Origin of the sequence: Pseudoalteromonas sp. B131b (assembly GCF_037162545.1) — a bacterium.
Taxonomy (GTDB): Bacteria; Pseudomonadota; Gammaproteobacteria; order Enterobacterales; family Alteromonadaceae; genus Pseudoalteromonas; species Pseudoalteromonas fuliginea.
In genome coordinates this window covers 2,882,137-3,343,509 of record NZ_JARLUZ010000001.1, presented here as the reverse complement: position 1 = coordinate 3,343,509, position 461,373 = coordinate 2,882,137, and the positions used below count along the sequence as shown (strand labels likewise).

The window sequence follows — 461,373 nt, the reverse complement described above, 5'->3', positions numbered from 1 at the left end:
TCTTCAATCATATTGAAGTCCATAACGGCTTGACCAGTTTGGCGACGTAAACGCTTTTGCAGCTTATTTAAGTTAAATTGAGCTTTAGCTTGATCTGAGTGTGACAATTACGCCCCCTAGTAAAACAATGCAGCAAAGTTATTTGCTAAAAATAAAGGGGCGTATTATACCCAAACCACCTGAATATGCGAGTTTAGGATGTAATTAAACGCGGTATTTTTAGCAAGTAAGGTACGTGCTGTTATTTGCTAAAATATTTTTTGGTTAATCTAGCTTTTTTGCCAACGGGCTTACGTAACCATCGGGTTTAAGTGCCAATACATCGCAGTCAAGGCTATCAATTACATGCTCTGCAGTATTACCTACAAGTGCTGCACTTAAACCTGTACGACCTACAGTACCAATAACAACCAATTCACTATTTAATCGCTTAGCCACATCAGGAATTACATCCTCTGGTAAGCCTTCTTCAATAAAACATTGTTCTTGGCTTAAATTAAATTCAGCGGCAAGTTCATTGGTTGATTCGTGGTGATGTTTTTTAACTGATTCGTTATAAAGTCCAGGGTTAAACTCAGGGATTTCGATAGCGATATTAACGGGGGTTGCAGGGTAGGCATTAACTAAATTGAGTGTTGCATTGGCGAGTCCACATAAAAATTGTGCATCTTTGATAACTCGTTTATTAAGTGCTACATGTTCTTCGTTTTCACTAACTGCATTTACAGCAGCTAAAATATTTCCGTTTGCTGGCCATGCCATTTCTTTTACAAACAATACCGGAGCTGGGCATTTACGTACTAAGTGCCAATCTGTAGGGGTGAAAATAACAGATTTAAGTGCGCCATGTTGATGTGTGCCTTTAATTACTAAATCGTACTTTTCATCAATTACGGCATCAATAATAGCTTCATAAGGGCGGTTATGCCATACAACTTGAGTTTCAATACTTATATCTTTGTAGGGAGAAACCAAATCACTTAGCCATAGTTCGCGGTCTTTAACAACAGCGTCGCGCATAGCTTCTCGTTCATCGCCAGAGAGCATTGTGGTCATTTCATAAGAGAAGTCATAAACCGTCATAAAGGCGGTAATACTTGCGCCAGATTTCTTAGCTAAATCTATTGAACGTGCTAAACCGTGTTGATCGTCTTTGGTAGGGTCAATAACTGCAATAATGCGTTTAATAGTGTCCATGTGCTACTCCATTTACTTAACGGGTGTATTTTTAGTGTAACGTAAATACAAAACAGTTAAAGGGGTAGCACATAAATTGTTGTTCTAAATCAAACTATTTTATTTAGCAAGATTTAACAATTGCTGCGGCTTTAGCTAATGCATTGTTATCTAAAATAGTAATAAATTTACCTTCTACTTTAATTAAGTCAGCTTTTTGAAAACGGCTTAATAAGCGGCTAATAGTTTCTACGGTAAGGCCTAAGTAGTTACCTATTTCACCACGAGTCATGGTAAATCTAAATTCTTTACGCGAAAAACCACGCTCACCAAAACGCTCTGACAGGTTATAAATAAAACTAGCTAAGCGTTCTTCTGCTGATTTTTTATTAAGTAATAACAGCATTTCTTGATCGTATGTAATCTCACTGCTCATTAAACGCATAATTTGTTGACGAAGTTTTGGTAATTTACCAGCAAGTTCATCAAGTGTATCAAATGGAATTTCGCATACCATTGACGTTTCGAGTGCTTGCGAAAAGCTCTGATGCGCCATTTTGCTTATCGCGTCAAAGCCCACCAAATCGCCCGCTAAATGAAATCCGGTTATTTGCTCATCGCCTTGTTCTGATAGTGTATAAGATTTAAATGAACCTGAACGTACTGCATAAATAGCTTGTAAAGGGGCACCTGATTCAAATAAGTAGTCGCCTTTATGGAGTGGTTTTTTTCGCTCAATAATTTCGTCAAGCTTATCCATTTCTTGGCCATTGAGTGAAAATGGCAAACACAATTGACTGATACTGCAGTTATTACAGCTAATAGCACAATTGCTTTTAGCGCGACTTTGAGAGAAATCCATATTTTAATCCGTTTTTAATTTTTATGCACGACGTTGTCTAGATTAGTGTACCAGCTTGTCGGTTGCAATAATCAATAAGTAGATACCATACCAAATTATAACACTGCCTAATACAATGCGAGTCCATGGATGGTTAATAATACTATTTAGCTTTTGTGCGGTGATACCTAGAGTGATCATTGCCGGAAAAGTACCTAAAGCAAAACAAATCATCACTAAAGCGCCATCTAAAGCACTTGGACTAGTCATCGCCCATGTAAGCGCTGAGTATACAAGTCCACAAGGCAGCCAGCCCCACAATGCACCGTAACCTAGGGCTTTAAAAGGAGAGTTAATAGGCATTAAATATTTATTTAGCTTAACAATGTGTTGCCATACCAAGGTTTTACCTATTTTCTCTAACCACTGCAGCGTAGGGCCCAAGCGCATTATATATACGCCGACTAGGAGCATAAAAATAGCTGCAATGAATGAAAGGGCTAAAGAAAAAGACGTATTTTGCCTAGCAAATTGACTGCTAATACCAGCAACAAGCGCGCCTGCTGCCATGTAGCTAAGTGCGCGTCCAATATTATAAGCAAATGAATAGGTAAATGTTTTACGTTTATCGCTTGCCAGTTGTAATGAGCTTGCAATACCGCCGCACATAGCAATGCAATGGCCGCTACCTATTAGCCCCATTAAAAATGCACTGGTATAAAGAGGATCAATCATTACTTTTGTTGTGTTGCTCTTTGTCGTCTTCAAACAAAATACTATGACCTTGTTTGTTTAAATCAGAAAACTGCTCACTTTTTACGGCCCAAAAAAACACGCCAATAGCAATAATGACAAACAAAATGGCAATGGGGATCAAAATGTAAATTATGCTCATAACTTTAATAGCCTTAGTGAATTACTAATCACAATAATGGAGCTGGCAGACATGCCAATAACAGCCATCCACGGAGCAACTAAGCCTAATGCCGCCAATGGTAATATGGACGCATTATACAATAAAGACAGTGCAAGGTTTTGCTTAATAATACGCCGGGTTTGTTTTGCCACATTGAGTAAATGATCGATTGAAGCTAAATCGCTATTAAGAAGCACTACATCGGCGCTATTTTTTGATATGTCAGCACCTGTTTCCATTGCAATGGATAAGTGTGCACTGGCAAATACAGGACTGTCGTTTACGCCATCGCCGACCATTGCAACTACTTCGTTTTGTGACGCCCATTGTTCAACGGCTGTTTGTTTATCTTGTGGCGAACATCCAGATTGCACACTTTCAAGGTTGAGTTGTTTAGCTACTTTTTGCCCAGCATCTGATGCGTCACCAGTTAACATATGACACGTTAAATTTTGCGATTGAAGTGAGTCTATAAGCTTTTGAGCATCGTTTTTCACTTTATCAATAAAGTAAAAACGTGCAACAACTTGCTTATTAATATACAAGCTTGCTTGTGCATTTGATTTTTTGCTATCAAACCAACCACTTTTACCAATTGCGTAATGATTGTTTGCATCTTGTGCGCTAATTCCCAGACCTGGGTGTACTTCAACGTTATCAAGGTTGTGGTGAGCAGGGGTAATTTCATCAAAAGCACTGGCGATAGGGTGTTCAGAATAACGCTCTAACATAGCTGCCATATCTAGCACTTGCGCTTTTGTGTATTGCTTATCGATTATATCCACTTCATCAAGGCTAAATTTACCTTGGGTGAGCGTGCCTGTTTTATCAAACGCAAATAACGTAATTTGTGAGAGTGTTTCGAGCACATGCGCTTGTTTTATCAACACGCCTTTACGAGTAAGTGTTGCAACCGCGCATGTAAGTGCGGTTGGTATCGCTAAACTCAGGGCACATGGGCAGGTAGCAACTAAAACCGAAATGGTGATCCAAAATGCGTGTTCGGGGTCAATTTGGTACCAGCCAATAGCTGTAAGTGAAGCAAATATAAGTAAAGACGCAATAAACCATTGCGCAACTTTATCTGTAATTTCAACCAGTTTAGGGCGCTTGGTTAAAGCGTTATGTTGCAGGCGTATAATTTGGTTTAAAAGCGTATTTTGACCAATTTTATTAATTTTTATTTCAATAACGCCGTCGTGGTTAACGCAACCGGCATAGACATTGTGACCAATAAATTTAGTGACAGGCTGGTGTTCTCCCGTCATCATTGATTCATCAACCGTAGTTTTACCTTTAATAAGTTCGCCGTCGGCAGGGATTGTTTCACCCGCTTTAATGAGTACTACGTCATTAAGTTTTAGTTTTTTGGCTGCAATTATAAGTTCTTCACCACTGTCGTTAATGGTGCGGGCTGTTAATGGCAATAATTTTTGTAAGTTGGCAGTAAATTCGCTCGCTTTTAAACGCGCTCTAAATTCAAGGTACTTACCTAATAAAAGTAAAAAGGTAAACATGCACACAGATTCAAAATACACTTCGCCGACTTGCATAAATGTGGCGTAACAACTTGCACTAAACGCACCAAAAATAGCCAGTGATACGGGTAAATCCATATTGAGCTGTTTTGCTTTTAGTCCATTTATAGCATTGGTTAAAAAGGGGAGTGCACTGTATAAAATAACCGGAGAGGCTAGTACTAAGCTGATCCATCTAAAATACTGCTCAAAATTGCTGTCCATACCGGAGAACATGCCAAAGTACATGGCAAATGCAAACATCATAACTTGCATGGTCATTAAGCCTGCAACACCTAAACGGCGAATATAGGCTTTGGCGGTTTGCTGTTTTTGTTGTGCTTCAATATCTGATTGAAACGGGTAGGCTTTATAACCAATTTTAGCTAAGGAAGTAATAACTTCACTTAATGGGGTGCTGGTTTTATCCCATTGGATCATCGCGCGGTTGGTAGATGTATTTACATCAACCCGTTTTACAGTATTTAAGCTTAAGAGTTGTTTTTCGATAAGCCATGCACACGCTGCGCAGGTTATACCTTCAACGCTCAACAATACCTCAGAGATATTATCGTTAGTGGCTATAAATTCGTTTTGAATGTCTTCGTTGTCATAACTTTTTATAAATGCGAGTTGCTCAGGTACTAGCTGTTCGACTTTTCCAGCGCGAACTGTTCGGTATTTATAGTAGTCGGTCATACCTTGATCAACAATATTTTGCGCAACAGCTTGGCAGCCAATGCAACACATCGGCTGGGCTTTATCGTCAATGATAACGCTTGCGCTAAATCCGGTTGGCACACTTTCAAGGCAATGAAAGCAAAAGTTAGACATAGTAATGACTACTTATAGTTAGGATTAACTAAAACGGTTTCAGCCGTCGGTAGAACAATGTTCTCTTTTAGTTTCCAACTACCATCAATTGGCTCAATAAATACAGAATATGCACCCGCTGTGTACTCATCAAGTAATGCAGTAAACTCTTGATTGGCATTAGGCGTAAGTGTGGCTTCAAAGTCATGCGCTTTAATGGTGCGATGGTAAAACGAGAGCTTTAATACATGCACATTGCTGCTATCGCCTTTTGTAAATTTAAAGCTTACACGTTCATTAGTAACATTTAATTCGCCGTGTAAATAAAGTGCTTTTGCTTTTTCAAACTTGGTTAATTCTAAGTTTATTGCTTTCCCTTTTTTGTAGTAGTCGTCAACAACCATATCTGGGCCGTTACCTATCGCCGTAATAAACAAGCTAATACAGCCAATAATGGCAACTAACGGAAAAAAGATTAAAAACCAAGGCCAAAAATTTTTATACCACGGAGTAGGTTGCATAGTGTCTCTAAAATTAGTTTAGGAAGCGTTATTTTATAGGAATTATACGTAAAAGACTAAAAAAAGCCTCACAGTGGAGGCTTTTTTGATCTGGATTAATCTATTGAATTAAATAAATTAATTTATAAACATTTTATTAACCGCGTGCTTATTTATCTTGCGATAAACTGTAAACGTAGGCTGTTAATAAGTGAATCTTATCTTCACCTAAAATGTCTTTCCAAGCAGGCATTACACCAGCACGGCCGTGGTTAAGCGTTTCTTCAACAGCGCGTTGAGAGCCACCGTATAACCAAATGTTATCAGTCAGGTTAGGTGCGCCAAATGGTAGGTTATGTGCAACCGACCCTTTACCATCAGCACCGTGACATGCGGCGCACATTGCAAACTTAGCGGCACCTGCTGCTGCATCTTTTTGGTTAACAGTACGGCCAGAAAGGCTCAGCACATGTGCTGTCATTTCTTTAACGCCTTGCTCGCCAAGAGCTGGGCCCCAAGCAGGCATCGCTGCAATACGACCATTAAGCAGAGTTTCTCTAATTTTGTCTGGTGTACCGCCATATAACCAATCTTTATCAGTTAGGTTAGGGAAGCCAGTTCCACCACGCGCATCAGAGCCGTGACATTGCGCACAGTTTTGTGAGAATAAACGCTGACCAATTTCGATGGCTAATTGGCCATCTGTTTGCTCATGTTTGTCGCCATTTTTTAGAGCAACTTGCTGCGCTGCGTCACCTTCAAACTTAGAATTAACTAAATCTAAAACCGGCACTTGTGCAAGTCGGTTAAAAATAGGACCAAAGCGTTCTTCTGCGGCTTCGTACTCTTTATCGAGTTTAACAAAACGACCTTCAGCTTTGGCCTCTGCAACTGCTTTTTTAGACTCAGCTAAAGACGTAATACCTTGATTAGAACTAGTCCATTTACCTAACCCTTCCCAGTTACCTAAACCTGGGTAAGCTGCAAGGTAATATACTGACCAAATAAAAGTTGCGAAAAACATGTAAGTCCACCATTTTGGTAGTGGATTATTTAGCTCTTCAATGCCGTCAAATTCATGTCCACAGCTTTCACCTTCTTTTACGCCAGCATAGTTTTTTAAGTTCCAAACTAATAAGCCAAAGATGATGCATAAGCATGCAAGGGTTAATACAATAACCCAAATACTCCAAAAGCTAGTCATTTTTCAGACTCCTTTTCCTCGTTAGAGAGTGTGTTGTTATGTTTTTTTCATCTTCGAAAATGGCATTAGCAGCGCTATCAAAACGATTTTTGCTACGCTTGCTGTATGCCCATACAACAATCACAATAAACAATACTAAAATTACCAGAGTCAAAATGCCTCTGTATGTTCCGTAATCCATAATAATTTACTTCAAGTGGGTACCAAGTTGCTGTAAATACGCGATTAGAGCTTGCATCTCTGTTGCGCCTTCGCCGTTATTCATAGCGTTAACTTTTTCAACATCAGCTTTAAGTTCTTCGTCGCTGCCATAACCTAGGCCCGGGTGTTTAGGGTTTTCTGGGTTAATAGCAAAAGTATCACGGAAAATTTGTAGTTTTTTCAGAGTCAGGCTTGTATCTACCTTATCCTCTGCTAACCAAGGAAAACCTGGCATATTCGACTCAGGAACCACGGCACGTGGGTCAACTAAGTGAGCATAATGCCAATCGTCCGAGTAACGTTTACCAACGCGAGCAAGGTCAGGACCAGTACGTTTAGAACCCCATTGGAAAGGGTGATCCCATACTGATTCGCCTGCTACAGAGTAGTGACCGTAACGCTCAACTTCATCACGAAAAGGGCGGATCATTTGTGAGTGACAGTTATAACAACCTTCACGTACATATATATCACGGCCTTCCATTTCTAAAGCGTTAAGAGGGCGTAGGCCTTCTACTGGTTTAGTTGTGTCGTCTTGGAACATTAGCGGAGTAATTTCAACTAATGCACCAAAGCTGATAGCAAAAACAGTCAGAATAGCCATAAGGCCAACGTTTTTTTCTACTATCTCATGTTTATTTTGTGAATTTTTATTGCTCATCATCTCACTCCGTTATGCTAATTGTGCTTGCGCGTCTAACTTCAGAGATTCTTTCTCAGCTGAAATTGTACGGAAAACGTTATAAGCCATAACTAACATACCTGTTACGATGAATACACCGCCTACAAAACGCATGATGTAGAAAGGATGCGACGCTTCTAAAGACTGCACAAAGCTGTACATTAATGTACCGTCAGCATTCACTGCACGCCACATTAGACCTTGCATTACACCAGAGATCCACATTGCAACAATGTATAAAACAACACCTACAGTGTGTAACCAGAAGTGGGTATTAACCAATTTAACGCTATACATACGACCTTGCGCAAATAACGCAGGAATTAAGTGGTAAATAGCACCAATTGAAATCATAGCAACCCAACCTAGCGCACCTGAGTGTACGTGGCCGATTGTCCAATCTGTGTAGTGAGATAACGCATTTACAGATTTAATTGCCATCATAGGACCTTCAAACGTAGACATACCGTAGAAAGACAATGAAACAACTAAGAAGCGTAATACTGGGTCAGTGCGTAGTTTATGCCACGCGCCTGATAGGGTCATAATACCGTTAATCATACCACCCCAAGACGGCACGAATAGGATAATAGACATAACCATACCTAAACTTTGCGTCCAATCAGGAAGCGCAGTGTAGTGAAGGTGGTGAGGACCTGCCCAGATATATAATGAAATTAGTGCCCAAAAGTGAACTACCGATAAGCGGTATGAGTAAACTGGGCGACCTGCTTGTTTTGGTACAAAGTAATACATCATACCTAAGAAACCAGCAGTTAATAGGAAACCTACAGCGTTATGACCGTACCACCACTGGACCATCGCATCTACCGCACCTGCATAGATTGAGTATGATTTAGTTAACGACACAGGCACAGCCATGCTGTTTACAATATGAAGCACTGCAACAGTAATTATAAAGCCAGCATAGAACCAGTTAGCAACATAAATGTGCGACACTTTACGCTTGATTAAAGTACCAAAGAATACAATGGCGTAAACAATCCAAACCACAGCGATTAAAATATCGATTGGCCACTCAAGTTCTGCATATTCTTTTGAGCTAGTAATACCTAAAGGAAGCGTTATTACTGCTAATACTATAACCAGCTGCCAGCCCCAAAATGAAAAGGCGGCGAGTTTGTCTGAGAAAAGACGCGTTTGACAAGTACGTTGTACGACGTAATAAGACGTCGCAAAAAGTGCACTAGTACCAAATGCGAAAATTACTGCGTTCGTGTGTAACGGACGTAGTCGAGAGTATGTTAACCATGGTGTATCAAAGTTAAGTGCTGGCCAAGCTAATTGGGCAGCAATCAGAACCCCAATACTCATGCCAACGATGCCCCAAATCACTGTCATAATAGCGAATTGGCGTACAACTTTATAGTTATACTCAGTTTGTGATGCTACTGTTTGGCTCATTTTCTGGCTTCCGCTGCAATAAATGCGTTTAGAAATGAATTACCCACTTTTAAAAAGTGGGGCCTACTATTACTTCACAAGCATGTTACCTAAAACGTTCAAAGCATGAATGCTTCAGAAAACAAACTCGAGAAACCCTTAATTTTTGCGGGTGAAATGATAAATTTTTTGACCTAAAAAAGATAGGTCAATTACGTAATATTATGACATCAATCAAACTTTGTGAGCTTGTTGTTTATTTTTTGATACAGTTTGTGCCATATTTCGACTAATAGTAACACTCCCACTTGTTATTTATAGACCCGATTATTAGTATTCGCTTTTATTTACAGCGAGATTGTTATGCTTATATATAGATTACCCATATTTTTTGTAGCGTTTTTTTATTAATAGCATGTGATTTTTCTGAAAAAAATGAAGCCCAGCTTCTAAAAACAACGCAATGTGATGCCAATTTACCATGTACTTTCCCAAGTGGTGTTAAAGTATGGTTAAGCAATTCTACACTTTCCCCCGAAACTCCATTTACAATTTTTAGTGAGCTACCAAACGGATTGCACATTACAGACGCAAAATTAAAAGGCGTTACTATGTATATGGGGTACATACCTCAACAGTTCATAAAAAAGGGTGAACTTTGGCAAAGCAACACTATGGTCGGTATTTGCTCTGAAAAGAATATGCTTTGGCGCTTGGAGCTTACAATACTTAATCAAACATCTTCAGTAGAACAAGTACTTAACTATAATTTTTATGTAACGTACTAACATATAAAGTTACGATATTTAAATTAATTAGATCACCCAGAAGCGGTTTATCTTTCGAGATTGAATTTTCAGCAGAATGCACCGTTTTTAGGCAGCGTACGCCTGTGCAGTATTTTAATTTCAACCAAGCGGTGATAACGCAGTATAAATGCCAAACATGTGCCGCCCTATGAATTAGACCTAGGGGCGATTTCCCTTTGTAGCTCGCTTTTTTAGCCTGCATGGTTACAAATCTCGCGCCGTGATCAAATTCCATTACGTAGAACAAACTTAATTCTGCAAGGTCAACAGTCCTTAAAGCTTTTACATAAATTAGCACGTATTAAGTTTTTATTGATTGGGTAGGAACTTATTAAAGTGATGACGCAATTTATGACCTAACCTTGTTGATAGCCATTCCTAGTTTATATCCACAGTCCTACACTAAAGAATAAGTAATCCGATTTCAGGTTAAGCAAAGCCCAGTTCTGATCACTTGTAACTACTAGGCCAGCAAAAAACATTTTAAAGAGATATTTTGAACAGCGAGTATTTGGTGTTTAATAATTATTGTCAGCTATCTATAAAGCAACGGTACGAAACAGGCTTTTACTTAAGCTAAAAAGTAAATGTATGCTTTTAAAATAAATATCTAAAAGTAAGCCATGGCTAAAATTATATTTACTTTTGATGTGATTTTAAAAAGTTCAATTTTTAATGTTTCCTGAATAAAAAATTTCTCCTTAAACGCCTCCTAAGCAGCTAAATAAGACTAATTAATCGCTCATTCTGCATAAATATGGTTAGTAATTAACATTTTGTTTTGCGGTTTTAATAATGCGCTGTGATTAACTTGTTAATTAATCAAATATAGGGACATTTTTCCGCTAATTACATTTGATTACAAAGTGAATCACTTTGATTTCAGGTGTTTTTTGTATGTATCATGAATCATATAACTCACTGATGTTTATGTGTATTTATTAATTAACAATGAAACAATCTGTAACGTGTGTACCTTTACTGGTTATTCTATTTTTACGGAAATTAAAATTTGACCACTCGTTAAGTTTTCGTTCAGTTAAAAGCGCCTAAGTTGCCGACCTGACTCACTATTCTTATAACAAGTGAGCATTACCAATCACGGTAAATTTCCAACAAGTAGGGTTCTTTCATGAAAAAATCAACTCTTGGTTTAGCTGTAATTGCAGCAATCCCGATGTTCTCAAGTGTGCAAGTTTTAGCGGCTGACGAAGCAGCTACATCAATTGAAAAAATTCAGGTAACGGGCTCTCGTATTAACCGTACTGATATGGAAACAGCAAGCCCAATCACAGTTATCGGTGATGACTTCATTGCAAAAAGTGGTTTCACATCGGTTGCTGACATACTTTCTACTCAGCCATCCGCTGCAGGTATTAGCTTAGGCGCTTCAAGTAATAATGGTTCAGGTGGTTCTGCGACAGTTAATTTACGTGGTATGGGTTCGCAACGCACACTGGTATTATTAAATGGTCGTCGTATGGTTTCTTCAGGTACCGGCGCAGATTCTTCTGTTGATTTAAATACCATTCCTGTAGCAATGATCAAATCTATCGAAATCTTAAAAGACGGCGCGTCTGCAGTATATGGCTCTGATGCTATTGCTGGTGTTGTTAACATCATAACAAAGAAAGATTTTGAAGGTTCAGAGCTAAACGTTGAAGGAAGCCGCACTACAAAAGGTGATGGCAATAACTACGGTGTTAGTTTATTACACGGAATGAATATTGCCGATGGCAACTTAGTTGTTGGTGCTCAATACTCAAACCGTGGTGAAGTAATTCAGTCGGATCGTCGTTTTGTAGAGCCTGGCGAGTCTTCATTTATCCCTGAAGGAACACTGGGCGGCAGAACTTACCAGGGTAATGGTGTTTTTGCAGATAGAACTACTTCATACGACTTCACAACATCAAGCTATGCTCAAACACCTAATGAGCTATACAGCTTATTTACTAGTTTTGACAAAGAGCTAGACTCAGACACTACATTTAATGTTGATTTGATGTATACACGTCGTGAATCTAATCAACAACTTGCACCACAACCAGCAAGTATTGATTTAAGTACTTCTAGCTTGGATTCAACTTACACAGATAGCTTCCGTGACGCAGATACAGGCGATCTTACTGACTCTTTAGAGTACAGAAGAAGAATGGTTGATGCTGGTCCTCGTATTTATGAGCAAGAAACTGACACTTACCGTGTATCTGTTGCATTACAAGGTTTATTAGATAACGATGCAAGCTGGGATGTAAGTGCAACTTACGGTCGTAATGACTCAAAAGATAAAGTTCAAAACTCAATTAATGCAAGTCGAGTTGAAGAAAGCATTTATGCAAACCAAGCTCTTTGGTTCAGCGGTGATTCTTTAGATCGTAGCTTATTAACATCTAACGATTCAATTTATACTGAGTCAAACGAAGGTGGTAACGAGCAATTTATTCTTTCAGCTGGTTACAGCGCAGTAACAGAAAGTGATATTGGTTACGCAATCGGTGTAGAAAACCGCTTTGAAAGTGGTTACTACACACCAGATCTAATTACTCAGCTTGGTGAGAGCACAGCTGCACAACAAGATCCAACTGAAGGTGATTTCTCAGTACAGTCTATCTACTTTGAAACATCTATGCCGGTATTAGAGACTGTTACCCTTGAAGGTGCTGCTCGCTACGATAACTACTCTACCTTTGGTGGCGAAACAACGTGGAAACTTGGTGCAACGTGGAATGTAACTGAAGAGTTTATGGTTCGTTCTGTATTAGCTACTGGCTTTAGAGCACCAAACGTATCAGAACTGTTTGGTGGTAACTCAGGTTCGTACGATTACCTAGCTGATCCATGGGGCAACGAACAAGATGCTCAAATACTTGTAAACTACACAAGTGATAACGATCTTAAAGCCGAAGAAAGTCGCTCTTTCACTTTTGGTATGGTTTGGGAAGTAGCTGACGGTTTATCAACAACTCTAGATTACTGGAAGTTTGATATTACTAATGCGATTACTCGCTTAGATGTTCAAAACGAAATGAATAGCTGTTTTGCAGGTGACTCAGAATCATGTTCATCAGTAAACATTACACAATCTGGTGACTTATCTAACCTAAGTTCAGCACTTACTAACGTAGGTTCTCAAGAAACGTCAGGTGTTGATTGGAATATTAGCTACTCTGCAGATAACTACCGTATAAACCTTGATACAACTTATTTAATTAAGTTTGAAGAAGATGACATTAATTACACAGGTACTATTGATGGCAACATCGGTGGTTACTCTAAAATAAAGTCTAACCTTTCAGTTAATTACGATCTAACTGATTCATTAAATATCCTTTATAACGCAAGATTCCTTCGTGGAATGGATGGTGACTACTACGGTGAAAACTTTAGTACTGACAACGTTATTTACCACGATATTTCAATGAGCTACAACTTGAATGATGCATTACGATTTACTGGTGGCATGAACAACATTTTCGATAAAGAGCCTGAGAAAGTATTAGGTGGTAACGATATGGGTACTGTTCCAGAAGTTTATGATGTAATTGGTTCACGTGTTTTTGCAAGTGTAAACTACAAGTTTTAACTAGCACATTAATCGTATTAAGGCTCAGTATTTACTGAGCCTTTTTTATTGAACAAAACAAAGGAGACAAGTACACTAAAACGATATTTTAGAAGGAGAACTGATTGTTAAAACAAGATGAAAACTTATCTTTTGTCATTGAACCAGAGCTTACTCCTCGTTCTGAACAGCGCATAGATCTGTATTTTTCTATCCCTAATGAAATGGGGATTAATCCGCAAACCCTCACTGAAGAATCCTACTTTAATAACCATTTTAAATCGCACTTAGCGTATAACGCTAATAATATTCATTTGCCCTTGGTGCGAAGTCGTTTTGTTAGTAAAAACAAAGGCGAACAGCAAGATTACCGGCAAAATCTTAATTTATTCTGTTACCAAGTACGTTTAGCACTCGACGCCGATATAAAAGATGCGTTAAAAATTAGCGAGGCTGATGATTTTTATAAACGCGCCAATGAAGTGTACGAACAAAGTGAAGGACTTTTAAAAAAGCTGCGTCGATATACGCCTGATGATGAAAAGTTACTGCCATTTTTTACCAATGCCGATAATTACTTGAGTTGGCATGTTGAGCAATCTTTTTAAAGCTTTTAGATGAAGGTCCACGTAGCAGCGATTATGCAAAAGAACGTAATGAGTTACTGCAATTTTGTAAAAATGAAAATACGTACCGCGCTGATAAAAATTATAATTCTGAAACCACCATGCAAGATGCTAATCGAATAACGAATAAGATGCGCTTGCTACAACGCTTAATTGAGCATGGCGTTATATTACAGCGGCAAACGCGATTTTTGAATAGCTATCTAAAACGTTTGGTTAAAGGTACAGTGACGGCCGTTATAATGGCTTTTGTGATGGTGGTAATATTAAACGCGCGCTCAAGTTTTACAGAAGTAACTGCAACCCTTATTTTGATTTTAGGGGTGATCTATGGCTTACGAGAAATATTTAAAGAAGACATAACACGTGTAATCTGGCGGGCTATTGTGCAGGGTAGACCTAAATGGCGATTTAGTTTTAAAAATAGCATTACTAAAGATAAAATAGCGAGTCAGTTTATTTGGCTCGAATACACACGTTTTAAAAAAATCCCTAAAGAAGTTAAATCTATCTTTTCAAAACGTCGTCAGCAAAATAAACAAGCGGCTCAGTGGTTGCATTTTGCAAGTGAAACGCGTGTAAGCGCAAAAGAATTTTTACCAGGTTATGATACGCTACAGCAAACATTACATTTTAACCTTGCACCGTTTGCACGTTACTTAAAGCGGGGAGGGGAAGTTATATCATTTAGACAGTAATAAAATTTCTAAGCAGGCAGTAGAAAGGCGCTATCAATTAAACATGGTGCTGGTGTTAACTGAAGAGGATAAAAAGCTTTACCAACGTTATAAAATCACCCTTAATCGCAGTAAAATAGTCAATATAGAACTTATTTATTCTACAAAATAATACGCCTTTTATTAAAAACATGATCATTCTAGCGAATTAAATAACTCACTAATTTAATGCAATTAGTATAAAAAAGGAGGGCAGACTTAAATCTGCCCTCCTTTTTTATAAGTATACGTCTATTTAGTTAAACCGTGCTTACTGTATAAAGTTACTTTATCTGATACTAATGTGATTTCTATATTTTTAGTCTCATCACCCCAAACGCAATTAGTATGAAGTGTTTTTTCTACACAGTTATCCGCACTACCTAATAGTGTTTCTACTTCAGTTTTATCCATTCCGATTTCTATTTTTTCGTAATTCTCTAAGCTTACTTTTGAACAAGCTGCAAGGCTAAGTGTAGCCACAATAATGAGGAGTTTTTTCATTGTTATTTCCTATTTGGTAAATACGATTAATGATTAAATTTTCTTATTTGTACAATCATTCCCATACGAGGATGATCAAAATAATGAATCTCGCTGCTTATCACACGTCTAAACTGTGAAAAGCGGGCTGATTCTATGTCGCCATTTTCTAGCTTTTGACTGATATCAAAATCGGCTGTTATGTAGAGATAATGACGTACATGGATTTTAAATAAACCCTCTAATTCCCAATTAACGTTTAGTTTATCTGGATCGTTAAATAGCTTAGGTTGGGAGTTTAGTAAGCTGACAAAATCGGGGTTTGAGTAGCTAGGAATGGTGTTTATGTTATTTCTTATATGTTTACCAGCAATTAAGCGTACGCTTGGTGCACGGGACTTACTCGCTTCTTCAAAGCGCCAGCCAGTATGCAGAATAGGTGTTAATCCTTTTCGAACAAGCTCTGTATATTGAGTTTTAAACTGCAATTGTTCAGGTGATAAGAGGTAGGTTTGTTCCATAGTTTCTTGCGTTTCAGCAATTGGCGTCACAGGGAACTCATCGTAGCTTTGTATATAGTCAATACTATCGTCACACACATTCGACTGTGGATTTAGGTTAACTAAAGAGTCGGTAAATGAGCGTTTTTGAAAACGCTCATCGCCATCTATGCAGGCCTGCATTGCTTGCTCTTTATAAAGAGGCGTTAGTAAGTCTAGGGTGTTCTTATCTTCAATAGCTTTGTGTTTAAGGCTAAAGTCTTCTTGTAAGTAAGGGGCGGGGAGTTGTTTAAAAACGAGTACTTCAACCTCAAACCAACGCTCTGCAAATGCAGTGCTGCTAAATAAGCAGCATAAAACAACAAGCGATTTTTTTAGCAACATTAATGGCTAACCTTTTTTCGAAATCTGCAATCATTGCAGTGACCATTTTTAAGCGTTCGCGGGCATTTGCCTCACTAATTGCAAAGCGCAGTTTATTTGCGCCATCCATTTTGTACACCTTAGGCGAACTTTGTATCAAGCCAATGATGAAGCTAGGGTTAACCTTGGTATCTTGGCTAAACTCAAAGTAACCGCCTTTAGGGTTCGCTTCAATTTTTGTAATGCCTAAATTACTGGCTTGCATTTTAAGTTGCTGCAGGCTAAATAAGTTTTTAGCAGCATCAGGCAGCAAACCAAAACGGTCTATCAACTCGACCTGTAGTTCATCCATATCATCAAGGTTAGCACAACTAGCAACGCGCTTGTACATACCTAAGCGTGCATTTACATCGTGTATGTAGTCATCAGGTAATAATGCAGCCAGTTTTAAATCTACTTCGGTTTGTTTTTGAAGTAGGTTTTCAAGCGTTGGCTCTTTACCCTCGCGCAGCGCATTTACTGCTTGTTCGAGCATTTCCATATACAAACTAAAGCCGATGGTTTGCATTTGACCTGATTGATCATCGCCAAGTAACTCACCCGCACCACGAATTTCTAAATCGTGTGTAGCGAGGGCAAAACCTGCACCTAAATCTTCTAACGATTCGATTGCTTGTAAGCGTTTGCTCGCATCTTTAGAGAGTGCTTTAGGGTCACCTGTTAGAAGGTAGGCATATGCTTGATGGTGGCTTCGACCAACTCGTCCACGTAATTGGTGTAACTGGGCAAGGCCAAGTTTATCTGCTCTGTCCATAATTATGGTATTAGCCGTAGGCACATCAATACCGGTTTCGATAATCGTGGTACATACCAGCACGTTGTATTTTTGATGATAAAAGTCAGTCATTATTTGCTCAAGCTCTTGCTCGCGCATTTGGCCATGGGCTGTTGTCACACTGGCTTCAGGTACCCATTCACTAATTTCTTGTGCAACACGCTCAATAGTTTCTACGTTGTTATGTAAAAAGTAAACTTGGCCACCGCGTTTAATTTCTCGCAGTACCGCTTCGCGTATTAGTTCTACATCGCGTTGGCGTACAAAGGTTTTTACCGCTAAACGTTTAGCCGGTGGCGTTGCGATTATCGATAAATCGCGCATGCCGCTCATGGCCATGTTGAGTGTACGAGGTATTGGCGTTGCAGTCAGTGTGAGTATGTCTACATCGGCGCGCAGTGCTTTAATTTTCTCTTTTTGGCGAACACCAAAGCGATGCTCTTCATCAACAATTAACAAGCCTAAATCGTTAAATTTAATGTCTTGTTGAATAAGTTTATGTGTGCCAATAACTATGTCGAGCTTACCGTTGGCCATTTTCTCAAGCGTGTCTTTTTGCTCTTTAGTGGAGTTAAAGCGCGAAAGTACACCAACTTCAATAGGAAAATCAGCAAAACGGTCTTTAAAGTTTTCATAGTGTTGTCGAGCGAGCAAGGTGGTGGGCACTAAAATAGCTACCTGCTTATCATCGTTAACTGCTACAAAAGCAGCGCGCATGGCCACTTCTGTTTTACCAAAGCCTACGTCACCACACACTAAACGATCCATCGCTTGTTTTGATTGCATATCACCTAATACGGCTTCTATGGCGTTGCGCTGATCGTCAGTTTCTTCAAACGGGAAGCTATCGCTAAATTGGCGATATGCAGGGGCGTCTAGAATAAACTTATTACCAGGTTTTGCTTGGCGCTGAGCATAAATGTCGAGTAATTCAGCGGCGACATCGCGAACTTTTTCAGCCGCACGTTTTTTTGCTTTTTCCCATGCATCTGAGCCAAGCTTATGCAGCGGGGCGCTGGCTTCTTCACCACCAGAGTATCGACTAAGCATATGCAATGCAGATACTGGCACGTACAATTTAGCTTCACTTGCGTAAGTAATCGTAACAAACTCAGTAACTACACCTGCAGCATCAATTGTTTGCAAACCTTGGTAACGCCCAACACCATGATCGAGATGCACAACAGGTTGGCCTTCCTTAAGCTCTGCTAAATTACGGATTAGTGCATCTTGGCTGGCTTCGTACTTGTGCTTGCGGCGTCTGCGCTGAGATACTTTTATGCCAAGCAGTTCTTGCTCGGTAATAATAGATAGGCTTGGCTTAGTGCCAAGTACGACACTTTGCTCGAGCGGACTTACTATTAAGCCTACGTCACTTGCACTTTTTATAAATTGTTCGAGTGTTTCAAATTCTTTAAATTTTAAACCGCTTGGTTTTAAAATGCTCAGCAATGATTCGCGACGACCGTCCGATTCAACACTGAGTAATATGCGGCCTTTTTTCTTTTTTTGCTCTGCTACATAATTTATAAACGCGCCATAAGGTTCATGCTGTTTATGGTCTATTCGAATTGCTGGCAGCTCGCTAACGCTTAAGTTTTTATTACCTGCTTTAGTGCCAAGCTTTGCAAGGGATAATCTAATACGTGCAAAATTGCCTAAATTAGAAAACAGCTCTTCAATAGGCTGATAAAGCGCATTAGGTTCAAGTAATGGACGAAGTGGGTCAACTCTGCGGTTTTCATAGCGTACATTTACATCGTGCCAAAAGTTATCTGCCGCATGCTCTAAATCACCCAGCTGCATAACGGTTGTTGTATCTGGCAGGTAGTCAAAAATAGTCGCGAGCTTTTCAAAAAACAACGGCATGTAGTATTCAATACCTGCAGGCCAGTTACCTTTGCTTACTTGCATGTATACTGAATCTTGCTGCGAGCTTGCGCCAAATTTTTCACGGTAGCTTATTCTAAAACGTTCAATATCAGCGTCGTTAGTAGGAAATTCATGCGCTGGAAGTAGCTCAATTTTATCTACTTTTTCATCAGAGCGCTGTGTTTCTACATCAAATAAGCGAATGGTATCGAGTTCGTCATCAAAAAAGTCGAGTCTAAATGGGTGTGGGCTACCCATTGGGTATAAGTCAACGATTGAGCCGCGTATAGCGTATTCGCCGTGCTCCATTACTTGTTGAACATTTAAATAACCGGCTTGCTCTAAATTGTCACGAAAGTTATGAGTGTCTAGTTTGTCGCCCACTTTAAAGTTTATTGTTGAACCGTAAATAAACGAGGCCGGGGCTGTGCGCAACATTAAGGTAGATACAGGCACAATTAACACACTTTGTTGTTCTTTTTTTAAGGTGTTTAAAGTGGCCAGACGGGCTGAAATAATATCTTGATGGGGAGAAAAATGATCGTATGGCAGAGTTTCCCAATCAGGAAATACCATGACTGGGTTATCGGGTAATAAATATTCTAATTCTGTTTCAAGGCGCAGTGCGCTTGGTGTATCAGGCGTAACAATCAAGACTAAGTTGTCTTGTTGTTTAACGCCTTCAGCAATGGCAATACTTAAACCACTTCCGCTTAGCTGGCCCCATTGAATTTTATCTTTTTGAGATTTTACCCAAGGCAAGGCTGCCCATTGCTCAAACGCCATTTATTACTCCATTTATAGTTGGCTCTTAGCAAGTAAGAGCCATCTTGAGTTAAGTTTACTTAGTCTCGGTATATTTTTGTTAGGTCTTTATAGTGATCAATTCGTCTATCACGTAAGAAAGGCCAAATACGTCTTACGTTTTCTGAGCGTTTTTGATCAATTTCTACTACTAAAATTTGCTCATCAGTATTATTCGCCTCTGCTAATAGTTCACCTTGTGGGCCTGCAATGAACGAATTTCCCCAAAACGAAATACCATCGCTTTGTCCGCTTGGGTCACTTTCATGGCCTACGCGATTACAACTAATTACCGGCACACCATTGGCAACAGCATGAGCACGCTGGCTAATAACCCACGCATCTTTTTGACGAGTTTGCTCAGCAATGTCGTCGTTAGGATCCCAACCGATAGCGGTTGGGTAAATTAATATCTCAGCGCCTGCCATTGCCATTAAACGTGCAGCTTCAGGAAACCATTGATCCCAACATACTAGCACGCCTAATTTACCCACCGATGTTTGAATAGGCTCAAAACCGATATCACCTGGGGTAAAGTAAAATTTTTCGTAAAAACCTGGGTCATCAGGAATATGCATTTTACGGTATTTACCCGCAATGCTGCCGTCTTGCTCTAATACAACCGCAGTATTGTGATAAAGGCCCGTAGCGCGTTTTTCAAATAAAGAGGCCACAATAACAATGCTTAGCTCTTTAGCAAGCTCACCTAAGGCATTACTGCTAGGGCCTGGAATGGTTTCGGCTAAATCAAATACGTCAACATTTTCGGTTTGGCAAAAATAGAGGCTTCGGTGTAGCTCTTGAAGTACAACCAGTTTTGCACCTTTTTGAGCTGCTTCACGAATGGCACTCATTGATTTTGCCATATTGTCCTGAGCGTTATCGGTATTGCTTTGTTGCACTAACGCAACGGTTAATTTTGCAGGGCTTGTCATTGTGCTGCTCCAGCTAAAAATCCACGAGGTAATTGCATTGTAATACAGTGCAGGCTGCCAAATTGTTCAATTATTGGTTGGCAATTAACGCCAATAATAGTGTGTTGTGGGTATGCTTTTTGAACTTGCGCAAGAGCACGCTCATCATTGGCATCATTATACGTTGGCACAAGCACAGCATTATTAATAATTAAGTAGTTAGCGTAGGTAGCCGGTAAGCGTGTTTGCTCATCGTCATAAGCGGCTTTTGGCCACGGTAACTCAATTAAGTTATATGGGGTGTTATCGGCAGTTTTAAAGGTTTTTAGTTGTTTTTCCATCGCATCAAGTGCGCTAAAGTGCTCATCAGTTTTATCGTCACACTGCACATATACAAGGGTATTATTTGGTGCAAAGCGCACTAAGGTATCAATGTGGCTGTCGGTGTCATCGCCCGCTAAATAGCCATGTTCAACCCATAAAAAACTGGTCGCGCCTAAGCGCTCTTTTAAAAGTGCTTCAATATCATTTGGGTTTAAATCAGGGTTACGGTTTTTATTAAGCAAACACTCACTGGTTGTTAGCAACACACCGTGCTCGTTTATTTCAATACCGCCACCTTCAAGTACCATATCGAGCGCTTGATATTGGTTGTTTGTGCTACTTAGCTCTTTTACCAAAGTACGATTAATTTGATTGTCCAATGCGCTTTCAAATTTATTGCCCCAACCATTGAAAGTAAAATCATATACTTTTAATTGCTCTGTTGAATCAATAGCGGCGCAAGTAAGCGGACCATGATCGCGCGCCCATGTATCGTTAGTAGGCGTTACTACAAAATGAACACGATTAAGAGAGACGTTAGCACTATTTAGTAAAGCTGTAATATGCACTTTTAAGGCACTGTTATGCGCCACAATAACAAGCTGTTGCTGCGTTGTTATGTGTTTAGCAAGTTCAATATATACAGGTTCTACACGCGCTAAGTTGTCGGCCCAATCGGTGTCTTTGTGAGGCCATGTAAGCATAACAGCGTCTTGCTCGGCCCATTCTGGTAAAAGTCTAAAGTTCATGAATTTTATATACTAATTAAGATGGCGCTAGTTTAGCATTTTACATAAAGATGTCAGCTAATTATCACTGTTTAGGTCGCCTTGGTTTGGTTCAAGTTCTTGACGTTTTTTAAGTTGGCGGGTTTGAGCATGTAAACTCGCTCTAACAATAAGTTCTTGGTCGGTGGTTCTAATTGCGGTAAAAAGCAGGGTGTATTGGTAATGTTCACTATCTTGTTTCTCTACTGCTACAACTTCAGTATAACAGTACACAGCAGATGCTTCGTGATGTAAAAACAGTTTGGTTCTAAATGCTTGGCCAATTGAGTGTACTTCTGGTGATGTAAAGCGAATACCGCCACCGCCATAGCTGTCACATTGGATTGCGTTATCTTGCGCTTGTTCTGAGGCCAAAATATGGCTCATTATTAAATCTATTTTACGCGACTGTGCTTGTAAAAAAGCGGCTAACTCTTGTGCTATATCACCTAAGTTACGCAGAGGACGCAAAGAACTTTGTTCGAGTTCACTGACTTCGTTGGCTAATTTAAATAATGGAGGAATATCGTCTTCAAGCTCAAGTTGTGACTTAGGGACTTGCTTATTTGTCACAGCTAATAGATTCACTCTAATACTTTCATCAATTTGAAAGTATTGCTCAAACTCACCTAATCTTTGACTTTTCATTACACTCTCCACCACGTATTTAGTTAATAGTAGCGTTGTGAGTACTAAATTGCTAGCAGATAAAATAACGCATAGCGGGCTAAATACTTTGTTTACGTTCAATTTTTTAACATGCTGATTATGAGAATAAATACCGTAAAGTTCAACACGCTCTAGGAGTTATAAAAAAGCGGCCAATGTCATCCTAACATTGGCCGCTTGGGTATTGATTCATCAGCGCATACTTATTTAAGTAGAGCGGCTAATTCATGTAAATCTTTCACAACGTGATCTGGTTTTTTAGCTAATGGATAAAGTGCTTTACCCGGGCGTGCTATAAAAGTGGTTTGTAAACCCGCTTCCTTAGCACCAGCAACATCCCAGCCATGGGCTGCTACCATCATTGCTTCATTTGGAGCTACATTTAACTTTTTAAGTACCCACTCATACGCACGTAAGTCTGGTTTGTAAATTTTAATATCTTCAATGCTGTAACGTGCATCAAAGTAAGATATTAAACCAGCGCTTTCAAACTGTGCCTTTACACCTTTGTTTGAAGAATTTGTAAGGCTCACTAATTTATAGCCCTGTGCTTTGAGTTTCGCCAGTCCTTCTTTAACATCGCTGTGTGGAGGAAGCGTTAAAAGAGGTGTAACAATAGCTGTTTTAGCTTGTTCACTAGTAATATCAATATTGTTGTTTTGAGCGACCATGAGGAGTGACGCCACCCCAATTTGCCCAAAGTCATGATAACTACCGCTTACAGTATCTACTAATGAATGGTGCAGCATAGTTGAAAACCACAGTGGTAGTAAATCTTCACGTCCGCCTAATGCTTTACCAATAGAGGTGCGCATTGACGTTAAATCAAGTAGGGTTTCGTTTACATCAAAAATAAGCACTTTAGGTTTTGCTTGTTCTTTTGGTTCATCAGCTACGGCATAACCTGATACAAGGCTTGTGCCCACAAGTAGTGAAAGAGTGAGTGTTTTTAACGATTTTAAAATAGACATTAATTATTCTCCGATTCAAGTGCTGCCATAACATCAATAGGTTCTGCGCGTAGGGTGTAATCTTCGCTTAAAAATGCGTATGTAATAACACCTTCTTGGCTTATTACATAGGTAGCCGGTAGCGGCAATTTAAAGCTTTTATCGCCGTAGTAGTGTTCAAAATCAATACCAAATTGTGTATATAACGCTTGGATACGCTCATCAAGTGTAAATAATAAACCAAATTGCTCAGCTACTTTATTGCTCACATCGCAAAGCACGTCAAATTCAAGGTTGTTTTTTTGTGCAGTTGAGAGAGTCTCATCAGGTAGTTGTGGTGATATTGCGACTAACTGAGCACTTTGAGTTTTAAATTGTGGTAAGTAGTCGTTAAGTGCTTTTAGCTCTAAATTACAATATGGGCACCAGCCACCACGATAAAAGCTAATAATTACTGGGCCTTTTTTTAATAAATCCGCAAGCTCAACGTTTTCGCCTTTATGATTGGCTAGGCTAAAATTTTCTACTTTTTGACCAATTTGCAACGCATTATCTTTAATATGCTGTGCAATAAGCTCTTCGTTTGTAGTGTTCATTAATGCTAAAACGTCAGCTGGTAACTTGGCCTCTTTTTGTACGTTATAGGCATCTATTTGCGCTTTTAAACTCATGATTGAACCTCAATAATTAAACTATCTACAATTATAGTGTTCCAGTTATTTAAATAAACATTGCAAAACTGAAAGCTTCATTCGAAAATGTTAAACATTGAAAAGTGCACAATGGCATCTTTATGTATAATTTAAGCGACCTAGAAACATTTATAGCTGTAGTTGAAAATAAGGGAGTACTTGCTGCTGCCCGTGAGCAGCGTTTATCGCCTGCAACAGTGAGCCATCGCTTAAGTAAACTAGAACGAGAGCTTGCTACAGTGCTTGTTTTTAGAGATAGTAGACGAGTACGGTTATCTCCCGCTGGAGAAATATTTTACACCCGAGTTGGCGCCATAATAGAAGCTTTACGCGATGCTGAGCATAGTATTGGTGCGCGTAGCTCATCGGTAAGTGGCTTACTAAGAGTGACAATGCCCCCATGGGTTTTTTCAAAATACGTAATGCCTAAACTCAATGAGTTTGAGCAAGCTTACCCTGAACTAAAGCTTGATTTTTTAATAACGGATCATTTTGTAAATGTGGTTGATGACGCTCAAGATGTTGCAATTAGGGTGGGAAAATTAAATGACTCAGGATTACTTTCTCGTAAAATCGTAAACAATAGTCGCATACTGTGTGCAGCCCCTAGCTATATAGAAAAGTACGGCATGCCTGAAAATTTAACGCAATTGAGTGAACATTATTGGGTTTGCCTGCCGTGGCAACGCCAGTTAAAGCTTTTGACGAACACAAAAAAATCCATACCTTTAATGCTAAAACTCGTTTTACTATTTCAAACTCCGATAATATGACACAAGCTGCTATTGCAGGTCATGGTATTGCTATTAAGTCAAAAATAGCGATTAATGAAGATCTTAAAAACGGTATTTTGGTTGAAGTTATGCCAGGCGTAATGGCACAAGATGATGCACCAGTTTGGTTTTTACGTCCGCAAAACAGTTTAACTACCCGTAAAACGGACGTATTTTATGATTTTATGAAATCACTATTTTTGAGCTGCGAGTAAACGTTTAAATGAGCGTTTTACTCCAGTTAAAAACAAATAACCAGTAAGCTCTGCAAGCAAGGCTACTATTATGGCTGCAACAATGGCGGCTATAATAGAGTCTTTTTTAAAATGATTTGACCTTCAAAGCGTTGCCATACTTGCTGTTTTATATCGCTTAAATTACTGGTTATGGTAAATAAGTAGGGAGATTCAGAAAACGCATTAACAGCTGCTTGTAAAGCTTGCTGGCGTTTATTTAACACATTAATATTGTTTGCACCTTTATTAATAATGTCATCATCTAAATGTTGATAATGTTTAATGAGTTTATCTAAGTCATTATTAAAGTATTGCGCTGCGTCATTCTTAAATGGCTTAATTGCGTTGTTAGCTTCAATTAACTGCGCATTTATAGCTTGCCCAAAATCACTCACAAATGCAGGAATTTGCACACCTAAAAGTAAACCACACGCAAAAAAACTTAATCGTATATAGTCTAAAAGTTTACTCATAAACTTTCCTTTTTAAAAACAATACATATAAATAACCCAAAGTTAACATTTTGCTTGTTTTTATGCTCAAAACTCGTAATCTAAAGGTACTAAAAATAACAACAGGTGCTAGTTAAGGATGACGAAAAAAATAACGTTTACGTCAACATTTGTTGATATTTCAAGTCAACTTAAGCGCTTTGTCTCTCGAATAGTTCAGCCCGATGACGTAGAAGACATTGTGCAAGAAACATTTGTAAAAAGCTATGAAGCCGACTTAAAGCAAGATATTCAATTTACTCGCAGTTATATGCTTAAAACAGCAAAGCATTTAGCACTTAATCATATTGCTAAATGGGATAATAAATTTAACGAATCCCTTGAGCAAGACAGTGAGTTGCCTGTATTACTTAAATCAATGCAGCTAGAAGATGAATACACATCTAAAGAGCGCTTTTTACTTTTTGTAAAGCCACAGAGCAATTAAGTGTATCAATTCGTAAATGTTTTATATTAAAAAAAGTATACGGCATGAGCCAAAAAGAGATAGCGAGCGAGATGCAATTAAGTCAAAGTACGGTTGAAAAGCACATTGCCAAAGGATTACTACAGACTATGTTGTATATGCGAGAGCATGACAAAACCCACGAACTTCCTGATGCAAGTATTATGTCAGTGCAATCGTTACCCCTAGAGAGGGTTTCAAAATGAGCAACGTACATCAATTTACCTCAAAAGATTTAATTCTCGAAAAAGCCTGTAATTGGATAAGTGCAATAGATCGCGGCTTAAGTGCTGACGAAAAAGAGCAATTTAAATTGTGGATGATGCAAAGCACTGCTCATCAAGATGCTGTATATGAACTTGCTCAGCTTTGGGATGAAATATCTGTTTTAAACGAATTAAGTCATTTATTCCCGCACCGTAGTAGCAAACAGTCTAAAAATAGATGGATGTTTTCTTACTCGATTGCAGCCAGTTTATTTGCAGCATTAATGGTGTGTAGCTATTTACTGATCAATTTAGAAAATGGTTATAACCAAGAACTTGCTAAAGTTAATTATACTAAAATTTATAAAACGAAAGTAGGTGAGCAAGCTACTTATGTTTTACCCGATGGAACGATTGTTCAGTTAAATACCAATAGTTTACTTGAAGTTGCTTACAGCAAAGGGCGCAGGCAGCTATTACTCAGTCGTGGAGAAGGGCGATTTAATGTGGCTAAAGATACGACGCGTCCGTTCAGTGTTATGGCTGGTGATAAAAGCTTTACCGCGTTAGGCACGGTATTTAATGTGCAACGCAATACTTCATCAGATTTAGAACTTGTGGTTACCGAAGGTAAAGTGATGATTACCGACCCAAGTGTTGCTGTAGATGCTAATGATTTTAAAGCATATCAACTTGCTGATAATAGTACGCAAAAAATTCGCAAAATTAATGCAAATATTGTTACTTCGGGCGAGAAAGCGATTATTGAGCAAAGTATAACAAAGCCGATAACGCAACTTTCTGCGGGCGATGTTCAGCGCGATTTAGCATGGCAAAATGGTATGTTAATTTTCAATGGTGAACAATTAAGCGATGCTTTAAATGAAGTAAGCCGTTATACCGCAACGCGTTTTGAATTGTCGTCAGCTGAACTTGCTAGTATTAAAGTGGCTGGTGTATTTAAAGCCGGCGATGTAGCTGGCTTACTTGAGAGCTTACAAACTAATTTTTCGATTGATCATGAACGCTTAGGCGAGCATGTAGTTAGTCTTAAACGCCATACAGAATCATAAGTAGCAGCTATGCAAATCAAGCTAATGTTAGATAAAGTTGCACCTATAAAGATATCACGTAAAAAAAGATTAAAAAAAGAAACAAAACCATAGAGGATTTTTGTTTGTCAGCTGTTTATATAAGTTGCGCAGTAACCATACGTATTTATTGGGTGGTTTAAGTGTGCTTGTCCCCGCTATTTTTAGCATCAGTGTACAAGCCGCGACGCAAACCACTGGGCAAATGGTGCAATTTGATATAAAAGCGCAGCGAGCAGACAAAGCCTTAATTGAATTTGCTAAGCAAACAGAGCAAACCGTGGTGTTTTCTTATGAGTTAGCTAAGCAGTATGATGCAAATTCGGTATATGGATTTTATACCCAATTTGATGCTTTACAGGCATTACTAGGTGGAACTGAGCTCGATGCGGTTGTTGATCAAAATGGATTACTGAGTATAAAACTCAAACAAATCAACAGGAATGATAACAACATGATGAAGCTTTCAGCGGTCAGTGCAGCTATATTACCAGCGTTACTTGCGGCAAATTCGCAAGGTGTGAATGCAGCAGAAGAAGTTGCTCAAGAAAAAATTGAAAAAATTGCTATTGTCGGTAGCCGTGTAGCGGGACGTTCAGTTGAAGATTTACCCGTTCCAGTAGATATTCTAAGTGCAGAAGCGCTTGAAAATACGGGCCAAACAGAAGTTGGCCGTATGTTACAGTCTATTGCCCCTTCATTTAACTTTTCAAGCTCGTCGATTAGTGATGGTACCGATGCATTAAGACCTGCCACGCTTCGTGGTTTAGGTCCAGATCAAACGTTAGTGTTGATCAATGGTAAACGTCGCCACCAAGCAAGTATTATTCATATTAATACATCAGTAGGACGTGGTACTGCGGGTACTGACATGAATGCAATACCTGCGTCAGCTATTAAACGTATTGAAGTTCTGCGTGATGGCGCTGCGGCTCAGTATGGTTCTGATGCAATTGCCGGTGTAATTAATATTGTACTTAAAGATGGTAGTGAAGGCGGTAAAGCGGCTATCAATTATGGTCAATATTCAGAAGGTGATGGCGAAACAGTTAACGTCGATTTTAACAAAGGTTTTGCACTAGGCGATGACGGTTATTTAAATGCAACAATTAACTATCGCGACCGTTCACCTACTAACCGTGCTGGTTTACATGGTTCATGCCAATTTTACGGTTGTACAGAATTAAGTGACGGTACTTTACTGGCTGGCGATCCACGAGAAGTGACCGCAGACAGAGATACATTTAGAATTGGTGATGCCGACTCTCAACAGTTTGGTTTAACAATTAATACAGGTTATGAGTTAGGCGATGGCGAGCTTTATGGCTTTATTACTTATTCAACGCGTGATAACGAATCAGCTGCATTTTTCCGTCACAATGCAAATGCGGGTGGCAACCCAGTATTACAAGATAATGATGCGACGATTCCGCTAGGTTTTTTACCAAAAATCAACACAACGATCGATGATATTTCATATAACTTTGGTTATAAGACACAATTTGATAACGATGCTAGCTTAGACTTATCCTACACTTACGGCGAAAACAGCATTGATTACACGACAAGTGACACAATTAATGCTTCATACGCTAATTTTTTACGTTACGACCAAGGCTTAAGTGCAGCTGATATTCGTACAACTATTCCACGTGAAGCATACGCTTATGGCATGGAGCTCTCTCTGCAAACAATCAATCTTGATTTCACACAAAACTTTGATGATTATTCTTTAGCAATGGGTGCTGAGATTCGTACTGACGAATACCGTATCCTAGAAGGTAATGAATATGCATACCGAGATTATGATACAAACAATGGCGTAAGTATTTACGATGGGTTAAGTGGTGGTGTAGGCAGTGAAGATGCATCTGGTGGCACACAAGGTTTTGGTGGTTCATCTCCAGCATCGTCGGTTGACGAGTCACGCGATGTTATTTCATTTTATATGGATGCAGAAGCCTACTTTATTGAAGATGTTATTATATCTGGCGCACTTCGCTACGATAACTACAAAGGTTTTGGTGATACTGTTAACTTTAAACTAGCGGGTAACTGGTCGGTTACAGATGATATTTCATTACGTGGTGCATTAAGTTCAGGCTTTAGAGCGCCATCTATGCAACAACTATACTTTAACAATATTAGTACGCAGTTCGTGACAGGCCCTAATGGTACATTAGTTGCTGAGGAAGTAGGGACATTTAGAAATGACTCAACACTTGCACAAAGTTTAGGTATTCCAAAACTGAAAGAAGAGAAATCTCAAAACCGTAGTTTAGGTATCGTTTACAACGTGACAGATAACATCAACTTAACAGTTGATTACTACTCAATTGATATTGACGACCGTATTGTTATTAGTAACCGTTTGGGTAAAGGGCTTTCTTCAAGCTTAGATGCGGCCTTAGTTAGCTCAGGTGCAGGCGCTGGTCAGTTTTTCTTAAATGGTGCAGATACAGAAACTCGTGGTATCGATTTTGTTGCAACATGGAATACAGAAGGCTTAGGCGGTACGCTTGATTTTACACTTGCGGCTAACTTTACTGAAACTGATGTTGTATCGTTATTTACGCCATCAGGTTCTGGTTTAGAAACTGTGCCGGTTGAAGATGTATTCTCGGAACAAGAGATTTCAATCATCGAAGAGTGGCAACCAGAGGATCGTATTAATTTAAGCGCGCTTTATCAACGTGATGACTGGACGGTTAATTTATCACTGAATCGTTTTGGTGAATACACCGTAGAGGATGGTGATAGCCAAACTTATTCGGCAGAAATCTTAACGGATGTTAAAGTTAATTACTTCGTAACAGAAGATTTATCTGTGAATATTGGTGCTAATAACCTGTTTGACGTTTACCCAGACAAAAACAAAATTGGTAACTCACGTTCAGGCACAATCGTTGATGCTAACGGTAACACTGTAGTAAGCAGCTCCGGTGTATTTGAATACTCTCGCCGTTCAGCTCCATTTGGTTTTAATGGTGCTTATTACTACATAGGCGCAGAATATCGTTTTTAATAAATAACTCTCCTATTGTTATTTAAAGTTGAAGGGCCGCAAGGCCCTTTTTTGTTACTTTAAGGAGTTATCCTATATCTAATACCAACCTGCATAAATCTTTGATCAATTTAACGAATTAAATTCGCACTATAACGTCGTTAAAAATTTTTTATTTAGAACAACTAAATACAAAAATTTTTGCCTAGTTCTAGCGTAATTTTCTTAACGTTAAATAGACCCATATATAAGCAGATTGGTATAATACCCATCCGCAATAATACTTGATCAATTTGAGGGCTTAAACCTGTCGCTAACTGTGTTAAAAATTTCTGATATGGAACAACTAAACAACGAAATTTTTACCTGGTTATCGACACGATTTTCTTATCGTTAAATAGACCACATTTAATTCGCTTAGTATTATTTCGAGATTAAAGAAATGGAGTAGTTTTCATACTCTTTAATATTATTCATCACGTTCATTAGGGTGTTGTGATTACTGTTTTCGTCAGCTTTTATCAATACTGAACTTATTTCATATTTTGCAGCAAACATTGCTAGGTTAGTCGACACTTGCTCTAAGTCAATCAACCTACCTGAGAAATAAACCCCATTACTTTCATCTATACTAAATAAAGCATTTTTAACCGGTTTATCTATTTGAGGGCTATCGAGCGGACGATTTAACTCAATGGCCACAGGTTTAACAAATGAAGTAGTAACAATAAAGAAAATGAGTAGTATAAATACAATGTCTAACATTGGAGTCATATCTACATCAGCATTATTTTGCAGTTGAGCTAGTTTTTTTCATATTGGGACCTTATTTATAATTTAAAGCTGCGGCGCCACAGCAAGATTTCAGGATCCTATTAATAAAACTAGCACAGCTAAAATAAAATGTAGTTAATTAAATATTCTAATAATATTAAATATTTGTATGAATTATGTCGTTATATGTAAAATAAAATAAATTAATACTTTAAGACAATAAAAAACCCAGCGCTATGGCTGGGTGCTTGGCGTCAAAATCAAGTTTAATGGTTTTTCATGCGACTCATTTCTGCATGGCAACTCTGCATTGTTAATAGTGTTTTAGCCAAAGCAGCTTCACAGTCAGCAGGTTGTGGTTTATCCATCGCGGCTTTAATTTCTTCAAGGGTTTTATCCTCAACTTCCTCTAGCTCCTTCACATAGGTGCTGTCGTTGTGTGAGCTAAATGTTGTGAGCAGTTCAGTGTATGCACGGCGTGCTTCAATAGCGAACGAAGAGCCATCTTCGCGTTCACCTTTTTCATTAATAGCATAGGGCTGCAAGCGCTCAACACTCACTTTACGTGCATCGATCATGCGCTGAAAAAGAGCGCCAATTGCAGGGTCTTCAATTTTTTCTAGGGCTTTTTCATAAAAGTCGATGCCACTGTTCATTACTTGAATGATGTCTGTAATATGATTTACTTCTGATCCTTGATGGGTGTTCATAATGACCTCTTTAATTAAATGAATATAAACTTCGATTTAATTAAAGCAAAGGTCATTCCATAATGCCTTTCATGTATAAATATTTGATATTAATTGCTTTATTATTTATTTTTAAATTGCTAGGTTAATTTTTTCTATTAGCCTAGCAATTTTTACAAAGTATTGTGTAATAAAGCTACTTTAGTTCCTCGGCAACTTCAGCTACTTTTTGGCGCAACCAAATATGACTCGCATCTCGGTGTAGCAGTGGACTCCAAATCATATCAAGTTCAAAAGGAGGAATAGGAAAAGGAGGTTCTAGTATTTTAAGTCCTGGATCGTCGATATAAATATTAGCGGCTTTAGATGGTAGAGTGGCAATAAGGTTTTTCTCTTTTGCTAAATGAATCGCTACATGATAATTACGCGTAAATGTAGCGATATTACGATGTTTACCAAAGTGAGCGAGGGCTTCGTCAACCCACCCTAGCTTTTGCACGTCTTTTGGATCCATTCCTACACCAACACCAAAACCTGTTTTACTTACCCAAATATGGCGTGCTTTTAAATAGCTATCAAGGCTAAAGTTTTCAATTATTGGATTATCGGCTTTTACTAAACAGCAAAAACTGTCTTTCCAAATACGCTTATGATGAAAAGATTGTGGTAAGTTTTCAAAACGATTGATAGCCATATCAACTTTACCATTTTCTACATCATGAAAAGTCACATCACTTGGGGTAAGTATATCTAATGTGGTGTCGGGTGCCTCGTCATGTAATTTACTAAGCAGTTTAGGTGCTAGGGTACTTGCAGCGTAATCGCTGGCCATAATCCTAAACACACGTTTACTTTGGCTTGCCTCAAATTCTCGATTAGGTGCTAGAGTTTCTTCGAGAGTCATTAATATGCCACGTATAACAGGTTGTAACTCCAAAGCACGCTCAGTTGGAACCATACCATCGCTGGTACGAACTAAAATAGGATCGTTAAATAGGTTACGAAGACGTTTAAGGCCATTACTCATTGCAGGTTGTGTAATACTCAACTGGTTTGCAGCGCGTGTTACGTTGCATTCTCGTAGTAGTGTGTCGAGGTAAACCAGTAAATTTAAATCTATTTTACTTATATTCATTGTGTGTCCTTTAGCGCCTACCAGTGGTGAATAAAGCGCTGTGCTGTCGGGTATGGGTAAATATGACTCACATGCCCATTTTTTATGTTTTGCTGTGCTTGTTTCCAAAAACTAACATCAACTAATTCGGGATGTGTACTTAATAAAAACTGTTTATAAGTTGGGTTAGGTGTAACAAAAGTACATAACTGCTCCGGGAAAACATCTTGTGGAGCGACAGAGTAACTTTGTTCACTCATTAAATAGTCATCGTAATTTTTAGCTTTAGGTAATTCTCTAAAGTTCATATCTGTTAGATATTGAACTTCATCGTAATCATAAAAAATAATACGTTTATGCTTACTTACCCCAAAGTTTTTTAATAGCATATCACCAGGAAATATATTAACGGCAATCATTTCTTTAAGTGCTTGGCCGTACTCCTCTATTGCATCTGCTGCACTTTCGTCATCAGCGTTTTCTAAAAACAGATTTAGTGGTGTCATGCGCCGTTCAATGTAAAGGTGTTTTATAATCAACCAATCGCCTTCAATTATCATAGAGGAGCCAATTGTTTTATGTAATTGCTCAAGCAAATTACTATCAAAACGAGCCAAAGGAAATACGACATTAGAATACTCTATAGTGTCAGCCATACGCCCAACGCGATCGTGACTCTTTACGAGCTGATAGCGCTTTAAAACGGTGTTGCGACCAAATGGTTTGCTTTCACCAAACTTATCTTTAATGACTTTAAAGACATAACCAAAAGAGGGAAGGGTAAATACCATCATCACCATGCCCGGTGTACCAGGTGCAATTGTAAGCTCATCACTTGAATGCGTTAAATGACTTAAAAATTCGCGGTAAAATTCAGTTTTACCTTGTTTATGAAAACCGATCGCGTTGTATAGCTCTGCAATTGTTTTGTTTGGCATTAGCTGATTTAAAAACCTTACCAACGCTGAAGGTGCATGAGTTTCCACCATAAAATAAGCACGCGCAAAGCCAAAAATAACACGCATTTGTGAAGATTTAGTGAGCAAGGCGTCTAAGTATAAGCCTTTATCTTTATGATGTAGTACTGCAATAATAAAAGGTTGCACACCGCTTTGAGAAACTACACGGCCAACAATATACGCCGCTTTGTTACGATAAAATGCAGTATGTAATATATCAAAGCGCATTTGCCAAGGTTGGTGGTGAGTATCGGGGGCTTGTTTGTAAAATGCTTTAACAAGCAAGCGTATATCTCGTTCTAAATCTACAAACGGGGCTTTAAAATCAAAGTGATTAATAATACGTTTTATCGTAGGCTTTAAACCATCAACTACCGGGAAATAACTTCTATACTCGGATTCAACCGGTACAGATGGCGCGTCTTTTAATGTGGCTTGTACAAATATAAAGTCATTATGAAAGTAACGTCTATGGTAAAGACGGCAAAATACAGAGTTATAGAATGTTTCGGCAAGCTCTGCTTGTGGGTGAAAGCATAAAAAGTGTTGATATATTTTTTTACTGCAAGCCAAAGAGACTCATCAAGGGTATCTGTAGGATGTTCTATTTTTAAAAATTGTGTCGTTTCGTTAACACGATCATCATAATAGCTAATACGTAAACGGCTTATATCGTTAATTGCTTGCCAATCTTTATTAGCAAAAGCGAGAGGAGCCTTTGCCGTGGTTTTTTGAAATAGCTTATAGTGCTTTTTAAAGCCAGTTAAAATTAGTTCAGCAATACGATGTGGCTGCATAAGCATTCCTTAGTATACGTTAGAGTTTATACTCTATTGTGTTAAGGGTATGTTATTTTAAGTTTAAAACCAAGCTAAATTACGAACACGCTCATAATGCTTTATGAGCGTTTTATTTGTATATTAATATTTTTTTCTAGTTCTTTAATTTTTTTAGCAATAGCAGATACTTCTTTTTTATATTCTTTATTAATTCGTTTAATGTTCTTGGTAATATCTTTAGTTATTCTATTTTTCTCATCGTCGGCTAAAATATGGTTAAGGCGCTGTTGTTGCTTGTATTCAGCTCGCTCTTTTTCACGATCGAGTATCGTTAATTTATGGTTGTTACTGCGAAGTTCAGCTTGTAACCCAGCCAAAAGCCTTTCTCGCTCAAGATCGTTTAGTTGTTTTCTATAATCAACTTCAGGGCCATTTTGCAGTATGTTTGTGGTATTTACTTTGTATGTAGTTGCGCGATGATCGCAAGGAAACTGAGAAAAAACAGTCTCTTTTTCTGTCACGCATTTGTAGTAAGTCGTGGCGTTATTATAAAAGCAGATAAAGATGCAAAGTGAATAAAATAAGTAACTAACAAGTTTAATCATAGCAGGGCATCCATGAATTTATTTTGCGTTGCTAAAAACGCAGTTCCAAAATAAAAACTATAACCTAGCTTGACGTTATAGCAAGCTAGGTCAGGATTACAGTTATTGAGTGAAAGTTTTTAACTTCTTTATGCTTTGTACTAAAAATGGAATATCTAAACCTTGCTCAATAGAGAACCCTTCAGCGGCAGAGATGTTTTTAAAATTCCCATCAGAGTCTATTAATGTGATCCTATCTTTTTTGTATGCTATGACTACACCTTGGGAGTAATTAACACCCATATTGTCTTTTTTCTTGTATAAGTTAACACCTAACATTGTTTGTTTGGCAATCGCTTTACAATTTAAGTACTGACCGACACTAGTCGCAATTAAATCACTTGGTTGAATTAAGCCTTCAATTTTTGAGATTCTTTTATCTGAGCTGTATAAGGTTGATGTACTTACCACTTCTTGAGTATCATTTACTAAGCTAAAAGCAAATATTTGCGTTGCGTTATCGCGTGGGGATACAACTTTTGAACCGCTAATAACTCTAATCGCACTGTTAGTGTGAGCTTGGTCATTAATAAAACTCAGCTCGTCAATACCACTTACTTCAATACTGCGACGTTGGCTCTGCCATGCGGGAAGAGTGTGCTCTTCAATTATCGCAACTTTATAAAAGGCAGGTAAACCGTATACCAAACTAAATAGCATGTCGCTATGATTAGTTGGCTGTAAAAATTGCTCTGTTTTATGTAGACCTTTATTTTCTGAAATAAAGTCGGCTAATTGTTGGTCGGTTTCAAAAACAAAAATGTCGATATTAGCCTGAGTGTAATCTTCACATTTCTCAAGAGGAGTTGGTATTTGGTAGTTAATATTTTGGTTATTAATTTTAACGCTATGAGCTTGTTTATATGTTTCGATATCTAGTAAATCATTTTTAGCTAACAAACTTTTAGCTGTTGTAGGGTATGAAAGTGGTAAAACATTATCTTGCTTTGTTACATCAAATTTTAAGTTAGCATCTGCCCAAATATGAATGCTGTGGCTAAGCGCAAAACATATAACTAAAAATGAGCTTGCGTAACGTGCAAATTTAAACTGTTTTAGACGCGCTAAATGCCGCCATGTAAGATTACTGGCAACGAGTTGAAAACCTAAGATTAGCAGAACAATACCGCCGGCAAAAAGAGTTGTTAAAGCAGGCGAACTTGTTAATCGATGCCACAGTAGTGAGATGATTTCAGGCAAAGCGGAAGTGCTTAAATGATAGCCCAAATTAACATACACATAAGCATCAAGAGTAAGCAGTGATGCGCCAAACGTAGCAATTACAGCAGCCATTCCACGAATGTGCCTAGGATAGGGAAAATCAAACTAAGCGGAAATACCGTCAGCACAAATGCTAAAAAGGCAATAAAACTAGTGTGGCTAAGCCATGTCACTAGCATATAAGTTATGCCCATAAAGCTAGTTGGTGGCGAATCGGCAAATAAATAGCTTAAGCTAATAAATAGCGCTAAGCCGATGTTGGCAAAGGTGAACCAATGCCCCCAGCTTAATAACTGACTCGCTTTTGATGAAAACTGATTGTGCTGCGATAAGTTCATAGAGTTTATTTAACCGACTGTGACAATGCTTTTGCAAAGTTCTCAGTTACGGCTTGTCTTTTCCCTGTTGGTACATGCTCTTTTAAGATATGCGTGATAGAATTTCCTAAACACATAAGGCTTAAATCAACCGGTGCATTATGTTTAGTTAGCACATCAATAAGCTGATCGACGATTTGTTCTACTTCTTCATTAGAGTATTTTGATAAGATTGGCATCAGTTGGTTCAATAAAATAGTTATATTCCCGTATTTTAACACTAGAGGCGTGAAAAACAAAGATGACAACAGACGTTAAAAAATTAGTCGTTCATTATGTAGACAAAAAAGACGACGATACGCAAATTCACCTTCGAAATGATGAAATGATCATCAACGATAAAGTGGCCGTGTTCATTGAGCAGTTACATCATGCGTACAACGGTAAACCTGGTAAAGGTTATTGTGCTTTCAGTGGAGACAAAAACAGTATTGTAGCATCAGCAATGCAAAGTTACCGTAATGATGAGTTGGGCTTTTGGCATATGACAGAGCAAGCTTCAACAGTCTTAAAAGAAGAGCTCGATAAGTATGCTTTTAGTGAAACAGGTTATTTAGTATTTTGTCATTATCAGTATGTTGCAACTGATTACATGTTAATTGCGATGATTAACATCAAAGAACATTATTCAATGACTTCAGAGCTTGATTTAGCCGCTTCTCGTCATTTAGACATATCACGCATGCAACTTGCTGCTCGTATCGATTTAACAGCGTGGGATACACAAGCTGACGACAACCGTTATATTTCATTTATCAAAGGACGAGCTGGACGTAAAGTTGCTGACTTTTTCTTAGACTTTTTAGGTTGTGAAGAGGGTATTGATTCAAAACAGCAAAGCCAAGTAATGCTTAGCGCAGTAGAGGATTATTTATCAGAGCAACAGTTTGATAAATCAGAAAAAGACGACTTACGTAAACAAGTATTTGATTACTGTAATGATTGCGTAACTACAGGCGAAGATGCCAGCGTAAGCGAGCTTTCAGCAACGCTCACTAAAGGCGATGACAGCCCGTTCGACAGTTTTTGTAAAGAACAAAGCTATGACTTAGAAGAAACCTTCCCTGTAGATAAAAAAACGGTAACCAGTATGGTTAAGTTTTCAGGTCTAGGTGGTGGCGTAAGTGTAAGTTTTGAGCGTAAACATTTAGGTGAGCGCGTTACTTATAATGAAGCGACTGATACCTTAGTGATTAAAGGTATTCCGCCAAATTTAAAAGATCAGTTACAACGTTTTATGGAACAAGAGCAAGAATAAACGTTACATAAATAATGTTTTAGCTTTATTGAAAACGCGGCAAGTAGACCGCGTTTTTTTGTGAGAAAACTTAATTTTAAACCTAGGGCGTGTTGATCTTTGGAGGGTGAATTTACAGCAGACTGTTTGGTTTTTAGGCAAGGCAGAGCCTATGTAGTGTATTCCCCATAAATAGGCGATAACGCAGCATAAATACCAAACATGCGCTGTCCTTTGGGTTCCTTCTAGGAACGATCAACTCTTCGTTGCTCGGTTTTTACTTATTCTTACATGGATGTAAGCCACTAGGGTAACGCAGGAGCAGTTACCGAACAAACCTCGCGCTGCGATTTAATCGCTCCTAGATTGAACAAATTTCAATCCACAAAGATCAACACGCCCTAATAGTTAAAATGTAGATGCAGATCATTCTCACGTTAGTAGCGTAGTTTCCTAAAGCTTTAAATAGTGAATTAAAAAAGGTGAGGTGAGTTTTAATGTATTGCAATGCATTAAAAAGGTACTGCTAGTTAATAATTTTGGTAAAAACGTTATTTTTAAACGCCAGCATACAGGTTATGGATTTAACGTTTGGTGCTTATCTGTAGACGTAGAGCTTGCTCACGTTAGAAGCGTAGCTTCTTAAAGCTTTAAATAGTGAATTAAAAAAGGTGAGGTGAGTTTTAATGTATTGCAATGCATTAAAAAGGTACTGCTAGTTAACAATTTTGGTAAAAACGTCGTTTTTAAACGCCAGCAAGCTGTGCGTCTACAGGTTATGGATTTAACGTTTGGTGTTTACCTGTAGACGTAGAGCTTGCTCACGTTAGAAGCGCAGCTTCTCAAAGCTTTAAATGGTGAATTAAAAGAGGTGAGGTGAGTTTTAATGTATTGCAATGCATTAAAAAGGTACTGCTAGTTAACAATTTTGATAAAAACGTTATTTTTAAACGCCAGCATACAGTTTATGGATTTAACGTTTGGTGTTTACTTGTAGGGCTTGATCACGTTAGAAGCGCTTTACATAGCACTTAAAGCAAAAAAGCCCCGCTATTGAGTAAATAGCGGGGCTTTTTAATGAGCGTTAGTTACTAATCAGCACTCATTGTTTTAGTCATTGCAGAGCTTGCACGACCAGCAGGTTTGATTGAGCCTGCACGTAAGCCACTGTCGGGTACTAGTTCACGTTTGTCGTGAGCCATTGCAACAGAGATATGTTTTACTTCGCTATCAGCTACAGGAGTAGGTTGTGCCATTGGCGCACTTGCAGATCCTTGCGAAACGACGGTTTTAACATGCTGTACTGATTTTTCAACTTTAGCTGGTTGCTCAGTCACTACAGGTGCTTCAACTTTAGCTGGTTGCTCAGTCACTACAGGTGCTTCAACTTTAGCTGGTTGCTCAGTCACTACAGGTGCTTCAACTTTAGCTGGTTGCTCAGTCACTACAGGTGCTTCAACTTTAGCTGGTTGCTCAGTCACTACAGGCGCTTCAACTTTAGCTGGTTGCTCAGTCACTACAGGCGCTTCAACTTTAGCTGGTTGCTCAGTCACTACAGGCGCTTCAACTTTAGCGGGTTGCTCAGTCACTACAGGTGCTTCAACTTTAGCTGGTTGCTCAGTCACTACAGGCGCTTCAACTTTAGCTGGTTGCTCAGTCACTGCAGGTGCTTCAACTTTAGCGGGTTGCTCAGTCACTGCAGGTGCTTCAACTTTAGCGGGTTGCTCAGTCACTGCAGGTGCTTCAACTTTAGCGGGTTGCTCAGTCACTACAGGCGCTTCAACTTTAGCTGGTTGCTCAGTCACTACAGGGGCTTCAACTTCAGCTGATTCTTTAACCGCTTCAACTTTAGCCAAGTCTTCTACAGCAAGTGCTTGTTCAACTTTTTCAGAAGCATCAACAGCGGTTTCTTGCGATTTAGCTTTAAGTTCAGCTTCATACTCAGCTGCAGCTTGATCTGCTACTGGTACAAATGCAGGTGTTTCGTCTGATTTGTTTTCAGAACCTTCACCTTCTGGTCGGCGGCGACGTTGACCAGATGCACGAAGATGACGAGGAGAGCGGCGTGAACGTGTACGTGTTTGCTCTTGTTCTTCATCAGATGCAGATGTTTCATCGTTAGAATCAACAACGTCAACTTTCTCTTCTTTAATATGCGCTGTTTTTTCTGCTGGAGCTTGCGTTTGCTTTTCTACAGTAGGCGTAACTTGCTCTTTAACTTGTGGTTTTTCATCACTTACCACAGTTTGTTCTGTTATTTTATCTACTGTTTTTGCTTGTTCAGCATTTTCGTCTTGTAAACGTACTTTTTTACGTAAATTACGTCGTTGACGGCGAACTTTAGGCTTCTGCTCTTTAGGCTCTGCAGCTTGTGCTGGTTTAGAGTCAGTTTCTACTTCCGCCTTTGCAGGGGCTTCAGTTTTAACTTGATCTTTTTCTTGGTTTTTATGCTCTGGGCGCTTACGAGAGTTAGGATTACGACGGCGCTTGTTGCGATTTTCGTTTCTTTCCTGGTTCTCGTTAGTTACTGGTGAATCAGTTTTAGCTTCATCTTGATCAGTATTGCTGCGTTCAGCACGAGGCTTAGTGCGAGGATTATTTCGACGACGTTGATTGTTATTTCGACGGCGGTTATCGTTACCTCTGCGGTTATTACGTGCTTCTTCTTGCTGCTTTTCAGCGGCTTCTTTTTTCTCTTCTACCGTTTCAGTAGCAAATAACGACTTAAACCACTTAGTGATTGCTGTAAATAAGCCACCATTAGCTTTAGTCTCATTGGTCACTGGCTTAGCTGTTTGTGCAGGCGCTGCTTGTGGAGCTGGTGTAGAAGGCATTACTACACCTTTTAGCATTGGTTCTTCACGTACTGGAGTACTTGGAGATTTAGACATCTCAAATACTTCAGGCTCAGGCGCAATAACTTGTCCGTAACTTACCGTTTCAAGTGTTTCGTCTTTACGTAAACGCATAACTTCGTAATGTGGTGTTTCCATATGTTGATTAGGAATAATCACTACATCACATTTATGATGTTTTTCAATACGATGAACACTACGTCGTTGCTCATTTAACAAATAAGCGGCAACAGCAACAGGCACTTGTGCATTTACTTGTGTCGTATTGTCTTTTATTGCTTCTTCTTCAATTAAGCGAAGAATAGAAAGTGCGATTGATTCGTTAGAACGAATAGTCCCTTGTCCGCTACAGCGAGGGCATGGGCCTTGGCTTGCTTCACCTAATGAAGGACGCAAGCGCTGACGCGACATTTCAAGTAAACCAAAGCGTGAGATTTTGCCAATTTGAACACGAGCACGATCTGGGCGAGCAGCATCTTTTAAGCGATTTTCTACTTCACGTTGATGACGTGGAGGGGTCATATCGATAAAGTCGATTACAATCAAACCACCTAGGTCACGAAGACGTAACTGACGTGCAATTTCATCAGCAGCTTCTAAGTTAGTATTTAGTGCTGTTTCCTCAATATCACCGCCTTTTGTTGCTTTAGACGAGTTAATATCGATAGATGTTAATGCTTCAGTAGGGTCAATAACTATTGAACCACCAGACGGAAGACGCACTTCACGCTGAAACGCTGACTCGATTTGGCTTTCAATTTGATAATGTGTAAATAATGGCGTATCGCCTTGGTAAAGCTTAACGCGGCTCATGAAATCAGGACGAAAACGCTCAATGTGCGCTTTAGCTTCTTCAAAAACACGTGGTTTATCAATTAATATCTCACCAATGTCGCGACGTAAATAATCGCGAATGGCGCGAAATATTACGTTACTTTCTTGGTGTATTAAAAAAGGAGCTTTAGCACTGTCGGCTGCTTGGCCAATAGCCTCCCAGTGTACTAATAATGCTTTTAAATCGTAGTTAAGTTCTTCAAATGACTTACCAACACCAGCAGTACGAACAATTAAGCCCATACCTTTAGGTAATTCTAAACGACCTAGTGCTTCTTTAAGTTCAGTGCGCTCATCACCTTCAATACGGCGAGAAATGCCACCGGCACGAGGATTGTTAGGCATTAGAACTAAGTAACTACCAGCAACGCTGATAAAAGTAGTTAACGCTGCGCCTTTTTGGCCTCGTTCTTCTTTATCAACTTGTACTATTACTTCTTGACCTTCTTTGATTACGTCGCGAATATTCGGACGACCATGAAAAGTGTAACCTGCAGGGAAGTAAGTACGGGCTATTTCTTTTAAAGGGAGGAAACCATGGCGATCAGCACCGTATTCAACAAATGCTGCTTCAAGAGATGGTTCAATGCGAGTTATTTTGCCTTTATAAATATTGGCTTTTTTCTGTTCGTGACCTGGGCTTTCTATATCTAAATCATATAGGCGCTGGCCATCAACCAGTGCTACGCGCATTTCTTCTTGCTGCGTTGCATTGATTAGCATACGTTTCATATTGTTACTCTACTTATTTATGTCGCTGACATGACGATGTTTTTATCGCCTGTTCAGTTGTTCCTATTTTTAGAATGTGCAGCCTCACGACTGGGTCTTTAACGGAACGGCTCTGTATTTTCGTACGCAGTATTTTAAATGCTGGCAAACAATAACGTGTATTACCGTTATTAAATTCTAAATGGTGTTAAAACAGTCGGCTTTTCAGCTACGTTTACATGTTTTACCCAGAAGTTGGCCTGTCATATCAATCTTACTAAATGTCATTCATATTAGGTGCGTAGGGCTCATTAAGTTGGTGAGTAATACATATTTATGTATCACTAATATCCATTTTAAGAGCAAAAGTTGCTACCAATGTTAATGAACGCTTATTTATTAGATTTTTTTAGTTCTAAATAAGCTGCTGTACGGTACTACAATAATTGAGCAAATGCTGAACGACGTGTTTTTACGTCGTCACTATCAGACAAATTATCTGTTCATTGCTTTCTCAATCGCATTAAAAACCACTTCATGTTCAAACTTAACCAGCAATATATTACGCGCATTGCCGTTAATTGATCGCACGTGTTGACTAGGTATGTATAAAAGCTTTGGAAAACTTAACTCGGATCTGTATGATCGGCTACCCAGAATGTGCATCACGAATGTTTTAATGTGTTAAAAAGCACCGTTGTTATTTGCAAATACTAAATATTTGCGCTGCTGATTATCCCACTATTATTACAGTGTTAGCAACTAAATTATTTTACTTAAATTAGTGATTAGGCAATGTCAGAAAAAAACGACTTACAAGTAACTTATGTCACGATCAATGAAGACCATTTAGGTCAGCGTATTGATAACTTTCTTATTACCCATTTAAAAGGGGTGCCTAAAAGCGCTATTTATAAACTTTTGCGCAAAGGTGAGGTACGCGTTAATAAAAAGCGTATTAAGCCTGTATATAAACTACAGCTTGACGATGTGCTTCGTATTGCACCTATCAGGGTTGCTGAGCGTGAAGAGTTTGTACCATCAAAACTAGATAAAGTAACTCGCCTTGAAAACGATATCTTATTTGAAGATAAATACCTTATCGTTATAAATAAACCTTCAGGCATGGCTGTTCATGGTGGCAGTGGTTTAAGTTATGGTTTAATTGAAGCTTTGCGCGCGCTTCGCCCAGAGGAGCGCAGTCTTGAGCTAGTTCACAGGCTTGACCGTGATACATCGGGTTGTTTACTTATAGCAAAACGTCGTTCGGTGTTAACAGCATTGCATGAACAGCTTCGTGAAAAAACAATGGAAAAAATTATTGGGCGCTAGTTGAAGGGCAGTGGGACTCTAAAACTAAAAATGTAACCGAAGGGCTGCGTAAAAATACGCTTAAATCGGGTGAACGCGTAGTACGTGTAGATAACACTGAGGGCAAGCCTTCGCATACGCGTTTTAAAGTACTTGAACGTTTTAATGATTGCTCGCTTGTACAAGCGTCGCCTGTTACAGGTCGTACACACCAAATTCGTGTGCATACGCAGTGTAAAGGTCATCCAATAGCGTGTGATGATAAATACGGCGATCAAGGGTTTGATGAATCTATGCGTAAAGTTGGCTTAAACCGATTATTTTTACATGCACACGATTTAAGTTTTTATCATCCTAAAAACGAAACAACGATGCGTATTGAAGCGCCCCTTGATAAAACGCTTAAAAATACATTACTAAAATTACGAGACGCAAAACAATGATTGCAGTGACGCCAATTAAAAAATATAAGCTTGTCATTTTTGATTGGGATGGCACCGTTATGGATTCAGTCACTAAAATAGTTAACTGTATTCGTAGTAGTGCTGAGTCACTTAATTTAGTGTCACCAAGTGATTTAGCAATTAAAAATATTATTGGTATGTCGCTTGAAAAAGCAATTGATGTTTTATTTCCTGATGATACCGCGCAGCATCAAGCGCTAATTAAAGGGTATAAACACCAATATAGTGTTGATACCACGCCAACTCCTGTATTTGCTAATGTTGTCAGCGTTTTAACTGTTTTAAAAAAGCAAGGCATTGTTTTAGCTGTTGCCACAGGTAAAGGTCGAGATGGATTAGAGCGCTTGCTTGATCAAAGCCAACTTAGACATTTTTTTAGTGCAACACGTACAAGCGATGACGCACTGTCTAAACCGTCTGCGGATATGCTGTATCAATTACTTGAAGAACTTGGCATAAGCGCTCAAGATGCCGTAATGATTGGTGATACTCAAATAGACATGACAATGGCAAAAGCTGCTGGCATGGATAGAATTGGTGTAACCATGGGGGTGCACAACGCACAGCAATTAAATGAGCTTAATCCGGTTGCAACGGTAGATAACTATCTGCAGCTGCAACAGGTTTTGCTTGGCTAATTTATTTAACTAGAACTTGTTTTGAGCGGTAAGTACATCAATACCAAACTCAGCCAGTAACTGGCTGAGTTTAATTAATGGCAACCCAATTAAGCTATTAGGATCGTCTCCGCTTAACTTTTCAAATAAACAAATACCTAACCCTTCACTTTTAAAACTGCCAGCACAGTTATATGGCTGCTCTGCGTCGCAATAAGCACTAATTTGTGCATCACTGAGTGTTTTAAACGTCACATTAAACGGTTCAACACAGGTTTTTTTAGTGCCAGTTACAATATCGTAAACACAAAGCCCAGTTAAAAATGTTACAGTATTCCCGCTAAATAAATTTAGTTGTTTTACGGCATTTTGTTTATTGTGTGGTTTACCTAAAATTTGATTGTTAAACACAGCTACTTGGTCTGATCCAATAGCTAACCCTTTGTTAAAGTGTTTATTAGCTGCAGAGGCTTTTAATTCACTTAAACGCTTAACCAGTTCGGTAGGTGTTTCGCATTCAAGTGCTGACTCGTCAACGTCTGGTGAAAATGTATCAAATGGTAAATTAAATTTTTGTAATAAAGACTGCCTAAAAGGCGAGCTTGACGCTAAAATAAGTGGGTGCTTCACGGACTGTTTCCCTAAGATAATTCAGATTGAGTTAGGATAAATCAGATCCGAGAGTAAAACACGTTAAAAACCAAGTAAAAATGGTTTTTTACTTTGACTAACAAACTAACTATCTATATGATGCAGCCCCTATGCAAAAGGTGAAAATTCCCATCACTCTTCATCCAGGCAAAGCAGCGCAGCACCGTTTAAAGTATGACGGAATTGTACCGCTTGAAAAACTTACTCGTTTAGAGAAAGTTGTGCAGGAAGAAGTAGGTGAAATAGCGGTAAAAATACATTGCAAGAATGATGATCAAGGTTTCGCTGTGATTAGAGGCAATTTGTCCACACACGTGACTGTCATTTGTCAACGTTGTAATGGTGATTTAGGGTTGGATTTGGTTCAAGACTTTGCATATTCACCAGTAGGTGAAGATACAGAGTTAGATATTTTTCCAGAAGACTACGATGAAGTAGCGCTTGATGAAAATGGTGAAGTTAACGTTTTTGATTTAATTGAAGACGAACTAATTTTAGCAATTCCATTAGTAGCTACCCACAACGAAGCTTCATGCAGTTATTCAGCAAAGCCTGCCAGCTTTGGTGTTTTAAAGGCGGAAGATGATAAACCTAATCCATTTGATATTTTGAAACAACTTAAGAAAGATTCTTAGGAGAAGACTATGGCTGTACAAAAAAGCAAAAAGTCTCGTGCAAGACGCGGCATGCGCCGTTCACACGATGCGATCAGTGGTCCAACTTTAACTGTAGATCAAACATCTGGTGAGACTCATCGTCGTCACCATGTGACTGCAGATGGTTACTACAAAGGCGTTCAAGTAATTTCTAAATAAGAGATTACTTATATGCTGAATGATCTAACCATAGCGTTAGATATGATGGGGGGCGATTACGGCCCCCGTTCATCTATTCCTGCTGCCGTTCACGCAGTAAACGCTCATGCCAATTTAACTCTCATTTTATGTGGCAATGAAGACGTTATATCTAAAGAACTCGAATCCCTCGATTCCTTACCTCATCCTAGACTCATAATTCGTCACTGTAGTGAAATAGTCACTAATGCTTGTGAACCTGCAATTGCTGTGCGTTCAAAAAAAGATTCATCTATGCGTGTTGCCCTTGATTTAGTTAAGTCAGGCGAAGCTCAAGCGTGTGTTAGTTCAGGTAATACTGGTGCGCTATTTTTTATGGCTCACTATGTGCTAAAAATGCTGCCAGGTGTAAAACGTGCTGCACTCATTTCATCCGTTCCTACAGAGCTTAAAAACCCAGTATATTTACTCGACTTAGGTGCTAATGTGCATTGCGATGCGCAAATGCTGTATCAGTTTGGCATTATGGGCTCTGTAGTTGCTGGCCAAGCACTTGGCTGCGATAACCCTCGCGTTAGCTTATTAAATATTGGCGCTGAGGATATTAAAGGTCACGATGACATTAAACAGGCTGCACAATTAATGCAGCAAAGCCCACATATTAATTACATTGGTTATAGCGAAGGAAGCGATATTTTTTCTGGCAAGGCTGATGTTATTGTATGCGAAGGTTTTGTGGGTAACGTTGCACTTAAAACATGCGAAGGCATTGCCAAGCTTATTATGAATAAGTTTACAGTTGCGCTCGAAAAGCACCTTTTATATAAATGTATGGCGTTTATATTGCGTCCAATAATAAAAAAACTCTATAAAAGGGTGAACCCCGACCAGTATAACGGTGCTTCTCTGGTAGGATTGCGCGGTATTGTCGTTAAAAGTCATGGAAATGCGTCAGCTAAAGCATTTCAAGCAGCAATTGATGAAGCGGTAAAGGAGGTTGAACGTCAACTTCCTGATAAAATAGCCGCTATTTTCGAAAAAACACATTCTAAAGACACGGCGGTTAATCAATAATTGATGTGCCGTGTCTTTCATTATTTATTTGTTTAATTAAAAAGAGCAAAGTATGGCACAAAAAATTGCACTTCTATTCCCTGGTCAAGGCTCGCAAAGCGTTGGTATGTTACAAGGGCTACTAGAGAGTTCTGACATTGTTAAAGCAACATTTGCAGAAGCATCAGATGCATTGGGTTACGACTTAGCAGAGCTAGTTCTTAATGGCCCAGAAGAAAAATTAAATCAAACTCATCGTACACAACCTGCATTATTAACTGCAAGTGTTGCTATTTATCGTGATTGGCTTGCAGCAAACCCAGATGCCGACGTTGTTATGGCCGGTCACAGCTTAGGTGAATATTCAGCACTAGTGTGTAGCGACGTACTAAGCTTGAGTGAAGCTGTTAAGCTTGTTGAAAACCGTGGTTTATATATGCAAGAAGCTGTGCCTGCAGGCGTAGGTTCAATGGCTGCGATTATTGGCTTAGGCGATGAAGAAATAAAAGTGGCGTGTTCTGCCTCAGCGCAAGGTGAGGTTGTATCTCCAGTTAACTACAATTCTCCTGGTCAAGTTGTTATTGCAGGGCATAAAGCGGCAGTAGATAGAGCATCACAAGCATGTAAAGATGCTGGTGCTAAACGCGCATTACCACTTTCGGTTAGCGTACCTTCACATTGTGAACTAATGAAGCCAGCAGCGGATAAGCTAGCGGTAGACTTAGCCGCTTTAACATTTAATACACCTAAGTGTGATGTAATTAATAATGTTGATGTAAAAGCTGAATCGACCGCTGATGCAATTAAAGATGCACTAGTACGTCAACTATACAGCCCAGTTCGCTGGACAGAAACAGTACAAGCCTTGGTTGCGCAAGATGTAACACAAAGCTACGAATTTGGTCCTGGTAAAGTATTAACAGGACTTGCTAAACGAATTGATAGAGCAATGATCTGTGGCTCAGTAAGCGATGCCGCTTCAATCGCTGCAGCTAAATAAGAGTATATAAAATGTCTAATTTATTTTCATTAGAGGGCAAAATTGTCCTAATTACTGGCGCTAGCCGTGGTATTGGTAAAGCAATTGCAACAACATTAGTTGCGCAAGGTGCAAAAGTTGCAGGCACTGCTACAAGCGAGTCAGGCGCTGCTAAAATCAGTGAGTACCTGGGTGATAGTGGTAAAGGTTATGCATTAAATGTAACGGATCCTGCATCTATTGAAGCGACACTTGCCGCAATAAAAGCTGATTTTGGCGATATTGACGTACTTGTTAATAACGCAGGTATCACACGTGACAACCTATTAATGCGTATGAAAGAGACTGAGTGGGACGATATAATCGACACTAACTTAAGCTCGATTTTTCGTTTATCTAAAGCGGTACTTCGTCCAATGATGAAGAAAAAGAAAGGCCGTATTATCAATATTGGCTCAGTAGTGGGCACTATGGGTAATGCAGGACAAGCTAATTATGCAGCGGCTAAAGCAGGCGTAATTGGTTTTTCTAAGTCACTGGCGCGCGAAGTTGCATCTCGTGGTATTACAGTTAACGTAGTGGCACCTGGTTTTATTCAAACTGATATGACTGATGATTTAACTGATGAGCAAAAAGCAGCAACGCTTGCCAATGTTCCAGCAGGGCGTTTAGGTCAACCAGACGAAATTGCTGCTGCAGTGTGTTATTTAGCATCTGACGCAGCTGCGTATGTATCAGGCGAAACTTTGCATGTAAATGGTGCGATGTACATGGTTTAGTAGTCATAATATCGGCTAAATAATAAAATTAAGTTAAGTTAGTTAACTCAAAAACATTGAATTATTTGTGAACTTGCTTTAAACATACTTGAAATTGCTGTGAAAATAAGCGATAAAAGATAAAACTTACACTCAGAGGTTTGACCAGACAATTATTTATGGCCAAATCATTGAATCAGAGAATTATGCGGCGTAAACTACGCCGCAATCTGAAAATAACGCATTGGCGTTTTTAATAAAGGAAAGAAGAATGAGCGATATCCAAGAACGCGTAAAGAAAATCATCATTGAACAACTAGGTGTTAAAGAAGAAGAAGTTAAAAATGAATCTTCTTTCGTAGATGACTTAGGTGCAGATTCTCTTGATACTGTAGAACTAGTAATGGCTCTTGAAGAAGAGTTTGATACTGAGATCCCAGATGAAGAAGCTGAAAAGATCACTACAGTTCAAACTGCAATCGATTACGTTACAGCTCACGCTGAGTAATTAATCGCAAATTAAGGGCAGCATTCGCTGCCCTTAATCTATATATCCAAACCACCTCAAAGTTCGTGATTCAAAAACAAACCTTAACTCCCAATCTTAACTAAAAATTATTTTTGCTAGTGTTATGCGTTTTTAATCTATTTTGGGACTAGCACTTTGAGGTAGCTTGGGTATGATCATCCACCTTATAAAAATATCCCTTATTGGAGGCAAACCGTGGCTAAACGTCGAGTCGTCGTAACTGGCTTAGGAATGTTGACGCCGCTAGGTAATGATGTTCAATCAACCTGGCAAGGCTTATTAGATGGTAAAAGTGGTATTCAAACAATAACCCACTTTGATACATCAAAATTTGGTACAAAGTTCGCTGGTTTAATTAATGACTTTGATGCATCGGCTTATATGTCACCAAAAGATGCAAAAAAAATGGATTTATTTATCCAGTACGGCATTGCAGCGGGTGTTCAAGCTTTTGAAGATTCTGGCCTCGAGATAACAGAGCAAAATGCAACACGCATAGGTGTGGCTGTAGGTTCAGGTATTGGTGGTTTAACGCTTATCGAAGAAAACCACATTAAACTATTAAATAGTGGTCCGCGTAAGTTATCGCCATTTTATGTGCCATCTACCATTATTAATATGATTTCAGGTCATTTATCAATAATGCATGGGCTTCGTGGCCCAAATATTTCTATTGTAACGGCTTGTACAACAGGTTTGCACAACATAGGCCATGCTGCGCGTATGATTGCTTATGGCGATGCTGATGCAATGGTTGCCGGTGGCGCCGAAAAAGCCTGTACACCAATTGGTATGGGTGGCTTTAATGCTGCACGTGCACTATCAACCCGCAATGACGATCCACAAGCGGCTTCTCGCCCTTGGGATAAAGACCGCGATGGTTTTGTGCTTTCTGACGGTGCTGGTGTTGTCGTAGTTGAAGAGTACGAACATGCTAAAGCACGTGGTGCTAAAATTTATGCTGAGCTTGTAGGCTTTGGCATGAGTGGCGACGCGTACCATATGACATCACCACCAGAAGACGGTGCAGGCGCTGCCCTTGCAATGCAAAATGCATTAAACGATGCGCAAGTAAATGCAGAGCAAGTGGGCTACATTAATGCACACGGCACATCAACGCATGCTGGCGATAAAGCCGAAACTGCCGCTGTTAAATCTATTTTTGGTAATGCAGCTAAAGATGTAATGGTTGGTTCGACTAAATCAATGATGGGTCACTTATTAGGTGCTGCGGGTTCTGTTGAATCAATCGTTTCGATTTTATCGTTAACGGATCAAAAAGTATCGCCAACTATTAACCTTGATAACCCAGACGAAGGGTGTGACTTAGATTATATTGCGCACACTGCACGTGATGCAAAGCTAGACTTTGCACTGTGTAACTCGTTCGGTTTTGGTGGTACTAATGGCTCGTTGCTGTTTAAAAAGGTATAATCTTTTTTAACAACGAACCAAATTATAAGAGCTCAGTTGTTTAACTGGGCTTTTTTTATATGCCAAATAAAATGCAAACAATAATAGCAGTAGATCAAAACAGCACTTTAAGCACGCGTGACAGAGGCTTAAATTACGGTGACGGCTTTTTTACAACGGCTAAAGTTGTTGATGGGCAAGTACAGTATTGGGCTCACCATAAAGCGCGTTTGATTGAATGTGCACAGCGTTTGGGTTTTCCTGAGCTAGATTTTAATAGCCTTGAAAATCAAATTGCTTTGCATATAAAAGCAGCATCACTCAACGTGCTTAAAATACTTGTAACGCGAGGCGAAGGCGGACGTGGTTATGGGCTGCCAAGTGAGTGTAATGTTACTATTTTATTGAGTGTATTAGATTACCCTAGTAATTACAGTGCGCTGACTAAAAAGGGTGTAAATCTCGAAATAAGCCCGATTAAATTAGCTGCACAACCTCATTTAGCGGGTCTTAAAACATTAAACCGGCTTGAGCAAGTACTAGTTAAAAAAGCCATGCAAACGCAAAACTGCGACGATGTGTTAGTGCTTGATTACAATAACAATGTAATTGAAGCCTCAGCAGCTAATATTTTTGCGATTAAAAATAAGTGTGTGTTTACGCCACTGCTTGATGAGTGCGGAATAAAGGGCGTTTACCTACAATCGTTATGTGCTAAATTACCAGTTGAATTTAAACGCGTGAAAGTAGAAGACCTAATCCAAGCAGACGCCGTATTTGTGTGTAATAGCTTAATGGGAGCAGTACCAGTAAAACGTATTGAACAACAGGTATTTAATACAGACGACAGCCACGCATTATTAACTAAATTATTAGCCAAGGAGGCTGAGTGTTAAAAGTTATTTTATCGGTACTCTTTTTAGCTGTTATAACCACTGCTGTTGGTTACCAGCAATTACAAGCAACAATAAATAGCCCGTTAAAGGTAGCTCAAAACACACAATTTGAAGTTAAGCATGGCACTGGCTTTAATAAGTTATGCCACCAATGGCAAGCTAAAAACTGGGTAGAAAGTTGCTGGCGCTATCAGGTAATTGCCAAATTAGATCCCACACTCACCGACTTAAAAGCGGGGCTTTACGAGCTAACAGCCGATAGTGTTATCAGTAATATAAAAAAATTAATCAAGGCCAGCAAGTCAGTTTTAGTTTTACCATTATTGAAGGGCAAAACTTACGTGAAGTACTAAGTGCTATTAAAAAAGCCGATAATTTACAAAACGATTTAAAAAGTGATGAACTAAGTACTCAAATACTGGGTAATGACACGCACTTAGAAGGCTGGTTATTCCCCGACACTTACCATTATCATAATAACGATACTGTAAGCGGTGTATTAAAACGTGCAGCACAGAAAATGCAGCAAACATTAGATGATGCTTGGCAGCAGCGCGCTGCTAATCTACCCTATAAAACAGCATACGAAGCACTAATAATGGCTTCAATTATTGAAAAAGAAACAGGCCTTGCTAGTGAACGTCCGTTAATTGCATCAGCGTTTGTTAATCGATTAAACACCAATATGCGCCTGCAAACCGATCCCACCGTAATATACGGGCTAGGCGCTGATTTTGATGGTGATATTAAACGTAAAGATTTGCGCGATTATACGCCTTACAATACGTATCGAATTAATGGTTTACCACCAACACCTATAGCAATGCCATCAAAAGCTGCTATTTTAGCTGCAGTTAATCCACCCCAAAGTGAGTATGTTTACTTTGTCGCAAAAGGCGATGGTAGCCACCAGTTTTCAACCACGTTAAAGCAGCATAATGCAGCAGTTAAAACGTACATACTAAATAAAAAGAACTAAATTTTTATGAAACCAAAATTTATAGTAATAGAAGGGCTAGAAGGCGCTGGTAAATCAACCGCTATTTCGTTATGCCAAGATTTTTTAAACAAAAAACAGATCGACTTTATAAATGTACGTGAACCAGGCGGAACACCACTAGCCGAATCACTGCGCACACTTGTAAAAGCAGAGCATGAAGAAGAAATTGCCTTTGAAACCGAATTGCTGATCATGTATGCGGCGCGTTCGCAGTTAATGCATAACGTCATTAATCCTGCGCTTGAGCAAGGTCAATGGATATTGGCTGATCGCCATGATTTATCATCTCAAGCATATCAAGGTGGCGGACGAGGTATTAGCTCAAATACACTAGCGTCGTTATCATCAATGGTATTAAAAGGATTGAAGCCCGATTTAACTATTTACCTTGATATTGACCCTGTTATTGGCCTTGAACGTGCAAAAGGGCGAGGCGAACTTGATAGAATAGAGCAAGAAGCTATTGAGTTTTTTCAGCGCACTCGCATGCGTTACCTTGAGCTTGCTAACGACGACAGCTCAATTAAAACAGTTGATGCAAACCAAGACATCGATAAAGTACACCGCGATATAACTAACGTACTACGTACATTTTTTGAAGGGCTAAAATAATATGGCACTGCCTTGGCTACACGATACACAGCAACGCTTAGCGCAGAGCTTTCGTGGCCAACGTTTTCATCATGCACAGTTGTTTTGTGGACCCATTGGCGTTGGTAAATTCGAGTTAAGCGATCAGTTAGCTAATGCCTTATTGTGCCAAAATATAGTACAGCAATCAGCAGCTGCTAATAGTATTTTAGCACCGTGTGGCCACTGTAAAAGTTGTTTACTCACACTTGCAGGCACGCACCCTGATAAACGTTTAACGCAGGTTGATGGGCAAAGTATTGGCGTAGACGATATACGCGGGATCAGTGATTTTATGAATCACTCTGCGGCGCAAAATGGTAACAAAGTAGTTGTTATTAAAAATTGTGAAAAAATGACAACCGCCGCAGCAAATGCATTATTAAAAACGCTAGAAGAGCCAAGTAATAGCCGATTTTTGATACTTACAACAAGCCAAGCTGCACAACTTCCGGCCACGATATTAAGCCGGTGTGCTAAAACAGATATAAAAGTAATAAACACACAACTTGCCCAGCAATGGCTTGAGTCATTGCAAATTAAAGGTTATAGCTGGTTGCCACTTTTTTATAGCCAACCATTACAAGTTAAGCATTGGCAAGAGCAAAGTCAGTTACAAAGTATTGATATGCTTTATAAGTTTGCAACTGAGTTTAAACAAAGTCATAATTTTAAAGTGTTAGTCGATATTATAAATAAACAGCCTGAGCTTGTTCGCATATTTACTTTGTTCTTAAGTGAGCAACTAAAGCAGCAGTTAATGCAAGGCATGAGCTTTGATGCATATCAGATTGCGCAACAGGCTCTGAGTGAATTTTTGCAAAATAACACAAAAATCCTTGGGCTTAATTTACCGCTTGCAGTATCGCGATTAGCGCACATATTACGTAATTCATAAAAAGGATTAAACATGCAAGAGCTATTAGTTGATATAGATGATCTAGAGGAATTATATCGTTGTTATATGCCTTATTTAAAAAAAGGTGGCTTATTTGTACCCACTAATATGCGTTACGAAGTAGGGCACTCATTGGCACTTAGAGTTACCTTGCCTGATGCACTAGAAGATGATGTAGTGACGGGTAAAGTGTCGTGGATCACCCCACAAGGTGCACAAAGCTCTAACCCACCAGGGATAGGTATTACTTTCTTAGATGATAAAACAAACCTTAATTCTAAGATCGAAAAGCTACTGGGGACTATGTTAAACTCCGGTAATCCGACTTACACTATGTAGTAAAAAACAGGCCCAATTTTGATTGTAGATTCGCATTGCCATTTAGACCGTCTTGATTTTGATAAACTTGATTTAAACCTTGACCAAGTGCTTGATAAAGCACGTGCTAAAAAGGTTGAGCATTTTTTATGTGTAAGTGTAACACTTGATCAGTTCCCGAGTATGCTTGATAAAATTCAGCATTACGACGATGTATCAGCTTCTTGTGGCGTACATCCACTTGATCAAAAAGACGCACTTAACAAGCAGCAGTTAATTGACCTAGCATCGCACAACAAAGTAGTCGCTATTGGCGAAACAGGCCTTGATTATTATTATTCAAAAGATACACATGCAGTACAGCAAGCCAGTTTTGTTGGGCATATTGAAGTAGCTAACGAATTACAAAAGCCGTTAATTATTCATACTCGCGATGCACGTGTCGACACCATAAACTTAATGCGTGAACATAAAGCGGAAAATTGCGGTGGCGTATTGCATTGTTTTACTGAAGACTGGGATATGGCCAAAAAAGCGATAGACATGGGCTTTTATATTTCGATTTCCGGCATTGTTACCTTTAAAAATGCTTTAGAACTAAAAGAAGTCGTAAAAAAATCCCACTCGATCGCTTATTAATAGAAACCGACTCGCCTTATTTAGCACCGGTACCGTATCGTGGGCAAACAAATCAGCCAGCATACGTAGAAGACGTTGCTTATTACATTAGCGAACTTAAAGGCATTAGCTTTAATGAACTGGCTAAAGCGACTACCGAGAACTTTTATTCTTTATTTAAATTAGCAGCTAAAGGCTAAATGCATGATTACTAACACGGCAAACCTTCCTATTTTACTAATGGGGCCAATGGTGCGCCGTGCAGAGCAAACTGGAGTCTGTATTCAGTTTGCTACCAGCAAGTCTGCAAACTGCCAAATAAACTTATTAAATGTTGAGTGTTATAGTGATCAACACACTGTTTCTTTAGGGGAACATTTGTATCTGCATTTCGTCATTATAAAGCCAATAGACAACAAACTCCCTCTAGATAGCTTATTAAACTATGAGCTTGTAATTGACGATACAGTAATCGATTTATCGCCTTGGTGCTATAGCGGTCAAACAACGCCTGCATTTGTAATTCCTAATAAATTAAATGATATTTTGCATGGCTCGTGCCGTAATGCACATCATCCAGCAAAAGATAGCTTAGTGTCTGCAAGTCACTGGCAAAATAATCAGCGCGGTAATAATAATCAAGGCGCACAATTGCTATTACTGAGCGGTGACCAGGTTTACGCCGATGACGTAGCAGGCCCCATGTTATTAGCTATTCATCAGTTAGTTAAGCAACTCGGTATTTATAAAGAGCAACCACTTGCCATTGAGTTACCGGACGATATAAAAGAGCAACTTTATAATCGTCATTTGTATTTACCAAAAACGCCTTGGCAAAAACGTTCAAAATTAGGTATAGGTTACTGGCTAAAAAAAGACGAACCTCACTTTTCAAGTGTAAAAGCCTACAATCACCTTATCCATTTTGAAGAATACATAGCGCTTTATTTATTAAATTTTAGTGCTGCTGCTTGGCAATGCGTTGATATACAAAATACAACGTATTCAGGTCAAAACAAGCAAAACAAAACTATTTTTGACGCTGAAAAAACAGCACTGATTGATTATGCAAAAGGCTTAAGTGAAGTAGAGCGGTTGTTTGCCAATGTATCGACATTAATGATGTTTGACGATCACGATGTAACCGATGATTGGAACCTCACCGCTGGGTGGGAGCAAGCTATAAATGAAAATCCAAGTAGTAAACGAATCATTAATAACGGCTTAATTAGTTATTGGCTTTTCCAAGGAATGGGGAACGACGCACTAAATAAAACAGGCGAGTTACTAACACCTTTTAAGCAAAGCCGTACTGCTAATAATTTATGGCAGTTTAAAGCATTTGATAAACCACTAAACGATTTTAGTTTTTGGCATTACGAGTTAACTACAACCCCAAAAGTAGTGGTGCTAGATACACGTACGCACCGTTGGCGAAATGAGCAAAATTTTAACGAGCCTTCAGGTCTACTTGATTGGGAACGCCTAACAGAGCTTGAAGAAAGCCTATTAAGCCACGATCAGGTTATTATTGTATCACCAGCCCCCGTATTTGGTGTTAAATCAATAGAAGCTATTCAAGCCATGTTTAATATTTGCGGGCAACCGCTTATGGTTGATGTAGAGAACTGGATGGCACACGAAGGATCGGCTAAAAAACTACTCGATACGTTTAGGCGAACTGATACACCAAACGAAACGCTTATTTTATCGGGAGACGTGCACTATTCATTTTGTTTTTCAGTGCAAAAACGTTTTGGTAATCACCCAAACCGAATTTGGCAACTTACCGCCAGTGGTATTAAAAACGAATTTCCACGTAAATTAATAAACGTACTCGATAAACTAGATTCAATTTTATATGGACCAAAAAGCCCACTTAACTTTTTTACTAAACGTTGGCATATGGAAGTAGATAAACACCAAACTAAGGGCGAAGGGCAAAAGTATTTAGTAAGTGACTCTGCGATTAGTTTAATAACACTCGAACAAGGCAATTTAGCGCGCTATCAATTGATTCATGGCTCTGGGGAATTAACCGAATTTGATTTAGTTGGAAATTAAAAAATGCCCAGAGTAATTAGGAAAACTCTGGGCTTTAGAATGACTCTCTGTTGAGTCTTGCGTTAACTAAAAAAACTTTCTAGATTCTTAGGGAGAAGAAGAAAGTACTTAAAAGTGTAGTTAAGTAATGATAAAAGGCATAACTAAATTTTGCATTTAGTTATATTTAATAACAAATGCTTAGATTTTTTATGCGCAGTTTAAAATGGTTATCCATTTTTTATACCCAGCTTATTAACTGCGTATTTTGCACGAGATCTCGCGGCAGTGAGTTTTTAATCTTATTTTTTTGCCATTTTCCCAGCCCAATAGGGCACCCACACAGAGTTAATACCACCTCACCTATTGTCTGAGTTGCTTCAGTTAAGCGTATATCTTTACCTTGAAAATAATCATTTGCTTGCTCGTTATTTAAAGCAAATACATTAGTTTTACACTCATTGCCAAATACGGTTGCAAACTCGTGCGTTAGCCTTACGCCATTTTTATGAATAATGCCAATTTGAATACCTAAGCGTGCGTACTTAATTTTATTTTGCAGGGCTTCAAACCCTTGTGGAAATAACCACAGCTCTTTGTCGCGCTGCATTAAGTTGCCAGGAAGATTAGTTAATTCAAAGTGCTTTTTAAGCGACTGCATAAACGCGGCACTTTGCTTTTTATCAAACTCGTTAAACGGAAACGCGCCTTTTTTAACAGTTTGATTTGGGTTATCGCAACTTGCGTGCTTTTTAAATTTAGCAATAAAAAAGCCTTCGCTATCGAAGGTTTGCGGCCATACATGTAAATAGCCCTCATTAGTTGTGGCTTCGCTTGCACCTTCAAATAAATCACTTAGGGATTGTGGCTCTATATAGTCGCCAAATTCACTGAGTAAATAATCGCATACTTGCTGGTTTTCGAGCGGAGTAAGTGTACAGGTTGAATACACTAACGTGCCACCTGGCTTTAATGCGTAAAATGCGCTTTTAATTAAGTCTTTTTGTACTTGGGCTATTTGTATGTTTGATTCTATTGACCAATTTTTTAGTGCGTCGGCGTCTTTACGCACAGTACCTTCGCCAGAGCATGGCGCGTCTAGCAATATGCTATCAAAGCATTCAAACATGTAGTTGCCAAATATAACGCCATCAAAGTGCGAGAGCGCACAGTTACCAACCCCCATGCGTTTTAAGGTGGCGCTAAGTACCTTTAAACGAGATGACGAAAGCTCATTTGCAACAAGCACGCCTTGGTTATCCATAAGTGCTGCAAGTTGTGATGTTTTAGAACCCGGTGCTGATGCCATATCAAGCACGGTGTTATTTTGCGAGTTAGCGAGTTTAATACTTTGTTTTAAGGCAATAGGCGGCAGCATTGAACTTGCTTCTTGTACGTACATCGCACCGCTTAGATGTAAGTCAGTATTACCAAGAGCGAGGTTTTGCTCTTCATCGCTTGGGCGTTCTAACCAAAAGCCTTCACTGCACCAAGGGATGGGGGTTAGCAGCCAATTTTTTCAGTTGCACGTTCTACAAATTCTTCAATGCTAATTTTTAATGTATTAACGCGGATAGATTTTCTGAGCGGTCGACGACACGCATTTAAAAAGTCATCTAAGTTTAGATGCGCTGGTAAATAGGTTTTTACGTCATCAATAAAGTGCTCAGGAATAAAAGTGTTGGCGTTCACGCGTTAGCTCATACTATAAAAATAAAGCGCGATAATAGCATTTATATAACGCATTTTCAGCGCTTAAAAACGTAACATCCAATTTATTACTGTGTCGACACTTTGTTGTTTTACTCTATTTTAAAGGTGGTTTTATACGACTTTAGATTAATAGTGTCGACAATGAGTGCGTTTTTTAGTCTTTTTGTTGTGCTCAAGGGTTGACATGGTTTTTTAATAAGCCCATAGTAACGGCATTAATTGTCGACAATCTAAAAAATAACTTATGACACACACATTTTTAAACGAAGCGCCTATTACTACCGCATCAGATCAGGTATTTGTAGATATGCGCCGTGAGATTGTTGAAGGCAGTATAGTTCAAGGCAGTAAAATATCAGAGCCTGAACTTGCAAAGCGTTATAGTGTAAGCCGTGCAACGCTTAGAGAAGCGTTAAATCGCTTAGAGAGTTGCTACCTTGTTGAGCGTAAAGCTAACGTAGGTTGCCGAGTAGTTGCCCTTACCGCTGAGCGTTTGATTGAAGTTTATCAAGTTCGCAGCTCACTTGAAGGCTTGGCATGTAGGCTGGCTGCCGACAATATGGAACCCGAAGAGATAAAAGGCTTAAAGCAATTACTTAATCAGCACTTGCAAACACAACGTGTTAAAGAGGGCGAGTCTTACTATCAAGAAGCCGGCGATTTAGATTTTCATTACCGTATTATTCAAGGCAGTAAAAACGCGCATTTAATTCATTTACTGTGTAATGAGCTCTATCAATTAATACGCATGTACCGTGTACAAATGGGCATGGTGGGGCCGCGTGTATCAAAAGCGTTTGATGAGCATTTAGCTATTATTAACGCGATTGAAAACCACGACGGCGAACTGGCCGAAATGCTTATGAAGCGCCACATAAGCGCATCGCAAGCAAATATTCAAACCAAATTCGACTTATTAGCTAAGCAAAAAGCATAAGCTGCTAAAAGCTAGCAAGAGCAGTTAAACAGTCATAATTACAGATTAAAACTATAAGTTACTCCACGTAGCAACCGTTCAAAGTGAGGAGAAAGTAATGTCAGCAGGATTAAAATTTAAACACGCTATTGCCAATAACCGCCCGTTACAAGTGGTAGGTACTATTAACGCCTACACAGCGATGATGGCTGAAAAAATGGGTCACCAAGCTATTTACCTCTCAGGTGCCGGTGTTGCAAACGCCTCGTTTGGTATGCCTGACTTAGGTATGACGAGCCTTGATAACGTGCTTGAAGATATTCGCCGTATTACAGGTGCGAGCGATTTACCACTACTTGTTGATGCCGATACCGGTTGGGGTGGGGCGTTTAACATTGCACGCACAGTAAAAGAAATGACTAAAGCCGGTGCGGCGGGTTTTCATATTGAAGACCAAGTAGCGCAAAAGCGTTGCGGGCATCGTCCTAATAAAGAAATTGTAAGCCAAGGTGAAATGGTTGACCGCATTAAAGCGGCGGTTGATGCAAAAACCGATAGCGATTTTTACATTATGGCCCGTACCGATGCATTTCAAAAAGAAGGTTTAAATGCCGCTATTGACCGTGCAGCTGCCTGTGTTGAAGCCGGTGCTGACGCTATTTTTGCAGAAGCCGTACACGACCTTGCTGATTACCAAGCATTTGCAAAAGCGATCAACGTTCCAATTTTGGCAAACATTACTGAGTTTGGCCAAACACCTATTTACACAAAAGAGCAGTTAAGCGATGTAGGTGTTGAAATGGTGCTTTACCCACTTAGTGCATTTAGAGCCATGAACAAAGCAGCATTAAACGTGTATTCAGCAATTTTAAATGAAGGCTCGCAACAAAGCCAAATTGAAAATATGCAAACGCGCTCTGAACTTTACGACTTTTTAGATTACCACACGTACGAGAACACACTCGACACACTTTTTTCATCAAAATCTGACAAATAATAATTATTAAAAAATAAAATCACACACAAATTTAAGATAGGAGAAGAACATGGTAGATAAAGCATTAGGCGGCGCGGGTTTACGCGGACAAGTGGCTGGTCAAACAGCATTGTGTACTGTTGGACAAAGTGGTTCTGGTTTAACGTATTGTGGTTACGATATTAGCGAACTTGCCGAAAAAGCGCAGTTTGAAGAAGTGTCTTTTTTACTTTCACGCGGTGAGTTACCTACAACTAGCGAATTGGCAGAATATAAAGCAAAACTAAAAAGTTTACGCGGCTTACCAGATGCACTTAAAACCGTGCTTGAAAATATTCCTAAAGACGCGCACCCAATGGATGTAATGCGTACCGGTTGCTCAATGTTGGGTAACCTTGAAATGGAGCTTGATTTTAGCCAAGCCAATGATGCAATTGATCGTATGGTTGCTGTGTTCCCAAGTATTATTTGTTACTGGTACCGCTTTACACACGATGGTGTACGCATTGAAACACAAACAGATGACGACTCTGTTGGCGCACACTTTTTAACACTGTTACACGACAAAGCACCCAGCGAGTTATTTGCGCAAGTGATGAACGTATCACTAATTTTATACGCAGAGCATGAGTTTAACGCCTCTACCTTTACGGGGCGTGTGTGTGCATCAACGCTTTCTGATATTCACTCTTGCGTAACTGGCGCGATTGGTACGCTGCGTGGTCCACTTCATGGTGGTGCTAACGAAGCGGCTATGGATATGATTCAAGGCTTTACAAGTGCTGAGCATGCTGAACAAGAAGTCATGGGCATGCTTGAACGTAAAGACAAAATAATGGGCTTTGGTCATGCTATTTATCGCGAATCTGATCCACGCAATGTAATTATTAAAAAATGGTCTGAAAAACTAGCAGCAGAGGTAGGCGATACCGTGCTTTACCCTGTGTCTGTTCGTTGTGAAGAGATTATGTGGCGCGAGAAGAAGCTGTTTTGTAATGCTGATTTTTTCCATGCGTCTGCTTATCATTTTATGGATATTCCAACTAAATTATTTACGCCAATATTTGTAATGAGCCGTGTTACTGGTTGGACTGCGCATGTAAAAGAGCAACGCGCTAACAACCGTATTATCCGCCCAAGTGCCGATTACACAGGCCCTGATGCTCGTAGTTACACACCAATAGAGTCACGTTAAAAAATGGGTGAGCACGCATGTGCTCACTTTTTATTGCACATAGCCACTAGCGAGCAGTTTTTCTCAAACTTTTCATTAAACACGCTAGCTGTGAGCAAACACCGTCACCAATTAGCGAATTTATTATGACCATAATTAATAATACCCAATACCGTAAACCTTTACCTGGCTCAAACGTCGACTATTACGATACACAAGAAGCCGTAGATACAATTAAGCCAGGTGCATACGCCACACTACCTTATACATCACGTGTATTTGCCGAAAATCTAGTACGCCGATGCGACCCTGCTATGTTAACCGATGCACTTAACCAGCTAATTGAGCGCAAGCAAGATTTAGATTTCCCGTGGTATCCGGCGCGCGTGGTATGCCACGATATTTTAGGCCAAACAGCACTTGTTGATTTAGCTGGGCTTCGTGATGCAATTGCAGCCAAAGGCGGCGATCCGGCTAAAGTGAATCCGGTAGTACCTACGCAGTTAATAGTTGATCATTCACTAGCGGTAGAGCATGCCGGTTTTGATCCTGACGCATTTGAAAAAAATCGTGCCATTGAAGACAGACGAAATGATGACCGTTTTCACTTTATAAACTGGACAAAAACTGCGTTTAAAAATATTGACGTTATTCCACCGGGTAACGGCATTATGCATCAAATTAATCTTGAAAAAATGTCGCCGGTTATTCAAAACCGAGATGGCATTGCATTTCCAGATACACTAGTAGGTACCGACAGCCACACGCCACATGTTGATGCGCTGGGTGTTATTGCTGTGGGTGTAGGCGGGCTTGAAGCTGAAAGCGTTATGCTTGGCCGTGCTTCTTATATTCGTTTGCCTGATATTGTCGGTGTTGAATTAACAGGCAAGCGCCAACCCGGTATTACCGCAACCGATATTGTGTTGGCCATTACTGAATTTTTACGTGAGCAACGTGTTGTTTCTACTTATTTAGAGTTTTACGGTGAAGGTGCCGACGCGCTTACACTTGGCGACAGAGCAACCATTTCGAACATGACGCCTGAATTTGGTGCAACTGCAGCCATGTTTTATATCGATGATAAAACAATAGATTACTTGCGTTTAACAGGTCGCGAAGAAGAACAAATTGCCCTTGTAGAAAACTACGCTAAAACAGCAGGCCTTTGGAGCGATAGCTTAAAAACCGCAAAATACGAGCGTGTGCTTACGTTTGATTTATCAAGCGTGGGGCGCAATATTGCCGGTCCATCTAATCCGCACCGCCGTGTATCGACAAGCGATTTAGCTAAAGAAGGTATTTCGGGCATTGTTGAAAATGAAGAAGGCTTAATGCCAGACGGCGCGTGTATTATTGCGGCTATTACTAGTTGTACCAATACTAGTAATCCACGCAATGTAATTGCCGCAGCACTCCTTGCCCGTAACGCAAATGCAAAAGGCTTAACGCGTAAACCTTGGGTTAAAACCTCATTAGCACCGGGTTCAAAAGCGGTGCAATCGTACCTTGAAGATGCAAACCTACTAACAGAGCTTGAGCAACTTGGCTTTGGCATTGTTGGTTTTGCGTGTACTACCTGTAATGGTATGAGTGGAGCCCTTGACCCTGTTATTCAAGAAGAAGTAATCGAACGCGATTTATACACGACAGCGGTGCTTTCGGGCAATCGTAACTTTGACGGGCGCATTCATCCTTATGCTAAGCAAGCATTTCTAGCGTCACCTCCTTTAGTTGTTGCGTACGCCATTGCAGGTACGATTCGCTTTGATATTGAAAAAGGGATACTAGGGCAAGATCAACAAGGCAACGATATTACGCTTAAAGATTTATGGCCATCAGACGAAGAGATTGATGCAGTAATTAAGCAAAGCGTTAAGCCAGAGCAGTTTAGAAAAGTATACGAGCCGATGTTTAATTTAACCGTAGATTACGGTGAAGATAACGACCCACTTTACGACTGGCGCCCAGAAAGCACCTACATTCGTCGCCCTCCTTATTGGGAAGGTGCACTTGCGGGTGAGCGCACAATGACCGGTATGCGTGCGCTTGCAGTTCTTGGCGATAACATTACAACGGATCATTTATCGCCATCAAACGCAATTATGGCAAGTAGTGCTGCTGGCGAGTACCTGACCAAAATGAACGTCCCAGAGGAAGACTATAACTCGTACGCAACGCACCGGGGCGATCATTTAACAGCGCAGCGCGCAACATTTGCCAATCCAAAGCTGCTAAACGAAATGGTACTTGACGAAAACGGCGACGTTAAGCAAGGTTCTTACGCACGCTTAGAGCCACAAGGCACTAACACCCGTATGTGGGAAGCAATCGAAGCCTACATGGAGCGTAAACAACCGCTTATTATTGTAGCCGGTGCCGATTACGGTCAAGGTTCGTCGCGCGATTGGGCTGCAAAAGGCGTAAGACTTGCAGGCGTTGAAGTAATCGCAGCTGAGGGCTTTGAGCGTATTCACCGTACTAACTTAATTGGTATGGGGGTTTTACCGCTTGAGTTTAAAGCAGGCACAACGCGTAAAACTCTAAAGCTGGATGGCAGTGAAACGTACGATGTAACGGGTGATTTAAAACCAGGCGCCACCGTTAATTTAAGCATTACCCGTAAAGATGGTGAAGTGCTTACTGTGCCTATGAAGTGCCGTATCGATACCCAAGAAGAGCTTTCTATTTACGCGGCTGGTGGTGTGTTACAACGCTTTGCTCAAGACTTTTTAGAAGCAACGCAATCTGCATAAGGGCAAACACTATGTTTAAACCGCAAATTAAAGTGCCTGCAACCTATATGCGTGGCGGCACCAGTAAAGGTGTGTTTTTTAATTTAACTGATTTGCCAAAGCCTGCTCAAGTAGCAGGCGAGGCGCGCGATAATTTATTACTGCGTGTTATTGGCAGCCCCGATCCGTATGCTAAGCAAACGGATGGCATGGGCGGTGCTACATCAAGTACCAGTAAAACCGTCATTTTAAGTAAAAGTGAGCAAGCCGAACACGATGTTGATTACTTGTTTGGTCAAGTGGCTATAGATAAACCTTTTGTAGATTGGAGTGGTAACTGTGGCAACTTAACGTCAGCAGTCGGTGCTTTTGCCATTAGTAATGGTTTAGTCGATAGAAGCAGAGTACCTAATAACGGTGTTGCTATCGTGCGTGTGTGGCAGGCTAATATTAAAAAAAGCATATTAGTGCATGTCCCTATTACAAATGGCGAAGTGCAAGAAATCGGTGACTTTGAACTCGATGGTGTTACTTTTGCTGCAGCTGAAGTAAAACTTGAATTTATGGACCCCGCTGATGGCGATGGCGCGTTATTTCCAACAGGTAACGTAGTTGATGACTTAAAAGTACCGGGTGTTGGTACTTTAAAAGCAACCATGATAAATGCAGGTATTCCTACTGTATTTATTAACGCCACTGATATTGGTTATACCGGCACAGAGCTGCAAGAGGATATAAATAACGATGTTGCAGCGCTTAAAAAGCTTGAAACCATTCGTGCTTATGGCGCCGTTAAAATGGGCTTAATCACTAACATTAGTGAAGCGCAAGTTCGCCAACATACGCCAAAGGTTGCGTTTGTTGCATCACCTTTAGATTACAAAGCGTCTAGCGGTAAAATTATTGAGGCTGCCAATATCAACTTATTAGTGCGCGCTATGTCGATGGGTAAACTACATCATGCCATGATGGGCACAGCCGCTGTAGCTATTGGCACTGCCGCAGCAATTGAAGGCACACTTGTTAATATAGCCGCTGGTGGCGGCGCATTGAGTGAAGTTAACTTTGGTCATCCGTCGGGCACCTTAAAAGTAGGTGCTGAGGCTAAAAATACTGCGGGCAACTGGCTTGTCACTAAAGCAAGTATGAGCCGCAGTGCACGAGTATTAATGGAAGGGGTTGTAAGGGTTCCTTATTAAAATAAAGTCCCTCTTGTGATTATACAGTGGGGTTTTCTATGTAGTAATTGTTTCAATATCTGGGTCTATTTATCTTCGAGGTTGAATTTGCAGCTGTATGTTTGGTTTTTAGGCAACGCAACGCCTATGGTGTTATGCCCTTGGATTCGTCTTGGGGACTATTGCTCGGTTATTACTTAACCTGAACCCTGGTTAAGAGACTTACTAACATATTGAATCATGATGATATTAAACTTATTTTCTCTAGCCAGCTATTTTCAACGCAGTTAGCGAGCCCACTAGATTACAAACCTCGCATCGGGATTAAATTGCCTTAGGTAATAAAAAGAAAAACCAAATATATGACTCAATGCTTAGCGATAGAAAAAATTTGAATGTTGTCATAGTCATATTTTTTAGTTAATTTTCATTCCAGTTCAGTAAAAAAACCGCTTTTTTCTTCGATTCATCGCATTTACTTGAAGAATAATATTAACAAACTAAATTAAATGTAATATTCAATTCACAAAATGGATATACTATATTTTAGCGTCCTGAGTTTTTATGATTTTTAATTAGATTACTGAGGGTCATAAAGAAATAGTATGTAGATAAAATCAAAATACATTTAATAAAATGTATAAATATGTAGCAAAAATATATGGCTTAATGGTATTTTTAGAATTCTAGTAACAAAGGTTAGTATTGCGTGTTCGTTTATTATTTTTGTAAACGTGTAAACGTGTAAACTTATAAACTTGAACAATGCAAATTGTGACTAAACTAATTTCTGATACTCATTTCAAGCTATCAAGGAGAAATAAATGTCGAAGCGTATGATCAAATTTACACCAATTGCAGCATCAGTTGCACTTACATTGGGTTTAACAGCTTGTGGTTCTGATAACGATAGGAATGTATACGTACCTCCTGTTGAATCTTTTAGCTCATCAGATGATGCTCAATTTAATGTTGAAGTAACTGGTAAAGCTGTTAAAGGCGCAATGATGAACGCGGTAGTAAGCGTTTCTACATTAGATGCAACTGGTCAAAGTGTACCTGTTGCATTTAGATTAGAAGCCTCTTCTGAAGCTGAATCTTTCTCTGGAGAAGGTTTATCGCAAGATGCCGCAGATGCTGATTTAGAAGCAAACAAAATTGCAGGTAACCCTGATGATGTTCTAACAAATGAAAGCGGACGCTACAGCATTTTCTTAGAAGATAACTTTACTGGACCAGTTTACATCACAGTTAAAACGTCAGCAGAAGGCGATGAGAGCTTTTTAAGATGTGATGCTTACTTAGGTTGTGGTTCTTACGCAACGGCCCCAGAAGTTGATGATGTAAATGATGGCGATACTGCAATTGAATTTGGTGAATGGTACAAAACTGATCTAGAACTTTCAGTAATCAAATTTGTCCCAGCAATTACAGCTGATACGTCTGGTGCAAGTGGAGCTCAAGGCGACCCAGGTGTATCTCGTTCTTTAAGAGCTAATGCTACATTTTTAACGACTATCGGTTCTCAGTTACTTCTTGAATCTCAAATTGAAGTTCATCCTACTTTTATTGCTGAAGTAAATATGAGTAGCTTGTTTCAATTGATGGGACCTGATAACACATTTCTAATACCAGAGTTACTTGCTGACCCTTCAAATGGTGGTGCAGTTGATTTAAGTGATGTAGATGGTGAAGAAGAGTTAAGTGAAGGTATTTTAGCAATTTCTCAAATAGCGTCATCTATTCAAGGTTTAGATTCTATCAGTGATGTGCTAAGTAAATTAAAAACGGGCATTAAAGATGGTAAGTTAAACGGTAGTGATGATACTGAAATTGCAGCGTTAGCCGCTAAACTTCAACAAGCAGTAACAAACACATCTAACATCTTTTTAGCCGTAGCTACTGGTGATGATGCTGCTATTGAAGCTGCAATTTTAAATGCATTCAATGTTGTTAATCCAAATGCAACAGATGCTGAAAAAGATGCATTTATTTTACAAGCGGCCGGCATTGCTGCTAAAGCAAAAGCCGCAAAAAATAAAGCAATTAAAAATGGCGCAGCAACTGACGCTAGTTTAGCGCTTATTGCTAAAAAAGTTAAAAAAGCATTAGAAAAGTTAGGTTGTACAGATAACTGTGAAGCTGATGACAATTTTTATGCTCAATTAGCTGTTTCTGTTACAGCAGAAGTTACAGCATCAGAAGCTGAACTTGTTACTTTACAAGCTTTAGTCGTGACAGCTGAGACTAACTTAGCAGATGCTCAATCTCTAGGTGGCGATACGGTTACTGATGCAGCAAGTGCTGTCGCATTTGTAAGTGCAGTAGCTACACTTGTTAATGAAGCTGAAACTGCCGATTTAGCAAATAAAGTAAATAAATTATTTATTAAGTCTCAAGGTCTTGTTTCAGCAGCAACATTACTTGTTGACCAAAATAATACATACCAACAAATTCTTGATAATGCGGAAGATTTACTATCTGATGCAAATACAGAAGTTGACAAAGTAAGTGCGTTTGACGCAGCGCTTGCTGAATTAGTTATTGCTGCTGATGCGGCTGTTACAGAGTTTGATGTAGAAGTAACGGCGGCAAAAGCTATTGCTATTGATGCAGCAGATGTTGCAGATGCAAAGCAAACCCTATCAATGACAGCAGAAGCTGCTTCTACTTCAGCGCTTGCTGATGCACAAAACGCGACGATCGATACCGCTGTTAATGCAGCGGCTGCTCTAGAGCTTGCAACAGCAGCCGTCTCTGCCGCATCTGAATTTGCTGCATCTGTAGATGCATTGGAAATTGCTATAGCGCAAGCTAAAGCAGCTGCACAAGCATATTTAGATGTTGCTGTAACAGATGAAGATAAAGACGCAGCACAAACATTAGTTGATGATGCTGATGCAATGGTTAAAGTTGCTACAGATAAAGCTGAATTAGCATCAGAGCAGTTTACAGCTGCGTTAGCGCTTCAAGTTGCTGCAGAAGAAGCGCTTCCTAAACTAACTGTACTAGCTTCTGTTAAAGCTACGTCAGAGTCATTAGCGACTATGACAGTGCTAACGAGTACTGGTGGTGATGCTATTATTGATGCTGCTGAAATTGTAGCTGATGTAATCGATGAAGTTTCTGGTATGGGTGATTCTGCATCGGGTACATCTACACGTTTCCCTAACTGGGCTTACAATTACAGCTTAGATGACCTTACACTTATGCTTAGCAATGCTACTACAGGTGAAATGATTAACGCAGCGGCTTCTTATGAAGGTGATAAGCTAGTTGTTGCTTGGGGTGCTACGCTGGTAGGTGAAAATGATGCATCTATTAAGCTTGTAACTGCTGATACGCAAGTAGCAGCATTGACAGATTGTGTTGAATTTGCAGCAGGTACAATTGATGCTACTCAAATCGATTCATGTTTAGTATTTACTTTTGATGGCGCAGTGAGTGCTGATAATGTAGATGATGCAGAAATCATAATGACTGAAACGACTAACCATATTGAAATCATGGATGGCGATTCTGGCTTTAACGGCGTGTTAAGCATTACAGCTGATGAAGAAACAGATTCAAGTTCTATTTCATTAGAAGGTGTATCTGGTGATGTAGACTTTAAAGTAATGACTACATACCTTGACAGCGACATGGAAGAAGCTAGTGCTTTAGATATTACAGTAAATAATGCAATGGGTTACACGTTGTCTATTACTGGTAATGAAAGTGCAGGTTACACTGGTGACGTTATGGCTATGTACAATGAGATGATGATCTCTTTTGGTACTGCAGCTAAAACAACAAACGGCCTTTCAATTACTTACATTGATGGTGACGTGGTTGATTACACTGATGTTGATTTAATTGATTCATCTAAGTAATATTTAAACTATAAAAGGGGAAAGCAGCGCTTTTCCCTTTTTTTATAGAAAGCGATTAAATTATGAAAAAAATTCTCTTGTTAGGATTTTCAACAGCTCTTATTTCTCCACTTGTTTCCGCAGATAACCAATTTCAAATATTTACCCATTTTGACGCAGAAATTTACACCGAAGCACAGCCAGTACAAGCTTTTGTCGATGATTTCGATGCACCACTAAAATCGGGTGACAGTGCATTTACTTACAATATATTTGAAGTCGGTGTGGGTTTCGGGAATTTTAAGGTTGGTTTACAAAGTCGCTATGATTACGTGCTTAATTTTGATCCAGATACGGCCAAATACACTCACACTGAAAAAAATGATTTAGAGTTTGAGGATCGTTTTTATACATATAATTTAGATGCTAAACAAGCAACGTCTAACGGTGTATTTGTATCTTACGATTTTAATTTTTTAGATAAAAATACATTAACAATTACACCTAAATTATCCGTTTTTGCGAGTACGCATTTTCAAGATGCTACTGTAAATGGCGAAATTTATAGCGATGAAGTTGAAGGTGCTGTAACTGTTGATTACAATTTTTCAAAAGATATTTTATTTAAAAAATTCACACCAGACCAGAAGCCTGAAGGGCTTGGCTATAGCCTAGATATTTTTGCTGATTGGCAAGTGAATGATGAATTACAACTTGGTTTTAGTGTAAAAGATTTACTCTATAAAACAGATTACGACGATAGTGGCTTTGTTAAAGGCCAAACTACAGAAGTTCCATTTAGTGAAAATGACAACGGCGACATTACTACCCAGCCAACAGTATCATTAAAAACGTCGGCATTTGGAAATACCGAATCGCATGATTTTGAGATGGAGATGCGACTACAAGCATTTGCTGATTATAGAATAAACGAGCGTTTTTCAACCCAACTAACTTTAAAACGTTACGATAAAGACACGTTTAGTCAATTGAAAGGCCGCATTCATTTTTGGGAACATTGGAAAATACAAGCAGGCTACGAAACAAAAAGTGAAGCGTTTTTGGTTGGTATAGAAAGTAAATATTTTGGTCTTAATTTACAAACAGATAGCTTAGATTTAGATAAAGCCTATTATGCGAATGTGAATTGGTACGTGAACATTAAGTTTTAAGGAATGAAGATGTTAAAACAAATTATACCTTTAGGGGTCGCTATTGCATTGGTAGGTTGTGGTTCTTCATCAGACAGTGACAGTTCAGAATCTGTTGCAGTGAGTGAAGTTTCAACATCTTCTTCTGTAAATTTTTATGTATCTAATTGGCAATCACCACAGGGAACGCTTAATGTTTTAGATAGCGATGGGGTGGTGAAAGAATCAATTGAAGTCGAAAACATCAATACTGCGAGTATAACTGTAACTCCACTTACTTTTAATAGCTTTGAGTTTATACCTAGTGATACAACGCTACCTTGCCCACGCTTTACCGGTTGCGGCAGAACAGTTCGTGGTGATGCAAATGACTTAAACGCGAACCGTTTAATCGACTATCAAGAATTAACAGCCGTTACTCTTAATTACAAAGCAGCTGCTTTTAGTGCTCCTGGTGTAAATACGGTTTATTTATCGCCATTGAGTAAAGCAATTACTGACGAAGGTTTTGGTGCTACACAGGCTAGTTTATCAGCCACGCCTTTTTATCATTTAACGCACAGTAATTTAAATGCAAGTGTTGAAGCAGAAATGGTTACTAACGCATTTACTTACGCGGCAATTTTAGCTGGTGTTGCTGATAGTACGTTTAGCGTTGTAAGTGCTTTTAATGCATTTACTAACTTGGAGACTGACCAGCAAGCGTGGCAAGATTACAGCGATTTAGCAGTGCAGTATGTTACAGATAACTTATTTAGCGACCAAGGTAATGCTTTGCTGAAAAATGTCGCTGGTCAAGTTAAGCAAACCATTGCGAGCGTAACTACATTCACAAATTGGCAGGCTCGTTCAGCAGAAATACAAAGCTTAGATTCAAGAGAGTTACTTGTTGATACGCGAAATATAATAGGTGTTGCAAGACTTCAAGAAAAAGCTTACTCAGATGAATTAGACGCAAAATTTACTGAGCTTGAAGGTGCATTTGATGAAGACACACAAAGAACTCTTAGTGCGCTTACTAATGCTTTAAATGAAGTTATTACAAACTATTCTCCACTTGCAGAAGGCTCTACGCCAGCAGGACAATATAAGCTTCGTGATTTGGATATCATTTATAGCCAATCACCTTATACATGGGCTATTACTGGCACATATGATGATTTACCTATAGCAATTGATTTATCAATCCCAACATTTAGGGTAAGTGGTGTACTGGGAGATAAAATTGAAGGTGTAATGAGTGCAACTGTCACAAATGGCGCTACGGTATTAAGTGTTGATGTGAGTGAGCTGGTGATTCAATTTGATGGTATAGATGCTCAAAGTGAATTAAACCCAGAAGCTGATACAGGTATAGCGCAGATCACGACCAATGTAATTATCAATAAAGCAGCGGGTAAACTAGAAGGTGACTTATCATTAAACTTAAATCGTTTTGTTAATTCACTAGGTGAGGAGTCAACTACGTTATCTACCTTTGATTTTAATGGTAATTACGTAAGCGGCATTCAAAACACTGCATTTCATATCACAGCAGTAGAGGCTTCGCCTTTTATTGGCGAAGACAATGATGATTTAGCCTTTACTTTTGAATTAGATTTTCCATTGAGTGGTGCAAGCGATTTTAAATTTGCATACGTAGGTGATGTTGAAAATTTATCTGAACTTACTTCTACAGATATATTTGTTAGTGTAAAAAATAGGGCGTTGGATTTACGTATTCGTGATGTTAGTGGCAATATTAACCTCATTGCGAAAGGCGAAAATGGCCGTTGGTTAGATGTAAAACAAAAGGGCCGTAATTACAGTGGAGGTTTATATTTTGGTGATACTAAAATAGCTGACGTTACTGCCGTTCGTGGCATCCCCGGGGTTTTATTTTCAAATGGCGATTTTGAATCGTTGTTCTAATTAATTGACTTAAATATTAGACATAAAAACCCAATATTAGTTGGTTTTTTATGTCTAATAGTAAGCATTTATAGCAACTCAATACTTACTGTTGCGCCTTTTTCGATATTGCCGCTTTGTGCTGGCACTACAATTAAGCAGTTAGCTTTACTAAGCGACGAAAGCACACCCGAGCCCTGTTTATTAAACGGGGCAACCACCAAGTCACCTTGCTCGTTAGTTGTTGCAGTACCGCGTTGAAAGTCAGCTCTGCCAGGGCGCTTTTTAATAACGGATGTAGTAACAGCGTTAAAGCGCATTTTAGGGTTTACTACACCAAGCCCCGACAGCTTTTGCAGTGCAGGCTCTACTAACTGATTAAACGTAACAGCAGCCGACACAGGGTTACCTGGCAAGCCAAAAAAGTAACTGTTAGCTAGTTTACCAAAGGCAAAAGGTTTACCTGGTTTCATGGCTATTTTCCAAAAGTGAATATTGCCAATTTCGTTGAGCACTTCTTTAGTAAAGTCGGCTTCACCAACCGATACACCGCCTGAGCTTATTACGGCATCGGCAAGTTCGTTCGCTTTCAAAAATGCATTAGTGATGAGTTCTTTGTCATCAGGGATTATTCCTAAATCAAGCACGTCTATATTTTTTTGTTGCAGCGCACTAATAATAACAGCTCGGTTGCTTTCAAAAATAGCGCCTTGTTTAAGAGGCTGACCAGGTTCAATTAGCTCATCGCCTGTAGAAAGCACGGCTATTTTTAAAGTTCTCACCACGTCTATATTGGCAATCCCTAAAGATGCAAGTAGCCCCACATCAACGGCTTTTAATTTATCCCCTGCTTTTAAAATAACATCGTCTATTGCAATATCTTCGCCAGCAAAACGTACGTTTTCATTTAGCTCTGGTTGCGCGGTAAACGTAATTTTATCGCCATCTACCGAGGCGTTTTCTTGCATTACAACGCCGTTAGCGCCAGGTGCAATGGCGGCGCCGGTCATTATTCTTACGCATTGACCAGGGGTAAGTGTTCCTTCAAAAACTTGACCTGCAAACACACTACCTACTTGTGTGTAGGTTAAGCTTTTATCTGAAATACACAGCGCATAGCCATCCATTGCAGAGTTGTTATGAGCAGGTACGTTTATAGTTGACTTAACATCGCTTGCTAAAACGCGATCAACACTTTGCATTATAGAAATGGTTTCAACGTCTTTAACAGGCGTTATTGTGCCAAGTATATTTTGTATTGCAGTTTCAATTGGTAATAAACCGGGTGCATTGCAAACATCGTTCATATATATTGCTTACTTAAATCATTTTATTTTGAAACAATACTTATAATGTCAAAGCTTTACAATACATGGTTGGGTTATTTTTTGTGTGTGATATGCATGCTTTCGTGCAGCGTAAACGCAAAAGAAACGCTGCAAGTAGCCGTAGCGAGTAATTTTAAAACTGTATTGGAAACCCTACTAAAAAAATCCCCATTACCTAATGTTGACGTAAAAATATCAGCCGCTTCTAGCGGTGTTTTATATTCGCAAATAGTGCATGGCGCGCCATTTGATGTGTTTTTATCGGCTGACGATTTTCGCCCGCAATCGCTTATTAAAGAAGGCTATGCCGAGCAAAGCAGCTTAATCACTTACGCGTTAGGCGAACTTGCTTTGTGGCAACCCAAAGCTGAAAAAGTAAATGATAAAGTAGCCATTTCTAATCCGCGTTTTTCACCATACGGACGTGCCTCAGAGCACTACGCGAATAACCATTTTAAAAAACCAATAAATTATGTGTACGGGAATAATATTACGCATGCGTTTCAGTTTGTGCAAAGTGGTAATGTAGGAGTAGGGCTGGTGGCTGTTTCATCCCTAAAGGCGGCTTACAGTAACACGCTAGATCAAAAATATTTAGATTATACCGTGCTGCCTACCAATCAATATCCCGATATAATTCAACAAGGCGTTATTATTAGCTCGACTAAAAAGCATGCTAGCGCTAAGCAACTTATGCAATTTTTAATGGCAGAAGCTACGCAGCAGCAGTTAATTGAATTAGGTTACAGAATAAAGGACAACAATGCTTCAAAGTGATTTAACCGCGCTGTGGTTAACTATAAAACTTGCCTTTATAACCGCAGTGCTCCTTCTTGTTTTTTGTATTCCACTGGCTTACAAGCTTGCTGGCTATAACGGTAAATTCAAACCATTTTTAGAGGCATTAATTGCAATGCCTTTAGTGCTGCCGCCTACGTTATTAGGGTTTTACTTACTTGTTTTATTTTCGCCTGATCACGCTTTTGGGCAGTTTTGGTTTTGGCTAACGGGTACGCAGCTTGCGTTTAGTTTTCAGGGCGTGGTTATTGGCTCGCTTTTTTATTCACTGCCTTTTGTAATGCAGCCGCTTGTGGCAGGGTTTAAACATATTAATCGAACCTATAACGAAGCTGCCATTGCGCTTGGGTTGAGCCCGTTTAAACGCTTTGTGTATTTAATAATTCCGCTTTTAAAACCCAGTATTGGTAGCGCGTTTGCTTTAGGTTTTGCGCATACATTGGGTGAATTTGGTTTGGTATTAATGATTGGCGGTAATATTCAGGGGCAAACACAGGTGGTGTCTATTGCGCTTTATGACCATGTTGAATCGTTAAATTATACGGCGGCGCATCAGCTTTCACTTATTTTACTGGCTATTTCGTTTGCCTGTTTAGTGCTGTTATTTAAGTTTAATAAAAGCATTGTAGGGGTTAAGCAATAACATGATTAAGTTAAGCCTTTTTAAAGCACTCAATAATTTTGATTTAGATATAAACCTTGAGCTTGAGTCGTTTAATGTATTGGGTGTTTACGGGCCTTCTGGCTCAGGTAAATCAACATTACTGCGTTGTATTAGTGGTTTAGAGCTTGCAAAAAGTGTTTATGTAAACAATCAGCCAGTGCATGAGTTGCCAAGCGATAAACGCGGTATAACGCTTCAGTTGCAATCGTGTCCGTTGTTTCCTCATTTAGATGTGGCAGGTAATTTAGCGTTTACACAAAAACACTGCGGAAATAAGCAAACCAGCTTAACGCTTCAATACGTTGTTAAAACACTTAAATTACAAGACTTACTAAATCGTGACGTACAAAGCTTATCGGGCGGTGAGCGCCAACGTGTAGTATTTGCGCGCACTTTGCTTGCCGGTCAAAAATTTATAATGCTCGATGAGCCTTTTAGTGCGCTTGATTGGTCATTGCGTTTTAAAACGCTCACTAAACTTAGCGAGTTTGCAGTTAAGTTTAATATTAAATTTATAATAGTAAGTCACTCATTAAAAGAGCTGCTATTTTGCTGCGATACCCTTATTCAGCTTGATAAAGGTAAGGTGATAAACCAAGGTGCAAGCACGCACGTTGCAAAGGCTATTTATGCAAACGACAGGCAAACACCGCTGAGCTTAATTAATTACGATGTGGTCAAATTTGATGAAGACTACGGGCTATATCAACTGCAATTACAGCAAAGTGAGCAACCGCTTTTTGTGCTTCTTGCACTTGTAGATAGCAGTAATAAGCTAATTATAGAAAGTGAGCAAATGTCGCTTAGTGCGTTAAAGCCTGAGCAAACAACGCACAGTAATGTTTTAAAGTCGGTATTAACTCAGGCTGAGCTTATTAATAATAAGTGGCAGTTAACGCTTAATGTAGATGGGCAAACTTTGTATTGCTTGGCTTCAAGACGAGTGTGGGACAAAAACGACTTTAAAGTGGGCGATGTGCTTTATACAACAATCAGTGATCTAGAATAACTAAATGCTGCACACCGCACATTGACTGTTTTTAGCTATTTTAAAACGATTAAACTCCATGCTTAAACCATCCACCAGCAATAAGTGCTCGCTTAAGCCACTTGGCAAACCAGCAAGTATTTTTAGCGCTTCAGTTGCCTGAATACTGCCTATTAGCCCCACAATAGGAGAAAGCACACCAGATTCGGAGCAACTTTGTGTTTGTTCACTAAAAAATTGCGATAAACAACCATAACAATGGCTGTTTTCATCCATAGTAAAACACGCGACTTGTCCTTCCATGCGTATTGCAGAGCCTGACACTAGCGGAACTTTAGCTTTAAAACAGGCGCTATTAAGTGCATTACGTGTTGCTAGGTTATCTGAGCAATCAATCACTATATCAATGTTATTAAATAGCTGCTCTGTAGAGGTATTTACATCAAAAAATGCCTCAATGGTGTTTATATCTATTTCACTATTAAGTGCGTTAAGCTGTTTTTTTGCAGCACTGCATTTTGAGCTACCAATATCGCTTTCTTTATACAGTATTTGCCTTTGTAGGTTGGTTACGTCTATTTCATCGTTATCAACTAAGGTAAGCGTGCCAACGGCAGATGCCGCTAAATATTGACTTACCGCACATCCAAGCCCACCTACACCAACAATTAAAGCATGCGATTGCCATAGCTTCTCTTGTCCGTCTATATCAAGCTGCGGCAGCATAATGTGCCGAGAATAGCGTAGTTGCTGTTGGTACGTTAACGGTGCTTTTTGCATTTTTAAACATCTCATACTTTTTTTGAACAATACCAATTTGTTAAATCCTAGAGCAAGTAGTAACGCTTTTTATTTGCACTGTAACAGCCCATATCCCCTCACTCAAATAGTGCAACTATAACGCATTAAAATAATAAATGCATATAACCAGCTGAAATATATAGTTTTTAATTAGTGGCTCAGTAATTGCTGTATTGGGTTAACTAAAATTTAACAAAGTTTGGGCTGCTACTCATATAAAAGAGTGGGGCATTTATAAAACAATAATACGTTTACGAGGAAATAAACATGCAACCGAGTTCTGGATTTAACTTAATATCCTTTAAAGGAAAAATGAAAGTATTACATCTAAGTTGGATGGTCTTTTTTGTGTCATTTTTTGTATGGTTTAACCATGCTCCTTTATTAGGTGCAATTGCGGGCTCGCTTGGTATTACCATGGCACAAGTTAAAACATTACTAATTTTAAATGTAGCGTTAACTATTCCTGCCCGTGTTGTGGTGGGTATGCTGACCGATAAATTTGGTCCCCGGATTGTTTATGCGGCGCTACTTATTACCTGTAGTATTCCTTGTTTTATGTTTGCTATGGCAACCACATTTGAACAAGCCGCTATAGCGCGTTTTGCGCTAGGCTTTATTGGTGCTGGTTTTGTTGTGGGCATTCGTATGGTGAGTGAATGGTTTCCTGCTAACGAGTTGGGTATAGCAGAAGGTATTTATGGCGGCTGGGGTAACTTTGGTTCAGCAGCAGCGGCTATGTTATTGCCAATTATTGCACTTATGTTTGGTGGCGAAGATGGTTGGCGTTACGCAGTAGGTTTAACGGGTGTATTAAGCGTTATATTTGGTATTATTTGGTACTTAAATGTAACCGATACACCAAAAGGCGGTACATACTTTAAGCCTAAAAAAGTAGGCGCAATGGAAGTAACCAGTAAAGGCGACTTTGTATTACTTCTTATTATGAAAATCCCTATGTATGGTGCACTAGCATTACTTACTTGGAAGCTTTCACCAACCGGTGCTAACCTAATTTCGGCTAACTTTGTACTTGCCGTGTATGCTTTTTTAGTTCTGCTTTATATTTACGAAGTGTATAAAACCTTTGACGTAAATGGTCATATTTTTAAAGAGCCTGTACCCGAGTCTCATCGTTATGAATTTAAGCAAGTGGCTGTTTTAAATATTTTATATTTCACAACCTTTGGTTCTGAACTTGCGGTTGTCTCTATGTTGCCGCTGTTTTTTATGGATGTATTTACGCTTGATATGGTGTACGCGGGTATTTTAGCGTCTGCTTATGCATTTATGAACTTAGCATCTCGCCCAGGTGGCGGTTGGATTTCAGATAAATTAGGTCGTCGTATTACCCTTATTGTACTTACAACGGGTCTTGCTGTTGGTTATTTTGTAATGGGCTTAGTTGATGCATCTTGGCCTTTATGGCTTGCAGTTGTTGCGGCTATGGCATGTTCGTTCTTTGTGCAAGCTGGTGAAGGTGCTGTATTTGCGGCAGTACCGCTAATTAAGCGCCGTTTAACTGGGCAAATAGCAGGTATGACAGGTGCTTACGGTAATGTAGGTGCAGTAGTGTACTTAACGGCATTGTCACTTGTTGATTATCAAACTTTCTTTTTCATTATTGCGGGCAGCGCAATACTTGGCTTAGGAGCACTGTTTTTTATGACCGAGCCAGACGGACATATTACCGAAGTAAATGAAGACGGCACCGTTGAACTTATTTCAGTGACTTAAGGCATTATTGACTATGTTTGATGAAACACTCCACGTTAAAGCGCTAAAAAATGAACTCAACGTTTCATTTGGCGGACACAGCGCAAAAGGCTTAAAAGCAGAAAACCAAGATGCGTTTGCAGCTCTTAATACCAAAGCGCAAGAAAAAGAGTCTAAAGGCGTTATTGCCTGCTTAGCCGATGGGTGTTCATCAGCAAAAAATGCTAAACAAGCGTCTCAACTTTCGGTTACTCATTTTATAAATGAGTATTTAAATACCCCGAAAGTTGGGCGGTTAAAAAGTCAGTATCGAAGGTGTTAGCAAGTTTAAATCAGTGGCTTTATTCGCAATCGGTTAATTATAATCACCTTGGTCAGCGCCAAGCCGATTGGATGACGACTTTTACAGCGCTTATTTTAAAGTCGGCAACGGGTTATATATTTCACTTAGGTGATACGCGTATTACCCGCTTGCGAGAAGATAAAATAGAGGCAATAACACGGGATCACAAAGTAAACGATACGCTAACGCGTGCGCTTGGCGCACAACTTCATCAAGAAATAGATGTATACGAAGTTGACCTAAAAGCAGACGATATTTATATATTAACCTGCGATGGCGTACACGATGTGCTCCCAAACAGCGATATAGCTAAATTAGTTAATGAACACGTTAATTTAGAGCACACTAATTTAGAAAGTGCAGCTAAAGCAATTACCGAACTTGCATTAGCGCGAGGCAGTGACGACAACGTAAGTTGCTTACTGGTAAAAGTAGAAAATATTGCCGAGCAAAAGTTAGATGAACTTTATCATTCGCTAACACGACGAAAAATTCCACCAGCGCTTAATGTTGGGCAAAAAATTGATGACTACACGGTTATTCGTAAATTACATGCCAGTAGTCGCTCGCACATTTATTTAGTGCAACAAGCGCCCGATATACCGCCAGTGGTTTTAAAAGCACCTTCGGTTAATTTTGAAGACGATGTGCACTACCTTCAAGGCTTTATAAGAGAAGGTTGGGTAGGGCAACGCATAAACCATTTAAACGTGATGAAAGTACTGAGTACGCAATCGCAGAGTCGTTTTTTGTATCATATTTGTGAGTACATGGACGGGCAAACACTCAGTGATTGGAAGCACGACGTGCCGCACCCAGAAATAACCCAAGTACGCAGTATTATTGAACAAATAGTACATGCACTAAGGGCGTTTCAGCGACTCGATATGGTGCATCGCGATTTAAAACTCGATAACGTAATGATAGATGCGCACGGTAAAGTAACGCTCATAGATTACGGCACAGTAAGTGTTGCGGCTATGGACGAGTCGGTTAAACAAATTGCGGATGATTGCCCGCAAGGCACTGCCGACTACACCGCACCCGAAACACTTATTACTATGCACGCCGATTTTAAAAGTGATTTGTTTTCACTTGGCGTGATTGCATATGAGTTATTGTGCTCAAAATTGCCTTATAAACCACTGCCACTTAACCACGTAGCGCCAAAAGATTACAGCCATTGGCATTACACAAGTATTCGTAAATACAGAGCCGATATTCCGTTTTGGTTAGATCAAGCCCTTATGAAGGCGCTTGCCCCTAAACCTGAGCTCAGATACCAAGCTTTTTCTGAGTTTATAAACGATATCAACAAACCTAATCCTTATTTAGAAAGTACCGCTAATAAAAGTTCAATAATGAAACGCGATCCAGTTATGGTGTGGAAATGTATTTCGCTGTGTTTATTTATTGCTTTGGTATGTGTATTAATAATTAAAACTTAGAGAACCAAAATGCTTAACTATAAGAACAACTTACCTATTATTTTTATACTGGGTTGCTTCACTGCGCCTTCAATAAGCCAAGCTTCGCAAACTGATCTTGATTTTAGACTGCGTTTTGAAAGCGTTGATCAAGAAAATGCTCTAAAAGATGCAAGCGGCTTAACACTTAGAACCCGCTTAACGCATCAAACAGACGAGGTTAATGGTTTTTCAGCCCTTATTGAAGTAGAAGATACTCGCAGCCTATTGGGCGTAGATGATTACAACAATACGGTGGGGAAAAATACTAATTACTCTGTTATTGCCGACCCAGAAAACACCGAGATAGACCAAGGTTTTGTTAAATATGCCCGCGATGGTCTATCGCTAAAAGTAGGGCGCCAAGTAATAGCCCTTGATGGGCAGCGTTTTGTTGGGCACGTAGGTTGGCGTCAAGACAGACAAACCTTTGATGCAGCAACCATTAATTACGCATTTAATAACATAGATTTACAGTACAGTTATTTAAATAAGCGTAACCGCATATTTGCTGACGATAAAGACATTAAATCGTCCGATCATCTAATTAATGCAAGCTTTAAAACAGACTACGGTAAAGTGGTTTTATACAGTTACTTATTAAGTGACGATGCACTACAAGACGACAGTTTAGACACTTATGGCGTTTCTTTTAACGGTAATAAAACCCTAAACGACATAAAATTTTATTACAAAGCGGAGTATGCAACGCAGTCTGCCTCAACAAGCGTGAGTGATTTTGATGCCGATTACTATGCACTTGAAGGCGCTGTGGATTTAAATGGTTTGGGTATAAAAACAGTAACATTAAAAGTTGGCATAGAGTCACTTGGCTCTGATAATGGCGATTACGGGTTTGCAACACCGCTTGCCACGTTACATAAATTTAATGGTTGGGCAGATACGTTTTTAAATACACCCGCGCAAGGCTTGGACGACACTTACATAAGCTTAAATGGTAAAGCGTTTGACGGAAAATGGTTAGTGGCTTATCACAGTTTTGATGCTAATGAGCAATCAAATGGGGTTGACGATTTAGGCAGTGAACTAAACGTGCAATACGTTAAACCTATTAATAAACAATACGCAGTGGGTGTTAAATATGCTGACTACTCAGCGGGCGATACCGCTGCTAATAAAGTCGATACTCAAAAATTATGGGTATGGATGAGCGCTAAATTTTAACCCTCATTATCTTCTAATATTCACTTGTAATTTATAGCGACACAAGATGGTGCAATTGCACCATCTTGTGGGGCTTTATGCTTTTCACCTCTGCACCAATGTAGTCAACTTACTGATTTTGAATGCTTATATATTTGGCTTACATATTGCTATAACAAACCTATAACAAATTATTCGATTTCAATTTTAGTCAATTACTAAAATAGGTATCACTTTAAGGTGGGTAAATGTTAAGCAAGCAGCGTGTTGTAGTGGTAGGAAACGGAATGGTCGGGCACCATTTTGTGCAGCAGCTAGTTTCTCAAAATCAAGCTGATGAGCAATTTGAAATTACGGTACTTAGCGGTGAAGACCGTTTAGCGTATGACCGCGTGCAACTATCCTCTTTTTTTAAAGGCAAAACCGCAGACGACCTCGCACTTACATGCAATAAAACCTATGACGATTGGCAAGTACGCTTTCATACTCATTCTAAAGTGGTTGATATAAATCGTGATATGCAAACTGTAACGACCGCTAAAGGGGAGTTGTTTGAATACGACAAACTTGTGCTTGCTACAGGTTCATTCCCATTTGTACCGCCTATACCGGGTAAAGATCGCGATCATTGCCTTGTTTATCGCACCATTAACGATTTACACGCAATAAAAAACTCAGCCCACGGCAGCAAAGTAGGCGTGGTAATTGGTGGCGGTTTACTTGGGCTTGAAGCTGCAAACGCATTAAAGCAACTGGGTCTGCATACTCACGTAATAGAATTTGCACCGCAACTTATGGGCGTACAAGTTGATGCTGGTGGCGGTCGGCTACTAAAAAACAAAATTACAGATTTAGGCGTTACTGTGCATACATCGGTAGCAACCGAGGAAATAGTAGAAGGTGAAAGTTGCCGTTATAAAATGTGTTTTAAGGGCGGTAAAACCCTTGAAACCGACATGATTGTATTTTCGGCGGGTATTCGTCCTTATGATAATTTAGCCCGCGAGTTTAATTTAGAATTAGGTGAGCGCGGCGGTATTGTAATTAATAACCACTGCCAAACGAGCGATAAAAACATATACGCTATTGGTGAATGTGCACTGTGGAATAATTTTATTTTTGGCTTAGTGGCACCTGGTTACGCCATGGCTAAAATAGCAGTTGGTCATATTTTACAAGATACGCAGCAAGGTACTTTACAAAGTACTGGCTTAGACAATAAATCCGATGAATTTAGCGGTGCCGATATGAGCACTAAGCTTAAATTAATGGGTGTTGAAGTAGGCTCTATTGGCGATGCACATGCACGCAGCGAAGGCGCAATAAGCTATTACTTTGAAGACCAAGCCAATGGTATTTATAAAAAAATAGTCACTAATTCACAAAGTAATAAGCTGATTGGCGCGGTACTTGTTGGCGATACCAGCGATTACGACAATTTGCTGCAATATCATTTAAACGACATTGAACTTACCACCGCTCCCGAAGCGCTCATTATGCCCCTTGCCGGCGACATAGCAGAGCTAAGCGCCGATGACTTGCCTGATGACGCCATTATTTGCGCGTGTCATAAAGTAACTAAACACACCATTGAACAATCAGTTTCTAACGGCTGCATAGATTTGGCAGGTGTGCAGCAAAGCACCAAAGCCAGTACAGGCTGTGGAGGGTGTGAAAAGCTCGTTCAAAACGTAATAAACAGCGCGCTCGCTAAAGCAAGTAACACTATTAACGTAGTTACTCTTAATGAGCCTGTAAAACAGCCCGCATAAATTAAAGCACACTAAAAGAGAGCAGTATGGCAAGCACAAACACGTCACCAACTTTAAATAAAACCAGGTTAAAACAAACAACATGTGCTTACTGTGGTGTAGGGTGCGGTGTTGATATTTCACTTTTTAATAATGTGCCAACCAAGCTTGAAGGCATGAGAGAGCACCCCGCAAACTTTGGTCGTTTATGTGTAAAAGGCACCCATTTGCTCGACACCACAGGCAGTGATAATCGCTTAACGTCGCCCTTTATTAATAACCAAGCCGTTACGTGGGATGAAGCCACTGACCATGTTGCCAATAAATTTAACGACGTAATACAAAAGCACGGGCCTGATGCGGTGGCATTTTATGTGTCAGGGCAGTTACTTACTGAAGATTACTACATCGCTAATAAATTAATGAAAGGCTACATAGGCTCAGGCAATATTGATACAAATTCGCGCCTGTGTATGTCATCTGCTGTGGCAGGTTACAAACGCGCTTTTGGTGAAGACGTAGTGCCGTGTACTTACGAGGATTTAGAGCAAACTGAGCTACTTATTTTAATTGGCTCAAATGCAGCGTGGACTCATCCGGTTTTGTATCAGCGAATGGAGCGTGCAAAGCAGCTTAACCCAAATATGAAAGTGGTGGTTATTGATCCGCGTAAAACCGACACAGCGGAGCTTGCCGACACATTTTTAAATATAAAACCAGGCAGTGACGCCGCGCTTTATAACGGTTTGCTTCATTATTTAAATGAGCATAACCACCTCGATACGCAATTTATTGCTCAGCACACAAACGGCTTTGAAAGCGCATTGCAAGAGGCAACAAAATGGAGCTGTGAGGCAGTTAGCGACTTTTGTGATATAGCAATTGAGCAAGTCACTGAGTTTTACGCACTATTTGCTAACAGCCCAAGTGCGATTAGCTTTTATTCAATGGGTATAAATCAGTCAAGCTCGGGTGTAGATAAATGCAACGCCATTATTAATGCACATTTAGCCTCGGGTAAATTACTTAAGCCAGGCAGTGGTCCGTTTTCAATTACTGGGCAACCCAATGCGATGGGCGGGCGCGAAGTCGGTGGCTTGGCTAATCAGTTAGCGGCGCATTTAGATATTGAAAACGAAGCGCATCAATCACTTGTACAACGCTTTTGGCTCTCGCCAACTGTGGCTAACAAAGCAGGCAGCAATGCCATTGATATGTTTGATGAAATAGCCGCAGGCAAAATAAAAGCAGTGTGGATAATGGCAACAAACCCAATGGTGAGCTTGCCCAATAACGCCGCTATTAAAAAAGCATTAGAGACCTGTGAGCTGGTGGTTGTATCTGACTGTATTGCAAAAAGTGATACGTTAAAATTTGCCGATGTTGTTTTTCCATCAACCGGATGGGGCGAAAAAAACGGCACAGTAACTAACTCAGAGCGCAGAATATCAAGACAGCGCCCGTTAGTAGCGCCTTATTCAGGAGCTAAAAACGATTGGCAAATTATGTGCGAAGTCGCTAAAAAAATGGGCTTTGAAGGTTTTGATTTTACAGATCCAAGTGGCATTTTTGAAGAATGGGCACAATTAACCGACTTTGAAAATAATGGCAGTCGATTATTAAACCTCTCTGGTTTAGTTGGGCTCACAAAAAGTCAGTACGATAACTTAAAACCCATTATGTGGCCTGTTGTTAAAAATCAGCCTTATAAAAACGGTCAGGTTTTTACAGATAACCAATTTAGCACCGCTGATAAAAAGGCGCGTTTTATACCCATAACGCCGCAATTACCTGTGCAACAAACATCAAATGATTATCCGTTTGTAATGAACTCAGGACGTATACGCGACCAATGGCATACCATGAGCCGCACGGGTAAAAGCACTGCGCTTTCATCGCATATTACACGCCCGTACATTGAAATTAATCCGCTTGATGCCAGTAAATTAGCAATTAAACAAAACGATTTAATAAGCGCGATTGCCCAAACGGGACACGTTACCGCGCATGCAAAAGTAACCGATTCGGTGCGAAAAGGTGAATGCTTTATGCCTATTCATTGGAACAAGCAATTTGCGTCATCAGCAACAGTAAGTGGGTTGTATCAATCGGTAGTTGACCCTCTATCTGGTCAGGCTGAGTGCAAACACGGCGCTGTTAATATAGTTAAGGCACCCTTTGTGCAATATATGCAGCTGTTTGCTAAAAACGAGCTTGTTATAAACAGTGATTTTTGGCTCAAAGTTAATGCTAGTAATTGCTTTAATTACCAATTGGCGCTTAATGAGCCACAAAGTGATTTACTGTATTACTGCCAAACCTTAACCGGTTTACAAGGGCAGTGGTCGGCTATGAATACGGCAAAAGCCATGCACGTGCAATGTATTCAAAACGATCAATTAGCGTTTGTTGGTGTTATTTCTAACGAGCAAAAAGAAATATCACTCGAGTGGATAAACCATTTATTTGCAGAGCCATTACTAACTTTCACCCAATTACAGTCTTTGCTTTATGCAACTCCCGATGAAGAATTTACCCAAGGCGTGCAAGTGTGTAGCTGCTTTAAAGTTAGAGAGCAGCCAATTATAAACGCCATTAAAAACGGTGCAAACACCGTCGAGCAATTGGGGTCTGAACTTAAATGTGGAACGAACTGTGGTTCGTGTAAAACACAATTAAGCCAATTAATAAAACAACATTACAAAGCAGGCTCTAGCAGCATTGATGTTGCGGTTGTAATGTAAAGAAAAAAAGGAAGCATATGCTTAATGATCAATTTGGTCGGCAGTTTAACTATTTGCGCCTCTCAATAACTGATGTATGTAATTTTAGTTGTAGTTATTGTTTACCAAACGGGTATCAGTGCGATACGCCGCGTAATTTTTTAAATAAAAACGAAATTAGCACGCTAGTAAATGCGTTTGCAGAGCTAGGTACTAAAAAAGTACGCATTACAGGTGGCGAACCGTGCTTGCGAAACGACGTAACCGATATTATAAAACTCTGTAAAAATACACCTGGCATAGAAAAAGTAGCCATTACTACCAACGGGTTTAATTTATTAAAGAAAATTGATGAATTTGCAGAAGCCGGGCTTGATGCGCTTAATGTCAGTATTGATAGCTTAAATCCGAGTATGTTTAAACTCATAACAGGGCACGACAAACTTAACCTTATTTTAAAAGGGATTGAACGCGCGGTAGATCTGGGCATAAAAGATATAAAAATAAATGCAGTGCTTGCCAAGCAGTTTAATAAAAACCAATTGAAGGATTTTTTAGCGTGGGTAAAACACCACAAAGTTACAGTGCGCTTTATAGAATTAATGGAAACCGGTGACGGCGCAACCTTTTTTGAAGAAAACCACTTAAGTGGGCAAACGGTTAAAGCCCAATTACTCGCCCAAGGCTGGTTACAAGTCGTTAGGGGAAAATTAAACGGACCCGCAGAGGAATTTTGTCATCCTGATTACGATGGTCGTATTGGTTTAATAATGCCTTACAGCAAAGATTTTTGTAAAAGCTGTAATCGCTTAAGGGTGTCGGCGCTGGGTAAATTACACTTATGCTTGTTTGCCGAGCAAGGTATAGATTTACGCGAACTACTCAACGAGGACGATACTGCAGCGACCGTAAAGGCAATTCAAGCCGCTATGGGCAATAAAGAAATAAGCCATGAGCTGGATAAACGCTTAACAGGTGCGACAACTCACTTAGCCATGTTAGGCGGCTAATATGAAAGTTAAGCGAGATTTTACAGGTGTTGTGCTTGCTGGTGGTAAGTCATCAAGAATGGGCACAGACAAAGCCGATTTAGTTTTAAACAACAAAACTCTATTGCACAATGCGTGTGATTTATTAAAAGACGCAGGCGCTAAAAACATACTAATAAGTCGCAACGTTACAAATCCAGTTAAATCATCGAGTCATTATTCACCGAGCGATTATCCCTCAGAAAAGTACGTTAAAGATATATACCCAAATAGTGGACCCCTTGGCGGAATTTATTCCACATTAATAGCCACTGAGTACGACTTACTTATTACTGCGGTAGATATGCCTCTACTTACGAGTAGTTTGTTAAGCACAATTGTGCTGGCTTCTCAGTCAAATAAAGTACAAAGTGTGAGCAATCAATTAAATCAGTCACAAATACATGCTTGGCACTTTGAAAATGAACCACTACCGCTGTATATTCGTAATACAAGCAGTGTAAAAAATCATTTAAAACACATACTCACAAACGCTAACAGTCATAAATCAATAAAACAGTTTACCCAAAGCATTGGTGTGCAAACGCTTTTATGTAATAAAGCGCACGCATTAATAAACACCAATACACCGGCGCAATTTAAAGCTGTAAATGAGCATTTTGACCAAAGCATTAATCAATTAAGAAGAGCATTATGAGCCACACAACTGAGTCACAAATACCTTTAAACATTGCCGTACTTACAGTAAGCGACACGCGCGATGCGATTACCGATACTTCTGGTCATTACTTAATTAAAGCGCTAACTGAGGCGGGTCATCACTTAGCGGATAAAGAAATTGTAAAAGATGATGTTTACCAAATGCGCGCTATTGCATCGCAGTGGATAGCCGATGACACCATTCACGCTATTTTAGTGACTGGCGGTACAGGTTTTACCGAGCGCGATTCAACACCTGAGGCATTTGCGCCGCTGTTTGATAAAAGCGTAGATGGCTTTGGCGAGCTATTTAGACATATATCGTACGGTGAAATTGGTAACTCAACTATTCAATCTCGTGCATTGGCAGGACTTGCTAACAACACGGTTATTTTTTGTATGCCAGGCTCTACAGGCGCATGCAAAACAGCATGGACAGGCATTATAAAAGATCAACTTAACTCAATGCATAAACCGTGTAACTTTGCACCGCACATTACCATTGGTAAAAAGTGTGAATCGCGTGAGCAATAGTATGCTGAGCCACGTTGACGAAAACGGCCAAGCGAATATGGTTGATGTATCGCTCAAAGACGTAACCTTGCGCGATGCCTCAGCTGAAGCATTTATTAGCATGAGCAAACTTGCCTTTGAACAAGTAATGCTTAATCAAAACAAAAAAGGCGATGTGTTAGGCGTGGCACGTATTGCAGGTATTCAAGGCGCTAAAAAGTGCGCCGATTTAATCCCGCTTTGTCATCCGCTTGCACTTAGCAAAGTCGCTGTTGATTTTGAACTTGATGAAGCAAACAGCCAAATTAAAATAACCAGCTACTGCAAACTTGCCGGTAAAACTGGGGTTGAAATGGAAGCGTTAACAGCGGTATCTGTGGCTAGCCTTACTTTGTTTGATATGTGTAAAGCAGCCGACCCACTAATGGAAATTAGCGGCATGCGCGTTACTCAAAAAGCTGGGGGAAAAAATGGCAGTTGGCAACGAGATTAATCCAAACAATGTTATATCTAGCGCCAAAAATGTAGAGTTATTGTTTTTTGGGCAACTAAAAGAGCGGTTAAAGTGCAGTAAATTAAGCCTTGAGATTACGCAGCCGCTTACTATTTCAGAGCTTAAATTAAGATTAGTAAGCCAATACCCGCATTGGCAACCGTGGCTGGAGGAGCGTGAGCTACTTGCAGCGCTTAACCAAACTATGTCATCAAGCGACGAAATAGTGAAAGCAGGGGATGAGCTTGCCTTTTTCCCGCCGGTTACAGGTGGCTAATGAGCATACATATTCAAGTGCAAACCGATGATTTTAATGTAGGTGACGAGCACAATACGCTTTGTAGTAATAATAAAAGCGATGGCGCTGTTGTCACCTTTACAGGTTTGGTAAGAGAGTTCAGCAGTGGCGATAACGTTATTGCACTTGAGCTTGAACACTATCCTGGTATGACCGAGCAACTGCTTCAATCTATTGCAGAGCAAGCACAAACGCGCTGGCAACTGGCTCGAATATGTATTATTCATCGCGTTGGTTATTTAGCACTTGGCGAGCAAATTGTATTTGTTGGCGTAACGTCCCGCCATCGCCAAGCCGCGTTCGAAGGCGCACAATTTATAATGGATTACTTAAAAAACCACGCCACGTTTTGGAAAAAAGAGCACTTTAAAGACTCATCAAATTGGGTTGAGTTTAAACAAAGTGACAAACAAGCATTAGGTAAATGGGAGTCTTAATGAAAATAATCTCTACCAATATCTCTAAAATAAAAACGGTTGTGCATAACGGCAAAGAAGTTAAAACAGGTATATTTAAAACGGCTACTAACGAACCGGTAACTATTGAAAAGCTAAGTATTATAGGTGATGAGCAAGCTGATTTAGTTTACCACGGCGGCGTAGATAAAGCGGTATATGCTTTTTCGCACAATCATTATGACTATTGGAAGAAAACGCTTGCAAACGAGGATTTAACCAGTGGCATATTTGGTGAAAACTTCACAATTTCTGACCTTGATGAAGCGAATATACATATAGGCGATCATATTCGAATTGGTACTGCACTGCTTGAAGTAAGCCAGCCTCGTGTGCCCTGTTTTAAATTGGCTATCGCCCTTAATAATAAAAACAGCCTTAAACTGTTCACGCAGTATTATTGCACGGGTGTGTATTTTAGAGTCATTGAGCAAGGAGTTGCCAAAACAGGCGATACAGTCACTATAGAAAAAAAGCGGCGCATAATATTTCAGTTAAAAAGCTGTTTCAGGCGTTTTTTGACAAAAAATACGTAGGTTACGAAGACGTACTTTTAGAGGCCCTAACTTTGCCAGAGCTTGCTGTAGAGTGGCAAGAAAAGTTAAAAAAGAAACTTGCTATTAAAGTTGAATCGGCCAAATGAATGCGGTGCAATTCTTATGCAGTAATTAAATTCTCTAAATAAGCGCAAAACTTATACATTAACTAGTAAAAAAAGAATGCCTGCTATAACTAAGGTTAGAAAAACCATAATAAATATAGTGTTACGGTTATTAACCAATAGCGAATAGAAAAACAGGCTTCGTATATGAATATAACTAAAAAATTGATGCTTATAGTAATCTTAACGACAGCCGAAGTAAGTATTACCGTTTTTTCTGCCTTTGAAATAGCTAAAGGCGCTAAGTTTCATCAGCTTAATTTTCTTCATTTAAAGTATATTAACCAATTAACAAAGACAGTAAAAAAATAAAAAACGACACCCCTGTAGACATAAATACAATAGAGTTTGATATATTGGCTATAAAGCAGCAACCTATTGATTGTCTTGATGAAGTTAATTATTTAAACCGTGTTATTATGAAAGTCATTAAGACTGATCAAGCTTTAACTATTTGCGAAAATGATATAGAAATTGCGGATAAAGCACTACTGTCAGTTACTCAATATAAGAAAGGTGAACTCAGTAGAGATGATTTTTTACTAAACCTTAATGTTGCACTTGATGGATTCAATCAACATTCAGAAATGTTTGAAGAACCAATCAGAAAAACAGTGTCGTTTATATTGAGCACTTTAATACCACTTGTTTTAATCATATCCCTTTTTAATATTATTTTAATCAGTTACCTGTCACGTACCATATCTAGCTCTATACGCAATTTAACCATTCTTTTAACTAGTAAACCTGAAGATAGTACTAATTTAGATGACGAACTTGATAAAAATACCACGGGTGAATTAAAAGCATTGGTAATAGCAGCAAGACAGCGTATCAAAGATGATTTATTAAACATAGAAAATAGTATCGAGCTAAAAGCTATTGTAAACAGCCAAACAGCTTCTTTGCAGCAGGCAAATGATGAACTGGCTCAGTTCGCTTACAGAGCATCACATGATTTAAAGTCACCGTTATCGGGCGCTAAATCTTTGGCCCAATTTGTTATTCAAGATATAGAAGCTGGTGATATTAAAGAGGCCTGTCAAAATGCGAAAATTATTTACCAACAAATGGAGAAGTTAGAAACACTTGTTGTTGATATTTTATTATTAGCAAAAGCAGATATAGGTAATGAAAATGAAGAATTAATTGACTTTAATCAGTTGATTACTGATATGGAAGAACGACTGGCTTGGTTAATGAAAGATAATCCTTGTACATTAACAACGAATATTAATTTATCGACACCTATCAAATCAGAAAAAGCGCGTTTTGCTCAAATCATCGAAAATTTGATATCAAATGGGTTGAAATATTACGACACAAATAAGGATGCGCCCTATGTTCACTGCGATATTTTTAACGAACAAGAGACGTTCAATATTACAGTTACCGATAATGGGATCGGAATACCTGATAAGCATCAAAGCGAAGTGTTTGATATGTTCAAGCGATTTCATGTTGAGACGAGTAGCGGCTCAGGTTTGGGTATGGCACTAGTTAAAAAACATATAGAGTATTTAGATGGAGAAATATCATTGCAAAGTTCTAATAGCGGTACAACATTTAAAATAACAATACCTATGGATAAATTAAGATGAAAAAAGTAAAACCACCTATATTAATTATCGATGACAACGAAGTTGATCGGTATATCCTTAAAAGATTAATAAAAGAAGCTAACTTAGAGCTTACCATTTTTGAAAAAAGATGGTCAAGAGGCATTAGAATTTCTCGAAAATTATGAAGCGAATAAAAAAGAACACCCAGATGGCTTTCCCCCAATATTGATTTTTTTAGACATTAATATGCCCAGAGTTAATGGTATTCAATTTTTAGACGAGTTTGCCAAGCTCAGGAAAGTCATTGAAATAAGTTCTTGCGTAGTTATGATGTTCAGCTCATCAGAACGAGAAGAAGAGAAAAAAATTATTATGGCGCATGATTTTGTTAAAGGCTATTTAGTTAAGGGAACTTTTAAGGCTGAAGATCTAAAAGAGAAGGTACTGTCTGTCATTGATACTCCAATACAGGGAGATTAAAAATTATTACGATCTCAATATATTATTAGTTTATATTGAGTGAAAATAGAGTTTTAGGTGTTTTTCGGTTTAGCAAAATACAGCCTCTGTTATTTTATTTTGACGATTTCAATATAGGTAATATTTCTAGATTGAATCGTCGGCGTTCTTAGTGAGTAATAAGTCTATGTCGTTTGCAGGCATGGGCCTTGAAAATAAAAAGCCTTGTAAATAGTCTATTTCTAATTGTTTACATAAATCGTGCTGTGCTTGGGTTTCAATACCTTCGGCGACAATATCAAAATCTAACTTTTTAAGCATCAGAGACAACCCTTCAATTACTCTTAGTCGTTTCCCTTTTTCACCATCAGATGATTGCATGCTTTTATCTAACTTAACAATATCAATGGGGTAAGATATAAGATGAGATATAGATGAATAGCCCATACCAAAATCGTCCAAAGCAATTCTAAAGCCATTATTGGATAAGGTGGTTAATATATCAGTAACTTCTTCGTTATCTTTGATAAAGGCTGTTTCAGTTATTTCTAAAATTATACTATTAACATTCACATCATATTGCTTTACAGCTGCGAGTAAATAAGCGAGCAATCCTTCACTCTGAAGTTGTATCGGGGAAATGTTTATTGATAAATTTAGCGGAATTTTAAAACGAGTTTGCCATAATGATAATTGCTGTAGAGCTGTTGAAATAATCCACTCGCCAAGCGTCACAATTAATCGGCATTCTTCCGCAATGGGTATAAATTCATCAGGAGTATAACTAATATCGGAATCTGGCCAGCGAATTAAAGCTTCTACACCTGATATTTTTTGCCGTTTAGAGCAATAAACAGGTTGGTAAAATATTCGAAAATTTTCTTGTTCTAAATTTTCTTTAATTTTGTTTTGAATATCAACGCGACGACTAAACTCGTATTGATATTGTTCTTTATAAAAACTAATTTTTGCCTTACCGTTTTGCTTAGAGCGATACATTGCAATATCAGCACATTTAAGCAGTTCATGTGACTCCGTCGCATCTTGAGGATATATAGCACTGCCAATACTCACACTACAGTTAATCGTTCTACCATTATGTAAAAATGGCTCAGAAACATTAGCTAATATCCTATTTGCTATCATACCTATTTGATTAATATTACTTATACCACCAATAATAACAGCAAATTCATCTCCCCCTAATCGAGCAAACCCTTCGTCTCTTCTTAGGCAGTGGTTAATTCTTGTTACAGTTTGTATTAAAATCTGATCGCCAACATTATGCCCTAATGTGTCGTTTATATGTTTGAAATTATCTAAATCCAATGCCAAAAGCGCGACACTATTTTTAGTCCGTTTATTATTGGCAATCATTACTTTTAATATTTCTTCAAAATGGTATCGGTTTGACAAACCCGTTAGCTGATCCCTTTCTGCCATATGCTTTACAGCGAGGTAACTGTCATGCATGCGTTGTTCAGCTTCAAATCGCTTTTTAGCGTATATAAGTGCTTTATTTAAACTACTACGTGTAATATCACCCTTAGGTAAAAAATCTTGTGCGCCGGCTTCTATACACTCAATTGCGAGGGTTGAGTTCTCTGATGAACTAATCATAATTATTGCAGTATTACCAAGTTTTGGCTTTGCTCGCATTTCAAGAAGCATTTCGATACCATCTTCTTTAGGCATATTATAATCGAGTAGTATTATGTCAAAATGCATACTTTCAATGGCATTTAAACCTTCTTTAACACATGTTACTTCAGTAATATCATGAAGTTGAGAGCCGTCTGAAATAAGCATCTTTTTAATTAACTTACGATCTACTAAGTCATCATCAACTATTAAAATATACATAAGTTCCTTAAGGGTTTAGCACTATGCCAATACTCATCTTTAATTAATAAAACAATTTTATTGCTAAATTTTTGGCCAAAAAATAGTAAATGTACTGCCAAGCTTCCCATCAGATGCTACTTCAATCTTACCGCCATAATTAATAATGAGTTTTTTTGCTACACAAAGGCCAATACCACTGCCCTCTACGTCATCACGAGATCGCAGAGTTTGAAACAATTTAAAAATGAGTGAAAAATACTTTGGATCTATTCCAGGACCATTATCTGTTATTTCAATAAGATAATAATGATGAGAAGGCCGTAGAGAAACGTGTATAACACTAAGCTCTTTATCGTTATGTTTTATAGCATTACTAATTAGGTTTAAAATGACTGTTTTGAAGGGGACTACTGGTATGTTTAATAATTTATCATTTGCATCTAAATGAACAGTTACTGTTTCGGGGATCTCTAAACATTCAGCGATTTCAAGATAAACATTTTCTAAAGACAAGTCAGAGCGGTTAGAATCACAGCGATCTACTCTCGAATAGCTCAGTAAATCTTCTAGTAATACCTGCATTCTATTAGTGCGATTAATTACTAATTGAAAGTTTTCTAAATGCTCTTCAGGAAGCAGATCTTTACAGTCATCCGAAATCCACTCTAATAAACGCTTAATTGCATTTAATGGCGATTTTAAATCGTGAGAAGCAATACTGGTAAACTCGTCAAGTTCACTGTTTGCTTTTTGTAATTTAGATATTAAATTTTCTTTTTCAGCTATATTTCTGCACACACCTAAAATATAATGTTTACCAGACTTATCTTCAAAGCGTTGTTTTATAGTTTCTACAGTAATTTGCATGCCATTAGGCATTGCTAAATTTTCGACTGTTTTACTAATGCCGCAATTTAAAGCAATTTTGTCTTGCGCTAAAAATGCTTTAGCCGCATCTTCTTCGTAGTGTTCAATTGTAGTAAAGCCGATTATTTTGTTTTGCATTTCTTTTGGATAACTATTTTTGAAGGCATCATTTGCGTATACAATTTTAAAGTTTTCGTCCTTTATAAAAACAAAATCTCTATTTAGCTCAGAAATCATTGAATGCAGTTCAGCATCTTTTTCTTTTTTAAATATAAAGTTAAGTTGAAGCAATTGATTTACAATATTTTTTTGTATGGTGGCTAATATCGTTTTATCTTTTTCTGTAAATGCGGATTCACTTTTTCGTTCAAATATCAACCAGCCTAATTTTAAGTTCGATGGTAAAATAATGAGTGATATAACCCTGCGTATTTTGGAGTTTACATTTAAGGGAGTATTTGAAGTGCTTTTTGAGTTACCCTCGATAATAGATTCATTAAATACTTCACTATTTAGCGCCTCTGTGGTTATGGCTATTTTCGAACCATATTGGTACAACTCAATTTGACCCTGTGGTGAATTTGCAATAATAGAGCATGCCGTAGCATCAAAAACATTTAAGATTAGTTCAACAATGTGCTCTAAGTTTTTTTGAATGTCGTTATCAACAAAAAAATTCGAATCTGTTTGTAATATATTCTCAATATAGCGTCCTACATTAGGCATTAACACTTCCTTCAATCTAATCACTTAACTAGTACCTGTTGAACTTTCATGATTGAAATTCGTTCAATCTAAGAGCTGTTTAATCGTGGCGCGAGGTTTGTAACCTAGTGGGCTCGGCACCTGCTCCTGCGTACTCTAATGGCTTACACCACTGTAAGAATAAGTAAAAGCCGAGCAACAAAGAGTCAATCACCCTTAGGTAGCGCATATTTGGCATTTATTCTGCGTTATCGCCTATTTTTGGGGAGTAACCACACTACATAGGCTCTAACTTGCTTAAATACCAAACAGCTTGCTGCAAATTCAACCTCGAAAGATGAACAGGCCTTAATATAAAATGCCCTCACATTAAAACGCTATGTAACAAGTAATTAACTTATTGTAGTTGATTATTATGAGTTTGCTTAAATAATCTATTTTTATAAATTAACTTTTTAAATTAAAAGCTTACCTAATTTAAATACACCGTGTTTTAGGTTTTTAAAAGCAATTACACAGGCATTTTAATATACGGTTTAATATCAGTTCGCAATAATGCTTAATCAATTTGAGAATTAACTCTGACGCTAACCGCGTTAAAATTACTGGTTTACGACTATGGATGCAGAGGCAACTGTCGAGAACTACTAATAACGAAATTTCTGTCTTGTTATCTATCAGGTTTTCTTATCTCAAAGTAGCTCACTTAATTAAGGGAGTTGGTCATAATTAGTTTAATCAGAAAAGGTATAATAGGGCGTGTTAAGCTCGCAAAATTAAACTTTAATTAATGAAGTTTAATCACACGGCTAAATTTGGGTTTAGTGGAAATTGAACAAAGCTAATGCTACTTGCAATACAGGCTAAGTAAAATTTTTGAATTGTAGTATTGACCATTTTATTAACCAGAAAGTAGATTATTTATTACTTCAATCACTCAGTTCCACAATTGTTTGCGCTACGCTGTATAACGTTTTATGTGAATTCATCGCTTGCTTTTGAAGTTGTTTATGGGCTTGTTCTTCAGTGAGCTTTAACTGCTCAATAAGTATGTACTTGGCTTGGTGAATGACCTTTTGCTCACTAATAACTTTTTTAGCGTCAAGTAACGCTTGGTTTATTTGTTTAATATGCTGGCTTTGCTCGATAATTAAATCATACATAGTTTTATTACTATTGAGCTTATCGGCCGCTATATTTTGGTTTACTTGTGGCTCTGGTTGCTTAATGGCTAATTGGCCAAAAGTAGGTGCTATGTGTTGCTCTGCCATATTGTTAAGTACTTGCTTATTTGTATTTAAACTACGTTGAGCACAGGCTATTTGCATTGCTGCGGTATCAATTAATTGATCTGCTATATTTTGTTCAATTTTGTGCATTATATCTATGCGCGTAGTGGTTACTTCGTACCATACTTCGCTTAGTTGCGAGAGCGGTTGAGCATTCTCGTCATCGAGTTTTTGCAGTAAACTTCTAAGTTGCTCTACCTGATTATTAACCTGATGTGTTGTTAATGTGGCAAAGCATTTTAAAAGGTGCGCATCGGCGTACTCATTAAAAAAGTCAAAGCTGTGGTTTTGTTCTTGTACAAAATGCGCGAGTTGTTGTTTTTGCTCAGTGGTAAATTTACTCGCTGCAAATGCTTGTGCACCACAGGCGCGCTCTTGTCCTGCGTACTCTTTACCTTGCATAAAATTGAAAAATGCGACTAACAAACGCGTTATTTTAGGATCGCTTGCGCCATCAGCTGCCTCTAAAATAATATTGAGTAAACTAGCAATTAACTGCGTGAACGACTGCGTAGCATGCACTGCACTAATGTTTTGTTGTGCTATTTGATTGCGTAATTCGGGCAATGCGTCAAGTGTTTGCAGGCTATAGGTAATTAAATTAAATAACCGAGTATGGCCAGTATCGGCGTTGTCTTTTATAAATGTTTGTTTAAGAGAATCATAAAATGCAGTTTGTGCGCTGCTGCTTAAAGGGATTTGTTCTTGTAACTGGGTTTTGAATCGTTCACGATTTGAGGCCAAAAATATATTACTCATTGCGCGCTCTTTTTGTAACTGATGTACAAAATCGCCTAATTTAGTAAGCGAGGCACAGCTGTTTTGTAATTGCTTTAGCGCGTGTATTTCTTGATATTTAGCCGCTAATAAAAACTGTTTTGTGAGAGGATTACTTGTCGCCATTGGTATTATTCCACACTTTTTTGTTTTTAAAGTGCAACCACTGTTCCAATCATTAATAAATTTCATCATTGAATTTAAAATCAAGCTAATACAATTACTTAAAGTATAATTTTTGTTTGTCACTGTATTTCTATAATTTAAATTGCCATTACTTTTAACTTATTTGGTGCATTTAAACATGTTATTGCACACAACTTGAACCCAAATTAAAAACAAAAAAAGCGCCTACTCCTGGGGAGGTAGTAAGCGCGAAAAGTGCATTATTCATTTTGTATCATGCGTTAACATTGATACTGTTTAATAACTCAGGACTAATTGCCATTTTATGATTTATTACTTCACCAATCATAATTAGGGTAGGGCCTTGAAGGTCGTGTTTAGCATGCTCATTTACTATCAATTCAAGCGTACTGGTAATTACCTTTTGCTTAGTGGTAGTGGCATTCTCTATTAATGCAATGGGTGTATTACTTGGCCAACCCACTGATTGTAAACCGTTGCTTAGCGTTTGTAAGCGCGAAAGCCCCATATAAACCACTAAAGTGGGGTTGTTATTGCCTTGCTCAAATGCGTAATTTTGCCAATGAGGTTGCTTATTAGGATCGGCAAACTGCGCTGTTAAAAACGTAACACTGCGCGCTACGTTCCTTGCTGTTAGCGGAATTCCCGTATAAGCGGACGTAGCACAAGCCGTTGTTACACCCGGCACAATAGCAAAATTAATATTATGCTTACTAAGCGCATCGGCTTCTTCGTTAATACGTGCAAATATACTCGGATCACCGCCTTTTAAACGCACTACGTTTAAGCCTTGTTGCGCGTATTTAACCAGTAGTTCGCAAATATTAGCTTGGGTCATCGAATGTTTACCAGCACGTTTACCTACAAATACACGCTGCGCTTTTTTAGGTAGTGTTTTTAGTAAATCATCGCTTACTAACCAATCGTACAAAACAACATCGGCGGTATTAATTAAACGCTGCGCTTTTACCGTAATTAGCTCTGCGTCTCCTGGGCCGGCACCAATTATGTAAACGTTGCCGCTTTTGACGCTGCGACTATTGGTGCTTGTTAGCTTAGTAACGAGCTTATTTAGCCACACGTTTTCAATACCCGAAAAATAAGACAATACACTCATACTATTCCCCTAAGCCACAGCTATTGTAACTTTTGGTTCAGCGCTTATAAATACACTGCCGTCTTCAATTTTTGCATTAAAAACCGGTAAGTGTATTGCTTGTGCTTCTAAACATTCGCCTGTTTCTAGGCAAAAAGTGTTGCTTATATAAAGGCGATGCAACAACTAATTTATTGTCGATTGAGCCAATAATACCACGCGACAATACATTGGCTTTGCCAATCGGGTCGTAGTTGCTAATGGCAAACACAGCCGTTGGATTTTGTGGAATGTAAAAAATAGCCACTTGCTGATTATTAACTAATGCGCATACGCCGCTATTAGCCACTAGGTTGTCGATTGTTCCAATATTATGCCAAGACATCAGCTTGCTCCTCTTCAACTTCCATTACTGGAATACGGTTTTTTGTATTACGTTGCTCACGCTTTTCGGCTTCTGTAGCAGGGCGGATTTGGTTACGCTCTTGTACAAATAAAATGTTATCGTCGGTTTCGGGGCTATTAACAAACTGGCGGAATCGTTTGGCTGCATCAGGGCTTTCAATCGCTTTTTTCCACTCACACGCATAGGTTTGTGTAATTAACTCCATTTGCGCTTCTAGCTCGTCGCAAATGCCTAAGCTGTCGTCAATTACTACGCTTTTAAGGTAGTCTAAACCGCCTTCAAGGTTTTCCATCCATACCGATGTACGCTGTAATTTGTCAGCCGTTTTAATGTAAAACATAATTACGCGGTCAATGTATTTAATAAGTGTTGGCGTGTCTAAATCGGTCGCAAATAAATCAGCATGGCGAGGGCGCATACCGCCATTACCACACACGTATAAGTTCCAGCCGTTTTCGGTGGCTATAATGCCAATATCTTTACTTTGTGCTTCGGCGCATTCGCGGGTACAACCCGATACCGCCATTTTAAATTTATGCGGCGCACGTAACCCTTTGTAGCGGTTTTCTATTTCTATTGCGTGTCCAACGCTATCTTGCACACCATAACGACACCACGTACTACCCACACACGATTTAACGGTTCTAAGAGACTTACCATAAGCATGACCTGTCTCAAATCCGGCTTCGATAAGTCGCTCCCAAATAACAGGAAGCTCTTCTAAGCGCGCACCAAATAAATCAATACGCTGACCACCAGTGACTTTGCAGTACAGGTTAAAGTCTTTTGCTACTTGTCCAATTACAATGAGTTTGTCGGGGGTAATTTCGCCGCCAGCAATACGGGGTACTACAGAGTACGAACCATCTTTTTGCATATTTGCTAGGTACGTATCGTTAGTGTCTTGTAAGCTAACATGAGCGGGTTCTAAAATAAAGTCGTTCCATGTTGAGGCTAAAATAGAGCCAATGGCAGGTTTACATATTTCACAGCCATGACCACTGCCGTGTTTAGTTAGTAAGTCATCAAAGTTTTTAATGCTTTCTACTTTTACCATGTGCAGTAGTTCTTGGCGTGAATATGCAAAGTGCTCACATACATGGTTGTTTACTTCAACACCGCGACTTGCTAATTCGTTATCAACAACAGATTTTAATAACGCTGCACAACCACCACAGCCACTTGCTGCTTTAGTACATGATTTTACAGAGGCTAAATCGCATGAGCCGCCATCAATTGCACCTACAATGTCGCCTTTACTCACATTGTGACACGAACAAATAGTGGCGGTATCGGGTAGGGCACTGCCCGATAACGACGGCGCGCCGCCGCTGTCTGGTAAAATTAAACACTCAGGGTTTTCTGGTAAGTCCATGTCGTTAAGCATGTACTGCAATAAAGTATCGTAATCGCTGGTATCGCCAACGAGTACAGCGCCCAGTAATTTATCGCCTTTTTCACTTAGTATAATTTTTTTATAGCAGCCGCGAATAGCGTCTTGATATATAAGTTCTTTACAGTCTGGCGTTTTTGCATGAGCGTCGCCAATTGAGCCTACTTCTACACCTAATAACTTAAGTTTTGTGCTCATATCAGCACCTAAAAACTCAAGCTCGCCGCCACTTAATTGACTCGCTGCAACGCGCGCCATGTTGTAACCCGGTGCTACTAAGCCAAATAGTTTTTTGTCCCACAGGGCACATTCACCAATGGCTAAAATATCAGGATCTGACGTTTGGCATTGGTTATTAATAATAATACCGCCGCGTTCACCGAGTTCTAAATCAGCAATTTTACCTAGCTGATCATACGGGCGAATACCGGCAGAGAACAAAATCAGATCTGTTTCTAAAAATGTCTCATCCGAAAAGTTTAATCTAAAGCGGCTCGTTTCGCCTTTTACTATTTCACTGGTTGCTTTTGATGTGTGTACCGTTACGCCGAGTTTTTCTATTTTATTTTTTAGTAGCGTACCGCCTTGTCCATCAAGCTGTACAGCCATAAGTTGTGGCGCAAATTCAACTACGTGGGTATCAAGCCCTAGTTGCTTAATGGCGTTTGCGGCTTCAAGTCCCAGCAAACCACCACCAATAACAACACCGCTTTTACTTACAGCGGCACTGGCTTTTATTTGTTCTAAATCTTCTAATGTGCGATACACCAAACAATGAGGTTGGTCGTTACCTTTTATAGGCGGCACAAACGGAAACGAACCTGTTGCAAGTATAAGTTTGTCGTACGGGTATTGCTCACCGGTTAATGTGGTCACTATTTTTGCTGATCTATCAATGCCTTCAACCCAATGGCTGGTATGCACATTAATATTAAGCTGTTTGTAGTTGTCGTGAGTGGTAAGTGCTAAATCGGCAGCTGTTTTGCCATCAAATACACTTGATAAGTACACGCGATCGTATGCAAGATTTGCTTCTCCGCAAAGTACAGTAATGTCTGCGTTGGCATCGCTTTGGCGCATTTGCTCAACAAAGTGGTGTCCGACCATACCATTACCAATAATGAGTATTTTTTGCGAGGTTTGCATAGGGCATTCCTTAAAGTGACGGTTTAAATACAATTAACAAAAAAGCCCGCCACAAATACGCATTATGCATAACTGTGTGCGGGCTTCTTTGCCGGTGGTTGCTAATATCTATTGTGCTCACAACCTAAATTTTTGCCGTAAGTAAAACGGGCTTGTTAATAGAATGTTTGCAAAAATACAGCCAGTTTTTTAAGTTATTGTTTAAGTAGTATTTAATGTGTTTTTAGAGTAATGATAAAACTCGTTTTGTTATATGTTGGTGCGCGCCTAGCACTAAGAGGGTGCAAGTATTGTCATTGTTTTGTGCATTATCAGTCAATAAAACACTCATTATCACTGAGTGTGTATTGAGTTAAATTTAACCCATAAAATACGCACACGAATTACGATCAAAATGACTAACACTAACTCAATAGATGCTTCACCTTTTCACGAAGGCGAGCTGGCAATACAAGACAAACTCGGTAAACGAGAAATAATGGCAACATTTGGCAAACGTGCTGTGCGCTCATTTATGCCAGAGCAGCATCAAGCCTTTTTTGAGCAGTTACCATTTGTGGTTGCAGGCAGTGTTGATGAAAATGCTAATCCGTGGGTATCTATTGTTTCAGGACAGTCAGGCTTTTTAAGCACCCCAACTCCTACGTCGTTATTAATGAAGCACGCGGTTGATAAAAACGACCCCTTACATAACACGTTAAATATTGTCGGCTCGCCAATTGGTTTATTAGGCATTGAGCTAAGCACGCGTAGGCGTAATCGTTTAAATGTGCGCGTAGGTGAGGTAATTAGTGATAATAAAGTGAGTTTTAATGTTGATCAATCCTTTGGAAATTGCCCACAGTATATTCAAACGCGCGACTTAACGTTTAATAGAGATCCTTTACTTAAAAGTAATGCGGTACAAAAAGTTGAATTTAATACACTTGATAACGCAGCTAGTGCGTTAATTGACACCACCGATACGTTTTTTGTATCGAGTTTTATAACAGCCAAAAACAATCCAAAAATTGAAGGTGTTGATGTTTCTCACCGTGGTGGAATGCCGGGCTTTGTAAAGCGAGAGGGCAACACATTAACGATTCCTGATTACGCAGGTAATAATTTTTTTAATACCTTGGGTAACTTTTTATTAAACCCAAAAGCAGGTTTGTTATTTCCTGATTTTGACACGGGTAATGTATTAATGCTTACCGGCAGTGTTGAAATTTTATGGGACGGGCACCCAGAGTTAGAGGGCTTTATTGGTGCAGACCGAGGCTGGAAATTTACCCTCACTAAAGGAATGTGGCTTAAAAACTTACTCCCGTTTAGTGCTAAATTTGATGCTTATTCCCCTAACACTAAAATGACGGGCACGTGGCTTGAGGCTGATAAAAACAAACAAGCCGAAAAACTAAAACATACTTGGCAGCCTTTAAAAGTAACCAAAATAATTAAAGAAAGTAATGTAATTACCTCCTTTTATTTAGAAGGGCATAACAATACAACCTTGTTACCGTTTAAAGCTGGGCAGCATTTAACTGTACAAATACCATGTAAAAATAGTAGCAATAACAGTAATAGCAAACCTGTTATTAGAACCTACACCGTGTCATCAAGCCCTCATGAACTATTTTATCGGTTATCTATTAAAAAAGAACTCAGAGGCGAAGTGTCTAACTACTTTCATAATAACGTAAATGTAGGCGACGTTATTTTAGCTAAATACCCACAAGGGAAGTTTTTTATTGACCCCACCAGTGCCAAACCTGCGGTACTCATTGGTGGTGGAATAGGTATTACACCTATGATCTCAATGGCTAAACACATTACCAATGAAGGGTTAAGAACCCGCTATACACGCCCTTTGCATATTTTTCACAGTGCTAAAAATGCCCAACAGCGTGCGTTTTATAACGAGCTAAAAATGCTTGCAGATACGAGTGGCGGGGCAATTGATTACTACTCACTTTTATCTCAGCCTGAGCCTAATGAAAAACAAGGCAATGGTTTTAATTTAAAAGATGAGAGCTTTAATTTAAAAGACGAGGGCTTTGATTTAAAAGGGCGCATAAATGCGGATGTGTTTAGATACTATTTACCGCTTGATGATTACGAGTTCTTTTTATGCGGACCTGCTGCGTTTATGCAGCAAGTATATAACGAGCTGTTATTACTCGGTGTGCAGGATAAAAATATATTTGCGGAAGCATTTGGACCCTCCAGTATTAAGCGCAAAGTACTTAACACAAACGAAGCGCCTAATAAAAGCAAAGAGATGAGCGTTGAAGAAGCAGACAACACTGTAATTAAATTCAGTAAATCGGGCTTTGAACAGCGCTGGAATAAAGGCGATAACACTATACTTAATGTAGCCGAATCTCATGGTTTAGAACCTGAGTTTGGCTGTCGAAACGGCAGCTGCGGCAGTTGCGCTGTAAAAATAAACGCAGGCGCTGTGGTTTATCGCAATACCGTAAGTTACCCAGTAGAGACAGGGCAGGCGCTAATTTGCTGCGCCGTACCCGCCAAAGGCGTTGATGAACTTGATATAGAGCTGTAGTTGTTTAATTTTGATAGTCAGGTTTGATTATTAGGGTTCAAGTTCTGTAACGTCCAGTTGTTTCGGATACTTTTTTCTACGCGCCCAAAGCATTAAAGCAGGCATTGAAGAGTAAAAGACTCCAAGAGCTATAAAAAATATTGGTTGTTGATTAATAGACTTTTGAGTCGATCCTTTAGACAAAAAGTCAACGATGAAGTCTCTAGCTTCTTGAGGTAATAGACCGAATGTGAGCATTGATAATCCGATAAAAAGAGCAGTCACAGTAATAATTTTTGGTCTATTTAATAATATTTTTAATGGGCCTTTAAAATTATTTCTTTTTTCTGAAGAACTTTGCCCTGATCAACAAAGCCTGAAGGCAGTCCCTTAATTGTACCGTTAAAATTTGGATACCTTTCTTCACTATCATGAAGCAACTCAATAACAACACCATCGTTTGGATCTAAATATTCAAATTTAAAATAAAGTTTGTTAGTGGAGTTTTCAAAGGCTTCTAAAACAAATGCGTTAGCATCCTTCGTTTTTTTAAGGATTTTGTGACTTAAAATTTTGTCATTAGCATTAAAGGAAATGAATAGAGGATCAGATTTAACTACATCGTTACCATCAAGTATTTCGGTGCCGTTATTCCAAATCGTTAATGTTGTTTTTGTAAGTCTGTCTACTTCATTCCCCTTATAGGTCACCTTTACAGCTTTGGGTAAGTTATCCTCATTTCTTCCAATTAGCCTCAATGAGGATTTTTGGTACGAAGGCTTAGCTATGCTTTTAGAAATTCTATAAGAAAAAATACCAACTATACCAAGAATGATGCCGACCACTCCTATTAATGAGCCAACCCAACCTTGATTAAAAAACTTAAAGATTTCTAGCATGTATACATACCCTTCCTTGAATATTAATAACTTAATAGTGCGTAAATTGCGCGTTCCGTTTTATGTCACGCTTATCCTTATGTTTTGTCCAAGCTTAGTAAATTATTTAACATATCACTATCGCAAAGTTTTTATAGACTCATAATTAGGTAGAGCGGATAAAAGTACTGTTCTAGTCTATTGTCTTAAATATGTGAATATATATCAACTAGGTTTCTAAGCTAGTTATCATATTGGGCTTATGAAGTATCTGCTGATTGTTTTCAGTTAAGCGAAATATCACTATATCTACTAACTTTAAAGCTTGACTTAAACAAACGCAGAAAAGAGGCTCAATAGCCTCTTTTAAAACAGTATTAAAAACTTGAAAAACTAAGCGAGTAAACCTGCTTTTGTTTCAGGCATTGCTATAAAGCCATCAAGTTTACGAACGTTGTTTAGCCATCTTAAAATATTGGTATATTGCTCAAGTGATACGCCGCCCTCTGGTGCGTGCGCTATGTACGAAAAGTTGGCAATGTCGGCAATAGTTGGCTGAGTGCCTACTAAGTACTCGCGATTTTGTAAATACGCATCCATTGTTTTAAATAATGTATGGGCAATATTTATCGCGTTATGATGATCAAGCTCTGCGCCAAATACAGTGACTAAACGAGCTGCACACGGACCTGAAGCCACAAGCCCTGCAGCAACACTCAACCAGCGCTGAATGTGCGCTTGAACAGTTACATCTTCAGGGTACCAGGTTCTGTTAGCATCAAATTTTTGTGCCAAGTACAGTAAAATAGCGTTTGAATCGTTAATAATGTCGTCGTTATGTTTTAGTACCGGTACTTGCCCAAAAATATTCATTTTTAGAAAGTCAGCGTGCTTTTGTGCGCCGTTTTGCAATGCAACATCAACCATATTTACATCAAGCTTTAAAAGCGATGTAAATAACTCTGCACGATGTGAATGACCAGATAAAGTAAAACGGTATAGCGTTAGATTGCTCATGGGTTGTCCTGTTTTTAATTTTGAATAGTGATTTTTAATAACGCTATTCTTTCACTATTATCAGTTTTGAAAAACCGAGCTAGTAAGGAATAAATGTCAATGCTATATTGACAATCATGGATACTATTATTGGCATTAAAACAATCATAGCGGTTGTTGAAACAGGCTCTTTTACAGCCGCAGGCGACAGACTAGGGCTTTCAAAGGCGCTGGTTAGTAAATACGTGGGCATTGTAGAGCAAGACTTAGGGGTTAGATTATTTAACCGCTCCACGCGCAGAATTTCGATTACCGAAGCGGGGCAAAGTTATTACACAAGCGTAGTACCTGTAATTGAAAGCTATAGTGAAATGCTCGATAACTTATCGGGTCAAACAGCACTTGCCAGCGGCAAACTTAGGGTGAGTGCGCCGGTGTCGTTTGGTGAATCAAACCTTGCGCCGTTAATGCCTGAGTTACTGAGCCGATACCCCGATTTAAGTATTGATTTAGTGCTTTCAGACAAAACAATTGATTTGTTAGAAGAGGGGGTTGATTTAGCAATAAGAATTGGCAGTGTGTCTGACTCTAATTTAATCGCGAGGCAAATTACCAGTTACCCTTTAATTTTATGTGCATCAGCCAAATATATTCAGCGCTTTGGCGCACCAGCGAGTGTTGATGAGCTTGAACAACACGCCACAGTGATTGATAGCAACTTTAAAATAGGTCGCCATTGGCCACTTGTTTCACCTACTGGTGAGGCATTAACGGCAAGCGTAAACTCGCGTGTTTCGGTTAATAATCCTCAAGCAGTAAAAGAGGTGGTTGTAGCGGGTGGCGGTATTGGCTTAATCCCTGAAATAGTGGTGAGAGACGATATTGCATCGGGTAAGCTTGTACAGGTTATGCGGGACTATAAAACCTTTGAGTTTGGTTTATTTGCTATTTACCCGCATAGAAAGTTTGTGGCTCAAAAGGTTACGTCGTTTATTCAGTTTTTATTTGAAAAGTTTGAAGCTAAAAAATAAAGCTTACTTTAAAACTAAAAGTCAAACCAAGCTAAAAACAAAAACGCCTAAAATCAGTTAAGTGATTTTAGGCTTTTTAGAATGGAATATTAAAATATTATTTTAAAATAACCACAGGCACATCGCTGTTCTCGAGCATTTTAATGGTGTTACTGCCCACAAAAAACTGCCTTAATTTAGAGTGCCCAAACGCACCCATTACAATTAACTCTACATTATTTTGCTCTTTATATTGCATTAACGAGTCAAAAATATTGCCCTCTAAAAAGCTTGCCGACACTTCAAAGTCCATACTGATAAGCTTGTGCTGTGCATTAACAAATTTTTCTTCAAGGTCTTTTTCGTTGTTTTTAATACTCACTAAATGACAATGCAAACCATGTAACAAGCCGCCATCAATCACTTGTTGTAGCGCTTTGTCGGCTGTTTCGCGGCCGTCATACGCAATCATAAATGATTTAGGTTGTTTAAATGTTTCAGGAATAAGCAAAATAGGTTGTGTTGCATTACGTATTAGGGTTTCTATATGCGAGCCAAGTACCGCTAAGCTATTACTATGTCCAGCACCATTTTGGCCAATAACAATAAGGCGTGTATCGTCTTGTAAGTCTATAACGGTATCGAGCAAATCACCGTGGCGCTTAATTAGTTCAAAATTAGTAACACCTGCCGATTTAGCATGCTCACTTACTGAATTTAATAATTCGTCAGCCATTTTTAAACTTACTTTGCAGCGTTGTTCGTCAAGCTTAGTCATTTCATCAAGAAGTGTTGACTGTGCACCAAGCCCAATACTACCAGAGTAGTCACCAACATTTGTTCGCTGCGTTTTTTCAATTGTATGCACAAAGCTAATTGGTTTATTTAGCTTTTTTGAAGCCCAAATAGCAGCATCGGTTACATTTTTAGTAATGGCTGAGCCATCTACATAGGTAATTATTTTAGTCATTGCATTCTCCTTAATGTCCGCCAAGTAGTTTTTCGACTTCTTCAGGGTTGTTATGCACACCAAATTTATCAATTACAGTTTCGGTTGCGCTATTCATACCAATAATATTAACCGTTGCGCCTTCACGCCTAAATTTAATAACCACCTTGTCGAGTGACGATACACCAGTTATATCCCAAAAATGTGCATGGGTTAAATCAATGACCACGTTAGAAACCGCATTTTTAAAATCGAACGATGCAATAAATTGCTCAGCTGAGGCAAAAAACACTTGGCCAACGACTTCATAGGTTATTTTATCGTTGCTTTCATCATGGTTAGCTTTAACCACCATGAAGCGACCAATTTTATTAGCAAAAAACAGCGTAGCTAACAACACGCCTACTAAAACGCCAATGGCTAGATTATGCGTGGCAACAACCACAATAACGGTGGAAATCATCACTACATTTGATGAAAGCGGGTTCTTTTTTAAATCCTTAACAGAGGTCCAAGAGAATGTACCAATCGATACCATAATCATTACGGCAACTAAGGCTGCCATAGGAATTAACTGCAGCCACTCATCTAAAAACACCACCATAATGATTAAAAATGTGCCTGCAATAAAGGTAGAAAGCCTGCCGCGACCACCCGATTTAACGTTAATAATTGATTGCCCAATCATAGCGCAACCCGCCATACCACCAAATAAGCCTGCGCCAATATTAGCAATACCTTGGCCTTTACATTCTTTATTACGATCGCTCGTTGTATCAGTTAAGTCATCAACAATAGTGGCGGTCATCATTGACTCAAGTAAGCCCACAACAGCAAGACCAATTGAATACGGTAAAACAATTTGCAGTGTTTCGAGTGTTAGCGGTACATCGGGCCATAAGAATATAGGTAGAGTGTCTGGTAGTTCGCCCATGTCGCCAACGGTTCTTATATCAAGACCCAAAAATATTGAAACCAGTGTAATAACAACAATACACACTAAAGGAGAGGGAAGTATTTTGCCAATAGTTGGAATATATGGGAATAAGTAAATAATACCTAAGCCCGCTGCGGTCATCGCATAAACATGCCAAGTAACATTAGTCAGCTCAGGTAACTGCGCCATAAATATTAAAATCGCCAGCGCGTTTACAAACCCTGTTACAACAGAGCGCGATACAAAGCGCATTAATTCACCGAGCTTTAAAAAGCCTGCAAATATTTGTAGTACACCAGTGAGTAAGGTAGCAACCAGTAAGTATTCCAAACCATGATCTTTAACTAGCGTCACCATTAACAGTGCCATTGCACCGGTGGCCGCCGATATCATGCCAGGACGTCCGCCTACAAAGGCAATAATAACGGCGATACAAAATGAGGCGTATAAACCTACTTTTGGATCAACACCGGCAATAATAGAAAAGGCAATCGCTTCAGGTATTAGGGCAAGCGCCACAACAATACCAGCAAGCACATCGCCACGAACATTAGAGAGCCAATCTCTTTTTACGTGATCAAACATGTAAATAACCTAATGAGTTAGTTTCCCAAAGTATAAGGGAATATTTTATTTAAATAACAGTGATTCTCGCACACCTAATAAAGCTTACAGATAAAGCGCTGACAAACAAGGAAGATAGATTACCTAAGGGCATTTTAATTTTAAAAAGCACCTATGGTTAGATAAAAAGTTAATATCTTGGTATTTATAGAGTTCATAAGCTAGCTGGTTTATTTGCGATACTAATAATTTTAACACCTCTCATACTTAGAACTTTTTCCGTCATATCTATTTTATAAACACGGTATTAATTCGCATAATGCAAATTTATAGAGTTGCAACATGCATAGAAATCGCTCTATTTTATTTTTTTATAAAGAATTCAATGTACTAAATTTTGGAATGAAGTCTGCACTGATTTATTTACTTAATAAATAAGGGCAACTAATTATGAAATTAACCCAATTATCCACAGCACTTTTATCACTAGTTCCGTGTGCTGTTTTAAGTCAGCCATTTGATGAATGTCCAAGTCAGGCTTTTTTAATGCAAAACTCAAAAGCACAACTGTATGGAATAGATTTAGTGTCTGCTAAACCTACCGTTTTAACGACAGAGCTGACATTTGCAAATGAGGCTAATAATGAAAGTGTTAACGCAATAGGCTTTAATTATAAAGATCAATATTTATACGGGTTTAGTAAGCAATTACCAAGTAGTGTTGTGCAAATCGGTGATGATTTTGAAATGAAACGCTTAGATGTTGTTGGTCTTCCTGCAACAAATTTTTACGTTGGTGATATTCAAGTCATTGAAGATGAAGGAACTCAGAGCGCTTCATATTATGTTTATACTCCAAATTTTGGTCTTTATTCTATCAACCTAGATGGTGATTTAGATGCCTCTATTACGGCCACACTTCAACCTGATTCAGATACATGGAAGCTAGGTATATTTGATTTCGCTTTTCACCCAAAGAGTAATTTATTATACGCTGTAGAATCTAATGGTGACTTGCATGAAATAGACATAGCAGCTAATACCGCTCGATTTATTACTCAAGTAGACATTGGTGATGATACTGGGGCTTTTGGAGCTGCATACTTTGATATTAATGGGCAATTTTATTTCAGTAATAACAAAAGCGGTAAAATTCATAAGGTTGATTTAAGCATTAGCCCAGTTGTTGACTATACGCCGGTTGCTAACGTATTTACATCAGGCCCTAAATCAAGCCAAAACGATGGGGCACGTTGTGCCATAGCTGAGGTTAAAGTCACCGATAGCTCAATTGACTTTGGTGATGCACCAGCACCGTATAACACGAGTCTTGAAAAAAGTGGCGCTAGGCATCTGTTTGATCCTAATAGCACTGGCAGTGAGTTAATTTATCTAGGAGATTCTGTTGATGGCGAAAATATAAATACAGAAGCTGATTTAGTTAATTTTCCGATTGATGGATCGGATGATGGGGTTAGTTTTGTAACTGCAATATCTGCAGGTCAAGATAGCCAAATCATAGTTAGGGCATCAGCGACTAGCTTTTTATATGCATGGTTTGATTGGGATCAAAACGGAGCATTTAGTGAAGATGAACGAACGGTCACCAAACTTCAGCTTAATGAGGGTGATAACAGTATTCTGGTCAGTGTTCCTAGTAATACAAAATCAGGCCAAACATGGGCTCGATTTAGAGTAACTGATGGTACCGAAGCCTCGCTTATCACCGCAACAGGGGGAGTACTTGGCGGCGAAGTTGAAGATTACGAAGTAACTACATTTGCCAGTGCAGTGTATCCAGGTGAGAGTGATTGGGTAACGCTTGCTTACGAAGATAAATGGCCGTTTGCAGGTGATTACGATTTTAATGATGTCGTACTAAATTACAGAACGACTCAGCTAATAGAAGGGAGCAGTGTAGTTGGCTACAAAATAGATGGTCAACTTATAGGTATTGGTGCGACCTATCATAATGGCTTTGCTGTGAGGCTAAAGGAAACGGTAAATGGTAATCCACTCTCAATTTTAAGAAATGAAGTTGATGAGAGTGCTATTTCTTTGGTTATTGATGGGCAATTGCAAAATGGCCGTTATTTAGAAGAAAACCGCGATGAAGCTATTCTAATTTTTATGCAAGATACGTGGGAGTACGTTTCTAAACAGTCCGGTTGTGAATACTTTAGAACAGAAAATAACTGTGATGATAACGTTAAAGTCACATTTAGCATGACCATTCCATTAAAATTACCAAAAGCAATCACAGCCTCTCCAGGTACACTTCTTGACCCCTTTATTTTTGCAACAGATGGTTTTTATCATGGAGACTTTTTGGTAGGAAAAGAATCCAGAAGCTGGGAAGTGCATATCAAAAATCAAACGCCGACTGAAGCGTTTGACTCCTCATTTTATAACTATGTTGGCTCTGATGATGTGAGCGATCAAAGTAAAGGTTTGTATTTCCTTAGTGAAAGTGGCTTACCTTGGGCAATGGAAGTTGGTATGCAATGGCTCCATCCACTTGAGGGTGTTGATATAACTGATGCCTATGGCAGCTTTGCCGAATTTGCAGAGTCATCGGGTGCGCAAAAAACAAAATGGTTTAATGATTACAGTATTAATAATGTTGTAAAAGGGGATCAATAATGAATAACGCTATTATAATTTCAATGTTATCACTAGGTTTAATTGCATGTGGCGGCTCGGGTTCAGAAGAATCAAAAGCTCCTGAGGCAGCGGTATCTCTACCTTTGGAAAGTTCAAATGAACCTGCAGGAATAGCAGCTTTACAAATTGATGAACAATTTAACCTTTCCACTAAATACTCACTTAATCTTGATGTTGATCTTGGACTGGGAGAGGTTAGAGCGTATTTAAATGTATGCCAAAAGAAAATATCAGCACAGCGGGCAGATTATAATAACTGCGTTTATAGAGGGCCATTGGTCAATAGTATGCTTGAAAAACAGCTTACACTGAGTCGCGAAGATATTGAGTTAATAGCCGAAATTTGGTTTTACGATAGCTCTACTCAGCCACTTTTATATTCATGGGAATATAATTCAGGCGAACAACAACAGTTATTTATAATGCGATAACCTTTGAAAGTTTTCACTCACGGGGTCAAAAATTTATGTTTAGAGCCTTAGGTATTAATAATCCGCAACGATTTTTTGCGGATTATTCTTTTGTTAGCCGCATTGTTATTTATTGCACTTGCGTATAATCCTTTAGAGCATTTTTATGCAGATGTGTTTGTGTCTCTGCGCTTACAATTATTGTCAGCTGCGTTAGTGTGTGCGCTGCTATTAATTACCCTCAAACTATTTAAATTAGGAGCCGCATTACTACTTGTGTGTATTGTAGGGGTTACCCCTGTGTTATTTAATCTATCTAGCTCAACATCCTACAGTGGGCCGGTATTATCTGTTAAGCAAATAAACTTAAACTATAGTAATAAATATATAGAAACTCATTTAGCAACGTTGTTGCAAAAAAAATGGGATGTGTTGATTTTACAAGAATTCAGCGACAAAAATCGTAATTTACTGAACCAATTTTTAAGTACAACTGATATGTTTGGCTATGAAGAGATAGAAGGAATTCCCTATGGCATAGTTGTTTTATCACGAATACCTATGGTGTATAAGCATCAAGTTAAACTGGATGCTGATAGATTAGGTTACATTAAATTGAAGTTTTTATTTATAGATCGCATTGTCACGGTTTTTGTAGCTCATCCTCCTTCCCCACGGTCAAGACAACATTGGCAAAATAGAAATACGTTATTAGCAGCACTAAACACGGCAGCACATAATGAAAAGGGCGTTTGGGTAATCGCTGGTGACTTAAATATTGTCCCTTGGTCTCAATACTTTAATTGGGATGATAGTAAAACGTGTTACGGAGAAAGTGAGCGGTATGTGAGCTTTATGCCTTTTGAACGTGGGCGATCTATTTTTACAGGCTTAGCCATAGATCATTGTATAATGAGTGAAGGCATTAATTTGCAAAGATTAACAGCGAGTGACTTTAAAGGCAGTGATCATAGAATGCTTAGTTATGATTTAATTATTGATTAACCTTAAAGGCTCAGGATTTTATGCTGAGCCTTTAAAAGTCGGTTTGCGTAAGCTATTTAATGGGCTTTGGTATATAAAAATTGCTCACGATGGCTTAATCGTCTGTTTTATATCATGTAATAGGTGCTGAAAATTTCGTTTGTGAGGAAATAACATAAAAGCAGCCGCTGTAATACGTAAGGCTTTAAATTTGAGCCCGATTTCCCTGTAGTACTCACCATAACACTCTAACATTCTCGCTTTAGCTTTAAGCTTTGTATCAAATCCAGTATCGTTTTTGCATCGAGAAATGATTACTTTCATTGCATTAAGTCTATTTTTTCTATTTGCTGTGATTGAGCCTGCCCTCATTAAATAGCCCATTGATGTTTGAAGTGAAAATGCAACATCACCAATTCGAGCTAATTTTAACCAACAATCCCAATCACTTGCGCTATTGAGTGAAGTATCAAACTTTCCAACGAAGCTGATAGCTGATTTTTTTACCACCACAGAAGACGTGCCTATCACATTAGCAAATAGGAGTAAGTCCATAGGTGATTTAAGGTTTTGATACCCTGTGCTATTTTTATCTATAAATTTTGAGAACTCCGGCCAATAAGAGAAACAATCAATAATTGGTTCATATTTTTCATTTACATGCATGTAATTAGTAAAACTTAAAACACAGTCACTATTTTGTTTCATATAGTTAATTTGATTTGATAACTTGTCGTCTGTCCAGTAATCATCGGCGTCTAAAAAGGCAATGTAATCGCCTTTAGCCTCAGATATTGCTCTGTTTCTCGCTTTTACAACCCCTGTATTTGGTTGTGCAATGACTCTAATTTCAGGCAGTGTTTTTTGAAGATTTTCTAACCATTCGACACTGCCGTCAGTTGAACCATCATCGACGACGAGTATTTCGTAGCTAATATTCTCTTGTCTAACAATGCTTGATATTGCCTTTGCTAAATAGGGTTTACAGTTGTAATTAGGAATAATAACGCTTACTTCAATGCTCATATTAAGTAACCTTCATTTTCTCAGGTAGTTAGACTACGCAAGATAAGCGCCAACGATTTTAATACGCTTCGGAGCTATTTTTTGTTTAATGGTTTGCATATTGCGATTTATCTTCGCATATTGATTTTTTAATGCTCATTTAAGCCGTTTTTTGCAGGGCATAGTTCTTGCGAAGTAACATTAAGTTTATCTGGAGTTTTTAAAATGAAACATATTGGTATTGTTGTCCCCAGCTTTCACATTCCATCAGAAACGTTTGTCGTTACTGAAATCAATGCTTTAGTTAAAGCAGGACATAAAGTAAGTGTGCTTACGTTCGAAAACTTGAATGAGTGCATCAATTTAGATAATAGCGTTCGTATTATTGTAATAAAAAAATCGACTCAGTCTGCTATCAGTTTTGCATTACAACACCCTGTTATGGCACTTAAAAGTAGTATATTGGCCAGTAAATTTAGCGCTATCTCTCTTGTATCGCTAATGGGTTATGGACTGAATATTGCTGAGATAATTCATTCTCGTAAAATCTCTCATATCCATTGCCATTTCATGCATGCCCCGCTCACATATTCAATAGTTGCCAGCAAAATTGCAGGTGTTAGCGTGTCCTCAATAGGGCACGGTCACGATGTTTACGTGAACGATTCTGATTTAAAACTTAAATTATCACTGTGTGATTTCTCAGTTGCGGTATGTAAAGACATGCAGATAAAGCTAAATAATTACAGCGCAGGTAAGGTTCAATTACTGCACTGTGGTATCGATTTAAGTATGTTTAACGCCAAACCAAGTCGTCTAAATGAGTCAGTAAAGCTCTTATTTGTAGGGCGATTAGTTGAAAAAAAGGTCTGCAATTTCTATTACCAGCAATAAAAAAGTTAAATAAAAAATACTCTATTTCGCTAGATATTGTAGGGGAAGGGCCTTTATTAAATGATCTAATTTATTTATGTGAAGAACTTAATATTGTTACTGAAGTTAAGTTTTTAGGTGCAAAAAGCCCCACATGGCTAGCAAAAAACACCAGTGATTACTCTGCCTTAGTGGCTCCTTTTTGTGTGTCTAGTAATGGTGACCGCGATACCGGACCTGTGGTTTTAAAAGAGGCGATGGCCAGTGGCATTCCTGTAATAACGACAGAACTGATGGGAGCAAAAGAAATTGTTAATGACTCCGTTGGGTTTAAATGTGAGCCTTCTAGTATTGGCGGTCTCGAAAGAATTTTAACTGAATTTTGTGACCTTAGCCCGTATGAAAGATACGCAAAAGGACTAAATGCTAAAAAATTAGTGACTAAAAAGTTTGATGCAAATTCGCAAGCTAAAAAGCTATCTAACTGGATTCAAACTGTGTAGGTGAAACTATGAATGGAATTAAGCAAATTGCATATTTTGGTTTATCTACCTTATCACTTAAAGTGCTGGGGTTTGCTTTATTACCTATTTCTACACGTATTTTGAGTCAAACTGAGTTTGGTGAGCTAACTTTTTTAGTGTCAATATCAGCGGTTATGTCGTTACTTTTATGTTTAGGCTTACCGGAATTACTTTTTAAGCAACAAATAAACAACCCTCAAAAAAAGCGAGCATTATTTAGAGATGCATTTATTTTATGTGGTTTATTCAGCAGTATCTTTGTGTGTGTATGTGTTTACTTTGTAGAGCCGTTTAGCGCGTTACTGCCTGTTTCATTAACTTTGATAGATATAAAACTGTTGGCTGTTAATTTAGCACTATCATCGCTGCTTTCAATTTTATTTTGTTACTTTAGATACTACGAGATGGCTAAGCAGTTTTGTATTTTAGCTATACTACAGGGCATTGTTCAAACTGTGTGTACGCTTGTATTGCTTTATTTAGGCTATGGGGTAACCGGTGTGATGGTGTCGGGTGTTGTATCGAGTGCTTGTGTATTATTTATAGCATTATCGGTTGTTTTTCAGCAGATTAGCATCGGCTTTAAATATATTCCTTGGAATATTAGCTATAAAAATAGTCTGTTCTTATTAAGCATTATTATCTCTTCATTGTTTGTATACGCAAATAACGGTGCTGAAAACTGGTTTATTGTAGCAAGTGTAGGTAAAGAAAAACTAGCTCAATACTACGTTGCAGTGCAGTTTGCATTAATGGCGTCGTTTACTTTTGAACCGATTAGAATGTGGTGGTTTTCTCGTCGTTTTAATGAATTAGCACAAGATCGTACTCGTTATGTGTTTTTATGCGAACTTAGTTTGGATATTGGCATATTACTTTGTGCGTCTATGACGATAGTGGCGCCTCATCTTTTAGCCGTAGTATTACCCGATAGCTATCAATTAAATATATGGCTGTTACCGAGTTTAATTGTGATTGTAGTACTAAGGCACCACAGTGATTTATTAAATATTGGTTGTTATACCAAATTCAACGGTTTTTTTGTCACTGTAGTGAATGTTATTAGTGCTTTAACAGCACTGATACTGCTTTTCTTTTTGGTGGCTGAATTAGCTGTACTGGGTGCTGTTATTGCTTTAATGGCAGCCCAGTTATTAAAAGCAATACTTTTTTTGTTATAAGTCAAAAGCTTGAATATTTGTCGTTTAGTGTAAAAAACCTTATGCCGAGCTGGGGATGTTTTTTAGTCATTTATATGATGAGTGCTTTTGACTTTCCACAATATGTAATCTGCCAACTCATCACATTTATCTGTTTTTTAATGATCCTTTGTCATAAATATAATCAAATAATTAGCAATGTCATTCATCACATATTGAAGGGCAGAGTGCATGATTAATTGGTATAAAAAACATTGTTTAATTATAAATGGGATGCTTATTACAGCGCTAACGCTTGTGCTGTATATTTTATTTGGTCCTATTGCTGCATTTGCATTATTACTGCTGCCATTTGCAGGATACTTAGCGGTTAAGATAAGTACTGTATTTATTATTTTTTTATTCTATTTAGTTATTTTAGATTACACGAAGCCTTTGTTTTTTTAATGCCCCTCAAAATACCTAAAATGTTGGCGCTCGCCTCGCTGTTAGGAATTACATGGCATTTGTTTATTTCAAAAACCTTAAAGCCACATTGGAGCTCAACACATCTGATTTTTGTTATTTGGTTTGCTTGGCTTACGGTGTGTGTGTTTAGTGCAACAAACAAAGGGCTGGCAATAGAGTATTGGATAGGGGTACTGGTTAAGGTATTTATTATGGTGTTTGCTATCAGCTGGTGGCTAACACGGTTCTCTCATTTTAGTTTTGTTCGCATGGGGATCATGATCTCTGGTGTTGCTGTTGCATTGGTTGCTTTAAACAACAAAATTAATGGCATTGGTCTAATTGAAGGTACTCGGGTGACTATTTCTCGTGAGTATCGCTCACAACTGGGTGATCCAAACGATTTATCTTTAGTGTTAATGTTTCCGGTTTCTTTTTTAGCCGCTGAGTTATTCAATTCACAAGTTAATAAATACCGTCGAATATTTGCAGCAATCGGTTTAATTTTTACTATTTCTGGTGTTATTGCTACGCAAAGTCGCGGTGGGGTATTAGGAATTGCGGCTATCTTAAGCTTCTTTTTATATCAAAAAGTAAAAAATCCTGTCGTTGTTGCAATGTGTGCAGGTGTTGCGATGTTAGCTATGATGGTTTTTGCTGGTATAAGCGACAGGCAAAGCGGTGGAGCTGCAGAAGATGGGGTTGATGAATCTGCAATGGGTCGAATATACGCGTGGCAAGCGGCAATTAATATGGCGCTGTCGAACCCCTTAACAGGCGTTGGTGTAGATAACTTTTTTGTAAATTATTACTTTTACAGTCCTCATTGGGATGGCAAGAATCATGCAGTACATAGCACCTGGTTTCAGGTTTTAGGTGAAACAGGTTTTGTTGGAATATGTATATTCCTGGTTTTAATTGCCAGTATTTACCGAAGTCTTTCGAGAGTTTATTGCATTAATAAACTTAACTACAACCACCAAGTTGTTGTTAATGCTAATGCATTAAAGGCTGGCATTATTGGGTTTATGGTTGCTGGTACATTCCTAACACAAGCATTTACTTGGCCTTTATATATTATTCTGGCACTAACAATTGCGCTAGAAAAGCTCACAATACAAAGCAATAAGGAATCGTAGTATGTTAATACATTTTAAATACTGGCTTAAGAATAGCCCTCACCCTGTTGCGAAATCGCTGTTTTATTTTGCAACTTATCTTCGCAATCCACAAATGGTGGTTATTCCGTTATTTCACTCTGGATTCTATTACCTACATCAATTTTTAAAAACATTTTCCCATGAATTACTAAGAATACTTTATTACACCCCACTGTTTAAAAGTCAGATAAAAGGGAGTAAAAAACAGTTGTTTCTTTACTCAGGTATGCCACAAGTTTTGGGGGAGCTTAAAATTGAGTGCAGCGATAATGTACGGATGTCGGGTATATCGACTTTTTGTGGGCGGGTGGGTAGCGTTACCACGCCCACTTTAGTTATTGGTAATAATGTAGATATAGGTTGGCAGAATGCATTTTCGGTAGGTCGAAATATTACGTTAGAAGATGATGTGCGGCTCGCGGGACGTATTTTTTTAGCCGGTTTTCCTGGCCATCCAGTTGATTGTGAACGAAGAGCACTTGGGGAGAGTGATGATGAGTCTCAAATTGGCGACATTATTATTAAACGTGGTGCGTGGCTTGGTACTGGAGTGACTGTTCTTGCTGGCGTTACTATAGGCGAGGGGGCAATTATAGGTGCAGGAAGCGTTGTTACGAAAAACATTCCGCCTTTTACTATTGCAGCAGGTAATCCGGCTAAAGTGGTCAAGCACATCAAGGAATAATAATATGAAATTTATCGTTTTTGGCGAAGATTGGGCAAGTCACCCGAGTAGTACGCAACATTTATTTTCTCAATTGGCTAAAAATCATGAAATACATTGGGTTAACTCAATAGGTATGCGAAAACCTCGCTTTAAATTACACGATATAAAACGAGTTTGGGGAAAGTTTAAGCAGCTTTTTAGTAAACCTGAAAACACTGCAATTAAAACACCTTCGACGATGCAAGTTTACCGATTACCAGTCTTGCCATGGCACGATAATCGCTTTGTGAGGCGTTATAATAGGTGGGTTTTTTCTTTTTATTTTAAAGATATTCAAAGTAATGGCCCGTTAACGTATTGGTTAAGTGTGCCTACCGCAGAATACTTTTTCACTAAAAAAGCACAAGACACCATTATTTACTACTGTGGTGACGATTTTAATGCATTGGCAGGTGTCGATCCTAATTTAGTGTCATCCTTTGAGAAAAATTTAATTAAGAAAGCCGACCTAATTTATGTTGTGAGTGATTTTTTAAACAATAAAATGCCGGCTCATAAAACAAAGCTACTTCCCCATGGTGTGAGTTATGATTTATTTACGTCTGATGTAAAGAGAGCCCCAGAAATAGATGTTTTAAATGGACCAGTAATTGGGTTTTATGGAAGTATTAATCAGTGGTTAGATATCAGTTTATTAACAGCGCTTGTTGCGGAGCGACCAAATTATCAACTGTTTTTGGTCGGAGATATTGTTGCTTGCACATCTGAGCTAATGCAGTTTAAAAACGTTACACATGTGCCAGCTGTTGATCACGAGCGTTTAGTGGAGTTTTCGGCACATTGGGATGTGTCTATTTTACCATTTGTAAATAATGAGCAAATTAGAGCATGTGATCCGTTAAAGTTAAAAGAGTATTTAGCCGCAGGAAGCCCGATTGTTGCCACGGACTTTCCAGCCGTAACACGTTATAAGTCGAATATTTACATAGCAAAAAATCAATTCGATTTTATAAATAAAATAGATCAGGCAATTGCCTTAGATAAAGAACAGTTAAGCTCTCTTAAATCAGCGCAACAGGACATCGCTAAAGATCATAGTTGGGAGTCAAAAGCATTGCTCGTTCAACATGATATTTTAATGTTAAATAAAGCGCCTTAGGCAGTAAACGATAATCTTGGCGCAGCCTGTGCAACTACCTTCTTAAAGTACGCTATTTGCAGCTTAAATTTTTATTATGCAAATAGCAGCTAAATTTCGCATAGCAATATGCAAATGTATAGGTAGGGTTTATGTTAGTAAGAGAGCAAATAAAAAGGTTACTTTATTTAACCTTGTATAGTGTTTATACAAGGGCAAAGCTATTCATTTTACCACTTTTGATTGTTCCTTCAGTCGTGATTATCTTGGCTGTGACTGCGCAAAAGCAATACACAAACCATGCAACTATTTTAATAGAAGAGTCTTCGTTACTTAATCCATACCTGGATGATTTATCTTTTTCTTTCGATTTATCAAATCGAATGGCGGCACTTAGAACACTTGTAATTAGCCGAAAAGTACTAATAGCTGTAGCAAAAGAAACAGGCTTAATTTCTGAAACGGCTACCTCAGCTGAGATAGAAAAAATCCACCAAGAGCTTTCTCAAGCACTTTCTTTATCACTTGTTGGCGATGAACTTGTTCGTGTGAACTTCATATGGCATGACCAGACAAAAATGAAGATGGTGTTGGAGAAAGTGGTCGAAAAATTTATTGAAAGTTTATTAGCCCCAACAAGAGCATCACTTGATACATCGGAACAGTTTTTTTATCAGCAACTAGTCAGTCTTCGGGATGAGCTTGAGGTATCGGAAGAATCACTGGCTATGTTCAAAACTAAAAATAGTAACACTCTGCCTGCCGTTTTACACAGTAACCGACAAACATTCGATAAGTTATTGAGTGACCAACAGCAAAAATCTATCGTTTTATCGGGTGCGCAAGCCAAACTTAAAGCGTTGACAACAAAAATGGGACAAGCCAATCCAATCCTAGGACGTATTGAAGAAAAAATTATTGCAGTAGAGTCTGAACTTAGCTTTTTAAAAACACGTTATACAGAAAAGCACAGTAAGGTAATTTCAAAAAAAGAGAGATGCAAAGTATAAGAAATCGTCAACAGTCATTAATTGAAAGTAGCAAAGAGCTTGACCTTACTAACCTTGATCAGCTTTGGCAGATGGCCAATACCTTACCCAGTGGCGGGGATAACGAAAGCAGTGTACTTGTCTCTCAAATTCTTAATTTAGAAGAAGCAAAAAACTCAGTTACTCAGCACCAGCAAGAATACAGCATGCTCGAACAGCAAGTTAATACAGTAAGCGAAAGACTTTTAGTGACAAGTGATATTGAAAAGCAATTAAGAAAATTAGAACGTGATTACGATGTTAAGCAATCATTATATAAAGATATGTTAAGCCGTTACGAAATGGCGAAGGTAACAGGAAAGTTAGTTAAATATGAAGGCCCAGATAAAGTAAAAAACATCGAGCGTGCATATAGCCCGACACAACCTATCAACACATCTTTTGCCGTATCAATTATTGTAGGCATCATTTTAGGTATCTTTACAAGTAGCACAATAGTGTTTGTTGCGACTTTATTCGATAGCCACCTTAAGGATATTCAAACCATAGAGAAGCTCTCAGCTCTTGAGGTCGTGACTATTTTACCCATTGTTAGAAATACTCCTGTGGATTTGGTTTTCAATTCATCAGTGAACTCTATTGATCAGAGGAAATAACATGAATGTATTACATTTGGTTCAACATTTCAAAATAGGTGGCCTTGAGAAAATGGCCGCGACACTAATGCAAAAAAGTCAATTTTCTGATACGAGTGTTTTTGTTTCACTCGAAGGAAGTTTTAGTGAAGCAGTTAGAGACTGGCCGCAGCTAGCTGCGTTTGAGCACAGATTAATTTGCCTAAATAAGGCTGAAAAATTTGATCTAAATACAGTTCGAAAACTGTCAGCTCTTTTAAAAAAACACAATATAGATGTCATCCATAGCCATCATATAGGGCCAATGCTTTATGCAAGTATTGTAAGTTTAAAAAATCGCCAGATAAAGCACGTTTCGACTATCCATGACGCGTGGTATTTAAAAAGTTTTAAGCAACGTTTAATAACTAAATTATTAAATAAGCTAACAAAAATACACTGGGTCGCGGATGCACAAGTTGTGGCGAAGGATTTTTATAACGAAACAGCAATTAGAACCGATAGAACAATCCTAAATGGAGTCGATTTTAAACAGTTTTTTAGTACCAATGAGTTGGACGCTCGGCATGAATTAAATTTACCTAAAAAGGTGAGTTTGATTGGTTGTTCTGCTCGTTTAGAGCTAGGGAAAGGGCATTTTCCGCTTATAAGGGTTTTATCTTCATTGCCAGCAAACATCGAATTAGTGTTTGCTGGCAGTGGTAGCTTACGCAGCAAACTTGTTGATTATGCTAGCTCATTGGGTGTTTCAGAGCGAGTACATTTTTTAGGTAATGTACAAAGCATGCAATTATTTTACTCTGCAATCAATGTAATGTGTCTTTACTCACAAAGAGAGGGGTTACCGCTATCAATTTTGGAATCTATGGCGTGTGGTAAAGCTATTGTTGCCACTGATGTTGGGGGGATCAGCGAAGTATTAACCCATAAGCAAGGTGTATTGGTTAAACCAGGCGATGAAATGGGGCTTAAACTTGCGGTTATTAAAGCGATTAATATGAAACAGGGAGAATGTATAAGGGAGCATATTTTTTCAATCGCTGATGCTAATAAAATGAGTGAAGAGTACGACCATTTTTATAATGGCTTACCATCGTAAGGGGAAAATCATGACTTATTTAATAATTGTTCTCATGGTGTTGATTGTAACCGTTGTGTACCATCACGTTGGCTATTTAGCGCTGTTAAAGTTGGTTAGTCGACGGGCTCATAAACGTATATTCCCAGAGGGGAATACAAGAAAAAATAATCGATTTGGTATTTTGGTGTGTGCTTTTAATGAGCAAGAACACATTAAAGAAAAATTACATAACCTCGGCGCTATGCTCTATAACACTGAGCTTTATGCCATTCATGTTTATTTAGATGGATGTACAGATAACACATACGAAGAAGCGATGTTAGCTCAATCACATCTTGCTCAGCAAAACGTAGTGTGCCACTTGCATTATAATAAACAAAACCAAGGCAAAGCACATGGTATTAACGAGTTAATTACACTAACTAAATCAAATTACGACGTCTTGCTGTTTACCGATGTGAGTGCCTTATTAAGTATTGATGTATTAAATAAAATTGATACTGATTTTAAAGATCCTGATATTAAGGTCATTACAGGTGTTTATGTTCTAGATGAACACGCAACCCCAGAGCAACAACACTATTGGCAATATCAAAATAATGTAAAAAGTATGGAATCATCACTTGGTGCGGTGATTGGTGTGCCAGGAGCCATGTTTGCTATTCGTTCAAAATACACAGATATATTGGATGAAAATACAATAAATGATGATTTTATATTGTCTATGAAAGCCTTAAAAAATGGCGGCAAAGCGGTCGTAAATAGCGATATTAACATTATTGAAAGAGAGTGCGATGAGCAAAGCCATGACTATGCTAGAAGAGTGAGATTAGGAGCAGGCAATTGGCAACAAATTAAAATATTATTTGAGCTATTCAATCCTAGATTAGGGTGGGTTAGTTTTAACTTTATTTCACATAAAGTTTTGCGTGGCGTAATGCCAATATTGCTTGCTTTAATTTATATTTTACTGTTTTCAATGGCATTTTTCTCGAACTTATTGTTAGTTAAGTTGTTGTGTTGCGTGATTGTAGCCGTCCATAGTCTCTTTGTGATTAAAAATACCCTCAACATTAAGGCCAAGATCCCTATCGTTGATAAAGTTAATTATATTCTTAATGCTTATTTTTTAGCGTTATGGGGCATTATTAAATTTGAACGTGGTGATTATAAAAAACACTGGGAAAGGGTTCATGATAGAGAAGCTGAACCAAACGTCAGCATTAAAGTTATAAAACGCATAATTGATATTGTTGGCTCTGTGGTAGGACTAACTTTACTGTCTCCGATCATGCTTTTAGTGGCTGCAACAATTAAAGTAAGTTCACGTGGACCGGTACTGTTTAATCAACTTAGAGTGGGAGAGAGTAATGATAACTTTGTTGCCCTTTTTAATGTCCTTAAATTTCGCTCGATGGTGGTTGATGCTGAAGTAGCAAGTGGCGCGGTATGGGCAAGTAAGGACGACCCTAGAATTACACCTATAGGGCGTTTCATTCGTAAAACGCGTTTAGATGAATTACCTCAATTATGGAATGTGCTGGTAGGCGATATGTCACTCATTGGTCCTCGACCAGAGCGACCTGTATTTTACTCCAAGCTTGAAAAAGATATTCCTTATTTCTCTCAGCGTACCTACGGTATAAAGCCAGGTATATCGGGGCTTGCTCAAGTAATGAATGGATATGATGAAAGTATTGATGATGCAAGGAAAAAAATAGGTTGGGATTATGCTTATATGTTAAGTACATCATCTCCACGTAGTTGGTTTTATATGGAATTGACTATTTTTTTGAAAACACTCGTTGTTATATTTACTGGAAAAGGGCAATAATTATTTTTGCATAATGCAATCCTACTTTTAAAAGGGAATTGCATTATGCTTTACTATCCTCAAGTGCTCCCACCGACAAATGAAAAGCCATTAATTATCAACAACTTAAAGTTGGTTCGTTTCTTGTAATAGTTATATTGAATTTAATATTTAATAGGTAACTACGATGATAAATTTAACCAGTGAAAATGAACATAAAATAGTATCGCTTCCAAATGACTTTTCAGGTTTTACTGTTGATGGATTTAAAGATGAATTTGAAGAGCTAGTTGATACAGGTACAGACTTTATTATCTTGGATTTTTCAAAGACTGAGTTTATTGACTCTTCGGGTATTGGCGCGATTGTCTTTCTTTATAAAAGAATAGAAAAAAGAAGCCATAAATTGTCATTACTCAATGTAACTGGGCAGCCGTTTAAGCTAATGAATCTTCTAAGAGTGGATAAAACCATTCCATTTATTGATTCGCTTTAACGATAAGGAGAGCGATATGAAAGCACACATTTTTTTCATCATAACCTTGCTTTTAAGTGGGTGTGCTTCTTGGCCTGATGAGGGGCAAGGGGTTGGGCCGAAAAATATCAAAACTATCCATTAAATGATGAGCAAACAGATAATAACTTTACACAACCCGAAGATGTGGTGAGAAGTGAATTTGAACACCTTGTTTTTAAATTAGAACTTTTAAAGTCACAAGATATAAAAGCATGTATGCCTGCACAGCTTTTAAAAGCTCAAATTTACGAAAATCGTATTCGAAGGCTTATAGCTGCGCAAATGTGGGAAGATGCAGAGCATGACTTATTGATTCACTACCATGGGCTCAATCAACTAACAAACCATTTTGATACGGTTCAAAAGCTCACTCATTGTGCAGTTAATACCACTTCAGAAACGACTGTATCTAGTGTTAAAAAACAAGTAGCGGATTTACTAAATAGTGATAATCAATTTGCATTTAATGCGTTTGAAATAACCCCTAAATATGCAGCAAGGCTTGCTCAAGCTGCTGATTTAGCTAAGCAACTAGATAGTATTTCAATTTTGTTAGTGGGTCATACTGATTCAGTTGGTGAAGGGAATAATAATTATGAGCTTGCATTAAAAAGAGCTGAAACAGTAAAACATTGGCTCGTCGTTTATGGTGTTAAAACTCAAAGTATTACCACACTTACACAAGGAAGCTTAAAGCCCTATAGCAAGCAATCCCCAACGGAAAGTGTCCGCCATTCTGATAGGCGAGTTGAAGCGATAGTCCTCAATGCAAGCAATAATAATATGCAAGATGATAACGCTAAAGCACTTGTTAATTGGACAAAAATTATTAAAAGCAAAGAGGAGTAAACTATGAAATATATATTCGCGATTGCGGTGTTTATTTTATCATTCAGTGTTTACTCAGCTTCTGATGAAAGTAATGCCATAGTGCAAGTGGGAAATAAGCTTTTTCTATATATTCCAGGTGAAGCAGAATTTGATACAACGTTTGAAGTGGATAAAAGAGGACAAATTAACCTCCCAGAAATAGGCCAATTTAATGTGGCTGACAAAACGACTATGCAAATTGAAAGTGAGTTAACCCCCGTACTTGCTGAACTATTTGTTGCAATGGATGATTTTTATGTAGCGATCCACAGCAGAGATATTCTTATTAATGTACTTGGTTATGTAGTGACACCATCGCAAGTGAGTATTCCTGATGATGGCAATATTCAAATGGTTATCTCTAAAGCAAACGGTTTAAAACCCGGTGCTCAGCTAGATAGAATACAGATAAGGCGTGGTAATGAGGTAATTGAATTTGATTATAAATCATATTTAGATACAGGAAATATTAGCCTGTTACCTTCTCTAAAAAGCAAAGATACTGTGTTTGTGCCAGTATCGCCTTTGCTTGGTAATGTGCAAATAGACTTTGATGCGCAAACACTCAGTGCAACAGGGGATGCCAGTGATAGCAGCGCGATAACTATTTTAGGTGAAGTACATAATCCAGGGAGTTTTTCCTTTAAAGAAAATATGAGTATTTTAGATGCACTGATGCGCGCAGAAGGGGTCACTCGTTATGCTGATGTAACTAAAATAAGAGTCATTGTTGATAAAACACCTGTTATTTTTGATTTGAAAGGGTACCTAGATAAACCCTCAAATAGCACTATGCAACTGCTAAAACCTGGTTCTACTGTGTATGTGCCTATTATGGTTGATGACGTAAACACAACGTCACGTACGGTTTATATTATGGGAGAAGTGCAAAAACCAGGCGCGTACGAAGCGGCCGATAGCACAAACTTTTTAGATATTTTAGCCAATGCAGGCGGACCAACACGATTTGCTGAAACTCGCCATATCAAAATATTAACACCAGAAGGAGACAGTATTTTATTTGATTTACAGCGTTATAGCGAAGGCAGTGTAACGACCAAAGTACCAGATTTAAACCCTGGCGATGTAATTTTTGTACCTGAAAAAACAGATGTTAACGAAAAAAGCTGGCTTAAAATTCCGACTAAACGAGCTATCAAAATAATTGGTGCCATACATTCTCCAGGTCGATACGAATGGAGTAATGAAATGGATTTTACAGACTTAATAGCTCATGCAGGGGGCCTACAAAAAGCGCTAATATCAATGATATAAAAATACTGCGTAATGGTGATGTTACACAACGCTTTGATCTTGAAAAGTATACTATTACTAATGGTGACACACCGCTGCCAAATTTAGTTGCGGGTGATACAGTTATATTTGAAGAGCTACCAGTTGATCCGTCGGATAATAAATCCCAATGGATCCGCCAAGAGTCGAGTAAGTCTATTTATATTATGGGGCAAATAGGTTCGCCAGGTCGTTACTCGTTTAACGAAAACATGCACTTTATTGATATTTTAGCTGCAGCAGACGGCCCAACAGCGACGGCAGATATTCGTAATATTAGAATCACTCACCGTAATGGTAATCGAGCTAAAGTAAGTAAATTAGATCTCGCCATGTACTTTGAAACAGGCGATGAAACTTTGTTTCCTAATGTATTACCAGGAGACACCATTTTTGTACCTGAAAAAGACAAAGATTGGCTCCGTACACCTAAAGAACGGGTAGTACGTATAATGGGGGCTGTGCAAAAACCGGGTCGATACAATTTTGACGATACAATGTCCATTTTAGATGTATTAGCTGAAGCAGGCGGCCCTTCTAACTCAGCATTGATAGATAAAATAGTTGTTGTTAATCATTCATGTTGTAAAGAACAGTCTCGTGTATTTGATTTAGAGGCGTTTATTAAATCACCAAATTCAGTAAATATTCCAGTATTAAGAGCGGGGGATACGCTTTACATACCAGAGAAAGGGCAGGATTTACTTAGTCAATTTAAAGATAACTTTTTAGATGTTATTACTATTCTTGCATTAGTGGTGGGCTTATGAAATTAATACCAAAACAGTATTATGAGCTGGAAGTTATATGTAACATGATGATTGATAATTCAGCTCGTTGTATCACTTTTATCTCTTTATCAGGTTCAGAAGGGTCATCTAGTGCATGTGTTAGTGTTGCTAAGCGATTACAAAGCCAACTTAAATCAGTGCTAATAATTGATTTAAACCCAATCAATACATTTTGCTCAGATGATAAGTTACCAACAATTTCTAAACCATGGTGCTTTGATGATATTTCTTGTCAATTAGGCGTGACTAATTATGAAGGTATCAGTTTATTAACCATTAAAAACCTAGCTAGGATTGAACCGGCGAAGAACAAACATGTACTAAATGACGCAGTTGATCGGCTAAAGCAAGAATACGATTATATATTAATTGACATGTCACCGGTGTTAAAATTGAACAGGAATAATGTGCCACTGCATTCCTTAAGTTTATGTAGTGAATTAACCTTCGTTACCGTGGGGCTGGGGGTTAACGATGAAGAGTCGCTTTGCAAAGGTGTGAGAGAATTAAAGCAAGCAGGGCATAGCAATATCAAAATATTGATAAGCCAACATAATTTTGCGCCATTAGGTGAGCGTATAGTTAAACTTTTAGAAAAGCATACGACAAAATGGCCAAAGTTATGTACTACTCTTAAAGCAAGAATTAATAAACAAAGATGGTTGTTTGAACATCATTGAGGGTGCAATGGATATATTATTTGAAAGACGCTTTGAACTACTATGGCCAACATTGACTGAGATTCGCCTCATTCTAAAGCACGTTTTAAGAGCGCTCAATGTAAAAAAGGATGAGGTGGATGCTGCGGGCTTAGTTACTACAGAGTATTTAACAAATCTAATTAGACACAACCAAGGTTCTGAGCATCAAATTTTATTACGTATTAGCCAGCCTAGTAGCGACAGCTACATATTAACATTCATCGATGAGCTAGCCCCATATAACCTTTTTAAAAACAACAATTCATCGTGGAAAATAGACTCTGGAAAACTCGTTGAAGGAGGAATGGGAGTTGAGTTAATTCGTTATTATTTTAAGGACGCAGATTATATAACGAAAAATGGCAAAAACTTTTTTCATTCCCTTTAGAGCAAATAGATAGGCGTCCAACGATTATCTACGTTGATGATGATGTCACTCAGCTTGCCCTCATGAGCGCTTATCTAAATGATAAATTTCAAGTGATTGCCTGTGAAAGTATAGAATCAGGATGGCAGGCAATTTTAACCGCTGACGCAAGTATTTTATTACTGGATCATAAATTAAAAAATGGGACATGTGAGCCCTTATTAGAAAAACTTAATAAGTCTAATTTAAAGTCGCAACTATCAGTTGTTATGTTAACTGGCGATGACAGTGATGAAGTGATACATAAAATAAATCGCTTAGGTGTTGACGATTATTTAATTAAACCGATTAAAAAAATAAGTTACTACAAAGCATCGAACGTGTAACTCATCGTTTTGCTTACTTGTCTTATCAAACTACTTTTGAGTCAGCGCCTTCTAAAATTCATTTACAAGATGAGAAAACCGCTCATATTTTTGGTTCAATTAGTTTGGGTAACGGCGGCGATTTTTTTATGCCCATTAATGATGAATGTAGTGCTTTTATTCTAGGTGATATGATGGGACACGGATTACAAGCATTAAAAGAAAGCTTTGCTATTAAGGGTTTTATAAGTGGCTTTTTGGCAACCGGTCTTCCTTATCAAAAAATGTTAGTGGCTTTAAATAACGCGATCTATAAACAACAGCTATGTAAATCTAGTTTAGTTACGCTTGTCATATTTTTTAAAAAATAATAAAATATATTGGTTAAATGCAGGTCATCCTCCACCTGTCGTTTTGCGAAAAACAGGCGAAATTTGTCAATTAAAAGGCACCGGTCCACTGCTTGGTCTCGCTCAAGATCATAGTTATACACTTTATGAAGCAGCGCTTGATAACGTTGAACATATTTTACTATACACGGATGGCTGGACTGAAAACCGCTTTACCGATAAAGATGAAATATGTGAATTAACTAAGATTATACCGTTAGATAAACACGCTCATGCTGAGTTTGCTAACACGTTATGGGAAAACTCACAGGTTACGCTTTCAAAAGAAATTGATGATGCTTCGCTTATTGTAATTAATTGAATTTGCTTTAATTAACCTTTTATAGTTAAATCATTACAGATTCACAGCTTCTTTTTGGCTTGCTAACAAGGAATTAACTATGCCACCAACAGTGTTAATTGTCGAAGATACTCAATCTCTTGCAATGATGTACCAATCATATTTATTACCGACAGGAGTAAATACACTCGTGGCAAGTGATGGTGCAACTGCAATAGCGATTATTAATAAGGTTCAGCCTGATCTAATCGTGCTTGACGTAATGCTACCGGATATGAATGGATTAGATATCCTTGCTACATTTGATCCAGAAAACTGCCCACAAGTTGTTGTATTAACAGGGCATGCTACAAAAGAAATAGCAATTCAGTCAATAAAGCTAGGTGCATGTGACTTCCTGGAAAAACCAATAGAAGCCGACCGTTTTCGGATTACAGTTAATAATGCGTTGAAAATTAAAAACTTAAAACAAACGGTTACTCAATACAAAAACAAATACGAAAACGGAAAATACTTTGATTTGATTGGTAGCTCAAAACAGATGCAATCTGTTTATCAAATTATAAGTTCTGCTTCGGCCAGTAAAGCCACTGCATTTATTACAGGTGAAAGTGGTACGGGAAAAGAGCTATGTGCTCGTGCAGTTCATCAAGCTTCAAATCGCGCTGATAAACCTTTTGTTGCACTAAACTGCGCGGCTATCCCTAAAGATTTAATTGAGAGTGAAATTTTTGGTCATTTAAAAGGTGCTTTTACGGGTGCAATTGCGAATCGCGTTGGCGCTGCAGGTCAAGCCGATGGTGGAACATTATTTTTAGATGAACTTTGTGAAATGGACATTAACCTACAAAGTAAATTACTTCGCTTTATACAAACAGGTAGCTATCAACAAGTTGGCAGTGAGAAAGTTGTAAAAGTAGATGTTAGATTTGTGTGTGCAACAAATAGAGATCCATTAGTTGAAGTGGAAAGTGGCCGGTTTAGAGAAGATTTATATTATAGATTACATGTTATACCTATTGAGTTACCGCCACTAAGAGAGCGCGGCCAAGATATTATAGAAATTGCTGAAGCTTTATTTGTTAAAATAGCGAAAGACGAAGGTCATCCATATAAAGGCATGGCAGGGGTTAAGCAATTACTTATGCAATATAGTTGGCCTGGTAATGTAAGGCAGTTAGAAAATGTAATTCGTAATGTATTGGTACTCCATCCTGAGGCATTTATAGATATTGATATGCTTCCCGCTTTACCTGAAAATTCAAAAAAAGCGATTGAACCAGCACCAATGAGTCTTCAAACTAAACCTGCGAATATATTAATTGACGATTTACCGAATACACAAAATGATGTTAAAGCATTATGGTTAGCTGAAAAAGAATATATTGAACGTGTAATAAAAATATGTTCATCAAATATACCTAAAGCCGCTTCACTACTTGATGTTAGCCCATCGACACTTTATCGAAAGATTAAAAGCTGGGAAGAAAATGAATAGTTTATTTTCCTGTATACGCTTGGTGAAGCAATAAAAATTGTTTTTTACCAGAGAAACGCTCCTCTAGCATGTTATATGCGTCATTTAATAAGTTAACTTTTGCTTGGGGAGGGAAATTAATTAATTGCTCTATGCTTTTTTGACAATCTTTAGCATCACCAACACTCATTAAAAAACCAGTTTTGTTATTTTTAATGATACTTGGTATAGCGCCAACAGCACTGCTTATAACCAGTTTATGCTGAGACATTGCTTCTAATAATGTCATAGGCAAGCCTTCTTCTCTAGAACAAATAAGTAAGACATCTATTTGATTCCATATATTATTGCGTTCAGTTAAGCCATGATAATGTAGGTTATTTATAACAGGTATTTTATTTTTTAGAGGGCCGTCACCAAAAATGTGAAATTCAACATTGTTAGACTGTTTCATGTTTTCAGCTAATTGAAAAAATATATCTGGTCCTTTTTCATAAGAAAGCCTGCCAACAAACCCAATCTTGATAGTTGATGTATTAATAACCGGTTTTGAAGGCGCTGGTAAAGAGATAAAATTTTCAAGTAATTTTACATTGCTAATTGTATTTTTTATTTTGTTTGAGACCGCAAAATTTATAGATAACGATGAAAGCCATTGATCTAGTTTATTATAAAATTTAACTTTTCCATTCCCAACTTCGCCAGCATGGTATGTGCTAATACAGCGTTTGTTGATAATGTTACATACTAATCGGCCTAATATACCTGCCTTATAGCCATGCGTATGAACGACAGTGTTGTTATCATAACTGAGTAGTTTATTAGCGAGGTTTTTAATTTTCCCTTGTAAAAAGTCATACCTTATGTTTTCTTTAATCAATAAATCATAAAATTTTTGATTGCCATGATTTTTATAAAATAAAATTGAGCTACGAACATTATTTTTACTCAGTAGTTTTGATAATTCAACGATGTGGGTTTCAATCCCCCCAACATGGAAGAGTCAACAAACAAAATAACTTGGTAATTCATAATAAACTCCAAAAGGTAGATATGATAGATTTAGCGGTAATAGAACAGCTCAAGAATGATATTGGCGACGACACAGCTGTTGAACTACTAAAATTTTTTGTCGACGAATCAAAAAAAACAATGGCGATAATACTTAATTCAAATGAGCGTGATGAGATAGAAATTAACGCACATAGTCTCAAAAGTAGTTGTTATAGCTTTGGTGCAATAGCGCTAGGTGATACATGTAAATATATTGAGGAACTTATAAAAACCGAGCACTCAAAAAAGGATTTACATAATCTTCTAGAAATAGTCGAAGTGCAAAGCAAGCAAACATTCAACGAAATGGCATTTATTATTGCAAGCAATCAAGATTGCTCACAAAGCTGAATTGGTACTTTAAGTAACTCCGAGAATATGTTTTTTAGTTCGTCAATATCATGTAAATGTTCTCTGGACTGTAGTGCATTTTTATTGTCGTTAAAAATCTCTTCAATTGCAGAAGGTGAAATACTTAAATCGTATATTTTAAAACCTAGGTGCTCTTGTAGCCAGTCGATCCCAGTAGTTGACGTGTGTTTCATGACGCTATTTTCTAGTGTTGTGTTCTCAATGAAAATACGACAGGCAGATGTTTCTTGAATAGCCAAAGAGATCTCTTCTACTAAAAAGGCAGGCATAACACTTGTAATAATACTGCCTGGACCAATTATGATTAAATCGGCTTCCAAAATAGCACTTACGCACCCTGGCGCTGCGGGCACATTTTTAGACAAATGCACTTTTGTTGGTAATGTGTCTAACGCATCAATAGCACACTCACCAAAGACCTCTTTATTATTTTTAAGGGTGGCGATTAGATCTGTAGGGATCTCTGTCATAGGTAAAATAGTTTCTGAATTACCAAGTATTGCATTAAAGTAAGCAACAGCTTTGGTGGGAGATTTGGTGAGCTCAGTTAAGGCCAATAACGTTAAGTTGCCTAAACAATGACCATCTAACACACCTTCTGAAAACCGGTGTTCATAAATTGAGTTAAGTGCCTTTCTATTTTCTGCAAGTTGCAGACAACAGCGCCTAATATCACCCAGAGCAATGCATTCTTGAGATTCCCTTATTTTTCCCGTACTTCCCCCGTTATCAGTTGTTGCGACAATTGCTGTTAAATTATTACACATTGGTTTAATTGCGCTTAAAACCTGCGCTAATCCATGACCGCCGCCTATACACACTATTTTCATTGTTATGCCTTTGTGTTTTATTTTCCTAATTTGATATAGCATGAATTATTCCAAGACACATAAATTTTTAATCTATTGATTTATAATCATTTAATTAGTTCTAAAAGAAAAGGGTCCGGTTGTTATTGCTCTTTTTTGCAAAGTGCAATGCATTTTGATGAGAAAAACTACAATGCAGAGTCATTCAAATATAGGTATAGGAAGGTGTTCAATCTAGGGGCGATTTAATCGCGGCGTGAGGTTTGTAACCTAGTGGGCTCGGTAACTGCTTCTGCGTTACCCTAATGACTTACATCCATGTAAGAATAAGTAAAAACCGAGCAAAGCTTCCGTGTCCTGCTCACGCCCCTTACCTAAATCCATTTAGGTAACACAGAGTAAATTGCACCTAGGCAGAACCCTTCGGCCTGACGAATCCCCAAAACGTGACAGGCACAGCAATTTATGATCTTATGTAAATCACCACAACCCACATAAGTCACAACTGCTATGCCTGACACATCAGTTTGCCATAAGTACTTTAAACATGCATTAGCGCCATTCAATAATGCCAGAGTAAAAACATTACTAAGCTGCAGTAATGCATTAATTTCGGGCAATAAACTTACCTTAACTGAAATCGGCAGAAATTTGTCTGGCGCTGTGGATGTAAAACATAAAATAAAACGCGTTGATCGCTTCTTAAAAAATACTCACCTCTACAATGAAAGGGTCGCTATCTATAAAGCATTAGCTCATCCTATTATCGACTCTTTACCAATGCTTGCAATTGCCGTTGACTGGAGCGGTGCCTGTGGTCACGACTATCACTTACTGCGAGCAAGCTTACTTGTGGATGGGCGCTCTATCGTGATTTATAACATGATTGTTGAGCAGAAGAATTTTGATAGCCCAGCAACCAACAGCCTGTTTTTAGATGAACTTTATGAAGTGCTTGGACGACATCCTAGTGTCTATATTGTAACAGACGGCGGCTTTCTTACGCCTTGGTATAGTAAAGTACGCGAACTTGGTTGGCATATGATAGGTCGATTAAGAGGCTCAATGAAGTGTAAACTAGCCATGCAATCACAATGGCATACATTAAAACAACTTAGGGCTGGTGCCAGCGATATACCAAAGGCGTTAGGTCAAGCACGACTAACTCAGTCCAGCCCGACAGCATGCGATGCATTTTTACACGTATATCATGGAAAAAATAAAGGAAGAAAAGGAAAAAGCAGATTTACGAAAGATACAAAAATGTATCAAAACTTAGCGAAAGAGCCATGGTTACTCGCGACATCAGACAATACAATGACGAGTAAGCGAGTAGTTGGTTTATATAGTAAAAGAATGCAAATAGAGCAAAATTTCCGCGATGACAAAAGTTTGAGATATGGTTTTTCGTGGCGTTTTAGTAAAAGCACCGGCATAAATAGAATAGGAATATTATGCTTGATAGCCACAATAGCGAGCACTGCGTTATGGTTTATAGGGTGTGAAGCAGAAAAAAGAAAGTGGCATATAAAATTTCAAGCAAATAGTGTTAAGAATCGCCGAGTTCTTTCATTTTTAACCTTAGCCAAGCAAGTCATAAAGCTATGTAAGAGACGTATTACACAAAGCTATATAGAAAAAAGTTTAAAAAACTTTATTTCTAATTATCAAAAAGAGGCCGCTGGATAAAGTGGGGAACCCTCAGCCCTTCGGGCAGCGCATGTTTGGTATTTATGCTACGTTATCGCCTATTTATGGGGAATAACCGTACTTCATAGGCTCTGCCTTGCCTAAAGATTCAACATGTTGCTGCAAATATCAATAAGTGACGTATATTGTTAAATGATAACAATTTTTAAAAGCTTGTTAATATATAACAAGCTCAACGGGAGGTTTATATGTGGTAAGCTCTTTTGGGCTTCACACTAATTGGATGATTTTGTTGTTTCATTAAATAACGGCATGACTAAAGTTATCTTGAAGCTTCTAAAAAATTAAACTTATTATATAATTGACCAAATAAAAGTTACTAAGTATTAATAAATATACGCACATCTTTATTTTTAAGAACGGTATCCTGACTGTAAATTAATGGAATGAAATAATTGAAAACGCAGCGGCTAAAAAAAATAGTGGGTTTACCCTTACTGAATTAATGATAGTAATTGTAATAATTGGGATTTTATACGCAGTTGCACTTCCAAGTTATACGAGCTATATACAACAAAGTCGCAGAGCCGATGTTCAACAGGTTTTATTACAGCAAACGGCTGTTTTAGAAAGACAGTACACTCGTGTTGGTGGCTATCCTGATACCTTTACTTTTTCGGCTTCAGATTATTACTCATTTAAATATACAAGTGATGCAAGTAAAGGCGCTTCAAATGGTTCTGAATTTATAATAGAAGTTACACCTAAAGGCGCGCAAAGTGGTGATGAGTGTGGCAAGTTATCAGTAAACCAAAGCGGCACTAAATCAGCGAGTAAATCCCAATGTTGGTAAAAAAACATTGGTTTTACTTTACTCGAAATTTTAATAACAATAACTATAATCGGCATTTTAGCAGCAGTTGCGACTCCTTCGTTTATTACATTTATAAAGCGAGATAGACTAGTTACAAACTCGAATCAACTGCACAGTGTTTTTAAATTTGCACGCAGTGAGGCAATCAAGAGAGACCAAACTACTTTCCTTAAAGTTGAGAATAATCAATGGCTGGCAAAAACGGCAATTAATTCGACGCAAACTACTTTAAATGTTTTTGAAATTACACACAGTAGTATTTCTGTAGATTTAAAAGATATTGAGGTTACAAGCTCAGGTGAATTAGATAAAACGTATCAAATTTTAGTGAGCGATAGCGATAGTACAACTGCCGATTTTGTTCTATGTATTTTACAAAGTGGACAAAGTTGGTTAGCTGAGGACCCTGAAATATGCTAACAAACTACAGCAAAGGATTTTCTCTTTTAGAGGTTATGATTGCATTAATTGTTGCGACCATTGCTTTATTAGGATTAGCATCAGGGCAATTAAAATCATTGCAATATATTACAAATAGTTTTAATTATACGGTGTCCATCATTGAAGCTAATAATGTTTTAGAGCGCATTTGGCCTCACTTATGTGAGTTGCAACAAACCAATCCAGATTTATACAATGACGCTGGTTTTAGAAGCTATTTATCTCCGCAAATTGATGCATATACACTCACTTTACCTGCTAATTTTTCAAATGAGCTGTCGGTTGAAGTAACATGGCAAGATAAGCGCTTGACTGATAATTTAGAAAATCGCGTTGTAATTACGGGCAGTTTCCCAACATTACCCGCCGGATGTACTCCATGAAACAGTTAATTAATAAGCACAGGGGTTTTACTTTAATCGAACTTATGGTCGCGCTTGCTGCTGGTATGTTTTTATTAGGCGGTGTGAGTTTGGCTTATTCTTCAATTAACAATAGTACCACGACTGTGAAAGACTTAGAAAATTCGCTAGATGTGATCCGATTTAGCAGCAAGATATTTACACGAAGTTTAAAGCAAACCAACTCAATTCCTACTTATAGCAATAAAATTTTAAAAGTTACTCAAGAAGCGGGTGTACTTGCTTGCACAGGCTCTATAATTAATGCTGCATTTACCGAAGAATATAGCCACGAAAATGACTCATTATTTTGCGATATTGGCAACGGCAAGGTCAAAATATTAAAAGGCGTTAATACAATTAGCTATGCAATTGATAATAATATGGTGAGCATTTTTGTTGAGCCTATAAATCTACCAAGCCAATTTAATAAGCGTTTAGTTATTGATATATCTCTTTCACAGATAGTAATGAATAAGGCGTTTCAATAAATGAAAAACACATCCGGCTTTACGCTTGTTACTGTACTTATTTTAACATCAATGGCTTCAATTGTTGTACTGAGCACGATTAGGGACAGTGTTATTCAAGAGCGTTTGAGTGGTAACTTTCAAAAAAACTAAACGCAAGATTAATGTCTGAAAAAGGGGTATTTTCAAGCATAGAGAAACTTGAAGCAGAAATGCTTGCAGACCCTACTATAACTATTAATGATTTAATTGCTAACAATACCCAAGTTTCAGGCACTGGTTCACTTGAGTCTAGTACTTATAACGCAACTATCAAAATTGATAGCAACGGTGATGTACTAATTTCAAGTGAAGGTACTCGCTTTGAAGGCGAGGGTCAAATGCAAGCCATATTCGAATTTGTTGCAGGTCGAGGCGGAACCACCAGTGATTCTGTTTTCTCCCAAGGGGTTACAGGGTGCTCTGGTGTTGCAATTACTGGTAGTGGCTTAATTGATAGTTATGATTCGTCTTTAGGGGATTATAACGACACTCTAGATGATGGCAGTAAAAATATTTCAGAAGAGTCTTTCGTTAATACAGTTAACGATACTGGTGATATTACTCTAAATGGTAGCGGTACAATTGAAGGTGATGTTTTATCCTCTAGTAACTTATCAATTAGGCAAGGCGCAGATGTCACAGGCAATATTCATAGTAATGGAAATTTAATACTCTCTGGTGGCGTGGTCATTGGGGGGATGCATCAGCATATTTAAGCTTCACACAAAGTAGTGGTACTGTCTCGGGTAGTATTTCAGCAAACCAATCTATATCAGTAAAGCAAACTCAGGTTGGTGGTGATATTAGTTCATCAGGTCCAATTTCTATTACAGGTAATACCATTCAGGGAACTGTTCGCTCATATGATTTAGTCGCTCTTAATCAAACAACAATACGTAACGGCGTTTATACATCAGGTAATTATGAGCAAACAGGTGGCAGTGTCTACGGTGGAGTGCGTGTTCAAGGCAATGTGATGCTTAAATAGTGGGGCAGCACTATTGCAGGTAAAGATTTAAGGTATGCAGGTCGTGGCTCTTTTAAAGATGATACTCCTGAATATGCTTTTTCACCTTACAGGGTATCAAGTACAGAAATATCAATGCCAACTATTGAGCCGGTTGAAAAAATAACACCAGAGAGTGAAAATAATAGAGGGTTAACTGCGTGTGATCCACTTGGTATTGCAACAGCAATTGATGGCGTGTCAGTTAATACAACAAGCCCTGACCTTTTTATAAATAACAATAGCAGAGCTGGTGACTTACTCGAGTTAGAAACTAACACGGCTAACTTTTTAGTAGATTTTGGTAGCACTCCAAATGGTACCATCAATGCTAAAACTGCTACTTTTCTTGATTCAGCAACTCAAATATTTTATTTTGATGATGTGACAATTAAAGGGCGAATGCAGGTAAAAAGTAATCATAATGCAGTTATGTTTGTTGCTGGCGATTTTACAATGAGTGGCGCAAGTTCGCTAACGATCCCTGATAACAGTAGCTTAACTATCATAATTAAAGGAAAGCTTAAGATAGGAAATGGGGCACAAGTGTACACCCCCGACAATGGAGTTACGGATCAAGGTAAGCCTGTTTTTAGCATTTATAGTTCATACAATGGAAATGACACTGGGATAGAGTTTTCATGCGGTACACGAGAGCTTTACGCTGTTATATACGCACCACTTACAAAAGTAAAAGTTACTTCGGCTGTCGGTTTTAAAGGGTCTATTTTAGGAGACACCGTTATTGTAAGCGGCGCCGGTGGTATTCACTTTGACACGGCATTAAATGAAGCAAGCTTTGGTGGTTCTTCATCTGGTGGTAATGGATCTGCAAGTAAGTTAGTTTTCAAAGGGTGGCGCTTTACCCCTGTTGAACAAAGCAATGAATAACAAAGCTATTAGGTCGTTATTCAAAGCTCATTTCCCTAAGAGAATTTATCAAGATTGTTTAATTAATTGCTTTGACTAATATTTGCATACTTAAAACTCAAACGTAAAACCAAACTCTCTTAATTTTTCATACACGTTTATGTCAAAACGATACAAAGTCGCGGCTCTGTGAGCTACATTTGTTTGTTTTTCTTTGCAGTTTATTAGTAAGTTCATTTTTTGGAACTTACGTCTAAAGTTAGGCTTATCGAGTGATTTATTTAAAATCGACTCGTAAATTCCTTGTAGCTCAAGCAAGGTAAACTTTTCAGGGAGCAGGCTAAAACCAATCGGCTCGTGCCTTACTTTGTAGCGTAAATAATCTAAGCCGCTTTTTAAAATATCGGCGTGGTCAAACATTAAAGCCGGCACATTATTTACATCAAACCATTCACACTCTAAAGCATTGTCGCCACTCACAAGGTTGGTTTCTTCAAAGCGAACGAGCGAATAATAAACAATGGTAATAATACGTCTAGCAGGGTAGCGGTCTACGTTACCAAAAGCACCTAACTGATCTAAATAAAGGTTTTCAACACCGGTTGTACTTTTAACGACACGAAGTGCGGCTGAATCTAGGTTTTCATTTTTTCGAACCCAATGACCAATTAAACCCCACTGGCTTGTTGCAAGGCCGCGGTTATATTTAACCAGCAACACCTTTAACTTACCTTCATGAATAGCAAATACAATATTATCTACGGTTAGATTGCTAATGCAGTCATCAGGAATCGATTCTTCGTCGATGTTGTTAGAAATGTTTGATGTTTTATAGTGCATAAATTACTCAGCCAAAGCTATACGTAGATATTGTTATAAAGACTATTAAGGGTATATAAAAGGTGGGTAAAGCGCAAATAAAAAGCTTTTATAATTCCTATTTAAAACAATCACATCTATTTAATTACTCACTTTATAAACTGTACCTGTTTTTACGCGTTCACGCCGATATTCGATTTTGGTTTGGTATTGGTTTTTTATTGAACGGATAATACCTTTGTATGTTAGTAAATTTAACGGCTAATTAGCGTCGTGTATTAAATACATTACTAGCAAATTAAAAATGTAACATAAATGTTTACATGCGCTAAAAATGCATATAGTATTTTTGACTATATCGATTTGCATTGAAAATTGAGCACACATGAACAACACAAAACACACACTCACAATTAAAGAAAAAATAGGGTACGGCCTTGGCGATACAGCTAGTAATATTGTATTTCAAATGGTCGCTAACTTTATGTTGATATTTTATACCGATGTTTACGGTTTATCTGCAGCCGCTGCGGGTACCTTATTATTAGCGGTTCGTTTATTTGATGGTATTACCGACCCTATAATGGGTAACATTGCCGATAGAACTCGCAGCCGTTGGGGCTCTTACCGCCCGTATATATTATTTTTAGCCGTGCCTTATGGTGTGTTTGCTTGTTTAGCATTTATAACCCCCGATTTTGATTCTACGGGCAAGCTTATATATGCCTACTTTACTTACGGGCTTTTAATGACGTGTTACACCGCCATCAACATACCGTACGGCGCACTTGGCGCAGTTATGACAAACGATCCAAAAGAGCGTGCATCGCTTCAGTCATACCGATTTGCAATGGCAATGGCTGCACTGCTTGTAATTGTATGGGCACTGCCTAAGCTGGTTGCTTTTTTTGGCGACGGCGACGATGTAGTAGGTTACCCGCTAGCCATGGTGTTTTTAGGCGGACTTGCAGCGGCTTGTTTTTTACTGTGTTTTAAAATGACCAAAGAAACCAAACAAGTTAAACCCGCGCAAACTAAAAAGAATGCCTTCCTTGAATTTTTAAGCTTATTTAAAAACGATCAATGGGTTGTAATAGCCGTTATAAGCCTAGCAACATTAATATTAATTGGCGTTAGAGCCTCAGTAGCACCGCATTATATTAAGTACTACGTAGGAGAAGCCTCACTTACTTCTAACTTTTTAACACTCTCAGCAATTGGCTCAGTACTAGGCGCTGTGTCTACTAACTTTTTAACCAAATTTATTGAAAAGAAGACACTTTTTATCGCCGCGTTAGTGGTGGTGATTGTTTCTCACAGCATGTTTTACGTACTTGAGAGCGACGCCATAGTCACCATTTTTATTGTCTACTTTATTGCTAACTTTGCTCACATGATAATTACCCCAATCATGTTCTCAATGGTGGCAGATACGGTTGATTACGGCGCATTAAAAATTGGCCGTAGATTAACCGCAGTTACGTTTTCGGGTCATTTATTAGCAATAAAATTAGGCTTTGCAATCGGCGGTGCTATTGCAGGGTGGATATTATCTGGCTATGCATACGTGCCTAATCAAGAGCAATCAGAACACACGTTATCAGGCATTTTACTCGCCTTTGCTGGCATTCCAGTAATTTGTACCGTGGCATGTTTAATTTTTATAACACGTTACAAACTTACCGAGCCTGAAGTAAAGCGCATTCAAACGCAGCTGGCTGATAACAAAACCATAAACTAACTTAGCAGCCCACTTTGCTCCTTTTAAAAGTGCAAAGTGGGCAGGCAATACTAGGAGTAAAAATGCAAAATACAGCGCAAGCAGCACCCCCATCTAATGGATTAAGTGACGCTGAACTTAAACAGTTAAAAGACCTACAACGAGCCAACTCGTTAATACAAAATCATAATGTGTTAGTTGATCACATGTATACCGCCGATCCGTCTGCGCATGTGTTTAACGGCAAAGTGTATATCTATCCATCGCACGACATTGAATCAAAAAATGAAATTAATGATAACGGCGACCACTTTGCAATGCGCGACTACCATGTGTTTTCCCTTGACGAAAGCTCAGGCAAAGCCATAGACCATGGCGTAGCACTTTGTGTAGATGACGTAAAATGGGCAAGCAAGCAAATGTGGGCACCCGATGCAGCGCATAAACTTGGTCAGTATTACCTTTATTTTCCGGCGCGCGATCAGCAAGGTATTTTCAGAATTGGCGTTGCAAAAAGTGACAGCCCAACAGGTCCATTCAAAGCAGAAGATGATTACATTCAAGGGACGTTTAGTATTGACCCTGCTGTATTTGAAGATGACGACTCAAGCCATTATTTGTATTTTGGTGGCTTGTGGGGCGGGCAATTACAAAATTGGCAAACGAGCGAATTTAACAATGAAGACACGTATCCCAAAAATGGTGAACCTGCAATCCCTGCGCGTGTAGCAAAATTATCTGAAGATATGATCAGCCTAAGCGAAGACGTAAAAGAAGTTGTTGTACTCGATGAAAGCGGCTCGCCAATTACAGTGTGCGATAATAACCGCCGCTTTTTTGAAGGCCCTTGGGTACACAAACACAACGGTGTTTATTACTTTTCGTACTCAACAGGTGATACGCACAAAATTGTATACGCAACAGGCGATAACCCATACGGACCATTTACCTATCAGGGCGTTATTTTAAACCCAGTACTAGGTTGGACCACGCATCACTCAATTGTTAAACACAATGGTGATTGGTTTTTATTTTATCACGACAGCACGTTGTCGGGCGGGCAAACCCATTTACGCAGTATGAAAATGGCTAAGCTTGAGCACGACTCAAACGGAAAAATTCAAACAATAAGCCCATATGAACACGCTTAGTAAAAATAGTTACAAACAATGCAAATTATCTGCGTAAGCACCGCTACGGCTTTTATTTGCATTAAAAAGATATAGTCAATGTGACTATTAATTTTTTATTAATGGTCTAAATAAGAGGAAGTTGAGGACATATGACAAAATGAAAATATTTTAAAGCAAAAAACTAGCACAAAGAATTAGCATAAACATGCTGTTATTTAACGGTTTTTAGTTAGGTGGCACATATTTAAAACTGGTTGTGGTCTTTGTAACACGTTTAAAACATACACACACAATAATTATTAATTGACCGTAAATAGAAACAAATAGTTTACAATTATGTTTCGAGTAATTCTTAAAGTCTTGCAGTACGTCAATAATAATTAAATAAGAAAAAGGCATCATGATGTTTAAGAAAAAGATAATTTCAACAGCCATACTCGCTGCAATGGGTACCGTTACGCTTCCTCACCAAAGCTACGCTGCCGAAACCATTGTCGGTGAAGATGTAGAAATAATACAAGTAACCGGCATTAGAGGTTCATTGCAACGCTCTATGGATGTTAAACGCGACTCTTCTGGTATTGTCGATGCAATTTCGGCTGAGGATATGGGGAAATTTCCTGATACCAATCTTGCTGAATCGCTACAACGTATTACCGGCGTATCAATTGATAGAGCGGGCGGTGAAGGTAGCCGCGTAACAGTACGTGGATTTGGACCTGCTAATAACTTAATTACTATTAATGGCCGCCAACTTCCAAATACAACAGGTGACCGTACATTTGATTTTGCAAATGTCGCATCTGAAAGCGTATCGGGCGTGCAAGTTTATAAAACATCAGACGCAAGTGTTACCTCAGGTGGCATTGGCGCAACTATAAACTTAACAACCAACAGACCTTTAAATAGCCCAGGTATAAAAGCATCGTTTGGCGTAAAAGCTGTAGACGATCAATCAACCGACGAGGGCAGCATTACACCAGAGCTAAGCGGTTTATATTCGCAAACATTTGGTGATGATAAATTTGGTATATCTATTTCAGGTAGCTATCAAGACCGTGAAAGCGGTATGCAACAGTTTATACAAGATCAAGGCTACAGAGCATCTGATTACACAAATACAGGATGGGGCGGTGTACCTGCAGGCGCAGAAGGCGGAGCAAACAGACCTACATCAGGTATTTACTCAAACCCGCAACAACCACGTTATGTGTTTGAAGAGCGTCAACGTGAACGTGTAAATGGTCAGTTGGTATTTCAATATCAACCTGTTGAAAACATTACAGCAACCCTTGATTACACAGGCTTTAAAACAACCGTTGAAGAGCAGCACACTGATGCCTCAGTTTGGTTTAACTACGCTGGCGACAGAAGTGAATCTGTTTGGGCGGGCGAGCCTAACGCGTACCCACTTATTTACTCAGAAATTTATGACATCCAAAGTGATGCCGATTACCGCGATACGTCGCTTACGGTAGGTTCTTGGGGTCGCGAAGAAAAAACAGATTCATTAGGCTTTAATTTAGAGTGGACAGTGTCTGATCAGCTTAACCTAGAGTTTGATCACCACAGTTCAAAAGCATCAATGAAAGCAACTGATCCACGCCACGGTACACGTAACAATATTCAGTTACCATCGTACACACGTTCACGTACCGGGCTTGATTTAACCGGCGACTTACCCGGTATTGCTATTGGTAACATTGAAAATTTTACCCCAGAAACCATGCGTTTATCGGGTAGCTGGTTTGCAAACGACAAATACGATTCAGAAATCGATCAAACACAAATCTCAGGTAAGTACTTCTTAGACGACAGTTTAAGTATTGATTTTGGTGTTGCAGTTAATAAAGTAAATAACCATTACCGTCATACACAAGTGCAGCGCCCAGATTGGGGTGGGGTTGGTGTTGAGGGCGACTTTGCTGATATCGATTGGCGCCAAGATACTATTTTAGATAAGTTTCAAGCTAAAGCGGGTAACTTTGAAGGCACTGCAACACAAGGCGAATACGATTTATTTAATACAATCTTTTTTGCCGACTTTGATGCGATTGTAAATGCAGCAGAGTACGCAGACCCTATTGCCAACGTAGATAACCTTTATGGTGATTGTAAAGCAGCCGACGGCGCAGCGGCAGGACCAAACGGCGAAGGACAATTTTGTGCTTCAACCGACTGGGATGCAGCAACAAACCGCTTTACTGAAGAAAAAACGCAATCTGCTTTTGCACAAGTAAACTACAAAGGTGAATTGAGCGGCATGTTCTTCGACCTGCAAATTGGCTTACGCTACGAGAAAACAGACGTATTTTCTAAAGCAACCGCACCAGGTTACAGCCGCGTAGAGTGGAACGAAGATACAGCCACATCAGTAACCGGTGTTACTGGTATTGAAACGCTAAGCCAATCGGCAGATTACAGCCAGTTCCTACCTAATATTAACTTTAATATTGAAGTTGTTGAAGATGTAATGATACGTGCAGCAGCGAGTAAAACTATTTCAAGAGCGGGCTACGGTCAGCTGCAAGGCGGTACAACTATTAATACCGGTGGTAGTTTAAGTGGTTATTCGGGTGGCTCTGGTAATCCAGGTCTTAAACCGCTTGAATCAATTAACTACGATTTATCAAGTGAATGGTATTACGACGAAGGAAGTTATATTTCGTTTGGTTACTTTAAAAAAGACGTAACAAATTGGATCACTACAGGCACTATCGACTCAAATATATTTAACTTATATGACCCATTAAATGGTGAAAAATTTAGAGCTGCATCAAGTGCACTGGGTGGTAATGCATCTAACGAAGACATCAGAAATTACATTTTTGAAAACTTTGCTGATGATCCAAATGTGCAGCCTAATTTTGATGAAGATGGTGAATTAGACGGTGGCACAATTGTTGGTGACCCAGACTCAGATGATCCAATTAACTTTAGAATAAACGTGCCTGTAAATGGCGACCAAGAATACACTATTGATGGCTTTGAATTTAATATTCAGCATTTATTTGGTGAGTCAGGTTTTGGCGGTATTTTCAACTACACTATGGTTGACTCAGGTCTTGAATACGACAACGACTCATTAGAGGATACAGAAGCACTTGTCGGGTTAAGTGACACGGCAAACGTGGTATTCTTTTACGATAAAGAAGGCTTACAAGCGCGTATTGCGTATAACTGGCGCGACTCGTTTTTAAATGAGCGTCGTGTAAATGGCGATTTAACCGCACCAATTTACACCGATGAGTATTACCAAATAGACTTTAACGTAAGTTACGAAGTACCGGCAGTAGAGGGACTTACTGTATTTATTGAAGGTATAAACATTACTGATGAGTACGTAACATCGTACGGGCGTAAGCAAGAGCTGATTTATAACATCACTCAAACTGGCTCTCGTTACGGTTTAGGTGTTCGTTATAATTTTTAATAAATTACCCTTGTAGCAACCTTATAAAAGCCGCATTTTGCGGCTTTTTATTTGCCTAAATTAACCTAGTAATAATAATACCCAGCTGTTATAGTCAATGTGAATTTAACCTATTTGTTACATTTAACTCGTAGCAGTAGGTAAAGGCACACAACAACAATTGGAGCACACAATCCATGGCCAATCATGCATTATTAAATAATGTTGAGCATCAGCACTTAAAAATAAACCCTGCACGCAGCACACACTTAGGTGACGGGGTTTGGTACAGCGATACATTTGTGAGCGAATTTAGAGTCGCTCAAGCACATTATCCAATATTTTTTACCAAGGACGATACAACAAATACATTTTCGCCGGTGTGTTTGTACGGCATAAATAAAGACGAAAACTTATTTTTAGTAAACCAGCAATGGCAAGCACACTACATTCCGTTAAGTATGCAGCGACTGCCTTTTGCTATCGCGACTCAAAATACAATGCAAAACGGTGTAGCAACGCAAGAGCGCATGCTTAGCATTGATTTAGACTCGCCAAAAGTGACAACAAAGCAGGGTATTAACTTATTTTTAGAACACGGCGGGAATAGCGATTACCTCGAAAACGTAATAAATGTGCTCGACAACCTGCATCATGGTTTACAACAAAACCAGCCCTTTATTAAAACCTTAATTAAACATGGTTTACTTGAATCAGTATCACTAGAGCTTGATTTAGTAAACGGGCTTAAACATAACTTACTTGGTTTTTATACCATAAACGAAGACACGCTTAACCAACTAAGTAGCGATGCAATTGCGCAGCTGCACTCACAAGGGTATTTAGCGTGTATATACATGGTCATTGCCTCGCAAGTACATGTACGTGATTTAGTCGCGCTTAAAAACGAGCGACTTATGCTACAAAAGCACGCTGTGTAAGTGCTTAACTATGGAAAATTTAGCAAATAGTATTCAAACGCTGAGTGGCTTAACTCCCAGCACGTTGCCCAAAGAGCTTTTAAACTCGTCTGTGCCTATTGTACTAAAAGGGTTTGTAAGCGATTGGCCCGTCGTTATTGCCGCTAAAAAATCTGATGCAGCTGCGATTGATTATTTAACACCGTTTTACGAAGGTTTTTTAGTTAACACTTGCACAATACCTGCCAGTCAAAGCGGGGTTGTAGGGTATAACTCCGATATGAGCGGTTTTAACTTTACTAATCAACAAGCGGCATTTATTAATGCGCTTGAGCAAATAATGCAAAGTGCAAATAACCCACAAGCTGACACTTTATACATTGGCTCTACTAGCATTGCACAGTGCTTACCTGGTTTGGTTAATCACTGCCAAGTTAACGCATTAAACGAAGGCTGTTTATTTAATGTATGGGCAGGCGGAAAAGTTACCGTGCCAGCACATTACGACGTAGCGCAAAATTTAGCATGTTGCGTTGCAGGTAAAAGGCGTTTTACTTTATTTGCCCCCGATCAAATAGACAATTTATATATAGGTCCGCTTGATAAAGCACCCGGTGGTCAGCCAATAAGCTTAACCACTACAACTGCACCTAACTTTGAGCAGTTTCCTAAGTTTGAGCAGGCAATAAAAGCGGCAATTACCGTTGATCTTGAAGCCGGCGATGCCCTTATATTGCCCAGCATGTGGTGGCACCAAGTAGAGGGGCTTGGCAGCTTAAATATACTGTTTAATTATTGGTTTAAAAATACGCCTGCGGTTTATGGTCAGCCTACTAATGCGTTGCACCTTGCTATTTTAAACATACGTAATTTACCAAAGCATGAGCGCGCAGCATGGCAACGTTTGTTTAATTACTACGTATTTTCCGATAACGAATTTACTCACATTCCAGAGCCTGCACAGGCTATTTTAGCAAAGCCAATGGATGAGCTTGCAGCGCGTAAATTAAGAGCCGAATTACAAAATAAATTAAGACGCTAAGCGTACTTGTAAGGTTTGAAATATGAATCAAAATGCAATTAAAAAAATCGTAATAGCAGGTGGCGGAACCGCCGGTTGGATGTGTAGCGCTGCAATGGCAAAGCTACTAGGTAAAAATATTGAAGTGTGCTTAGTTGAATCCGATTTAATTCCTACCGTAGGGGTCGGGGAGTCAACTATTCCTACGCTGCATATATTTCATGATTTACTAAAAATCAGCGAATCAGAATTTATGGCAGCCACTAACGCCACGTTCAAATTAGGCATATCGTTTGAGGGTTGGAAACAAAACCAACAAAGCTACTTTCACTCATTTGGTTATGTTGGACAAGGCTGTTGGGCTGCAGGTTTTCAGCACTTTTGGCTAAAAGGTATGCAACAAGGTGTTGCAGCCGATATTGGCGACTATTGCACAGAGCACGTAGCAAGTCGCTTGGGTAAATTTGCCGTAGTGCCGAATCAAGACCGTAACCATGCTTATCAGTTAGATGCCGGTTTGTACGCTAAATTTTTACGAAATTTTGCAGAGCAAAACGGCGCTAAACGTATAGAAGGCATGATAAGCAAAGTTAATTTAGAGCCCACCAATGGCTTTATAAAATCGCTTACTTTAGGTGACGGGCAAATTATTGAGGGCGATTTATTTATAGATTGCACCGGCTTTAAAGGTTTATTAATAGAGCAAGCGCTACACACCGGATACGAAGATTGGAGCCATTGGCTCCCGTGCGACAGCGCAGTAGCAGTACAAACAGAATTAGTAAGCCCAATAGTGCCATACACACGTGCAATGGCGCATAAATATGGTTGGCAGTGGCAAATACCGCTGCAAAGCCGCCGTGGTAATGGTTTTGTGTTTTGCAGTAAATACATGAGCGATGATGAGGCCAAAACAGCGCTCCTCAATAACGTAGAAGGCAAACCTATTAATGAGCCGCGCGTTATTAAATACCGCACCGGTACACGGCGTAAACATTGGAACAAAAACTGTGTTGCTATTGGCTTGGCAAGTGGTTTTATTGAGCCGCTTGAATCAACCAGTATTCATTTAATTCAGCAAAGCATTATAAGATTAATGCAAAACATGCCAACCAAAGCAATCGAGTCGTGCTATCAAGATGACTTTAATAACAAAATGCGCTTTGAAGCCGAAAACATTCGCGACTTTATTGTGCTGCATTACCATGTGACGCAGCGCACCGACAGCGACTTTTGGCGCTACTGTAAAAACATGCCAATACCAGAGTCACTCGCCAAGCGCATTGAGCTATTTAAGCAAAGCGGGCATGTATATAAAGCAGAGCAAGAGCTATTTGGCGAAGCATCGTGGTTACAAGTGATGTTAGGGCAAGGGCTAATGCCGCAAAATTATCACCCCATTGTAGACAGCATGAGCGATGATGAGCTTAAGCGATTTTTAGAATCAATAAAAAATCATGTGGCTAAAAAAGCAAATAGCTTACCGAGTCACATTGATTTTATTAATCATTATTGCAAGGCTAAGTAAGTATTATGCTAACACTTGGCAATAACTTACAGCCGCAATATGAGTTTATAGGGCAAGAGCAAACGCCAATTATTATAATTGACGACTACCTAAGTGTGCCGCAAAAACTTATAAACCTAGCGCAAAGTGCTGCTCAAAGTAATGGGGAGTTTAAACCCGACGAACTCACTCAATACCCAGGTTTACGCATGCCGCTTCCAAAGCAATGTGTGGTTGATTACTTAAAGCCTCTTATACAGGGGCTTTATAACGTATTTAATATTGGGAAAACACTTACCCCATACCCAAAAGATAATACCTTATCGTTAATTACTAAAACGCAGCAGCAGCTATCACCAATACAAACCTTGCCACACTTTGATACAAACGATCCAAACTTAATTGCCATTATTCATTATCTTGGAGGGGAGCGCACGGCGGCACTGGATTTTTTAGACATAAAAAAACAGGGTTTGAATCAATAAGCTCAAAGCGCAAAAACACGTATTTAACATATGCTCAGAAATACCTTGAATTAGATAATGCAAAGCCTAGTTATTGCACCACGCAGCACAGTGAATTTGAGTGCTACAAGCACATAGAATATAAGCCAAATAGGCTTATTGTGTTTCCTGGATATTTGCTGCACACCAGTTTACTTAATACATCTACCGATATTTCGTCGTGTCCACAAACAGGGCGGCTAACGGCCAATATGTTTGTTCATTTTAAATAGGATTACTATGTCTTTTTCTTTACCTCGATTCGCATATAAAGGTTGGCTATTAAGCTTTGTTGTATTGGCGCTGAGTATGGCAACAGTGCAAAAAAGTCATGCTACAGGGTTTGATACCCTCCCTAAAAAGCAATTTAATGTGCTGCTATTTACAAAAACTGCAGGGTGGCACCATAAGTCGCAAACCGAAGGCGTTAAAGCGCTAGAAGGCTTAGCCGATAAGCACTTTTTTAACTTAATTTGGCACGAAGAAAGCCATTATTTTAACGACGATTACTTAAAAAATGTTGATGTAGTGGTATTTTTATCAACCACGGGCGATATTTTAAACCCAAAAGAGCAAGCCGCGCTTGAGCGATTTGTAAAAGCAGGCAAAGGCTTTGTTGGCATTCATAGCGCATCAGATACCGAATACGATTGGTCTTGGTACCAAAAGCTGGTGGGGCGCACCTTTAATATTCATCCTGTTATTCAAACTGGTGTATTAAGTAAAGTGCCTAATACTAACTTTATTGGCTTAAATCACATGCCGCAGCAGATGCTTTGGACAGACGAGTGGTACGAGTTTGGGCCAGAGCTCACTAAGTTAAACTACTTACTCACCGTTGATGAGCAAAGTTACAACCCAACTGCCGATTGGGGTAATAACAAAACAGGCTCAGGTATGGGGGCGTTTCATCCTATTTCGTGGTATCACAATTACGATGGCGGACGCTCGTTTTATACAGCCCTTGGGCATACTAATGCGGTGTATAAAAGTGAGTTTTTAACCGAGCATATTTATGGCGGAATTTATTGGGCTGCAACAGGTAAAGGGTTAAAAAGCAGTAATTAATGAATAACTCATAAATGTACTTTTTAGTATTATTTACATCGACTAAGGCCGCTTTTTTAAGGGGCCTTTTGCATTTTAGGCACTGTTTAAAAACCTTACTCATTTCATGTAGTTTATAAAACAAACAAATAGTTTTGAGAATTGCTTGATCAAATGGTCAAAAAGACTATATTAAATTTGCACGCTGTTATAATTCAAATAAAGAGGATAAACATGAAAGTATTTTTTAAAATAACAACTTTATTGTTAACACTAATAAGCTATCAATCACTTGCTGCATTTAATAATAACCCATCGAGTGTAGGCGCTGATAGTTCAGGGGCATACCGTAACCTCGCACAAGAAATGGGTAAAACAAACATACAAAAAAAGGTGAATAGTACTTTTGACAATATGTTTGGCTATAACAATACACAACAACTTTACTACCCGTACACCGAAAACGGTGTTTATAAAGCACACTACATAAAAGCAATTAACCCTGACGAGGGTGATGATATAAGAACAGAAGGGCAATCGTGGGGAATGACCGCCGCTGTCATGCTTAATAAACAAGAAGAATTTGATAATCTATGGCGCTTTGCAAAAGCGTATCAAAAAAATCCAGACAACCACCCTGATGTAAAAAAACAAGGCGTTTACGCGTGGAAACTAAAGCTTAATCAAAACGGCTTTGTTTATAAAGTAGATGAAGGCCCCGCTCCTGATGGCGAAGAGTACTTTGCGTTTGCACTACTTAATGCCTCTGCTCGTTGGGGTAATTCGGGTGAGTTTAACTACTACAACGATGCTATTATCATGTTAAATACAATTAAAAATAAGCTGATGGAAAACCAAATAATCCGCTTTTCGCCTTATTTAGATAACTTAACAGACCCTTCTTACCATATACCTGCGTTTTACGACTACTTTGCTAATAACGTAACTAACCAAGCAGACAAAAATTACTGGCGACAAGTAGCCACAAAAAGTAGAACCTTACTTAAAAACCATTTTACAAAAGTAAGTGATAATCCGCATTGGAATTTACCTACATTTTTATCGCGCTTAGATGGCAGCCCTGTTATTGGCTACATTTTTAACGGCCAAGCAAACCCAGGTCAATGGTATGAATTTGATGCATGGCGCGTAATTATGAATGTGGGTTTAGATGCGCATTTAATGGGTGCTCAAGCGTGGCATAAAAATGCAGTTAATAAAGCACTTGGCTTTTTAAGTTATGCAAAAACAAACAACAGTAAAAACTGTTACGAGCAAGTGTATTCGTACGGTGGTGCGCAAAACAAAGGCTGTGCAGGCAAAGGTCAAAAGGCCGCGAATGCAGTAGCGTTACTTGCTTCAACAAACGCTGGGCAAGCAAATGAATTTTTTAACGAGTTTTGGTCTTTATCGCAACCAACCGGTAGCTACCGTTACTACAATGGTTCGCTGTATATGTTAGCTATGCTGCATGTATCGGGCAATTTTAAGTTTTATAACAACACGTTTAATTAAAATAACACTACCTAAGTAGCAAAAGCCTAAGCGGCAAAAGCTTAGGTAGCAATAACTTAAATAATAAAAAACCGGTGTAACTAAGTTACACCGGTTTTTGTGCTTAACGAGTGAGCTTAACTTTCTCTTTAATACGTTGCTTAACTAATTTAACTAATTAGCCAAACCCGCTACTTTTACATCAAGCGTAAACAAGCCCTTAGCGGTAGTTATTAATAACGTTTTTCGGTTTTTACCACCAAAGGCAAGGTTGGTTACATTAGGGCCCAGTTCAATTTTATCGATAAGTGAGCCGCGTGGCGTATAAATATTAATAACACCTTTTTTGTGGCTGCTTACGTAAATATTGCCAGCAGAGTCTACTTTTATACCATCTGGTGAGGTTACTTTAATAAAGTCTTCGCGCGGTGAAATATCACCGTTTTCATCAATAGTGTATTTGCTTACGCGGTTGCTAAAGTCGCCAATATAAAGGGTATGCTGATCTGGGGATAGCGCAACACCGTTAGGCTTTTCAAGCGTAGCGTCAATTAAACTAAGTACGCCTGTATTGCTTAACTTATACACACCGGTATAAGACATTTGCTGAGTGCGTTCGCCTAGTTGCCAGTTAGGATCAGTAAAAAATATATCGCCATTTTTATGCATAGTCATATCGTTTGGCGAGCTAAAGCTTAGCCCATCAAATTTATTGACTATTACGGTATTGGTCTTACTTTTTATATTAATTTTAGAAAGCGACTGAGTTTTATGGTTAAGCGTATAGAGGCTCTCTCCTTCGGCATACAAGCCGTTTGTACCACTGTGTTTTAAATAAGTGGTAAGGGTATTGGGCAGCACTAATTTATAAATGGTCGAATCAGGGCCAAGTGCTTGCGAGCTAGCAAAGTTCATTTCTGAAAAATAAAACGCATTGTCTTGGTTTGACCACGTTGGGCCTTCTAAAAATAATAAATTGTCACTAACAAGTGTGGGTGTTACGCCCTTTATTAATGGCGACTGCTCATTGCTTTGGCTGTTTACAGTGTTTAACAAAGGTGTATTTTCAGGTTGTTGTGCCAGCGCTGCTTTATTAAAACAGAGCATTAATACAACTAAGCTTAGCATTTTTTTGTGTGTTTTTAGCATGGACGTTTACTCAGGTTTGTTTAATTTATAATTAATGGTCATTTTGACTATATCATTTATTTTTTTCGTTGTATGATATTTATCGAAAATAATAACGATTCAACGGAGCACACACATGCATAAAACACACACACTCAGCCTGCTTTTACTTGCAGGATCATTAAGCGTAAACGCTGCACAAGACCAAGCTCTTAAAAACACCTTTGCAGACTCATTCAAAATGGGGGTTGCTGTAAATCAAGATATAGTGACAGGCAAAAACGCCGCCGCGCAGTCAATTATTGCTAAGCAATTTAATACAGTCACCCTAGAAAACGCCATGAAAGCAGAAGTAATTTACCCACAGCAAGGTAAGGTCGATTTTAGTGGTGCAGATGCGTTTATAGATTTTGCCAAGCAAAATAATATGTTTACCGTAGCCCACACCTTAGTGTGGCATAACCAAACGCCCGACTGGTTTTTTACAAATAGCAAAAATGAGCCAAATACCCCAGCACAGCAGCTTGAGCAAATGCGCAAACACATAGAGCTTGTAGCAGGGCGCTATAAAAACAAAGTAGATGCGTGGGATGTAGTTAACGAAGTGATTGCTGATGACGGCTCTTATCGCCCAACTGTGTGGGTTAACCGCGTAGGTGATGGCGATACCATGGTAAAAGCCGCATTTAAATACGCCCAGCAGTATTCACCTAATACCGAGCTTTACTACAATGACTTTAATGCATGGCGACCAGAAAAAAGAGACGGCATTATACGTATGATCAAAATGCTGCAAAAAGAAGGTATCCGCATTGATGGCATTGGCATACAAGCGCACTGGGGGCTTAACTTTCCTGAAATGCAATATATTGAACAAGCCATTGACGCCTACGCCGCGCTGGGTATAAAAGTGATGATCACTGAGCTTGATATAGACGTGCTGCCTTTAACAAAAGAAGGGCAGATTACCGGCACCGATATGATGAAACCGCAGTTTCAGCTAGAAGAGTTTGAAACCTACCTCGACCCATACAAAAATGGCTTGCCAAGCGACGTAGAGGCGCAATTAAACGCCCGTTATAAAGCCTTGTTTGAACTGTTTTACGCAAAGCGCGACAAGATAGACCGCGTAACCTTTTGGGGATTACACGATGGTATGTCGTGGAAAAACGACTACCCAATCCCAAACAGAACAAACTACCCATTACTATGGGATCGTAATTTAAACCCTAAGCCAGTTATTAAAACAATTGCTGATGTAGTTAAGTAAATCGCATTGTGTAGTCAAAGCCGAGTATTTTTAAATACTCGGCTTTTTTTGTTTGCAAATTTTTATATGGAGGCAAATAAAAGTCATTTTACTAAGCGATTAGCTGGTAAACCTTGATCTTACCTAAGTAATACAAGCACAAGTATCACTTACACCTTCTCTTTAATTATTTTTATCAGACTCAAATCAAACTCAAAGCATACTCAATATTAAACGGGTCAAATTTTAGCCTTGATCCTTATTGTTAAATAGACTATAACAATGTTGGTTTTAGGTTAATTTTATGATTGCATATTCACACACACGATATAAAACAATAAATTTTAATTTAAACCTTAACTATAACTTTATGATTTTAAATTTATATTTGTACCTTTGTACAAAGTAAATATTAACGTTTGAAGAGATATTAAAATAATAAATATAAATGACTGTTTGTTTTTCTAATTAGTTTTAGTCATATTGAATAATAGATTTTGATAATGCAGTAGAAATACTCTTATCATATTTTATTCACTCAAATGGCTTTACTGCACCTAGTTTAAAAACGACTCATTTATTGCTTTAGTCTAAGGAATAAAAAATGAATAAATCGATTTTTCGTAACACCGGATTAGTGACCTTAGTATCACTATTAATGGCGTGCGGGGGAATAGTAAAGATACACCGGTGCCTGAACCTATACCGGAAGTAGTAGCCCCTGATACTCCAGCGCCTGAAGCGCCAATAGCAGCTGAAATAACAAATGGTGGGTTTGAAGAAGACACTACAGGGCAAACAACGCCTGTCGGAAATTGGGTATTTAGACCAGATCAAGAATCAAGCGCTACTTCTACTATAGAGATAATTGAATCGCAAGAAGGCGTTAATACTTACAAAGGCACCAAAGCAGCTGAGGTTATTGTTAATACATTGGGTGACAACCCTTGGGGAATTGAAATAGCTTATGAAGACCTTCCTATCACTGGAGGTAAAAATTACGAGTTTAGTGTTTGGGCCAAAGGTGAAGAGGGAACCAGTGCCGATTTTTGGATTCAAACACCTGCGCCAGATTATGGTCAACTTAGCCTAGTAAAAGAAACACTCACAGGCGAGTGGCAAAAAATAACATTAACAGCCGCAACAGCCGAAGCTGACTCTTTAGTTAGGCTGGCAATTCACTTTTCAAAAGAAGAGAACATTAACAAGTCTATTTACCTAGACGAATTTTCAGGCTTTATTTTAGACGATGTACCAGCAGAAGAAATACCTGATGTTCAATACAGCGAAGTGACAGCACAAAGTTTAAAAGCATTAGCACCTAATTTTAATATTGGTGTAGCTGTTCCTGCGGGTGGATTTGGTAACAGCATAATAGACAGACCAGAGATTAAAACGATTATTGAACAACACTTTAATCAACTCTCTGCTGAAAACATTATGAAGCCTACCTATTTACAACCAACCCAAGGTGAATTTTTTTACGATGATTCTGATGAGCTAGTTAACTACGCCAAAGACAACTCACTCACGGTACATGGTCATGTTTTTGTGTGGCACTCGCAAATTGCACCTTGGATGCAAAGTTTTCAAGGTGATAAAGCCGCGTGGATAACCATGATGGAAAATCATATCACTCAAGTTGCCACTCATTTTGAAGAAGAAGGCGATAACGATACGGTAGTTAGCTGGGATGTAGTTAACGAAGCGTTTATGGAAAACGGTAAATACCGTGGTGAAAAAACCACAAACGACAGCGCCGACGAATCTGTGTGGTTTGAAAATATAGGTGCTGAATTTTTACCGTTATCATATAAAGCAGCAAGAGCGGCCGACCCTGATGCCGACTTATACTACAACGATTACAACCTGATTTGGAATGCTGATAAATTAGATGCTGTTATCAATATGGTTAACGATTTTCACAACAATGGCGTGCCTATTGATGGTATAGGGTTTCAATCTCATATTTCACTTAACAGCCCTGATATTTCAACCATTCAGGCACACCTTCAAAAAGTGGTCGATATTCGGCCTAAAATAAAAGTGAAAATTACCGAGCTAGATGTTCGTATGAACAACGAAGGCGGCATTCCTCTAACTTACTTAACAAGTGAAAGAGCGGATGAACAAAAGCAGTACTACTACGATATTGTTAAAACATACTTAGAAACGGTACCTGAAGATCAACGCGGTGGCATTACTATTTGGGGCGTAATTGACGAGGATAGCTGGTTACAAAACTGGCCAGAGCCAACAACAGAATGGCCACTGTTATTTTTTAATGACTTTACTGCAAAGCCTGCCTTACAGGGATTTGCTAATGCATTAAAAGAGCTAATTGAAGTAGCTGAACCAGCACCTTCATCAGAGCTGTTAACTAATGGCGACTTTGAAGCCGGACTTGATTCATGGCAAGCCCGTGGTAGTGCAAGCATTACCTTAGATGCAACCCAAGCCCACAGTGGTAATAATAGCGCTTTAGTACAAGGGCGTACGGAAACGTGGAACGGTATTCAAAAAGATGTAAAAGGCTTATTTACAGCAGATAAAACCTATAACGTATCTGCGTGGGTTAAGTTATCTGACGACAGCACTACTGTGTCGCCAGGAATAAAACTAACGCTACAAATAGAGCACACTAGCACCGAGTACCTTGAGCTTACACCCGTTACTACCGTTAACGCGGGTGACTGGGTACAGCTTTCGGGCACTTACACACATTCAATTACAACGCAGGAAAGCGCCGCTTTACTTTATGTTGAGTCAAGTGAACTCACCGCTGACTTTTATGTAGATGATGTATCGGTGACTTTGGTCGAATAATAAATCTAACTAAAAGTAATTAACCCCAAATTAAATAGTCTGTATTTTTATACAGATTATTTTTTATACAAAGCGAAGCAAGGTAGCCGACGTTACTTTTCGGGGTTGTTTGATAGCATGCCTTAGTATAACGATTACCCAATCCCAAATAGAACAAGCTACCCATTATTATGGGATCGTAATTTAAACCCTAAACCGATTATTAAAACAATTGCTGATGTAGTTCAGTAAACCGCATTGTGTAGTCAAAGCCGAGGATTTTTAAATACTCGGCTTTTTTGTTTAGAATACAATTTATATTTATAGTCAGGGTATTAATACTGACCTAAAAGAAGAAGAAGGCGCTAAAAGCGCCTTCTTGAAAGGTTGGTCTCAAGACTTTCCGGGAACTACCCACAGTCAAAAGCGGAGACCGTTTTTTCTGAATCAACAGTTATAGATGAACTATTGATATAAATTTGATAGATTAATTATAACGAACTTTAAATGGCTGCGCAATAATTGAGAATACAAAATAACATTAGCCGAAACTTAGAAAAACAACAATTGTTTTTTTAGAATGTTGGGCAAGTATGAGTAATGTACGAAGCCTTGATAGTGATCGAGTTTCTTATAATAACATTTTAAATTCCGTTCTAGAACTTTTAGACCTTTACGCGTTAGGCAATAAATATAGAGCGTCAGAGAAAAGGTTACATGTAGCTGAGGAATTTAATCAATTAATTGAAAGCAATGATTTATTGAATAAAGCCGAGTTTAAAGACATACCTAAACAATTAAAGGCTATCTTTAGCGAGTATGATAACCCTTTAGAAAACAAAAAAGAGCTCATAATTAGCTTTTTAGTAGAGCTAAAGGGGTTACTTGAAAAACATTACCGAAGAGTTTCTGTTGAAGAATTAACTAGGCTTTTGAAAGATGGTGCAGATTCTTCTGATGGATCATTGACCAAAATATACAACCAAACAAATGCACTAATGAGTCACTTAATAACATTAGGTATGCCTACATCTGAATGTTATTTATTATGCAGAAATTTTTTGATAAAAAGAAAAACGCAAATTAATTTCTTAGAAGCATTTAACAGCTTAGCAAGTCATATAATAATTAGTACGCAAAAGTATGATGTGAAATTATCGTTAGATAATAAACCTTTGTATGAGCTACTAAAAAATACGACGGTTGATACTCAAGGAGAATATCAATTTATTATTCAGCCAAGAACAGAAAATGATAGAAGTTATATAATTAATTCCAATATTAATGTAGACGCTATTTCTTTTAGCGCAGCTAGAAATATTGCTGAAAAAATTATTACAAGCTCTTGATATTTTTTCATACTTCTTAGGTAAAGATCAGATCAGTATACTTGTCAAAGCAGATATAACTGATGAGAGTGGGCAAACAAAAAATTTAGCTAGATTTGATAAAGACTTGGAAAATTCATTAGATAGGTGGATTGATGACGACCTTACTGTTTATATGAGTGCAATAACTCATTTAAGGCAAAAAGGTTCTATAAAAACGAGTAATAAAATTAGCGCTGCTTTTAGATTCTTTCAAAATGGAGTTAATGAAAAAGGGTTGGAAAGTCGCTTTACTGCATTTTGGTCTGCATTGGAATCATTAACGTTAATAGAGGAAAATAGTACTTTAAAACACGATGAACATGTAATCAATGCGGTTATTCCATGCATCGCAATGGATTATCCATTAAAACAACTCTTTGCATTTAGAGGCTGTGCAAAAGCACTAGACTGGAAACCAATTGACTTAGATGGAGTATCTTTCGATGTCCAAACTTCTAATCTTGGTGAAATATATACAGCTTTAAAAAATTCGAATTTTGTAAGTGAAGTGTATACACGATTAGAAACTTATCCGTATGCGCAATTTAGGTTTAGAAAATTTATAGGTCTTTGTACATCACCTTTCGATTTAGCCCAGAAAATTGAGTCTCATCAGCGTAAAGTCGAATTGCATATAAATCGACTTTATCGAGTAAGAAATGCAATTGTACATAATGCGACTTCACACGAGCGTTTGGAACTATTGGTAGTTAACCTTGAACATTATTTAAAAAGCACCTTTAATGCTCTTTTTTATACTGTTGAAAAATCAACGAGCATAACCTCCTCAGAAGAAGCTTTTATACGCTATCAGTATGAAGCCAATAAGATTTTTGAAGAAATGGACCCATCTTTAAAAGAAGCAGTTAGGAAAAGAGAAGGTAAGAAAAAGTCCATTAAAGGAGGAACTGTTTCAGTTTCAGATACTAAACTAGTAAGTTGGTTAACTATGCATGGGTAAATCTTTGTTATATAAAACGGTAGTTCTTAATTTCTTCTTGATGGCTTTAGAAAAAATAGATAAGACAGCCTGAACTCATACAGGCTGTTTTGTTTTCCTCTCCTCTAAAAGCGAAGCGCCTCTTAACCTCTTTGTGCATAATTCACTTAGTCTATTTCACTAAAAAACTAAAAACTAAAAAACTCAAAAAGCCATTCAAAACTACTGAGCCTGATATCTCACGACTACAAACTTAAGTGGCACATCGCCGTTGTTATAAATGCCGTGTACGTCGTTAGGGGCTGCAAATAAAATATCTCCAGTATGCGCTGGTTGGCTTTTTCCATTAAGCGTCCAGGTGCCAGTACCCTCAAGAATCATTAAGTATTCTTCATCGGGATGCTGGTGGGCGGGATGTATTTCGTTATTAGGTTTAATAACCGCAACGCCCGTAATAGCGCCTTTGGTGAGTGATGTATTGCCGTAAAAGTAGGTATGAAAATCACCGCCTTCGTAGTGAGTGATGTGCGCGTCTTTTTGGCTCACTATAGATGAGGTAAGTTGCTTTGGTTTATCTGCTGCGCTGACAGGTAATGCAGCAGTTAATGCGACCATTAATGCAAAAATGGCTACGGCTGTTAGTGATAAGGTGTTTGTTGTGTTTTTCATGTGTGTCCTTGCTAATTTATTTACTAATTATCTTGCTAGTTAGGTATGCAATTAAGAAATGTATGCTGTGTTATTTTTGTTCAGTCTATTTTAATAAAACGTTGTTGTCAAAAGGACTATATGGTGTTAAGTTTACGTTGCACACTAAAAAACACACAACAGGTACATCATGCATAAAAATAAACTTACGATTGCTATTTTATTAGGAATGTCGAGCCTTGCACTTGGCTGTAATGACTCAGCAGAGCAAAGTAAACCGACATTAAAATCACAAAAAGCGCCGGAGCAATTAACACTTAAAGCGCAATTTAAAGACCACTTTAAAATTGGTACCGCAATTAGCCGCGACCAAATATTAGGGGCTTTGCCTGAAGATTTAAATGTGGCTAAAGCGCAATTTAATACCTTTACGCCAGAAAACTCAATGAAGTGGGAGCGTATACACCCAGAGCTAGAAACGTATGACTTTGAAGCTGCTGATGCGCTAGTTGAGTACGCACAAGAGAACAACCAAGAGTTAGTTGGGCACACATTAGTGTGGCATTCGCAAACCCCTGACTGGGTTTTTGAAGACGACCAAGGCGAGCAGCTTACCCGCGATGCATTACTTAAGCGTATGCAAAACCATATTAATGCTGTTGCAGGGCGCTATAAAAACCGCATTTTTGCATGGGACGTGGTAAACGAAGCACTTAACGAAGACGGCACACTGCGTGAATCTAAATGGAGCACCATTATTGGTGACGACTTTATAGAATACGCGTTTAAATACGCTAAACAGGCAGCACCTAATGCCAAGTTATATTACAACGATTACAACTTGTATAAGCCAGAAAAAAGAGCCGGTGCAATTGCGCTTATTAAAAATTTGCAAAGCAAAGGTATTCAAATTGATGGTATTGGTATGCAAGCGCATTACTCGCTTGATAACCCAGAGCTTTCGTTAATGGAAGACTCTATTGTGGCATACGCTGCAACTGGCATTGATGTGATGATAACCGAGCTTGATATTTCGGTATTACCGTTCCCTGAAGGTGAAGAGCAAGGCGCTGACATTTCGTTAGATATTGCCTTGCAAGAGCGCTTTAATCCATACCCAGATGGTTTACCTAGTGAAGTAAACAACCAGTTAGGTGAGCGCTATAAAGCCGTGTTTAACATACTTAAAAAGCATGACGATAAAGTAAGCCGCGTTACATTTTGGGGCATAAGCGATGCACGCACTTGGCGAAACGATTGGCCAATGCAAGGGCGCACCGATTACCCATTATTAATTGACCGTGAGCTTAAACTTAAAAGCTTTGTAAGCGATTTATAATCGCACTAAGTATTTAACCTCCCGCAAAAGATCGCTTAATAGCGATCCTTTTTTGGTTTACATAGTAGCTAAACAATAACTTATGTGTGTTTGTAAAGGTACTTGTGGTGTTAAATAGCTAAATGGGAAGTGTGGGTTATTAGGGCTGTCGGGGAAAAATTGGGGTTCTAGGCATATACCGTCGTATGCATTAAACGGAGTTTTTAAATGCTGCCCTGTATAAACCTGAATGGCAGGGTAGTTAGAGAATACACTCAGCACTAGTTTTGTATCGGCGCTTGTAAGCTCTGCGTGTTGCTTATTGGTTTGCAGGTTAAGTACTTGCTCGGTTACAAAGTTATGATCGAGCTTATCGGTTTTATTAAGCACCCGCGCATTTGTGTAGTCAAAAGTGGTATTTGCTACAGGCGTTATTAAACCTGTGGGAATGGCGTTTGTATCTACGGGGGTATAATACGCGCCGGCCAGTTTTAATGCATGCCCTTGTGCGCTGTTATTAATGCCATTTAAATTAAAGTACGGGTGTGCTGTTGGCCCTGCAATGGTTTTTTTATTACTGGTAATTGTAAATTTAATATCAAGATTACTGTGGCTTTTACTGTTAGTGGTAAAGGTATACAGCACGTTAAATGTAGTTTTACCTGGGTAGCCGTTGTATCCATCGGGTAGGGTAATACTTAAACTTAATGCATTTTTGTGATGATAATCGAGCTGCCAAAACAAGTCGCTTAATGCTTTTTGGCCGCCGTGAAGTTGGTTTACTCCTTCGTTTTTATTAAGTGCATAGGCTTTATCATCAATGTTTATTCGGGCGTTACTTAGCCTGTTTGCATAAGGACCGGCTATAGCGCCTAAGTAAAACGTGTCGTTTAAATAATCATTAATATTAGAATAGCCAAGTACAATATTTCGTTTTTTATTATCAATATGGGTAACCCAGCTGGTAAGCCGGGCACCGTAGTTAATAATAGAAATAGTGTCGTTTACCTCATTACTTAGTGTGTATTGAATAAGTGAAGTTGTCATTGTGGTTACTCTTTTAATTGTTCGTTCTAGCTTTTTTAATTTCTTCTTTTACGATTGGGTACAGATCGTAAGTTGGGTAAAACTCAGTGCTGTAAGCTTTCCAACCATAACGTTCAATCGATAAGTTTACTTTAGGTAACAACGCTGCCGGAAAGCGCAAAGTGACTACTTGCCCTATGCCCATCATTACTTTCCAAGATTCTACCGTTGCGCCCTCTGGCGGAAAATGTTTGTAAAAGTTAGCGTTATTGAGTATTTCTTTTATTTCAGAGAGGTTTTTTGATTGGTCGTGTTTTAAAAAAATCGTTAGCATTAGTTCATCATTTTGCTCGTCATTTGCCCATGCGTTAAAACTAGTACTCGCACTAAAAAGCATAATTAATAGTAAGTATTTCATAGTTCACCTTTGTTGGTTAATTGTAAAAATGCGCCGAGCTTTGGGAGGCTTAGCGCATTAATTGGATAAAGTTTGAATTATTTAGCGCATCACGCGTACTAAATATATTAAGCGTTGGCTTTAATTAACGCCTGCGCGGTGCTAACTACATTTTTGGTGGTAAAGCCAAAATGCTCTAATAACACGTTACCTGGCGCCGATTCACCAAAAGTGCTCATACCAATTACTTTGCCTTGTAAGCCTACATATTTTAGCCAGTAATCTTGGTGTGATGTTTCAATTGCAATACGGTTTGCTACCGAGTTTGGCAATACACTTTGCTTGTAATCGTCTGATTGCAGGTCAAACAATGTGGTGCTTGGCATTGATACCACACGCACTGCAACACCTTGTACTGTAAGCTCTTTTACGGCTTGCATTGCTAAATCAACTTCAGAACCTGTTGCAATTAAAATAAGCTCAGGCGTTTTACTGCTGTCGCTAAGAATGTAGCCGCCTTTTTCTATGTCGCTAATTTGCTGAGCGCTGCGTGGCTGGTGGTTTAGCCCTTGGCGACTAAAAATAAGCGCAGTAGGTTGCTGCTGATTTTGTATCGCGTTTTTCCACGATACTGCAGTTTCTACTGCGTCACATGGGCGCCATGTGACTAAGTTTGGCGTCATACGTAGGTTGGCTAGTTGCTCAATAGGTTGGTGAGTTGGACCGTCTTCACCTTGGCCTATAGAGTCGTGGGTATACACAAATATATTTTGAATACCCATAAGTGCCGACATTCTGACTGCGTTACGGGCATATTCCATAAACATTAAAAATGTAGCGCCGTAATTAATAAAACCACTGTGCAGTGATATGCCATTCATAATGCCGCTCATACCGAACTCGCGCACGCCATAAAATAGGTAATTACCGCTGGCGTCATCTGCGCTTATGCCTTTAGAGCCAGACCACAGCGTTAAATTAGAACCAGCTAAATCGGCAGAGCCACCCAATAACTCTGGTAAGTGCGGGGCAAAGGCTTCAATGGTGTTTTGCGAGGCTTTTCGGCTTGCAATGTTGGCAGCGTCTTTATCGCACTGTGCAATGTAGTCGTTTGCAATAGCTTCAAAACTTTCAGGCAGGGTGCGTTTAATTACGCGGCGCTCAAATTCTTTAGCAAGCTCAGGGTGGCTTTTGGTGTAGTCACTAAACAGTTGTTGCCATTGTTTTTGTTTTTTATCACCGCTTTGTTTAGCGTCCCAATGGGCGTAAATATCATCACTGATACTAAATGCTTCATTTGGTAGGTTTAAAAATTTGCGCGCCGCAGTTATTTCGTCATCACCTAATGGCGAGCCATGGCAATCGTGCGAGCCTGATTTATTTGGCGAGCCAAAACCAATTACGGTTTTACAACAAAGTAGAGTAGGTTTATCGCTCACTTGTTTTGCTTGTGCAATGGCGCTGGCAATTTGTTCTGGGTCGTGGCCGTCTATATCTTTTATTACATGCCAGCCGTAAGAGTCAAAGCGTTTTGCGGTGTCGTCGGTAAACCAGCCCTCAACGTGTCCGTCGATAGATATGCCGTTATCGTCCCAAAAAGCAATAAGTTTACCCAGGCCTAGTGTGCCTGCAAGCGAACATGCTTCGTGCGATATGCCTTCCATTAAACAGCCATCACCCATAAAACAGTAAGTGTAATGATCTACAATATCAAAACTCTCTTTGTTGAATTGCGCGGCGAGGGCTTTTTCGGCAATGGCCATCCCTACGGCATTTGATAAACCTGCTCCAAGCGGACCTGTTGTTGTTTCAACACCTGGGGTATAACCGTATTCGGGGTGACCTGGGGTTTTGGAATGCATTTGTCTAAATTGTTTAAGCTCGCTTAGTGGTAGTTCATACCCGCTTAAATGCAATAAAGAATAAATAAGCATAGATCCGTGACCGTTACTAAGTACAAAGCGGTCTCGGTTTGGCCAATTTGGATCGGTTGGATTGTGGTTTAAAAAATCGTTCCACAGTACTTCGGCTATATCGGCCATACCCATAGGTGCGCCCGGATGCCCTGAGTTTGCTTGCTGTACCGCATCCATGCTAAGTGCGCGAATAGCATTAGCAAAAGGCGCACGAGAAGAAAGCTGAGTCATGTATTACCTCAAATAAAATTAAAAAAGCCCGCACGTTATGTAGCAGGCTTGAGGGAAATTAGTTTAGTAAGTCTTCAACCAATTTAGCCAAAATACGCTGATCTTTGGCAAAGTTACGAATACCTTCACCGAGCTTTTCGCTGGCCATTGCATCTTCGTTGTGCTGCCATAAAAATTGCTCGTGGGTGAGTGGGGTTATGTCGCTTTGCGGTGCTTTGTCAATATTTGCAGCGTCAAGCTTAGTAACCAGAGTACCTTCTTGGCTTTGTAAATCATTGAGTAATGATGGCGAGATAGTCAGTAAATCGCAGCCAGCAAGTTCGATTATTTCTTCAGTGTTTCTAAAGCTTGCGCCCATTACCACGGTTTTATAATCGTACTTTTTATAGTACTGATAAATACCTGTAACCGACTGCACACCAGGATCTTCGCTTGGGGTGTATTCTTTATTATCGCGGGCTTTGTACCAATCAAGAATACGACCAACAAACGGAGATATAAGCGTTACGTTAGCTTGTGCGCATGCAATGGCTTGAGCCATCGAAAAAAGCAGGGTTAAGTTACACTTAATACCTTCTTTTTCTAACTGTTCGGCGGCTTTAATACCTTCCCATGTTGAAGCAAGTTTAATAAGTACGCGGTCTTTTGAAATACCCGCTTGCTCGTAAAGCGAAATAAGCTTACGCCCTTTGGCAATACTTGCTTTGGTGTCAAACGATAAACGCGCATCTACTTCGCTTGATATACGGCCAGGTATTACCTTTAGTATTTCACAGCCAAAGTTAACAATAAGTTGGTCGCAAATAGCGTCAACGTCGTTGCCAGCTTTGCTTATAGCATCACTAATTAAATGTTTATACTGAGGTAATTTTGCAGCTTGTAAAATTAACGAAGGGTTGGTTGTTGCATCAACCGGTTGTAGAGCTTTGATTGACTCTACATCGCCACTGTCGGCAACGACTGTGGTTACTTTTTTGAGTTGTTCTAACAAGTTCATAATGATGTACGCCTCGGCTTTAAAACCGAGGCTATGTCCTTATACGTAGCGGTTAACAATATTCTCAAGCAGTTCTTGGCGACCAGAAACTTGCTTAGGATCGATGTTGTTCTCGTGTACTAAGGCTGAAAGGCTCTCAAGTGATTGCTCACCATTTAGAATGCTTTGACCTAGGTCTTCTTTCCAGCCTGCGTAACGTTTTTCAACAAAATCAGTTAGCTCGCCACCTTCAATCATTGCTGCTGCATTGAGTAATGCTTTAGCCATCGTATCCATACCGCCAATGTGGCCAATGAATAAGTCATCACGCTCACACGATTGACGACGAAGTTTAGTGTCAAAGTTAAAGCCACCGGTTGTAAAACCACCCATTTTTAAAATTTCGTAAACAACAAGTGTGCACTCAGCTACGTCGTTAGGAAATTGGTCTGTATCCCAACCGTTTTGCATGTCGCCACGGTTAGCATCAATACTACCCATAATGCCTTCTGCGCAAGCAACTGCAATTTCGTGATGGAAACTATGACCCGCAAGTGTTGCGTGGTTTGCTTCAATGTTTACTTTAATTTCGTCTTGTAAGCCGTGCTTATACAAAAAGCCTGCAACTGTTGCTGTATCGTAATCGTACTGGTGCTTAGTCGGCTCTTGTGGTTTTGGCTCAATTAATAATGTACCTTTAAAACCAATTTTTTTCTTGTGCTCTACAACCATTTTTAAAAAGCGTGCGTACTGTTCGCTTTCTTGCGCAAGGTCTGTATTTAGTAGTGTGTCGTAACCTTCACGGCCACCCCACAGTACGTAGTTTTCGCCGCCTAAACGATGCGTTATTTCCATTGCATGTTTAACTTGTGCTGCTGCATATGCATACGTATTAGGGTTAGGGTTTGTTGCACCACCGGCACAAAAACGCTGATTTGAGAATAAGTTAGCAGTACCCCACAGTAGTTTTACACCTGTGCGCTGCATTTCTTTTTCGATAATGTTAGCTATGTGCGTTACGTTATCGTGGCTTTCTTGTAGTGTTTTGCCTTCAGGGGCAATATCAACATCATGAAAACAAAAGTAAGGAACGCCTAATTTTTCATAAAATTCAAAGGCTACTTTTACTTTTTGTTCAGCAAGTTCTAATTGATTGCCTACAGGTTGGATCCAAGGACGGTCAAACGTACCTTCACCAAAAATATCAAACCCTGTAGAACAAAAGTTATGCCAGTAACAGGCTGCAAAACGTAAATGTTCTTTCATTGTTTTGCCAAGCACTACTTGGTTTTCGTCGTAGTAACGAAATGCAAATGGGTTTTTAGAGTTTTCACCCTCAAATTTGATTTTTTCAACGTTTGTAAAAAATTGTTCGCTCATAATGTGCTCCATTAATTTTATAATAGTGTATTAAAAGTATGTTTTTACACTTTGGTAAAGTGCTTTGTATGTTGTGTATTGCTGTGCGTAAAAGTCTTGCATGACTGGGTCTGGCTCAATTGTTTGCGTTACCTTGCCGTTAACACACACTTGTTGTGCAGAGAGTTGTGTTACTGCTATTCGGGCAAGTCTTGCTGCGCCAAATGCGGGGCCAACTTCTGAGCCTTCTCGGTAAATTAGGGGGCGGTTGAGTACACTTGCGATGATTTTTCCCCACAGTGGGCTTTTAGCGCCACCACCAATAACGGTTACATCGTCAATTTGTGCGCCGGCATCAAGCAGTACTTGTTGGCCATCGGCAAAGGCAAAAGCAACGCCCTCGAGTACTGCACGGCCAAGAGCTGCTGCATCGGTATCGCTGTCTAAACCAAAAAATACGCCTTTGGCATCGGGGTTATTATGCGGCGTACGCTCGCCAGTTAAATAAGGTAAAAATATGACTGAGCTTGGTTTGCTAAAATCGCATTTACTTACTTGTTCAAGCAATGCGCTTTCGTTTTTAAAACCGGTTAATTTAGTGACCCAGGTTAAACAGCTTGCTGCGCTTAACACCACTGACATTTGGTGCCAGGTGTTTTCAATGCAATGACAAAAAGTATGTACAGCACCTTCTGGGTTAGGCAGGTATTTATCGTTAGCAACAAAGTAAACGCCAGAAGTACCTAATGACAAAAACGCTTGTTTAGGCCTTACTACGCCAACACCAGCAGCGCCTGCGGCATTATCGCCACCACCTGCAACAACAGGCACTTGCTCCATACCCCATTTAGCAGCAACTTGGGCTGTTAATTTGCCAGTAATTTGTGTGCCCTCAAAAAGGGTAGGCATGTGTTGCTCTGTTAAGTCGCAAGCGCTAAGCATTTTTTGCGACCATGCTCTTTTTCTACGTCTAGCCACAGTGTGCCTGCTGAGTCAGACATGTCTGATGCAAAATCACCGGTCATTAAAAAGCGTAGGTAGTCTTTTGGTAATAATACTTTGGCTACTTTTGCAAAGTTTTCTGGTTCAAACTCTTTTAACCACACCAATTTAGGTGCAGTAAAACCAGGCATTGCTATGTTGCCGGTAATATTACGAGAATTTGGTTCGCGTTTTTCAAGCTCTACACATTGTGCTGCACTGCGCCCGTCGTTCCATAAAATGGCTGGACGAATAATATTATTGTTTTTATCAAGCAGCGTTGCGCCATGCATTTGCCCAGAAAGGCCCACAGCCTTTACCGATTTTAGTAATGCAGGGTGAGTATTTTTAAGCTCCTCGATTGCACTACAGGTAGCAAGCCACCAATCTGTAGGGTTTTGCTCAGAAAAAAGGGGGCTGGGCGTGAAACGCTTAAAGATCCATTTGCTTGAGCAAGCAATTGGTCTTGCTCGTCTAAAATAATTACTTTTACACCTGAAGTGCCTAAATCGATACCAAGGAACATAAATGTGATACTTAATGTTGTTTTAGTGTTAGCGCTAACATTAATGATTTGATATTGTTAAGTCAAGCTAGTTTTAAACTATGTTTAACAATTAATTTGCAAGTTTATTGCTTGGTTGTTGGAGTTCACTTAAATTTCTTTTTAAGATCATAAGGAAACACTATGAAAAAAATAAACTGGGGTATTGTTGGTTGTGGCCGAATTGCTGCACAATTTTGTGAAGACTTAGCACATACAAATAATGGTGTTGCGTACGCAGTTGCAGCAAGAAATGGAGATGATGCAACCGCTTTTGCGAGCAAGTATGGTGCGGCCAATGCCTACGAAGGGTATCAGGCATTATTTGACGATAAAAACGTTGATGTAGTTTACATTGCGACCCCGCATAACTTTCACTTTAAAAATGCCAGCGATGCTATTAAAGCAGGTAAGCATGTATTGTGCGAAAAGCCCATTACGGTTTCGGCTGAAGAGTGCAAGCAGTTGTGTTTACTGGCTAAAAAGCACGACGTATTTTTAATGGAAGCCATGTGGACGTACTTTTTACCTGCAATACAAAAAGCAAAACAATGGGTAGAGCAAGGGCGAATTGGCACTATTAAACATGTTAAAGCTGACTTTGGCTATCCTGTGCCTTTTAATCCCGATGGGCGTGAATACAACCCAGATTTAGCGGGCGGTTGTTTACTTGATATGGGAATTTATCCGCTTGCGATTGCCAATTACTTTTTAAATAACGACCTTGAAAACTTACACGTAAGAGCAAATATTCGCTACAAAGGCGTGGAAGACGATGTACTTATTACTGCTAATTGTGGCGACGTAATGGTGAGCTTAGCAACGTCATTTCAATGCCGGTTAGGGAATGGCGCGTATATTATTGGCGACAAAGGCTATATAAAAATACCCGATGCATTTAGGGCTTATGAGTGCTCTTTGTATGAGCTTGATGACTTAATTGAGCATTTTGAAGATGGGAGGCAGTCACAAGGTTACAGCTTTGAAGCCCAAGAAGTAGGGCGCTTACTGAGCGAAAATAAACGAGAGAGTGACATTATGAGCCACTCTCAAAGTTTACTTTTACAATCGCAAATGGAGCGTATTAAAGCCCTGTTTTAAAATAGTTTTAAGAGAACTTTAATAGAGCTTTAAAAGAGTTTTAAAGCAGTTTCAAAAAGCTTTCAATCAAATAATAAACTTAACTGGCGGCGATTTATTCGCCGCTAGGTTCGTCATAATTAAAAAATGAATAGTGAGCTTCTTTATTTTGTCCCGATAAGTCTTGGCAGGCCATACCAACAAAAGCGCCGGTAAAACACGGGCGATACCCTTGCGGTGATTGCTGCACGTAATCATCAGATAAAATACTGCCATCGAGCACTGGACCAAACTTTATCCAGCAGTTTTTCTCGGTAGCATAATAAAACTGTAGCTGCGCGCCATTAAAATCAGCTTTTAAGTAAACAGGTTTGTTTGTTTTAAGCAAAAGCGGTGCAACAGGCGTACTTGTTTGGTATTTATCGCAGCTTATTATATTTAAATAACGCGGTGTGGTTTCATCGCCTACATCGCCGCCGCTTATATGCAAATAGTAGTAATGCGCGGTGTTGTAATAACATACTAGCCCCGCCATTTGTTGAAAACTGCTTGGCGCAAAATCAACGCATGTGCTGCTAACAGTATGATGGGCCTGTACACGCCTGGCAATAAAACTTTGCTGATGCAATGAGCTTAAAGACTCTTTACCTACTAGGGTAAGCGATGCTTTTTGAGTGTTTTTATACACCCAATTTTTGCACATAGGTATGCGCAATGACTGAAAATCAACAGTCAGATCATCTTTACTAAAATCAATATGTGTTGTGGGTTGCGGCTGTGGGTTTAGTGTTAAACCCTCAACGGGTACGTGTATTCTCGGGGCTTTATTTGTGTGTTTGGCATAAGGCCAGTCATCGTCTTTCCAGATTATTTGCTCAATCCCTGTTTCACGCCCTGTAATGCAGCGGCCAAGCTCAGTCAGTGGTCTAGATGTTAAAAATACCGTGTACCAATCACCGTTTTGCGTTTGAAAAAATCCCCATGGCCACATTTTTGCAGCGTATTACTCGGCTCGTGGGCTGCTGTAATAACGGGGTTGTGCGGGTGTACTTGGTAAGGGCCAAATACGTTTTTAGCACGCGCTACACTAATGCAGTGTTCATACCCAGTGCCACCTTCAGCGGTAATTAAATAGTAGTAATCGCCGCGCTTTAAAATATGTGGGCCTTCAGTGCAACCAAGTTTTGTGCCTGAAAATATAGGTTTAATATCGCCTATTAACTTATTGGTTTTTAGGCAAAGCTCTTGCATTACTATGCCACCAAATAGTGCGTTATTACGGTGATCAACCAGCATGTTTAGCAAATAGCTTTTACCGTCATCATCGTGAAAAATAGACGGATCAAAACCGCTAGAGTTTAAGTAAGTCGCTTGTGACCAGTTACCGGTAATATCAGTGGTTGATACAAAATAGTTTGGTGTGTCTTTCCAAGGGCCATCAAAGCTTTTTACATTGGTATATACCAAATAAAAACGGCCATTATTGTAACTAAGTTGCGGTGCCCATACGCCGCAAGAGTCGGGCACTCCTCGCATATCGAGTTGCTCTACGGTGTTAAGTGCTTGGCCTATAACTCGCCAATTTACTAAATCGGTAGAGTGGTGAATTTGCACACCGCCAAACCATTCAAATGTTGAAGTGGCTATGTAGTAGTCGTTATTAACTCTGACAATGTTGGGATCTGGGTTAAAGCCTCTTAGAATTGGGTTTTGCAGCATGCTCATAATATAGGCCTTTTTAAGTTTTTTATATTATTGGGTGTGAGTATTATAAATTTGTTGTTAGCGCTAACATTTTCAGTGTAGTATAAGACTTTGTCAATAAGTAATCATTTAAAACGCGCTGTAAACAATATCAAGCTTTACAATTATGTATAATGAAAATTAAGAAAGTTAATTATAATAATCCACTGATTGTGAGTAGGTAATAACAGTAATGGCCGATCCTAAAAGAGCAAGAATACAAGATGTAGCCGAGCAGGCTGGTGTATCAATGATGACAGTTTCGCGCGTGCTCAACCAAGACAAAAAAGTAAGCGACAAAACCCGCGAAAAAGTAATGGCTGTTGTAGAGCAATTAAATTACAGGCCAAATGTGTCTGCTAGGCGCCTTGCTAGTACTAAGTCATTCTTTTTAGGGCTTTTATACGATAACCCAAGTGACTCTTACATAAGTCAATTTTTATTGGCAGCGCTTAAAAAATGCCGCGCACTGGGCTACCACCTTGTTGTTGACGAAGCGCATACCGATATTGACAAAACAATTGAATCGGTAAAGCAACTTATTGATGTTACACAGGTTGATGGCATGATTTTACTGCCACCTATGTGCGACAACGAAGAGGTTTTAGATGTTCTTACTAAAGCAAATATTCCGTTTGTAAGAATAACGCCAGATACAAAATTAAATCGCTCCCCTTATATATGCATGGACGATTATCAAGCGGCGTTTGATGTTACAGAGCATTTAATAAATCAAGGGCATAGCAAAATTGCACATATTATTGGCGACACTAAACAAGGTGTTAGCCGTTTGCGTTACCAAGGCTATTTAGATGCGCTGCGCTCTAATAAAATAATAACGCCACCTGAGTATATTGAGCAGGGCAGTTTTACTTATCAATCGGGCATGGAAGCGGCAATAAAATTACTTTCGCTTGATGATAAACCAACAGCTATTTTTGCAGCTAACGATGATATGGCAGCCGCTGTAATCTCAATAGCTCAAAAACAAGGTATTAATATTCCAAGCGAACTGTCGGTTGTTGGCTTTGATGACACGCAACTTGCAACCATAGTTTGGCCAAATATTTCTACGGTAAAACAGCCCATTAATGAAATGGCTGAGCTTGCGATTACTTTACTTGCATCGGGTCAGTATAACGATTTAAGCAATGTAAAAAGCTTAGACTTAAGACATATTTTAGATTTTGAATTAATAGAAAGAGAATCAAGCTCAACCAATAAAAATAACTAAATAAGCGAATATGCACACCCTTTTGAGCTTCAAAATCTATATAAAATAACAACAACACACAATATGGATACTTATGAACGAGAAAGAAAATGTACTTTTAATAGTACTGGTTTGCTTTGTTGCGACCATTGGCGGTTTTTTATTTGGGTTTGACAGCGGCGTAATTAACGGCACTGTTGATGGACTCCAAACGGCGTTTGGCTCCAGTAGTGCAGGTACGGGATTTAACGTATCGAGTATGCTGATTGGCTGTGCCATTGGTGCGTTTTGCGCAGGTCGGTTGGCTGATAAATTTGGTCGGCGTCTAATTTTACTTTTTGCCGCTGCTTTATTTATTATAAGTGCTTGGGGCTCGGGTGTGTCAGTCACATCGTTTGAATTTGTGATTTATCGCATTTTAGGCGGCTTAGCGGTAGGGGCTGCATCGGTTATGACCCCAGCTTATATTAGCGAAATTGCCCCCGCACGATACAGAGGCACGCTCTCTACACTGCAACAAGTGGCTATTATATTTGGTTTGTTTAGCGCATTTGTGAGTAACTATTTTTTAGCAAATACGGCTGGCGGCTCTACGTCTATATTTTGGCTCGACTTTGAAACATGGCGTTGGATGTTTTGGGTTGAGTTATTACCTGCATGCTTGTTTTTAATCGCTTTATTTTTTATCCCTGAAAGCCCACGATACTTAATTATGGCTGGTAAAAAAGACGCTGCTGCACGTGTTTTATCGTCATTATATGGTGCTGAAACTGCCGCTCTTAAATTAAATGAAATAGCAGAGTCTCTTGCTGGCGATAAACACCAACCTAAATTATCTGATCTTATTGATAAACCTAAAAAACGTTTACGCCCCATTGTTTGGATAGGAATTGGCTTAGCTACATTTCAGCAATTAGTCGGCATTAACGTTGTTTTTTACTACGGCGCGGTACTTTGGCAAGCAGCAGGCTTTACTGAATCTGACGCGTTACTTATTAATATAATAAGCGGCTTTGTAAGTATTTTAGCAGTGTTTATTACCATGTATTTTATAGACAAAATTGGCAGAAAACCTTTTTTGTTAACCGGCTCAATTGGTATGACGGTTACGCTTTCGGTTATTGTTTATGCCTTTTTAAATGCAGATATTGGCTCAACAGGTAATTTAGAATTAGGAGAGCAGGGCATAGTTGCTTTAATAGCCGCTAATGCGTATGTGTTCTTTTTTAATCTATCGTGGGGCCCTGTAATGTGGGTTATGCTAGGTGAAATGTTCCCTAACCAAATTCGCGGCTCTGGCCTTGCAGTTACCGGCTTTGCCCAGTGGATAGCTAACTTTTTAATTACCTGGTCGTTCCCTGTTATGCTCACAGGCATTGGTTTAGCTGGGGCTTATGGTTTTTACGCATTTTGTGCGTTTGTTTCAGTTATATTTGTATTTAAGTTTTTACACGAAACCAAAGGCAAAGAGCTTGAACAAATGAAAGGCTAGTATTATCCCTTTAATAAGCGCCAAAACTAAAGCAATAGAACTAGAATAATAGAACTAAAGCAATAGTTTTGGCGTTGTTAGACTGCTTCACTCGTTAAGCTTTTTTTACCAAACCCAAACATTTTATAAACTCGTAGTAATTACCTCATTTCTCAATAGTTAAATTACTAATGCACTTAAGTAAAGTGTGAGTCGCTTGTTCAATATCACGATTTGCAATAGCGTTTAACATCATTTTTTAAACTTTTATTATTTCGATTTAAGCTGCCTCGATCGCTGTTTTCCCTTAGTTGTTAACTGGGTCATCAGCTTTCGAATATGTTTAAAGATGAATAATATTAGACGTGACGTAGCTTTTTTAACAAGACGTAGTTGCGCAGTTTGTGTAATAAGCAACTAAAAAGCAAATACAGCTGATAGTCTGCAGTGAGCGAGAAGCAGACGGTCGGTTAAACTCGTTTTTGGACAATTTCGAGTTAGAGCCTAAGGTCAGCTTTGTGCCAACAAGAGCCGTTTGACTTCAAATTAAGACTATTAAACAAAGCAAAATAAGAAGGCAAATACGGCTGGTAGTAAACTAGCCGCAGAAAAAGGGTATGAGAGGAAGTTACGTTAGGTCTGCATCTTCAAAAAAATTGAAGAGTCTTTTATTTTCTTAATCTCAAATTTGCTAGGTGGTGTATAAGGGCAGACTTTATCTCCAATAAAGCTACGGAAGCATAGTTCAGCAAATTGTTTATTATTACCAAGCTCAGAGTATATAGCTATGCTTAGTTTGATTATCTCTTCTTTAAATTCATCTTCAAACTTATTTGAAGATATAATTTGAAATATGCAGTTCGCTACACACTCAATTAAATCTTGTGAGCTTAGATCATCGAGATATGAGATATCTACATCATGTAAGAGTCTTTCGAAAGAGAGTATTGATTCATAAATGAAATAGTCAATTCGAGTATTAAACTCATTCTCAAAATCCCGCAATTCAATTTTTATTTGTATAAGAGGTCTCAAAAAAAACTTATTGAAAATCCAAGGTGTTCGAATTGAATGTTCAAATCTCAAAGGCTTTTTTGTATCAAATCATATTTCAATAGATTGAAAAATATGAATATGTATTTAGCAATCTGACTAGTGTTTATTATGCTGTCAGTTTGTACATTGTTAGGGCTAATGTTCAGGGTATTAAGGTTGTTGGTATCAAGAACATACTTCTGAGCACTATTACCAATACATTCATATATTGAATATTTAGTTGATGCATCTGTGTTGGCATATAGATATTCCAGCATTGGTGTGTTTGCAGAGGGAACTCGTGGTGAGTAAGAGCGATACAGTATTGCAATTTCCCATAAAAGTTGAGACTCATGATTATCAAGTTGCTGAGATATGAACTCATTGAATTTTGCGATGAATACATCATTTTTTGAATCTATTCTTAAGAGTTCAAGTAATAACTTGTAATCATTGTCTTGTAAGAAGGAGGTGTATTTGTTTGATAATATAACTTCTATTAATGTTTTCCTTGTTATGTTTTCATCCATGTGTTTTTCTAAGAAGTAAATATTATTTTGTAAAACATAAGTTAAATCACTAAATGCTGCTCTATTAAGCAGGCTTCTTATGTCTTTACATAGAGGGATTAAGTTTGACTTTCTTGTCTCACAATATCTAAAAGTTATTGCTAGTGCAGCACTAGTTATTAAAGATGCAGATAGAAGAAGCTGCTTTTCATCAAAGCCTTCGACGAAATACCATGGAAGTAACAGATTTTGAGCCTTAAAAGTATCATAGAACAATGAATAAATAACTAAGACAAACATGATAAACAAGAGAAGTTTATGAAGGCGACCAATTTTATGAGAATAGGTGACCTTCTTTCCTTTTGAAGTCAAAGAAAGTGCTGTTAAGATTACAGCAACTAATGTAAGAAACCCTGATGTATCCATATCAATACCTTTGAAAAATATGCTTTATATAATTTATAAGCTTAAATAACATAGCTATTACTTGTTTTCTATTAATGACTATATTCCCTTAAAGCTGCCCTTTAGGGTAATTACATGAACACATTTTGGGGCAGGAACGAATTAGTTAAACGTCTGCTTTGAAGAACTATAGGCACTAGCTTGTTAAGCTAGTGAGCGACTGTTATTCGCTCTTTGCCGAAGTTCAGCTTAAGTGCTATATGTGGTCATTCAAGCGTGTCTCGTTTCTGCCCCATAGCAAGCTAGAGCGAGATTGACTATGATTTGAAGCATCTGCATTTTGGCTTACTTTTCCTCATGTCTAGATCTCTAACTCTGTGGCCAAATTTACTAACCCACCACAATAAGTCCGCTAGGTGGAACTGTTTTGGAAAAAGAATCTGCATGAATAATTTTATCGCAGACCTGCTTAAGAGTTGCAGGTTTCTCTATTAACTTATCATCGAAATATAACCATGATGAATTTGGTAATTCCAAATTAGGTTGATTGATTGCATTTTGATAGAGATTTACTCTAATTGCTATTACTAGACTAAGAAGATTGCTAGACACTAAATTATGTAAAGTACCTTCAACATTTTTAGACATGACTAATCTAGAATTTTCTGATGAAAGACTACTTGTTGTTAAATCCAATCCATGACAGATTAAACACAAGCGCCTAATTTCATTGAAGTCTTGCTTGTGCTGACCGAAGATATCGCGCATTTACTTTCCTGTAAGCCTAGTGAGCTGATCGCGCATATGTCTGCTCGTGTCACGCTATTTTTCTACTTGAGGTAGTTTTAACAAATTACCTAACATATTGCTATCAAATAGTTTCCTATTCTCTTTGAACAAAGCTAAATAGAACAACGTGCGCGCGTTGCTCATTTCCGTGAATGCATGAGCATACAAAAATTCGACCACTGAACTAGTTATTATACTTAGTCAATATTAATGTCCCTTAATCGCTCTCAGCCGAACTTCGTAAAAGTGCCAATAGCTGACGGTGAAACACCTCGATAGGTATATTCTACGAATGACACCTAAAAAATGAATAAACTTTTTTATATTCAGATGGATAGTTTTTATCATAAATCTGAAGGGTCTTTTCTATACCTTCTGTGACCCCAATTGCACGCGATTTATACCCAGAAAATTCATCTTTTATCATTTTTCCCGAAGCAATAATTTCATTTAAGATTCTATTTGCTTCTTTTTCATGAATTTCAGATTTTTTGTAATCATTTGAATAAAATGCTAGCTCCGCACACTCTATCTGTTTTGCATATTTCCACCCAGCTTTGTTTTTTTCCTCATCGCTCCATTCAGTACTTCCATACACCGAAGCAACCACGAATAAAAAAATAATAGAAATTAATATTTTCATAATTTTCCTTTAATACTTAACCTTTAGAAAAACCTTTAAAGCTTTCTCGGCTACATCTTAAAACCTAACGCTTTGCTAAACGACAACAAAATAGCTGACTACAATTAGCGAGGAAAGTGAAAAAGCCAGCTATTTTTGATCGTTCTAGCAATTGATATAGCTACCAACCTGTAAACTCTAAAATGTTTTCCAGCCTTACTAACTCGAAACGATTAAATCCTGTTTTAGTCTCCCAAAACCTTTTTCTCTCATGCTCGGAGCCAGCACCTTCCCACTCAACAATTAGAAGTTCTTTTTCATCTTTTCTTAGTTTTATTCTATTATTCAAGTGGTCATCGTAACCCGAGTAACCGAACAAAATAATTTGCGATGATTCTTCAAATGCTTTTTCAAGCCTACGCCAGTAGGCGCTCAATATATGAGATGATCCGATAATCAATGGCTTATGTTCGACGTGAGTTAAAACTATATGACATTTATCTTCTGGATCTAAAAAGTCTCTGCCGGCATACATCACTTTACTATTTTCAACAAATAACGGTGAACCATGCAAATGCATATACCAACCATGCCTATTTACATTATGTCGATCTAAATGCCCCTCATCAAAACCTGAACTCCAAAAACCATCAATTAATGCTCCGTTATAACCATTGAGGATTTTCTCAGCTATAAATGCATCGTATAGCAAATTATCATAATTTAATGTGACAACATGAGTTTTTGTATTTTTAACAAATTCAGATAATGGTTCAACAAATGCTTTAGGTAAATTTTGTCCAGAGCGTTGATAATGTAGAGCAACCTCATGGATATATTTTCTAAATGTAGAAGGTAACTCTTTCGCGGGTTCAGAAATCCATGAAGTGCCGCTAACTTCAAAATTGCTCAAAAACTCAGTAGCAACAATTGCCACTTGCAATTTATCTAATTGATCTTCTGAACTCGGAGGTAATTCATCAGTAGTTCCTTCTATCGCACTTAGAATTAAATCTTTGTGTTCGTTGCTCAGATGTTCAGTATTGCTCCAGACACTTTCAAGTCCATTTTGTAAAGAAAAGTAATCAGGGTCTAGTGCAAGGCCAATGCCATTACCTGTAATTAATATTGAACGTGCCACATATCCCTCCGTAGCTATACCATCTAACTGAACACCATTTTTTGTAGTTTATAACCCACTAAAACGACATATATTACATACTTTGATAATTTCACCAACAATTACACTTGTAAACAAGTAATTAAAATAGCTAGAATTAAGCTAGTTTTTTCGCATCAAAATAGGAGCAAGTTTAACTTATATCAGCGTCCACTTTTCGTTCACAGTCGAACTTGGCAAATGTGCCAAACATTGGTAACGCCACATTATGTGGTGATCAGTTTATAGTTATCTGGACTCATTTTTGCTTTAACTACTTTGATTGACAAATTTTTAGTTAAATTAATTTTCTTAACTCTGTCAACTAAGTCGGTGTATTCTTCATCAGACATTTTTACGCCAGCAATAACCCTCGATATAAGAGAGTGATCAAATTTATGAATTCCAGGACCTGAGTTAGTTGAAAGTACTCTTACTTCCTTTTCGTATCCCCAGCTTGGCGACTTAGTTAATATTGTACTTTCAACCGCAGCAAAACCATCCTTCCCATTTCTAACACTAATTTTGGGCATAGTTTCTTGGTAAACGATCGGATAGCCAATTAGATTTTTTTCTACCTCTGACAGCTGGGCATATTTATCTTGGAAAGTATCAAATTCAACAACAATTCCTTTATGGTGTTTAGAGTAATGTGACCACATTAAGATGCTATCAGGCACTGAAGATAAACAACAAATACCTATTGGATCCATTAGGCTTTTATGGAATTCACCATTACGAATTGAATTTTCAAAATTTTTTAACAATTGCTTCCTTTTGGAAATTCTTTCTGACGGGCTTAATTTAAGCTTATCTCCAACAGTTTTAAATAGATCTTTTCTCGATTTATAATATTCGATTGAGTCATTAATATCATATGAAACCACACAATCAAAAGGATCATTAAATTCACTAAAATGGCTGTATTTTAGTGTCCCATTTTCGAGTAAAGCTTTAGCTCCCTCGTCATAGCCTAAGTATTTATATAGCTTTAATTTCATTTGAACCACATAACCCTATTTTAGCGTGGAAACGTTCTTACTTTATGAACTTATATTAATAGAAAATAGTGTAAATTATTGCCATATATAAAGATTATCCTTACTGTAGCTTATATAAACATGTAAATAAGAGGAAAATTTCCTCTTATTATTACTAAGTTAATGACGACTCACTAGAATGACTATATCTCGCTCAAAGGCGACCTTAGAGTATTTACGTTAACTCATAAAGGGGCAGAAATGAGTTAAACCGGAAAGGCAGCTTCTGGCACATAGCCGGAGTTGATGTTAAAGCCAAACGTTCAGCTAACCCAATACAAAGCAGATTAAACCTGCTCTACAGAGTAAATCACTAAGGTAAAACCTCAGTAATTAGCGAGTACTCCTTTTATTTCAGTCTGAGATACCCAAGTTAGCAATACTTATTTCTGATATACTCAGTCAGCACTTTTACTCAAAAGGTAATAGGCTTCAGCTTGCAACTCAATGCAAGTTAACTCACTGCTCTTCATTATTTATTGTCAAAATTACACCTTTGTAAAATAGAGTTGGTTCATCCGAGCCAAAAACGTACAGAAAAAAACACCGCCTAAGTTTATTGGCGAAGTATGATTATTCGCTGATGAACTCAAGCGTACTTACTTTATAAACAGGACTTAGCATGAGTGAATTAACTATCGGCGTTATCGGAACATCCCGCAAGACAGATGAAAGACGGTATCCTATTCACCCAGAGCACTTATTACGAATTCCAGAAAACCTTAGAAAACAAATGGTGTTTGAACAAGGCTATGGCACCGCTTTTAATGTTAGCGATGAATATATTGCAACATTAACGGGTGGCATTGCATCGCGCAGCGAAATACTTACCCATATTGGCACGGCCATTATTGCAAAGCCTGTACTTGCTGACTTAGAAGAAATGCGCGAAGGAGGCACTATTTGGGGTTATGCCCACTGCGTTCAACAGCATGAAATAACACAAGCGGCGATAGAGCGTAAACTTACCTTAATTGCTTTTGAAGATATGTATGTGTGGTCACCAAACGGAAATGTAGGGCGCCATACTTTTTATAAAAACAATGAAATGGCAGGGTATTGCGCTGTAATACATGCATTGCAACTTAAGGGTATTGATGGTCATTATGGCGATCAACGTAAAACGATTATATTTAGTTTTGGTGCAGTGAGTAGAGGCGCTATTTACGCTCTTAAAGCGCATGGCTTTAGAGATATTACAATTTGTATTCAGCGTCCTGATCATGAAGTGCGTGAAGAAATATTAGATTGTCATTATGTTAAGGTACGAGAAGGTGTTGAAGGAGAAGCTCGTATGATGGTTGTTGAGCATGATGGGACTAATCGACCACTTAGCGATCTTATTAGCGAAGCCGATATTATCGTTAACGGGACTTATCAAGAAACAGCTCATCCGGTTAACTTTGTAATTGAATCAGAGGCCGACTGCTTAAAACCAAACAGCTTAATTATTGATGTTAGCTGTGATGAGGGGATGGGATTCTTTTTTGCAAAGCCGACAACGTTTAAAAACCCTTTATTTCGATATAACAACACGGATTATTATGGCGTTGATCATACACCGAGTTATTTATGGGAAAGCGCGACGCGTTCAATTTCTGCGGCGCTCATAGTTTATTTACAAACGATACTTAAAGGTACTTTGCAGTGGCAAAAAGATGAAACCATTCGCCGTGCAATAAACATTGAGCAAGGAATAATTAAAAATACGGCTATTTTGGCATTCCAAAACCGCGAAAATATTTATCCTTATAACGTAATAACACAATGATTAAATCTATCTCTAATCTAATTTTACATAAGATTAATTAGGGGTGTGCACTTCGTCTTAATGTAAGTAATTTTAAGGCGAAGTGTTTGTTGACTGATAGTAAAACTGGAGAACTTAAATCTTAAAAGTTTTGATAAAAAGAACACCCACAATTTATAAGGCTACCTGATATGCTTAACAATTGTGTGGATTCGAACTGCTGATCTTTGGACTGGGTGATCAAGAGTAGGGAGTGCTTTTCTTCGGTTTTTTTAGTTTTTTTGATTACTTTGAAGTGGTACGACTGAGTGGATTCGAACTGCTGACCCTTGGACCGGGTGATCAAGAGTGGGTAGTGCTTTTTCTTTCAAATGTACTTTATTTATTTTACTTAAATGTTGGTACGACTGAGTGGATTCGAACCACCGACCCCTACCATGTCAAGGTAGTGCTCTAACCAACTGAGCTACAGTCGTACAATCTTTTGAGTTCTTAAATGGATTTACTCTTTAAGTTAAGAATAAATGTTGGTACGACTAAATGGATTAGAACTACTGACCCTTGGACCGGGTGGTCAAGAGTAGGTAGTGCTTTTTCCTTCAGATGTACTTTTATTTATTTTACTTAATCGTTGGTACGACTGAGTGGATTCGAGTTACTGACCCTTGGACCGGGTGGTCAAGAGTAGGTAGTGCTCTTTCCTTCAATTATACGTTTCATTAATGTTGGTACGACTGAGTGGATTCGAACCACCGACCCCTACCATGTCAAGGTAGTGCTCTAACCAACTGAGCTACAGTCGTATTACTTTATTTAAGTAAGTGTTAATTGCTTAACAACGGCGGCTAATATATAGCGTGGCGGGTGGTGAATCAAGCAAGTTTGTTGTTTTTAAGTTTATTTGCCGTTTTTTTATTCATATTGGGCTTATTTCACACGTTTTATAAAATTTTTGCCACCAAACTACATGCTCTACTGCTGAGCCTTTTAATTGATTTAGTAAATTGTTGGGTGAGTTTTCGTCTATTAAATAATTAATTTGCTTAACCGTTATATTTTCTTCAAACCAAAGTCGGTTGTAAAGTGGTTGTAATACTTCAAGGTATCCGGTCAGTTGTGCTTGGTATGGCTGAATTTGTTTTAAATAATATTTTTGAAATACATTACTTATTATTTTAGCTTCTTTTTTATTTTTACCCGTAGGGCAAAGATCGCCGAAGCTTATTGTTTTTACAAACTGTGTTGCGCTGTTGTTGAGTGCTATTTGTTGCCTAGCGGATTGAACAAGCGCTTGGTTAAATCTGTATTTGTTGAGTTGCTCTAATGCATTAAACAGGCTGTCAGTATTAACTTGACTAAATTGCTGAGATTTTATCTGTTTCTTTATAGTAACAAGTTGCGTAAGCGCCTCCACAGTGTCGCTATACCCTGCAGGTTGCATTGAAAGCTCGTTTGAAGTGAGTAACCAAGTACGATTAAGCTCAGGCTCTTTAAATAGCATGGTATTAAAGTAGTGCATTAAGTGTGCTTGCTTTTGATTTTTTGCGTCACTTATTTTGCTATAAATAGCGGTATTGTCATCAAGTGTATTTAAGCAATTATCAGCGCTTTGAATGAAATTAATTTGGTACTTTAGTTGGCTCGCCGCAGTTGCTGTTTTGCCAAGTTGATTATTGTGCTCGCTTATAAGTATATTAAGCCTACAGCGGGTAAGCCCAGCAAGTTCAACTATGCTTAGGGTAATTTTGCTCTCGCTGAGCACTGACGGTCTTGTTAGTTTTAATTGCTCAAGCACTACCGGTGTAATGGGTGAGGTGTTAAGTGTGTCACTTAAACGCGTTATGTAGGTATTATTTATTGAGCTAGGTGCTTTACTGCAACTAGTTAGCGTAAAAACGCTCACTAGCAGCAATATAACGACTGGTAGTGAGCGCTTTATTATTAATTTACTCGGTAATGAATGGTTCACGTTTAAAGCGCTTATTTACTGTGAGTATCAACAATACGGCGGCAACGGTTAGCCCGACTATTATTCCGACCCAAAAACCGTGTGGCCCCATTGCTGGCACTATTATGTCTGTTCTTGCCAATACGTAACCTAAGCTAAAGCCGATTAACCAATACGATATAAAGGTTATATAGGAAATAGGTGCTGTGTATTTTAAACCCCGTAATACACCGTTTGCGGCTACTTGCAGAGCATCAGGTAGTTGATAAACACAGGCTAAAATCATAATTGAGGTAGCAAGGGCAATTACTTCGGGACTATCTGTGTACAACTGGCTAATTAAATCACGACCTGTAAATGTAATAAGTGCTAAAAACAGTGCGATAACAATCGCTAAAATATAACTGGTCGATACGGCGATCCTTAATTGCTTTAAATGATTTTGACCATATAGATTACCAATACGGATACTAATAGCGATAGAAAGGCTTAGCGGCATCATAAACAATAATGTAGTTACACTGGCTGCTATTTGATGCCCCGATACAGCCACAGCGCCTAAATGCGCTATAAATAGAGGAATACAGGCAAATAAGGTTACTTCAAAAAAGGTGGCTAATGAAATTGGAATACCTAATTTTGTAATAGTTGCAATGGTGGCTAGGTTAGGTTTTTCAAATGGAGTAAGCAGGCCTTTAGCGTCTACTTTTTTACTTAGTTGGCAGTAAGTCACTTGTGCAATTGCCATAACAGTTAAAACAATTGCTGTTGCAATACCACAACCCGCGCCGCCGTAGGCAGGTAAACCAAACAAACCATTTATAAAAATATAATTTACCGGAATATTCACAGCTAAACCCAGCAAGCTTATGTAAAAAGCGGGCTTAGTCATGCCCATGCCTTCGGTCATGTTTCTATAAGTGGTAAAAATTAAAAAGCCGAATACACCCCATTTAACAAAATGAATGTAGTCAAAAGCAAGGCTTGCAATTGCTGGGCTGGTATCGAGCCTTAATATAATTATGTCAGCTAGATAAGTGATACCGAACCCTATAGCACTCAATAGTACGGTTAAATAAAGGGCTTGTTGAAAATAATGGCTAATACCTTTTTTGTCATTCGCACCTGCGTACTGTGCAATGATACCGGTGAGCGCTAATAAAATGCCTTGTAATGCAAGTAACAAAGGATTCCAAATACCTGTGGCAATAGACAGTGCCGCTAAATCTGTAGGACTTACTTGACCGGCCATAATAGTGTCGACCACCGACATTAAAACAAGGGTAACTTGAGCTAAAAAAACAGGAAGAGCAAGAGAGAGTAAGCGTTTAGCTTCCCAATTACAAAAGGTCATAAAAACAGCTATTTAATAAAACAGAACACAATTGTAATCTATTGTGTTTCAAATAAAAATCTCAGTTGTGAATGATTTTATTAGTTGATACGTTAAACTATCACTTTGTAATAATTTTAAGTGATTTTATGTTTACAGGAATAGTGCAAACGCAAGCAACAGTGGTTTCTAAAACTCAAACAGCCGGCGTTCTACGTTTAGTTATATCGGTAAGTGATGAATATGTAAAACACCTAGATTTAGGCGCAAGTATAGCTATTAACGGGTGTTGCTTAACTGTTGTGCAAGTTGAACTAAGTAACCATGATGTGGTGGCGCAAGTACATTTTGATGTGATTGACGAAACCCTAAAGCTAACTAATTTAGGGTTGCTTGAGCTAGGCAGCTTAGTTAATTACGAGCGCTCAGTTACGTTTGGTACTGAATTGGGCGGGCATATAGTGTCTGGGCATATTCATTGTACGTCACAAATCTCTCAAATTGTGAAGCTTGAGAATAACTGTAAAATTCAATTAAGCTTACCAAAAGAGTGGAAAAAGTATGTGTTATATAAAGGCTTTGTTGCTATAAATGGCGCAAGCTTAACCGTGGGTGAAATTGACGAGCAAGGATTTTGGTTACACCTTATTCCCGAAACGCTCGCTATTACAAACATTGGTGCAGCACAAGTAGGTGATAAGCTAAATATTGAAGTAGATCAGCAAACTTATACTATTGTAAACACGGTAGAAAACTACTTACGCCATCAGGTTTAAATTAAAATATTTGTTCGTCGTCGCTGCCTACGTGTAGCTCTAATTTATTGTTAGCATAGTCTATATGCATGTTTAAATGAATTGGGTTACAGCAGGCTGCGCAGTCTTCTATATAATCTTGATCGCCCATACTTGCATCTAAGTCTAAATGAATGTGGTGTCCGCAATGTGGGCAGGCGATTCGTTGTGACAAAAAGTCTTTCATAATCACTCCAGTTATAAATAATTAAGTGGTTGCAAATAACTCTAGCAAAAACTTAATGGATCAAAGCTGAACTCCTTACTTTACTAAATATAGTCGGTCTGGAGGATTGTGACACTTATTTTACATTGGGTGCTGTGAGCATTTCTATATGTTGTTTTGCTTCAGTAAGATAGTGTCCAGCAAAAATGTTAGCGTGATTTAAAATTGGGTATAATTGATAAATCAATTTTCGTTTTTGATAGTTTTGCGAAAGCGGATATTGCTGATTGTAGGCAGTATAAAAATTTTCAGGGAGCGGGGCAAACAACTCGCTCATCGCAATATCAACTTCCCGATCACCATAATAACAAGCTGGATTAAATACGGTTGGAAGCATATTGATAAACCCCATGTTTCCGCGCCAAAAATCACCGTGCAGCAATGATGGCTCTACTTGATGGCTATGGAGTTGTTCTTTTATCGTATTTATTAAGCGTTCGGGTTCAACAAAGTTAATGCCTTTTTCAGCGAGTAACTGTAATTGCCAGCCGATACGTTCTTCGGCATAAAATACGTCCCATTTTTTATGCCAGCGGTTAGGTTGTATGGTTGTAGCTAAATAATTGTCTACATCAAAACCAAACATAGCCTGTTCATGTATGGAGTGCATTTTAGCCAAGTTTTTACCCATAGCAGACCACGTATCATGAGGTTGTTTATCAAGTACTAGCCATTCTAAAACGATAAACGAAAATTCTATGTTAGCACCTGTTACAATGCAATCGGGCACCATAAATACACTATTTTGTGCTAAAAGTTCTAAACCGATAGCTTCACTTTCAAAACGTTCCAGTTCATTTTTTAATGCTACTTTTACTAAGTAGTTTTGTGTACCGTTACTTAAATGAAATAGTTTATCGGAGCTGGAACTTTGTAGTTGGCGTTTGTGGGTGTGTTTAAAATCATAATGAATAGCTTGGCTGATGTGCTCGTTTACTGTTTTCCACATAACAATTGCTCACCTTTTAAACAGATAGTTAAACTATGGCAAAAAGGAATTAATTTAACAATCTAAACGTTGTAAAATTAACGGCTATATTGCATAAAACTACATTTACTGTAATGGAGTAAGAATGAACAAAAGTTTAATAACCAATTCGCTAGCAGGTTTATGTGTTGTTGTAGGTTTTGTGTTTAACCAAGCAATTGTGCTATCTGTTGGTTTATTTGCACTTTCTGGCGCGGTAACTAATTTATTGGCTATTCATATGTTATTCGAAAAGGTTCCGTTTTTATATGGCTCAGGCGTTATAGCACTTAAATTTGAAAGTTTTAAAGTGGCCATAAGAAACTTAATATTAACGGAGTTTTTTTCAGAGCAAAAAATTAATAATTTACTAAATAAAGCGCAACCAAATATCGATTTTGAGCCAATAATTAGCAATGTTGATTTAAACCCTGCTTTTGACAATTTGTTAGAAGTAATAGAGCAATCTCAGTTTGGCAGTATGCTAGGAATGTTTGGCGGTACAGCGGCAATAGAGCCAATGCGTGAAAAGTTTATTGAAAAAATGCAACTGTCGCTTGGTGAGATCTCTCAAACTGACGATTTTAAAGCATTAGTAACCCAAACACTTTCACAAGGTAACAGCGCAGAGAGTTTATATAAAACGGTACTTAAATTAGTGGATGAGCGCTTAGATGAGCTTACCCCTAAAATGGTGAAAGAGATTATTCAAACTATGATCCGCGAGCATCTAGGCTGGCTTGTTGTGTGGGGCGGTGTGTTTGGTGGTTTATTTGGCTTAATAGCGGTGATTATCTAACTTAAAATGAATTAAGCAAGCGGTTTAACAGCCTGCTTGATTGCTTTTTAGCTGCCATTTATTTAGGGCTTGTAATAATAGTTACTGTAGGCATGTTTACTTTGGCTAAATCTTTAATTGATGTACGTGTTGTCGCTTTAATATTTAGATAATTAGCGCTTTTATCTAAATTATAGAGTGATACAAACTCTGTTATTGGTAAGTTATTACATTGCAGTTTGTTGATGGCGGCTTTACTGGTACGTAAATCACGCAGTGTTGCACGCAATTTATAGGCTTTATTAGACGCAACAGCCATACAAGCCTGTGTACCTGGGCTTGTATCAGCAGCTACAAATTTTGCTGCTAAAGTTGGTGTTGTAATAAGTGCCGCGCTTAATACTAAGCCGGTATATAAAGTTGCTTTTAATATGTTCATAATTTATTCCTCATTATTTGCGGGTGCAGGGTAAGTATTAAACGAATTGAATAAAAAAGCTGTTAACCAAATGCAACAAGCTGTAAGCAAGTATGTGATTAATGCACACTTATAATTAGGTGTATGAATTAATAGCAATTTAAGTATGTTTTTTGACACACTTATATAAATTTTTTTATTACAGCTGATTTATTTTTTCAGGCTGTTATTATCGCCCCCACAATTTAGTCGTGTTTTTAGGAGCAACGGTGAGCAAAACGTTAGCCAGTTATTATCAGCAAGCATACGCTTGCGATCAGCAGTATTTTAACCAGTGTTTTTATTGTGGTTGTGAAGCAACAGAGCGCGACCATTGTCCGCCATTGCATATGCTACAAAGCATTGTTGATTTAGGTGAAGAGGCTGACTTTATCTCTATCCCTGCGTGTTATGAGTGTCATGCACTTTTACATAACGAAAGACTGATGACGATTGATGAGCGTTTTACCAAGCTTAAAAAAGCTCTCAAATAAATATGCTAAACCACTGCGCGTTTATAACATGTGGGAAGAAAGCGAACTTGGCGACATGAGCGACGAGTTTGCCCATAGTATTCAAGCGGGTATGAAATTAGGAAAAGAAGCCGCTGAGCGTTTAGCCTTTACGGGTTTTAGCTACGCCACAGAAGATGCCAAAGTAGCAGTGCGTGAAAAAACGAAAGAGTTTGATGTAGAGGGCATGATATTTACCGACTTTAAAGAAGCGCTAAATTACTGCATTAATGATTTAAACGTACAAAAAAGTGACTTTTATAAAATTTTGGTTGAAGACTACCAAGGTGATTTTAATAAAGCATTGAGCCAGTATCGTCACCGTCATGACAAAGTAACTGCAGCTAAAGACGGTAATACACTTATTAAAGATTTTTCAAAGCTACATAAGCAAAACTCTGATTTTGTAACGCGTACGGTAAAGCACTTTATAAGCAAAGACCCTCGCTTACCACCGAAGGTGCGCTTGAAAAGTTGTATAACAATTATATAAAGAAATAATTACAGATATTCATCTTAATTAACTGCGTTTTCACCTGTTTTTTTGGCTTTATTCCTTAGCTTTCGCTAAAGTAGCAAAAAAACAGGAGATCCAAACAACATGCAAAAATTTGCACCTTCTTTATTAGCAGTGGGCTTAGCTGCTGCACTTGTAGGTTGCCAAGAAAACGGCCCGCAAGACGATAAAATAACAATTAACAAAAACCCTTACCCAAGTACTTATCAGCCAGTTTCTACATCTAGCACATTAATTACCAATGCCACCGTTTTAACAGGTACTGGTGAGCGTTTAGATGAAACAGATGTATTACTTGTTGACGGCAAAGTACAACAAGTCGGTAAAGACTTAACAGCCACTGCTGATATTACAATTGATGCACAAGGCAAATGGGTAACACCGGGTATTATTGACGTACATTCACATTTAGGCGCATACCCAAGCCCGTCTGTTGAGTCGCATCAAGATGGTAACGAAATGACCAGCCCTAACACTGCAGAAGTGTGGGTTGAGCATTCTGTTTGGCCACAAGATCCAGGCTTTAACCGCGCCCGCGAAGGCGGCATTACTTCTCTGCAAATTTTACCAGGCTCAGCTAACTTATTTGGTGGTCGCGGTGTTACGCTTAAAAATGTCCCTGCACACACTATGCAAGGGATGAAATTTCCAGAGGCGCCGTATGGTTTAAAAATGGCATGTGGTGAAAACCCTAAACGTGTTTATGGTCGCAAAGGCGTGCTGCCTTCAACTCGTATGGGTAATATGGCTGGTTACCGTATGGCATGGGCTGAAGCTGCTGAATACAAACGTGCATGGGATAAGTACGATGCCGATTACGCGGCAGGTTTAAACCCAGAAGCACCAGTACGTGATATTAAACACGATACGCTACGCGGTGTGCTTGAAGGCGAAGTGATGATTCATAATCATTGTTATAAAGCTGAAGAAATGGCAATGATGATTGACCTGTCAAAAGAATTTGGTTATCACGCCGGTACTTTTCATCACGGTGTAGAGGCATATAAAATCGCTGACTTACTTGCCCAGAATGGTTCGTGTGCTGCACTTTGGCCAGACTGGTGGGGCTTTAAAATGGAAGCCTACGATATGGTACAAGAAAACGTGGCTATTGTTGATGCGGTTAAAAACTCGTGTGCAGTTGTTCACTCAGATTCAGATACTACTATTCAGCGTTTAAACCAAGAAGCGGGCAAGGTTATGTACCGCGCTAACGAAAATGGTTTTGATATTTCTGAGCAACACGCTATTAAATGGATCACGTCTAACGCTGCTAAATCGTTAGGTATTGATGATAAAACAGGTTCACTAGAAGCCGGTAAGCAGGGCGATGTTGTTATTTGGAATCAAAGCCCATTTAGTGTTTATGCTAAAGCTGAACAAGTGTTTGTTGATGGTGCAAAAGTTTACGATAGAAACGACAGCGCGTATCAAGCAGTAAGTGATTTTATGTTAGGTCAACAATAAGGAGCACCCAGAATGAAAAATTTATCACGTTCGTTTTCGCTTTCTCTGGTTGCTGCAGGATTATTAGCATCTGGTGCTGTAAGCGCACAATCGTTAGCAATTATTAATGCAACATTACATACGTCATCTGATCAAGGTGTATTAGAAGCGGCAAGCATTGTAATGACAGATGGTAAAATCACCGCGATTAACCCAACTGAAGTGAAAGCCGATAAGGTTATTGATGCAAAAGGTCAAATTGTAACCCCTGGCTTTATTGCAAGTATTAATCAACTTGGTTTAGTTGAAGTAAGTGCAGTTGCGGGCTCACGCGATGCAGGCGAGGATAAAGCCGGTATCGATTTTGACGTAAGCTTGGCTTACAATGCTCATTCAAGCTTAGTGCCTTATGCTCGTAAAGGCGGCGTAACACGCGATGTAATTACTCCTCATGGCGGCGATAGCATTTTTTCAGGCCTTGCGAGTGTTGTTGATTTAAGTGGTAGTTTTGACAGCGACATACAAAAACAGGCCGCTTTAATTGTTTACTTAGGTGAGCGCAGCAAAGGCTCTCGTGCTTTTACTTTGCAAACACTGATTAATAAGCTTGATGAGCACAAAACTAAAGCTGGTAAAAAAGCCAAAAAAGATGATGACAAACCAAGTACTGAAGATAAAGTCATGGCAAAAGTACTCACTGGCGAAATGCCATTAGTGGTTGGCGTATCACGTGCGGCTGATATTATTGAGCTCATTAAAGTAAAAGAGCAATTTGGCATTAATTTAGTGCTTAACGGTGCGCAAGATGCTGTTGTAGTTAAAGAGCGCGTTGCTAAAGCAAATATCCCAGTGATCATTAGTGCAATGGATAGCTTACCAGGAAGTTTTGATTCGCTTCATGCGAGTTTAGATAATGCTAGTGTGCTTGAAAAAGCAGGCGTTAAAGTATTACTAACAGTAGGCGGCGATGCAAGCCACAACATATATCAGCTACGTTTTGATGCGGGCAATGCTGTGTCGTACGGTATGAGCCAAGAAGGTGCGTTAAAAGCGGTTACATCAAACGTTGCTGATGTATTTGGTATTAATGCAGGTAGCCTTGAAGTTGGTAAAGCCGCTGATGTAGTAATGTGGAGTAATGACCCGTTTGAACTAAGCAGTCATGTGAGCAAAATGTTTATCAATGGGGTTGAGGTATCTACACAATCTCGTCAAGATAAACTACGTGACCGCTATACAACTGACTCAAAAATGCCACGTGCATATACTAAATAATTATTTTAAAGGCCGCTATTTATAAAATAGCGGCCTTTTTTACAAGATACAGATATAAAAAAGCCGCTTACTTTTACAAGTAAGCGGCTTTTAAATTTAAACCGATATTTATACTAATTTAGCAAGAATATCGTTAAATGTAGTGCTTGGACGCATCGCTTTGAAGGCCGCATCATCGTTAGGCTGGAAGTAACCGCCTAAATCAACTGCAGGGCCTTGCGCATCGTTAAGCTCACTTACGATTTGCTCTTTATTAGACTCAAGGTCGCTAGCAATTTGAGTAAACTGTGCTTTAAGTTCACTGTCATCATTTTGCTTAGCAAGTTCTTGTGCCCAGAATAAAGATAGGAAGAAATGAGAACCACGGTTATCAATTTCTTTCACTTTACGTGAAGGAGACTTGTTTTCAGCAAGGAATGTACCTGTCGCTTTGTCTAGTGTATCAGCAAGTACTTGTGCCTTGTTGTTACCCGTAGTTACGCTAAGGTGCTCAAGTGATGCAGCTAGTGCTAAAAATTCACCTAAAGAATCCCAACGTAAGTGATTTTCTTTTTCGAATTGTTGAACATGTTTAGGTGCAGAACCACCCGCGCCAGTTTCAAATAAGCCACCACCGTTCATAAGTGGAACAATTGAAAGCATTTTAGCACTCGTACCCAACTCTAAAATTGGGAATAAGTCTGTAAGGTAATCACGTAATACATTACCTGTTACAGAAATCGTGTCTTTACCTTCTTTAATACGCGCTAATGAGAACAATGTTGCTTCAAGCGGTGCTAAAATTTGAATATCCAAACCAGCTGTATCGTGATCTGGTAGGTATTTATTTACTTTTTTGATTAGCTGCGCATCATGTGTACGGTTTTCGTCTAACCAGAAAATAGCTGGAACGCCTGTTGCGCGTGCACGATTTACTGCAAGCTTAACCCAATCTTGAATTGGTGCGTCTTTAACCTGACACATACGCCAGATATCGCCTTGCTCAACACTGTGCTCAAGTAATGTATTACCATTAGCATCAACAACACGGATAGAACCGTCCGCTTTAGCTTCAAATGTTTTATCGTGAGAACCGTATTCTTCCGCTTTTTGGGCCATAAGGCCAACGTTAGGAACGCTACCCATAGTTGTTGGATCAAACGCGCCATTTACTTTACAAAAATCGATAGTTGCTTGGTAAATACCTGAGTAACAACGATCAGGAATTACAAAGCTAGTGTCTTGTAATTTACCATCGTTATTCCACATTTGACCGCTTGAACGTATTGCAGCAGGCATAGATGCATCGATTATTACGTCACTTGGTACGTGTAAGTTTGTAATACCACGGTCAGAATCAACCATCGCAATAGCAGGGCGGTTCGCGTAAACAGCTTGAATATCTGCTTCAATTTCTTCGCGCTTAGCATCGTCTAATGTTTGAATTTTAGAATATACATCGCCTAAACCGTTATTTACATCAACACCTAGCTCTTCAAAAAGCTCACCGTGTTTAGCAAATACATCTTTGTAGAATACTTTTACAGCATGACCGAAGATGATTGGATCAGATACTTTCATCATTGTCGCTTTCATGTGAAGCGAGAATAAAACACCTTTTTCTTTAGCCGCATCAATTTCTGCAGCCAAGAAAGCTTGAAGTTTAGAAGCGCTAATGCTTGATGCATCAATTACTTCGCCAGCTAAAAGAGGTGTGCTTTGTTTAAGAACAGTAACATCACCGTTAGTTGCAACATGTTCAATACGCACATCAGTGGCTGTATCTACAGTGACTGATTGTTCAGACCCAAAGAAATCACCTTCGCTCATGCTTGCAACGTAAGACTGAGAATCTTTGCTCCACGCACCCATTGAATGTGGGTTGTTACGTGCATATTCTTTTACAGAACCTGGTGCGCGACGATCTGAGTTACCTTCACGTAGTACTGGGTTTACTGCACTGCCTTTAATTTTGTCGTAAGCAGCTTGAATTGCTTTTTCTTCATCATTTTTAGGTTCAACAGGGTATTCTGGAAGCGCGTAACCTTTTGCTTGAAGCTCTTTAATTACAGCACGCAGCTGTGGAACAGATGCACTGATGTTTGGTAATTTGATGATGTTCGCTTCTGGTGTTTTAGCAAGCTCGCCAAGTTCAGCAAGTGCATCGCCAATGCGTTGTTCTTGTGTTAAATAATCAGGGAAGCTAGCAATTACACGACCTGCTAATGAGATATCGCGAGTTTCAACTTCAACACCGGCCGCATTTGTATATGCTTGGATGATAGGTAGCAACGAGTAAGTTGCTAGTGCCGGAGCTTCGTCCGTTTTTGTATAGATAATTTTTGATGTCATCATCATTCCTAGATAGTCGACCGATAAGGTCTTATTCAACAATGCAAAGAAAATCATTACTAATGAGTAAATATTATTAAACAAGTTAATAAACACGTACGCTCGTAATGAATAGTTTGTTAGGTGTTGGTACTCAGCGTTGCTTTTTTATAAAAGCAGAATAGTCACACCTGACGAACTGGAATCGTATTTATAGCTAAAAAATCAACAAAAATAAATCAGCCTTTAGCCTAGTACATTTAAAACTGGCAAAAGTATGATAACTGTTGTGTTAATGCGCTGTTCTAGCATTAAGAGTGTAACAAGCTTAAATAAAAAGGGCTAGAGTATGAACGAGCTCAATACTCAGTTAAACAATTAACTCTTAGAACATTGGGGTATATAAAATAAATTCAAGGAAAAGGGTTGAATTTGGGTAAAAAGAGGCAATAAATAAGGATGAAGAGATAAAAAGTATGCTTAAGGAATTAAGCGAGGATCTAAAAAGGTCACTCGCTTTAGTCGAACAGAACATTGTTCACTCTATAATGTCGCCATCAGGGGCAATATTTTTAGCGTGGAGGCCCTTAGGCCCTTGTTCTAATTCGAAAGTTACATCTTGACCAGCTTTAAGTGTTTTATATCCGTCCATTACAATAGTTGAGTAATGAGCGAAAATATCATTCTCGCAGCCGTCTTCTACGATGAAACCAAAACCTTTGGCGTTGTTGAACCATTTAACTTTACCGCAAGCCATACTTCTACATCCTTCAATAAGTTGACTAATTTAGTTATTCTAAACCGTATAATTTGCTAGACTGATTAAGGTTTAATCAATCTATGTTTGACTGTAGTTTATTTAGCCAACCAGTCAAGTGTTTTGAGTTATTTTTTTAACATTTTATTTATTTTTTATTCAAGTTTGCTTGAGTTACAAAGACAAGACTATATTTAATTATGAGTGGTATGAAAGATTCAGGTGTAATTGACACAGTTCGCGACAGTGAAAAGCAAAAGCTACAACCACCGCGAAAATATAAAGTTGTTTTAAATAACGACGACTACACGCCGATGGACTTTGTAATAGAAGTTTTAACGACGTTTTTTAATATGGATAGCGATAGAGCAACCGACGTGATGCTTCAGGTTCATGAAAAAGGTAAGGGTATTTGCGGTGTTTACAGCGCCGATGTAGCCCATACTAAGGTTGAACAAGTTAACCGCTACGCGCGTGATAACGAGCATCCACTGCTTTGTAGTTGTGAGCAGGAATAAATACCAATTTAATGCAATTGGTATAAATACCAATTAGGGTGATCAAACATCCGATTGTTGTGGTATAAATTATTATCTCAGTAAGGGGTTGCCAATGCTAAACAAAGACTTAGAACTCACATTAAATGCCGCGTTTCGTGAAGCGCGCACTCGCCGTCATGAGTTTATGACCGTAGAGCACCTTTTACTTGCGCTGTTAGATAATCCTTCAGCAGGAGAAGCCCTAAATGCGTGCGGTGTTAATCTTTCTGGCTTAAAAACCGAATTATTAGAATTTATTGACGAAACAACACCCGTCATCCCAGATCTAGAAGAAGAACGTGAAACTCAGCCAACGCTTGGTTTTCAGCGTGTATTACAGCGTGCGGTGTTTCATGTGCAATCGTCAGGTAAAAATGAAGTTACTGGCGTAAACGTGCTAGTTGCTATTTTTTCTGAGCAAGAGAGCCAAGCTGTTTATTTACTCAAAAAGCAAGATGTATCGCGCTTAGATATTGTTAACTTTATTTCACACGGTATTTCTAAAGCCGATGATGAGTTAGGGGATGACACCGATGATATTCATGAAGAAGTGCAAGAAGTTCAAAATGAAGAAGCAAGTAAGCTAGACAGCTTTACAACCAACTTAAACGTTCAAGCACGTGAAGGCAATATAGACCCTTTGATTGGACGCGACAGCGAAGTAGAGCGCACGGTACAAGTATTGTGTCGTCGCAAAAAGAACAACCCATTACTAGTTGGTGAAGCAGGTGTTGGTAAGACAGCAATTGCCGAAGGCTTAGCGTATCGTATTGTTAACGAGCAAGTACCAGAAGTAATTGCTGATGCAGTAGTGTATTCGCTAGATATGGGGGCATTGCTTGCGGGTACTAAATACCGTGGCGATTTTGAAAAGCGCTTTAAAAGCTTATTAAAAGAGCTACAAGCACAGCCTGGGTCTATTTTATTTATTGATGAAATACATACCATAATTGGTGCCGGCGCAGCGTCTGGTGGCGTTATGGATGCATCAAACTTGCTTAAACCATTGCTTTCAAGTGGAAAGTTACGTTGTATGGGTTCAACAACTTACAATGAGTATAAAAATATTTTTGAGAAAGATCGTGCACTAGTACGTCGTTTTCAAAAAATAGATGTACTTGAACCAAGTGTTGCCGATACCACCAAAATATTAAATGGCTTAAAAGAGCGTTACGAAGAGCACCATGGTATTCGTTATACTCAAAAAGCATTAAAAGCAGCAGCAGAGCTAAGTGCTAAATACATTAATGAACGCCACTTGCCAGATAAAGCAATTGATGTAATTGATGAAGCCGGTGCAAGTCAGCGCCTGCAACCTAGCTCTAAACGTAAAAAAACCATTGGCGTGGCAGATATAGAACTAATTATATCTAAAATGGCACGTATCCCAGCGCAAAGCGTATCGTCAACAGATAAAGAAACGCTTAAAAATCTAGACCGTAATCTTAAAATGCTTGTGTTTGGGCAAGATCAATCTATTGACGCGCTTACATCAGCTATTCGTTTATCTCGCTCTGGTTTATCAAGCGAAGAAAAACCAGTTGGCTCGTTCTTATTTGCAGGACCTACCGGTGTGGGTAAAACAGAAGTCACTAAACAGCTTGCTAAATGCATGGGTGTTGAGTTTATTCGTTTTGATATGTCTGAATATGTAGAGCGCCATGCTATAAGTCGATTAATTGGTGCTCCACCAGGATATGTTGGCTTTGAGCAAGGCGGTTTATTAACAGAAGCTGTTATTAAAAACCCACATGCAGTTGTACTTTTAGATGAGATTGAAAAAGCGCATCCAGACATTTATAACATCCTGCTACAGGTAATGGATCACGGTACGTTAACCGATAATAACGGTCGTAAAGCCGATTTTAGAAATGTAGTTGTGGTAATGACAACTAACGCTGGTGTGCAAGAAACCACACGTAAGTCGATTGGTTTTACAGAGCAAGATCACACGCATGATGCAATGGGCGAAATTAATAAAGTATTCTCGCCAGAATTTAGAAACCGTTTAGATAACATCATTTGGTTTAATCACCTTGAACGTGAAGTTATTTTAATGGTGGTTGATAAATTTATTGTGGAACTGCAATCCCAGCTTGATAAAAAATCGGTTAACCTTGAGCTTACGTCTAAAGCACGTGAGTGGTTGGCAGATAAAGGCTACGATAAAGCAATGGGTGCACGACCAATGGCACGTGTTATTCAAGAAGAGCTTAAAAAGCAATTAGCTAACGAAATACTGTTTGGTGAACTTGTTGATGGCGGTACGGTTAAAGTATCGGTTAAAGACAAGAAGATTCGGTTTGATTACGAGAGTAGCTTAACACCAGCGTAAAACGTTAATTAAAAAGTTTAGTTAAATAAAATGGCTCGCTACATAATAGCGGGCTATTTTTTTGCCCTTTTTATAGGCAACAAAAAACCCAGTAAAAACTGGGCTTTTTGTTTATTAAATGTAATTGCTAGTCAATGTCTATCAATTACATTTAATAAACGCTTAAAGCTAGTAAAACACTAGCCAAAAACTAAATCTCGTTTACGCACTTACTTAGCGAGCACGGAATACGATACGACCTTTCGATAAATCGTAAGGAGTCATTTCTACCGTTACTTTATCGCCGGTTAAAATACGGATATAGTTTTTGCGCATTTTGCCTGAAATATGAGCCACAACTACGTGACCATTTTCTAGCTCAACTCGGAACATTGTATTTGGTAAAGTATCAAGGACTGTCCCTTGCATTTCGATTACGTCTTCTTTCGCCATGTTTAGCGTAACACCTCTTTAATAGTTAAACGCTGCAGATTTTGCCCAAAATACACCAATAAGTAAAGGCGCAGGGGCTATATTTGCAAATTAAATAGCCACCCACTCATCATTAAGCTGTTTTTGAGCTGGTAAAAACTGAGTTTTGTACTTCATTTTGTTGCATTCATCAATTTGATAGCCCAAGTACACGTATTGCTTATTTTGCTCTTTTGCAAATCTAAGCTGCTCTAATATCATCACAGAGCCTAAACTATAGTGTTCAAAATCGGGGTCGAAAAAGGTATAGATTGCAGAAAAAGCGCTATTCATACAATCAGTTACGGCAACTGCGACTAAAGTATCTTGGTGCCATAGTTCAATAAATGTGATTTTGAGCCAACTGCAAAGTAAAAAGCTTTGAAACTGTTCTTTTTCAGGAGGATACATACTTCCATCCTGGTGACGCATTGTTATGTACTTACTATAAAGCGGATAGTACTCAGGTCGCTCTTGCGTCGAATATTTCACTTCAAACTGGCTTTTTGCTTTGTTTAGTTTACGTTTTTGCGATTTTGAGGGGATAAAGTCTTGTGCTAATACACGTACAGAATTACATGCACTGCATATTGGGCAATGCGGGCGGTAGATTTGGTTACCACTGCGACGAAACCCCAAACCTAATAATGACTCAAATTTGTCGGTACTGTAGCAACTAGGATCTAGAATAACTAAAAGTTGTTCTTGTCTGTTGGGCAAATAACTACAGTCAAACTCTTGGGTTAAACCAACACGTGCAGGAAGTTGTTCATTCATAGATTGCGTCAAGTTCTTGTGGCTCCCACATAATAGGGTTAACGATATAGCTATGTGCAGCTTTTAGTTTAGTCAAAAATGTTGAACGAGGGATTACTTGTGCACCTAAGGTCATTAAATAAGGGTTTTCTAACTGGCAATCAATAAAATGCGCATTGTGACGTTTAAGCCAATTTACCAGTGCCCACATCGCAAGCTTAGAGCAATTGGTTTGATGATGAAACATCGACTCGCCACAAAATACACCATTTTGCATAATGCCGTATAAGCCTCCTGCAAGCTCTCCGTTACTCCACACCTCTAAACTATGAGCAATGCCCGCATTGTGTGCATTAACGTAAGCGTTGAGCATGTCAGAAGTGATCCAGGTACCATCGGTGTCAAGGCGTTGATCGCGACATGCTTCTATCACCTCTTCAAAGGCATTATTAATGGTTACTCTCACAGGGTGCTTTTTTAAATGCTTACGCAGACTCTTACTTATATGAAAATCATCCAGTTCAAAAATCCCGCGTTCGCTCGGCGACCACCACATAATAGGCTCATCTTCACTAAACCAAGGGAATATTCCGCTTTTGTAGGCATTACTTAGGCGAGGTAAACTTAAATCTCCGCCAATTGCGAGTAAGCCATCAGGGGATTCTAATGCGTATTCCGGATTGGGGAATGCTATATCGTTTTCGCTTAATTGGTATAGCTGATTTCTCATACAGTACTTATCTTATAATTGATCGTAAAAGTGTAACTATATTTTAGGCATAAAAAAAGGGCTGAATAATCAGCCCTATAATAATTTATTTAATTGCTTATAAATTATCTAAGAAACGTTCTGCATCAAGGGCAGCCATACAGCCTGTACCCGCTGATGTGATTGCTTGACGGTAAATGTGGTCAGATACATCACCAGCAGCAAAAACGCCTTCTACACTTGTTTGAGTCGCGTTACCGTTCAATCCAGACTCTACAACTAAGTAGCCATCTTTCATTTCTAGTTGGCCAACAAACATATCTGTATTTGGCTTATGGCCAATAGCAATAAATACACCGGCTAAATCTAGTTCTTCAGTTGCATCAGAGTGTGCATCTTTAATACGAACGCCAGTTACACCCATTTGGTCGCCTAATACTTCGTCAAGCGTGCGGTTGTAATGCATTACAACGTTACCGTTTGCTGCTTTTTCAGCAAGGCGGTCAGCAAGTATTTTTTCACTGCGGAAATTATCACGACGATGAATAACATGTACTTCGTCAGCAATGTTAGATAAGTAAAGCGCTTCTTCAACCGCCGTATTACCACCACCAACAACCGCTACTTTCTGACCTTTATAGAAAAAGCCGTCACATGTAGCACATGCCGAAACACCACGGCCTTGGAAATTAGTTTCAGACTCTAAGCCTAAGTATTTAGCAGACGCACCCGTTGCAATGATTAACGCATCACATGTGTAAGTACCTTGGTCGCCAGTTAGTGTGAAAGGGCGCTTAGATACATCTACTTTATTAATGTGATCAAACACAATTTCAGTTTCAAAGCGTTCAGCGTGCTCTTTCATACGATCCATTAATGCAGGACCTGTTAAGCCGTGTGCATCACCAGGCCAGTTTTCAACTTCAGTCGTGGTTGTTAATTGGCCACCTTGTTGAATGCCTGTAATTAAAACAGGGTTTAAATTTGCACGTGCTGCATATACTGCGGCAGTATAACCAGCTGGGCCAGAGCCTAAAATTAGTAGCTTACAATGTTTTGCTTCAGTCATTATTTTTTCCTAAACGTTTAATACGGTCTTTAATGCGCTCGATTCTAAGAAAAACAAGGCAGAAGTAAACAAAATCCGAGATTATTTTTTTTAGCAAATCGAAAAGCTGTGCAGTATTGTGTACTAGAGATTGTGGCTTTTGCGTTTAATAAAGTAAAGTAGCTCAATAAATAGACTAACAGGCAACAAAACAACGTTAATTCATGACCACTTTGATTTTTTTGTTATGTTTTACCTAATTTTATTTGTCACTGATAGATTATGTGACCCAAGTGAATAGGCAACTATGTTATTTTGGCAGGAAAAACCCGCATTCGGGTTGACTTCAAAAGACGTTAACGTCTTAACCAATGCGCAAGATTACCGAACGCAATTGCTACGTTTGATCAGTAGCGCAAAAAAACGAATTTATATCACAGCGCTTTATTTACAAGATGACGAAGCAGGTCGCGAAATTTTAGAAGCTTTGCATCGTGTGTCATTAACAAACCCAGCACTTGAAATAAAAGTGCTGGTGGATTTTCATCGTGCGCAACGTGGTCTTATTGGTGCAGAGAAGTCTGACGGCAATGCAAGTTTATACTGTGACGATTTAGAAAAGTTTAAATCGAACGTACAAGTTTATGGCGTACCTGTAAAAGCTAAAGAATTATTTGGCGTATTACATTTAAAGGGTTTTGTCATTGACGATACCTTACTTTACAGCGGCGCAAGCTTAAACAACGTGTATTTGCAGTATAACGAGCGTTACAGACTCGATCGTTACTTTTTAATAACGCAGAGCGAACTGTGTGACTCAGTGGTTGATTTTATTGAGACAAAGCTAATTAGCTCCGATGCTGTGCCACGCATAGACACACGACCGCTTAAGCGTTTACAAGACTTCAAACTTGATCAAAAGCAATTAATGCGTGACTTAAAAGTCGCAAGTTACAACGCAGCAGAGCAACTAAATACGCAAGCATTAGGTATTCGTTTATTTTTGGGGCTTGGCCGTCGTAATAACGAATTAAATCGTTTAATAAAAGCGTTATTTGATACCACAGAGCAAGAGCTTGTGTTGTATACGCCATACTTTAATTTTCCGGCGCCGCTTATGCGATCACTGCGCCGTTTATTAAAGCAAGGCAAACAAGTGACTATTGTGGTAGGCGATAAAACAGCAAATGACTTTTATTTACCGCCAAGTGAGCCGTTTAGTAAAATAGGGGCACTACCTTATTTATACGAAACTATTTTGCATAAGTTTGTAAAAACGCAAAAACGCCATATCGATAACGGCAATTTAAATGTGTATTTGTGGAAAGATGGAAGTAATTCGTTTCATTTAAAAGGTATTTGTTCAGATAGAACAAAACATTTACTGAGCGGGCATAACTTAAATCCGCGTGCATGGGGCCTTGATATCGAAAATGGTATTTTAATAGAAGATCCAGAGCAAACAATTATGGATGCCATTGATAACGAAAAGCATGAAATTTTACAACACTGTCGCCGTTTAACAGGCCCAGATGATTTAGAAACGATGGATGATTACCCGCAGCCAGTTAAAAAACTACTTGGCCAAGCTAAGCGTGTAAAAGTAGATTTTATAATCAAGCGTTTTATATAAATTCATTTTAAATCAGACACAAAAAAAGCAGCTAATTAGCTGCTTTTTTTATGGGTTGTAGTTAAGTTACTATGTTATTTAATACCAACCTAACTACAAAACGCTAAATTATGCGTTTTCTACCGCTGTGCGTGGGTCAACATATTCCATGTTGAACGCTTGTGCTACTTCTTTGTAAGTTACTTGGCCTTTAATTACGTTTAAGCCTTTTAAGAAGTGAGCGTCATCTAGTAGCGCCTTTTTATAACCTTTATTTGCAAGGTTAATGATGAAAGGCAATGTTGCATTGTTAAGTGCAAACGTAGATGTGCGTGGAACAGCACCTGGCATGTTAGCAACACAGTAGTGAACAACTTCATCAACGATGAAAGTAGGATCAGCATGCGTCGTTGCTTTAGAGGTAGCAATACAGCCACCTTGGTCGATTGCAACGTCAACAATTGCAGAGCCAGGTTTCATTGCTTTAATGTGCTCTGCAGTGACTAGTTTAGGTGCAGCTGCACCTGGGATTAGTACGCCACCAATTACTAAATCAGCTTCTAGTACGTGTTTTTCTAGTGCATCAGCAGTTGAGTAAATAGCTTTTACTTTATTACCAAATTGCGCGTCTAGTGCACGTAATACGTCGATGTTACGATCAAGAACCACAACTTCAGCACCAAGGCCGACAGCCATTTGAGCAGCGCTACGACCAACCATGCCGCCGCCAATTACAACAACTTTAGCTGCTTCAACACCTGGTACGCCACCCAATAGCATGCCACGACCGTGGTTAGATTTTTCTAGCGCTTGTGCACCAGCTTGAATAGACATACGACCAGCCACTTCGCTCATAGGCGCAAGAAGCGGTAAACCACCGCGTGAGTCAGTTACAGTTTCGTATGCAATACAAATAGCTTTGCTTTTTACAAGGTCTTCAGTTTGTGGAAGATCAGGTGCAAGGTGTAAGTAAGTGAAAAGGATTTGGTCTTCACGCAACATTGCACGTTCAACAGCTTGTGGCTCTTTTACTTTTACAATCATGTCGGCTTTAGCGAAAACATCAGCAGCAGTTGCTAAAATTTCAGCACCTGCTTGTGTGTAGTCTTCGTTAGTAAAACCAATGCCCATGCCTGCATCAGTTTCTACAATCACTTGGTGACCGTGGTTTACTAATTCACGAACACTCGCAGGAACCATACCTACACGGTATTCATGGTTTTTAATTTCTTTAGGTACACCAATAATCATAACATTTGCCTTATTAAGAACGGATTAACATTTTTCACTATTATATTCATCATAAGCCAGTGTGTCTCACCTTTTTTAAAGTAGGTTCTAGTGTTATTATCTAAATAATAAAAATAAACAGCATAAAAAACTAGTTGGTACTATGCATCAGTTATTAGATAGAATTGACCGGAAAATTTTGATGGAATTACAACATGATGGACGCCTTTCCAATGTTGAACTGGCCAGACGAGTTGGCCTAAGCGCCACGCCCTGTCTCGAACGGGTAAAAAAACTAGAACGAGAAGGTTACATATTAGGTTACAAAGCAGTGGTCGACCCTGCTAAGCTTGGGCAAGGTTTATCGGTGTATGTAGAGGTAACAATTACCAAAACATCACCCGATGTATTTGATGAGTTTAGTGCTGCTGTAAAAAAGCATGAAGAAATTATAGAATGCCATTTGGTGTCGGGTAATTTCGACTTTTTACTTAAAACACGCGTAAATGATATGTCAGAATACCGTGGCGTATTAGGCGACATACTATTGAAACTTCCAAATGTAAGTGAAAGCCGTACTTATGTAGTAATGGAAGAAGTAAAAGGTGAAGAAGGTGTAATTATTCGCCCGTATATTGCTTAACAGTATTTATAATAGGCTGACATTTGCTTTTATCTGCCTAAATTATAAAAACGTGTTCATAATCAGGCCATCAAGGTTAAGATAAAGTGCAACAAATTGCATTTCCTGCTAAGGTATTTCACTGCTAAGTAAGTGTGAATAAAATAGAATAATAAAGAGGAATAGGGAACTATGCGCCTAAACGGTGTGCAAAGACTATTAGAAACAGGGCTGATTATCAGTACCTTTACAGCAATATTTATTTTATGTGCCTTAATCAGCTTTGATCCAGTTGATCCTTCGTGGTCGCAAACTGGTGAATTTAGAAACGTAAAAAATATTACGGGCACAGCTGGTGCATGGATAGCTGACATTTTATTACTTACTTTTGGTTGGTTGGCTTATTTAGTACCTGCTGCCATTCAATTATTTGGCTACTTGTTATTTAAACAACCTCACCGCATTTTACAGCTTGATTACACTACTTTAGCGCTGCGAGTTATTGGTTTTGCTTTATTTATTACCTCAGCTACCGCTATTAGCAGTATCAACTTTGACGATATTTATAACTTCTCTTCTGGTGGGGTAGTGGGCGATGTTATTGCATCAGCCATGATGCCTGCATTTAACTTTACCGGTACATCTATATTATTGCTGTGTTTCTTTTTTGCCGGACTAACTCTATTAACGGGTGTATCGTGGGTTGATTTTGTTGATTATCTTGGCGATTTAATGGTTAGGTTTTATCGTTTTATCGTGTCGTATGCAAAAGGCTGGATGCACCGAGAACACGCTTCAGGTACAGTAAATAATAACGATGAAGTAGACGCCCATTTTGAAGACGATATAAAAGAGCAAATAGAGCTGCCTGCATCGGCTAAAAAAGCAGATAAACAAAAAGCAATTAACAAACCGCAAACGCCATTTAGCGAGCCACAAATTAGTGACGACTTTATGCCGTTTGATGAACTCGACGATATACTCGATCAAGAAATTGGCTTTAGCGCCATAGACGACGAGCCAATGGACACGGCTGCTGCATTAAATGCGCTTGATCAAAGCCAAGTTGTAGAACCTGAAAAGCCAGTTACAACGGTTGTATCACCAGCAAGGCCAATGCCTAAGCCAAAAGCAGCCTATCAGCCACCACCAACAGCAAAAGAAAAATTTGAGCAATTATTAACGCAAGAGCCACCACCGGGGCCATTACCGTCACTCGATTTACTCGATAGACCGGACAAAGCTAAAAACCCAATTTCGCAAGAAGAACTCGATACAGTATCGCGCCTAGTAGAGACAAAGCTGCTCGACTTTAACGTACAAGCAACTGTTGTAGCGGTATACCCAGGCCCCGTTGTTACACGTTTTGAACTTGATTTAGCGCCAGGTATAAAAGTGTCTAAAATTACGGGCTTGGCTAAAGATTTAGCCCGTTCGCTTTCGGCAATTAGTGTACGTGTTGTAGAAGTTATTCCAGGTAAAACCTATGTTGGTATTGAACTTCCAAATAAACACCGTGAAATAGTTCGTTTATCAGAAGTTATAAACGCCCCTAAATTTGAGCAAAATCCGTCGCCACTTACCATGGTGCTTGGTAAAGACATTGCCGGTCAGCCGGTATGTGCTGATTTAGGTAAAATGCCACACTTATTGGTGGCCGGTACAACCGGTTCGGGTAAATCAGTGGGCGTTAATGTCATGATCGTAAGCTTGCTGTACAAATCGGGTCCTGACGATGTACGTATGATCATGATTGACCCTAAAATGCTTGAGCTTTCAGTATATGAAGGCATTCCGCATTTATTGTGTGAAGTAGTGACCGACATGAAAGAAGCCGCTAACGCACTGCGTTGGTGTGTTGGCGAAATGGAACGTCGTTATAAATTAATGTCAGCATTGGGTGTGCGTAACTTAAAAGGTTACAACCAAAAAGTGCTTGAAGCCAATGAAGCGGGTTACCCAATTCTTGATCCATTATTTAAAGACACTGATGGCATGAAAGAAGGCCCCGACGAGCTAGGTAAATTACCAAGTATTGTTGTAGTAATAGACGAATTTGCCGACATGATGATGATTGTAGGTAAAAAAGTAGAAGAACTTATTGCACGTATAGCCCAAAAGGCACGTGCGGCAGGCATTCACTTAGTGCTTGCTACGCAGCGTCCGTCGGTAGATGTAATTACTGGCTTAATTAAAGCTAATATTCCAACACGTATGGCGTTTCAGGTATCGAGCAAAATAGATTCACGGACAATACTTGACCAACAAGGCGCCGAAAACTTACTAGGTATGGGCGACATGCTTTATTTACCGCCAGGCACTAGCGTACCAGAGCGTGTGCATGGCGCGTTTGTAGACGACCACGAAGTACACGCCGTAGTAAACGATTGGAAAGCGCGTGCTAAACCAAATTATATTGATGAAATACTCAATGGTGATGCCAGTGAAGATATTTTATTACCAGGTGAAGCTAGCGAAAACGCAGATGAAGAATCAGACCCGTTATACGACGAAGCTGTGTCGTTTGTAATTGAAACCGGCAAAGTATCGGTATCGTCAGTGCAACGTAAATTACGTGTTGGCTATAACCGCGCAGCACGTTTAGTAGAACAAATGGAAACATCGGGTATCGTGAGTTCACCAGGTCATAACGGTGCTCGCGATGTATTAGTGCCTAATGGAGCAAATTCATGAAAAAAGTTAACGCCTTATTATTAGTATTAGGCAGCGTACTTGCCGCACCAAGCTTTGCTGACGACAGCCAAGCATTACAAGACAGACTTGCCACTTTAAAAAGTTTCAAAGCGCAGTTTGCACAAAAAGTAACAGACAAAGAAGGCCAAGCTGTTATGCAAGGCGAGGGCACAATAGCGCTTCAACAGCCTATGATGATTCGCTGGCAGCAAACAAACCCAGACGATACGTTATTTGTATCAAACGGTGATAAAACTTATTACTTCGACAGCTTTGCTGAGCAAGTAACGATTATGAAAACCAGCGGTTTAATCGATTCAACACCGTTTGTGTTACTTACCTCAAAAGATCCAGCACAATGGGAAAAGTACAGCGTACTTGCAACAAATACAGGTTTTAGCGTAACACCAAATAAAGGCGTAGAAAGCCAAGTTGAGCAACTTGATATAACCTTTGCAGGTAATGAGCAAGGCCTTGCTAAATTAGTAGTTACCGACAATTCAGGGCAGCTATCGTCATTTACATTTAATGATGCACAAGTTAATGCGCCGCTTGATAAAAGCACGTTTGAATTTACGCTTCCTGAAGGTGTTGAAATAGACGATCAGAGTAACGGTGAGTAATTTAGGTTTTAACTTTGGGCCTGATGTACGCCCACTTGCCGCGCGTATGCGCCCTACAACGCTTGATGAATACATTGGTCAGCAGCATTTATTAAGCGCTGATAAACCACTGCATCAAGCCATTGTCGCAGGGCGATGCCATAGTTTAATTTTATGGGGCCCGCCCGGTGTTGGTAAAACAACGCTTGCGCAAATAATTGCCAACCATGCTGATGCCTCACTTATTCAAATGTCAGCGGTAACCGCAGGCGTAAAAGATATACGCGATAGCGTAACGCAAGCGCGGGACAACCTAGAAAGCCGTGGCCAACGAACCCTTATGTTTGTTGACGAAGTTCACCGCTTTAATAAATCCCAACAAGATGCCTTTTTACCGCACATAGAAGACGGCACCTTTATATTTGTAGGTGCAACCACAGAAAACCCATCGTTTGCCCTTAACAACGCTATATTGTCGCGAGCACGCGTGTATGTTTTAAAATCGCTTGCCGATACCGACTTATACACCGTAATAGAGCGCGCACTTAAACAAGACGAGCAGCTAAGCCAAAAACACATCACTATTGCCGACAACGCCAAACAGGCACTGTGCCAAGCAAGTGGCGGCGATGCGCGTAAAGTACTTAATTTACTTGAACAAGCAGTTGACTTAACAACCGAGCAAAATGGTCAATACAACGTAGACGAGCACGTACTTAGCCAAGTGTTACCAACGCATTTAGCTAAATACGATAAAGGCGGCGATGAGTTTTACGATTTAATATCAGCCTTTCACAAATCAGTACGAGGTAGCTCCCCCGACGGCGCACTGTATTGGTATTGCCGAATTCTAGCCGGTGGCGGCGACCCTTTATATGTAGCAAGGCGATTACTTGCCATTGCAACAGAAGACATTGGCAACGCCGATCCGCGCGCAATGGAAGTGGCCTTAAATGCGTGGGATATATTTCAACGTGTTGGCCCAAGCGAGGGCGAGCGTGCAATTGCACAAGCCACACTGTATTTAGCCAGCGCACCTAAAAGTAATGCGGTGTATATGGCGTTTAATCAAGCCAAAGCAGACGCTCAAAACGAGCCAAGTTACCCAGTACCAGAGCATTTACGCAATGCGCCAACTAACTTAATGAAAGACTTAGGGTATGGCACTGAGTACCGTTATGCGCATAACGAAGAAGGCGCATTTGCTGCAGGTGAAAAATATTTACCACCTGAAATGGATGGCAAAGAGTATTACTTACCGAGCGAGCGCGGACTTGAGCAAAAAATTAAACAAAAACTCGATTACCTAAAAGAGCGCGATGCGCAAAGCCCACTTAGACGATACGAAAATGATTAAACTTTATATGATGATCGCCCTTGGCGGAGCCTCAGGTGCGTGTTTACGGTTTTTTATTAGCGAAAGCATGCTAAAACTCCTCGGTAGGGGATTCCCTTTTGGCACGTTGACGGTTAATATTCTGGGTTCATTGTTAATGGGCATTTTGTACGGTTTGATAGATAAAGAAATTATCACCGCAAGCCCCGCCAAAACCCTTATCGGTATTGGCTTTTTAGGTGCATTAACCACCTTTTCAACATTCTCAATGGACTCGTTGTTGTTATTACAACAAGGTCACTTTATTAAAATGGCCCTCAATATCATCTTAAACGTGATGGTGTGTATTTTTATGGCTTGGCTGGGCCTTCAGCTAGTAATGCAAAAAGGTTAAAAAACTAACATGTTAGATTCTAAATTTTTACGTCAAGACATCGAACAAACTGCAGCACGTTTAGCGGCGCGCGGTTACGAACTCGATGTAGCGACGGTAACGGCACTTGAAGAAAAACGCAAAACATTACAAGTAAAAACGCAAGAACTTCAGAGTCAACGTAATGCAAGCGCAAAAGCAGTTGGTCAAGCCAAAGCAAAAGGCGAAGACGCACAGCCATTACTTGATGCAGTGGCTAACTTAGGTAGTGAGCTAGACGCAGCTAAAACAGAGCAAGATGAAGTATTAGCCGCGATTAACGACATTGCGTTAGCAATTCCAAACTTGCCAGACGAGTCAGTACCCGCCGGTAAAGACGAAGACGACAACGTTGAAATTTTAACGTGGGGCACACCTAAAAAATTCGATTTTGAAGTTAAAGACCACGTAGATGTAGGCCAAGACCTAAACGGTTTAGACTTTGAAATGGGCGTTAAAATTAGTGGTGCACGCTTTACCGTAATGCGCGGCCAAGTTGCGCGTATGCACCGTGCACTAACGCAATTTATGCTAGATACACACGCTGATAAAAACGGCTACACAGAAATGTATGTACCGTACTTAGTAAATAGCGCAAGCCTTTACGGCACAAGCCAATTACCTAAATTTGCGGGCGATTTGTTCCACACATTAGGCCTTGTAAACGACGACGGCGAACAACAAGCCGGCTTTAGCTTAATTCCTACAGCTGAAGTACCGCTTACAAACAGCGCCCGCGACGAAATTTACGATGAAAGCGATTTACCAATTCGCTTAGTTGCCCACACGCCGTGTTTTAGAAGCGAAGCAGGCAGTTATGGTCGCGATACACGTGGTCTAATTCGTCAACACCAGTTTGATAAAGTTGAACTTGTACAACTTGTAAAACCAGAAGACTCAATGGCAACACTTGAAGAGTTAACAGGTCACGCAGAGCAAATACTACAAGCGCTTGAACTTCCGTACCGTAAAGTGATTTTATGTATGGGCGACATGGGCTTTGGCTCAGCTAAAACATACGATTTAGAAGTATGGCTACCTGCTCAAGACACATACCGCGAAATTTCATCATGTTCAAACATGGCAGATTTTCAGGCGCGTAGAATGCAAGCACGTTTTCGTCGTGAAGGTGTTAAAAAGCCAGAGTTACTACATACACTAAATGGTTCAGGCTTAGCTGTTGGGCGTACACTAGTAGCAATACTAGAAAACTACCAGCAAGCCGATGGTTCAGTAGTAGTACCAGAAGTATTACGCCCATACATGGGTGGACTTGAAGTAATTGGTAAGCAATAAAAATCAAGTTTAAGTTAAGCAAGCTTTAAGCTTGTAAATCTTAATTAGAAAGCCGCTGTTTGCAATGAACAGCGGTTTTTTTGTTTTAGGTTAAAAAAGGTAATAATAAGGTTCAGCTAATATGTAGGACGTGCTTTAGCGCGTTACAGTTATTTGACAAAAATATACGCCTGTCCCTTTTATCAGTTTCTTGCGCTACATTTTGCGAATTTACTAAATGGTTTAAACATAACTTCACTTGAGTATCTCCCATAGATCTAGGGCGTTTGAATATTATTAAAGCGGATATAGGCAGTTATCCAAAACAGATAAGCTTCAATAGTGCTCTTTGTGTAGTTTGTAACAATAGTGATTGCTATACACATGGCCTTTAATTGTGGTTAGAAAGAGAGATTTCATAAAATAATAACCAACCTTTAAATGCGCTGTATGCATGGACAGTGTTTTGTCCAATAACATTATTAAAAGTCGTTTTGGTGTATTTTAACAACGAGCATTTTATAACATACGTAATTACTTGTTTACATTAAAGTTATTTAGTGGAATTATTGAGCCATGTAATATACGCCGTAAGCTGTTGGGCGCAAATCAAATTTCGCATATATTTTCACACTTTGAGAATCATTAATGAATACAAAGCAAAAAAAGCAATCATTCAATATATAAAAGAATTAGATCCTAAAAATGAAGTTATTGAGTCTATAAATCCAAACAAGGATTATAGCGGTGGTAAGATTAAATATAATGACAGTACTCTTCATTTACATAGAGAAATTTCTACTTTAGGTGATGAAGAATATGCTAGAGCTTATCTTGTAGTTAAATTAGTTAAAGAACTAGGCTACTCTTCTGAAGAACGCATTATTGAGTTAGAAAAGACCTACAGCATAGGTCGACCAAGTAAGAAATCTGCAAGAGTCGATTTATTAGTTAAATACCCTTCTAATTGGCCAGAAGAAAGCAAACGAAATAATGTATTTTTGTTTATTGAATGTAAAGCACCCGATAAATTTGAATCTGATAAAGATTATATTAAAGGACAAGTATTTGACTTGTCGAAGCAAGAGAAAGTCAGACCTGAATTTGGAGTTTATTACACAACTGCATTCGATAGCGATAATCTACTTGATAGAAGTTTAATAGTAAATTTCGATGAACACCCGTCATTTGATGACTGGGGTAAAGATGGGCAGCCATCTAATTCAATTATTCCTGAAAAATTTGACGTTCCTAAGAATGTTGAATATGCAAATATTGATCAACCCAGCAAAGAACAGAGGTCTTTAAGAACCGATGTTACAAGGTCTGAATTTGATCGATTAAGAAAAGAGCTTCATGATGTTATCTGGGGCGGTGGAGGCACTAATAATAATGACGTATTTGTAATTCTGATTCGGTTATTTCTTTGTCGAGTTTATGATGAACTTGAAGCTAAAACCAATGCTAAATATCGATTTCAAAGAGCGGCATATGAAAATGGGCTTGTAGAATCTCCTGAAGATGTAGTCAAAAATATGAGTGAGATTTTTAAAGAAGCTGCCCAAAATTATCTCGGCTATAGTGAATCTGAAATAGAAGAAACAGTACCATTTGAGGCTAAAAAAATATCAGCTGCAAAAGTTGCTTTTGTTGTTGAGCGACTACAAGATAAATCTCTTACAAAAAATACCCATCGCGGGGAAAGTGATCTACTAGGCGACTTCTTTGAAGGCATAGTTTCACAAGATTTCACTCAAACAAAAGGTCAATTTTTTACGCATGTGAATTTGGTAAAGTTTTGTTTAGATTTAACTAACTTTAAAGATACGGTCGAAAGTACTTTTTTGAACGAAAGAGATACACAAGGAAGACCAAGGATCCCGAAAATTATTGATCCTTCTTGTGGTTCAGGTTCTTTTATCATCGAAGCTATGAAAGAAGGAACTAAAGCATTACTTCCTTTAAGAGAGAAAGGACAACTTCCAGAAAGATTAAAACAATATGCAGGGATGTGGTTTGGTGAAGGTAACGACAATGGCTGGGCTCGTGAGTTTATCTATGGAATTGAACCCAATGCGGACTTAGGTTTAGCAACTAAAGTCAATATGATTTTACATGGTGATGGCAGTACCAATATTTTTGTTAAAAGTGGACTTGAGCCCTTTTCAGAATATGCTAACCATGACCGCTCACACGGCCTTGCAATAACAAAGAAAAAAGCTGCAAAGTTTCCATATACAAAAGATTGTAATGAAGAATTTGATTTTGTGTTTACAAATCCTCCTTTTTCAATATCGTTAAGCGGTGACGAAAAAAAGCAACTCAATAAAGATTTTGAATTAGGAAGTAAAAGCGCAAGTGAAAACTTGTTTATTGAGCGCTGGTATCAGCTTTTAAGGGCAGGAGGAAAATTTGTAGTTGTTATTCCTGAAACAATTTTGGACTCTGCAAGCAGCTCTAGTATTAGATTATTTATATTTAGGTACTTTAATATTAAAGCTGTTATTTCATTGCCTTATGTTGCCTTTAAGCCCTTTACAAGTACGAAAACCTGTATCTTAATCGCTGAAAAGAAAACTGATGAAGAAGTAGAATATTGGAATAATTCATGGACAACTCAAGAAGCAGAGTATAAATCCCTTGTCAAAGGCTATAAGTCAAAAAACAAAACTGGTCAGTTAATCTCAGCAAAAGAGCTATTAAGTATAGAGTCTGATGATTTATCCATTGAAGATGTACTTCAGTTTCATTCGAGTGACTTAAACCAAATTATTAAAGATGGAAGCTCATGGATATTTAAAAGAGTTGTGAACTCTATAAATATTGATGACTACGATATATTTTTAGCTGAGCCACAGCATGTAGGTTACAAAAGACGGAAAGGCTTACCAGATTTACAGCAACCTAACGACTTAACTTCAGAAGATAGTGGTCAGAGTGTTTTAGGGAACTATAAAACAAATAAAAATGAAAGCCTAAGATATGGGTTTAGAGTGAAGTTAAGTGAGTTAGCTACAAGGCCAAGTTTAAGAATAGATCCTAAATATCTTTATTTATGGGTGAAACGCAAAGGTGAGGTATTTGGTAATTCAAGTAACCTTCTTCAGCTAAAAGAATTAATGATACCTTTCAGGCCTAATAAATTGCCAAAAGGCCCTCTTAGCGAAGCTAGATCACTTGTAGATCTTGCAAATGTCGAATCAAAAATGTCAATTGTATCTGGGGTTGAAGAGATTGATGAGTTGGGTTCAGATAAAATAGAGTTCGGTGATTCAGATATTGCTATTTCTAAGCTGGAACCATATTTAGGGAAGGTCTTAATTAATAATGTTGAAGAAGAGTGGATAGGCAGCCCTGAATGGCTCACGTATAATAAAAGTTTAAAAGTACACTCTTTGGATTATTTAAGGTTTTTATTACTTACACCCGAAATGCTAGAAGTTTATAGATGCTTACAATCAGGCAAGCGACATGCACGATTAGCTGAAGCGGATTTACTTTCTTTAAAAATTCCTGAAAAAAATAATAAAGAGCAGAATCAAATTGCAATTGATTGCAAGGCGAAAATGGATGATATTTTAAAGAAAAGGAATGAAATTAAAGAGTTAAGAAGCGATATTGATGGCATTATTACAGATTGATTAAACAGCAGGATAACAGTGACATATATGGACGCTCCCTTGAAGTCAAGACGAGCCGATGTATAAACATCTAAGTTGGTGCTTTTATTCATTATCATGTATTCCATTTCGCAGTAATGATGCGTCACAAGCTTGCTAAAAAGCAAAGGTACTGACATATATTCGAGCTATGGTGTCATGATTATCATGCGCCATGCTCCTAATGAGCTTCGTACCAAGGGACCTAAAAAATATTCACCCAAACGAGATTGAATCTCGTGTCTTTATCTGGTTAACCTTGGTTAGCGTGCGCTTTTTATTTCATTATAAGTGAAGTACATACAGGATAAGCGTATGTTACGACTTAAGTGCCCAAACACCCACTCAGGTTTTAAAACCTATGTCATAACCAGGCTGTCTTAAGTCGTAAACTCGGGTGTGATTGGCGTGTAAAATACGCATAATTAAGCATCCTTGCGTGTATTTTGCACATACTGAGGTGAATAGAGGGTTTGCTTGGTCAGCAATACCCACATCAGTCGCGCCAATCTGTGCGCGGTGGCAACCACCACACAATTAAAGTGTTTTTTCTCGCGTAATTGATTTACCCATTGGCTTAGCGCATCTGTCTTATGGTGACTTCTGGCGATAATGGCGCGAGCACCGTGAATAAGTTGTTTTCGTAAGTAACTGTTACCGCGCTTAGTAATGCCTGACATTTTACTTTTATCGCCTGACGCGTATTGTTTAGGTGTTAATCCTAGCCACACCCCGAGTTCTTTTGCATTCTTAAATGCCTGACCGTTCCCGATTGATGCCGCATAGGCTGAGGCATTGAGTACACCCACGCCAGGAATGGAGTGAAGTATTTTAGCGTTTGTATCCCGTTCAACGTGTGCAGTAAGCATCGCTTCAATGGCTTTAATGCGTTTAACAAGGGTTTTGTACTCAGTGTAAATATCACTCACCATTGTGCGCAGTATTGGGCGAAGCTCAGAATCACTTTCTAACGCAATGAGGCCTTGCTCAAATACCTTCATACCGACAGGAAATACATACCCAAAATCGACCAATAAACCGCGTAACTGGTTGGTTGCAGCAATCCTGTTTTGCAGAAGCCGCTCGCGTATTTTATGAAGCGTGAGTATTTCTTGCCGAGCTTCGGTTTTAATAGGAACGAATTTAATATTAGGGCGTAAGCTTGCTTCGTAGATAGCAAGGGCATCGTTACTATCGTTTTTATTACCGCGAACAAAAGGAGTAACGTGTTGTGCAGGAATAAGGTCAACGGTATGGCCGTAAGACGTAAATACTCTCCCTGTAGTGGTACAGTGATTTTGGCCACCCATTAAGAAAGAAATGTTATGCTAATAAGCATACAAATTTGGGTGAAAAAATGACGAAATTAAAACGCGCAACATATTCAGCGGCAATTAAATTAGAAACGGCTCAGCTTGTAGTAGACCAAGGTTATACGCAAGAAGACGCAGCAAAAGCTATGGGGGTGGGTAAATCAACCGTAAGTAAATGGGTTACTCAATTAAAGCTAGAACGCAATGGTCAGACACCCACAGCTTCACCAATGACGCCCGAACAAATTGAAATCCGCGAACTTAAAAAGCAAATCCAACGCATTGAATTAGAAAAGGATATATTAAAAAAGGCTACCGCTCTCTTGATGTCCGACTCCCTGAACAATTCTCGTTAATCGAGAAGTTAAATCAACGAGAGCGTTATCCAGTTAGTCTGCTGTGTAGCGTATTCAATGTGCATCGCAGCAGCTATAAGTACTGGGCCATACGGGATACAGCGCCGACACCTGAGCAAGCAAGATTAGAGGCTGAAGTAAAAGCAATACATGCGATGAGTGGTGGTTCAGCAGGGGCACGGACAATCGCAGCGATAGCAACGAACAATGATTTTGAATTGAGCCGTTATCGTGCAGCTAAGCTAATGGTTAAATTAAAGCTCGAAAGCTGCCAAGTACCTCAACATTCATATAAACGTGGTGGTAATGAACACCTTGAAATCCCAAACCTGCTTGATAGACAGTTTGATGTTGTTGAGCCGGATACCGTGTGGTGCGGTGATGTGACGTATATTTGGACAGGCAATCGCTGGGCTTATTTAGCCGTGGTTATTGATTTATTTGCACGCAAAGTGGTTGGCTGGGCAATGTCGTTGTCACCAGATACTAATTTAACGCTAAAAGCGCTTGAACTCGCATATGAAAGCAGAGGGAAACCGACAGGACTCATGTTCCATTCAGACCAAGGTAGCCATTATACAAGTTTAAAATATCGTCAACGTTTATGGCGCTATAAAATCACACAAAGTATGAGTAGACGTGGAAATTGTTGGGATAATGCGCCAATGGAGCGATTTTTTAGAAGCTTTAAGACGGAATGGATGCCAAAGATTGGATATGGAAACTTTATAGACGCTAAATATAGCGTGAGTGATTACATAAATGGATATTACAACAATGTTAGGCCGCATCATTATAATGCCGGTTTAGCACCAAATGAATCTGAGGTTAGATATCAAGATTCTAAAACTGTGGCCAAAATTAGTTGACCACTACACCCCCAGTAGTGGGAAGAATAGCAGGCTTCCATCACCACGCGACACGGTGGGGTATTCGCCATGAAGGCGTTGAGTTTAGGTCTGTTTAAGCGTTTATTGCATTCTCTTTTATGGTTAGAATTGAAGCCAGCGACTTGGAATACATTTTTTGCCAAATCAATTGATAATGTGCTAATTTTCATGACGGACGTTCCCTTTTAACTGAGTGAGTTCAATTACCAGTTTGGCGCATTGACGCCGTTTTGGGGAGCGTCCATCTCATCACCCATCCTTTTTTTGCAGTTTAGTGAACTAAGTACTAGGCTTTGTTTAGTGCAAAAACAAGTAGGGTGTCTTATGGCAATCGCAAGAAAGCGCCAAGTAAGTTTGGTTGATACAAAGTACTACCATTGCATATCACGTTGCGTTCGCCGTGCATTTTTATGTGGGGAAGACCACTTTACAAGTCAATCCTACGAGCATCGTAGAGGCTGGGTTGAAGAAAAACTGCTTGAGTTAGCCAAGGTATTTTGTATTGACGTCTGTGCTTATGCTGTCATGAGCAATCATACGCACTTAGTGTTGTATGTTGATGACAAAAAAGCGAATCGGCTGAATGATAAAGCGATTGTTATTCGCTGGCACAAGCTGTGTAAAGGCACTGTACTTACGCAAAAATACATACAGGGAGAAGCCCTAAGTAAAGCTGAACTTATCTTTTTTAATCAAACAGTAAAACAATACCGCGAACGCCTATCAAGTATCAGCTGGTTTATGCGGCTATTAAATGAAGGTATTGCCCGCAGAGCAAATAAAGAAGATAACTGCACAGGTAGGTTTTGGGAAGGGCGCTTTACGTCTCAAGCATTATTAGATGAAGCAGCACTTGCAGCCTGCATGGCGTATGTTGATTTAAACCCCATCAGAGCAAAAATGGTAGAAACGCCCGAAGAATCAGACCATACCAGCATCAAACAACGCATAATACATGCAAAAGAAGGTAAACAACCAAAACCACTACTGCGCTTTGCAGGCAAGCCACGTCAAATAATGCCAAAAGGTCTACCGTTTGAGCTTAAATCGTACCTTGAACTTGTTGAGCTAACAGGGCGCTGTATACGAGAAGACAAACGTGGTTATATTGAAAGTACACACTTACCCTTACTCGAAAAAGTTAATATCTCCCCAGAAAACTGGTTAAAACTCACCACACAATTTACGCGTGTATTTCATGGTGCAGTCGGCAGGCCAGCCTCACAAGAAGGTTATTGTGAAAACTTAAAGCGAAAGCGGCGAGCGAATATCAGTAACTGCGAAAAGCTACTGGCATAAAACTTAAACTACTCAGTAAAATTATTCAGTAATAAATCACAGCTGCATTATGCAGTCATTTTCATGCGTGTAATTTAGGTTTAACAGTGATAATTGCTTATTTAATGTGTAACGCGCGGGTAAAGATATAAAAAGAGGTGAACTCTTAGCCCAAAAAAGTAAATTTAGTGGCGCGCTAGATTAGTTTACAATTGGAGTGGCTGTCTAGTTTAATGTCCTAGTCTAGTTTAATGTCCTAGTTTAATGGTTTCGTCTAGTTTAATGGTTTCTAGTTTAATGGTTTAGCGTGGTAAGCCAAAAGCTATCAGGTGTGACAATGGGCCTGAATATATTAGCCATAAATTAGCAGAGTGGGCGTTAAATAATAATATTGAATTACGATTTATTCAACCAGGTAACCCGCAACAAAATGCTTATGTAGAGCGGTTTAATCGCACGGTTAGGTATGACTGGCTAAGTCATTATATTTACAGTGATATTAGTGAGTTACAAGATAAAGCAACCTATTGGTTATGGACTTATAATAATGAACGCCCTAAAATGGGTATAGGTGGCATAACACCCATACAAAAACTGGAAAAGTTAAACAACGGAAATTCTACAGATAGCCTCCATTAAAAATGGGGGGATTATCAATAAAAACAAATAAAAAACGAGTTAATCTACAGGCTCGTTATAAGGCATAATCGAGGTTATAGTGAATCCAGATGTTGCAAAAAAACTATCATTAATTTTAGAAAAAACAACTAAAGAAAGTAATGATTTTCATCTTGTAAATTCGATCGAACAGGGCGTTATCGAAGGTTTTCATACTTTTTCGAATGGTATGAATTCATTTGGTGGTTTTTTAATAAGTAATGGAAGTGAAACGCTCTGGGTTCTAATTATTGATTGGAAGGGTGATAATAATTATTACCTTGTTTTATATCCAGAAAATAATAATCTACCTCCCCTAGCTGAGCTTCATAAAGAAACCACATCACAAGATGGTACTGATTTGACTTGGAGTTATATTCCAAGGAAAAAAGACAAAAAGAATGAAATACGTAAAGAGTTATTTCAAAATGTTTTTGGGGCGCTTAAAGCCGTAGTATCACTTCCAAATGATGACGTGACGTTAGATGATACTCTCAACGACCTATTTCATATTGCTGCTTGTAGAGTTCTTGCTGATAATTTAGAAGAGAACTTGAATTCATTAACACCAGTGTCATTTTCTGAAGGTAAAAGGCTAGAAAAGAAGCATTATTCCAGAGAGCGTTCTCAGGCATTGGTAAATCGGGCTAAAAAAATTCACGCAAAGAAGCACAAGGGTGAATTACCCTGTGAAGTTTGTGAGTTTGATTTTAAGAAAAAATATGGTGAAAAAGGAGCTTTATATATTGAAGCTCACCACAAGGTACCTTTGAATGAGCTGGATGAAAATGAATCTAGAGAAACTCTAGTTGAAGATCTTGCCATGGTGTGTGCTAATTGCCATAGAATGTTACATCGTAGCCCTTATCAAACTATCAAAGAGTTGAAACACTGGTTAAATGCCTTTAACAGCAAGCGCTGAAGCTCACTTTCCACCACAAATTTTAATAGCGATGATCCCTTACTTTTCAATACAGTTAAGTAAGTTGGTTGATCGTAAGGCATATGTGTTTTCCAGCACCTAAATAGTATTCGTATCCACTTAAATGCGAGCTTTGATATCACGCGTAAACATTCAACAATCGATTGTACCCAGATAGAAACCCAGCTATGGTTTGTTTATCAAGATAAATAAAGCAGCTAATTTACAGGTTCGCTATGTCTCACGAAGGTTTTATCGCTCTATGAATATTTTTCTAATAATTGCAGGTACATTAAGTGCTGTTGTAGCAACTTTGCATTTGGGTTGTATCTATTTTGGAGGTTCTTGGTATCGGTTCTTCGGTGCAGGAGAGCAAATGGCATTACTTTCTGAGCAAGGAAGTATTAAACCAACTCTTATTACTAGTGTAATTGTTCTGATTCTGTCAACTTGGTCATTGTATGCATTTTCAGCTGCAGGTGTTATTTTTAAACTTCCATTCATCCGCCTAGCTCTTGTATTAATAACTTTTATTTATTTAGCCCGTGGTGTTGCAGGGTTCTTTTTAATAAATAACCCTATGGGGCGTTCGCCTGAATTTTGGGTTTGGAGTTCTATTATTTGTTTATCTTTTGGTATTGTTCACCTTGTTGGTTTAAAACAACAATGGGCAAGCTTGTGAGTAGAGTGTAATCTAATAAAGAATCAAACGAGGGCTATTACAATTGGCTTTTGGTAAAGCATTATATTTATAGTTAACTACTTCTCACCAATAATTGACTGAACAAGGAATATTAAAATGGATAAAATGTCAGTTCACATAAACTCTAAACCTTTAGAAATTTACCCGCAAAAACAAACTTTAAAGGTGGTAGCTGATGAAGTAACCGAAAAAGCGACTGTGCACAAAGTAGCTGTTCAAAGTGACCAAGTGGATATATCCGAAGAAGGAAAAGAAAAAAGTCTGGAAGATCAAAATCGAGAGGCGTTACGTAAGTTATCAGGCAATGAAGATGTAAATCAAGCATCACAATCTGAAGGAGATCCTCTTGATGAACAGATTGCTGAAATACGAGAAAAAATTGAAAAATTACTACAGGAAACTGCATTATTACGCAGTAAAGATGATGAAAAGTCACAAGTTAAAGTGAAGGTGCTGGAGGCCGAAATTACAGGGCTTAGCACTCAACTTATTGAGTTATTGAAACAGCAATTAGAATCGGGTAAATAACAAGCACAGTAAGTATATGGTACGCAGTTGAAAACTTAAAAACGTTATTAAGTACGTAATAAAGCCGCTACCTTACTCTAAAAGCGCAGCGGCTCTTACTCCCTTTGTGAATTAATTTGATGTCATCAACATTAGCTTTGCCTCTTTGCCGTCTGTTAATACCGCGACGTTACCTTTATCAGTTATAAACACATCTCTTAACCTGCCTGCAGCCTTAGGAAATACGTGAGACTGCGTAAATTGACCACTTGCCAGATTAACGCTGTAGAGCTTTTTATCTACAAGAGTAGTGATAAGCACATGTCGCTGTAACGAAGGAAAAGCTGCATGTTTAGAGCCGTAATACGCCATACCTGATGGCGCTATTGATGGCGTCCAATTAACGCTTGGTTTTTGCATGCCTTTATATTCGGTAAAGGGTGAAATACGCGCTTGCGAGTAATCTTTGCCATAGGTGATTACCGGCCAGCCGTAATTAGTGCCAGCGTTTAAGTAGTTTAGCTCGTCACCGCCTGCAGGGCCGTGTTCGTGGCTTACAATTTGCTGCGTATCGTAATCATAAACTAAGCCTTGAGGGTTACGATGACCAAGTGAGTAAACAGCATGTGCATTTAGGTTTTTGTGATTAATAAATGGGTTATCTGTTGGAATGGTGCCATCTAGGTTTATACGTAATATTTTACCAAGTTGGCTGATGATAACCTGTGCTTGCTCTCTAAAATCAAACCCATCGCCTGTTGAAACTAATAACGTATTGTCAGGTAGGACAAGGGCGCGTCCTGCGTAATGTTGCGGTGTGTTTTTATCAGTCGCTACTTTATAAATAACGTTAGGCTTTGAAAAGTCAGTAGCATTAAACGTGGCTTTGGCAACAACAAGCCTGTTTGCGCTTGCATCACCTTGGGCATAAGTAAAAATAACTTCTTTGGAGTTGTTATAATCTGGTGATAATACAATGTCGAGTAAACCACCTTGGCCTGCAACGTATAAACCTGTTAGGTTTAATTTTACTCTTGATTGCACATTGTTTTTAACTATAACGACGTGACCATCACGCTCTGTAATTAACCACGTGCCGTTTGGTAGTTCAACCATGCTCCACGGAGACTGTAATTGCGTAGCCAGTGTTTTTGTACTGTATTGCTCCTTTGGTAACGCAACATCTGCATTAACAGAAAACGAAAAAAGCGAAAGCAAAGTAAAAAAAGAGATACATTGTTTATGGGGCAAGCCTTTGCTAGCATGGCTAGTATAAGAAAAAAGCTTTATTTTAAGTTGAGATAACCATGTCGTTTTTAACACGTATATTGCCTTCATTTTTAGTTTCTTGGTTACTTACATTCACACTTGCTAGCTTGTTTCATAGCCAATACGTTGTCAATCAATTAGTTAATGTAGGTGTGGTGGTGGGCTTTAGTGATCGTGCTAGTTTAACGCTTGATGATTGGTTAGGCTTATTACCTACCTACGGCGCTATTATTGCCGTAGCACTTGCCATCGCTTTTTTTGTTACCGTAAAGCTTAACAAAAAGGTTCAAAAATACAGTACTCAGCTATTTGTTATTGATGGCATTGTGGCGTTTGTTATTGTTTTAACTGCCATTGAATCAATTATGAATATTCATATTATAGCGGGCGCAAGAGGCTGGGGTTTTTATGCTCAACTGCTTGCAGGCGCAATAGGGGGCTTTGTGTTTGCGATGCTTACTAAGGCCCTAAAAAATAAGGCAATAAAAGAGCCTCAACCTTCTACTTAATAAAGCTAAGTGGCCTTATAGTAAGTAGGGGGCTTATAAAATGTGATTAAAGCCTACGATAGTAGACTCTTACCACAGCTTTATAAATTCACGCCATAACTGCTTTAATCGCTTCTAAGCCTTTTTTAGGGTATCTGCATCGGTAGCATAGTTGATACGAATACACTCGTGCTTGTGCGCCCAGCTGTCGTCAATACCAATAAAAAAGTTGTGACCTGGGATCACATACACGTCTTGCTCTTTAAGTTGTTGGTATAACACCTCGCTTGTTATTTTTGCATCTTTAAACCACAGCCACATAAAAAATGCGCCTTCAACTTTGTGTAAATAAACAGGTAGTTCGGCAAATACTTCATCAAACAACTCAATCGCTATGTGTGCTTTATTGCGATAAAAAGGCAGTACAACGTTGCGGCACAGTGGGAGTAGTTCGTTGTCGTTAATTAAGCGTGTCACTAAGCTTGGGCCAATACTATTTGGCGATAAAACCATGCTGCCGTTTACGCGGCCAATTGCTTTAATAATCTCATTATTGGCAACCACAATACCGCTGCGTAAACCCGGTAGGCCCAGTTTTGAAAGTGACATACATAAAATAATGTTTGAGTTCCACGTTAGGTTTGCATCGGTGTAAATACAACCTGGGAACGGATCGCCATATGCGTTATCAATAATGAGTGGAATACCATATTGCTTAGCAAGCAAATCAAGGTGTTTTACTTCATCGTCAGTAATTACATTACCTGTTGGGTTGGTAGGGCGTGATACGCACAGCGCGCTTATGCTGCTGTCGTTTGCTAATGTGTTTTCAACCGCTTTAAAATCAATGACGTATTTAAACTGTTTTGATGTGCTACCTGTATTTAAAATTTCGATATCAGGCTTTATGGCAACAAACATATCAGCCGATAAACCTTGATCGGCATAACCTATGTACTCTGGCGCAAGGGGAAATAAAATCTTTTTATGGCTGCCATCCGGCATCTCACCTGCCAACATATTAAACAACACAAAAAAGTTAGCTTGGCTGCCATTACCAAGCGCTACGTTATCGGCGCTAATGTCCCATGCATACTCTTTACTTAGCTGGCCTGCTAATGCCGCTCTAAACTCGTCGTTACCAGTCGGGCCGTCGTAAAGGCCAAATACTTGCGATACTTTATTGCTGGCAACTAGTTTTTGTAATTCACTTAAAAAAACCTCATTTACTTGTGGTACTAATGCGGGATTACCGCCACCCAGCATAACAATATTAGGATTGTTGCTGTTTTTAACACCGCCTAAATCTTCCATTAACTGAGTAATGCCGTTGGGTTGTGTAAATTTAGTGCCAAAGTTTGAGTAGTTCATAATGCATAGCGTTTGTTAGTAATGGGGAGGGCAGTATAGCGTAAATAAAGGGCTTAAATTCGATGATGAGAATAATTCAATGCTTAGCTTTGTAGTTGGCTATGACAATGTAATTTCTATAAAACAAAGGCTAAGTTAAGGTTTTTTAACGCCGTATAGAAACTCTTCGCCGCAGTCCATATACAAATTAAATTTGGTCATAACTTTGGTAAACATGGGGGCGTGTAAAAACTCGTTTAACCATGCGCGTACATGCGTGTATTCACTTTGTAAGTACCAATGTTTATCTACGCGAGCAAACTGCCTAATAAATGGCAGCAGGGCATAATCGGCTAGACTTTTTTCATCGCCCATTAAGTATTTATGCGTGGTTAGTTTTGCTTCAAATTGCTTAATAAACTCTTCGCAGAATTTTTGGTAATAAAGGTGTGCCATGTCTTTTGTGCGGGCATAAAATTTATACTTTTCGAGCACGGGTTTAAATTGCGTGTCGTTTAGCTTAATTAACTCAAGCATGTGCTCAAGTGCTAATGGGTCTTGAGTATGCAGTAAATTATGCGGGTCATTTTGTTTTAAAGCCCACAGCATAATATCGAGGCTTTCATCTATAACTTGGTTATTCGGCAGTAATAAAACAGGCACCGTGCCTTTTGGCGATATTTGCAAAAGATGCGGTGGCTTGTTTTTAGTTTTAATAGCGCGTAGTAAAACGTGTTGCTCTGCCATTAAAATACCCATTCGTGCACGCATTGCGTATGGGCAGTGTTGTAATGAATATAATAATGGCAGTGTCATTTTAATACTTACCTTAGCTGTTTAAGCCTTCAACATATTGCTGACGTGTTTTTACTTTTACCATGTGATTTAACTGATCAGCAGCGTGTGTTTGCCCGCTAATTAAATCTTGAAAATGTGCAAGCAACACGGCTTTGTCTAGCTTTTCTTTATCGCCTGAGCCAATGTCGGTTAAATCAATCATAAACTCGTCAAACTTGTCGGCGTAATCGGTTACGATATCCATGTTTAAAAATTGCTCATGGTTATAAATGCTCGGGTAGCCGCCTTTTTGTTTATCAATGGCAAAGCTAATGCCTTTTACATTGGTAACGGTGGTTTCTTTTTTACAGCTCAACATACAGCTTGCGTCAATGCGTGGTTTTTTACAGCCAACGGTTTGCTGGAAAAAACACTGTCGGCTGGTCATCATTAGTATTGGATGATAAATGCTGTACATCACTTTAAAGTTGTTAGGGCGTTTAATACTACGCATTTGCTGTTTGTTTATTTCGTTTGAAATAAACGCGCCTTTTGCGTTTAAATCTTCTTGTAGTGTTAGTAACGCGTAAGAGTTTGTAGTGTTTAATAATGGGCCTGCAATCCAGTCGATGCCCATTTGCACAGCTTTAAATGCAACGCCTGTGTTATTACTTATAATAAGCCTAGGTTTTACAACCTCGAGTAAACGTACAGCTTCTTCAAAATCTTTACCAATTAACACCGCCGGAAACCACGGAATTAACTGTGGGTGTTCTAAAAATACATTAATGTATTTATCGTTATCGGTTCTAAAGCTCTCAGGTAATTTAAAGTAAACATCGCCATCTGCTAAATCACATAGATGAACATCTTTTATGTCCGATATTAAAATAGAGAGTGTTGTTTTGTTATCGGCCTTAGGGTGATTAACAAGTTTTGGCAATTCAACAGGGGCGAGTACGTCTTTGCCTTCGTTTAATAAAAACGCGACTTGTTTTTTAATGCGCGCTAGCTCTTTAAACGGAATGCTTAAGTTGTTGCCTAAGTTTGAGTAATCCATATTTTTAATTTCAAAATTGGCATTACTAAAGCTTTTAAAGCGTTTATCAATAGCAGCAATATCAACAACCGATTTATCGGCGGTTTGCATAGGCATTTGCGATTGAACTTCAAAGCGTAGAGGCTCTTTTTCGTTTTTACTCGAAAGCGTAATATCGTTTTTATCTTCAATAACTATGTTTACAGTGAATGGCTGATTTAATCGCCCTGTAAATTCTAATGTAAGCTCGCGTTTTGAAATATCTAAAAATTCAATTTTCTTTTTAACTAACGAATCAATTTCACTTTTTTGGGTAGAAAGCTCTTGCTGTGCATCGTAAATTTGCACGACCGAAATTGCGTTGTTTTTTTCGTTAGCGTGATCAAAACTATGGTCACGCGGGTTATCGGTAAACATGTTTTTGGTCATGTCACCGGTTAAAAATTTATTAGTAAAGTTACGGTTAAATACTTTGTATAAGCTTGAGTCGTCTTCAATTAGGTTACCGGTTTGCACAAAAGTGTCTATCTGTTTGCGCCAGCTATCAATAACCGTATGTACGTAGTTAGCACCTTTAATTCGGCCCTCTACTTTTAGCGAATCAACACCTGCGGCTACCAGCTCCGGCAAATCAAAATAAGCTGAGTTGTCTTTTAAGTTTAATGGGTGTTTGTTACCCATAGCCGTTGGCTCGTATTCATCACGACACGCTTGCGAGCAGCGACCACGGTTACCCGAGTTACCTACACTCACTGAGCTTGAATAACATTGCCCTGAAAATGCAATACATAATGCGCCGTGTACAAACACTTCGGTTAATACGTCGCATTTATGCGCTACGTCGGTCAGTATTTTAATTTCAGTTAAGTTAAGCTCGCGCGATAAATTTACACGTGTAGCGCCAATGCGCGCTAAAAACTCAACCTGTGATTCGTTATGCGTAGTTAACTGCGTTGATGCGTGAATATGCAAAGTAGGAAAGTGCTTTTTAACTATATTGAACAACCCTAAATCTTGTACAATAATGCCGTCGAGCGTGGTATTTACCAGCTGATTTAATAGCTTAAATAGCGCGCCCATTTCGTGCTCTAATATAACTACATTTAGCGTTAAAAATATTTCACAGCCGTATTCATGGGCCAAGCGAAGTGCGCCGTTAAGCTCATCAAACGAAAGATTAGACGCTCGGTTACGTGCATTAAAGGTATCTAACCCACAATAAACCGCATTAGCACCGGCTACAATGGCGGCTTTTACCGCGTTTACATCACCGCCTGGGGCTAATAGTTCAATCTTTCTACTCATGACAACTTCACTTCGCTCATATTTAATTGCCGCGAATTTTATCTGGTTAGTAGCATGAATGCTATTTATTGAGAGATATAATGATTTTAAAATGTAGAATCAAGCTTTTAAACGAGCAGCTTTAAACTTTGCTATAGTAAAGTATGCTTATAGGTACACATTCAGCTAACACTTAACTCAATTGCTCACGTAATCAACAATAGTATTTATATAAATGTATGATAAGGTTTATGTTTACTTATTGACCTCATATAACACATGAAAAAATCGCTACTTTTTTTACTAATTATTATTATCTCTTCAGTGGTGAGTATTCAGTTATTTATTATTCCGCAATTTGAAAACAAGGTGAGGCATCCCACTGAAAAATGGGCGTTAGAGTTTTTAACATCGGGTTCTACCGATTTACTTGCCGAGCAACTTAAAGGTATACCTAAAAACGACAGATTAGCTTATTTAAACAATATACAGGCTAATTTTGGCTTTGCGCTTTCTTTGCAAGCATATAATCAACGTGATTTTTCGAGCGAGCAAAACACCTTACTTACAGAAAATAAAATTTTAGGCGACCCATTTGCTGATTTAGTTTATCGAAAAATTGATGACAGCCAGCTCTTAGTTATTGTTAAGCCAAACTCTGTGCCTAAACATTTAGTAAATGAAGCACAGCGTTGGATGATGGGCACTTTTTATTTACTTAATAATAGGTTAATACAGTACCCTAAAAAAGAGTGGCCGCAGGTTATTGATTCGCTAAGCCATGAATTTGCATATCCCGTGTTGCTCAAAACCTTGAGCGAATTAAATTACACATCGCAGCAAATGGCTGAATTAGAACAGGGCGTGATGGTTTCTATATCATCAAACGATTCTGATTTTATAGGGTATCCCGCCGATATAGTGATGCAACGTATTGGCAATAGCGATCAGGTTATTGTGCTAGGCCCATTTAGCCCTGAGCTAAAAAGTAAAGTTGTGTATATGTTGAGTGTGTTTTATTTTATATTCGGCTTTTTTTACTGATCCCTATTATTATTTGGTTAATTCCTGGGTGGCGTTCTATGCGATCTCTTAACAAGGTTGCTGCGCTGCTTGGGCAAGGTAAGTTTGAAACGCGGGCTAAGCTTATTCGTTTTAGTCATTTAAATAACTTATCTAAAACATTTAATATAATGGCCGAAAAAATACAACGTTTAATTTCTTCACATAAAAATTTGGTTAATGCGGTGTCGCATGAGTTACGCACACCTATTGCGCGTATCGAATTTAACTTAGAATTACTTCGTGGCAGTACAACAAACGACTATCAGGTAGGGCAGTTAGATCGTATTGAAATTTCGCTAAATGAATTGAATTTACTTGTGTCTGAAATGCTTACCCACGCTCGCTTTGATAGAGAAGCCCCAACATTAGCATTAGAAACTGTTGAGCTTAATCAATGGATAAAACAAGAGCTAATTGTTTGGCAAGAAGCAAACCCAAAAAAACAATTACGTTACTTGAAAATGCTGAGTGTGAAGCACTGTTTGATAAGTTTTATATGAGCCGAGCTTTAAGTAATTTGATTCGAAATGCGATTGCTTATGGGCGAGATGTTATTCAGATCAGTTATCAAAAAGTAGGGAAAGGTTGGTTAATATATGTAGAGGATGACGGCGATGGCGTTGCTAACTCAGCTCGAAGAAAGATATTTGAGGCATTTTACAGAGAAGATGAAAGTCGTAATTTACAAACAGGCGGAACCGGTTTAGGCCTTGCTATTGTGAAGCAAATATTAGATTGGCATGGTGGTGAGGCGAGTGTTGATGAGTCTTCTTTAGGTGGCGCACGTTTTATTTTGCGTTGGCCTACTAACATGTAAGTCACGGATAGGTTTGCAATTAGTTAAAATGATTAGACACATAACTCTGCTTAGTAAGAGATCAATCTTATAATCGTTAAATAGAGCCTGTATATAAGCCGATAGGTATGACATGGAATACGTTATGAAACCAAAAATTTTAGTTGTAGAAGACGATTTGCCGTTGGCAGAGTCTATTGATGAGTATTTAACGCTTGAAGGGTATGAGGTTAAAATAGCGGCTAATGGGGAGGATGCGGTTACAACTATTCTACAGTGGCAACCTGCATTAGTTATTTTGGATGTTATGTTGCCCAAAAAAGATGGCTTAACGGTGTGTCGTGAGGTTAGGCCTTTGTACAATGGTTATATTGTTATGTTTACCGCACGGGAAGAAGAAATTGATCAAATTGTTGGGCTTGAAATTGGCGCAGATGACTACTTACTCAAACCGGTAAAACCTCGTTTATTACTTGCTAAAATTAAAGCGTTTTTAAGGCGTGAGCAACCTATGCAAGCTGCTGGGATAAAGACACAAGCTAAAGGTTTTATAAGCTTTGGAGAACTCGTTATCGCATCCCACAATAGAACGGTTACGTTAGGTGGTTTGCCAGTGCAACTTACCGATGGTGAATACGACCTTTTAATATTGCTGGCTAAAAATGCTGGCACGGTTTTGTCTCGTAATAGTATTGTTGAACAGTTAAAAGGTTATTATTATGACGGTATTGAACGTGGTATAGATAACCATATTAGTCAGTTACGCAAAAAATTGGGCGATGATGCGCGTAATTCTTTAAAAATTAAAACGGTACGCTCAAAAGGGTATTTGTTTGTTGTAAGTGCATGGTAAATAATAGGGTTTGTAGCAGTAGCATATTAAAGCTACTGCATTTAAGGCGCTATAAATGTTATTCCTCAGCCATTACTCGTTTACCGTTTTTATCAACAATAAGTAAATAAGAAGCGCCAAAATCACCAGTGCATAAATCAATAAATTTATCAGCAATTTTTAAACCATTAGCGCAGCTGTTAACGCTTAAGTAGTCGGTGACTTTACCTTTTTCAGTGGTTATTGTTTTAGTATTATCGATTAAAACAGTGTAATTACCGTTAGCAAATAAACGTACATTAAATACGTCTGCATTATTGTTTTGCTTTTTATTAAGCACCGAAACAGTTTGTTCGCCCGATGCTTTCCAAGCAATAACCCATAGGTTATCGTTATTGCTTAAAGTTTTGGTTATACGCTCTTCTTGGTTTGTGGTAATGCTGTTTTTAACACCTAAATTGATCATATTGTTAATTGCTTTATAGCTGTAACGATAAGTTGTGCTTACTGTGTTACTTGCTACATCGGCTGAAATAATAGTATCGTTATCAAATAGGCCGCTATAACCTGTGCTAATGTTCCTTTTTTAAGATGAAGATCGGCCATGTAGTCTAGTGAATTTACAAAAGATACTCTTGCCTCATGAGTTAATTTATCATCTAGCTCATCTGAGCTTTCACCACAGCCACTTAAAATAGTTGCAAAGCCAAACAACAATGAAATACGTAGTCCTTTATTACTGGTGTTCATAATAATCTCCATAATTTTTAGTTTTATTGCATTTAGTAACTGATTCTAGAAATGAGGTATTTAAGTCGTAAATTTATAGCTCAAAGGCTAACATATCAGTAGACATGTAATTCTCAGGGCTTGTCGGGTATTGTCATGAATTGTAAGAAGCTGTTAATTTTTTATGTGTTTATCAATTTCGCAGTGGGTTACTTCTTATTTTTATTAATTTTATACAGGCTAATTTTATCAGTAATCTTCCCCCGTTATGTACGCAAGAAAGTGCAAACTCTATTCCTGCCATTGAGTCAGAAATCATGAACACCCAACTAAAAATAGCCACATTTAACCTGTTTAACTACCTTGAGCCGCCCAATGCATACTATGAATTTGAGAAAATTTATACCGCGCAGCAGTGGGCTAAAAAGCAGCGTTGGGTTGTTGATTACTTAACAGATCATGCCCCTGATGTGATTGGTTTTCAGGAAGTGTTTAGTATTGATTCGTTAAAAGAGCTAGTTGCTGAGCAAGGCTATAATTACTTTGCAGTAGTTGATACGCCAGAGGTGATTGATGATTTTATTTATAAACGGCCAGTAGTAGCGATTGCCTCTAAATATCCCATAGTTGAAGTAGCAGCGGTTGAGCATGACAGCGAGCTTGCAAGTACGCTTGGCCTTAATAGTGAGTTTACTTTTAGTCGTAAGGTATTGAGAGCGACCGTTACTTTGCCGCATATAGGCAATACTGATTGTTACGTGGTGCATTTTAAATCTAAGCGCCCAATGATTAATGTTGATGAGCATAATAAAGAGCTTACACCCGAGCAAAACATAATTGAAATTTTAAAAGCGAACGTAGCGGGTGGGTGGGGCTCAACGATTCAGCGTGGCAGTGAAGCTACATTACTAATGATACAAATGATTACTCGCCGTGAAGCTACGCAACAACCCATGCTATTAATGGGGGACTTTAATAATGAACTTGCGGATGGTGTATTAAGTCATTTACTGACGAGTACGCTACGCTTTGCACCTGCGTTTGACGCTAAAACCTACCTTGCTAAATATTGTTTAAATGATTCATGGGATTTGTTTGTTAAGTCGCAGCTAAGTAATGATGAAGTGATTAGCGATGAAGCAATAACAAACGATGTACAAAGCGATTGTGATAGCAGTAACAGCCAAGTAAAAAATATAAACATAACAAAGGCAGCACCGTTAAGACCGGCAACACATTATTATGGCGCGAGCAGCTCTGTGCTTGATTACATTTTATTGTCGTGTGAGTTTGATGCTAGTTACGATGACAGCTTTTTTGAAGTCAGTGGTTATGACACTTACGACAGGCACTTAATAAATCCCGAGTATGATCGAGACGATCTAAGCACCGACCACGGTGTTGTGTTGATCACACTAAAATTAAGGTCTTAAAGGGTGTTTTTATTATGAAGAAATTAATTACATTCTTGGTTTTTTTTATGTTTAATTCTTTTGCTGCAGAATTTCCTACCAGTGCACGTTCTGAAAAAGCGATATCAATGGTTGCACCCACTTTAAAAAAGCAACTATCTGATAAAGGGCTTGAATATGGTGCACCTATATTTATTCGAATATTCAAAGACCCAGGTATTCTTGAAGTCTGGCTGGAGTCGGATGATGGCACATTTATACACTTCAAAAATTATGAAATTTGTACTTTTTCAGGTGATCTTGGCCCTAAATTAAAAGAAGGCGACAACCAAAGCCCTGAAGGCTTTTATTATGTTGATGCTAGTGGGCTTAATCCTTGGAGCAATTATCACTTATCATTTAATTTGGGCTTTCCAAATAAATATGACCGGACACACAACCGAACTGGCAGTGCACTGATGGTGCATGGCAACTGTGTTTCTATTGGGTGTTATGCGATGACTGATGAATATATAAATGAGATTTACGCGTTGGGTGCTGCAGCGTTAAAATCGGGGCAATCTTTTTAGGGTTCATTCATTTCCGTTTATGCTTGAGGATGAAGTTTTATCAAAGCATAAAGCAAACCAATGGTACCCTTTTTGGCTTAACCTTAAAGAAGGTTACGATTACTTTAACAATTATAAAAAGCCACCAAATGTTGAAGTTTATAAAGGAATGTATACGTTCGAAAATAGATATTAATGGTAAAAAATATACGTAAATAATCGGGCTGTTTAATTATATTTTTTGTCGTTTAAAAATATTAACCGTTTTGATTGGTTGTTAGCTTATTTGAAATCTTTATTATTGAGTTGAATGTTTTTTGATCTGCATCAAGCTTATAAGCGGCGGTAATGATAGATTATTAATAGGGATACTGACATTTAAAATTCATTAAAATAATCTACTATCGTGAAGTAACAAAGTAGAGTCACACCTATATTACAATTAACTCATACAGTGATAGTTAATACCAAAAATAGTGCAGTATTAGCCTAATCTTATAAATAGGCCAAGACTGGCTACATTTACCTACTTTTATATACATGGAGTTTTACCGCATGACGATTAAATCGACACTCAAATCTCTCAGTACAATCGCTGCTGTGATCATATTGGGTGGGGGTGGTTGGTATGTTTGGCAAACTCAGCAACCTGCACTGCTATCTGAACAATTGCCAGAGAGCGTAGCCTATGGAAATGGCCGCATTGAAGCGACCGAGTACGATATTGCAACAAAATTGCCGGGGCGCTTGATTGAGGTTTTAGCACAAGAAGGTGACATGGTCGAAGCCGGTCAAACATTGGCGGTTATTGATACTGACGATTTAAATGCACAATTACGTGAGGCTAATGCTGGGTTACGTGTTGCTACTGAGTCACGTAAATATGCTTTGGCAATTGTAGAACAACATAAAAGTGAACTTACTTTTGCAGAAACCGAGTTACGTCGCTCTGTAGCACTGCTCAAACAAGGGCATATTTCAAAAGAAGTAGTTGATCAGCAACGAACAAGCGCTGCAACAGCGCAAGCGGCTTTAAAAGCGGCAAATGTAAAAGTGGTGCAGTCGGATGCAGAAATAGAGGCAGCACAAGCGCGTATTGAGCGATTACAAAGTAATATTGCCGATAGCACCCTTAAAGCGCCTATTAGTGGCCGAATATTATATAGATTAGCAGAGCCAGGTGAAGTGCTTGGCAGTGGTGGTAAGGTTTTTTCTTTGCTTGATTTAACCGATGTGTACATGAGCATTTATTTGCCAACAGCGCAAGCTGGCAAAGTGACAATAGGCTCTGAGGCACGCATTGTAATAGATGCAATTGCACAATACACGTTACCCGCTAAAGTTACTTTTGTATCAGCGCAAGCACAATTTACGCCTAAATCGGTAGAAACACGTAACGAGCGTGACAAACTGATGTTTAGAGTAAAAGTGAAGCTAGATTCAAAATTATTAAACGATCATATTGAACAAGTTAAAACAGGCGTGCCTGGACTTGCTTATGTTTTATTAGCACCAGAGCAAAATTGGCCTATGCAGTTGCAGGTTAGAGTGCCTGAATAATGGCTGATGAAAACAATCGCAAAAAGAAGAGCAACAAAGCTAAAAAGCCTTTTAGTGTGGTTAAGCTTACTCAGGTTACGCATCGCTATGGCAATAATTTAGCGTTGGATAATATTAATCTGGAGTTACCTGCGGGCAGTATGGTGGGTTTTATAGGCCCTGATGGCGTAGGTAAGTCGAGTTTGCTTGCACTTATTGCAGGAGCACGTGCCGTTCAAAATGGTGACGTTGAAGTGTTAGGGGGCAATATGCGTAGTAGCCGCTTTCGTACTTCAACTTCGCCAAGTATTGCTTATATGCCACAAGGATTAGGCAAAAACTTATACCCGACACTCTCTGTTTTTGAAAATATTGATTTTTTTGGTCGGCTTTTTGGGCAAGAAAAAAGAGCGTCAGCACCGAATCAAAAACTTATTAAAAAGCACTGGACTCACTGAGTTTGCCGATCGTCCTGCAGAAAAACTCTCAGGCGGTATGAAACAAAAACTCGGTTTATGCTGTGCGTTAATTCATGACCCTGAGTTATTAATTTTGGATGAACCAACAACGGGGGTCGATCCGCTTTCTCGTCGCCAATTTTGGCAATTGATTAACCATATTCGCGCTCAGCATAATGGTATGAGTGTGCTCGTTGCGACCGCTTATATGGAAGAGGCAGATGATTTTGATTGGCTAATCGCCATGGACGATGGCAAAGTTATAGGTACTGGTAGCCCAGAGGAGATTAAGGCTCAAACAGGGAAAAAATCCCTTGATGAAGCATTTATATCATTGCTACCTGAAGAAAAGCGTCATGATCATCACGTACTTGTGGTTCCTCCTCGTCAGAATAATCTAAAAACTGATGAAGCCGCTATTCAGGCTACAGCGCTTAGTAAAATATATGGCGATTTTACAGCGGTTAACAATGTTAGTTTACGTATTGAACAAGGCGAGATTTTTGGCTTTTTGGGATCAAATGGTTGTGGTAAAACCACAACTATGAAAATGCTGACAGGCCTTCAACCGGCAAGCAGTGGCGAAGCTAAGTTATTTGGTCAAGTTGTTGATGCTAACAATATAGAAACTCGTAAGCGCGTTGGATTTATGTCGCAAGCATTTTCACTTTATAATGAATTAACCGTTGAGCAAAATATGATGTTGCATGCGCGCTTATTTCATTTGCCAACAGAGCAAATTGCGCCGCGCGTTAATGAATTAATTATACGGTTTAACCTTAAAAAATACCGTGATGATTTTCCTGTCGATTTACCGTTAGGTATTCGCCAGCGTTTATCGCTTGCGGTTGCGGTAGTGCATAGCCCTGAAATGCTTATACTTGATGAACCTACCTCGGGCGTAGATCCTGTTGCTCGTGATGACTTTTGGGAATTACTTATTGAGTTATCGCGTGAGCAGGGCGTTACTATTTTTATTTCGACTCACTTTATGGATGAAGCCGCACGCTGCGATAGAATTTCGTTGATGCATGCAGGAAAAATACTTGCCAGTGATACACCCGCTGCACTTTGCAAAGCGCGCAGTGCAGATACGCTCGAAGATGCCTTTATTGCTTATTTAGAAGAGGCGGTGCTTGAGTCTCAAGCGAGTTCTGCTTTGTCTACAACGATGGCTAAAGAGCCAGAGTTGTTACCTGAAAGTGAACCTAAAACGGTGCCAATCGGTAAACAAAAAGCGAATACCGCTTTTAGCTTTTTACGCTTGTTTGGCTATGCTCATCGCGAAACGCTGGAGCTATGGCGCGATCCTATTCGTTTAACCTTTGCGCTGTTAGGCTCAATTATTTTAATGTTTATTTTAGGTTATGGGATTACCTTTGATGTTGAAGATTTGAGCTTTGCGGTGATGGACCAAGATCAAACCCCTGAGAGTCGCGATTACGTTCAAAATATTGCCGGATCGCGCTACTTCATACAAAAAGCTGATATTAAAAGCCCTTCAGAGCTAGATAAACGAATGCGCAGCGGCGAGTTAAGTGTGGCCGTTGAGATCCCACCTAATTTTGGCCAGCAATTGAAACGCGAGCGCACGCCAGAAATTGTAGTTTGGATTGATGGTTCAATGCCTTTTAGGGCAGAAACTATATCGGGTTATATGACGAGTTCGTATTACAGTTACCTAACTGACTTATCATTGCGTACTTATGGGGTCATACCCAATTTAGTACCGGCGAATATTGAATCACGCTATCGTTATAATCAAGACTTTAAAAGTATTGAGGCCATGGTGCCTGCTGTTATTCCACTTTTGTTAGTGTTTATTCCTGCAATATTAATGGCGTTGGGTGTTGTACGTGAAAAAGAATTAGGTTCAATCACTAATTTATATGTTACACCGGTTACGCGACTCGAATTTATTATTGGTAAACAACTGCCTTACATTTTAGTTAGTATGGTAAGTTTTTTTGGCTTAGTTGCCCTAGCTGTCACTGTATTTGGTGTTCCGCTAAAAGGAAGTTTATGGGCGTTGAGCTTGGCTGCTTTATTGTATGTAACAGCAACAACTGGTTTAGGGCTGTTAATTTCGGCTTTTACTAAGACACAAATATCGGCATTAGCGGCATCAACTGTGGTTGTATTGATGATTGCTGTTAATTTTTGCGGGTTGATTGACCCCGTTTCATCCTTAGAAGGCTTTCCTGCAATAATCGGAAAACTATTTCCAACTACATACTTTTTAGAAGCATGCCGTGGTGTGTTTAATAAAGCACTTAATTTTTCTGATTTATCGGCGCAGTTTTTACCTTTGCTTACTTTTATACCAGTGCTGACGTTAGCCAGTGTATTTTTACTTCCAAAGCAGGATAAATAGCCATGCAATGCCTTAGTAATATTCTTAATTTAGGTATCAAAGAACTGCGTAGCTTATGGCGCGATAAAGTGCTGTTATTATTTGTGTTTTTTGCTTTTACAGGATTAATTTATGTTGTGTCTTCGGCAACTTCCATTGAGTTAAATAATGCACCTATTGCAGTTGTTGACGGCGATCAATCACAACTATCTAAGCGTATAATTAATGCATTTTACGACCCTTACTTTAAAACGCCTGACGTTATTGCATTAAGTGCAGTGGATCCCTCGCTTGATAACGGAAGTTATACCTTTGTGCTAAATATTCCGCCACACTTTGAGCGTGACGTTCTTGCAGGTAAGCAACCTACATTACAAGTGAATATAGACGCTACACGTATGTCGCAAGCATTTATTGGTGATAATTATATTCAAACAATTATTAGTGCTGAAATTAATGAATTTGTTCAAGGCTATCGATCGGTATACACACTGCCTATTAAGCAATCGGCGCACATAATGTTTAATCCCAATATGACCAGTGTGTGGTTTGGCAGTGTGATGGAATTAATGAACGTTATTACCATGATTTCGATTATTTTAACCGGAGCTGCGGTGATACGTGAGCGTGAACACGGTACGCTGGAGCATTTATTAGTAATGCCATTAACGCCATTTGAAATTGTAATTGCTAAAATTTGGGCCAATGGTTTAGTTATTTTATTACTGACCACTTTTTCACTTTTTATTGTAATTGAAGGCTTTTTACAAGTGCCTATTCATGGCTCAGCAGCGTTGTTTTTATTGGGCGCCGCCATTCATTTATTTGCGACAACATCATTGGGAATATTATTAGGAACGCAGGCGCGTACCATGCCGCAATTAGGCTTACTGATGATCCTTATATTATTGCCATTGCAAATGTTGTCGGGCGGGGTTACCCCTCGCGAAAGCATGCCTGATATAGTACAAAATATTATGTTATTTGCACCTACGACTCATTTTGTAAAGTTTGCTCAAGCCATCTTATATAGAGGAGCGGGGTGGGATGTAGTTTGGCCTTACTTTTTGGCTTTATTCGTAATCGGCAGTGTATTTTTTATATTTGCATTATCGCGGTTTCGTAAATCAGTCGCGTTTGGATAATAAGGTTTATCTAGTCGGTAATTTTTATAAAAAGGTGGAATTACTTACATTCATAAATAATTTTACTAAATTAAACTTATATTTATCAATAAACTAAGTGCGGCCTAAAACTTGCTGGATAATACCAATTAAAAACACAATAAGGGATTTAATAATGACTGAAGTTACACTTTCGGCTTACTTAGCGTTTTACCTGTATTTAATTATGTTGGTTGTACAATGGGCAGTGGCTACGTTTAGTAAAGCAAAAGAGCCTAATGCGGTGCCAGGTAAAATTGATGAAGATTTATCGCACGACAGCTTTATATTCAGGGCGCATCGTACATTTCATAATACGCTTGAAAACAGCGCATTATTTATAGGTACTGTGTTATTTGCATTTGTAATTAATTACCAAAGCCCAATATTTGCAATGTGTATTTGGGTGTACTTAATTGCGCGTTTAATTCACATGGTGCTGTACTACGCTATAGCTACAGAGAAAAACCCAAGCCCGCGTAGTTACTTCTTCTTAATTGGTGTGATTGCAAATGTGGTTATGCTAGTGATGATTGGTTTGAGGTTAATTGTATAGCTTATCTATTAAAGTAATAAATATTGTTCATCACAATATCTATAATCAAAGCGAAGTGATTTTATAATTACTTCGCTTTTTTTGTAAAGGGAGTGGGTCTCATTAAAATGATAGGGCTATTTTTAACCGTGAGCATTTTGATTAGATTTTATTCACCTTTGTTTGTGTGTATTTGGTGTTAATTTAATGTATTTATTATATTAATTGACGCGTGATAAATAGGCAGGCAATATCTAACTATCTTAGTAAATTATTTACACTACCTTTATGTATTATCCAGACAATTTACTTTTTGCTGTTTGGTTTTTACTTAGCCCGCGAGGTTACAAATCTTACGTCGTGATTAAATCGTCTCAGATAGAGCAAATTTAATCCAAAGAGCTGAACAGGGCCTGCATAAAACGTATTATTTACGGTATTAAAATTGGTATAAGGAGGCACTTATTAAAATTAAAATAGTTTTAGCTTTGTCGATTGCCGCACTATTTGTTTTTTATCTACGTGTCGAGTTTTTTTGCTAAGTCCAGATGCCTCTGATACTGATGACTCACCCGAAAGAGAAGTTACTTTAGAGACAACACGCTTTGTTTCAACTAAGGCGGATCAGCACTTGGGAGTTGTGTTTGATAGCTGTGATACGAAATTAAGCGATATGAAAGTCAATGATGAGTTTTCTATTTGTATTGAACTACTTCTTATTGAATTACGTGATGAAACGGTAGAGATTAAACTTGCAACAACGCAACCTCTTTATTTGGCATGGATTAAGGTAAATTGGCCATCAGCCTTAGAGCATATGCTTGGGCTGGATACCATAATGCGTAATCGCTTACTAAATAGTGTTATTCCTGTCATTGGTCAATATGATCTACAAAATTTGTCTGAGTGGATTCAAAATAAAGGATTTGATAATAGCACTCAAGTTGATTTAATCACTGTTGCATACTCTTCGCTTATGGATGAGAGCCCCATTACAGCCATTGAAGACGTAAGATTTTCTTTGAGCCCTGCCGTTAAATCTGGTGTGATTGATAAACTGTTAAATCAATGGAGTAGAAAAAATGCTGGCGCAGTGATGGAGTGGTTTAGCCAACAGCCACGCCCAGATATGTATGCGCATTTAATGGGTTTTGTTTTGATGCAATTAATACAGCAGCAACCAAATGATGCTGAAAATATAATTTCAGAATTGCCTAACTCTCAATTAAAATTTGAGACCATTAAATTTTACACAAAAAAACTCGCTTCAGAAAATTTAGAACAGTCTTTGAACTGGGTTAATAGTATTGAAGATGAAGCAAGTAGGCATGTAGGAATAGTGCAACTACTGAAATATATGGCGACTAACGAGGAATATATAGGTCGTTCGTTTGACGTGGCATTAGCGCAAGAAGATCCTTTTTTCCGTGATAAGCTATTAAATAACCTTAGTATTGATATACCTTATAATAAATTAGGTATGTTGATTGATTTAGCGCCCACACTGCCAGTTTCTGCTAAAAAATGGGTAATGAGCAATATTGGCTCTCGTTTAATTGAAAATGATCCTGATATGGCACGTGATTGGCTGAAGTCATTAATGCCGAGTAATGAAGCTAGTTATGCAAAACGTTTTGTTGGCGAAAAATCTCTTGAACGTAATTTACCTTTTGCTATAGAGCTTGCTAATGATATATCGGATCAAGATGAGCGAATGTTATTAATAGAATCAATATTAAAATTTGTTTACGGACAAAATGATTTTGATTTTGAATTATTATACGAAACATTAAGATTGTCATCGAGTGAAATAGATCAAGCGAAAATAAAATTTTATAACGCTGATACACACTAGCGCCTGTTTATCTTTTGAGGTTGAATTTACAGCACTGTGTTTGGTATTTAGGCAAGGCAGAGCCTATGTAGTATGGCTATTCTCCTAAATAGGTGACAACTATACATAAAGAACACACGGGCTGCCCACGGTTTCTTTCATAGTTGCCTGTTGTAGGTAAGGAGTGATTAGGACGTGGCAGCAGTTACCCAGCCCACTAGATTACAAATCTCGCGCTGCAATTAAATTACCCCTGAGTTGAACAAATTTAATCCTCAAAGATCAGCAAGCGCTGCTAGCGCCATAAAGCTGTTAGCTTAATGATTAAGCCGACAAAGTATTTATGAACAAATTTATTTTTATGAAGATAATAGTAGATGCCGATTTTTATTTTTAATTAAATAGAGGGGTGGTGATGTATTTATTTTTTGAGATTAATTAATCTGAACTTTGGTCAAGATACTTACTAATATATTGAATTATAAAGATGTTTAAATTTATTTTCTCTAGCCTGAGGTTTTCAGTGAAAATAAGGCGAATTCACGCGTCAATAGCTGCTCGAGATAGATTTACTATCCAGAGTTCAGGTTAATTATACTCAATGCGGCTTTAATAGCCGCATTAAGTAGTTTTGGGGAGCTTAAATTTTATTACTCCGTGTCGTATAACGAGAAGTAATAAAACCTAGTATTACAAATATTTTAGAATGACTTAGTTTGCTTTGTAAACACGTACCCAATCAATCCAAAATATACTTTTGTTTGAATCAGCTAGCTCGGTTGAATTCGGTTTTACATCACGCCAAGGCTGATGTTCCATATCTAAAATGATGTGCATTGGTTTATTTAGCCCTGTGCCGCCTGTATAGCCTTCAGGATCAATTATATTCGGACCCGAAACGCTGCGAACTAATACACCATCAATATAGTAATCTAGGTTCCATGCGTCCTTCCAATGTACACCGTAGCGACGAAATTTATTTCGGTATGTTTCACCGCTATTGTATACCCATGCGCCTGCGTCTTTTGGTTGGTAATCTTGAAATGGCTCACGTATAAAAACATGGTGACTTACGTGCATACGTTGGTCAAACCACTCTTGCCCTACACGATCACTGCCGTAGGACTCCATTGCATCAATTTCTTGAGTTGAATCAGAGCTCAGCATCCATACGGCATTAGCCATAGTGTTATTACTCGGTTTTACCATTGCCTCAAGATAAAGTGGGTATGTAAAAGTTGCTTTTGAAGAAACAATTCCCGAAAGCACTTTATTTGTTCCTGCTTTTTCAGTTGCCTGAAGGCCTAACGCACCACCAGTAGTGTAGGAATGACCTGAACTGAATTCAGTATCACCAGGCCCAAGCCAAGCATTAATATACGAAGCATTCCAACGATTGGTAAATGTTGCCGGTTTATTTGAAGTACCGGCTTGGTAGTTAAATTGGTCGGAAACAGTTTGTAATTGCCATGTTTTACCTGATCCAGCAGAAGCCGGAATACTATATGCGTCCCAATCTGCAGAATGTGTTGCTGTGCAGAGTATTGCGCAAGTAGAACAGGATAGTAGTTTTAATATATTCATATAAAATCTCCATGCAAATTAATGTAGATATGCTTCTTTAACTAGTGCGAGTAACTTTAGTGAATTTAATCATCGAAAGATAAACAGGCCCTAGATGAAACAATCTCTTTTGTGTGTACCTTCTATTATTTGTATCCATATTCAAACTCAAGCTTATGAAAATACCAGCATAAGCACACCGACATGGATACGTTTTAATAAAAGTGAAATAGTGTGTAATGTAACTTTGTTGTACTGATTTTAAAGTAACACCAAAGCAACTGTTTAATGTTTACACAATTACACATTGTTAACAATAGATAATTAAATATTTATTTTGTTAATAATTTAATCGCACCTGTTAACATTATGTTTTTGCTTGGGCGAGATGTTTTTTCTCTGTATCAATCAGTTTAACTTTTATCAAAATAGAGATATTACTACTGCTAATAAATACCTAATATTGGAACTAGAGAAATATTTTTAATGAAGCAAGGTTGGATTTTTTTATAACTTGATGTATAAATTGAAAAATAATTTATTTTTATTTTTACAATTTTTATTTAAATCTATAGTAAAGAGCTATGCTAGGGACGTTGAGTTATTAATATTTTAACAATTAGAAATATGAAGTGAATGAACGTTTTACAAAGCAGTGAACGACACTAATATTTAGACAAATGTTTCAAGAAACAAAAAATTTACATTTAAAGCGAAGAGCCTTGTAAGCAGCTTCGCTTTTATGTTTTTAGTTGCATCAAAATAAAGGCTAATATCTAGGGTCTTATATGATCAATCTACTCCTATAAATCCGCCAGTTTGGTGAGTCCAAAGTGCAGCGTAAATTCCGGCTTTAGCGATTAGTTCCTCGTGAGTGCCTTGTTCAACCACGCCCCCATCATCGAGTACAATTAATCTATCCATTTGCGCAATGGTTGAGAGCCTATGCGCTATGGCAATAACTGTTTTGCCTGTCATTAAATCATCAAGACTTGCCTGAATTGCAGCTTCTACTTCAGAGTCGAGTGCGCTGGTGGCTTCGTCGAGTATAAGTATGGGGGCATTTTTAAGTAGCACACGTGCAATAGCAATACGTTGGCGTTGACCGCCCGAAAGCGTAACACCGCGTTCGCCCACTTGTGCATCAAAGCCTTTATTGCCTTTGCTGTCGACTAAGTCATTTATAAACTCAAGTGCTTTAGCTTGTTTGGTGGCGTTGAGCATTTCATCGTGGGTTGCATCGGGGCGACCGTACAAAATGTTGTCTTTTACTGAGCGATGTAGCAAGGAGGTATCTTGCGTTACCATGGCTATATATCGGCGTAGGCTTTCTTGGCTTACGTCTGTGATGTTTTGCCCATCAATTTTTATTGTTCCTGAGTTTGTATCGTAAAAGCGCAGTAATAAGTTAACAAGTGTTGATTTACCAGCGCCAGAGCGACCGACTAAACCAATTTTTTCGCCAGGTTTAATATTTAAGTTTAAACCGTTCATTACTGGGCTTCGATTAGTTTCGTTTGCTGCTTTACCGTAGTTAAAGTGTACGTTGTTAAACTCAATGGCACCTTGGCTTACGTTAAGCGTATCGGCATTTGGTTTATCGGCAACTTCAATAGGGTTAGAAAGTGTTTTCATGCCATCGGCTACGGTGCCAATGTTTTCGAACAAGCTGCTTATTTCCCACATGATCCACTGCGCCATACCGTTTAATCTAAGCGCTAAGCTAACAGCAACTGCAATAGCTCCGGCGCTAATTGCGCTAAGCGACCATAAATAAAGTGATACAGCGGCAACCGAAAATACTAATAGGTAATTTAAGCTTTGAATAACAAAGTTTAAGCTGGTTACTAAGCGCATTTGCTTGTACACAGGCTGTAAAAATACATCCATGCTTTGTTTTGCGTATTGCTCTTCACGTTGGGTATACGAAAACAATTTAATAGTTGAAATGTTAGTGTAGCTATCAACAATACGACCGGTCATTTCTGAGCGCGCATCGGCTTGTGAGCTGGCAATCTTTTTAAGGCGCGGTACAAAATAAAGCTGCACGCAGATGTATAAAGCTAACCAAACCAGTAACGGGATCATTAAGCGCCAATCGGCTTCGGCAACTAAAAATACCATAGAGCCAAAATAAACCACGATATACATTAATACATCGAGTAGTTTAGTCACTGTTTCGCGAACGGCTAAAGAAGTTTGCAGTACTTTAGTGGCTATTCTTCCTGCAAATTCATTTTGATAAAAGCTAACACTTTGGCGCAGTAAATAACGATGTGCTAACCAGCGAATTGACATAGGATAATTACCCAATAGGGCTTGGTGCAAAATAGCAGAGTGAAAAAATACAACAACGGGCAGCACAACTAACAGCATTACGGCCATTTTTATAAGTTCTGACTTTTGCTCTACAAACAAAGTTTCGGGTGTATAGGCCGTTAACCAATCAACAAGCTGCCCCATATAGCTAAATAAAGAAACCTCTAAAATAGCAAGCATGGCGGCGCTGATTGACATAAGTAGTAGCGACAGCTCCATTCCTTTGGTGTAGTGGCGACAAAAAGCAAATAAAGTAGAAGGCGGCTGAGTGGGTTGGTCCTCAGGAAATGCTTTTGTCATTTTTTCAAATAATCGATACATTTTAAAAACTTAAATGGCAAATAATGGCGAGTATTATACCATTTAAGTATTTTTAAATGCAGGTTTGTAGGTCATTAATTATGAGTATTATTCTTATTTATTACGTTGGGTTACTTAGATTTATTCCTTCGCTCATGTATAAATCATCGTATTTGAGCCCACCATTACCATAAGGTTTTTTAATTGGGCCCGTATTACAGTTTGCTAAAAAGTATATAAGAGGTTGTTCGCGCTTCATTCTAAATTGTGCATTTTTATATACCAGAGTTTGCTTGCTAAATTCACCACCTTTTACATAAACATCGTATTGTTGCCCTTGCTCTGAGACTGCTGCGTTATTAACAACGTACCATACGTCGTACCACGTATTTGTTTGCAGAGGTTTAGCTGACTGTTTTGTAGTGTAGTTTTGAATGTTGCTATATCCGCTGTCGGTTTTAACCATTAATGCGCCATCGTTTACAAGCCCGTTTGATTCTGTTTTATCGGTTACGCGAAGTGTTGGCTCAAATGCATCGTACGCATGTTTATTAATTAACTCCGGAGTAAGATTACTCAGCCCAAAAGCGTGATTATTGGGAAACGCAGCGACGTTTATACGTATATAAAATGTGTAGGTTTGACCAACTTCAACCGCTAGTGGAAGCTTTGTATAAGAAAGTGCTTTACGATTTCCTACAATGCCTTCTGCCGCAGGCTTTTTTAGTAAATAATGATTAACAGATGCGATTGCTTGTTCTGGTTGTATAACTGTTATTTGTGGATTTTTAACTTGTGGTTTGGTTTCATTTTGAGTATCAACACTTTGCCACTTGCTAAGTGAATGTTCAAAGTCATCAATAAGCAGCCAATCGCTCGATGTGTTTTTTTGAATGTTTGAACATGCTGATAGCGTGCTGAATAAGCAAAGAAATAAAATGTGTTTAGAAGACATAATTGGCTCTCGTAATATTATTGATATTTGGTTAACCAATTTAAATTTCGGCTATAGTTTTTATTAAAAGTCATATAACCAATTTAACTTTTTTATGTCAATCATTAAAACATTAGTTATGGTTTGATAGAGCTTGAAAAATGTAATATTGTCATTGTATTCAATCAGCTCAGCGAATTTTAGCTGAGTTGAAATTAATTAAATTATTAGGACGTTTTATGTATACGGGTTCGTGTTTGTGCGGTGAAGTAAGTGTTGAAGTATTGGGTAGTATAACCAGCATTATTCATTGCCATTGTTCACTATGTAGAAAAAATAGCGGGACTGCATTTGCAACTAATGGCTTTGTAAATACAGATGACTTTACAATAACGAAAGGGCAAGAACGACTCAGTGAATATAGTTTTAAAGCAGGGCGTACGCGCTATTTTTGTAAATGTTGTGGCTCTCCTGTTTATAGTAGTAATGCAGATGACAAAAGCAGAATACGAATTCGTCTAGGTATATTTGATAGCGATATTACTGAACAAGTATTGTCGCATAACTTTGTTACATCTAAGGCTAACTGGGAGCTGTTAGAAACAAGCTTACCGTGCTATGAAAAACATGAACCTGGGCGGTAAGACGTTTTATTCAATGTGGTAAATGCTGTTAATACTTTTATAAAGGTCTGGCGCAAAATTTATAAACACAGGTGAGTTTTGTATTTCATCAACGTTAATATGCATTAACGTATGTTGGCACAATATCAATACTATATTTTTATATTCATTAAACTCTATTAGCGCCAAGCATTTAAAATGTTGCCTTATCAGTACCAAAAGGGCTTGTAATTCTTGACCTGTTTGCGGGTTTAAATTAACGATTACTTGAGTATTTGGCTCACTACAGCGATTTATGTTTTGCCAAAAGCTGTCATTGGTTAAAAAAGGCTGATGATGTTCACCACTAAAAATATCAATAGTAATTACGTTAAAGTTAGCTGTGCATTTTGAAATATACTGTTCAGCGCATTGTAAGTGGATATTGTGGTTACTTGGTAGGTTAAATAATTGCGTTGCAATAGAGGCTATATTTGGGTTTATTTCGATTGTACTAAATGTATTAATGGTATTTACGTAAGGCGTATGGTTTTGCAGGTGATACATGATTCGCTCAAACCCTGCGGTTCCTAAGCCTAAATTTAATATGTTTAGTGTATTTGCAGGTTTAAGTAAAAAGAGCAACATGCATTGATTTACAGGGACGATTACTTGTTCTGGATGCACAAGGCACATAACACCTTGAATAGTAATATCTTCATCTTTTTTTGTGCAAGTGTTAGCCAACGATACTGTTGATTTTGAAATACAGTTATAGGGCCAAAATCAGTTTGTTCTGATTTGATTTGGTTTGCTTCAATGGTATCGTTTTTTAGCTGACGCATAACTTAAACTTTTTTATAAACACATTCATAGTGTGCCACGAAAAATAAATTTTTAAATAGATTATTGTGCAGAACACATGTAATTTTATTTATTACTATAATAGTGTATTGGCAATTAACTACTTAAGTATTATTCAAGGATTGAAAATGGGATTAATTTTAGGGCCAGCTGTTTTAGTATGGTTTGCAGTATTTATTTATTCTTTACAATTAGGACATGCGCTTATTTATAAAAATATGAGTCTATTAACGACAGTATCTACTTTTGTAATTAGTATTATTGGTATGCTGGCTTTTATTACGTATGGATATAGGCAGTTTGTAAACAATACCTCTGTTTGGGCATTTGAGATCCCAAGTTACTTTTTATTTAACAAAATTGCTTTTATAGGTGTATTAAGTGGTTTTTTACTTAACTACTATATTAATCCTGCAAATAATTCTGATTTTTTGAGCTGTTTAGCATTTGTATTAATATTTATGTTTTCTGCTGCTGTGCTTGCAAGCTTAGGAGGACATAAGGCGTTTTTAAAAGAATTTGGTATTAAAACCACTCATTAAAGTATACATAATCAGTTTTGGCCCAGTATCTATTGGAATTAAATGGCTTTTACTATCCGCGTAACCTCTTGTAAATGCGCTTTAGCGTGCTCCTTTCTACATCTACCTCAAATGTATTGCCATAAAATCTTAGTTAAGTAATGGTTACACTATAATAATTAGGAGCTAATAAATGCTTAAAACACCTTTGAAAATCACAACAACGTTACTTAAATTTACTGCAATTGCAGGCGCTTGCACACTTGCACTATCAGCACATGGGAAAACACAACTTCAATATACCGACCAACAAAAGTTACATGATATAGCAGCTAAAGTATCAGCCGAACGTATTGGTAGTGACATTCAAACGCTGGTGGATTTCGGTACTCGCCATACGCTTTCAGAAACTAAATCGGATACTCGAGGCATTGGTGCGGCTAGGCGCTGGATAAAAAAGAATTTGAAAAAATATCCGCACAGTGTGGCGGTTGCCTAGAAATTATTGAAGTAAAGGACACTATATCGGGCGAAAAACGCATTCCTAATCCTGTTGAAGTGTTTAATATAGTGGCCATTCAACGCGGGTCGAGCGAGCCTAATCGCATGGTGATGATGTCGGGTGACATAGATTCACGTGTAAGTGATGTTATGGACTTTACGAGTGATTCACCTGGGGCAAATGATAACGCATCAGGCGTGGCAGGTGTAATAGAAGCTGCTCGTGTTTTAAGTAAATACAAATTTAATGGATCGGTAGTTTACGCGGCGCTTTCGGGCGAAGAGCAAGGTTTGTTTGGTGGGAAAATATTAACGGCTTACGCGCAAAAGCATGACTGGCAAGTTCATGGCGTTTTAAACAACGATATGATTGGCAATATTACCGGTATTAATGGGGTAACCGATAATACAACTGCACGTATATTTTCAGAAGGTACCCGTGTTGTAGAAACAAAAGAGCAAGCTAATACTCGCCGCTTTAGAGGTGGTGAAGTTGATTCTGCGAGTCGTAATTTAGCGCGCTACATAGATACTATTGCGGATAGATACATTCCTAATTTAGATACAATGCTTGTATATCGATTAGATAGGTTTGGCCGTGGTGGGCATCATCGTCCATTTAACGATGCAGGTTTTGCCGCAGTGCGTATTATGGAAACTAACGAGCATTACGATCGCCAGCATCAAGATTTACGCACCGAAAATGGGGTTGAGTATGGTGATACTATTGAAGGCGTTGATTTTGACTATACGGCCAAGTTAACTTCACTTAATGCGGTAACGATGGCATCAATGGCGTGGGCACCTGCACCGCCAAAAGAAGTTAAAATAACAGGAGCAGTTACAGCTGATACGTCGTTTTCATGGCAACAAAGCAGTGATGAAAATATTGCGGGTTACAAAATTTATTGGCGTTACACGAGCGAGCCGCAATGGCAGTTTAGTAAATACGTTGGCAGGGTTTCAGAGTTCACACTTAAAAATGTAGTGATTGATAATTATTACTTTGGTGTAGCCTCTGTTAGTAAAGACGGTGTTGAGTCGCCAGTAGTGTTTCCGGGTGATGTAGGTTCGTTTGATCACAATATAAAATAGTAGTTTGGCTGAAAATTCAGCAAACAGAGCGCTTGAAGGTGTAAACGGCCATTTTATACTTGCACCTTATTTACTAAGCCCTTAGAGTGTAAAAAAAGAAGTAAAAGGTTATTAAAAATGCAGCAACAAGAAAAAAACCGTTAACAGCACAAGAGAAAGCTTTAGCTGAGCAACAACGTGTTGCATGGCAGCGTGAATGTTTTCAGGCAGCGCAAAAACACTTAGCTGAAAAGGGCATTATGCCAAAATCAGTAGTTGATAAAGACAGCCGATTTTTAGCGCCACTTTGCGCAATGTGGAAATTTAAAGCACAAAATGGTAAAACATATTGGGTGGTAACAGGGCGGTTACCTACAGATCATGCTGAGGTTAGTGCGGCTACAGATGCCCGCGATGCAATGCGTTACTTTTCTTTGCAGTGGCAATTAAAAGCGGATCAAATTATGAGTACAGGCGCCCGTGACAAAACGCAGGTAGATTTTGCTAACTTACTTATAAATAGAGCACATGGCTTGTACGAAATGTATGAAAATGAGCCTCTGTGGGCAAATGAGGCAAAGTAACTACAGTTTGGGTTAAGTAAAAAAGTAGAGGGTGATGGTTTATTTATTGCCCTTTTCTTTATCTAATGGACAAGTGTGAAAGGCGTTGTATTAAACGCCGAAACAGAGCATTGCATACGTTGCCTAGGAATTCCCGCCTCCATAAACACATTTCCTTGCTGAATAAAGCCATTTCGCTTAAAACGTTCTACTTCATCTAGAATACAATTAATACTGACAGCTTCTATCCCCTGATTTGATGCTAAATCAATAATGAAATTGAGAAGCGATTTATATACATTGCGGTTTCGGTGTGCGGGTAGTACAGCTATTCGACCAATTAAGCCATCAGTACATAATCGGCCTGTAGCAACGGGGCAGTGAGTGTCGTCTGTAACAAGTACATGCAACGCAAATTTATCTAGGCTATCAAATTCTATACGTTTAGGTATGTGTAATTCATAAACAAAAACACGCTCACGAATTAGTTGAAGCATATCCTTACGTATAGCCCATTCTACTTTATCAACTTGATAGCCCATGGCAAACTCCTAGTTAAACCAAATTCCCTCATTAACGAGTGTAGTAAAGGTTTGAATAAATACTAGGCTAGGTTTTAAAAATTTTAACTGCGAGGCTTCAAACTCGATATCGTCAGTTAGTAGTTTCACAGCAGCTAAGTCAGTTGATAACACAGTGTAATTTTCGCCGTTTACACTTAACAAAATGTTTTCTTCAAGCAATTGATAAATAGCGCGTGTGCCACCTAAGCGTTCAAACACAATGGTGTTATTAGTTAATGCATTCGTTATTTGCTCAGCTGAAAATGGCTCTTCAACAGGCGCTAAGTCCATTTCATGTTTAGGTTGGCTTAAGGTTGTTCCTAGCCATTGTTTGAATAACGTGTCGTTTTCAAGCAGTCCTTGCATTAATGTTTTAACTTTAGTGACTTCAATATTATTAAGCTCACCTTTAGATTCTCTGAGTGTGAGATTACCATCGGTGTAGCGTTTTTGACCACTTTCGGTATCAATAATATGATCGGCGAAGCTCGACAATAAATCTTGTTGATTAGGGGCTCTAAAACCAACTGAGTAATTGAGTGCATTTTCTACAGCGTAACCTTCGTGAGGACACCCAGGTGGAATATATAAAATATCGCCGGGCTCTAATATGCAATCTATTACGGCTTCAAATGCTTCTACTTGCAGTAATTTTTTGTTTTGAGCAAACTGCTTAAGTGTCGGATCAGGCAGACCTACACGCCAATGACGTTTGCCTTCGCCTTGAATAATAAATACATCGTACTGATCTAAGTGTGGGCCAACACCACCATTAGGCGTTGAATAGCTGATCATTAAATCATCTATGCGCCAGTTTGGAATAAACCTAAATGGTTCTAGTAGTTGTGCAGCATCGCTATGCCAGTGATCAACTGCTTGCACGAGCAATGTAGAGTGATCGTCTGTTAACTGCTCAAAGTCTTCAAATGGACCTTGGTGCGTTTGCCAATCATTTTTATGATTGGTGATAATGCGTGACTCTATGCTTTCTTCCATTGCGAGACCGGCAAGCTCATTAGCATCAAGTGGGTCTTGAAAATCAGTAAAACCTTGTTTGATTAAAAGCGGTTTTTTTGCCAATAATGGCTTAAAAACTCTTGCTCAGACAAATTATTTATTTTTAATTGATACATACATTATGCCTACTAGTTAGTGCAATGGGGTAAAACAAAAAAAGCGAAAGGATGATCCTTTCGCTTTTTAAAAGAGCAATTTAGTTTTTAAACTAAATCATCAATAAACTCAACAGCACGACCAATGTAATTAGCAGGTGTTAGTTTTTTCATTTCTACTTTAGCGTGCTCTGGAAGGTCAAGACCATCGATAAAGTCAGCCATTATTTCTTGATTTACACGTTTACCGCGTGTTAAATCTTTAAGTTTTTCGTATGGCTTTTCAATGCCATATTTACGCATAACGGTTTGAATCGGCTCGGCTAGCAATTCCCAGTTTTGATCAAGCTCGTCAGCTAAACGTTGCTCGTTTACTTCAAGCTTGCTTACACCTTTAAGTGTTGATTGGTATGCAATAATCGCATAACCCATACCTACACCTAAGTTACGTAATACCGTTGAATCGGTAAGGTCACGCTGCCAGCGAGAAACTGGTAATTTTTGTGCAAGATGAGCAAAAATAGCGTTTGCTAAGCCTAAGTTACCTTCTGAGTTTTCAAAATCAATTGGGTTAACTTTATGCGGCATTGTTGATGAGCCAATTTCGCCAGCAATTGTTTTTTGCTTAAAGTGATTAAGGGCAATGTAGCCCCACATGTCACGATCAAAATCGAGCAATATAGTGTTAAAACGTGCAATTGCGTCAAACAACTCTGCAATATAGTCATGCGGTTCAATTTGTGTCGTAAATGGATTTAGTGTTAAACCTAAGCTTGATACAAACTTATCTGCGTGTGTATGCCAGTCGTAATCTGGGTATGCGCTAAGGTGAGCGTTGTAGTTACCAACAGCACCATTAACTTTACCTAACATTTCTACTTGTGCAATTTGGTCACGTTGACGTTTTAAACGCATGTATACGTTAGCAAACTCTTTACCCATAGTCGATGGTGTAGCAGGTTGCCCGTGTGTACGAGTCATCATTGGGATTGCTTTGTACTCAATCGCTTTTTCTTTAATTGCGCTTAAAAGCTCATCGCAATAAGGAAGTAAAACGTTTTTACGCGCTTCGCTTAGCATTAAACCATGAGATAGATTATTAATATCTTCTGAAGTACAAGCAAAGTGAATAAATTCGTTAATTGCGTGAAGCTCACTGTTATCGGCGACTTTTTCTTTTAGTAGGTATTCAACCGCTTTAACATCGTGATTTGTCGTACGTTCAATGTCTTTAACGCGCTGTGCATCAGCTTCACTGAAGTTATCTACAATGGCGTTTAGAAGTGCATTAGCTTCTTCGCTAAATGCAGGCACTTCTTTAATATCGCTTGCTGCAGCTAACGCTTGCAACCAACGCACTTCAACAATTACGCGGTATTTGATTAAGCCAAATTCGCTGAAAATACTGCGCAGTTCAGTGGTTTTGCTGCCGTAGCGACCATCCACTGGAGAGATAGCCGTTAACGCTGAAAGCTCCATAATAACTCCTAAATTTTAGTTTGAACGATAGTTAAATTTTTGTTTTAGCAATGGCGAGTATTTTTCTTTTTGCAAAGAAAAAGTGACGGCGTTTACCGCCCATTTGTCGCCATAAAACTGCACTTCTAATGCCGGCTAATAATAACGCACGGATTTTATTTTGAGTGAGCTGCTGTTTTAATAACTCGGGTTTACCATAAACCTGTATTCGGTGCCCAAGGGGCTCAGCACCGACGAGTATATATCTGCTAAACCGGCAACAACGCTCTCGTCGGTAATAGCAAAGTGATCTAAACGACGATGAATATCATCAATTCGTTTACCTAATTCGTTTAAGCTTTTATCGTTTGCACTTAGCGCACGCTCAAGCTGCATCAAACCACCTACGTATTTTACTATTTCAACATCTTTTTGAGCACCTGCGGTTAGCTGCGCCATTAATGTTTTATAGCCATCACGTAAGTTGTCAGTACCTTGGTAAACATCTTCTGGCGAAGCCGGTGATGTTTGAATAATGCTTGAAAGTAATACTTCTAAGTCGTGCTCATTATTACTGCCGTACTGGGCAATTTTTTGAACTTGCTTAGCAACTTGACACATGGCGGCAAGCGCCATGACTTGGTGTTCATTCATTACTTGATCACCGAATCAATAATACCACCGCCTAAACACACATCTTCTGCGTAAAATACGGCAGATTGACCAGGTGTCACTGCTTTTTGTGGCTCGTCGAACAATACGCGGGCCATGCCGTCTTCACCTACAAGTAGGGTACAGCTTAAGTCTTCTTGGCGGTAACGTGTTTTTACTGTGCAGCGAGTGGTACCTTTAGGACCAATGCGATCAACCCAATGCAATTGGTTTGCATTAAGACCATTACTGTATAGGCGAGGGTGATCTTTACCTTGGCCCACAATAAGTACGTTACGTTCTAAGTCTTTATCAACTACGTACCATGGTTCGCCAGAACCTTCTTTCATACCACCAATTAATAAGCCTTTGCGTTGTCCAAGTGTGTGGTACATTAAGCCTTCGTGCTCGCCTACGTTATTACCGTCAGTGTCTTCAATAACGCCAGGTTGTGCTGGTAAGAACTTTTGTAAAAAGTCTTTAAATTTACGCTCACCAATAAAGCAGATACCTGTGCTGTCTTTTTTATCGTGCGTGATTAGGTCTTGCTCTTCTGCTATGCGGCGTACTTCTGGTTTTTCGATATCGCCTACCGGGAATAACGTTTGGCCAATATGTTCATGGCTTAAGGTATATAAGAAGTAGCTTTGATCTTTATTGTTATCAAGTCCGCGACACATAACGTATTTGTCATCGCGAAGCTCACGGCGAACATAGTGACCCGTTGCAATAAAGTCAGCACCGAGTGCTTGAGCCGCAAATTCTAAAAAGGCTTTAAATTTAATTTCTTTATTACACATTATGTCTGGATTCGGTGTACGACCTGCTTTGTACTCCGCTAAAAAGTACTCAAATACGTTGTCCCAATACTCTGCTGCAAAGTTAACAGTGTGAAGCTCAATGCCTAATTTGTCGCACACGGCTTGTGCATCTTTTAAATCATCAGCGGCAGCACAATATTCATCATTGTCGTCTTCTTCCCAGTTCTTCATAAACAGGCCTTCTACTTGGTAGCCCTGTTGTTGTAATAAATATGCAGATACAGAAGAATCAACACCGCCGGACATGCCAACAATGACTTTAATGTGACTATTTTCGCTCATGAATAATTTCGCTTATACAGATTGCTGTTAACTTGGAAAGGCCGCGATTATAGCATGTATTTTGTTTGTGCTTAAAGAGCGTAGGGCAGCAAAGACATAATTTGTCACTATTTTATTTGTATAACAAATAGCAAACTAGCCTTAAGAGCCGTTTGAGCGGACATAACTTCACGCATTAATTAGTGCCTGTTTACCTTTCGCGGTTGAATTTGAAACAGTATATTGATTTTTAGGGAAGGTAACGCTTATGGTGTGTGGCTATTTCTTATAAATAAGCGATAACGTTGCATAAATACTAAACATTCGCGCCCTTTGGTTTGTCCGTGGGCAATCTACTCATTGTTAACGACGGATGTAGTATGTACGGTAACGATGGAGTAGATACCGCCTACTAGGCTGATACCTCGCGCACTATTTAATTTCACTTATCATAGAACAAATTTTAATCCTAAAGGTCAGTAGGCACTAAGTTTATTAGTTTTTTTCATGCAAATATTGAATTTTATTAATAATATTTTCTTTTAAAACTACTTGGGTAAATATACACTTAGGAAATAGTTGATATTGTTTAAATAGTATCAATTTTAGGGACGCTACCTATATAGTCAACGGAATGAATATATGAATTATGCTTATCAAATAAATGAGATAAAATCACTCGTAGAGCATTACACTCTAAAGTCTAGTTTTTCACCAAATGATTTATCAGCAAATACAAATACTGAATTTAAGAAAGCCGCTTATCATCTTTTCTATGAACTGATAAAACTAAAAAGCCTTCGTATTTATCAAGAACCAAATCATATAACTGAGTTATTCGGCCTCATTAAGCAATCATCTTTTCAAGATCGTATTGAAAAAAAGCATTGGCTCACGTTGAATATTGGTGGCTTGAATGGTATTTCGCGTTAGAAATGGATGAAAAGATAAATACTGAAAAAAATAATACGGCAATGAGTTATTTATCGCAAAGTACACAGCATCCAATGCGTAAACATGAACTTAGCCACTACGCTAAATTATTCGCAGCATTACCTATGCCAGTGTGTAATGTATGTGCAAGAACTGGCGATATTTTAAGAGTAAATCAACGCTTTGTAGACGTTTTTGGTTATACGGTCAAAGATGTCCCCAACCTAAATGTTTGGTGGCAAAAAGCTTACCCAGATATCAAGTATAGGGAGTTCGCTAAAACACTTTGGGACAATTCTTTGCAACTAGCCCTGAAAAATAACAACGACATTCCAGCTAATAACTACCGAGTGTCATGTAAAAATGGTTCTCAAGTAATGATGGAGGTATCAGGAATTGATATTGGGGAAGAATTTTTGGCTGTTTTTAAAGATGCTACTGAGCGTTTACAAGCAGAAGATATACTCAGAGATATGGCTTTTTTGGATGCGCTGACGAAAATAGCGAATAGACGTCGATTTGACGAAAAGTTAACACATGAGTTTGAGCGTGCGAAGGCGTACGAAGGTTCATTGTCATTAATCATCCTTGATATAGATCACTTTAAAGAATTTAATGATTTATACGGGCACGTAGCGGGTGATACTTGTTTATATGATGTGGCTCAAAAAATAGCATCAACAGTGAGTCGCCCTGAGGATTTTGTTGCTCGCTATGGTGGGGAAGAGTTTATAGTTTTATTACCACAAACGGACAAGCAAGGTGCTTTGTTTATAGCTGAGCAGATACAAAGAGCGATAGAAAACTTAGCCATTGCGCATGAAGGTAGTTTTACCGGTTTTTTATCTGTAAGTATGGGTATAAATACAATAGATAAATGCACAGCTAGTGATGAGCTAAATTTTATAAAAGCAGCCGACAGCGCACTTTATTATGCAAAGAGACAAGGCCGCAATTGTATTGCTTTAAGTGCTAATTAAATAACCTGCATATTATTTTGTTTGGTATTTATGCTGCATTAGCGCCTATTTATCGGGGATAACCACGCACTACAGGCGCAGACATACCTTAAAACTAAACATACGGCTGCAAACTTAACCTCGAGAGATAAACAGGCCTTAGGCTTAAAATAGTTTAAGCCTAATTGTATATAGTTTCGAGACTTAATATTGGCCGATTTAGACTATCATCAATACACTTTAAAACTAAGGGACTTCTGAGCGGTAGCGATTTTATTTGCTCGTAGGTGTGCCAATTCGCGCTAATAATGTTGCTATCTAGCGGTTTTGGGACTGGTATATTCTGAGGTGCTTCAAATAAGAAGCAGAACCGTAAATAGTGCACTGCGTTATCGGCATGCAAATTATACACACCTAAAAAGCCAATAGGCTCAAGCGCTAAGCCTGTTTCTTCAAGTAACTCTCTGCTTGCAGCTTGTGCAAGTGTCTCATTTTTCTCTAAATGACCCGCAGGTTGATTGTAACAAATTTGCTTTGTAAATTTATCGCACTCTTTTACAAGTAAAAACTCATTTTGCTTTTTTACTATAGCTGCAACCGTAACATGCGGTTTATGCATCAACTACGCCCTTAATTACTTTGTATTCACCACAATTAATATCATCCAACGTATAGTTACCAATGCTATAGCGAATGAGGCGAAGAGTAGGGTGGCCAATATGAGCCGTCATGCGGCGGACTTGTCTGTTTTTACCTTCGTTAATGGTAATGCTTAGCCAAGTAGTGGGGATTGCTTTTCGTTCACGTACAGGCGGATTACGCGCCCAAATCGTAGGTTCATCAATTATTTTAACGTTAGCGGGGAGTGTAAGCCCGTCTTTAAGTTCTACGCCATTACATAAATCATTAATTGATCCACTCGTTGGTTCACCTTCAACTTGTGCCCAGTAGGTTTTATTCGTTTTTTTATCAGGAGCAGTCAAGGTGTTTTGTAATTTTCCACAGTTTGTTAAAAGCAATAAACCTTCACTGTCTCTGTCTAATCTTCCTGCGGCGTAAACTTCTTTAATCGGGATAAATTCTGCAAGCGTTTTTCTGTCTGCGTCATCTGTAAATTGGCATAGCACATCAAATGGTTTATTGAATAACACAATTTTTCTGTCTTTAGATGCTATTTGCGGCTTTATTTCTCTTTTACCTGAAGGCGTTTTATTAAGTGCACTGCGAGAATAAGTACGGCCAGTACTTCTTTTGGCTTGGCTTGTGCTGCTTGATTATTGCCTGATTTAGCTCTCATTATATGCACCTAGCTGGTTTTGGTAATCCGGCAATTTTTGTTGCTTGCTTGGCTGGGCCTTTAGGAAATAATTTATATAAATAAAGGCTATTTCCTTTGTCTTCACCGAGTGCTTTAGCCATTGCTTTTACAAGCATTCTAATTGCTGGGCTGGTGTTATATTCAATGTAAAAATCACGAACAAAGTTAATGACTTCCCAGTGTTGCTCACTCAGTGTGATGTTTTCTTGAGTAGCAATTACAGGCGCCAGCTCCTTTGACCATAAAGTATGGTCGAGCAAGTAGCCTTGTTTGTCGGTTTCAATCTGTTGGTTGTTAAATTCAAGCATGAGTTACCACGTAATGGATTGGTTAGTTGATAAAGTGAGTGCCACAAAGTCTTCATAGCTAATTGCTTTATCGTTATCTGCTAATTTTATTGCACGTACTTGCGCGTCTTGTTCAAGTATTAACAGTGTATCTGCAAACTGCCTAAATTGTTTTTTTGCAAAGCAGGCATCACCAACCAGCAAAATGCTATCGGTTGGTAAAATTAAATTTTCTAATTGATTTGCACAGTAGTAGTTAAGCGGCTTTGAAAAAATATGTAACGTGCTCATAGATTCACCACATGTTGCTGGGCTTTAATTAATGTTTGTTGTTGGCTAAAGTTGAGTGCTTTTGCCTCTATGAGTAAATCATGTTTATTTAAACCATAATCAAGCAATGATTTTTCACACACGTAAATGTTTTCAACATCGTAAATTTCGAGTGTTTTAATATTTTTAAAAAAGTCTTTTAAGCCAATATCATTTGGTTGCTGATGCTTTTTTAAAGCTAAAACGGCGGGGCCGCTAAACAACCAACTTACATTTTGGTCAACAGCAGCAAATATCAATGTCATATCAAGTGCATCACGAATATTTAAATCGTCAAATGGGCTGCACTGACTCATTACTAATACGTTTATCATTTAAATTGCACCCATTTATCTGCGTCGCTTGCAAGCATTGCAAATTCAGCTAACCCTGCGACTTTAAATACACCTGTGTTTTTAATATCCAACCCGCGCTTTTGCGCGGCGGTAACACACAGCATTAAATTTAGTTTTTGATCAGCGAGTTGCTGCCAAAGTGCTGAAATTTGAAGTTCATCTGAGGATAAATCAAAGTGGGTAGATGCATGATAAATACCTTGCTGGTATAAAAAAATAGCATCAATGGTATGCCCTTGGGCTAAACATGCATTCGCAAATTTAACTATGCGTTGCGTGGTATCGTGATCGGATGGTGGTGTATGTAATGAAAGAACAAAGCGTGTCAAAACAATTCCAATAAAAAAGCCCCAATAAAGGGGCTATTTTAACAGAACTATTTAATTAGTCATCACTTGCGCCAAGTAGAGCAAGCAAAGAAGTAAATAAGTTATATACGCTTAGGTATAAAGACACTGTTGCACGAATGTAGTTAGTTTCACCACCGTTTATGATTCGGCTTGTATCGAATAAAATCAAACCAGACATAATCAGTACAACTGCTGCATTAATTACCATAAACATCAATGAACTGCCAATAAAAATATTAACGATGCTTGCTACAATCACAACGATTAAGCCAACAGTTAAAAAGCCACCCATGAATGAGAAGTCTTTTTTAGTATTTAGTGCATAAGCAGATAAACCAAAAAAGATAAGCGCTGTAGAACCTAAGGCTTGCATAATAAGCATTGGGCCATTTGGTAATGCAGCATAATGATTAAGCAATGGACCTAAGCCAGCCCCCATTAAACCTGTGAAAGCAAACACCCAAAATACACCCGATGCTGTATCTGCTTTTTTATTTACAACAAATAATAAACCGAACGAAACGAGTGTAAACACAATTCCCATAAAGTAAGGTAATTGTAGTGCCATTGAAATACCGGCTGTAACTGCACTAAATGCAAGTGTCATAGCTAGTAAAAAGTAGGTGTTTTTAAGTACCTTGTTTGTTTCAATGGTAGACATTACCGGTTTCGCGGTATTGTACGATTGATTAAACGCCATTGTAGAGCTCCTTTAAGTGAAACGTGTGTGTTTCGATAATTTAACTAAAATTAGATTACCAACTCTTATATGTTTGGGCAAACCTTTGTAGATCAATAGAGTTAAATATTTAAATAAAAGTTCATTAGCGATTAAATTAAAAACACTTTGTCTTAACTTTAAACAAATCAATTGTTTTTTAAGCACTTAAACAATTAATTTAAAAAAAGCTTCACAAAAGGGATGGGTTTCCCTATTATGCAGGCCGTGCGGAGAGATGGCAGAGTGGTCGAATGCACCGGTCTTGAAAACCGGCATGGGTTTATAGCCCATCTAGGGTTCAAATCCCTATCTCTCCACCATTTATTTAATAAGTGTGTGGTAATTAAAGTATCATTCACTTAAATAGTTATTAGTACACTCTTACTTTTAACTTAGCAGTATCGGAGAGATGGCAGAGTGGTCGAATGCACCGGTCTTGAAAACCGGCATGGGTTTATAGCCCATCTAGGGTTCAAATCCCTATCTCTCCACCATATAACAAAATAGCCCGCTAATTTAGCGGGCTTTTTTGTATCTATAGAAAACTAATACCAATCTGCTTATATATGGGGTCTATTTAACGTTAAGAAAATTACGCTAGAACTAGGCAAAAATTTTTATATCTAGTTGTTCTAAATAAAAAATTTTTAACGACGTTATAGTGCAATTTAATTCGTTAAATTGATCAAAGATTTATGCAGGTTGGTATAAAATGCATTATTGTTAAATAGAGTCTATATGGGCAGATTAGGGCCTTTTTATCTTTCGAGCTTGAATTTACAGTAGACTGTTTGGTTTTTGTTCAAGGCAGAGCCTATGTTATGTGGTCATTTCCCCATAAATAGGCGATAACGCAGCTCAAATGCCAAGCGTGCGCTGCTCTTGGGTTTGCCTACATATAGTATGTAGGTAAGGGGCGTGAGCAGGACGCGGATGTTTTACTCAATTTTTACTTATTCTTACATGAATGTAAGCCAGTAGGATAACGCAGGAGCAGTTACCAAGCCGACTAGGTATAAAAATTCGGCTAGTTATAGCGCAATTTCTTTATCGTTAAATAGACTTCATATATAAGCTAATTGGTATTACTTATCATTTTATATTTACTGAGAAAATGAAACCAGTAATTAGCGATGAATTTGTGGTATTTTATTAGCAAGCATGTTTTTAAAGGTATGTAAAATATGACGTTGTGGCTTAAAGATGATTTAGCGTCAAGAAAATTGGTTATATACAGGGCAGTTTTATTTTCGATAGTAACTCTATTTATTCTATTCGTATTCCAACCTTTTGGTACAACCAACGATACTGAACCTTATAAATTACTCCGCCTTTCAGGCTACGGCTTAGTCACGTTTTGCGCTTTATTGCTTTCGGGTTTTATTGAGATCTTTTTAATTCGCTTAAATCTTAGCAATAAACTTCAAATAATAGTGACCCCCAGCCTTTATATTTTAATTACTGCTTTGTTTAACCACGGATATTTTGTTGTTGCTATGTTAGGGGCTTGGCATTGGCAAAACCAAATACTCTTCATTGTATATACATTAGCAGTGGGGTTATTCCCGATTAGTTTCATATTTGTTGTCAATCGTCATGCAAAGCATATGGTCTTAACAACTGAAAAAATACCGGTTGTTAAGACTAAACAGCGTGCTTGTGAAGAGGTAGAAAAAAATAACGTCCCCCCACATCGTCTAATAACACTTATTGGCGATAATAAAGGTGACAAGCTAACAATTGCGCTATCGGATATATTGTTTATTAAGTCAGCCGATAATTACTGTGAGCTCGCAACGATAGAAAACGATGTTGTTTCTCATAAATTGCTGCGTATAACGTTAACTGGTTTATTAAAACAATTACCCCAAAATACATTTTTATATCGCTGTCATCGGTCTTATGCAGTTAATTTACAATTAGTCGCAGTAAGTAAAGGGAATGCCGGAGGATTACAGTTATCGATGAACTCATTTGATTTCACAATTCCAGTTTCGCGAACTTATGTTGATGTCATTAAACAAGCCTTGCTGTTAACCCCTGATGTTTGTTGATGGCCCCAAAAACATGTAGTTAGCAACTAAAAGTGAAATTTAGCCCTAATTGATCGATTTCATAATTAGTGATTGCCATGATTAAGTTGAATTTAAAATTGTAACTTAAGAAGGTAAGTATGAAACATACAATTAAAGCACTGCTACTAATCACCACATTTATATTTTGTCATTACATGATGAAAGAGTTCTGGGGGATAACTGGGTAAGTGTCCTATCTGACCTTGATCAACAATCAGCCCTTTTGTTATTTCCTGCTAAATACTTGTTTATTTATGGGCCATTGTTAGTTGTGGCAACATTATTATTTAAACATGAGAGTTGGTACAACGTTTTAGGTGTCGACATTGAAGGTTTTCAACGTTATTTACTCGCAGCGGTAGTTTGTTGCACACCTATGGTGATAGGTTACGCTTATTTGAGTAACGCGCTAAACCTTTCAATTACGGGGATAATTACAGGTTCAATATACGCAGGAGTTTTTGAAGAAATAATTTTTAGAGCTGCTTTGTTCGGCGTGTTATTTCGTTTTTGTCGTTGGGGGTTTATTCCCGCCGCATTAATTAGCTCAACGATATTTGGTTTGGGTCATATTTATCAAGGACATGATGCTATTTCAGCTGTGATGGCTGTTGCAATTACAACAATCGCAGGAACTTGGTTTGCGTGGTTATTTTGCGAATGTGGATACCGTATTTGGTTTCCATTATGGATGCATATATTTATGAATGCGGCTTATGGCATATTTAGCATGTCAGGTGGTGCAGCAGGGGATTTAAAAGGCAATTTGTTCAAGGCAACTGCAATAATTTTAAGCATAGTCTACGTAAACTTACTTATCCGTCGTGGTAAACCGCGCCAAATAACACTCTCTACGCTATTTAAAAAACGTCCAGGTTTTTCGTCTCAGCATTATAAATTAGCAACACAAAACACTTGAAGGAGATAATAATGTTTGAATTATTTTTAATTATAATGATTTTTTTGTCGCCTTTTTTACTTTTAGTGCTAATTAAAAATTACTTTACCTATAAAACGACTACTAAAGAAAAGTCACTTTTATTACAAGATAAAAATCAGAAAAATACGATTGTTATGCTGCAAAGAAAGTTAGACGTTTTAGTTGAAAGAGTCATAGTGCTTGAAGAGTTGGCGATAAATAAAAATATCGATTTATCACAAAAAATAGCTCAGTTGTAACTACTGAGCTATTTGTTATTTCTTTTAATAACTGGGCTTTTATTACTTTATTAAATTACCTAGCTTATATGTTGTATGTTTTATCATCATAAGTTACGACCATAGTCTCTATTTCTAAGCTTTAGATCTTGGTGCATGCTTAATACATTAAATTTTATACGCTGTATTAAGGATTATTAGATGAAACATCAACTTGCAAAAAGCGTCGCGCTTTCATTATTGTCCCCGGTGATTGTTGGCAGTTTATTAGGTTTGTATTATGCACTAGCGTTGCAGGGTGATTTTCTATCAGTGTTCTTTCAACTATTGATGACAGCCATATCAAATGCACATATTGTAGGTTTAACAATGGCGGCTTTTGTTGTGCCGGGTTATTTACTCATGTTTAAGTATTCAAAAGTTAATTATTCAGGTGTTTTAACACTTGGGTTATTAGGTGGGGCTATTTTTAGTTATCTATTAAGTGCTTCAACAGGCGAGATATTTTTAATTAATAGTGTGATGTCTGGATTCGCCGCAGGACTATTTTTATTTGGCCTTCGTAATTGTGCAAAAAAATAATCGCAGAATTATTGACCAAGCGCGCTGATAAACAGCGCAATTTCCTTTTTTTACCCTTTAAAGGTTCCAATTTTTAACGACAAAGAGTACCTTTAGCTACTGTCTGTTTAATAAGAAGTAGTTTGGTATGCAAAAGTACGATTTTTACCAGTCATTAGTTAAGCAAACTGAATCACTAATAGCTGGTGAATCTAATGTAATTGCCAATTTGGCAAATATAAGCGCGTTATTATTTACCTCTTTAGAAGATGTGAATTGGGCGGGTTTTTACTTTATGGATTCTCCTACTGAATTAGTACTAGGCCCGTTTCAAGGTAATCCTGCATGCATTCGTATTCCAGTAGGAAAAGGAGTATGTGGAACTGCTGCGGCAACCGCAGAAACACAATTAGTTGAAGATGTTCACGCTTTTGACGGTCATATTGCCTGTGATGCGGCGTCAAATTCTGAGATTGTTGTACCTATCTTGAAAAATGGTAAAGTATTTGCTGTTCTTGATATCGATAGTCCAAGTGTTGGTCGATTTGATACTGACGATAAAGCCGGACTTGAAGCGCTAGTGAAATGCTTAGAGGCGAGCCTGTAATGAAAGATTTGCTAAATGTTCAAGACTACCTGTTTGCTGTGCAAGATGTTGGCGACTGGGAAGGCGAAGAAGAACATGTAGCGGAAACGCTCAATGATTTGATTCATATTGCCTGGGATCGTCTTCCGGACGATTCTGAATGTGAATTTATTGATGAAACGATTAATGGTATTTGGGAACACCTTCGAGGCGATATGGCTGTAATAGAAGCCGACTTTGAAGAGCTGGTCGACTGGGTAACACACTACGTCGATTCGTCCCTTGATGAAAAGATGTGAAAAATAGGTTCTAAAATGGAAACCACAAACAAGCTAAAAGATATTAACGAAGTATTGGAATTTTTGTATCAAGAATTCCCACAATGTTTTAAACAAAAAGATGGCATCAAGCCGCTTAAAGTAGGTATTTTCAAAGATATCGCTGAGCGTATTGAAGGCTCTGACAAAGTAAGCAAGACTCAAGTTCGTCAAGCGCTCAGAAAATACACGTCTAACTGGCGTTATTTAGAAGCGGTAACTAAGTCAGAGTTTCGTATTGATCTTGATGGTAATCAAGGTGAAAAAGTTGAGCAAGAGCATATCGACCATGCACAAAAAGCATTGGAAGAAAGCCGCGCTAAAATGGCAAAACGTAAAAAACAACAACGTCCACGCCAAGACTCAGATTCTAAATCTTTTAAGAAAAAACCAGCGCATGCTAGTAAAACAGGTGATAAAAACGCTTCCGCAGCTAATAAACCTGCCAAAGCAGCTCCTGCTAAACGTTCAGGAAAAATTGAACCTTTACCAGCTACTGAGGTCAAGGTTAATAATAAGGTTAAGGTTAAACTTGGCCAAGCACTTGTAAATGCAGTAATCACTGAAGTGAACAAAGATGACGTTCATGTTGAATTAGTGACAGGCATGCAAGTTAAAACCAAAGCTGACAGTTTATACATCGTTTAAACTGTAAATAAATTAAGGAGTTTGTATGAGTAAAAAGTTTACGCTCATTCCGTTAGTTGCTGCCCTGTTTTCAGGTTCATTATTTGCTGCTGTAGAAGCCGTCACTATTGACGATTTACCACTGCTCAAGCAAGAAAGTCAACATGGTACTGCCAGCAAACGCGTGGCTAGCTTATTTACTCGTTCACACTATATCCCGGTTCGATTTAACGATGAGCTTTCTAGTAAAGTGTACGATCGTTATATCGAATCCCTTGATTTTAATAAAAGCGTATTTTTAGCAAGCGATATTGCTTCTTTTGACCAATACCGCGATGACTTTGATAACGCTATAACTACCGGCAAATTGGGTTTCACATTTGATATCTTTAATTTAAGCCTTAAACGCCGTTTTGAACGTTACGAGTATTCCCTAGCATTACTTGAAAAAGAAATGACCTTTGATAAAGAAGATGAATACTTTTTTGATCGTGAAGAAGCTGCGTGGCCTGTATCTCAAGCCGAGCTTGATGAAATTTGGCGCGAACGTGTTAAGTACGATGCACTGCGTTTAAAAATGACAGGTAAAGATTGGGAAGGCATTAAAGAAGTGCTGACCAAACGCTATAAAAATGCAGAAAAGCGTTTAGTGCAATCAAATCCAGAAGATGCATTTCAATTAGTATTAAATTCTTTAGCACGCAGTATTGAGGCGCATACGTCTTATTTATCGCCGCGTCGTGCTGAACAATTTAAAATGGATATGGACCTAGAGCTCGAGGGCATAGGTGCAGTATTGAGTCCAGATGAAGATTACACAGTTATTCGCAGCTTAGTACCTGGTGGTCCTGCGGATAAAACAGAGCAAATTAAAGCCGATGACAGAATTATTGGTGTTGCTCAAGATGGTGAAGAATTTGTTGATGTTATTGGCTGGCGCTTAGATGACGTTGTTGATTTAATTAAAGGCCCTAAAGGTACTAAAGTACGTCTTCAGTATTTAAAAGGCGCTGATGCTCACGGCACACCAAAAGTTGTTGAAATTACCCGTGATAAAATCAGATTGGAAGACAGAGCCGCTAAATCAGAAGTTTTTGAAGCTAAATATTCAGATTTAACAAGCAAAGTGGGTGTGATTGAAATCCCTGGCTTTTACAATAATCTTTCGAAAGATGTAAAAGTTGAACTTGCTAAGCTTAAAGAGCAAAAGGTTGATGGGATTATTATTGACCTACGCCAAAACGGTGGTGGTTCATTATATGAAGCTACCCAGCTTTCGGGATTGTTTTTTGACCAAGGACCTGTTGTTCAAATACACACTTTAAATAACCGTATTGAAGAACAAAGAGACCGCGATGGCATTACCTATTATGATGGTCCACTTACGGTATTAGTTGATAGATACAGTGCGTCAGCATCAGAAATATTTGCAGCGGCAATGCAAGATTATGGCCGCGCAGTTATTATTGGTGAGCAAACCTTTGGTAAAGGCACGGTTCAACAGCACAAAGGCTTAGGCCGTGCTTATGACTTGTATGATAATGCATTGGGTAGCGTGCAATATACAATTGCTAAATTTTACCGCATCAATGGTGGTAGTACGCAACACAAAGGTGTGATTCCAGACATCTCGTTTCCATCAGCAATCGATCCTGCAGAATGGGGCGAAAGTAAACAAGACAATGCACTGCCTTGGGATAGCATTGTTAAAGCGAAATATAAAAAACTTGGTAATTTAACGCCAGTTATTACCTATCTTGAGAAGCAACATGAGGTACGAATTAAATCAGAACCTGAGTTTGGTTATGTATTTAATGATATTGCCTTATACAACAAAGAGAAAGATCGTAAAACGATCTCTTTAGTTGAAGCAGACCGCATTAAAGAAAAAGACGAAGGTGAGGCACGTGCACTTGTACGTACTAATGAGCGTCTTAAGCGTTTAGGTAAAGATCCGGTAGAAAACTTAGATGATTTACCTGAGGTTATTGAAGAGCTAGATCCATTTTTAGAAGAAGCCGCTTTAATTACCCAAGATTATATTAACTATGGTCGCATAGCTAAGAAGTAACCGCTGGTTTTACCTCTATAAAAAAGGCGCTTTTGCGCCTTTTTTGCTACCTATAATTTACTAAATTGTTATAATCTCCCATTACATAAAGTTGAGCTAGATCATCAAAGTTCAATTAATGCGCTTTACGTGCTAAAAATAATAATTAAACACACATTGAGTGTGTGTAGGAGTCTCTACTTTGAAGCCATTGGAAGATAAACCAATCAAGCCTGCCTCGTTTTTTGATGCATTAGTTCCTATCTCTGTATTAATTTGCCTACTCGGCGCTGCCGTATACTTATTTGGTGATAATTCTTCATCAGGTCCTAACCAGATTGCACTTTTGTTCGCAACTTTTGCAGCTGCTTTAATTGGTCTTAAAAATGGTTATACTTGGAAAAAGTTAGAGCAAGCAATGATTGAAGGCATAACGCTTTCACTTGGTGCTATTCTAATTTTACTCATGGTAGGTGCATTAATTGGTACTTGGTTACTATCAGGAACTGTACCGACCTTAATTTATTATGGCTTACAGGTTATCAATCCGAGCTGGTTTTATGCAGCTAGCTGCTTAATTTGTGGCATTGTTGCAATGAGTATTGGTAGTTCGTGGACTACGGCTGCAACAATAGGTGTTGCTTTACTTGGCGTAGCAACCGGTCTTGGGCTTGAACAAACAGTAACAGCCGGCGCGGTTATATCGGGCGCGTACTTTGGTGATAAGTTAAGCCCACTGTCAGAAACTACAAATCTTGCACCTGCAGTTGTTGGGGCTGATTTATTTGAGCATATCCAACATATGTTATGGACGACAGTACCTAGCTTTGTTATTGCACTGATTATATTTATATTTATGGGTTTTAATGCAACGGCTTCAAGTGAAGCAGGGCGTATTGACGAAATTACAGCTATTTTACAACAAAATTTTAATATTGGTTTTGAAATGCTAATACCACTAATTGTATTGTTAGTTTTAGCAATTAAAAAAATGCCAGCCTTTCCTGCTATCTCTATTGGTGCTGTTGTGGGCGCTGTTTGGGCCATGTTGTTTCAATCTGATTTAATTGCTAGCCAAATTGATGTCTCTCAAGGACAGTTAGTAGGCTACTTTAAGCTTGTTTGGACCACTTTTTTTGACGGTTTTAGCATAAACACCGGCGATGATAAAATGGACTCGCTACTTAGTGGTGGTGGTATGGCTGGAATGCTTACAACGACCTGGCTTATTATGACCGCACTTATGTTTGGCGCTATCATGGAAAAAACAGGTCTTCTTGATATTTTTGTTAAAAGTATTCTTAAAATAGCTAAAAGTACGGGATCGTTAATTGCGGCAACAATAGCAACGTGTATTGGTACTAACGTGATAGCTGCTGATCAATATATTGCTATTGTTGTACCCGGTCGTATGTTTAAAGATGAATATAAAAAACGTGGTTTGAAGCCTGTTAACTTATCTCGTACATTGGAAGATGGCGGTACAATTACTAGCCCACTAATTCCGTGGAACACTTGTGGCGCTTACATGCAAAGCGTTTTACTCATAAATCCGTTTGACTATGCACTGTACGCTTTCTTTAATTTAATTAACCCTGTATTAGCGGTTGTTTATGCCTATTTAGGTATTAAAATTTTACGTATCAAACCAAAACAATCGGCCTAATTTTAAACAGCTCTTTTAAATTTAAAGGAGCTGTTTTGGAGCATCTATGACTGAATCAAGTAAACCTCAAGCACAATATCTTAAAGACTACAAAGCCCCAGACTTTTTAATTGACCACACTGAGCTAACATTTGACTTACAGCCATTAACAACGAAGGTAAGTTCCTTATTAACACTTACACGAGTAGGTGATAACAAAGCACCCTTAGTGCTTGATGGTATTGATTTACGCCTGCTCTCTTTATCAATTGATACTGTTGCTATAACGGATTATGAAATTATTGGCGAGCAACTAATAATTAATAATCTACCGGATAGTTGCCAATTAAGTATTGTCACCGAGATATCACCTGAGACTAATACTTCACTAGAAGGTTTATATTTATCAGGTGGTGCGTATTGCACGCAATGTGAGGCGCAGGGGTTTAGAAAAATAACCTATTACATGGATCGCCCCGATGTTTTATCTACATTTGATGTGACCGTAATTGCAGATACAAAATTTTCTCAGCTCCTATCTAATGGTAATCAAGTAGACAGTGGTGAAACTCAAGATGGGCGTCATTTTGCTAAATGGCAAGACCCGTTTAAAAAGCCAAGTTATTTGTTTGCTTTGGTTGCAGGTGATTTTGATGTATTAAAAGACAGCTATATTACTCAAAACGGTAAAAATGTTGAACTTGCTCTATTTGTAGATAAAGGTAATTTATCTAAAACACCACATGCTATTGCCTCACTTAAAAAAGCAATGCAGTGGGATGAAGCGCGTTTTAATTTAGAATATGACCTAGATATTTATATGATTGTAGCCGTTGATTTTTTCAACATGGGTGCAATGGAAAATAAAGGTTTAAACATATTTAATAGTAAATGTGTTTTAGCCAACCAAGAAACAGCGACAGATAAAGACTATCATACGATTGAATCTATAGTAGGACATGAGTATTTCCATAACTGGACAGGTAATCGGGTAACGTGCAGAGATTGGTTTCAGTTATCGCTTAAAGAAGGTTTAACTGTATTTAGGGATCAAGAGTTTAGTAGTGACTTAGGCTCTCGTGCGCTTAATCGAATTGACGCTGTAAAAGTAATGCGCACACACCAGTTTAGCGAAGATGCTGGCCCTATGGCTCATCCTATTCGTCCAGAAAAAGTTATTGAAATGAATAACTTTTACACGGTTACTGTGTACGATAAAGGCGCCGAAGTAATCCGAATGATGCATACATTATTAGGCGAGCCAAACTTTCAAAAAGGTATGGCACTCTATTTTGAGCGCCATGACGGACAAGCTGTTACTTGTGATGATTTTGTAAGTGCAATGAACGACGCATCAGGCGTTAACTTAGATCAGTTTAAACGTTGGTATAGTCAAGCAGGTACATCTCGTTTAAATGCAATTCAAAATTTTGATCTGGATTCAAATACATACAGTTTAACAATTGAACAATTTGCACCGCTGAACCAGCAAAGTAATGCACCTTTGCACATTCCATTTGCAATTGAACTGTTAGATGTAAATGGACAAAGTATTGAGCTTGAGTACCAAGGCGAAAAAGTTAACCACGTTCTAAATGTAACTCAACCATCACAGACATTTCACTTTGATAATATGACTGCTAAACCTGTTGCAGTATTACTTGAAGACTTTTCTGCTCCATGTATTTTAAACCAAGAGACAGATGAACATGAGCTACTTCATATTATGCGTTTCGCACGCAGTGACTTTTCTCGTTGGGATGCACAGCAGCAGCTATTTATTAAAGCAATGAAAGCGAATCTAAACAGTGTTGAAAGTGTTGGGCTTAGTGATGAGATAATTAATGCGCTTCGTGGATTAGTTAATGAAAAACAGGGCGATCTAGCGCTTATTGCAGAGCTATTAAAATTACCAAGTTTTGATACGTTGGCTGCTGAATTTGAAGTAATTCCAGTAGATGAAATAGTCAATATTGCTGAGCAATTTGAAAGGCAAATAGCGGATGAGTTAACTAACGAGTTTATAACGTGTTTTGAATCGTTAATCGATGATGGCAGTGTAAATGCAAGCGCCGTTGCAATTCGGTCTTTAAAGCAGCTATGCCTTCATTACCTTGCTAAAACTAATGACCCGCACGCTGCTGATTTTATTAAACATGCTGCAAGCTCAAAAAATATGACGAATGTTTTAGCTGCACTAAGTGCCGCTGTTAAAGCGTCACATGAGCTATGTGAAGAATTGTTAAACTACTTTGATAGTCAATGGCGTCACGATGTATTAGTAATGGATAAATGGTTTGCTTTGCAAGCGATGCAAACTGGTGACAATGCAATTGATAATATTAAGGCGCTTTACGAACATCCGTGTTTTGATTTTTCAAACCCCAATCGTGTACGAGCACTTGTAGGTAGCTTTAGCCATTTCAATACGTCTCAGTTTCATCGCCTTGATGGTAAAGGTTACGCGCTCTTAGGTGATTTACTCATTAAATTAAATGCTATAAACCCTCAAAATGCATCTCGTATGCTAACGCCGTTTATGTCGTGGAAGCGATACGATAATACACGTTCAACAGCAATGAGACTGCAACTAGAACGTTTAGCTAATTTAGATGGGTTAAGCGCCGATTTATTTGAAAAGGTTGAAAAAGCACTTAAGTAAATGATCGAATATTATTTTAATTTAAGATTGAGCTACAGCGAATGCATGGATTACTACCATGGTCGTTTTAGCTCATTGCAGGTTGTCGAAGATGGCGGGAAAACAGTGCGTTTTTCTGCTAATCACTTAAGGCCATTTATTACTAGCTTAGGTATAAGAGGGCGTTTCAGAATGTTACTAACCCTTGAAAATAAATTTATTCGTATTGAACGAGTGGCTTAGTACGCTGTTTTTATGTTATAAAATCATAAAATATTGTCTTTTTGTTAATTTCAATTTGTTCTATTGTTAAATTACGTGTATAAATTATCTGGTACGACGTCTTACCAATACGTAAACGTCAACCAGAATGAAAATATATAACAGATTGAATGCGACTATTTGTAATTTATCCATTTCGCTTCTATCGTTACGATTACACTAAAAACAATAACTTGATCACACAAAATGACCCGCGACAGGGGGAACCAAAAATGATAAGAAGATCGCTTTTTGTTAAAAATAAAATCGCTATAGGTTTAGCAGTCGCTAGCCTTGGTTTATCAACAGCTAATGTACAAGCTGCAACATTTGAAGCCGGAGGGTTTGATATTACCTTCGATTCAACCTTTTCATATGGGCAAAGTGTCCGTGTAGAAGACCGAGACTTTAGCTTAATTGGTAAAAGTAATAACCCCGCGTTTAACTGGGCAGGTTACAATCCTGCGTTAAGTAATACCGTTTATTCATCTCAAGATGTGTGGGCTCAACCAGGCTCTTACTCAAATAATGGTGACGCGGGTAATTTGAATTTCGATAGTGGTGATTCATTTTCTAAATTATTAAAAGGTACACACGACCTTTCAATAAATAAAGACAACTACGGTTTGTTTACACGTTTTATGTATTTTTATGATTTTGCCTTAATGGATGGCAATCATGCATATGCTAATCCTACATCAGGTCAAGGTGTTGACCCATGTGACGATAAAGATACTAAAGCACAAAGCTGCGCCGACATTCGTTTATTAGATGCGTTTGTTTGGGCTGATTTTGATTTAAATGACGGTAACAACCCATTATCAGTGCGTTTAGGTCAGCAAGTTGTTAACTGGGGCGAAAGTACGCTTATATCTCATGGTATTAATGTAAACCCTGTAGATATAGATCGTTTAAAAGCACCTGGTGCTGAGCTTAAAGAGGCATTCATTCCGGTGGGCATGTTATGGGCTTCATTGGGTATAACAGACAATATTACGCTTGAAGGTTTTTATCAGTATCAATGGCAAGAAACGCGTTTGCCTGCAGCAGGTACGTACTTTTCTACTAATGACTTTGCGGCAGAAAATGGTTATCAGCAAAATGTTCAGTTAGGTTTTACATCTAACCCTGATATTGATGTTGCATTTTTAACTGATAGTCTAAACAACCTAACATCTGACTTTGCTTTAGCGGCAGCTGCACAGGGGATTGATCCATCTAGTGCTGAAGGCAGTGCTTTACTTGCTCAAATGTACCTTGCTTACCCCACTAAAGTTGCACTTAAAGGTAAAGGCGGTAACGGTAAAACAGAACCTGAAGATGGCGGCCAATACGGTTTACGTTTAGGTGTATTTTTGCCTGAATTTAATGATACTGAAATTGCACTGTATCATGTGAATTATCATAGTCGTCGTCCGCTTATATCTGGTCGTGTATCAAACTTTACTCAAGCAGCTATTGCACAAGATTTAGCAATGATTATGACAACAGAAATTACGTCTGATAATGTTGCTGATTTAACTGCTTTCTCTAAAGCGGAAAACGATTACCCTGAAGATATCAAATTATACGGTTTAAGTTTTAATACCACGATAGGCGAAACAGCCTTTGCCGGTGAATTTGCTTTTCGTCAAGATGAACCACTGCAAATTGATGACGTAGAATTACTCTACACAGCAATGCCTGAACAGTTAGCTGTTGCGGGTATTCGTCCTGATTTTGCGGGTATTTCGCAAATGAGTTTTGGTGATGCTATAAGCTCAGTTGGCCCAGGTGAAGTTGCCCAAGGTTATATTGAACGTGATACATCACAGATTCAGTTCACTGCGACCCATTTATTTGGCCCTTCGTTAGGTGCTGATAGCTGGGCTGTTGTTGGTGAAGTGGGCGCTGTAAAAATTCACAATATGCCTGAATACGATGAAATGCGCTTAAATGTATCTGGCACTGGCCGAAGTGGAACAATTACGGGTCCAGGTACTACCGATTATTCAACGCTACAGCTTGGTTTATCAAATGGTGCTGAAGAAAAGTCTTTTGCAACCGCTTCTTCTTGGGGTTACCGCTTAATTGCTAAAGGTGATTATTTTAATCTCTACAATGGTATTAACTTTTCACCACGTTTTGTTTTCTCTCATGACGTAAATGGTAATACACCAGATCCTATGTTCTTGTTTATTGAAGACCGTAAATCTTTAGGTGCTACCATGAACTTTAATTACCAAAATGCATGGTCACTTGATGTGAGCTATAACTCCTTTTGGGGCGGCGGTGGTGTTAATACATTCTCAGACCGCGATTACGTTTCTTTCAATTTAAAATATTCTATTTAGGGGTAACATTACTATGATTAAAAAACCTACCCTCATTGCTACTGCTTTTTGTAGCTTGTTTGCAAGCAGCGCGGCATTAGCCAAATTAAGTGCTGATGAAGTTGCTCACTTAGGCCAAGATTTAACGCCAATGGGTGCAGAAAAATCAGCCAATGCTGATGGTTCTATTCCTGCATGGAATAACGGGATTACATCTGCGCCAGCAGGTTATGAACCTGGTATGCATCATCTTGACCCGTTTTCAACAGATAAAGTGCTTTTCACTATTGATAAAAGTAATATTGAAAAATACAAAGCAAATTTAAGCCCCGGGCAAATTGCTTTATTTGAAGCGTATCCAGACACGTTCAAAATGCCAGTATACGAAACACGTCGTTCTGCTTCGTATCCTCAATTTGTTTATGATGCAACGAAAAAGTTTGCAGCAACGGCAGAGCTAGTTGAAGGTGGTAACGGGATTAAAAATACTGCAATTGGTATCCCTTTCCCTATCCCTAAAACTGGTTTAGAGGCAATTTGGAATCACTTATTGCGCTATCGTGGCCAATCTATTGAGCGTTTTGGTGGACAAGCTGCACCAACCGCATCAGGTTCTTACAATTATGTTGGCTTTGATGAGCAATTATTAGTTAAATATTCAGACCCAAGCGCAACACCAGCTGAGCTACAAGACTCAAACATTTTGTTTAAGTTTAAACAAAAAGTAACAGAGCCTGCTCGTTTAGCGGGTACAGCGTTATTAGTTCATGAAACGATGGACCAAATATTAACACCACGCCAAGCTTGGACGTATAACTCAGGTCAACGACGTGTTCGTCGCGCACCTAACGTGGCATATGATGCACCAGGTACTGCAGCGGATAGCTTACGTACTACCGATGACTTTGATATGTTTAATGGCTCGCCTAATCGTTACAATTGGACTTTAAAAGGTAAGCAAGAATTATATGTCCCGTATAATAGCTATAAGCTACATAGTGACAAACTTGAATATGATGACATTTTAAAACCAGGTCATATTAATCCAGAACATACGCGTTACGAAAAGCACCGTGTATGGGTTGTTGAAGCTAACTTGAAAGATGATACACGCCATATTTATAAAAAACGTGTATTTTACATTGATGAAGATAGCTGGCAGGTACAGGTCACTGATATTTATGATAACCGCGACCAACTTTATCGTGTAGCAATGGCTTATGGCCTTAACTATTACGAAGTACCTACACAGTGGAGTACGCTTGAGGTTTACCATGATTTGAACTCTCGTCGTTATTTAGCAATTGGTTTAGATAACCAAGAAAAAATGTACGATTTTTCACAGTCATTTAATGATAACGAATTTACTTCAAGCGCTTTACGTCGCGCAGGTAGATAGTATTAAACTAGGCACTTAACAATATGTTAAGTGCCTTTTCCTTTCTCATCGCGTTTGTCTTACAGCGCGCAACGCACTCCCTAGTAAAAAGACAAACAACTCTCTCGTACAAGGCGATTAAAATTTATGAAGTATTTGGTATATGCCAGCCTGATAATAAGCGGTGCGAGTGTTGCACAAGAAGCCCCTAACAATGCAATCAGTGCAACAAATGCAGCTAAAACCTTACTCACCGATATAACTAACACGGGTAATGGCTTAATTGCTGTTGGTAAACACGGTACTGTTATTAAAAGTACATCGGGTGATTCATGGCAACAAGCTGAGCTAGTTCCAACTCAAGTGCTCTTAACTGCCGTTGATTTTAGTAACGAAAATAATGGATGGGCGTGTGGCCACGATGCAACAATTATTAATACCACTGATGGTGGTCTTAATTGGCAATTACAACAAGTAAAACCTGAATTAGATAAACCGTGTTTAGATATTTTATTTGAAAACGATTTACAAGGCTTTGCCGTTGGCGCATATGGTATGTTTTACCACACCACAGATGGTGGAAAGCATTGGCAAAAACGCTTTTTAGATTCGCTACTTTTTAGTGATGATCGTGATTACTTAAACGATTTAAAAGAAAATGATCCTGAAGGTTATGAGGCTGAAACAGCTTCAATTTTACCGCATTTTAATCGTATAGAAAAAACGACTAACGGATTAATAATCGTTGGTGAAATGGGGTTAATGGCCAGAAGTTCTGACAATGGTGTTACTTGGGAACGTTTAGAAGAAATTTACCCTGGTTCCTTTTTTGCGTTTAATTCAGATGAACAACAAGAAGTTGTTGCAGGTCTACGCGGTAACGTATTTACGAAACAACGAGGGGAGCAAGAGTGGCAGCATTTAGAAAATGTAAAAGCTGCAACCGTTAACAGCATCATTAATTATAACAATGAACAATGGTTAATGCTGGCCAACAGTGGAGTTATTTTTCAGTTACAAGATGGGTTACTTACTCACGAGCAACTCGCTGATGGTAAAGCAATACTTGATGGTGTGATTATAAATAATAACCTAATCATGGCTACAGAAGATGGCATTAAAGTGAAGGAGTTGACCCCTTAATGCATAAGATTTTAGATTTAATAGAAAAAGCGATTTTTAGACATCGCTTAATCATGCTTATAAGCTTTGCACTCATAACGTGCTTACTTGTATTTAAAGCAACGCAAATTCAACTTGATGCATCGTTTAATAAAAATATCCCGTTAAACCACGATTATATGAAAGTGTATACCAAGCATGAAAAGCAGTTTGGTGGTGCAAACAGTATTCTTATTTCAGTCTGTGACGACAGTGGTAATATATTTAATCCAGAATTTTTTACTCAGCTAAAAGCGGTTCATGATCAGCTTTATTTTATACCTGGAGTAAACCGTCCATTAGTAAATTCTATATTCTCCCCAGCGCTCGTTTTGTTGAAGTAGTCGAAGATGGCTTTGCAGGTGGTCCAATTATTCCGGCAAACTTTAAAGCAGATACGCGTGGTTTAGGTGTAGTAAAGGAAAACATTGAAAAAGCAAAAGTTGTAGGGCGTATGATTGCCAGCGATTATTCGTGCGCGATGGTAACGGCTCAACTTTTAGAAACAGATCCTCAAACACAACAAAAATTAGACACATTAGCTTTTGCACAAAAGCTAGAAAGTGATTTAAGAGAGCCTTTAAGTACAGACAAAGTAAGTATTCATATTATTGGCTTTGCAAAAATGGCTGGTGATATAGCTGAAGGCGCAAAAGGGGTAGTCGTATTTTTTGCCATTGCTATCGCCTTTACCTTTATTATGGTTTGGCTGTTTTGTGGTAGTTTAAAGTTAACGATCTTACCTATTGCGTGTTCCATCATTGCTGTTATTTGGCAGCTAGGTTTACTTTCGAGTTTAGGCTTTGGCCTTGATCCTATGTCTATTTTGGTGCCATTTTTAGTCTTCGCTATTGGCGTAAGTCATGGTGTGCAGATGATCAATGCAATAGGCAAAAAAGTAGGTGAAGGGAAAAGTACTAGGATTTGCTGTCAATCAAGTTTTAGAACGTTACTTATTCCAGGTGGTATTGCACTTTTATCAGACACTGTTGGCTTTTTAACATTATTGACCATTGATATTGGTATTATCCGTGAGCTGGCAATAACAGCCAGTTTAGGTGTTGCGGTTATTATATTTACTAATTTAATTTTATTGCCTGTTTGGGCTTCTTACATGAAATTTGAAGGCAGTGTGCATATTCAATCAGGTGATGCGGATAAACCAAATCTGCTTGATGCGATTCGTGACATACTCGTTAAAGCAACCGATCCTAAAGTTGCTAAAATGATTATAGGCTTTACTTTGGTGTTATTTGCTTTGGGCTATTGGCAAGCAGATAAAATGCGCATAGGTGATTTACATGCCGGAGCACCTTCCCTTCATCAAGATGCTCGCTATAATCAAGATACTTTCTTAATATCAGATAAATATACAATTTCATCTGACATTTTAAAGGTCATTGTTGAGGCCTATCCTGCAGCGTGTACTGAACATGATGTTATGGAGCGTATTAGTCGCTTTCAATATAAAGTTGAAAATGTAGCCGGCGTGCAATCAGTTGTTAGTTTGAGTTCCGTTGCGCAGTCAGTGAATGCAGGCTATAACGAAGGTAATCTTAAGTGGCAAAGTCTTCCACGAAATTCTGCTAGTTTAGTGCAATCCACTTCAAGAGTAGAAACGAGTACGGGTTTACTCAATGGTGATTGCTCTGTTATGCCTGTTATTATCTTTTTAGATGACCACAAAGCACAAACGATTGACCGCGTAATTGAAAACGTTAAACAATTTTCAATAGAAGAAGGCACTGATAAATTAGCCTTTAAATTAGCATCTGGGCCAGTTGGGGTAATGGCTGCAACAAATGAGTCAGTATCTGAAGCACAAATACCAATGATGATATACGTTTATGGTGCAGTAATTATTTTATGTTTACTAAGTTTCAGAAGCCTAAAAGCAACAATAGCCGTGGTATTACCACTTTATATTGTATCAACACTTGCACAAGCACTTATGGTTCAACTAGAAATAGGCTTAACGGTTTCTACATTGCCGGTGATTGCTTTAGGAGTCGGTATTGGTGTTGATTATGGCATTTATATCCTGTCATCAATGATGGGGCAGCTTAAACAAAACGTGCCACTGAGTGTTGCTTATCGCAATGCATTGGTTGAACGTGGTAGTGCCGTGTTATTTACGGGTATTACGCTTGCAATTGGTGTTAGCACATGGATTTTCTCTGATTTGAAATTTCAAGTAGACATGGGAATACTACTTACCTTCATGTTTTTAGTAAATATGTTAGGTGCAGTACTGTTATTACCTGCGATTGGAAGCTTACTCTGGACTGACCAGAAGAAATAAAGTGAATAATTTTGCTCCTTAATGGCCAGTAATGGCCATTTATATCTATAATTTGTGAATAGATGACCAAATAGCTGAAAAGCTTAAAATGTTTTCATCGAAAAGGCTGTTTATTAGCTGTAAAAGGGTTAGAATTTAACTGACTCCACGCTAATAAATGGCTGTACAAATATTCTGCCACTAGGCAGTAATAGATTAAGGAACATACAATGACACGAAATGAAGGCCAAGCCTCGGTTATCCTAGATAATGTTTGTAAGCTGATCCAAAAAAAGTTCACGCTGATAATGTGTTACTCGTTGAAAAATTCGCCAAAGCCTTGTACAGCAACATGTCTAAAGAGGATTTGGCTAATCGTAACGATAGTGACTTATATGGCGCTGCACTAAGCCTTTGGAATTCGCTAGAAAAGAATACAACTGATAATGCTGTTATCCGCGTTTTCAATCCCGAAGTGGCTAAAGATGGCTGGCAGTCATCGCATACAATTGTTGAAATTATTGCTAAAGATATGCCTTTTTTAGTAGATTCAGTGCGTATGGCCATGACTCGTGAAAATATCGCCTCTCACTTATTACTTCATAGCCCACTTAAAATTCAACGTGACAAAAACACGAAAATATCGGGTTTATCTAATTTAAAAGCAGAGCAAGAATCGACGTCGACTAAAACGGTTTTCTTTATTGAAATTGATCGCCAAACAGATTCTTCTGTAATTGAGTCTTTCAAAAAAGAATTAGAATCAGTACTCGTTGATGTATCCGTTGCAGTTGAAGATTGGCAGCCTATTCGTAAAAAATTAATTGCGGTCACCAAAGAGCTACCTAAGCGTCGCCACAATAAAAATGAAAACGAAGTTGCCGAAACGGTAGAGTTTTTAGATTGGTTAGTTAAAGATAATTTCACACTAATGGGCTATCGCGAATATGAATTAAGCCCTGTGCAAGGTGATTACCAATTAAAAGGTAAAATGGACACTAGCCTTGGCTTGATGAAAAATTCAACTGAAGAACACACACGATTATTATCAGAATTACCAGAAGTAGCACGCCAAGAAGCGCGTAGCAGTAATTTATTAATTTTAACAAAAACCAATTCACTTTCTCGTGTACATCGCCCCGCTTATATTGACTATGTTGGTATAAAGCGTTTTGACGATGAAGGGAATGTAATTGGCGAAGACCGTTTTATTGGGTTGTTTTCTTCAAGTTTTTATAATAATAGCGCCGCGGATGTCCCTGTATTAAAGAGTAAGATTAACCGCATCATGGAGATATGTGACTTTGCTAAAGGCACGCATGCTTACAAAGCGGTTTTAAATATTTTAGAAACCTATCCCCGCGACGAGCTAGTTCAAGCGCGTGAAAACGAACTACTTGAAGTTGCCATGGGGGTTTTACAAGTACAAGAGCGTGACATGTGTCGCTTATTCGTTCGTAAAGATGCTTACGGCCGATTTTTCTCATGTATGGTTTATGTTCCTCGAGAACGTTACAACACAGCGCTTCGTCGTGAAACGCAAGATATTTTAGGCAACGCATTTAATTCTGACAACAAAGTCGAATTTACTACTTACTTTTCTGAGTCAACACTGGCGCGTACCCATTACACTGTTCGTGTGACCGATAACAATATTGAATATAACGTGAAAGACATCGAAAATAATTTAATAGAAGCTGCGCGTACTTGGGAAGACAAGTTGCAGTCTGCGCTTTTAGAATCAGCTGGTGAAGCACGCGGTAACGATTTAAACCGTAAATACTGTAATGCGTTTGCACGTTCATATAAGGATGAAGTGCTTCCCAGTGCCGCAGTTGTAGATATTGAAAAACTAGAATTATTGACCGACGAAAATAAACTAGAAATGTTGTTTTATCGTCCACAAGAAGAAGCTAATAGCAATATTGTACGATTAAGCTTATTCCATAAAGATGAGCCAATTCATTTATCTGATGTTATGCCAATGCTTGAAAACTTTGGTCTACGTGTTGTTGGCGAAACGCCATATTCAGTTAAAACCAGTGATGGTCGTATTAATTGGATCATGGATTTTTCTATGCTAATAGACAGCAAAGGAATGGCTGACTTTGATAAAATTTCAGCACGTTTTCGCGCTGCATTAACAAATGTTTGGGGCAACCGTCTAGAAAACGATGGTTTTAACCGTTTAGTTTTAATGGGTGGCCTAGCAGGTCGTGAAGCTTCTATTTTACGTGCTTATGCTAAATATATGCGTCAAATTGGTGTTACGTTCTCGCAAACGTATATTGAAAGTACTTTTGCTAATTACCCAAATATTGCTGCGCAAATAGTTAATTTGTTCGCTAAAAAGTTCTCAATTAAAGCCCCGGCTAGTGCTAAAACACTTGAGAAATTAATAGCACAAATTTACCTAGAACTTGAAAATGTTGCCAACCTTGATGATGACCGAATTATACGTTTATACGTTGATATGATTGTTGCAACGCTTCGTACTAATTATTATCAAAAAGATGCACAAGGTCAGTTTAAATCTTATGTCTCATTTAAGATTCAACCTAGTCTAATTCCTGATGTACCATTGCCACTTCCTGCATTTGAGATTTTTGTTTACTCCCCACGTGTTGAAGGCGTGCATTTACGTTATGGTAAGGTGGCTCGTGGTGGACTTCGTTGGTCTGATCGTCGTGAAGATTTCCGTACAGAAGTCCTTGGTCTGGTAAAAGCGCAACAAGTTAAAAATACAGTAATTGTACCTGTTGGCTCTAAAGGTGGTTTTGTATGTAAACAGCTACCGACTGAACGCGAAGCGTTTATAAAAGAAGGCCAAGAATGTTATAAAATATTTATTCGCGGCTTATTAGATATTACAGATAACATTGAACGTGGTGAAATAGTGCCAGCTCGAGATGTTGTTCGTCATGACGAAGATGATGCTTACTTAGTAGTTGCGGCTGATAAAGGGACAGCCACCTTCTCAGACATTGCAAATGGTATTGCGAATGAATATAACTTCTGGCTAGGTGATGCGTTTGCTTCAGGTGGTTCTGTTGGTTATGACCACAAGAAAATGGGTATCACTGCTAAAGGTGCATGGGAATCAGTTAAGCGTCATTTCCGTGAAATGGATATCGATTGTCAAACTACCGACTTTACAGTGGTCGCCATAGGCGATATGGCAGGGGATGTGTTTGGTAATGGTATGTTGTTGTCTAAACATATTCGTTTACAAGTTGCATTTAATCATATGCACATTTTTATTGATCCTAACCCAGATGCAGCGACATCTTACCCAGAGCGCGAACGTCTATTTAATATGCCGCGCTCATCTTGGGAAGATTATAACAAAGACCTTATTTCTGCAGGTGGAGGTATTTTTTCTCGCGCGGCTAAATCAATAACATTAAGCCCTGAAATGAAAAAAATGCTTGGCACTAAAAAAGCAAGTATGACACCAAACGAATTAATGAAAGCATCATTAATGATGAACTTCGATTTACTGTGGAATGGCGGTATCGGAACGTACATTAAAAACTCTAAAGAAACTGATGCAGATGTTGGAGATCGTGCAAACGATGCACTTCGCATTAATGGTAATGAGTTGGGTGCAAAAATTATAGGTGAGGGCGGTAACTTAGGCGCAACTCAACTTGGCCGTATAGAGTTTGCAGCAAAAGGCGGGCGTGTCAACACTGACTTTATCGATAACGTAGGGGGTGTTGCGTGTTCTGATAACGAAGTTAACATTAAAATTTTACTTAATGGCTTAGTTGCGGAAGGTGATTTAACCCGTAAACAACGTGATGAGCTACTTTATTCAATGACTGATGAAGTCTCTGAATTAGTGCTTAAAGATTGTTATCGCCAAACGCATACGATTTCAATTACGCAATCGAAGGGCACGTCTACTCTTAAAGAAAAAATACGTTTTATTCATGCGCTTGAAAAAGACGGCAAGCTAAACCGTGCTATCGAGTTCATTCCTAGTGATGAAGAATTGGCAGAACGTGCAGCCGCAGGTAAAGACTTAACTCGCCCTGAGCTTTCAGTGCTCGTGTCTTACGCTAAAATGGTATTAAAAGAGTCTTTAGTAAGTGATGAAATTACTGAAAACCCATATTACCGCCAGCTGCTCGTTAAATCGTTTCCACGGCCATTACGTGAGAAGTTTAACGATGCGATGAACAACCATCCACTTCGTAAAGAAATTATTGCAACTAAACTTGCTAACAATATCGTTAATGATATGGGTTTAAACTTCATGGTACGTATGCATGAAGAAACTGGCGCAAGCGAAGCTGAAATAGCAATGTGTTATTCAATTGCCAGTGAAATTTTTGAAATGCGCGATACATGGTCTTCTATAAGCGCATTAGATAATAAGATTCCAGCAGCTGTACAAACTGAGATGCTTTACCAACTTCGTCGTACTGTGCGTCGAACTACACGTTGGTTCTTACGTCATCGTAATAAGGCGCAAACGATTGAGCAAGGAATTGAGTATTTTGCACCAACATTCAAAGATTTAAGTGAAAACTTAAATACTTATATCGTTGAGAAAGAAAATGATCGCATAGTACAAGAAGCTAATAAGCTAATTGAAAGTGGTGTACCGGAAGCTATCGCTAAGCGAATTGTGGCATTATCAAGTTTGTTCTCGGTAATGGACTTAGCGGAAATTGCGAATAGTTCGGGCCGAGGTATCTCAATGGTATCTAATACGTACTTTAAACTTGGTGCGCGAATGGGTCTGCATTGGTTTTTAGATCAAATTACCCATCAACCGGTTGCAAACCATTGGCAAGCGCTTGCTCGTTCTTCTTACCGTGAAGAGCTAGATTGGCAACAACGTACGTTAGCTGAAGTAGTATTAAATAGCTTTGAAGCTGATGAAAAAGATGTTGATAGTCAAATAGATGAATGGATGGATAACCAAGAGTTATTATTACTTCGTTGGAAACAGATGTTGGCTGAATTTAAAACTTCACAAAGTCATGATTTTGCTAAGTTCTCTGTAGCACTTCGTGAATTAATGTTATTGAGCCATAATTGTAATACTTCAGGAAAATAATTTAGCCTTTCATTTGTTTTTATTTCACAAAAAATAAATGAATTGATTATTTTGTTATACAATACCTCAGCCTTGTCTGAGGTATTTTTTTGTCTGTATTTTAATAGAGGATTATATTCATGTTTTACGATTTAGCTCGCCGTTTTATGTTTACCCGTGATGCGGAGTGGGCGCATGAGTTTGCTCTAAGTAACCTACGTCGCTTCGCTAACACACCGTTAAGTGCCGCTTGGTCGCAAAGTATTGCAGACAAACCAGTTAATTTTTTAGGCCTTGAATTCAAAAACCCAGTTGGGCTTGCTGCAGGGCTTGATAAAAATGCTGAATGTATAGATGCATTTAGCCAAATGGGCTTTGGTTTTATCGAAGTCGGTACGGTTACACCGCGCCCTCAAGTGGGTAATGATAAACCTCGTATTTTTAGGTTGCCAGAGTCAAATGCAATTATTAATCGCATGGGGTTTAATAATAAAGGCGTTGATAACTTAATCGCTAACGTAAAAGCGGCAAAGTACAGTGGGATACTCGGTATCAATATTGGTAAAAATAAAGATACACCTAATGAGCAAGGTAAAGATGACTACATTTACTGTATGCGTAAAGTATTTGAGCATGCCTCATACATTACGGTAAATATTTCATCACCAAATACCCCTGGACTTCGTGATTTACAATATGGTGCAGCGCTTGATGATTTACTGCAAAGCCTTAAAAGCGAGCAACTTGATCTAGCAGCTAAACACAATAAGCAAGTTCCGATGCTGATAAAAATTGCGCCGGATCTGGATCAAATACAAATAGAGCAAGTAAGTGAGTCACTTTTAAATAATAAAATTGATGGTGTGATTGCAACTAACACTACACTTGAACGAGCTGCAGTTATGGGGCAGCAATATGCAGAAGAGGCCGGCGGTTTGTCAGGTCACCCTGTTAGAATGCGCTCTACAGAGGTCGTAAGCGAATTAAAGCGTTTAACACAAGGTAAGTTGCCAATCATCGGAGTAGGCGGTATTGACGATGCTACATCTGCAAAAGAAAAGTTAGATGCAGGCGCAAATTTAGTTCAAGTTTATACTGGGTTCATCTACAAAGGTCCACAATTGGTAAAGACGATCGTTAACGGCTTATAAGGATCAGTTATCTAAGCTTTTGATCGTTCGATAAATGTTCTAAGCAAGCATTTTAAAAATGGTCAGAAGCCGTTATACTCTAAGCAACGTCTAATTATTTTAATAAACCCAAGGAGGAGTAAATGTTACAAGCATCAAAGCAATGGCAGTGGATTGCTTGTCCTGATAAAAACCGTTTATTACTTGATTTAAATGACGATATGCAATTATGTACGCCTTATAAGTTAAGACAGTTAACGGATTCTGTTTTTAAGAATCCACGCTTTAGCCTCGAAGATGCGGCATTTTACGAGCAAGTTTATAATTACCTTGATGGATTTGAATTGTGGACTGCGGCTCAAGTTTGTCAAATATCGCTAAATGCGACCGCTGTTAAGTATCACTTAAAGCCCGTTTTAGCAAAAAGTTGGTTTTTTGAAGAATACACCGGGACAGAGCCAAGCGTAGAGGCAATAGTAAAATTAACATCTAAAGCGCAATCGGGTGATTTCTTAATTGTAGAGCACTGCTCTGATGCATCTATTTGTTTGAATCTAAGTGAAACATTTAAATTGGACGAAAACTTATCTTTAGCACAATTTGAAGTAATCCGTATTTTGAATAATCGAGTCCACCCCATCCTAAATCAGCAATACCAAAGTCAAACCGCCTAAGGTCTGCTGATCTTTGCGGATTGAAATTTGTTCAAACTAGGGGCTATTTAATCGCGGCGCGAGATTTGTAACCTAGTGGGCTCGGTAACTGCTCCTTCGTTACCATACTGGCTTACATCCATGTAAGAATAAGTAAAACCGAGCAAAGCTTCCGCGTCCTGCTCACGCCCCTTACCTACACCCACTTAGGCAACAAAGAGTAAATAGCCCCTAGGAAGAACCGTTTGGGCAGCGCCTGTTTGGCTTTAATGCTACGTTATCGCCCATTTATGGGGAATGACTACACTGCATAGGCTCTGCCTTGCCTAAATACCAAACAGACTGCTGCAAATTTAACCTTGAAAGTTCAACAGACCCTCATCAAATTTAAGTTTTTAAGCGTGTCTTTATGGCGTGTATGTCACTCAACCTATGTTATAATCCTGCGCAATTAGCTATTAAGGGTTATTACTTTGCAATTTATCGCACTTACTTCTATCGGAATCGAAAATTTATTGGTTGATGAATTAACAGAGCTTGGCGCAACTGTGTCTAAGCAAACTGTTGGTTCTGTTCGTTTTGAGGCTGACTCATTACTGGCGCAAAAGGTTTGTTTATCAAGTCGTTTTGCAACGCGTGTGCTTATGCTTATTGAAGAAAAAGAAGGCGTAGATGACAAAAATAGCCTGTATAATTTTGCGCGATCGCAACCTTGGCAAGAGTGGTTTGGACCTACTCAAACATTCGCTGTCGACTTCAACGGTACCAATGACTCATTAAAAAACACACAATTTTCTGGTCTTGTAATAAAAGATGCGATTGTTGATTATTTTAATGATTTATACGAGCAGCGTCCCAACGTTGATAAGCAAGACGCTAACGTACGTGTTGTTGCACGACTAAATCGTTACGGCGTTTCTATGTATATTGACTATTCTGGCCCTCGTTTGTCTGAACGTGGTTACCGTCAAGGCCAAGGTAAAGCGCCAATTAAAGAGCACCTAGCTGCTGCACTAATTAAGCGAAGTGGTTGGCTTGATAATGTAAAACAGCCTTTATTCGATCCATGTTGTGGTGCGGGTACTATTTTAATCGAAGCGGCCGGCATGGCACGAAACGAAGCGCCGGGATTATTCCGTGAAGGCTTTGCTTTTGAACGTTTACCCAGTTTTAGAGCCGCTAAGTTTAAAGAACTTAAAGAAGAGTTACTTGCTAACATTACCGACCCTAAATTGTGGTTAATTGGCCACGATTACGATGAACAAGTTTTAAGTAAAGCGATTGATAATGCCAAACGGGCTGAGCTTGATGATGTTATTAAGTTTAAGCAAAGTGATGCCACTAAGCTTACAGCCGTTGCTAAGTTACCTGGTGTGGTAATTTCAAACTTACCTTATGGTGAGCGTATTGGTTCTATGGCTGAGCTTGTTGATTTACACCGTAATTTAGGTGTTGGCTTTAAAAAGCACTTTAATCATTGGAAACTTGCCTTACTGGGTATGGACGAGAGCTTATTTAAACTTTTAAAACTTGTGCGTCTTAAGCGTTATAAGTTTAAAAATGGCCCACTTGATGTTGAACTCAACTTATATCAATTAGATGATAAGCAAGTAAGTTTGACCACCGATGATAAAAAAGCGCTTAATTTTGAAGGCTCTACGTCATTCGCAAATAGATTGAAAAAGAATAAGCAAGGCTTAAAAAACTGGCTTAAACAAAATAAAGTAGACGCTTATCGTGTTTATGAAGCGGATATCCCTGAGTACAATGTTGCTGTAGATATTTACGGTGATTCAGCGGTTATTTTTGAATATGCAGCGCCTAAAGAAATTGATGAAAAAACATCAGAAAAACGCCTGCAAGACGTAATAACATTGACTTCGCAACAACTTGATATCTCGCCTGAAAATATTGCTGTAAAAGTGCGTAAAAAGCAAAAGGGTGAAGACCAGTATACGGCCATGTCTAAACAAAACCGAACTATGGTAGTTGAAGAGTTTGGTGCTAAGTTTAAAGTTAATTTATTTGACTACTTAGACACAGGTTTATTTTTAGATCACCGTTTAATGCGTCGTTATATTCAAGAAAATGCAAAAGATAAACGCTTTTTAAACTTGTTTGCATACACAGGTACTGCCTCTGTGCATGCTGCACTTGGTGGCGCTAAAGCAATTACAACAGTTGATTTATCTAAAACCTATTTAAAATGGGGCCAAGATAACTTCGATTTAAACAATATCAGTAATACACGTTACCGTTTTGAACAAGCAGATTGTTTAAAGTGGTTAGAGCATGCGACAGCACAATATGATTTGATATTTTTAGACCCTCCAACGTTCTCAAACTCAAAACGTATGAAAGACGCGTTTGATGTGCAAAGCGATCACATTAAATTATTAACGTGGGTTAAAAAGATTTTAAGTCCATCAGGTACTTTGATTTTCTCTAATAACAAACGTGGTTTTGTAATGGATGAAGTTGGCCTGATTGGTTTAGGTTTAAAAGCCGTTAATATCTCAGATAAAACACTATCACCAGACTTCAAACGTAATAAAAAAATCCATAATAGCTGGCTAATTACGCATGGCTAAATGGATTTTATATCATACTGATGGTTGCCACTTGTGCGAGCAAGCTGAGCAATTTATCACTGATGTACTAAATGACAACAGTGAGTTATTACTAATCGATATTATGACTGATGAGCAGCTTATTGCTGAGTATCAAATTACTATTCCTGTATTAAAAAGTGAAAAAGGCGAGAAATTATATTGGCCTTTTACTTTACACTCTGTGCGCGAATTTTTAGCACAAGCAGAATAAGAGCAAATAAGAACTATGGATTTAATTAGAATTTTAAAAGCACAACTTGCTTTTGGTACACATGCTTTGCTTAACAAAGCAGATGCGGTTATAGAAAGTGGCGAAAGAGTGTGTGTGGTTGGCCGAAATGGCGCGGGTAAATCAACGTTATTAAAAGTACTTGATGGCCAAGTTGTTTTAGATGATGGTGAAATAAATCAGCTTGGCGGAATACGAATTTCACGCTTAGAGCAAGATCCACCAAAAGGTGCAAGTGGAACAGTATTTGATTACGTTGCGCAAGGTATGCCAGAAATTGCTAATTTACTCATTGATTTTCACCATGTAAGTAATGAGTTACAAACAGAGTGTAATGATAAGTTATTAAACAAACTTGAGCGTTTATCAAACCAATTAGAAGCTGCGGATGGCTGGCGCTTTGATAGCCGAATTCAATTAGTATTAACTCAATTAGAGTTAACACCAGACGCTAAACTTGAGTCTCTTTCAGGTGGTTGGTTACGTAAGGTGGCACTTGCTCGTGCACTTGTTAGTGAGCCTGATTTATTACTTCTTGATGAGCCAACAAACCACTTAGACATGGCAAGTGTTATGTGGCTTGAGCAGTTTTTAAAAGAATTTAAAGGCGGTATTGTATTTATATCGCATGACCGTGCGTTTATTCGTGCTGTTGCTACGCGTATTTTAGATTTAGATCGCGGTAAACTTATTTCGTACCCAGGTGATTACGCGACTTATCTAGAGCAAAAAGCGCATGATTTAAAAGTAGAAGAAGCGCAAAATGCATTATTTGATAAGCGTTTAGCAGAAGAAGAAACGTGGATCCGCCAAGGTGTTAAAGCGCGTAGAACACGTAACGAAGGGCGTGTTAGAGAGTTAAAGCAGCTACGTAATGAGCGTAAACAACGTGTTGATCAAGTTGGTAAAACTGACTTTAATATTGAAACAGCAGACCGCTCTGGTAAATTAGTATTTGAAGCTCAGCACCTTTGCCATGCATTTAAAGACAAAGTTATTGCTGATGATTTTTCGACACTTGTTATGCGTGGTGACAGAATCGGCTTAGTAGGTCCAAATGGTATTGGTAAAACAACACTATTAAAACTAATGTTTGGTGATTTAGAACCAGATAGCGGCATAACTAAGCAAGGTGTTAATTTAGAATTTGCTTACTTTGATCAGTACCGTGAAAAACTTGACGAAGAAGCAACAGTTCAAGATAACGTTGCCGAAGGTAAACAAGAAGTGATGATGGGCGGTCGTTCACGTCATGTTTTAGGTTATTTGCAAGACTTTTTATTCCCGCCAGCACGCGCTCGTACACCGGTTAAAGCACTCTCTGGTGGTGAAAAAAATAGACTGCTATTAGCTAAACTGTTTTTAAAACCATCTAATATACTTGTTCTTGATGAGCCAACGAATGACTTGGATATTGAAACGTTAGAGTTACTCGAGGACATTATTAATCAATACCAAGGTACAGTGCTGATTGTAAGCCATGACCGAGAATTTATTGATAATACATGTTCTAGTGTATGGGCATTTGAAGGCAATGGTAAAGTAACAGATATCGTTGGTGGTTATAGCGACTATGAAGCCTATGTTAGTTACTTAGCTGAACAAGAAAAAAATTCAGCAACAACCAGTAAAAAAAGTTGAAAAAGTAGTAACTCCAGCTGCCAAACCTGCAGCTAAGACAAATAAACTCTCTTACAAATTAAAACTTGAATTAGAGCAACTACCGAATAAAATGGAAAAACTAGAAGCTGAAATTGAAGCTCAACAAGCTGTAGTGAGTGACGCAGACTTTTTTAAACAAGAGAGTGATGTAACAACTAAAGCATTGAACCATTTAGCACAACTTGAGTCTGACCTTGAAGCTGCCCTTGAGCGCTGGGAAGAACTTGAAGAATTACAGAATCAGTAGTAAGGACTAAAATGAAATATAAATTACTCGCTGCCAGTATTTTAGCGACATTAAGCACTTCAGCAATAAGTGCGACATATCAATTAACTGAGTTAGGGTCTTCTGAAAACGCTAAACACTCTTACGTTACCGATGTTAGTGAAAGCGGCCATATTATTGGTGTCGCTAATGGTTTATATAATTTACCAATTGATACAAGCTATATAGATTTTTCAGAAAGTATTATCAAGAATAGTTACAGTAATACAGAAGATGCATTTGAGTTAAGCGATAAAGTAATTACCTTTACGCTTGATGATATCGAAAACAATGATGCTGTTGCGACTAACTCTGACGCTCATAGTTTTATGATTAGCTTTTTATCATCGATTTCTACAAATTTTGAGTATCAGAAAATAAGTTCATTAATAGGCGTTAATTTTAATGATTCTACTTTAACAGAGCAGCCTTTATTTGATATAGCTTCAGTTGATTACGATGGATTAACGCGCTCTACTACGAATTTGTATAATGCTGTTAGCGAAGATGGTGTTTCAGTTGGTTGGGGCAGTGCACCCTACGATAAAGTTTTATTCACTCCTGATGGAGATGACGAAGCTGAAACATGGTTCACTCATGAATTTATAGAGCGTGGGATTGTAATAAGTGCTGATGGCAGTATAAGTGTTGAGTTAGAACCTGAATTCAATGAATATGGCGGCACAAGCCGCGCTAACGACATTATTAAAACAAATAGTGGTTATACTGTAGTAGGTAACGTTTCAACTAGTATACCAGTTGAAATACAAGATGATATTGATGATGGGTGTGATAATGAAGATGAACCTATATCAGTATGTGTTAATTTATTAAATTCTAATTTTTCACGAGGCTTATTTAATAAGCGTGCTGTTAAATGGGAACTTGATGAATCGTTAAATATTACTTCTGTCGAAGAACTTGGTTTAGCACTGACACCTGATGAAGGTGAAACTGAAGATGATGCATTTATAAGTACTGCACTTGCGGTTAATAGTAATGGTGTTGCTATAGGTTCATCGCATACGCGATACTACAAAGATGATGACATTATATTAACCATGCCCGTTTATTATAAAGATGGTGCGGTAGTTGATTTTATAAATCAAGAAGATGATTGGCAAGGCGGTAAAGCATTAGCAATAAGTAATAATGATGTTATTACGGGTTATGCTATTAAACGAATTGAAGGAACACTTCGAAATAAGTTTTTTTATCATGATATAGCAACAGGCAATACGGTATTTCCTACTGACTATTTTTCTAGTTCAAGTTCTTATGGTAATGATATAAATAGCCAAGGTTATATTGTTGGGGAAGGTGAGGTAGGTGTTTCAGATAGCTCACGTCGTAAAGAGGCATTTGTATATAAGATTGGCGAAGATAAAATAACCAACCTAAATGACTTATTACCATGCTATGAAACTGATGGTGAGACAAATTATGCTTATACAATGGCTGAAGCTAAAGTAATTAACGAAAATAATGAGATTTTTGGTGTAGCAACCAAAACAGTTGAAAAACGTGATTCGTTAGGTGGAATTGTTACTGATATTGAAGGCAATATTGAATTTGAAAGTGTCGCAGTTGCAGTAAAGTTAACTCCTATTGCTAATGGTGAAGTTGAAAACTGTGCACCTCCTGAAGCAGAAGTTTATGAACGTAACTCTGCGAGCTTTCCTTGGTTCACATTATTATTACTCCCCTTAGTTGGCATAAGACGTATATTCCGTTTTTAATTAACTAAAGTGATTCGCATAAAAAAATCCCAACTTCATTAAGTTGGGATTTTTTTCGTCTATAGTAATTAGAGCTTATAAATATTTGGTTATTTGTTGCGTGTTGCCCACGCTTTGACTACCGAACGTCGCCAAATAATATCTATACTAAAGTAAGCAATTATGCTCGCGATAGAGGCGCATACCAATGAGCCAATTAAAAAAGCGGGTCCAATGGTTTCTATACTTTCTAGAAACCAAGCCCAGCTAGGTTCAAAGGCAAAGTGTTGCTCTGGCTGGTTTAAAATTAATGTACCAACTAAATACGAACCGTAGAATATAGGGGGCATAGTTAATGGATTTGTAAGCCAAACTAAAGCAACCGAAATAGGTAAGTTAACTCTAAATACTATAGCTCCAGCTGCGGCTAAGACCATTTGAAAGGGAACAGGGATGAAAGCAAAAAATAGCCCAACAGCAAATGCTCCTCGAGCGGACCGTCTATTTAAGTGCCAAAGATTTGCATCTTGCAAAAGGTGCCCAAAAATTCTTAGATATTTATGATGTCTAATTTTATTTGGATCAGGTAAAAATCTTTGGATCGTTTTTTTAGCCATTTAAAGCAACCATTTACATCAGTGTGGATAAGTCTTGGGTTTGTAATTGGCTGTATCGCAACCGTATTTTATTATCAAACTCTCGAATTTATAATATTCACAATATCAGTCCTTATTGTGAGTTTGTATTTTAAGCCGTTTTTAAATGTATTGTTAGGCTTTATTTGCGCTATTTGTTGTGTATCACTGCATTATTATACTTTTTATAATTTTGAAAGCCCAAAACAGGATGAAAAGTATGCATATGCAGCTGATCTAATTGTCGAAGATATAATTTCAAATAAGCAACCTCAATACATAAGAGTAAAAATAATAGAATTTGATACTGCTCAATACGCATATTTTAGGGCACCGAGTGCAATGCTAAGTGTGAATTCTGAACAAATACTTTTTGTTGGTGATACTTTTAAAGCAACAATAGCTATAAAAAACTTTCGAAGTACTAAAAATTTTAATGTATTTGATAACGAGAGATATGCTTTTACACAACGAATATTTTTTAAAGGAAAAATACTCAATAAAGAACTTATTGTTGCGCGTAATAAAAAACACAACCACCTTATAAATTATAGGGAATATATAAAAAGGACTTACAGTAATACAAAACTTAGATGGCTATATTATGCACTATTAACGGGTGATAAGTCGTTAATGAGCTTTACAGATAAACAATTAATGCAATCATTGGGGTTGAGCCATTTACTGGCAATATCCGGATTACACATCGGGTTAATATTTGGTTTTTGCTATGTAATTACGCGATTTTTATTTAAACAAATAAAATACGCTGGTAAGCAGACTAAAAACCTGTCTGTTATTTATAGTCTAGTTGGCTTTATTGGATCGTTTATCTATGTATATTTGAGTGACTTTTTAGTTTCAGCTACACGCGCCTTAATCATGCTTGGGTGTTATTTAGCACTCTACTTTTTGGCAAAACAACCATTACGTTGGCGAAGTATTTTATATGCACTTGTTATTCTGCTTATAGTTAATCCTTTTAATGTATTAAACGCTGGGCTGTATTTCTCGTTTATTGCTGTGGTTATTATATTTCTAGTTGTTAAGCAAATACCGGTTTTTAATACATCATTTCTAAATAAGGTCGTTGCATTAACTGTCGTTCAAATTGCTTTATTTATTGGTTTATTACCAGTTTCATTATACTTCTTTAATGGCGTGAGCTTAGTTGGTTTAGTACTGAACTTAATTGCTATCCCATTACTTTCTTTAGTCGTTATGCCTTGTCTAATTATTATCACATTTATTAGCAGCTTACTTGATATAGGCATGATTATTAGTGTTTTTGATGAAGGCTTAAGTTATTTATTTGAATGGCTATTGAAAATACCTAGTTATATTCGTTGGTTAAATATAGGTAATATTGACGCTATTGTTGTTGTTTTTTCATACATTACTATTTCGATTTTTTATTTAGTACCATATAAATGGCTAGCAGGTGTCCCATTAAGTGTCATATTGTTTAACTACTTAATAGTGGATAAGCCAAAATGGCAATTACATGTTTTTGATGTAGGACATGGATTAATGGTGCTAATAGAAAAAGATAAACATGCACTAATTTATGATTTTGGGCCTAGTTATTTCAATCGTTTTAGTCGTACCCGTAGTATTTTACTGCCCTTTATTGAGTCAAACAATCTTACTGTATCAACAGCTATTTTAAGTCATGAAGATAACGATCATGCGGGCGGTGTAGATCATTTTATAAAAGCAGGCTACGAAACTCGTTTTACCACATTTCATCCCCATAACTTACAAGACACTTGCAAAGTAACCAAAATAGATATTTTTGGCCTTCAAATTGAAAGCTTTAAAACGTTAAACTTCAAAAATGAGAATGATGATTCATGCGTTATTCGTGTTGCTGATAAAACCCACAGTGTTTTATTAACGGGTGATATATCTAAACAACGAGAGTTGCAATTATTGCAAGAGAACTATTTTTTAAAAAGTACCGTTATGCTAAGCCCACATCATGGTAGCGATACATCGTCTAGTAATGAGTTTATAAGTGCTGTAAATCCTAAAATTGTTGTTCATTCTAGTGCTTACAAAGGACAATGGCACTTCCCGAAGGAGGAGGTTGTTGATCGTTACGACAAAATAAATGCAACTCAATATGTGACAGGTCAACAAGGACAAATAAGTATTGAATTTTACAATGATAATGTTCGAGTAAAAGCGGCTCGAGAGGATGAAAGTTACTGGTTTATCAAAAATTGACGTTTTGTTTTAGTGTCCCTAAGGATACAATAGAGTCTGTAATTGTATGAAGAGAGTGTTATGGATCAAAGTACTACACAAATTTATAAACGGTTAATTTCTTACGTCGGTGCATATAAGAGTGTAGCCTTCGTCGCTATTATAGGAATGATTGGCTATTCAGGAATGGACGCGCTATTTATTCAATTAATGAAACCATTTATTGATGAAGGTTTGAACCAACGAAACAGCGATGTATTAAAGTATGCTCCATTTGTTGTTATTGCACTGGTGATTGGGCGTGGTATTTTTAATTTTATGTCATCGTATTGTTTAAGCTATGTAGGTTCACAAGTTGTACGATCTTTACGCCAAGAGTTATTTGAGCACATATTGCATTTGCCCGTTTCTTTTCATGACAAAAACTCTACGGGCGATTTAATTTCAAAAATCACTTTTGACACAGAGCAAGTTCAACAAGCAATAACTAAAGCGCTACTTATTGTTGTACGTGAAGGGGCCTTTGTCGTCTTTTTACTTGGTGTAATGTTTTATACCAGTTGGAAGCTCTCACTTATATTTCTAGTCATCATCCCTCTCGTCGCTATTATTGTAGCGGTTGTATCGAAACGTTTTCGCCATATTTCTAAAAGTATCCAATCAGCTATGGGGCAGGTTACACGTAGCTCTGAACAAATGCTTAGCGGACATAAAGTAATTCACGGGTTTGGTGGACAAGAGCAAGAAATAAATAAATTTTCTAAAATTAATAATCATAACCGTCAGCAGCGCATTAAAATGGATGCGACAAAAGCCTTAAGTGTATCCATTATTCAAATACTCGCCGCAAGTGCTATGGCTGTTATTTTATGGGTGGTATCGATGCCTTCTATGATTGATACTATAAGCTCTGGGGATTTTGTGGTTCTGATATCATCAATGATGATGTTGCTGCGCCCACTTAAACAATTGGCTAATGTTAATAGCGATATGCAACGTGGCATTTCTGCATCTCAAAGTATATTTTTAATACTTGATGAAAATGTAGAGAAAGATAATGGCACAGTCGCTGTTGATAAAGTGAAAGGGTTAATTGAAGTTAAAAATGTAACCTTTAAGTACCCAACTAAAGATGAAGCCGTATTAAACGATTTGTCGCTAACGATTAAAGCGGGTGAAAGTATTGCCTTAGTAGGGCGCTCAGGCTCGGGTAAATCAACTATTTCTAATTTATTACCACGTTACTATGATTTAGATCTGCCGAGTGAAATATTACTTGATGGCATAGCCCTGAAGGATTATAAATTAACAGATTTGCGTCGCCAATTTGCTTTGGTTTCTCAGCAAGTCGTGTTATTTAACGATACGATTGCCAACAATATTTGTTATGGCATAAAGCATGATGTAACTAATGACGAATTAGTACAAGTAGCAAAACAAGCGCATGTTTGGGAGTTTGTTAAAGATCTTCCAGAACAATTAAACACCATGGTAGGTGAAAATGGCGTAATGCTTTCTGGTGGTCAACGCCAGCGAATAGCTATAGCGCGTGCAATATTAAAAGATGCACCTATTTTGATTTTAGATGAAGCAACATCAGCACTTGATACAGAGTCTGAAAAGCTTATTCAGCAAGCGTTAGAAACGCTAATGAAAGACAAAACCTCAATTGTTATTGCGCATCGCTTATCTACTATTGAAAACAGTGATCGAATTTATGTTATTGATAACGGTCGTGTAATAGAAAGTGGCGATCACAATAGCTTATTAGCAAATGACGGTACGTATTCAGCCCTTTGCAAAATGCAGTTTGGTGATCAGGCGTGAGCAAAATAGAACAAAGTTGGTATAAACCATTTGGTCTAATTACTTTATTGTTATTACCATTGAGTGCTCTGTTTTGGATTGTATCGACATTTCGAAAATGCTTGTACAGCGCTAAAATAATTAAAGCGTTTGAGTGTAAAACGCCTGTTATTGTAGTCGGCAATATAAGTGTAGGCGGCAATGGTAAAACCCCTTTTGTTTTGTGGTTGTATGAGTATTTGACCGGGCAAGGTTTATCAGTGGGTATTATTAGTAGAGGCTACGGTGGGCAATCAGATAATTACCCGCTGTTAGTCACTTCAGTTGTTAACGCCCAACAGGCTGGAGATGAGCCTGTACTTTTATACCACCGTTTAAAATGCCCAATAGCGGTTGGTCCTAATAGACAACACAATATCGATTTATTAGAAAATAACTATACGCTAGATGTCATTATTTCTGATGATGGAATGCAGCATTATAAAATGCCACGTAGCATTGAGTGTTGTATTGTTGATAGTGAACGCCGTTTTGGTAATGGCTTTGTTATGCCTGCAGGGCCACTTCGCGAAACAACTAAACGCTTACAAAATGTGGATATAGTAATTGAAAATGGTGGTGAGGCTAATAATAGCTACACGCTAAAAGTAAGTAACTTACGATTAGTTAATTCAAGTGATGATGTAAAACACACAGTGACTCATGCACATGCAATAAGTGCAATTGGTAATCCTAAACGGTTTGAAAACTCACTTGAAGCACAAGGCATTACGTTATTATCGACTCATCATTTTAAAGATCATTATGCTTATACAGCCGATGATTTTGTCCAGTTTGGCGATGATTACATTATAATGACGGAAAAAGACGCCGTTAAATGTGAGTCCTTTGCCAAACCTAATTGGTATTATTTACCAGTAGATGCACAACCTACCGATAGCGTTATAAATAAACTAAATTCATTATTAAAAGAAAAAGGAATACTCAATGGCCTTTGATACAAAACTACTCGAGATAATTGCTTGCCCAGTAGGCAAGGGTAAATTACGTTTTGATAGAGAAAATAACGAACTAATTAGCACGGCAGCTAAACTTGCTTATCCTGTAAAAGATGATATTCCAGTATTACTTGAAAATGAAGCGCGTGAGTTATCTTTAGAAGAGGTTGAAAAGTGGAATTCGTAGTTGTTATACCTGCGCGTTTTGCATCAACCCGACTACCAGGAAAACCACTTGCCGATATATGCGGTAAGCCAATGGTTCAACATGTTTACGAAAAAGCATGTTTATCAGGGGCTAGCAAAGTTATTGTAGCAACCGATCATCAAAAAGTATTTGATGCAGTAAGTTTATTTACTAGCGACGTAGTAATGACTCGCGAAGATCACCAGTCTGGCACTGAACGGTTAGCAGAAGTAGTTGATTTACTTGAACTTGATAACGATACAATTGTGGTTAACGTACAAGGCGATGAGCCATTACTTGCACCAGAAAACGTATCTCAAGTTGCTGCACTATTAAGTGATTCAACAGCACCAATGGCAACGTTAAGTGTTGCTATTGAAGAGCGTGATGAAGTATTTAATCCTAATGCCGTTAAAGTGGTGAGTGATATAAATAAAAATGCCCTGTATTTCTCTCGTGCAAGTATACCGTTTGATAGAAATACAATGATGGATGATAGCACGGCTCTTAATTTATCACCGTTCCAACGCCATGTAGGTATTTATGCGTACAGAGCGGGTTTTATTAAACAATATATAGAACTGAGTGTATCACCACTTGAATTGCTTGAATCGCTTGAGCAGTTACGTGTCTTGTATCATGGTTATAAAATCAAAATAGAACAAGCTCAAATAGCTCCCCATGCAGGTGTCGATACGCCCGATGACTTAGCTAAAGTGATAGCGTATATTAAAAGTAAAAACGTGTGAGTGAGCAAGTAAGTAAGATATTAAACGTTGTTTATACACATAACGATTTTTATATTTTAGAAAAGCCAGCAGGTCTTAATTTTCATTCAGAAGAGGGGCCTGGTTTTGTTGTGTTAGCCGAACAACAATTATCGCAAAAGCTTTATGCCGTTCATCGTTTAGATAAAGTGACATCAGGGCTTATTATTTTAGCAAGAAACAAAGCCTCTGCAGCCGCCTTTACTGTTATGTTTACTGAGCATGCGATTAATAAATTTTATTTAGCGATTAGTGATGCTAAACCTAAAAAGAAGCAAGGGTGGATAAAAGGCGATATGGCTAAATCTCGCCGTGGCTCATTTAAGTTACTAACGAGTACACTTAACCCTGCAATCACCCGATTCTATTCTCTGAGTTATAAGCCAGGATTTAGAGGGTATATTTTAAAACCTTATTCAGGAAAGACGCATCAATTAAGAGTGGCACTAAAAAGTGTGGGCGCAGCTATTTTTGGCGATGCAATGTATTCAGGCACGCCTTCAAATCGTACCTATTTACATGCATATGCGTTAAGCTTTTTATGGCAAGGTGAACAAATACAGCTAACTTTATTACCCGATAGTGGTGATGAGTATTTGGCGTTAATTAAACATCAAGATTTTCAAGCATGGCAATCGCCATGGCAACTGGATTGGTAAATGAGCGAAAAAGTTACAGATATACGTTTTGGCGGGATCAAACGTCTATATGGTCATCAACAGTTTGATTGGCTTCAAGAAGCACACTTTTGTGTAGTAGGTATTGGTGGTGTAGGAAGCTGGGCGGCTGAAGCGCTCGCGCGTACTGGTGTTGGTAAAATAACATTGATTGATTTGGATGATATTTGCGCCACTAACGTAAATAGGCAAATTCATGCGTTAACGGGCACTATTGGTCAAGCTAAAGTCGATGCAATGAAAGCGCGCTGCGAGCTTATTAACCCAGAATGCCAAATTAGTGTAATAGATGATTTTATTACACTTGATAATATTCAAGAACATATTCAAGGTTTTGATTATGTGATTGATTGTATTGATGCAGTTAAAGAAAAGGCGGCATTAATAGCGCATTGTAAACGTAATAAACTCCCTATAATTACAACCGGTGGTGCTGGCGGGCAAACTGATCCTAGCCAAATAACTTTTGGTGATGTAGCTAAAACTACGCAAGACCCATTACTTGCAAAAGTGCGCTATATTTTGCGCAAGCAGTATAATTTTAGTAATAACCCTAAGCGTAAGTTCAATATTGATTGTGTTTACTCAACAGAGCAATTGGTTTACCCAGGAAGCGATGGCAGTGTATGTCATGCTAAGCAAAGTGCTGATGGCTCGATGAATATGGACTGTAATAATGGTTTTGGATCTGTGACTATGATCACAGGAAGCTTCGGCTTTTTTGTTGCGGCAAAAGCTGTTCGAAAATATTTGGATAAAAAGCAGCGTCTACTTACAACGCTTGATTGTGATAGAGCTTAGAGCACTTTTTGTTGTGCCATGGTTTTTATTTTTTCAATCATGGCTTTAATTCCATTGCCACGAGAAGGGCTTAAGTGACTAATTAAGCCTAATTTTTCAAACTCTTCATACGCATCAATTTTAATTACCTGCTCTGGTGTTAAACCGTTATACAGCGCTAATATTAAGGCTAGTAAGCCTTTTACAATACGTGTATCTGAGTCACCTATAACGACTAAAGAGCTCTCTGTTAAATCAAACTCTACAAACATCCACACTTTACTTTCGCAGCCTGGTACAAGGGCATCATCAATTTTCAGCGATTCTGGTAATATAGGTAATGTTTTACCCAACAGCATTATTTCACGATATTTTTGCTGCCAAGCGGGTGCATTTTTTATAGATTCAGTGACTTTTTTAAACGTATTTGTCATGAGTTATCCTAATTAATTCTATTAAAGTGACGTTTAATCCAATAAAGCGATACATTTTTTAAGCGAATGGATAAATATATCTACATCTTCAAAGGTATTGTAAAAGGTTAAACTAGCTCTAACTGTTCCATTAACGCCTAAATGTGCCATTAAAGGTTGTGTACAATGGTGTCCGCTCCTTACTGCAACCCCATATCCGTCAAGTAAAGTTGCCAAATCGTAAGGATGCTCATTTTTAAAGTTAAAGCAGAGCGTACCAATATTGTCAGTTAGGTTGCTATATATTGTAATACCCTCAATCATTACCAATTTTTTTGCTGCATAATTAAATAATTTTTGCTCGTAGCGCTGAATTTTACCGTGGTCTAATTCATTTAAATAGTCTAATGCAGCACTAAAGCCTAAAACGCCGGAAATATTCGGTGTGCCGGTTTCAAATTTTGCAGGTGCTGGGCGATAAGTACTGTGGGTTAAATATACTTTATCGATCATTTCACCGCCTGATTGATATATATCTAAGGCGTTTAATTCCTCATATCGACCATAAAGTACACCTAAGCCTGTTGGACCAAGCATTTTATGGCTTGAGCAGACATAAAAATCACAGTTTAATTCCCGTAAATCAGGTTTTAAATGCAGTGCACCTTGCGCACCATCGACTAAAACAAGTGAATTCACCTCTTTTGCAGCTACAATTAGTGGCTTTAAATCAGTGATATTACCGAGTGTGTTCGATGCTTGTGTAATAGCTAATAAGGCAGGTTCTGTTTCTTTTATAAATTCACAGCATTCTTGTGTGTTTAGTGTGCCGTTTTTATTAAGCGGCAGCGATACTAATTTAGCACCTGTTTGTTGACTCACTATTTGCCAAGGCACTATGTTTGCATGATGCTCAAGTGGAGATATCATTATGGTATGACTTTTATCTAAACGCTTTTTTAAGCCGTTAGCGACCAAGTTTATTGCCTCTGTAGCGCCTTTTGTCCAAACAATCTCGTGGCTGAACACATTAAAATACTGAGCCATTTTATCTCGTGCTTGCTCGTATAAATTAGTAGCTTGTTCGCTGAGCGAGTGACGGCCACGGTGTACATTTGCGTTTTGAGAAGTGTAAAACTCAGTAATTGCATTAATAACTGATTGAGGCTTTTGCGAGGTTGCAGCTGAGTCTAAATAAACAAGCGGGTAGCCGTTTATAGTTTGATTTAAGGTAGGGAAGTCACTTCGAATTTTATTTATGTCAAACTCTAAAACAGTCATTAGCTTCATCAATGTAGTCATTTTAAGGCGAGAATTGTAGACACTTTTTTATTATTCTCAAGTAACAAATAATAAAAAAGGCCGCAAAGCGGCCTTTTAAAATATTCAAACAATACTAAAGCGGATTAGCGCTTATCAGTTGATACGTAGTCACGTGCAGTGTAACCAGTATAAAGCTGACGAGGGCGGCTTATCTTATGACCAGGTTGAGATAACATCTCGTCCCAGTGAGTGATCCAACCAACAGTACGTGCCATTGCAAAAATAACAGTGAACATGCTTGTTGGAATACCAATCGCTTTTAAGATAATACCTGAGTAGAAATCTACGTTAGGGTAAAGTTTCTTCTCTACGAAGTACGGGTCTTCTAGCGCGATTTTCTCAAGTTTCATTGCAATATCAAGCAATGGATCTTGGATATTAAGCTCAGCTAAAACTTCATGACACGTTTGACGCATTACTGTAGCGCGTGGGTCAAAGTTTTTGTAAACACGGTGGCCAAAGCCCATAAGGCGGAACGGGTCAGCTTTATCTTTAGCTTTTGCTACATATTCATCGATACGGTCAACAGAACCGATTTCTTCTAACATGTTTAAACATGCTTCATTAGCGCCGCCGTGAGCAGGGCCCCAAAGAGAAGCAATACCAGCAGCAATACAAGCGTATGGGTTAGCACCAGATGAACCTGCAAGACGTACTGTAGACGTTGATGCATTTTGTTCATGGTCAGCATGAAGCATGAATATTTTATCCATTGCTTTAGCTGTTATAGGGTTAACTTTGTATTCTTCAGCAGGTACAGAGAACATCATATGTAAGAAGTTTTCTGCATAACTTAAATCATTACGTGGGTATACAAACGGTTGGCCGATGTTTGTTTTATAAGCCATTGCAGCAATAGTTGGTAACTTAGCAACTAGCTTAACTGCGCTTGTTTTACGTTGTTCTGCATCAGTAATATCAAGGTCTTCATGATAAAAAGATGATAACGCACCCACTACACCACAAAGCATTGCCATTGGGTGAGCGTCAAAGCGGAAACCTTGGAAAAAGTTAGCAATCTTCTCGTCAAGCATAGTGCTTGTAGTGATTTCATTCTTAAAAACTTCGTATTGCTCTTTAGAAGGTAATTCACCATTTAACAGTAAATAACATAACTCAATGTAGTTTGAGTCGTCAGCTAATTGTTCGATTGGGTAACCGCGGTGAAGTAAAATGCCTTTACCACCATCAATGTAGGTGATTGCAGATTCACAAGAACCAGTCGACATGAAACCTGGGTCATAAGTAAAGTGACCATGTGAACCTAACGTACGGACGTCGATTACATCTTGGCCAGCAGTGCCTTGATAAATTGGAAGTTCGATTGGATCTAGCCCATCAATTTGGACTGTGGCTTTTTTATCTGCCATCGTTATGTATCTCCTATTAAGATATCTATTCTGATTTTTAGATTTTTAAAGTTCTGAAATCTGTTTTAAGCACATCTTCGCATTTTAACGTGAAAGAGGGGTGTAAAGTCAATTTTTATAAACATTATGCATATATGTATAATAAATATTCTGTATTATTTAAATATAATACCATTGGCTAATTCGCAAACATCTATAAATAAACAAGAATTGTAAAAAGCCCTGTGGGTATATATACTAACAGTGGTTTTAAACCGCATTGTATTTGGGTAAACATTTTTTTACAGCTTAACTTTTGCTTAAATGTGAACTTTAACTGTTTTAATACGTTTACTTTGATAGTTCCACCAGTAATATTTGGTGGGTTTTTAGAAAAGCAAGTAGATGAGCTCCACTGCGAGCAAGATGGGCAAGTAACTGTGAAAAAGCAAAGACCTGTAAATCTAGATCTAACAACTATATCTATGCCGGCAACGGCTAAAGCGTCAATATTCCACCGCGTCACCGGTGTTGCATTGTTTTTTGCTTTAACGTTTGTCATTTGGGCTTGGTCTGAGTCTCTCTCTTCAGCTGAAAGTTTTGAATTCGTCAAGGGTCTGTTTAACGGATTCATTGCCAAATTTATAGCTTGGGGCACTGTTTCTGTATTAGGTTATCACCTTATTGGTGGTATCCGTCATATGATTATGGATATGGGACATTGGGAAGAACTTGAATCAGGTAACCTCAGCGCTAAAGTTTCAATGGCTCTTGGTGTTGTGTTTGCCGTATTGGCAGGGGTGTGGATATGGTTTTAAATCAAGCAACTCTTAAACGTGATGGTGTACAAGATTTCGTATCTTTACGTACCACGGCATTAATAATCAGCGCGTATGCGATTTTTATTATCGGCTATTTTTTAGCGACGCCAGAAGTCACTTTCGAAGCCTGGACAGGCCTCTTCTCTAACCTAGCAATGAAAGGGTTTACATTAATTACCCTTGTCTGCGTTATGGTTCATACCCGCATTGGCCTTTGGCAAGTTCTTACAGACTATGTTAAGTGTGCGAAGTTACGTGCTGTTTTAGGTTTTATATTAAACCTAATGGCCGTTGCGTACGTAGCTATTGGTCTAATTGTATTATGGGGTGTTTAAGTGAAATATTCTGTTCGTGAATTTGACGCCGTAGTAATTGGTGCAGGTGGTGCAGGTATGCGTGCCGCTCTAGCAATTACTGAATCTGGCAAAACGTGTGCATTAATTTCTAAAGTATTTCCAACTCGCTCACACACTGTATCTGCACAAGGTGGTATTACAGTAGCGCTTGGTAATTCACACGAAGACAACTGGGAATGGCATATGTACGATACCGTTAAAGGTTCCGATTTTATCGGTGACCAAGACGCAATCGAATACATGTGTCAAACAGGCCCAGAAGCGATTACTGAATTAGAAAACATGGGTCTACCATTTTCTCGTTTTGAAAATGGCCGTGTTTACCAACGTCCTTTCGGTGGTCAATCGAAAAACTTTGGTGGTGAACAAGCCGCGCGTACAGCCGCTGCAGCTGACCGAACTGGTCACGCGCTATTACACCTTCTTTATCAACAAAACGTAAAAAACAAAACAAATGTATTCTCTGAATGGTATGCACTTGATTTAGTTAAAAACGATAATGGTGATGTGGTAGGGTGTACTGCAATTGAGATTGAGACAGGTGAAATTACTTATTTCAAATCTAAAGCTGTAGTGCTTGCCACTGGTGGTGCAGGTCGTATATTTGCATCAACCACTAATGCCCACATTAACACTGGTGACGGTGTTGGTATGGCAACACGTGCTGGTATTTCTATGCAAGACATGGAAATGTGGCAGTTCCACCCAACGGGTATAGCTGGTGCTGGCACGCTAGTTACGGAAGGTTGTCGTGGTGAAGGCGGTTATCTTTTAAATAAAGATGGCGAGCGCTTCATGGAGCGTTATGCACCAAACGCGAAAGACTTAGCCTCTCGTGACGTTGTTGCGCGTTCAATGATGACTGAAATCCGTGAAGGTCGTGGTTGTGATGGTCCTTGGGGTCCTCACCTTAAGTTAAAACTTGACCACTTAGGTGAAGAAACACTTAATTTACGACTTCCAGGCGTATGTGACCTAGCTAAAACATTTGCTCACGTTGACCCTGCAAAAGAGCCAATTCCAGTAATCCCAACGTGTCATTATATGATGGGTGGTGTTCCTACTAACGTAAATGGCCAAGCGCTACAAATCGATGCTCAAGGCAAAGAAACAGTAGTTCAAGGTTTATTTGCAGTAGGCGAGATTGCCTGTGTATCTGTACACGGTGCAAACCGCTTAGGCGGTAACTCGTTACTTGATTTAGTTGTATTTGGTCGTGCTGCTGGTAACTTCTTAGGTAAGTACCTTAAAGATGTTGAAGTATCAAAGTCAGCTTCAGAATCAGACTTAGAAGCGTCTCTTGCACGTTATAATCGTTGGGAAAACTCAACGGCTGGTCAAGGTGAAGATCCAGTTCAAATCAAAAAAGACCTACAGCAATGTATGCAGCTTAACTTCTCGGTATTCCGTGAAGGTGATTCAATGGCTACAGGCCTTCAAGAACTTAAAGAAATTCGTGAACGCCTGCAACATGCTCGTCTTGATGATAAATCATCAGACTTCAATACGCAGCGTATCGAATGTCTTGAACTAGATAACTTAATGGAAACAGCTTACTCAACTGCAGTAGCTGCAAACTTCCGTACAGAAAGCCGTGGCGCACATTCTCGCTTTGACTACCCAGATCGTGATGACGAAAACTGGTTATGTCACTCAGTATTTAATCCTGTAACGGATGAAATGAGCAAGCGTGATGTAAACTATGCGCCTAAAACGCGTGAAGCTTTCCCACCTAAAGCACGTGTTTACTAGGAGATAGACGATGGCACAAGTACAATTTTCAGTTTATCGTTATAATCCAGATATTGACAACGCTCCTCGTATGCAAGAATACACCTTGCAAACAGAGGAAGGTCACGACATGATGGTGTTGGATGCACTTATTCTTTTAAAAGAACAAGATCCTACATTATCTTTCCGTCGTTCATGCCGTGAAGGTGTGTGTGGATCTGATGGTGTTAACATGAATGGTAAAAATGGTTTAGCATGTATTACTCCTTTATCTACGCTACAAAAAAATGGCAAAGGTAAAATCGTAGTACGTCCATTACCTGGTTTACCTGTGGTTCGTGACCTTGTTATTGACATGAGTCAGTTCTACACTCAATACGAAAAAGTAAAACCTTATTTAATTAATGATCAGCCTGCTGCAGGCGAACGTCTTCAAACCATCGAAGAGCGTGATAAATTAGATGGGCTTTATGAGTGTATTTTGTGTGCATGTTGTTCGACATCGTGTCCTTCGTTCTGGTGGAATCCAGACAAGTTCATTGGTCCAGCAGGGCTTCTTCACGCTTACCGTTTCTTGGCTGATAGCCGAGATACAGCAACTGAAGAACGTTTAGCGGATTTAGACGATGCGTTCAGTGTGTTCCGTTGCCACAGTATCATGAACTGTGTTAGCGTTTGTCCTAAGGGTCTTAACCCGACCAAAGCAATTGGGCAAATCAAATCTATGTTATTAAACCGAGCGGTTTGATTACTTAGTAAACGTAAGATGGCTAATACAGATTATTAGCCATCTTGTTATGATAACTATTAATTTCTGCGCTAAAGAAAAGGGCTTATAAATGCACGAAGGTGTGATGAAGGCATGGCTAGAATCTTCACATTTAAACGGCGGTAACGTTGCTTATGTAGAAGAGCTTTATGAAGCGTATTTAGACGATGCGACTTCTGTGCCAGAAGAATGGCGAGAAGTGTTCGAACAATTACCTAAAGTTGATGGTGTGGATGTTGAAGTAAAACATTCAGAAGTTCGAGCGCAGTTTGCACAGCTTGCCAAAAACAAGCATAGAGAAGTAGTGGTAGCAGAGGGTAGTGGCGGTGACCTTAAACAGGTTAAAGTTCTACAACTTATTAATGCTTTCCGTTTTCGTGGACACCAAAATGCAAACCTAGATCCATTAGGTATTTGGGAACGAGAACGTGTACGAGATTTAGAGCTAGATTACCACGACTTATCAGCAGCTGATTTTGACCGCGAATTTAATGTAGGATCGTTTGCCGTTGGCCGCGATACTATGCCTTTAGGTGAACTATACCAAGCACTAAAAACTACATATTGTGGTTCGATTGGCGCCGAGTATATGCACATCACATCGACAGAAGAAAAACGTTGGTTACAACAGCGTTTAGAATCTGTTCAGTCTAGGCCTAAATTCGAAAAAGAAGAAAAGCTGCGTATCCTAAAAGGATTAACGGCAGCTGATGGTCTTGAAAAATATTTAGGGGCTAAGTTCCCAGGTGCTAAGCGTTTCTCACTTGAAGGTGGCGATGCATTAGTTCCAATGTTAAAAGAGCTTATTCACCGCGCTGGTGAAAGCGGCCAACAAGAAGCTGTTATAGGTATGGCTCACCGTGGTCGTTTAAATGTGCTTGTGAACGTACTAGGTAAAAACCCATCAGAGTTGTTTGATGAGTTTGCTGGTAAACACAAAGAAACATTAAGTTCTGGTGATGTTAAATACCACATGGGTTATTCATCTGACTTTGCTACTAAAGGTGGCAATGTTCATATGGCGCTTGCGTTTAACCCGTCTCATCTTGAAATTGTAAATCCAGTAGTTATGGGCTCAGTCCGTGCTCGTTTAGATCGCTTAGGTGATAGCTCTGGTATTAAAGCGCTACCAATCACAATTCATGGTGATTCTGCGGTTACAGGTCAAGGTGTTGTACAAGAAACGTTTAACTTATCACAAACTAACGCGTTTAGTTGTGGTGGTAGTATTCGTATTGTTGTAAATAACCAAGTTGGTTTTACTACATCAAAACAAGACGACGTACGCTCTACTGATTACTGTACTGACATTGCTAAAATGGTTCAGTCACCTATCTTCCACGTTAATTCTGATGACCCTGAAGCAGTTGCATTTGTTACTCAACTTGCGCTTGATTTCAGAAACCAGTTTAAGCGTGACGTAGTAATCGATTTAGTGTGTTATCGTCGCCATGGTCACAACGAAGCTGATGAGCCTAATGCTACGCAGCCTTTAATGTACCAAAAAATTAAAAAGCATCCAGTTCCACGTTTAATCTATGCCGATCAACTTATTGCTGAAGGTTCTTTTTCTGAACAAGAAATAAAAGCCTTAGCCGATGAGTATCGTAACGCATTAGATGAAGGAAATTGTGTTGTTTCAGAAATTCAGCCAGAGACATCACATTCTTCAGATTGGGCAAAGTATGTTGGCCATGAATGGGATGTTGATTACGATGCCAGCGTACCTGTTGAAGAGCTTAAGGCACTTGGTGAGAAAATTGCTTCTTATCCTGAGCAATATAAAGCACAGTCACGCGTTAAAAAGATTTACGATGATCGTAAGTTAATGGCTTCTGGTGAGAAGCCTCTTGATTGGGGTATGGCAGAAACACTTGCTTATGCAACAATTGCAACTGAAGGTACTGACATCCGTTTGACGGGCCAAGATTCAGGTCGTGGAACATTCTTTCATCGTCATGCTGTTGTTCACAGTCAATCAGATGGTGCTACTTATACACCTCTACAGCACTTAAGTGAAGATCAAGGTACTTTCCAAGTATTTGACTCTGTTTTATCTGAAGAAGCTGTCGTTGCTTTTGAATATGGTTATGCAACAGCTGAGCCTACGTCATTAGTACTTTGGGAAGCGCAATTTGGTGACTTTGCCAACGGTGCACAAGTTGTATTTGACCAATTTTTAAGTTCTGGTGAGCAAAAGTGGGGCCGTTTATGTGGTCTGACAATTTTGTTACCACATGGCTACGAAGGTCAAGGTCCAGAGCATAGTTCAGCACGCTTAGAGCGTTTTCTACAACTATGTGCTGATCACAACATGCAAGTATGTGTTCCGTCTACTCCGGCACAAGTTTACGCTATGCTTCGTCGTCAATCAGTTCGACCACTTCGTCGTCCACTGATTGTTATGACGCCTAAGTCGTTACTGCGTCACCCTCTTGCTACTTCATCGCTTGAAGAGCTTTCGCACGGTGTTTTCCATAATATGATCGACGAAGTTGATGATATTAACCCTGAGAAAGTAGAACGTGTTGTATTTTGTAGTGGTAAAGTTTATTACGAATTACTACAAGAGCGTCGTAAACTTGAGCTTGATAATGTAGCCATTGTACGTGTTGAACAGTTATACCCGTTCCCACACGACGAAATGCAAACAATTATGGAGCGTTACCAACACGTAACTGATTTTGTATGGTGTCAAGAAGAGCCACAAAACCAAGGTGCATGGTACTGTTCACAACATCACTTTATTGATGCAATCCCACAAGGTGCTAAATTAAAATATGCAGGGCGTAAAGCGTCTGCATCACCAGCGTGTGGTTACATGTCAGTACATACTAAAGAACAACAAGCGCTCGTTGCCGACGCGCTTACTATAGAAAATAAAGGATAAGCAATGAGCACAGAAATTAAAGTTCCTGTTCTTCCTGAGTCGGTTGCAGATGCTACCGTTGCTACATGGCATGTAAGTGTTGGCGACAAAGTAACTCGCGATCAAAACTTAGTAGACATTGAAACAGATAAAGTGGTTTTAGAAGTTGTTGCACAGCATGACGGTGTAATTACAGAAATATCACAAGAAGAAGGTGCAACCGTACTTGGCGATCAAGTTATGGGTTTACTTGGTGATGCTGATGCAGCGCCAGCAAGTGAAGGTTCATCTAAAGAAGAATCAGCACCCGCTAAATCAGAAGACGCGCCAGCGGCGCAATCAGCACCAGCACCAGAAGGTAAAGAAGTGGACATTAAAGTACCTGTACTTCCAGAATCAGTTGCAGACGCAACAATTGCTACATGGCATGTACAACCAGGTGACGCAGTAACACGCGACCAAAACTTGGTAGATATTGAAACAGATAAAGTTGTTCTTGAAGTAGTAGCTCAAGAAGATGGCATCATGGGTGATATCATTCACAACGAAGGCGATACTGTACTAGGCGAGCAAGTAATTGGTTCGGTTAAAGCAGGCGGTGCACCAGCGGCTCCAGCTGCAAAAGCAGACGCAGCGCCAGCAGCAGATTCAAGCGAAAGCTCTGATGTGTTAACACCATCAGTTCGTCGTTTAATTGCTGAGAAAGGCCTAGACGCTTCTAAAATTAACGGCACGGGTAAAAATGGCCGTGTAACTAAAGAAGACGTTGATACATTCTTAAAAGCACCAGCACCAGCGGCTAAAAAAGCAGAAGCTTCAGCTCCTGCAGCACCGATGGGCGACCGCACTCAAAAACGTGTTCCTATGACTCGTTTACGTAAAACGATTGCTACACGCCTTCTTGAAGCTAAAAACTCAACTGCAATGTTAACAACATTCAACGAAGTGAACATGGAACCAATCATGAGCCTTCGTAAGCAGTACCAAGAAGTATTTGAAAAGCGCCATGGTATTCGTTTAGGTTTCATGTCTTTCTACGTGAAAGCGGTAACTGAAGCACTTAAACGCTTCCCTGATGTTAATGCATCAATTGATGGTGACGATATTGTTTACCATAACTATTTTGATATCAGCATTGCAGTATCTACTCCACGTGGACTAGTTACTCCGGTACTTAAAGATTGTGACAAACTATCTGTTGCTGAAATCGAAAAGGGTATTCGTGAATTAGCACTTAAAGGTCGTGATGGTAAGCTAACGCTTGCAGATATGACCGGCGGTAATTTCACTATCACTAATGGTGGCGTATTTGGTTCATTACTATCTACACCTATCATTAACTTGCCACAGTCTTCAATCTTGGGTATGCATAAAATTCAAGACCGTCCAATGGCTGTAAATGGTAAAGTTGAAATACTACCTATGATGTATTTAGCGCTTTCTTATGATCATCGCATCATTGATGGTAAAGAATCTGTTGGTTTCTTAGTAACTATTAAAGAGTTACTTGAAGATCCAACACGCTTATTGCTAGATGTTTAATCTAGTTGTATGAAATGTAAGCTGTGAATGAACATTCACAGCTTTTTTTGCGCCTTTGGTCGTACTGGGGTTTTCATGTTAAGCCTTGGGATCTATACTAGGTGCGCAATTTGGGATAGTTGTTTATTTTCAAAAATATTCAGCTCTTTTAGTATAAAAAATTGGATAAAGCATCATGAATTTGCATGAGTATCAGGCAAAACAACTTTTTGCCGAATATGGTTTACCAGTTTCTCAAGGTTTCGCTTGCGATACACCTGAAGAAGCTGCAGCAGCTGCTGAAAAAATCGGCGGTGATATGTGGGTTGTTAAAACTCAGGTTCACGCAGGTGGACGTGGTAAAGCTGGCGGTGTAAAGCTAGTAAAAACTATCGACGAAGTAAAAGCGTTTGCAGCTAACTGGTTGGGTAAAAACCTAGTTACTTACCAAACAGACGAGAAAGGCCAGCCAGTAGCTAAAATTTTAGTTGAAAGCTGTACTGACATTGCTAACGAATTGTACCTAGGTGCAGTAGTTGACCGTGCATCTCGCAAAGTAGTTTTCATGGCGTCTACTGAAGGCGGCGTTGAAATTGAAACTGTTGCAGAAGAAACACCAGAGCTTATCCACAAAGCTGAAATCGACCCGTTAGTAGGTCCTCAAGCTTACCAAGCACGTGAACTAGGCTTCAAATTGGGTCTTAACCCAGTACAAATGAAGCAGTTTGTTAAGATCTTTATGGGTCTTGGTAAAATGTTTACTGATTTTGATTTCGCACTACTTGAAATCAACCCGTTAGTAATTACAGACGAAGGTAACCTTCACTGTCTTGACGGAAAAATCGGTATTGATGGTAATGCACTTTACCGTCAACCTAAAATCCGTGAGTTCCACGATCCATCTCAAGAAGATGCACGTGAAGCACACGCAGCAAGCTTCGAGCTTAACTACGTTGCTCTAGATGGCAATGTTGGTTGTATGGTTAACGGTGCAGGCCTAGCAATGGGTACTATGGACATCGTAAACCTACACGGCGGCAAACCGGCTAACTTCCTAGATGTTGGCGGCGGCGCGACTAAAGAACGTGTTTCTGAAGCATTCAAAATCATTCTTTCTGACGACAATGTTAAAGCTGTTTTAGTTAACATCTTTGGCGGTATCGTTCGTTGTGACATGATTGCTGAAGGCATCATTGGCGCAGTTAAAGAAGTTGGCGTAAACGTACCTGTAGTTGTACGTTTAGAAGGTACTAATGCTGAACTAGGTCGTGAAGTTCTAGCTAAGTCTGACCTTAACATCATCGCTGCTGAATCACTAACAGACGCTGCTGAGAAAGTTGTTGCTGCTGCGGAGGGCAAATAATGTCTGTATTAATCAATAAAGATACAAAAGTTATCTGTCAAGGTTTCACTGGTGGCCAAGGTACTTTCCACTCTGAGCAAGCGCTTGAGTACGGTACACAAATGGTTGGTGGTGTAAGCCCTGGTAAAGGCGGTCAAACGCACCTTGGTCTTCCTGTATTCAACACAGTTCGTGATGCTGTTCAAGAAACTGGCGCAACTGCTTCAGTTATCTATGTACCAGCTCCTTTTTGTAAAGATGCAATTTTAGAAGCTATCGATGCTGGCATCGAGCTGATTGTTTGTATCACTGAAGGTATCCCTACACTTGATATGGTTGACGTTAAAGTTAAACTAGATCAAACAGGTACTCGCATGATCGGTCCTAACTGTCCAGGTGTTATTACTCCTGGTGAAACTAAGATTGGTATCATGCCTGGTCACATCCACAAACCTGGTAAAGTAGGTATTGTTTCTCGCTCTGGTACTTTAACGTACGAAGCGGTTAAGCAAACTACTGATGCTGGTTTTGGTCAGTCTACGTGTGTTGGTATTGGTGGTGATCCAATTCCAGGTACTAACTTTATCGACGTTTTAGAAATGTTCGAAAAAGATCCACAAACTGAAGCAATCGTAATGATTGGTGAAATTGGTGGTACTGCAGAAGAAGAAGCTGCAGAGTACATCAAAGCTAACGTAACTAAACCTGTAGTATCTTACATTGCTGGTGTTACTGCACCAGAAGGTAAGCGTATGGGTCACGCTGGCGCAATCATCGCAGGCGGTAAAGGTACTGCTGATGAGAAATTTGCTGCATTAGAAGCTGCGGGCGTAAAAACTGTACGTTCACTTGCTGAAATCGGTAAAGCACTTAAAGAGAAAACAGGCTGGTAATTGCTTGTTCCCTCTAAAAAGGCCCGCTTATGCGGGCCTTTTTGTTATTGGGTTAAATTTAGAATGGATAACTAATGTGCTGAAAGAAGCGCACAGACAAATCTTGTCGTTGTTTATTTATAGCAAGCTCTTCACATAAAGCGTGAACCGTTTTTTCTACTTGGTTCATGAAGCGCCCATACCCAATCTCATGCTTATCTTGGTTTGTCGCAACGACAACGAAATGGATGGTTTCTACTAGTTTAGTTTCATCATAAAAATATTTAATCTGACTTTCATTTGATTCAACATCAAAACTTAATTTCTGCAATTCTACATTGCCTTCATTTTTATCTATTTTACTGTTACGGATAATTGGTATTGCACCATTGGCAACCATTGCGCCATGCGTTAGTTTATTAATTTCACATGCGCGTTTAAAGCTATCAGCAAAGTAGTCATAAAACTTTTTAAAATCCTGATCGTTTACCATTGTTTGAAACTGTGTTTTGATTGCACGAGAAATTGGAATAGTAAAAGTCGTGTAAGTCATTTCAGCATAGTCACCCGGTATATTGCATTGCCTCGACTGATAACGAGGGTAGAGGCTTCTTAGCTTATAACCATAACTTTCTCTATTGCCTTTGTCTTTAGCAAACAAATCGTAAGTAAGATGCTGGTGATCACGAAGTTTAAATTGAGGTTGATTTAGAAATAATTGCTCTTGTAAAAGGGTCAATACTTTTTGTACTTTATTGTGAAACAAAGCTGAATTCGCACGTAAGTCCTCACCGGTGGCTAAAAAAGTAAACGTATTTTTTTACTTTTCGTGTTTGGTGTGTAATAAAGTTTATGCGCTTCGTGATAGCGAGGATTATAAAAAAACAGCATCTGCTTATCCGTTTCTAACTGGTATGACTCATCATGAAATCGTACAACCGGTAGCTTATCGTTGGCAAGTAAATGTACATTATGAAGCTCATATTCATCACAACATGCAAATAGTTGACGCGCAATGCGCTCGTAGCAACAATCTATAGTGGTAAAACTACTGTAAAACGCTTCACTAGGTGTTATTTCAGCCAATAAATAGTGATTAGCGCGTGCGTTTGTTGGAATATATACGCGGTGTTGATTAAGTGTAGCCATCTTCGGATCCTTATAAAGTAGGTTATTCGATTACTATAATCGGTTTTGATGACTTAAATATTGCGTTAAAACAAATTTTATTCATAAACAATGGAACCTGTGGATTAAAGTTAATCAATATCTAAAATAAACCTTAATCTATTGCTGTATGTTAGTGTATGTTTTTGTAATAATGCATTAGTTTTGTTATTACGTAATATTAGAGGATCACACTCCTATGGCGGAAATTGAGAATCGCCCAAGTAACTTTATTAGAACCCGAATTGATGAAGACTTAGCAAGCGGGAAACATGCTACAACGCATACACGTTTTCCACCTGAACCAAATGGTTTTTTACATATTGGTCATGCAAAATCAATTTGCTTAAATTTTGGTATCGCAAAAGACTACAACGGTTTATGTAACCTACGTTTTGACGATACAAACCCTGAAAAAGAAGACATTAACTACGTAAATTCTATTAAAGAGGATGTACAGTGGTTAGGTTTTAATTGGGATGGCGATATAAAGTATTCTTCTAACTATTTTGATACTTTATATGGTTACGCAGTTGAGCTAATAAATAAAGGCTTAGCGTACGTTTGTTTTTTAACTGCAGACGAAGCGCGACAGTACCGTGGTACATTAAAAGAGCCAGGTAAAAACAGTCCATATAGAGACACGTCAGTTGAAGAAAACCTAGCGTTATTTGAAAAAATGCGTGCTGGTGAATTCAAAGAGGGTGAATGTGTTCTGCGTGCTAAAATTGATATGGCAAGCTCATTTATGGTGCTTCGCGATCCAATTATTTACCGTGTGCGTTTTGCGCACCATCATCAAACAGCTGATAAGTGGTGCATTTACCCTATGTATGACTTCACGCACTGTATTTCTGATGCGCTTGAAGGTATTACACATTCATTATGTACATTAGAGTTTCAAGATAACCGCCGTTTATACGACTGGGTACTTGATAACATCAGTTTAGAATGTCACCCGCAGCAAATTGAGTTCTCACGTTTAAATCTTGAATATACAATTATGTCTAAGCGTAAGCTTAGTGATTTAGTGGTTAATAACCATGTAGAAGGGTGGGACGACCCACGTATGCCTACAATTGCAGGTTTACGTCGTCGTGGCTATACACCAGGTTCAATTCGTGAATTTTGTTTGCGTATTGGTGTAACAAAACAAGAGAATATGGTCGAAATGGGCATGCTTGAAGCGTGTATCCGTGAAGACTTAAACGAAAATGCACCACGTGCAATGGCTGTACTCGATCCTGTTGAAATCGTTATTGAAAACTACGATGCAGACAAGGTTGAAATTTTATCTGTGGCTAATCACCCAAATAAAGAAGAAATGGGTCGTCGTGATGTACCGTTTACGCGTGAAATTTATATCGAACGTGAAGACTTCAAAGAAGAAGCAAATAACAAATTCAAACGTTTAGTACTTGATAAAGAAGTACGCTTACGTGGTGCTTATGTTATTAAAGCGCAGCGTGTTGAAAAAGACGAAAATGGCGAAATCACAACTATCTTCTGTACTTACGACAGCGAAACACTTGGTAAAAACCCAAGTGATGGACGTAAAGTAAAAGGCGTTATTCACTGGGTTTCAGCACCAGAGTCTATCACTGCAGAAGTGCGTTTATACGACCGTTTGTTTAGCGTACCAAACCCAGCAGCTGCTGATGAGTTCGAAACAACACTAAACCCAGAGTCATTGGTTGTTTTGCCAAACGCTAAATTAGAGCCATCGCTTGCTGATTCTCAAGCAGAGCAGGGCTTTCAGTTTGAGCGTACGGGTTATTTTTCTCGTGATTCTAAATCAGAGAACGTTGTATTTAACCAAACAGTGGGTCTTCGTGATTCATGGTCTAAAACTCAATAAATAATACCAATCTGTTTAATTAAGTGAGCTATTTTGAGGTAAAAAAACTTGTCGATAACAAGGCAAAAATTTCGTTATTTAGTTGTTCTATATCAGAGATTTTTAACACAGTTAGCGTCAGGTTTAATCCCTCAAATTGATCAAGTATTATTGCGGATTGGTATAGTACTTAAAATATCCCCAGGATTTACTGGGTATATTCATTACTATCGTCTTTTAGGCACAAAAAAACCTGCGCTTAGCAGGTTTTTTATTGCTTTTAAAAGCGGTATTAGCTGTTAGCGTCGCTAAATTCTTTACACGCTGCTTTATCATTACACTCACCGTATAAATATAAAGAATGGTTTGTAAGTGTTATACCATTTTCTTCAGCAATCTCAAGTTGACGACGTTCAATCATATCATCTTCAAACTCTACCACTTTGCCACATTTCAAACATACTAAATGATCGTGGTGCGTACTTCCAGAGAGTTCAAATACTGATTTTCCACCTTCAAAGTGATGACGGCTTACAATACCTGCATCATCAAATTGGTTAAGTACGCGGTATACAGTTGCAAGACCAATTTCTTCACCTAGATCCAAAAGAATTTTGTAAACATCTTCAGCACTGATGTGTTGGTTATCTGGAGATTGTAAAATCTCTAATATTTTAATACGCGGTAAAGTTACTTTTAAACCGGCTTTTTTAAGTTCCAAGTTATGATCAGTCATTAAATCTGTCTCAATTTTATTTGGTTATACTAGACATCTTGCAAAGATGTACACGACACATTAGCAATAAACAGGATAACGTGCCTAAGCGTTAAGTGCAAAGAACAATTGATTTATATTGCTATTAAAGCTTAAATCGCTAACTGTTTGATAGTTATTTAAACAGCTCGCGATATATGTAGAAAATTAGTCAGCTAATTCACTTAAACACATTTCTTCATACACTTGAGCCGACCATGCTTTAACACGTTGCTCAGTTAGCTCTGGTTGACGGTCTTCATCGATACCCAAGCCTACAAAGTGCTTCTCATCAGCCATGCCTTTAGACGCTTCAAAGTCATAGCTTTCGCTTGGCCAATGGCCCACAACAATAGCGCCACGCTCAGTAACTATATCGTTGATCATGCCCATTGCATCTAAAAAGTACTCTGCGTAATCTTCTTGGTCTCCACAACCAAAAATAGCCACAAGCTTACCTTCGAAGTCCACTTCCTCAAGCTCAGGGAAAAAGTCGTCCCAGTCACATTGCGCTTCGCCGTAGTACCAAGTCGGAATACCGAATAAGATTAAATCAAATTCAGCTATCTCTTCTTTAGAGCTTTTTGCAATATCATGAACAGCCACTAGCTTTTTACCCAATTCTTTTTGGATCATTTTTGCTACGTGTTCTGTGTTACCTGTGTCACTTCCGAAAAAAATGCCTACACTTGCCATGGATTTAAAACCTTTTATGTATCAATAGCCAATCTTTCTTGTAAAATCGTTTCAATCAGCGCACTGCGGCTAATATTTTGTGCATCTGCCATATCACTTAATGCTTGATATAACTGTGATGAAACTTTAAATTCAACACGTTTTAAACCACGTGCTTTATCTCTTTTTATTTGATTACGTTTATTTACCTTTAACTGCATATCCCGTGAAAGGGGATTGGTTTTAGGCCTGCCTGGGCGTTTTTCGTATTCAAATAAATCGAGTGTAGTTCTATCTGTTTCTGACTTCGCCATGCTTAACCTACACCTGCGCCTTGCCAAAATACTTGAATAAGCCCTTTAGCAATAAAGCCTGAACAACCTAAAAAGAGCACGCCCCAGACAATGTATTGTCCGAACTTTGGTACATTACCACTTTTTAGTACGTCTTTAATTGCCATGCCGATGAATATGAAAATACCGGCTAAGCCAAAATACAACCCTAGGGTATCAAATTCGTTAATTAACTGACTGACCATCAACGTATAACCTTTAAATTAAACGGCGCGTACTATAGCATATAAATATTGATATATTTAGTGCGCAGAATCAAAAACACGCGATTAAAATTACTTTAAATCGCAGTTAAAAAGTCATTTATCGCTTTATTAACAGCAAGGGGCTTTTGAGCATGAAGCCAATGACCTGCTCCATGAATAATTTTAGCCTTGGTGTTTTTAAAGCGTGTTGTAATTGCAGTACGATGTTCGGGCAAAATATAGTCAGAATCGTTGCCTTTAATGAAAAGAGTATCGCATAAACAAGAATTGTTTTCATTAACATTGGATGTGATTGTCGAATATTTTTCATTGAGCACATTTAAGTTAAATCGCCACGCAAAACGACCTTCTTCATTTTTAGCGAGGCTTTTAAGTAAAAATTGTCGAACTCCAAGCTCTTCGATAAAAGGCTGCATAATTGCATCAGCTTGTTTTCGATCGTCGATTGATTGTGCTGAAACTGCTTTTAATGCTTGCAGTATTTTTGTGTGGCGAGCGGGGTAACTAACAGGTGCAATATCAAGTACAACCAATTTATTTACCAGCTCAGGATGGGTAAGCGCTAATTCCATTGCCACTTTACCACCCATAGAGTGGCCAACTAAATGGGCCTTGTCTATGTTTAAACGGGCTAATAACTCAACAATATCTTGTGCCATTGCTGGGTAATTCATTTCATCGCTATGAGGTGACAGACCATGGTTACGCAAATCAACGTTTATAACATTAAAGTGTTCACTTAATGGCTTTGCAATAACATTTAAGTTTTCTAATGATCCAAAAAGCCCGTGGATCAAAATAACGTTAGGACCTTGCCCTTGTTGCTTGTAATTTAACTGCATACTAGCCTCCTGAAAATTTGGCCATAGTTTGCCGAGCATTGCTCTAAAAAGCAAAAAATACAGCGACTATTTATTCAATTGGGCTTTTGTTTGTTAAATCAACAACAATCAAGTAAATATTAATATGTTTACGGGAGTGCTTGTTGTAACTCGCATTTCTGATTGGTTTGGGTATAATCACACGGGAGAAAGAAATGTGACCCGTAATGACAGGAATAACATGAAACAAATCGACATAGACGACGAATTATATCAATATATTGCAAGCAATACGCAAAGTATTGGTGAAAGTGCATCCACTATTTTACGTCGTTTATTAAATCTGAGCGGCGAAAAAATTCTAACCGCAAACGTAGAACTAACTCAAAACAATCAAACTGCGACTACGTCCACTGCCACATTAAAAAGCTCAGACCCAACGGCTGCTGAGGCTACAAAAAAACAAACACCTGTAGCTCACGCACCTGTGCAGCAAAAAAGTGATAATGTTTTTAATGTACTTAATAAAGAAGAGCTGGCAATGCAAAAGGGCGTTGTTGGACGTTTTTTGTTTATTTTAAGTGCATTTTACCGTACACATAAAGCTGACTTTTCGGCTGTATTAGATATAAAAGGCCGCGACCGTGTTTACTTTGCTACCAGCAAAGAAGACTTAGTTAATAGCGGCAGTAGCATGAATCCTAAAAACATAACTGATAGTGAATATTGGGTTATGACGAATTCTAATACAACGCGTAAAAAAATGATGCTTCATGAAGTGGCTCTTTGCCTTGGTTACAGTGCAGAGCAAGCTGAAAAAATTCGCGATTACCTGTAAGGAAATATAATGGCTATTCACTCAGGCGCAGGTAAAACTGCTCCACAATCGGCACTGGTTAATGTTCCAAAATTAGTATCTGCCTATTATTTAAATGAACCAGATCTTGAGCAGAACCCTGAGCATTGCGTTGCTTTTGGTACATCAGGCCACCGTGGGTGTTCTTACGATGTTAAATTTAACGAATCACACATTTTGGCGATTACTCAAGCTATTTGTGATTACAGAAAACAAAATGATATTTTTGGTCCGTTATTTTTAGGTAAAGATACGCACGCATTGAGTGAGGCCGCATTTAACTCCGCCATTGAAGTACTCGTTGCTAACGAAGTGCAAGTTATAACACAAGAAGACGGTGATTTTACACCAACACCCGTTATTAGCCATGCCATCGTTAGTCATAACAAGCTACACCCAAATGAGCTTGCAGACGGTATTGTAGTTACCCCGTCGCATAACCCTCCTGAAGATGGTGGCTTTAAATACAACCCACCTAATGGCGGACCTGCTGATACCGATGTAACTAAATGGATTGAAGACAGAGCTAATCAACTTTTATTAGAAGATTTAGTTGAAGTTGAGTTATTCCCATTCGCCAAAGCATCGCGTTCTGGCTTTATCCGCTACGAAGATTTAATGACTCCTTATATTAATGATTTAGCAAATATCGTTAATTTAAAAGCAATTAGCGATGCAGGTATTAAAATTGGTATCGATCCACTAGGTGGTTCAGGTATTAATTTTTGGCCTGTTATTGCTAAAAAATATAATTTAGATTTAACCGTAGTTAATGATGTTGTTGATCCACGTTTTGCTTTTATGCCACTTGATAAAGACGGCAAAATTCGTATGGATTGTTCATCACCTTATTCAATGGCGAACCTTATTGCATTAAAAGATGATTTTGATGTGTCTATTGGTAACGACCCTGACTACGATCGCCACGGTATTGTAACGCCAGATGGTTTAATGAATCCAAACCACTTTTTAGCAGTGGCAATCGACTACTTACTTAAACACCGTGATTGGAATGAAGCCGTAGAAATTGGTAAAACATTGGTTTCTAGCTCTATGATCGACAAAGTAGCCGCTCGTAACAGCCGTAAAGTTAAAGAAGTACCCGTAGGCTTTAAATGGTTTGTTGAAGGCTTAAGTAAAGGCAAGCTTGCGTTTGGTGGCGAAGAAAGCGCCGGTGCTGCATTCTTACGTTTTGATGGCTCTGTATGGTGTACAGATAAAGACGGCTTTATTATGGGTCTACTCGCTGCAGAAATACTCGCAGTAACAGGTAAAACGCCATCAGCACTTTATAAAGAATTAGAACAAGAGTTTGGTTCTCCAATTTATAAACGCCTAGATGCACCTGCTACAAGCGGTCAAAAATCACGTTTAAAAGCATTGAGTGCTTCTGATGTTAAAGCAGATACACTTGCTGGCGAGCCTATTTTGCAAAAATTGACTCATGCACCAGGTAACGATGCCACCATTGGTGGTTTAAAAGTGGTCACTGAAAATGGCTGGTTTGCAGCGCGTCCATCGGGTACTGAAGATATTTATAAAATATACCTTGAATCATTTAAAGGTGAAGCGCATTTAGCGTTACTTGAAAAAGAAGCTAAAAAGCTTGTAGATTCAGTTATAAGCTAACTTAATCTAATAATTTTAAAACGGCTGATTTATTCAGCCGTTTTCGTTTATATACCTTGTGTATTTATAAAAATATATACATAAGAGTCTACTCTCACATTATTTTTAAAGGGCTTATTATATGTCAGCCAATCCATCTTACTTAAATGAATTAAAACAAACTGGCGATTTTTTAACGCTTAGTCGTGACAACGAATGGCATTTAGATGCAGGTGAGTTTGTTTTAGATAATGGGACTCGTGTAAATATCCACGATACCGGAGTCATTGAGTTTCAACCTGCTGTTACAACGTCAAAGGATGTAGTTTATTCAAGCGCTGTACACGGTAACGAAACTGCGCCAATTGAAATTTGTGATGAGCTCATTAAACAAATTATAAAAGGCGAGCTGATACTTAAGCAGCGCGCTTTGTTTATTTACGGTAATCCACAATCAATTAATATTGGCCTGCGTTTTGTAGAAGAAAACTTAAATAGATTATTTAATGGTCACCATACAGTTGAAGGTGTACCAATGAATAATGAGCGAAACCGCGCTGCAAAGCTTGAGCAATACGTAAGCGATTTTTATGCCCGTGGCGAGCAAGGCAGTAGCCGATGTCATTACGATCTACATACTGCTATTCGTGGATCAAAGAATGAAAAGTTTGCCGTGTATCCATATTTACACGGAAAACCGTGGAAAAAATCACAGCTACAATTTTTGTTAAGCTGTGGTGTAAATACCGTATTAATGATGAAATCACCTGCAACAACATTTAGCTACTATTCGTCATTTGTACATGGTGCAGACTCGTTTACAGTAGAGCTTGGACAAGTTAAGCCATTTGGGCAAAACGATATGACACGTTTTGAAAAAACAAAGCAAACACTGACTGCATTAATTAGCCAAACTGACGTTGAATACCTTAAATTTAATGCAGAAGACTTTGAGTTGTTTTCAGTGCATAGAACAATTAACAGGACACAGGACAATTTTAGTTTTCCTTTTTCTGACGATGCCGAGAACTTTATTGGCTTTGCGAAAGGTGAACTACTTGCAACCGACGGTGATACAGCGATTTACGCTGACGTTGAAGGAGAGGCTATTATTTTTCCAAATGCGAGCGTAGCATTAGGGCAAAGAGCACTCCTTACTGTTATTCCAATGGATATTGATAGTAATTTCATCTAATTTGACTCATCAGACCACTAGCAACTTAAAGTTAACTATATGATTACTATTAATTAAAGTAGCAGTATCGTTAACTTGCCACTTATTTAGCCAGTATTTGCTTTTGTTTCGTCCCAGATTTGTTGAATAACACTTTACGTTAACGTAAAGTGTTGGCAGCTTTAATTAAAGATAGTGCAGATGTTGCAAAGTTTAACCAGCAACAATCACCCACAATAATAATTTAAAGGGGCACTGTTTTACCGACAACAAAAGAAGGTAGGTTATGAGTAATCCAAATAACGTATCGCTGAATATTAACCACGCGCTTGAATTTATTGATGGCCAAGCACTTAATATTCCAACCCTTAGTATTTTAACTGAGGACGGCGACATTCATCCTAGTGCAACCGCACCTGACATTTCAAAACATACCGCTATTAAGTTATATGAAACAATGCGTTTTATACGTTTGTTAGATGAACGTATGCAAGGCGCGCAGCGCCAAGGCCGTGTTAGTTTTTATATGCAATGCCTAGGCGAAGAAGCCGCAGTTACAGCCTCTGCTGCTGCACTTGATCAAGACGATATGATCATGGCGCAATATCGTGAACAAGCTGCATTGCATTACCGTGGTTTTACACTTGATCAATTTATGAACCAAATGTTTTCAAATGAATTGGATTTAGGCAAAGGTCGCCAAATGCCAATCCATTATGGCTCTAAAGCGCTAAACTACATGACGATTTCATCGCCATTGGGTACGCAAATACCACAAGCAACGGGTTATGCATATGGCCAAAAAATAAAGCACATCGACGCTAAAACAGGCGAGCTTGCCAGCACAATTGATAATGTGACTATTTGTTACTTTGGCGAAGGTGCTGCATCAGAAGGTGACTTTCATGCCGGTTTAAATATGGCCGCTGTTCACAGAGCGCCGGTTATATTTTTTGCACGTAATAACGGCTATGCAATATCAACCCCTGCTGATGAGCAGTTTAAAGGCGATGGTATCGCCTCGCGTGGTGTTGGTTATGGTATTAAAACAATTCGTGTTGATGGCACAGATGCACTTGCAGTGTATGCAGCGACCAAAAAAGCACGGGAAATAGCCTCAACACAAGGTGAACCTGTACTTATTGAATCAATTGCTTATCGATTAGGCGCGCACTCTACATCAGACGATCCAAGTGGTTATCGCTCTAAAGATGAAGAAGCGAATCATCAAACGTGTCCTATTGATAAATTTAGAAAATGGCTGGTCAAGCAAGACTGGTTAAACGAAGAAGACGACATAAAAGCAAAAGAGTCGATTCGTGAAGAAATTTTAGCAGCGCTAAAGCGTGCTGAAGTTGTTGCCAAGCCTGCTTTAGAAGAATTGGTCTCAGACGTTTACGATACACCTATTCCCTTATTGCAACGCCAGTACGAACAATTAAAAGAACATATAAAGCAGCATCCAGATGCTTACCCAGTAACCGCAGGGAGAATTAAGTAATGGCTAAAATGAACATGCTTCACGCAATTAACTCTGCCCTGGATATTACGATGAACGAACACCCTCAAGCCTGTATTTTTGGCGAAGATGTTGGTTACTTCGGTGGTGTATTTAGAGCAACATCAGGCTTGCAAGAAAAGTACGGTAAGCATCGTGTTTTTAATACGCCTCTAACCGAGCAAGGTATTTTAGGCTTTGCTAATGGTTTAGCGGCATTTGGTGCACCTGCATTGGCAGAAATTCAATTTGCTGATTATATTTTTCCAGCGTTCGATCAAATAGTAAATGAAGCTGCTAAATTTCGTTACCGTAGTGGTAATGAATTTAATGTGGGTAACTTAACTATTCGTACGCCTTATGGCGGTGGTATTGCAGGCGGCTTATATCACTCGCAATCACCCGAAGCTTATTTTGCGCATACACCGGGCTTAAAAGTGGTTGTACCGCGTAACCCTTATCAGGCTAAAGGTTTATTACGTGCTGCAATTAAAGATGATAACCCGGTCATATTTTTTGAGCCTAAGCGTTTATACCGTGCATCAACAGGCGAAGTGCCTGAAGAAGATTATAGTATTGAATTAGGCACGGCTGAAGTAGTACAAGAGGGTACCGATATTACGCTTTTAGCGTGGGGTGCTCAAATGGAGATTATTGAAGAGGCAGCACAGCAAGCAAGCGAGCAAGGTATAAGCTGTGAAGTAATAGATCTTCGTAGTATTTTACCATGGGATGTTGAAACGATTGCTAAATCGGTTATTAAAACCGGCCGTTTAATCGTGAGCCATGAAGCGCCCATAACTAATGGCTTTGGTGCCGAGATAGCAGCAACAATACAACAAGCGTGTTTCTTGCATTTAGAGTCGCCAATTTTACGTGTATGTGGCTTAGATACACCATACCCGTTGGCACTTGAAAAAGAATATGTACCGGACGCACTAAAAGTGTTGGCTGCAATTAAACAATCAATGGATTTTTAGGGGTTACCATGGCTAAAGATTTTATATTACCCGATATTGGTGAAGGCATTGTTGAATGCGAAGTTGTTGAGTGGCTAGTTCAAGAAGGCGATACCGTATCTGAGGATCAGCCAATTTGTGATGTGATGACAGACAAAGCATTAGTACAAATTCCGGCAGTGCATGATGGTGTTATTACAAAGCTATATTATCAAAAAGGTGAAATTGCTAAAGTACATGCCCCTTTATTTGCTATGGATGTAACTGGTGATAGTACGAGTAATGAAGTAGTAGAAGAGCTAGTACAAGCTGAAAATCAAACTTATAACAATGCATCTGATGTAGTTGAGGACTTTATACTACCAGATATTGGTGAAGGTATTGTCGAATGTGAGATTGTTGATTGGCTAGTCGCAGAAGGCGATGAAATAGAAGAAGACCAAGCGGTTTGTGACGTAATGACCGACAAAGCATTAGTACAAATTCCGGCAAAATATACAGGCACAGTGCAAAAGTTATATTACCAAAAAGGTGAAATAGCAAAAGTACATAGCCCGTTGTTTCAAATGACAATTGCAGGCAGTGCAGTAAAGCCAAGTGTTGATATAAACCAAGCGGTCGTAAAGGCTCAAACTAATGCTGTCGCTGAAAAAGTTGCCACTGTTAAAACAGAGCAAGCTGTAAAAGTTATCAATCAAAAAGCGGTGGCGTCGCCTGCGGTTCGCCGTAAAGCACGTGAACTTGATGTTGATTTAACGTGTGTACCAGGTAGTGGTAAAAATGGTCGAATTTACAAGCAAGATATTGAAGAGTTTGTAAAAGGCGAAGTGCCAAATACTATTGATACTTCACCGCTTAATAGCGATGCTTCTCAAAGTGCAGTGCAAAACCAAACGCAGAATCAAAGCGGTGGCGTACGAGTAGAGCAAATTAAAGGCATTAAAGCGGCCATGGCCAAGCAAATGGTGGCATCGGTTTCAATTATTCCGCACTTTACGTTTAGTGATGAAATCGACTTAACACAGCTAATCGCTTTGCGCAGCTCTTTAAAAGAGCAGTACAAAGCACAAGGCGTAAAGCTCACCATGATGCCATTTTTTGTAAAAGCACTCTCGCTAGCAATGAAAGAGTACCCTGTACTGAATTCAAAAGTGAATGATGATTGCTCAGAGCTTACCTATTATAACGATCACAATATTGGTATAGCGGTTGATTCAAAAATTGGCTTGTTAGTCCCTAATATCAAATCGTGTCAGAGTAAAAGCATTGTAGATGTGGCAAATGATTTAACTCGCTTAACTCATTCAGCGCGAGAAGGGCGTGTTGCACCGGATGATTTAAAAGGTGGGACGATTAGCATCTCTAATATTGGTGCAATTGGCGGCACTATCGCAACTCCTATCATTAATAAACCAGAAGTGGCTATTGTTGCGCTTGGTAAACTACAGCATCTACCACGTTTTAACGAAAGTGGGCAAGTTGTGAGTAAAGCTATTATGCAAGTGAGTTGGTCTGGCGATCATCGCGTTATTGATGGCGGGACTATTGCTCGTTTTAATAACCTATGGAAATCGTACTTAGAAAATCCATCGGTAATGATGATGGCTATGAGTTAATAACTCAATTGTTAGTGTGTAATAAAAAACCAGCTTTAAGCTGGTTTTTGTTTTAATATGAACTGTTTTTAATTAAGATACAATTGTTACTAAAAAGTAATTGAAATCAAGCCCATTAGGGAATATAAAAAATAACATTAAGGAATATTATTATGGAATATTATATGGATGCGTTGCGTAGCTACGCAGATTTTTCAGGTCGTAATCGCCGCAAAGCTTTTTGGATGTTTTATTTGATTAACTTTTTAATCGCTTTAGCATTATCAGTAGTTGATGAAGTACTTGGTATAGCTCTTATTGGCACTATTTATAGCCTTGCACTATTAATTCCTCAATTAAGCGCCGGTGCTCGTCGCCTTCATGATACTGGCCGCTCTGGTTGGTGGCAGCTACTTTGGTTAGTACCTATTATTGGTTGGATAGTTATAATCATCTTTTTAGCACAAGATTCTCACGAAGGTGAAAACGATTTTGGCCAAAACCCTAAAGAAGGTTTTGTAGCAGCAGAGTAAGTTACTATATTTTAGCAAAAAGCTCAGCAATTGCTGAGCTTTTTTGTGTTTATAATTTACAGTATATCTTTAGATATCAACTAAAAAATAGAGTCCATAGCCTACAAGTAAAGCAGGAATAGATGTATAAAGCGTAGCTATCACTGCAGCTCTAGGAGCCATTGCTATTGCTGGAAATAACGCATCACCATCGTTAGAAATCGCGTTTCCTGCTAAAGCACTAAAGGGAATAATGCCTTGAATATACAATGTAGTGACAATTATTTGCGGGCCACAGCCAGGTAAAAACCCAATAACAACTGCAATAAGCGGTGCTAAATAGGCGTAATGTACAAACCACGTTTTTAAGTTCAGTCCTGCAATATTGACTAAAATTTCAAATAACATAAAAGAGGCTACTACCCATGCAGTTACAAAGTGTGTGTCTTGTAATACTTTAATTATTTTAGAAGGAGGATTGCACGTAACATCTTCTGAGGTCACTTCTTGATAACTTTCACCCTTTGACGAAAATGCCCAAATACTGACAACAAAGAGTGCCATTGCGGCACCAAAAAACTGATCATAGTATCTATATTTGTGCCAAATTTTGTGAAGTCGACATTAAATGCAATTAAGAAAGCAATCATTAAGCTAGGTACAATTGTTATCATCCACACAGGTTTACTAATTTTAATAATATTAGTGGGTAAAATTTTAATTTGATGTTTTTGTTCTTGCGCTGTTGGGCGTAAAAAATCTTTACTGTGAATTGTATTAACAAGTAATCCACTTACTATACCGACGGTTAATCCTATCCCCATAATAATTAAACCTTCAGTAGGGCGTGTGGCAAGTAGCAAAAAAGCAGCATCGCCCATCGTTGCTGTTAGCACAGCAACAATAGAGCCAAAGCTCGCTTGACCTTTAGTAAACTGCGTAACAACTATAATAGCGCCACCACAGCCAGGTAATGCACCTAAAACAGCAGCAAAACTAATTTCTAAAATAGGCGACTTAGCACTTAAATAACTCAGCTCTAGTTGAGGTAAATGCTCTATAGCGTAGTAATAAATCAAAAGGGTAGCAGCAACAAACACACTCACTTGAAAAAAAGCATCGCTTAATGCAGTCACAGTAATTTCACGTAAGGTAGGTAATGCTAAGCAAACCAATATAAATAAAGGTAGCAATAAACGTTTGTTTTGGCCTATAAACTGTCTTGACGCGGGAGTTATTAAACCAAAGTGAGAGAGTAGAATCATACAATGCGACCTAATAAATTATCTAAGTCACACTGTATATTTTAATTAAACGATAATCAATATCATTTGCATTAATTAAATCGAATGCTTGTTTGAATTTCCGATTAAAATAAAACAATGTGCGTATCCATTTATGTGTCAATATCACCTACTTGTGGGTTATAACCACAATAGGCTACCTAACCTAAAAATAAAAAACACATTGCTGTAAATTTAACCTTTGATGGTAAACACGACTTATATTATTTACGTTGAAATTCTGAATTTGTATTCCACGTTGGCCATTGCTCTTGCTCAGAAATATCAAAACCTACCTTATAAAACAATTGTAAGTCTTGAACAGCACCCGATAAATCCCATTCATCTCTATAACGATCACATGGTTGATGGTAACAACCGCGAAGTACTAAGCTCATACGTTTACGGTAATTAGCCGTTTCTTCATCAGCAGCTACTGTGCCGCCACCGGCGTACATGGCTGGAATACCCATGTTAGCAAATGCAAAGTGATCAGAGCGGTAATAACCACCTGATGATGGTTTAGGATCGCCTGATATTGTTCTGCCTTGCTCTTTAGCTGCAGTTGCTAAAAACTCATCCATTTGTGATTTACCAATACCAACCACATTCATGTCTTTTACTTTGCCTAATAAATTTAAGCTATCCATGTTTATGTTAGCGACTGTTTTATTCGCTGCAATCACTGGGTTTGCTGCATAGTATTTAGAGCCAAGTAAGCCTTGCTCTTCAGCAGTTACCGCTAAAAATGTCATTGAACGGCTAGGGTGCTTAGGTAACTTAGTAAAGGCTTCAGCTACTTCAATTAGCCCAGCTGTACCCGTTGCGTTGTCATGAGCACCGTTATAAATTTGATCGCCTTTACGTGTTTTGTCTGTACCTAAGTGATCCCAGTGAGCTGAGTAAATAACATGCTCATCTGGTTGCTCGCTTCCTGGTAACGTGGCAATAAAGTTATACGACACTGATTTTTTAATCGTATTTTTAACATTAACAGAAGCAGTTAAATCGCCCATATCAACATGGTAAGCACCTTTAGCAGCATTTGTTTTAACGGTATCAAAATCTAAACCTGCTTTAGTGAAAAGCTCTTTTGCTACGTCAGTTGTAACCCAGCCTTCAACAGCTACACGATCCATATTGTTGTTTTCTTTTTGAAAACCAAACTGCTCACCACTCCAAGAGTTTTCAACTACTGACCATGGGTATGACGCAGGTGCTGTTTCGTGAATAATAATTGCGCCAGCTGCACCTTGTCGACTTGCTTCTTCATATTTGTATGTCCAACGACCGTAATAAGTCATTGCGTCGCCAGTAAATAAAGCAGGGTCTTTTGTTGCAAAGCCCGGATCGTTAACCAGCATTACAACCGTTTTGCCCTTAACGTCTAACCCTTCGTAGTCATTCCAATTGTACTCAGGTGCATTAACGCCGTAGCCCACAAATACGAGTTCAGAATTTTCTATGCCTTCTTGTGCGCTAATGCGGCTGCTACCCATAACCATGTCTTTTTTATATTGATAGTCTTTACCACCAATACTAAGGACCATATTCGAATCAGCTTCTAAAGAAACCAATGGCACTTCTTGTAAGTAACTGTCGCCATTACCGGGTTCTAAGCCTAAAGCTTTAAACTGCGCAGTTAAATAATCAAGCGTTAGCTTTTCGCCAGGTGATGAAGGAGCACGGCCACCAAACTCATCCGATGCGAGTACTTTTACATGTTTAGCCAATTCATCAGCTTGAATACTGTTATAACCATTTGTCACATCAGTAGGGGTAATACTTGTTGTTGCGCAACCTGCTAAAACAGCCGTAGCGAGGAGTGTGAGAGAGAAATAATGTTTCATGTCAGCTCTTTTTTTGTTTTAAGTTGTGATTAGTATATTAACTTCTATTAAGCAGAACCAGTTTTTGCGGTAAACTTCTCGTAAATTATAGGCATAAATTGTTAAAGGTTTAAATGAAGCGTTTTACTCCCCCGAGCAGTGGCAAATCAGTAGTTTAGAAACAGGTGCATTTGCGCATTTATGTGAGCTATTTAAAGTTAACGAACTAACAGATTGGCCGGCGCCGCAGTGGTTTTCTCCATTTTTAACCGCTATAAATGAGAATAATATTCCTATTACTTTTGAAGATGATGCAAAGGTAGAGTTTGGCGATCGCTATTACGAGCAAGTAATTTTTGAAACGGGTGTTGTACCTACACGCAGTGAAAATTGGCATGACTTATTTGGTGGGTTTGTATGGTGTTTATTTCCAAAAACAAAAGCGTTAATAAACCATCGACATGTGCAAGATATAGCTGAGCATGGACTGCAACAGCGTACCAAGCATCGTAATGCACTAACGCTTTTTGATGAATGTGGCGTTGTATTAGCTATAAGTGAGAGTAAATGGCAGCAGTGGCTTTGCGATCACCAATGGAAAACTGCATTCGTTGAACACAGACATGAGTGGGGTAAAACAATAAAACCTTTTATGTTTGGTCATGCTAATTATGAAATGCTAACAAAGCCTTATATAGGTTTAACGGGTAAAGCGTTATTTGTTTGTGTACCTAATGAAATATTTTGTAAAGATTTAGTAACTCAATACCAGTACCTTGACCAAGCCCTTTATGAGATGATTAATACAGATAACTGCTTAGCCGATAACAAAAAGCTTTCACCACTGCCTTTATTAGGTGTGCCTGGCTGGCATGACGAAAACAAAGACGACTCTTTTTACAACAATACAGATTATTTTAGATCGAAACGAAGGATGCGAACATGATAGAAGTTGCTGGGCTTAAAAAGAAATTTAAGCTAACTAAAGATCACAAAAAAATAAAATAGACGACATCGATCCTCGTGAAGATAAAGACTACTTTCACTCAGTACGAGACGTTAGTTTTAGTTGCGCTAAAGGTGAGGTACTTGGATTGCTCGGCCCAAATGGTGCGGGTAAAACGACGACACTTAGAATGATTTCAACCGCGTTAAAGCCCGATGAAGGCTCAATAACGATTGCCGGAAACGATATTGTAAAAAAACCGCTACTGGGCCGTAAGTCTATTGGATTTTTATCAGGCTCTACGGGGTTGTATGGCCGCTTAACTGTAAAAGAAAACATAGAGTATTTTGCAAAGCTTCATGGCATGAACAAAAGCGATATAGCATCGCGTTGTGATGAGCTATTTACATTGCTTGATATGCACAAATTTGTAGATAAACGGGCAGAAAACCTTTCAACAGGTATGAAGCAAAAAGCAAATATAGCGCGTGCAGTTGTTCATCGCCCAGCAGTTGTGGTACTTGATGAGCCAACAACGGGCCTTGATATAATGACAACACAAACCGTTATTAAATTTATCAAAGGTTTAAAAGCGCAAGGGACGCCTGTTATTTTCTCAACCCATCATCTAGATGAAGTTGCACTTTTATGTGACCGTGTCGCTGTAATTAACGAAGGTATTAGCTGTTTTGACGGGACAGTAGAAGAGTTTAAACAAGCAGGTAATAGTGATGAGCTTAACCAAGCGTTTATGAATATATTAACGGAGAAACATGATGTTTGAGGTATTTAAAAAGGAATTAAGAGAGTTATTACGCGATAAAAAAACGCTATTATTTGTAGTCGCGCTCCCTGTTGCTATATTTCCGTTATTGTTTGCCGTAATGGCATTTATAAGCTCGCAAGCTGCAATGGACGCTGAGCAAAAAGTAAACACTTACGCGATTATCAACGGTGACTACGCACAAGAGTTTACAGATAAAGTGTTTTATCACAAAAGTTTTGAGCTTTATAAAGGGGATAAAACCTTTAACAATATAGATGAGCTTAAAGCAGGTGTAATCGCTGGCGATATTGATATGGGTATTTATTTACCAAGTCATGCTGTGCAAACATTGGACGATGGAAAACAAAGCCAGTGGCAGGTTGTTTTTAACGATTCAAAATCTATCAACTTTTTATTCGAACGCGTTAAAGAACTCGCAAAAGAATACAGTGACGTGCTGCAAACTCAAAAGCTAATCAGTTTTGGTATTGAAGAGTCTGTTCAAAAATCTATTCTTAATCCGATTGAAGTCATAAAAGTGGATACAGCCGATAAACGTGAAAACCTTGGCGAAAAAATTGGCGGGTTTTTACCTTATTTACTTATTCCATTAGTATTGATGGGGGCAACTTATCCCGCTATTGATTTAGGCGCTGGCGAAAAAGAACGCGGCACGCTAGAAACACTCCTACTTACACCTATTACGCGTACAGAGCTGGTGCTTGGTAAATTTATAACCTTGTTAACTACATCCATTGCCTCCACAACCATAACGGTCTTAAGTATGGGCTGCTGGATAGCACTGGCGCTCGCATTTGCCGATCTTGATTTTATTAAAGCGGCATTTAGTACATTAGCAGTTACCGACTTACTGATGATATTTTTACTATTATTACCGGTTGCAGCTATATTTTCGGCCTTAGCTCTGGCTATATCTATCTATGCTCGCACGTTTAAAGAAGCGCAAAACTATATGGCACCACTTAGTATGGGCGTATTTTTCCCGATTATTATTTCAATAATGCCAAATATGGAACTCACTGCTAAAACAGCATTTATTCCAGTTACAAACGTGGCTTTAGCGATTAAAGAAATAGTAAAAGGGACTGTTGATTACACATTCATAGGCTTAATATTTTTAGCCACTGCAATCATTGCTGCAGGGCTACTGGCCTTTTGCGTTAAGTGGTTTAATCGCGAAGATGTACTTTTTAGATGATATAAAGTTATCCTGGCTTTGGTAATTTATTACCAAAGCCAGTAATCGTATATTTAAGTTTTATAGCAGCGTTTAGCTGCTATTTTTATATGTTGATTTTAATTATGGAAATCATCAATAATACCAATACCCTTAATTACGTGATCTATTTTTAAGTAAGAAAATTATGTTGATAACAAAGCAAAAACTTCTTTATTTAATTGTTATCACTAATTGCTCTACCTCCTGCATCCATGCAGTCGTATAACAGGAATTTTAACGCAGTTAAAGTCAGATTTAATCCCTGAAATTGATCAAGTATTATTGCGGATTGGTATAAAAAATCTTTTAAACAGCTGTTTACGAATGTTGCTCTCATGGTCATTAGTTCCCAATGTTCAGATCTGTTCAGAACGTATTAACGTACTCTATGCTTATAATTTCCTCAGTGTTTATTAATTTAGGTTAGGCGTGTTGAACTTTTGTGGGTGAAATTTCAAAAATAGACCTGTTCTTTAGTCAAAATACAGCCTAAATAATGTGGTGTTACTTATAAGGGATTATTTATAAATAGGCGATAGCGCAGCATAAATGCCAACATACGCTGCCAATTGCATTCTCCCTTATGGCTATTGATTCTTTGCCGCTTATATTGAAGTCGGTAAAGGGCGTTAGTAATCCGCAGACATCTTACTTATTCTTAATGTAAGTTAGTAAGGTAACGCAGGGGCAGCTAGCTAGCCCAAAGGTTATAAACCATGCGCCGCGATATAGGCCCTTGACGGAACAAATTTCAATCTTGAATGATAAACAGGGCGTAATGCTAAAAAACTATACGTAAATAGTTACCCGTTACTAATAAAATAATTGCACGGTAAATACATAAATGGATTTACGATGCCATCTCAGATTATCAATCTTTAAGTAACTAAAAGCTAAATATTGAAAATTACCCCTTATAGGCCTGTAAGTTCTGGTTGCTAGGATATTTAATTGTTTAATACTCTATACTGTTTAGTAGTTCAATTTAGTGGCGAAAGTAAATGTTAAAAAAGAATATTTTTTTAAGAAGCACAAAAAATAACAAGCTGATACTTTTGGTTGTAATAACATTTATAGTTATTTCATTACCCTCGCTTTATTTATTTGAGAAAAAAGTAAGAAGTGACGTTTATAATACGGCTCAAATTGAATTAAAAAGAGAATTAGAAACAAAAACGCTGTCTTTAAAAAAGCACTTTAAAGACAGCGTTACTGCTATCCGATTTCTAGATGCTACACCACCAATCCAAGGTATTTCTCGCGCCTCAGAACATAAATTGATAGATCCACTATTGGGTACGCCAATTGCGGTCTGGCAAGAGCGCTTAGCAAGTATATTTTCGGGTTTTATGCGCACAGACGAAAGCATATTACAGGCACGTTATATTACACTAGCAGACGGTGGCCGAGAAGTTGTTAGGGTCGATCGCACTGAGCTCGGCAGCCTAGTTAGGCTCGATGGAGAACAATTACAACAAAAAGGACAACGTGACTACGTAATTAAAGCCAGTATATTAGATGCAAATTCAGTTTACATTTCCCCTATAAATTACAATCGAGAAAATGGCGAAATACAGCAGCCTTACATTAGTACTTTTCGAGTTGCTAAACCTGTTTTCGACGAACATAAGCAAGTGTTTGCAGTACTAGTCACTAATTATTTTGCAGACGAATTATTTAAAAGCTTAATTGTAGAGTCTCCAAGGGGCATTGCTATTTACTTAATGAATAATGAAGGTGAATTTTTATACCATCCAGATACTGACTTACGATTTGGCTTTGAGTTTAACCAAAGTAGGACTTGGGATGATGAATTTAATGAAGCCGAAGAAATGTCTGTTGGCAATACACTGCCAATAAATAGTTACCCTCAACAATACTACTTAAAAAAACGGATTTATTTTGAAGGAGATATCGCGATGCTCCCTCTTGAATTAGCTGTTAGCTTAAATACTCATGATTTATTATTGAAAGTGAGTGAAAGGCGACAAAATTTCATTATTTTACTCGTAGTGTTTTTTAGCATATTTTTAATAATAACCTCTATATATCAAAGATTCATAAACCGTAAATTACTTATACATTCATTGAAAGAGCAAAATAACAAAGTAATAGAAAATTCTTTGGACGCTATTTTTACAATTGAAGAAACGGGACAAATTGTTCATTTTAATAACACGGCTAAAAATGTATTTGGCAGTGCTCTAGAGGACAAAGAAAACGATTTCATTTCACTATTCAACTTAAATAAAGCGGATATTAATTGTATTGAAGAAACTATAATTGATGGGGCAAAAATGCCCTTCGAAGCTATTTATACTGATGCATTTGGTAACAAGCAATTTTATTCGATAACACTCAGTAGTATTTTTGATGTGTATAACAACCGCTATCAAGTTGCTGCGATTTTAAGAAATATTACTTCACTGAAAAACATACAATCAGAACTTGAAGGTTTAAATAGTACTTTAGAGCTTAAAGTATCCCAAAGAACCATAGAACTAGAACGCGCTATAGATCAAGCCCTAGCAGCGAGCCAAGCAAAAAGTGACTTTGTTGCTAACATTTCTCATGAAATTCGTACCCCAATGAACGGCGTATTAGGCATGCTAGAAATGTTAAAAGAGGAGGGGCTATCTGAGCAACAGCATCATTATTTAAAATTAGCTAACAGCAGTGCACATTCATTAATGAACTTAATTAATGACATCTTAGACTTCTCTAAAATTGAAGCCGGAAAACTCGATATTGATAATCATACTTTTGATGTTGTCACCGTATGCAGTGATATGATTACTTCTTTAGCATTGCAAGGACAACGAAAAGGACTTGAAGTTTTTTTAGATACAAAAGACGTTATCGACCGGATGGTGATTGGTGACAGTCACCGCTTAAAACAAATTTTGATAAACTTAGTTAATAATGCCTTTAAGTTTACCCACAAAGGTGAGGTTAGCTTAACAATTGGCTCTAAGTACATCACCAATTCTAAACTGTTAATGAGTTTTACGATCAAAGATACCGGGATTGGTATTGCTCCTGAAAATTTAGATAGATTATTCGAGGTGTTTACACAAGAGGATTCAAGTACGACTCGTCACTTTGGTGGAACAGGTTTAGGTTTATCTATTTGCAAAAAGTTAGCCCAGTTGATGGGAGGCAATATTACGGTTACTAGTAAAAAAGGGATTGGCAGTGTTTTTATTGCTACGGTAGAGTTGCATGTTGCACAGCAGAAAAAGTTAAATACCAGCATTGAATTAGCGACATCAATTAACGTGGCAACATTAATTGCGCGTGATAACGTATTTAACAACGTCACAAATTTACTAATACATGCGTGTAAAATAGATAAGGATAAAATTGTCCGCTTAGATTATTTTAGTGGACATAGTGCATTTGATGCCGACTTATTAATTATAGATGATGAGCATCCACAAATTGACGCCCTCATTAGTTTTTGTAATCAATATGATAAGAAATATGTGCTGATTTTACGTGATATGGTAGTAAACAAGCAGTCTACGATAGTGGCCGAATATAGCCATATTTTAAATAAACCACTTACCCAAGATCAGTTTAGCTACAAGTTAGCGAGTTTATTCGGCGCAAATAATGAACTTGTGGTTGCAGCAGCTAACCATTTAATTGAAGAACCTATAGAGCCAGACTTATCGAATTTTAACGTATTATTAGTTGATGATAATATGATCAACGTTGAAGTTGCTAAAGCTATTTTAAAACATACGAAAGTAAAAATAACCACGGCATCAGATGGCTTAGAGGCATTAGAGGTATTAAAACTACATGAGGGTCAAACCTTCGATATTATTTTAATGGATTGTCAAATGCCAAATCTCAACGGTTACGATACTACTAGCGCAATAAGAAGTGGTAAAGCGGGAAGTGAATATTCGTATGTGCCAATTATTGCTATGACAGCAAGTGCGATGGAAGGTGACAGAGAGCGCTGTTTAGCTGCAGGGATGAACGATTATATTACTAAGCCAATAAAGCCACAAACGCTAAAGAGTAAGCTATTGACTTGGTTAAACTGAATCACATCCATTGTGTAAGTGTTCAGCTGCTATGCAGCTGATTTTTTTGGTTTAGCTTCTACTGAGCTGACTATCGGTGCAGCTAGTTTTGTAATATCAGCACTGTCGAGCACGGTTTGCGTATCTGACCAATGTAATAACTCAATTTTTCCATCTTTTTGCTCTACAAGTGCCGTGCAGCTCTCAATCCAATCCCCATCGTTGCAATACATAATCCCATCATCCACTTTTATTTTAGGGTGATGAATATGCCCACAAATAATACCATCTACTTTTTGTTTTTTAGCTTCGCGGATAGCGGCATCCTCAAAGGCTTCAATAGCTTCACGGGCTTTGTGTACTCGCGCTTTGATCCACGCGGCAAGTGAGTAGTAATTCCCACCAAATACTTTACGTATACGATTTATCCAACGATTTAAAAATAATAAAAAGTCGTATCCGGCATCACCAGCTATGCTAATGAGTTTGTTATAGCGAGTTGCGATATCAAATTCATCACCATGAACTAGCAAGAATCGCTTATTAGCTTTAGTGGTGTGAATAAACTGCTGATGGACCTCAACACCGAATAAAGTTTGATCAACGTAGTTACGAAACGTCTCATCGTGATTACCGGGAATATAAATGACGCGTGTCCCATTAGCTGCTTTTTGTTGTATAGAATTTAATACTTGATAATGTGAAGAGTGCCAATAAAACTGACGTTTCATTGACCATAAATCGATAATATCACCGACTAAATAAAGTGTGTCGGATTCTACCGAGTTTAAAAAATCGAGTAAGTAATCGGCTTTACAGTCTTTATAACCTAAATGAACATCAGATATCCAAATAGCAGGGTAGTGTTGTTTATTACTCTTTGCAGCGTTACTCATTTTCATTCCCTAAAGTATCGAGTGTAATAGTTAAATAACTTGAACTCTGGTTAAGATATTTACTAAGGTATTGAATCATGGTGATATTTAAATTTATTTTCTCTAGCCAGAGATTTTCAGTGAAAAAAGGTGAATTTACGCGTCAATAGCGAGCCTATTGCAAGTAAATTCAACGCAGTTAGCGCTGGAAATAGCTGCTCGAGATAGATTTATTATCCAGAGTTCAGGTTAAATACTTTAGGGAATGAAAATGACAATTATACGATAGTAATACTAAAGCTAAATGACACACACAAAATTTAGGTATAAAAAAACCGCTTTTAAAAAGCGGTTTTAAAATTACTTATAAGTATTTTTAGCTTACCCTTTAACGGCTGCTTTAATTGCATCAATTGCTGTGTCGATATCAATCATTAGCTTTTCACCGGTGCGGCGGTTTTTAAGCTCAACTTTGTTTTCGTCAAGGTTGCGCTCACCAATTACTAGCGTAAATGGCACACCAATGAGTTCCATATCGTTAAACATAACACCAGGGCGCTCTTTACGGTCATCAAATAACACATCAAGACCTGCATCTTTTAAACCTTGGTAAAGGTCATTTGCAATATCAGGAATACGATGCGATTTGTGCATGTTCATTGGCACAATTGCTAAATCGAATGGCGCGATTGATTTTGGCCAAATGATCCCGTATTGATCGTTGTTTTGCTCTATAGCAGCAGCAACAATACGTGAAACACCAATACCGTAACAACCCATGGTCATTGTTTGGTTTTTACCGTCTTCGTTTAATACGCCCGCTTTCATTGCTTGTGAGTATTTAGTGCCAAGCTGGAAAATATGCCCAACTTCAATACCACGTTTAATTTGTAAAACGCCTTGGCCACATGGGCTCATATCGCCTTCAACAATATTACGGATATCAGCAACTTCATAATTAGTTACATCACGATCCCAGTTAATGCCGCTGTAATGCTCGTCATCTTTATTAGCACCGGCAACAAAATCAGCAAGTACGTTAGCCGTTCTATCAACAATAATTGGCATCGACAGGCCAACCGGGCCAAGTGAACCAGGTCTTGCACCAATAGCAGCAACAATATCTGCCTCTGTTGCCATTTCTAGCGGAGAGTCTACTAACGGGTGCTTTTCAGCTTTTAGTTCATTTAATTCGTGATCGCCACGCAGTACTAAGGCTACAAGACCACGTACTTCGTTTTCATCAGGCGTACCATAAACAATTAACGTTTTAACACCGCGATGTGGCTTAACGCCGTAGTGTTTTTTAAGCTCGCTAATAGTTTTAGCGTCAGGGGTTGGAAACGCTTTAAGCTCTTTTGATGCTTCAGGGCGTGGATCGTTTGGTGCAAGCGCCTCTGCTTTTTCAATATTAGCGGCGTAGTCACTGCCATCACTAAATGCAATGGCATCTTCACCTGATTCAGCAAGTACATGAAACTCATGCGATACGCTTCCGCCGATAGAGCCTGTATCTGCGATAACAGGACGGTAATCAAGGCCTAAGCGCTCAAAAATATTACAATATGCCTTGTGCATCGCTTGATATGTTGCATCTAAACATTCTTCACTTAGGTGAAAAGAGTAGGCATCCTTCATTGTAAATTCACGAGCACGCATCACACCAAAGCGAGGACGGCGTTCGTCGCGTACTTTAGTTTGTACTTGGTATAAAGTAACTGGTAACTGTTTATAGCTATTAATTTCTTTACGAACGAAATCAGTAATCACTTCCTCGTGCGTTGGTCCAAGTGCAAATGTACGATTATGACGATCAGTAAAGCGCATTAGCTCAGGACCAAACTCATTCCAACGACCAGACTCTTCCCACAAATCAGCCGGTTGAATAACTGGCATTAGCATTTCAATGGCGCCAGCTTTGTCCATCTCTTCGCGTACAATGTTTTCTACTTTACGTAGTACACGTAAACCAGAGGGTAACCAAGTGTATAAACCCGAAGCGACGCGACGGATCATACCGGCTCTAAGCATTAACTGATGCGATACGATTTCAGCATCTGATGGCGTTTCTTTAAGTGTTGCGAGTATATATTGGCTTGTACGCATGTTTTTTCCGAAATAGAGTAATTATGTTCTTTTAATAGAGCTTAAGTTTAACAGCGGATGCTTTTACACTAAAGCGCTAAGTGAGTTATTTAGTTTTTTTCTATGCTTGTTACTAGGTTATGCTCGCCATTGACTTGCCAGCGAATATTATAATTGTACAAAGTCATACCGTAGCTTTGCTCGCCATCTTTTTGTTTTTTATAGGCAGGGCGGGGATCTTGTTTTAAAACATTAGCTATAAAATCATGTAAATCTGGGTACTGTGTTTGCGCATTAACAAACTCAATTGCCTGAGGGCTAAATTCGACCGTCATTTGTGTTTCTGGGCGTGTATCTGCAAAGCCAGCACTGGCGTCAAACATAGCATCTGAATAAGGTAAGTACGGTTTAATATCGATAATGGGTGTGCCATCAAGTAAATCAATGCCAGCGAGTAATAAACTAAGTTGTCCGTTTTTATACTCAATACCTTCGAGCTTTACTGCGCTCATACCAATCGCGTTTGGTCTAAATGTAGCGCGTGTAGCAAATACACCTTTTCGCTCATTCCCACCTAAACGAGGTGGGCGAACCATGGCAGAATAACCTTTATCGGCCGTTTCATGAAAACGAAATAATAACCAAATATGAGTAAATTCATCTAAACCACGTACAAACTCTTCGCGATTAAAATCAGGTGCAAAAATAAGTTTTGCCTTGGCTTGTGGCACTAAACGAGGCTGCCTAGGTATAGCAAACTTTTGTTTATAAGGAGATTCAATGTGGCCAATAGCCGAAATGGTATAATCGCTCATAGTACTCGGATACAAATAAAATAGAGCGCTATTCTACCTTTATTTAGCGACTATGGCATTAATGTGAATAAGTTTATTATTTATAGACTGCTTGGTTTATATGATGAAAATTAGCAGGCCTAAAACAAAAAAGGGTAAGCTCTTAAGCTTACCCTTTTAATACATGTTAAAGACTCATTAAAACATGTATTGAACTGATACAGACGCTACATCCATGTCTGGATCAATATCATCGTCAAGTTTGTAACGTTCATACTCTAAACGAAATTGAACATTTGTTGTAAGCGCATATTCAATACCTGCACCGTAAAACGCATCTCCACCATCAGTAGAAGTTGATATACTTCCTACTGGTAGGTCTTGTGTGTAGTCTGCGTCCCATTCAAGCCAACCACCTTTTGCGTATACAGTGAAGCTTTCAGATAGAGGAAGCCCTAGGCGTGCGGCAAGTGATACGCCATCAATCTCAGCTTTACTGTCTATGTCACTAACTTCATCAAAGTTTTGGTAAGCAAGCTCTAAGCTTAAGTACTCGTTAAATTGAGTACCAACATACCCTTTGAGCATTTGTGCATCGTCGTCAAAGTCAGTGTCGTTATCACTGTCTTCAAATTCAAAAGAATATTGACCGTAACCGATACCAGTATAAATACGTGGAGAATCAAAATCAGAAATATCAGCGTGTGCTGCTGTGTTAAAACCCAGTGTTGCTAATGCAAGTGCAGAAAGAGAAAGTGTTTTAATCATTGTGAATAGCTCCTTTACAAATTAAAAATTAATGTTCGATTAAGTCAATCAAACTTCAATTTAATAAGTGCAGTGAACATGCCAATTTTAAAAACAAGTAAAAACCCCTCATAATACCTACTTTAGTACTGGTTATCGCAAGGGGTTGTTTGGTTTTTAAGCAATGCGAGCTTTTGTAGTGATTTGTTTTCTAAGCAGTTTTGTACGTTTTACAAAACAACATGAGTTTTTTACACAGCTACATTTTGAATTTACAGAACAGCTAAAAGTTATACATTGTGTAACAAGTTTTCAGTTTCAATTGCTATTTCTTTCATTTTAATAGCGTAGTTTTCTAATTTTAAATCTTCGTCTGTCACAGCTTTAAATTCAGGCACTTCTACTGGATAACCCGTTTCATCCATTGCGACAAAACTTATAACACAGTGATTTGTTTCAACCATATTTTGTGTCTTTGGATCGCCACAACGTACTTGAATAAATATCTGCATACTTGTTTTACCGGTATGCGCTATTTTAGCTTCTACTTCGACAATTTGCCCTACTAATATTGGACGTCTAAATTTAACCCCAGCAACTGACACAGTCACACAATAATGACCACTCCAGCCAGCTGCACATGCATAACCAGCTTGGTCAATCCACTTCATGACGACTCCACCATGAACTTTACCACCAAAATTTACATCGGTAGGCTCTGCTAAAAAACGAAAAACAACTTTTGACGACGGCATAGATATTACTCATTTATTAATACTGCATATGAGCATAGCGCAAAAAAGGGGCCGAAGCCCCTGCAATTTAGGATATGTTTATAATTTATATGTAAAAAACGTAGTTATATAACTATACGACGCATAATTTAGTTACATATTAGGGTAATTTGGTCCACCAGCGCCTTCAGGTGTTACCCACGTAATGTTTTGGCTGGGGTCTTTAATATCGCAAGTTTTACAGTGCACACAGTTTTGGGCATTAATAACAAACACTTTATTGCCTGCTATTTCTTGTACTTCGTAAACGCCAGCAGGACAATAACGTTGTGCGGGTTCATCAAATTTAACTAGGTTTACGTTAATAGGAATTGACGCATCTTTAAGCTTTAAATGACACGGCTGTGATTCTTCGTGGTTAGTATTTGATAAAAACACACTTGAGAGTTTATCAAAGCTAAGTTGTCCATCTGGTTTTGGATACGCAATTTTGTCAGCAGCTTTTGCATCAACAAGGGTAGAGTGATCGGGCGTATTATCTTTAAATGTAAACGGTAAACCGCCATTAAAAATATTTTGATCAAGCGTGTTATACGCACCACCTATAAACTTACCAAGTTTGTGCATTGCAGGGCCAAAGTTACGAGATTGATATAGCTCTTTATATGCCCACGATTGCTCAAACGCTGTCTGGTATTTAGTTAAATCGGTATTTGCTAACTCATTTTGCAGCGCTTCGAAAATAACCTCAGCGGCAATCATTCCCGATTTCATTGCTGTGTGATTACCTTTAATTTTTGCAAAATTAAGTGTGCCTGCATCGCACCCTACAAGTAAACCACCAGCAAAATGCATTTTTGGTAATGAATGCAAGCCACCTTTAGCAATAGCACGCGCACCGTAAGCAATACGTTCAGCGCCTTCAAGTACGTTTTTAAAAACTGGATGGTGTTTCATTCGCTGAAACTCATCAAACGGACTCAAATGTGGGTTTGAGTAATTTAAATCAACAATTAAACCAACAACAACTTGATTGTTTTCACTGTGATACATAAATGCACCACCATTAGTATCGCCGCTAAGTGGCCAACCTGTACCATGAACTACCTTGCCAAGCTCATGTTTACTTTCATCTATTTGCCAGATTTCTTTAAAGCCTAAACCGTAATGCTGCGGCGATGAATCCGCATCAAGTGCAAACTCATTGATTAGTTGTTTACCTAAATTACCTCGGCAACCTTCGGCAAAAATAGTGTATTTTGCACGAAGCTCCATGCCTGGCATGTAACCGTCTTTTTCATTCCCTTCTTTGTCGACACCCATATCGCCAGTAATAATCCCTTTTACTGCTTTATCTTCAATTATTAAAGAGTGTGCGCTAAATCCTGGAAAAATCTCGACGCCTAAGTTTTCAGCTTGCTCTGCAAGCCATCGACACACGTTACCCATAGATACAATGTAGTTACCATCATTATGAAATGTTTTTGGTGTAGCAAAGTGGGGGATTGATGTCGCTTTTTGCTCGTTGTTAAACCAATAAATTTCATCGTTAGTTACTTTGGTTGTAACCGGTGCGCCAAGCTCTTGCCAATTAGGTAGTAGTTCATCCAAAGCTTTGGTTTCAAAAATAGCCCCAGAGAGTACATGTGCACCTACTTCCGAACCTTTTTCGACTATGCAAATCATGCACTCTTGTTGTTTTTCTTGTGCTAATTGCGCGAGTTTAATTGCACTTGAAAGCCCAGCAGGGCCTGCACCAACAATTACTACATCAAATTCCATGGTTTCACGTTCGACCATAATAACCTCTTTATCTATGACGGACTTATTTGAATGTTTACTACGCATTTAAATAAGGTGTACAGCCTATTTTTAACCTTGCAAATTAAACGTTACAGACTGTGAATAGTTAAAGGTTATTTTAGGTTGACGTTTACGTCAACAGGAAGTAGTCTAATTTCATAAAATAAATAGGTTGACGTGCACGTTACCTTGTAGGTTTAAATAATTATGGAGTTCCTATGAAAGTTCTCGTACCAATAAAAAGAGTGATTGATTACAACGTAAAAGCACGCGTTAAAAGTGATAACAGCGACGTTGATTTAACCAACGTAAAAATGGCAATGAACCCGTTTTGTGAGATTGCCATAGAAGAAGCAATTCGCCTCAAAGAAGCCGGCACAGCCAGTGAAGTGGTTGCCGTAACTATTGGCCCTAAAGCATCGCAAGAACAATTACGTACAGCATTAGCATTGGGCGCTGACAAAGCCATTCACATCGAAACCGATGAAAAGCTCGAGTCACTTCATATTGCAAAGTTACTCGCTAAAATTGTAGAGCAAGAAACGCCTGAACTTGTCATTTTAGGTAAGCAGTCAATTGACTCAGATAATAATCAAACAGGTCAAATGCTTGCTGCATTAACTAATCGCGGGCAGGGTACATTTGCATCAAAAGTTGTTATTAAAAATGGCAAAGTAAACGTAACTCGCGAAGTTGATGGCGGGCTGCAAACGGTAGCACTTAATTTACCGGCGGTTGTTACAACTGATTTACGCTTGAATGAGCCTCGCTATGCATCACTGCCAAATATTATGAAAGCCAAACGTAAGCCGCTTGAAGTAATAGCAGCAGATTCGCTTGGTGTTGATTTAACACCGCGTATGCAATTAATAAGTGTAGAAGAGCCAGCTAAACGCACCGCAGGAATTATTGTTGAAGACGTTGCGCAGCTTGTAGAAAAATTAAAAACAGAGGCAAAGGTGATTTAAATGAAAACACTCGTAATTGCAGAGCATGACAACGGTGCCTTAAAACCAGAAACCTCAAAAACTATTAACGCCGCGGTAAAAATGGGTTTTCCTATTGATGTACTAATTGCAGGTAACAACTTAAGCGCAATGAGCTCACAAGTGGCCAGCATTGATGGCGTAGCTAATGTTTTAGTTGCTGATAATAGCGTTTATGAACATCAGTTAGCTGAGAGCATGAGCGATTTAGTTTTATCAATTAGCGACAACTACAGCCACATTGTTGCAAGTGCTACTACAACGGGCAAAAACTTTATGCCACGTGTTGCCGCGCTATTAGATGTTGCGCAAATTTCTGAAATTATCGCAGTAGTGGACGCCGATACATTTAAACGTCCAATTTATGCAGGTAATGCAATCGCCACGGTTAAATCACTCGACAGTAAAAAAGTAATTACCGTACGTGCCAGTAGCTTTGATTTACAAGGTGAGCAATCAGCTGTAGCCCTAACAAGTATTGATACAGTATCAGATTCACAATTAAGCAGCTTTGTAAGTGTTGAGCAAACAGAATCAGAACGCCCTGAGCTTACAGCAGCTAGTGTGGTCATATCGGGTGGTCGCGGTATGCAAAACGGCGAAAACTTTGCATTACTTAATGGTATTGCCGATAAACTAGGTGCAGCTATTGGTGCATCGCGTGCAGCAGTTGATGCGGGCTTTGTACCTAACGACATGCAAGTAGGGCAAACAGGGAAAATTGTAGCGCCTAACTTATATATTGCAGTAGGTATCAGCGGTGCTATTCAGCATTTAGCCGGTATGAAAGACTCAAAAGTAATTGTCGCGATTAATAAAGACCCAGACGCACCTATTTTTCAGGTAGCTGACTACGGTTTAGTGGCTGATTTGTTTGAAGTACTGCCACAGTTAGAGAGTGCTTTATAGCCTTCAAATAAACAAACTTATTCTGGTTGAAAGCCGTGGTGCTCTTTGAGTGCTGCGACTTTTTTATTCGGTAAATTAAAGACACAAAAAAACCAGCCAATTGGCTGGTTTTTAGTATTTATAAACATCTTACTAAATATTAGTAAGTTGCGCTGCCTTTAGTACGAGGGAAGGCAATAACGTCACGTACGTTACCCATACCTGTTACATAAGCAACTAAGCGTTCAAAGCCTAAACCAAAGCCTGAATGTGGCACGCTACCGTATTTACGTAAATCGCGGTACCAGCTGTAATCTTCTTTGTTTAAGCCCATTTCTTCTAAGCGTGCATCAAGCACATCAAGGCGTTCTTCACGTTGTGAACCGCCAATGATCTCACCAATACCAGGTGCTACAACGTCCATTGCGGCAACGGTTTTACCGTCTTCGTTTTGGCGCATGTAGAATGCTTTAATATCACGTGGGTAGTTTTTAATAACTACCGGTGCTTTAAAGTGCTCTTCAGCTAAGTAACGCTCGTGCTCAGACTGTAAATCTACGCCCCATTCAACAGCGTACTCAAACTTTTTGCCACAGTTTTTAAGGATTTCTACAGCGTCTGTGTAGTCAACTTGTGCAAAGTCTTTATCTACAAATTCTTCTAAACGCGTAATTGCGGTTTTTTCTACACGTTGTGCAAAAAATTCCATGTCATCACGGCGCTCTTCAAGTACCGCTTTAAACACATACTTAAGCATGTTTTCAGCCAGTTTTGCTATATCTTCTAAATCAGCAAACGCAACTTCTGGCTCTACCATCCAAAATTCTGCAAGGTGGCGAGATGTATTTGAATTTTCTGCGCGGAATGTAGGGCCAAATGTATAAATTTTTGACATTGCAGACGCGTAAGTTTCGCCATTTAACTGACCAGATACAGTAAGGAATGCTTCTTTACCGAAGAAATCTTCGCTGTAATCAACATCGCCTTTGTCTGTAAGTGGTAAGTTTTGCATATCAAGCGTTGATACACGGAACATTTCGCCAGCGCCTTCACAGTCACTTGCCGTAATAATTGGCGTGCTGATCCAGTAAAAGCCTTGCTCGTGGTAAAAACGGTGAATAGCTTGTGCTAAACAGTTACGTACACGAGTTACCGCGCCAATCATATTTGTACGAGGGCGAAGGTGAGCGTGCTCACGTAAGTACTCAATGCTGTGGCGTTTTGCCGACATTGGGTATGAATCTGGGTTTTCTACCCAACCTAACACAGTCACTGAGTTAGCTTGAATTTCGTAAGATTGACCTTGGCCAGCAGATTGTACTAAAACACCAGTAACCGACACAGAACAACCGGCTGTTAAGCTAGTAACTTCATCATAATTATTCAGTGAATTAGGAACTACCGCTTGAATAGGATCAAAACACGAACCGTCATGAACGGCTAAAAATGAAATTCCTGCTTTTGAATCGCGGCGAGTACGGATCCAGCCCTTAATTGTTACTTGGCTGTCTACCGCAACATTGCCTTTTAATAGCTCTGAAATCGCTAAATGGCTCATCTTCACTCCAATGATATAAGTTGCCTAACTATTTTATTTTAACTGTGCGCAACACTCGGGCATAAATTGCACATAAACGGCGCTGCACTTGAACCCTGTATCTTACCTAGTAAAGTTAAATAAAAAAACTATTGTGGGCAACTCTTTAAAAGTTTTTATGCATGCGGTTTATTTTTAAGCAGTTTTAGAGGGTTTATTACTTCTAATGTTATTTGTTACTCTCAAATTTAGTGATTTTGTGGCATTATTAACAAACTAATTAAATTTATTTTTATTCACCTTTAAAAAATCGATGCTATGAAACAAGTTTTTATATTACGTGGACTACCTGGAAGTGGTAAGTCTTATTACGCGCAAAACCTTGCCGACGAATTAGGCGGCGCTGACGAAAGCCAGTACCTAATTTGCTCAACAGATGATTACTTTATTAATGAGCAAGGCGAGTATTATTTTGACAAGTTTAAATTACCGCAATTTCACAATTTAAATTTAGCGCGTTTTATAAATGCACTTTCCCAAGGCACGCCTTTGGTAATTGTAGATAACACTAATATTAAAAAGTGGGAATTTGTAGCGTATTCGCAAGCGGCTATCGCTTTAGGTTATCAAGTAAAAGAAGTGATAGTGGGTGAAGTGAAAGACAAATCAATGCAGCATTTATACGCTAAACGCAACTCCCATCACATCCCACTTAAAACGATTAGCAAAATGGCGTACATGTTTGAGTGGTAATCACTTAGAGATTAGATAAGGCTTTTATATCGCATTGTGTAATGGCATCTAAATGAGCAGTGATTTTTTCATTGCTCCAATCCCACCAAGCTATATCTAGCAGCGTATTTATTGTTTTATCGTCAAATCTGGTTTTTATCACTTTAGCGGGATTTCCACCTACAACGCTATAAGCAGGTACATCGCAGGTAACAACTGATTTACTGGCAATAATAGCGCCGCTGCCAATTTTTACCCCGGGCATAATTGTAGCGTTATAACCAATCCAAACATCATGACCAATTTCTGTATTGCCTTTAAAGGGTAAATCATTTGATTTTGGTGCAAATTTTTCCCAGCCATTACCAAATATAAAAAATGGATAAGTAGAAAATCCAGAAGTTTGATGGTTAGCGCCATTCATTATAAAAGTAACGTCTTTAGCTATCGCACAAAACTTACCTATGATCAGACGATCCCCAATAAAATCGAAATGGTAAAGCACATTTTTTTCAAAATTCTCAGGACCATCAGGATCGTCATAATATGTATAATCGCCTACTTCAATATTGGTAGAAGTAATATAGTTTTTTAAAAAACCTACTTGAGGAAAACCTTCCATTGGTGAAGGATTATTGGGGTTTGGTCCGTTCATGAGGTTTCCTCTTAATTTTGAGTTAGGTATAGATATTAATCTATAGATTTATAAACGGCTAGTGGGTGCGATGTGCTTAGTGATACATGCACTTCATCGCCAGGGTTTACCACAACTTCATGGCTTACTCTGCTAGTTACAACCGTAGAACACGCAAGTTTTACAGCGCACAAGCGGCTGCCACCTTCAAAACGTACCCAAATTACTTCGCCGTTATTGCCAATACTGCTTTGAACAAGTAACACATCGTCTGGTCGAAGTAGTACATCCACGTCGCCACTTTCACAGTCAACGCCATGAGCGGGCGCGTTACCAATTGAGGTAGTGGCTTGCCCTTGGCTAAATTGGCCGCTAATAAAGCTGGCTTCACCTAAAAAGCGTGCCACAAAGCGATTGTTTGGCGTGCTAAAGCAGCGCTCTGGTGTATCAATTTGCTGAATTTTGCCGCCTTTAAGCACACCAACGCGATCGCCAACTGAGAGTGCTTCTTCTTGGTCATGTGTTACCCAAATAGCGGGTACTCCAGCGGCTTTAAGTGCGTTTCTAATATCCCAACGAAGCATGTCTTTAAGGGCGGCATCTAAGTTTGAAAGCGGCTCATCAAGTAATACAAAGTCAGGTTGGTGGGCAAGGGTGCGCGCAAGTGCAACGCGCTGCTTTTGTCCGCCAGAAAGCGTTGCTGGTTTTTTGTCTCTAAAATCGCTCAACCCAAGTAGATTTATCCAATACTCAGCAGGAGCTGTATCTTTTAATCTAAAGCAAATGTTTTGCTGTACGGTTAAGTGCGGAAATAACGCAAAATCTTGAAATACCATACCTACACTGCGTTTTTCAGGAGGTAGTGTTAATTTGGGTGTAGCGCGCCATTTACCCGTGTTTATTTCGCCTTCGCTAATAGGTATAAGGCCAGCAAGGGCTTGTAAAATTGTACTTTTACCACAACCTGTTGGCCCTACAAGCATAAGGATTTCGTTTTCACCCAGGGAAAAGTTTAAATCGCTTACTACGCGGTTACTGCCATAATCTATAGACAACTGACTTACAGATAGCATTATTTTTTAAATCCTTAATGTTCAAACTGGTTGCGTTTTTCGCCAGACATCATAATAGCTAAGCCGCAGGCAGATATCACTACTAACAATAATCCAGGAATAGCGGCGCGACCAAAATAGCCCGCTTCGTATACACGCCATAAATAAGTAGAGAGTGTTTCAAACCCTGTTGGGCCAAGTAGTAGAGTAGCTTCTAGTTCGCGCATTGACTCTAAAAACACCAGTGCTGCACCGGCAATAATACCGCGCATAGTTAAAGGTAGTGTTATGCGAGTAAATACTTCTCGTGGGCTTGCCCCTAATACGCGCGCAGACTTTACTAAGCTTGGATCTAAGTGTTCAGTGCTTGTTCTAACAGAGCCTACAGCAAGTGGTAAAAATCGCAGCATATAAGCAATAATAAGCAATCCCAGTGTTTGATATAAAAACGGTAACTGCAAACCACCGTAAACAAGCGCTGTTCCCATTACTATGCCTGGAATACCAAAACCAAAGTAAGTAACACGCTCCATTATACGACCCGCTTTTCCACTCAGTGCAGCATGTGCAACGGGGATCGCAACGATAACAGCTACAATTGCCGCAATACCTGATGCATACGTAGAGTTCCATGCAATATTAAAATCAAATGAGCTAAAACCATCGCGAGCTAACCAAAGCGAAAATATAGCCAAAGGCAAGCCAATAGCGAGTAGTAAAACAGGTGCAAACGTAACAAACATGGCACTTAACTGTAATTTACTTGGAAATAAAATTAACGGGCGACCATGGCGCTCAGGCGCTGTTTTTATTTGTGATTCAACTAAAAGTAAAAAACCGACAATAACCATCAGTTGAAGTGAAAGCATTGCAGCGCGTCCTAACGCAAAAGCGTTGTATTCAACGTAAATTACGCGGGTAAACGTATCTAAGCGCATCATTGCGGGCGTACCAAAGTCTGATAACGTATAAAGGGCGACTAACAAAGAGCCTGCTGCAATACCGTTAACTACGCGCGGTAGTATTACTTTAAATATACTTTGCGTCATCGACATGCCCAGCGTACGCGCGGCATTAACCATGCTCGCGTCAAGGCTCAGTAAAGATGAGCGAGTTGTCATCATTACAAACGGGAAGGTATACAGCGTCATTACAATGGCGGCACCTGTTAGGCCATACATTGATGGTGTTTCTATTCCTGTTAAGGTATTTATTTCGCCACCGGGGCCAAAAGCAGCATAGAGTGTAAATGCGCCAATATAACTGGGAATTGCCAGCGGGGCTGCAAATACAACCAGCCAGAGCTTTTTAAATGGTAAATGCACATACGCGCTAATAAACGCCAGTGGCACTCCAATTAAAATAGATCCGAGTACCGTTAAACCCATTAACGATAACGTGTTACCTAAAATTTGCAGATTGTGGGTGTCAAACACTGAGCTTGCATCGCTTGCAAGCACAATTAATACATAAACAGGGGTTAGCGCAACAAGCGCTGCAAGCAGCGCCATTGGATAAGAGGCAGGTATTTTCATTACAATACGCCGCTGCTTCGCATCAAATCTATAGTAGGGCGTAAATCAGCTAGCTGTGTTAAATCTACTTTAGGTGGGGAAATATTAGCAAGTGACGGTAAACCCTCTGGTTGGGTAATACCATTTACTAACGGAATTTCGTACGCTTCACTGGCTAAGTAACCTTGTACTTCTTTACTTAGTAAGTAACGCATAAAGTTAGTAGCAAGCGGATCGTCGTTAAGCGCTAATACACCCGATGCATTAACTAAACAGCCCGCATCATTTTGTGTAAATGCTAAATCTAGCTTGGCATCAGGCTTACCTGATTTTAAACGCAAAGTGTAATAGTGATTTGCAAAACCAATATCAACTTCACCGCGCTCAACGCCCATAACAACACCTAGCTCGCCGGCGTATGTTTTAGCACGTTTTTGAATCTTTTTAAGCCACTTAGCGGTTTTGTCGTCGCCTTCTAAAATTCGCATTGCGGTTACAAACGATTGAAAAGAAGCGTAGGCGGGCGCCCAGCCAATACTTAAATCGCTGTCGGCAATTTCCATAATACTTGTTGGAATTTGCTCTTTGGTTAAACGCGACGTGTTATATGGCAATGTACGAATACGGCCAGTTACTGGTGCCCACTCTTTATATCTAAATTGTGGTTGTAACTGAGCAGATAAATCACCAGGGATAGGTTGTGCAAGGCCTGCATCGGTTACTAAACCAATTGCGCCTGAATCAACCGCCCAAAATAAATCAGCGCGGCGAACGCCAGCTTTAGCTTCTGCAACAATGGTATTTGCTAAAGCAGCAGTAGGACCTCGGCGTATACCGAGTTTAAAGTCTGGATTTTTTTCTGGATTGCTTGTAATACGTTTTCATACAAACCACCTTCGCCTCGGCCTAAATAAAGCGTTAACTCGCCTTTAAGCTTTGGTAAATCGTCAACAGAAACAGGGTTTGCTATATCAGCGGCTAGCGCACGAGAAAGAGGCAGTGGCAATGAGCCAACCACCCCTAACGCGGCTAGGCCTTGAATAAAGGTCCTACGCTTCACTTAAAATACATCCTTACGTGCTTTTTCGGCTTTTTCTATTAAAACCTTAGCGCGGTCTAATTTTGTTTGCATATCACTGATCACATCGCGTACTTCGTCTACGCTTTTGCTGTTTGTAATGGCTTGTGGCAGTGTTACGTTAAAGTCTTTTTCCAGCACTTCAACTAGTTTTGCATCTTGTTCAATAAGAGTTCCTTCAACGCCTTCAAACAGGTGCAGATAAGTATCGTGAACAATTTCAGTTGCTTCGTCTCGTAAACGCTCAGCAAATTTAGCTACTACACGGTCTAATTTGTGCTTAATTTCATCAATTGTTGCACTTTGTGTCATTTGAGTTGTAGCGGTTGCTTTTACTGTGTCTAACAAGCCTTTTTGCTGGAATTTTGCAGCAAGCTTAACAGCCCCAAGGCCTTGCCACAAGGCTATGTTCATCGCTTTTTGCTGTTTACGAACTTCCTCAGCAGGCTCTTTATTATCAATGGCCATTTTTACGCCATAAAGACCCTGCCAAATAGAAGCGTATACTGGTACAAAGTTAGTTTCTATTGCGCTGTGAAACTTAACTGATTCCCAATATTCAATTAAATCATCAGTTTTTACAGATTTTGCGCCTTTAGTATCGTAGTCGCTTACCATGGTATCAACTTTGCCTACCATCCATTCTACTTCTTCTGCGTAACTTTTAAGGTTAGCTTGAAGATGATTAACATGCTCGCCAATAGGGCCGTTAGCTAATACTGGTTGAGCCATAAACGCCGAGGCTAGTAAAAGGCTTGCACCTAAAGTTTTGGCTGGTTTAAATAGTAATTTCATAGCAAAGAAGTCCAAAAAGGTAATTGTAAATGATAGACATTATCATATAGCTAATGGTTAACGAGATCAATAACTACAAACTCGCTTAATAGATAAAAACACTAAATGTAGCGGTAGGTTACAGCAAATAGCGCTATAACCAGTATTCACTACCAGCTATTAAGCGTAATGCTTGCCTTTAATGGCATTGTAAATGGCATCACACAATGTTTTTATACTTGTGTCGTCACTTATATACGGTGGCATAAGGTAAATTAGTTTACCGAATGGGCGTATCCATACACCTTGCACTACAAAATAAGCCTGAATTTTAGCAACATCAACATTGCCCGCAGCCTCGTTCAGTTCAACAACACCTATTGCTCCTAAGGTACGCACATTGGCAACCGCATCTAGTTCACTGCATTTATTAAGTTGTTGTAGCTGTGTGTTTATTTGCTTTATTCGTTGTTGCCAGTTTTGTTCAAGTAATAAATCAATACTTGCGCAGGCCGCTGCACAGGCAAGCGGATTACCCATAAACGTAGGGCCGTGCATTAAAACACCGGCTTCACCTTCGCTTATGCCAATGGCTATTTTATCGCTAGTGATAGTGGCCGAGAGCGTCATTGAACCGCCGGTTAATGCTTTACCAATACACATTATATCGGGTTCTATATTGGCGTGCTCTACAGCAAATAATTTACCTGTACGGCCAAAGCCTGTGGCAATTTCGTCGCAAATTAGCAGTACGTTATATTGGGTGCACAATTTACGCACGCAGGCTAAATAATCAGGGTGATAAAAGTTCATACCACCTGCGTTTTGTACAATAGGCTCAATGATAAAGGCGGCTACTTGGATGTGGTTTGCTTTAAAGTCTTCTTCAAGCTCTTGGGCTTCAGTTTGGTTAAACTCGAACCCAAATTGACTAACCGGTGCAGGCACAAAAACGTGTTCAGGTAAAAAGCCTGAATATAAACTATGCATTGAGTTAACGGGGTCGCATACGCTCATGGCTGCAAAGGTGTCGCCATGGTAGCCCTTGTAAGGCGTCATTAATTTTTGTTTTGTTGTAATGCCTTGGCTTAACCAATATTGCAGCGCCATTTTTATTGCTACTTCAACACTTACCGATCCGCTGTCGGCTAAAAACACTTTAGTTAAACTAGGCGGCGTTATATTTACTATTTTTTTGCACAGCTCTACCGCGCTGTTATGCGTAATACCGCCAAACATAATGTGGCTCATATTATTAATTTGCTCAATCATGGCGTTATTTATAACAGGGTTGTTATAGCCATGTATTGCGCTCCACCACGAGGCCATGCCATCGATTAATTGCTCGCCAGTTTCGAGGTGAATAATATTGTGATTAGCATGTGTAACAGGGTATACCGGAATTGGCTTAGTCATCGATGTATATGGGTGCCAAATGTGCTCACGATCAAAATCAAGGTCAATCGTATTCTTTTTAATCATATGTAAACTTTAACTTGGTGGGCTTCGTTGACAATGGTACTTCAACTCGTAGACTAAGCCAATATCACCGCTGAGAAAAAATAAGAGAGTATTATGGAACTTGCACCTGTTCGTCACGATTGGACCCACGCTGAAGTTAAAGCATTATTTGAAATGCCATTTAACGATTTACTGTTTAAAGCCGCATCGGTTCACCGTGCTAACTTCAACCCAAATGAAGTGCAAATTTCTACGTTGTTATCAATTAAAACAGGCGCTTGCCCAGAAGATTGTAAGTACTGCCCGCAGTCGGGCCATTACCGAACAGATTTAGAACGCGAACGCTTAATAGAAGTAGAAAAAGTAGTAGAGCAAGCACGCCTTGCAAAACAAAAAGGCGCGACGCGTTTTTGTATGGGCGCTGCATGGTCAGATCCAAAAGACAGAGACATGCCATACATTTCGCAAATGGTTAAAGAAGTAAAAGAGCTAGGGTTAGAAACCTGTATGACGCTAGGTAAACTCACAAACGAAAAAGCCCATGAGCTTAGAGACGCAGGGCTTGATTACTACAATCACAACCTTGATACGTCACCTGAGTATTACGAGCAAATTATATCAACCCGTACTTTTCAAGATAGATTAAATACCATTGACCATGTACGCGATGCCGGTATGAAAGTATGCTCGGGCGGAATAGTTGGTATGGGCGAGCAAGCAAGCGACCGCTTTGGACTACTTATGCAACTAGCTAATTTACCACAACAGCCAGAAAGCGTGCCTATTAATATGTTAGTTAAAGTTAAAGGCACACCGCTTGAAAACGCAGACGATTTAGATCATTTTGAATTTATACGTACCATAGCAACAGCGCGTATTATGATGCCACACAGTTATGTACGTTTATCGGCAGGACGCAACGCCATGAACGAGCAAATGCAGTCAATGTGCTTTTTTGCAGGCGCTAACTCAATATTTTATGGCGACAAACTTCTTACCACCGAAAACCCAGACGCTGATGCCGATATGAACCTAATTAAAAAATTAGGTATGAATCCAGAAAAACGTCACGACTATTCTGACGAAGCAGTTGAAGCCTCGCTTTCATCGCAAGTAGCCGACAAAGCAACCTCTGAATTGTTTTACGAAGCGTAGGCTTTTATATCTATGCCTTTTGATTTTATAAAAACGCATCTGCAGGCTCGCCAGCAAGATGCACTGCTTCGTAAACGCCATGTAGTACAACACGCTACAGCGCGCACCATAACGATTAATAACAAAACCTACCTTAACTTTGCCAGTAACGACTACTTAGGTTTTGCAGATGAGGCTGTTAACCTTAATGACTCCAACGCATTAGGCAGTCACAGCTCAGCATTGGTTACCGGTTATCAGGCGCAGCAAAAATCGCTTGAGCAATACTTATGCGAGCAATTTGGTTATGGCGCAGGAATGCTATTTAACTCAGGGTTTAGCGCTAATAGCAGCGTAATTAAAGCGTTGTTTCAAGATAAAGCCGCTGCGCAAAACAGCGCTATTTTTCAAGATAAGTTAAATCATGCAAGCTTGATTGACGGTGCTTTGCATTCTAACGCGGCTTTAGTACGTTTTAATCACAACGACATGAACCATTTACGTTCACGGCTCGAAAAATCAAAAGCGCAAAACAAGCTTATTATAAGCGAAGGCGTGTTTTCGATGGATGGCGATAGCGCGCCTCTCAAAGAATTACTCGCACTTGCAAAACAGCACAACGCATGGCTAATGATTGACGACGCACACGGCTTTGGTGCATTAGGCAAAACCGGTTTGGGCAGTTGCGAAGCGTTTATTACTCAAACGCTGCCAGATATATTAGTCATTACCTTTGGTAAAGCAGTAGCTAGTAGTGGCGCGTGTGTATTAGGCAGTAAACAGTTTATTGATTATATGCTGCAATTTAATCGCGATTACACGTATTCAACTGCTATGTCGCCGCTTATGGCAAGCCACAGTCTTGCGCGTATTAAAAGCATAAAAACAGCTGATGATAAACGCGATAAGCTAAATGCCAATATTGCGTTATTTAAGCAACTCGCTAAAACCCATAATATTGCTGTAATGAAATCAAGCACAGCCATACAACCCATTGTATTAGGCTGCGCTGAGCAAACGTTGCAAGCGGCAGATAAACTAAAACAACAGGGTATTTGGCTCACTGCAATTAGACCGCCAACGGTTGCACATAACACCTCACGTTTACGCATTACTTTAACCGCCGCACATACCGAGCAAGATATAACGCACCTAGTTAAACACTTAGTAGGTGCAATAGCATGACTGCTCAGCCAGTATTAAAAACAGACCTAGTGCAAACACAACTTGTAAAACCGTGCCTAGTGAGTAGCGAGTTAAATAAAGAATTAAATAAGGAGCCAAATCGAGAGCTAAACAAGGAGCTTAAAAAGTCTACACAAAGTAAGTTTTCAAAAGCGGCGGCGAGTTATAACACCCATGCAAATGTACAAAAACATGCTGCGAGCGATCTATTTTCACTCATAAAACCAGGCTTTAATAAAAATAAGCTTTGTGTTGATTTAGGCGCAGGCCCGCTTGTTAATACACAACGCTTACAAAGTATGTTTGCAAGCGTTATTGCCATGGATTTGAGCTTAAACATGCTGCAAAGTAGTGATTTAACCACACCCAAAATATGCGCCGATATGGATAACTTACCGCTACAAGCAAACAGTGTTGATGTTATTTACAGTAACTTTGCAGTGCAGTGGTCTGCTAATTTTTCGGCTTTAATGCAATCACTTTACAACATATTAAAACCAGGCGGGCGGGCGTACATAAGCACTGTGGTAGAGGGCTCACTTAACGAAATAAAAACAGCCTTTGCTGCGCTTGATTCTAACAGCCACATAAATACCTTTAATAGTGAACTGCATATAAACCAATCAGTCCAAAATGCAGGGTTTACTATTAATAGTGCTAAAAAACGTATTTACACCGATGAATACACAACACCTTTAAAAGCTATTGCTTCAATTAAGGCTATTGGCGCTACTACGCAAAATCATACCAATACGCGCCAAGGGTTACTTACCAAATCGGCTCTTAAACAAGTATGCAGTGCGTATCCGCTTATAAATAACAAAGCATGTGTGTCATATCATGTGGTGCTGTTATCATTAGAAAAACACTAAATAAGTCCAAAGACATTAAAGGCAACGCATGAAAGAATTTTTTATAACAGGCACCGACACCGATGCCGGAAAAACCCACGTTACCAGTTTGCTATTAAAGTTACTTGCCCAACACAAAAAACAAGCCATTGGTTTTAAGCCTCTAGCTGCTGGCTGCGAAATGGCGTTCGATCAACTAGTAAACGCCGATGCTCTCATACTAATGGAAAGTGCAACAGTGAGCGCTAAATACGACGTAGTAAATCCGTTTGCGTTTGCACCCCTATTGCGCCGCACATAGCCGCTGAGCAAGTTGGAGTTAGTATTACTATTGATAAACTTAGTGATGCTTATAAAAACGTAAAACAACAGGGCGCTAATTACATACTTACCGAAGGTGCTGGTGGTTGGGCATTACCAATTAATAAAAACGATTATTTATACGACTGGGTTAAAGCAGAGCAACTGCCGGTAATACTCGTTGTTGGTATGAAACTAGGTTGCTTAAATCATGCGTTACTAACCGCTGCGCATATGCAAAGTATGGGTATAAACTGCGTTGGCTGGATTGCAAACCAAGTTGATAAAAACATGGACGAATACCAAGCAAACCTTGATTCACTTAAAGCACGTTTACCGTTTCCAATACTTGCTATAAGCCCATACAGCGAGCAAACTCCTAAGTTACAAATATACAAAAGCTTGCTTAGTGCGTTATCTATTAACACTTAAGTGGTTTTAAAAAAGTTACTTTTTTAGGTAAATCTTGAAATAGTCAGCCTTAGTACACATATAAACGTTTATAAATACATAGCTTGCTTAAAGACAATGTTACTAAGGACATAACGACTATATGACGCCCCCATTTATTGAAAGCTACGCCCCAAATTCGCACGTAAGTGCAGAGCCAAAAACGCTAAACAATGGTTTACCTAAAAAACGCGTAGGCATAATAGGTGGGGGAACAGCGGGTGCGACTATAGCTATCAGGCTTGCTGCGTTAGGGTTAGAAACTTACGTATTTGAAAAGAAAAAGTCGTTAATTGATGGCCCGCCAATGTGCCATTTGCATTCAGGTGGCAACTTATATCGCGAAATACCCGACGACGACTGCATAGATTTACTCAAGCAATGTATAGATATTGCGCGCCTTTATCCTCATACCATCGATGTTCGCCCCACAGTATTTGCAGTGCCTAAACGTGATGACGACGCACCCGAGGATTTATTTCCGCGTTTAAATAAATTAACACAAGCCTATAGCGAGCTTGTTGAGCAAGACAGCGCCAACAAAGTGTTAGGTGAGCCAGAGCATTATTATCAGTTATATAGCCGCGAGCAAATGCTAAAACTTGCTAAGCAAAAACAAGTAGCCAAGCCCACGTCATTAGATGAGTGGATGATACCCGTGGCTAAGCATTTAGATTTAGATAAGCTAAAGTTTCCACTAATTGTTGCACAAGAATATGGTTGGAATATATTTCGCTTATCGGCCAGTGCACAGCTCGCCCTTGCACAGTACAAACACGCTCATGTTTTAACAAGCACCAGTGTTAAAAATGTATCAGAAGTTATAAATACCAATAATGATAAGCAAACACTTAAGTGGCGCATTGAATACCAATCAGAGCCAAGCCTTGATGAACAACCTGATACTCAAACCGATACACAAACCATTGAGGTAGATTACCTAATTAATGCGTGTGGTTTTCAAACCGGTATTATTGACGACCTGGTTGGTGTAGATGTAAAACGTATCGTTGAATTTAAAGCCTCTTACATTACTCATTGGCAAGGTGCTGGTGGGCAAATACCCGAAATTATTATTTATGGTAACCGTGGTACGCCAGAAGGTATGGCGCAGTTAACCCCTTACCCTAACGGGTATTTTCAAATACATGGTATGACTAACAACATTACATTGTTTAATGATGGCTTAGCTGATGCAACGCCAATGAGCGCACAACCTAAACTCCCCAATAAATACCTGCATTATATTAAAGATGGCTGGGATGAAGCAGCATTGCAAACACGCACCCAAACAGCAATTGATTATGTAGCCGAGTTTGTACCTGCATTTAAAACTGCTAATACACAAAATAATGCCTTGTTTGGCGGGCAACAAATCCCAGGGGATGACGACACCTTGCGCGTAGCCGATGTAAGTTTATATTCGCATATTAATTATGCACGGGCCGAAAATGTTAAAGCATCGTCAACGTTAATAGCGGCAGATCAAATAGTGGGTGAGTTTATAAAATTAGGAATAATAAGCAGCGATCCTGCTGTAAATTATCACCGTAGTACACACCAATGGTCGTATCTTAAACATAATAGCGGTGACAAAATTGACGAAGTTGCACGCATGTTGGCACACGAGCGTGGTTTTCCAATTGATATGGCAGAGCTTAATAACAGCTTGTAATAAGCTGACTTATAAAGAAACTTTAGTCTTAAATTTGCTGTAAAACGCTTCTTAAAAAAATTATCAATAAACACATAAATAACACTTGTGTTATGACATAGTTTGTCACAAAATAGCGCTAACGTTATGACATAGTGTGTCATAACGCAGTGATTGCTTTAACCTAATTTAATTTTATGTTCGGTGATCAAACCTATTTTTGTGAGGACAATATGAAACGTATATTTTTGTTTTTATTAACTAACCTAGCGGTTATGTTGGTATTAGGTGTAGTGCTTTCAATAATAATGAGTGCGCTGGGCTTAAGCCATCGTAGCCTTGGCGGAATTTTACTTATAGCCACCGTATTTGGTTTTGGTGGATCGTTTATTTCGTTATTTATGTCGAAATGGATCGCTAAAAAATCAACAGGCGCGCATGTAATTACGCAGCCTCGAAACGAAACCGAACATTGGCTTGTACAAACGGTATCTGCCCAAGCACAAAAAGCAGGCATTAAAATGCCAGAAGTGGCTATTTACGACAGCCCAGAAATGAACGCGTTTGCAACGGGCCCAAGTAAAAACAACTCGTTAGTGGCAGTAAGCACAGGCTTAATGCACAACATGACCAAAGATCAGGCCGAAGCCGTACTTGCCCACGAAGTATCGCACGTGGCTAACGGCGACATGGTAACGCTTACGCTAATACAAGGCGTGGTAAACACCTTTGTAATATTTGCCGCAAAAGTACTGGCAGGCATAGTTGACAACTTTTTAAGTGGCGATGATGAAGAGGGCGGCAGTAGCTGGACATACTTCTTATTCGATATGTTATTCCAAGTACTATTTGGTGTACTAGCAAGCATAGTGGTTGCAAGTTACAGCCGTAAACGAGAATTTGCAGCCGACAGCGGCGCAGCAAAACTAGTTGGTGCTGATAAAATGCGTTCAGCCCTTGAGCGATTAAAGCAAAACCATCCTTCGCAATTAGAAGGCTCAATGATGGCCTTTGGTATTGCAAGTGGCAAAGGTGTTGCTGAGCTGTTTTCATCGCACCCACCGCTTGATGCGCGAATAGACGCACTACGTAAATAAGGTAACTCTTATTTACAAACACAAAAGCCAGCGTAATAGCTGGCTTTTTAGTGTGTAGTAAGCTGGTTATTTACCAAAAATAATATCGGTAATGCCTTCTGGTGAGAGTATTTCTATCCAGTAACCGTCAGGGTCTTTTATAAATGCTAAGCCCTTCATTGAGCCATCGTCTGGCTTTTTCACAAATTCTACATCGTACTTTGCAAAGCGTTCACTGGCTGCGTATACATCGGGTACACTAATACCAATGTGACCAAAGCCTTTAGGTTCTTGGTTACCGCTGTGGTATCCCTCAAAGCTGTCGTCGTTTTCTGTGCCCCAGTTATGGGTAAGCTCAATGAGTGCAGGGCGACCAAATACCCATTTAGCTTTGGTTTTATCATCACCTTCTGGCTGCTCTGGCTCGTAGCCTAAAAAGTACAATGTAAACTTCATTTCAGGAAAGTCATACTTACCTAACAGCTTCATACCTAATACATTTTGATAAAATTCGAGCGACGGTTTGGGATCTTTAATACGCAACATAGTTTGCTGCATCACATAGCCTTTAGTGGCTTGTTCAATTTGCTCTGGAGATTCGTTATAGCTAGACATGGTAATCCTTTGTATAAATTAAGAAGCGAAAATAGAGATATAATGCTTAAGCTATCATAATCAACCATAAGTTAAATTTAAACTGCTTTAACTCATTACTTACCCTTTTATTCATATAGCTTTAATTTGTATGCGTGTACGGTTTAACTAAACGCTATAAGTAATTTTAAATACAAGGAGCCACTATGTTTTACGATGATATTCAGGGGTTATTACGTGTACTTACAATAGGTGTACTGGGTTATATTGCACTGGTGTTTTGGCTACGTATATCGGGTAAACGTACGCTTTCAAAGTGGAACGTGTTCGATTTTATAGTCACCATTGCGCTGGGCTCTATATTGGCGTCTGTTATTATTTCAAAAAGTGTTCCGTTAGCTGAGGGCATACTTGCCTTTGTCGTATTAATAGGGCTGCAATATATTATTACGTGGCTTAGTGTGCGCTCGTCAAAATTTGCAGCGCTTATAAAAGCAGAGCCCACGTTTTTAATGAGTGATGGTGAATACTGCGCTGCTGCACTTAAATCGCAGCGGGTAACTAAATCAGAAATTCGCGCTGCTATTCGTGGTGCAGGCATATTAGCCATTGAAGATGTAGCCGCAGTCGTGCTCGAAACAGACGGCAGTTTTAGTGTAATGGCTCACAGTAACAGTGGCTCTAAAACTGCGTTAAGTGATGTTTTTTAGCTATTTAATCGGTGACAAATACCAATAATTTGAAGGTTTAAAATAACTGTAAATAATATTACTTGTTGCATGGTTTTAATTCTGGAACGTATAATAACAAGTGTTAACTAAATGGAATTTGCGTAAATTGCAGCTTAAGCAGAACAGGTGGATAAATGAACAAAGGATTGTTAAAGTCGTGGAAAACCGACAAAGGTTTTGGTTTTATTAAATCAGACACCCTAGAACACGACACGTTTATACACATATCAGCGCTCAAACACATGAGCCGCAAGCCAAAAGTTGGCGACACCATTTACTTTGAAGTGGCAACACAGCCCGATGGTAAAACCAAAGCAGTTAACTGCCGCATAGAAGGCGTTGCAGAGCTTAAAGCACCTTACCAAAAACACAATCAACAGCCGCATCGCATTGCCAAATCTAATTTTGCCAGTAGCTTTTTAGGTAAAGTCGCCTCAATTGCGCTTATTGCTGCACTTTGTTTTTATGCGATTAATAAATACAACACTCACTCAAGCAGCCAAACACCTGTTATTACTAATGACGATTTAGCCACCTTTGATGAAACATACCCAAAAGTCGTTATTCCAAAAAGCACGCAAAATTTTACGTGTGATGGCAGGCAGTATTGTACTGAAATGCGCTCACGCGAAGAGGCGGTATTTTTTATAAATAATTGCCCGAATACAAAAATGGATGGTGATGGGGATGGAAAACCTTGCGAGAGTGATTCACGGTTTAAAAATGAATGGTAATTATATAAATCGTTTAGTTAAAGGTTTGGGTGAATAAAAAAGAATTAATTAATGGCTGTGTATAAATACAGCCATGTAATTTTTGTCCCATAACATTCTTAAAAGTCGTTCTGGGGTTAAATAACAAAGGTCATTGAATAACTCTTGTAGTTAGTTGTTATCAAATGAGTTATTTAATGTGAATATTGAACAACGTAATACACGCCGTTTAGGGTGTTATAAACCACCTAAATTGGGTTCAAGAAGCTGTTAGTGTTATTTTTTAAGTTTAGTCGTTCATAAAAGGATTTTGTAAAATGATTGATGATTTAAGTCTAAGTAAGAATGTACAGTTTTATGAGCTCAATAAAGCACTGACTGTAAAATCTATCGAAGATACATTCAAAGAAATATCTAAAGATCGTGTAGGTAACTATCTTAAAAATAGTTATCTTGTAAGAAAAAAATATACAACAGCCACTGGTAACAAAGTTATCTACTCCATTGTTTCATATAAGATTGAAGCTGAACCTTCATTTTTATTTGGTACTACGGTTAAAGAACAAAAGTATGCTTATCTGCTATTAATTGAATGTGGTGATGCCTTAGCTATTCTTAAGAAGTATGTGGATTCACCAGAAAAACATTTTTCTTCTTTTATAGGTGAGTATGATTATGAAAAGTTCTGTCATTTTCACGGTAAAAAAAATCCTGAATACGAAAGAGTTACCATGAAAAATATGAGTATTTCTAATGCTGTAATAAGATCTCGCTCATTAGAAGCAAAAAGCTTAAATGGAATACTTTCATCAAATTCATCTAGCCGATCAATCCCAAGCAATTTTAGAATGAAAGTCGGTGAAGACTCATACACTTTAACACCTAGCACTTCTAGAGTGAGCCATAGGGATAAAAAGTCATCATTTGATGGCTTAATTGATTGGGTTATTGAAATTAAAAATGAAATTAAAATAACTAACAATGAAAGTGAATTTCTTCGTAATTTTGCATCCCCGATATGTTTGAAGGACATTGTAGACTTAGGCCATCAAGTCGTTGCTATTCTCATCGATTTGAGTGAGATTGAAACTAAGCTTTCTAATGGCAACGCTGTTTTAAGCAAGGCTGATGGTAGCCAATTAAATCAGAGAGAAATTAACAAACTTTTTAATCGACTTAAGTCACCTATTTTAATTGATGGCAGCTTATTGAAAGTAAAGTGGATTACTCTACCGGGTAAAGTTTCATACTCCAAAAATTTAATTACAATCAGAAATACTAATCTTGACAAGATTCTTGTTACTGAAAATGGTGCGGAAACCTATACTATTGGTAGCTATATAAACAAGGAAAAGCCGTTTTCTGCTGTGTTCGACTCACCAAATTATTCATATTATTCAAAGTCATGTTTTGAAGATAAACACTTAGTTAATAACATTCAGTCTATACTTAATATTTTTGATGATAGTTATAACTTTACTGGTATAGCAAGCGAAAAAGAGAAGCCGCATCCAGCCAATTTAACTAGGTTTCCAGATAAGTCTCTATTTAGGAAAGTAGAAGATCAATATTGTGTTCCTCATAATATCGTTATCTGTGATGACATGAATGACGAATGGTCTGATCATATTGCTATAGATAGCAATAGCGATATTCCGTCTATATCTTTTATCCATTCTAAATTTACTAAGAAAGATACATATGGCGCTAGTGCTTTTCATGACGTTGTTGCTCAAGCATTAAAAAACATTGGCCGAACTCAAGCTGAAAAGCAACTATTTAAGAATAAATATGATAATGAGTGGCATAAAAATTATGAAAAAACCAATATTAGTAGGGTCACTGGTGCCGCTAATTGGCAAGATTTAGAAGTGGCTTTAGACGCAGTAAATCAAAACCCTAACTCTATAAAGAAAATTGTACTTGCAACACCTTTTTTGAGTAAGACTAAATTGGCTGGAGAATTAAACAAATTGGCTTTGGGTCAAAAATGTAAACCTCACTATGTGCAGTTAATTTGGCTTATAAATACGTTTATAAGTTCATGCAAAGATTTTGGAGTACAAGCTCATATATTGTGTAAAAAATAGACATGCCAGGTTGATTCAGCAGGACAAAAACTTTTAGTTTTCCTCCTGCGTTGCTAATTATGAACAACTATTTTTTGCTACTGATTGAGGCGTTAATTTTACGGAGAAAAGATTGACTTATAATTTCGGTAAATGGAAATCTAGAATGAGTGATCGACAAGATCTTTCATCCTCTCTAGTCCACTTGACTCGTGGTGCAACTGTTGATGGGCAAGAGTTTACTCCAGTAGATGTACTACTTAAAATTCTTCGTGAGCGAACCATTATTGGTAGCACGACAGATAGCGGCTTTATTCGAGGCACTAGAAGAGCAGTGTGCTTTCAGGATGCCCCTTTATTTTCTATTGCACAAAATCTAAAGTTTGAGAAAGAGCTAAGACAAACGGGTGCAACTAGAAAACGTTATTCTGGCTGTGGCTTGATATTCTCAAAATATTATTTATTCCAAAATGGTTGTAAGCCAGTCATCTATGACAAAGTTGAAGATGGTGAGCAATACTTATCTGATAATGAATTATATAGGTTGGTTAAATTTGATCTATCCAATACAGACAGTCTTATTGACTGGACGCATGAGCGTGAGTGGCGTATTCCAGATAACTTCGAGTTTCGTATTGATTGGAGTGGTATTGTTCTAGAAACCAAAGAGGATTACCGTGAGTTCATTCAAAAGTCATTGATTGAAGAAAACGAATGTATTCTTGAAAGCGTCTGTGGAATTATTGTTCTTGATGCACTGCTAATGTAAAAAGACAGATTCTATATGCTAGGCATTTTCAGTTTAAGCTGAGTTTGGTGTTTATGTTGCAATGGTACTGGTTAGGTGGCTGGTACTTTAATTGTTATAACCCTAAACGTAAAACATCGGCGAATTAGCACTCTAATACACGCCGATGTTTATAACTTATTTAAGTAACTACCTTACTAATAAGTTATTAAGCCTTAGTCTTGTTTACGGTAAAGGCTTATTAAACAGATTGCCAAAAGTAACGTTGCAATCATGCCCGAAGCGCCAGCAACACCTGATGGAAGGAATCCATCACGGCCAAAGGTTATTAAAATACCATTGGCTAACATTGCAACTCCGCCAGCTAAGGCTGTAAGTCCGCCAATGGCTTTGCCACCTTTAGCGATAAAAGATAGTCCAAAAACAAGCGCTGCTAATCCCAATAATACTTTTGCTGCGTAGTAAATCATGAATGACAAAGAAACCACGCCACCAATTAAAGGTTGTGCGCCTTCTACGGTACCCGCAACTTTTCCAAATGTTGAAAACAAAGTTAGGCCAATGCTTACCTGAACTATGTTAAGTACTGCGCTAAACGCGATAGCTGACCATCCCAGTTGAGCGTTTTTTGCTTGCACCATGGCAGAACCCGAAAAGGCAACAAGTAAAGTAAAAACGAGTGCTTCTAGTCCCCAAGCAAACTGTCTTGAAAAGCTAATTTGAGCACTGTAAAGGGCAGAAAAAATAGCCTGTGATATCGCTAACACCAACAATAAAGATGCTGTAATTAGGATGGTGCGTTTATTCGTAAATTCCATTTGGACCTCTTATAATTTTATATTTAATGCTTTTAAAAGCTGTAATAGCTCTCATACTTGGGTAAAAGACAGGTAAAACGAGTTAATTATTTCACGTAAACCTATAAAAGTATTAATTAATAAAAAATAGCCTAAAGCTATGACTTTTTGAATCTAAATTTAATTGGCAAAATCGTTTTAATTCAAGCAATGTGTGGTCTAAAAGCGCAGTGCCTCATGCCCTCTTAGTAAATCAACATTTAACTATCTTAATTATCAAGAGGGCACACATTTTGAGTATGTGATTAAACGGCTTATTACTTAAAACGTTATGATAAAAACGTAAATTGAGACCAGTCACTTAACGCTGTAATAGTTTTTTCGGTGGGAGGGGCAACATAGATTAAACCTGCAATGGCAATAATTGAAGCTAGCGTAATTAGTTTATTATCGAAGTCAGCTATTTTTAAAGCGGTGCCAAAAGAGCGTTTAATGGTGACATTACTTAAATCGACACTGTAAATTTCATCCAGCAATAAGTGAATTAATCCGCCGAGTAAAATAAACCCACCTGTTAACCAAGCAAAGACGGCTGCTTGTGTAGTTGATTGGTCATTTAGTTTCCATGTTACTTGAGTTGTTAATAGCGCGCATAACAGTATAAATAGTAAAGAGTGGCAACTACCTCTGTGTACTGTGATCCATTCAAAAATGGGTCTAATAATGTATTTCATAAATCCGTAAACCAATAAGGGCACTACGATTAACTCAACAAAGCTAATTTCAATAATGAGCTTGGTGGTTATGTAATGCAGTACCAGTAATACAGCGCTGAGTGCAAATAAGTTAAAAATAGTATCGAGTGACGTGGAGTTATCTGAATCTATGTCGGGTAATAAGCCGCCAATTGAGCCTAAAAACCATAACCAGAGTGCGCCCTTTAAATCAATATGGCCTGCAGATAATAAGGTGGCAGAGCATAAGCCTGTGATGATTACGGCAGTATTAAGATGAGTATTGAAATTTGCCATTGTATCTCTTGATAATAAAATAGGTGGGCATTCTAACAATTGAAAAGTTTATTGTTCACTATTCTTTATAGATTGGTCTTTAAATATGTTTTATCACTTTGATTAGTTGCTGCTTTTTACAATTTTTATTCTTTATCGTGCTTAGTTGTTCCACTAAATGGTAATTTTGGATAGAACAACTTTTCGTTAATTAAACCCAGCACGATGTATCTATTGTTAACTATTAATATGTTATAGTGTTGCAATTGGTGTTTGATATAGTATAACATTCACGGTATTCTAATTTCCCCTTAATAGAGTTTGAATGTGACAACATCAACAGCAATTAATCAAAGATCACCAATAGAACCTCAACGTGTGGAACAAACACGTAATAAAGCATCAAATACGACCCAAGCCACTAAAAACGAAGCAGTTATTGAAGTAGACTCGTTAAGTTTTAGCATTAAAAACAACATCATTTTAAAAAACTTAAGTTTCAGCGTGGCGGCAGGTGAGGTTTATGCGCTACTAGGAGGAAATGGTGCGGGTAAATCTAGCACCTTAAAAACGTTATTGGGTTTTAATAAGCCCACTAAAGGCTCTGTAAAAGTCGTGGGTAAAGAGGTGAGTAAAGCGCTTGATTTTGTACGAGGTAAAACCGCGTATTTGCCAGAGTCGGCTACGTTATATCCCCATTTAACTGCTCGTGAAAATGTTGAATATTTTTTATCACTCGCTGATATTAAAAAATCAGATGAGCAAATTAACGCGGCTTTTAATCGTGTTGCACTGCAACAAGATGCGTGGGATCGCAACATGCAAACTTATTCAAAAGGCATGAGACAAAAAACAGCGATTGCACTTGCGATACTGCGTGAAGCACCGATTTTTTTACTTGATGAGCCAACCTCAGGCCTTGATCCAGTTGCTATTGATGAATTTAATCAACTTGTACGTGAACTTGCATTAACTGGTGCGACTATTTTAATGGTAACGCATGATGTTTATGGTGCTTGCCAAGTTGCTAATCGCATTGGTTTATTAAAAAATGGCGAGCTGGTAGGAGAATTTAATGCCCCTGAGAATGGGCGTATTAATACCGAACAAGTTCATGCTGCCTTTGGTGATTATAAGAGCCGAGGCAATTAATGAGTATAAACAACGTTTCAAAAGTAGTGCTAATAGCCAAGGATGAATGGCGTTATTGGCTACGCTCTAAATTGGCAGTCACTGTGCTTGCTATTGGTTTGATCCTTACACTTTCTTCGGTAGTTGTAACGGCCATTACCATGCTGGAATTAAGCCATACTAGGCACGAACTGCAAACAACAAGCGATAAAAGCTTTGTTGATCAACCCGACCGACATCCTCACCGAATGGTGCATTACGGGCATTATGCGTTTAGAACGCCTGCGCCGCTTAGTACGCTCGACCCCGGTATTGACGCTTACACAGGCAACTCTATATTTTTAGAAGGGCACAGACAAAATAGCGCAATGTTTGCAGATAGTCGCCAAGGGACTGCATTAACTAAATTAGGCAGTTTAACGCCTGCCTTTATAGTGCAAACATTAGCGCCGTTATTACTGATTTTAATTGGTTACAGCGGTATTAGCCGAGAGCGCGAATCGCAAACGCTTTCGTATTTGTTATCGCAAGGTACATCGGGTGTAACGCTAATTGCAGGTAAAGGATTAGCGCTACTTTCTGTTGTGGGTTTAATTTTGACTCCGCTTACGGTATCGGCTTTATTCACACTTGGTACAGGTGAAAGCTTACTGGCAGTTGTAAGTTTTGTTGTTGGCTACACTTTATATTTAACTGTGTGGGTATTACTTATTTTACTGGCCTCTAGTGTGTTTAGTAAAAACAGTGGCAGTTTTACCGCACTTGCCTTTGTATGGATTTTACTGTGTATTGTTATGCCACGCGTAGCGAGTACGACAGCAGCTACAGTTGTGCCATCTGCCGGTAAAATAGAAACAGATTTTGCTGTAAAAGCCGAGCTTAGAAAGCTAGGCGATGGCCATAACACTAACGACCCTGCCTTTGAGCAATTTAAACAATCACTTCTTAAAAAGTACAACGTAAATAGCATTGACGAGCTGCCGGTAAACTTTAGAGGGTTAGTGGCAAGTGAATCAGAGGCTAAGCAAACTGAAGTACTTAATCAATTTGCCCAGCAACGTATGCAAGCTGAGCTTAAGCAAACGCAGGTATCGCGTTATTTTGGTTGGGTTTCACCAATGGTAGCGATTCGCTCGCTCTCTATGATTGTGGTTGGTACAAGTATAGAAACGCATCATCGCTTTTTACGCGAAACCGAGCAGCTACGTTTTGATTTTGTGCAAGGGCTTAACAAAGTTCATATTGAAGAACTTGATTACCAAGACGACATGAACCGCAATGCTGATGCCGCAGCCACTAAAAAAGCACGTGTTAGCGCTGATAATTGGAAAATACTGCAAAACTTTACCTTTCATAGCGATAGTGCGTTGGTGCGAGCCCAGCGAAGTACATCTGCATTTTTACAGCTATTACTGTGGATTGCAGTGTTGGCCGGCGGTATTAAGTTTGTAGGGAAACGTTTGTTATGAGCTATTTATTTTTACACCTCAAGCGAGAATTTGGCTTTTTACTTCGTCAAAAATATTTAGTGGTGCTTTTACTTTGTACATTTGCTGTGTCTGCCTTTGCCGTTATCAGTGGGTTGAGTGAAGTAAGTCAGCAACGCGAAACTATTGAACGTTTAAAATCAGCTGATTTAACCGAACGATTAAATGTGCAAACGCAGCAAACTGATGCAGGTATGTTGGCTTATTATACTTTTCATTTAACGTATTCAGCGCCTTCAAATTTAGCGTTTGCTGCTTTGGGTGAACGCGATATTTACCCATGGAAACACCGCGTAAACTTACTTGCTCTGGAGGGACAAATTTACGAAAGCGATGCGCAAAACCCTGAGCTTGCCCAAGCAGGTAAAATTGATTTTGCGTTTGTGTTAAGTGCTTTGGCACCGCTGATAGTGATTTTGCTGTTCCATGATTTATTTGCCAACGAACGTACCAGTGGTCGTTACGATTTATTAGTCACAACGTCGAGCTCTTACTTTGCTTTATGGGGCGCACGCATATTGGTGAGGTTTATTTTATTACTCGTGTGTTTAATGTTGCCATTCTATGGTGGCGCTTATGTAGCTGGTAGTTCAATTTATGATGTTTTATTGATAACAACTATGTGTGTTGCCTATCTAGTTTTTTGGGCTGCACTTTGTATTTGGATGGGCAAGCAAGCAAGTAGTGCGCCGCGTGTTGCCTCCGCTTTAATAGGTATATGGGTGCTAGTTGCTTTTATTATTCCTATTTTAGGTGATTTAGCGATTAACAAAATAGTGCATTCACCTAAAGGTGGCGAAATTGTACTTACCCAGCGAGAGGCGGTTAACGATGCATGGGACTTACCAAAACAAATTACAATGGACGCCTTTGTAGCTAATAATCCCGCATGGGAAGATCATGTTGATATGCAAAGCGAGTTTGAGTGGAAATGGTATTACGCCTTTCAACAAGTAGGGGATGAAAAAGCGGCTGAACTTTCGCATGCGTACCGCGATGCAGCACGCAAAAAGTATCAGTTAGCTGGAATGGTATCGTGGTTTTCGCCTGCATTATTGTTACAACGCAGCTTAACGCGAAAAGCCAAAACAGATGCAATAGCGGCATTTAGATACGAGCATCAAATACGAGGGTTTCATAAATGCCTAAGGGAATTTTACTACCCTTGGTTATTTATTAAAGGTGAGCCCACTAAAGCTGTGCTTAACAACATGCCTAGTTTTAGTAAAACAATACTGAATAAAAAGGATGAGCCTGAGGTCATAGGCGTTCAGTTAAAATAAAATTTATGAGTCAACTAATTAACAAGGTTTATAATGAATACTAATAAAAAAGGGCTGAAACTTACTTATTTAAGCACATGTTTAGTGAGTTTATTTAGCAGTCAGGTAATAGCAGCTGATAAAAGTGAGCAAGTTGATAGTGTAAATATGAGTGTTATTGAAAGGCTTGCTGTTACTGGAACACGCCAAGCTTATCAAGGAAATTTTAGCCCTTTAGAAACGCCGCAATCAGAATTAAAAATAGATTTAGAAGCACTTGAAAACGCGGGTGCGATAAATTTAAATCAAGCGCTTGATTTATCGGCGTCGGTAGCGCGTCAAAATAACTTTGGCGGACTTTGGAATAGCTTTGCTCTACGTGGCTTTGTCGGCGATGAAAACTTACCAAGTAATTATCTTGTTAATGGGTTTAATGCCGGGCGTGGCTTTGGTGGCTCACGTGATTTGTCGGGTATTGAATCGGTTGAGGTGTTAAAAGGTCCACGTGCTGCTTTATTTGGCCGTGGTGAACCTGGCGGTACAGTAAACTTAGTAACTAAACGCCCAACGTTTGATACGAGCGGCGAGCTAAAGCTAAGCGTAGGAAGCTTTGATACCTACCGCGCTGATGTAGATTACACAACCCCCTTAATGACGACGTAGCAATTAGGCTGGTTGGTTTTTATGAAGATGCCAAAAGTTTTCGCGATACGATAGAAACAACAAAAAAGGGCTTTAGCCCGTCAATAGTGTGGAATATTAATGACAACAGCCAATTAATATATGAGCTTGAATACAGCGACCAAGAAGTTCCTTTTGATAGAGGCGTATTAGCCATAGATGGCGAGCTTGGGCTTATTCCTGAAAGTCGCTTTTTAGGTGAGCCAGGTGATGGTCCAATAGAGGCTGACGTACTGGGTCATCAATTGGAGTTTATTCATGACTTTAATGATAATTGGAGCGTATTACTGGGCGCTAACTACCGTGATACGTCGCTTGAAGGGTTTGCTACCGAAACCGGTTTTGCGGGTGTAGTTGATGCAGAGGTAAATCGCTTTAGACGTTTCCGTGATTACGATGCAAAATATCAGGTGTTTAGAGCAGAAGTGACGGGTAATTTAGAGGTTGCAGGATTAGAACACCGCTTAATAGTCGGTGTTGATTCTGATAAATTCGAAAATGATCAATTTGTTCTTCGCGTGCGTGGCGATCAGTATATAAATGTTTTTAATCCTGTATATGGGGCGTATGAGTTACCTACGCCGACGGCCAATACCGATAAGTTAGAAGTTCAAGAGTCGTTAGGTGTATTTATACAAGACCAAATAAGCCTAACCGATAAGCTTGATATTCGCGTTGGTGTACGTTTTGATGATTACGAACAAACACTCAATAATCGTTTAGCTGATACGCAATCAAAACAAAATGAGTCACGTGTTAGCCCCCAGTTGGGTGTTGTGTATGAGGCGAGCGAGTTTGTATCTGTTTATGCTGCTTATGGCGAAAACTTTAGGCCTTTATCGGGCACTGATACAAATGGCGATGGGTTTGAACCAAATCAATCTACTTCAACAGAGTTGGGGGTTAAATTTACTTTAAACGATGGCGCTTTATTTGGCACCATTGCGATGTTTAAAGTGGAACAAGACAACATGCTGGTGGTTGACGATCCTACTGCATTTACTTTTGCTGCAATCGGCGAAGCACAAAGCAAAGGCATAGAAATTGATATAAACGGTGAGCTAACGGATGATGTAAGCCTATGGCTATCGTATGCGTATGTTGATGCAACTATTGAAAACTCATTTTTTGATGCTAACTTTGGCTATACCGTTGAAGCGGGTAGTTCTTTATTAAATATTCCTAAGCATCAACTCAGTTTACAGCTTGTTAAATCAGCCGAGTTATATGGCAAAGCAATTAAGTTTGGCGCAGGTTTAGTTTATGTAGACTCTCGAAACGGCTTTTTTGGTACCGATTTTGAGCTACCAAGCTATTCAACAGCACGTACATTTATAGATGTTGATGTAACCAAAGCAATTGGCTTGCGTGCAGAGGTAGATAACCTGTTTGATGAAACCTATTACACTAACTCATTTGCTGATGCGTGGGTTCAACCAGGCACCCCAGAAGTGTAAGGCTATCTGCAACGTATAAATTTTAAACGTAAACTAAAACGATATTAACGAAAAGGCTGCACAATATGCAGCCTTTTGTTGGTGTAATTTAAGTTGCTTAATAAATACTAGTGAGTTGCTCTATCGCCCCAAATTTCTTCTAGGCGGCTGTCACGACCACAACGCCAACGATAGGTGTTGTATCTGATAGGGTTGTTTTTGTAATAATCTTGATGAAAGCTTTCTCTACCTTTAATAGGGTAAAAGGTATTTGCGTTTAGTATAGGTGTAACCACAGTTTGATTAGGAAACTCGGCAACTACTGCTGCTTTTGTTTTTTCAGCTAATTTACGTTGTTCGTCGTTTTGTACAAATATAGCGCTTAAGTAACTAGGGCCTTTATCGCAAAATTGGCCTCTTGCATCAAAAGGATCAATATTTACCCAGTAATGTTCAAGTATACCTTGATAGCTTACTATAGCTGGATCGTAAGTGATTTCTACGGCCTCGTAATGACCTTTATGATTACCATTGTATGTCGGGTTTTTAAGTTTACCGCCAGTAAAGCCCGATATTACATCGGTTACACCTTCTAGTTTTTCAAAATCACTTTCCATACACCAAAAACAGCCTCCAGCTAAAACGGCTTTTTCGGTTTTTTCTGCATGGGAAAATGTACTAAACAAAATAACGGCAGATGTTAATGCAAGCGTAAGTGATTTTTTCATAAAATTATCCATCTGTACTGTGAGTTTATAAATACTTATAAAGTTAGACCCGCTAAGTGCTAATACAATTTCATTGTAGAGGGCTGGCCAACTATCTATGGTGAAAAATATTGTGCTTTGACAAGTTTTATAGGGATAAGGCTAGTAACAAGATCACTATTTAACTTAGTAGCACGGTTTAATTGGGTTAGCCAAGTATGCGTTATTTAATGGGGTGTTGAATTATGCTTACGTGTTCATTAAAGTGACAACATTCGTGATATAAATTAGCAGGTGATAAATGAACCAGTTAACAGAAACATCAATAAGCTGCCCTTATTGTGGAGAAAGTATAGAAGTATTACTTGATGCAGCAGATATTGATGAGCAATACATAGAAGACTGCCAAGTATGCTGTAAGCCTATTTCGTTTGTGGTATTTGAAAATGATGACGAACTAAACGTTAATGTTTACAGCGAAGACGATGCATTTTAACTCGTTAATTAAATACTAGGGTCTGTTGATCTTTCAAGGTTGAATTTGCAGCAGTCTGTTTGGTATTTAGGCAAGGCAGAGCCTATACAGTGTGGTTATTCCCCATAAATAGGCGATAACGTAGCATTAATGCCAAACAGGCGCTGCCCAAAGGGTTCTTCCTAGGGGCTATTTACTCTTTGTTGCTCGGTTTTGACTTAGCCCACTAGGTTACAAACCTCGCGCCGCGATTAAATAGCCCCTAGTTTGAACAAATTTCAATCCGCAAAGATCAACAGACCCTAGGCTGCAAAATTGCAGCCTTTTTACTGTGTATGTGTTTGGTTAGCTATTTTGCTCACGCGCTAATTGGTTAGGAAGAAGTTCTTCTACTATTTCGCGTGCTGGAAGTGTATAGCGTGTGCCGTCAAACATTACTGAAGTAAACTCGTTAATATTAGTAATGCCTGTTAAGGTCCAGCCTTCGCCGCGCTTTGGGCAATATACTGTGGTAGTGGGTTGTATTACTTTAAAATCGTCACTCATTACGTTCTCTTACTCTTTTTGCTTTAAAGATAATGCTTGTTAAAGGGGTATGGTAAGTTAATAATGCGTGCCCATAAAGAGCTAATTTAACTAACCACTTAAATAAAATGTTTAATACCACAAAGCTTGAACGCGTTACGCTGCGTTTAATTACCCACAAACACGCTGCGTGTTTATTTAATATTTTAAACCACCCACACGTGTCAGAATTTAACGACTACGAAACACCACTTAGCAAAACGCAAATCAAACAATTAATACAAGATGATATTAGTGCATACTACGAAGGCGAAGTGATTAGAGTCGCAATTGAACATAATATATCTGGGAAGTTAATGGGTACTTGTGGGCTTTATAATTTAACGCCGTGTAAAAGTAGTGCATTTATAGGATTTGAGCTGCACCCCGACTTTCGGGGTAAAGGCATAATGTTTGAAGTAGTGAGCGGTTTTATTGAAACCCTAGTTAAGGATATTGCGCTTAAACATTTGTCGGCCGAGGTGAGTGCACATAATGCACGTTCCCATAATTTACTTATTAAGTTAGGTTTTAGCTTAAGAGAAAATTCTATTTGGCATAAATCACTTTAACTCAAGACGGCAATTATAAGTGCTTATCTTTTTTTAATCCTCAATCCTTAAAGCTCAGTAAATAAAATACAAAAAATAGCGGCTTTCTATTATAGTTAAGCGTGAGCAAATGAATTTGTTACCCGTGTTTTATTAAACATTTACGCTTAACAAGGATTTTATATGCTAGATAAACTCTCTCAAGATGCGCTTGTAATTTGGGCGACCATTGACCCAATAGGCACTATGGCGCTGTTTGCCGCACTTACTTCTCATTTAACTGATCAACAACGTCGTAAAACTGCATTTAAAACGGTGCTTTATGCCGGGGGCGTATTATTAGGTTCTATTTTAATAGGACAACTAATACTAAATGCGATGGGAATTAGGTTGGTGTCGTTTCAGTTAGGGGGCGGAATTATATTATTTTTGTTTGGCCTGCAAATGATATTTGGAAACGATTCTAACAAAGCTAAACAAGACCCCGATCACGATATAGCCGTGTTTCCGCTTGCTATACCTGCAACGGCGACTCCTGGCGCTATTTTGGCGGTAATACTACTTACCGATAACCACATACACCCAATTACTACTCAAATAGGCACAGCGCTTGTTACACTTGGTGTGTTGGGTATTACTTTAATACTGTTGCTGCTTTCGGGTAAAATTATTAAGCTAATTGGTACTGGTGGCGCGTCTATTTTAACGCGAGTGATGGGCATGATTTTAGCCGCGTTTTCGGTTGAGCTTATTATGACCGCGCTGGAAATAAAACAATGGGTTAAGCTCGATTAAATAACTCCTAAACATTGAAAGGAATGCCGCATGACAATAAAAATAACAAAACACTCTTTTATTAATTTAAGTTTAGCCGTAGTCATTTTTGCTATTGGTATTTTAGCTATACGTTATTATAACCATTATGTATCGGCCTATACAGATGTAACAATTAACTCAAGCGTGCTTAATGAGTCGCGCAAAGTGTTTATAAGATTGCCCGCTAATTACAATCCTAAAAAAGCGTATCCGTTAATTATTAAAACCGATGGTAACTTTAATTTAGATACATGGGACAAAGCACTTACAAAACAAGCTAAGAGCGAAAAAGGGGATAAGGCTATATTGGTGTCTATTCCTAATTTGTTTTTTACAGATACACGTAATCGCGATTTAGTGCCTCCTTATGCCCGCCAAGATGTAAATACACAAGCGCGTCCAGAGCACGAAACACTGATTGAACCAAATGGCGAAGCCGACAAATTTTTAGCGTTTATTGAAACTGAGTTACTCCCTTATTTATCAGCAAAATATAAGCTTAGTAATAACCGTGTATTGAGTGGTTTTTCGGCAGGTGGTAGCTTTGTACTTTATACACTGCATACAAAGCCAGAACTGTTTAATGGCTATTTTGCTTTTAGCCCAGCGGCTTGGTACGACGACATGACGGTAGTTAATAATGTAGAAGCATTTTTAAGTGCTCAAGATAACAAAGTTAAGTCGTCTACTTATTTATATCTTTCGGTGGGTGGGGCAGAGCACCCGTTAATGTTAAAAGCGTTTGATAATTTAGAGACCATTTTAACAGCCAACCCTAACAATAACCTTGTGTGGCAAAGTGCTATAAATAAAGGTGCTGAGCATTCAGATAATCCACCACTTAGTGTAGCTAAGGCATTAGCTGGTTATAGTACGTTTATTAAAAAGTAGGTTAGGTAGGCTTAAGCATTAACTGTATGCATATACAGTTAACGCTACTTTGTGTATTTAGAACGATTGAATAGTTTTATAGCACTTTCCTTAGTTCAATATTATTAATAACTTACAAAGAGACGTTGGTTTAAATTATTTTTGCACGATGAATACAGGTACTGTGCTTATATACAGTGTGGGTCTGTCGGGTTAGAATGCCGTCAGTACCTATGAACATATACGACACCTATTTGTTATTGCTTTTAATCAACCTTACGTATTTGAGTGTTCAGCAATAAGCAGTGTAAGTACTTTGCAATTTCAATATAGTTACACCATCTTTTGTACTCTTAATACAATTAATATAAATTGGCTGGTGGCTTTACAATAAAAGAACACATCATACTGTTTGTTATCATAATGCTAAACTTATCAATAGAGTTAAATTATAAAAAATAATCAGAGGGATAGTAAAAAATAAAGCCTGCGGTAACTACAGCCACTAAAAAAAATATAAATGCGAGTAGTTGGACTATGAGTGATTAGTTAAGTTTAGCTCGCTCGTTGTAATGGGCAACAAAACGGTAAACGTAAAAATAGGGGCATCGTGAATGGTGATATTATAGATTAAAAATCTGATAGCAATGCGGCTGCTAATGATAGCCTTAAATGTAAAATCGAGTATTCAAAAAAGTATGGAAGAATGAAAAAAGCCCAGTTAAAAAAGTTAAAAGGGCTAAAAGGGTTGTGCTTAGGGATGTTGTAGTCGTTTTATAAACTTATATTTAAAACTTATATCTAAAACCAAATGCTATACCGTCATCTTCCGACTGCTCCATTTGTGCTTGTTGATCGTCGTTATCGCTTTCAAAGTCGCTAAAGTCTTTACGCGCTTCTACGTAGGCAATAGTGTCTTCGTCAATTAAGTAGTGAAGGCCAATAACAGCAAACTGACGCTTAAATATATCGTTTGGGTCGGCGTTAAAGTTTGGCTGAATTACGTAATCATCACCGGCATCAAACATGTTGTAGGCAATAAAAGGGCGAAAATCGTTATCAAAGCGGTAAGATGCAAATGTTTCTACACCGATTGCGTCTTTAATTAAGCGACCAATGTTATCTGTGTCGTGATTTTTGTTTTTATTTACGTTGGCAGCAACGTATAGGCCGGGCTTATCAATGTTGCCCCACATAATACCTGCACCATAAATTAAATCTTCAACATTGCGAGTAGAACCATCGCCAAACGTTAAATCAAACTCACCACGGTTAACACCTGCTGTAAGTGTTAGCATGTCAGTTGGGGTATAAGTTACAGACGCACCAAATGTGTAATTAAATTCAACTTCTTGGGCTGCACTATCGCCAGAGTTCCATAGCGCTTCACATTCTTCTTCTGAAATGTCGGTTACGTCACAGGTATAGAATTCGCTGTTCTTAAGCTGTGCTTGTACTGCAAAACTAAAATCGTTATAGCGATTGCGGTACTGCACTAATTTATCTCCACGGCCAGTGCCATTAACAGCGCCATCGTCTTTGTTATAGGTGTAAACACCAGCCGCATTACCATCCCATACAAAGCTATTATTTGTGCCGTAAACCACGTCGTACCATGCACCCCATTGTTTACCAATAGTTAGTTGCCCGTACTTTTCGTGCGAAAGGCCTGCGTAACCTAAACGGTTATACAAAAACTCGTCCTGAATAGACTCAAAACGATTGTTATAAATAATATCACTGCTGCCAACAGGGTTTACACCCCATTCTACGAGTGCAAGGGCAGTCCAGTCTTTCTTAAGCTTTCGGGTAAATCCAAAGTTGATGCGCGAAGTACCGTTAACAACTTCGGTTTCGTTTTGTGTATTAATTACACGTACATCAAGATATCCACCTACTTCAACAGTGTTTTTATCATCTTTGTATAACTCTACTGCCGAAACAGCGGGTGCGATTACAATACTTGCGCTAATAAGTGTTGCTAATTTTTGCTCATCTTGTGTGTTGCCCTGTGTAAATTGGTCAGTTTTTTACGTAGGTAAAAATTCAGATTCAAAGGTTAACAAAGCAATAAACAGCTCAAAAGTGAAAAATACTCACTAAAATTAAGCGTTAAACTTAATAGATATTCACTAAAGGTTAATTTTGTTTTTCAAGTGTTGCTGAGGTTTGTTTTTTTAGTTGTTTTGTAGGGAAAAAGGATTGGTAATAAGTGGTGTGTTAAAATTATAATTTGAATTAATTTCATCTTGGTTAAAAAATAGTAACTAGTGCAAAAGCTCTAAAATCGCTTTATTTTCATAAATATAACTTTTTATTCTTATAGGTTGCAGCAAAATGAGTTAAGTAAACACACAAACACGTTAAAAGTGCTTTTACTCTAATCTGTATCCCTATTTCTAACCCCTCATGCCTGTTTATAAAAAATAATTTTTGGATTTTAATTTGCATAAAAATTAACGAAACCATTAAATCTAATCCGTTATTTTAGCTACTAACTACATAGTCATAATAAATGGCTAAAACGTAGTGGTCTGCCTTTAAACTTTCATAGAAAAACAGGCCATTTTGGTTTAAACTGCGCGCAATTTAAATACATCATTACTCCTTTGGAGGGTAGCGCTATTATTAGTACAGCTAATGTCACCATGCAATTTGGTGCTAAACCATTATTTGAAAATATCTCAGCAAAATTTGGCGATGGTAACCGTTACGGTTTAATCGGTGCAAATGGTTGTGGTAAATCAACATTTATGAAGATTCTAAGTGGTGAGCTCGAAGCGTCTTCAGGTAATGTAAGTACTGATCCAAATGAACGTGTTGCTAAACTAAACCAAGACCAGTTTGCCTACGAAGAATACTCAGTAATTGATACTGTGATCATGGGTCACAAAGAGCTGTGGAAAATAAAACAAGAACGTGACCGTATTTACTCTTTACCAGAAATGAGTGAAGAAGACGGTATGAAAGTAGCCGATCTTGAAACTGAGTTTGCTGAAATGGATGGTTACTCTGCTGAATCTAAAGCAGGCGAGCTTCTGTTAGGCGTAGGTATTGGCACTGACCAACATTTTGGCCCTATGTCAGAAATTGCACCTGGTTTTAAACTTCGCGTGCTACTTGCACAGGTGTTGTTTTCAGACCCAGATATAATGCTACTTGATGAGCCTACCAATAACTTGGATATTTACACCATCAAGTGGTTAGAAGACGTGTTAAACCAACGCGACTGTACCATGATAATCATCTCGCATGACCGTCACTTTTTAAACTCTGTGTGTACTCACATGGCCGATATTGACTATGGTGAGCTACGGATTTACTCAGGTAACTACGACGAATACATGTTTGCAGCAACGCAAGCACGTGAGCAATTACTTAACGAAAACGCGAAAAAGAAAAACCAAATTGCTGAACTTCAACAGTTTGTATCTCGTTTCTCTGCTAACGCATCTAAAGCTAAGCAAGCAACATCGCGTGCTAAACGTATCGACAAAATCCAATTAGACGAAGTTAAAGCATCTTCACGCCAAACGCCGTTTATTCGTTTCGACCAAGAAAAGCAGTTATTCAGAAACGCACTTGAAATGACAAACTTAACACAAGGTTTTGACGACAATACGTTGTTTTCTGGACTTGAAGGTTTAGTAGAAGTTGGCGAACGTATTGCTATTATTGGTGAAAATGGTGTTGGTAAAACAACATTACTTAATACATTAGCAGGGCGCTTAGCACCTAAAGCTGGTGAGTTTAAGTTTTCTGAAAACGCGAATGTTGGTTACTACGCGCAAGATCACGCTGATGAGTTTGCAACCGACATGAACTTGTTTCAGTGGATGGAGCAATGGCAACAAGAAGGCGACGACGAGCAAGTGGTTCGTAGCTTCTTAGGCCGTATGTTATTCTCTCAAAACGATATTAAAAAATCAGTTAAAGTAATTTCAGGTGGTGAGCAAGGCCGCATGTTGTTTGGTAAAATTATGATGCATAAACCAAACATATTGCTAATGGATGAGCCAACCAACCACATGGATATGGAATCTATTGAAGCGCTTAACTTAGCCCTTGAAGCTTATGAAGGTACATTGATGTTTGTCTCGCACGACCGTCAGTTTGTATCATCGGTTGCGACCCGTATTTGGGAAATTAAAGACGGTAAAGTTATCGACTTTAGAGGCAACTACGCAGAATACCTAGCGAGTAAAGAAGCTTAATTAGCTATTTACCCGTTAACTCTAAAAAGCCATGTTTAAACATGGCTTTTTTTGTTTTTGTGAGTCGCAATTAAACTTGGTTTGGGTATAATACCCGCCTAAAACCGGACATAAGTCCGCTATTTGTAAAATACATTACTGAGGAGTATTTATGACTGTTGGCATTATTATGGGTTCTAAATCAGATTGGCCAACCATGGAACATGCAGCACTTATGCTAGAGCATTTTGGCATTAAGTACGAAACCAAAGTCGTGTCTGCACACCGCACTCCTCAATTACTTGCTGATTACGCAAGTTCAGCCGCAGAACGTGGTATTAAAGTTATTATTGCTGGCGCTGGCGGCGCTGCGCATTTACCAGGTATGGCAGCTGCTTTTACGTCGCTTCCTGTACTTGGCGTGCCTGTAAAATCAAAAGCATTAAATGGTGTTGATTCACTTTTATCTATTTGCCAAATGCCTAAAGGCGTTGCAGTAGGTACGCTAGCAATTGGTGAGCCGGGCGCAGCAAACGCGGGGTTATTAGCTGCACAAATTTTAGGGTGTCAAAATCCAGAAATTTTTGCAAAAATTGAAGCGTTTCGTAAAGCGCAAACCGACACTATATTAGCTAATCCAAACCCTGCAGAGTAATAATGAATATTTTAATATTAGGTGCAGGGCAACTTGCACGTATGATGAGTCTTGCCGGCGCGCCGCTTAATTTAAACGTTGTGGCGTACGATGTAGGCAGCAAGCAAATTAAGCACCCACTAACAGGCGATGTTTATAGCACGTCGCTTGAGCAAGCTATATCAAACGCTGATGCCATTACTGCCGAGTTTGAGCATATTCCTGATGACGTACTAACACTTTGCTGTAACAGCAATAAGTTTTACCCAGGTAAAGCCGCTATTAAAACCGGTGGCGATCGCTCGCTTGAAAAAGCATTGCTTGATAAAACAAACGTAACTTGTGCGCCGTATCAACTAATTACTGAAAAAGCGCATTTAGAACTTGCCGTTAAAACTCTAGGTAAACCACTTGTAATTAAAACATGCCAAGCGGGTTACGATGGAAAAGGCCAATGGCGTTTAAAATCGGATGATCAAATAGACGAAATTTGGTCACAAATGGCTGATTTTATTGCATCAGGCACGCAGCTTGCGCCTCATTCGATTATTGCTGAAAAAATGATCCCGTTTGATCGTGAAGTATCTATTATTGGTGCGCGCGACAAACACGGTAATGTTGCTATTTATCCGCTAACAGAAAACGAGCACACCAATGGTGTATTGACGCTCTCTATTGCCGGTAAAAATAATCAAAATGTTGAAGCTCAAGCAAACAATGCATTTACAAAAATAGCAAACGAGCTTAACTACGTTGGCGTATTGGCTATAGAGTTTTTTGATGTTCAAGGCACATTACTCGTTAACGAAATTGCACCGCGCGTACATAACTCTGGCCACTGGACGCAACAAGGTTGCCATTGCTCCCAGTTTGAAAACCACATGCGTGCTGTTGCAGGTTTACCGCTTGGTAATACAGAACTTAAACACGTTACAGCAATGATTAATGTATTAGGACAATCAAGTATACCGAGTGAAATTTTACATATAGCGAATGTTACAAGTCATTGGTACGGAAAAACAGCAAAGCCAGGGCGTAAAATGGGCCATATAAATGTATCGGCTACAAATATAAATGAACTCGCCGATAAGCTTGGCGAACTTTCAGAATACCTACCTGAACAAGAGTACCCTGGTATTTTAAAAGCAGCTGCCAATTTACTACTCAGTGAATAGTTATCATACCTTGATATAAATACCGGCTTAAGCCGGTATTTTTTTGTCATAAAAATGGGCTTTGAATATGTAATACTGTTAAAGTCTAATTTTAAATTTGTGAAGTAAAACAATGAAACTAAAAACAATATCTGGCGTGCTAGCCATTACTGCATTATTTAGCTTAAATACATTTGCATCAGACTCTCTTCGTGTTGCTACTTTTAATGTAAGTATGGATGCAACTAATCACACACTTAAAGGCGAGCAAGTTAAAAGTGATGCCTTAGTTAACTCACTTAAAGCAAACCACCAGCAAATCAAGAACATAGCGGAAATTATTCAGCGTGTTCGCCCTGATATTATTTTACTTAACGAATTTGATTACATCCCAAAAGAGCAGGGCATTGAATACTTTAATAAACATTATTTAAATGTAGGTCAGCAAGAACAAGCCGCTATTAACTATCCTTACTCTTATATAGCCCCAGTAAATACAGGCCTAGCCACCGAGTTTGATTTAGATAATGATGGCAAAAAAAATGGCGTGATGGGCGATGCACAAGGCTTTGGCTTTTTTGAAGGGCATTATGGTATGGCTATTTTGTCAAAATACCCAATCGATTTTGATAAAGTAAGAACCCTTCAAACTTTTAAATATAAAGACATGCCAAATGCTCAAATGCCTGTAATGCCTAAAACAGGCGAAAACTGGTATAACGCACAAGAATGGCAAGCACTTAGACTAAGCTCTAAATCGTTTTGGGATTTACCTATTAGCGTAAACGATAAAACCATTCATGTTATTGCATCTCACCCAACACCGCCTGTATTTGACGGTGAAGAGGACAGAAACGGCAAGCGTAACCACGATGAAGTAAGGTTAATAGCCGATTACGTTTCAAATGCTAAGTATATTTACGACGATAAAGGCGAAAAAGGCGGTTTAAAAGCTCGCTCTCGTTTTGTTATTTTAGGTGATTTAAATGCAGCCCCAGAGGGCGATAAAGCCCGTACAAATACCACCGACCAATTACTTAAAAACCCATTAATAAATGCTCACTTTGTTCCAAAAAGTGAAGGTGCTAAAGAGCAGTATGATGTGCCTTATGCACAAAATTACAGTGCTAATTGGCAAGCCCGTGTTGATTACGTTTTACCGTCAAACTATGGCTTAAAAATTAAGGACGGTGGGGTATTTTGGCCAACTAAAACCAGTAATGAATATCGTTTAATTAAAGACAGAAACGCATCAAGCGATCATCGACTGGTGTGGCTTGATTTAGTAATTGAATAACGTCTATTACAATTAGTAAACTGAGCTTTACCCTGTTTAATGGCTATTTATCTTAAATAATTGCAATAACTTGAGTGCTTCTGCTTAAATACGGCCTAATTATAATAACCGTATAGAAGCACTATGATTTTTAATTTTTCTTCATCTAAAACATTAGTGGCCTTAGCCGTTGCCTCAAGTATCATGCTTGCAGGTTGTAGCGCTACCGCTAACACCTCTTCAACACAGCAAAGTGCTTTACCAGCAACCAAGGTTGCTGCGGTTGTAAACACACCAGCAGATATCGGCTCACAAAAAATAACGCTAGAACAAGCAATGGCCGATCCCGATTGGATGGGTAATCAGCCAGAGAGCGCTTATTGGGCAAGCGATTCAGCTACTATTATTTATGCTCAAAAAGAGCAAGGTAATACATTACGCAATTTATTTAGCCAATCTGTTAACAGCCAAACAGCAGAGCAGGTAGCACTTAATAAACTTCATACTGTGGGTTCAAATAAAGCTGTTTATTCTAAAAATAAAACAATGGCAGCCTACACGTTTAAAGGCAATGTATTTGTTAAAAACCTAAAAACAGGTGAACTTAAACAAATTACAGCGACATCAACAAGTGAGTCTAAACCACAATTTTTAAACAATGGTGATTTAGTTTACCGCCAAGGTAATGTGTTTTTTAAAGTTGATTTAAAAACAGGCTTAACCAATGAACTTGCTAACTTAAAACTTGCTGATAAGCCTAAAGGGATTGAAGAGCCAAGCACGTATATTGCTAAAGAGCAGCATAAACTGATTAAATTTGTGGCGCTTCAACAAAAAAATAAAAAAGATAAGCAAGCACGCAATGAGCAAATTAATGAACAAAATGATTCAATTGCTAACACGGCTTACTACTTAGGTAACGGTAATAAAGTTGCAGAGGCACAGCTTTCGCCAAATGGTGATGCGTTATTAGTCGTAGTTAAAGAAAAAACTGATTGGCGCGCAGATGGCGATATTATGCCAAATTACATCACTAATGATGCAACTATTGAGCCTAAAAAAGCACGCCGCCGTGTTGCAGATGCTAAAGAAGAAACCTCACAGCTTGTCTACATCAATTTAACTAACAAAGAGCAAACATCACTTAGCTTTAATACCTTACCAGGTTTTGATGAAGATGTTTTAGCCGCAGTTAAAAAAGAAAATTATGCACGTGATGGTAAAACATATAAGTCTAAAAAGGCGCCTCGTGGCATTAACCTTATTATGGACTGGGGTTTTGAGCAAAGCCCAATAGTATGGAACGACGACGGCTCACAAGTGGCTGTCATGCTTGAAGCGTGGGACAACAAAGATCGCTGGCTTGCTACCGTAGATTTTGAAAACAACAAACTTGTGTCGCAACATCGCCTACATGACGATGCATGGATTGCTTACGCATTTAACGACTTTGGTTGGTTACATAACTCAAACACGCTTTATTACCTATCGGAAGAGTCGGGTTACAGCCAGCTTTATAAAAAACCAGTTAATGGTAGTGCAACCGCGCTAACACAAGGCCAATTTGAGGTTTCTAACTTAACGCTTACCAGCGACGACAGCGCAATTTATTACAAAGCGAATGTTGAACACCCAGGCCTGTACGAAATTTACCGTGTTAACCCGCAAACAGGTAAGAGTGAGCAAGTTACTGATTTAAACGGCATGACCGATTACACGTTAAGCCCAGATGAAACCAAGTTACTCCTTAAGCACTCTACAATTACGATGCCTAATGAGCTTTATGTAGCAGACGCACAAGCCAATGCAAAAGCAACGCGCTTAACGCACACAGTGTCGGATGAGTTTTTAGCTAAAAAACTAACTGCACCTAAAATTGTTGCCGTGCCATCGAGCCATACTGAACAACCTATATACGCAAAAGTATACTACCCAGCTGATTACGTTGAAGGTGAAGTAGGTAAAAATCGCAAAGCGGTTATTTTTAACCACGGCGCGGGTTACTTGCAAAACTCACATATGGGGTTTTCGGTTTATTTTCGTGAATTTATGTTTCATTCATTGCTCGCTGATGAAGGTTATATAGTAATGGATATGGATTACCGCGCATCTAAAGGCTACGGGCGTGATTGGCGGACTGCGATTTATCGTCAAATGGGCACACCTGAAACACAAGATTTAGCCGATGGCGTTAAATGGATGGCGCAAAATGCCAACGTTGATACCAAAGCAGTCGGTACTTATGGTGGCTCTTATGGCGGCTTTATGACCTTTATGGCATTGTTTACCGCGCCTGAGTTATTTCAATCAGGTGCGGCACTTAGACCTGTTACCGATTGGGCACATTACAACACAGGTTACACGGCTAATATATTAAACCATCCTGATGTTGACCCGATTGCGTATGAACGCAGCTCGCCAATTTATTACGCTGAGGGTTTAAACAAACGTTTACTCATTAATGCCCCCATGGTTGACGATAACGTGTTTTTTCAAGACTCAGTGCGTTTAGTACAGCGCTTAATAGAGCTTGAAAAACAAAACTTTGAAACAGCTATATTTCCTGTTGAACCACATGGTTTTGTACAGCCTTCAAGTTGGTTAGACGAATACCGCCGTATTTATAAGTTATTTAAAGAAACGCTTTAATCTTTAACTCTTAAAGTATAAAAACAAAAATGCCGCATTAGTTTAGTTAACTAATGCGGCATTTTTATTGGATTGAACACAATCTAACTTTATTTTTGCTTTTTAAAGAGCTCTATAGCCAATGGTATGGCAAGCAGAGTCCCGCCAATAACACCAATTAAATGTGCATCAATAGCTACAGTTGAGTTAATAAGCTTTCCTATATCAGCATTAGGGCCGCTAAATTGCTCAAACGCTATTTTAATCCATACGCCTATAAATAATAAATACCCCGACTTAAGCCCTACAGTTATATCTTTAACTGCCCCCCAAATAATTACGCCATGCAGCAGAGCACTTAATCCGGTATAAATATGTATGCTTGGGCAAAACCAATACACGCCAAGTCCACACCACAGTGCCAGCGCACTTATATTAACGGCGTAACGAGTAGGTGATGTGTATTCGCCATGCAGTAACCAAATTAATAAAACACCACTGGCATTTAATCCCAAATGAGCCCAATTAGCATGAACAAATTGGCTAGAAAAAATTCGCCACAGTTCGCCTTGATTAATTAGCTCTCGGTTAAATTCAAGTAAATTATTTAAATCAAATGCAGCAAAAATGGTACTAAAAAGCAGCAGAATAATAGGCGGTAATATATAACGAGGTTGAATAGGTAAATTAAGCATTTTATTGTAATTTTTTAGTATAAATTTTTGCATATTGTGCCCGTTTAACTTTAAGATGCCAATTACCTTATCGTTATTAAGTGTTTTTAGACTTTTTATGCATTTTAAACTTAACTCATTATTTGCTATTGGACTGTGCGCAATAACATTGCCTTCTTTTGCACAGCAACCGATAGAAACTCGCGAACCAGAAGCAGCAACGGGCCTTAGTCACAAGCAAGTTGTGGTAGGTGACAAGTACATGGTTGCAGCGGCAAATCCGTATGCTTCAAGAGCCGGTCAACAAATTTTAGCCCAAGGCGGCAAGTGCCGTTGACGCTGCAATAGCAACTCAACTAGTGCTTACTTTAGTTGAACCGCAATCCTCTGGTATTGGCGGTGGTACATTTATGATGTATTACAACAAAGCTAACAATAAATTGACTAGTTTTGATGGCCGCGAAACCGCACCTGCAAATGCAGATGAAACGCTGTTTTTAGATAAACACGGTAAAGCCGTTAAATGGATTGAAGCCGTTGTAGGCGGGCGCTCAGTAGGCGTGCCTGGTATTTTGCATGCCTTTGCAAGTGCGCATATACAATACGGTATATTGCCATGGGAAGAACTTTTTAAACCCGCTATTGAACTTGCTGAGCAAGGCTTTGTAGTTTCGCCGCGTTTACATGGCTTATTAGCCCGCCAGTTAAACCCCGGTGTAATGAGCATGCCGATAATCAACGAATACTTTTACCCAAATGGTAAACTGATTGAAGCGGGCACAATTAAAAAGAATCAACCGCTTGCAGATTTATACAAAGACATTGCAAAGCAAGGCATTGATGCATTTTACAAAGGCGAAAACGCTAAACAAATGGTTAATGCTGTACAGCGCTCTAAAATTGCCCCAGGCAAATTAAGCGTACAAGACTTAGCAGATTACAAAAGCAAAGAACGCGATGCGGTATGTATACAATACCGTGCCTATAATGTGTGTTCAATGGCTCCACCAAGCAGTGGCGGTGTTGCGGTACTGCAAATGCTAGGCTTACTTGAACATAAAGATATGAGCGCACTTAAGCCAAACGGCGAAAAGGCGATTCATTACTTTAGCCAAGCTTCGCGCATAGCATTTGCCGATCGCGATATGTACATGGGGGATCCCGATTTCACCCAAGTACCTACAAAAGAGCTACTAAACAAAGATTACATTGCCTCGCGCGCTAAATTAATTACAGAAACAGATCAAAAAGCCATAGCTGGTAATCCTGTAGGGTACTTAAGTTATGCTATGGATGACTCGTACGAATTACCTTCTACCTCACACGTATCTGTTGTAGATAGTAAAGGGAATGCCGTTTCGATGACCAGTTCAATTGAAATGGCGTTTGGCTCTACGGTTATGGTTAATGGTTTTATTTTAAATAACCAACTAACTGACTTTTCGCTTTCGCCACGTAAAAACGGCAAGCTTGTAGCAAACCGTGTAGAGGCTGGTAAACGCCCGCGTAGCTCTATGTCACCCGTAATGGTATTTAACAAAGATGGCAGCTTACGTTTAGTTGTGGGTTCTCCTGGTGGTAGTCGCATTATTGATTATGTTGCGCAAGTGGTTGTTGGCGTTATTGATTGGAATTTATCAGCGCAAGACGCTATAAACTTACCACGTACAACAAATCGTAACGATTACACCAGCCTTGAAAAAGGCACAACGCTTGAAGCTATTGCACCTTTGCTTGCTAAACGCGGACACAATGTACGTGTTCTCGATTTGAACTCAGGCTTACATGCCGTTGAAATTAAAAATAACAAATTGTATGGCGGCGCCGATCCGCGCCGTGAAGGTGTTGCATTATCTGATTTAACTGATAATCACGTCACTATCAAATTTTAATTTATGTATAATACACTTGCAGGCAGTGCGGCTTGCAAGTGTTTTTCTCAATGGTCTGACCAACTGAATTGTCATTGCAATTAAACTTCTAACAATGATAATGACAGATCATAACTTAAGACTCCGTTAAAGCTTGGAAATATGACAACAAATACTGATCCTAACTACTTATATATTCATCATTCTGGCCCTGGCCTAATTGAAACGCCGCTATTAAACAAAGGCAGTGCCTTTAGTAAAAAAGAACGCGAAAATTTCAATCTTGCTGGTTTACTTCCTCCACGCTTTGAAACAATTGAAGAGCAAGTGGAGCGTTGTTATCAGCAGTATTCTAGCTTTACCGAAAATTTGAATAAGCACATTTACCTGCGTGCAATCCAAGATAACAACGAAACACTGTACTACCGTTTAGTGCGTGACCATCTTGAAGAGATGATGCCTATTATTTACACGCCTACAGTTGGCGACGCTTGTGAAAAGTTTTCAGACATTTATCGCAGTGCACGTGGCTTATTTATTTCGTACGAAGACCGTTTTCAAATTGATGACATTTTACGCAACGCTACCAAAGGCAAAGTAAAAGTTATTGTTGTTACCGATGGCGAACGTATTTTAGGCCTAGGCGATCAGGGTATTGGTGGCATGGGTATCCCAATTGGTAAATTGTCACTTTACACAGCGTGTGGTGGTATAAGCCCAGCATACACATTACCTGTAATGCTTGATGTAGGTACTAATAACGAAAAGCTTTTGAACGATCCTATGTACATGGGCGCACGCCATAAGCGTATTGCTCAAGACGAATACGATGAGTTTTTAGATTTATTCATTAAAGCGGTTAAACGTCGCTGGCCAAATGTATTGCTGCAGTTTGAGGATTTTGCACAGCCAAATGCAATGCCATTACTTAAGCGCTACCGCAATGAAATTTGTAGCTTTAATGATGATATTCAAGGTACGGCGGCTGTAACGGTTGGTTCTTTACTTGCTGCGTGTCGCGTTAAAAATTCAACACTGAGCCAGCAAAAAGTGGTATTTGTGGGTGCTGGTTCTGCTGGTTGTGGTATTGCTGAGCAAATTATTAGCCAAATGGTTTTTGAAGGCATTACAGAAGCACAAGCGCGTAGCCAAGTATTTATGGTTGACCGTTTTGGCTTGCTTAGTGAAGGTATGGAAGGCTTACGCGACTTCCAACAAGCACTTGCACAACCTAAAGGCTCGTTAAGTGATTGGACTTACAGCGGTGAATACGCATCACTTCTTGATGTGATGCACTGTGCAGAACCTGATATTTTAATTGGTGTTTCAGGCCAACCAGGTTTATTTACCGAGCAGGTAATTCGTGCAATGCACGCAGGTTGTGAGCAACCTATTATTTTCCCATTAAGTAACCCATCTAAGCAGGTAGAAGCATACCCAGAAGATGTAATTAAATGGACTGATGGTAAAGCGCTTGTTGCAACCGGTAGCCCATTTGCACCCGTTGAGTACAATGGCGAAACGTTCCCAATTCCACAATGTAACAACAGTTATATATTTCCAGGTATTGGCTTAGGGGTTATTGCCGCTAAAGCAACGCGTATTACGGATGCAATGTTAAGTGTGTCTAGTGAAATGCTTGCAGAGTCGTCGCCGCGTGCCAATACAGGTAAAGGTAGTTTGTTACCTGCGCTTACTGAAATTGAAACGCTAAGTAAACGTATTGCATTTGCTATTGCTAAAAAAGCGATTGAAGAAGGTGTTGCACTTGAGATCACTGATGATGCTTTATGGGCCGCAATAGACAAAAATTACTGGTTACCAAAATACCGTAACTATAAGCGTTGTAGTGTTTAATTAGGTTTATACATAATTAAAAATAAATAACGTTGTAGGCACAGTTACAATGCTTAACAAAAAACAGGCAAATGCCTGTTTTTTTGTGCTTGTTCATATTTAATTAACCGCGTACGGTGTTTACTGGGTTTAACAAAATTAAAGGATCGACTTAATGAAAACTCTTACCCTTGTTTTAGGTAGCGCGCTGGCTTTAAATGTACTTAGCTTTGATGCACTTGCTGCAGCTACTCCCGATGCCCCTCATATTTACGTAAAGGGCGAAGCCACTCTTACCACAATGCCGGATTACGTACAGCTTAGTGTAGGTATTACCGAAGTTGATAAGGACTTAATTACAGCTAAAAATAAAACCGATTTAACCATCGCTAAAGCAATTAAGCTCGTAAAAGAAGTAGGGGTTAGAGAAGGTGATATAAATGCTGGGCAAATTTCAATAAACCGTGATAGTCAATATAACCGCACAACCGGTAATCAAGACTTTAAAGGCTTCAAAGTTTCTCGCACATTAACAGTAAAACTCAACGATATAAATAAATACCCAGAGTTACTACAAAGCTTAGTTAACAACGGAATTAACGAAATTAACCAAACGCAATTTTTAGCAAGTAACTACAACGAACTACATAAAAAAGCGCAAAAATTAGCAATAAAAGATGCACGCGATGCAGCAAAAGAGTTTAGTGAAGATTATGGCGTTGATTTAAAAGGTTTGTATAGCGCATCACTAAGTCCACTCAATGTGCGATCACAGCCTTATATGCGTGCAGAAAAAGTAATGATGGCTGATAGCGCACCAAGTAATTATGTACCTGATGCCTACCATGCTGGAGAGATTAAAGTAACAGCCTCAAGCTATGCTGTGTACTACATAGATTAAAATATAGGTTCTTCCTAGGGACGATTAACTCTATGTTGCTCGGTTTTTACTTAGCCCACTAGGTTACAAACCTCGCGCCGCGATTTAATCGCCCCTAGATTGAACAAATTTCAATCCAAATAATTCAACACGCCCTAGTGGTGCTCAAAACGTGCCACCAACTTCTCACCTTGCTCTTCGCTAATGCGGGCAATTGCATTGAGCATATTAGTTATTTCTCTCCTGTCGTATTCATTTGTGACATGTTCATTGATGTCATCAACAATCGCATTTAAATAATTAAACAAGCTGTTTCGTGCATCAGTGTCTTTGTGTGCAATAAACAAAATGTTTTTAAACGCCTCAAGCACGTTTGTCATTACGTATGCATCGCCTTTTGCGTAATTACGAAGCGGCGTAAAGTTGTCATGCAATAATTCGTCAAAGCTTGTTTCATGAAGGTACAGCAATGGGGCATTGTCACTGTGCTTAAACGAGTAGTTAATATCGTTAATTGAAAGCCTTTGAATAAGTAAAATGCTCAGCATATCAATTGATTTAACCGCAGTACCTGGATCGTTTATGCCTGGGCTCATTGCTTTAACCGCAATTTCTGATATTTGCGTCAACCCATAACGATAATGATCGCTAATGTATTCTTCTATATAAAAAATAAAGCAGTCGAGAATTTTATTTATCAGCTCTTCATCGTTTGCTATATCCTTATTACATTTTAAAAACGGGTAACCTTTAACTGTAAAATAACCTTGGTTTACAGAGATATACACCTTTATATCTTGCTCTGCCAAAATGGCACACAGCTTATCGGTATGTACGCCTTTATAATATCCCTCTGTTTTACTGACAACAGAGTGCCACTTGCTAAAGTCTGGAAAGTCTTCAACGGGGTTATCTGATTGCCTTTGTATTATTGTTTTAATTTCGTTTTTAGTTTGGCTAAATAAGCCATTTAACACATTATCAACCTGAATAGCACGAGAGATTGAATGTATAAAAAATACAAATAAACCTAATGAAATCAAGCCAAAAATAAGTGCGAACAACACACCAATTGAAGGAATTGCCGTACTGCCACCATCAAGCTTATTAATATTTATAAGCATAATAATTGAGTAAATTATGCTGCCTAAATAAAAACCCAAAACCATTTGGTGTGATTTACGCGTAATAAGCCCTGGCACTACGCGAGGCGATAAACTCGCACTGGCCGAATTTAAAACCACCATTACCATCGAAAAACTAAACACGGTAAGCGAAATAATACTGCCTGCTAAAGTGCTTAAAATAGTACGCGCGTTTTCGGCGCTATCAACAAGTACAACCGATATAAACGATTTTAGCTGCTCAATAGGGGCTAAATATTCAACCGACATAGTTATAATGGCAAATACTAAAAAGCCCACTGAAAGCATAGAAGGGTAAAAACCAATACTGTTAATCATTTCACGGTAACTGTCGGCTACTTTGCGAGGTACAAACATAAAATCCTTATGTAATTTTCTACTTACTTAATACGCTTAGCTTAGCATAGGCATTTATTAAACTTCTGATAATGCTGCTCAAATTTATATGTTATTATCTCGCCCACAATAATAAAGCGCATGCTTATGCGATAAAATAACAGGAAAACGCCATGATCATTTCAACTTATGCTGCATTACTTGCATTGTTTTACATTTATTTGAGCTTTAACGTAATAAAAGTGCGCCGCGCGGAGCAGATATCACTTGGTGATAATGGTAACGCAACGCTGCAACGTGCTGTGCGTGCCCATGCTAACTTTATGGAGTACGTGCCAATTGCTTTAATTTTACTTTTTTTGGCAGAATACCAAGGGCTTGCTAGCCATTACTGTCATATATTAGGTGGTGCGTTATTAATAGGGCGTGTGTTTCAAAATATAGGCATAGTAGAAAAAAACCTGAAATATCGCCAAATTGGTACTATTGCGACATTTTTAGTGATTATTGTTAGCGCCTTTGTATTGCTAGTAACACGTGGCTAATTAAAGAAAAGTTAATGAGCAAAATATTTATAATAGGTTTACCGCGTACCGGCACAACCAGTGTGTGCCACGCATTTTTAGAGCTTGGTATTACAACGGCGCATACCGCGTATACTAATGCCTGTTTTGAAAATGCCAGCGCAATTGCCGACACTCCCATATTTAACGATTTTAAAGCGCTTGATATTCATTATCCAAACTCTAAGTTTATTTATTTAGAGCGCGAATTGAGTGCATGGCTTGCATCAATAAAGCAGCTTTTAACGCGTATGCACACTAATTTAACGCGCGGCGACGGGGGCTTTAATATTCATATAAAACGCTGTTATTTAAACACATTTAGTGAGCTTTCGCTTAATAATATTAGCGACGATAGTTACTTAACTCACTGCTATAAAACACATTTTAATGACGCTCAAACGTACTTTAATAACCGCGACAACGATTTTTTATCCATTGATATAGCAAAACCAGAAAGCTACAAAAAGTTATGCAACTTTTTAGCATTAAAAAGTGATAAAACTGATTTTGAAAAAATGAATATGGGCGGCAAAGTCACCGCATGGAACGATATTAAACACCCGTTAAAAGTTGAATCTACGGCTAAAGGGCGCATAGATAAATTACTGCCTTACAAGATTTTTTAAATCAAATACGTTAAAATCCCCCGCATTATTATTTAAGTTGTACAGAACATGTTTGAATTAAAATATCACACCCCATTTGAATGGACCGAAGTTGTCCTTGCTGACTTTAATACTTTTTTACAAGATCACGCCGCTGCAGAAAAAAGCATCGGGTATGGCTATGTCTATGCTTTCGCATTACCCAGACAAACGTAAATTAGTAAAAGCTATGACCGACTTAGCGCTAGAAGAATTAATACATTTTAAACAAGTACTTAAATTACTTTTAGAGCGTGATGTAAACTTAGGCGATGACAAAAAAGATCCGTATATAAAACAAATTCGTGCACTGTTTAGACATGGTCGTGATGGTTTTTTAATGGACCGATTACTGGTTGGCGGTGTAATTGAAGCAAGAGGGCACGAGCGTTTTTCTTTAGTTGCACAAGCACTTCCTGAGGGTAAAGAAAAAGACTTTTATGTTGCTATCGCTAAATCAGAAGAAAAGCATAAAAATCTTTTTGTTGAACTTGCTTACGAGTACTTCGAAAAAGAGGAAGTGGATATACGTTTAGAAGAATTGCTTATAGCTGAAGCAAAAATCTGTGAAAGCATCCCGTTCACGGCAGCACTGCATTAAAACTATTTTAGTTAAACTGTAAAACATAGATAATCAAGTCTGTGTTTTACTTCCTATACAGTAAAAACACCCGCCTTTCTGAACCTCACGGATAACAGCTTAATAAAATTAATTTTGCATCGCAATTTGCTAATCACAATTAAAAATCTTATTGAGCAGTAAATAAGTTACTAATTTTAAACATAAATTACTTGGGCCAATAATTGCTTTATATAAAGAACAGTGGTTATATATTATTAAGTAAATTCTTCAAGCTGCCGATATATACCTACATAGTAAGTAATTAATTTTATATAAGTTACAAACTCAAAAAATACTAGGAGTAAATTATCAATGTCATCAGAAAGTAATGTTAAAGAGTTTGTAAAACCAAAGCCAGCTAATAAAGCGATGCCGAATAACATTTCCTCCATAACACAAAGCCAAAATAAACTTATCAATGTATTGTTGGTAGATGACGATCTTTTAATTGAGATTGTTATAAAAAAATGCTTGAAGATGAATGTTTTAACGTTGATTTTGCTTCAAGTGCGGCAGAAGCACTTATTATGGTTTCACAAAATAATTATGACATTATTTTAATGGATATAATTATGCCTGAATTTACGGGCACAGATGCGATGCTAAAAATAAGAAAGCACATTGATAAAACCACAACAAAAATTATTGCACATACTTTTAGTGATAATAAATATATCAATTTAGGTTTTGATGGCCAATTATTAAAACCAGTTAAAAAAATGTGCTTATTGAAAATATTAAATCCTTATTGGTCTGATTTATAAAAAACAGCAGGGCGGTTCACTGTTTTTATTTATAGCTTACTAAAAACTTAAATTGTAATTTTCAAAGCGCTAATATTATTTAGCGCTTTTGTGTATATTAAACCTTTAATTTATTTAAACTTGTAAAAATCCTTTAATAAGAATAATTACTTCAAATTATTCCTTTAAAGTATTAGCAACTTCGCTTTTGTAATTGTTGCAAATATAAGAGCAAACGTTTCACACTTCTTAAAGTGGTTTAACAATCACAATTATCAAACTCTATAATAATAAAAAACAAATAAACTTATTTAGCCTAAAGCCCAGGTATCGCAAGGGTTTGACTTTAAATTATTATAATTTATTAATAACTAATAAATGCTCATCTTGGGATGGAATTTGCTTTATAAGGCTATATTCCAATTTTATAGTTTAATAAACATTATAATTTTTTAAATTAACGAGGCACAAGCATGAGCAAAACACAGTACGTTACAGTAGAAGGTCATCAAATTGCTTATCAAGAAATGGGACAAGGAACACCTTTATTATTGATACACGGTATTCCGACAAATAAATTTTTATGGCGAAATGTGATGCCAAAACTTGCATCAAAATATCGGGTAATAGCACCTGATTTACTTAACTTTGGTGAATCTGATATGCCAATTAACACTGATGTATCTATAAATGCGCAATGTAGAATAATATGTAAGTTTATAGAAGAACTCGGTATTTCTAAAGTTAATATTGCTGCACATGATATTGGTGGTGGTGTTGCTCAATTAATGGCTGTAAATCATCCGGAAAAAGTAAACGGGTTGGTTTTAATTGATAGCGTGTGTTTTGATTCTTGGCCAATACCAGAATTTGAACCTTTGCTAGAACCAGGTGTAGAAGAAAAAACAACTGTAGATGAATTTGTTGATACATTAAGAGATTTCATGCCCAAAGGCGTTTACGACTCAAGCGTGATGACTGAAGAGTTGATGAAAATATACTTAGCACCATGGAGTAATGAAAAAGGAAAAGCCGCTTTATTTAGTAACATGCGTAGGCTCAATAAAGAATATACCGAAGCTATTACAGGCGATCTTAAAAGCTTACCTCATGAAACACTCATAATATGGGGTAAAGAAGACAAGTTTCAAAAGCCAAAGTATGCACCAATGTTAGAAGAAGCAATTCCAAATTCGTCATTGGTTTGGATAGATAAAGCCGCTCATTGGGTTATTGATGAACATCCAGATAAAGTGTCAGATCTTATTAGTGAATTTATGAATGATAAAATTTTACGTATCTAAAATTATACAACTCATATATAGCTAAGATAGACTCACAACAGCATGTTAAACAGCTGAGATATAGAAGGGCAGAAAATGTCTTTTCTATATCTGATTCATTTTCATTAATTTCCCAATGCTTTTTGTTATGTTGAATTGTGATTCTGTGAATACTATATGCCCATCATTTGATAGACAAGATTTTATAAAAAGATTTTCATCATCAAGATTTAAACTATTATTTTTTGAAGTTACATATTTGCTTATAGAGTATGTGGAATTTATAATTTCATCTAACTCATTTTCAATGTTTTTTATTTCGTCAAAAATTATAACCCCTAAATCTTTATTTAGAAAAAAATCTCACCATACTTACTAAGAATTTGGAATTTTATTTTAGTTAAATTATTTTCTATTAATTCAATTTCTTGCCTCGTTTTACTTTTTTCTGCTGGGGTACTTAAATGTGGAGGGCGCTTAATAAAAGATCCTAATGTGTATGAGCTTTTATTTACTTCAGGAAGAATTACACTAAACATCTCATTAATGAGCTCTAAGAATTTGTGGGAACCATTCTTTCTCTTATTTATTAAAAATTCTTTTAGAGATATTACAACAGCAATAAATGTAAACATACCACCCAAAAAGCCTCCAAAGCTCGATAAAATTATAGCTTTTTTCCCGTTTCCAGAAAGTATTTGTATTGAGCCATATAAGCAAAATAATAATGCTAAAATAGATATGAAATTAGCAAAAAAATTTATATAAAATTTTGTCATTACTATTTTTACCATTGCAAAAAGTGGCTTTTTTTCTAAGTCTATTATATGCATATATTTTCCATCTCTACTCATTAGCCAATATAGTACTGCGAATCAGCTCTAATTTAAATTATTAAAAAGATTATAACTTCATAAATTCTAAGATAGTTTAAGTAACAAGACTAAAGAGTGAGGTCTTTATTTCTGGGTTGTAGAATGATTTATATAAGAAATGAGCTTTAAGGATTAGCACTATTCATAGCTAATACCGTAAATGGGTAAGGCACTAACTATTAAGATAAGTAGGTTAATGCTTATTAAATAGTCAAAATATCGCGTTTATACGTTAATTAATGAAGGTGAGTAACTTAGTTATGTATTTATTTATGCTATTTAACATAATATAAATTATAGGTAGTTAATATGCATAGAGAAAGAGCGCTTAAATGCGCCCTTTCTATGTCCAATACTAGACGGTATCGGACATTAAGTGATTTTATTACAATAACAGGTATTACTAATACAGATACTTTATTTATCAATTTGTTTAATCAATACTTAATAAACGCTCAGCTGTATATTCGTTAGTAATTAATCCACTGATCATGTTTGACCTTACTGCGCCCAAAATGGCTAACACTTTTTCTTCACCAGCAGCTATCGCATAAATCTGTTTGTTAGCATTTGTTTTTAATGGCGTACTTGCTACACGCTGATTAACTGTGCAATCTAAAAGCTTACCGTTTTTATCAAACACCCAACTAATCATTTCACCAACAGCACCAAGATCTTGTAGCTCTTTAAGTTCTTGTGCATCAATAAAACCATCTATATGTAATGGCGACTTTTCACCTAAGCTACCAATACCCACAAATGTTACATCGGCATCTTTAGCGAGTTTTAAATTACCGGTAATATTTTGTTGTGCGTGTAACTGTTCTTTTTCTTCAATGCTTCTTGGTAAAACTGGCAATGGCATTGGATAATGTTTTGCATTGGTGTGTTCGGCCATTCTTACTACAACATCATAAGGTGAAGCCGATCCATCCAAAGCCATATTACCTAGCATTGCTACAATTTTATGTTGCGGACAATCAACAGTTCTTAGCTCATCTACACATGAACGTAAAACTCGACCTGTTCCCATAGCAAGTACTTTGGGTTGTTCTGATTTTAAATGACGTTCTATTTCAGCCGCGCCAGCTTGAGCCAAACCTAGTGTAGATGAAGGTTCAGACGGATCACTCGGTACAACTTCACACGAATCTAACCCAAAACGGCTTTTTAATTTTTCGGCCAAATCCATACATTTGGCAATCGGGTGGTCAAGTCTAACTTTAATTAATCCTTGGCTCACAGATAATGCGACCATTCTTTGTGCAGATTGGCGAGATATATTTAGCTTTTTAGCAATTTCATCTTGTGTGTTACCGCCAACATAATATAACCACCCTGCTCTGGCTGCATCATCTAGCTTTCTAATTTCTGTATTTGATAGCTTTACCACGTAAACCTCTTAAAATAGAAGGAAAACTAAGTCCTTATTTTCATTACATAATTTCAATTATATGTGCTGCTATATAAATTATTTTATTAATTTTGGAGTATCTATTTATTAATAACGTTTTTGTTATTTATAGTTGTAAATATACCATTCCTTAATAAAAAATACCTAGGTTTCATAGGATTATGTAATTAGAATTTAGTTAATAGCACCCTTATAAAGGTGCTATTTAAGGTAATTAAAGATTGGCTCTAGCGAATTGTTAAACCGTTATTATCAAACTTTAATACTTTATCAGCCGGTGCGCTTAGGTAAATACTGTCGCCATATTTTAACGGACAATCACCATCTGCTTTTACTGTTACGGTCCCTTTGCCTTCAATATTTATATGTAAAAAGCTCTCCGATCCTAAATGCTCAATTACACCGACAGTACCAGCCCACGTTCCTTGCTCAGTAGAGAGTGTTATATGCTCTGGTCGTATACCAATACAACTAACATTCGCATCTTCATTTTGTGGAGCATCTATAAAATTCATTTTTGGAGAGCCAATAAAACCAGCTACAAATTTGTTTACTGGGTTTTTATAAAGCTCTAAAGGTGTGCCTACCTGTTCAATAATACCGGCATTAAATACCGCGATTCTATCTGCCATTGTCATGGCTTCGACCTGATCGTGTGTAACATAAATCATTGTTGTTGAAAGGCTTTTGTGTAACTCTGATATTTCAAGCCGCATATTTACACGTAATGAAGCATCAAGATTTGAAAGCGGTTCGTCAAATAAAAATGCCGAAGGCTGACGTACAATTGCGCGCCCTATCGCTACACGCTGGCGCTGACCGCCCGATAATTGTCCAGGCTTTCGGTCTAAATAATCGGTCAAATTAAGAATTTTAGCGGCGTTAGCAATTTTACTTTCGATTTCTGCTGGGCTAACTTTGGCTCTTTTTAAAGGAAAAGCAATATTGTTACGCACGGTCATATGCGGATATAACGCGTAGGATTGAAACACCATTGCTAAGCCTCGTTTTGCAGGCGGTGTTTTTGTAGCGTCAATGCCATCAATTTCTATATTACCACTGGTGGTATCTTCAAGCCCTGCGATCATACGAAGTAATGTTGATTTACCACAGCCTGATGGCCCAACAAATACGATAAACTCACCGTCTTTAATTTCTAAGTCGAGTGGTTTAATTACGTTAACTTCATCAAAGTTTTTAGTGACTTGTTTTAGTGTGATGCTGCCCATGTGTATTCTCCTATTTTACTGCGCCGAAACTTAATCCACGCACTAATTGTTTTTGACTAAACCAACCAAGTATTAAAATTGGCACAATGGCCATGGCAGATGCTGCCGATAACTTAGCGTAAAATAACCCCTCAGGGCTTGAGTAACTGGCAATAAATGCCGTTAAAGGTGCAGCATTCGCAGCGGTTAAAATAAGTGTCCAAAATGCTTCGTTCCATGACAAAATAACATTTAACAATAATGTTGAGGCTATACCTGGTAAGGCTATTGGTAATAAAACATGGAATATTTCTTCACCAATTGTTGCGCCATCCATACGTGAAGCTTCAAGTATTTCGTTTGGTATTTCTCTAAAGTAGGTGTACAGCATCCATACCATTATTGGTAAGTTAATGAGTGTCATTACAATTACTAAACCTAATTTTGTATCGAGTAGCGCAAAGTCACGAAACAATAAATAAATCGGAATAAGTACCCCTACTGGCGGTAACATTTTGGTTGAAAGCATCCACATTAATAAATGCTTTGTTTTTTTAGTTTGTACAAAAGCCATAGACCAAGCAGCAGGTACAGCAATTAATAAACCCAGCAAACTTGAACCTAACGATATAACCACAGAGTTCCAAAAATGGTTAAAGTATGGCGAACGTGACAGTACATCGCGGTAATTTTCGAGCGTCCAATCAAACGCATATAAGCTTGGGCTTGCTGAAATTGCTTCTGCTTCCGTTTTAAAGCTGGTGATTAACGTCCATAAAATTGGAAAGAAAATCATGCCGCTTATTGTCCATGCAGCAATGGTATAAATTAGTTTGGAACGACGGCTATTTTTTATAGTCATAATTAACCCTCCAAGTTTTTGCCAATTAAGCGCATTAAAAATATAGCGACTATATTTGCAATAATAACTGCAACTATGCCCCCTGCCGAACCGCCGCCTACATCAAATTGAAGCAGTGATTGCGTGTAAATTAAGTACGTAATATTGGTCGACGAATAACCAGGGCCGCCACTAGTTGTAACTAATATTTCAGCAAAGATTGACAGTAAAAATATAGTTTCGATTAAAATAACAGCCGTTACAGCCCGCGATAAGTGCGGTAAAACGATGTAAAAAAACTTACTAAATGGCCCAGCGCCATCTAAATCAGCCGCTTCTAATTGCTCGCGGTCTAATGATTGTATTGCTGTTAGCAGTATTAATGCTGCAAACGGTAACCACTGCCAAGACACAATTATGATGATTGAAAATAACGGCATTTGAGCAAAAAAGTCGATAGGTTCAAAGCCAAGCCAAATCGCGAAATGTGCAAATAAGCCATTAACTGGGTTCATTAGCATGTTTTTCCATACCAATGCCGACACAGTTGGCATTACAAAAAATGGGGCTAATACCATAATGCGAACGTAATTTCGTCCCCATATGGCTTGGTCTAGTAAAATAGCTAAGCCAATACCACCACAAATAGTGATAAGTAAAACCCCAGTTACTAAGTAAAGCGTGTTAAAAAATGATTCAAAAAAAGCCGGATCAGTTAAGAAAAATTCATAGTTTAAAAAGCCTACAAACTCTTTATCCCCAGGAACGAGTAAGTTGTAATCAATAAATGAAAAATACAGTGTCATACACAGCGGAACTATCATCCAAGCAAGTAATAAAATTACACTAGGAAGAAGCATAAACCGAGCAAGCGTGCGCGAGTTAGTTGTTGCCATAAAGGTGACCTTAAAAAAGCCAATTCTATTTACTTGTTAACTATCAAGTGAAAATCAGAAACCCTTGATAGTGTTTATAACTAACAAGTAAATAGAATTGACATAAAATATTGGGTAAGTTTGAGTACTTACCCGCCCATTACATGCTATTTAGGATAGCGAGCTTTACGCATTGTTCGCTCAACGAGGTGCTGAGACGTACTAAGCGCTTGCTTAACGGTCATTTGGCCAGTTAATGCTGCTGAAAATTGTTGCCCAACAGCTGTACCAATTCCTTGAAACTCAGGAATAGCAACAAACTGAATACCTACATAAGGCACCGGTTTAACGGTTGGATTTTTAGGATCTGCAGATTGAATAGAATCTAAGGTAATTTGCGCAAACGGTGCTGCGTCCATGTACTTTTGATTACTGTAAAGTGATTTACGTGTACCTGGCGGTACTTTTGCCCAACCTTTTTTGTCGGCTACAAGTTGAGTGTATTCTTTAGATGTTGCCCAGCTAATAAATTTCATTGCGGCATTTGGTTTTTTGCTGCTTGCCGGTACGGCTAAAGTCCAAGACCATAACCAGTTACCGCGTTTACCTAGGCCGTTATCTGGTGCAAGTGCAAACCCTACTTTATCGGCAACTTCTGAGTCTTTTTTGTTGGTAACAAATGCACCTGCAACGGTTGCATCAATCCAAATACCACATTTTCCGGTTTGAAATAATGCAAGGTTTTCATTAAAACCGTTTGCAGATGAACCAGCAGGACCAGATTCTGTCATCACATCTACATAATACTGAAGGGTATTTTCCCACTCTGGGGTATTAAACTGTGGCTTCCAATTTTCATCAAACCAACGAGCACCAAACGAATTTGCCATGGATGTAATAAGCGCAACGTTTTCGCCCCAACCTGCTTTACCACGTAGACAAAGGCCATAAACACCTTCTTTTTTATCGGTCATCGCTTTAGCAGCTTTGCGTATAAAGTCCCATGTTGGGGCTTTAGGCATTGTCAGCCCTGCTTTTTCCATTAAGTCAGTGCGGTACATAACCATTGAGCTTTCGCCATAAAATGGCGCAGCATAAAGTTTGTCATTAATCGTTAAACCGCTTCGAATTGCCGGAATTAAATCGTCTAAATCGTAGTTTTCACCTAAATTATCCAGCTCTTTTAGCCAATTTTGCTTGCCCCAAATTGGTACTTCATAAGTACCTATGGTCATAACATCGTATTGGCCGCCTTTTGTTGCAACATCGGTTGTGACACGTTGGCGAAGAATGTTTTCCTCTAGAGTAACCCATTTTAGATCTATATCAGGGTTTTGGCTGGTAAAGTCACTGCTTAATTCTTTCATGGTGATCATGTCACCATTGTTAACAGTCGCTATTGTAATTGTTTCTTTTGCCGCAGCGCCCATGCTTATAAAGCCACACGCGAGCATAATTAATTTATTTTTCATCGGGTATTCCCCATACACGTTATGTTTTAACAAGTGCTATTAAATTTTAATCTATTGCCAATTCTATTTATGGCAGTTTTAAAACATAAAACTGCCCGCAAAGTCCCTTTTTAGGTCCTTTGTTTAAATAGTTAGACTAGTTTGGATAATGATTTAAAATTTAACAGATATTTCAGAAGTGAAGCCGTCAAATCCTTTACCGATTTGGCCGCCCGAATTAACATCTTCTTCTTGGTTAACATACTCAACTTTTAAAAGCGTTTTATCGTTAAACCAGTAACCTGCGGCTACTTGAATACGCTCTACTGTATTGTCTGTTTGTTCAATTAAGTCGGAAGTGTTTTCGGCTTCTGCATAACGAGCCGCTACATATAGCTTTTTAGGAATAATATATTGTTGTGCTTCAAACACGAAGTACTCAACCGATGAGTCGCCTTCTATTACACTGTTTGAATCAAAAGTAGTGCCATTTTCATCTGCTATACCGTTTGTACCAAAGTAGGTAATACCGGCAACTGCATTACCAGCGGCATCTGCGAATGTGTAGTCATCAGATGATTTACCAACCATAAAAATTAAGCTAGTTTCGTCAGATGGTTGATAAGCTAAGTTAAGCTGGATGATTGATTGCTCAAGCCCTGGCATTGCACCAACGTGAGTGTCACGCTCGTTCGAAGGTGACGCTGAGAAATTATAGTTTTCACCATCGCCAAAGCGATAGTTTGTTGTGGTTACACCATCAAGACTTGCTACGCCATTTTCAAAACGTAACTGGTCGCCTTGATTGGCTTTTAATAAGTTTAAACCTGCTTTAAAGCCACCTTCAAATTCTAGAGTACCTTGAAGTCGGTAGTTATAACCTCTGTCTTCTTGAAATGCTTCACCGAAACTTGAAGTCGTAATGTGACCTGTAACATTATAAGCACGTACTACACCACTATCGAAAGTTTCGCTGTAACTTAGCTGTGCACCGTTTTCTGCGGTTGCGTAATCGGTAATACCATTACCTATAAGTGCATTACTTTGGTTATCTGCGCCGTCTTGAAAACCTTTAAATTGAAAAGGCGATCCACCAATGTTACCTAAACGCAGTGTTAAATTTGCGTTTTCTTTTGGTGTGCCATAAAGACCTAGTAAGTCAAATTCAACACCTGCAAAATCGTTGTGAAATGAAAAGTCACGATCTTCGCCACCAAAGTCATTAGGCTCTTCTGCAATATCTATATCGGCAGTAATGAACTCGTTAATATGAAATTTAAGCATTAGATTTGCTCTAATACGCCCAAATCCTGATTCTTGTTCTTCATCTTCTGGACGAAATGCACCGTCTTTAGCCTGAATTGACTGAAAGTTTTGCATTAGTAAAAAGTCTACGTCAACGCGATCTAAATATTCAGAAATATCAGCCTGTGCTGGAGCCGATGTAGCCATAGCTGCCGCTATGAGAGAAATTGCAAATTTAGTCTTTTTATTATTCAACATAATAAGCTCTTTATTTAGTGTGGTGTGTGATGCCAACTTTATTAAATTACATTTTCATTTAATGAAATTGGTATTAATTCAGTGTGTATAGATGAGGCTGACTGAGCAAAACATTAAATGGTTAATGAAATTGCATTTATGAGCATAAGCCCATCTGGTGAGCATAATCACAGAATGAATTTAGAAGGTCAACGATTTTTTATTACAAAACGTTTACAAAAAATCGAATTTATATGTAAATATTTTTGAATCAATAAGTTAAGTGGCAAATTTGTTACATCAAATTTTAGGAAATAAGGTTCTGGATTAAGGAATTTGTTGTAGATACATCATTATTGCTCAATACAATTCATGTAAACATAAGTTAGTAGAAGATATAAAAGCAGGTGATCCTTTTAAAATAGGCTGTTGGTCAGACCTATAAACTGTTTATTTATTAGTGTTTTTTAAGTAACGTTCTTGAGCTTATGAAGGGGTTAGCTTAATATTAAAGCACTTAGATGTATTCAAAATAGAAGTAACCTACATATGGAATTTGTTCGCCCGCTAGAGCCCATCCTCATCATTGACGATGTTAAAGAAATACGTGATTACCTAAACCAGATTTTAACCGAACTAGGTTATGAAGATATTTTAGAAAGTGTAGACTTTAGTTCAGCTAAGCCGGTTATTGATGAAAAATCGCCTAATGTAATATTTTTAGATGTAGATTTACCTGACTCTGATGGCACAGATATCCTAGAGTTTATTAATATTACCTACCCTCACGCACACGTTGTAATGTGCTCTGGACATAACAGTTTTGAAAATGTGCAAAACACGTGGGAGCTAGGTGCTAAAGGGTTTATTGCGAAACCATTTAATGCAAAAAAAGTAGACACCGTAATGAAGCGCCTCGAACTAATAGAATAATAATAAGGTTAGCATGCAAAGTACTGTTACTGCGATTATAGAAGATCTTTCGAGTGTTATATTTGGTAAACAACAACAAATAAAACTGGCACTTACATGCTTATTTAGCGAAGGGCATTTACTCATTGAAGATTTGCCTGGTATGGGGAAAACCACTCTTTCTCATGCATTGTCAGCTGTGTTAGGTTTATCGTATCAACGTATACAATTTACCAGTGATCTTCTGCCAGCCGATATTTTGGGTACTAATGTTTTTAACTCTACCGAACACAGTTTTACGTTTCATAAAGGCCCTATTTTTAGCCAAGTTGTTTTAGCTGATGAAATAAACCGTGCTGGCCCTAAAACACAAAGTGCGTTGCTTGAAGCAATGGAAGAACAACAAGTAACAGTCGATGGTAAAAAATACACGCTGCCAAATCCATTTTTTGTGATTGCAACACAAAACCCGCTTTACCAATCAGGTACCTACCCGTTACCTGAGTCGCAATTAGATCGGTTTTTAATGCGTATTAGCTTAGGTTTTCCACCTAAAGAAGCCGAAAAACGCTTAATTTTGAATATGCAAAAACGAGATTACAGCCAATTACCTAAGCGTATTAACCAACAAGAGTTAGCGGCAATTCAAAGCCAAATAAACCAAATCACTTTAAGCAGCCCGGTTATTGACTACATCATAGAGCTTGTTAATTACACACGCACAAGCAACGCTTTTGCTGCATCGTTATCACCTCGAGCCAGTATGGCTCTGGCTAAAGCGGCTAGGTCGTGGGCCTTTATTGATGGTCGTGATTTTGTAATGCCAGAAGATGTTCAAGCCGTATTTGCAAGTGTATGTCAGCATCGATTAGGTTTGCATAATGAGTCAGGTGAAGCACAAGTAAACAATATTTTAAAAAACGTTTTAGTTCCGGTATAAATTTTTATGCCAAAAAAAACAGCTAAGCGTCCTTCTTTATTAAAGTCATTTAAGCAAAGTGTATTTAATAAGTTATTAAAAAATAAACATTTAAAAAACTCAATTACACTTGAACACAGAACAATTTATGTGTTGCCATCGTCCTTAGGTTGGTACTTTGTAATTGTGGCAATTTTAAACTTTGTGATGGGCATTAATTATCAAAATAATTTAATTTTAATAATGTCTTATCTTATGTTTGTGGTGATGATTATTGCTGTATTAATGGGCTACAGTAACGCTAAAGGCTTAACAGTTAAATTTAAAGATGCATTTAGTAGCTACGCTCCTCAAAAACCGAGTATTGTATTTGAATTACAAAGCCCTTCTGTTACCCAATCTATTAATTTAACATATCAAGGTAGTGAGCAAACTCACAAACATACCGGCCAAGTTGATAGTAAACCTCAGTTACTTACACTCAACTTACCCTACAGCTCACGCGGTAAGTACTCAGTGCAACGTATTAAAATAGCGAGTAACTATCCCTTTGGCTTAATAACTGTTTGGAGCTACATTCAATTACAAGAAGGTGTATTTGTATATCCGTCGCTTGAACAAGTACACAGTGATGCGCATGTTTCTATGCTTGATGAGCAAGCCGATAAAGGTATTTCTACACAATCTGGTAGCGAAGAGTTTGAGTCTCTTATCCCACACTTACCAGAAATGGGCTTGCAAAGAGTGTCGTGGAAGCATTACGCAAAAACACAGCAGTTGTTAGTTAAAGAATTTGTAGACTTTAAAACAGCGAATGTGCTCTTCGATTTTACGTTAATGAATGGAGATACAGAGCAGCGCTTAAGCCAGTTATGCTTTTTAGTGTGTGAAGCAACCGAGAAAAACACCCCTTTTATGTTAAAGCTACCGAATAAAACAATAAATACAAATACCGGACAGCAACATAAGCAGCAATGCTTAGAATTATTATGCTCATTTAATGGTGATGTGTAATGGACATACTTAAAAACGAAAAAGTAATAAATTATTCGTTGTCTTTTATATATGCATGTTTGATTGTATTTTTTGTATCACATTTACCGCTTGTTTTTGTTGGTGTACTTTCACTTATTTGTGCCTGGAATTTTTACATAACGCTGAGTAATAAACCAAAGCCAAATGCTTGGCTGGCAAATATACTCGCAGGTGTGTCACTCGGTTTAATGCTCTACACAGTAGGCATGTCGGATACGGTTATTTTATTTGTGGCCATGCTGCTACTTGCTAGTTTATTTAAGCTGCTGCAGGCTAAAACCAAAAAACACTATCATGTAATTACAACGCTTACGTTTTTTTCACTCTCATCGGTGTATTTATTTAACCAAAGCATTTTAACGACTTTAACTGTAAGTAGTTTATACATATTAAACTTTGCAGTACTTGGCTTACTCGAGTCCAAACATAATTTAAAAATAGCCTCTAAGCAAAGTGGTAAATTGCTACTTTTAGCGCTTCCTTTAGCTATATTTTTACTGCTTTTTTACCAAAAATGCCCGCCTTTTGGCAGCTTCCTGGGCCTAAGCTTGCTAAAACAGGGCTTTCTGAACAAGTCGATCCATTCGATATTGCAAAGCTGTCAAACTCAGATGAACTTGTGTTTAGAGCTAAATTTAACGAAGAAAAACCTGTAGCGCCTTATTATTGGCGAGCAATAGTCCATGATGAGTTTAATGGTAATGCGTGGCTTACGTCTGACTTTTTAAAATATAATAATGTAAAAACAAATACGCAGAGCGAAAATGATGAGCAACTTATTGCAAGCTACTCAGTTATTACAGAGCCTGCTACACAAAAATGGCTCTATGGTTTAGCGTATTCCAGTAGTAACTCACCAAATGTTGAAGGTAATTCGCTAGGTTTATTGCGTAAAAAAAGTCGCCAAGCTAAAAACTTACAATACGATGTAAATAGCTTTAACTTCACAACTTTACCGCTTGGCGAATTTGAAGAAAAACGCTACAAATACCTCGCTTATAAAAAGAATGTAAAAACATCATCACTTGCTAAAACCTTAAAGCAAAATACACACTCTGATCGCGAGTTTTACAATAGCTTATTACAATACTTTGCAGGTACGGGGTTTACTTACACATTAACACCCACGCCTATGAGCGGCGATAACACAATTGATCAATTTTTATTTGAAAACCAACGTGGCTTTTGTGGCCACTATGCCAGTGCCGCTGCGTACATTTTTAGAACCGCAGGTATACCCGCTCGACTAGTAAGTGGCTATTTAGGCGGTGAATTAAATCAAGATAATAATACGCTAACAGTTCGTCAGTACGACGCACATGCATGGGTAGAAGTATATTTACAAAACGAAGGTTGGGTTATTTTTGATGCAACCGCTGTTGTTGCACCAGAGCGTTTAAATGGTTCACTTTCGCAAAACGAAGAGCTGAATGACGAATTTAAAAGTAACCTTGATTTTGGTTTAGTGAGTTTAAGTAATTTCCCTGCTATTAATTGGTTAAGGTTGGAACTTGAAAATCTCGATTATCAATGGTCTAGCTGGGTACTTGGTTTTGACGAAAAAAAACAAAATGATTTTTTAAAATCAATTTTTGGTAGTAAAAATATTTGGCTTGTACCATTAATGGTTTTACTAACAGTTGGTTTTTGTTTTATATCTTATTTTATTTATTTAAACTTGCCAAAACGCCCGTCTAAATTAGCGCCTATGGTTAAAGAGTTTTATGAAGTAAAAGCATGGGCGAAAAAACAAAAAATAAACACACCCGATAATTTAACACCGAGTCAGCAGTTACATTTTTTTGCTGATCAACTTCCTCATTCTGCACAATCTATAAACACTTTTAGGCAGTTATTTAACCAAGTACGCTATGGTAAAAAACCTTTTACGAAAGAGCGTAAAACTCAGGCTAAAGATCTGATAAAATTAATTAAAATTTCCAAATAGAGAATACTATGAATGCTGTTGTTATAGGCGTTATTTTAATGCTCGGGCTATCTCTGGCTCGCGTTAACGTCATTGTTGCCATGATAATAAGCGCGTTAGTTGCAGGTCTTACTGCAGGCTTGGGTATAAAAGAAAGTGTTGATGCATTTAACTCTGGCCTTTCTGCCGGAGCTGAAATTGCACTAAGTTATGCCATGCTCGGTGCATTTGCCGTTGCGATTTCTAAGTCGGGTTTAACACGCATTCTCGCTGATAAGTTACTTGCTAAAGTAAATACTAAAGGCAGCGGGAATGAAACGTTTTTAAGTTACTTCATTTTATTAATTATTTTAGGTTGTGCGATTTCTTCGCAAAACTTAGTACCCGTACACATAGCGTTTATTCCTATTTTAATCCCGCCGTTACTCGTTGTTTTTAATCAGTTAAGATTAGACAGGCGTGCTATAGCGTGTATTTTAACATTTGGGTTAGCAACGTCTTACATGGTGCTACCTTATGGTTTTGGCGGTATTTATTTATACTCTATTTTGCACAAAAACCTGGTCGATAACGGCTTAGAGATTGTAAATACCCAAGTACCCGTGGCGATGATAATTCCTGCATTAGGTATGTTTATTGGATTACTTATTGCGGTATTTATTACCTACAAAAAACGCCGCGAATACACAGAGCTCCCATTAACAACTGTGAGTAAATCGGCTGAGGTAGAAAACCCTAAAAAAGTAATGATTGTAGGACTTTTTGCAGTACTTGCCTCCCTTGTTGCACAAAACCTAAGTGGCTCAATGATTTTAGGTGGCTTAGTAGGTGTAATGATATTTAGTGTTTTTGGTGTAGTTAAGTGGGAAGAAAACGGCGACGTATTTAGTAAAGGCGTTGCGATGATGGCCATGATTGGCTTTATTATGATATCGGCACAAGGTTTTGCATCGGTTATGCAAGCCACTGGCGATGTAGCAAGCTTAGTACACAGCGCAGCCGCCCTTTTTGATGGTAATAAACCTTTGGCCGCTGGTGTTATTTTGTTAGTCGGGTTATTAATTACAATGGGAATTGGCAGTTCGTTTTCAACAGTGCCTATTATTGCAACTTTGTTTGTTCCTTTATGTTTAGACCTTGGCTTTTCTGTTATGGCTACCGCTGCGCTTGTTGGTACTGCGGGCGCTCTAGGTGATGCAGGCTCCCCTGCTTCAGACTCAACGCTTGGCCCAACATCGGGTTTAAATGCCGATGGCCAGCACGACCACATTAGAGATTCTGTTATTCCAACGTTTATTCACTTTAACATTCCGCTGCTGATATTTGGCTGGATTGCAGCAATGGTACTTTAAAAAGTATTTATGTAAGTTTAATAAATGTAATTAAAAGCTAAATATAACCAATAAGGTATGTTAAAAGCATACCTTTTTAGTATCCAAATCCAACAACTCTCACCCCTATCAATCCCCCAGTTTGATTACTTTCTTTTAGTTAATACTAACTATGTTGTTGAGGTTATACTTAATAAATACTTAGTATGATGTGTTCTTTTGCTGGCTTTATATAAGCACCAATTAAGGTGCTTATATAAATTTACTTTAGCGCATATTCAAAGCTTTAAGTTAATCAAAACCATAAATCATTTTGTCGCATACTACCGGAGTCGGTCTGTGGTTATCATCAACTGCAACAAACGTAAAGCTGCCACTAATGGCTGAATGCTTATCGTCTTTGTGCATGGTTTCTAATAATATATCTACGTCAACTTTTAAGCTGGTGTTACCTACATGCACTACTTTAGCTATTAACTCTGCAAAAGTACCTGCAGGTATAGCCTCTTTAAAGTCGACTCTATCAGAAGATATAGTTACCAAAGGCTTACGGCAAAAACGAGTCGCTGCTATAAATGCCACTTCATCCATCCACGCCAGTGCATCACCACCAAATAAAGTATTGTGATGATTAGTACGCCCTGGAAACACGGTTTTAGTTACCGATGTGGTTGAGTCTTCAATACGCTGAGCAATTATTGCATCGCGATTTACGTCAGTCATAATCTCTACTTTTTGTTTGCTAATGTATCTTGCATTAGTAATGCAGGATCAAGGCGTTCGCCTTTCCAGTTAAAACGCCAATCTAGGTGAGGACCCGTTACACGTCCAGTTGCACCAATTTCAGCCACTTTGTTACCTTGCTCAATTTTATCACCCACTTTTACATCAAGCTTACTTAAGTGAATGTAAGTTGAGGTAATACCATGGCCATGATCAATAATTAATGTACCGCCTGAGTAATATAAATCAGGTTCAGCAAATACCACGGTACCACTAATAGGCGCGTAAACAGGAGAGCCTGTTTTATTGGCAATGTCTAAGCCAAAGTGCGGACGACGTGGTTCGCCATTAAAATAGCGCTGACTACCATAAACACCCGATATGCGCCCTTCTGCAGGCTTTAAAACCGGGTCTAAAAAGTACAATAAATCAGACTCTACTTCTCTCGCTTTTCGCACAGCAACTGCTTCGCGGCTTATACGCGCACTAACCTCTTTTGGCGGAGAGACATACTTTTTAGCTACGCCGGTAATTTTATCAATTTTATATTCGCGCTTAGTGATAGCTATTGATTGTGAATGCGATTTACCATTGTTATCTACCCATTTTAAAGTATGAGTAGTTTCAGCGTCACGCCCAAAACCAAATACAAAGTCACCATTTTGCGAAAGTTTTAAGCTTTTGCCATCTAAGCTTACTGATTTAGCGTTTTCTAGCTTTCCTGTAACTAAACCGCCTTGTGTTAAATGTCCTTTTAACTCAAGCGCCATAGCACTAAAGCTAGCAGAGGCAACAAGCGCTGTTGCTAAAAGTGTTTTAAACATAACTAATCGATCCTTTTCCAACACCTTCATAAGCCGTTACTTTCACTGCTTTTTCTGGGTATTGGGCTTTAATTTGGCCAGCTACATGTTCAGCAATACATTCTACAGTGGTATCTACTGGCAAAATGTCGCAACGAGACTCGCTTATAGCCATTTCAAAATAGCCTTGTGCCGATGTATAAGCAAAACATACATCACCCGCTTTGGCTGTTATGTGTTTTAAATCAGCTGCGTTAATTTGATCTTCACTGGTGGCTAAGTAAATATCTTCCCACTTTTGAGACCATTCTTTTTGCAAGCGCGGCATAGAGATACCATCTAGGCTAATACCAATTTGAGAACGATGCCCATGAATAATACGCTGGCAATTACCGTCATGCTTTTTAAGGCCATGACTGTAATGATAGTAAAAACTTTGGCTGTGTTCAGGCTTAAGAGACAGCTCAATTTTTTCAATGTTATCTGGTAGCTTCGGTAAAATAGTCGCAATTAAAAATTCGGTAACCGATTCAACAGTTACTTCGCCTGCGTTAATCATGCAATAAGCTTGATGAGGAGCGCTCATAGCTAAGTGATTATTTTCACCAAATGTACAGTCGAGTGTTTTATGCTCGTCAAATTCAGATACTGTGCCATTAAGCCCTGTAGGAATTGCTAAACGGTGATCAATACACTCATCTATAATGCCTTTAATTTGCTTTTTAACTAAACCAAAGTCTAAAACCATAGACTCTTCGTTAAGTTTACCGTGCAAAGTTAAATCAACAATCCAGCTCTCGCCAACGGCGCCGCGTTTGTTACATAAGTAAGAAAAATCAATCACAGTTAGTGAGTTAACAAAAAGGATCATAAACTTCCTTTAGACTGGTTATAAGACAGCGTTAATTATAATGATTTCTGATTGTAATTGCGCGGTTTTATAGTGCAAAAACCAATCGCGTTGATTGATTGATGATTTAATATGCAATATTTTGATTTTTTAACTGCTCCGAGTTGTTTAGCGTACAAGTGTACGCTAAAGTACTTGGCAATTTCTAAGCGAAGATAAGTGTTATGGAACCTAAAAATAGCTATACAAAAGAAGAGTTGATCCTGTGTGGTCAAGGTGAAATGTTTGGTGAAGGTAACTGCCGTTTACCAAGTGACAACATGTTAATGATGGATCGCATTACCTCTATTACTGCTGATGGCGGTATTCATGGGAAAGGCGAAATTGTTGCTGAGCTTGATATTGACCCTAGCCTTTGGTTTTTCGATTGTCATTTTAAAGGCGACCCAGTAATGCCAGGTTGTTTAGGCTTAGATGCTATGTGGCAACTAGTTGGTTTTTACTTAGGTTGGTCTGGTGGCCCTGGTCTTGGCCGTGCGCTAGGTGTGGGTGAAGTTAAATTTACTGGCCAAATTTTACCAACTAATAAAAAAGTAACTTACCGCCTTGTAATGAAACGCGTAATTAAACGTAAATTGTTCATGGGCGTTGCAGATGGCACTGTAGAAGTAGATGGCCGAGTAATTTACGAAGCAAAAGATTTAAAAGTGGGCTTGTTCCAAGACACTAGCGCGTTTTAATTTTTAAATGCGTACAAAAAGGCCTCCAACGTGGAGGCCTTTTTGCTTAAATTCGATTATTGATTTTAGGTTTTGTACATGTTGCGGTTTTCAATCGCTTCACGCCAACCTCCTAACCACTCTGATTTGGGATCTACTTGTTGATAAGGGCATAGCTCTTTTGAGCGACCTGCTAAACCTGCTTTAAAACCTTGAGAATGAGCTCTTTCTAAACGATCTCTTTTCTGTCTCTTCATCGGTAATATCCTCACCTTTTTATTTGTATATTGTGTAGCATTAGTGAAATCTACATTTAATGAATAGTTAATAAAAATGTAAAATTCAAATCGTAAAAGCAATTAAATTGTTTGACTTTAACTAAGCTGCTGATGCAAAAATGAATTAACATTTAAAAAAGTAAGTGGTCATACAACATTTAATTTGACCGGTTTTATGCTAAATAAAATGCGACTCAATAATCGCTAAAAAGCACTTATGTGCTTTATTTGTGACCGACTAATATTGACTAAGTTCCAAACAAAAATGTAATCGTGACACTTTTATTTCATTAATCTTAAATTAGTAGCCCGCCCCTAACTTGAAGTATTTTTAAACAATTTAAATTTATGCTTGATTATTTAAAGTCGATCGGTCTAATATATGTACATGAACAAAAATACATCAACACCAATACGCCGTGGTCGCCCACCTAAAATAGCCAGAGAGAACGCCGATACCAAAGCGTTACTTATTCGCACGGGCCTAGAAACCTTAACTGAATTTGGCTTTAGCGCCACGGGGCTCGATACTATTTTAAAAAAAGCGGCTGTACCTAAAGGCTCCTTTTATCATTACTTTAAAAGTAAAGAAGCCTACGGCATTGCGTTAGTTGATGCATACGACAGTTATTTTATTGCCAAGCTTACCCATTACCTGCAACAAGAAGATGTTCCCCCACTTGAACGCATCGTTAATTTTACCCAAAGCGCAATTAAAGGGATGAAAAAATACGATTACAAACGTGGGTGTTTAGTGGGTAACTTAAATCAAGAGCTTAACCATTTAAGTGAAGAGTTTAAAATCAGGTTAATGCAAAGCTACACTGCTTGGCAAAACCAGGTAGAGGTTTGCTTAAATCAAGCTAAACAACAAGGCACAATTGCAAGCCATGTAAATACAAAACTGATGAGTGAGTACTTTTGGATTGGTTGGGAAGGCGCTGTTATGCGCGCCAAGCTCACAAAATCAAATACCCCACTTACTTTATATACAGAAATGTTTTTACGCGCATTACTAACCTAATGCGTTTTTATTTACCAATTAAAAGACGATCGGTCTAAAAGGATATCCAATGAGTACCCCAATTAAAGCCATTGTTATTAATAAAGAAGATAATAACTACAGCGCCTCATTATCGACTATAGAAAGCAGTGATTTACCAAACGAAAACGTGTCTATCGACGTGCTATACAGCACACTTAACTATAAAGATGGTTTAGCAATTACGGGGAAAGGCCCCGTTGTACGCAGTTTTCCTATGGTGCCAGGTATCGATTTAGTGGGTACGGTTACAAATTCCACCAGCGATGAATTTAAAAATGGCGATAACGTAATATTAAATGGCTTTGGTGTAGGCGAAAAACATTGGGGCGGGCTTGCTCAAAAAGCAGCACTTAATAGCGATTGGTTAATCCCCTTGCCTACAGGTATTTCACCAAAACAAGCAATGCAAATAGGTACAGCCGGTTATACCGCTATGCTAAGTGTTATAGCACTTGAAAAACAAGGAATAACTCCTGAATCTGGCGAAATACTGGTAACAGGTGCCAATGGTGGCGTAGGCAGCTTTGCTATTTATTTACTAAACCAACTTGGCTATAACGTAACAGCGGCAACGGGTCGATTAGATCAAAGTGAGTATTTAAAAGAGTTAGGCGCTTCACAAATAATTGACCGAAATGAGCTTTCAAACCCGGGTAAGCCTTTACAAAAAGAGCGATTTGCAGCGGCAATAGATTCGGTAGGTAGCCATACACTTGCTAATATTTGTGCATCATTAAAGTATGGGGGTGTAGTAACCGCCTGCGGACTTGCACAAGGCATGGATTTACCTGCCTCAGTTGCCCCGTTTATATTACGTGGCGTATCTCTTATAGGCATTGATAGCGTAATGCGCCCTAAAGCCGACAGAATTGAAGCGTGGGATCGTTTAGCAAAATTAGTTAGCGCCGATTATTTAGATAAAATTTCAACAGAAATTTCACTAGAACACGCCATTGATAACGCAGAGCGACTTATGCAAGGCAAAATACGCGGTCGTGTTGTAGTTAATTGCCAAAGTTAAGCTATTTACTCTGTTAAAGCCTCGTTATTAAATTTATAATGCAATTTGTATTTTAATAACGAGGCAACACCTATGAGCAACCAAGAACTTTTCAGTAATAACCCACTGCAAGGCGTTAAATTAGAACAAGTGGTTGAAGAGCTGGTTGAACAATACGGGTGGGAGCTCCTACACGCTTATTTACAACTTAACTGCTTTAAAAACAATCCTGATATAAAGTCAGCGGTTAAATTTTTACGTAAAACACAATGGGCACAAGAAAAAGTAGATAACTTTTACCTTTATCGCCTTAAAAACTTACCTAAGCCTGATGATGTTCAATACGAATTACCGCCACGTGATCGCGTGATCCCAGCTGATCATAAACCGGGGGAGCCGTGTGAACTTAGTTTTGTTGATGCTAAACGTATTATAGAAAAAAAGCATCAAAGCAACGTGCTCGCGATCGTAAACAACGCTCTAATTCTAGTAACCCTTGGGGTAACTAAACACGCTAATTTAATTTTGTAGAGCTATTTTAAATGGCTCTACAACTCTCTTTTATTAATTTTTATTACATCCACACCATATAGCTAACAAATATAAATCAATACCCTCGGTTTTTCCAAAAATCTGTTTCAGTACGCTCTGCCTCTAATGCCACCTTAAAAGTTTTATCAGCAATAACTTTCCCATTTAGCTCAATAGTCATACGCCAATCACCCAATTTATTCTCTATCGGCAACCAAAGCGTGTCGCCTAAATAAAAGTTCCAATCACTGTTTTTAACGTATACATCGCCTTCAAAGGGGTCCATAACATCACCGTTACTGTCTGGAACATCTGGATGGTATATACAATAGTGAAGCTTTTCGCCTTTACCCTTTTTAATATTTACGATTAAGCCAAACTCAACATCTACCTCAGCTATTACATTTGTTGTAAATTGCTCTATTTGTGGCAATGCTTTACTTTCGCTGTCCCACTTAGAGTAAATACCGTGACTTTGTAACGTCACTACAGGTTTTGTTTTAGCCATTAAGGTAACCTTTTATATTAGCTATTTTTGCATTAGTTTAACTTTTTGAAATTTAAAATAAAACACAATCCAATAAAGTTAAATCTCAACTTAGCTTTAATACTTCGTCTATTTACATCATTGCTAATTTGTCATCATTGTTTACACATTATTTGCACAATTGCTGATTATTGTTTGAGTAACTTAATTGATCAGGTAAGCAGCAATGAAACTACACGCACTTAATAATAATCGAAATAGGGTAAATGGTTTAAAGCTCACTTCCCTTGCTTTAATTGTTTCATCGTTAGTTGCTTGTGGAGGTGGAGAAGGCATAGTTGATACCTCAACAACTACAGATTCATCTCAAAGTATCACAGATAACGGAACAAGTACGAGTAGCTCAACCCAAGGCGTGTTTTGTGAATATAGCTACAGTGAATATAACGAGTCAGAATCAGTACAAGCCACCAGCGCTGCAGATTGGTCATGCACAGGAACTACACGCGACTTAGTCGCTAATGGCATACCTGATCACGAAGTAGGTACATTCCCTAATGCCGATAACCCAAATACTATTTCTGAACAATCAGTAAATGAAAGCTACACACTTGAGCCTGTAGAGACAACACAAGCAACCATGCTTGGTGGCCCTCGCGGAATGATAGGCGTTGTACTTAACGGCATTAAAATAGACGCCGGCACAGGCGGAAGTTGCGATGATTCAGGCACCGATTGCGATTTAGGCGACAACAGCGGTAATTGGAATATAGAAGCCTTAAGCCAAGACACGTTTAGTTTTGGAACAGACGACAACAATGCACACGTACAACCCGATGGCACATATCATTATCATGGAATGCCTGAAGGCTTTGTAGCACTGCGAGGTGGTAATAGCTCAACTATGACTCTAATAGGATGGGCAGCAGACGGCTTTCCTATTTATGCACGTTACGGCTATTCAGACTCAAATGATGCAACTTCAGCGCTAACCGTAATGACCGGTAGCTACCAACACATAACATCTGTAAGCGCAAACCGCCCTTCTACCGATATATACCCATTAGGTACATTTGCACAAGATTGGGAATACGTAGCAGGCTCTGGTGATTTAGATGAATGTAATGGCCGCGTTGGCGTAACACCTGAGTTTCCTGATGGGATATACCACTACTACGCAACAGACACTTACCCGTTTTTTCAACGCTGCGTTAAAGGCGAAGTTTAATTAGGAGTAAGTTATGCCTTATATGAAAAATTATCTGTTAAGTGTGACCACATTGGGCTTATTGAGCACATCAACATTAGCAAACGCGCATTTAATGGTTGCAGAGCACGGTACGCTGAATTTTGTTGATAATAACGTGTTTATTGTACTTTCAATCCCTATGTCGGCTTTTAAATGGGTTGATGAAAACAAGGATGGCAAAGTGTCAATAATTGAGTTTAACGCTCATAAAAAGCTAATAACTAAACGAGTTAAAAAGAACGTTTATTTAGCGGATCATCAGTATAAATTTACTATTGACGGACTTTTGCTAAACCCAGAAGCGTCGCATAAACATAAAAGCGACAATATAGACCAAGTAACCATTACTGGGCGCTACTCTTTGCCAAGTAAACTAACCAAAGTTAACTTTAACGTTAAGCTATTTAGTAACAATGAGCACAAGCAGCATTATCAAATTACAGCGACTAATAAAACGCAAAAGCTAACTCATCAATTTGAGCTATCACCAACGTCGCCCTTTAGTAAGGTGTTTAATAATTAGTAATACTTTCCTAAATAATTAAGTAGCAAAGAGTACGAGTTAAACCAATTTGTGCTCTTTTTTTATCTTTGTCTTCTTATTTAACACTCTTTAGTGAAGTGTTCTTTCTATAAAGATACAAGCTTGGGGTTTTTAGGAAAGTAATGCTCTTGTTGCTGCTCACATAAACTAAACTCACGTGTGTTTTTATATGGGAGTTTCATAAAGCCCGCAACACCCACGTCCGTAATATTTACCGCGTATTGCATAAGTTTATTTAGCAAACGTTTAAACTCAACCTCTTTGCTCGAATCGAGTAAGCGGTAGTAATGGTGAATCTTCATTCTGTCGGGCAGTGCTTCAAAAATAATACACCCTGTATGATGAATTTGGTTAAGCTCAAATACGCATTTAATAACTTTTTTAGGTAGCTGTAGTTGCTCATCAGGATCTTTACCGTCTTCAAAGTATGAATGCGGGCGGGTTATGTCGTTTGCTTTCATGCTTACAACTTCGTATTCAAGCTCTGGTAGGCTATCAAACTTAAATGCACCGGTGCCATCTCGCTCTAACTGGATGGTTTTACGGGCATCAAACAAACAACACTTAAATAACCCTTTTTGATTAATCGCTTGAGCAAGCATTACCGTGTTATTAATCGCATCGCTAAACGCATCACCCAATGATTCGTCATGCATAATTAAAGACGATTCAACAAACATCGACTCATCCTTCCAATGAAAACTAAGCCCACCTACTACAGGGTACTTAGCTAATCGGCTTATCGATGCCAAAAATGCTTTTTCGGTATCGCCTGTATCAAACAAAAACTCTTTATAATAGCGGTCAAGTTGCGCGTCGTTTATATCTAGTAATTGCTGGTTATGATCGGCTTGGCGTAAAAACTGTTTTCGTGAACTATATACTACCGTGTCGGGCTGCTCGTCGTTGCCATACCAAAAAGGGATATCTGCTTTTCTTTGTTTTTTATCAAGCTCAGGTAAATACATTTTAGCCATAGTTGTAATGTTACGCATAAAGTAATCACCAGCACCATCACGTATGGCCTTACTTTTTGACAGCATGCCATCAATCACTTTAGCCAGTTCTTTGGGGAGCCCTAAGCTGCTTGCAGGGATGGCTTGCGCACCAAAGCGACACGACTGCGCCGACGCTAGCGCATACAACGTAGCGGCTACACCTTGCTCGTCGAATCGTGGGGATGATTGCTCCCCCGACATTTGCGCTTCACCAATAAAATATACATCGCCCATACGAGCATTCGTTGTGCTTAAATCACCCGACATTAAATCCATAAAGTTACTGGCAACAGGGTTACCATCACTATCGAGCTGTGCATACACAGAGCTGCCCCAATCCACTAACGACAGCGCATCAGTGTTTGCATCCCAAACAAGGTTTGAAGGTTTTATATCGCCATGCACTATAGGTTGTGGGCTAACGCCATTTTTGTGGCTACGTAAATCAATTAATACATTACGTAATCTAACAGCTAACGCCATTATTTGCGCGGCACTAAAGCGCCCTGTTTTAAGCGATACTTTTTCAAGGTCCTCTCCAATGGCACGCGCCATCATTAAAATCCCTTGTTTTTTAATTCGCTCAAACGCATAAAAGGTAGGCACTAAGGGGTTATTAATTTGCGAAAGCATATACGCTTCGTCTTCTAGGCGGTCGCGTACACTTTGGGCAAGTGTAATACGCGAAAACTTAAATACCCAAGGTAAGCCGTTATCGTCATCACCTGCAAACACAAAACCAAAAGCACCCGAGCCAATCATTTCAACGTTTTTGTAGCCCAGCAGTGTTAGCTGCTTAATACAAATATTAAGCCACTGGCGGTGTTTTTTAGCATCGCGGTGCGAAAGCAAATAAACAGATTGCTCTTCGTTGATATAAAAATTGCGGATTTCTTTGGCTTTCAATACAGGTACTCAAATTTATAAAACTAACTAGGGCGTGTTGATCTTTGTGGATTGAAATTTGTTCAATCTAGGGGCGATTAAATCGCGGCGCGAGGTTTGTAACCTAGTGGGCTAAGTAAAAACCGAGCAACAAAGAGTTAATCGTCCCTAGAAAGAACCCAAAGGGCAGCGCATGTTTGGTCTTTATGCTGCGTTATCGCCTATTCATGGGGAATAACCACACTACATAGGCTCCGCCTTGCCTAAAAACCAAACATACTGCTGCAAATTCACCCACCAAAGATCAACACGCCCTAATTATTAGTTTTATGTAATGAAATTACAATAGGTTAAATAAGAGTTTTGAAATCGTGAAATAAAACAGCGCTAAAGTAGCGCCATAGCAGTAAATTTAAGTGTAAACGTTAAAGCTCAAAGTAAGCTTTTCACAATGCACTGTATATAAACACAGTCCATTGCTTTTTGCTAACTTTCTATAACACGAAGCTGCTTAATAGATGACACAGCTATGTGCGTTTGATAATAATATTTATTAGTGGCTCTTCTACGGCTCATAAAATCGATAGTTACTCGTTTAGCTTCGCCTGTTACTTCTATTGTTTTATCAATAAAAAAGGTGTCTGCTGGTTGTCCGTATTTACTTTGAAGCTCTGCTACCACATTAGGCTGTATTGATACCGTAATTGAACGCCTGTCGCGATAATCAATTTCGGTATTTAAATATAACCAACGACCCTGAGCTCCCGCCGCTTTAATTTGAAACTGGTAAGTGCCAGCAACACCCTTCGGTGCACTTTGCTCAGTAAAAGCGATAAGGTTCATATTTGCAGCCGTACTTTGGCTCATTTCAATTTTATGGGGAACAGAACTACATGTACTAAGCGTTAGCATACTTAGTAAGGCTAGATATTTCAAGACACAATTAGTTAGCGGGTATTAAGGTGCATTGCGCTGAGAAGGATCTGTTTTAAAGCTTTTTAGCAAACTTTGTGGGTCAACCACCTCGGTATGCTCTTTAGCAGCCTGCGCCCACCATATTAGTTGGCCAAAGGTGCGTGAGAAATAATTAAACCACGATGATTGACTCTCTCCTGCAACAGGTTTGCCATCCTCACTAAACACATCTTGCGCTTTTGGCACGTGGATCATCGCCGATACAGGCAAACAGCCAAGTTCAGATAAAAACGTGCGCATACTAATGGCCGCTCTTACACCACCCCACTGTCCTGCTGAGTAAGTTACTATTGCACTTGGTTTATACGAGAACAGTGAGCTACCAAAATGATTAAGCAAGTCAGCGAGAGCTGGACTCATACTGTGATTGTACTCAGGGCTAATCATTATATATCCATCTGCGGCTTTAATTTTATCAGCTAATAGAGTGAGCTCTGTAGGTGCATTACTTTTAGCATATGCAAAGTGCGGTTTAAATACGTTTTCGCTAGGAAAGTCCAACGCATCAATTAGCTCAAACTCATGACCGCCAAAATGCTCTGTTAAGCATTCTATACAAGCCCTAGAAACCCTTAAGCCTAAGCGAGCTGGTTTTGGTGGAGTGCTATCGCGTACTGTGCCTAAAAATACTAAAAACTTCATATGTAATTCTCAACTTTTTTAAACGATAGCTAAACACTAACATTTTTTAGTTATTGTGTATTACACATACGCATTGTTTATTGATTCAAAGCATAATAATAATTAAATTTAAAACTGAGCTTTAGTAACCATTGGTCTGTTGATCTTTGTGGATTAAAACTAGCTAGTGAGTCAAGTAAGCCATAAGGGTAATCAGTGCAACATAAAAACCAAAACCGAGTAGGAAGGTTAAGTCGACTCTTCTAGCTTTACTCGCTTTATAAGATGCAAAATCTTTAAACTCGCTTTTATACAGCCCAAACGTAACCACTTTTAATAACAGCCAACCGGTCGAGTAAAATAAAAAGCTCAAGCCAGTATCAACTATTAGCCAAATAAAAATCTCAAATGCAATACTCATTAATTATGTCCATTAGTTTGTAATAGAAAAAACTATATCAGCTATGTGTTTAAAATACAGCCGGATTAGTTAATTAAGGTGTAACAGTAAATTTCGTTAAACCTATTAACTGACCTGATTCAGTGACTACTTTTACCTGCCACTTACCAACAGAGTCGCTAGGAAAATTTACCTTGTGGGTCCATGCTCTGTAACCAAGCTCTCTCCCGCCGTTTATATTTAACGTGATCCGATCAACTTCTTCTTTATTATGAAGCCACACATGAAATATTTTTTCATTTAAACCTCTTGGTGCTTTAACAGCGGTCCAACTATATAAACCTTGATGATGCAGTGTATAGGAGTCTAACTGTTTGATACTCCCTACTGGCTTTTTATGCTGTAAATCAACTTCATGAGCTAACGTAATATCGGTTAATCGCAGCGCTGCAGGAGGCACATAGCTTCTCAATTGCCACACAGCAGTGCTCAAAGCACATAAAATAAATACAAGAATAGGAAAACGCCACCAGCGTGCATTAGGCATTAAATTGTTTAAACTCGGTAGAGTAACCACTACAGCCGTTACAAGGGCTGCGGCTAAGCTTTGGCTCGTTGTAAGGTTTAACAAAATAGGTAAGGTAACAAGTAAAACAACAAATAAAGCAAAGTTATGAAACACACTAAATAACGTACGGTTTTTAGCAAGCTTCTTATAATAAAAGGGGTCGATTACCGATATAACCGCACACAAAACAATGAGGGAGGTAAAAAATGCTTGAGGATGATCCCACTGCGTAACCGCTAAAAAAAACGGCAAAGCAAAAAATAGGCTTTCTTGTTGCACCATTTGTAGCGCAAAACGCATTACATTAGGAGATACAGCCACACCAAATTTTTCTTCTACTTTGTCTCGTAGCCAATTATCAATAATTAGCCACAACCAACTAATAAGTAAAAATATCGCAATAACTTGCGAAAAAGACTCTTTTCTATCTACAAGTGCAAAGCTGGCAACGCCCGACAAAAACGCCAATACAGCCAATAATCCAGGCCGCTTTTGCATCGCGCTTATAAATTTAGCGATTATATTTTTACAGTAATCCATGTATGAGAGTTTCCGTACGGGTACGTACTTTATTATTTTTATTCAGAGTATGATTAGTTTAACTAAGTTTAAATGAACAACAGATAGACGGATGGATTTAAACGCGCCATTTAACAGTACATCAAACTAACCATTTTTAATTAAATAAAAGCCCAGCATAGCGCGTCATTGGTACGTTTATTAATTTTTGTAACGCGTGAGCCTTAGCAAGTAATTTATCCTCACTAAGTACAGGCATTGTATTGTTAAAAGCAAAAACAATTTTATTGCCGCCTTCAATAATAAAACTAAGAATCTTTCCTGCAAATTCTTTCTCAAGAAGTTGATCGAACGCTTCTCTTTGCCCAACTTTGGTATGGCAAATATTAAGTACTAAAACCCCATCAAAAGTAAGCGCATTTTTACAATCACGTAAGTAGGATGATTGCACCTGATCTGACTCCATCCCATCTGAGCTATATAAATCAGAAAAAATAACATCCGTTTTTATCTGCGTGTTTTTCATGTAGTTTGCCGCATCATCAATATGAATAAACAAACGTTCTGACACGGGAACTTCAAAATATTTTATAGCCATATCAGCAACGGCTTTACGATATTCAACGGTATGTATAGTCAGCGCGGGAAACGCATGATAAAGACTTTTTGCGATAGAGCCCGCCCCAAGTCCCATTATCATCGCGGTTTTTAAGTGCGGTATAAAAAAGCGCAGCCATCATAGCTTGCGTATAAGCTAAGCTTAACCCGTTAATATTATTTAATTTAATACAGCTTTGATAAATTTTTCCGTCAAAGCTGAGAATAAGATTCTTTTTTGTTTGATATACATAAACAGGGCCATGCTCATCAATAGTTGATGCAATACAAGTGCCTTTGATATCCACGAATACTCAATAGGTGAGGTGATGAAAAACGAGTATAACTTACTTAACGTACTGCCATGGCTATTAATATGATTTATAGCCTTTTATTAATTTACAGGCATTTATATACGTACTCAGAAAAGTCGGTTTATCTTTTGAGATTAGATTAGCTAAGGTATCTACTTATATAGCTAGCTGGAACTTACCCGTGACGACATTTATTATAAACAGCGACGCAATATGCCAAAAACCAACTAACATACTGATATAGCTACAAAAAACTCCTTGAATATTCCTCATGTTTAACATGAATAAAGTACACACCAACACAAAAGAAGTCTAAACGGCTAAACATCCATCCTTTATTTTTATCGATTTATGCCTTTTTTCCGTCAATTACTACGTAATCGCATCTAACAATAATGTGTAATGAATATGACTCATGTTTTATGTGAAATTAAACCGTTTTTCTTCATATACCAATCAACGTATAAATTACTCATCCCTTAGCGCTAAACACTATTTAACAACTTAAAGCTGCTGAATACCTAAACCAGCTAAGCCAGCTAAGCCAGCTAAGTAAGTTGCAAGGTTAATAAAGCGCAAAGCATCAATCAGGTTTAAATTATAAAATTGGATATAAACACGATGAAAAAAGATTTTACATTTAATATAAAGAGCGTTTCACTCGACGAAAATTATCATCCATCAACTAATACGCGTATCACAACCAACTTTGCTAATTTAGCCAGAGGTGAATACCGCAAAGCAAACTTGCGTAACGCCTTAAACATGATTAACAACCGTTTTAATGCCCTAGCCCATTGGGATAACACCAAAGGTGAGCGTTATGCTGTTGAGCTTGAAATTATCTCTGTTGAGATAGGTATTGAAGATGGCGGCGAAAGCTTCCCCTCTATCGAAATATTAAAAACAAATATTGTTGATCATAAAACAAATAAACGCATTGAAGGTATTGTAGGAAACAACTTTTCATCGTATGTGCGCGACTACGACTTTAGCGTACTTCTACAAGAGCACAATAAAGGCAAGCCTCAATTTAGCATTCCTGATGACTTTGGGGTTTTACATGGCAAGCTATTTCAGTCATTCGTAAATTCGGATACATACAAACAAAACTTTAAAAAACCACCGGTTATATGCCTAAGTGTGTCAGATAACAAAACCTACAACCGCACCGAAAACCAACACCCGGTACTTGGCGTTGAATACGAACCAAATGAATCGTCTTTAACTGAGCAATACTTCAAAAAAATGGGCTTACAGGTACGTTACTTTATGCCGCCAAATAGTGCTGCGCCTTTAGCATTGTTTTTCTTTGGTGATTTACTTAATGATTACAGCAATCTTGAGCTTATAAGCACCATTAGTACGATGGAAACGTTTCAAAAAATCTACAGACCAGAGATTTATAATGCCAATGCAACAGCGGGTAAATCATATAAACCAAACTTAAAAAACTTGGATCACTCACTAACGCAAATTGTGTATGACCGAGAAGAGCGCGGCAAGTTAGCAAATGAACAAGGCAAGTTTGCACAAGAGCATTTTATCAAGCCGTACCAAACGGTTCTTGAGCAATTCTCTACTCGCTATCTGTCATAACAACTAATAGTAACAACCAGTAATAACGCGCTTAACGCTACGTTTAATAATTAACTAAAATATACGGCATTATTTATTATGAAAAAATTACTACCTACATCTACCGCTGGCAGTTTACCTAAGCCTTTATGGCTTGCAGAGCCAGAAACACTTTGGTCACCTTGGAAATTACAAGGTGATGAATTAACTCAAGGCAAACACGACGCCCTACGCTTGTCATTATTCGACCAACAACAAGCAGGTATTGATATTGTTAGCGATGGCGAGCAAACAAGGCAACATTTTGTAACTACATTTATAGAGCATCTAAATGGCGTTGACTTTGAAAAACGTAAAACAGTAAAAATTCGTGACCGATACGATGCAAGCGTACCCACCGTTGTTGGCCCTGTCAGCCGTCAAAAGTCTGTGTTTGTTGAAGACGCTAAATTTTTACGCAAGCAAACCAAGCAACCAATAAAATGGGCATTACCAGGCCCAATGACAATGATTGACACGCTTTACGACGATCATTATAAAAGCCGCGAAAAACTAGCGTGGGAATTTGCCATAATTCTAAATCAAGAAGCAAAAGAGTTAGAAGCCGCAGGCGTTGATATTATTCAATTTGACGAGCCCGCGTTTAATGTATTTTTTAATGAAGTAAACGACTGGGGAATTGCCTGTTTAGAGCGCGCAATTGAAGGGCTCAAATGCGAAACCGCCGTGCATATTTGCTATGGCTACGGCATTAAAGCCAATACAGATTGGAAAAAAACACTAGGAAGCGAATGGCGCCAGTACGAAGAAGCATTCCCTAAGCTTCAGCAATCTAATATCGATATTATCTCACTAGAGTGCCATAACTCCCATGTACCAATGGATTTACTAGAACTCATTCGCGGCAAAAAAGTAATGGTAGGCGCGATTGATGTAGCAAATCATACTATCGAAACGCCAGAAGAAGTAGCTAATACGCTACGTAAAGCACTGCAATTTGTAGACGCTGACAAGCTTTACCCGTGTACAAACTGCGGCATGGCTCCACTACCTCACCATATAGCCAGAGGTAAACTAAATGCCTTGAGCGCTGGGGCTGAAATTATCAGAAAAGAGTTATTAAAAAAGAACTAGAAAAGTAGCTTTGAAATACAAATTGTAAATAATAACAGTTGTCGCACCATGCCATGGTTAAACCCATAAACATGGCATGATGTGCTAGCTAAAACTGACTAAAGAACAAAGTTTAGGTTAGTTATTTAATTTTTTTATTAAGAAGCGCTAACCTATTTTTTGAAAAATCAATAACTGCTTGGTATTGAGTAAAAAAGGGAGAGCCTAACAAGCCATGTACTCCCTTTTCACCACCCGCTACCTGAACATGGTCAAGATTAAGTGACACAAAGTCAGGACTTTCAAACAAGGCATTTCCAAACTCAATTGAATCAACTTCTATATCTCCCATAGCGTGATCCGAAGTGCCTAAGCCTGCTGCATTCTCAACATTGAGTTTTTCTTCAATGCCTAACTCACTTAGGCATCTCCTGTCTAAAACAGATGTTCCAGCGCCAGTATCTAAAATAAAACGTAACAATTTACCGTTAATTTTAGCTTCAACAATTTGGTGGCCTGTTTCTGATATTTCGAACTCAATTACATTTTTGCCTTCAGATAAATTCATATACGTTCCATGTTAGATTTTATTTAGGTGTTGGAAAACGAATACACCCTACGATGAATCGACTTATTTAGCGGCTTTAAAGCACCACTATTAAAATTTGCAATTAATAGACAAATTTTACTAGTCGCCCACCTCAGGGCGTTTTGTTAGGTGTTTTTATCACTTTTGTCTGGAATATCATTACACAAAGCACACTCTACACCTTTACGTGATTGATATAGTCTTGAACATATGAATACTGCTGTTGTTATTGAAGACCAAATAAAAGCAAAAATTAATGCTTCTTGTACTGAATGCTGTTTAAGCAACTCAACTATAAAAAGTAAGGCTGCTACTCCAAGAAATACTTTTAATGCTCTAACGATCCAAAACTTAAATCCCATTTGAACTCCAAACTTGAGAAACACCTAACGAGCCTGTAGATTAACTCGTTTTTGAATTTGTTTTTATCACTGGAACTAAACAATGAACTAAACAAGACAGCAACTAAACAAGACAGCCACTCTATTTTTAATCTGGCTATTCACTTTTAGGTTGAGAATTTATCTTTTAATATTGGGTTACTTTTATTTCATCCATTAAATAAGACATTAGCACGCTAAAACCTGAATTACACGCATGAAAATAACTGCAAAGTTGCAGTTTTAACTTTTGCCAAATGGTTTTTAATTTATGCGAGTAGCTTTTCGCAGTTGCTAATATTTGATCGCCGTTTCCGCTTTAAGTTTTCACAGTAACTTGCTTGTGAAGTGGGCCTGCCTACTGCACCATGAAATACGCGCGTAAATTGCGTAGTCAGTTTTAACCAGTTCTCTGGGGAGATATTAAGCCTTTCTAACAAAGGTAGGTTCATGTTATCAATATACCCGCGTTTATCCTCCCGTATTATTCGCCCTGTTAGCTCAACAAGTTCAAGGTACGATTTAAGCTCAAACGGCAGTCCTTTAGGCATAATCTGACGTGGCATACCTGCAAAACGTAGTAACTGTTTAGGCTGTTTAACTTCTGCCGCGCATGTTAAGCGATTTTGTACACTGGTATGGTCTGACTCTTCTGGTGTGTTAGCCATTTTAGCTCTAATGGGATTTAAATCAACATAGGCCATACAGGCTGCAAGTGCTGCTTCATCTAGTAATGCTTGCGATTTGAATCTACCCTCCCAGAACCTCCCTGTGCAGTTATCTTCTTTATTTGCTCTGCGGGCAATGTCTTCATTTAACACCCGCATAAACCAGCTAATACTTGCTAGACGTTCGCGGTATTGTTTAACCGTTTGGTTGAAAAAGATGAGTTCAACTTTACTTAGCTTTTCACCTTGTACATATTTTTGCGTTAACAATGTGCCTTTACACAGTTTATGCCAGCGAATAACAATCGCTTTATCATTCAGCCTGTTTGCTTTCTTATCATCTACATATAGTACTAAATGGGTATGATTACTCATGACGGCATAAGCACATACATCAATACAAAATATTTTTGCTAATTCAAGCAGCTTATCTTCAACCCAACCTCGTCGATGCTCGTAAGATTGACCTGTAAAACGGTCTTCGCCACATAAAAATGCACGACGAACACACCGTGAAATACAGTGATAGTATTTTGTATCAACCAAACTAACTTGACGCTTTCTTGCTATTGCCATGTGGCACCTGCTTACTTTTCACACTACGCAAAGGCTAGCCTCTAACTTCGAAAAGTGCAAAATTTAGAGTGGGTGTCTAGTTAATTTGTAAGAGTGGGTGTCTAGTTAATTTGTAAGTTAATTTGTATTCGTTCAATTGATTACTGTAATTTTACGCAGAATATAAAAAAGTGTTTGATATTGTTTTAATTGGCGTTTTGGAAGAGATTACGGGTGTTTGAGTGGCTTTTATTTAGAGTATGAGGGCTTACCCTTCTTAATGCATCGTGTTTTGCAGCTTTTCTATATTATGAACAAGGCAATACAGTTGCCACACAATAAAGTAAAGGCATTCACTTTCGCTTGACCCCGTAAGATCAATTTATTCATGCCTTTATTCACCGTAATATTCCGCTTTTTATTTAAAGGTAAGTCGGTTTAATACAACCAAATCGTTTGCCACTCTTTAATAAACAGCTATCGTAGCCCGATTGGGCTGTCTATTTTTACTTTCATTTTGTCTACATAGCTCAGCTTTTTGCGTGATTCATTATTTATAATAATGCACTCTTCATACTGTTTTTGTTGGCTTTTTTCCTAATGATTAGGATAGGTGTCATCCTAATCATTATAAATTTAGGATATATACAACATTGACGTAGGTCGGATAAATGGCGAAGCCATGCCATCCGACAATAGATTTATGAACAAAGATAGGCGTTTATTGTGTTGGTAATTTGGATGGGTGTCATCCTAATTATTGTTATACCATCATCAGATCATTGGCATTTAAGTGGATACGAATCCTATTTAGGTGCTGGAAAACACATACGCCCTATGATGAATCAACTTACTTAACTGCATTGAAAAGTAAGGGATCACCGCTGTTAAAATTTGCGGTGGAAAGTGAGCTTTAGCGCTTGCTGTCCACCTCAGAGCGTGTTGTTAGAGTTCCTTTTTTAATGCCCTAATTTGAATTAAATACCTTTCACCAAAAGGAGTTAGCCTCCAATATGTTTTATTATCTGATACTGCGCGCTTTTTAATACCTGACTCCATAAGGCCCAAAGCTTGAAATTGAACATGAATTTGATCTTCACAAATACGTTGTAGGATTATGTCACTGTAATGAATAAACTCATCATATTCCTCAGGTAACGAATGAAAATATGCTAGCCTTATTTTTTCTGCTAACTCTTCAGTAGAGCACTCACCTGATAATTCAGTTCCACAATATGAGAATAACTTATCCCAAGTTGCTTCTAAAAATACCACTTCTTTTTTCTGTCTTTTTTTATCTATATAAAGATTTGCGTATAATGTATGAATGTCTTCGCCGTTTTCTAATTCGTCATAGTTTGATGGTTTACCATCTTTTCTACTTAATGCTTCCACTTCTAATTCAGCAATTCTGGTTCTCAGCCTTTCCATCTCAGACAGCATTTCTTGATCGGCAGCAAGTTTGCACGTTATGCTGATGACATAATCATTTTAGTAAAAACGAAAAGTGAAGGGCTCATAATCCAACGGGACATTACTGCGTTTATCACTAACCGATTAAAACTCAAAGTGAATGAATCGAAAAGTCGAGTCGGTCCCGTATCAGGCTCGAAATTTCTTGGGTTTACCTTCCGTTACGCTCAAGTGCAGATCCACGAACAGGCGCTAAAGAAATTTAAAGCAAATGTAAGAGAACTCACTAACCGCAACTGGGGGATCTCAATGACCCTACAAATTCATAAACTCACGCAGTATTTACGTGGCTGGGGACACTATTACCTAATAGCCAACGCTTATCAGCTAACGATGGATTTAGATCATTGGATCCGCCGTAGGATAAGAATGTGCTACTGGCGGCAGTGGCGAAAACCTCGTACCAAAGTACGCAGTTTAATGAAATTAGGTGTTAGCGAACGACTCGCCATAGCCTGTGGTATCACCAGTAAAGGCCCTTGTCGAAGCTCAAAAACAAAAGGAATTAACATTGCGCTAGGCAATGATTACTTAGCGTCACAAGGTTTAGTGTCATTGAGAGATATTTGGATCAATATTCATTACGGGAGATGAACCGCCCATTGCGGACCCGCATGATGGGTGGTGTGGGGGCTGGAGGTTAGAGACCTCCGGCTACCCGATTATACGAATTAAGCTCAATCACCAATACCAAAAAAAGCATTTAATAGCACAGATAAAAACCAGCCACTAAAACCACCAACTAATAAACCTGATACCTGATTTTTTAATTTACTTTTTTCTTTTAATTCCTCTCTCAATTCATCGACTTTTACAGATTGCTTTGTTATTTGCTCTGAAATCATATTTATTAAAGAGGAATCAGGGCGGGATCACACTTTGTAAATAAACAAATTTTATGATCTAATACCATAAATTTCATAACCTTACACTTATTATGTCACTCTTCTCACATTTAGAACTCGTCAAAGATAATCGTTCACATATAAATCAACACCATAACTTAGTTGATGTGCTTTTTCTTATTATTACTGCCGTTACATCAGGGTGTGAAAACTGGCAAGATATTGAAGTCTATGGCGAAAGTAAGCTTAATTGGTTAAGAGGATTTCGTTCTTTCAAAAATGGCATACCCACTCGACATAGTATTGCTCGGATTTTTAGAACCGTTGATACTGACTCATTACTACTCGCGATGTATAGCTGGGTCAATCAAAACCGCGTTAAATCAGCGCATCCTGTCATTGCCTTCGATGGCAAAACTATTCGCGGAGCAAGTAAACACATTGCTGATAAATTACACCTCGTTTCAGCATTTGATTGTGAGGCAGGTCTCACATTATTCCATCAAACAGTTGGCAGTAAGACGAATGAAATACCGGCAGTTCGGGATTTATTGAAAATACTCGATATCAATAACACCGTCATTACACTTGATGCTTTGCACTGCCAAAAAGAAACGCTAAAACAGCTAATTAGCAGACATGCAGATTATCTAGTGCAAGCAAAGGGTAATCAAAAGAAACTTTATAGCGCGATTCAAGATGCATTTACACACCAGTATGAATCTGAAAACTCAGAGATACTTAGTCATGTAACACAAGATGCAGGGCATGGGCGAAAAGAAGTACGCACGATAGATTGTCTTGATGCGCGTTTATTACCGAGTGAAATTAAAGAGAGCTGGCCATCAGTTAGGACAATCGTTGCGGTGCAGCGAGAGCGAACGAAGGGTAATAGAACGAGTATTGACACACATTACTACCTAACATCGCTGACAGACAATATATTGATAAGTAAAGCAATAAGACAACATTGGCTGATAGAAAATCAGCAACACTGGATACTGGATGTCGTATTTAAAGAAGATGCCTGTCAAATACATGAGCCATTAAGTGCGCAACATATGGCACTATTTAGACGCGTCGTTAGGAACATGATAAAGCAGCATACGAAAAGCAAGGGGTCAATAAGAAGTAAGTGTGTAAGAGCTTGTTATGATGATGCTTTTAGAGAAGAACTTCTTTTTGGTTAACATTTTTAACAAAGTATGCTCGCGCCCTGAAAGAGGAATCGACACCTAAACCTAATTTTTCAATAATTTGTCTTTCAGAAATTATTGACGGTTTACCATTTTTCAAAATGTAGGGACTGTCATCTGCAAATGCTAATGAATCACTCTTTTCTATTTTTAATAAATAAATATTTTGTAGACGCACTTTATGCTGGCTAATTTGAGGTTCAACTCCTTTAAGGAGTTGTAGAGAATTATCAATCAAATTATTATTAACATTTTCAATGCCTGAACCATATCCATCTTTTGAATATGCTCCAACTAATATATACCCACCACTATCATTAGCTAGACTAGATATATATTTAGACAACTCTAAAGGTGTTATTGAAGCTGATAAAATTAATTGAACCTTGTTATTAGAGGAACTAATAAAATCTGAAGTCCAATCCTGAATTGATGTGTCGATTTCTTTAAGCACCTAAACTCCATTTAAATTTAAACTTTTGAATTAAACGCAAATCTGCCAAATTCGTATAACGCCCAGCTCAGCGGGCAATTGGAGCTCAGCGTAAATTGATCCGCTGCAGCTGCTTGTTATAAATAATTTACCCCGTACCTAACTTGAACGAAGTCATTTGCAAAAGCGGTTGCATCAGAGTCCACAAGCTTTATTTGGCTGTTGAGTTTACCAAAAAGAGGGATACCGTCTCCTAGCAGCAGAGGAACCCTAGTTATTGTCATTTCATTGATGAGACGACAATTGAGAAATGAGGTGATTGTAGAGCCACCGTCAATATAAGCATGCTCAAATCCTTTGCTTTCCAATTCCCTAACCAAATCAGTAATTTCACCTGAGAACATCTCTACTTTTCCTTTAAGGTTCTCGGGCGGTGTTTTTATAGTATTACTCAAAACAACGATATGTGTATCGCCATAAGGCCATTGTTCGGGAGGTAAATTCATATTAGAAATCATTTCCATACACTTACGCCCCATGACCATACAATCCACGGATGCCATAAATGAGGCAAACCCCATGTCTGCGTGGTCACCCATATCTGCTTCCGAGTTCCCTGCACTATGGAGCCAGTCCACGCCTCCGTCGGGAGTCGCAATGTAGCCATCAGCGCTTGTTGCAATATATACGGAGCATTTCATTCTATATTCCTAACTCTAATTCTGAGATTACTTATAACAATTTTGTCTACGACATTTGTCGTTTTATAAACCGACAAATGTCCATATATTACAATGCATTTATCTTAACCATCAAATAAACAACTGTAAACAATTAGTTAACTGGAAATTATTTTTAATCAATGCACAAATGCACCGAAATGGTGGAGATCAGTAATATTGGACAAAACAATAAGTACTGTCTATATATACAGTTAACTTTTGCTAGAGATTCATATCATGAAATCACCTTTTTTAACTATGATAGCCGAACAAATGTATCTAAAGCGTTATGCTAAAAGTACCGTTAAAGCGTATTTATACTGGATAGCTTCATTTATTCGTTTTAACTCTATGAGGCATCCAACAACGATGGGGGATAATGAGGTCGAACTTTTTTAAATCACTTAGTTAACCAACAAAATGTTGCTCCTAACACTCAAACACAAGCCTTAAATGCGTTGAGCTTTTTATTTAAAGAAGTGATTAAAAAGCCACTTTCATTATCATTAAGTTTTATTAAGAGCAAACGAGCAACTAAACTACCGATAGTTTTAACGCAGCAAGAAATAAATAATTTTTTTAAAGTGTGCTCTGCAAAGCATTATTTACCCTGTGGATTACTTTATGGCAGTGGTATGCGATTAATGGAGGTACTGCGTTTACGGGTACACGATATTGACTTTGACTATAACTGCATTCGAATTTGGGATGGCAAAGGAGGCAAAAATCGTGTTGTAACCCTTGCCGTAGAGCTCACACCGCAATTACGTTCCCAAATACAATTAGTTGATAGTTATCTACAATTAGATCTTAAAAACCCTTTGTATTGCGGTGTGTACATGCCGCATTTGTTACGTAAAAAATATCCAAACCACAATAGACAGCTGGGCTGGCAATATTTATTTTCATCACATAAATTAAGTCTTGATCCCGAGAGTAAACAATGAAGGCGCCATCATATTGATGAAAAGCAATTACAACGCGCTGTTAAAAAAGCCGCTTTTGATGCAAATATTAACAAACACGTTACCCCACATACTTTGCGCCACTCATTTGCTACGCACTTGCTGCAAAGCGGCGCTGATATACGTACAGTACAAACACAGCTAGGTCATAGTGATGTGCGTACTACACAAATATATACCCATGTACTACAACAAATTGCCAACGCCGTTATCAGCCCTTTTTCAAGATTATAAATCTCCCCTATTTAAAACAAAAAGCACAGCCCACAAGCGCCATGCTTTTTAAATCAACCTTAATCCAGTTCGGTTTACAAACGAATGCCGCCGTCTATTTCAACCACGCGACCGGTAAAAAAGTCGTTTTCGATTATGTATTGTGCAGTATGGGCAATTTCGTCGCTTTCGCCTAAGCGCCCTACTGGCGTTACTGCAAGCATACGTTGTTTGGCTTCAGGCTTCATGGCGTCGGTCATGGCAGTACTTATTACACCTGGTGCAATAGCGCCTACACGTATACCAAAGCGGCCAAGTTCTTTAGCCCATGTGGTTGTAAGGGCCACTACGCCTGCTTTTGATGCTGCGTAATTTGTTTGGCCTATGTTACCTGCGCGCGCTACGCTCGACATATTAACTATAACGCCGCCTTTGCCTGATTCAATCATGTGGCTTGCAGCTTCCCGCCCTGCTAAAAACACACCGGTTAGGTTTACATCAATAACTGATTGAAATTGCTCAAGAGACATTTTTTTAACGACTTTACCGTCTTTAGCCTTTATAAACATGCCGTCGCGTAAAATACCTGCGTTGTTTATAAGCACACCAATGTGGCCAAAATCGCTGTTAATGGTATTAAATACGTTTTCTACTTCGCTCTCATTTGTCACGTTTGCGGCATAACCTTTAATATTGCTAGTTACACCTTCAAGCTGCATTAATTGCATAAGTTGCTCGCATGCGGTGTTTAATAAGTCTTGTGCCATATCTATTAATGCAATGTTTGCACCCATAAGTGCAAACTTTTGCGCCATTGCAAAGCCTAAACCTTGTGCGCCACCGGTTATTACTACCGTGTTATTTTTAATTTCCACGCGTTGCTCCTACTTTGAAAACAGGTTAAAAATGGCACTAAAGTCATCACTACCCGCACCTTGGTATTGTAGCATAGTGTATAAATTTTTAGCCATTGAACCCATAGGGGTTGATGAGTTACTTTGCTGCGCGGCTTCCATGGCAAGGCCTAAATCTTTAGCCATTAAATCAACCATAAAGCCTGGTTTGTAATCGTTACTTGCAGGGGCTGTATCCATTACACCTGGGCAAGGATTGTAAAGTTCAAGCGTCCAGTTACGGCCAGAACTTGCGGTCATAATGTCGCTAAGTACTTTAGGATCGAGGCCGTTATTAATACCCATTTGCAGTGCTTCGCTGGTGCCTGCCATTAAAATGCTAAGTAGCATGTTATTACATATTTTTGCTACTTGCCCTGCGCCAATATCGCCTGCATGAAATATGTTTTTACCCATATCACTCAGCACTGTATTTGCTTTATCAAACGCTGCTTTTTCGCCGCCTACAATAAAGGTAAGTGTGCCTGCGGTTGCGCCTGCAACGCCGCCCGATACCGGTGCATCTACAAAGCTTATGCCTTGTTCACCAAGTGCGTTGCCTACAATACGTGCTGATTCTGCATCTATTGTTGAGCAGTCAATGACTAATGTATTTTTGCTTAGCACGTTAATTAGGCCGTTGTCGTCGTTGTTACCTAAGTAAAGCGATTTAACATGTTTGCCCGCAGGTAACATGCTAATAAGCACGTCAGCATTAGTTGCGCACTGTTTTGCATCAACTGCTGCTTTTGCGCCTTTGCTTGCAAGTTCATTTACAACCGACTGGTTTAAATCAAACACGCTAACAGTATGGCCTGCTTTAATTAAGTTAGCCGCCATTGGGCCGCCCATATTGCCTAAGCCGATAAAACCGATATTGAGTTTAGTCATCGTCTTTCCTTTATTTGTGTGTTGGCGTGTCTAAGCCATTGAGTGGGTGGTTTTCGCCAAAGCGATTAGCAAAAAAGCTGTCGATTATTGTTTGTGGTACATCACTAAGTGTTTTGTACTGCCAATTAGGCGTGCCGTCTTTATCTATTAATAACGCCCTTACACCTTCTTGAAACTCACCTACTTCGCCAGCACGCACCGACATACCCAGCTCCATTTTAAAACACGCTAATAAACTTTTACTTTTACTTGTTTTTAATTGCTCATTAACGAGTGCACAACTTAATGGGCATCCGTGTTTAAGTGATTTTTGAGCGCGTTGTAGCCATTTATCGTCAGTGGTTAGCCCTAAAATGTAATCAACCTGCGCTTGCAAGGTTGTAAACTCACCCAGCTTTTGAATCGTTTTTAAATTAGCTTTTACGTTGCCTTTGGACATACGCGCCGACTGGTTGTCTAAATCGGTGAGTAAATCGGTTAATCGCTCATGATTTAGACTTGCCGTTTTGCCCCACTTTGCAGTTAAAATTTGTGCAAGCATGGCATCAAATTTGTTGCTATCGATAAAGTGATCGGCAAGTGATACAAAACGTGCGTCGTCGCAGTTTATAGAGGCCGACGTTAACCCTAAAAATAACCCAACGCTTTGTGGCATTTTATGTAAAAAGTAACTGCCGCCTACATCTGGGTATAAACCTATGGTTTGCTCTGGCATGGCAATGCGTGATGTTTCGGTTACAACGCGGTGGCTAGCACCGGCCATTAGCCCTAAACCGCCGCCCATCACTATGCCGTTACCCCAAACAAGGATTGGTTTATCAAAGGTATGAATAAGGTAATCAAGCTTGTACTCAAGTGTAAAAAAATCTTCAACTAAACTTGTTGGTTTACCCTGCGCCATCGCATGATGAAGGCTCACAACATCGCCACCAGCACAAAATGCTTTATCGCCTGCGCCTTTTAACAAAACCATTGCAATAGTTTCATCGTCTTGCCAAGCTCGCAATTGCGGCTCAAGTAATTTTATCATCTCAAAATTAAGTGCATTTAAGGCTTTTGGCGCATTGAGTGTAATAAGCCCAATTAAACTGCCGTTTTCTGCGGTTGCGGTTTCAAATACCACAGGCTCATCGGCGCTATTTAATAATGTTAAAGCACTCATTAGCCATTTACCCAGTTAGCGCGGCGTTTTTCTAAAAAGGCATTTACGCCCTCTTGTTGATCTTCGGTATCAAATAAACCAACAAATAACTCGCGCTCAAGAGGCAATACACTTGCCATTGGTTGATGACGCCCCTTTTGAATCAATGTTTTACACGCAGCAACTGAGGTAGGGCTTTGATCGGCCACTTGGTTGGCAAGTTTTAGTGCTGCCGCAAAGCTTTCACCTTGTGGTACTACTTCTTCTACTAAGCCAATTTGTAGGGCTTTATCGGCTTTTAAGCGCTCACCGCATAAAATCATGCGTTTTGCCCAGCCTTCGCCTACTAGCCATGCTAAATTTTGTGTACCACCCGCACAGGGTAATAAGCCAACTTTAGCTTCAGGGAGCGCCATTTGTGCTTGTTCTTCAGCTATACGTATATCGCACGCAAGCGCCACTTCTAGCCCACCGCCCATTGCATAGCCATTAATGGCTGCAACCGACACGCCTCTAAAATTAGTAAGCGCTTCGAATGCTTCACCAAATACACACGACATATCGGCGGCTACGCCTTTATCGCCACCAGCAAATACGTTTAGGTCGGCACCTGCGCTAAAAAACTTCTCGCCTTCACCAGTCAGTACTAATGCATAAATATTTTTATTATTATTAAGCTCATTAACGGTATTTTTTAAATCAACTAGGGTGTCTTTTGTCCAGGTATTTGCTGGCGGGTTAGACATAGTTAAAATAGCAACATGACCTTCGGTTGTAAGTTCAATACTCGGATTAGATTTAGATTCTGACATACATTGCTCCTTATAAAACGTCGCTTGCAGACTCAGCCAAAATACGGCGCGCTATAATCACACGCATAATTTCGTTAGTGCCCTCTAAAATTTGATGAACGCGTACATCACGTACATGGCGCTCAAGCGGGTATTCTTTTATGTAACCGTAACCACCATGAATTTGCAGTGCGTCGTTACACACAGTAAAGCCAACATCGGTAGCAAAGCGTTTAGCCATCGCGCAGTAAGTGGTTTTTTCAACGTCGTTATTATCAAGTTTAAATGCAGCAAGCCTTACCATTTGGCGCGCAGCTACAAGTTCGGTGTTCATATCGGCAATTTTAAATTGCAATGCTTGAAACGCAGCCAATGGCTTACCAAATTGTGTACGTTCTTTTAAATATTCACGGGCTGTATTAAGCGCCGCTTGCGCTGTACCAATTGAACATGTGGCAATGTTAATTCGGCCGCCATCTAGGCCTTGCATCGCAAATTTAAAGCCTTCTCCCTCTGCGCCTAATAAGTTATGCGCAGGAATGCGTACATCTTCAAAGCTAATTAGCCGTGTTGGTTGTGCGTTCCAACCCATTTTTTCTTCTGCTTTACCGTATTCAACGCCTTTTGCGTCGGCAGGCACTACAAATGCCGAAATACCCGCAGCGCCTTCGCCGCCTGTACGTGCCATTACCACTAATACTTCGGTTTCGCCAGCGCCCGATATAAACATTTTTGAGCCATTAATAACGTACTCATCACCTTCAAGCACGGCTTTTGTTTTAAGTGATGCGGCGTCTGAGCCCGAGCCTGGCTCTGTTAAACAGTAAGAGGCAAGTAACTCGCCCATTACTAATTGCTCTACGTATTTGTCTTTAACGGCATCGGTACCAAAACTTGCTACCATCCAGGTAGCCATATTATGAATGGTTAACATAGCCGTTGTTGCGGTACAGCCCATAGCAAGTTGTTCAAAAATAATGCTCGAATCTAAACGAGATAAACCAAGGCCGCCTGCTTCCTCTGGCGTGTATAAACCACAAAAACCAAGCTCGCCCGCAGCTTTAATCGTGTCTTTAGGAAAAATATGTTCGCGATCCCACTTTGCTGCATGGGGCGCAAGTTCTGACTCGGCAAATTGGCGTGCTGTTTGAGCAAAGGCTTGTTGATCTTCTGATAAGTTAAAGTCCATGGTAGACCTCTTTAATTGTGTTAGTTGTGTTGTTAGTGTTTCCCGTTACAGGGATAGTTTGTGACGAGCGGCGAAGGCTTATGTGTGTTGTGTGTGAAGTAGCCTTCGCGCCCATCTTTATTATTAATTATTCTTTTATTTACTCATTTTTTAATTACGATTATTTTAAGTTAATGCTCATATTTGGACCCGACGCAATGTCGTCTTCAAACCAACGTGAGGTAATCGTTTTAGTTTCTGTGTAAAAACGAATCCCTTGTTTACCGTAAGTGTGTGTATCGCCATAAAATGAGCCTTTCCAACCAGTGAACGAAAAGAACGGAAGTGGCACCGGAATTGGCACATTAATACCTACTTGGCCTACTTCAATTTCGTGTTGGAATTTACGAGCCACTGCGCCGCTTGAGGTAAATAACGATGTGCCGTTACCGTAAGGGCTGTCGTTAATAAGTGCAATTGCTTCATCAAGCGTGTCTACAAACATACACGCCAGTACTGGACCAAATATTTCTTCTTTGTATAAATCCATCTCTTTGGTTACATCGGTAAATAACGTTGGGCCAACCCAGTTACCTTGCTCATACCCTTCAACCGTAAAGTCAGAACCATCAATTAAACAAGTAGCACCTTGCTCTTTACCACCGGCAATGAGTGATAAAATACGTGCTTTTGCTGCTTTTGATGTTTGTGGACCGTATGCCGCGTTTGCATCATCCCATACGCCTGGGCGTACATTTTTAAAGCCTGCTTTAATTTCATCTACCCACTGACTTGCTTGACCTACAAATACAGCAACCGAAATACCCATACAACGCTGGCCAGCAGCACCGACCGATGCGCCTACTAAGTTATTTACAACGTGCGATTTACTTGCATCAGGCATAATAACCATGTGGTTTTTAGCGCCAACACACGCTTGCACGCGTTTAAGATTTTGTGTGCCTTTAGAATAAATATAAGCACCTACACCACACGAGCCAACAAACGAAATAGCACGCACTGCTTTATCTTCTAGTAAGCGGTCTACTTGTGGTTTTGTACCGTGAACAACTTGTAACACGCCTTTTGGTGCACCGGCTTCAATAAATAGCTCAGCTAAGCGCATTGGTGTAAGTGGATCTTGCTCAGACGGTTTTAAAATAAAGGTGTTACCACACACAATAGCCAGCGGGAACATCCAAAGTGGGATCATTGCAGGGAAGTTAAACGGAGTAACGCCCGCACATACGCCAAGTGGCTGCATATAAGAATACGTGTCGATTTTACGCGCTACGTTCTCCATTGTTTCACCCATCATTAATGATGGTGCGTTCGCTGCTTGTTCTACTACTTCAATACCACGCCAAACATCGCCTTTTGCATCTTCAAACGTTTTACCCAGCTCATGACAAATAATGGTAGCAAGCTCATCGTGGTGTTCTTTTAATAGCGCCGCGTACTTCATCATAATGCGAGCACGTTCAGTGATGGGTACGTCTTTCCATGTTTTAAACGTTTCAGAGGCTGAGGCAATTGCTGCGTCCATTTCTGATTCTGTGGTACATGGCACTTGTGCAAGTACTTCTTGAGTTGCTGGGTTTATAACATCGATAAGCTCTTTAGACGCTGATTGAATAAATTCGCCATTAATAAGTAGTGGTACTTGGTGCATGATTAAATCCTAGTGTGTGAGTTGTGAGTTCTCTTTTAAAATTGGTAGCGCCGCTTTGTTAGTATTATTAGTGCAGCGCTTTTATAGTTATTCGTGTAAGTATTCGTCTAGCTATTGATGTAACTGTAATTAGTAAGCTTCTACGGCCATAGCAACCGCTTCACCGCCACCAATACATAAAGACGCAATGCCTTTTTTAAGGCCTCGGTTTTTAAGGGCATGAATTAGCGTTACTAAAATACGCGCGCCGCTTGCACCAATTGGATGACCCAATGCACATGCACCGCCGTTAACGTTTACTTTGCTTTCATCAAGTTTTAACTCGTTAATAGCCAGCATGGTTACCATGGCAAATGCTTCGTTAATTTCCCAAAGGTCAACATCGTTTACAGCCCAACCTGCTTTTTCAAGCACGCTGTTCATAGCCCCTACTGGCGCTACTGTAAATTCACTTGGTTTTTGAGAATGCGTGCTGTGCGCCACAATTTTACAAAGCGGTGTTAAGCCCTGCTCTTTTGCTTTTGATTCGCTCATTAATATAAGCGCTGCGCCACCATCTGAAATTGACGATGAATTAGCCGCTGTAATAGTACCGTCTTTTTTAAAGGCTGCACGCAAGGTAGGAATTTTTTCTGGGCGGGCGTTACCTGGTTGCTCATCAATCGATACTGTTACATCGCCTTTGCGTGTTTGCATCGTGTGAGGTGCAACTTCGTCATCAAAACTGCCATTTTGTATCGCGGCTTTAGCTTTACTTAATGAGCCTAATGCAAACGCATCCATTTGCTCGCGGCCAATGCCGTATTCGTCGGCGGTGTCTTGTGCAAAACAACCCATTGCTTTGTTGTCGTAGGCGTCTTCAAGGCCATCGCTCATCATGTGATCTTTTATTTCGCCGTGACCCATACGCATTCCGCCACGCGCTTTTGGAATAAAGTACGGTGCGTTTGTCATGCTTTCCATACCACCGGCAATAGCAGATTGAATAGAGCCTGCTTTAATTAAATCGTTTGCAAGCATGGCCGCTTTTAAACCAGAGCCACATACTTTGTTAATTGTTGTAGCGCCAGTGCTAAGTGCAAGGCCTGCTTTTAACATTGCTTGGCGTGCGGGTGCTTGTCCAAGGCCTGCTGGTAATACACAGCCCATAATTACTTCGTCTATTGCATCATTAGCTAAACCAGTTTGTGCAAGTGCACTTGCAATGGCGGTTGCGCCAAGCTCGGTAGACTGCGCATCACTTAACGCTCCCATAAAACCACCCATTGGGGTGCGTTTTGCTGCTACAATTACCACTGATTCTAAAGTCATAACTAACTCCATTGTATTTATATGCAAATAGTTGTTAGTATATTTGCTCTATTAATTTAGTATTCATTTATTATTTAATACCCTTACACAATACTAACGTTTACGCCAACGTCAACTAAAAACAGCTTAATTTTTAGTTTTATAAGTGTAATGATTATTTTCCATCGGTTAGGCTACACTGATAAAATAAAAATAACCCATTGAATATTAATAATATAAATCAACACCTCACTTAAATATCCCTTTATAAATAGTTTCAAATCACACCATGCTTTACCTTTACGTAAACTTCACTTATATTGGAGTTATTCGAATGAGGTAAATACAATTATGAAACCAGACAATCAAACAAACTTTGCAAGCTCAGCCAAAATACCGGCCAGTAATGAACAAACATTTAGCATTAGCGAACTCGCTAAAGAATTTGACATTACAACCCGCTCTATTCGCTTTTACGAAGACCAAGGGTTAATAACGCCAGAACGTAATGGTCAAACCCGTATTTATTCAAAACGCGATAAAGTGCGTTTAAAACTAATATTACGTGGTAAGCGCCTTGGCTTTACATTGGCCGAAACCGGTCGTTTGTTTGAACTGTACGACGCAGATAAATCAAGCGCTAAGCAGTTGGTTACTATGCTTGACCTTATTTCAGAAAAAAGCAGACCTATCTCAACAAATGGACGACATTAAAGTTGTTCTTATGGAGTTGGTGACGGCCGAGCGCCGCTGTAGAGACACACTTAATAAAATAGACGAGTAAGTTTATTTTTAAAATAAAAACACACTGACAACACACACGTCACACAGGAATGAATCATGAGCACTATTTCACTATATAAAGAAATGAACTTTGGCCTTGGCGAAACCGCCGATATGATCCGCGACCACGTAAACAGTTTTGCTAGTCAGGAGATTGCCCCGCTTGCTGAAAAAACGGACTTAGATAACGCTTTTCCAAATCAACTTTGGACTCAAATGGGCGAAATGGGCGTACTGGGTATGACCGTATCTGAAGAACTTGGCGGCGCCGGTTTAGGTTACCTAGAACATGTTATTGCTATGGAAGAAATTAGCCGTGCCAGTGCCTCTATAGGGTTAAGCTATGGAGCACATTCAAACTTGTGCGTTAATCAAATTAACCGTAACGGCACACAAGCTCAAAAAGAAAAATACTTACCTAAGCTTATTAGTGGTGAGCATATTGGTGCCCTTGCAATGAGCGAGCCTAATGCGGGCTCTGACGTTGTATCGATGAAACTCAAAGCCGAAAAAAAGGCGATAAGTACATTTTAAACGGCAATAAAATGTGGATCACCAATGGCCCGGACGCACACACACTAGTAATTTACGCTAAAACAGATTTAAACGCCGGCGCTAAAGGCATTACCGCATTTATTATTGAGAGCAACTTTCCTGGTTTTTCAACAGCGCAAAAGCTCGACAAACTGGGCATGCGCGGCTCAAATACCTGTGAGCTAGTATTTGAAAACTGCGAAGTACCCGAGGAAAACATTTTAGGTAGCTTAAACGAAGGCGTTAAAGTACTTATGAGTGGCCTTGATTACGAACGCGTAGTACTTGCAGCGGGCCCGCTTGGCATAATGCAAGCGTGTATGGACATAGTGGTACCGTACATTCATGAGCGTAAACAGTTTGATACCCCTATTGGTCAATTTCAGTTAATTCAAGGCAAAATAGCCGACATGTATACACAAATGAATGCTGCGCGCTCATACGTATACACGGTAGCTAAAGCGTGTGACCGAGGCGAAACCACCCGTAAAGATGCCGCCGGTGCCATTTTATACGCCGCAGAGCTTGCAACTAAAATGGCGCTAGATGCAATTCAAATTTTAGGTGGCAATGGCTACATAAACGAATACGCAACGGGTCGTCTTCTTCGTGACGCTAAATTATACGAAATTGGTGCTGGTACATCCGAAATTCGCCGCATGCTTATTGGCCGCGAACTTTTCACAGAAAGCCGTTAAGGATTAAACCATGACTATTTTAAAATCGAGCGTTAATCCTCACGACCCAACGTTTGTGCAAAACCATAAAAATATGTCAGCGCTGGTGGATGATTTACGCGATAAAGTAGCAACAATTAGCCAAGGCGGAGGCGCTGCATTAAAAGAGCGCCACGAAGGCCGTGGTAAATTATTTGTACGCGACCGCATAAATACATTAATTGACGAAGGCTCACCGTTTTTAGAAATTTCGCAATTTGCTGCCTTTGGTGTGTACGAACAAGCAATACCTTGTGCAGGCGTTGTAGCCGGTATTGGCCGTGTTAAAGGCGTTGAATGCATGATTATTGCAAACGATGCCACGGTTAAAGGCGGTACATATTTTCCGCTTACCGTTAAAAAGCATTTACGCGCACAAGACATTGCAGAGCGCTGCCACTTACCATGTATTTATTTGGTGGATTCGGGCGGTGCAAATCTGCCAGAGCAAGATGATGTATTTCCAGATAAGCTGCATTTTGGTCGTATTTTTTACAATCAAGCCCGTATGTCGGGCAAAGGTATTCCACAAATAGCCGTGGTAATGGGATTATGTACCGCAGGTGGTGCGTACGTACCTGCAATGGCCGATGAAAGCATTATTGTAAAAGATCAAGGCACTATATTTTTAGCAGGTCCGCCCCTTGTAAAAGCAGCAACCGGCGAAGAAGTAACCGCCGAAGAACTAGGCGGCGCCGATGTGCACTGTAAAGTGTCGGGTGTTGCCGATCACTACGCTGAAAACGATGCGCATGCGCTGTCTATTGCGCGCCAATGTATTGAGCGCATTAACTACACACGCCCTACAGCCCCTCTTCTAGAGGATGTAAAGCCACCGCGTTATGATATAAACGAGCTTTACGGCATTGTAGGCACCGACCTTAAAAAGCCGTTTGATGTACGCGAAGTAATAGCGCGCACAGTGGACGACTCATCATTTGATGAATTTAAACGTTACTTTGGTGAAACGCTGGTCACCGGTTTTGCCAGTATTTACGGCAATCCTGTTGGCATAGTGGCTAATAACGGTATTTTATTTAGTGAGTCGGCGCAAAAAGGCGCCCACTTTATTCAACTGTGTGCTCAGCGCAATATTCCTTTAGTATTTTTACAAAATATTACCGGCTTTATGGTGGGTAAAAAATACGAAGCCGAAGGTATTGCTAAGCACGGCGCTAAAATGGTGATGGCGGTTTCGTGTGCTGATGTGCCTAAATTCACAGTACTTATTGGCGGCTCATACGGCGCAGGTAACTACGGTATGTGTGGCCGCGCATTTGAACCAACCATGATGTGGATGTGGCCTAATGCCCGTATTTCGGTAATGGGCGGCGAGCAAGCAGCCGGTGTAATGGCGCAAGTTAAACAAGATGGTTTAGCACGTAAAGGCCAATGCATGAGCGAGCAAGAAATCAGTGATTTTAAAAAGCCAATTATTGATCAATACGAAGAGCAAGGTCATCCGTATTACGCAAGTGCACGCTTGTGGGATGACGGCATTATAGACCCTGCCGATACGCGTAATGTATTAGGGCTTGCGTTAACGGCTGCGAATAACGCACCAAAACGTGATTCGAAATTTGGCGTATTTAGAATGTAACCGGAGCGCAAAATGTCAGTAACACTACAAATAACAAAATCTAATGTGGCTGTACTTGTGTTAAGTCGCCCAGAAAAAAGAAACGCATTTAACAGCGAAGTAATACATGAGCTGATCCAGTGTATTGAACATGCAAATACGCTTGATATTCGTGCTTTGGTTTTAAAAACTGAGGGTAAACACTTTTCAGCAGGCGCCGATTTAGCTTGGATGAAATCGATGGCTGATAACAACTATGCCGATAACCTAGCTGATTCAATGCAATTAGCTAAATTAATGCAGGTATTGGCAAGATCCCTTCATCCTACAATTTGTGCTGTGCAAGGTGCCGCTTTTGGTGGTGCTCTGGGTTTAATAGCCTGTTGCGACATAGCCCTTAGTAAAGACGATGCGCAATTTTGTTTAAGCGAAGTAAAGCTGGGTCTTATTCCGGCTGTTATTAGCCCGTATGTCATTAAAGCCATTGGTGAACGTGCTGCTCGCAGGTACTTTTTAACGGCTGAAGTGTTTGATGCACATACTGCTAAGCAACTTGGTTTAATTCATCAAGTAACCGGTAATTTAGACTGTGCACTCGATAATATGCTGCAAACACTGATTGATAACGGACCTGTCGCAGTAAAAGCCGCAAAAGCATTAATTAACGATGTTGCAAATAAAGAAATTACCGATGAACTCATTGAGCTTACCGCAGAGCGTATTGCAAAAATTCGCGTATCTGAAGAAGGTCAAGAAGGGCTAAGTGCTTTTTTGATAAACGCCCACCCGCTTGGCAACTGTAGGATTGATTATGAACACACAACGATTACAAAAAATACTGATTGCCAATCGTGGAGAAATTGCGTGCCGTATAATGAGTAGCGCAAAACAAATGGGCTTAACCACGGTCGCGGTTTACTCTGATGCAGACAAACATGCCCAGCACGTAAAAATGGCTGACGAGGCTTACCATATTGGCGCTGCGCCAAGTAAAGACTCGTATTTAGTAGCAGACAAAATTTTACAAGTTGCCAAAGACTGCGGCGCTGATTGTATTCACCCAGGCTATGGTTTTTTATCTGAGAACAGCGAATTTGCTAAAGCCTGCGAAGCTAATAACATTGCTTTTATAGGGCCACCAGCAAGTAGCATTGAAGCAATGGGGTCTAAAACCCGCGCTAAAGAAATAATGGCAGCTGCTAATGTGCCATTAGTACCTGGTTATTATGGTGATAAACAAGACCCTGCTTTTTTACAAAGTGAAGCTGAAAAAATTGGCTACCCTGTACTAATTAAAGCGGCCTTTGGTGGCGGTGGTAAAGGCATGCGCGTTGTACAAAAAGCAAAAGACTTTATGAGCGCATTACAAGGTGCGCAACGTGAAGCCATTGCCGGTTTTGGTAACGACTTAGTATTACTTGAGCGCTATGTAAACCAACCTCGCCATGTAGAAGTGCAAGTATTTGCAGATAACCATGGCAACTGTGTTTATTTAGGCGATCGTGATTGTTCTTTGCAACGTCGTCATCAAAAAGTAATTGAAGAAGCCCCTGCTCCGGGTTTATCTGACGAACTACGCAAAGAAATGGGCGAAGCGGCTGTACGTTGTGCACTAGCTATAAATTATAGAGGCGCAGGTACGGTTGAGTTTTTACTGTGTGGCGATGAATTTTTCTTTATGGAAATGAATACGCGCCTTCAAGTAGAACACCCTGTGACCGAAATGGTAACCGGTGTAGATTTAGTCAATTGGCAAATTAATATTGCGGGTGGGCAAACATTGCCACTGACACAAAGTGATATTCAATTACAGGGTCATAGCTTTGAAGCGCGAATATACGCAGAAGATCCAGGCAACGACTTTATTCCGTGCTCGGGCACTATTGAAGCGCTACACACACCACTTAACAGTGAATTTGTACGCATTGATACAGGCATTGCACAAGGCGACGAAATCAGCCCGTTTTACGATCCAATGATTGCAAAACTTATTGTGCACGACGACAATCGCGAACAAGCACTGAACCGCTTACAACACGCCCTTGAGCAATTTCACTTAGCGGGTTTTAGCACTAACATTGGCTTTTTACATAATTTAGCAAGCCACCCTACGTTTAAACAAGGTGCGCCAAGTACGCACTTTATTGCAGAGCAAGGCGACTCGTTAGTTGCGGTTGACGAATCGTTATTGCAAGCAAGTCAGCTTATTGCTGCTTTTGCCTATTTAGAATCGCTGACTAGCACCCAAAATGCGCAAAACAGTGCTAGCGCTTGGCAACAACTAAGCGGTTTTACACTCAATGCTCCGCAAGCAATTAAAGTCCCTTTTGCCGATTTGCAGCTAAGCGCTATAAAAACCACAGCGGGCTATAATATTACGCATAACGAGGATGTATTTAGTTTACAAGGCAAATTAAATAATAATCTGTGCAGTGTATTTATTAACGGTGAAAAACATAGCGCGCACGTAACTACGGTAGGTAATAGTACTGCGGGCAATATTGTCACTGTTATGAATAAAGCACTGCAAACTAAACTTGAGCTAGTTGATAAACATTATATTAGTTCGCACGAAAGTGAAGCTTTGCCTCTTGCCGCCCCGCTCAATGGCATAGTAGTAAAGCATTTAATCGACATTGGTAGCACAATTACTAAAGGCGATGCGGTTGTTATTATCGAAGCCATGAAAATGGAATACACGCTTAACGCACCACACGACGGCATTTTAAAAAGCTACTGTTTTGGTGAAGGCGAATTAGTAACGCATGGTGCTCTGCTTGCTATAGTAGAAGATACAACAGAGGAAGGTGCATAATGAGTGCCTTTCCAAGTAAAGTACGTATTGTTGAAGTTGGCGCGCGAGACGGCCTACAAAACGAAAAAACAGTAAGCACAGCCAGTAAAGTAGCGCTTATTAACGCCCTAAGTGCTGCAGGCTTAAAAGATATTGAAGCTGGCGCGTTTGTCTCCCCTAAATGGGTGCCGCAAATGGCAGACTCAGCGGATGTAATATCAGCCCTTAATTTACCCGATGTAAATTTAAGCGCACTTACGCCTAACTTAAAAGGTGCACAAGCAGCGCACGCTGTTGGCATTAAAGAGTTTGCTATATTTACCGCTGCAAGTGAGTCGTTTTGTCAAAAAAATATCAACTGCTCAATAGACGAAAGTATTGAACGTTTTAGCGAAGTAATGGCGTTTGCTAAAGCGAATAATATTCGTGTACGTGGTTATGTAAGCTGTGTACTCGGTTGCCCCTATGAGGGTGATATTGACCCGCAAGCAGTACTAAGTGTATCGCAAAAGCTATTAGACTTAGGGTGTTACGAAGTAAGCCTTGGCGATACCATAGGTGTTGGCACCGCAAAAAAAGTAACGCAATTAATCGAGTTACTTTTAACGCACATTGATAAAGCCAAGTTGGCCGTGCATTTTCATGATACATACGGCCAAGCGCTCACAAATATTTACGCAGCTTTAAGCCTAGGTATTGCAACGGTTGACGCGGCAGTTGCGGGCCTTGGTGGCTGTCCTTATGCTAAGGGGGCGTCAGGAAATGTTGCCACCGAAGATGTAGTTTACTTACTGCAAGGGCTTGGCATTGAACACTCAATTGATTTACAAAGGTTAAGTGACGCTGGCTGGGAGATAACCAAAGCACTTGGTAAGCAACCTGTGAGCAAAGTATCTGTGGCACTACACACTAAATAGCTATCTTATAAAATGATAATTCAAGATAGTTAACAACAAATAGCACACAATGAGGAGAGACTCATGGCCGGTTTTGATAAGGTAGTTTCTAGTTACGAAGCTGCAATGGAAGGATTAAAAGACGGCGATACCATTATTGCCGGTGGTTTTGGTTTATGTGGTATTCCTGAGGGCTTAATTAAACAAATTAAGCACATGCAAACAAAAAACTTAACCGTAGTATCTAATAACTGTGGTGTTGATGACTTTGGTTTAGGTATTTTATTACAAGACAAACAAATTAAAAAAGTAGTTGCCTCGTACGTTGGCGAAAATGCCCTATTTGAGCAGCAGTTATTAAGTGGCGAAATTGATGTAGAGCTTACGCCTCAAGGCACACTTGCTGAAAAAATGCGAGCTGGTGGCGCGGGTATACCTGCGTTTTACACCGCCACCGGTTACGGTACTCCAGTTGCTGAGGGCAAAGATGTAAAAGAGTTTAATGGTCGCCCGTATATTTTAGAAGAATCTATAACGGGTGAATTTGCTATTGTTAAAGCGTGGAAAGCCGACCGCTTTGGTAATTTAGTGTTTAGACACACCGCCATGAACTTTAATCCAATGGCTGCAACAGCAGGCAAAATTACCGTTGCCGAAGTAGAAGAAATTGTAGAACCGGGTGAGCTTGAGCCAAGCCAAATTCATACCCCGGGTATTTTTGTAAATCGCGTTATTAAAGGCAGCTTTGAAAAACGCATTGAACGTGTAACAACACGAGATTAAGCAGGAGCATAATTATGGCATTATCACGTGAACAAGTTGCAATGCGCGTTGCACAAGAACTTCAAGACGGTTACTACGTAAATTTGGGCATAGGAATTCCGACACTCGTCGCAAACTATGTACCAGATGATATTGAAGTTATGTTACAGTCCGAAAATGGCCTTTTAGGCATGGGCCCGTACCCCACTAAAGCAGAGCTAGACGCCGATATGATTAACGCGGGTAAAGAAACCGTGACAGCAGCCAAAGGTGCAGCCATATTTAATAGTGCAGATAGTTTTGCCATGATACGGGGTGGTCATGTAGACTTAACCGTTCTGGGTGCATTTGAAGTTGACCAGAACGGCAACATCGCATCGTGGATGATCCCTAAAAAGCTGATTAAAGGCATGGGTGGCGCGATGGATTTAGTCGCTGGCGCGAAAAATATTATTGTTACTATGACCCATGCAAGTAAGCATGGTGACTCTAAACTATTAGAGGCCTGCTCTTTACCGCTTACTGGCGTTAATTGCGTAAAAAAATAGTAACAGATTTAGCCGTATTAGAAGTTAAAGACGGCGCATTTCATCTATTAGAACGTGCTCCGGGCGTATCTGTTGATGAAATCATTAGTAAAACAGCAGGTAAATTACTTGTTGACGGTGAAGTTCCAGAAATGGTTTTTTAGGCTTTAGCTTAAAAATAACGCTTTACCCTGTACCGACCTCATTCCCAGTGCCAATGGCGCTGAGTTACCCAAAATCCCTCGCAAGAGGGATTTTTTTGTCCTTTTGCATTATTTTTAGGCTAATTCATACATCTGTAGTAAATTTTTATCTATAATAGTTGCATAAATAGATGATTAGTTAGCTAGAGCATTTGCACTACTTTGTTGTTATCATGCACCACTTTTGTGAACTTGCTCTATGAGTAATTTTAACTTGTTGAAATTACTAACATTACTAACTGGTTCGATTTTTGCCTATACTAGGCTATATAAACAACTTAATACTGGAAAACATGCAAACTCCTATTCGTGGCCTTCGATCTTTTTGCTTTGCAGCAAGAAGCCTAAGTTTTAAGCATGCAGCTAATGAGCTGTACTTAACACCTTCGGCAGTAAGCCATCAAATAAAACAACTTGAAGAACAGCTTGGTATTGAACTTTTTCAGCGTAAAACACGTTCAATAAGTTTAACAACAGCTGGTAAAAACTTTTTTGATGCCGTATCTCCTATCATTACCATGTTAGAAGGTACCATTAACGAGTTTAGTCAGATGCAACAAAACACTAATTTAACAATTACCTTGCCTGAGTTTTTTGCAAGCGAACTACTTATGCCTAAATTAAGCGAGTGGACGACAGAGCATCCTAATATTAATTTACAAATGGATACGCTTAAAACACGCAAAGAAATAACACGGCATAGCGATTTGTCTATTGTATTGTCCTCTAGTAAACCTACTGAAGGCTTAGTAACTGAATTATTTAATCTTGAATATATCCCTGCGTGTAATGAAAAACTGCTCAATCAGTGGAAAAATGATCATCGTAAAGCACTAAACCAAGTTCCGCTAATTCTACATAAAGCGCGTCCTTGGGCGTGGCATCAATGGGCTGAAAAAGCAGGCATTGATGACTTTTCTCCTTCGCAAATTATCCAAATAGACAGTATGTTTGGTGTAGCACGTGCTGCGCAGCAAGGCATGGGCATTGCGCTTATTCCACTGCCAATTAGTCAAAGTTGGTTAGATGAGAAGTGGCTGTATAAATTATTTGAACAGCCTTTAACAACTAAAGATAAATACTACTTAGTACAACACGAATCCAACATACCTAATCACCCACTTGATTTATTTGCGAAGTGGGTTGTAAATACGTTTAGAAAAATCCAAGAATAACCCCCGATTAGACGAGTTCAGTAATACAACCTTCTGTGTGTTGTATTACTGAACTCGTCTAATACCAACCTGCATAAATCTTTGATCAATTTAACGAATTAAATTGCACTATTACGTCGTTAAAAATTTTTATTTACGACTGCATGGATGCAGGAGGTAGAGCAATGCAGGGAGCAATTGCCGAGAACAACTAGATACAAAAATTTTTGCCTAGTTCTAGCGTAATTTTCTTAACGTTAAATAGACCCCATATATAAGCAGGTTGGTATAACTCCCTGTAAATTTGAATAATATTTTTTAATTAAATACATAAACTTAGCGCCATGCATTAGACTAAAGTCTATAGTTTAATTTTTTCACCCATTGGTTTCGTTTTTATCGTTTGTCGAGAATAAGGTTAAATACTAAAGTTACATTATCAGCTCGAAACAATTTAATTTAACTGTTTCATAAAAAGTAATAAATGCAATTTTTTGGGTTTTAGTTTCTCAAATGTTGCAGTGAAAAGAATCTTATATTGTGTGTGTAAGATGTTGTCAGTGTGAAAAGCAGTTCAAGTTAGGTGGTGACTTAGCTTGAACTGTTTTTATTCTTGGTTCATACCACATGATTTGTAATACAAGACTACGAAATTTTAGCAAGCAGAATCTTTATATTGTGTGTGAAAATATTGTCAGTGTGAAAAATAGTTCAAGTTAGGTGGTGACTTAGCTTGAACTGTTTTTATTCTTGGTTCATACCACATGATTTGTAATACAAGACTACGAAATTTTAGCAAGCAGAATCTTTATATTGTGTGTGAAAATATTGTCAGTGTGAAAAATAGTTCAAGTTAGGTGGTGACTTAGCTTGAGCTATTTTTATTTACTTGCAACTACATAATATATATAGAATATAAGTTAAATACTTTAGGAACTGTTATCTCTAAAGGTTTAATTTCCAACGGCATGTTTTTTTAGGCAAAACAAAACTTATAATGTGTTGATATTAGCCATACATAGCCGTTCACAAAGTATAAATACCAAACCTTGCGCCGCGATTCCCCCCACTAGATAGAACGAATTTAATCCTAAAAGCTCAACAGCTCCTATTAAAACCCTAGTAAGTTAAAGCTTACTAGGGCGTGTTGACCTTTCGTGGTTGAATTTGCAGCAGGCTTTTTAGGCAAGGCAGAGCCTATGTAGTGTGGTTATTCCCCATAAATAGGCGATAACGCAGCATAAATACCAAACATGCGCTGCCCGCAGGGCTGACGAATCCCCAAAACGTGACAGGCACAGCAATTTATGATCTTATGTAAATCACCACAACCCACATAAGTCACAACTGCTATGCCTGACACATCAGTTTGCCATAAGTACTTTAAACATGCATTAGCGCCATTCAATAATGCCAGAGTAAAAACATTACTAAGCTGCAGTAATGCATTAATTTCGGGCAATAAACTTACCTTAACTGAAATCGGCAGAAATTTGTCTGGCGCTGTGGATGTAAAACATAAAATAAAACGCGTTGATCGCTTCTTAAAAAATACTCACCTCTACAATGAAAGGGTCGCTATCTATAAAGCATTAGCTCATCCTATTATCGACTCTTTACCAATGCTTGCAATTGCCGTTGACTGGAGCGGTGCCTGTGGTCACGACTATCACTTACTGCGAGCAAGCTTACTTGTGGATGGGCGCTCTATCGTGATTTATAACATGATTGTTGAGCAGAAGAATTTTGATAGCCCAGCAACCAACAGCCTGTTTTTAGATGAACTTTATGAAGTGCTTGGACGACATCCTAGTGTCTATATTGTAACAGACGGCGGCTTTCTTACGCCTTGGTATAGTAAAGTACGCGAACTTGGTTGGCATATGATAGGTCGATTAAGAGGCTCAATGAAGTGTAAACTAGCCATGCAATCACAATGGCATACATTAAAACAACTTAGGGCTGGTGCCAGCGATATACCAAAGGCGTTAGGTCAAGCACGACTAACTCAGTCCAGCCCGACAGCATGCGATGCATTTTTACACGTATATCATGGAAAAAATAAAGGAAGAAAAGGAAAAAGCAGATTTACGAAAGATACAAAAATGTATCAAAACTTAGCGAAAGAGCCATGGTTACTCGCGACATCAGACAATACAATGACGAGTAAGCGAGTAGTTGGTTTATATAGTAAAAGAATGCAAATAGAGCAAAATTTCCGCGATGACAAAAGTTTGAGATATGGTTTTTCGTGGCGTTTTAGTAAAAGCACCGGCATAAATAGAATAGGAATATTATGCTTGATAGCCACAATAGCGAGCACTGCGTTATGGTTTATAGGGTGTGAAGCAGAAAAAAGAAAGTGGCATATAAAATTTCAAGCAAATAGTGTTAAGAATCGCCGAGTTCTTTCATTTTTAACCTTAGCCAAGCAAGTCATAAAGCTATGTAAGAGACGTATTACACAAAGCTATATAGAAAAAAGTTTAAAAAACTTTATTTCTAATTATCAAAAAGAGGCCGCTGGATAAAGTGGGGATCCCTCAGCCCTTTGGGTTCTTTCTAGGGGCGATTAACTCTTTGTTGCCTACATGGATGTAGGTAAGGG

At 38.7% G+C, this 461,373-nt stretch carries 356 protein-coding genes, 4 tRNA genes and 56 pseudogenes (1 of these 416 only partly in view); 249 read left to right on the top strand and 167 right to left on the bottom strand.

The features are described from left to right. From ttcA to ccoN, 11 genes and pseudogenes are all read right to left on the bottom strand, one after another. Positions 1-107 carry the beginning of a tRNA 2-thiocytidine(32) synthetase TtcA gene (ttcA, locus tag P4S65_RS15370; protein WP_337120533.1) on the bottom strand. 814 nt of this gene lie to the left of the window's left edge, so the window shows 107 of its 921 coding nt (coding positions 1-107); the start codon lies at positions 105-107; the stop codon falls past the left edge of the window. Positions 108-264: 157 nt separating this feature from the next. Then, the gene (gene uspE, locus P4S65_RS15365) at positions 265-1,197 is read right to left on the bottom strand and encodes a universal stress protein UspE (RefSeq protein WP_007375304.1); all 933 of its coding nucleotides are present in this window, start codon (positions 1,195-1,197) and stop codon (positions 265-267) included. Between the two features lie 103 nt (positions 1,198-1,300). After that, a complete protein-coding gene (locus tag P4S65_RS15360; protein ID WP_007375303.1) occupies positions 1,301-2,038 on the bottom strand; it encodes an FNR family transcription factor in 738 nt (245 codons plus the stop codon). Positions 2,039-2,080: 42 nt separating this feature from the next. Then, positions 2,081-2,752 carry a sulfite exporter TauE/SafE family protein gene (locus P4S65_RS15355; protein WP_337120532.1) on the bottom strand — a complete coding sequence of 224 codons (672 nt, stop codon included), beginning with the start codon at positions 2,750-2,752 and terminating at the stop codon, positions 2,081-2,083. Next, complete coding sequence (ccoS, locus tag P4S65_RS15350) at positions 2,745-2,912, bottom strand: cbb3-type cytochrome oxidase assembly protein CcoS (protein ID WP_002963071.1); 168 nt, start codon at positions 2,910-2,912, stop codon at positions 2,745-2,747. The genes P4S65_RS15355 and ccoS overlap by 8 nt, the downstream gene beginning before the upstream one ends. Then, a complete protein-coding gene (locus P4S65_RS15345) occupies positions 2,909-5,284 on the bottom strand; it encodes a heavy metal translocating P-type ATPase (protein ID WP_337120531.1) in 2,376 nt (791 codons plus the stop codon). Before P4S65_RS15345 ends, ccoS begins: the two co-directional genes overlap by 4 nt. An 8-nt stretch (positions 5,285-5,292) precedes the next feature. Further along, positions 5,293-5,784 (bottom strand): FixH family protein, encoded by a 492-nt coding sequence (locus tag P4S65_RS15340; protein WP_096793345.1) that lies wholly within the window; start codon positions 5,782-5,784, stop codon positions 5,293-5,295. A 148-nt stretch (positions 5,785-5,932) separates the two neighbouring features. Beyond that, on the bottom strand, positions 5,933-6,967 hold the full coding sequence (gene ccoP / locus P4S65_RS15335) for a cytochrome-c oxidase, cbb3-type subunit III (RefSeq protein WP_007375299.1): 1,035 nt from the start codon (positions 6,965-6,967) through the stop codon (positions 5,933-5,935). Then, a pseudogene (locus P4S65_RS15330) lies at positions 6,964-7,148 on the bottom strand (cbb3-type cytochrome oxidase subunit 3). Before P4S65_RS15330 ends, ccoP begins: the two are co-directional and overlap by 4 nt. Positions 7,149-7,154: 6 nt before the next feature. Next, positions 7,155-7,829 (bottom strand): cytochrome-c oxidase, cbb3-type subunit II, encoded by a 675-nt coding sequence (gene ccoO, locus P4S65_RS15325; protein WP_033016430.1) that lies wholly within the window; start codon positions 7,827-7,829, stop codon positions 7,155-7,157. A gap of 12 nt (positions 7,830-7,841) precedes the next feature. Beyond that, positions 7,842-9,275, bottom strand: a complete 1,434-nt coding sequence (ccoN, locus tag P4S65_RS15320; RefSeq protein ID WP_002961515.1) for a cytochrome-c oxidase, cbb3-type subunit I — start codon at positions 9,273-9,275, stop codon at positions 7,842-7,844. Positions 9,276-9,871: 596 nt separating this feature from the next. On the opposite strand from ccoN, the gene P4S65_RS15315 reads away from it, so the two are divergent. From P4S65_RS15315 to P4S65_RS15305, 3 genes and pseudogenes are all read left to right on the top strand, one after another. Next, positions 9,872-10,042: a hypothetical protein gene (locus P4S65_RS15315; protein ID WP_337120530.1), complete on the top strand. Its 171-nt coding sequence runs from the start codon at positions 9,872-9,874 to the stop codon at positions 10,040-10,042. Positions 10,043-11,195: 1,153 nt separating this feature from the next. Then, the gene (locus tag P4S65_RS15310; protein ID WP_337120529.1) at positions 11,196-13,646 is read left to right on the top strand and encodes a TonB-dependent receptor; all 2,451 of its coding nucleotides are present in this window, start codon (positions 11,196-11,198) and stop codon (positions 13,644-13,646) included. A 104-nt stretch (positions 13,647-13,750) separates the two neighbouring features. Beyond that, positions 13,751-15,100: pseudogene (locus P4S65_RS15305) on the top strand (hypothetical protein). 119 nt (positions 15,101-15,219) lie between these two features. Here the strand turns inward: P4S65_RS15305 and P4S65_RS15300 are convergent. From P4S65_RS15300 to P4S65_RS15265, 8 genes are all read right to left on the bottom strand, one after another. Then, positions 15,220-15,471: a hypothetical protein gene (locus P4S65_RS15300; RefSeq protein ID WP_007375295.1), complete on the bottom strand. Its 252-nt coding sequence runs from the start codon at positions 15,469-15,471 to the stop codon at positions 15,220-15,222. Between the two features lie 26 nt (positions 15,472-15,497). Beyond that, positions 15,498-16,334 carry a peptidoglycan binding protein CsiV gene (locus tag P4S65_RS15295; RefSeq protein ID WP_337120528.1) on the bottom strand — a complete coding sequence of 279 codons (837 nt, stop codon included), beginning with the start codon at positions 16,332-16,334 and terminating at the stop codon, positions 15,498-15,500. Further along, positions 16,291-19,806, bottom strand: a complete 3,516-nt coding sequence (gene mfd, locus P4S65_RS15290; RefSeq protein WP_337120527.1) for a transcription-repair coupling factor — start codon at positions 19,804-19,806, stop codon at positions 16,291-16,293. The genes P4S65_RS15295 and mfd overlap by 44 nt, the downstream gene beginning before the upstream one ends. A 59-nt stretch (positions 19,807-19,865) precedes the next feature. Next, on the bottom strand, positions 19,866-20,759 hold the full coding sequence (locus P4S65_RS15285; protein ID WP_337120526.1) for a carbon-nitrogen hydrolase: 894 nt from the start codon (positions 20,757-20,759) through the stop codon (positions 19,866-19,868). Further along, entirely contained in the window at positions 20,756-21,811 is a 1,056-nt protein-coding gene (locus P4S65_RS15280) for an agmatine deiminase family protein (protein WP_337120525.1), read from the bottom strand. Before P4S65_RS15280 ends, P4S65_RS15285 begins: the two co-directional genes overlap by 4 nt. 57 nt (positions 21,812-21,868) lie before the next feature. Further along, on the bottom strand, positions 21,869-22,477 hold the full coding sequence (locus tag P4S65_RS15275; RefSeq protein WP_149606366.1) for a PilZ domain-containing protein: 609 nt from the start codon (positions 22,475-22,477) through the stop codon (positions 21,869-21,871). Positions 22,478-22,701: 224 nt separating this feature from the next. Continuing rightward, a complete protein-coding gene (locus tag P4S65_RS15270) occupies positions 22,702-23,469 on the bottom strand; it encodes a haloacid dehalogenase type II (RefSeq protein ID WP_033038438.1) in 768 nt (255 codons plus the stop codon). After that, positions 23,469-24,119: a peroxiredoxin-like family protein gene (locus P4S65_RS15265; protein WP_337120524.1), complete on the bottom strand. Its 651-nt coding sequence runs from the start codon at positions 24,117-24,119 to the stop codon at positions 23,469-23,471. Before P4S65_RS15265 ends, P4S65_RS15270 begins: the two co-directional genes overlap by 1 nt. A 122-nt stretch (positions 24,120-24,241) precedes the next feature. Between P4S65_RS15265 and P4S65_RS15260 the strand changes: the two are divergent. After that, positions 24,242-25,128 (top strand): annotated as a pseudogene (locus tag P4S65_RS15260) (LysR family transcriptional regulator). 89 nt (positions 25,129-25,217) lie between these two features. On the opposite strand, the gene P4S65_RS15255 reads toward P4S65_RS15260, so the two are convergent. Then, on the bottom strand, positions 25,218-25,622 hold the full coding sequence (locus P4S65_RS15255; RefSeq protein WP_337120523.1) for a DUF2937 family protein: 405 nt from the start codon (positions 25,620-25,622) through the stop codon (positions 25,218-25,220). A 118-nt stretch (positions 25,623-25,740) separates the two neighbouring features. On the opposite strand from P4S65_RS15255, the pseudogene P4S65_RS15250 reads away from it, so the two are divergent. The 3 genes and pseudogenes from P4S65_RS15250 to P4S65_RS15240 all read left to right on the top strand — a co-directional run bounded on the left by P4S65_RS15250 (position 25,741) and on the right by P4S65_RS15240 (position 30,428). Further along, positions 25,741-26,312, top strand: a pseudogene (locus P4S65_RS15250) (sigma-70 family RNA polymerase sigma factor). Beyond that, positions 26,309-27,385, top strand: a complete 1,077-nt coding sequence (locus P4S65_RS15245; protein ID WP_007375284.1) for a FecR family protein — start codon at positions 26,309-26,311, stop codon at positions 27,383-27,385. Before P4S65_RS15250 ends, P4S65_RS15245 begins: the two are co-directional and overlap by 4 nt. A 124-nt stretch (positions 27,386-27,509) precedes the next feature. Continuing rightward, positions 27,510-30,428 carry a TonB-dependent receptor plug domain-containing protein gene (locus P4S65_RS15240; RefSeq protein WP_337120772.1) on the top strand — a complete coding sequence of 973 codons (2,919 nt, stop codon included), beginning with the start codon at positions 27,510-27,512 and terminating at the stop codon, positions 30,426-30,428. A 402-nt stretch (positions 30,429-30,830) separates the two neighbouring features. On the opposite strand, the gene P4S65_RS15235 is transcribed toward P4S65_RS15240, so the two are convergent. The 7 genes and pseudogenes from P4S65_RS15235 to P4S65_RS15205 all read right to left on the bottom strand — a co-directional run bounded on the left by P4S65_RS15235 (position 30,831) and on the right by P4S65_RS15205 (position 37,143). Next, a complete protein-coding gene (locus P4S65_RS15235; RefSeq protein WP_050482407.1) occupies positions 30,831-31,181 on the bottom strand; it encodes an ExbD/TolR family protein in 351 nt (116 codons plus the stop codon). Between the two features lie 266 nt (positions 31,182-31,447). Further along, the gene (locus P4S65_RS15230; RefSeq protein ID WP_096793334.1) at positions 31,448-31,891 is read right to left on the bottom strand and encodes a ferritin-like domain-containing protein; all 444 of its coding nucleotides are present in this window, start codon (positions 31,889-31,891) and stop codon (positions 31,448-31,450) included. A 175-nt stretch (positions 31,892-32,066) separates the two neighbouring features. Further along, positions 32,067-33,005: a LysR family transcriptional regulator gene (locus tag P4S65_RS15225; protein ID WP_337120522.1), complete on the bottom strand. Its 939-nt coding sequence runs from the start codon at positions 33,003-33,005 to the stop codon at positions 32,067-32,069. 17 nt (positions 33,006-33,022) lie between these two features. Continuing rightward, positions 33,023-34,740, bottom strand: a pseudogene (gene aceK / locus P4S65_RS15220) (bifunctional isocitrate dehydrogenase kinase/phosphatase). Between the two features lie 101 nt (positions 34,741-34,841). After that, positions 34,842-35,327 (bottom strand): DUF4124 domain-containing protein, encoded by a 486-nt coding sequence (locus P4S65_RS15215; protein ID WP_337120521.1) that lies wholly within the window; start codon positions 35,325-35,327, stop codon positions 34,842-34,844. 102 nt (positions 35,328-35,429) lie between these two features. Then, positions 35,430-36,925 (bottom strand): annotated as a pseudogene (locus P4S65_RS15210) (DUF3413 domain-containing protein). Between the two features lie 5 nt (positions 36,926-36,930). Next, positions 36,931-37,143, bottom strand: a complete 213-nt coding sequence (locus tag P4S65_RS15205) for a DUF1414 domain-containing protein (RefSeq protein ID WP_007375276.1) — start codon at positions 37,141-37,143, stop codon at positions 36,931-36,933. Between the two features lie 62 nt (positions 37,144-37,205). Here P4S65_RS15205 and yejK point away from each other — a divergent pair, with 62 nt between their 5' ends. Continuing rightward, the gene (gene yejK, locus P4S65_RS15200; RefSeq protein ID WP_007375275.1) at positions 37,206-38,222 is read left to right on the top strand and encodes a nucleoid-associated protein YejK; all 1,017 of its coding nucleotides are present in this window, start codon (positions 37,206-37,208) and stop codon (positions 38,220-38,222) included. Positions 38,223-39,292: 1,070 nt separating this feature from the next. Here yejK and rne read toward each other — a convergent pair. Then, a complete protein-coding gene (gene rne, locus P4S65_RS15195) occupies positions 39,293-42,622 on the bottom strand; it encodes a ribonuclease E (protein ID WP_337120520.1) in 3,330 nt (1,109 codons plus the stop codon). A 774-nt stretch (positions 42,623-43,396) separates the two neighbouring features. Here rne and rluC point away from each other — a divergent pair. After that, positions 43,397-44,355 (top strand): annotated as a pseudogene (gene rluC / locus P4S65_RS15190) (23S rRNA pseudouridine(955/2504/2580) synthase RluC). Beyond that, the gene (locus tag P4S65_RS15185) at positions 44,352-45,014 is read left to right on the top strand and encodes an HAD-IA family hydrolase (protein ID WP_337120519.1); all 663 of its coding nucleotides are present in this window, start codon (positions 44,352-44,354) and stop codon (positions 45,012-45,014) included. The pseudogene rluC and the gene P4S65_RS15185 overlap by 4 nt, the downstream one beginning before the upstream one ends. A gap of 9 nt (positions 45,015-45,023) precedes the next feature. Here the strand turns inward: P4S65_RS15185 and P4S65_RS15180 are convergent, their stop codons facing one another. After that, on the bottom strand, positions 45,024-45,623 hold the full coding sequence (locus tag P4S65_RS15180) for a Maf family protein (RefSeq protein WP_197101832.1): 600 nt from the start codon (positions 45,621-45,623) through the stop codon (positions 45,024-45,026). Positions 45,624-45,754: 131 nt separating this feature from the next. Here P4S65_RS15180 and yceD point away from each other — a divergent pair, with 131 nt between their 5' ends. The 14 genes and pseudogenes from yceD to P4S65_RS15110 all read left to right on the top strand — a co-directional run bounded on the left by yceD (position 45,755) and on the right by P4S65_RS15110 (position 57,594). Further along, complete coding sequence (gene yceD / locus P4S65_RS15175; protein WP_007375269.1) at positions 45,755-46,279, top strand: 23S rRNA accumulation protein YceD; 525 nt, start codon at positions 45,755-45,757, stop codon at positions 46,277-46,279. 9 nt (positions 46,280-46,288) lie between these two features. Then, a complete protein-coding gene (rpmF, locus tag P4S65_RS15170; protein WP_002962381.1) occupies positions 46,289-46,459 on the top strand; it encodes a 50S ribosomal protein L32 in 171 nt (56 codons plus the stop codon). Between the two features lie 12 nt (positions 46,460-46,471). Further along, positions 46,472-47,512 (top strand): phosphate acyltransferase PlsX, encoded by a 1,041-nt coding sequence (gene plsX, locus P4S65_RS15165; RefSeq protein ID WP_007375268.1) that lies wholly within the window; start codon positions 46,472-46,474, stop codon positions 47,510-47,512. Between the two features lie 52 nt (positions 47,513-47,564). Continuing rightward, positions 47,565-48,491 carry an ACP S-malonyltransferase gene (gene fabD / locus P4S65_RS15160; protein ID WP_337120518.1) on the top strand — a complete coding sequence of 309 codons (927 nt, stop codon included), beginning with the start codon at positions 47,565-47,567 and terminating at the stop codon, positions 48,489-48,491. An 11-nt stretch (positions 48,492-48,502) separates the two neighbouring features. Then, positions 48,503-49,249 (top strand): 3-oxoacyl-ACP reductase FabG, encoded by a 747-nt coding sequence (fabG, locus tag P4S65_RS15155; protein ID WP_007375266.1) that lies wholly within the window; start codon positions 48,503-48,505, stop codon positions 49,247-49,249. Between the two features lie 250 nt (positions 49,250-49,499). Then, positions 49,500-49,736, top strand: coding sequence for an acyl carrier protein (gene acpP, locus P4S65_RS15150; protein ID WP_002962377.1), 237 nt, complete (start codon positions 49,500-49,502; stop codon positions 49,734-49,736). 216 nt (positions 49,737-49,952) lie between these two features. After that, complete coding sequence (fabF, locus tag P4S65_RS15145; RefSeq protein WP_008135390.1) at positions 49,953-51,191, top strand: beta-ketoacyl-ACP synthase II; 1,239 nt, start codon at positions 49,953-49,955, stop codon at positions 51,189-51,191. 59 nt (positions 51,192-51,250) lie between these two features. Beyond that, complete coding sequence (pabC, locus tag P4S65_RS15140; protein ID WP_096793326.1) at positions 51,251-52,066, top strand: aminodeoxychorismate lyase; 816 nt, start codon at positions 51,251-51,253, stop codon at positions 52,064-52,066. After that, a pseudogene (gene mltG, locus P4S65_RS15135) lies at positions 52,060-53,045 on the top strand (endolytic transglycosylase MltG). The gene pabC and the pseudogene mltG overlap by 7 nt, the downstream one beginning before the upstream one ends. Positions 53,046-53,051: 6 nt before the next feature. Continuing rightward, a complete protein-coding gene (tmk, locus tag P4S65_RS15130; protein WP_008135397.1) occupies positions 53,052-53,678 on the top strand; it encodes a dTMP kinase in 627 nt (208 codons plus the stop codon). Position 53,679: 1 nt separating this feature from the next. After that, on the top strand, positions 53,680-54,594 hold the full coding sequence (locus P4S65_RS15125) for a DNA polymerase III subunit (protein WP_007375261.1): 915 nt from the start codon (positions 53,680-53,682) through the stop codon (positions 54,592-54,594). A gap of 12 nt (positions 54,595-54,606) precedes the next feature. Then, on the top strand, positions 54,607-54,933 hold the full coding sequence (locus tag P4S65_RS15120; RefSeq protein ID WP_337120517.1) for a PilZ domain-containing protein: 327 nt from the start codon (positions 54,607-54,609) through the stop codon (positions 54,931-54,933). An 18-nt stretch (positions 54,934-54,951) separates the two neighbouring features. Continuing rightward, positions 54,952-55,730, top strand: a pseudogene (locus P4S65_RS15115) (TatD family hydrolase). 4 nt (positions 55,731-55,734) lie between these two features. After that, a complete protein-coding gene (locus P4S65_RS15110; RefSeq protein ID WP_337120516.1) occupies positions 55,735-57,594 on the top strand; it encodes an alkaline phosphatase D family protein in 1,860 nt (619 codons plus the stop codon). A gap of 220 nt (positions 57,595-57,814) precedes the next feature. Here the strand turns inward: P4S65_RS15110 and rsmF are convergent. Continuing rightward, positions 57,815-59,265 (bottom strand): annotated as a pseudogene (gene rsmF / locus P4S65_RS15105) (16S rRNA (cytosine(1407)-C(5))-methyltransferase RsmF). A 265-nt stretch (positions 59,266-59,530) separates the two neighbouring features. Here rsmF and P4S65_RS15100 point away from each other — a divergent pair. From P4S65_RS15100 to P4S65_RS15065, 8 genes are all read left to right on the top strand, one after another. After that, the gene (locus P4S65_RS15100) at positions 59,531-60,223 is read left to right on the top strand and encodes a GntR family transcriptional regulator (protein ID WP_337120515.1); all 693 of its coding nucleotides are present in this window, start codon (positions 59,531-59,533) and stop codon (positions 60,221-60,223) included. Between the two features lie 97 nt (positions 60,224-60,320). Next, positions 60,321-61,199, top strand: coding sequence for a methylisocitrate lyase (prpB, locus tag P4S65_RS15095; protein ID WP_002962361.1), 879 nt, complete (start codon positions 60,321-60,323; stop codon positions 61,197-61,199). 49 nt (positions 61,200-61,248) lie between these two features. Then, positions 61,249-62,373, top strand: a complete 1,125-nt coding sequence (prpC, locus tag P4S65_RS15090) for a bifunctional 2-methylcitrate synthase/citrate synthase (protein WP_008171559.1) — start codon at positions 61,249-61,251, stop codon at positions 62,371-62,373. Positions 62,374-62,498: 125 nt separating this feature from the next. Continuing rightward, positions 62,499-65,108, top strand: a complete 2,610-nt coding sequence (acnD, locus tag P4S65_RS15085) for a Fe/S-dependent 2-methylisocitrate dehydratase AcnD (protein ID WP_337120514.1) — start codon at positions 62,499-62,501, stop codon at positions 65,106-65,108. 11 nt (positions 65,109-65,119) lie between these two features. Then, a complete protein-coding gene (gene prpF / locus P4S65_RS15080) occupies positions 65,120-66,286 on the top strand; it encodes a 2-methylaconitate cis-trans isomerase PrpF (RefSeq protein WP_337120513.1) in 1,167 nt (388 codons plus the stop codon). A gap of 803 nt (positions 66,287-67,089) precedes the next feature. Next, a complete protein-coding gene (locus P4S65_RS15075) occupies positions 67,090-70,137 on the top strand; it encodes a hypothetical protein (protein ID WP_337120512.1) in 3,048 nt (1,015 codons plus the stop codon). A 59-nt stretch (positions 70,138-70,196) separates the two neighbouring features. Beyond that, the gene (locus P4S65_RS15070) at positions 70,197-71,288 is read left to right on the top strand and encodes a hypothetical protein (RefSeq protein WP_337120771.1); all 1,092 of its coding nucleotides are present in this window, start codon (positions 70,197-70,199) and stop codon (positions 71,286-71,288) included. 9 nt (positions 71,289-71,297) lie between these two features. Next, a complete protein-coding gene (locus P4S65_RS15065) occupies positions 71,298-73,178 on the top strand; it encodes a hypothetical protein (RefSeq protein WP_096793315.1) in 1,881 nt (626 codons plus the stop codon). A gap of 68 nt (positions 73,179-73,246) precedes the next feature. Here P4S65_RS15065 and moeA read toward each other — a convergent pair whose 3' ends face one another. After that, entirely contained in the window at positions 73,247-74,464 is a 1,218-nt protein-coding gene (gene moeA / locus P4S65_RS15060) for a molybdopterin molybdotransferase MoeA (RefSeq protein WP_337120511.1), read from the bottom strand. Positions 74,465-74,509: 45 nt separating this feature from the next. Here moeA and modA point away from each other — a divergent pair, with 45 nt between their 5' ends. The 3 genes from modA to P4S65_RS15045 are packed head-to-tail and all read left to right on the top strand — an operon-like array spanning position 74,510 to position 76,956. Next, positions 74,510-75,262: a molybdate ABC transporter substrate-binding protein gene (gene modA, locus P4S65_RS15055; RefSeq protein WP_337120510.1), complete on the top strand. Its 753-nt coding sequence runs from the start codon at positions 74,510-74,512 to the stop codon at positions 75,260-75,262. Next, positions 75,249-75,926: a molybdate ABC transporter permease subunit gene (gene modB, locus P4S65_RS15050; protein ID WP_337120509.1), complete on the top strand. Its 678-nt coding sequence runs from the start codon at positions 75,249-75,251 to the stop codon at positions 75,924-75,926. Before modA ends, modB begins: the two co-directional genes overlap by 14 nt. A gap of 1 nt (position 75,927) precedes the next feature. Beyond that, on the top strand, positions 75,928-76,956 hold the full coding sequence (locus P4S65_RS15045; RefSeq protein ID WP_337120508.1) for an ATP-binding cassette domain-containing protein: 1,029 nt from the start codon (positions 75,928-75,930) through the stop codon (positions 76,954-76,956). On the opposite strand, the gene moeB is transcribed toward P4S65_RS15045, so the two are convergent. After that, positions 76,957-77,715, bottom strand: coding sequence for a molybdopterin-synthase adenylyltransferase MoeB (moeB, locus tag P4S65_RS15040; RefSeq protein ID WP_337120507.1), 759 nt, complete (start codon positions 77,713-77,715; stop codon positions 76,957-76,959). A 288-nt stretch (positions 77,716-78,003) separates the two neighbouring features. Here moeB and P4S65_RS15035 point away from each other — a divergent pair, with 288 nt between their 5' ends. The 14 genes and pseudogenes from P4S65_RS15035 to P4S65_RS14970 all read left to right on the top strand — a co-directional run bounded on the left by P4S65_RS15035 (position 78,004) and on the right by P4S65_RS14970 (position 93,049). Beyond that, positions 78,004-79,473 (top strand): NarK family nitrate/nitrite MFS transporter, encoded by a 1,470-nt coding sequence (locus tag P4S65_RS15035; protein WP_337120506.1) that lies wholly within the window; start codon positions 78,004-78,006, stop codon positions 79,471-79,473. A gap of 13 nt (positions 79,474-79,486) precedes the next feature. Continuing rightward, positions 79,487-81,243 (top strand): annotated as a pseudogene (locus tag P4S65_RS15030) (protein kinase domain-containing protein). A gap of 9 nt (positions 81,244-81,252) precedes the next feature. Further along, on the top strand, positions 81,253-82,446 hold the full coding sequence (locus P4S65_RS15025) for an alginate export family protein (RefSeq protein ID WP_337120505.1): 1,194 nt from the start codon (positions 81,253-81,255) through the stop codon (positions 82,444-82,446). Between the two features lie 227 nt (positions 82,447-82,673). After that, entirely contained in the window at positions 82,674-84,197 is a 1,524-nt protein-coding gene (locus tag P4S65_RS15020) for an FAD-dependent oxidoreductase (protein WP_337120504.1), read from the top strand. A gap of 26 nt (positions 84,198-84,223) precedes the next feature. Beyond that, the gene (locus tag P4S65_RS15015) at positions 84,224-86,920 is read left to right on the top strand and encodes a nitrate reductase (protein WP_337120503.1); all 2,697 of its coding nucleotides are present in this window, start codon (positions 84,224-84,226) and stop codon (positions 86,918-86,920) included. A 17-nt stretch (positions 86,921-86,937) separates the two neighbouring features. Further along, the gene (gene moaA / locus P4S65_RS15010) at positions 86,938-87,909 is read left to right on the top strand and encodes a GTP 3',8-cyclase MoaA (protein WP_193225966.1); all 972 of its coding nucleotides are present in this window, start codon (positions 86,938-86,940) and stop codon (positions 87,907-87,909) included. 1 nt (position 87,910) lies between these two features. Continuing rightward, the gene (locus P4S65_RS15005) at positions 87,911-88,585 is read left to right on the top strand and encodes a molybdenum cofactor guanylyltransferase (protein WP_337120502.1); all 675 of its coding nucleotides are present in this window, start codon (positions 87,911-87,913) and stop codon (positions 88,583-88,585) included. After that, positions 88,582-89,121: a molybdenum cofactor biosynthesis protein B gene (moaB, locus tag P4S65_RS15000; RefSeq protein ID WP_096793304.1), complete on the top strand. Its 540-nt coding sequence runs from the start codon at positions 88,582-88,584 to the stop codon at positions 89,119-89,121. Before P4S65_RS15005 ends, moaB begins: the two co-directional genes overlap by 4 nt. A 1-nt stretch (position 89,122) precedes the next feature. Next, entirely contained in the window at positions 89,123-89,593 is a 471-nt protein-coding gene (gene moaC, locus P4S65_RS14995; RefSeq protein WP_007375236.1) for a cyclic pyranopterin monophosphate synthase MoaC, read from the top strand. Continuing rightward, positions 89,571-89,870 carry a MoaD/ThiS family protein gene (locus P4S65_RS14990; protein WP_337120501.1) on the top strand — a complete coding sequence of 100 codons (300 nt, stop codon included), beginning with the start codon at positions 89,571-89,573 and terminating at the stop codon, positions 89,868-89,870. The genes moaC and P4S65_RS14990 overlap by 23 nt, the downstream gene beginning before the upstream one ends. Then, entirely contained in the window at positions 89,870-90,328 is a 459-nt protein-coding gene (gene moaE, locus P4S65_RS14985) for a molybdopterin synthase catalytic subunit MoaE (RefSeq protein WP_007375234.1), read from the top strand. The genes P4S65_RS14990 and moaE overlap by 1 nt, the downstream gene beginning before the upstream one ends. Continuing rightward, positions 90,328-90,989: pseudogene (locus P4S65_RS14980) on the top strand (MOSC domain-containing protein). The gene moaE and the pseudogene P4S65_RS14980 overlap by 1 nt, the downstream one beginning before the upstream one ends. A 374-nt stretch (positions 90,990-91,363) precedes the next feature. Continuing rightward, positions 91,364-92,608 (top strand): sensor histidine kinase, encoded by a 1,245-nt coding sequence (locus P4S65_RS14975; protein ID WP_337120500.1) that lies wholly within the window; start codon positions 91,364-91,366, stop codon positions 92,606-92,608. Positions 92,609-92,707: 99 nt separating this feature from the next. Beyond that, entirely contained in the window at positions 92,708-93,049 is a 342-nt protein-coding gene (locus P4S65_RS14970; protein WP_442961871.1) for a response regulator, read from the top strand. A gap of 126 nt (positions 93,050-93,175) precedes the next feature. Here the strand turns inward: P4S65_RS14970 and P4S65_RS14965 are convergent, their stop codons facing one another. From P4S65_RS14965 to nirB, 6 genes and pseudogenes are all read right to left on the bottom strand, one after another. Continuing rightward, a complete protein-coding gene (locus P4S65_RS14965; RefSeq protein WP_337120499.1) occupies positions 93,176-94,891 on the bottom strand; it encodes a two-component system response regulator in 1,716 nt (571 codons plus the stop codon). Positions 94,892-94,954: 63 nt separating this feature from the next. Next, positions 94,955-96,466 (bottom strand): PAS domain-containing sensor histidine kinase, encoded by a 1,512-nt coding sequence (locus tag P4S65_RS14960; RefSeq protein ID WP_337120498.1) that lies wholly within the window; start codon positions 96,464-96,466, stop codon positions 94,955-94,957. Positions 96,467-97,374: 908 nt separating this feature from the next. Beyond that, the gene (locus tag P4S65_RS14955; protein WP_337120497.1) at positions 97,375-98,637 is read right to left on the bottom strand and encodes a nitrate- and nitrite sensing domain-containing protein; all 1,263 of its coding nucleotides are present in this window, start codon (positions 98,635-98,637) and stop codon (positions 97,375-97,377) included. 274 nt (positions 98,638-98,911) lie between these two features. Next, positions 98,912-99,775: a uroporphyrinogen-III C-methyltransferase gene (gene cobA / locus P4S65_RS14950; RefSeq protein WP_337120496.1), complete on the bottom strand. Its 864-nt coding sequence runs from the start codon at positions 99,773-99,775 to the stop codon at positions 98,912-98,914. Positions 99,776-99,784: 9 nt separating this feature from the next. Then, positions 99,785-100,139 (bottom strand): annotated as a pseudogene (gene nirD / locus P4S65_RS14945) (nitrite reductase small subunit NirD). Beyond that, positions 100,126-102,699, bottom strand: a complete 2,574-nt coding sequence (gene nirB / locus P4S65_RS14940; RefSeq protein ID WP_337120495.1) for a nitrite reductase large subunit NirB — start codon at positions 102,697-102,699, stop codon at positions 100,126-100,128. The pseudogene nirD and the gene nirB overlap by 14 nt, the downstream one beginning before the upstream one ends. Before the next feature lie 394 nt (positions 102,700-103,093). Here nirB and P4S65_RS14935 point away from each other — a divergent pair, with 394 nt between their 5' ends. Next, positions 103,094-105,244, top strand: coding sequence for a 2Fe-2S iron-sulfur cluster-binding protein (locus P4S65_RS14935; RefSeq protein WP_337120494.1), 2,151 nt, complete (start codon positions 103,094-103,096; stop codon positions 105,242-105,244). Positions 105,245-105,274: 30 nt separating this feature from the next. On the opposite strand, the gene P4S65_RS14930 is transcribed toward P4S65_RS14935, so the two are convergent. The 3 genes from P4S65_RS14930 to P4S65_RS14920 all read right to left on the bottom strand — a co-directional run bounded on the left by P4S65_RS14930 (position 105,275) and on the right by P4S65_RS14920 (position 107,118). Beyond that, the gene (locus tag P4S65_RS14930) at positions 105,275-105,481 is read right to left on the bottom strand and encodes a hypothetical protein (RefSeq protein WP_337120493.1); all 207 of its coding nucleotides are present in this window, start codon (positions 105,479-105,481) and stop codon (positions 105,275-105,277) included. Positions 105,482-105,540: 59 nt separating this feature from the next. Next, complete coding sequence (locus P4S65_RS14925) at positions 105,541-106,122, bottom strand: hypothetical protein (protein WP_337120492.1); 582 nt, start codon at positions 106,120-106,122, stop codon at positions 105,541-105,543. A gap of 372 nt (positions 106,123-106,494) precedes the next feature. Further along, the gene (locus P4S65_RS14920; RefSeq protein ID WP_337120491.1) at positions 106,495-107,118 is read right to left on the bottom strand and encodes a glutathione S-transferase; all 624 of its coding nucleotides are present in this window, start codon (positions 107,116-107,118) and stop codon (positions 106,495-106,497) included. Positions 107,119-107,234: 116 nt separating this feature from the next. Here P4S65_RS14920 and P4S65_RS14915 point away from each other — a divergent pair, with 116 nt between their 5' ends. Then, entirely contained in the window at positions 107,235-108,128 is an 894-nt protein-coding gene (locus tag P4S65_RS14915; RefSeq protein WP_337120490.1) for a LysR family transcriptional regulator, read from the top strand. Positions 108,129-108,225: 97 nt separating this feature from the next. On the opposite strand, the gene P4S65_RS14910 is transcribed toward P4S65_RS14915, so the two are convergent. Both P4S65_RS14910 and P4S65_RS14905 read right to left on the bottom strand, forming a co-directional pair. Beyond that, a complete protein-coding gene (locus P4S65_RS14910) occupies positions 108,226-109,077 on the bottom strand; it encodes a universal stress protein (RefSeq protein ID WP_337120489.1) in 852 nt (283 codons plus the stop codon). Positions 109,078-109,087: 10 nt separating this feature from the next. Beyond that, positions 109,088-110,578, bottom strand: a complete 1,491-nt coding sequence (locus tag P4S65_RS14905) for a SulP family inorganic anion transporter (RefSeq protein WP_197120875.1) — start codon at positions 110,576-110,578, stop codon at positions 109,088-109,090. A 429-nt stretch (positions 110,579-111,007) separates the two neighbouring features. On the opposite strand from P4S65_RS14905, the gene P4S65_RS14900 reads away from it, so the two are divergent. The 3 genes from P4S65_RS14900 to P4S65_RS14890 all read left to right on the top strand — a co-directional run bounded on the left by P4S65_RS14900 (position 111,008) and on the right by P4S65_RS14890 (position 114,636). Further along, complete coding sequence (locus P4S65_RS14900) at positions 111,008-113,200, top strand: LruC domain-containing protein (protein WP_337120488.1); 2,193 nt, start codon at positions 111,008-111,010, stop codon at positions 113,198-113,200. Then, a complete protein-coding gene (locus tag P4S65_RS14895; RefSeq protein WP_337120487.1) occupies positions 113,200-113,652 on the top strand; it encodes a hypothetical protein in 453 nt (150 codons plus the stop codon). The genes P4S65_RS14900 and P4S65_RS14895 overlap by 1 nt, the downstream gene beginning before the upstream one ends. 90 nt (positions 113,653-113,742) lie before the next feature. Further along, entirely contained in the window at positions 113,743-114,636 is an 894-nt protein-coding gene (locus P4S65_RS14890; protein WP_337120486.1) for an endonuclease/exonuclease/phosphatase family protein, read from the top strand. 84 nt (positions 114,637-114,720) lie between these two features. Here the strand turns inward: P4S65_RS14890 and P4S65_RS14885 are convergent, their stop codons facing one another. After that, positions 114,721-115,641, bottom strand: a complete 921-nt coding sequence (locus P4S65_RS14885) for a glycosyltransferase family 2 protein (RefSeq protein WP_096793286.1) — start codon at positions 115,639-115,641, stop codon at positions 114,721-114,723. Positions 115,642-115,845: 204 nt separating this feature from the next. On the opposite strand from P4S65_RS14885, the gene P4S65_RS14880 reads away from it, so the two are divergent. From P4S65_RS14880 to P4S65_RS14795, 18 genes and pseudogenes are all read left to right on the top strand, one after another. Beyond that, positions 115,846-116,514 (top strand): hypothetical protein, encoded by a 669-nt coding sequence (locus tag P4S65_RS14880; RefSeq protein ID WP_337120485.1) that lies wholly within the window; start codon positions 115,846-115,848, stop codon positions 116,512-116,514. After that, positions 116,490-116,996, top strand: a complete 507-nt coding sequence (locus P4S65_RS14875) for a glycosyltransferase (protein WP_337120770.1) — start codon at positions 116,490-116,492, stop codon at positions 116,994-116,996. Before P4S65_RS14880 ends, P4S65_RS14875 begins: the two co-directional genes overlap by 25 nt. An 8-nt stretch (positions 116,997-117,004) precedes the next feature. Beyond that, positions 117,005-118,198, top strand: coding sequence for a lipopolysaccharide biosynthesis protein (locus P4S65_RS14870; RefSeq protein ID WP_337120484.1), 1,194 nt, complete (start codon positions 117,005-117,007; stop codon positions 118,196-118,198). A gap of 210 nt (positions 118,199-118,408) precedes the next feature. Next, positions 118,409-119,763, top strand: a pseudogene (locus P4S65_RS14865) (O-antigen ligase family protein). Position 119,764: 1 nt separating this feature from the next. After that, positions 119,765-120,469 carry an acyltransferase gene (locus P4S65_RS14860; protein WP_337120483.1) on the top strand — a complete coding sequence of 235 codons (705 nt, stop codon included), beginning with the start codon at positions 119,765-119,767 and terminating at the stop codon, positions 120,467-120,469. A gap of 4 nt (positions 120,470-120,473) precedes the next feature. Beyond that, complete coding sequence (locus P4S65_RS14855) at positions 120,474-121,610, top strand: glycosyltransferase (protein WP_337120482.1); 1,137 nt, start codon at positions 120,474-120,476, stop codon at positions 121,608-121,610. Positions 121,611-121,741: 131 nt separating this feature from the next. Next, positions 121,742-123,234: pseudogene (locus tag P4S65_RS14850) on the top strand (GumC family protein). Position 123,235: 1 nt separating this feature from the next. Beyond that, a complete protein-coding gene (locus P4S65_RS14845; protein ID WP_096793281.1) occupies positions 123,236-124,312 on the top strand; it encodes a glycosyltransferase in 1,077 nt (358 codons plus the stop codon). Between the two features lie 10 nt (positions 124,313-124,322). Next, positions 124,323-126,128: a sugar transferase gene (locus tag P4S65_RS14840; protein ID WP_096793280.1), complete on the top strand. Its 1,806-nt coding sequence runs from the start codon at positions 124,323-124,325 to the stop codon at positions 126,126-126,128. A gap of 166 nt (positions 126,129-126,294) precedes the next feature. After that, positions 126,295-126,603, top strand: coding sequence for an STAS domain-containing protein (locus P4S65_RS14835; RefSeq protein ID WP_007375204.1), 309 nt, complete (start codon positions 126,295-126,297; stop codon positions 126,601-126,603). Positions 126,604-126,771: 168 nt separating this feature from the next. After that, complete coding sequence (locus P4S65_RS14830) at positions 126,772-127,473, top strand: OmpA family protein (RefSeq protein WP_337120481.1); 702 nt, start codon at positions 126,772-126,774, stop codon at positions 127,471-127,473. Between the two features lie 3 nt (positions 127,474-127,476). Next, a pseudogene (locus P4S65_RS14825) lies at positions 127,477-129,557 on the top strand (SLBB domain-containing protein). Continuing rightward, on the top strand, positions 129,554-130,258 hold the full coding sequence (locus P4S65_RS14820; protein WP_007375201.1) for a ParA family protein: 705 nt from the start codon (positions 129,554-129,556) through the stop codon (positions 130,256-130,258). Before P4S65_RS14825 ends, P4S65_RS14820 begins: the two are co-directional and overlap by 4 nt. Further along, the gene (locus tag P4S65_RS14815) at positions 130,245-130,667 is read left to right on the top strand and encodes an ATP-binding protein (RefSeq protein ID WP_337120480.1); all 423 of its coding nucleotides are present in this window, start codon (positions 130,245-130,247) and stop codon (positions 130,665-130,667) included. Before P4S65_RS14820 ends, P4S65_RS14815 begins: the two co-directional genes overlap by 14 nt. A 62-nt stretch (positions 130,668-130,729) precedes the next feature. Then, positions 130,730-131,032, top strand: coding sequence for a response regulator (locus P4S65_RS14810; RefSeq protein ID WP_337120479.1), 303 nt, complete (start codon positions 130,730-130,732; stop codon positions 131,030-131,032). 17 nt (positions 131,033-131,049) lie between these two features. Continuing rightward, the gene (locus tag P4S65_RS14805) at positions 131,050-131,382 is read left to right on the top strand and encodes a SpoIIE family protein phosphatase (RefSeq protein ID WP_337120478.1); all 333 of its coding nucleotides are present in this window, start codon (positions 131,050-131,052) and stop codon (positions 131,380-131,382) included. Continuing rightward, positions 131,360-131,722 (top strand): PP2C family protein-serine/threonine phosphatase, encoded by a 363-nt coding sequence (locus P4S65_RS14800; RefSeq protein WP_337120477.1) that lies wholly within the window; start codon positions 131,360-131,362, stop codon positions 131,720-131,722. Before P4S65_RS14805 ends, P4S65_RS14800 begins: the two co-directional genes overlap by 23 nt. 79 nt (positions 131,723-131,801) lie before the next feature. Next, positions 131,802-133,199: a sigma-54-dependent transcriptional regulator gene (locus P4S65_RS14795; RefSeq protein WP_337120476.1), complete on the top strand. Its 1,398-nt coding sequence runs from the start codon at positions 131,802-131,804 to the stop codon at positions 133,197-133,199. A 1-nt stretch (position 133,200) separates the two neighbouring features. Here the strand turns inward: P4S65_RS14795 and P4S65_RS14790 are convergent, their stop codons facing one another. Further along, entirely contained in the window at positions 133,201-134,130 is a 930-nt protein-coding gene (locus tag P4S65_RS14790) for a glycosyltransferase (protein ID WP_337120769.1), read from the bottom strand. A 101-nt stretch (positions 134,131-134,231) separates the two neighbouring features. On the opposite strand from P4S65_RS14790, the gene P4S65_RS14785 reads away from it, so the two are divergent. Then, positions 134,232-134,582, top strand: coding sequence for an Hpt domain-containing protein (locus P4S65_RS14785; protein WP_007375197.1), 351 nt, complete (start codon positions 134,232-134,234; stop codon positions 134,580-134,582). On the opposite strand, the gene P4S65_RS14780 is transcribed toward P4S65_RS14785, so the two are convergent. Continuing rightward, positions 134,561-135,433 carry a gluconeogenesis factor YvcK family protein gene (locus P4S65_RS14780; protein WP_337120475.1) on the bottom strand — a complete coding sequence of 291 codons (873 nt, stop codon included), beginning with the start codon at positions 135,431-135,433 and terminating at the stop codon, positions 134,561-134,563. The two genes, P4S65_RS14785 and P4S65_RS14780, sit on opposite strands and share 22 nt — an antisense overlap. A gap of 489 nt (positions 135,434-135,922) precedes the next feature. Between P4S65_RS14780 and P4S65_RS14775 the strand changes: the two genes are divergently transcribed. From P4S65_RS14775 to P4S65_RS14740, 8 genes are all read left to right on the top strand, one after another. Further along, complete coding sequence (locus P4S65_RS14775; RefSeq protein WP_050484169.1) at positions 135,923-137,101, top strand: IS4 family transposase; 1,179 nt, start codon at positions 135,923-135,925, stop codon at positions 137,099-137,101. A 412-nt stretch (positions 137,102-137,513) separates the two neighbouring features. Then, positions 137,514-137,915, top strand: coding sequence for a type IV pilin protein (locus P4S65_RS14770; RefSeq protein WP_337120768.1), 402 nt, complete (start codon positions 137,514-137,516; stop codon positions 137,913-137,915). Positions 137,916-137,921: 6 nt separating this feature from the next. Next, positions 137,922-138,356: a GspH/FimT family pseudopilin gene (locus tag P4S65_RS14765; RefSeq protein WP_306724373.1), complete on the top strand. Its 435-nt coding sequence runs from the start codon at positions 137,922-137,924 to the stop codon at positions 138,354-138,356. Continuing rightward, on the top strand, positions 138,350-138,760 hold the full coding sequence (locus P4S65_RS14760) for a type IV pilus modification PilV family protein (RefSeq protein WP_007375193.1): 411 nt from the start codon (positions 138,350-138,352) through the stop codon (positions 138,758-138,760). Before P4S65_RS14765 ends, P4S65_RS14760 begins: the two co-directional genes overlap by 7 nt. Continuing rightward, the gene (locus tag P4S65_RS14755) at positions 138,757-139,269 is read left to right on the top strand and encodes a PilW family protein (protein WP_007375192.1); all 513 of its coding nucleotides are present in this window, start codon (positions 138,757-138,759) and stop codon (positions 139,267-139,269) included. The genes P4S65_RS14760 and P4S65_RS14755 overlap by 4 nt, the downstream gene beginning before the upstream one ends. Then, positions 139,270-139,401, top strand: coding sequence for a pilus assembly PilX N-terminal domain-containing protein (locus tag P4S65_RS14750; protein ID WP_337120474.1), 132 nt, complete (start codon positions 139,270-139,272; stop codon positions 139,399-139,401). 11 nt (positions 139,402-139,412) lie between these two features. After that, complete coding sequence (locus P4S65_RS14745; protein ID WP_337120473.1) at positions 139,413-140,006, top strand: polymer-forming cytoskeletal protein; 594 nt, start codon at positions 139,413-139,415, stop codon at positions 140,004-140,006. Between the two features lie 386 nt (positions 140,007-140,392). Further along, on the top strand, positions 140,393-141,187 hold the full coding sequence (locus P4S65_RS14740) for a DUF7305 domain-containing protein (protein ID WP_337120472.1): 795 nt from the start codon (positions 140,393-140,395) through the stop codon (positions 141,185-141,187). A 90-nt stretch (positions 141,188-141,277) separates the two neighbouring features. On the opposite strand, the gene P4S65_RS14735 is transcribed toward P4S65_RS14740, so the two are convergent. Beyond that, positions 141,278-142,006 carry an NUDIX hydrolase gene (locus tag P4S65_RS14735; protein ID WP_165721811.1) on the bottom strand — a complete coding sequence of 243 codons (729 nt, stop codon included), beginning with the start codon at positions 142,004-142,006 and terminating at the stop codon, positions 141,278-141,280. Between the two features lie 364 nt (positions 142,007-142,370). On the opposite strand from P4S65_RS14735, the gene P4S65_RS14730 reads away from it, so the two are divergent. The 9 genes and pseudogenes from P4S65_RS14730 (at position 142,371) to P4S65_RS14685 (ending at position 154,763) form a co-directional block, all read left to right on the top strand. Beyond that, the gene (locus P4S65_RS14730; RefSeq protein WP_337120471.1) at positions 142,371-143,726 is read left to right on the top strand and encodes an MFS transporter; all 1,356 of its coding nucleotides are present in this window, start codon (positions 142,371-142,373) and stop codon (positions 143,724-143,726) included. Positions 143,727-143,788: 62 nt separating this feature from the next. After that, on the top strand, positions 143,789-144,856 hold the full coding sequence (locus tag P4S65_RS14725; RefSeq protein WP_337120470.1) for a glycoside hydrolase family 43 protein: 1,068 nt from the start codon (positions 143,789-143,791) through the stop codon (positions 144,854-144,856). 385 nt (positions 144,857-145,241) lie between these two features. Continuing rightward, positions 145,242-148,271, top strand: a complete 3,030-nt coding sequence (locus P4S65_RS14720) for a TonB-dependent receptor (protein ID WP_337120767.1) — start codon at positions 145,242-145,244, stop codon at positions 148,269-148,271. A gap of 176 nt (positions 148,272-148,447) precedes the next feature. Continuing rightward, positions 148,448-149,191, top strand: a complete 744-nt coding sequence (locus tag P4S65_RS14715) for a SapC family protein (RefSeq protein WP_337120469.1) — start codon at positions 148,448-148,450, stop codon at positions 149,189-149,191. 10 nt (positions 149,192-149,201) lie between these two features. Continuing rightward, positions 149,202-150,212, top strand: coding sequence for a cupin-like domain-containing protein (locus P4S65_RS14710; RefSeq protein WP_337120468.1), 1,011 nt, complete (start codon positions 149,202-149,204; stop codon positions 150,210-150,212). A gap of 22 nt (positions 150,213-150,234) precedes the next feature. Then, positions 150,235-151,719, top strand: a complete 1,485-nt coding sequence (locus P4S65_RS14705; protein ID WP_337120467.1) for a tryptophan halogenase family protein — start codon at positions 150,235-150,237, stop codon at positions 151,717-151,719. Between the two features lie 5 nt (positions 151,720-151,724). Continuing rightward, a pseudogene (locus P4S65_RS21945) lies at positions 151,725-152,434 on the top strand (DUF6445 family protein). A gap of 7 nt (positions 152,435-152,441) precedes the next feature. Then, complete coding sequence (locus tag P4S65_RS14690) at positions 152,442-153,269, top strand: ThuA domain-containing protein (RefSeq protein ID WP_337120465.1); 828 nt, start codon at positions 152,442-152,444, stop codon at positions 153,267-153,269. A 213-nt stretch (positions 153,270-153,482) separates the two neighbouring features. Further along, positions 153,483-154,763 carry a glycosyl hydrolase family 8 gene (locus P4S65_RS14685; protein ID WP_337120464.1) on the top strand — a complete coding sequence of 427 codons (1,281 nt, stop codon included), beginning with the start codon at positions 153,483-153,485 and terminating at the stop codon, positions 154,761-154,763. Between the two features lie 153 nt (positions 154,764-154,916). Here the strand turns inward: P4S65_RS14685 and P4S65_RS14680 are convergent, their stop codons facing one another. Then, a complete protein-coding gene (locus tag P4S65_RS14680; RefSeq protein ID WP_337120463.1) occupies positions 154,917-155,891 on the bottom strand; it encodes an SMP-30/gluconolactonase/LRE family protein in 975 nt (324 codons plus the stop codon). A 115-nt stretch (positions 155,892-156,006) separates the two neighbouring features. Between P4S65_RS14680 and P4S65_RS14675 the strand changes: the two genes are divergently transcribed. The 4 genes from P4S65_RS14675 (at position 156,007) to P4S65_RS14660 (ending at position 162,255) form a co-directional block, all read left to right on the top strand. Further along, positions 156,007-157,140, top strand: coding sequence for an endo-1,4-beta-xylanase (locus P4S65_RS14675; RefSeq protein ID WP_096793263.1), 1,134 nt, complete (start codon positions 156,007-156,009; stop codon positions 157,138-157,140). Between the two features lie 669 nt (positions 157,141-157,809). Further along, the gene (locus tag P4S65_RS14670) at positions 157,810-159,945 is read left to right on the top strand and encodes an endo-1,4-beta-xylanase (protein WP_337120462.1); all 2,136 of its coding nucleotides are present in this window, start codon (positions 157,810-157,812) and stop codon (positions 159,943-159,945) included. A 572-nt stretch (positions 159,946-160,517) separates the two neighbouring features. Continuing rightward, the gene (locus tag P4S65_RS14665) at positions 160,518-161,273 is read left to right on the top strand and encodes a hypothetical protein (protein ID WP_337120461.1); all 756 of its coding nucleotides are present in this window, start codon (positions 160,518-160,520) and stop codon (positions 161,271-161,273) included. Continuing rightward, positions 161,245-162,255, top strand: a complete 1,011-nt coding sequence (locus P4S65_RS14660; protein ID WP_337120460.1) for a hypothetical protein — start codon at positions 161,245-161,247, stop codon at positions 162,253-162,255. Before P4S65_RS14665 ends, P4S65_RS14660 begins: the two co-directional genes overlap by 29 nt. Positions 162,256-162,456: 201 nt before the next feature. Here the strand turns inward: P4S65_RS14660 and P4S65_RS14655 are convergent, their stop codons facing one another. Continuing rightward, positions 162,457-162,903: a cupin domain-containing protein gene (locus P4S65_RS14655; RefSeq protein ID WP_232525464.1), complete on the bottom strand. Its 447-nt coding sequence runs from the start codon at positions 162,901-162,903 to the stop codon at positions 162,457-162,459. Positions 162,904-163,072: 169 nt separating this feature from the next. Here P4S65_RS14655 and P4S65_RS14650 point away from each other — a divergent pair, with 169 nt between their 5' ends. Further along, complete coding sequence (locus P4S65_RS14650) at positions 163,073-164,221, top strand: endo-1,4-beta-xylanase (protein WP_337120459.1); 1,149 nt, start codon at positions 163,073-163,075, stop codon at positions 164,219-164,221. Positions 164,222-164,278: 57 nt separating this feature from the next. Here P4S65_RS14650 and P4S65_RS14645 read toward each other — a convergent pair whose 3' ends face one another. The 6 genes and pseudogenes from P4S65_RS14645 to xylB all read right to left on the bottom strand — a co-directional run bounded on the left by P4S65_RS14645 (position 164,279) and on the right by xylB (position 171,612). Next, positions 164,279-165,247: an aldose epimerase family protein gene (locus P4S65_RS14645; RefSeq protein WP_337120458.1), complete on the bottom strand. Its 969-nt coding sequence runs from the start codon at positions 165,245-165,247 to the stop codon at positions 164,279-164,281. A 13-nt stretch (positions 165,248-165,260) separates the two neighbouring features. Further along, positions 165,261-165,644 (bottom strand): hypothetical protein, encoded by a 384-nt coding sequence (locus P4S65_RS14640; protein WP_024593043.1) that lies wholly within the window; start codon positions 165,642-165,644, stop codon positions 165,261-165,263. A 107-nt stretch (positions 165,645-165,751) separates the two neighbouring features. Further along, positions 165,752-167,770, bottom strand: a complete 2,019-nt coding sequence (tkt, locus tag P4S65_RS14635; RefSeq protein WP_337120457.1) for a transketolase — start codon at positions 167,768-167,770, stop codon at positions 165,752-165,754. Positions 167,771-167,828: 58 nt separating this feature from the next. Next, positions 167,829-168,767: a transaldolase gene (gene tal / locus P4S65_RS14630; protein ID WP_289106233.1), complete on the bottom strand. Its 939-nt coding sequence runs from the start codon at positions 168,765-168,767 to the stop codon at positions 167,829-167,831. A gap of 39 nt (positions 168,768-168,806) precedes the next feature. Then, positions 168,807-170,126 (bottom strand): xylose isomerase, encoded by a 1,320-nt coding sequence (gene xylA, locus P4S65_RS14625; protein ID WP_007375167.1) that lies wholly within the window; start codon positions 170,124-170,126, stop codon positions 168,807-168,809. A gap of 30 nt (positions 170,127-170,156) precedes the next feature. Further along, positions 170,157-171,612, bottom strand: a pseudogene (gene xylB, locus P4S65_RS14620) (xylulokinase). A gap of 162 nt (positions 171,613-171,774) precedes the next feature. On the opposite strand from xylB, the gene P4S65_RS14615 reads away from it, so the two are divergent. Then, on the top strand, positions 171,775-172,731 hold the full coding sequence (locus P4S65_RS14615) for a Gfo/Idh/MocA family protein (protein ID WP_096793253.1): 957 nt from the start codon (positions 171,775-171,777) through the stop codon (positions 172,729-172,731). Between the two features lie 94 nt (positions 172,732-172,825). Here P4S65_RS14615 and P4S65_RS14610 read toward each other — a convergent pair whose 3' ends face one another. Both P4S65_RS14610 and P4S65_RS14605 read right to left on the bottom strand, forming a co-directional pair. After that, on the bottom strand, positions 172,826-173,701 hold the full coding sequence (locus P4S65_RS14610; RefSeq protein WP_337120456.1) for a hypothetical protein: 876 nt from the start codon (positions 173,699-173,701) through the stop codon (positions 172,826-172,828). Then, positions 173,644-174,435, bottom strand: coding sequence for a glycoside hydrolase family 43 protein (locus tag P4S65_RS14605; protein ID WP_337120455.1), 792 nt, complete (start codon positions 174,433-174,435; stop codon positions 173,644-173,646). Before P4S65_RS14605 ends, P4S65_RS14610 begins: the two co-directional genes overlap by 58 nt. Positions 174,436-174,646: 211 nt before the next feature. On the opposite strand from P4S65_RS14605, the gene P4S65_RS14600 reads away from it, so the two are divergent. Continuing rightward, positions 174,647-175,687: a LacI family DNA-binding transcriptional regulator gene (locus P4S65_RS14600; RefSeq protein ID WP_096793251.1), complete on the top strand. Its 1,041-nt coding sequence runs from the start codon at positions 174,647-174,649 to the stop codon at positions 175,685-175,687. A 67-nt stretch (positions 175,688-175,754) separates the two neighbouring features. Then, complete coding sequence (locus P4S65_RS14595; protein WP_425469399.1) at positions 175,755-177,158, top strand: sugar porter family MFS transporter; 1,404 nt, start codon at positions 175,755-175,757, stop codon at positions 177,156-177,158. 1,061 nt (positions 177,159-178,219) lie between these two features. On the opposite strand, the gene P4S65_RS14590 is transcribed toward P4S65_RS14595, so the two are convergent. From P4S65_RS14590 to P4S65_RS14570, 5 genes are all read right to left on the bottom strand, one after another. Then, positions 178,220-179,107, bottom strand: coding sequence for a hypothetical protein (locus P4S65_RS14590; protein WP_337120454.1), 888 nt, complete (start codon positions 179,105-179,107; stop codon positions 178,220-178,222). Between the two features lie 369 nt (positions 179,108-179,476). Next, positions 179,477-179,854 carry a hypothetical protein gene (locus tag P4S65_RS14585; protein WP_096793248.1) on the bottom strand — a complete coding sequence of 126 codons (378 nt, stop codon included), beginning with the start codon at positions 179,852-179,854 and terminating at the stop codon, positions 179,477-179,479. A 307-nt stretch (positions 179,855-180,161) separates the two neighbouring features. Next, positions 180,162-180,518: a hypothetical protein gene (locus tag P4S65_RS14580; RefSeq protein WP_096793247.1), complete on the bottom strand. Its 357-nt coding sequence runs from the start codon at positions 180,516-180,518 to the stop codon at positions 180,162-180,164. 160 nt (positions 180,519-180,678) lie between these two features. Continuing rightward, complete coding sequence (locus P4S65_RS14575; protein WP_033038837.1) at positions 180,679-181,638, bottom strand: SIR2 family protein; 960 nt, start codon at positions 181,636-181,638, stop codon at positions 180,679-180,681. 245 nt (positions 181,639-181,883) lie between these two features. Next, on the bottom strand, positions 181,884-182,657 hold the full coding sequence (locus P4S65_RS14570) for a DUF2971 domain-containing protein (protein ID WP_337120453.1): 774 nt from the start codon (positions 182,655-182,657) through the stop codon (positions 181,884-181,886). 661 nt (positions 182,658-183,318) lie between these two features. On the opposite strand from P4S65_RS14570, the gene P4S65_RS14565 reads away from it, so the two are divergent. After that, entirely contained in the window at positions 183,319-184,467 is a 1,149-nt protein-coding gene (locus P4S65_RS14565) for a N(5)-(carboxyethyl)ornithine synthase (protein WP_096793245.1), read from the top strand. Between the two features lie 378 nt (positions 184,468-184,845). Here P4S65_RS14565 and P4S65_RS14560 read toward each other — a convergent pair. From P4S65_RS14560 to P4S65_RS14545, 4 genes are all read right to left on the bottom strand, one after another. Then, positions 184,846-184,922, bottom strand: a tRNA-Val gene (locus P4S65_RS14560). A gap of 250 nt (positions 184,923-185,172) precedes the next feature. Then, a tRNA-Val gene (locus P4S65_RS14555) sits at positions 185,173-185,249 on the bottom strand. Positions 185,250-185,362: 113 nt separating this feature from the next. After that, positions 185,363-186,415, bottom strand: coding sequence for a DUF3080 family protein (locus P4S65_RS14550; RefSeq protein ID WP_337120452.1), 1,053 nt, complete (start codon positions 186,413-186,415; stop codon positions 185,363-185,365). Then, the gene (locus P4S65_RS14545) at positions 186,393-187,748 is read right to left on the bottom strand and encodes an MATE family efflux transporter (protein ID WP_337120451.1); all 1,356 of its coding nucleotides are present in this window, start codon (positions 187,746-187,748) and stop codon (positions 186,393-186,395) included. The genes P4S65_RS14550 and P4S65_RS14545 overlap by 23 nt, the downstream gene beginning before the upstream one ends. 128 nt (positions 187,749-187,876) lie before the next feature. On the opposite strand from P4S65_RS14545, the gene P4S65_RS14540 reads away from it, so the two are divergent. After that, positions 187,877-188,503, top strand: coding sequence for a riboflavin synthase (locus P4S65_RS14540; RefSeq protein ID WP_033015721.1), 627 nt, complete (start codon positions 187,877-187,879; stop codon positions 188,501-188,503). Position 188,504: 1 nt separating this feature from the next. Here P4S65_RS14540 and P4S65_RS14535 read toward each other — a convergent pair whose 3' ends face one another. Then, positions 188,505-188,708: a CPXCG motif-containing cysteine-rich protein gene (locus P4S65_RS14535; RefSeq protein WP_337120450.1), complete on the bottom strand. Its 204-nt coding sequence runs from the start codon at positions 188,706-188,708 to the stop codon at positions 188,505-188,507. A 115-nt stretch (positions 188,709-188,823) separates the two neighbouring features. Continuing rightward, entirely contained in the window at positions 188,824-189,696 is an 873-nt protein-coding gene (locus tag P4S65_RS14530) for a fructosamine kinase family protein (RefSeq protein WP_337120449.1), read from the bottom strand. A gap of 124 nt (positions 189,697-189,820) precedes the next feature. Here P4S65_RS14530 and P4S65_RS14525 point away from each other — a divergent pair, with 124 nt between their 5' ends. Then, a complete protein-coding gene (locus tag P4S65_RS14525; RefSeq protein ID WP_007375657.1) occupies positions 189,821-190,513 on the top strand; it encodes a hypothetical protein in 693 nt (230 codons plus the stop codon). A 58-nt stretch (positions 190,514-190,571) separates the two neighbouring features. Here the strand turns inward: P4S65_RS14525 and P4S65_RS14520 are convergent, their stop codons facing one another. After that, positions 190,572-190,931 carry a DUF3718 domain-containing protein gene (locus P4S65_RS14520; RefSeq protein WP_096793240.1) on the bottom strand — a complete coding sequence of 120 codons (360 nt, stop codon included), beginning with the start codon at positions 190,929-190,931 and terminating at the stop codon, positions 190,572-190,574. A gap of 248 nt (positions 190,932-191,179) precedes the next feature. On the opposite strand from P4S65_RS14520, the pseudogene P4S65_RS14515 reads away from it, so the two are divergent. The 3 genes and pseudogenes from P4S65_RS14515 to P4S65_RS14505 all read left to right on the top strand — a co-directional run bounded on the left by P4S65_RS14515 (position 191,180) and on the right by P4S65_RS14505 (position 194,699). After that, a pseudogene (locus P4S65_RS14515) lies at positions 191,180-191,962 on the top strand (hypothetical protein). Between the two features lie 100 nt (positions 191,963-192,062). Then, positions 192,063-193,445, top strand: coding sequence for an amidohydrolase (locus P4S65_RS14510; RefSeq protein ID WP_008136198.1), 1,383 nt, complete (start codon positions 192,063-192,065; stop codon positions 193,443-193,445). A 12-nt stretch (positions 193,446-193,457) separates the two neighbouring features. Next, positions 193,458-194,699 (top strand): amidohydrolase family protein, encoded by a 1,242-nt coding sequence (locus P4S65_RS14505; RefSeq protein ID WP_096793238.1) that lies wholly within the window; start codon positions 193,458-193,460, stop codon positions 194,697-194,699. 108 nt (positions 194,700-194,807) lie between these two features. Here the strand turns inward: P4S65_RS14505 and P4S65_RS14500 are convergent, their stop codons facing one another. Then, complete coding sequence (locus tag P4S65_RS14500) at positions 194,808-197,030, bottom strand: NADP-dependent isocitrate dehydrogenase (RefSeq protein WP_337120766.1); 2,223 nt, start codon at positions 197,028-197,030, stop codon at positions 194,808-194,810. 517 nt (positions 197,031-197,547) lie between these two features. Next, positions 197,548-197,766: a cold shock domain-containing protein CspD gene (gene cspD / locus P4S65_RS14495; protein WP_002962500.1), complete on the bottom strand. Its 219-nt coding sequence runs from the start codon at positions 197,764-197,766 to the stop codon at positions 197,548-197,550. A 209-nt stretch (positions 197,767-197,975) separates the two neighbouring features. Between cspD and clpS the strand changes: the two genes are divergently transcribed. After that, a complete protein-coding gene (gene clpS / locus P4S65_RS14490; protein WP_007375663.1) occupies positions 197,976-198,284 on the top strand; it encodes an ATP-dependent Clp protease adapter ClpS in 309 nt (102 codons plus the stop codon). A 94-nt stretch (positions 198,285-198,378) separates the two neighbouring features. Further along, positions 198,379-200,640 (top strand): ATP-dependent Clp protease ATP-binding subunit ClpA, encoded by a 2,262-nt coding sequence (clpA, locus tag P4S65_RS14485; protein ID WP_033030412.1) that lies wholly within the window; start codon positions 198,379-198,381, stop codon positions 200,638-200,640. A gap of 213 nt (positions 200,641-200,853) precedes the next feature. Here clpA and infA read toward each other — a convergent pair whose 3' ends face one another. From infA to trxB, 4 genes are all read right to left on the bottom strand, one after another. Continuing rightward, positions 200,854-201,072, bottom strand: coding sequence for a translation initiation factor IF-1 (gene infA, locus P4S65_RS14480; protein ID WP_002962494.1), 219 nt, complete (start codon positions 201,070-201,072; stop codon positions 200,854-200,856). 90 nt (positions 201,073-201,162) lie between these two features. After that, a complete protein-coding gene (locus P4S65_RS14475; protein ID WP_337120448.1) occupies positions 201,163-201,867 on the bottom strand; it encodes an arginyltransferase in 705 nt (234 codons plus the stop codon). Continuing rightward, complete coding sequence (aat, locus tag P4S65_RS14470) at positions 201,860-202,576, bottom strand: leucyl/phenylalanyl-tRNA--protein transferase (protein WP_096793234.1); 717 nt, start codon at positions 202,574-202,576, stop codon at positions 201,860-201,862. The genes P4S65_RS14475 and aat overlap by 8 nt, the downstream gene beginning before the upstream one ends. A gap of 97 nt (positions 202,577-202,673) precedes the next feature. Next, entirely contained in the window at positions 202,674-203,624 is a 951-nt protein-coding gene (gene trxB, locus P4S65_RS14465; RefSeq protein WP_337120447.1) for a thioredoxin-disulfide reductase, read from the bottom strand. Between the two features lie 286 nt (positions 203,625-203,910). Here trxB and pssA point away from each other — a divergent pair, with 286 nt between their 5' ends. Next, complete coding sequence (gene pssA / locus P4S65_RS14460; RefSeq protein WP_096793232.1) at positions 203,911-205,236, top strand: CDP-diacylglycerol--serine O-phosphatidyltransferase; 1,326 nt, start codon at positions 203,911-203,913, stop codon at positions 205,234-205,236. 108 nt (positions 205,237-205,344) lie between these two features. Here pssA and ald read toward each other — a convergent pair whose 3' ends face one another. Further along, positions 205,345-206,466, bottom strand: a complete 1,122-nt coding sequence (gene ald, locus P4S65_RS14455) for an alanine dehydrogenase (protein ID WP_007375670.1) — start codon at positions 206,464-206,466, stop codon at positions 205,345-205,347. 142 nt (positions 206,467-206,608) lie between these two features. Between ald and lrp the strand changes: the two genes are divergently transcribed. From lrp to P4S65_RS14420, 7 genes are all read left to right on the top strand, one after another. Then, entirely contained in the window at positions 206,609-207,088 is a 480-nt protein-coding gene (gene lrp, locus P4S65_RS14450) for a leucine-responsive transcriptional regulator Lrp (protein WP_033014887.1), read from the top strand. Positions 207,089-207,259: 171 nt separating this feature from the next. Continuing rightward, a complete protein-coding gene (locus tag P4S65_RS14445; RefSeq protein WP_337120446.1) occupies positions 207,260-209,761 on the top strand; it encodes a DNA translocase FtsK in 2,502 nt (833 codons plus the stop codon). Continuing rightward, complete coding sequence (gene lolA / locus P4S65_RS14440; RefSeq protein ID WP_337120445.1) at positions 209,758-210,384, top strand: outer membrane lipoprotein chaperone LolA; 627 nt, start codon at positions 209,758-209,760, stop codon at positions 210,382-210,384. Before P4S65_RS14445 ends, lolA begins: the two co-directional genes overlap by 4 nt. Next, a complete protein-coding gene (locus P4S65_RS14435) occupies positions 210,377-211,720 on the top strand; it encodes a replication-associated recombination protein A (protein ID WP_337120444.1) in 1,344 nt (447 codons plus the stop codon). The genes lolA and P4S65_RS14435 overlap by 8 nt, the downstream gene beginning before the upstream one ends. Further along, entirely contained in the window at positions 211,713-212,093 is a 381-nt protein-coding gene (gene crcB, locus P4S65_RS14430) for a fluoride efflux transporter CrcB (protein ID WP_021032117.1), read from the top strand. The genes P4S65_RS14435 and crcB overlap by 8 nt, the downstream gene beginning before the upstream one ends. Positions 212,094-212,102: 9 nt before the next feature. After that, a complete protein-coding gene (gene serS / locus P4S65_RS14425) occupies positions 212,103-213,407 on the top strand; it encodes a serine--tRNA ligase (protein ID WP_337120443.1) in 1,305 nt (434 codons plus the stop codon). A gap of 539 nt (positions 213,408-213,946) precedes the next feature. Then, complete coding sequence (locus P4S65_RS14420) at positions 213,947-217,027, top strand: N-6 DNA methylase (RefSeq protein WP_337120442.1); 3,081 nt, start codon at positions 213,947-213,949, stop codon at positions 217,025-217,027. Positions 217,028-217,470: 443 nt separating this feature from the next. Here the strand turns inward: P4S65_RS14420 and P4S65_RS14415 are convergent. Further along, positions 217,471-218,325: pseudogene (locus P4S65_RS14415) on the bottom strand (IS110 family transposase); the annotation flags it as partial. Positions 218,326-218,402: 77 nt separating this feature from the next. Here P4S65_RS14415 and P4S65_RS14410 point away from each other — a divergent pair. After that, a protein-coding gene (locus P4S65_RS14410; protein WP_337119367.1) for an IS3 family transposase occupies positions 218,403-219,583 on the top strand; the annotation gives its coding sequence in 2 pieces (ribosomal slippage) (positions 218,403-218,661 and positions 218,661-219,583; 1,182 coding nt in all). 8 nt (positions 219,584-219,591) lie between these two features. On the opposite strand, the pseudogene P4S65_RS14405 reads toward P4S65_RS14410, so the two are convergent. Next, positions 219,592-219,774, bottom strand: a pseudogene (locus tag P4S65_RS14405) (IS110 family transposase); the annotation flags it as partial. A gap of 154 nt (positions 219,775-219,928) precedes the next feature. Between P4S65_RS14405 and P4S65_RS14400 the strand changes: the two are divergent. The 3 genes and pseudogenes from P4S65_RS14400 (at position 219,929) to P4S65_RS14390 (ending at position 222,461) form a co-directional block, all read left to right on the top strand. Next, the gene (locus P4S65_RS14400) at positions 219,929-220,903 is read left to right on the top strand and encodes a transposase (RefSeq protein WP_337120441.1); all 975 of its coding nucleotides are present in this window, start codon (positions 219,929-219,931) and stop codon (positions 220,901-220,903) included. 285 nt (positions 220,904-221,188) lie between these two features. After that, positions 221,189-221,521 (top strand): annotated as a pseudogene (locus tag P4S65_RS14395) (integrase core domain-containing protein); the annotation flags it as partial. Between the two features lie 79 nt (positions 221,522-221,600). Further along, positions 221,601-222,461 carry an HNH endonuclease gene (locus tag P4S65_RS14390; protein ID WP_337120440.1) on the top strand — a complete coding sequence of 287 codons (861 nt, stop codon included), beginning with the start codon at positions 221,601-221,603 and terminating at the stop codon, positions 222,459-222,461. Here the strand turns inward: P4S65_RS14390 and P4S65_RS14385 are convergent. Continuing rightward, a pseudogene (locus tag P4S65_RS14385) lies at positions 222,407-222,604 on the bottom strand (hypothetical protein); the annotation flags it as partial. The gene P4S65_RS14390 and the pseudogene P4S65_RS14385 overlap by 55 nt on opposite strands. A gap of 119 nt (positions 222,605-222,723) precedes the next feature. Here P4S65_RS14385 and P4S65_RS14380 point away from each other — a divergent pair. Continuing rightward, entirely contained in the window at positions 222,724-223,143 is a 420-nt protein-coding gene (locus tag P4S65_RS14380) for a hypothetical protein (protein WP_337120439.1), read from the top strand. Between the two features lie 117 nt (positions 223,144-223,260). Further along, positions 223,261-223,692: a hypothetical protein gene (locus tag P4S65_RS14375; protein ID WP_096793224.1), complete on the top strand. Its 432-nt coding sequence runs from the start codon at positions 223,261-223,263 to the stop codon at positions 223,690-223,692. 111 nt (positions 223,693-223,803) lie between these two features. Here the strand turns inward: P4S65_RS14375 and P4S65_RS14370 are convergent, their stop codons facing one another. Beyond that, a complete protein-coding gene (locus tag P4S65_RS14370) occupies positions 223,804-224,994 on the bottom strand; it encodes a PQQ-dependent sugar dehydrogenase (protein WP_337120438.1) in 1,191 nt (396 codons plus the stop codon). Here P4S65_RS14370 and P4S65_RS14365 point away from each other — a divergent pair. Then, on the top strand, positions 224,979-225,449 hold the full coding sequence (locus P4S65_RS14365) for a hypothetical protein (protein ID WP_337120437.1): 471 nt from the start codon (positions 224,979-224,981) through the stop codon (positions 225,447-225,449). The genes P4S65_RS14370 and P4S65_RS14365 overlap by 16 nt on opposite strands. A gap of 88 nt (positions 225,450-225,537) precedes the next feature. Here P4S65_RS14365 and P4S65_RS14360 read toward each other — a convergent pair. From P4S65_RS14360 to P4S65_RS14350, 3 genes and pseudogenes are all read right to left on the bottom strand, one after another. Further along, positions 225,538-226,799, bottom strand: a pseudogene (locus P4S65_RS14360) (valine--pyruvate transaminase). 135 nt (positions 226,800-226,934) lie between these two features. After that, positions 226,935-227,594: a glutathione S-transferase gene (locus P4S65_RS14355; protein ID WP_337120435.1), complete on the bottom strand. Its 660-nt coding sequence runs from the start codon at positions 227,592-227,594 to the stop codon at positions 226,935-226,937. Between the two features lie 13 nt (positions 227,595-227,607). Beyond that, complete coding sequence (locus P4S65_RS14350; RefSeq protein WP_337120434.1) at positions 227,608-229,899, bottom strand: peptidase U32 family protein; 2,292 nt, start codon at positions 229,897-229,899, stop codon at positions 227,608-227,610. A gap of 258 nt (positions 229,900-230,157) precedes the next feature. Here P4S65_RS14350 and P4S65_RS14345 point away from each other — a divergent pair, with 258 nt between their 5' ends. From P4S65_RS14345 to P4S65_RS14330, 4 genes are all read left to right on the top strand, one after another. Continuing rightward, complete coding sequence (locus tag P4S65_RS14345; RefSeq protein ID WP_337120433.1) at positions 230,158-230,922, top strand: hypothetical protein; 765 nt, start codon at positions 230,158-230,160, stop codon at positions 230,920-230,922. A gap of 38 nt (positions 230,923-230,960) precedes the next feature. After that, positions 230,961-231,443, top strand: coding sequence for a histidine kinase dimerization/phospho-acceptor domain-containing protein (locus P4S65_RS14340; protein ID WP_337120432.1), 483 nt, complete (start codon positions 230,961-230,963; stop codon positions 231,441-231,443). After that, positions 231,440-231,760: an ATP-binding protein gene (locus P4S65_RS14335; protein ID WP_337120431.1), complete on the top strand. Its 321-nt coding sequence runs from the start codon at positions 231,440-231,442 to the stop codon at positions 231,758-231,760. The genes P4S65_RS14340 and P4S65_RS14335 overlap by 4 nt, the downstream gene beginning before the upstream one ends. 124 nt (positions 231,761-231,884) lie before the next feature. Continuing rightward, positions 231,885-232,592: a response regulator transcription factor gene (locus P4S65_RS14330; protein WP_337120430.1), complete on the top strand. Its 708-nt coding sequence runs from the start codon at positions 231,885-231,887 to the stop codon at positions 232,590-232,592. A gap of 58 nt (positions 232,593-232,650) precedes the next feature. Here P4S65_RS14330 and P4S65_RS14325 read toward each other — a convergent pair. Next, a pseudogene (locus P4S65_RS14325) lies at positions 232,651-233,321 on the bottom strand (hypothetical protein). A gap of 296 nt (positions 233,322-233,617) precedes the next feature. On the opposite strand from P4S65_RS14325, the gene P4S65_RS14320 reads away from it, so the two are divergent. The 7 genes and pseudogenes from P4S65_RS14320 (at position 233,618) to P4S65_RS14290 (ending at position 243,163) form a co-directional block, all read left to right on the top strand. Further along, positions 233,618-234,733 (top strand): endonuclease/exonuclease/phosphatase family protein, encoded by a 1,116-nt coding sequence (locus P4S65_RS14320; protein ID WP_337120429.1) that lies wholly within the window; start codon positions 233,618-233,620, stop codon positions 234,731-234,733. A 47-nt stretch (positions 234,734-234,780) separates the two neighbouring features. Next, entirely contained in the window at positions 234,781-235,281 is a 501-nt protein-coding gene (locus P4S65_RS14315) for a L,D-transpeptidase family protein (protein WP_337120428.1), read from the top strand. Between the two features lie 534 nt (positions 235,282-235,815). Beyond that, positions 235,816-236,820: an HlyD family secretion protein gene (locus P4S65_RS14310; protein WP_096793216.1), complete on the top strand. Its 1,005-nt coding sequence runs from the start codon at positions 235,816-235,818 to the stop codon at positions 236,818-236,820. Then, a pseudogene (gene rbbA, locus P4S65_RS14305) lies at positions 236,820-239,631 on the top strand (ribosome-associated ATPase/putative transporter RbbA). The gene P4S65_RS14310 and the pseudogene rbbA overlap by 1 nt, the downstream one beginning before the upstream one ends. A 2-nt stretch (positions 239,632-239,633) precedes the next feature. Then, the gene (locus P4S65_RS14300) at positions 239,634-240,755 is read left to right on the top strand and encodes an ABC transporter permease (RefSeq protein WP_096793214.1); all 1,122 of its coding nucleotides are present in this window, start codon (positions 239,634-239,636) and stop codon (positions 240,753-240,755) included. 154 nt (positions 240,756-240,909) lie between these two features. Next, positions 240,910-241,329, top strand: a complete 420-nt coding sequence (locus P4S65_RS14295) for an MAPEG family protein (protein ID WP_007375694.1) — start codon at positions 240,910-240,912, stop codon at positions 241,327-241,329. A gap of 514 nt (positions 241,330-241,843) precedes the next feature. Beyond that, complete coding sequence (locus P4S65_RS14290; RefSeq protein ID WP_337120427.1) at positions 241,844-243,163, top strand: hypothetical protein; 1,320 nt, start codon at positions 241,844-241,846, stop codon at positions 243,161-243,163. Between the two features lie 690 nt (positions 243,164-243,853). Here P4S65_RS14290 and P4S65_RS14285 read toward each other — a convergent pair. The 3 genes from P4S65_RS14285 to P4S65_RS14275 form a co-directional block, all read right to left on the bottom strand. Then, positions 243,854-244,726 (bottom strand): beta-agarase, encoded by an 873-nt coding sequence (locus P4S65_RS14285; RefSeq protein ID WP_337120426.1) that lies wholly within the window; start codon positions 244,724-244,726, stop codon positions 243,854-243,856. Between the two features lie 771 nt (positions 244,727-245,497). Further along, the gene (locus P4S65_RS14280) at positions 245,498-247,345 is read right to left on the bottom strand and encodes an ABC transporter ATP-binding protein (RefSeq protein ID WP_096793213.1); all 1,848 of its coding nucleotides are present in this window, start codon (positions 247,343-247,345) and stop codon (positions 245,498-245,500) included. A 100-nt stretch (positions 247,346-247,445) separates the two neighbouring features. Further along, complete coding sequence (locus tag P4S65_RS14275) at positions 247,446-248,279, bottom strand: hypothetical protein (RefSeq protein WP_337120425.1); 834 nt, start codon at positions 248,277-248,279, stop codon at positions 247,446-247,448. A 218-nt stretch (positions 248,280-248,497) separates the two neighbouring features. On the opposite strand from P4S65_RS14275, the gene P4S65_RS14270 reads away from it, so the two are divergent. Next, the gene (locus tag P4S65_RS14270; protein ID WP_007375699.1) at positions 248,498-248,902 is read left to right on the top strand and encodes a GFA family protein; all 405 of its coding nucleotides are present in this window, start codon (positions 248,498-248,500) and stop codon (positions 248,900-248,902) included. Positions 248,903-248,908: 6 nt separating this feature from the next. Here the strand turns inward: P4S65_RS14270 and P4S65_RS14265 are convergent. Next, positions 248,909-249,705, bottom strand: a pseudogene (locus P4S65_RS14265) (hypothetical protein). 147 nt (positions 249,706-249,852) lie between these two features. Between P4S65_RS14265 and P4S65_RS14260 the strand changes: the two are divergent. The 3 genes and pseudogenes from P4S65_RS14260 to P4S65_RS14250 all read left to right on the top strand — a co-directional run bounded on the left by P4S65_RS14260 (position 249,853) and on the right by P4S65_RS14250 (position 252,404). Further along, positions 249,853-250,266 carry a hypothetical protein gene (locus P4S65_RS14260; RefSeq protein WP_337120424.1) on the top strand — a complete coding sequence of 138 codons (414 nt, stop codon included), beginning with the start codon at positions 249,853-249,855 and terminating at the stop codon, positions 250,264-250,266. A gap of 172 nt (positions 250,267-250,438) precedes the next feature. Further along, positions 250,439-251,841, top strand: a pseudogene (locus P4S65_RS14255) (M28 family peptidase). A gap of 117 nt (positions 251,842-251,958) precedes the next feature. Continuing rightward, a pseudogene (locus P4S65_RS14250) lies at positions 251,959-252,404 on the top strand (DUF4826 family protein). A gap of 62 nt (positions 252,405-252,466) precedes the next feature. Here the strand turns inward: P4S65_RS14250 and P4S65_RS14245 are convergent. The 5 genes and pseudogenes from P4S65_RS14245 to mnmA all read right to left on the bottom strand — a co-directional run bounded on the left by P4S65_RS14245 (position 252,467) and on the right by mnmA (position 257,270). Further along, positions 252,467-252,925, bottom strand: a complete 459-nt coding sequence (locus P4S65_RS14245; protein ID WP_007375704.1) for a GNAT family N-acetyltransferase — start codon at positions 252,923-252,925, stop codon at positions 252,467-252,469. A 9-nt stretch (positions 252,926-252,934) separates the two neighbouring features. After that, a pseudogene (locus P4S65_RS14240) lies at positions 252,935-254,079 on the bottom strand (ribosomal protein uL16 3-hydroxylase). Between the two features lie 87 nt (positions 254,080-254,166). Further along, positions 254,167-255,537, bottom strand: coding sequence for an adenylosuccinate lyase (gene purB / locus P4S65_RS14235; RefSeq protein ID WP_337120423.1), 1,371 nt, complete (start codon positions 255,535-255,537; stop codon positions 254,167-254,169). A gap of 31 nt (positions 255,538-255,568) precedes the next feature. Beyond that, positions 255,569-256,170: pseudogene (gene hflD / locus P4S65_RS14230) on the bottom strand (high frequency lysogenization protein HflD). Then, positions 256,170-257,270, bottom strand: coding sequence for a tRNA 2-thiouridine(34) synthase MnmA (gene mnmA / locus P4S65_RS14225; RefSeq protein ID WP_007375708.1), 1,101 nt, complete (start codon positions 257,268-257,270; stop codon positions 256,170-256,172). The pseudogene hflD and the gene mnmA overlap by 1 nt, the downstream one beginning before the upstream one ends. Before the next feature lie 621 nt (positions 257,271-257,891). On the opposite strand from mnmA, the pseudogene P4S65_RS14215 reads away from it, so the two are divergent. Continuing rightward, positions 257,892-259,162: pseudogene (locus tag P4S65_RS14215) on the top strand (diguanylate cyclase). Positions 259,163-259,322: 160 nt separating this feature from the next. On the opposite strand, the gene P4S65_RS14210 reads toward P4S65_RS14215, so the two are convergent. The 7 genes and pseudogenes from P4S65_RS14210 to P4S65_RS14180 form a co-directional block, all read right to left on the bottom strand. Continuing rightward, positions 259,323-259,760 (bottom strand): NUDIX hydrolase, encoded by a 438-nt coding sequence (locus P4S65_RS14210; RefSeq protein WP_337120420.1) that lies wholly within the window; start codon positions 259,758-259,760, stop codon positions 259,323-259,325. After that, positions 259,753-260,438, bottom strand: a pseudogene (locus P4S65_RS14205) (pseudouridine synthase). The gene P4S65_RS14210 and the pseudogene P4S65_RS14205 overlap by 8 nt, the downstream one beginning before the upstream one ends. Further along, positions 260,438-260,767, bottom strand: a complete 330-nt coding sequence (locus P4S65_RS14200) for a TusE/DsrC/DsvC family sulfur relay protein (protein ID WP_007375712.1) — start codon at positions 260,765-260,767, stop codon at positions 260,438-260,440. Before P4S65_RS14200 ends, P4S65_RS14205 begins: the two are co-directional and overlap by 1 nt. A gap of 3 nt (positions 260,768-260,770) precedes the next feature. Next, complete coding sequence (locus tag P4S65_RS14195) at positions 260,771-261,037, bottom strand: DsrH/TusB family sulfur metabolism protein (RefSeq protein ID WP_007375713.1); 267 nt, start codon at positions 261,035-261,037, stop codon at positions 260,771-260,773. After that, positions 261,034-261,390 (bottom strand): sulfurtransferase complex subunit TusC, encoded by a 357-nt coding sequence (gene tusC, locus P4S65_RS14190; protein ID WP_024600506.1) that lies wholly within the window; start codon positions 261,388-261,390, stop codon positions 261,034-261,036. Before tusC ends, P4S65_RS14195 begins: the two co-directional genes overlap by 4 nt. Next, positions 261,387-261,740 carry a sulfurtransferase complex subunit TusD gene (gene tusD / locus P4S65_RS14185; protein WP_096793203.1) on the bottom strand — a complete coding sequence of 118 codons (354 nt, stop codon included), beginning with the start codon at positions 261,738-261,740 and terminating at the stop codon, positions 261,387-261,389. The genes tusC and tusD overlap by 4 nt, the downstream gene beginning before the upstream one ends. Positions 261,741-261,795: 55 nt before the next feature. After that, the gene (locus P4S65_RS14180; RefSeq protein ID WP_007375716.1) at positions 261,796-262,461 is read right to left on the bottom strand and encodes a Bax inhibitor-1/YccA family protein; all 666 of its coding nucleotides are present in this window, start codon (positions 262,459-262,461) and stop codon (positions 261,796-261,798) included. A gap of 250 nt (positions 262,462-262,711) precedes the next feature. Between P4S65_RS14180 and P4S65_RS14175 the strand changes: the two genes are divergently transcribed. From P4S65_RS14175 to P4S65_RS14060, 24 genes and pseudogenes are all read left to right on the top strand, one after another. After that, a tRNA-Ser gene (locus P4S65_RS14175) sits at positions 262,712-262,802 on the top strand. 83 nt (positions 262,803-262,885) lie between these two features. Continuing rightward, positions 262,886-262,976: transfer RNA gene (locus tag P4S65_RS14170), tRNA-Ser, on the top strand. 690 nt (positions 262,977-263,666) lie between these two features. Continuing rightward, positions 263,667-264,536, top strand: coding sequence for a LytTR family DNA-binding domain-containing protein (locus tag P4S65_RS14165; protein ID WP_337120419.1), 870 nt, complete (start codon positions 263,667-263,669; stop codon positions 264,534-264,536). Between the two features lie 166 nt (positions 264,537-264,702). Continuing rightward, positions 264,703-265,476 (top strand): CPBP family intramembrane glutamic endopeptidase, encoded by a 774-nt coding sequence (locus P4S65_RS14160; RefSeq protein ID WP_337120418.1) that lies wholly within the window; start codon positions 264,703-264,705, stop codon positions 265,474-265,476. 11 nt (positions 265,477-265,487) lie between these two features. Next, positions 265,488-265,736, top strand: coding sequence for a hypothetical protein (locus P4S65_RS14155; RefSeq protein ID WP_096793202.1), 249 nt, complete (start codon positions 265,488-265,490; stop codon positions 265,734-265,736). Between the two features lie 180 nt (positions 265,737-265,916). Beyond that, the gene (locus P4S65_RS14150; protein WP_007375720.1) at positions 265,917-266,297 is read left to right on the top strand and encodes a hypothetical protein; all 381 of its coding nucleotides are present in this window, start codon (positions 265,917-265,919) and stop codon (positions 266,295-266,297) included. 127 nt (positions 266,298-266,424) lie between these two features. Next, a complete protein-coding gene (locus tag P4S65_RS14145; protein WP_007375721.1) occupies positions 266,425-266,883 on the top strand; it encodes a GAF domain-containing protein in 459 nt (152 codons plus the stop codon). Beyond that, positions 266,883-267,161, top strand: a complete 279-nt coding sequence (locus P4S65_RS14140) for a hypothetical protein (RefSeq protein WP_002961910.1) — start codon at positions 266,883-266,885, stop codon at positions 267,159-267,161. The genes P4S65_RS14145 and P4S65_RS14140 overlap by 1 nt, the downstream gene beginning before the upstream one ends. Positions 267,162-267,176: 15 nt before the next feature. Beyond that, a complete protein-coding gene (proQ, locus tag P4S65_RS14135) occupies positions 267,177-267,827 on the top strand; it encodes an RNA chaperone ProQ (RefSeq protein ID WP_007375722.1) in 651 nt (216 codons plus the stop codon). A 25-nt stretch (positions 267,828-267,852) separates the two neighbouring features. After that, entirely contained in the window at positions 267,853-269,877 is a 2,025-nt protein-coding gene (gene prc / locus P4S65_RS14130; protein WP_337120417.1) for a carboxy terminal-processing peptidase, read from the top strand. Between the two features lie 181 nt (positions 269,878-270,058). Beyond that, the gene (gene nhaC / locus P4S65_RS14125; protein ID WP_198402991.1) at positions 270,059-271,522 is read left to right on the top strand and encodes a Na+/H+ antiporter NhaC; all 1,464 of its coding nucleotides are present in this window, start codon (positions 270,059-270,061) and stop codon (positions 271,520-271,522) included. Between the two features lie 46 nt (positions 271,523-271,568). Continuing rightward, positions 271,569-274,163 carry an aminopeptidase N gene (gene pepN, locus P4S65_RS14120; protein WP_337120416.1) on the top strand — a complete coding sequence of 865 codons (2,595 nt, stop codon included), beginning with the start codon at positions 271,569-271,571 and terminating at the stop codon, positions 274,161-274,163. Further along, entirely contained in the window at positions 274,164-274,385 is a 222-nt protein-coding gene (locus tag P4S65_RS14115; protein ID WP_033014893.1) for a DUF2835 family protein, read from the top strand. 251 nt (positions 274,386-274,636) lie between these two features. Next, positions 274,637-276,736 (top strand): DUF1302 domain-containing protein, encoded by a 2,100-nt coding sequence (locus tag P4S65_RS14110; protein WP_096793199.1) that lies wholly within the window; start codon positions 274,637-274,639, stop codon positions 276,734-276,736. A gap of 13 nt (positions 276,737-276,749) precedes the next feature. After that, positions 276,750-278,114 (top strand): DUF1329 domain-containing protein, encoded by a 1,365-nt coding sequence (locus P4S65_RS14105; protein WP_007375728.1) that lies wholly within the window; start codon positions 276,750-276,752, stop codon positions 278,112-278,114. Between the two features lie 126 nt (positions 278,115-278,240). After that, a complete protein-coding gene (locus P4S65_RS14100; RefSeq protein ID WP_337120415.1) occupies positions 278,241-279,236 on the top strand; it encodes a WD40/YVTN/BNR-like repeat-containing protein in 996 nt (331 codons plus the stop codon). Beyond that, positions 279,236-281,556: pseudogene (locus tag P4S65_RS14095) on the top strand (efflux RND transporter permease subunit). Before P4S65_RS14100 ends, P4S65_RS14095 begins: the two are co-directional and overlap by 1 nt. Positions 281,557-281,765: 209 nt before the next feature. Next, positions 281,766-286,606 (top strand): annotated as a pseudogene (locus P4S65_RS14090) (NAD-glutamate dehydrogenase). A 119-nt stretch (positions 286,607-286,725) separates the two neighbouring features. Then, entirely contained in the window at positions 286,726-287,736 is a 1,011-nt protein-coding gene (pyrD, locus tag P4S65_RS14085; RefSeq protein ID WP_033039014.1) for a quinone-dependent dihydroorotate dehydrogenase, read from the top strand. A 122-nt stretch (positions 287,737-287,858) separates the two neighbouring features. Then, positions 287,859-288,389: a cell division protein ZapC gene (locus tag P4S65_RS14080; RefSeq protein ID WP_007375733.1), complete on the top strand. Its 531-nt coding sequence runs from the start codon at positions 287,859-287,861 to the stop codon at positions 288,387-288,389. A gap of 452 nt (positions 288,390-288,841) precedes the next feature. Next, positions 288,842-290,959 carry a bifunctional 23S rRNA (guanine(2069)-N(7))-methyltransferase RlmK/23S rRNA (guanine(2445)-N(2))-methyltransferase RlmL gene (gene rlmKL / locus P4S65_RS14075; RefSeq protein ID WP_007375734.1) on the top strand — a complete coding sequence of 706 codons (2,118 nt, stop codon included), beginning with the start codon at positions 288,842-288,844 and terminating at the stop codon, positions 290,957-290,959. After that, positions 290,952-291,191, top strand: coding sequence for a glutaredoxin family protein (locus P4S65_RS14070; protein WP_337120414.1), 240 nt, complete (start codon positions 290,952-290,954; stop codon positions 291,189-291,191). The genes rlmKL and P4S65_RS14070 overlap by 8 nt, the downstream gene beginning before the upstream one ends. 15 nt (positions 291,192-291,206) lie before the next feature. Continuing rightward, positions 291,207-293,118: pseudogene (uup, locus tag P4S65_RS14065) on the top strand (ATP-binding cassette ATPase Uup). Between the two features lie 11 nt (positions 293,119-293,129). Continuing rightward, a complete protein-coding gene (locus tag P4S65_RS14060) occupies positions 293,130-294,875 on the top strand; it encodes a DUF3466 family protein (RefSeq protein WP_337120413.1) in 1,746 nt (581 codons plus the stop codon). Between the two features lie 89 nt (positions 294,876-294,964). On the opposite strand, the gene P4S65_RS14055 is transcribed toward P4S65_RS14060, so the two are convergent. Further along, positions 294,965-295,471: a DUF2062 domain-containing protein gene (locus P4S65_RS14055; RefSeq protein WP_033014898.1), complete on the bottom strand. Its 507-nt coding sequence runs from the start codon at positions 295,469-295,471 to the stop codon at positions 294,965-294,967. Between P4S65_RS14055 and P4S65_RS14050 the strand changes: the two genes are divergently transcribed. Genes P4S65_RS14050 through tcdA form a run of 7 tightly spaced genes read left to right on the top strand, consistent with a single transcriptional unit; the run spans position 295,451 to position 302,933 of the window. Continuing rightward, positions 295,451-297,718, top strand: coding sequence for a DNA internalization-related competence protein ComEC/Rec2 (locus P4S65_RS14050; RefSeq protein ID WP_337120412.1), 2,268 nt, complete (start codon positions 295,451-295,453; stop codon positions 297,716-297,718). The genes P4S65_RS14055 and P4S65_RS14050 overlap by 21 nt on opposite strands. Before the next feature lie 60 nt (positions 297,719-297,778). Then, positions 297,779-299,524 carry a lipid A export permease/ATP-binding protein MsbA gene (gene msbA / locus P4S65_RS14045; protein ID WP_096793191.1) on the top strand — a complete coding sequence of 582 codons (1,746 nt, stop codon included), beginning with the start codon at positions 297,779-297,781 and terminating at the stop codon, positions 299,522-299,524. Beyond that, positions 299,521-300,501, top strand: a complete 981-nt coding sequence (gene lpxK, locus P4S65_RS14040; RefSeq protein ID WP_337120411.1) for a tetraacyldisaccharide 4'-kinase — start codon at positions 299,521-299,523, stop codon at positions 300,499-300,501. Before msbA ends, lpxK begins: the two co-directional genes overlap by 4 nt. Continuing rightward, positions 300,491-300,688 (top strand): Trm112 family protein, encoded by a 198-nt coding sequence (locus P4S65_RS14035; protein WP_007375741.1) that lies wholly within the window; start codon positions 300,491-300,493, stop codon positions 300,686-300,688. The genes lpxK and P4S65_RS14035 overlap by 11 nt, the downstream gene beginning before the upstream one ends. Further along, complete coding sequence (gene kdsB, locus P4S65_RS14030; RefSeq protein WP_096793189.1) at positions 300,676-301,437, top strand: 3-deoxy-manno-octulosonate cytidylyltransferase; 762 nt, start codon at positions 300,676-300,678, stop codon at positions 301,435-301,437. The genes P4S65_RS14035 and kdsB overlap by 13 nt, the downstream gene beginning before the upstream one ends. Then, the gene (locus P4S65_RS14025; protein ID WP_096793188.1) at positions 301,434-302,114 is read left to right on the top strand and encodes a TIGR01621 family pseudouridine synthase; all 681 of its coding nucleotides are present in this window, start codon (positions 301,434-301,436) and stop codon (positions 302,112-302,114) included. The genes kdsB and P4S65_RS14025 overlap by 4 nt, the downstream gene beginning before the upstream one ends. Further along, positions 302,115-302,933, top strand: coding sequence for a tRNA cyclic N6-threonylcarbamoyladenosine(37) synthase TcdA (gene tcdA / locus P4S65_RS14020; RefSeq protein ID WP_096793187.1), 819 nt, complete (start codon positions 302,115-302,117; stop codon positions 302,931-302,933). Here the strand turns inward: tcdA and P4S65_RS14015 are convergent. The 3 genes from P4S65_RS14015 to P4S65_RS14005 form a co-directional block, all read right to left on the bottom strand. Continuing rightward, a complete protein-coding gene (locus P4S65_RS14015) occupies positions 302,930-303,346 on the bottom strand; it encodes a SufE family protein (RefSeq protein WP_007375745.1) in 417 nt (138 codons plus the stop codon). The genes tcdA and P4S65_RS14015 overlap by 4 nt on opposite strands. Positions 303,347-303,379: 33 nt before the next feature. Further along, positions 303,380-304,606, bottom strand: a complete 1,227-nt coding sequence (locus P4S65_RS14010) for an aminotransferase class V-fold PLP-dependent enzyme (RefSeq protein WP_337120764.1) — start codon at positions 304,604-304,606, stop codon at positions 303,380-303,382. A gap of 125 nt (positions 304,607-304,731) precedes the next feature. Beyond that, entirely contained in the window at positions 304,732-306,018 is a 1,287-nt protein-coding gene (locus tag P4S65_RS14005) for a citrate synthase (RefSeq protein ID WP_007375747.1), read from the bottom strand. Between the two features lie 419 nt (positions 306,019-306,437). Here P4S65_RS14005 and sdhC point away from each other — a divergent pair, with 419 nt between their 5' ends. The 8 genes from sdhC (at position 306,438) to sucD (ending at position 316,299) form a co-directional block, all read left to right on the top strand. Beyond that, positions 306,438-306,815, top strand: coding sequence for a succinate dehydrogenase, cytochrome b556 subunit (gene sdhC, locus P4S65_RS14000; RefSeq protein ID WP_076914908.1), 378 nt, complete (start codon positions 306,438-306,440; stop codon positions 306,813-306,815). Next, complete coding sequence (sdhD, locus tag P4S65_RS13995) at positions 306,806-307,153, top strand: succinate dehydrogenase, hydrophobic membrane anchor protein (protein ID WP_007375749.1); 348 nt, start codon at positions 306,806-306,808, stop codon at positions 307,151-307,153. The genes sdhC and sdhD overlap by 10 nt, the downstream gene beginning before the upstream one ends. After that, positions 307,154-308,926, top strand: a complete 1,773-nt coding sequence (gene sdhA, locus P4S65_RS13990) for a succinate dehydrogenase flavoprotein subunit (protein ID WP_337120410.1) — start codon at positions 307,154-307,156, stop codon at positions 308,924-308,926. 10 nt (positions 308,927-308,936) lie between these two features. Further along, positions 308,937-309,653, top strand: a complete 717-nt coding sequence (locus P4S65_RS13985; RefSeq protein WP_096793185.1) for a succinate dehydrogenase iron-sulfur subunit — start codon at positions 308,937-308,939, stop codon at positions 309,651-309,653. A gap of 91 nt (positions 309,654-309,744) precedes the next feature. Continuing rightward, complete coding sequence (gene sucA / locus P4S65_RS13980; protein ID WP_337120409.1) at positions 309,745-312,564, top strand: 2-oxoglutarate dehydrogenase E1 component; 2,820 nt, start codon at positions 309,745-309,747, stop codon at positions 312,562-312,564. Positions 312,565-312,567: 3 nt separating this feature from the next. Continuing rightward, positions 312,568-314,085, top strand: coding sequence for a 2-oxoglutarate dehydrogenase complex dihydrolipoyllysine-residue succinyltransferase (gene odhB / locus P4S65_RS13975; RefSeq protein ID WP_007375753.1), 1,518 nt, complete (start codon positions 312,568-312,570; stop codon positions 314,083-314,085). A gap of 175 nt (positions 314,086-314,260) precedes the next feature. Next, a complete protein-coding gene (sucC, locus tag P4S65_RS13970; protein ID WP_007375754.1) occupies positions 314,261-315,427 on the top strand; it encodes an ADP-forming succinate--CoA ligase subunit beta in 1,167 nt (388 codons plus the stop codon). Further along, positions 315,427-316,299, top strand: coding sequence for a succinate--CoA ligase subunit alpha (sucD, locus tag P4S65_RS13965; protein ID WP_002961811.1), 873 nt, complete (start codon positions 315,427-315,429; stop codon positions 316,297-316,299). Before sucC ends, sucD begins: the two co-directional genes overlap by 1 nt. A gap of 58 nt (positions 316,300-316,357) precedes the next feature. Here sucD and P4S65_RS13960 read toward each other — a convergent pair. Continuing rightward, positions 316,358-317,427, bottom strand: a pseudogene (locus P4S65_RS13960) (DUF3083 family protein). Between the two features lie 217 nt (positions 317,428-317,644). Between P4S65_RS13960 and glnS the strand changes: the two are divergent. Further along, the gene (glnS, locus tag P4S65_RS13955; RefSeq protein WP_337120408.1) at positions 317,645-319,303 is read left to right on the top strand and encodes a glutamine--tRNA ligase; all 1,659 of its coding nucleotides are present in this window, start codon (positions 317,645-317,647) and stop codon (positions 319,301-319,303) included. 271 nt (positions 319,304-319,574) lie between these two features. Here the strand turns inward: glnS and fur are convergent, their stop codons facing one another. The 5 genes from fur to P4S65_RS13930 all read right to left on the bottom strand — a co-directional run bounded on the left by fur (position 319,575) and on the right by P4S65_RS13930 (position 322,112). After that, positions 319,575-320,018, bottom strand: coding sequence for a ferric iron uptake transcriptional regulator (fur, locus tag P4S65_RS13950; protein WP_002962922.1), 444 nt, complete (start codon positions 320,016-320,018; stop codon positions 319,575-319,577). Between the two features lie 186 nt (positions 320,019-320,204). Beyond that, complete coding sequence (gene fldA, locus P4S65_RS13945; protein ID WP_007375757.1) at positions 320,205-320,732, bottom strand: flavodoxin FldA; 528 nt, start codon at positions 320,730-320,732, stop codon at positions 320,205-320,207. 14 nt (positions 320,733-320,746) lie between these two features. Then, positions 320,747-321,025, bottom strand: a complete 279-nt coding sequence (gene ybfE, locus P4S65_RS13940; protein WP_002962928.1) for a LexA regulated protein — start codon at positions 321,023-321,025, stop codon at positions 320,747-320,749. A gap of 2 nt (positions 321,026-321,027) precedes the next feature. Next, entirely contained in the window at positions 321,028-321,249 is a 222-nt protein-coding gene (locus P4S65_RS13935; RefSeq protein ID WP_002962930.1) for a DUF2788 domain-containing protein, read from the bottom strand. 95 nt (positions 321,250-321,344) lie between these two features. Then, positions 321,345-322,112 carry an alpha/beta fold hydrolase gene (locus tag P4S65_RS13930; RefSeq protein ID WP_008133719.1) on the bottom strand — a complete coding sequence of 256 codons (768 nt, stop codon included), beginning with the start codon at positions 322,110-322,112 and terminating at the stop codon, positions 321,345-321,347. Positions 322,113-322,332: 220 nt separating this feature from the next. On the opposite strand from P4S65_RS13930, the gene seqA reads away from it, so the two are divergent. From seqA to P4S65_RS13895, 7 genes are all read left to right on the top strand, one after another. Then, positions 322,333-322,929, top strand: coding sequence for a replication initiation negative regulator SeqA (gene seqA, locus P4S65_RS13925; protein ID WP_337120407.1), 597 nt, complete (start codon positions 322,333-322,335; stop codon positions 322,927-322,929). Between the two features lie 9 nt (positions 322,930-322,938). Beyond that, positions 322,939-324,576 (top strand): phosphoglucomutase (alpha-D-glucose-1,6-bisphosphate-dependent), encoded by a 1,638-nt coding sequence (gene pgm, locus P4S65_RS13920; protein ID WP_337120406.1) that lies wholly within the window; start codon positions 322,939-322,941, stop codon positions 324,574-324,576. Between the two features lie 121 nt (positions 324,577-324,697). Further along, positions 324,698-325,750 (top strand): succinylglutamate desuccinylase, encoded by a 1,053-nt coding sequence (gene astE, locus P4S65_RS13915; protein ID WP_337120405.1) that lies wholly within the window; start codon positions 324,698-324,700, stop codon positions 325,748-325,750. Between the two features lie 265 nt (positions 325,751-326,015). Next, positions 326,016-327,230 carry a thiamine pyrophosphate-dependent dehydrogenase E1 component subunit alpha gene (locus tag P4S65_RS13910; protein ID WP_096793177.1) on the top strand — a complete coding sequence of 405 codons (1,215 nt, stop codon included), beginning with the start codon at positions 326,016-326,018 and terminating at the stop codon, positions 327,228-327,230. After that, complete coding sequence (locus P4S65_RS13905) at positions 327,230-328,207, top strand: alpha-ketoacid dehydrogenase subunit beta (protein WP_096793176.1); 978 nt, start codon at positions 327,230-327,232, stop codon at positions 328,205-328,207. Before P4S65_RS13910 ends, P4S65_RS13905 begins: the two co-directional genes overlap by 1 nt. Positions 328,208-328,215: 8 nt before the next feature. Further along, positions 328,216-329,802, top strand: a complete 1,587-nt coding sequence (locus P4S65_RS13900) for a dihydrolipoyllysine-residue acetyltransferase (RefSeq protein ID WP_337120404.1) — start codon at positions 328,216-328,218, stop codon at positions 329,800-329,802. 152 nt (positions 329,803-329,954) lie between these two features. Beyond that, on the top strand, positions 329,955-330,314 hold the full coding sequence (locus tag P4S65_RS13895) for a DUF805 domain-containing protein (protein ID WP_033014910.1): 360 nt from the start codon (positions 329,955-329,957) through the stop codon (positions 330,312-330,314). A 69-nt stretch (positions 330,315-330,383) separates the two neighbouring features. Here the strand turns inward: P4S65_RS13895 and P4S65_RS13890 are convergent. Together P4S65_RS13890 and P4S65_RS13885 are read right to left on the bottom strand one after the other, a co-directional pair. Next, positions 330,384-331,558: pseudogene (locus P4S65_RS13890) on the bottom strand (putative manganese transporter). Positions 331,559-331,800: 242 nt separating this feature from the next. Further along, the gene (locus P4S65_RS13885; protein WP_033028365.1) at positions 331,801-333,426 is read right to left on the bottom strand and encodes a M28 family metallopeptidase; all 1,626 of its coding nucleotides are present in this window, start codon (positions 333,424-333,426) and stop codon (positions 331,801-331,803) included. 113 nt (positions 333,427-333,539) lie between these two features. Between P4S65_RS13885 and P4S65_RS13880 the strand changes: the two are divergent. The 4 genes and pseudogenes from P4S65_RS13880 (at position 333,540) to P4S65_RS13865 (ending at position 340,415) form a co-directional block, all read left to right on the top strand. After that, a pseudogene (locus P4S65_RS13880) lies at positions 333,540-334,351 on the top strand (DUF3025 domain-containing protein). Then, a pseudogene (locus tag P4S65_RS13875) lies at positions 334,348-335,135 on the top strand (ABC transporter ATP-binding protein). The pseudogenes P4S65_RS13880 and P4S65_RS13875 overlap by 4 nt, the downstream one beginning before the upstream one ends. Beyond that, the gene (locus tag P4S65_RS13870) at positions 335,128-336,336 is read left to right on the top strand and encodes an ABC transporter permease (protein WP_096793171.1); all 1,209 of its coding nucleotides are present in this window, start codon (positions 335,128-335,130) and stop codon (positions 336,334-336,336) included. Before P4S65_RS13875 ends, P4S65_RS13870 begins: the two are co-directional and overlap by 8 nt. A 1,076-nt stretch (positions 336,337-337,412) precedes the next feature. Then, complete coding sequence (locus P4S65_RS13865; RefSeq protein WP_337120403.1) at positions 337,413-340,415, top strand: ATP-binding protein; 3,003 nt, start codon at positions 337,413-337,415, stop codon at positions 340,413-340,415. A 29-nt stretch (positions 340,416-340,444) separates the two neighbouring features. Here P4S65_RS13865 and P4S65_RS13860 read toward each other — a convergent pair whose 3' ends face one another. The 6 genes from P4S65_RS13860 to P4S65_RS13835 form a co-directional block, all read right to left on the bottom strand. Continuing rightward, the gene (locus P4S65_RS13860) at positions 340,445-341,290 is read right to left on the bottom strand and encodes a UDP-2,3-diacylglucosamine diphosphatase (protein WP_337120402.1); all 846 of its coding nucleotides are present in this window, start codon (positions 341,288-341,290) and stop codon (positions 340,445-340,447) included. A gap of 360 nt (positions 341,291-341,650) precedes the next feature. Beyond that, positions 341,651-343,375 carry a proline--tRNA ligase gene (locus P4S65_RS13855; RefSeq protein WP_337120401.1) on the bottom strand — a complete coding sequence of 575 codons (1,725 nt, stop codon included), beginning with the start codon at positions 343,373-343,375 and terminating at the stop codon, positions 341,651-341,653. Between the two features lie 89 nt (positions 343,376-343,464). Further along, complete coding sequence (gene tsaA, locus P4S65_RS13850) at positions 343,465-344,169, bottom strand: tRNA (N6-threonylcarbamoyladenosine(37)-N6)-methyltransferase TrmO (protein ID WP_033031846.1); 705 nt, start codon at positions 344,167-344,169, stop codon at positions 343,465-343,467. 177 nt (positions 344,170-344,346) lie between these two features. After that, positions 344,347-344,916, bottom strand: coding sequence for an outer membrane beta-barrel protein (locus P4S65_RS13845; protein WP_008133741.1), 570 nt, complete (start codon positions 344,914-344,916; stop codon positions 344,347-344,349). Between the two features lie 269 nt (positions 344,917-345,185). Continuing rightward, a complete protein-coding gene (locus tag P4S65_RS13840) occupies positions 345,186-345,650 on the bottom strand; it encodes an acyl-CoA thioesterase (protein WP_007375777.1) in 465 nt (154 codons plus the stop codon). Positions 345,651-345,782: 132 nt separating this feature from the next. Continuing rightward, complete coding sequence (locus P4S65_RS13835; protein WP_337120400.1) at positions 345,783-347,429, bottom strand: electron transfer flavoprotein-ubiquinone oxidoreductase; 1,647 nt, start codon at positions 347,427-347,429, stop codon at positions 345,783-345,785. 221 nt (positions 347,430-347,650) lie between these two features. Between P4S65_RS13835 and P4S65_RS13830 the strand changes: the two genes are divergently transcribed. Continuing rightward, a complete protein-coding gene (locus tag P4S65_RS13830) occupies positions 347,651-348,400 on the top strand; it encodes an electron transfer flavoprotein subunit beta/FixA family protein (protein ID WP_337120399.1) in 750 nt (249 codons plus the stop codon). Further along, on the top strand, positions 348,401-349,327 hold the full coding sequence (locus tag P4S65_RS13825) for an electron transfer flavoprotein subunit alpha/FixB family protein (RefSeq protein ID WP_337120398.1): 927 nt from the start codon (positions 348,401-348,403) through the stop codon (positions 349,325-349,327). 139 nt (positions 349,328-349,466) lie between these two features. Here the strand turns inward: P4S65_RS13825 and asnS are convergent, their stop codons facing one another. Then, positions 349,467-350,864: an asparagine--tRNA ligase gene (gene asnS, locus P4S65_RS13820; RefSeq protein ID WP_002961230.1), complete on the bottom strand. Its 1,398-nt coding sequence runs from the start codon at positions 350,862-350,864 to the stop codon at positions 349,467-349,469. 297 nt (positions 350,865-351,161) lie between these two features. Between asnS and P4S65_RS13815 the strand changes: the two genes are divergently transcribed. Beyond that, positions 351,162-351,596 carry an ATP-binding protein gene (locus P4S65_RS13815; protein WP_337120397.1) on the top strand — a complete coding sequence of 145 codons (435 nt, stop codon included), beginning with the start codon at positions 351,162-351,164 and terminating at the stop codon, positions 351,594-351,596. Between the two features lie 4 nt (positions 351,597-351,600). On the opposite strand, the gene P4S65_RS13810 is transcribed toward P4S65_RS13815, so the two are convergent. The 6 genes and pseudogenes from P4S65_RS13810 to bioA form a co-directional block, all read right to left on the bottom strand. Continuing rightward, complete coding sequence (locus P4S65_RS13810) at positions 351,601-352,230, bottom strand: Vat family streptogramin A O-acetyltransferase (protein WP_337120396.1); 630 nt, start codon at positions 352,228-352,230, stop codon at positions 351,601-351,603. Positions 352,231-352,265: 35 nt separating this feature from the next. Further along, positions 352,266-353,282 carry an ABC transporter ATP-binding protein gene (locus tag P4S65_RS13805; protein ID WP_337120395.1) on the bottom strand — a complete coding sequence of 339 codons (1,017 nt, stop codon included), beginning with the start codon at positions 353,280-353,282 and terminating at the stop codon, positions 352,266-352,268. 14 nt (positions 353,283-353,296) lie between these two features. Continuing rightward, on the bottom strand, positions 353,297-354,796 hold the full coding sequence (locus P4S65_RS13800) for an ABC transporter permease (protein WP_002961234.1): 1,500 nt from the start codon (positions 354,794-354,796) through the stop codon (positions 353,297-353,299). Beyond that, positions 354,796-355,835: pseudogene (locus P4S65_RS13795) on the bottom strand (extracellular solute-binding protein). The gene P4S65_RS13800 and the pseudogene P4S65_RS13795 overlap by 1 nt, the downstream one beginning before the upstream one ends. Further along, positions 355,836-356,648, bottom strand: a complete 813-nt coding sequence (locus tag P4S65_RS13790; protein WP_154903076.1) for a hypothetical protein — start codon at positions 356,646-356,648, stop codon at positions 355,836-355,838. Between the two features lie 159 nt (positions 356,649-356,807). After that, positions 356,808-358,109, bottom strand: coding sequence for an adenosylmethionine--8-amino-7-oxononanoate transaminase (bioA, locus tag P4S65_RS13785; RefSeq protein WP_337120394.1), 1,302 nt, complete (start codon positions 358,107-358,109; stop codon positions 356,808-356,810). Between the two features lie 93 nt (positions 358,110-358,202). Here bioA and bioB point away from each other — a divergent pair, with 93 nt between their 5' ends. From bioB to htpX, 6 genes and pseudogenes are all read left to right on the top strand, one after another. Further along, complete coding sequence (bioB, locus tag P4S65_RS13780) at positions 358,203-359,243, top strand: biotin synthase BioB (protein WP_188160754.1); 1,041 nt, start codon at positions 358,203-358,205, stop codon at positions 359,241-359,243. 12 nt (positions 359,244-359,255) lie between these two features. Beyond that, complete coding sequence (locus tag P4S65_RS13775; RefSeq protein ID WP_337120393.1) at positions 359,256-360,407, top strand: aminotransferase class I/II-fold pyridoxal phosphate-dependent enzyme; 1,152 nt, start codon at positions 359,256-359,258, stop codon at positions 360,405-360,407. Beyond that, the gene (locus tag P4S65_RS13770) at positions 360,404-361,279 is read left to right on the top strand and encodes a methyltransferase domain-containing protein (RefSeq protein WP_337120392.1); all 876 of its coding nucleotides are present in this window, start codon (positions 360,404-360,406) and stop codon (positions 361,277-361,279) included. The genes P4S65_RS13775 and P4S65_RS13770 overlap by 4 nt, the downstream gene beginning before the upstream one ends. A 28-nt stretch (positions 361,280-361,307) precedes the next feature. After that, positions 361,308-361,990 (top strand): annotated as a pseudogene (gene bioD, locus P4S65_RS13765) (dethiobiotin synthase). A gap of 121 nt (positions 361,991-362,111) precedes the next feature. Continuing rightward, positions 362,112-363,683 (top strand): FAD-dependent oxidoreductase, encoded by a 1,572-nt coding sequence (locus P4S65_RS13760; protein ID WP_337120391.1) that lies wholly within the window; start codon positions 362,112-362,114, stop codon positions 363,681-363,683. Between the two features lie 212 nt (positions 363,684-363,895). After that, positions 363,896-364,759, top strand: a complete 864-nt coding sequence (htpX, locus tag P4S65_RS13755) for a protease HtpX (RefSeq protein WP_337120390.1) — start codon at positions 363,896-363,898, stop codon at positions 364,757-364,759. A 66-nt stretch (positions 364,760-364,825) separates the two neighbouring features. Here the strand turns inward: htpX and gloA are convergent, their stop codons facing one another. Continuing rightward, the gene (gene gloA, locus P4S65_RS13750; RefSeq protein ID WP_008133768.1) at positions 364,826-365,353 is read right to left on the bottom strand and encodes a lactoylglutathione lyase; all 528 of its coding nucleotides are present in this window, start codon (positions 365,351-365,353) and stop codon (positions 364,826-364,828) included. A 185-nt stretch (positions 365,354-365,538) separates the two neighbouring features. Here gloA and P4S65_RS13745 point away from each other — a divergent pair, with 185 nt between their 5' ends. The 4 genes from P4S65_RS13745 to P4S65_RS13730 all read left to right on the top strand — a co-directional run bounded on the left by P4S65_RS13745 (position 365,539) and on the right by P4S65_RS13730 (position 369,614). After that, the gene (locus tag P4S65_RS13745) at positions 365,539-366,042 is read left to right on the top strand and encodes a DUF421 domain-containing protein (RefSeq protein WP_337120389.1); all 504 of its coding nucleotides are present in this window, start codon (positions 365,539-365,541) and stop codon (positions 366,040-366,042) included. A gap of 155 nt (positions 366,043-366,197) precedes the next feature. After that, on the top strand, positions 366,198-366,797 hold the full coding sequence (locus P4S65_RS13740; protein ID WP_337120388.1) for an excalibur calcium-binding domain-containing protein: 600 nt from the start codon (positions 366,198-366,200) through the stop codon (positions 366,795-366,797). Between the two features lie 296 nt (positions 366,798-367,093). Next, positions 367,094-368,866 carry a hypothetical protein gene (locus P4S65_RS13735; protein WP_337120387.1) on the top strand — a complete coding sequence of 591 codons (1,773 nt, stop codon included), beginning with the start codon at positions 367,094-367,096 and terminating at the stop codon, positions 368,864-368,866. Between the two features lie 145 nt (positions 368,867-369,011). Next, a complete protein-coding gene (locus P4S65_RS13730) occupies positions 369,012-369,614 on the top strand; it encodes a hypothetical protein (protein WP_200220296.1) in 603 nt (200 codons plus the stop codon). Positions 369,615-369,808: 194 nt separating this feature from the next. Here the strand turns inward: P4S65_RS13730 and P4S65_RS13725 are convergent, their stop codons facing one another. Together P4S65_RS13725 and P4S65_RS13720 are read right to left on the bottom strand one after the other, a co-directional pair. Then, complete coding sequence (locus tag P4S65_RS13725) at positions 369,809-370,411, bottom strand: thiamine biosynthesis protein ThiC (RefSeq protein WP_337120386.1); 603 nt, start codon at positions 370,409-370,411, stop codon at positions 369,809-369,811. A 308-nt stretch (positions 370,412-370,719) separates the two neighbouring features. Next, positions 370,720-371,421, bottom strand: a complete 702-nt coding sequence (locus P4S65_RS13720; protein ID WP_337120385.1) for a metal-dependent hydrolase — start codon at positions 371,419-371,421, stop codon at positions 370,720-370,722. A 306-nt stretch (positions 371,422-371,727) separates the two neighbouring features. On the opposite strand from P4S65_RS13720, the gene P4S65_RS13715 reads away from it, so the two are divergent. The 4 genes and pseudogenes from P4S65_RS13715 (at position 371,728) to P4S65_RS13700 (ending at position 377,444) form a co-directional block, all read left to right on the top strand. Then, positions 371,728-372,552, top strand: a complete 825-nt coding sequence (locus tag P4S65_RS13715) for an ABC transporter ATP-binding protein (RefSeq protein ID WP_198022406.1) — start codon at positions 371,728-371,730, stop codon at positions 372,550-372,552. Continuing rightward, positions 372,552-374,000, top strand: a complete 1,449-nt coding sequence (locus P4S65_RS13710; RefSeq protein ID WP_337120384.1) for an ABC transporter permease — start codon at positions 372,552-372,554, stop codon at positions 373,998-374,000. Before P4S65_RS13715 ends, P4S65_RS13710 begins: the two co-directional genes overlap by 1 nt. After that, positions 373,997-375,301: a DUF3526 domain-containing protein gene (locus P4S65_RS13705; RefSeq protein ID WP_337120383.1), complete on the top strand. Its 1,305-nt coding sequence runs from the start codon at positions 373,997-373,999 to the stop codon at positions 375,299-375,301. Before P4S65_RS13710 ends, P4S65_RS13705 begins: the two co-directional genes overlap by 4 nt. 33 nt (positions 375,302-375,334) lie before the next feature. Next, positions 375,335-377,444: pseudogene (locus P4S65_RS13700) on the top strand (TonB-dependent siderophore receptor). 81 nt (positions 377,445-377,525) lie between these two features. Here the strand turns inward: P4S65_RS13700 and msrA are convergent. After that, positions 377,526-378,125 (bottom strand): peptide-methionine (S)-S-oxide reductase MsrA, encoded by a 600-nt coding sequence (gene msrA, locus P4S65_RS13695; protein WP_337120382.1) that lies wholly within the window; start codon positions 378,123-378,125, stop codon positions 377,526-377,528. 280 nt (positions 378,126-378,405) lie between these two features. Here msrA and P4S65_RS13690 point away from each other — a divergent pair, with 280 nt between their 5' ends. Next, positions 378,406-378,600, top strand: coding sequence for a CPXCG motif-containing cysteine-rich protein (locus P4S65_RS13690; protein ID WP_002962627.1), 195 nt, complete (start codon positions 378,406-378,408; stop codon positions 378,598-378,600). Positions 378,601-378,924: 324 nt separating this feature from the next. On the opposite strand, the gene P4S65_RS13685 is transcribed toward P4S65_RS13690, so the two are convergent. Then, a complete protein-coding gene (locus P4S65_RS13685; protein ID WP_002962626.1) occupies positions 378,925-379,125 on the bottom strand; it encodes a hypothetical protein in 201 nt (66 codons plus the stop codon). Positions 379,126-379,232: 107 nt separating this feature from the next. Between P4S65_RS13685 and P4S65_RS13680 the strand changes: the two genes are divergently transcribed. The 3 genes from P4S65_RS13680 to P4S65_RS13670 all read left to right on the top strand — a co-directional run bounded on the left by P4S65_RS13680 (position 379,233) and on the right by P4S65_RS13670 (position 381,401). After that, positions 379,233-379,715 (top strand): GNAT family N-acetyltransferase, encoded by a 483-nt coding sequence (locus P4S65_RS13680; RefSeq protein ID WP_337120381.1) that lies wholly within the window; start codon positions 379,233-379,235, stop codon positions 379,713-379,715. A 162-nt stretch (positions 379,716-379,877) separates the two neighbouring features. Then, positions 379,878-380,489, top strand: coding sequence for a MarC family protein (locus P4S65_RS13675; RefSeq protein WP_033039113.1), 612 nt, complete (start codon positions 379,878-379,880; stop codon positions 380,487-380,489). 30 nt (positions 380,490-380,519) lie between these two features. Further along, the gene (locus tag P4S65_RS13670) at positions 380,520-381,401 is read left to right on the top strand and encodes an alpha/beta hydrolase (RefSeq protein ID WP_337120380.1); all 882 of its coding nucleotides are present in this window, start codon (positions 380,520-380,522) and stop codon (positions 381,399-381,401) included. Between the two features lie 767 nt (positions 381,402-382,168). On the opposite strand, the gene P4S65_RS13665 is transcribed toward P4S65_RS13670, so the two are convergent. Next, entirely contained in the window at positions 382,169-383,353 is a 1,185-nt protein-coding gene (locus P4S65_RS13665) for a porin (protein ID WP_337120762.1), read from the bottom strand. Positions 383,354-384,004: 651 nt separating this feature from the next. On the opposite strand from P4S65_RS13665, the gene P4S65_RS13660 reads away from it, so the two are divergent. From P4S65_RS13660 to P4S65_RS13640, 5 genes are all read left to right on the top strand, one after another. After that, complete coding sequence (locus tag P4S65_RS13660) at positions 384,005-385,594, top strand: ABC-F family ATPase (RefSeq protein ID WP_337120761.1); 1,590 nt, start codon at positions 384,005-384,007, stop codon at positions 385,592-385,594. Positions 385,595-385,745: 151 nt separating this feature from the next. Then, complete coding sequence (gene purE, locus P4S65_RS13655) at positions 385,746-386,228, top strand: 5-(carboxyamino)imidazole ribonucleotide mutase (RefSeq protein ID WP_002962540.1); 483 nt, start codon at positions 385,746-385,748, stop codon at positions 386,226-386,228. A 2-nt stretch (positions 386,229-386,230) separates the two neighbouring features. Continuing rightward, entirely contained in the window at positions 386,231-387,382 is a 1,152-nt protein-coding gene (locus P4S65_RS13650) for a 5-(carboxyamino)imidazole ribonucleotide synthase (protein ID WP_337120379.1), read from the top strand. A 112-nt stretch (positions 387,383-387,494) separates the two neighbouring features. Next, positions 387,495-388,658: an endonuclease/exonuclease/phosphatase family protein gene (locus P4S65_RS13645; RefSeq protein ID WP_337120378.1), complete on the top strand. Its 1,164-nt coding sequence runs from the start codon at positions 387,495-387,497 to the stop codon at positions 388,656-388,658. Positions 388,659-388,781: 123 nt separating this feature from the next. After that, on the top strand, positions 388,782-391,286 hold the full coding sequence (locus tag P4S65_RS13640; protein ID WP_337120377.1) for a S9 family peptidase: 2,505 nt from the start codon (positions 388,782-388,784) through the stop codon (positions 391,284-391,286). An 89-nt stretch (positions 391,287-391,375) separates the two neighbouring features. Here P4S65_RS13640 and rrtA read toward each other — a convergent pair whose 3' ends face one another. Next, positions 391,376-391,993 carry a rhombosortase gene (gene rrtA / locus P4S65_RS13635; protein ID WP_337120376.1) on the bottom strand — a complete coding sequence of 206 codons (618 nt, stop codon included), beginning with the start codon at positions 391,991-391,993 and terminating at the stop codon, positions 391,376-391,378. Between the two features lie 64 nt (positions 391,994-392,057). Between rrtA and ggt the strand changes: the two are divergent. From ggt to P4S65_RS13620, 3 genes and pseudogenes are all read left to right on the top strand, one after another. Continuing rightward, positions 392,058-393,831: pseudogene (gene ggt / locus P4S65_RS13630) on the top strand (gamma-glutamyltransferase). A 141-nt stretch (positions 393,832-393,972) separates the two neighbouring features. Beyond that, complete coding sequence (locus P4S65_RS13625) at positions 393,973-395,667, top strand: NAD-dependent malic enzyme (RefSeq protein WP_007377162.1); 1,695 nt, start codon at positions 393,973-393,975, stop codon at positions 395,665-395,667. Positions 395,668-395,821: 154 nt separating this feature from the next. Then, positions 395,822-396,547: an SIMPL domain-containing protein gene (locus P4S65_RS13620; RefSeq protein WP_337120375.1), complete on the top strand. Its 726-nt coding sequence runs from the start codon at positions 395,822-395,824 to the stop codon at positions 396,545-396,547. Between the two features lie 134 nt (positions 396,548-396,681). On the opposite strand, the gene P4S65_RS13615 is transcribed toward P4S65_RS13620, so the two are convergent. Next, on the bottom strand, positions 396,682-398,028 hold the full coding sequence (locus tag P4S65_RS13615) for a DUF2254 domain-containing protein (protein ID WP_306725203.1): 1,347 nt from the start codon (positions 398,026-398,028) through the stop codon (positions 396,682-396,684). A 152-nt stretch (positions 398,029-398,180) separates the two neighbouring features. Here P4S65_RS13615 and P4S65_RS13610 point away from each other — a divergent pair, with 152 nt between their 5' ends. The 3 genes and pseudogenes from P4S65_RS13610 to P4S65_RS13600 all read left to right on the top strand — a co-directional run bounded on the left by P4S65_RS13610 (position 398,181) and on the right by P4S65_RS13600 (position 399,818). Then, positions 398,181-398,552: an MAPEG family protein gene (locus P4S65_RS13610; RefSeq protein WP_149605286.1), complete on the top strand. Its 372-nt coding sequence runs from the start codon at positions 398,181-398,183 to the stop codon at positions 398,550-398,552. A gap of 14 nt (positions 398,553-398,566) precedes the next feature. Then, on the top strand, positions 398,567-399,199 hold the full coding sequence (locus tag P4S65_RS13605) for a sulfotransferase (protein WP_033029593.1): 633 nt from the start codon (positions 398,567-398,569) through the stop codon (positions 399,197-399,199). A gap of 48 nt (positions 399,200-399,247) precedes the next feature. Beyond that, positions 399,248-399,818, top strand: a pseudogene (locus tag P4S65_RS13600) (tRNA-(ms[2]io[6]A)-hydroxylase). A 236-nt stretch (positions 399,819-400,054) separates the two neighbouring features. On the opposite strand, the gene P4S65_RS13595 reads toward P4S65_RS13600, so the two are convergent. Next, positions 400,055-400,222 carry a hypothetical protein gene (locus P4S65_RS13595; protein WP_337120374.1) on the bottom strand — a complete coding sequence of 56 codons (168 nt, stop codon included), beginning with the start codon at positions 400,220-400,222 and terminating at the stop codon, positions 400,055-400,057. A gap of 84 nt (positions 400,223-400,306) precedes the next feature. On the opposite strand from P4S65_RS13595, the gene P4S65_RS13590 reads away from it, so the two are divergent. Together P4S65_RS13590 and P4S65_RS13585 are read left to right on the top strand one after the other, a co-directional pair. Then, complete coding sequence (locus tag P4S65_RS13590; RefSeq protein WP_337120373.1) at positions 400,307-400,603, top strand: response regulator; 297 nt, start codon at positions 400,307-400,309, stop codon at positions 400,601-400,603. Positions 400,604-401,055: 452 nt separating this feature from the next. After that, complete coding sequence (locus tag P4S65_RS13585; protein WP_337120372.1) at positions 401,056-401,886, top strand: alpha/beta fold hydrolase; 831 nt, start codon at positions 401,056-401,058, stop codon at positions 401,884-401,886. Positions 401,887-402,215: 329 nt separating this feature from the next. Here P4S65_RS13585 and P4S65_RS13580 read toward each other — a convergent pair whose 3' ends face one another. From P4S65_RS13580 to P4S65_RS13550, 7 genes are all read right to left on the bottom strand, one after another. Continuing rightward, entirely contained in the window at positions 402,216-402,698 is a 483-nt protein-coding gene (locus P4S65_RS13580; protein ID WP_337120371.1) for a hypothetical protein, read from the bottom strand. Between the two features lie 475 nt (positions 402,699-403,173). After that, positions 403,174-404,133, bottom strand: coding sequence for a sugar-binding transcriptional regulator (locus P4S65_RS13575; protein WP_002960874.1), 960 nt, complete (start codon positions 404,131-404,133; stop codon positions 403,174-403,176). A gap of 248 nt (positions 404,134-404,381) precedes the next feature. Further along, a complete protein-coding gene (locus P4S65_RS13570; RefSeq protein ID WP_337120370.1) occupies positions 404,382-405,383 on the bottom strand; it encodes an ABC transporter ATP-binding protein in 1,002 nt (333 codons plus the stop codon). Positions 405,384-405,393: 10 nt separating this feature from the next. Next, positions 405,394-406,224 (bottom strand): carbohydrate ABC transporter permease, encoded by an 831-nt coding sequence (locus tag P4S65_RS13565; RefSeq protein WP_039487848.1) that lies wholly within the window; start codon positions 406,222-406,224, stop codon positions 405,394-405,396. Between the two features lie 2 nt (positions 406,225-406,226). After that, entirely contained in the window at positions 406,227-407,099 is an 873-nt protein-coding gene (locus P4S65_RS13560; RefSeq protein ID WP_002960879.1) for a carbohydrate ABC transporter permease, read from the bottom strand. Positions 407,100-407,245: 146 nt separating this feature from the next. Next, complete coding sequence (locus P4S65_RS13555) at positions 407,246-408,550, bottom strand: ABC transporter substrate-binding protein (RefSeq protein WP_337120369.1); 1,305 nt, start codon at positions 408,548-408,550, stop codon at positions 407,246-407,248. Positions 408,551-408,703: 153 nt separating this feature from the next. Next, positions 408,704-410,032 (bottom strand): hypothetical protein, encoded by a 1,329-nt coding sequence (locus tag P4S65_RS13550; protein ID WP_337120368.1) that lies wholly within the window; start codon positions 410,030-410,032, stop codon positions 408,704-408,706. 528 nt (positions 410,033-410,560) lie between these two features. Here P4S65_RS13550 and P4S65_RS13545 point away from each other — a divergent pair. From P4S65_RS13545 to P4S65_RS13525, 5 genes and pseudogenes are all read left to right on the top strand, one after another. Continuing rightward, on the top strand, positions 410,561-410,944 hold the full coding sequence (locus P4S65_RS13545; protein ID WP_007377149.1) for a response regulator: 384 nt from the start codon (positions 410,561-410,563) through the stop codon (positions 410,942-410,944). A 13-nt stretch (positions 410,945-410,957) separates the two neighbouring features. Beyond that, the gene (locus P4S65_RS13540) at positions 410,958-411,863 is read left to right on the top strand and encodes an AAA family ATPase (RefSeq protein WP_337120367.1); all 906 of its coding nucleotides are present in this window, start codon (positions 410,958-410,960) and stop codon (positions 411,861-411,863) included. Positions 411,864-411,869: 6 nt separating this feature from the next. Continuing rightward, a complete protein-coding gene (locus P4S65_RS13535; RefSeq protein ID WP_337120366.1) occupies positions 411,870-412,856 on the top strand; it encodes a DUF58 domain-containing protein in 987 nt (328 codons plus the stop codon). Further along, a pseudogene (locus P4S65_RS13530) lies at positions 412,856-414,825 on the top strand (transglutaminase family protein). Before P4S65_RS13535 ends, P4S65_RS13530 begins: the two are co-directional and overlap by 1 nt. A gap of 8 nt (positions 414,826-414,833) precedes the next feature. Continuing rightward, positions 414,834-416,156, top strand: coding sequence for a Na+/H+ antiporter family protein (locus P4S65_RS13525; RefSeq protein WP_337120365.1), 1,323 nt, complete (start codon positions 414,834-414,836; stop codon positions 416,154-416,156). Positions 416,157-416,426: 270 nt separating this feature from the next. Here the strand turns inward: P4S65_RS13525 and P4S65_RS13520 are convergent, their stop codons facing one another. From P4S65_RS13520 to P4S65_RS13510, 3 genes are read right to left on the bottom strand one after another with little or no spacing between them, the layout of a single operon-like run. Continuing rightward, entirely contained in the window at positions 416,427-416,858 is a 432-nt protein-coding gene (locus tag P4S65_RS13520) for an acyl-CoA thioesterase (protein ID WP_002960891.1), read from the bottom strand. 5 nt (positions 416,859-416,863) lie between these two features. After that, positions 416,864-417,682 (bottom strand): M23 family metallopeptidase, encoded by an 819-nt coding sequence (locus tag P4S65_RS13515; RefSeq protein ID WP_337120364.1) that lies wholly within the window; start codon positions 417,680-417,682, stop codon positions 416,864-416,866. Then, complete coding sequence (locus P4S65_RS13510; protein ID WP_337120363.1) at positions 417,675-418,532, bottom strand: 6-carboxytetrahydropterin synthase; 858 nt, start codon at positions 418,530-418,532, stop codon at positions 417,675-417,677. The genes P4S65_RS13515 and P4S65_RS13510 overlap by 8 nt, the downstream gene beginning before the upstream one ends. Before the next feature lie 203 nt (positions 418,533-418,735). On the opposite strand from P4S65_RS13510, the gene fabA reads away from it, so the two are divergent. Next, the gene (gene fabA / locus P4S65_RS13505) at positions 418,736-419,251 is read left to right on the top strand and encodes a bifunctional 3-hydroxydecanoyl-ACP dehydratase/trans-2-decenoyl-ACP isomerase (protein ID WP_002960896.1); all 516 of its coding nucleotides are present in this window, start codon (positions 418,736-418,738) and stop codon (positions 419,249-419,251) included. 65 nt (positions 419,252-419,316) lie between these two features. On the opposite strand, the gene rmf is transcribed toward fabA, so the two are convergent. After that, entirely contained in the window at positions 419,317-419,487 is a 171-nt protein-coding gene (gene rmf, locus P4S65_RS13500; protein WP_002960897.1) for a ribosome modulation factor, read from the bottom strand. 409 nt (positions 419,488-419,896) lie between these two features. Here rmf and acuR point away from each other — a divergent pair, with 409 nt between their 5' ends. The 3 genes and pseudogenes from acuR to P4S65_RS13485 all read left to right on the top strand — a co-directional run bounded on the left by acuR (position 419,897) and on the right by P4S65_RS13485 (position 422,062). Continuing rightward, positions 419,897-420,532, top strand: coding sequence for an acrylate utilization transcriptional regulator AcuR (gene acuR / locus P4S65_RS13495; protein WP_033029609.1), 636 nt, complete (start codon positions 419,897-419,899; stop codon positions 420,530-420,532). A gap of 49 nt (positions 420,533-420,581) precedes the next feature. Then, positions 420,582-421,574 (top strand): acrylyl-CoA reductase (NADPH), encoded by a 993-nt coding sequence (acuI, locus tag P4S65_RS13490; RefSeq protein WP_337120362.1) that lies wholly within the window; start codon positions 420,582-420,584, stop codon positions 421,572-421,574. A gap of 72 nt (positions 421,575-421,646) precedes the next feature. Then, positions 421,647-422,062, top strand: a pseudogene (locus P4S65_RS13485) (VF530 family DNA-binding protein). 98 nt (positions 422,063-422,160) lie between these two features. On the opposite strand, the gene P4S65_RS13480 reads toward P4S65_RS13485, so the two are convergent. Then, the gene (locus P4S65_RS13480; RefSeq protein WP_337120361.1) at positions 422,161-422,592 is read right to left on the bottom strand and encodes a DUF3859 domain-containing protein; all 432 of its coding nucleotides are present in this window, start codon (positions 422,590-422,592) and stop codon (positions 422,161-422,163) included. A gap of 205 nt (positions 422,593-422,797) precedes the next feature. Here P4S65_RS13480 and P4S65_RS13475 point away from each other — a divergent pair, with 205 nt between their 5' ends. Further along, the gene (locus P4S65_RS13475) at positions 422,798-423,799 is read left to right on the top strand and encodes a YHYH protein (RefSeq protein WP_337120360.1); all 1,002 of its coding nucleotides are present in this window, start codon (positions 422,798-422,800) and stop codon (positions 423,797-423,799) included. A 13-nt stretch (positions 423,800-423,812) separates the two neighbouring features. Then, positions 423,813-424,343 (top strand): hypothetical protein, encoded by a 531-nt coding sequence (locus P4S65_RS13470; RefSeq protein ID WP_337120359.1) that lies wholly within the window; start codon positions 423,813-423,815, stop codon positions 424,341-424,343. A 107-nt stretch (positions 424,344-424,450) separates the two neighbouring features. Here P4S65_RS13470 and P4S65_RS13465 read toward each other — a convergent pair whose 3' ends face one another. The 6 genes and pseudogenes from P4S65_RS13465 to P4S65_RS13440 form a co-directional block, all read right to left on the bottom strand. Further along, on the bottom strand, positions 424,451-426,268 hold the full coding sequence (locus P4S65_RS13465; protein WP_154903144.1) for a protein kinase domain-containing protein: 1,818 nt from the start codon (positions 426,266-426,268) through the stop codon (positions 424,451-424,453). A gap of 465 nt (positions 426,269-426,733) precedes the next feature. Then, entirely contained in the window at positions 426,734-427,159 is a 426-nt protein-coding gene (locus P4S65_RS13460) for a hypothetical protein (RefSeq protein ID WP_337120358.1), read from the bottom strand. A gap of 45 nt (positions 427,160-427,204) precedes the next feature. After that, positions 427,205-427,864, bottom strand: coding sequence for an NADPH-dependent FMN reductase (locus tag P4S65_RS13455; RefSeq protein ID WP_337120357.1), 660 nt, complete (start codon positions 427,862-427,864; stop codon positions 427,205-427,207). A 163-nt stretch (positions 427,865-428,027) separates the two neighbouring features. Further along, complete coding sequence (locus P4S65_RS13450; RefSeq protein ID WP_008136419.1) at positions 428,028-428,264, bottom strand: hypothetical protein; 237 nt, start codon at positions 428,262-428,264, stop codon at positions 428,028-428,030. Positions 428,265-428,337: 73 nt separating this feature from the next. Further along, entirely contained in the window at positions 428,338-429,351 is a 1,014-nt protein-coding gene (locus tag P4S65_RS13445) for a DUF5924 family protein (RefSeq protein ID WP_337120356.1), read from the bottom strand. A gap of 136 nt (positions 429,352-429,487) precedes the next feature. Continuing rightward, positions 429,488-430,235 (bottom strand): annotated as a pseudogene (locus tag P4S65_RS13440) (spermidine synthase). 627 nt (positions 430,236-430,862) lie between these two features. Between P4S65_RS13440 and P4S65_RS13435 the strand changes: the two are divergent. Both P4S65_RS13435 and P4S65_RS13430 read left to right on the top strand, forming a co-directional pair. Continuing rightward, positions 430,863-431,840 (top strand): DUF1852 domain-containing protein, encoded by a 978-nt coding sequence (locus P4S65_RS13435; protein ID WP_096793073.1) that lies wholly within the window; start codon positions 430,863-430,865, stop codon positions 431,838-431,840. 78 nt (positions 431,841-431,918) lie between these two features. Next, on the top strand, positions 431,919-432,953 hold the full coding sequence (locus tag P4S65_RS13430; protein WP_337120355.1) for a methionine synthase: 1,035 nt from the start codon (positions 431,919-431,921) through the stop codon (positions 432,951-432,953). Positions 432,954-433,074: 121 nt separating this feature from the next. On the opposite strand, the gene P4S65_RS13425 is transcribed toward P4S65_RS13430, so the two are convergent. The 4 genes and pseudogenes from P4S65_RS13425 to P4S65_RS21940 form a co-directional block, all read right to left on the bottom strand. Further along, positions 433,075-433,500, bottom strand: a complete 426-nt coding sequence (locus P4S65_RS13425; RefSeq protein ID WP_337120354.1) for a retropepsin-like aspartic protease — start codon at positions 433,498-433,500, stop codon at positions 433,075-433,077. A 146-nt stretch (positions 433,501-433,646) separates the two neighbouring features. Continuing rightward, on the bottom strand, positions 433,647-433,883 hold the full coding sequence (locus tag P4S65_RS13420; protein WP_101163871.1) for a hypothetical protein: 237 nt from the start codon (positions 433,881-433,883) through the stop codon (positions 433,647-433,649). Positions 433,884-434,170: 287 nt separating this feature from the next. Further along, positions 434,171-435,145: a transposase gene (locus P4S65_RS13415; RefSeq protein ID WP_337120353.1), complete on the bottom strand. Its 975-nt coding sequence runs from the start codon at positions 435,143-435,145 to the stop codon at positions 434,171-434,173. A gap of 256 nt (positions 435,146-435,401) precedes the next feature. Further along, positions 435,402-435,682: pseudogene (locus P4S65_RS21940) on the bottom strand (hypothetical protein); the annotation flags it as partial. Positions 435,683-435,897: 215 nt separating this feature from the next. Between P4S65_RS21940 and P4S65_RS13410 the strand changes: the two are divergent. Continuing rightward, positions 435,898-436,041 (top strand): annotated as a pseudogene (locus P4S65_RS13410) (IS110 family transposase); the annotation flags it as partial. 28 nt (positions 436,042-436,069) lie between these two features. Here P4S65_RS13410 and P4S65_RS13405 read toward each other — a convergent pair. Continuing rightward, positions 436,070-436,555, bottom strand: a complete 486-nt coding sequence (locus P4S65_RS13405; protein WP_337120352.1) for a hypothetical protein — start codon at positions 436,553-436,555, stop codon at positions 436,070-436,072. A gap of 27 nt (positions 436,556-436,582) precedes the next feature. Between P4S65_RS13405 and P4S65_RS13400 the strand changes: the two are divergent. Then, a pseudogene (locus P4S65_RS13400) lies at positions 436,583-437,191 on the top strand (group II intron maturase-specific domain-containing protein); the annotation flags it as partial. Positions 437,192-437,274: 83 nt separating this feature from the next. On the opposite strand, the gene P4S65_RS13395 reads toward P4S65_RS13400, so the two are convergent. Continuing rightward, positions 437,275-437,442, bottom strand: a complete 168-nt coding sequence (locus tag P4S65_RS13395; RefSeq protein WP_337120351.1) for a hypothetical protein — start codon at positions 437,440-437,442, stop codon at positions 437,275-437,277. A gap of 92 nt (positions 437,443-437,534) precedes the next feature. On the opposite strand from P4S65_RS13395, the gene P4S65_RS13390 reads away from it, so the two are divergent. Further along, complete coding sequence (locus P4S65_RS13390; RefSeq protein WP_337119635.1) at positions 437,535-438,632, top strand: ISAs1-like element ISPsesp1 family transposase; 1,098 nt, start codon at positions 437,535-437,537, stop codon at positions 438,630-438,632. Here P4S65_RS13390 and P4S65_RS13385 read toward each other — a convergent pair. Then, complete coding sequence (locus P4S65_RS13385) at positions 438,607-439,092, bottom strand: AlbA family DNA-binding domain-containing protein (RefSeq protein ID WP_337120350.1); 486 nt, start codon at positions 439,090-439,092, stop codon at positions 438,607-438,609. The genes P4S65_RS13390 and P4S65_RS13385 overlap by 26 nt on opposite strands. Positions 439,093-439,208: 116 nt before the next feature. Next, a complete protein-coding gene (locus P4S65_RS13380; protein ID WP_337120349.1) occupies positions 439,209-439,772 on the bottom strand; it encodes a dihydrofolate reductase family protein in 564 nt (187 codons plus the stop codon). A gap of 258 nt (positions 439,773-440,030) precedes the next feature. On the opposite strand from P4S65_RS13380, the pseudogene P4S65_RS13375 reads away from it, so the two are divergent. Next, positions 440,031-440,992: pseudogene (locus P4S65_RS13375) on the top strand (integron integrase). A 74-nt stretch (positions 440,993-441,066) separates the two neighbouring features. On the opposite strand, the gene P4S65_RS13370 reads toward P4S65_RS13375, so the two are convergent. The 7 genes from P4S65_RS13370 to P4S65_RS13340 form a co-directional block, all read right to left on the bottom strand. Next, positions 441,067-441,846 (bottom strand): SDR family oxidoreductase, encoded by a 780-nt coding sequence (locus P4S65_RS13370; RefSeq protein ID WP_024592410.1) that lies wholly within the window; start codon positions 441,844-441,846, stop codon positions 441,067-441,069. Between the two features lie 9 nt (positions 441,847-441,855). Continuing rightward, the gene (gene mmsB / locus P4S65_RS13365) at positions 441,856-442,755 is read right to left on the bottom strand and encodes a 3-hydroxyisobutyrate dehydrogenase (protein ID WP_337120348.1); all 900 of its coding nucleotides are present in this window, start codon (positions 442,753-442,755) and stop codon (positions 441,856-441,858) included. Between the two features lie 10 nt (positions 442,756-442,765). After that, positions 442,766-443,917, bottom strand: a complete 1,152-nt coding sequence (locus P4S65_RS13360) for an enoyl-CoA hydratase/isomerase family protein (RefSeq protein ID WP_337120347.1) — start codon at positions 443,915-443,917, stop codon at positions 442,766-442,768. Next, positions 443,917-444,708: an enoyl-CoA hydratase gene (locus P4S65_RS13355; RefSeq protein ID WP_182711281.1), complete on the bottom strand. Its 792-nt coding sequence runs from the start codon at positions 444,706-444,708 to the stop codon at positions 443,917-443,919. The genes P4S65_RS13360 and P4S65_RS13355 overlap by 1 nt, the downstream gene beginning before the upstream one ends. Before the next feature lie 10 nt (positions 444,709-444,718). Next, positions 444,719-445,876, bottom strand: coding sequence for an acyl-CoA dehydrogenase family protein (locus P4S65_RS13350; RefSeq protein WP_002961869.1), 1,158 nt, complete (start codon positions 445,874-445,876; stop codon positions 444,719-444,721). 160 nt (positions 445,877-446,036) lie between these two features. Further along, the gene (locus P4S65_RS13345) at positions 446,037-447,527 is read right to left on the bottom strand and encodes a CoA-acylating methylmalonate-semialdehyde dehydrogenase (protein WP_033031563.1); all 1,491 of its coding nucleotides are present in this window, start codon (positions 447,525-447,527) and stop codon (positions 446,037-446,039) included. Positions 447,528-447,656: 129 nt separating this feature from the next. Next, positions 447,657-448,838 carry a thiolase family protein gene (locus P4S65_RS13340; RefSeq protein WP_337120346.1) on the bottom strand — a complete coding sequence of 394 codons (1,182 nt, stop codon included), beginning with the start codon at positions 448,836-448,838 and terminating at the stop codon, positions 447,657-447,659. A 330-nt stretch (positions 448,839-449,168) separates the two neighbouring features. Here P4S65_RS13340 and P4S65_RS13335 point away from each other — a divergent pair. From P4S65_RS13335 to P4S65_RS13290, 10 genes and pseudogenes are all read left to right on the top strand, one after another. Continuing rightward, positions 449,169-449,601 (top strand): annotated as a pseudogene (locus P4S65_RS13335) (MerR family transcriptional regulator). Between the two features lie 56 nt (positions 449,602-449,657). Further along, positions 449,658-450,832 (top strand): annotated as a pseudogene (locus P4S65_RS13330) (isovaleryl-CoA dehydrogenase). A 10-nt stretch (positions 450,833-450,842) separates the two neighbouring features. After that, on the top strand, positions 450,843-452,450 hold the full coding sequence (locus tag P4S65_RS13325) for a carboxyl transferase domain-containing protein (RefSeq protein ID WP_337120345.1): 1,608 nt from the start codon (positions 450,843-450,845) through the stop codon (positions 452,448-452,450). Between the two features lie 12 nt (positions 452,451-452,462). Beyond that, positions 452,463-453,232 (top strand): annotated as a pseudogene (locus P4S65_RS13320) (enoyl-CoA hydratase/isomerase family protein). A gap of 8 nt (positions 453,233-453,240) precedes the next feature. After that, positions 453,241-455,244, top strand: coding sequence for an acetyl/propionyl/methylcrotonyl-CoA carboxylase subunit alpha (locus tag P4S65_RS13315; RefSeq protein ID WP_337120344.1), 2,004 nt, complete (start codon positions 453,241-453,243; stop codon positions 455,242-455,244). Continuing rightward, positions 455,244-456,140 (top strand): hydroxymethylglutaryl-CoA lyase, encoded by an 897-nt coding sequence (locus tag P4S65_RS13310; protein ID WP_337120343.1) that lies wholly within the window; start codon positions 455,244-455,246, stop codon positions 456,138-456,140. The genes P4S65_RS13315 and P4S65_RS13310 overlap by 1 nt, the downstream gene beginning before the upstream one ends. A 63-nt stretch (positions 456,141-456,203) precedes the next feature. Next, complete coding sequence (locus P4S65_RS13305; RefSeq protein WP_008135270.1) at positions 456,204-456,902, top strand: CoA transferase subunit A; 699 nt, start codon at positions 456,204-456,206, stop codon at positions 456,900-456,902. A gap of 14 nt (positions 456,903-456,916) precedes the next feature. Further along, positions 456,917-457,572: pseudogene (locus P4S65_RS13300) on the top strand (3-oxoacid CoA-transferase subunit B). A gap of 332 nt (positions 457,573-457,904) precedes the next feature. Beyond that, the gene (locus P4S65_RS13295; RefSeq protein WP_007376578.1) at positions 457,905-458,786 is read left to right on the top strand and encodes a LysR family transcriptional regulator; all 882 of its coding nucleotides are present in this window, start codon (positions 457,905-457,907) and stop codon (positions 458,784-458,786) included. Between the two features lie 1,331 nt (positions 458,787-460,117). Further along, the gene (locus P4S65_RS13290) at positions 460,118-461,296 is read left to right on the top strand and encodes an IS4 family transposase (RefSeq protein WP_050484169.1); all 1,179 of its coding nucleotides are present in this window, start codon (positions 460,118-460,120) and stop codon (positions 461,294-461,296) included. Positions 461,297-461,373: the final 77 nt, after the last annotated feature.

Excerpts from the sequence above, each read along its gene's own strand:
- uspE (WP_007375304.1), bottom strand. The coding sequence starts at position 1,197 with ATGGACACTATTAAACGCATTATTGCAGTTATTGACCCTACCAAAGAC.
- P4S65_RS15360 (WP_007375303.1), bottom strand. The coding sequence starts at position 2,038 with ATGGATTTCTCTCAAAGTCGCGCTAAAAGCAATTGTGCTATTAGCTGT.
- P4S65_RS15355 (WP_337120532.1), bottom strand. The coding sequence starts at position 2,752 with ATGATTGATCCTCTTTATACCAGTGCATTTTTAATGGGGCTAATAGGT.
- ccoS (WP_002963071.1), bottom strand. The coding sequence starts at position 2,912 with ATGAGCATAATTTACATTTTGATCCCCATTGCCATTTTGTTTGTCATT.
- P4S65_RS15345 (WP_337120531.1), bottom strand. The coding sequence starts at position 5,284 with ATGTCTAACTTTTGCTTTCATTGCCTTGAAAGTGTGCCAACCGGATTT.
- P4S65_RS15340 (WP_096793345.1), bottom strand. The coding sequence starts at position 5,784 with ATGCAACCTACTCCGTGGTATAAAAATTTTTGGCCTTGGTTTTTAATC.
- ccoP (WP_007375299.1), bottom strand. The coding sequence starts at position 6,967 with ATGACTAGCTTTTGGAGTATTTGGGTTATTGTATTAACCCTTGCATGC.
- ccoO (WP_033016430.1), bottom strand. The coding sequence starts at position 7,829 with ATGAGCAATAAAAATTCACAAAATAAACATGAGATAGTAGAAAAAAAC.
- ccoN (WP_002961515.1), bottom strand. The coding sequence starts at position 9,275 with ATGAGCCAAACAGTAGCATCACAAACTGAGTATAACTATAAAGTTGTA.
- P4S65_RS15315 (WP_337120530.1), top strand. The coding sequence starts at position 9,872 with ATGGGGTACATACCTCAACAGTTCATAAAAAAGGGTGAACTTTGGCAA.
- P4S65_RS15310 (WP_337120529.1), top strand. The coding sequence starts at position 11,196 with ATGAAAAAATCAACTCTTGGTTTAGCTGTAATTGCAGCAATCCCGATG.
- P4S65_RS15300 (WP_007375295.1), bottom strand. The coding sequence starts at position 15,471 with ATGAAAAAACTCCTCATTATTGTGGCTACACTTAGCCTTGCAGCTTGT.
- P4S65_RS15295 (WP_337120528.1), bottom strand. The coding sequence starts at position 16,334 with ATGTTGCTAAAAAAATCGCTTGTTGTTTTATGCTGCTTATTTAGCAGC.
- mfd (WP_337120527.1), bottom strand. The coding sequence starts at position 19,806 with ATGGCGTTTGAGCAATGGGCAGCCTTGCCTTGGGTAAAATCTCAAAAA.
- P4S65_RS15285 (WP_337120526.1), bottom strand. The coding sequence starts at position 20,759 with ATGACAAGCCCTGCAAAATTAACCGTTGCGTTAGTGCAACAAAGCAAT.
- P4S65_RS15280 (WP_337120525.1), bottom strand. The coding sequence starts at position 21,811 with ATGAACTTTAGACTTTTACCAGAATGGGCCGAGCAAGACGCTGTTATG.
- P4S65_RS15275 (WP_149606366.1), bottom strand. The coding sequence starts at position 22,477 with ATGAAAAGTCAAAGATTAGGTGAGTTTGAGCAATACTTTCAAATTGAT.
- P4S65_RS15270 (WP_033038438.1), bottom strand. The coding sequence starts at position 23,469 with ATGTCTATTTTAAAATCGTTAAAAACACTCACTCTTTCACTACTTGTG.
- P4S65_RS15265 (WP_337120524.1), bottom strand. The coding sequence starts at position 24,119 with ATGAGTTTAAAAGCGCAAATAGATGCCTATAACGTACAAAAAGAGGCC.
- P4S65_RS15255 (WP_337120523.1), bottom strand. The coding sequence starts at position 25,622 with ATGAGTAAACTTTTAGACTATATACGATTAAGTTTTTTTGCGTGTGGT.
- P4S65_RS15245 (WP_007375284.1), top strand. The coding sequence starts at position 26,309 with ATGAGCAACGTACATCAATTTACCTCAAAAGATTTAATTCTCGAAAAA.
- P4S65_RS15235 (WP_050482407.1), bottom strand. The coding sequence starts at position 31,181 with ATGACTCCAATGTTAGACATTGTATTTATACTACTCATTTTCTTTATT.
- P4S65_RS15230 (WP_096793334.1), bottom strand. The coding sequence starts at position 31,891 with ATGAACACCCATCAAGGATCAGAAGTAAATCATATTACAGACATCATT.
- P4S65_RS15225 (WP_337120522.1), bottom strand. The coding sequence starts at position 33,005 with ATGAATATAAGTAAAATAGATTTAAATTTACTGGTTTACCTCGACACA.
- P4S65_RS15215 (WP_337120521.1), bottom strand. The coding sequence starts at position 35,327 with ATGATTAAACTTGTTAGTTACTTATTTTATTCACTTTGCATCTTTATC.
- P4S65_RS15205 (WP_007375276.1), bottom strand. The coding sequence starts at position 37,143 with ATGCCAATCTTATCAAAATACTCTAATGAAGAAGTAGAACAAATCGTC.
- yejK (WP_007375275.1), top strand. The coding sequence starts at position 37,206 with ATGACAACAGACGTTAAAAAATTAGTCGTTCATTATGTAGACAAAAAA.
- rne (WP_337120520.1), bottom strand. The coding sequence starts at position 42,622 with ATGAAACGTATGCTAATCAATGCAACGCAGCAAGAAGAAATGCGCGTA.
- P4S65_RS15185 (WP_337120519.1), top strand. The coding sequence starts at position 44,352 with ATGATTGCAGTGACGCCAATTAAAAAATATAAGCTTGTCATTTTTGAT.
- yceD (WP_007375269.1), top strand. The coding sequence starts at position 45,755 with ATGCAAAAGGTGAAAATTCCCATCACTCTTCATCCAGGCAAAGCAGCG.
- rpmF (WP_002962381.1), top strand. The coding sequence starts at position 46,289 with ATGGCTGTACAAAAAAGCAAAAAGTCTCGTGCAAGACGCGGCATGCGC.
- plsX (WP_007375268.1), top strand. The coding sequence starts at position 46,472 with ATGCTGAATGATCTAACCATAGCGTTAGATATGATGGGGGGCGATTAC.
- fabD (WP_337120518.1), top strand. The coding sequence starts at position 47,565 with ATGGCACAAAAAATTGCACTTCTATTCCCTGGTCAAGGCTCGCAAAGC.
- fabG (WP_007375266.1), top strand. The coding sequence starts at position 48,503 with ATGTCTAATTTATTTTCATTAGAGGGCAAAATTGTCCTAATTACTGGC.
- acpP (WP_002962377.1), top strand. The coding sequence starts at position 49,500 with ATGAGCGATATCCAAGAACGCGTAAAGAAAATCATCATTGAACAACTA.
- pabC (WP_096793326.1), top strand. The coding sequence starts at position 51,251 with ATGCCAAATAAAATGCAAACAATAATAGCAGTAGATCAAAACAGCACT.
- tmk (WP_008135397.1), top strand. The coding sequence starts at position 53,052 with ATGAAACCAAAATTTATAGTAATAGAAGGGCTAGAAGGCGCTGGTAAA.
- P4S65_RS15125 (WP_007375261.1), top strand. The coding sequence starts at position 53,680 with ATGGCACTGCCTTGGCTACACGATACACAGCAACGCTTAGCGCAGAGC.
- P4S65_RS15120 (WP_337120517.1), top strand. The coding sequence starts at position 54,607 with ATGCAAGAGCTATTAGTTGATATAGATGATCTAGAGGAATTATATCGT.
- P4S65_RS15110 (WP_337120516.1), top strand. The coding sequence starts at position 55,735 with ATGATTACTAACACGGCAAACCTTCCTATTTTACTAATGGGGCCAATG.
- P4S65_RS15100 (WP_337120515.1), top strand. The coding sequence starts at position 59,531 with ATGACACACACATTTTTAAACGAAGCGCCTATTACTACCGCATCAGAT.
- prpB (WP_002962361.1), top strand. The coding sequence starts at position 60,321 with ATGTCAGCAGGATTAAAATTTAAACACGCTATTGCCAATAACCGCCCG.
- prpC (WP_008171559.1), top strand. The coding sequence starts at position 61,249 with ATGGTAGATAAAGCATTAGGCGGCGCGGGTTTACGCGGACAAGTGGCT.
- acnD (WP_337120514.1), top strand. The coding sequence starts at position 62,499 with ATGACCATAATTAATAATACCCAATACCGTAAACCTTTACCTGGCTCA.
- prpF (WP_337120513.1), top strand. The coding sequence starts at position 65,120 with ATGTTTAAACCGCAAATTAAAGTGCCTGCAACCTATATGCGTGGCGGC.
- P4S65_RS15075 (WP_337120512.1), top strand. The coding sequence starts at position 67,090 with ATGTCGAAGCGTATGATCAAATTTACACCAATTGCAGCATCAGTTGCA.
- P4S65_RS15065 (WP_096793315.1), top strand. The coding sequence starts at position 71,298 with ATGTTAAAACAAATTATACCTTTAGGGGTCGCTATTGCATTGGTAGGT.
- moeA (WP_337120511.1), bottom strand. The coding sequence starts at position 74,464 with ATGAACGATGTTTGCAATGCACCCGGTTTATTACCAATTGAAACTGCA.
- modA (WP_337120510.1), top strand. The coding sequence starts at position 74,510 with ATGTCAAAGCTTTACAATACATGGTTGGGTTATTTTTTGTGTGTGATA.
- modB (WP_337120509.1), top strand. The coding sequence starts at position 75,249 with ATGCTTCAAAGTGATTTAACCGCGCTGTGGTTAACTATAAAACTTGCC.
- P4S65_RS15045 (WP_337120508.1), top strand. The coding sequence starts at position 75,928 with ATGATTAAGTTAAGCCTTTTTAAAGCACTCAATAATTTTGATTTAGAT.
- moeB (WP_337120507.1), bottom strand. The coding sequence starts at position 77,715 with ATGCAAAAAGCACCGTTAACGTACCAACAGCAACTACGCTATTCTCGG.
- P4S65_RS15035 (WP_337120506.1), top strand. The coding sequence starts at position 78,004 with ATGCAACCGAGTTCTGGATTTAACTTAATATCCTTTAAAGGAAAAATG.
- P4S65_RS15025 (WP_337120505.1), top strand. The coding sequence starts at position 81,253 with ATGCTTAACTATAAGAACAACTTACCTATTATTTTTATACTGGGTTGC.
- P4S65_RS15020 (WP_337120504.1), top strand. The coding sequence starts at position 82,674 with ATGTTAAGCAAGCAGCGTGTTGTAGTGGTAGGAAACGGAATGGTCGGG.
- P4S65_RS15015 (WP_337120503.1), top strand. The coding sequence starts at position 84,224 with ATGGCAAGCACAAACACGTCACCAACTTTAAATAAAACCAGGTTAAAA.
- moaA (WP_193225966.1), top strand. The coding sequence starts at position 86,938 with ATGCTTAATGATCAATTTGGTCGGCAGTTTAACTATTTGCGCCTCTCA.
- P4S65_RS15005 (WP_337120502.1), top strand. The coding sequence starts at position 87,911 with ATGAAAGTTAAGCGAGATTTTACAGGTGTTGTGCTTGCTGGTGGTAAG.
- moaB (WP_096793304.1), top strand. The coding sequence starts at position 88,582 with ATGAGCCACACAACTGAGTCACAAATACCTTTAAACATTGCCGTACTT.
- moaC (WP_007375236.1), top strand. The coding sequence starts at position 89,123 with ATGCTGAGCCACGTTGACGAAAACGGCCAAGCGAATATGGTTGATGTA.
- P4S65_RS14990 (WP_337120501.1), top strand. The coding sequence starts at position 89,571 with ATGGCAGTTGGCAACGAGATTAATCCAAACAATGTTATATCTAGCGCC.
- moaE (WP_007375234.1), top strand. The coding sequence starts at position 89,870 with ATGAGCATACATATTCAAGTGCAAACCGATGATTTTAATGTAGGTGAC.
- P4S65_RS14965 (WP_337120499.1), bottom strand. The coding sequence starts at position 94,891 with ATGTATATTTTAATAGTTGATGATGACTTAGTAGATCGTAAGTTAATT.
- P4S65_RS14960 (WP_337120498.1), bottom strand. The coding sequence starts at position 96,466 with ATGCCTAATGTAGGACGCTATATTGAGAATATATTACAAACAGATTCG.
- P4S65_RS14955 (WP_337120497.1), bottom strand. The coding sequence starts at position 98,637 with ATGGCGACAAGTAATCCTCTCACAAAACAGTTTTTATTAGCGGCTAAA.
- cobA (WP_337120496.1), bottom strand. The coding sequence starts at position 99,775 with ATGAGTGTATTGTCTTATTTTTCGGGTATTGAAAACGTGTGGCTAAAT.
- nirB (WP_337120495.1), bottom strand. The coding sequence starts at position 102,699 with ATGCAAACCTCGCAAAAAATACTCATTATTGGTAATGGTATGGTCGGA.
- P4S65_RS14935 (WP_337120494.1), top strand. The coding sequence starts at position 103,094 with ATGACTAACACTAACTCAATAGATGCTTCACCTTTTCACGAAGGCGAG.
- P4S65_RS14930 (WP_337120493.1), bottom strand. The coding sequence starts at position 105,481 with ATGCTCACATTCGGTCTATTACCTCAAGAAGCTAGAGACTTCATCGTT.
- P4S65_RS14925 (WP_337120492.1), bottom strand. The coding sequence starts at position 106,122 with ATGCTAGAAATCTTTAAGTTTTTTAATCAAGGTTGGGTTGGCTCATTA.
- P4S65_RS14920 (WP_337120491.1), bottom strand. The coding sequence starts at position 107,118 with ATGAGCAATCTAACGCTATACCGTTTTACTTTATCTGGTCATTCACAT.
- P4S65_RS14915 (WP_337120490.1), top strand. The coding sequence starts at position 107,235 with ATGGATACTATTATTGGCATTAAAACAATCATAGCGGTTGTTGAAACA.
- P4S65_RS14910 (WP_337120489.1), bottom strand. The coding sequence starts at position 109,077 with ATGACTAAAATAATTACCTATGTAGATGGCTCAGCCATTACTAAAAAT.
- P4S65_RS14905 (WP_197120875.1), bottom strand. The coding sequence starts at position 110,578 with ATGTTTGATCACGTAAAAAGAGATTGGCTCTCTAATGTTCGTGGCGAT.
- P4S65_RS14900 (WP_337120488.1), top strand. The coding sequence starts at position 111,008 with ATGAAATTAACCCAATTATCCACAGCACTTTTATCACTAGTTCCGTGT.
- P4S65_RS14895 (WP_337120487.1), top strand. The coding sequence starts at position 113,200 with ATGAATAACGCTATTATAATTTCAATGTTATCACTAGGTTTAATTGCA.
- P4S65_RS14885 (WP_096793286.1), bottom strand. The coding sequence starts at position 115,641 with ATGAGCATTGAAGTAAGCGTTATTATTCCTAATTACAACTGTAAACCC.
- P4S65_RS14880 (WP_337120485.1), top strand. The coding sequence starts at position 115,846 with ATGAAACATATTGGTATTGTTGTCCCCAGCTTTCACATTCCATCAGAA.
- P4S65_RS14870 (WP_337120484.1), top strand. The coding sequence starts at position 117,005 with ATGAATGGAATTAAGCAAATTGCATATTTTGGTTTATCTACCTTATCA.
- P4S65_RS14860 (WP_337120483.1), top strand. The coding sequence starts at position 119,765 with ATGTTAATACATTTTAAATACTGGCTTAAGAATAGCCCTCACCCTGTT.
- P4S65_RS14855 (WP_337120482.1), top strand. The coding sequence starts at position 120,474 with ATGAAATTTATCGTTTTTGGCGAAGATTGGGCAAGTCACCCGAGTAGT.
- P4S65_RS14845 (WP_096793281.1), top strand. The coding sequence starts at position 123,236 with ATGAATGTATTACATTTGGTTCAACATTTCAAAATAGGTGGCCTTGAG.
- P4S65_RS14840 (WP_096793280.1), top strand. The coding sequence starts at position 124,323 with ATGACTTATTTAATAATTGTTCTCATGGTGTTGATTGTAACCGTTGTG.
- P4S65_RS14835 (WP_007375204.1), top strand. The coding sequence starts at position 126,295 with ATGATAAATTTAACCAGTGAAAATGAACATAAAATAGTATCGCTTCCA.
- P4S65_RS14820 (WP_007375201.1), top strand. The coding sequence starts at position 129,554 with ATGAAATTAATACCAAAACAGTATTATGAGCTGGAAGTTATATGTAAC.
- P4S65_RS14810 (WP_337120479.1), top strand. The coding sequence starts at position 130,730 with ATGAGCGCTTATCTAAATGATAAATTTCAAGTGATTGCCTGTGAAAGT.
- P4S65_RS14795 (WP_337120476.1), top strand. The coding sequence starts at position 131,802 with ATGCCACCAACAGTGTTAATTGTCGAAGATACTCAATCTCTTGCAATG.
- P4S65_RS14785 (WP_007375197.1), top strand. The coding sequence starts at position 134,232 with ATGATAGATTTAGCGGTAATAGAACAGCTCAAGAATGATATTGGCGAC.
- P4S65_RS14780 (WP_337120475.1), bottom strand. The coding sequence starts at position 135,433 with ATGAAAATAGTGTGTATAGGCGGCGGTCATGGATTAGCGCAGGTTTTA.
- P4S65_RS14775 (WP_050484169.1), top strand. The coding sequence starts at position 135,923 with ATGCCTGACACATCAGTTTGCCATAAGTACTTTAAACATGCATTAGCG.
- P4S65_RS14760 (WP_007375193.1), top strand. The coding sequence starts at position 138,350 with ATGCTAACAAACTACAGCAAAGGATTTTCTCTTTTAGAGGTTATGATT.
- P4S65_RS14755 (WP_007375192.1), top strand. The coding sequence starts at position 138,757 with ATGAAACAGTTAATTAATAAGCACAGGGGTTTTACTTTAATCGAACTT.
- P4S65_RS14750 (WP_337120474.1), top strand. The coding sequence starts at position 139,270 with ATGAAAAACACATCCGGCTTTACGCTTGTTACTGTACTTATTTTAACA.
- P4S65_RS14745 (WP_337120473.1), top strand. The coding sequence starts at position 139,413 with ATGTCTGAAAAAGGGGTATTTTCAAGCATAGAGAAACTTGAAGCAGAA.
- P4S65_RS14740 (WP_337120472.1), top strand. The coding sequence starts at position 140,393 with ATGCCAACTATTGAGCCGGTTGAAAAAATAACACCAGAGAGTGAAAAT.
- P4S65_RS14735 (WP_165721811.1), bottom strand. The coding sequence starts at position 142,006 with ATGCACTATAAAACATCAAACATTTCTAACAACATCGACGAAGAATCG.
- P4S65_RS14730 (WP_337120471.1), top strand. The coding sequence starts at position 142,371 with ATGAACAACACAAAACACACACTCACAATTAAAGAAAAAATAGGGTAC.
- P4S65_RS14725 (WP_337120470.1), top strand. The coding sequence starts at position 143,789 with ATGCAAAATACAGCGCAAGCAGCACCCCCATCTAATGGATTAAGTGAC.
- P4S65_RS14720 (WP_337120767.1), top strand. The coding sequence starts at position 145,242 with ATGTTTAAGAAAAAGATAATTTCAACAGCCATACTCGCTGCAATGGGT.
- P4S65_RS14715 (WP_337120469.1), top strand. The coding sequence starts at position 148,448 with ATGGCCAATCATGCATTATTAAATAATGTTGAGCATCAGCACTTAAAA.
- P4S65_RS14710 (WP_337120468.1), top strand. The coding sequence starts at position 149,202 with ATGGAAAATTTAGCAAATAGTATTCAAACGCTGAGTGGCTTAACTCCC.
- P4S65_RS14705 (WP_337120467.1), top strand. The coding sequence starts at position 150,235 with ATGAATCAAAATGCAATTAAAAAAATCGTAATAGCAGGTGGCGGAACC.
- P4S65_RS14690 (WP_337120465.1), top strand. The coding sequence starts at position 152,442 with ATGTCTTTTTCTTTACCTCGATTCGCATATAAAGGTTGGCTATTAAGC.
- P4S65_RS14685 (WP_337120464.1), top strand. The coding sequence starts at position 153,483 with ATGAAAGTATTTTTTAAAATAACAACTTTATTGTTAACACTAATAAGC.
- P4S65_RS14680 (WP_337120463.1), bottom strand. The coding sequence starts at position 155,891 with ATGCTAAAAACACACAAAAAAATGCTAAGCTTAGTTGTATTAATGCTC.
- P4S65_RS14675 (WP_096793263.1), top strand. The coding sequence starts at position 156,007 with ATGCATAAAACACACACACTCAGCCTGCTTTTACTTGCAGGATCATTA.
- P4S65_RS14665 (WP_337120461.1), top strand. The coding sequence starts at position 160,518 with ATGAGTAATGTACGAAGCCTTGATAGTGATCGAGTTTCTTATAATAAC.
- P4S65_RS14655 (WP_232525464.1), bottom strand. The coding sequence starts at position 162,903 with ATGAAAAACACAACAAACACCTTATCACTAACAGCCGTAGCCATTTTT.
- P4S65_RS14650 (WP_337120459.1), top strand. The coding sequence starts at position 163,073 with ATGCATAAAAATAAACTTACGATTGCTATTTTATTAGGAATGTCGAGC.
- P4S65_RS14645 (WP_337120458.1), bottom strand. The coding sequence starts at position 165,247 with ATGACAACTTCACTTATTCAATACACACTAAGTAATGAGGTAAACGAC.
- P4S65_RS14640 (WP_024593043.1), bottom strand. The coding sequence starts at position 165,644 with ATGAAATACTTACTATTAATTATGCTTTTTAGTGCGAGTACTAGTTTT.
- tkt (WP_337120457.1), bottom strand. The coding sequence starts at position 167,770 with ATGACTCAGCTTTCTTCTCGTGCGCCTTTTGCTAATGCTATTCGCGCA.
- tal (WP_289106233.1), bottom strand. The coding sequence starts at position 168,767 with ATGAACTTGTTAGAACAACTCAAAAAAGTAACCACAGTCGTTGCCGAC.
- xylA (WP_007375167.1), bottom strand. The coding sequence starts at position 170,126 with ATGAGCGAACAATTTTTTACAAACGTTGAAAAAATCAAATTTGAGGGT.
- P4S65_RS14615 (WP_096793253.1), top strand. The coding sequence starts at position 171,775 with ATGAAAAAAATAAACTGGGGTATTGTTGGTTGTGGCCGAATTGCTGCA.
- P4S65_RS14610 (WP_337120456.1), bottom strand. The coding sequence starts at position 173,701 with ATGTGGCCATGGGGATTTTTTCAAACGCAAAACGGTGATTGGTACACG.
- P4S65_RS14605 (WP_337120455.1), bottom strand. The coding sequence starts at position 174,435 with ATGAGCATGCTGCAAAACCCAATTCTAAGAGGCTTTAACCCAGATCCC.
- P4S65_RS14600 (WP_096793251.1), top strand. The coding sequence starts at position 174,647 with ATGGCCGATCCTAAAAGAGCAAGAATACAAGATGTAGCCGAGCAGGCT.
- P4S65_RS14590 (WP_337120454.1), bottom strand. The coding sequence starts at position 179,107 with ATGGATACATCAGGGTTTCTTACATTAGTTGCTGTAATCTTAACAGCA.
- P4S65_RS14585 (WP_096793248.1), bottom strand. The coding sequence starts at position 179,854 with ATGCGCGATATCTTCGGTCAGCACAAGCAAGACTTCAATGAAATTAGG.
- P4S65_RS14580 (WP_096793247.1), bottom strand. The coding sequence starts at position 180,518 with ATGAAAATATTAATTTCTATTATTTTTTTATTCGTGGTTGCTTCGGTG.
- P4S65_RS14570 (WP_337120453.1), bottom strand. The coding sequence starts at position 182,657 with ATGAAATTAAAGCTATATAAATACTTAGGCTATGACGAGGGAGCTAAA.
- P4S65_RS14565 (WP_096793245.1), top strand. The coding sequence starts at position 183,319 with ATGAGTGAATTAACTATCGGCGTTATCGGAACATCCCGCAAGACAGAT.
- P4S65_RS14545 (WP_337120451.1), bottom strand. The coding sequence starts at position 187,748 with ATGACCTTTTGTAATTGGGAAGCTAAACGCTTACTCTCTCTTGCTCTT.
- P4S65_RS14540 (WP_033015721.1), top strand. The coding sequence starts at position 187,877 with ATGTTTACAGGAATAGTGCAAACGCAAGCAACAGTGGTTTCTAAAACT.
- P4S65_RS14535 (WP_337120450.1), bottom strand. The coding sequence starts at position 188,708 with ATGAAAGACTTTTTGTCACAACGAATCGCCTGCCCACATTGCGGACAC.
- P4S65_RS14530 (WP_337120449.1), bottom strand. The coding sequence starts at position 189,696 with ATGTGGAAAACAGTAAACGAGCACATCAGCCAAGCTATTCATTATGAT.
- P4S65_RS14525 (WP_007375657.1), top strand. The coding sequence starts at position 189,821 with ATGAACAAAAGTTTAATAACCAATTCGCTAGCAGGTTTATGTGTTGTT.
- P4S65_RS14520 (WP_096793240.1), bottom strand. The coding sequence starts at position 190,931 with ATGAACATATTAAAAGCAACTTTATATACCGGCTTAGTATTAAGCGCG.
- P4S65_RS14510 (WP_008136198.1), top strand. The coding sequence starts at position 192,063 with ATGCAAAAATTTGCACCTTCTTTATTAGCAGTGGGCTTAGCTGCTGCA.
- P4S65_RS14505 (WP_096793238.1), top strand. The coding sequence starts at position 193,458 with ATGAAAAATTTATCACGTTCGTTTTCGCTTTCTCTGGTTGCTGCAGGA.
- P4S65_RS14500 (WP_337120766.1), bottom strand. The coding sequence starts at position 197,030 with ATGACATCAAAAATTATCTATACAAAAACGGACGAAGCTCCGGCACTA.
- cspD (WP_002962500.1), bottom strand. The coding sequence starts at position 197,766 with ATGGCTTGCGGTAAAGTTAAATGGTTCAACAACGCCAAAGGTTTTGGT.
- clpS (WP_007375663.1), top strand. The coding sequence starts at position 197,976 with ATGAAAGATTCAGGTGTAATTGACACAGTTCGCGACAGTGAAAAGCAA.
- clpA (WP_033030412.1), top strand. The coding sequence starts at position 198,379 with ATGCTAAACAAAGACTTAGAACTCACATTAAATGCCGCGTTTCGTGAA.
- infA (WP_002962494.1), bottom strand. The coding sequence starts at position 201,072 with ATGGCGAAAGAAGACGTAATCGAAATGCAAGGGACAGTCCTTGATACT.
- P4S65_RS14475 (WP_337120448.1), bottom strand. The coding sequence starts at position 201,867 with ATGAATGAACAACTTCCTGCACGTGTTGGTTTAACCCAAGAGTTTGAC.
- aat (WP_096793234.1), bottom strand. The coding sequence starts at position 202,576 with ATGAGAAATCAGCTATACCAATTAAGCGAAAACGATATAGCATTCCCC.
- trxB (WP_337120447.1), bottom strand. The coding sequence starts at position 203,624 with ATGACTGAAGCAAAACATTGTAAGCTACTAATTTTAGGCTCTGGCCCA.
- pssA (WP_096793232.1), top strand. The coding sequence starts at position 203,911 with ATGTTATTTTGGCAGGAAAAACCCGCATTCGGGTTGACTTCAAAAGAC.
- ald (WP_007375670.1), bottom strand. The coding sequence starts at position 206,466 with ATGATTATTGGTGTACCTAAAGAAATTAAAAACCATGAATACCGTGTA.
- lrp (WP_033014887.1), top strand. The coding sequence starts at position 206,609 with ATGCATCAGTTATTAGATAGAATTGACCGGAAAATTTTGATGGAATTA.
- P4S65_RS14445 (WP_337120446.1), top strand. The coding sequence starts at position 207,260 with ATGCGCCTAAACGGTGTGCAAAGACTATTAGAAACAGGGCTGATTATC.
- lolA (WP_337120445.1), top strand. The coding sequence starts at position 209,758 with ATGAAAAAAGTTAACGCCTTATTATTAGTATTAGGCAGCGTACTTGCC.
- crcB (WP_021032117.1), top strand. The coding sequence starts at position 211,713 with ATGATTAAACTTTATATGATGATCGCCCTTGGCGGAGCCTCAGGTGCG.
- serS (WP_337120443.1), top strand. The coding sequence starts at position 212,103 with ATGTTAGATTCTAAATTTTTACGTCAAGACATCGAACAAACTGCAGCA.
- P4S65_RS14400 (WP_337120441.1), top strand. The coding sequence starts at position 219,929 with ATGGCAATCGCAAGAAAGCGCCAAGTAAGTTTGGTTGATACAAAGTAC.
- P4S65_RS14380 (WP_337120439.1), top strand. The coding sequence starts at position 222,724 with ATGAATATTTTTCTAATAATTGCAGGTACATTAAGTGCTGTTGTAGCA.
- P4S65_RS14375 (WP_096793224.1), top strand. The coding sequence starts at position 223,261 with ATGGATAAAATGTCAGTTCACATAAACTCTAAACCTTTAGAAATTTAC.
- P4S65_RS14365 (WP_337120437.1), top strand. The coding sequence starts at position 224,979 with ATGTCGTTTTTAACACGTATATTGCCTTCATTTTTAGTTTCTTGGTTA.
- P4S65_RS14355 (WP_337120435.1), bottom strand. The coding sequence starts at position 227,594 with ATGACACTGCCATTATTATATTCATTACAACACTGCCCATACGCAATG.
- P4S65_RS14350 (WP_337120434.1), bottom strand. The coding sequence starts at position 229,899 with ATGAGTAGAAAGATTGAACTATTAGCCCCAGGCGGTGATGTAAACGCG.
- P4S65_RS14345 (WP_337120433.1), top strand. The coding sequence starts at position 230,158 with ATGAAAAAATCGCTACTTTTTTTACTAATTATTATTATCTCTTCAGTG.
- P4S65_RS14340 (WP_337120432.1), top strand. The coding sequence starts at position 230,961 with ATGCGATCTCTTAACAAGGTTGCTGCGCTGCTTGGGCAAGGTAAGTTT.
- P4S65_RS14335 (WP_337120431.1), top strand. The coding sequence starts at position 231,440 with ATGAGCCGAGCTTTAAGTAATTTGATTCGAAATGCGATTGCTTATGGG.
- P4S65_RS14330 (WP_337120430.1), top strand. The coding sequence starts at position 231,885 with ATGAAACCAAAAATTTTAGTTGTAGAAGACGATTTGCCGTTGGCAGAG.
- P4S65_RS14320 (WP_337120429.1), top strand. The coding sequence starts at position 233,618 with ATGAACACCCAACTAAAAATAGCCACATTTAACCTGTTTAACTACCTT.
- P4S65_RS14315 (WP_337120428.1), top strand. The coding sequence starts at position 234,781 with ATGTTTAATTCTTTTGCTGCAGAATTTCCTACCAGTGCACGTTCTGAA.
- P4S65_RS14310 (WP_096793216.1), top strand. The coding sequence starts at position 235,816 with ATGACGATTAAATCGACACTCAAATCTCTCAGTACAATCGCTGCTGTG.
- P4S65_RS14300 (WP_096793214.1), top strand. The coding sequence starts at position 239,634 with ATGCAATGCCTTAGTAATATTCTTAATTTAGGTATCAAAGAACTGCGT.
- P4S65_RS14295 (WP_007375694.1), top strand. The coding sequence starts at position 240,910 with ATGACTGAAGTTACACTTTCGGCTTACTTAGCGTTTTACCTGTATTTA.
- P4S65_RS14285 (WP_337120426.1), bottom strand. The coding sequence starts at position 244,726 with ATGAATATATTAAAACTACTATCCTGTTCTACTTGCGCAATACTCTGC.
- P4S65_RS14280 (WP_096793213.1), bottom strand. The coding sequence starts at position 247,345 with ATGTATCGATTATTTGAAAAAATGACAAAAGCATTTCCTGAGGACCAA.
- P4S65_RS14275 (WP_337120425.1), bottom strand. The coding sequence starts at position 248,279 with ATGTCTTCTAAACACATTTTATTTCTTTGCTTATTCAGCACGCTATCA.
- P4S65_RS14270 (WP_007375699.1), top strand. The coding sequence starts at position 248,498 with ATGTATACGGGTTCGTGTTTGTGCGGTGAAGTAAGTGTTGAAGTATTG.
- P4S65_RS14260 (WP_337120424.1), top strand. The coding sequence starts at position 249,853 with ATGGGATTAATTTTAGGGCCAGCTGTTTTAGTATGGTTTGCAGTATTT.
- P4S65_RS14245 (WP_007375704.1), bottom strand. The coding sequence starts at position 252,925 with ATGGGCTATCAAGTTGATAAAGTAGAATGGGCTATACGTAAGGATATG.
- purB (WP_337120423.1), bottom strand. The coding sequence starts at position 255,537 with ATGGAGCTTTCAGCGTTAACGGCTATCTCTCCAGTGGATGGTCGCTAC.
- mnmA (WP_007375708.1), bottom strand. The coding sequence starts at position 257,270 with ATGAGCGAAAATAGTCACATTAAAGTCATTGTTGGCATGTCCGGCGGT.
- P4S65_RS14210 (WP_337120420.1), bottom strand. The coding sequence starts at position 259,760 with ATGCATAAACCGCATGTTACGGTTGCAGCTATAGTAAAAAAGCAAAAT.
- P4S65_RS14200 (WP_007375712.1), bottom strand. The coding sequence starts at position 260,767 with ATGCTTGAATTTAACAACCAACAGATTGAAACCGACAAACAAGGCTAC.
- P4S65_RS14195 (WP_007375713.1), bottom strand. The coding sequence starts at position 261,037 with ATGAGCACGTTACATATTTTTTCAAAGCCGCTTAACTACTACTGTGCA.
- tusC (WP_024600506.1), bottom strand. The coding sequence starts at position 261,390 with ATGATAAACGTATTAGTAATGAGTCAGTGCAGCCCATTTGACGATTTA.
- P4S65_RS14180 (WP_007375716.1), bottom strand. The coding sequence starts at position 262,461 with ATGGCGTTTAATCAATCGTACAATACCGCGAAACCGGTAATGTCTACC.
- P4S65_RS14165 (WP_337120419.1), top strand. The coding sequence starts at position 263,667 with ATGACGTTGTGGCTTAAAGATGATTTAGCGTCAAGAAAATTGGTTATA.
- P4S65_RS14155 (WP_096793202.1), top strand. The coding sequence starts at position 265,488 with ATGTTTGAATTATTTTTAATTATAATGATTTTTTTGTCGCCTTTTTTA.
- P4S65_RS14150 (WP_007375720.1), top strand. The coding sequence starts at position 265,917 with ATGAAACATCAACTTGCAAAAAGCGTCGCGCTTTCATTATTGTCCCCG.
- P4S65_RS14145 (WP_007375721.1), top strand. The coding sequence starts at position 266,425 with ATGCAAAAGTACGATTTTTACCAGTCATTAGTTAAGCAAACTGAATCA.
- P4S65_RS14140 (WP_002961910.1), top strand. The coding sequence starts at position 266,883 with ATGAAAGATTTGCTAAATGTTCAAGACTACCTGTTTGCTGTGCAAGAT.
- proQ (WP_007375722.1), top strand. The coding sequence starts at position 267,177 with ATGGAAACCACAAACAAGCTAAAAGATATTAACGAAGTATTGGAATTT.
- prc (WP_337120417.1), top strand. The coding sequence starts at position 267,853 with ATGAGTAAAAAGTTTACGCTCATTCCGTTAGTTGCTGCCCTGTTTTCA.
- pepN (WP_337120416.1), top strand. The coding sequence starts at position 271,569 with ATGACTGAATCAAGTAAACCTCAAGCACAATATCTTAAAGACTACAAA.
- P4S65_RS14115 (WP_033014893.1), top strand. The coding sequence starts at position 274,164 with ATGATCGAATATTATTTTAATTTAAGATTGAGCTACAGCGAATGCATG.
- P4S65_RS14110 (WP_096793199.1), top strand. The coding sequence starts at position 274,637 with ATGATAAGAAGATCGCTTTTTGTTAAAAATAAAATCGCTATAGGTTTA.
- P4S65_RS14105 (WP_007375728.1), top strand. The coding sequence starts at position 276,750 with ATGATTAAAAAACCTACCCTCATTGCTACTGCTTTTTGTAGCTTGTTT.
- P4S65_RS14100 (WP_337120415.1), top strand. The coding sequence starts at position 278,241 with ATGAAGTATTTGGTATATGCCAGCCTGATAATAAGCGGTGCGAGTGTT.
- pyrD (WP_033039014.1), top strand. The coding sequence starts at position 286,726 with ATGTTTTACGATTTAGCTCGCCGTTTTATGTTTACCCGTGATGCGGAG.
- P4S65_RS14080 (WP_007375733.1), top strand. The coding sequence starts at position 287,859 with ATGTTACAAGCATCAAAGCAATGGCAGTGGATTGCTTGTCCTGATAAA.
- P4S65_RS14070 (WP_337120414.1), top strand. The coding sequence starts at position 290,952 with ATGGCTAAATGGATTTTATATCATACTGATGGTTGCCACTTGTGCGAG.
- P4S65_RS14060 (WP_337120413.1), top strand. The coding sequence starts at position 293,130 with ATGAAATATAAATTACTCGCTGCCAGTATTTTAGCGACATTAAGCACT.
- P4S65_RS14055 (WP_033014898.1), bottom strand. The coding sequence starts at position 295,471 with ATGGCTAAAAAAACGATCCAAAGATTTTTACCTGATCCAAATAAAATT.
- msbA (WP_096793191.1), top strand. The coding sequence starts at position 297,779 with ATGGATCAAAGTACTACACAAATTTATAAACGGTTAATTTCTTACGTC.
- P4S65_RS14035 (WP_007375741.1), top strand. The coding sequence starts at position 300,491 with ATGGCCTTTGATACAAAACTACTCGAGATAATTGCTTGCCCAGTAGGC.
- tcdA (WP_096793187.1), top strand. The coding sequence starts at position 302,115 with ATGAGCGAAAAAGTTACAGATATACGTTTTGGCGGGATCAAACGTCTA.
- P4S65_RS14015 (WP_007375745.1), bottom strand. The coding sequence starts at position 303,346 with ATGACAAATACGTTTAAAAAAGTCACTGAATCTATAAAAAATGCACCC.
- P4S65_RS14010 (WP_337120764.1), bottom strand. The coding sequence starts at position 304,606 with ATGACTGTTTTAGAGTTTGACATAAATAAAATTCGAAGTGACTTCCCT.
- P4S65_RS14005 (WP_007375747.1), bottom strand. The coding sequence starts at position 306,018 with ATGGCAGATAAAAAAGCCACAGTCCAAATTGATGGGCTAGATCCAATC.
- sdhD (WP_007375749.1), top strand. The coding sequence starts at position 306,806 with ATGGTTTTAAATCAAGCAACTCTTAAACGTGATGGTGTACAAGATTTC.
- P4S65_RS13985 (WP_096793185.1), top strand. The coding sequence starts at position 308,937 with ATGGCACAAGTACAATTTTCAGTTTATCGTTATAATCCAGATATTGAC.
- sucA (WP_337120409.1), top strand. The coding sequence starts at position 309,745 with ATGCACGAAGGTGTGATGAAGGCATGGCTAGAATCTTCACATTTAAAC.
- odhB (WP_007375753.1), top strand. The coding sequence starts at position 312,568 with ATGAGCACAGAAATTAAAGTTCCTGTTCTTCCTGAGTCGGTTGCAGAT.
- sucC (WP_007375754.1), top strand. The coding sequence starts at position 314,261 with ATGAATTTGCATGAGTATCAGGCAAAACAACTTTTTGCCGAATATGGT.
- sucD (WP_002961811.1), top strand. The coding sequence starts at position 315,427 with ATGTCTGTATTAATCAATAAAGATACAAAAGTTATCTGTCAAGGTTTC.
- glnS (WP_337120408.1), top strand. The coding sequence starts at position 317,645 with ATGGCGGAAATTGAGAATCGCCCAAGTAACTTTATTAGAACCCGAATT.
- fur (WP_002962922.1), bottom strand. The coding sequence starts at position 320,018 with ATGACTGATCATAACTTGGAACTTAAAAAAGCCGGTTTAAAAGTAACT.
- fldA (WP_007375757.1), bottom strand. The coding sequence starts at position 320,732 with ATGGCAAGTGTAGGCATTTTTTTCGGAAGTGACACAGGTAACACAGAA.
- ybfE (WP_002962928.1), bottom strand. The coding sequence starts at position 321,025 with ATGGCGAAGTCAGAAACAGATAGAACTACACTCGATTTATTTGAATAC.
- P4S65_RS13935 (WP_002962930.1), bottom strand. The coding sequence starts at position 321,249 with ATGGTCAGTCAGTTAATTAACGAATTTGATACCCTAGGGTTGTATTTT.
- P4S65_RS13930 (WP_008133719.1), bottom strand. The coding sequence starts at position 322,112 with ATGCAGTTAAATTACAAGCAACAAGGGCAAGGTCCTAACGTTATTTTG.
- seqA (WP_337120407.1), top strand. The coding sequence starts at position 322,333 with ATGAAACAAATCGACATAGACGACGAATTATATCAATATATTGCAAGC.
- pgm (WP_337120406.1), top strand. The coding sequence starts at position 322,939 with ATGGCTATTCACTCAGGCGCAGGTAAAACTGCTCCACAATCGGCACTG.
- astE (WP_337120405.1), top strand. The coding sequence starts at position 324,698 with ATGTCAGCCAATCCATCTTACTTAAATGAATTAAAACAAACTGGCGAT.
- P4S65_RS13910 (WP_096793177.1), top strand. The coding sequence starts at position 326,016 with ATGAGTAATCCAAATAACGTATCGCTGAATATTAACCACGCGCTTGAA.
- P4S65_RS13905 (WP_096793176.1), top strand. The coding sequence starts at position 327,230 with ATGGCTAAAATGAACATGCTTCACGCAATTAACTCTGCCCTGGATATT.
- P4S65_RS13900 (WP_337120404.1), top strand. The coding sequence starts at position 328,216 with ATGGCTAAAGATTTTATATTACCCGATATTGGTGAAGGCATTGTTGAA.
- P4S65_RS13895 (WP_033014910.1), top strand. The coding sequence starts at position 329,955 with ATGGAATATTATATGGATGCGTTGCGTAGCTACGCAGATTTTTCAGGT.
- P4S65_RS13885 (WP_033028365.1), bottom strand. The coding sequence starts at position 333,426 with ATGAAACATTATTTCTCTCTCACACTCCTCGCTACGGCTGTTTTAGCA.
- P4S65_RS13870 (WP_096793171.1), top strand. The coding sequence starts at position 335,128 with ATGTTTGAGGTATTTAAAAAGGAATTAAGAGAGTTATTACGCGATAAA.
- P4S65_RS13860 (WP_337120402.1), bottom strand. The coding sequence starts at position 341,290 with ATGAGTAACGCTGCAAAGAGTAATAAACAACACTACCCTGCTATTTGG.
- P4S65_RS13855 (WP_337120401.1), bottom strand. The coding sequence starts at position 343,375 with ATGCGTACAAGCCAATATATACTCGCAACACTTAAAGAAACGCCATCA.
- tsaA (WP_033031846.1), bottom strand. The coding sequence starts at position 344,169 with ATGAGCGATTATACCATTTCGGCTATTGGCCACATTGAATCTCCTTAT.
- P4S65_RS13845 (WP_008133741.1), bottom strand. The coding sequence starts at position 344,916 with ATGATTAAAACACTTTCTCTTTCTGCACTTGCATTAGCAACACTGGGT.
- P4S65_RS13840 (WP_007375777.1), bottom strand. The coding sequence starts at position 345,650 with ATGCCGTCGTCAAAAGTTGTTTTTCGTTTTTTAGCAGAGCCTACCGAT.
- P4S65_RS13835 (WP_337120400.1), bottom strand. The coding sequence starts at position 347,429 with ATGGTCGAACGTGAAACCATGGAATTTGATGTAGTAATTGTTGGTGCA.
- P4S65_RS13830 (WP_337120399.1), top strand. The coding sequence starts at position 347,651 with ATGAAAGTTCTCGTACCAATAAAAAGAGTGATTGATTACAACGTAAAA.
- P4S65_RS13825 (WP_337120398.1), top strand. The coding sequence starts at position 348,401 with ATGAAAACACTCGTAATTGCAGAGCATGACAACGGTGCCTTAAAACCA.
- asnS (WP_002961230.1), bottom strand. The coding sequence starts at position 350,864 with ATGAGCCATTTAGCGATTTCAGAGCTATTAAAAGGCAATGTTGCGGTA.
- P4S65_RS13815 (WP_337120397.1), top strand. The coding sequence starts at position 351,162 with ATGAAACAAGTTTTTATATTACGTGGACTACCTGGAAGTGGTAAGTCT.
- P4S65_RS13810 (WP_337120396.1), bottom strand. The coding sequence starts at position 352,230 with ATGAACGGACCAAACCCCAATAATCCTTCACCAATGGAAGGTTTTCCT.
- P4S65_RS13805 (WP_337120395.1), bottom strand. The coding sequence starts at position 353,282 with ATGCTATCTGTAAGTCAGTTGTCTATAGATTATGGCAGTAACCGCGTA.
- P4S65_RS13800 (WP_002961234.1), bottom strand. The coding sequence starts at position 354,796 with ATGAAAATACCTGCCTCTTATCCAATGGCGCTGCTTGCAGCGCTTGTT.
- P4S65_RS13790 (WP_154903076.1), bottom strand. The coding sequence starts at position 356,648 with ATGAAATTACTATTTAAACCAGCCAAAACTTTAGGTGCAAGCCTTTTA.
- bioA (WP_337120394.1), bottom strand. The coding sequence starts at position 358,109 with ATGATTAAAAAGAATACGATTGACCTTGATTTTGATCGTGAGCACATT.
- bioB (WP_188160754.1), top strand. The coding sequence starts at position 358,203 with ATGGAACTTGCACCTGTTCGTCACGATTGGACCCACGCTGAAGTTAAA.
- P4S65_RS13775 (WP_337120393.1), top strand. The coding sequence starts at position 359,256 with ATGCCTTTTGATTTTATAAAAACGCATCTGCAGGCTCGCCAGCAAGAT.
- P4S65_RS13770 (WP_337120392.1), top strand. The coding sequence starts at position 360,404 with ATGACTGCTCAGCCAGTATTAAAAACAGACCTAGTGCAAACACAACTT.
- P4S65_RS13760 (WP_337120391.1), top strand. The coding sequence starts at position 362,112 with ATGACGCCCCCATTTATTGAAAGCTACGCCCCAAATTCGCACGTAAGT.
- htpX (WP_337120390.1), top strand. The coding sequence starts at position 363,896 with ATGAAACGTATATTTTTGTTTTTATTAACTAACCTAGCGGTTATGTTG.
- gloA (WP_008133768.1), bottom strand. The coding sequence starts at position 365,353 with ATGTCTAGCTATAACGAATCTCCAGAGCAAATTGAACAAGCCACTAAA.
- P4S65_RS13745 (WP_337120389.1), top strand. The coding sequence starts at position 365,539 with ATGTTTTACGATGATATTCAGGGGTTATTACGTGTACTTACAATAGGT.
- P4S65_RS13740 (WP_337120388.1), top strand. The coding sequence starts at position 366,198 with ATGAACAAAGGATTGTTAAAGTCGTGGAAAACCGACAAAGGTTTTGGT.
- P4S65_RS13735 (WP_337120387.1), top strand. The coding sequence starts at position 367,094 with ATGATTGATGATTTAAGTCTAAGTAAGAATGTACAGTTTTATGAGCTC.
- P4S65_RS13730 (WP_200220296.1), top strand. The coding sequence starts at position 369,012 with ATGAGTGATCGACAAGATCTTTCATCCTCTCTAGTCCACTTGACTCGT.
- P4S65_RS13725 (WP_337120386.1), bottom strand. The coding sequence starts at position 370,411 with ATGGAATTTACGAATAAACGCACCATCCTAATTACAGCATCTTTATTG.
- P4S65_RS13720 (WP_337120385.1), bottom strand. The coding sequence starts at position 371,421 with ATGGCAAATTTCAATACTCATCTTAATACTGCCGTAATCATCACAGGC.
- P4S65_RS13710 (WP_337120384.1), top strand. The coding sequence starts at position 372,552 with ATGAGTATAAACAACGTTTCAAAAGTAGTGCTAATAGCCAAGGATGAA.
- P4S65_RS13705 (WP_337120383.1), top strand. The coding sequence starts at position 373,997 with ATGAGCTATTTATTTTTACACCTCAAGCGAGAATTTGGCTTTTTACTT.
- msrA (WP_337120382.1), bottom strand. The coding sequence starts at position 378,125 with ATGAAAAAATCACTTACGCTTGCATTAACATCTGCCGTTATTTTGTTT.
- P4S65_RS13690 (WP_002962627.1), top strand. The coding sequence starts at position 378,406 with ATGAACCAGTTAACAGAAACATCAATAAGCTGCCCTTATTGTGGAGAA.
- P4S65_RS13685 (WP_002962626.1), bottom strand. The coding sequence starts at position 379,125 with ATGAGTGACGATTTTAAAGTAATACAACCCACTACCACAGTATATTGC.
- P4S65_RS13680 (WP_337120381.1), top strand. The coding sequence starts at position 379,233 with ATGTTTAATACCACAAAGCTTGAACGCGTTACGCTGCGTTTAATTACC.
- P4S65_RS13675 (WP_033039113.1), top strand. The coding sequence starts at position 379,878 with ATGCTAGATAAACTCTCTCAAGATGCGCTTGTAATTTGGGCGACCATT.
- P4S65_RS13670 (WP_337120380.1), top strand. The coding sequence starts at position 380,520 with ATGACAATAAAAATAACAAAACACTCTTTTATTAATTTAAGTTTAGCC.
- purE (WP_002962540.1), top strand. The coding sequence starts at position 385,746 with ATGACTGTTGGCATTATTATGGGTTCTAAATCAGATTGGCCAACCATG.
- P4S65_RS13650 (WP_337120379.1), top strand. The coding sequence starts at position 386,231 with ATGAATATTTTAATATTAGGTGCAGGGCAACTTGCACGTATGATGAGT.
- P4S65_RS13645 (WP_337120378.1), top strand. The coding sequence starts at position 387,495 with ATGAAACTAAAAACAATATCTGGCGTGCTAGCCATTACTGCATTATTT.
- P4S65_RS13640 (WP_337120377.1), top strand. The coding sequence starts at position 388,782 with ATGATTTTTAATTTTTCTTCATCTAAAACATTAGTGGCCTTAGCCGTT.
- rrtA (WP_337120376.1), bottom strand. The coding sequence starts at position 391,993 with ATGCAAAAATTTATACTAAAAAATTACAATAAAATGCTTAATTTACCT.
- P4S65_RS13625 (WP_007377162.1), top strand. The coding sequence starts at position 393,973 with ATGACAACAAATACTGATCCTAACTACTTATATATTCATCATTCTGGC.
- P4S65_RS13620 (WP_337120375.1), top strand. The coding sequence starts at position 395,822 with ATGAAAACTCTTACCCTTGTTTTAGGTAGCGCGCTGGCTTTAAATGTA.
- P4S65_RS13615 (WP_306725203.1), bottom strand. The coding sequence starts at position 398,028 with ATGTTTGTACCTCGCAAAGTAGCCGACAGTTACCGTGAAATGATTAAC.
- P4S65_RS13610 (WP_149605286.1), top strand. The coding sequence starts at position 398,181 with ATGATCATTTCAACTTATGCTGCATTACTTGCATTGTTTTACATTTAT.
- P4S65_RS13605 (WP_033029593.1), top strand. The coding sequence starts at position 398,567 with ATGAGCAAAATATTTATAATAGGTTTACCGCGTACCGGCACAACCAGT.
- P4S65_RS13595 (WP_337120374.1), bottom strand. The coding sequence starts at position 400,222 with ATGTTATTCGGCATCGCTTTATTAGCTGGCTTTGGTTTTACAAACTCT.
- P4S65_RS13590 (WP_337120373.1), top strand. The coding sequence starts at position 400,307 with ATGCTTGAAGATGAATGTTTTAACGTTGATTTTGCTTCAAGTGCGGCA.
- P4S65_RS13585 (WP_337120372.1), top strand. The coding sequence starts at position 401,056 with ATGAGCAAAACACAGTACGTTACAGTAGAAGGTCATCAAATTGCTTAT.
- P4S65_RS13580 (WP_337120371.1), bottom strand. The coding sequence starts at position 402,698 with ATGCATATAATAGACTTAGAAAAAAAGCCACTTTTTGCAATGGTAAAA.
- P4S65_RS13570 (WP_337120370.1), bottom strand. The coding sequence starts at position 405,383 with ATGGGCAGCATCACACTAAAACAAGTCACTAAAAACTTTGATGAAGTT.
- P4S65_RS13565 (WP_039487848.1), bottom strand. The coding sequence starts at position 406,224 with ATGACTATAAAAAATAGCCGTCGTTCCAAACTAATTTATACCATTGCT.
- P4S65_RS13560 (WP_002960879.1), bottom strand. The coding sequence starts at position 407,099 with ATGGCAACAACTAACTCGCGCACGCTTGCTCGGTTTATGCTTCTTCCT.
- P4S65_RS13555 (WP_337120369.1), bottom strand. The coding sequence starts at position 408,550 with ATGAAAAATAAATTAATTATGCTCGCGTGTGGCTTTATAAGCATGGGC.
- P4S65_RS13550 (WP_337120368.1), bottom strand. The coding sequence starts at position 410,032 with ATGTTGAATAATAAAAAGACTAAATTTGCAATTTCTCTCATAGCGGCA.
- P4S65_RS13545 (WP_007377149.1), top strand. The coding sequence starts at position 410,561 with ATGGAATTTGTTCGCCCGCTAGAGCCCATCCTCATCATTGACGATGTT.
- P4S65_RS13540 (WP_337120367.1), top strand. The coding sequence starts at position 410,958 with ATGCAAAGTACTGTTACTGCGATTATAGAAGATCTTTCGAGTGTTATA.
- P4S65_RS13535 (WP_337120366.1), top strand. The coding sequence starts at position 411,870 with ATGCCAAAAAAAACAGCTAAGCGTCCTTCTTTATTAAAGTCATTTAAG.
- P4S65_RS13525 (WP_337120365.1), top strand. The coding sequence starts at position 414,834 with ATGAATGCTGTTGTTATAGGCGTTATTTTAATGCTCGGGCTATCTCTG.
- P4S65_RS13520 (WP_002960891.1), bottom strand. The coding sequence starts at position 416,858 with ATGACTGACGTAAATCGCGATGCAATAATTGCTCAGCGTATTGAAGAC.
- P4S65_RS13515 (WP_337120364.1), bottom strand. The coding sequence starts at position 417,682 with ATGTTTAAAACACTTTTAGCAACAGCGCTTGTTGCCTCTGCTAGCTTT.
- P4S65_RS13510 (WP_337120363.1), bottom strand. The coding sequence starts at position 418,532 with ATGATCCTTTTTGTTAACTCACTAACTGTGATTGATTTTTCTTACTTA.
- fabA (WP_002960896.1), top strand. The coding sequence starts at position 418,736 with ATGGAACCTAAAAATAGCTATACAAAAGAAGAGTTGATCCTGTGTGGT.
- rmf (WP_002960897.1), bottom strand. The coding sequence starts at position 419,487 with ATGAAGAGACAGAAAAGAGATCGTTTAGAAAGAGCTCATTCTCAAGGT.
- acuR (WP_033029609.1), top strand. The coding sequence starts at position 419,897 with ATGAACAAAAATACATCAACACCAATACGCCGTGGTCGCCCACCTAAA.
- acuI (WP_337120362.1), top strand. The coding sequence starts at position 420,582 with ATGAGTACCCCAATTAAAGCCATTGTTATTAATAAAGAAGATAATAAC.
- P4S65_RS13480 (WP_337120361.1), bottom strand. The coding sequence starts at position 422,592 with ATGGCTAAAACAAAACCTGTAGTGACGTTACAAAGTCACGGTATTTAC.
- P4S65_RS13475 (WP_337120360.1), top strand. The coding sequence starts at position 422,798 with ATGAAACTACACGCACTTAATAATAATCGAAATAGGGTAAATGGTTTA.
- P4S65_RS13470 (WP_337120359.1), top strand. The coding sequence starts at position 423,813 with ATGCCTTATATGAAAAATTATCTGTTAAGTGTGACCACATTGGGCTTA.
- P4S65_RS13460 (WP_337120358.1), bottom strand. The coding sequence starts at position 427,159 with ATGCTAACGCTTAGTACATGTAGTTCTGTTCCCCATAAAATTGAAATG.
- P4S65_RS13455 (WP_337120357.1), bottom strand. The coding sequence starts at position 427,864 with ATGAAGTTTTTAGTATTTTTAGGCACAGTACGCGATAGCACTCCACCA.
- P4S65_RS13450 (WP_008136419.1), bottom strand. The coding sequence starts at position 428,264 with ATGAGTATTGCATTTGAGATTTTTATTTGGCTAATAGTTGATACTGGC.
- P4S65_RS13445 (WP_337120356.1), bottom strand. The coding sequence starts at position 429,351 with ATGGATTACTGTAAAAATATAATCGCTAAATTTATAAGCGCGATGCAA.
- P4S65_RS13435 (WP_096793073.1), top strand. The coding sequence starts at position 430,863 with ATGAAAAAAGATTTTACATTTAATATAAAGAGCGTTTCACTCGACGAA.
- P4S65_RS13430 (WP_337120355.1), top strand. The coding sequence starts at position 431,919 with ATGAAAAAATTACTACCTACATCTACCGCTGGCAGTTTACCTAAGCCT.
- P4S65_RS13425 (WP_337120354.1), bottom strand. The coding sequence starts at position 433,500 with ATGAATTTATCTGAAGGCAAAAATGTAATTGAGTTCGAAATATCAGAA.
- P4S65_RS13420 (WP_101163871.1), bottom strand. The coding sequence starts at position 433,883 with ATGGGATTTAAGTTTTGGATCGTTAGAGCATTAAAAGTATTTCTTGGA.
- P4S65_RS13415 (WP_337120353.1), bottom strand. The coding sequence starts at position 435,145 with ATGGCAATAGCAAGAAAGCGTCAAGTTAGTTTGGTTGATACAAAATAC.
- P4S65_RS13405 (WP_337120352.1), bottom strand. The coding sequence starts at position 436,555 with ATGGAAAGGCTGAGAACCAGAATTGCTGAATTAGAAGTGGAAGCATTA.
- P4S65_RS13395 (WP_337120351.1), bottom strand. The coding sequence starts at position 437,442 with ATGATTTCAGAGCAAATAACAAAGCAATCTGTAAAAGTCGATGAATTG.
- P4S65_RS13390 (WP_337119635.1), top strand. The coding sequence starts at position 437,535 with ATGTCACTCTTCTCACATTTAGAACTCGTCAAAGATAATCGTTCACAT.
- P4S65_RS13380 (WP_337120349.1), bottom strand. The coding sequence starts at position 439,772 with ATGAAATGCTCCGTATATATTGCAACAAGCGCTGATGGCTACATTGCG.
- mmsB (WP_337120348.1), bottom strand. The coding sequence starts at position 442,755 with ATGACTAAACTCAATATCGGTTTTATCGGCTTAGGCAATATGGGCGGC.
- P4S65_RS13360 (WP_337120347.1), bottom strand. The coding sequence starts at position 443,917 with ATGAGTGCTTTAACATTATTAAATAGCGCCGATGAGCCTGTGGTATTT.
- P4S65_RS13355 (WP_182711281.1), bottom strand. The coding sequence starts at position 444,708 with ATGTCAGAATCTAAATCTAATCCGAGTATTGAACTTACAACCGAAGGT.
- P4S65_RS13350 (WP_002961869.1), bottom strand. The coding sequence starts at position 445,876 with ATGGACTTTAACTTATCAGAAGATCAACAAGCCTTTGCTCAAACAGCA.
- P4S65_RS13345 (WP_033031563.1), bottom strand. The coding sequence starts at position 447,527 with ATGCACCAAGTACCACTACTTATTAATGGCGAATTTATTCAATCAGCG.
- P4S65_RS13340 (WP_337120346.1), bottom strand. The coding sequence starts at position 448,838 with ATGACTTTAGAATCAGTGGTAATTGTAGCAGCAAAACGCACCCCAATG.
- P4S65_RS13325 (WP_337120345.1), top strand. The coding sequence starts at position 450,843 with ATGACTATTTTAAAATCGAGCGTTAATCCTCACGACCCAACGTTTGTG.
- P4S65_RS13315 (WP_337120344.1), top strand. The coding sequence starts at position 453,241 with ATGAACACACAACGATTACAAAAAATACTGATTGCCAATCGTGGAGAA.
- P4S65_RS13310 (WP_337120343.1), top strand. The coding sequence starts at position 455,244 with ATGAGTGCCTTTCCAAGTAAAGTACGTATTGTTGAAGTTGGCGCGCGA.
- P4S65_RS13305 (WP_008135270.1), top strand. The coding sequence starts at position 456,204 with ATGGCCGGTTTTGATAAGGTAGTTTCTAGTTACGAAGCTGCAATGGAA.
- P4S65_RS13295 (WP_007376578.1), top strand. The coding sequence starts at position 457,905 with ATGCAAACTCCTATTCGTGGCCTTCGATCTTTTTGCTTTGCAGCAAGA.
- P4S65_RS13290 (WP_050484169.1), top strand. The coding sequence starts at position 460,118 with ATGCCTGACACATCAGTTTGCCATAAGTACTTTAAACATGCATTAGCG.